Source organism: Aeromonas sp. FDAARGOS 1418 (assembly GCF_019048585.1).
In the GTDB taxonomy this organism is placed as follows: domain Bacteria; phylum Pseudomonadota; class Gammaproteobacteria; order Enterobacterales; family Aeromonadaceae; genus Aeromonas; species Aeromonas caviae.
The window spans coordinates 3735023-4191936 of record NZ_CP077387.1; the positions used below are offsets into that span (position 1 = coordinate 3735023).

Annotated in this window: 428 protein-coding genes, 11 tRNA genes, 1 other RNA gene, 3 pseudogenes and 1 riboswitch (2 of these 444 running past the window's edge); of the genes and pseudogenes, 208 read left to right on the forward strand and 235 right to left on the reverse strand. The window is 62.3% G+C overall.

The window, feature by feature from the left end; genetic code table 11:
* Positions 1-3085: the 5' portion of an alpha-2-macroglobulin gene (locus I6L48_RS17390; protein WP_225159484.1), read on the reverse strand. The gene continues 1760 nt to the left of window position 1, outside the view; the window shows 3085 of its 4845 coding nt (coding positions 1-3085); it begins with the start codon at positions 3083-3085; its stop codon lies beyond the left edge, outside the window.
* A 177-nt stretch (positions 3086-3262) separates the two neighbouring features.
* Positions 3263-4951 (reverse strand): FAD-dependent oxidoreductase, encoded by a 1689-nt coding sequence (locus tag I6L48_RS17395; RefSeq protein WP_042880636.1) that lies wholly within the window; start codon positions 4949-4951, stop codon positions 3263-3265.
* A 134-nt stretch (positions 4952-5085) separates the two neighbouring features.
* On the opposite strand from I6L48_RS17395, the gene I6L48_RS17400 reads away from it, so the two are divergent.
* The 3 genes from I6L48_RS17400 (at position 5086) to I6L48_RS17410 (ending at position 9679) form a co-directional block, all read left to right on the forward strand.
* The gene (locus I6L48_RS17400; protein WP_042880634.1) at positions 5086-8025 is read left to right on the forward strand and encodes a GGDEF and EAL domain-containing protein; all 2940 of its coding nucleotides are present in this window, start codon (positions 5086-5088) and stop codon (positions 8023-8025) included.
* A 75-nt stretch (positions 8026-8100) separates the two neighbouring features.
* Positions 8101-8943 (forward strand): pyruvate formate lyase 1-activating protein, encoded by an 843-nt coding sequence (gene pflA / locus I6L48_RS17405; protein ID WP_010674272.1) that lies wholly within the window; start codon positions 8101-8103, stop codon positions 8941-8943.
* Between the two features lie 94 nt (positions 8944-9037).
* The gene (locus I6L48_RS17410) at positions 9038-9679 is read left to right on the forward strand and encodes an energy-coupling factor ABC transporter permease (protein ID WP_041215455.1); all 642 of its coding nucleotides are present in this window, start codon (positions 9038-9040) and stop codon (positions 9677-9679) included.
* A gap of 57 nt (positions 9680-9736) precedes the next feature.
* Here I6L48_RS17410 and I6L48_RS17415 read toward each other — a convergent pair whose 3' ends face one another.
* The 4 genes from I6L48_RS17415 to I6L48_RS17430 all read right to left on the reverse strand — a co-directional run bounded on the left by I6L48_RS17415 (position 9737) and on the right by I6L48_RS17430 (position 12888).
* The gene (locus I6L48_RS17415) at positions 9737-10429 is read right to left on the reverse strand and encodes an ABC transporter permease (RefSeq protein ID WP_042880633.1); all 693 of its coding nucleotides are present in this window, start codon (positions 10427-10429) and stop codon (positions 9737-9739) included.
* Positions 10430-10432: 3 nt separating this feature from the next.
* Positions 10433-11173, reverse strand: a complete 741-nt coding sequence (locus I6L48_RS17420) for an ABC transporter permease (RefSeq protein WP_010674269.1) — start codon at positions 11171-11173, stop codon at positions 10433-10435.
* 105 nt (positions 11174-11278) lie between these two features.
* Complete coding sequence (locus I6L48_RS17425) at positions 11279-12052, reverse strand: ABC transporter substrate-binding protein (protein WP_041212797.1); 774 nt, start codon at positions 12050-12052, stop codon at positions 11279-11281.
* A gap of 65 nt (positions 12053-12117) precedes the next feature.
* On the reverse strand, positions 12118-12888 hold the full coding sequence (locus I6L48_RS17430; RefSeq protein ID WP_010674267.1) for an ABC transporter ATP-binding protein: 771 nt from the start codon (positions 12886-12888) through the stop codon (positions 12118-12120).
* Positions 12889-13420: 532 nt separating this feature from the next.
* On the opposite strand from I6L48_RS17430, the gene I6L48_RS17435 reads away from it, so the two are divergent.
* Positions 13421-14323: a lysine exporter LysO family protein gene (locus tag I6L48_RS17435; RefSeq protein ID WP_041215456.1), complete on the forward strand. Its 903-nt coding sequence runs from the start codon at positions 13421-13423 to the stop codon at positions 14321-14323.
* A gap of 82 nt (positions 14324-14405) precedes the next feature.
* Here I6L48_RS17435 and iadA read toward each other — a convergent pair whose 3' ends face one another.
* Positions 14406-15536 (reverse strand): beta-aspartyl-peptidase, encoded by a 1131-nt coding sequence (gene iadA / locus I6L48_RS17440; RefSeq protein WP_201873158.1) that lies wholly within the window; start codon positions 15534-15536, stop codon positions 14406-14408.
* Between the two features lie 58 nt (positions 15537-15594).
* Entirely contained in the window at positions 15595-16374 is a 780-nt protein-coding gene (locus I6L48_RS17445) for an ABC transporter substrate-binding protein (RefSeq protein WP_102948258.1), read from the reverse strand.
* 65 nt (positions 16375-16439) lie between these two features.
* Between I6L48_RS17445 and I6L48_RS17450 the strand changes: the two genes are divergently transcribed.
* Positions 16440-16763, forward strand: coding sequence for a hypothetical protein (locus tag I6L48_RS17450; protein WP_042015941.1), 324 nt, complete (start codon positions 16440-16442; stop codon positions 16761-16763).
* Positions 16760-17371 (forward strand): ACP phosphodiesterase, encoded by a 612-nt coding sequence (locus I6L48_RS17455; RefSeq protein ID WP_139739489.1) that lies wholly within the window; start codon positions 16760-16762, stop codon positions 17369-17371. The genes I6L48_RS17450 and I6L48_RS17455 overlap by 4 nt, the downstream gene beginning before the upstream one ends.
* Before the next feature lie 38 nt (positions 17372-17409).
* Here I6L48_RS17455 and I6L48_RS17460 read toward each other — a convergent pair whose 3' ends face one another.
* The 3 genes from I6L48_RS17460 to arsC (I6L48_RS17470) all read right to left on the reverse strand — a co-directional run bounded on the left by I6L48_RS17460 (position 17410) and on the right by arsC (I6L48_RS17470) (position 19450).
* Positions 17410-18480 (reverse strand): linear amide C-N hydrolase, encoded by a 1071-nt coding sequence (locus tag I6L48_RS17460; protein WP_216987541.1) that lies wholly within the window; start codon positions 18478-18480, stop codon positions 17410-17412.
* A gap of 248 nt (positions 18481-18728) precedes the next feature.
* Positions 18729-19103, reverse strand: a complete 375-nt coding sequence (locus I6L48_RS17465) for a DUF2069 domain-containing protein (protein WP_043155315.1) — start codon at positions 19101-19103, stop codon at positions 18729-18731.
* The gene (arsC, locus tag I6L48_RS17470) at positions 19100-19450 is read right to left on the reverse strand and encodes an arsenate reductase (glutaredoxin) (protein ID WP_216987542.1); all 351 of its coding nucleotides are present in this window, start codon (positions 19448-19450) and stop codon (positions 19100-19102) included. Before arsC (I6L48_RS17470) ends, I6L48_RS17465 begins: the two co-directional genes overlap by 4 nt.
* Before the next feature lie 60 nt (positions 19451-19510).
* Between arsC (I6L48_RS17470) and I6L48_RS17475 the strand changes: the two genes are divergently transcribed.
* Positions 19511-19990: a TlpA disulfide reductase family protein gene (locus I6L48_RS17475; protein ID WP_216987543.1), complete on the forward strand. Its 480-nt coding sequence runs from the start codon at positions 19511-19513 to the stop codon at positions 19988-19990.
* Positions 19991-20123: 133 nt separating this feature from the next.
* Here I6L48_RS17475 and I6L48_RS17480 read toward each other — a convergent pair whose 3' ends face one another.
* Entirely contained in the window at positions 20124-21578 is a 1455-nt protein-coding gene (locus I6L48_RS17480) for a M48 family metalloprotease (RefSeq protein WP_223918331.1), read from the reverse strand.
* Between the two features lie 127 nt (positions 21579-21705).
* Here I6L48_RS17480 and I6L48_RS17485 point away from each other — a divergent pair, with 127 nt between their 5' ends.
* The 3 genes from I6L48_RS17485 to I6L48_RS17495 all read left to right on the forward strand — a co-directional run bounded on the left by I6L48_RS17485 (position 21706) and on the right by I6L48_RS17495 (position 24066).
* Positions 21706-21975, forward strand: a complete 270-nt coding sequence (locus tag I6L48_RS17485) for a sulfurtransferase TusA family protein (RefSeq protein WP_042880621.1) — start codon at positions 21706-21708, stop codon at positions 21973-21975.
* A gap of 22 nt (positions 21976-21997) precedes the next feature.
* A complete protein-coding gene (locus tag I6L48_RS17490; RefSeq protein ID WP_216987544.1) occupies positions 21998-23068 on the forward strand; it encodes an AI-2E family transporter in 1071 nt (356 codons plus the stop codon).
* A gap of 188 nt (positions 23069-23256) precedes the next feature.
* Positions 23257-24066 (forward strand): MipA/OmpV family protein, encoded by an 810-nt coding sequence (locus tag I6L48_RS17495; protein ID WP_052224788.1) that lies wholly within the window; start codon positions 23257-23259, stop codon positions 24064-24066.
* 66 nt (positions 24067-24132) lie between these two features.
* Here the strand turns inward: I6L48_RS17495 and I6L48_RS17500 are convergent, their stop codons facing one another.
* Positions 24133-24939, reverse strand: a complete 807-nt coding sequence (locus tag I6L48_RS17500) for an alpha/beta fold hydrolase (protein ID WP_042880618.1) — start codon at positions 24937-24939, stop codon at positions 24133-24135.
* Between the two features lie 156 nt (positions 24940-25095).
* On the opposite strand from I6L48_RS17500, the gene ppk2 reads away from it, so the two are divergent.
* Positions 25096-25926, forward strand: a complete 831-nt coding sequence (gene ppk2 / locus I6L48_RS17505) for a polyphosphate kinase 2 (protein WP_010674253.1) — start codon at positions 25096-25098, stop codon at positions 25924-25926.
* Positions 25927-26054: 128 nt separating this feature from the next.
* On the opposite strand, the gene I6L48_RS17510 is transcribed toward ppk2, so the two are convergent.
* The 5 genes from I6L48_RS17510 to yejK form a co-directional block, all read right to left on the reverse strand.
* A complete protein-coding gene (locus tag I6L48_RS17510; protein WP_010674252.1) occupies positions 26055-27191 on the reverse strand; it encodes an ABC transporter ATP-binding protein in 1137 nt (378 codons plus the stop codon).
* Between the two features lie 70 nt (positions 27192-27261).
* Positions 27262-28152 carry a maltose ABC transporter permease MalG gene (gene malG / locus I6L48_RS17515; RefSeq protein ID WP_010674251.1) on the reverse strand — a complete coding sequence of 297 codons (891 nt, stop codon included), beginning with the start codon at positions 28150-28152 and terminating at the stop codon, positions 27262-27264.
* 12 nt (positions 28153-28164) lie between these two features.
* Positions 28165-29820 carry a maltose ABC transporter permease MalF gene (gene malF, locus I6L48_RS17520; protein WP_216987545.1) on the reverse strand — a complete coding sequence of 552 codons (1656 nt, stop codon included), beginning with the start codon at positions 29818-29820 and terminating at the stop codon, positions 28165-28167.
* 73 nt (positions 29821-29893) lie between these two features.
* Positions 29894-31075, reverse strand: a complete 1182-nt coding sequence (malE, locus tag I6L48_RS17525; protein ID WP_010674249.1) for a maltose/maltodextrin ABC transporter substrate-binding protein MalE — start codon at positions 31073-31075, stop codon at positions 29894-29896.
* Positions 31076-31470: 395 nt separating this feature from the next.
* A complete protein-coding gene (gene yejK, locus I6L48_RS17530; RefSeq protein WP_039038628.1) occupies positions 31471-32520 on the reverse strand; it encodes a nucleoid-associated protein YejK in 1050 nt (349 codons plus the stop codon).
* Positions 32521-32593: 73 nt separating this feature from the next.
* Between yejK and I6L48_RS17535 the strand changes: the two genes are divergently transcribed.
* The 10 genes from I6L48_RS17535 to hdfR all read left to right on the forward strand — a co-directional run bounded on the left by I6L48_RS17535 (position 32594) and on the right by hdfR (position 45784).
* Positions 32594-32821 carry a YejL family protein gene (locus tag I6L48_RS17535; RefSeq protein WP_039038627.1) on the forward strand — a complete coding sequence of 76 codons (228 nt, stop codon included), beginning with the start codon at positions 32594-32596 and terminating at the stop codon, positions 32819-32821.
* Positions 32822-32864: 43 nt separating this feature from the next.
* Positions 32865-34712, forward strand: a complete 1848-nt coding sequence (locus I6L48_RS17540; protein ID WP_042015924.1) for a DUF3413 domain-containing protein — start codon at positions 32865-32867, stop codon at positions 34710-34712.
* Positions 34713-34960: 248 nt separating this feature from the next.
* Positions 34961-37129 (forward strand): TonB-dependent hemoglobin/transferrin/lactoferrin family receptor, encoded by a 2169-nt coding sequence (locus tag I6L48_RS17545; protein WP_081999410.1) that lies wholly within the window; start codon positions 34961-34963, stop codon positions 37127-37129.
* The gene (locus I6L48_RS17550) at positions 37129-39171 is read left to right on the forward strand and encodes a prolyl oligopeptidase family serine peptidase (protein WP_216987546.1); all 2043 of its coding nucleotides are present in this window, start codon (positions 37129-37131) and stop codon (positions 39169-39171) included. The genes I6L48_RS17545 and I6L48_RS17550 overlap by 1 nt, the downstream gene beginning before the upstream one ends.
* Before the next feature lie 29 nt (positions 39172-39200).
* On the forward strand, positions 39201-41612 hold the full coding sequence (locus I6L48_RS17555) for a proprotein convertase P-domain-containing protein (protein WP_216987547.1): 2412 nt from the start codon (positions 39201-39203) through the stop codon (positions 41610-41612).
* Positions 41613-41662: 50 nt separating this feature from the next.
* Positions 41663-43030, forward strand: coding sequence for a DUF1566 domain-containing protein (locus tag I6L48_RS17560; RefSeq protein WP_216987548.1), 1368 nt, complete (start codon positions 41663-41665; stop codon positions 43028-43030).
* A complete protein-coding gene (locus tag I6L48_RS17565; RefSeq protein WP_042880439.1) occupies positions 43027-43584 on the forward strand; it encodes a DUF1566 domain-containing protein in 558 nt (185 codons plus the stop codon). Before I6L48_RS17560 ends, I6L48_RS17565 begins: the two co-directional genes overlap by 4 nt.
* A 194-nt stretch (positions 43585-43778) precedes the next feature.
* Positions 43779-44261, forward strand: coding sequence for a serine protease inhibitor ecotin (eco, locus tag I6L48_RS17570; RefSeq protein ID WP_010674240.1), 483 nt, complete (start codon positions 43779-43781; stop codon positions 44259-44261).
* Positions 44262-44552: 291 nt separating this feature from the next.
* Positions 44553-44909 carry a DUF413 domain-containing protein gene (locus I6L48_RS17575; RefSeq protein WP_010674239.1) on the forward strand — a complete coding sequence of 119 codons (357 nt, stop codon included), beginning with the start codon at positions 44553-44555 and terminating at the stop codon, positions 44907-44909.
* Positions 44909-45784 carry an HTH-type transcriptional regulator HdfR gene (gene hdfR, locus I6L48_RS17580; RefSeq protein WP_039038620.1) on the forward strand — a complete coding sequence of 292 codons (876 nt, stop codon included), beginning with the start codon at positions 44909-44911 and terminating at the stop codon, positions 45782-45784. The genes I6L48_RS17575 and hdfR overlap by 1 nt, the downstream gene beginning before the upstream one ends.
* A 114-nt stretch (positions 45785-45898) precedes the next feature.
* On the opposite strand, the gene tyrA is transcribed toward hdfR, so the two are convergent.
* The 6 genes from tyrA to glpT all read right to left on the reverse strand — a co-directional run bounded on the left by tyrA (position 45899) and on the right by glpT (position 53936).
* On the reverse strand, positions 45899-47038 hold the full coding sequence (gene tyrA / locus I6L48_RS17585) for a bifunctional chorismate mutase/prephenate dehydrogenase (protein WP_113070455.1): 1140 nt from the start codon (positions 47036-47038) through the stop codon (positions 45899-45901).
* Positions 47039-47156: 118 nt separating this feature from the next.
* Positions 47157-48230, reverse strand: coding sequence for a 3-deoxy-7-phosphoheptulonate synthase (locus I6L48_RS17590; protein ID WP_010674236.1), 1074 nt, complete (start codon positions 48228-48230; stop codon positions 47157-47159).
* A gap of 371 nt (positions 48231-48601) precedes the next feature.
* Positions 48602-49681, reverse strand: a complete 1080-nt coding sequence (gene glpQ / locus I6L48_RS17595) for a glycerophosphodiester phosphodiesterase (protein WP_042880437.1) — start codon at positions 49679-49681, stop codon at positions 48602-48604.
* 102 nt (positions 49682-49783) lie between these two features.
* On the reverse strand, positions 49784-51271 hold the full coding sequence (glpD, locus tag I6L48_RS17600) for a glycerol-3-phosphate dehydrogenase (protein WP_113070456.1): 1488 nt from the start codon (positions 51269-51271) through the stop codon (positions 49784-49786).
* Between the two features lie 449 nt (positions 51272-51720).
* Positions 51721-52479: a DeoR/GlpR family transcriptional regulator gene (locus I6L48_RS17605; RefSeq protein ID WP_010674233.1), complete on the reverse strand. Its 759-nt coding sequence runs from the start codon at positions 52477-52479 to the stop codon at positions 51721-51723.
* Between the two features lie 101 nt (positions 52480-52580).
* A complete protein-coding gene (glpT, locus tag I6L48_RS17610) occupies positions 52581-53936 on the reverse strand; it encodes a glycerol-3-phosphate transporter (protein ID WP_041212777.1) in 1356 nt (451 codons plus the stop codon).
* 490 nt (positions 53937-54426) lie between these two features.
* Between glpT and I6L48_RS17615 the strand changes: the two genes are divergently transcribed.
* Together I6L48_RS17615 and glpK are read left to right on the forward strand one after the other, a co-directional pair.
* Positions 54427-55275 (forward strand): MIP/aquaporin family protein, encoded by an 849-nt coding sequence (locus tag I6L48_RS17615; protein WP_042880435.1) that lies wholly within the window; start codon positions 54427-54429, stop codon positions 55273-55275.
* 54 nt (positions 55276-55329) lie between these two features.
* On the forward strand, positions 55330-56832 hold the full coding sequence (gene glpK / locus I6L48_RS17620; protein ID WP_043155270.1) for a glycerol kinase GlpK: 1503 nt from the start codon (positions 55330-55332) through the stop codon (positions 56830-56832).
* Between the two features lie 181 nt (positions 56833-57013).
* Here the strand turns inward: glpK and I6L48_RS17625 are convergent, their stop codons facing one another.
* Complete coding sequence (locus I6L48_RS17625) at positions 57014-57916, reverse strand: LysR family transcriptional regulator (RefSeq protein ID WP_102948237.1); 903 nt, start codon at positions 57914-57916, stop codon at positions 57014-57016.
* A gap of 168 nt (positions 57917-58084) precedes the next feature.
* Here I6L48_RS17625 and I6L48_RS17630 point away from each other — a divergent pair, with 168 nt between their 5' ends.
* The 5 genes from I6L48_RS17630 (at position 58085) to I6L48_RS17650 (ending at position 61797) form a co-directional block, all read left to right on the forward strand.
* Entirely contained in the window at positions 58085-58471 is a 387-nt protein-coding gene (locus I6L48_RS17630; protein WP_114522610.1) for a DUF6404 family protein, read from the forward strand.
* A 26-nt stretch (positions 58472-58497) separates the two neighbouring features.
* Entirely contained in the window at positions 58498-58863 is a 366-nt protein-coding gene (locus I6L48_RS17635) for a VOC family protein (RefSeq protein ID WP_114522609.1), read from the forward strand.
* Positions 58864-59016: 153 nt separating this feature from the next.
* Positions 59017-59307 carry a putative quinol monooxygenase gene (locus I6L48_RS17640; RefSeq protein ID WP_041212774.1) on the forward strand — a complete coding sequence of 97 codons (291 nt, stop codon included), beginning with the start codon at positions 59017-59019 and terminating at the stop codon, positions 59305-59307.
* A gap of 88 nt (positions 59308-59395) precedes the next feature.
* Positions 59396-60199, forward strand: coding sequence for a 2,5-didehydrogluconate reductase DkgB (dkgB, locus tag I6L48_RS17645; protein ID WP_113070458.1), 804 nt, complete (start codon positions 59396-59398; stop codon positions 60197-60199).
* A 428-nt stretch (positions 60200-60627) separates the two neighbouring features.
* Positions 60628-61797 carry an MFS transporter gene (locus I6L48_RS17650; protein ID WP_113070459.1) on the forward strand — a complete coding sequence of 390 codons (1170 nt, stop codon included), beginning with the start codon at positions 60628-60630 and terminating at the stop codon, positions 61795-61797.
* Between the two features lie 61 nt (positions 61798-61858).
* Here I6L48_RS17650 and I6L48_RS17655 read toward each other — a convergent pair whose 3' ends face one another.
* Positions 61859-61951 carry a hypothetical protein gene (locus I6L48_RS17655; protein WP_042880999.1) on the reverse strand — a complete coding sequence of 31 codons (93 nt, stop codon included), beginning with the start codon at positions 61949-61951 and terminating at the stop codon, positions 61859-61861.
* Positions 61952-62060: 109 nt separating this feature from the next.
* On the opposite strand from I6L48_RS17655, the gene I6L48_RS17660 reads away from it, so the two are divergent.
* On the forward strand, positions 62061-62702 hold the full coding sequence (locus tag I6L48_RS17660; protein WP_042881000.1) for a hypothetical protein: 642 nt from the start codon (positions 62061-62063) through the stop codon (positions 62700-62702).
* A 67-nt stretch (positions 62703-62769) separates the two neighbouring features.
* On the opposite strand, the gene I6L48_RS17665 is transcribed toward I6L48_RS17660, so the two are convergent.
* From I6L48_RS17665 to I6L48_RS17675, 3 genes are read right to left on the reverse strand one after another with little or no spacing between them, the layout of a single operon-like run.
* Positions 62770-62883, reverse strand: coding sequence for a CydX/CbdX family cytochrome bd oxidase small subunit (locus I6L48_RS17665; RefSeq protein ID WP_042881002.1), 114 nt, complete (start codon positions 62881-62883; stop codon positions 62770-62772).
* 28 nt (positions 62884-62911) lie between these two features.
* Positions 62912-64039, reverse strand: coding sequence for a cytochrome d ubiquinol oxidase subunit II (gene cydB / locus I6L48_RS17670; RefSeq protein WP_042015906.1), 1128 nt, complete (start codon positions 64037-64039; stop codon positions 62912-62914).
* Positions 64039-65610, reverse strand: coding sequence for a cytochrome ubiquinol oxidase subunit I (locus I6L48_RS17675; protein WP_042881004.1), 1572 nt, complete (start codon positions 65608-65610; stop codon positions 64039-64041). Before I6L48_RS17675 ends, cydB begins: the two co-directional genes overlap by 1 nt.
* Before the next feature lie 120 nt (positions 65611-65730).
* On the opposite strand from I6L48_RS17675, the gene I6L48_RS17680 reads away from it, so the two are divergent.
* Positions 65731-67179: a PLP-dependent aminotransferase family protein gene (locus I6L48_RS17680; protein ID WP_042881005.1), complete on the forward strand. Its 1449-nt coding sequence runs from the start codon at positions 65731-65733 to the stop codon at positions 67177-67179.
* Positions 67180-67205: 26 nt separating this feature from the next.
* On the opposite strand, the gene I6L48_RS17685 is transcribed toward I6L48_RS17680, so the two are convergent.
* Positions 67206-67664: a GNAT family N-acetyltransferase gene (locus tag I6L48_RS17685; protein WP_042881007.1), complete on the reverse strand. Its 459-nt coding sequence runs from the start codon at positions 67662-67664 to the stop codon at positions 67206-67208.
* 161 nt (positions 67665-67825) lie between these two features.
* The gene (locus I6L48_RS17690; RefSeq protein WP_042015902.1) at positions 67826-68476 is read right to left on the reverse strand and encodes a tellurite resistance TerB family protein; all 651 of its coding nucleotides are present in this window, start codon (positions 68474-68476) and stop codon (positions 67826-67828) included.
* A 173-nt stretch (positions 68477-68649) separates the two neighbouring features.
* Between I6L48_RS17690 and I6L48_RS17695 the strand changes: the two genes are divergently transcribed.
* The 3 genes from I6L48_RS17695 (at position 68650) to I6L48_RS17705 (ending at position 69845) form a co-directional block, all read left to right on the forward strand.
* Positions 68650-69117: an acyl-CoA thioesterase gene (locus I6L48_RS17695; RefSeq protein ID WP_010674201.1), complete on the forward strand. Its 468-nt coding sequence runs from the start codon at positions 68650-68652 to the stop codon at positions 69115-69117.
* Positions 69118-69201: 84 nt separating this feature from the next.
* On the forward strand, positions 69202-69357 hold the full coding sequence (gene rsmS / locus I6L48_RS17700; RefSeq protein WP_010674200.1) for a pleiotropic regulatory protein RsmS: 156 nt from the start codon (positions 69202-69204) through the stop codon (positions 69355-69357).
* A gap of 20 nt (positions 69358-69377) precedes the next feature.
* On the forward strand, positions 69378-69845 hold the full coding sequence (locus I6L48_RS17705) for a GyrI-like domain-containing protein (protein WP_102948229.1): 468 nt from the start codon (positions 69378-69380) through the stop codon (positions 69843-69845).
* Positions 69846-69861: 16 nt separating this feature from the next.
* Here the strand turns inward: I6L48_RS17705 and I6L48_RS17710 are convergent, their stop codons facing one another.
* Positions 69862-70704 (reverse strand): LysR family transcriptional regulator, encoded by an 843-nt coding sequence (locus I6L48_RS17710; protein WP_029314296.1) that lies wholly within the window; start codon positions 70702-70704, stop codon positions 69862-69864.
* Positions 70705-70819: 115 nt separating this feature from the next.
* Here I6L48_RS17710 and I6L48_RS17715 point away from each other — a divergent pair, with 115 nt between their 5' ends.
* Both I6L48_RS17715 and I6L48_RS17720 read left to right on the forward strand, forming a co-directional pair.
* Positions 70820-71329: a nucleoside deaminase gene (locus tag I6L48_RS17715; protein ID WP_041215485.1), complete on the forward strand. Its 510-nt coding sequence runs from the start codon at positions 70820-70822 to the stop codon at positions 71327-71329.
* On the forward strand, positions 71322-72554 hold the full coding sequence (locus I6L48_RS17720) for an MFS transporter (protein WP_049636792.1): 1233 nt from the start codon (positions 71322-71324) through the stop codon (positions 72552-72554). The genes I6L48_RS17715 and I6L48_RS17720 overlap by 8 nt, the downstream gene beginning before the upstream one ends.
* An 86-nt stretch (positions 72555-72640) precedes the next feature.
* On the opposite strand, the gene rluF is transcribed toward I6L48_RS17720, so the two are convergent.
* The gene (gene rluF / locus I6L48_RS17725) at positions 72641-73654 is read right to left on the reverse strand and encodes a 23S rRNA pseudouridine(2604) synthase RluF (RefSeq protein WP_010674196.1); all 1014 of its coding nucleotides are present in this window, start codon (positions 73652-73654) and stop codon (positions 72641-72643) included.
* Between the two features lie 571 nt (positions 73655-74225).
* Here rluF and gdhA point away from each other — a divergent pair.
* A complete protein-coding gene (gene gdhA / locus I6L48_RS17730; protein ID WP_216987549.1) occupies positions 74226-75569 on the forward strand; it encodes an NADP-specific glutamate dehydrogenase in 1344 nt (447 codons plus the stop codon).
* A 143-nt stretch (positions 75570-75712) separates the two neighbouring features.
* Entirely contained in the window at positions 75713-75916 is a 204-nt protein-coding gene (locus I6L48_RS17735; RefSeq protein WP_216987550.1) for a DUF3955 domain-containing protein, read from the forward strand.
* A 24-nt stretch (positions 75917-75940) separates the two neighbouring features.
* Here the strand turns inward: I6L48_RS17735 and I6L48_RS17740 are convergent, their stop codons facing one another.
* On the reverse strand, positions 75941-76309 hold the full coding sequence (locus I6L48_RS17740) for a VOC family protein (RefSeq protein WP_216987551.1): 369 nt from the start codon (positions 76307-76309) through the stop codon (positions 75941-75943).
* Between the two features lie 223 nt (positions 76310-76532).
* Here I6L48_RS17740 and I6L48_RS17745 point away from each other — a divergent pair, with 223 nt between their 5' ends.
* A complete protein-coding gene (locus I6L48_RS17745; RefSeq protein ID WP_216987552.1) occupies positions 76533-76928 on the forward strand; it encodes a hypothetical protein in 396 nt (131 codons plus the stop codon).
* Positions 76929-76986: 58 nt separating this feature from the next.
* Here I6L48_RS17745 and I6L48_RS17750 read toward each other — a convergent pair whose 3' ends face one another.
* On the reverse strand, positions 76987-77478 hold the full coding sequence (locus tag I6L48_RS17750) for a very short patch repair endonuclease (RefSeq protein WP_216987553.1): 492 nt from the start codon (positions 77476-77478) through the stop codon (positions 76987-76989).
* Between the two features lie 116 nt (positions 77479-77594).
* Here I6L48_RS17750 and I6L48_RS17755 point away from each other — a divergent pair, with 116 nt between their 5' ends.
* The gene (locus I6L48_RS17755; RefSeq protein WP_272939143.1) at positions 77595-79004 is read left to right on the forward strand and encodes a DNA cytosine methyltransferase; all 1410 of its coding nucleotides are present in this window, start codon (positions 77595-77597) and stop codon (positions 79002-79004) included.
* Positions 79005-79077: 73 nt separating this feature from the next.
* Here the strand turns inward: I6L48_RS17755 and I6L48_RS17760 are convergent, their stop codons facing one another.
* Positions 79078-80499: a type II restriction endonuclease gene (locus I6L48_RS17760; RefSeq protein ID WP_216987554.1), complete on the reverse strand. Its 1422-nt coding sequence runs from the start codon at positions 80497-80499 to the stop codon at positions 79078-79080.
* Between the two features lie 205 nt (positions 80500-80704).
* Entirely contained in the window at positions 80705-81292 is a 588-nt protein-coding gene (locus tag I6L48_RS17765) for a histidine phosphatase family protein (RefSeq protein WP_052814946.1), read from the reverse strand.
* Between the two features lie 448 nt (positions 81293-81740).
* Between I6L48_RS17765 and I6L48_RS17770 the strand changes: the two genes are divergently transcribed.
* On the forward strand, positions 81741-83849 hold the full coding sequence (locus I6L48_RS17770; RefSeq protein WP_254203223.1) for a bifunctional diguanylate cyclase/phosphodiesterase: 2109 nt from the start codon (positions 81741-81743) through the stop codon (positions 83847-83849).
* 163 nt (positions 83850-84012) lie between these two features.
* Entirely contained in the window at positions 84013-84300 is a 288-nt protein-coding gene (locus tag I6L48_RS17775; protein WP_216987555.1) for a hypothetical protein, read from the forward strand.
* Positions 84301-84345: 45 nt separating this feature from the next.
* Here I6L48_RS17775 and I6L48_RS17780 read toward each other — a convergent pair whose 3' ends face one another.
* Both I6L48_RS17780 and speA read right to left on the reverse strand, forming a co-directional pair.
* Entirely contained in the window at positions 84346-84534 is a 189-nt protein-coding gene (locus I6L48_RS17780; RefSeq protein WP_010674183.1) for a hypothetical protein, read from the reverse strand.
* 256 nt (positions 84535-84790) lie between these two features.
* Positions 84791-86692, reverse strand: a complete 1902-nt coding sequence (speA, locus tag I6L48_RS17785; protein WP_041212753.1) for a biosynthetic arginine decarboxylase — start codon at positions 86690-86692, stop codon at positions 84791-84793.
* Positions 86693-87722: 1030 nt separating this feature from the next.
* On the opposite strand from speA, the gene pepT reads away from it, so the two are divergent.
* Together pepT and I6L48_RS17795 are read left to right on the forward strand one after the other, a co-directional pair.
* Positions 87723-88949 carry a peptidase T gene (gene pepT / locus I6L48_RS17790; protein WP_216987556.1) on the forward strand — a complete coding sequence of 409 codons (1227 nt, stop codon included), beginning with the start codon at positions 87723-87725 and terminating at the stop codon, positions 88947-88949.
* Between the two features lie 105 nt (positions 88950-89054).
* Positions 89055-90779: a lysophospholipid acyltransferase family protein gene (locus I6L48_RS17795; RefSeq protein WP_216987557.1), complete on the forward strand. Its 1725-nt coding sequence runs from the start codon at positions 89055-89057 to the stop codon at positions 90777-90779.
* A gap of 63 nt (positions 90780-90842) precedes the next feature.
* Here I6L48_RS17795 and I6L48_RS17800 read toward each other — a convergent pair whose 3' ends face one another.
* From I6L48_RS17800 to I6L48_RS17815, 4 genes are all read right to left on the reverse strand, one after another.
* Positions 90843-91154, reverse strand: a complete 312-nt coding sequence (locus I6L48_RS17800) for a SelT/SelW/SelH family protein (protein WP_010674179.1) — start codon at positions 91152-91154, stop codon at positions 90843-90845.
* Positions 91151-92272, reverse strand: coding sequence for an adenosylhomocysteinase (locus I6L48_RS17805; protein ID WP_042882543.1), 1122 nt, complete (start codon positions 92270-92272; stop codon positions 91151-91153). Before I6L48_RS17805 ends, I6L48_RS17800 begins: the two co-directional genes overlap by 4 nt.
* A 185-nt stretch (positions 92273-92457) precedes the next feature.
* On the reverse strand, positions 92458-93192 hold the full coding sequence (locus I6L48_RS17810) for a hypothetical protein (RefSeq protein WP_042882546.1): 735 nt from the start codon (positions 93190-93192) through the stop codon (positions 92458-92460).
* Complete coding sequence (locus I6L48_RS17815) at positions 93192-93752, reverse strand: YceI family protein (RefSeq protein ID WP_010674176.1); 561 nt, start codon at positions 93750-93752, stop codon at positions 93192-93194. Before I6L48_RS17815 ends, I6L48_RS17810 begins: the two co-directional genes overlap by 1 nt.
* A gap of 109 nt (positions 93753-93861) precedes the next feature.
* Here I6L48_RS17815 and I6L48_RS17820 point away from each other — a divergent pair, with 109 nt between their 5' ends.
* On the forward strand, positions 93862-94764 hold the full coding sequence (locus tag I6L48_RS17820) for a LysR family transcriptional regulator (protein ID WP_039038856.1): 903 nt from the start codon (positions 93862-93864) through the stop codon (positions 94762-94764).
* Positions 94765-94772: 8 nt separating this feature from the next.
* Here the strand turns inward: I6L48_RS17820 and I6L48_RS17825 are convergent, their stop codons facing one another.
* Positions 94773-95174: a hypothetical protein gene (locus tag I6L48_RS17825; RefSeq protein ID WP_042882549.1), complete on the reverse strand. Its 402-nt coding sequence runs from the start codon at positions 95172-95174 to the stop codon at positions 94773-94775.
* Between the two features lie 66 nt (positions 95175-95240).
* Here I6L48_RS17825 and I6L48_RS17830 point away from each other — a divergent pair, with 66 nt between their 5' ends.
* Positions 95241-96974 carry a formate--tetrahydrofolate ligase gene (locus I6L48_RS17830; protein ID WP_042882551.1) on the forward strand — a complete coding sequence of 578 codons (1734 nt, stop codon included), beginning with the start codon at positions 95241-95243 and terminating at the stop codon, positions 96972-96974.
* 236 nt (positions 96975-97210) lie between these two features.
* On the opposite strand, the gene I6L48_RS17835 is transcribed toward I6L48_RS17830, so the two are convergent.
* Positions 97211-98860 carry a methyl-accepting chemotaxis protein gene (locus tag I6L48_RS17835; protein ID WP_216987558.1) on the reverse strand — a complete coding sequence of 550 codons (1650 nt, stop codon included), beginning with the start codon at positions 98858-98860 and terminating at the stop codon, positions 97211-97213.
* Between the two features lie 249 nt (positions 98861-99109).
* The gene (gene folE, locus I6L48_RS17840; protein ID WP_010674171.1) at positions 99110-99766 is read right to left on the reverse strand and encodes a GTP cyclohydrolase I FolE; all 657 of its coding nucleotides are present in this window, start codon (positions 99764-99766) and stop codon (positions 99110-99112) included.
* Positions 99767-100129: 363 nt separating this feature from the next.
* Here folE and moeA point away from each other — a divergent pair, with 363 nt between their 5' ends.
* On the forward strand, positions 100130-101356 hold the full coding sequence (gene moeA / locus I6L48_RS17845; protein WP_302055186.1) for a molybdopterin molybdotransferase MoeA: 1227 nt from the start codon (positions 100130-100132) through the stop codon (positions 101354-101356).
* Positions 101353-102108 carry a molybdopterin-synthase adenylyltransferase MoeB gene (gene moeB / locus I6L48_RS17850; protein WP_042882555.1) on the forward strand — a complete coding sequence of 252 codons (756 nt, stop codon included), beginning with the start codon at positions 101353-101355 and terminating at the stop codon, positions 102106-102108. The genes moeA and moeB overlap by 4 nt, the downstream gene beginning before the upstream one ends.
* Positions 102109-102175: 67 nt before the next feature.
* On the opposite strand, the gene I6L48_RS17855 is transcribed toward moeB, so the two are convergent.
* From I6L48_RS17855 to moaA, 16 genes are all read right to left on the reverse strand, one after another.
* Positions 102176-102952 (reverse strand): alpha/beta fold hydrolase, encoded by a 777-nt coding sequence (locus tag I6L48_RS17855; RefSeq protein ID WP_049636339.1) that lies wholly within the window; start codon positions 102950-102952, stop codon positions 102176-102178.
* A gap of 67 nt (positions 102953-103019) precedes the next feature.
* The gene (modC, locus tag I6L48_RS17860) at positions 103020-104075 is read right to left on the reverse strand and encodes a molybdenum ABC transporter ATP-binding protein (RefSeq protein WP_216987560.1); all 1056 of its coding nucleotides are present in this window, start codon (positions 104073-104075) and stop codon (positions 103020-103022) included.
* Positions 104072-104752: a molybdate ABC transporter permease subunit gene (modB, locus tag I6L48_RS17865; RefSeq protein ID WP_010674165.1), complete on the reverse strand. Its 681-nt coding sequence runs from the start codon at positions 104750-104752 to the stop codon at positions 104072-104074. Before modB ends, modC begins: the two co-directional genes overlap by 4 nt.
* Before the next feature lie 116 nt (positions 104753-104868).
* Entirely contained in the window at positions 104869-105597 is a 729-nt protein-coding gene (gene modA, locus I6L48_RS17870; RefSeq protein ID WP_216987561.1) for a molybdate ABC transporter substrate-binding protein, read from the reverse strand.
* 54 nt (positions 105598-105651) lie between these two features.
* A complete protein-coding gene (gene moaE / locus I6L48_RS17875; protein WP_010674163.1) occupies positions 105652-106116 on the reverse strand; it encodes a molybdopterin synthase catalytic subunit MoaE in 465 nt (154 codons plus the stop codon).
* Between the two features lie 100 nt (positions 106117-106216).
* Positions 106217-106462 (reverse strand): molybdopterin synthase sulfur carrier subunit, encoded by a 246-nt coding sequence (gene moaD / locus I6L48_RS17880; RefSeq protein WP_216987562.1) that lies wholly within the window; start codon positions 106460-106462, stop codon positions 106217-106219.
* The gene (gene moaC / locus I6L48_RS17885) at positions 106459-106953 is read right to left on the reverse strand and encodes a cyclic pyranopterin monophosphate synthase MoaC (RefSeq protein WP_039038847.1); all 495 of its coding nucleotides are present in this window, start codon (positions 106951-106953) and stop codon (positions 106459-106461) included. Before moaC ends, moaD begins: the two co-directional genes overlap by 4 nt.
* Positions 106954-107003: 50 nt before the next feature.
* Complete coding sequence (gene moaB / locus I6L48_RS17890) at positions 107004-107510, reverse strand: molybdenum cofactor biosynthesis protein B (protein ID WP_039038846.1); 507 nt, start codon at positions 107508-107510, stop codon at positions 107004-107006.
* A 193-nt stretch (positions 107511-107703) separates the two neighbouring features.
* On the reverse strand, positions 107704-108294 hold the full coding sequence (locus tag I6L48_RS17895; RefSeq protein ID WP_010674159.1) for a cytochrome c3 family protein: 591 nt from the start codon (positions 108292-108294) through the stop codon (positions 107704-107706).
* An 11-nt stretch (positions 108295-108305) separates the two neighbouring features.
* Complete coding sequence (locus I6L48_RS17900; protein ID WP_041212738.1) at positions 108306-108761, reverse strand: nitrate reductase cytochrome c-type subunit; 456 nt, start codon at positions 108759-108761, stop codon at positions 108306-108308.
* The gene (gene napH, locus I6L48_RS17905) at positions 108761-109636 is read right to left on the reverse strand and encodes a quinol dehydrogenase ferredoxin subunit NapH (RefSeq protein ID WP_216987563.1); all 876 of its coding nucleotides are present in this window, start codon (positions 109634-109636) and stop codon (positions 108761-108763) included. The genes I6L48_RS17900 and napH overlap by 1 nt, the downstream gene beginning before the upstream one ends.
* Positions 109633-110367, reverse strand: a complete 735-nt coding sequence (napG, locus tag I6L48_RS17910; RefSeq protein ID WP_103259832.1) for a ferredoxin-type protein NapG — start codon at positions 110365-110367, stop codon at positions 109633-109635. The genes napH and napG overlap by 4 nt, the downstream gene beginning before the upstream one ends.
* 16 nt (positions 110368-110383) lie before the next feature.
* Positions 110384-112873, reverse strand: coding sequence for a nitrate reductase catalytic subunit NapA (gene napA / locus I6L48_RS17915; RefSeq protein WP_216987564.1), 2490 nt, complete (start codon positions 112871-112873; stop codon positions 110384-110386).
* A 189-nt stretch (positions 112874-113062) separates the two neighbouring features.
* Positions 113063-113365 carry a chaperone NapD gene (locus I6L48_RS17920; protein WP_010674154.1) on the reverse strand — a complete coding sequence of 101 codons (303 nt, stop codon included), beginning with the start codon at positions 113363-113365 and terminating at the stop codon, positions 113063-113065.
* On the reverse strand, positions 113362-113871 hold the full coding sequence (gene napF / locus I6L48_RS17925) for a ferredoxin-type protein NapF (protein WP_010674153.1): 510 nt from the start codon (positions 113869-113871) through the stop codon (positions 113362-113364). The genes I6L48_RS17920 and napF overlap by 4 nt, the downstream gene beginning before the upstream one ends.
* Before the next feature lie 251 nt (positions 113872-114122).
* On the reverse strand, positions 114123-115118 hold the full coding sequence (gene moaA, locus I6L48_RS17930) for a GTP 3',8-cyclase MoaA (protein WP_216987565.1): 996 nt from the start codon (positions 115116-115118) through the stop codon (positions 114123-114125).
* Positions 115106-115245, reverse strand: a riboswitch (molybdenum cofactor riboswitch). It overlaps the preceding gene by 13 nt.
* A gap of 78 nt (positions 115246-115323) precedes the next feature.
* Here moaA and narQ point away from each other — a divergent pair.
* The 4 genes from narQ to I6L48_RS17950 all read left to right on the forward strand — a co-directional run bounded on the left by narQ (position 115324) and on the right by I6L48_RS17950 (position 119123).
* Positions 115324-117036, forward strand: a complete 1713-nt coding sequence (gene narQ / locus I6L48_RS17935; RefSeq protein ID WP_216987566.1) for a nitrate/nitrite two-component system sensor histidine kinase NarQ — start codon at positions 115324-115326, stop codon at positions 117034-117036.
* On the forward strand, positions 117036-117674 hold the full coding sequence (gene narL / locus I6L48_RS17940; RefSeq protein WP_039038841.1) for a two-component system response regulator NarL: 639 nt from the start codon (positions 117036-117038) through the stop codon (positions 117672-117674). Before narQ ends, narL begins: the two co-directional genes overlap by 1 nt.
* 145 nt (positions 117675-117819) lie before the next feature.
* A complete protein-coding gene (locus I6L48_RS17945; RefSeq protein ID WP_041215516.1) occupies positions 117820-118245 on the forward strand; it encodes a globin domain-containing protein in 426 nt (141 codons plus the stop codon).
* A gap of 302 nt (positions 118246-118547) precedes the next feature.
* The gene (locus tag I6L48_RS17950; RefSeq protein WP_041212730.1) at positions 118548-119123 is read left to right on the forward strand and encodes an LON peptidase substrate-binding domain-containing protein; all 576 of its coding nucleotides are present in this window, start codon (positions 118548-118550) and stop codon (positions 119121-119123) included.
* 272 nt (positions 119124-119395) lie between these two features.
* Here the strand turns inward: I6L48_RS17950 and I6L48_RS17955 are convergent, their stop codons facing one another.
* Both I6L48_RS17955 and I6L48_RS17960 read right to left on the reverse strand, forming a co-directional pair.
* Complete coding sequence (locus I6L48_RS17955) at positions 119396-121471, reverse strand: ATP-binding protein (protein ID WP_216987567.1); 2076 nt, start codon at positions 121469-121471, stop codon at positions 119396-119398.
* An 18-nt stretch (positions 121472-121489) separates the two neighbouring features.
* Positions 121490-122671: an FIST signal transduction protein gene (locus I6L48_RS17960; protein ID WP_053288598.1), complete on the reverse strand. Its 1182-nt coding sequence runs from the start codon at positions 122669-122671 to the stop codon at positions 121490-121492.
* 113 nt (positions 122672-122784) lie between these two features.
* Here I6L48_RS17960 and yvcK point away from each other — a divergent pair, with 113 nt between their 5' ends.
* On the forward strand, positions 122785-123708 hold the full coding sequence (gene yvcK / locus I6L48_RS17965; protein WP_029314269.1) for a uridine diphosphate-N-acetylglucosamine-binding protein YvcK: 924 nt from the start codon (positions 122785-122787) through the stop codon (positions 123706-123708).
* Between the two features lie 12 nt (positions 123709-123720).
* Here yvcK and I6L48_RS17970 read toward each other — a convergent pair whose 3' ends face one another.
* From I6L48_RS17970 to lpcA, 3 genes are all read right to left on the reverse strand, one after another.
* Complete coding sequence (locus tag I6L48_RS17970; protein ID WP_039038838.1) at positions 123721-124056, reverse strand: Hpt domain-containing protein; 336 nt, start codon at positions 124054-124056, stop codon at positions 123721-123723.
* 300 nt (positions 124057-124356) lie between these two features.
* Complete coding sequence (locus I6L48_RS17975) at positions 124357-125154, reverse strand: class II glutamine amidotransferase (protein WP_042882589.1); 798 nt, start codon at positions 125152-125154, stop codon at positions 124357-124359.
* Positions 125155-125266: 112 nt separating this feature from the next.
* Positions 125267-125845 (reverse strand): D-sedoheptulose 7-phosphate isomerase, encoded by a 579-nt coding sequence (gene lpcA / locus I6L48_RS17980; protein WP_010674142.1) that lies wholly within the window; start codon positions 125843-125845, stop codon positions 125267-125269.
* A 252-nt stretch (positions 125846-126097) separates the two neighbouring features.
* Between lpcA and fadE the strand changes: the two genes are divergently transcribed.
* Together fadE and I6L48_RS17990 are read left to right on the forward strand one after the other, a co-directional pair.
* Positions 126098-128554, forward strand: coding sequence for an acyl-CoA dehydrogenase FadE (gene fadE / locus I6L48_RS17985; RefSeq protein WP_042882591.1), 2457 nt, complete (start codon positions 126098-126100; stop codon positions 128552-128554).
* A 174-nt stretch (positions 128555-128728) separates the two neighbouring features.
* Positions 128729-130246 (forward strand): HD domain-containing phosphohydrolase, encoded by a 1518-nt coding sequence (locus I6L48_RS17990; protein ID WP_039038835.1) that lies wholly within the window; start codon positions 128729-128731, stop codon positions 130244-130246.
* 75 nt (positions 130247-130321) lie between these two features.
* Here I6L48_RS17990 and I6L48_RS17995 read toward each other — a convergent pair whose 3' ends face one another.
* Entirely contained in the window at positions 130322-131572 is a 1251-nt protein-coding gene (locus tag I6L48_RS17995; protein ID WP_216987568.1) for a TIGR03503 family protein, read from the reverse strand.
* Complete coding sequence (gene dnaQ, locus I6L48_RS18000) at positions 131569-132303, reverse strand: DNA polymerase III subunit epsilon (protein ID WP_041212726.1); 735 nt, start codon at positions 132301-132303, stop codon at positions 131569-131571. Before dnaQ ends, I6L48_RS17995 begins: the two co-directional genes overlap by 4 nt.
* A 75-nt stretch (positions 132304-132378) precedes the next feature.
* Between dnaQ and rnhA the strand changes: the two genes are divergently transcribed.
* On the forward strand, positions 132379-132843 hold the full coding sequence (gene rnhA / locus I6L48_RS18005; RefSeq protein WP_010674138.1) for a ribonuclease HI: 465 nt from the start codon (positions 132379-132381) through the stop codon (positions 132841-132843).
* Positions 132844-132849: 6 nt separating this feature from the next.
* Here the strand turns inward: rnhA and I6L48_RS18010 are convergent, their stop codons facing one another.
* Positions 132850-133572, reverse strand: coding sequence for a class I SAM-dependent methyltransferase (locus I6L48_RS18010; RefSeq protein ID WP_010674137.1), 723 nt, complete (start codon positions 133570-133572; stop codon positions 132850-132852).
* Between the two features lie 79 nt (positions 133573-133651).
* Between I6L48_RS18010 and gloB the strand changes: the two genes are divergently transcribed.
* Entirely contained in the window at positions 133652-134416 is a 765-nt protein-coding gene (gene gloB, locus I6L48_RS18015; protein WP_042882598.1) for a hydroxyacylglutathione hydrolase, read from the forward strand.
* Positions 134417-134503: 87 nt separating this feature from the next.
* Here the strand turns inward: gloB and I6L48_RS20835 are convergent, their stop codons facing one another.
* Positions 134504-134776 (reverse strand): hypothetical protein, encoded by a 273-nt coding sequence (locus I6L48_RS20835; RefSeq protein WP_010674135.1) that lies wholly within the window; start codon positions 134774-134776, stop codon positions 134504-134506.
* On the opposite strand from I6L48_RS20835, the gene I6L48_RS18020 reads away from it, so the two are divergent.
* The gene (locus I6L48_RS18020) at positions 134705-136027 is read left to right on the forward strand and encodes a LysM peptidoglycan-binding domain-containing protein (RefSeq protein WP_223302529.1); all 1323 of its coding nucleotides are present in this window, start codon (positions 134705-134707) and stop codon (positions 136025-136027) included. The two genes, I6L48_RS20835 and I6L48_RS18020, sit on opposite strands and share 72 nt — an antisense overlap.
* Before the next feature lie 95 nt (positions 136028-136122).
* Here the strand turns inward: I6L48_RS18020 and I6L48_RS18025 are convergent, their stop codons facing one another.
* Positions 136123-136968, reverse strand: a complete 846-nt coding sequence (locus I6L48_RS18025; protein WP_042882599.1) for an endonuclease/exonuclease/phosphatase family protein — start codon at positions 136966-136968, stop codon at positions 136123-136125.
* Positions 136969-137079: 111 nt separating this feature from the next.
* Between I6L48_RS18025 and I6L48_RS18030 the strand changes: the two genes are divergently transcribed.
* Positions 137080-137304 carry a hypothetical protein gene (locus tag I6L48_RS18030; protein ID WP_010674132.1) on the forward strand — a complete coding sequence of 75 codons (225 nt, stop codon included), beginning with the start codon at positions 137080-137082 and terminating at the stop codon, positions 137302-137304.
* Positions 137305-137310: 6 nt separating this feature from the next.
* Here the strand turns inward: I6L48_RS18030 and yciA are convergent, their stop codons facing one another.
* From yciA to I6L48_RS18055, 5 genes are all read right to left on the reverse strand, one after another.
* Entirely contained in the window at positions 137311-137709 is a 399-nt protein-coding gene (gene yciA, locus I6L48_RS18035) for an acyl-CoA thioester hydrolase YciA (protein WP_029314261.1), read from the reverse strand.
* A gap of 139 nt (positions 137710-137848) precedes the next feature.
* A complete protein-coding gene (locus I6L48_RS18040) occupies positions 137849-138661 on the reverse strand; it encodes an NAD-dependent epimerase/dehydratase family protein (RefSeq protein ID WP_103243425.1) in 813 nt (270 codons plus the stop codon).
* A 246-nt stretch (positions 138662-138907) separates the two neighbouring features.
* Complete coding sequence (locus I6L48_RS18045; RefSeq protein WP_039038828.1) at positions 138908-139906, reverse strand: LacI family DNA-binding transcriptional regulator; 999 nt, start codon at positions 139904-139906, stop codon at positions 138908-138910.
* A 177-nt stretch (positions 139907-140083) separates the two neighbouring features.
* The gene (locus tag I6L48_RS18050) at positions 140084-142000 is read right to left on the reverse strand and encodes a transglycosylase SLT domain-containing protein (protein ID WP_042882612.1); all 1917 of its coding nucleotides are present in this window, start codon (positions 141998-142000) and stop codon (positions 140084-140086) included.
* An 83-nt stretch (positions 142001-142083) separates the two neighbouring features.
* Positions 142084-144603, reverse strand: coding sequence for a bifunctional diguanylate cyclase/phosphodiesterase (locus I6L48_RS18055; RefSeq protein WP_042882603.1), 2520 nt, complete (start codon positions 144601-144603; stop codon positions 142084-142086).
* Between the two features lie 392 nt (positions 144604-144995).
* On the opposite strand from I6L48_RS18055, the gene raiA reads away from it, so the two are divergent.
* Positions 144996-145328, forward strand: coding sequence for a ribosome-associated translation inhibitor RaiA (raiA, locus tag I6L48_RS18060; protein ID WP_010674126.1), 333 nt, complete (start codon positions 144996-144998; stop codon positions 145326-145328).
* Between the two features lie 63 nt (positions 145329-145391).
* Here the strand turns inward: raiA and I6L48_RS18065 are convergent, their stop codons facing one another.
* A complete protein-coding gene (locus I6L48_RS18065; RefSeq protein WP_041215524.1) occupies positions 145392-145904 on the reverse strand; it encodes a VC2046/SO_2500 family protein in 513 nt (170 codons plus the stop codon).
* Between the two features lie 126 nt (positions 145905-146030).
* On the opposite strand from I6L48_RS18065, the gene I6L48_RS18070 reads away from it, so the two are divergent.
* From I6L48_RS18070 to I6L48_RS18080, 3 genes are all read left to right on the forward strand, one after another.
* Positions 146031-146115, forward strand: a tRNA-Tyr gene (locus I6L48_RS18070).
* A 31-nt stretch (positions 146116-146146) separates the two neighbouring features.
* Positions 146147-146231, forward strand: a tRNA-Tyr gene (locus I6L48_RS18075).
* Positions 146232-146373: 142 nt separating this feature from the next.
* Complete coding sequence (locus I6L48_RS18080) at positions 146374-147336, forward strand: IS1595 family transposase (RefSeq protein WP_041215707.1); 963 nt, start codon at positions 146374-146376, stop codon at positions 147334-147336.
* A 139-nt stretch (positions 147337-147475) separates the two neighbouring features.
* On the opposite strand, the gene I6L48_RS18085 is transcribed toward I6L48_RS18080, so the two are convergent.
* Positions 147476-151249, reverse strand: a complete 3774-nt coding sequence (locus I6L48_RS18085; RefSeq protein ID WP_216987569.1) for a translocation/assembly module TamB domain-containing protein — start codon at positions 151247-151249, stop codon at positions 147476-147478.
* Between the two features lie 76 nt (positions 151250-151325).
* Positions 151326-153101: an autotransporter assembly complex family protein gene (locus tag I6L48_RS18090; protein ID WP_042017328.1), complete on the reverse strand. Its 1776-nt coding sequence runs from the start codon at positions 153099-153101 to the stop codon at positions 151326-151328.
* A 536-nt stretch (positions 153102-153637) separates the two neighbouring features.
* Between I6L48_RS18090 and I6L48_RS18095 the strand changes: the two genes are divergently transcribed.
* The 10 genes from I6L48_RS18095 to mltB all read left to right on the forward strand — a co-directional run bounded on the left by I6L48_RS18095 (position 153638) and on the right by mltB (position 163229).
* Complete coding sequence (locus I6L48_RS18095) at positions 153638-154033, forward strand: hypothetical protein (protein WP_042878109.1); 396 nt, start codon at positions 153638-153640, stop codon at positions 154031-154033.
* Between the two features lie 59 nt (positions 154034-154092).
* The gene (locus I6L48_RS18100) at positions 154093-154371 is read left to right on the forward strand and encodes a peptidylprolyl isomerase (RefSeq protein WP_039039827.1); all 279 of its coding nucleotides are present in this window, start codon (positions 154093-154095) and stop codon (positions 154369-154371) included.
* A gap of 127 nt (positions 154372-154498) precedes the next feature.
* Complete coding sequence (locus tag I6L48_RS18105; RefSeq protein WP_042878111.1) at positions 154499-155209, forward strand: DUF1499 domain-containing protein; 711 nt, start codon at positions 154499-154501, stop codon at positions 155207-155209.
* A complete protein-coding gene (locus I6L48_RS18110; protein ID WP_039039829.1) occupies positions 155199-155774 on the forward strand; it encodes a carboxymuconolactone decarboxylase family protein in 576 nt (191 codons plus the stop codon). The genes I6L48_RS18105 and I6L48_RS18110 overlap by 11 nt, the downstream gene beginning before the upstream one ends.
* Positions 155771-157927, forward strand: coding sequence for an FAD-dependent oxidoreductase (locus I6L48_RS18115; RefSeq protein WP_216987570.1), 2157 nt, complete (start codon positions 155771-155773; stop codon positions 157925-157927). The genes I6L48_RS18110 and I6L48_RS18115 overlap by 4 nt, the downstream gene beginning before the upstream one ends.
* A 58-nt stretch (positions 157928-157985) precedes the next feature.
* Positions 157986-159116, forward strand: a complete 1131-nt coding sequence (locus I6L48_RS18120; RefSeq protein WP_225160049.1) for an ABC transporter substrate-binding protein — start codon at positions 157986-157988, stop codon at positions 159114-159116.
* 6 nt (positions 159117-159122) lie between these two features.
* The gene (locus I6L48_RS18125) at positions 159123-160775 is read left to right on the forward strand and encodes an ABC transporter permease (RefSeq protein WP_139739579.1); all 1653 of its coding nucleotides are present in this window, start codon (positions 159123-159125) and stop codon (positions 160773-160775) included.
* Between the two features lie 4 nt (positions 160776-160779).
* Positions 160780-161442 (forward strand): ATP-binding cassette domain-containing protein, encoded by a 663-nt coding sequence (locus I6L48_RS18130; protein WP_042878118.1) that lies wholly within the window; start codon positions 160780-160782, stop codon positions 161440-161442.
* Positions 161435-162037 (forward strand): CDP-alcohol phosphatidyltransferase family protein, encoded by a 603-nt coding sequence (locus I6L48_RS18135; protein WP_042878120.1) that lies wholly within the window; start codon positions 161435-161437, stop codon positions 162035-162037. The genes I6L48_RS18130 and I6L48_RS18135 overlap by 8 nt, the downstream gene beginning before the upstream one ends.
* A gap of 94 nt (positions 162038-162131) precedes the next feature.
* On the forward strand, positions 162132-163229 hold the full coding sequence (gene mltB, locus I6L48_RS18140) for a lytic murein transglycosylase B (protein WP_042878123.1): 1098 nt from the start codon (positions 162132-162134) through the stop codon (positions 163227-163229).
* Between the two features lie 44 nt (positions 163230-163273).
* Here mltB and I6L48_RS18145 read toward each other — a convergent pair whose 3' ends face one another.
* Positions 163274-163756, reverse strand: a complete 483-nt coding sequence (locus tag I6L48_RS18145; protein ID WP_041212713.1) for a MarR family winged helix-turn-helix transcriptional regulator — start codon at positions 163754-163756, stop codon at positions 163274-163276.
* Between the two features lie 94 nt (positions 163757-163850).
* Here I6L48_RS18145 and I6L48_RS18150 point away from each other — a divergent pair, with 94 nt between their 5' ends.
* Entirely contained in the window at positions 163851-164732 is an 882-nt protein-coding gene (locus tag I6L48_RS18150) for a DMT family transporter (protein ID WP_216987571.1), read from the forward strand.
* Positions 164733-164805: 73 nt separating this feature from the next.
* On the opposite strand, the gene pgm is transcribed toward I6L48_RS18150, so the two are convergent.
* Together pgm and seqA are read right to left on the reverse strand one after the other, a co-directional pair.
* Positions 164806-166455, reverse strand: coding sequence for a phosphoglucomutase (alpha-D-glucose-1,6-bisphosphate-dependent) (gene pgm, locus I6L48_RS18155; protein WP_010674109.1), 1650 nt, complete (start codon positions 166453-166455; stop codon positions 164806-164808).
* Positions 166456-166508: 53 nt separating this feature from the next.
* A complete protein-coding gene (gene seqA, locus I6L48_RS18160) occupies positions 166509-167018 on the reverse strand; it encodes a replication initiation negative regulator SeqA (protein WP_039039836.1) in 510 nt (169 codons plus the stop codon).
* Positions 167019-167308: 290 nt separating this feature from the next.
* On the opposite strand from seqA, the gene I6L48_RS18165 reads away from it, so the two are divergent.
* The 4 genes from I6L48_RS18165 to fldA are packed head-to-tail and all read left to right on the forward strand — an operon-like array spanning position 167309 to position 169232.
* A complete protein-coding gene (locus I6L48_RS18165) occupies positions 167309-168073 on the forward strand; it encodes an alpha/beta fold hydrolase (protein WP_042878126.1) in 765 nt (254 codons plus the stop codon).
* 55 nt (positions 168074-168128) lie between these two features.
* Entirely contained in the window at positions 168129-168350 is a 222-nt protein-coding gene (locus I6L48_RS18170) for a DUF2788 domain-containing protein (RefSeq protein ID WP_010674106.1), read from the forward strand.
* A 20-nt stretch (positions 168351-168370) separates the two neighbouring features.
* Entirely contained in the window at positions 168371-168667 is a 297-nt protein-coding gene (ybfE, locus tag I6L48_RS18175) for a LexA regulated protein (RefSeq protein ID WP_005325670.1), read from the forward strand.
* A 40-nt stretch (positions 168668-168707) separates the two neighbouring features.
* Positions 168708-169232 (forward strand): flavodoxin FldA, encoded by a 525-nt coding sequence (fldA, locus tag I6L48_RS18180; RefSeq protein ID WP_010674104.1) that lies wholly within the window; start codon positions 168708-168710, stop codon positions 169230-169232.
* A 68-nt stretch (positions 169233-169300) separates the two neighbouring features.
* Here the strand turns inward: fldA and I6L48_RS18185 are convergent, their stop codons facing one another.
* Positions 169301-169774, reverse strand: coding sequence for a DUF4442 domain-containing protein (locus I6L48_RS18185; protein WP_010674103.1), 474 nt, complete (start codon positions 169772-169774; stop codon positions 169301-169303).
* A gap of 231 nt (positions 169775-170005) precedes the next feature.
* On the opposite strand from I6L48_RS18185, the gene fur reads away from it, so the two are divergent.
* Positions 170006-170434, forward strand: coding sequence for a ferric iron uptake transcriptional regulator (gene fur, locus I6L48_RS18190; RefSeq protein WP_010674102.1), 429 nt, complete (start codon positions 170006-170008; stop codon positions 170432-170434).
* A gap of 99 nt (positions 170435-170533) precedes the next feature.
* Here the strand turns inward: fur and glnS are convergent, their stop codons facing one another.
* The gene (glnS, locus tag I6L48_RS18195) at positions 170534-172195 is read right to left on the reverse strand and encodes a glutamine--tRNA ligase (RefSeq protein WP_010674101.1); all 1662 of its coding nucleotides are present in this window, start codon (positions 172193-172195) and stop codon (positions 170534-170536) included.
* Between glnS and I6L48_RS18200 the strand changes: the two genes are divergently transcribed.
* A complete protein-coding gene (locus I6L48_RS18200) occupies positions 172112-172534 on the forward strand; it encodes a hypothetical protein (RefSeq protein ID WP_182976762.1) in 423 nt (140 codons plus the stop codon). The two genes, glnS and I6L48_RS18200, sit on opposite strands and share 84 nt — an antisense overlap.
* A gap of 3 nt (positions 172535-172537) precedes the next feature.
* Here the strand turns inward: I6L48_RS18200 and I6L48_RS18205 are convergent, their stop codons facing one another.
* Both I6L48_RS18205 and nagE read right to left on the reverse strand, forming a co-directional pair.
* Entirely contained in the window at positions 172538-175201 is a 2664-nt protein-coding gene (locus I6L48_RS18205; RefSeq protein WP_113070479.1) for a beta-N-acetylhexosaminidase, read from the reverse strand.
* Between the two features lie 122 nt (positions 175202-175323).
* Positions 175324-176778, reverse strand: a complete 1455-nt coding sequence (gene nagE / locus I6L48_RS18210) for an N-acetylglucosamine-specific PTS transporter subunit IIBC (protein WP_039039841.1) — start codon at positions 176776-176778, stop codon at positions 175324-175326.
* A 272-nt stretch (positions 176779-177050) separates the two neighbouring features.
* Between nagE and nagB the strand changes: the two genes are divergently transcribed.
* From nagB to I6L48_RS18225, 3 genes are read left to right on the forward strand one after another with little or no spacing between them, the layout of a single operon-like run.
* Positions 177051-177851 (forward strand): glucosamine-6-phosphate deaminase, encoded by an 801-nt coding sequence (gene nagB / locus I6L48_RS18215; protein WP_010674098.1) that lies wholly within the window; start codon positions 177051-177053, stop codon positions 177849-177851.
* 9 nt (positions 177852-177860) lie between these two features.
* Complete coding sequence (gene nagA, locus I6L48_RS18220; protein ID WP_042878134.1) at positions 177861-179006, forward strand: N-acetylglucosamine-6-phosphate deacetylase; 1146 nt, start codon at positions 177861-177863, stop codon at positions 179004-179006.
* 4 nt (positions 179007-179010) lie between these two features.
* Positions 179011-180225 (forward strand): ROK family protein, encoded by a 1215-nt coding sequence (locus tag I6L48_RS18225; RefSeq protein ID WP_010674096.1) that lies wholly within the window; start codon positions 179011-179013, stop codon positions 180223-180225.
* 564 nt (positions 180226-180789) lie between these two features.
* On the opposite strand, the gene I6L48_RS18230 is transcribed toward I6L48_RS18225, so the two are convergent.
* The 3 genes from I6L48_RS18230 to aspS all read right to left on the reverse strand — a co-directional run bounded on the left by I6L48_RS18230 (position 180790) and on the right by aspS (position 185391).
* Complete coding sequence (locus I6L48_RS18230) at positions 180790-182415, reverse strand: phosphoethanolamine transferase (RefSeq protein WP_113070480.1); 1626 nt, start codon at positions 182413-182415, stop codon at positions 180790-180792.
* A 368-nt stretch (positions 182416-182783) separates the two neighbouring features.
* Positions 182784-183524: a YebC/PmpR family DNA-binding transcriptional regulator gene (locus tag I6L48_RS18235; protein WP_010674094.1), complete on the reverse strand. Its 741-nt coding sequence runs from the start codon at positions 183522-183524 to the stop codon at positions 182784-182786.
* Positions 183525-183624: 100 nt separating this feature from the next.
* Entirely contained in the window at positions 183625-185391 is a 1767-nt protein-coding gene (gene aspS / locus I6L48_RS18240; protein WP_045525291.1) for an aspartate--tRNA ligase, read from the reverse strand.
* Between the two features lie 428 nt (positions 185392-185819).
* Between aspS and I6L48_RS18245 the strand changes: the two genes are divergently transcribed.
* The 8 genes from I6L48_RS18245 (at position 185820) to I6L48_RS18280 (ending at position 193840) form a co-directional block, all read left to right on the forward strand.
* Positions 185820-186668 carry a DUF72 domain-containing protein gene (locus tag I6L48_RS18245; protein ID WP_041212707.1) on the forward strand — a complete coding sequence of 283 codons (849 nt, stop codon included), beginning with the start codon at positions 185820-185822 and terminating at the stop codon, positions 186666-186668.
* A gap of 333 nt (positions 186669-187001) precedes the next feature.
* Positions 187002-187739, forward strand: a complete 738-nt coding sequence (gene cmoA, locus I6L48_RS18250) for a carboxy-S-adenosyl-L-methionine synthase CmoA (protein WP_042882621.1) — start codon at positions 187002-187004, stop codon at positions 187737-187739.
* A gap of 3 nt (positions 187740-187742) precedes the next feature.
* Entirely contained in the window at positions 187743-188720 is a 978-nt protein-coding gene (gene cmoB, locus I6L48_RS18255) for a tRNA 5-methoxyuridine(34)/uridine 5-oxyacetic acid(34) synthase CmoB (RefSeq protein ID WP_113070481.1), read from the forward strand.
* A gap of 82 nt (positions 188721-188802) precedes the next feature.
* Positions 188803-189561, forward strand: coding sequence for an ATP-dependent zinc protease (locus I6L48_RS18260; RefSeq protein WP_180321035.1), 759 nt, complete (start codon positions 188803-188805; stop codon positions 189559-189561).
* Between the two features lie 3 nt (positions 189562-189564).
* A complete protein-coding gene (locus I6L48_RS18265; protein WP_010674088.1) occupies positions 189565-191103 on the forward strand; it encodes an inactive transglutaminase family protein in 1539 nt (512 codons plus the stop codon).
* A 3-nt stretch (positions 191104-191106) separates the two neighbouring features.
* On the forward strand, positions 191107-192072 hold the full coding sequence (locus I6L48_RS18270; protein WP_039039849.1) for an alpha-L-glutamate ligase-like protein: 966 nt from the start codon (positions 191107-191109) through the stop codon (positions 192070-192072).
* A gap of 297 nt (positions 192073-192369) precedes the next feature.
* A complete protein-coding gene (locus I6L48_RS18275; RefSeq protein ID WP_010674086.1) occupies positions 192370-193284 on the forward strand; it encodes a hydrogen peroxide-inducible genes activator in 915 nt (304 codons plus the stop codon).
* 106 nt (positions 193285-193390) lie between these two features.
* Positions 193391-193840, forward strand: coding sequence for a C40 family peptidase (locus I6L48_RS18280; RefSeq protein ID WP_029314241.1), 450 nt, complete (start codon positions 193391-193393; stop codon positions 193838-193840).
* Positions 193841-193894: 54 nt separating this feature from the next.
* On the opposite strand, the gene I6L48_RS18285 is transcribed toward I6L48_RS18280, so the two are convergent.
* Positions 193895-194188: a hypothetical protein gene (locus tag I6L48_RS18285; RefSeq protein ID WP_010674084.1), complete on the reverse strand. Its 294-nt coding sequence runs from the start codon at positions 194186-194188 to the stop codon at positions 193895-193897.
* Between the two features lie 212 nt (positions 194189-194400).
* Here I6L48_RS18285 and I6L48_RS18290 point away from each other — a divergent pair, with 212 nt between their 5' ends.
* The 4 genes from I6L48_RS18290 to I6L48_RS18305 are packed head-to-tail and all read left to right on the forward strand — an operon-like array spanning position 194401 to position 198148.
* On the forward strand, positions 194401-195831 hold the full coding sequence (locus I6L48_RS18290; RefSeq protein WP_216987572.1) for a coniferyl aldehyde dehydrogenase: 1431 nt from the start codon (positions 194401-194403) through the stop codon (positions 195829-195831).
* An 8-nt stretch (positions 195832-195839) separates the two neighbouring features.
* Positions 195840-196430: a TetR/AcrR family transcriptional regulator gene (locus I6L48_RS18295; protein WP_182954442.1), complete on the forward strand. Its 591-nt coding sequence runs from the start codon at positions 195840-195842 to the stop codon at positions 196428-196430.
* Complete coding sequence (locus tag I6L48_RS18300; RefSeq protein ID WP_113977966.1) at positions 196420-196947, forward strand: hypothetical protein; 528 nt, start codon at positions 196420-196422, stop codon at positions 196945-196947. The genes I6L48_RS18295 and I6L48_RS18300 overlap by 11 nt, the downstream gene beginning before the upstream one ends.
* Before the next feature lie 16 nt (positions 196948-196963).
* Positions 196964-198148: an iron-containing alcohol dehydrogenase gene (locus tag I6L48_RS18305; protein ID WP_216987573.1), complete on the forward strand. Its 1185-nt coding sequence runs from the start codon at positions 196964-196966 to the stop codon at positions 198146-198148.
* Positions 198149-198163: 15 nt separating this feature from the next.
* On the opposite strand, the gene cysM is transcribed toward I6L48_RS18305, so the two are convergent.
* The gene (cysM, locus tag I6L48_RS18310) at positions 198164-199054 is read right to left on the reverse strand and encodes a cysteine synthase CysM (protein ID WP_042017359.1); all 891 of its coding nucleotides are present in this window, start codon (positions 199052-199054) and stop codon (positions 198164-198166) included.
* 154 nt (positions 199055-199208) lie between these two features.
* Between cysM and I6L48_RS18315 the strand changes: the two genes are divergently transcribed.
* The 6 genes from I6L48_RS18315 (at position 199209) to I6L48_RS18340 (ending at position 204497) form a co-directional block, all read left to right on the forward strand.
* The gene (locus I6L48_RS18315) at positions 199209-199466 is read left to right on the forward strand and encodes a GNAT family N-acetyltransferase (RefSeq protein WP_041212700.1); all 258 of its coding nucleotides are present in this window, start codon (positions 199209-199211) and stop codon (positions 199464-199466) included.
* On the forward strand, positions 199456-200040 hold the full coding sequence (locus tag I6L48_RS18320) for a nucleotidyltransferase family protein (RefSeq protein WP_113977960.1): 585 nt from the start codon (positions 199456-199458) through the stop codon (positions 200038-200040). The genes I6L48_RS18315 and I6L48_RS18320 overlap by 11 nt, the downstream gene beginning before the upstream one ends.
* 70 nt (positions 200041-200110) lie before the next feature.
* Positions 200111-201934 carry a SulP family inorganic anion transporter gene (locus I6L48_RS18325; protein WP_216987574.1) on the forward strand — a complete coding sequence of 608 codons (1824 nt, stop codon included), beginning with the start codon at positions 200111-200113 and terminating at the stop codon, positions 201932-201934.
* A gap of 122 nt (positions 201935-202056) precedes the next feature.
* Positions 202057-203403 carry an MATE family efflux transporter gene (locus I6L48_RS18330; RefSeq protein WP_045525276.1) on the forward strand — a complete coding sequence of 449 codons (1347 nt, stop codon included), beginning with the start codon at positions 202057-202059 and terminating at the stop codon, positions 203401-203403.
* Between the two features lie 11 nt (positions 203404-203414).
* Entirely contained in the window at positions 203415-204005 is a 591-nt protein-coding gene (locus I6L48_RS18335; RefSeq protein ID WP_039039859.1) for a hypothetical protein, read from the forward strand.
* 276 nt (positions 204006-204281) lie between these two features.
* Positions 204282-204497 (forward strand): YdcH family protein, encoded by a 216-nt coding sequence (locus tag I6L48_RS18340; RefSeq protein ID WP_005313020.1) that lies wholly within the window; start codon positions 204282-204284, stop codon positions 204495-204497.
* A gap of 229 nt (positions 204498-204726) precedes the next feature.
* Here the strand turns inward: I6L48_RS18340 and I6L48_RS18345 are convergent, their stop codons facing one another.
* From I6L48_RS18345 to I6L48_RS18365, 5 genes are all read right to left on the reverse strand, one after another.
* Positions 204727-204960: a hypothetical protein gene (locus I6L48_RS18345; RefSeq protein ID WP_139739600.1), complete on the reverse strand. Its 234-nt coding sequence runs from the start codon at positions 204958-204960 to the stop codon at positions 204727-204729.
* 170 nt (positions 204961-205130) lie between these two features.
* Positions 205131-205841, reverse strand: a complete 711-nt coding sequence (locus tag I6L48_RS18350) for a PIN domain-containing protein (protein WP_139739601.1) — start codon at positions 205839-205841, stop codon at positions 205131-205133.
* A 2-nt stretch (positions 205842-205843) separates the two neighbouring features.
* The gene (locus I6L48_RS18355) at positions 205844-206479 is read right to left on the reverse strand and encodes a hypothetical protein (protein ID WP_052224813.1); all 636 of its coding nucleotides are present in this window, start codon (positions 206477-206479) and stop codon (positions 205844-205846) included.
* Between the two features lie 254 nt (positions 206480-206733).
* Positions 206734-210309, reverse strand: coding sequence for a pyruvate:ferredoxin (flavodoxin) oxidoreductase (nifJ, locus tag I6L48_RS18360; protein ID WP_113070483.1), 3576 nt, complete (start codon positions 210307-210309; stop codon positions 206734-206736).
* Positions 210306-211967 carry an NAD(P)-binding protein gene (locus I6L48_RS18365; protein ID WP_113070484.1) on the reverse strand — a complete coding sequence of 554 codons (1662 nt, stop codon included), beginning with the start codon at positions 211965-211967 and terminating at the stop codon, positions 210306-210308. Before I6L48_RS18365 ends, nifJ begins: the two co-directional genes overlap by 4 nt.
* Before the next feature lie 350 nt (positions 211968-212317).
* Here I6L48_RS18365 and I6L48_RS18370 point away from each other — a divergent pair, with 350 nt between their 5' ends.
* The gene (locus tag I6L48_RS18370; RefSeq protein WP_042882510.1) at positions 212318-214120 is read left to right on the forward strand and encodes an MOSC N-terminal beta barrel domain-containing protein; all 1803 of its coding nucleotides are present in this window, start codon (positions 212318-212320) and stop codon (positions 214118-214120) included.
* An 80-nt stretch (positions 214121-214200) separates the two neighbouring features.
* Here I6L48_RS18370 and htpX read toward each other — a convergent pair whose 3' ends face one another.
* The 5 genes from htpX to bioB form a co-directional block, all read right to left on the reverse strand.
* A complete protein-coding gene (gene htpX / locus I6L48_RS18375; RefSeq protein ID WP_010674070.1) occupies positions 214201-215073 on the reverse strand; it encodes a protease HtpX in 873 nt (290 codons plus the stop codon).
* A 113-nt stretch (positions 215074-215186) separates the two neighbouring features.
* Positions 215187-215867 carry a dethiobiotin synthase gene (bioD, locus tag I6L48_RS18380; RefSeq protein ID WP_041215555.1) on the reverse strand — a complete coding sequence of 227 codons (681 nt, stop codon included), beginning with the start codon at positions 215865-215867 and terminating at the stop codon, positions 215187-215189.
* A 108-nt stretch (positions 215868-215975) separates the two neighbouring features.
* Positions 215976-216779: a malonyl-ACP O-methyltransferase BioC gene (bioC, locus tag I6L48_RS18385; RefSeq protein ID WP_113070485.1), complete on the reverse strand. Its 804-nt coding sequence runs from the start codon at positions 216777-216779 to the stop codon at positions 215976-215978.
* Complete coding sequence (gene bioF / locus I6L48_RS18390; RefSeq protein ID WP_042882501.1) at positions 216769-217965, reverse strand: 8-amino-7-oxononanoate synthase; 1197 nt, start codon at positions 217963-217965, stop codon at positions 216769-216771. Before bioF ends, bioC begins: the two co-directional genes overlap by 11 nt.
* A complete protein-coding gene (gene bioB / locus I6L48_RS18395) occupies positions 217962-219050 on the reverse strand; it encodes a biotin synthase BioB (RefSeq protein ID WP_216987575.1) in 1089 nt (362 codons plus the stop codon). Before bioB ends, bioF begins: the two co-directional genes overlap by 4 nt.
* Positions 219051-219243: 193 nt before the next feature.
* Between bioB and bioA the strand changes: the two genes are divergently transcribed.
* Both bioA and I6L48_RS18405 read left to right on the forward strand, forming a co-directional pair.
* Positions 219244-220518: an adenosylmethionine--8-amino-7-oxononanoate transaminase gene (gene bioA / locus I6L48_RS18400; RefSeq protein ID WP_216987576.1), complete on the forward strand. Its 1275-nt coding sequence runs from the start codon at positions 219244-219246 to the stop codon at positions 220516-220518.
* A gap of 135 nt (positions 220519-220653) precedes the next feature.
* Positions 220654-221475: a HAMP domain-containing protein gene (locus I6L48_RS18405; RefSeq protein ID WP_216987577.1), complete on the forward strand. Its 822-nt coding sequence runs from the start codon at positions 220654-220656 to the stop codon at positions 221473-221475.
* On the opposite strand, the gene I6L48_RS18410 is transcribed toward I6L48_RS18405, so the two are convergent.
* Positions 221463-221807: a hypothetical protein gene (locus tag I6L48_RS18410; RefSeq protein ID WP_042016383.1), complete on the reverse strand. Its 345-nt coding sequence runs from the start codon at positions 221805-221807 to the stop codon at positions 221463-221465. The genes I6L48_RS18405 and I6L48_RS18410 overlap by 13 nt on opposite strands.
* A 198-nt stretch (positions 221808-222005) precedes the next feature.
* Between I6L48_RS18410 and asnS the strand changes: the two genes are divergently transcribed.
* The 3 genes from asnS (at position 222006) to I6L48_RS18425 (ending at position 225884) form a co-directional block, all read left to right on the forward strand.
* Positions 222006-223406, forward strand: a complete 1401-nt coding sequence (asnS, locus tag I6L48_RS18415) for an asparagine--tRNA ligase (protein WP_039039869.1) — start codon at positions 222006-222008, stop codon at positions 223404-223406.
* A 352-nt stretch (positions 223407-223758) separates the two neighbouring features.
* Entirely contained in the window at positions 223759-225102 is a 1344-nt protein-coding gene (locus I6L48_RS18420) for an anaerobic C4-dicarboxylate transporter (protein WP_216987578.1), read from the forward strand.
* 125 nt (positions 225103-225227) lie between these two features.
* The gene (locus tag I6L48_RS18425) at positions 225228-225884 is read left to right on the forward strand and encodes an adenine nucleotide alpha hydrolase (protein ID WP_201996812.1); all 657 of its coding nucleotides are present in this window, start codon (positions 225228-225230) and stop codon (positions 225882-225884) included.
* A gap of 70 nt (positions 225885-225954) precedes the next feature.
* Here I6L48_RS18425 and I6L48_RS18430 read toward each other — a convergent pair whose 3' ends face one another.
* Complete coding sequence (locus I6L48_RS18430; RefSeq protein WP_201996813.1) at positions 225955-227094, reverse strand: M20 family metallopeptidase; 1140 nt, start codon at positions 227092-227094, stop codon at positions 225955-225957.
* Between the two features lie 137 nt (positions 227095-227231).
* Positions 227232-228608 (reverse strand): C4-dicarboxylate transporter DcuC, encoded by a 1377-nt coding sequence (dcuC, locus tag I6L48_RS18435; RefSeq protein WP_216987579.1) that lies wholly within the window; start codon positions 228606-228608, stop codon positions 227232-227234.
* A 285-nt stretch (positions 228609-228893) separates the two neighbouring features.
* Here dcuC and I6L48_RS18440 point away from each other — a divergent pair, with 285 nt between their 5' ends.
* From I6L48_RS18440 to I6L48_RS18470, 7 genes are all read left to right on the forward strand, one after another.
* Entirely contained in the window at positions 228894-229208 is a 315-nt protein-coding gene (locus tag I6L48_RS18440; protein ID WP_010674057.1) for a hypothetical protein, read from the forward strand.
* 363 nt (positions 229209-229571) lie between these two features.
* Positions 229572-229922 carry an ArsC family reductase gene (locus I6L48_RS18445; RefSeq protein WP_069652812.1) on the forward strand — a complete coding sequence of 117 codons (351 nt, stop codon included), beginning with the start codon at positions 229572-229574 and terminating at the stop codon, positions 229920-229922.
* 22 nt (positions 229923-229944) lie between these two features.
* Positions 229945-231072, forward strand: a complete 1128-nt coding sequence (gene dapE, locus I6L48_RS18450; protein ID WP_216987580.1) for a succinyl-diaminopimelate desuccinylase — start codon at positions 229945-229947, stop codon at positions 231070-231072.
* 29 nt (positions 231073-231101) lie between these two features.
* Entirely contained in the window at positions 231102-231788 is a 687-nt protein-coding gene (locus I6L48_RS18455) for a M15 family metallopeptidase (protein WP_029314223.1), read from the forward strand.
* Positions 231788-231934 carry a hypothetical protein gene (locus tag I6L48_RS18460; protein ID WP_010674048.1) on the forward strand — a complete coding sequence of 49 codons (147 nt, stop codon included), beginning with the start codon at positions 231788-231790 and terminating at the stop codon, positions 231932-231934. The genes I6L48_RS18455 and I6L48_RS18460 overlap by 1 nt, the downstream gene beginning before the upstream one ends.
* Positions 231935-232202: 268 nt before the next feature.
* Positions 232203-233930, forward strand: coding sequence for a potassium/proton antiporter (locus tag I6L48_RS18465; RefSeq protein ID WP_010674047.1), 1728 nt, complete (start codon positions 232203-232205; stop codon positions 233928-233930).
* Between the two features lie 45 nt (positions 233931-233975).
* Complete coding sequence (locus I6L48_RS18470) at positions 233976-235079, forward strand: beta-N-acetylglucosaminidase domain-containing protein (RefSeq protein ID WP_216987581.1); 1104 nt, start codon at positions 233976-233978, stop codon at positions 235077-235079.
* Positions 235080-235221: 142 nt separating this feature from the next.
* On the opposite strand, the gene I6L48_RS18475 is transcribed toward I6L48_RS18470, so the two are convergent.
* A complete protein-coding gene (locus I6L48_RS18475) occupies positions 235222-235854 on the reverse strand; it encodes a LysE family translocator (protein ID WP_216987582.1) in 633 nt (210 codons plus the stop codon).
* 164 nt (positions 235855-236018) lie between these two features.
* On the opposite strand from I6L48_RS18475, the gene I6L48_RS18480 reads away from it, so the two are divergent.
* The 4 genes from I6L48_RS18480 to I6L48_RS18495 all read left to right on the forward strand — a co-directional run bounded on the left by I6L48_RS18480 (position 236019) and on the right by I6L48_RS18495 (position 239155).
* Positions 236019-237641, forward strand: coding sequence for a methyl-accepting chemotaxis protein (locus I6L48_RS18480; protein WP_042879095.1), 1623 nt, complete (start codon positions 236019-236021; stop codon positions 237639-237641).
* 178 nt (positions 237642-237819) lie between these two features.
* Positions 237820-238350 carry a DUF1523 family protein gene (locus I6L48_RS18485; RefSeq protein WP_039039880.1) on the forward strand — a complete coding sequence of 177 codons (531 nt, stop codon included), beginning with the start codon at positions 237820-237822 and terminating at the stop codon, positions 238348-238350.
* Complete coding sequence (locus tag I6L48_RS18490) at positions 238347-238643, forward strand: helix-turn-helix domain-containing protein (RefSeq protein ID WP_042879097.1); 297 nt, start codon at positions 238347-238349, stop codon at positions 238641-238643. The genes I6L48_RS18485 and I6L48_RS18490 overlap by 4 nt, the downstream gene beginning before the upstream one ends.
* 65 nt (positions 238644-238708) lie before the next feature.
* Positions 238709-239155: a hypothetical protein gene (locus I6L48_RS18495; protein ID WP_128342924.1), complete on the forward strand. Its 447-nt coding sequence runs from the start codon at positions 238709-238711 to the stop codon at positions 239153-239155.
* A gap of 113 nt (positions 239156-239268) precedes the next feature.
* Here I6L48_RS18495 and I6L48_RS18500 read toward each other — a convergent pair whose 3' ends face one another.
* Complete coding sequence (locus I6L48_RS18500) at positions 239269-239739, reverse strand: hypothetical protein (RefSeq protein ID WP_042879101.1); 471 nt, start codon at positions 239737-239739, stop codon at positions 239269-239271.
* A 29-nt stretch (positions 239740-239768) separates the two neighbouring features.
* Positions 239769-240704 carry a pyrimidine-specific ribonucleoside hydrolase RihA gene (rihA, locus tag I6L48_RS18505; RefSeq protein ID WP_042879103.1) on the reverse strand — a complete coding sequence of 312 codons (936 nt, stop codon included), beginning with the start codon at positions 240702-240704 and terminating at the stop codon, positions 239769-239771.
* Positions 240705-240865: 161 nt separating this feature from the next.
* On the opposite strand from rihA, the gene I6L48_RS18510 reads away from it, so the two are divergent.
* The gene (locus tag I6L48_RS18510) at positions 240866-241630 is read left to right on the forward strand and encodes an RluA family pseudouridine synthase (RefSeq protein ID WP_039039883.1); all 765 of its coding nucleotides are present in this window, start codon (positions 240866-240868) and stop codon (positions 241628-241630) included.
* Between the two features lie 107 nt (positions 241631-241737).
* On the opposite strand, the gene udp is transcribed toward I6L48_RS18510, so the two are convergent.
* Positions 241738-242493 carry a uridine phosphorylase gene (gene udp / locus I6L48_RS18515; RefSeq protein ID WP_010674037.1) on the reverse strand — a complete coding sequence of 252 codons (756 nt, stop codon included), beginning with the start codon at positions 242491-242493 and terminating at the stop codon, positions 241738-241740.
* A 392-nt stretch (positions 242494-242885) separates the two neighbouring features.
* Here udp and yiaY point away from each other — a divergent pair, with 392 nt between their 5' ends.
* The 3 genes from yiaY to I6L48_RS18530 all read left to right on the forward strand — a co-directional run bounded on the left by yiaY (position 242886) and on the right by I6L48_RS18530 (position 245245).
* Positions 242886-244037 carry an L-threonine dehydrogenase gene (gene yiaY / locus I6L48_RS18520; RefSeq protein ID WP_113070487.1) on the forward strand — a complete coding sequence of 384 codons (1152 nt, stop codon included), beginning with the start codon at positions 242886-242888 and terminating at the stop codon, positions 244035-244037.
* A gap of 133 nt (positions 244038-244170) precedes the next feature.
* A complete protein-coding gene (locus I6L48_RS18525) occupies positions 244171-244509 on the forward strand; it encodes an outer membrane protein assembly factor BamE (protein ID WP_029314185.1) in 339 nt (112 codons plus the stop codon).
* 100 nt (positions 244510-244609) lie between these two features.
* Positions 244610-245245, forward strand: coding sequence for an NAD-dependent epimerase/dehydratase family protein (locus I6L48_RS18530; RefSeq protein ID WP_042878055.1), 636 nt, complete (start codon positions 244610-244612; stop codon positions 245243-245245).
* A gap of 67 nt (positions 245246-245312) precedes the next feature.
* On the opposite strand, the gene I6L48_RS18535 is transcribed toward I6L48_RS18530, so the two are convergent.
* Both I6L48_RS18535 and I6L48_RS18540 read right to left on the reverse strand, forming a co-directional pair.
* The gene (locus tag I6L48_RS18535; protein WP_039039886.1) at positions 245313-245669 is read right to left on the reverse strand and encodes an RnfH family protein; all 357 of its coding nucleotides are present in this window, start codon (positions 245667-245669) and stop codon (positions 245313-245315) included.
* Positions 245662-246096, reverse strand: a complete 435-nt coding sequence (locus I6L48_RS18540) for an SRPBCC family protein (protein WP_010673974.1) — start codon at positions 246094-246096, stop codon at positions 245662-245664. Before I6L48_RS18540 ends, I6L48_RS18535 begins: the two co-directional genes overlap by 8 nt.
* A 248-nt stretch (positions 246097-246344) precedes the next feature.
* On the opposite strand from I6L48_RS18540, the gene smpB reads away from it, so the two are divergent.
* Together smpB and ssrA are read left to right on the forward strand one after the other, a co-directional pair.
* Positions 246345-246833: an SsrA-binding protein SmpB gene (gene smpB / locus I6L48_RS18545; RefSeq protein ID WP_010673973.1), complete on the forward strand. Its 489-nt coding sequence runs from the start codon at positions 246345-246347 to the stop codon at positions 246831-246833.
* A 122-nt stretch (positions 246834-246955) separates the two neighbouring features.
* Positions 246956-247315, forward strand: a transfer-messenger RNA (tmRNA) gene (gene ssrA, locus I6L48_RS18550).
* A 282-nt stretch (positions 247316-247597) separates the two neighbouring features.
* Here the strand turns inward: ssrA and I6L48_RS18555 are convergent.
* Together I6L48_RS18555 and I6L48_RS20990 are read right to left on the reverse strand one after the other, a co-directional pair.
* On the reverse strand, positions 247598-247768 hold the full coding sequence (locus I6L48_RS18555; RefSeq protein ID WP_010673970.1) for a hypothetical protein: 171 nt from the start codon (positions 247766-247768) through the stop codon (positions 247598-247600).
* 9 nt (positions 247769-247777) lie between these two features.
* Positions 247778-247885: pseudogene (locus tag I6L48_RS20990) on the reverse strand (GntR family transcriptional regulator); the annotation flags it as partial.
* Between the two features lie 50 nt (positions 247886-247935).
* Here I6L48_RS20990 and eda point away from each other — a divergent pair.
* Entirely contained in the window at positions 247936-248553 is a 618-nt protein-coding gene (gene eda, locus I6L48_RS18560; RefSeq protein ID WP_042880880.1) for a bifunctional 4-hydroxy-2-oxoglutarate aldolase/2-dehydro-3-deoxy-phosphogluconate aldolase, read from the forward strand.
* Positions 248554-248685: 132 nt separating this feature from the next.
* Here eda and I6L48_RS18565 read toward each other — a convergent pair whose 3' ends face one another.
* A complete protein-coding gene (locus I6L48_RS18565; protein WP_042880882.1) occupies positions 248686-249126 on the reverse strand; it encodes a GNAT family N-acetyltransferase in 441 nt (146 codons plus the stop codon).
* 182 nt (positions 249127-249308) lie between these two features.
* On the opposite strand from I6L48_RS18565, the gene I6L48_RS18570 reads away from it, so the two are divergent.
* The gene (locus tag I6L48_RS18570) at positions 249309-249809 is read left to right on the forward strand and encodes an SRPBCC domain-containing protein (protein WP_010673967.1); all 501 of its coding nucleotides are present in this window, start codon (positions 249309-249311) and stop codon (positions 249807-249809) included.
* Between the two features lie 72 nt (positions 249810-249881).
* On the opposite strand, the gene I6L48_RS18575 is transcribed toward I6L48_RS18570, so the two are convergent.
* Positions 249882-250388, reverse strand: a complete 507-nt coding sequence (locus I6L48_RS18575; protein ID WP_010673966.1) for a GNAT family N-acetyltransferase — start codon at positions 250386-250388, stop codon at positions 249882-249884.
* A gap of 152 nt (positions 250389-250540) precedes the next feature.
* A complete protein-coding gene (locus tag I6L48_RS18580) occupies positions 250541-251731 on the reverse strand; it encodes a GNAT family N-acetyltransferase (protein ID WP_042880883.1) in 1191 nt (396 codons plus the stop codon).
* Positions 251732-251992: 261 nt separating this feature from the next.
* Between I6L48_RS18580 and I6L48_RS18585 the strand changes: the two genes are divergently transcribed.
* Genes I6L48_RS18585 through I6L48_RS18595 form a run of 3 tightly spaced genes read left to right on the forward strand, consistent with a single transcriptional unit; the run spans position 251993 to position 254438 of the window.
* Positions 251993-252811 carry a DUF3100 domain-containing protein gene (locus tag I6L48_RS18585; protein WP_010673963.1) on the forward strand — a complete coding sequence of 273 codons (819 nt, stop codon included), beginning with the start codon at positions 251993-251995 and terminating at the stop codon, positions 252809-252811.
* A complete protein-coding gene (locus I6L48_RS18590) occupies positions 252808-253257 on the forward strand; it encodes a hypothetical protein (RefSeq protein WP_010673962.1) in 450 nt (149 codons plus the stop codon). The genes I6L48_RS18585 and I6L48_RS18590 overlap by 4 nt, the downstream gene beginning before the upstream one ends.
* Positions 253257-254438, forward strand: a complete 1182-nt coding sequence (locus I6L48_RS18595) for a M20 family metallopeptidase (protein ID WP_042880886.1) — start codon at positions 253257-253259, stop codon at positions 254436-254438. Before I6L48_RS18590 ends, I6L48_RS18595 begins: the two co-directional genes overlap by 1 nt.
* Before the next feature lie 328 nt (positions 254439-254766).
* Here I6L48_RS18595 and I6L48_RS18600 read toward each other — a convergent pair whose 3' ends face one another.
* The 4 genes from I6L48_RS18600 to I6L48_RS18615 all read right to left on the reverse strand — a co-directional run bounded on the left by I6L48_RS18600 (position 254767) and on the right by I6L48_RS18615 (position 258809).
* The gene (locus I6L48_RS18600; protein WP_010673960.1) at positions 254767-255726 is read right to left on the reverse strand and encodes a LysR substrate-binding domain-containing protein; all 960 of its coding nucleotides are present in this window, start codon (positions 255724-255726) and stop codon (positions 254767-254769) included.
* Positions 255726-256364: a pyridoxamine 5'-phosphate oxidase gene (pdxH, locus tag I6L48_RS18605; RefSeq protein WP_042880888.1), complete on the reverse strand. Its 639-nt coding sequence runs from the start codon at positions 256362-256364 to the stop codon at positions 255726-255728. The genes I6L48_RS18600 and pdxH overlap by 1 nt, the downstream gene beginning before the upstream one ends.
* A 157-nt stretch (positions 256365-256521) precedes the next feature.
* Complete coding sequence (locus I6L48_RS18610) at positions 256522-256845, reverse strand: hypothetical protein (RefSeq protein ID WP_039039894.1); 324 nt, start codon at positions 256843-256845, stop codon at positions 256522-256524.
* Positions 256842-258809, reverse strand: a complete 1968-nt coding sequence (locus tag I6L48_RS18615; protein WP_042880891.1) for a reprolysin-like metallopeptidase — start codon at positions 258807-258809, stop codon at positions 256842-256844. Before I6L48_RS18615 ends, I6L48_RS18610 begins: the two co-directional genes overlap by 4 nt.
* A 211-nt stretch (positions 258810-259020) precedes the next feature.
* Between I6L48_RS18615 and I6L48_RS18620 the strand changes: the two genes are divergently transcribed.
* On the forward strand, positions 259021-260232 hold the full coding sequence (locus tag I6L48_RS18620; protein WP_010673956.1) for an RsmB/NOP family class I SAM-dependent RNA methyltransferase: 1212 nt from the start codon (positions 259021-259023) through the stop codon (positions 260230-260232).
* Positions 260233-260304: 72 nt separating this feature from the next.
* On the opposite strand, the gene I6L48_RS18625 is transcribed toward I6L48_RS18620, so the two are convergent.
* Positions 260305-260649, reverse strand: coding sequence for a Grx4 family monothiol glutaredoxin (locus I6L48_RS18625; RefSeq protein WP_010673955.1), 345 nt, complete (start codon positions 260647-260649; stop codon positions 260305-260307).
* 287 nt (positions 260650-260936) lie between these two features.
* Here I6L48_RS18625 and sodB point away from each other — a divergent pair, with 287 nt between their 5' ends.
* Positions 260937-261521, forward strand: a complete 585-nt coding sequence (sodB, locus tag I6L48_RS18630) for a superoxide dismutase [Fe] (protein WP_010673954.1) — start codon at positions 260937-260939, stop codon at positions 261519-261521.
* A gap of 109 nt (positions 261522-261630) precedes the next feature.
* Here sodB and I6L48_RS18635 read toward each other — a convergent pair whose 3' ends face one another.
* The 44 genes from I6L48_RS18635 to I6L48_RS18850 all read right to left on the reverse strand — a co-directional run bounded on the left by I6L48_RS18635 (position 261631) and on the right by I6L48_RS18850 (position 302716).
* Positions 261631-262443, reverse strand: a complete 813-nt coding sequence (locus tag I6L48_RS18635; protein ID WP_029314176.1) for a VacJ family lipoprotein — start codon at positions 262441-262443, stop codon at positions 261631-261633.
* 78 nt (positions 262444-262521) lie between these two features.
* Positions 262522-263784 (reverse strand): c-type cytochrome biogenesis protein CcmI, encoded by a 1263-nt coding sequence (ccmI, locus tag I6L48_RS18640; RefSeq protein WP_216987583.1) that lies wholly within the window; start codon positions 263782-263784, stop codon positions 262522-262524.
* A complete protein-coding gene (locus tag I6L48_RS18645; protein WP_010673951.1) occupies positions 263781-264263 on the reverse strand; it encodes a cytochrome c-type biogenesis protein in 483 nt (160 codons plus the stop codon). Before I6L48_RS18645 ends, ccmI begins: the two co-directional genes overlap by 4 nt.
* A 10-nt stretch (positions 264264-264273) precedes the next feature.
* Positions 264274-264804, reverse strand: coding sequence for a DsbE family thiol:disulfide interchange protein (locus I6L48_RS18650; RefSeq protein WP_041215578.1), 531 nt, complete (start codon positions 264802-264804; stop codon positions 264274-264276).
* Positions 264801-266756 (reverse strand): heme lyase CcmF/NrfE family subunit, encoded by a 1956-nt coding sequence (locus I6L48_RS18655; RefSeq protein ID WP_041212639.1) that lies wholly within the window; start codon positions 266754-266756, stop codon positions 264801-264803. The genes I6L48_RS18650 and I6L48_RS18655 overlap by 4 nt, the downstream gene beginning before the upstream one ends.
* A 79-nt stretch (positions 266757-266835) precedes the next feature.
* Entirely contained in the window at positions 266836-267327 is a 492-nt protein-coding gene (gene ccmE, locus I6L48_RS18660) for a cytochrome c maturation protein CcmE (RefSeq protein ID WP_010673948.1), read from the reverse strand.
* The gene (gene ccmD / locus I6L48_RS18665; protein WP_039039901.1) at positions 267324-267530 is read right to left on the reverse strand and encodes a heme exporter protein CcmD; all 207 of its coding nucleotides are present in this window, start codon (positions 267528-267530) and stop codon (positions 267324-267326) included. Before ccmD ends, ccmE begins: the two co-directional genes overlap by 4 nt.
* 2 nt (positions 267531-267532) lie before the next feature.
* Positions 267533-268273 carry a heme ABC transporter permease gene (locus I6L48_RS18670; protein ID WP_010673946.1) on the reverse strand — a complete coding sequence of 247 codons (741 nt, stop codon included), beginning with the start codon at positions 268271-268273 and terminating at the stop codon, positions 267533-267535.
* A 166-nt stretch (positions 268274-268439) separates the two neighbouring features.
* Entirely contained in the window at positions 268440-269108 is a 669-nt protein-coding gene (ccmB, locus tag I6L48_RS18675) for a heme exporter protein CcmB (protein ID WP_128271629.1), read from the reverse strand.
* 3 nt (positions 269109-269111) lie between these two features.
* Positions 269112-269747, reverse strand: a complete 636-nt coding sequence (gene ccmA / locus I6L48_RS18680) for a cytochrome c biogenesis heme-transporting ATPase CcmA (RefSeq protein WP_216987584.1) — start codon at positions 269745-269747, stop codon at positions 269112-269114.
* 219 nt (positions 269748-269966) lie between these two features.
* Positions 269967-270353 (reverse strand): DUF2802 domain-containing protein, encoded by a 387-nt coding sequence (locus I6L48_RS18685; protein WP_010673943.1) that lies wholly within the window; start codon positions 270351-270353, stop codon positions 269967-269969.
* 71 nt (positions 270354-270424) lie between these two features.
* Positions 270425-270913 (reverse strand): chemotaxis protein CheW, encoded by a 489-nt coding sequence (locus I6L48_RS18690; protein WP_010673942.1) that lies wholly within the window; start codon positions 270911-270913, stop codon positions 270425-270427.
* Between the two features lie 69 nt (positions 270914-270982).
* Positions 270983-271849 (reverse strand): chemotaxis protein CheW, encoded by an 867-nt coding sequence (locus I6L48_RS18695; protein WP_104452535.1) that lies wholly within the window; start codon positions 271847-271849, stop codon positions 270983-270985.
* Entirely contained in the window at positions 271846-272640 is a 795-nt protein-coding gene (locus I6L48_RS18700) for a ParA family protein (protein WP_010673940.1), read from the reverse strand. Before I6L48_RS18700 ends, I6L48_RS18695 begins: the two co-directional genes overlap by 4 nt.
* A 4-nt stretch (positions 272641-272644) precedes the next feature.
* On the reverse strand, positions 272645-273553 hold the full coding sequence (locus I6L48_RS18705) for an OmpA family protein (RefSeq protein ID WP_216987585.1): 909 nt from the start codon (positions 273551-273553) through the stop codon (positions 272645-272647).
* A 2-nt stretch (positions 273554-273555) separates the two neighbouring features.
* A complete protein-coding gene (locus I6L48_RS18710; protein WP_042016381.1) occupies positions 273556-274293 on the reverse strand; it encodes a flagellar motor protein in 738 nt (245 codons plus the stop codon).
* A 2-nt stretch (positions 274294-274295) separates the two neighbouring features.
* Complete coding sequence (locus I6L48_RS18715; protein WP_104452533.1) at positions 274296-275411, reverse strand: chemotaxis response regulator protein-glutamate methylesterase; 1116 nt, start codon at positions 275409-275411, stop codon at positions 274296-274298.
* A gap of 31 nt (positions 275412-275442) precedes the next feature.
* On the reverse strand, positions 275443-277605 hold the full coding sequence (locus I6L48_RS18720; RefSeq protein WP_216987586.1) for a chemotaxis protein CheA: 2163 nt from the start codon (positions 277603-277605) through the stop codon (positions 275443-275445).
* A gap of 11 nt (positions 277606-277616) precedes the next feature.
* Positions 277617-278357: a protein phosphatase CheZ gene (locus I6L48_RS18725; protein WP_216987587.1), complete on the reverse strand. Its 741-nt coding sequence runs from the start codon at positions 278355-278357 to the stop codon at positions 277617-277619.
* 12 nt (positions 278358-278369) lie between these two features.
* On the reverse strand, positions 278370-278753 hold the full coding sequence (cheY, locus tag I6L48_RS18730) for a chemotaxis response regulator CheY (RefSeq protein WP_010673934.1): 384 nt from the start codon (positions 278751-278753) through the stop codon (positions 278370-278372).
* A 110-nt stretch (positions 278754-278863) separates the two neighbouring features.
* Positions 278864-279583 (reverse strand): RNA polymerase sigma factor FliA, encoded by a 720-nt coding sequence (locus I6L48_RS18735; protein ID WP_041212632.1) that lies wholly within the window; start codon positions 279581-279583, stop codon positions 278864-278866.
* Entirely contained in the window at positions 279576-280451 is an 876-nt protein-coding gene (locus I6L48_RS18740) for a MinD/ParA family protein (RefSeq protein WP_010673932.1), read from the reverse strand. The genes I6L48_RS18735 and I6L48_RS18740 overlap by 8 nt, the downstream gene beginning before the upstream one ends.
* A 1-nt stretch (position 280452) precedes the next feature.
* The gene (gene flhF / locus I6L48_RS18745; protein ID WP_216987588.1) at positions 280453-281949 is read right to left on the reverse strand and encodes a flagellar biosynthesis protein FlhF; all 1497 of its coding nucleotides are present in this window, start codon (positions 281947-281949) and stop codon (positions 280453-280455) included.
* A 16-nt stretch (positions 281950-281965) separates the two neighbouring features.
* Positions 281966-284068 (reverse strand): flagellar biosynthesis protein FlhA, encoded by a 2103-nt coding sequence (gene flhA, locus I6L48_RS18750; RefSeq protein ID WP_183148779.1) that lies wholly within the window; start codon positions 284066-284068, stop codon positions 281966-281968.
* Positions 284069-284397: 329 nt separating this feature from the next.
* Complete coding sequence (flhB, locus tag I6L48_RS18755; RefSeq protein ID WP_041212629.1) at positions 284398-285528, reverse strand: flagellar biosynthesis protein FlhB; 1131 nt, start codon at positions 285526-285528, stop codon at positions 284398-284400.
* Positions 285529-285602: 74 nt separating this feature from the next.
* Complete coding sequence (gene fliR / locus I6L48_RS18760) at positions 285603-286400, reverse strand: flagellar biosynthetic protein FliR (protein ID WP_010673928.1); 798 nt, start codon at positions 286398-286400, stop codon at positions 285603-285605.
* A 91-nt stretch (positions 286401-286491) separates the two neighbouring features.
* Positions 286492-286761 (reverse strand): flagellar biosynthesis protein FliQ, encoded by a 270-nt coding sequence (gene fliQ, locus I6L48_RS18765; RefSeq protein WP_010673927.1) that lies wholly within the window; start codon positions 286759-286761, stop codon positions 286492-286494.
* A gap of 123 nt (positions 286762-286884) precedes the next feature.
* Entirely contained in the window at positions 286885-287643 is a 759-nt protein-coding gene (fliP, locus tag I6L48_RS18770; RefSeq protein WP_010673926.1) for a flagellar type III secretion system pore protein FliP, read from the reverse strand.
* Positions 287630-288013, reverse strand: a complete 384-nt coding sequence (gene fliO, locus I6L48_RS18775; RefSeq protein WP_216987589.1) for a flagellar biosynthetic protein FliO — start codon at positions 288011-288013, stop codon at positions 287630-287632. The genes fliP and fliO overlap by 14 nt, the downstream gene beginning before the upstream one ends.
* Positions 288010-288405 carry a flagellar motor switch protein FliN gene (gene fliN / locus I6L48_RS18780; RefSeq protein WP_010673924.1) on the reverse strand — a complete coding sequence of 132 codons (396 nt, stop codon included), beginning with the start codon at positions 288403-288405 and terminating at the stop codon, positions 288010-288012. The genes fliO and fliN overlap by 4 nt, the downstream gene beginning before the upstream one ends.
* 41 nt (positions 288406-288446) lie before the next feature.
* The gene (gene fliM / locus I6L48_RS18785) at positions 288447-289520 is read right to left on the reverse strand and encodes a flagellar motor switch protein FliM (RefSeq protein ID WP_010673923.1); all 1074 of its coding nucleotides are present in this window, start codon (positions 289518-289520) and stop codon (positions 288447-288449) included.
* A gap of 10 nt (positions 289521-289530) precedes the next feature.
* Positions 289531-290037, reverse strand: a complete 507-nt coding sequence (gene fliL / locus I6L48_RS18790) for a flagellar basal body-associated protein FliL (RefSeq protein WP_010673922.1) — start codon at positions 290035-290037, stop codon at positions 289531-289533.
* Between the two features lie 57 nt (positions 290038-290094).
* A complete protein-coding gene (locus tag I6L48_RS18795; RefSeq protein ID WP_216987590.1) occupies positions 290095-292014 on the reverse strand; it encodes a flagellar hook-length control protein FliK in 1920 nt (639 codons plus the stop codon).
* Positions 292015-292101: 87 nt separating this feature from the next.
* Positions 292102-292542, reverse strand: a complete 441-nt coding sequence (fliJ, locus tag I6L48_RS18800; RefSeq protein WP_216987591.1) for a flagellar export protein FliJ — start codon at positions 292540-292542, stop codon at positions 292102-292104.
* 26 nt (positions 292543-292568) lie between these two features.
* Entirely contained in the window at positions 292569-293900 is a 1332-nt protein-coding gene (gene fliI / locus I6L48_RS18805; protein WP_104455531.1) for a flagellar protein export ATPase FliI, read from the reverse strand.
* A gap of 74 nt (positions 293901-293974) precedes the next feature.
* Positions 293975-294778 (reverse strand): flagellar assembly protein FliH, encoded by an 804-nt coding sequence (fliH, locus tag I6L48_RS18810; RefSeq protein ID WP_010673918.1) that lies wholly within the window; start codon positions 294776-294778, stop codon positions 293975-293977.
* A 70-nt stretch (positions 294779-294848) separates the two neighbouring features.
* Positions 294849-295910 (reverse strand): flagellar motor switch protein FliG, encoded by a 1062-nt coding sequence (fliG, locus tag I6L48_RS18815; protein ID WP_216987592.1) that lies wholly within the window; start codon positions 295908-295910, stop codon positions 294849-294851.
* Positions 295903-297603, reverse strand: coding sequence for a flagellar basal-body MS-ring/collar protein FliF (gene fliF / locus I6L48_RS18820; RefSeq protein ID WP_041212623.1), 1701 nt, complete (start codon positions 297601-297603; stop codon positions 295903-295905). The genes fliG and fliF overlap by 8 nt, the downstream gene beginning before the upstream one ends.
* Positions 297604-297658: 55 nt before the next feature.
* Positions 297659-297976, reverse strand: a complete 318-nt coding sequence (gene fliE / locus I6L48_RS18825) for a flagellar hook-basal body complex protein FliE (protein ID WP_029314161.1) — start codon at positions 297974-297976, stop codon at positions 297659-297661.
* 379 nt (positions 297977-298355) lie between these two features.
* Entirely contained in the window at positions 298356-299132 is a 777-nt protein-coding gene (locus I6L48_RS18830; RefSeq protein WP_041212621.1) for a lipoprotein, read from the reverse strand.
* A 103-nt stretch (positions 299133-299235) separates the two neighbouring features.
* On the reverse strand, positions 299236-299661 hold the full coding sequence (gene arsC / locus I6L48_RS18835; protein WP_216987593.1) for a glutaredoxin-dependent arsenate reductase: 426 nt from the start codon (positions 299659-299661) through the stop codon (positions 299236-299238).
* 51 nt (positions 299662-299712) lie between these two features.
* Positions 299713-300777: an ACR3 family arsenite efflux transporter gene (gene arsB, locus I6L48_RS18840; RefSeq protein ID WP_216987594.1), complete on the reverse strand. Its 1065-nt coding sequence runs from the start codon at positions 300775-300777 to the stop codon at positions 299713-299715.
* Positions 300778-300861: 84 nt separating this feature from the next.
* Positions 300862-301230, reverse strand: a complete 369-nt coding sequence (locus I6L48_RS18845; protein ID WP_039039917.1) for a helix-turn-helix transcriptional regulator — start codon at positions 301228-301230, stop codon at positions 300862-300864.
* A gap of 394 nt (positions 301231-301624) precedes the next feature.
* A complete protein-coding gene (locus I6L48_RS18850; RefSeq protein WP_216987595.1) occupies positions 301625-302716 on the reverse strand; it encodes an HD domain-containing phosphohydrolase in 1092 nt (363 codons plus the stop codon).
* Positions 302717-302983: 267 nt separating this feature from the next.
* On the opposite strand from I6L48_RS18850, the gene rimO reads away from it, so the two are divergent.
* The 11 genes from rimO to I6L48_RS18905 all read left to right on the forward strand — a co-directional run bounded on the left by rimO (position 302984) and on the right by I6L48_RS18905 (position 317476).
* On the forward strand, positions 302984-304312 hold the full coding sequence (gene rimO, locus I6L48_RS18855; RefSeq protein WP_010673908.1) for a 30S ribosomal protein S12 methylthiotransferase RimO: 1329 nt from the start codon (positions 302984-302986) through the stop codon (positions 304310-304312).
* A gap of 545 nt (positions 304313-304857) precedes the next feature.
* The gene (locus I6L48_RS18860) at positions 304858-306540 is read left to right on the forward strand and encodes an ABC transporter substrate-binding protein (protein WP_010673906.1); all 1683 of its coding nucleotides are present in this window, start codon (positions 304858-304860) and stop codon (positions 306538-306540) included.
* Between the two features lie 117 nt (positions 306541-306657).
* On the forward strand, positions 306658-307641 hold the full coding sequence (locus I6L48_RS18865; RefSeq protein ID WP_010673905.1) for an ABC transporter permease: 984 nt from the start codon (positions 306658-306660) through the stop codon (positions 307639-307641).
* A gap of 1 nt (position 307642) precedes the next feature.
* Entirely contained in the window at positions 307643-308548 is a 906-nt protein-coding gene (locus tag I6L48_RS18870; RefSeq protein ID WP_010673904.1) for an ABC transporter permease, read from the forward strand.
* Positions 308545-309567, forward strand: a complete 1023-nt coding sequence (locus I6L48_RS18875) for an ABC transporter ATP-binding protein (protein WP_042015838.1) — start codon at positions 308545-308547, stop codon at positions 309565-309567. Before I6L48_RS18870 ends, I6L48_RS18875 begins: the two co-directional genes overlap by 4 nt.
* An 11-nt stretch (positions 309568-309578) precedes the next feature.
* A complete protein-coding gene (locus tag I6L48_RS18880) occupies positions 309579-310577 on the forward strand; it encodes an ABC transporter ATP-binding protein (RefSeq protein WP_039040529.1) in 999 nt (332 codons plus the stop codon).
* Positions 310578-310684: 107 nt separating this feature from the next.
* Positions 310685-312412 carry a glycoside hydrolase family 9 protein gene (locus I6L48_RS18885; RefSeq protein WP_216987596.1) on the forward strand — a complete coding sequence of 576 codons (1728 nt, stop codon included), beginning with the start codon at positions 310685-310687 and terminating at the stop codon, positions 312410-312412.
* 104 nt (positions 312413-312516) lie between these two features.
* Positions 312517-313389, forward strand: a complete 873-nt coding sequence (locus I6L48_RS18890; RefSeq protein WP_042880324.1) for a BadF/BadG/BcrA/BcrD ATPase family protein — start codon at positions 312517-312519, stop codon at positions 313387-313389.
* 67 nt (positions 313390-313456) lie between these two features.
* Positions 313457-315313 (forward strand): beta-N-acetylhexosaminidase, encoded by a 1857-nt coding sequence (locus I6L48_RS18895; protein WP_042880322.1) that lies wholly within the window; start codon positions 313457-313459, stop codon positions 315311-315313.
* A gap of 192 nt (positions 315314-315505) precedes the next feature.
* On the forward strand, positions 315506-317059 hold the full coding sequence (locus I6L48_RS18900) for a PAS domain-containing methyl-accepting chemotaxis protein (protein ID WP_042880320.1): 1554 nt from the start codon (positions 315506-315508) through the stop codon (positions 317057-317059).
* Between the two features lie 66 nt (positions 317060-317125).
* Entirely contained in the window at positions 317126-317476 is a 351-nt protein-coding gene (locus I6L48_RS18905) for an MGMT family protein (protein ID WP_039040524.1), read from the forward strand.
* Between the two features lie 83 nt (positions 317477-317559).
* On the opposite strand, the gene I6L48_RS18910 is transcribed toward I6L48_RS18905, so the two are convergent.
* Together I6L48_RS18910 and topA are read right to left on the reverse strand one after the other, a co-directional pair.
* Positions 317560-317730, reverse strand: a complete 171-nt coding sequence (locus tag I6L48_RS18910) for a hypothetical protein (RefSeq protein WP_164882955.1) — start codon at positions 317728-317730, stop codon at positions 317560-317562.
* A 115-nt stretch (positions 317731-317845) separates the two neighbouring features.
* Positions 317846-320467 carry a type I DNA topoisomerase gene (gene topA, locus I6L48_RS18915; RefSeq protein ID WP_010673895.1) on the reverse strand — a complete coding sequence of 874 codons (2622 nt, stop codon included), beginning with the start codon at positions 320465-320467 and terminating at the stop codon, positions 317846-317848.
* Between the two features lie 360 nt (positions 320468-320827).
* On the opposite strand from topA, the gene astB reads away from it, so the two are divergent.
* Positions 320828-322165, forward strand: coding sequence for an N-succinylarginine dihydrolase (gene astB / locus I6L48_RS18920; RefSeq protein ID WP_139739527.1), 1338 nt, complete (start codon positions 320828-320830; stop codon positions 322163-322165).
* A gap of 230 nt (positions 322166-322395) precedes the next feature.
* Here the strand turns inward: astB and sohB are convergent, their stop codons facing one another.
* Positions 322396-323403 (reverse strand): protease SohB, encoded by a 1008-nt coding sequence (sohB, locus tag I6L48_RS18925; protein ID WP_042880316.1) that lies wholly within the window; start codon positions 323401-323403, stop codon positions 322396-322398.
* A gap of 224 nt (positions 323404-323627) precedes the next feature.
* On the opposite strand from sohB, the gene I6L48_RS18930 reads away from it, so the two are divergent.
* Together I6L48_RS18930 and I6L48_RS18935 are read left to right on the forward strand one after the other, a co-directional pair.
* Positions 323628-324383, forward strand: a complete 756-nt coding sequence (locus I6L48_RS18930) for a YciK family oxidoreductase (protein ID WP_042880314.1) — start codon at positions 323628-323630, stop codon at positions 324381-324383.
* Positions 324384-324472: 89 nt separating this feature from the next.
* Complete coding sequence (locus I6L48_RS18935; RefSeq protein ID WP_042015608.1) at positions 324473-325357, forward strand: LysR family transcriptional regulator; 885 nt, start codon at positions 324473-324475, stop codon at positions 325355-325357.
* A 71-nt stretch (positions 325358-325428) separates the two neighbouring features.
* Here I6L48_RS18935 and I6L48_RS18940 read toward each other — a convergent pair whose 3' ends face one another.
* Entirely contained in the window at positions 325429-326601 is a 1173-nt protein-coding gene (locus tag I6L48_RS18940; RefSeq protein WP_216987597.1) for an MFS transporter, read from the reverse strand.
* 164 nt (positions 326602-326765) lie between these two features.
* Between I6L48_RS18940 and I6L48_RS18945 the strand changes: the two genes are divergently transcribed.
* Positions 326766-327905, forward strand: coding sequence for a MalY/PatB family protein (locus tag I6L48_RS18945; protein ID WP_041212604.1), 1140 nt, complete (start codon positions 326766-326768; stop codon positions 327903-327905).
* A gap of 148 nt (positions 327906-328053) precedes the next feature.
* Positions 328054-329409, forward strand: a complete 1356-nt coding sequence (locus I6L48_RS18950) for a TAXI family TRAP transporter solute-binding subunit (RefSeq protein WP_216987598.1) — start codon at positions 328054-328056, stop codon at positions 329407-329409.
* Between the two features lie 63 nt (positions 329410-329472).
* On the opposite strand, the gene I6L48_RS18955 is transcribed toward I6L48_RS18950, so the two are convergent.
* Positions 329473-330375 carry a LysR family transcriptional regulator gene (locus I6L48_RS18955; protein ID WP_041212603.1) on the reverse strand — a complete coding sequence of 301 codons (903 nt, stop codon included), beginning with the start codon at positions 330373-330375 and terminating at the stop codon, positions 329473-329475.
* 190 nt (positions 330376-330565) lie between these two features.
* Between I6L48_RS18955 and I6L48_RS18960 the strand changes: the two genes are divergently transcribed.
* From I6L48_RS18960 to ygjK, 4 genes are all read left to right on the forward strand, one after another.
* Positions 330566-331822 (forward strand): adenylosuccinate synthetase, encoded by a 1257-nt coding sequence (locus I6L48_RS18960; protein WP_010673886.1) that lies wholly within the window; start codon positions 330566-330568, stop codon positions 331820-331822.
* A gap of 177 nt (positions 331823-331999) precedes the next feature.
* Complete coding sequence (locus I6L48_RS18965) at positions 332000-332533, forward strand: YbhB/YbcL family Raf kinase inhibitor-like protein (RefSeq protein WP_041212601.1); 534 nt, start codon at positions 332000-332002, stop codon at positions 332531-332533.
* An 11-nt stretch (positions 332534-332544) separates the two neighbouring features.
* Positions 332545-333357: an AraC family transcriptional regulator gene (locus I6L48_RS18970; protein ID WP_216987599.1), complete on the forward strand. Its 813-nt coding sequence runs from the start codon at positions 332545-332547 to the stop codon at positions 333355-333357.
* 184 nt (positions 333358-333541) lie between these two features.
* On the forward strand, positions 333542-336022 hold the full coding sequence (gene ygjK, locus I6L48_RS18975; protein WP_216987600.1) for an alpha-glucosidase: 2481 nt from the start codon (positions 333542-333544) through the stop codon (positions 336020-336022).
* Between the two features lie 78 nt (positions 336023-336100).
* Here ygjK and tyrS read toward each other — a convergent pair whose 3' ends face one another.
* Positions 336101-337300, reverse strand: coding sequence for a tyrosine--tRNA ligase (gene tyrS, locus I6L48_RS18980; protein ID WP_039040151.1), 1200 nt, complete (start codon positions 337298-337300; stop codon positions 336101-336103).
* Positions 337301-337414: 114 nt separating this feature from the next.
* On the opposite strand from tyrS, the gene I6L48_RS18985 reads away from it, so the two are divergent.
* Together I6L48_RS18985 and I6L48_RS18990 are read left to right on the forward strand one after the other, a co-directional pair.
* Complete coding sequence (locus I6L48_RS18985) at positions 337415-338725, forward strand: peptidoglycan DD-metalloendopeptidase family protein (protein WP_216987601.1); 1311 nt, start codon at positions 337415-337417, stop codon at positions 338723-338725.
* 243 nt (positions 338726-338968) lie between these two features.
* Positions 338969-340093, forward strand: coding sequence for an anhydro-N-acetylmuramic acid kinase (locus I6L48_RS18990; protein WP_216987602.1), 1125 nt, complete (start codon positions 338969-338971; stop codon positions 340091-340093).
* 112 nt (positions 340094-340205) lie between these two features.
* Here I6L48_RS18990 and I6L48_RS18995 read toward each other — a convergent pair whose 3' ends face one another.
* Complete coding sequence (locus I6L48_RS18995) at positions 340206-340607, reverse strand: hypothetical protein (protein WP_223302527.1); 402 nt, start codon at positions 340605-340607, stop codon at positions 340206-340208.
* Positions 340608-340984: 377 nt separating this feature from the next.
* Complete coding sequence (locus tag I6L48_RS19000; RefSeq protein ID WP_103259738.1) at positions 340985-341857, reverse strand: hypothetical protein; 873 nt, start codon at positions 341855-341857, stop codon at positions 340985-340987.
* A 1069-nt stretch (positions 341858-342926) separates the two neighbouring features.
* Between I6L48_RS19000 and I6L48_RS19005 the strand changes: the two genes are divergently transcribed.
* Positions 342927-344192 carry a RidA family protein gene (locus I6L48_RS19005; protein WP_216987603.1) on the forward strand — a complete coding sequence of 422 codons (1266 nt, stop codon included), beginning with the start codon at positions 342927-342929 and terminating at the stop codon, positions 344190-344192.
* 186 nt (positions 344193-344378) lie between these two features.
* Here the strand turns inward: I6L48_RS19005 and I6L48_RS19010 are convergent, their stop codons facing one another.
* Positions 344379-345332 (reverse strand): hypothetical protein, encoded by a 954-nt coding sequence (locus I6L48_RS19010; protein ID WP_216987604.1) that lies wholly within the window; start codon positions 345330-345332, stop codon positions 344379-344381.
* Between the two features lie 193 nt (positions 345333-345525).
* Complete coding sequence (gene tkt, locus I6L48_RS19015; protein WP_039040146.1) at positions 345526-347517, reverse strand: transketolase; 1992 nt, start codon at positions 347515-347517, stop codon at positions 345526-345528.
* 340 nt (positions 347518-347857) lie between these two features.
* Here tkt and metK point away from each other — a divergent pair, with 340 nt between their 5' ends.
* The 7 genes from metK to ruvX all read left to right on the forward strand — a co-directional run bounded on the left by metK (position 347858) and on the right by ruvX (position 353527).
* On the forward strand, positions 347858-349009 hold the full coding sequence (gene metK, locus I6L48_RS19020) for a methionine adenosyltransferase (RefSeq protein ID WP_010673869.1): 1152 nt from the start codon (positions 347858-347860) through the stop codon (positions 349007-349009).
* A 67-nt stretch (positions 349010-349076) separates the two neighbouring features.
* Positions 349077-349616, forward strand: a complete 540-nt coding sequence (locus I6L48_RS19025) for a SprT family zinc-dependent metalloprotease (RefSeq protein WP_160839022.1) — start codon at positions 349077-349079, stop codon at positions 349614-349616.
* Positions 349617-349689: 73 nt separating this feature from the next.
* Complete coding sequence (locus tag I6L48_RS19030; protein WP_039040144.1) at positions 349690-350382, forward strand: endonuclease; 693 nt, start codon at positions 349690-349692, stop codon at positions 350380-350382.
* Positions 350383-350511: 129 nt separating this feature from the next.
* Positions 350512-351243, forward strand: a complete 732-nt coding sequence (gene rsmE / locus I6L48_RS19035) for a 16S rRNA (uracil(1498)-N(3))-methyltransferase (RefSeq protein ID WP_010673866.1) — start codon at positions 350512-350514, stop codon at positions 351241-351243.
* Positions 351244-351362: 119 nt separating this feature from the next.
* Positions 351363-352313 (forward strand): glutathione synthase, encoded by a 951-nt coding sequence (gene gshB / locus I6L48_RS19040; protein WP_216987605.1) that lies wholly within the window; start codon positions 351363-351365, stop codon positions 352311-352313.
* 154 nt (positions 352314-352467) lie between these two features.
* Positions 352468-353022, forward strand: a complete 555-nt coding sequence (locus I6L48_RS19045; RefSeq protein ID WP_010673864.1) for a YqgE/AlgH family protein — start codon at positions 352468-352470, stop codon at positions 353020-353022.
* An 82-nt stretch (positions 353023-353104) separates the two neighbouring features.
* Positions 353105-353527 (forward strand): Holliday junction resolvase RuvX, encoded by a 423-nt coding sequence (gene ruvX / locus I6L48_RS19050; RefSeq protein ID WP_010673863.1) that lies wholly within the window; start codon positions 353105-353107, stop codon positions 353525-353527.
* On the opposite strand, the gene yidZ is transcribed toward ruvX, so the two are convergent.
* The 4 genes from yidZ to I6L48_RS19070 form a co-directional block, all read right to left on the reverse strand.
* Positions 353524-354564, reverse strand: coding sequence for an HTH-type transcriptional regulator YidZ (yidZ, locus tag I6L48_RS19055; protein ID WP_069651514.1), 1041 nt, complete (start codon positions 354562-354564; stop codon positions 353524-353526). The two genes, ruvX and yidZ, sit on opposite strands and share 4 nt — an antisense overlap.
* A 10-nt stretch (positions 354565-354574) precedes the next feature.
* Positions 354575-355741, reverse strand: a complete 1167-nt coding sequence (locus tag I6L48_RS19060; protein ID WP_216987606.1) for an MdtL family multidrug efflux MFS transporter — start codon at positions 355739-355741, stop codon at positions 354575-354577.
* A gap of 291 nt (positions 355742-356032) precedes the next feature.
* A complete protein-coding gene (blaMOX, locus tag I6L48_RS19065; protein WP_042880807.1) occupies positions 356033-357184 on the reverse strand; it encodes a CMY-1/MOX family class C beta-lactamase in 1152 nt (383 codons plus the stop codon).
* Between the two features lie 179 nt (positions 357185-357363).
* Positions 357364-358794, reverse strand: coding sequence for a sodium:alanine symporter family protein (locus tag I6L48_RS19070; protein ID WP_042880806.1), 1431 nt, complete (start codon positions 358792-358794; stop codon positions 357364-357366).
* A gap of 724 nt (positions 358795-359518) precedes the next feature.
* Between I6L48_RS19070 and tal the strand changes: the two genes are divergently transcribed.
* The gene (tal, locus tag I6L48_RS19075; RefSeq protein ID WP_042880821.1) at positions 359519-360469 is read left to right on the forward strand and encodes a transaldolase; all 951 of its coding nucleotides are present in this window, start codon (positions 359519-359521) and stop codon (positions 360467-360469) included.
* A 180-nt stretch (positions 360470-360649) separates the two neighbouring features.
* Positions 360650-360829, forward strand: a complete 180-nt coding sequence (locus I6L48_RS19080) for a DUF3545 family protein (protein WP_010673858.1) — start codon at positions 360650-360652, stop codon at positions 360827-360829.
* Between the two features lie 96 nt (positions 360830-360925).
* On the opposite strand, the gene I6L48_RS19085 is transcribed toward I6L48_RS19080, so the two are convergent.
* Positions 360926-361471 carry a hemerythrin domain-containing protein gene (locus I6L48_RS19085; RefSeq protein ID WP_042880804.1) on the reverse strand — a complete coding sequence of 182 codons (546 nt, stop codon included), beginning with the start codon at positions 361469-361471 and terminating at the stop codon, positions 360926-360928.
* Between the two features lie 160 nt (positions 361472-361631).
* Positions 361632-362312 (reverse strand): uracil-DNA glycosylase, encoded by a 681-nt coding sequence (ung, locus tag I6L48_RS19090; protein WP_042880802.1) that lies wholly within the window; start codon positions 362310-362312, stop codon positions 361632-361634.
* 607 nt (positions 362313-362919) lie between these two features.
* Here ung and grcA point away from each other — a divergent pair.
* Complete coding sequence (gene grcA / locus I6L48_RS19095; RefSeq protein WP_010673855.1) at positions 362920-363300, forward strand: autonomous glycyl radical cofactor GrcA; 381 nt, start codon at positions 362920-362922, stop codon at positions 363298-363300.
* 78 nt (positions 363301-363378) lie between these two features.
* Here the strand turns inward: grcA and I6L48_RS19100 are convergent, their stop codons facing one another.
* From I6L48_RS19100 to hemA, 7 genes are all read right to left on the reverse strand, one after another.
* Complete coding sequence (locus tag I6L48_RS19100) at positions 363379-364662, reverse strand: dicarboxylate/amino acid:cation symporter (RefSeq protein ID WP_041212586.1); 1284 nt, start codon at positions 364660-364662, stop codon at positions 363379-363381.
* Positions 364663-364951: 289 nt separating this feature from the next.
* Entirely contained in the window at positions 364952-365806 is an 855-nt protein-coding gene (kdsA, locus tag I6L48_RS19105; RefSeq protein WP_039039605.1) for a 3-deoxy-8-phosphooctulonate synthase, read from the reverse strand.
* An 11-nt stretch (positions 365807-365817) separates the two neighbouring features.
* Positions 365818-366618, reverse strand: a complete 801-nt coding sequence (locus I6L48_RS19110) for a SirB1 family protein (protein ID WP_041212584.1) — start codon at positions 366616-366618, stop codon at positions 365818-365820.
* A gap of 11 nt (positions 366619-366629) precedes the next feature.
* Positions 366630-367013 (reverse strand): SirB2 family protein, encoded by a 384-nt coding sequence (locus I6L48_RS19115; RefSeq protein ID WP_042880800.1) that lies wholly within the window; start codon positions 367011-367013, stop codon positions 366630-366632.
* A 42-nt stretch (positions 367014-367055) separates the two neighbouring features.
* Entirely contained in the window at positions 367056-367889 is an 834-nt protein-coding gene (prmC, locus tag I6L48_RS19120; RefSeq protein ID WP_216987607.1) for a peptide chain release factor N(5)-glutamine methyltransferase, read from the reverse strand.
* Positions 367889-368977: a peptide chain release factor 1 gene (prfA, locus tag I6L48_RS19125; RefSeq protein ID WP_048207166.1), complete on the reverse strand. Its 1089-nt coding sequence runs from the start codon at positions 368975-368977 to the stop codon at positions 367889-367891. The genes prmC and prfA overlap by 1 nt, the downstream gene beginning before the upstream one ends.
* A 50-nt stretch (positions 368978-369027) precedes the next feature.
* Entirely contained in the window at positions 369028-370287 is a 1260-nt protein-coding gene (hemA, locus tag I6L48_RS19130) for a glutamyl-tRNA reductase (protein ID WP_216987608.1), read from the reverse strand.
* A 125-nt stretch (positions 370288-370412) separates the two neighbouring features.
* On the opposite strand from hemA, the gene lolB reads away from it, so the two are divergent.
* From lolB to I6L48_RS19200, 14 genes are all read left to right on the forward strand, one after another.
* The gene (lolB, locus tag I6L48_RS19135; RefSeq protein WP_216987609.1) at positions 370413-370991 is read left to right on the forward strand and encodes a lipoprotein insertase outer membrane protein LolB; all 579 of its coding nucleotides are present in this window, start codon (positions 370413-370415) and stop codon (positions 370989-370991) included.
* Positions 370991-371869 carry a 4-(cytidine 5'-diphospho)-2-C-methyl-D-erythritol kinase gene (ispE, locus tag I6L48_RS19140; protein ID WP_216988089.1) on the forward strand — a complete coding sequence of 293 codons (879 nt, stop codon included), beginning with the start codon at positions 370991-370993 and terminating at the stop codon, positions 371867-371869. The genes lolB and ispE overlap by 1 nt, the downstream gene beginning before the upstream one ends.
* Positions 371849-371923: transfer RNA gene (locus tag I6L48_RS19145), tRNA-Gln, on the forward strand. The genes ispE and I6L48_RS19145 overlap by 21 nt, the downstream gene beginning before the upstream one ends.
* A gap of 239 nt (positions 371924-372162) precedes the next feature.
* The gene (locus I6L48_RS19150) at positions 372163-373110 is read left to right on the forward strand and encodes a ribose-phosphate pyrophosphokinase (RefSeq protein ID WP_010673845.1); all 948 of its coding nucleotides are present in this window, start codon (positions 372163-372165) and stop codon (positions 373108-373110) included.
* Positions 373111-373359: 249 nt separating this feature from the next.
* Positions 373360-373956 carry an aminoacyl-tRNA hydrolase gene (gene pth / locus I6L48_RS19155; RefSeq protein WP_041215615.1) on the forward strand — a complete coding sequence of 199 codons (597 nt, stop codon included), beginning with the start codon at positions 373360-373362 and terminating at the stop codon, positions 373954-373956.
* A 132-nt stretch (positions 373957-374088) separates the two neighbouring features.
* Positions 374089-375180, forward strand: coding sequence for a redox-regulated ATPase YchF (gene ychF / locus I6L48_RS19160; RefSeq protein ID WP_010673843.1), 1092 nt, complete (start codon positions 374089-374091; stop codon positions 375178-375180).
* Positions 375181-375415: 235 nt separating this feature from the next.
* A tRNA-Met gene (locus I6L48_RS19165) sits at positions 375416-375492 on the forward strand.
* Positions 375493-375500: 8 nt separating this feature from the next.
* Positions 375501-375575, forward strand: a tRNA-Gln gene (locus I6L48_RS19170).
* Positions 375576-375617: 42 nt separating this feature from the next.
* Positions 375618-375692, forward strand: a tRNA-Gln gene (locus I6L48_RS19175).
* 41 nt (positions 375693-375733) lie between these two features.
* A tRNA-Gln gene (locus tag I6L48_RS19180) sits at positions 375734-375808 on the forward strand.
* Positions 375809-375847: 39 nt separating this feature from the next.
* Positions 375848-375924: transfer RNA gene (locus tag I6L48_RS19185), tRNA-Met, on the forward strand.
* A gap of 46 nt (positions 375925-375970) precedes the next feature.
* Positions 375971-376045: transfer RNA gene (locus I6L48_RS19190), tRNA-Gln, on the forward strand.
* 36 nt (positions 376046-376081) lie between these two features.
* Positions 376082-376158, forward strand: a tRNA-Met gene (locus I6L48_RS19195).
* 8 nt (positions 376159-376166) lie between these two features.
* Positions 376167-376250, forward strand: a tRNA-Leu gene (locus I6L48_RS19200).
* A gap of 243 nt (positions 376251-376493) precedes the next feature.
* On the opposite strand, the gene I6L48_RS19205 is transcribed toward I6L48_RS19200, so the two are convergent.
* The gene (locus tag I6L48_RS19205) at positions 376494-378326 is read right to left on the reverse strand and encodes an SLC13 family permease (RefSeq protein WP_042878180.1); all 1833 of its coding nucleotides are present in this window, start codon (positions 378324-378326) and stop codon (positions 376494-376496) included.
* Positions 378327-378596: 270 nt separating this feature from the next.
* On the opposite strand from I6L48_RS19205, the gene yqfB reads away from it, so the two are divergent.
* From yqfB to I6L48_RS19220, 3 genes are all read left to right on the forward strand, one after another.
* Positions 378597-378929 carry a N(4)-acetylcytidine aminohydrolase gene (gene yqfB, locus I6L48_RS19210; RefSeq protein ID WP_042014549.1) on the forward strand — a complete coding sequence of 111 codons (333 nt, stop codon included), beginning with the start codon at positions 378597-378599 and terminating at the stop codon, positions 378927-378929.
* 87 nt (positions 378930-379016) lie between these two features.
* Complete coding sequence (locus I6L48_RS19215) at positions 379017-379937, forward strand: alpha/beta hydrolase (RefSeq protein ID WP_216987610.1); 921 nt, start codon at positions 379017-379019, stop codon at positions 379935-379937.
* A gap of 61 nt (positions 379938-379998) precedes the next feature.
* Complete coding sequence (locus I6L48_RS19220) at positions 379999-380385, forward strand: DUF1622 domain-containing protein (RefSeq protein WP_010673839.1); 387 nt, start codon at positions 379999-380001, stop codon at positions 380383-380385.
* A gap of 104 nt (positions 380386-380489) precedes the next feature.
* On the opposite strand, the pseudogene I6L48_RS19225 reads toward I6L48_RS19220, so the two are convergent.
* Positions 380490-381853, reverse strand: a pseudogene (locus tag I6L48_RS19225) (MDR family MFS transporter).
* A 164-nt stretch (positions 381854-382017) separates the two neighbouring features.
* Here I6L48_RS19225 and I6L48_RS19230 point away from each other — a divergent pair.
* The gene (locus tag I6L48_RS19230) at positions 382018-382644 is read left to right on the forward strand and encodes an HAD family phosphatase (RefSeq protein ID WP_042878177.1); all 627 of its coding nucleotides are present in this window, start codon (positions 382018-382020) and stop codon (positions 382642-382644) included.
* 482 nt (positions 382645-383126) lie between these two features.
* Here I6L48_RS19230 and I6L48_RS19235 read toward each other — a convergent pair whose 3' ends face one another.
* The 25 genes from I6L48_RS19235 to tapM form a co-directional block, all read right to left on the reverse strand.
* On the reverse strand, positions 383127-383477 hold the full coding sequence (locus I6L48_RS19235) for a hypothetical protein (RefSeq protein WP_042878175.1): 351 nt from the start codon (positions 383475-383477) through the stop codon (positions 383127-383129).
* 295 nt (positions 383478-383772) lie between these two features.
* Positions 383773-384420: a hypothetical protein gene (locus I6L48_RS19240; protein ID WP_139739522.1), complete on the reverse strand. Its 648-nt coding sequence runs from the start codon at positions 384418-384420 to the stop codon at positions 383773-383775.
* A 323-nt stretch (positions 384421-384743) separates the two neighbouring features.
* Entirely contained in the window at positions 384744-385409 is a 666-nt protein-coding gene (locus tag I6L48_RS19245) for a hypothetical protein (protein WP_139739521.1), read from the reverse strand.
* A 624-nt stretch (positions 385410-386033) separates the two neighbouring features.
* Positions 386034-386693 carry a hypothetical protein gene (locus tag I6L48_RS19250; protein WP_139739520.1) on the reverse strand — a complete coding sequence of 220 codons (660 nt, stop codon included), beginning with the start codon at positions 386691-386693 and terminating at the stop codon, positions 386034-386036.
* Between the two features lie 546 nt (positions 386694-387239).
* Entirely contained in the window at positions 387240-387671 is a 432-nt protein-coding gene (locus I6L48_RS19255) for a leucine-rich repeat domain-containing protein (protein WP_139739519.1), read from the reverse strand.
* 113 nt (positions 387672-387784) lie between these two features.
* Positions 387785-388105: a hypothetical protein gene (locus I6L48_RS19260; protein WP_139739518.1), complete on the reverse strand. Its 321-nt coding sequence runs from the start codon at positions 388103-388105 to the stop codon at positions 387785-387787.
* Positions 388106-388339: 234 nt separating this feature from the next.
* Positions 388340-388762 (reverse strand): hypothetical protein, encoded by a 423-nt coding sequence (locus I6L48_RS19265; protein ID WP_216987611.1) that lies wholly within the window; start codon positions 388760-388762, stop codon positions 388340-388342.
* Between the two features lie 226 nt (positions 388763-388988).
* Positions 388989-389786, reverse strand: a complete 798-nt coding sequence (locus tag I6L48_RS19270) for a DUF1338 domain-containing protein (RefSeq protein ID WP_202007323.1) — start codon at positions 389784-389786, stop codon at positions 388989-388991.
* Positions 389787-389855: 69 nt separating this feature from the next.
* Positions 389856-391325, reverse strand: a complete 1470-nt coding sequence (gene astD / locus I6L48_RS19275) for a succinylglutamate-semialdehyde dehydrogenase (protein WP_216987612.1) — start codon at positions 391323-391325, stop codon at positions 389856-389858.
* Positions 391326-391392: 67 nt separating this feature from the next.
* The gene (astA, locus tag I6L48_RS19280) at positions 391393-392412 is read right to left on the reverse strand and encodes an arginine N-succinyltransferase (protein WP_039039587.1); all 1020 of its coding nucleotides are present in this window, start codon (positions 392410-392412) and stop codon (positions 391393-391395) included.
* A gap of 75 nt (positions 392413-392487) precedes the next feature.
* Positions 392488-393705: an aspartate aminotransferase family protein gene (locus tag I6L48_RS19285; RefSeq protein ID WP_041212571.1), complete on the reverse strand. Its 1218-nt coding sequence runs from the start codon at positions 393703-393705 to the stop codon at positions 392488-392490.
* Between the two features lie 278 nt (positions 393706-393983).
* Positions 393984-394565, reverse strand: coding sequence for an aminodeoxychorismate synthase component II (locus I6L48_RS19290; protein ID WP_041212570.1), 582 nt, complete (start codon positions 394563-394565; stop codon positions 393984-393986).
* Positions 394566-394886: 321 nt separating this feature from the next.
* Positions 394887-395102 carry a hypothetical protein gene (locus I6L48_RS19295; protein ID WP_010673831.1) on the reverse strand — a complete coding sequence of 72 codons (216 nt, stop codon included), beginning with the start codon at positions 395100-395102 and terminating at the stop codon, positions 394887-394889.
* A 119-nt stretch (positions 395103-395221) separates the two neighbouring features.
* Complete coding sequence (trpS, locus tag I6L48_RS19300; RefSeq protein WP_010673830.1) at positions 395222-396226, reverse strand: tryptophan--tRNA ligase; 1005 nt, start codon at positions 396224-396226, stop codon at positions 395222-395224.
* 39 nt (positions 396227-396265) lie between these two features.
* Positions 396266-396931, reverse strand: a complete 666-nt coding sequence (locus tag I6L48_RS19305) for a phosphoglycolate phosphatase (RefSeq protein ID WP_052814888.1) — start codon at positions 396929-396931, stop codon at positions 396266-396268.
* Complete coding sequence (gene rpe, locus I6L48_RS19310; protein WP_216987613.1) at positions 396918-397592, reverse strand: ribulose-phosphate 3-epimerase; 675 nt, start codon at positions 397590-397592, stop codon at positions 396918-396920. Before rpe ends, I6L48_RS19305 begins: the two co-directional genes overlap by 14 nt.
* 190 nt (positions 397593-397782) lie before the next feature.
* Positions 397783-398655: a Dam family site-specific DNA-(adenine-N6)-methyltransferase gene (locus tag I6L48_RS19315; protein ID WP_029314124.1), complete on the reverse strand. Its 873-nt coding sequence runs from the start codon at positions 398653-398655 to the stop codon at positions 397783-397785.
* A gap of 70 nt (positions 398656-398725) precedes the next feature.
* Positions 398726-400282 carry an SPOR domain-containing protein gene (locus I6L48_RS19320; protein ID WP_041215625.1) on the reverse strand — a complete coding sequence of 519 codons (1557 nt, stop codon included), beginning with the start codon at positions 400280-400282 and terminating at the stop codon, positions 398726-398728.
* The gene (gene aroB, locus I6L48_RS19325; RefSeq protein ID WP_039039582.1) at positions 400272-401354 is read right to left on the reverse strand and encodes a 3-dehydroquinate synthase; all 1083 of its coding nucleotides are present in this window, start codon (positions 401352-401354) and stop codon (positions 400272-400274) included. Before aroB ends, I6L48_RS19320 begins: the two co-directional genes overlap by 11 nt.
* A gap of 17 nt (positions 401355-401371) precedes the next feature.
* Positions 401372-401890 (reverse strand): shikimate kinase AroK, encoded by a 519-nt coding sequence (aroK, locus tag I6L48_RS19330; RefSeq protein WP_010673824.1) that lies wholly within the window; start codon positions 401888-401890, stop codon positions 401372-401374.
* A 191-nt stretch (positions 401891-402081) separates the two neighbouring features.
* Positions 402082-404307 carry a type IV pilus secretin PilQ gene (locus tag I6L48_RS19335; protein WP_216987614.1) on the reverse strand — a complete coding sequence of 742 codons (2226 nt, stop codon included), beginning with the start codon at positions 404305-404307 and terminating at the stop codon, positions 402082-402084.
* A gap of 16 nt (positions 404308-404323) precedes the next feature.
* A complete protein-coding gene (locus I6L48_RS19340; protein ID WP_029314119.1) occupies positions 404324-404851 on the reverse strand; it encodes a pilus assembly protein PilP in 528 nt (175 codons plus the stop codon).
* Positions 404852-404853: 2 nt separating this feature from the next.
* Positions 404854-405450 (reverse strand): PilO family type IV pilus biogenesis protein TapO, encoded by a 597-nt coding sequence (tapO, locus tag I6L48_RS19345; RefSeq protein ID WP_041212566.1) that lies wholly within the window; start codon positions 405448-405450, stop codon positions 404854-404856.
* Positions 405447-406016, reverse strand: a complete 570-nt coding sequence (tapN, locus tag I6L48_RS19350) for a PilN family type IV pilus biogenesis protein TapN (protein WP_039039579.1) — start codon at positions 406014-406016, stop codon at positions 405447-405449. The genes tapO and tapN overlap by 4 nt, the downstream gene beginning before the upstream one ends.
* Complete coding sequence (gene tapM, locus I6L48_RS19355; RefSeq protein WP_164882057.1) at positions 406004-407065, reverse strand: PilM family type IVa pilus assembly protein TapM; 1062 nt, start codon at positions 407063-407065, stop codon at positions 406004-406006. The genes tapN and tapM overlap by 13 nt, the downstream gene beginning before the upstream one ends.
* Before the next feature lie 298 nt (positions 407066-407363).
* On the opposite strand from tapM, the gene I6L48_RS19360 reads away from it, so the two are divergent.
* Positions 407364-409853 (forward strand): penicillin-binding protein 1A, encoded by a 2490-nt coding sequence (locus I6L48_RS19360; protein ID WP_216987615.1) that lies wholly within the window; start codon positions 407364-407366, stop codon positions 409851-409853.
* 70 nt (positions 409854-409923) lie between these two features.
* Here the strand turns inward: I6L48_RS19360 and oxyR are convergent, their stop codons facing one another.
* From oxyR to I6L48_RS19375, 3 genes and pseudogenes are all read right to left on the reverse strand, one after another.
* Entirely contained in the window at positions 409924-410820 is an 897-nt protein-coding gene (gene oxyR, locus I6L48_RS19365; protein ID WP_010673817.1) for a DNA-binding transcriptional regulator OxyR, read from the reverse strand.
* Positions 410821-410949: 129 nt separating this feature from the next.
* Positions 410950-411587, reverse strand: a pseudogene (locus tag I6L48_RS19370) (DsbA family protein).
* Positions 411588-411662: 75 nt separating this feature from the next.
* Positions 411663-412520 carry a Vmh family MBL fold metallo-hydrolase gene (locus I6L48_RS19375; protein WP_216987616.1) on the reverse strand — a complete coding sequence of 286 codons (858 nt, stop codon included), beginning with the start codon at positions 412518-412520 and terminating at the stop codon, positions 411663-411665.
* 120 nt (positions 412521-412640) lie between these two features.
* Here I6L48_RS19375 and I6L48_RS19380 point away from each other — a divergent pair, with 120 nt between their 5' ends.
* The gene (locus tag I6L48_RS19380; RefSeq protein WP_041215629.1) at positions 412641-413555 is read left to right on the forward strand and encodes a LysR family transcriptional regulator; all 915 of its coding nucleotides are present in this window, start codon (positions 412641-412643) and stop codon (positions 413553-413555) included.
* 61 nt (positions 413556-413616) lie between these two features.
* Here the strand turns inward: I6L48_RS19380 and I6L48_RS19385 are convergent, their stop codons facing one another.
* Entirely contained in the window at positions 413617-414399 is a 783-nt protein-coding gene (locus tag I6L48_RS19385) for a BPSS1780 family membrane protein (RefSeq protein WP_045525644.1), read from the reverse strand.
* Between the two features lie 40 nt (positions 414400-414439).
* Entirely contained in the window at positions 414440-414760 is a 321-nt protein-coding gene (locus tag I6L48_RS19390; RefSeq protein ID WP_223953848.1) for a hypothetical protein, read from the reverse strand.
* Positions 414761-414897: 137 nt separating this feature from the next.
* Here I6L48_RS19390 and I6L48_RS19395 point away from each other — a divergent pair, with 137 nt between their 5' ends.
* A complete protein-coding gene (locus tag I6L48_RS19395) occupies positions 414898-415725 on the forward strand; it encodes a M23 family metallopeptidase (protein ID WP_010673811.1) in 828 nt (275 codons plus the stop codon).
* A gap of 87 nt (positions 415726-415812) precedes the next feature.
* Here I6L48_RS19395 and I6L48_RS19400 read toward each other — a convergent pair whose 3' ends face one another.
* Positions 415813-417147 carry an MATE family efflux transporter gene (locus tag I6L48_RS19400; protein ID WP_042880248.1) on the reverse strand — a complete coding sequence of 445 codons (1335 nt, stop codon included), beginning with the start codon at positions 417145-417147 and terminating at the stop codon, positions 415813-415815.
* 153 nt (positions 417148-417300) lie between these two features.
* Between I6L48_RS19400 and mscM the strand changes: the two genes are divergently transcribed.
* From mscM to frdD, 7 genes are all read left to right on the forward strand, one after another.
* Positions 417301-420576, forward strand: coding sequence for a miniconductance mechanosensitive channel MscM (gene mscM, locus I6L48_RS19405; RefSeq protein ID WP_042014534.1), 3276 nt, complete (start codon positions 417301-417303; stop codon positions 420574-420576).
* A 29-nt stretch (positions 420577-420605) separates the two neighbouring features.
* A complete protein-coding gene (locus I6L48_RS19410; RefSeq protein ID WP_042880250.1) occupies positions 420606-421283 on the forward strand; it encodes a glycerophosphodiester phosphodiesterase in 678 nt (225 codons plus the stop codon).
* A 156-nt stretch (positions 421284-421439) separates the two neighbouring features.
* Complete coding sequence (locus I6L48_RS19415; RefSeq protein WP_010673807.1) at positions 421440-423317, forward strand: methyl-accepting chemotaxis protein; 1878 nt, start codon at positions 421440-421442, stop codon at positions 423315-423317.
* 514 nt (positions 423318-423831) lie between these two features.
* A complete protein-coding gene (gene frdA, locus I6L48_RS19420; RefSeq protein ID WP_010673806.1) occupies positions 423832-425616 on the forward strand; it encodes a fumarate reductase (quinol) flavoprotein subunit in 1785 nt (594 codons plus the stop codon).
* A complete protein-coding gene (locus tag I6L48_RS19425; protein WP_042065016.1) occupies positions 425609-426343 on the forward strand; it encodes a succinate dehydrogenase/fumarate reductase iron-sulfur subunit in 735 nt (244 codons plus the stop codon). Before frdA ends, I6L48_RS19425 begins: the two co-directional genes overlap by 8 nt.
* A gap of 16 nt (positions 426344-426359) precedes the next feature.
* Positions 426360-426758 (forward strand): hypothetical protein, encoded by a 399-nt coding sequence (locus I6L48_RS19430; RefSeq protein ID WP_010673804.1) that lies wholly within the window; start codon positions 426360-426362, stop codon positions 426756-426758.
* 112 nt (positions 426759-426870) lie between these two features.
* Entirely contained in the window at positions 426871-427227 is a 357-nt protein-coding gene (gene frdD / locus I6L48_RS19435; RefSeq protein WP_010673803.1) for a fumarate reductase subunit FrdD, read from the forward strand.
* Positions 427228-427296: 69 nt separating this feature from the next.
* Here the strand turns inward: frdD and I6L48_RS19440 are convergent, their stop codons facing one another.
* From I6L48_RS19440 to I6L48_RS19450, 3 genes are all read right to left on the reverse strand, one after another.
* Positions 427297-428259 (reverse strand): hypothetical protein, encoded by a 963-nt coding sequence (locus tag I6L48_RS19440; RefSeq protein WP_201955593.1) that lies wholly within the window; start codon positions 428257-428259, stop codon positions 427297-427299.
* A gap of 94 nt (positions 428260-428353) precedes the next feature.
* Entirely contained in the window at positions 428354-429580 is a 1227-nt protein-coding gene (locus I6L48_RS19445) for a winged helix-turn-helix domain-containing protein (protein ID WP_216987617.1), read from the reverse strand.
* 74 nt (positions 429581-429654) lie between these two features.
* On the reverse strand, positions 429655-430296 hold the full coding sequence (locus tag I6L48_RS19450) for a class I SAM-dependent methyltransferase (RefSeq protein WP_042014528.1): 642 nt from the start codon (positions 430294-430296) through the stop codon (positions 429655-429657).
* Between the two features lie 187 nt (positions 430297-430483).
* Between I6L48_RS19450 and I6L48_RS19455 the strand changes: the two genes are divergently transcribed.
* The 7 genes from I6L48_RS19455 (at position 430484) to I6L48_RS19485 (ending at position 436984) form a co-directional block, all read left to right on the forward strand.
* Positions 430484-431149: a thermostable hemolysin gene (locus I6L48_RS19455; protein WP_216987618.1), complete on the forward strand. Its 666-nt coding sequence runs from the start codon at positions 430484-430486 to the stop codon at positions 431147-431149.
* Positions 431146-432627, forward strand: coding sequence for an AMP-binding protein (locus I6L48_RS19460; RefSeq protein WP_216987619.1), 1482 nt, complete (start codon positions 431146-431148; stop codon positions 432625-432627). The genes I6L48_RS19455 and I6L48_RS19460 overlap by 4 nt, the downstream gene beginning before the upstream one ends.
* Positions 432624-433280 (forward strand): TenA family transcriptional regulator, encoded by a 657-nt coding sequence (locus I6L48_RS19465; protein ID WP_042865119.1) that lies wholly within the window; start codon positions 432624-432626, stop codon positions 433278-433280. The genes I6L48_RS19460 and I6L48_RS19465 overlap by 4 nt, the downstream gene beginning before the upstream one ends.
* Entirely contained in the window at positions 433277-434125 is an 849-nt protein-coding gene (locus I6L48_RS19470; protein WP_039039562.1) for an SDR family oxidoreductase, read from the forward strand. The genes I6L48_RS19465 and I6L48_RS19470 overlap by 4 nt, the downstream gene beginning before the upstream one ends.
* Before the next feature lies 1 nt (position 434126).
* On the forward strand, positions 434127-434774 hold the full coding sequence (locus tag I6L48_RS19475; protein WP_113068846.1) for a tetratricopeptide repeat protein: 648 nt from the start codon (positions 434127-434129) through the stop codon (positions 434772-434774).
* 81 nt (positions 434775-434855) lie between these two features.
* On the forward strand, positions 434856-435548 hold the full coding sequence (locus tag I6L48_RS19480) for a response regulator (protein ID WP_041215642.1): 693 nt from the start codon (positions 434856-434858) through the stop codon (positions 435546-435548).
* On the forward strand, positions 435545-436984 hold the full coding sequence (locus tag I6L48_RS19485) for an ATP-binding protein (protein ID WP_045525604.1): 1440 nt from the start codon (positions 435545-435547) through the stop codon (positions 436982-436984). Before I6L48_RS19480 ends, I6L48_RS19485 begins: the two co-directional genes overlap by 4 nt.
* A 67-nt stretch (positions 436985-437051) precedes the next feature.
* On the opposite strand, the gene I6L48_RS19490 is transcribed toward I6L48_RS19485, so the two are convergent.
* The gene (locus I6L48_RS19490) at positions 437052-437531 is read right to left on the reverse strand and encodes an ATP-dependent zinc protease (protein WP_041201491.1); all 480 of its coding nucleotides are present in this window, start codon (positions 437529-437531) and stop codon (positions 437052-437054) included.
* A 391-nt stretch (positions 437532-437922) separates the two neighbouring features.
* On the opposite strand from I6L48_RS19490, the gene I6L48_RS19495 reads away from it, so the two are divergent.
* From I6L48_RS19495 to efp, 3 genes are all read left to right on the forward strand, one after another.
* Positions 437923-438966, forward strand: coding sequence for a GMP reductase (locus I6L48_RS19495; protein ID WP_039041089.1), 1044 nt, complete (start codon positions 437923-437925; stop codon positions 438964-438966).
* A 95-nt stretch (positions 438967-439061) separates the two neighbouring features.
* A complete protein-coding gene (gene earP, locus I6L48_RS19500; RefSeq protein WP_216987620.1) occupies positions 439062-440258 on the forward strand; it encodes an elongation factor P maturation arginine rhamnosyltransferase EarP in 1197 nt (398 codons plus the stop codon).
* Between the two features lie 45 nt (positions 440259-440303).
* Entirely contained in the window at positions 440304-440870 is a 567-nt protein-coding gene (gene efp, locus I6L48_RS19505; RefSeq protein ID WP_010673788.1) for an elongation factor P, read from the forward strand.
* 94 nt (positions 440871-440964) lie between these two features.
* On the opposite strand, the gene I6L48_RS19510 is transcribed toward efp, so the two are convergent.
* The 4 genes from I6L48_RS19510 to I6L48_RS19525 are packed head-to-tail and all read right to left on the reverse strand — an operon-like array spanning position 440965 to position 444286.
* Positions 440965-441636 (reverse strand): methionine ABC transporter permease, encoded by a 672-nt coding sequence (locus I6L48_RS19510; protein WP_010673787.1) that lies wholly within the window; start codon positions 441634-441636, stop codon positions 440965-440967.
* A complete protein-coding gene (locus I6L48_RS19515; RefSeq protein WP_216987621.1) occupies positions 441621-442415 on the reverse strand; it encodes a methionine ABC transporter ATP-binding protein in 795 nt (264 codons plus the stop codon). Before I6L48_RS19515 ends, I6L48_RS19510 begins: the two co-directional genes overlap by 16 nt.
* Entirely contained in the window at positions 442412-443224 is an 813-nt protein-coding gene (locus tag I6L48_RS19520; RefSeq protein WP_042014517.1) for a MetQ/NlpA family ABC transporter substrate-binding protein, read from the reverse strand. Before I6L48_RS19520 ends, I6L48_RS19515 begins: the two co-directional genes overlap by 4 nt.
* A gap of 21 nt (positions 443225-443245) precedes the next feature.
* On the reverse strand, positions 443246-444286 hold the full coding sequence (locus I6L48_RS19525) for an isopenicillin N synthase family oxygenase (protein WP_113068849.1): 1041 nt from the start codon (positions 444284-444286) through the stop codon (positions 443246-443248).
* 309 nt (positions 444287-444595) lie between these two features.
* Between I6L48_RS19525 and I6L48_RS19530 the strand changes: the two genes are divergently transcribed.
* Positions 444596-445366: a DUF3530 family protein gene (locus I6L48_RS19530; RefSeq protein WP_039041094.1), complete on the forward strand. Its 771-nt coding sequence runs from the start codon at positions 444596-444598 to the stop codon at positions 445364-445366.
* Positions 445367-445482: 116 nt separating this feature from the next.
* A complete protein-coding gene (locus tag I6L48_RS19535) occupies positions 445483-446439 on the forward strand; it encodes a D-2-hydroxyacid dehydrogenase (protein ID WP_039041095.1) in 957 nt (318 codons plus the stop codon).
* Between the two features lie 87 nt (positions 446440-446526).
* On the opposite strand, the gene I6L48_RS19540 is transcribed toward I6L48_RS19535, so the two are convergent.
* Both I6L48_RS19540 and I6L48_RS19545 read right to left on the reverse strand, forming a co-directional pair.
* Positions 446527-447000, reverse strand: coding sequence for a YMGG-like glycine zipper-containing protein (locus I6L48_RS19540; protein ID WP_039041096.1), 474 nt, complete (start codon positions 446998-447000; stop codon positions 446527-446529).
* A 241-nt stretch (positions 447001-447241) separates the two neighbouring features.
* Entirely contained in the window at positions 447242-448786 is a 1545-nt protein-coding gene (locus tag I6L48_RS19545) for a sensor domain-containing diguanylate cyclase (protein ID WP_216987622.1), read from the reverse strand.
* A gap of 290 nt (positions 448787-449076) precedes the next feature.
* On the opposite strand from I6L48_RS19545, the gene I6L48_RS19550 reads away from it, so the two are divergent.
* Together I6L48_RS19550 and I6L48_RS19555 are read left to right on the forward strand one after the other, a co-directional pair.
* Entirely contained in the window at positions 449077-449679 is a 603-nt protein-coding gene (locus tag I6L48_RS19550) for a nitroreductase family protein (protein WP_010673779.1), read from the forward strand.
* Positions 449680-449784: 105 nt separating this feature from the next.
* Complete coding sequence (locus tag I6L48_RS19555) at positions 449785-451245, forward strand: sensor domain-containing diguanylate cyclase (RefSeq protein ID WP_254203224.1); 1461 nt, start codon at positions 449785-449787, stop codon at positions 451243-451245.
* Positions 451246-451266: 21 nt separating this feature from the next.
* Here I6L48_RS19555 and I6L48_RS19560 read toward each other — a convergent pair whose 3' ends face one another.
* Positions 451267-451938, reverse strand: a complete 672-nt coding sequence (locus I6L48_RS19560; protein ID WP_113068851.1) for an HAD-IA family hydrolase — start codon at positions 451936-451938, stop codon at positions 451267-451269.
* The gene (locus I6L48_RS19565; RefSeq protein WP_113068852.1) at positions 451935-452159 is read right to left on the reverse strand and encodes a hypothetical protein; all 225 of its coding nucleotides are present in this window, start codon (positions 452157-452159) and stop codon (positions 451935-451937) included. The genes I6L48_RS19560 and I6L48_RS19565 overlap by 4 nt, the downstream gene beginning before the upstream one ends.
* Positions 452160-452273: 114 nt before the next feature.
* Here I6L48_RS19565 and I6L48_RS19570 point away from each other — a divergent pair, with 114 nt between their 5' ends.
* Entirely contained in the window at positions 452274-453155 is an 882-nt protein-coding gene (locus I6L48_RS19570) for a LysR family transcriptional regulator (protein WP_042879667.1), read from the forward strand.
* A 36-nt stretch (positions 453156-453191) separates the two neighbouring features.
* Here I6L48_RS19570 and I6L48_RS19575 read toward each other — a convergent pair whose 3' ends face one another.
* Positions 453192-453767, reverse strand: a complete 576-nt coding sequence (locus I6L48_RS19575; protein WP_045525613.1) for a cysteine hydrolase family protein — start codon at positions 453765-453767, stop codon at positions 453192-453194.
* A gap of 141 nt (positions 453768-453908) precedes the next feature.
* Positions 453909-455072, reverse strand: coding sequence for an FAD-dependent monooxygenase (locus tag I6L48_RS19580; protein WP_113068854.1), 1164 nt, complete (start codon positions 455070-455072; stop codon positions 453909-453911).
* Between the two features lie 224 nt (positions 455073-455296).
* On the opposite strand from I6L48_RS19580, the gene miaB reads away from it, so the two are divergent.
* Both miaB and I6L48_RS19590 read left to right on the forward strand, forming a co-directional pair.
* Positions 455297-456730, forward strand: coding sequence for a tRNA (N6-isopentenyl adenosine(37)-C2)-methylthiotransferase MiaB (miaB, locus tag I6L48_RS19585; RefSeq protein WP_010673772.1), 1434 nt, complete (start codon positions 455297-455299; stop codon positions 456728-456730).
* 50 nt (positions 456731-456780) lie between these two features.
* Positions 456781-456914: the start of a PhoH family protein gene (locus I6L48_RS19590; protein WP_113068855.1), read on the forward strand. The gene runs 925 nt beyond the window's last position; the window shows 134 of its 1059 coding nt (coding positions 1-134); the start codon lies at positions 456781-456783; its stop codon lies beyond the right edge, outside the window.

A 456914-nucleotide genomic window follows, 5' to 3' on the forward strand; every position in this document is an offset into this window, starting at 1 on the left:
GGGTCCAGGCAAGGGAGAGGGTCTGATCCTCGCCGCTCATATTGCGCAGCTGCACCAGGGCCCGGGTCTCATCCCCTCTCGCGCCAAAGCGCGGCCAGCCGATCTCTGCCACCAGCGGCGCCACCACCTTGACGGTGCGCTCGGCCTCCCCGACTTGCTGTTCGTTCCAGGCCAGCGCCATCAGCGCCAGCTCGCCGTTGAAGTTGGGCAGATCGAGCGGGATCACCGCCTTGCCCTGCTCGTCAAAACTCACCTCGCCGCTCCACAGTGCGGCTATCTCGACCCGGCTCTCCAGCGCACCGCCCTTTTTCAGCGGCGCCCGGTCCCCCCCGTAGTTGAGGCGGGCCAGCTTGCCATCCTGTGGCGGGATCACTTGGCCGTAGTTGTCGAACAAATCTTGGGCGAAGCGCTTGCGACCAAAGAAGATCTCGAACGGGTCGAGGGGTTGATAATCGCTGATATTGAGCACGCCCCGATCCACCGCCGCCAGCACCACGCGGCTCTGACCGTTGGGGGTAGAGGTGGCGGTCACTTCCAGCCGGGTGAGCGGCACCGCTTTGTCCGGCGCACTCAGGGTGAGCGGCAGACGGCGCGCTTCCCGGTCCAGGGTGAGCGGCACCAGCCCGACCGAGCGCAGGCTCTGCCCCTGCTGCTTGCCAGCCGGTTTGGAGGCGCGGTCTGGCGCGGCGATCTGGGCCGAGATATGCAGGTCATGACGCTGCCACTCGGGACTGACCGGGATCTCGAACTCGCCGCGGGCATCCTTGGCATCGCCACCGGCCCCCTTGAGCTCGATACGCTGCCACCAGCGCAGGCCGTCGCCATCTTCCACCAGCAGCAACCCCTTGCCGGGGCGCGGGGCAACCAAAGTCACTTTGGCCTTGTCGCCCGCCTGATAGGCGCGTTTGTCGAGGGTGATGGCAATCTTGTCGGGCCGCGCCTGCTCCCCACCGCCGCCCCAGGCGTAACTACCTATCTCCACCCGCAGGCTCGATTGATGGCCCTGACTGTTCTCCACCTCCAACCGATACCAGCCCGCCGCCAGTTGCAGCGTGAGCGGGGTCGGCCCCTTGCCATCCAGCTGCAGGGTCTGCTCCTGCTCCAGATAGGGCTGGCTGTTGAATTCGTACTTCCACCCCTCCCCATCGGCGTAGTGCCAGTAGTAGTCGCGGTACTCGTTGATAAGGCGCACCTTCACCGCCCCCGCCACCGGCTGGCCTTGCTCATCGAGGTTGAGGATCTGGAAGGGGAGCGGCTTGCCCCCCTCTACCCGCTCCGCTACGAAATCGGCCTTGAGGGCCGGCCACTGGCTGCCCGCGGGCCAGCCATACTGGGTGCGGCTGCGATTGACAGCGCGGCCACCGGGCTCGGCGATCGACACCCGATAAGCCACCTCCAGCGGCCCGAGACCGCGCACCCCATCGAGCTCATCAGCCAGCGAAAATGTCCCCTGCCCCTGCGCATCCAGGGTGAGATTCAGCGGCTCAAGATCCTTGGCCTGCTCGGCAAGCAGCACGTCACCTAGCGTGAACTCCTGCCACTGGGTAAAGGGCATGGTGGCGCGGCTTAACTTCACCTCCGCCTTGGCCTTGGTGGCACTCGCAGGTGCGCCGTAGAGATAGTCCCCTTGCAGTGGCAGCGTCAGGGCGGCGTCCAGACTCGTCACTTCCCCATCCGGCCCCTTGCCAAGCTGCAGTTTCAGCCGCTCCGGCAGAAACTCCTCCACCAGAAAAGGCCACTCGAAGCGGCTGCCGGCGGCGGTCTTGAGGTTGATGGTCCAGCGCCCGAGCGGCGCATCATCCGGCAGATGCAGGCCGTAGTGGGCCGCGCCCAAATTGTCCGGCAACAGCCGTTTCTGTTCGAGCAGCTGACCGTCCGGCTGCTTCACCTCCAGCTCTACCGCCATGCCCGGCAGCAGCTGGCCATCTTGTCCTTTAAGCAGGATTTCGCTGTCGAGCCGCTCGCCGGGGCGATAGAGATCGCGCCCGCTAAAGAGATACAACTGCTGGGCCTGCCAGGGCTGGGTGCCGAGATCGAAGGTGGAGAGATCGAGGGCCGCGCCATCGAGGCGCAGCACCGCCAGATGCTTGCCCTGCTCGGCCAGCAGCAGGCGAGCCCCCTGCACCTGATCGAAGCGGCGATGACCTTGGGGGTCGGTGGTTTGCACCTGCAGCCGGTTGCCCTTCTGGTCGAGCAGGGAGAGCTGCACATCCTTGAGGGGTTCGGCGCTGGCCAGGGAGCTCACGAACACCTCCAGCTCATCGCGGTAACGGCGGGCACTGAGCCCCATGTCGCTCACCGCAAAGTAGGTGGTCTCCTTGCGCCAGTCGTAGTTGCCAAGGGGGGACATTACCGCAAAGTAGACGCCAGCCTCCGCCAGCTGCGGCTCCTTCACATTGATGAGGCGGGTCTCGCGCCGGTTGGCATCGAGCTCCAGCGCATAGCGGCCGCTGAATACCCGCTTGGCCCGCTTGGTGATCTGTTCAAGCTCCCAGTTGCCCATGCCGGCACCGGGGCGATACTCGGCCAGGAAACGGGGTAGGTATTCCGCATCGACCCGGAAGAAGTCGATATTGATCTCGTCCACATTGACCGCGCTGATGGGCAGGCGCAGCTCGTCGCGCAGCGGCAACACCATGCCGCTCGCGGTAAACGACGCCCCCGCCTCCAGCGGCCGGGTCTTGAGGGTCCAGCGCTGGGGGGATGGGCCCAGCCCCGACTTGAGGCTCACCTCGTAGCGCTTGTCGGGCTGAACGTTCGGGAAATAGAGGGTGCGGCCATCGTCGGCGAGAATCCACTCCCCCTGCACCTGCTTGCCCCCTTCACTGACCCCGAGCCAACTCTGCCAGTTTGCCTTGGGCACCAATGGACCGGAGAAGACCAGCGCCAGCGCCGGGGCATCCCGATACTGGCGGGTATTGGCCTGCACCACGGAGGCGGGCGCCCCCGCCTCCTGCCGGGCCATCGGGTCAGTCGTCGGCACCTGGCTGGCAGGTTTGTCGGGGCCGCAACCGGCCAGCAGCAGCGCCGCCAGCCAGGCCACACGGGGAAGACGAGTCACGGGGCAGGAGAGAGAGAGGTGCATGGTGTTCATCCCGGGTTGGATCGCCGCAGCGCAGGAGCCAATAGAATAAAGCGTCACTCCCGGGAACACCAACTGCCATGTCGGGCGGCATTGGCCCCTGATGAAGAAACGGGCCACTCACTGGAGTGGCCCGTTTGCATACAGAGTGATCAATCGGGCCATGTCAGCCTGGAGGATCTACTCGGCGATCACCGTCTGCCAGGTCTTGAAACCGCCGGAGAGGTTCTTGACCCGAAAACCGTGCTGGCTCAGCAGACGGCAGGCCACGTGTCCCCGCAGTCCCACCTGGCAACTGATGAGCAGCTCTTTATCCTTGGGCAGCTCATCAAGACGGCCACGCAGCTCGTCCAGAGGAATGTGCATCGCCCCCGGAATGCGCCCCAGCTTGTCGAGTTCGGGGCCGTTTCGCACATCCACCACCTGCTGATGGGGGTGGCGAGCCAGCACCTCGGCTGCGTGGCAGAGCAGGGTGTCCCCCTTCAGATGGTTGCTCGCCACGAACCCGGCCATGTTGATCACATCCTTGGCCGAGCCAAAGGGCGGCGCATAGGTGAGCTCCAGATCCTGCAGATCAAATACGGTGAGGCCGGCGCGCTGGGCCACCGCCAGCACGTCGATGCGCTTGTCGATGCCATCCTTGCCGATGGCCTGGGCGCCGTAAATCTTGCCATCGGGGGCAAACAGCAGCTTGAGGCTGACCGGGTGGGCGCCGGGATAATAGCCGGCGTGGCTGCCCGGGTGGACATAGACCTTCTCGAACGGCAGCCCCAGCTGCACCAGCCGCTTCTCGTTCAGCCCAGTGCTCGCCACCGCCAGATCGAACAGCTTGCAGATGGCGGTTCCTTGCGTCTTCTTGTAGGTTTCGCTTCGCCCCAGCATGTTGTCGGCGGCGATGCGCCCCTGGCGGTTGGCGGGGCCCGCCAGCGGGATCAGCACGGACTCGCCGGTGACGAAGTCGGTCTCCTCCACCGCGTCCCCCACCGCGAAGATGCAGGGATCCGAGGTGCGCATGCCCGCATCCACCTTGATGCCGCCCCGCGCTCCCAGCACCAGCCCCGCCTTGGCGGCGAGCAGAGTCTCGGGCTTGACGCCGATGGCGAGGATCAGCAGGCCGGTGTCGAGATGAGAGCCGTCGCTCAGGGTCAGGCGCAGTCCACCCCGCTGGGCGGTCGCCACGGCGGCAGTCTTCTCGGCAGGCACCTCCAGGCTCTCGATGGCAGCGAGGCCGGTGCGCAGGCGAAGATCGACCCCCTCCTCCCGGATGCGGGCGTGGAGCAGGTTGGCCATCTCCTTGTCCACCGGCGCCATCACCTGATCGGAGAGCTCAAGCAGGGTGACCGCCAGCTTGCGCTGGTGCAGCGCCTCCATCATCTCCAGCCCGATGAAACCGCCCCCCACCACGGTGACGTGGCGGGGCTTGTCGTGCGCCAGCGCCGCCAGGATGCGATCCATGTCGGGAATACTCCGCAGGGTGTGTACCCCCGGGCTGTCGATGCCGGGGAAGGGAGGCCGGATGGGGGCGGCGCCCGGGCTCAGCAGCAGCACGTCGTAGGCTTCGCGCCGCTCTTCGCCGGTCAGCAGGTTGCGCACCAGCAGGCTCTTGCCGGCCCTGTCTATCTCGATGACGTCGTGAAACACCCGCACATCCACGTTGAAACGGCGCTTGAAGCTTTGCGGTGTCTGCAGCAGCAGGGCATCCCGATCCGGGATATCCCCCCCGATGTGATAAGGCAGACCGCAGTTGGCGAAGCTCACGAACTCGCCCCGCTCGAACATCACGATCTCCGCCTCTTCGCTCAAACGGCGGGCACGGGCGGCGGCGGACGCCCCCCCGGCCACACCACCCACAATCAGGATCCGTTTCATCTGCAAGACTCCACTCAACAGGAAATGACCAATAAATTAGGCTTATCTAATTTAGAATTCAATGAAATTTTGTTTGCCACGGATTTGCAGTATTCTTGCCCTCCGACAATTGCTCAACAGGATAGTGTCAGTTCATGTCGTCTACCGCGCTCAGCCATCTTCCGACCGCCAGCCAGGCGCCCCTGTTTTTCCGCCTGGATACCCGTAGTCAAAGGCTGGTCGCCCTGACCGATGTGATGCAGACGCCGCTCCACTGGCTCGATGAGCCCCGCAGTGCCTGGCCGGCCCAATTGCCGGACGCCCTGCGCCAGCCCATCGAGCAGCGGCTGGCCAGCGGCAAGGGGGGCAAGCTGGTGCTGCGCTTTGACGCCCTCCTCTGGCACATTTCCCTCTCCCACGAGCAGGACGCCTTCTGGCTCATCTGCCTGCAGACCCAGTCCCAGGAGAGCGCCGCCAGCCTGTCCCTGCAACTGCCGCGCCTGAGCCAGATGGCCAGCCAGCAGCAGTATGACGCCATGCTGGAGAGCCTCAAGGAGTGCCTGGGGGCCGATCGCCTGATCCTCTGGCACTACCAGGCCCATGGCGCCCTTGGCGGCGAACAGCTGACCCCGGTGTTCACCCTGGGGGTGGACGCGCTCGGTGCCATTCGCGGAGACAGCCGCTACATCCGAGCCCTGCGTGCCCGGGGCGCCCTGAGCTTCTCGGAGGCGGCCCACCAGCCCATGTTGAGCCAGCACTACTACCTGGCCGATGCCAATGTCTGCTCCCGCCTGGACGGCGCCTTGCTGGAGCAGGAGAAGCTCATCGGCGTGCTCAGCCTGGAGTATGCCGAGAGCACCCTCATCAGCGATGACACCCTGCAACTGGTACGTCATTGCGCCCGCTTGCTCGGCCACTGGCAGCCGGACCCCGTGGCGACCGACGCCCCGGACCTCGCGCCCCCACCCGGGCTTGCCAACCTGACCGGCAACGATTACTGCCGCGCCCTGCTGCGCTGGGCCATGGGCCTGAGCGGTGCCCACATGGGCTGGATCGGCGAGTTTCAGCCTCGCGGCCAGGATCTCTGGCTCATTCCCCGCTGCGTGGTGGAGGGGGATGCTTTCGCCGTCGTCAAACCCATGCCCATGGACATCGGCCCGGGCCGGGAGATCTTCCAGCACGGGCAGAGCCTCTACGTGGAAGATCTGGCCCTGCGCTATCCCCAGTCGAGCCAGCTGCTGGCTCTCGACGCCAAGGCCTATGTCGGCATCCCCTTCCCGGGGCCAAACGGTCTCCCCCTGGGGCAGCTCACCCTGCTGCTCGCCACCCCTCTGGCCGATCCCGCGTCCCTGTTGGACGTCCTCTACGAACAGCGCGAGCGGGCCGCCAGCGAGTTGCAGCGCCTGGCCAATGACGATGCCCTGCGCCTGGCCGAAGTGGCCTTCAACACCCACGACGGCCTGCTGGTGATGGATCACGGGGGCATCATCCTCAAGGTCAATGCCTCCTTCAGCCGCATCACCGGCTTTGCCAGCGAGGAGATGCTGGGCCTGCACATCGATGCCCTGAGGCCCACCTACTATGGCGACACCCTCAAGGAGGAGGTGATCGCGGCGGTCAACCGGCAGGGATACTGGCTCGGGGAGGAACAATGCCTGCACAGGGAGGGACACCTCTTCCCGGTGCGGCTCATGGTGAGCGGGGTCAAGGACGAGGAGGAGGAGATCAGCCACTTCGTCTGCAGCTTCCACGACATCACCCAGGAGAAGGAGACCGCCCGCCACATCGAGCGCCTCGCCTACTACGACGACCTGTGCGATCTCTACAACAGGCGCAGCCTGACCGACATCATGCAGCGCACCCTGCAGACCCCGAGTGGCCAGTGGGGAGCCCTGCTGCTGCTGGATCTGGACAACTTCAAATCCATCAACGACTCCCTCGGTCACGCCTGCGGCGATCTGCTGCTCCAGGCCGTGGTGGTGCGACTCAAGTCCCTGCCCCAGGAGAACCTGGTGCTCGCCCGCACCTCGGGTGACGAGTTTGCCCTGCTCTTCACGGCACTGGGCCAGGGCTATATCACCGCCAAGATCCTGGCGGAGCACTTTGCCCGGGAGCTGATGGGGATCTTCCGTGCCCCCTTCGACATCGGCGATCACAAGCTGCACTGCAGCGCCTCCGTGGGGATCAGCCTGTTCAGCGATGACGACAAGGATCACCTTGTCCTGATGCAGCAGGCCGATACCGCCGTCCACATGGCCAAGCGCGCGGGCCAGGGCAACCATATCTTCTTCAGTGAAGCCATGGCGGAAAAAGAGAAGAGCAAGCTTTCTCTCAACAACCAGCTGCGCGATGCCCTGCGCAACAACGAGCTGGTGCTGCACTACCAGCCCCAATACCGGGTCGACAACGGCACGCTCTCGGGCATAGAGGCGCTGCTGCGCTGGCAGAAGGCCGACGGCACCATGGTGCCCCCCGGGGAGTTCATCCCCATCGCCGAGGAGACCACCCTGATCCAGGAGATAGGCTACTGGGTGATGAAGACCGCCTGTGCCCAGTACAGCTTCTGGCTCAACAACGGTCTCGCCATCCCCCATCTGTCGGTCAACGTCAGCGCCCGCCAGTTCCACACCGCCGGTTTCGTGCAGCAGGTGGAGTACATTCTGCGGGACACCGGGGTGCCCCCGTCGCGCCTGCTGCTGGAGATCACCGAGTCCGTGGTGCTGGAAAACCGGCTGGAGAGCATCGCTAGGATCCGCCAGCTCAAGGCCCTCGGCCTGCTCATCTCCATCGACGACTTCGGCACGGGCTACTCGTCCCTGGCCTATCTGCGGGATCTGCCCGCCGATGAGGTCAAACTGGATAGGAGCTTCATCCAGACCCTGGTCCACAGCGAACAGGACAAGGCCATCGTCAAGGCCATCCTGGATCTCGCCCGGGTGTTTCGTTTCACCGTCACCGCCGAAGGGGTGGAGGAAGAGGAGCAGCTCGCCGTGCTCAAGGCCCTGGGATGCCAGCATTATCAAGGCTTCCTCACCAGCCGGCCGCTCCCCGTCAAGGCACTGGAGAGCCTGCTGGGTGCCACCCCTGCGGGCTAAACTGGTAGGATTTATAGGGCTTTCTGTCATAAAATAACGACCGCTCGAACCTTGTCCGCACCATTGGAGTCGTCTATGTCAGTCATTAACCGGATCCCCGCCGTTGAATCCAAGGGACCTGCCACCCCCGGCACGCAGCGGATCCCGACCGTTGAAGCCAGCGACACCGGCACTACCGACATCATTGGCCGGATCCACTCCGTCGAGACCTGCGGGACCGTCGACGGCCCCGGCATCCGCTTCATCGTGTTCATGCAGGGCTGCCTGATGCGCTGCAAGTATTGTCACAACCGGGACACCTGGGACACCCAGGGCGGCCGCGAGGTCACCGTGCCCGAGCTGATGAAGGATCTCACCAGCTATCGCCACTTCATGAATGCCTCCGGCGGTGGCGTGACCGCCTCCGGCGGCGAGGCCATGCTGCAGCAGGAGTTCATCGCCGAACTGTTCACCGCCTGCAAGGCCCAGGGGATCCACACCTGCCTCGACACCAACGGTTTCGTGCGTCACTACGACGAGCTGCTCGACCGGGTGCTGGACAACACCGATCTGGTGCTGCTCGACATCAAGCAGATCAACGACGAGAAGCACATTCCCCTCACCCACGTCAGCAACAAGTACACCCTGGAGTTCGCCCGCTACCTGGCCTCCCGCGGCCAGACCATGTGGATCCGCTACGTGGTGGTGCCCACCTGGTCCGACGATGACGAGAGCGCAGAAGGACTCGGCCAGTTCATCGCCGAGCTGGGGGAGTGCGTCGAGAAGGTGGAGCTGCTGCCCTACCACGAACTTGGCAAGCACAAGTGGGACGTGCTGGGAGATACCTATGATCTGGTCGGCATCAAGCCCCCCAGCAAGGAGACCATGGACAGGGTCCAGGGCATCCTTGGCAAGTATCACCCCAACGTGAAGTATTGAGACAGGAGGCCGCCCGGCAGAGGGCGGCCTCTTTTCATTGCGCCGGCGTTCGCCACGGCGCCATCACCGACAGCCGCATCCGGGGGAACTGCTCATGAGTGAAGGACAAGTCGCCGCCCTCCTGCTCTGGCTGGTGCTGCTCGCCTTCAGTCTGAACGCCTCCCTGCTGCGCACCCTTGGCGCCCACCCGCTCTATCAGCATCTTTGCCTCGGCGGCGCCATCGTGCTGGTACCGCTGTGGACCTTGCGGGCCGGGTTGCATGAGGGGCTCGAGATCCACTTTCTCGGCCTCACCAGCCTGACCCTGCTTCTGGGCTGGCGCCTCGCCCTGCTCGCCCCCTGCCTCACCCTGCTGCTCCTCGCTTACTTCGGGGTCATCCCCCTGGCCGACATCGGCTGGCAGGCCCTCATCGGCGTCGCCCTGCCGGTGGCCACCAGCTGGCTGCTGTTTCTGGGGAGTTGGGCCTGGCTGCCTCGCCACCTCTTCGTCTATCTGTTCGTGGCGGCATTTCTCGGGGGGGCGCTGAGCATCTCGGCCAAGGTGATCGCCAGCGCCCTGCTGATGGGGGTGAGCGGCACCTACTCCTGGCACACCATCAGCGCCGACTACCTCTCCATCTGGCCGCTGCTGCTCTTCCCCGAGGCGCTCCTCAACGGCATGACCATGACCCTGCTCGCCGTCTATCGCCCCCACTGGGTCAACACCTTCTTCGACAGGGAGTACCTGGGGCGCTGAGCCTGCCCGTGGTCCATAAAAAAAGCCCGCAGTTGCGGGCTTTTTCTCTGCTGGCAGTCAGACGCTGCGCGGGCGCAGGTGGGCATGCCAGCGGGCTTCCCACTTCTTGAACAACCAGACGATGACGAAGGTGAGCAGCATGTAGAGCAGACCTGCGGTCAGGAACGCCTCGAACGGGCTGTAGTAGCGGGAGTTGATGATCCGCGCCGCCCCCGTCAGATCGACGATGGTGATGATGCCCGCCACCGCCGACCCCTGCAGCATGAAGATCACCTCGTTGCTGTAGGCCGGCAGCGCACGGCGAAACGAGTTGGGCAGGATGATGCGGGTGAGGGTCTGCCAGCGGGTCATGCCGAAGGCGCTTGCCGCTTCTATCTGCCCCTTGGGCATGTTCATCACGGCGCCACGCACTATCTCGGCGGTGTAGGCGCCGGTGTTGAGAGTGAACGCCAGCAGGGCACAGAACCAGGCTTCCGAGAAGAGGGACCAGGCCGCACTGTTCTTGAGCCACTCCCACTGGGCGGCACCGTAGTAGATGATGAAGAGCTGCACCAGAAGCGGGGTGCCACGGAAGAAGTAGATATAGGCCCAGATTGGCCCCTTTATCAACCAGTTGTGGCTGTTGCGCAGTATGCCCATGGGCACCGCCAGCATGAGCCCCAGCATGAGCGAGGCGGCCACCAGCCAGATGGTGGTATAGAGCCCCTCCCAGTAGGTGGGCCACTCCTTGAGAATGATCGAGAAATCCATGGCTTACCTCGTCTTGATGGCGTAGTGACGCTCGGCCCACTTGAGCGCCGAGGTAGAGACTGCGGTGAAGACCAGGAAGATCAGCGCCACCGCCATGTAGAAGGTGAAAGGCTGCTGAGTCGAGCCCGCCGCGAGCGACGCCTTTCGCACCATGTCATCGAGCCCGATGATGGAGACCAGGGCCGTGGTTTTCAGCAGTACCAGCCAGTTGTTGCCAAACCCGGGCAGGGCATGGCGCATCATCTGGGGAAAGAGGATCCGCACAAAGACCTGGCTTGCCCGCATGCCGAAGGCACGGGCCGCCTCGAGCTCCCCCTTGTCCACCGCCAGGATGGCGCCGCGGAAGGTCTCGGTCATGTAGGCACCGAAGATGAAGCCGATGGTGGCGACCCCGGCCGCAAACGGGCTGATGTCGATGTAATCGGGCAGCAGGGAGACCCACTCCTGGTTCGGGTTGCTCGCCAGCAGGTGGTTGTTGTAAGCCTCGTTGACCCAGGTGCAGATCCCGTTGATGAGCACCTGGCCACCGAAGAAGAGCAGCATCATCAGCACCAGATCCGGGATGCCGCGAATGACGGTGGTGTAGGCCGCCGCGATGCCGCGCGCCCACTTGTAGGGAGAGAGCTTGGCCAGGGCCCCCAGCATGCCGAGCACCAGGGCCAGCAGCAGGGAGGCGAGCGCCACCTCCAGGGTGATCCAGGCCCCCTCCAGCAGAGAGGTTTCGTATCCTTTCAAATCAAACATATGCAATGCAGCTCCATCGCAATCGGGCCCGTCACTCCCAGCGGAAGGCAACGGGCCCGATGACTACTGACGGGATCAACCTGTCGTTGTTCGCCTGACGTCGGCTTACTCGCCGTACACGTCGAAGTCGAAGTACTTGTCGTTGATTTCCTTGTACTTGCCATTGGCACGCAGGGCCAGGATGGCGGCATTGAATTTCTCTTTCAGATCCTTGTCAGCCTTGCGCACCGCGATGCCGGCACCCTCGCCAAACCACTTGGGATCGGTCAGTTTCGGGCCGATGAACTCGAAGGCATCGCCCCCTTCCTTCTTCAGCAGGCCGTCGCTGATGGCGGCGGAGTCGGCCATCACGTAATCGACACGGCCGGATTTCAGATCGAGGTAGGCTTCATCCGCAGTGCCGTAGCGCTTGATGGTGGCATTGGGGAAGTTGTCGGTGATGTAGGTATCCATGGAGGTGGCACGCTGCACGGCGATGGTCTTGCCGTCCATGAAGGCCTTGTCGAGCTGGATCTCGGTCCCTTTCTTGGCGGCGAAGCGCGCCGGGATGTGCTGGTACTTCTGGGTGAAGTCCACCTTCTTCTTGCGCTCTTCGGTGATGTCCATGGTGGCGATGATGGCGTCATACTTGCGCGACAGCAGCGCCGGAATGATGCCGTCCCAGTCCTGCTTGATCAGGGTGCACTTCACCTTCATCTCGTCGCACAGGGCGTTGGCGATGTCGATGTCGAAGCCTTTCACCTCGCCACTCGGCTCGGTCCAGGAGAAGGGGGGATAGGCCCCTTCCACCCCGATCCGCACCTCTTTCCACTCCTTGGCCATCAGGCTACCGGAACACAGGGCCGTCATCACGGCAGTCGCCAGCATCAGCTTGTTCATGTATCTCTCCTTGATAAACACGTCGATCGTTGAAAGTACGGATGGTTGAAATTGAATCCCGTCCATCAATAAATGGACGAGATGAATTGCTTGAATCGCTCCGACTTGGGATGGGCGAAGATCTCCTTGGGATTGCCCTCCTCCTCCACGCGCCCCTGGTGCAGGAACATCACCTTATTCGACACATCGCGGGCGAAGGACATCTCGTGGGTCACCACCATCATGGTACGCCCCTCTTCCGCCAGCTCGCGCATCAGGCCAAGGACCTCCCCCACCAGTTCAGGGTCGAGGGCCGAGGTAGGCTCGTCAAACAGCATCACCTCGGGCTCCACCGCCAGCGCCCGGGCGATGGCGGCCCGCTGCTGCTGACCGCCGGAGAGGTGACCGGGATAATAGTCGCGACGCTCCCACAGCCCCACCCGGTTGAGCAGGTGCTCCGCCTTGGCGATGGCCTCGGCACGGGGCACCTTGAGTACCTGGATGGGCACTTCGATGATGTTCTGCATGATGGTCATGTGGGACCAGAGATTGAAGCTTTGAAACACCATGGCCAACCGGCTGCGGATACGCTCCACCTGGCGCATGTCTTCCGGCAGGCGTTCGCCGGAACGGCTGGTTTTCATCCGGATCAGCTCCCCATGGAGGGAGACGCTGCCCGATGAGGGGGTTTCAAGCAGATTGATACAGCGTAGAAAGGTCGACTTCCCCGAACCCGAGGAGCCGATGAGGGAGATCACATCCCCCTTGTGGGCCGTCATATCGATGCCCTTGAGCACTTCGTGGGTGCCAAAATACTTGTGCAGATCACGAACTTCCAGTGCGGCAACGTCGCTCATCCATTACAACCTTGTCTGTCCCTAGACGCCGCTTCGGCGTGACTCCACCATCGTCCATTTAACAAAACGTTAACCGATGGCAACCTTCAGCGAAAATATCATTGAGGTAGTGAAAAAACAATACAGAACCGAGGTATTTGGTGTTTTATCTGTATTTTTATTGGCCTATTGAGTATTTTTCAGCACTTTGTCTGCATAAAATCCATTTTTTGCCGCACCTTTCCTACCGCTCTTTTATACCCGCAGCGCACTGGTAGCAAGCATATTTCACCATATCCGCCAGATGTCACCCAAAAGGACTTTATTCACCCAGGCAGATTCCCCTTCTCTCGTCATTTCATGGGGATGAAATTGATTTCTCAGGTGATGTGGCCCTCTTTCCTCGTTTGTGTGCAGAGCTGGCTGTCATCAAAAAACACAACAATATGATAAAAAAGTCCCGTATGGGCCATGCTGATGCACAGATCCGTGACACAGGTGCAACAAGTCGTGATAAGGTGCCGTTTTTCCACGTTTTGTGATCGAGGCCCCGATGTTGCTCAATGTGTTGCTGATCCTGCTGCCGCTCGTGATCGGCTATCTGGTTCCCCTCTCTTCCGCCCGTCTGATCAAGCTGGTCAACCAGTCCCTGGGCAAGATGGTCTACCTCATCCTGTTCCTGATGGGGCTGGGGCTGGCCTATGTGGAGAACCTGGGCAGCAACCTGGCAGTGATCTTCAAGGTGGCAGGGGTGATGCTCGCAGCCATTACCCTCTGCAACCTGCTGGCCCTGTGGTGGCTGGACAAGCGCAGCCCCCCCACCCACGAGGCCAGTGACGGCAAGATGCCGAGCAAGCTGCACCTGTTATGGGAATCCCTCCAACTCTGTTTCGTGGTGCTGGGGGGCGTCTTGCTGGGGTTGGTGGTGGACCTGCGCGCCCTGCCCATCGACAAGTTGAGCGAGTGGGCCCTGATGCTGCTGCTCTTGCTCATCGGCATCCAGATGCGCAACTCCGGCATGCGCCTGCGCCAGATCCTGCTCAATCCCTGGGGCATGAAGATCGCGCTCACCGTCATCCTCAGCAGCTGGCTCGGCAGCCTGCTGGCCGCCCAGCTGCTCGGCATGCCCTTTGCCCATGGCCTCGCGATGAGCTCCAGTTTTGGCTGGTATTCGCTCTCCGGCATCCTGGTAGCGGACAAGCTGGGCCCGGTGCTGGGCTCCGCCGCCTTCATCAACGATCTGGGGCGCGAGCTTATCGCCATCCTCATCATCCCGGTGCTGATGCGCCGCCACCCCAGCGCCGCCATCGGCTACGGCGGCGCCACGGCGCTGGACTTCACCCTGCCTGTCATCCAGAAATCCGGCGGCATCCAGGTGGTGCCGGTGGCCATCGTCTCCGGCTTTATCCTGAGCCTGCTCGGCCCCATTCTGATCCTGGGGTTCCTGGCCATCTGACCCCCCATGGCACGACAAAGCCCGGCACTGCTGCCGGGCTTTTTTTGATGAACTGAGCGGGCTGGATGACAGGCGCCGGTATTCAGGTGCGCCACCGCCCCCCACTCATCACCCGCTCGATGGTGAACGTATCAGGATCGATCAGCAGCAGATCCGCATCCTGCCCTACCCCCAGGGTACCCTTGCTCGCAAGCCCCAGCGCCCTGGCCGGATTGGCCGTCACTACCGCCAACGCCGTCTCCAGCGCCACCCCCTTGCCGCAGGCCGCCACCACCTCCTGCCACAGGCTCCCTATCTGGCCGCAGCGCAGCTCGATGAGCCGCCCCTCGCCGTCAAAGCGCGGCAGACTGGCGTTGGCGTCCGAGCTGAAGCTGATGCGATCCACGGGCACGCCCGCCGCCAGCAACGCCACCAGGGCGTCGGCCGCGAGCCGCTCCCCGTCATCCAGCAGATCCGGGAAGCTCGACGTGGTGAGGTCGACCCAGCCGCCTGCCCGACCCCACTCGATGGCCTCGGCAAAGAGCCAGGGGTTGCGGTTGCAGTGGGTGGGGTAGAGCTGGCGTTGCGGGATGTCGGTGCCGTCCCGCAACGCCCGCAGGGGCGCCAGCGCCCCCCGGCCATCCCCCAGGTGAAAGAAGCTGACGCCACTTTTGCCCGACAACAGCCCGGCCACCCGCGCCTCGCTCGCCAGCCGCGCCAGCTCGTCGTGGGTGGGGGCGCTGGACCTGTGATCGCTGATGGCCACCTCCCCCACCCCCAGCACCTCGGGGATCAGCATGATGTCCGACTCCACCGTGCCGGTGAGGGTCTTGACCGGCAGGTGGTAGGAGCCGGTGTACATGAAGGCGCTCACCCCGGCGGCGCGAAACTCGCGCACCTTCCCCAGCACCTGGGCCGGGCTGCGGGTCAGGCTGTCGGTGCCGAGGGCCGCCACGAGCGTGGTAACCCCCGCCGCCAGAGCTTCCCTTGCCGAGAGCTCCGGCGTGCGAAAGCCGAAGCCTCCCTCGCCTCCCCCTCCCGTGATATGGGCGAGCGGGTCCACCAGTCCGGGCACCAGATAGCGGCCGCCAGCGTCCACCCGCGTCAGTGGCCAGTCGACCGGAACCGTCAGTCCCTTGCCCATCCAGGCGATGCGGCCATCCGCCACCAGCAAATCCTGCTGGCCGAGCGGGGCCGGACTATGGATCTGCGCACCCTCGATCAGGGTCAACATGGGATCTCTCCTTGCTGCATGAAAAAGGAGGGAGCAGGCTCCCTCCGACTGTTACCCATCAACCGCCATAGATATCGTACTTGAAGTACTTCCGGTTGATCTCCTGATACTTGCCGTTGGCGCGCAGGGCCTTGATGGCGTCGTTCAGCTTGGCCCTGAGATCCTGATCCCCCTTGCGCACCGCGATCCCCATGCCGTCGCCAAACCATTGACGGTCGGTCAGGGCTGGCCCCACATAGTCGAACTTGTCGCCCCCTTCCTTGCCAAGCAACCCCTGTTCGATGGCCGAGGCGTCGGCCAGCAGGGCCAGCACCCGTCCCGCCTTCAGGTCGAGGTAGGCTTCATCGGCACTGCCGTAACGCACTATGGTGACGCTGGAGCCGAAGTTGTCGGTCAGGTACTTGTCGTGGGTGGTGGCCCGCTGCACGCCGATGCGCTTGCCCGCCATCCCTTCCGGCGTCAGCGTCAGTTCGGTGCCCCTGGCCGCCACGAAGCGGTTGGGAATGTGGGCATATTTCTCGGTGAAGTCGACCTTCTTGCGCCGCTCGTCGGTGATCGACATGGCAGCGATGATGGCGTCGTACTTGCGCGACAGCAGGGCCGGGATCATGCCGTCCCAATCCTGGGCCACCAGTTCGCACCTGACGGCCATCTGCTGGCACAGGGCGTTGGCAAGATCGATGTCAAATCCCTTGATCTCTCCGGACGCATCGGTCCATGAGAAGGGTGGATAGGCCCCCTCCACGCCAAAGCGTACCGTCTTCCACTCCTTGGCGGTGACGGGGGTGGCGAGCAGACAGGCAGCAACAAGGGCTGACAGGGTCAGTGTGGTCTTCATCGTGAGTACTCCATTACATAAAAAGCGCACAGGCGCGGTCAAGGCATCGCAGGCAGAGGCAAGCGATGGCCAACAAACGGCAAATTGCAGATGAGCGGGATTACGCCGCCATGGGCGTCAATGAACTGCTCCGGGGCCTCGACCTATTCGTCGAACCACTCGGAGAGATAGAAAGGCTTGAAATAGAAGGCCAGAAAAAAGCCTCTGGCTTTGCGCATCATGGTGATTTGTCGCGTCCTGTGACAAAGATGGCAAGCACCTTACCACGCCTCAAATTTGCCCGGCAAGGGGACTTGGGGATGAAACATCCTGCCCATGGTCAATCCGGCCACGATTCGTTAGGCTCGGATCACCCGTTCACGCCCAGGCACGCGAGCCCCATCCCATGAATTTTCTCGCCCACCTCCATCTGGCGGCCCATACCGGCAGCTCCCTCACCGGCAACCTGCTGGGGGACTTCATCAAGGGTCCGCTACCGACGGGTCTGGCTGACCACTTCGACGAGGGGATCTGGCTGCACCGCAAGATAGACGCCTTCACCGATGCCCACCCGGCCCATCGGGCCGCCGTGGCGAGCTTCGAAGCCCCCTGGCGCCGCTTCGGCGGCATTGTGGTGGATATGCTCTACGATCACTGGCTCAGCCAGCACTGGCAGAGGTTCAGCGCAGCCCCCCTGCCCCGCTTTCTGGCGCAGAGCTATGGTCAGCTTCTCCTGGATCATCACAGCCTGCCACAGGGCCTGCCGATGGCCCTGCGGCGCATGGCCGAGCAGGACTGGCTGGCCTCCTACCAGTACCGGGAAGGGGTGGGGGCGGCCCTCAACGGCATCGGTCGTCGGCTACGCCGCCCCGTGCCGCTCGGGGAGGCGCTCGACGCCCTGGATCAGGCTCGCTGGACCGAGGCCGAGCACGCCTTCCTGCACTTCTACCCGGAGCTGATGCGATTTTGCGAGGCGCAGATCGCCACCCACCGCACTGCCACCTCATCCCCGCCATAAAAAACGCCCCGAGCGGGGCGTTGTCATCGGGGGAACGCTCAGGCCTTGGGGCTGGCCGGCAGGAAGCGAAACGCCTTGGCCGGGACGAATTTCTCCGCCGTCTCCCCCGCATAGAGCTGCTGCTCGGTCAGGGGCAACTTGCGCACCGGGGCCCCCGCGGCGAGATCCAGCTTGTCCATGCTCACCCAGAAGGTGTTGGGCAGATGGGTCAGCTCGAAGAAATAGCGGCGATGCTGCTGATCCGCCACGCTGCGCCACAGGGTGGTGGAGATGTTGGGCTGATCCGGGGTGCTGATCCCCATGGGTACCGAGACGTTGCGCATCACGCTCATCACCCCGGCCACCGCCTCGTTGGCCTGGTCGGTCTTTGGCAGGGTCTTGATGTAGAAGGAGGCGCGGGCAAAACGGTCCGCCGAGCGGTTGGTGCCGGGCAGCATGGTAAGGCCGCCAATCTCCTCCCAGTAGTCGTTGAGGGCCAGTTGCTTGTCAAAGGTCGGCGAATTGGTCATCACCTGATAGCTGCGGTCGTGGTAGATCTGCAGCTTGCCCCCCACGTACTGGAAGATGGCGGAATCGCCGCTCGCATCGGAGAGGGAGAGGTGCAGCTGGCCCGGCTTGCCATCCGGGGTCAGGGTGGTCACCACATAGAATTCATCTCTGGAGAGGGCCTCGACCGCCTCGGCCACGGTGGCGAAGTTGTCCAGGGCATACTGGGCCCAGAGCGAGATGGAGAGGGTCTTGCGCGGATCCTTGTCGTTCGGGGTCACATACTCGGACTCGGTCAGATAGAGCAGGTTGGCCACCAGCCCCTTCTCGTTCATGCCGTCGGCGGTGCCTGCATCGAAGCCTGCCGCCACCACGGAGCCGTAGCGTGACGTCCACGTCATGGAGTGCGCACCGGCCTCCCCTTCCCGCGCGATGCCACGGGGCAGCGCCCAGAGATTGGTCGGCATGGCGCTGCGCCAGTCCATGGTACGACCGGTCACCACCAGCGCTCCCTCCCCCTGATAGACGGCGCGGGTACAGGCATCGGCGAGGGAGCTGACGGAGAGGGAGACGGTCAGGGCCAGCAGGGTCTTGTGCAACAGGGGGGAACGCAGGATTGTCATATGGATCACTCGAGTCTGTTGAAAACACAAGCATACCCCTTTTTGCATAACAGGGGCTGACTGAGGCTGGCAAGCCAGGTGGCAGATCTGTCAGCAGAGGCGCTTCCCTGCCAATCAGCGATCAATATTCATAAACTAATCAAAGAGATAAGCAAGCCACTTCGGGGCGATACCGCCAGATGCCATTCGCTGGCTTGCGTCGGTTTCAGACACATACCCTGCCCGCCAGCAGGCGGACAGGGAGGGGCTCAGCCTTCCTTCTTGCGGATACTCAGCCCCAGCTCGCGGCCGCGCAGGCGGGCATAATAGATGGTGCCCACAAACGCCAGGGTGGTGAGCACCAGCTCCACCACCGCCAACCACCGCTCCCCCTCATCCGTGGTGATCAGGGTCAGGGCGTGCAGGAAGTAGGGCATCAGCACGAAATTGCCCCAGGCGTGGGTGTAGGGATTGCCCTGCACTATGCCCTTGAGGGGGAAGAGCAGCGGCACCGTCCAGATCACCGGCAACAGCCAGGGGGCGAGATCCGGGTGGGGCGAGAGCCAGAGGTGCCAGAGCAGCACCCAGGCCAGCAGGCCGAAAAAACCGGCCAGGGTCAGCAGACGGGCGAAGCGGGTGCTCACTTGAGGATCTCCAGCACCTGCTCGGGCGGACGGCCGATGCGGGCCTGCCCGTTCTTGATGACGATGGGGCGCTCGATGAGCTTGGGGTGCCGGTGCATGGCACGAATGAGGTCATCGCCGCTCACCTCGCCGAGCCCCAGCTCCTTGTAGAGATCTTCCTTGGTGCGCATCAGCTGCCGGGGATCCGTGAAGCCAAGCTGGCTCAGGAGGGTGCGGATCTGTGCCTCGCTCGGGGCCTGCTCCAGATAGAGTACCACCTCGGGGGCGACCCCATGCTGTTCCAGCAAGGCCAGGGTTTCACGGCTCTTGGAGCAGCGCGGATTGTGGTAGATTTGGGTCTCGCTCATGATAACTCCCTGATTAATCGCAAGATGGGACAAGAAATGGCGCTATTGTAGGGGAAACGGATGGTCAGGGTAAGCGGAAAGGCTATGGAAATGAAACGGATCTGTTGGTTGATTGTGGCAACCCTGCTGGGGGCCTGCAGCCCGGCACCCGGCTTCACCGACGGCGCGGGAAAGAAGGTCAGCCTCGCGGATCTCGGTGGCAAACCGCTGCTGGTCAACTACTTCGCTCCCTGGTGCGCCCCCTGCCTGCGAGAGATGCCCCTGCTGGCAACATTGCACCAGGAAGGCCGGATCCGGGTGATCGCCATCAACTATGACCCCGCCTCCCCCGCCGAACTGACCGAGCTGGCACGGCGCCACGCCATCAGGGTTCCCCTGATGATCCCGGATGACGACGCCCGCCTCCCGTTCCCAAGGCCCGGGGCGCTGCCCACCAGCTATCTGCTCGATGCCAGGGGAACGCTGCTGGAGACCCTGGTGGGAGAGCTGGACGAACAGAAGCTCGCCGAGATAAAACGCCGCCTGGCGAGCGCCCCATAGCAGAGCCATCCATCACTCTCATTTCTTCATCATCAAGATGCGTTGAAACCGATGAAAGGCCCTATTTTAGCCTGCAAAACAAGGCGGGGTGCCCCCAAAGGAGCACCCCGCCTGCCATCAACCCGCTCCGGACTCAGCCCTTGAGGCTGTCCAGATCCTTCTTGGCCCGCTCCAGCTGGGTGATGCGCGCCTCGATGCGGGCCAGGGTCAGCTTGTCACTGGTGGTGCCCCGCGCCACGATCAGTTCGTCGATGGCCGCCTGGTAGTCCCCGCGCAGGGAAAGGGTCTCCGCCCGTGCCATGTGCAGGTCCGTCATTCTGCCCGCCTTGCGGTAGGCGTCCGACAGCAGGCTCCAGGCCAGGCTGTTCTCGTCGTGCTCCCGGGCATAAGGGTCCAGGATGGCGATGGACTTCTTGTAGTTGCCCCCCTCCAGATAGGCGTTGCCGAGGTTCACCACCACCACCTCGTTGTCCGGCATCCGGGTGCGGAAGCGCTCCAGTCTGGCGATGGCCTGGGCGCTGCGCCCCTTGGCGAGATCGATGTCGGTCAGGGCATCCACCACGAAGAGATCCTCCGGGTGACGAGTCGCCAGCTCCTGCATCAGGGTGTCGGCCTCGTCGGTGCGCTTGAGCTGCAACAGGGCCAGCGCCTTGCCATAGATGGCGGCATCCTTGAGGGGGTAATCCCCCTTCTGCAGGCGGCTGTCGAAGTAGGTGAGCAGCGCCTGGGGCGTCTCGGTGCCATAGCGCACCTGGATGCGCACCTTGGCCAGCCAGAAGTCCAGGCTCGGCGGCAGGGCGCGCGCGCCATAGCTCCCGGCCCGGGCACGGGCTTCGCTGATCCGGGTCTCCGGCAGGGGGTGAGTCAGCAGCATCTCCGGCGGCTTGCTGGCATAGCGGTACTCCGCCGCCAGCTTCTGGAAGAAGTTGGCCATGCCCATGGGATCGAACCCGGCGTCATACAGCGTCTTCATGCCGATGCGATCCGCCTCGTATTCGTTGTCCCGGGTGTAGTTGATGGCCGACTGCATCGACAAACCAAGCGTGGTCTGCAAGGCCGCGATGCCGGCGGTGGGGTTGATCACCGCGAGTGCAATGGAGCCCACCAGGCCGGCCAGGGTCATGGCGGAGCTGCTCGCCTGTGCCTCCATGTAACGGGCGATGTGACGCTGGGTCACGTGGGTGATTTCGTGGGCCAGTACCGAGGCCAGCTCGCTCTCGCTCTCGGCGTAGAGGAAGAGGCCGGTGTGCACCTTGACCCGGCCACCGAGGAAGGCCGCCGCGTTGATGCTGGGATCGTTGATGAGGAAGAAGGTGAACGGGAAGCGCACCCCGTCGGCATTGGTCAGCAGCCGCTGGCCCAGATCGTCGATGTATTCGTTCAGCACGGGGTCATCGATGATGGGCAGGCCCGCCCGGGCAAAACGCATGAAGGCGTTGCCGTAGCGCACCTCCTGCTCGATGGGCAGTGCGGCGACCCCGGCGGTACCGATGTCGGGCAACTGGTTGCTCCCCTGGGCGTGGAAGGTCGCCCCCATCAGGGTGACCAACAGGGGAAGCGATGCTATCAGGGGGGAAAAACGTGCCACGTTATCTCTATCTCCAATCAGACCCCAGCGGGCATCGGCAGAATACCCTTGCCATTCAAGGCCCACAAGCGTTGTTTCATCCTCTCATCACGGCCATAATGACCGCCACGCACGCGATGGAGTTCTCATGGAACAGCTCGACCTGACCCCCTGGCGTTGTCCCGAGCCCCTCATCCGGCTCAAGCTCTGGTTGCGCCAGGCCCGGCCCGGTCAATCCGTGTGCATCCAGCTCGGGGATGCAGGCTCCCGGCAGGATATTCCCGCCTATCTGCGCCGTCAGGGTCACCATGTCCAGACCCGGGAAGAGTCAGCTGCCCGCCTCTCCCTGCTGCTCGTCGTTGCCCGTCCCCCCCGGGACGCCCTGCTCGCCCCCGAGCCCATGCCACCCACCCCGTGAGCCGCCATTCAAGGAAGCCTCGATGTTAGATGTATTGAAGCGCTGGTATCAGACCCGTTTTTCCGACCCCGATGCCGTCACCCTCTTCCTGCTGCTGGTCTTCTGCTTTGCCGTGCTCTGGCTGTTTGGGGATCTGCTGGCACCGCTGCTGGTGGCCCTGGTGATGGCCTATCTGCTGGAGTGGCCGGTGAGTCGCCTGCAACGGGGCGGCCTCTCTCGCACCCTGGCCACCAGCCTGGTCCTGCTGCTGTTCATCACGGTGACGACCCTGATGCTGCTGGGCCTCATCCCGACGCTGGTGAGCCAGGGGGTCAACCTGGCCAAGGAGGCGCCCGCCATGCTGGCCCATGCCCAGGACTATGTCCGCACCCTGCCGGAAAAATACCCCGAGATCATCGACGTCAGCCTGGTGGAGACCATCATCGACAACATTCGCCAGCGCATCCTGACCGGCGGTGAACAACTGGTGAGTGCCTCTTTGAGCTCCCTCATCAACGTGGTGGCCATCCTCATCTACGCCATCCTGGTGCCCCTGATGGTCTTCTTCATGCTCAAGGACAAACAGGTGCTGATGGGGGGCCTGCGCCGCTTCCTCCCCCGCAACCGCACCCTGGTGAACCGGGTCTGGGTGGAGATGAACGACCAGATCATCAACTACATCCGCGGCAAGGTGATCGAGATCGTCATCGTCGGCATCGCCACCTATGTGCCCTTCGTCCTGATGGGATTGCGCTACTCCGCCCTGCTGGCGGTCGCGGTGGGCTTCTCCGTGCTCATCCCCTATATTGGCGCCGCCGCCGTGACCGTGCCGGTGGCCATGGTGGCCCTGTTCCAGTGGGGGCTGACCCCCGACTTCGCCTGGCTGATGGTGGCCTATTTCGTGATCCAGGCCCTCGACGGCAACCTGCTGGTCCCCCTGCTCTTCTCCGAGGCGGTCAACCTGCACCCGGTGGCCATCATCATCGCCGTGCTGGTGTTTGGCGGTCTGTGGGGCTTTTGGGGCGTCTTCTTCGCCATTCCCCTCGCCACCCTGGTCAAGGCGGTGCTCAACGCCTGGCCCAAGCGGGAAGATCTCCCCCGCCCCGCCCCCTGACCCTGGCAAGGGGCGAGGGGCGAGGGGCGAGGCAAGGTCTCGCCCCTTCCAGATACCGGCCACCAGCAGCACCTCCGTGACGCTGGCTCATGCTTGCCTTGTCGGGTTTAATTGAAAACCGACATCCGTTTGACTTGCTACGCCGGTCTGATTCGTTCCCACTGCCCACCCACCGACAAGGATCTGTCATGCCCCCACTCCCTGCCCTGCGCCATGCCTCTCTGGGTGCCTTTCTGGCACTGCTGTTCTGTTCTCCCGTCCGGGCAGACCTCGATATCGGGGCCCTCAGCGCCTTCTCCAGCGACAGCCCTGACAGCCCCATTCCCAAGGGGCTGGTGCTGGGCGGGGCCGTCATCGGCGGTCAGGCCCGTTACCAGCAGCAGGACGACACCCTGATGCCCATCCCGGGGGCCCTCTATTTTGGTGACAACCTGATGTATCTGGGGGATCGGGCCCGCTATTACCTGAGCCGCAATGGCAACCTCTCGACCTATGCCTTCGGCCGGATGCGCTTTGGCAACCTGGACCCGGACGACGATCCCTTCCTCCATGGCATGGAGAAGCGCAAGGGGCAGTTCGAGGCCGGTGTTGGGGCCGATCTCATCACTCCCTACGCCCTCTGGAGCGTGCGGGCCACCACGGATGTGACCGGCACCAGCGACGGTCAGGAGCTGATGCTGTGGGCCAACTTCCCCATCATCCGCGGCCCCCTGCTGCTGATGCCGGGAGCCGGCGTCATGCTGCGCAGCCACAACCTCGCCAACTACTACTTCGGCGGTGTCTCTCAAGACGAAGCGAGGGCGGACAGGCCGGCGTGGAACACGGGCACCACCCTCTCCCCCATGGTCTCCCTCATCGGCAGCTATCGCTTCAGCGCCAACTGGATTGGCGGCTTTGGCATCAACTACGAACGCTACGACGACGACATCGCGGACAGCCCCATCGTCCAGCATCAGGGAGAACTCTATGCAGGCTTCGGGGTGGGCTACATCTGGTAGCCCCATCCGGACTGGGCAACAAAAAAGGAGCCCATGGCTCCTTTTTTACGGCTATCCGGCGCAGCGTCACCCTGCCACTTCGGCGAGAAATGCCGCCAGCGCCCGGTTGATGAACGCGGGATTCTCCAGGGTAGAGATGTGACCGGCCCCCGGGATCTCCCTGAACGGGCACCCCAGCACCTCGGCCATCAGATACCCCTCCAGCACAGGGCGAGCCTTGTCCTCACACCCCGTCATCACCAGTGCGGGCAGCCTCATCTCTTCGATCCAGTCGATGCGATCCTCCCGGGTCACGAAGCTGCGGCCCACCGCCACCAGGCTCGCCACCTTGTCGGCGGGCCATTGGGCCAGCCGTGTCTTGAAACCGGCCATCAGGGCCGCGTCCGGTTGATGGGCGAAGAAGAGCGGTGCCACCTGATCGGCGATGGGCGCAGGCACGGCGCCGACCTGTTCGATCATCGCCAGCATGCCGAGATAGCGCTCGCAGGTGATCTGGGGTTCAAGGCCGACGAAGCTGTCCATCAGCACCACTCCCTTGAGGCGAGCAGGCGCCATGCGCGCCAGCTCCACGCCCCACATGCCACCGATGGAGAGCCCCACCAGCACGCACTCGTCGATGCCGAGGGCATCGAGCAGCGCCAGGTGATCCCGGGCCAGGGTCGCCAGGGTGCAGGGCCCCTCGGGCAGCACATCGGAATCCCCGTGACCCCAAAGCTCGGGCACGATGCAGCGATACTGCCCCTTGAGGGCCTCGATTTGCGGTGCCCACATGGCACTGTCCCACAGGTAGCTGTGGCCAAAGAGCAGTGCCGGACCCTGCCCCTCGTCCAGATAGGCCATGCGGCGGCCCGCTATCTCCATAAACTGCTTCATGTTTTCTCCTGTTGCCAGCGGCGATGAAACTGGCTTTCCTGTTTTTCTGTTGCCAGCGGCTGATGAGGCGGCAGTGTAACACGCCACCCTTGGCAGGGGTGCCCGCCTGGTGCAAGCTGGAGAGACTCACAACGAGGAGTCACCAAGGAGAGGATAATGGCCAAGGAAAAGAGCAAGAAACGCCCCCGTCTGGACAAGAAGACCTACGAACATCACCTCGCCCACCTGCAGGAGGAGCTGGTCAAGTTGCAGGAGTGGGTCAAGCAGGAGGGGCTCAAAGTGGTGGTGCTGTTCGAGGGGCGCGACGCCGCGGGCAAGGGGGGCGTCATCAAGGCGATCACCGAACCCCTCAACCCCCGGGTCTGCCGGGTCACCGCCCTGCCCGCCCCCTCGGATCGGGAGCGTACCCAGTGGTACTTCCAGCGCTACGTGGCGCACCTGCCCTCGGCGGGCGAGATGGTGCTGTTTGATCGCTCCTGGTACAACCGGGCCGGGGTCGAACGGGTGATGGGCTTTTGCAGCGACGACGAGTATCGCGAATTCCTGCGTGCCTGCCCCGAATTCGAGCGGATGTTGATCCGCTCCGGCATCACCCTCATCAAATACTGGTTCTCGGTCAGCGACGAAGAGCAGGAGAAACGCTTCAAGGAGCGCATCAACACCCCCATCAAACGCTGGAAGTTCAGCCCCATGGATCTGCAGTCCCGCTCCCGCTGGGTCGAGTATTCCCGCGCCAAGGATGACATGTTCACCTACACGGATACCGAGGATTGCCCCTGGTTCGTGGTGGACGCCGACGACAAGCGCCGCGCCCGCCTCAACTGCATCTCCCACCTCCTTGGCAAGGTGCCCTACGAAGCGATCCACTACGAGCCCATCACCCTGCCTCCCATCAAAACCGAAGGGTATGAGCGCCCGCCGCTCACCAGCCAGCACTTCGTGCCGGACGTCACCGCCGCCCTCGAGTCAGACAAGCACGGACAGTGACGGGACCCCGGCCAGCCGCCCCCGCTGGCCGAAACCCGGGCTTCGGATGACGGGCAATAAAAAGCCGGTCTTGCGACCGGCAAAAGGCATTGAACGTATAGAAAGGAAAACCTGGCACTCTCGCCCTCTCAGGCGCGGATATATTTGGCCGTGCGCGGGAACGCCTGTTCTTTGGCATCGAACAGGTAGCAGGCTTCGGCCGGGATGCCGACGCTGTACTCCTGGCCGGTGGCCACGTCGATGTCGGAGCTCGCCTTGACGGTGAAGTCATGACCATCCACGTCCATGTAGACGAAGGACTCGGCCCCCAGGTGTTCGGCTACCTGCACCACGCCGCTCACGCGGCTGTCGGCATGGGCATGACCCAGCGGCACCAGGTGCTCGGGGCGAATGCCCAGCTCCACCTTGTCGCCCACCGCGCCGCGACGGGCATCCACCCGGGCACGCACGGTATCGCCGGAGGTGAGCTTGACCACGCACTCCTGCTCGCCGATCTCCACCAGCTCGCCCGCCAGGAAGTTCATCTTGGGGGAGCCGATGAAGCCCGCCACGAACTTGTTGTCCGGGTTGTGGTAGAGCTCGAGGGGGGTGCCGAACTGCTCCAGGTTGGTGGCCGCCTCGCCCTTGAGCGGGCTCAGCACCACGATGCGGTTGGCCAGCGTCATGGCCTCCACCTGGTCGTGGGTCACGTAGATGATGGTGGAGTTGAGTTCCTTGTGCAGCTTGGCGATCTCGATACGCATCTTGACCCGCAAGGCGGCGTCGAGGTTCGACAGCGGTTCGTCAAACAGGAACACCTGCGGCTGCTGCACGATGGAGCGGCCGATGGCCACCCGCTGACGCTGACCGCCAGAAAGGGCCTTGGGCTTTCTGTCCAGCAAAGGCTCGAGACCCAGGATCTCGGCGGCGCGCATCACCCGCTTGTGGATGTTCTCCTTGTCCATCTTCTTGAGCTTGAGGCCAAAAGCCATGTTCTCGTAGATGTTCATGTGCGGGTAGAGGGCGTAGGACTGGAACACCATGCCCACGTTGCGCTCCACCGGCGGCACGTCGTTCATGTAGCGCCCGCCGATGGTCAGCTCGCCGCTGGTGATGTCTTCCAGACCCGCGATCATCCGAAGCAGGGTGGACTTGCCGCAGCCGGACGGGCCGACGAAGACGATGAACTCCCCTTCCTTGATGTCGAGGTTGATGCTGCGCAGGGTGTCCTTGTGGACAGCCGGGTCGTAATTTTTGCGAACGTTGTTGAGTACTACTTCAGCCATGTCGAGCTCCGCTCTTGAATCTTTGCAAATCGTGATGACGGGGGGAGCCAGCTCCCCCGGCCATGAACCGTTAACCTTTCACGCCGCCTGCGGTCAGACCGCCCACCAGCCAGCGCTGGGCGAGCAGGAAGACGACCGTGATGGGGAAGCCTGACAGCACGGCGGCTGCGGCGAAGTCACCCCACAGGTAGTTCTGCGGATAGAGGTACTGCTGGGCCCCGACCGCCAGGGTCAGATTGTTCACATCCTGCAACAGGATGGAGGCCATGGGCACCTCGGTGATGGAGCCGATGAAGGCCAGGATGAACACCACCGCCAGAATGGGCACCGACAGGGGCAGCAGGATCAGGCGGAACGCCTGCCACGGAGTAGCGCCATCGATGGCCGCCGCCTCCTCCAGGGAAGAGTCGATGGTCTCGAAGTAGCCCTTGATGGTCCAGACGTGCAGGGCAATGCCCCCCATGTAGGCCAGGATCAGGCCGCCGTGGGTGTTGAGACCCAGCCAGGGGATGTAGTCACCGATCTTGTTGAAGAGCGCGTAGATGGCCACCAGTGCCAGCACCGCCGGGAACATCTGGAAGATCAGCATGCCCTGCAGGATGGTGGACTTGCCACGGAACCGTAGACGGGCGAAGGCGTAGGCACAGGTGGTGGAGAGCACCACTATCATCAGGGCGGTGATGCCCGCCACCTTGATGGAGTTCCACAGCCAGGTCAGCACCGGGAACGGCGGCGGCGTGATGCTGCCATCGGCGTTGGTGATGGACATTCCGAGCGCCAGCTTCCAGTGATCCAGGGTCGGATTGGTGGGGATGATCTCCCCCACCGAGAAGTTGCCGTTACGGAACGAGATGGCGATGACCATGATCAGCGGGAAGATGATCAGTGCCAGGAAGCCCCACATCACCAGGTGGGTTGCCCACACCCGGTATTTGACTGATTTGGGTTGTACGATTGCCATGTTGAAGCCTCCTTACAGTTGCTTGTCGGCTTTGGACAATTTCAGGTTGAGCAAGGCCAGCGCACCCACGATGAGGAAGATGGCGGTGGCGATGGCACTGGCCAGACCGTAGTCCTGACCACCCGAGCCCTGGAACGCGATCCGGTAGGTGTAGCTCACCAGCAAGTCGGTGGTCCCGGCCGGCGTGGTGGCCCCGATGATGTCCGGCGCCCCGTTCGTCAACAACTGGATAAGTACGAAGTTGTTGAAGTTGAAGGCAAAGGATGCAATCAACAGCGGTGTCAGCGGCTTCATCAAGAGCGGTACGGTGATCTTGAAGAAGTTCTGTACCGGCCCCGCCCCGTCCATGGCAGACGCCTCATAGAGATCTTCCGGAATCGCCTTGAGCAGGCCCATGCAGAGGATCATCATGTAGGGGTAACCGAGCCAGGTGTTGACGATGAGGATCATCACCTTGGCCAGGAAGGGATTGGTGTACCAGTCCGGCTTGATGCCGAAGGCCGCTTCCAGGAACAGGTTGATTTCACCGAAGTTCTGGTTGAACAAGCCCTTGAACACCAGGATGGAGATGAACGCCGGTATCGCATAGGGCAGGATCAGCATGACCCGGTAGAAACCACGCCCCCTGAGCTGCTCCCACTGCACCAGACACGCCAGCACCATGCCGATCGCCAGGGTGAACGCCACCGAACAGGCGGAGAAGATCACGGTCCAGACGAAGATCTGCATGAAGGGACTCTGGATACCCGGGTCCGTCATGATGCGCATGAAGTTTTTCCAACCCACGCTCACCACGAAACCGGGGGCAACGCCCTTGCCGACGAAGTGACCTTCCGCATCGATGTACTGGTAGAAGCCGGTGTCACCGTTGGGCAGCATCAGCTCGCCGCTCTGGTTGTCACGCAGCAGGTTGCTGTCCTTGATCATGACGCCGGACTTGAGCACGGCGCCGTCGACCAGCTGGGTATAGAGTTGCTTCTGGGCGGCGAACTTGCGCAGGCTGCTCAGGGTCAGATGGATATTGCCTTCGGGCAGTACCACATCCAGGGCACTCAGGTGGGTGCGGTGATCGACGATGGCACGAATGGGTGCCGCCTTGCCGACCGTGGCCCCGTCCAGAGGCTGCAACTGAACAACCTGGGGCTCGTCACGGACCCGTCCTTCACGGACGGCCAGGGTACGCGCCTTGTTGTTCAGCAAGGTAAGGGGTTGACTGATAAAGGATTGGTCGTCCTGTTTCAGCAGCAGCTGAAACTGATTGTTCTCACCACCCAGGAGGGTGAAATCGAATTCACCGCCGGTCACCTTGTAGGTTTTTTTCAGATGGTAATCCCGTGCCTGCTCAAGGGAGAGCAAGTTGGATCCCGAATAGTTGGTGAAGGCGATGCCGATCGTGTAGGCAAGAGGGAAGATGATAAAAACAACCATGCCTGCCACACCGGGGAAAATATAACGGTGGGCATAGGTCTTCTTGTTCATGAAGACATAGAGACCGACGGATACGACCACCAGATCGAGCAGGGCAAATACCCACTCGCCGCTGGCATACATCATCACGGCCGCATAACCATTAAGCACTGCGATCAGTGCCGCCATGGTCCATTTCAGCCAGACGTACTTGTCTTTCTTCGGACCGGCATAGGATTCGATAGAAGGTACTACTTCCATGCCAATTAACCTTTATTGCGCCAAGAGAGATTGAGAGAGTGGGAGGCCCGAAGGCCTCCCGGGTAGTGCATGCTTACTGGACGATACGCTTGGCAGCGGTATCCAGGGCTTCGTCAACACCCTGACGGCCAGAGGTGACGTTCTTGAGGGCGGTTTCGAAGGAGGACCAGAAACGGCTCATCTCGGGCACGGACGGCATCGGTTCGCCGTTCTGGGCGTTCAGCATGGTGGCCTTGATGTTGGGGTCGGCTTCCAGGGTCTTCTGGAAGGACTTCAGGGCCACGGCACCCAGCGGCTTGTCGGCGTTCATCGGCGCCAGACCGGCATCGGTCAGCAGGTAGTTCTCGAGGAACTCGATGGCCAGATCCTTGTTCGGGCTGGCGGCGTTGATGGTGGCACCCAGTACGCCAACGAAGGCCTTGGCGGGCTTGCCTTTCAGGGTCGGCAGCTGGGCTACGCCATACTTGATGCCGCTCTTGTCCAGGTTGCTCCAGGCCCAGGGACCGTTGATCATCATGGCCACTTCGCCCTTGTTGAACTTGGCGTCCATCACACCGTAGTCGATGCCCTTCTCCAGGTGACCGGATTTGATCATCTCGGAGATGTAGCCGACGCCGGCCTTGGCACCTGCGTTGTTCACGCCGGTGTCTTTGACGTCATAGCCGGTGGCGGTCTTCTTGAAGGCATAACCACCGTTGGCAGCCACCAGGGGGTAGCTGAAGTAGGGGGTGTCATAGGCCCACATGATGGCGCGCTTGCCATTTTTCTTCAGGTCTTCGTCGATCTTGGCGATCTCTTCGAAGGTCTTCGGCGGGTTGGGCAACAGATCCTTGTTGTAAATCAGGCTGACGGCTTCTACCGCGACCGGGTAGCCATAGGTCTTGCCATCGACGGTCATGGCATCCCAGGCGAATTGCTCGAACTTGGCCTTGGTGGCGGCATTCGGGGTCACGGGAACCAGCAGACCGGACTTGACCCACTCACCGTAACGGTCGTGAGCCCAGAAGAAGATGTCCGGGCCGTTGCCGGTGGCGGCGGCTTGCTGGAATTTGACTTCAACCTGATCCGGGTGGGCGACGGTGACCTTGATGCCGGTTTCGGCTTCAAACTTCTTGCCGACTTCGGCCAGGCCGTTGTAGCCCTTGTCACCGTTGATCCAGATGGTCAGCTGACCTTCATCAATGGCAGCAGTGGCAGAGCAGGCCACGCCCAGGGTAGCCAGACCGATCAGGGATGACAGCAATTTCTTTTTCATGAGCCTTTCCTTGTATTAGTTCCGCGCTGTAAGAGCATTGTGTGCAGATGAATATTATCCCAAGCAGTCAATGCCTCACATGACACGCCTCGCATTTTTGAAATGCAATTACGTATTTTCTTCCAGAAAGTTATGAAAACATTTTCTTATTTCAGCGACTTAGGAAGGGATATCCCCATATTTTTGCCAAGATATGGAAATTAAATTACAGAAAGGAAATTAATTTACGCCATTGAAAGGGATTTCACCCCACTGAAAACCCTTTCACTCCCGATATTTTGTTCAATGTGTTAACAAAAGTACTGAGGTGGTTTCCATCTACATCACCCCCTTAAATAAAAAGGCACCGGAGCGGACTCCGGTGCCTTTTTGCAAGAAATGACGGCTGGATCACATTACGACTGGCGCAGCAATTGATCCTTGAGATTGGGCGGGACTCCCCTGATGGTCAGGGTGTCGGTCTGGGGATCGTAAAAGACCCGGCTGTTGAGCAACTTCTGCTCGAAGCTCAGGGTCAGGCCGCCACCGGAGCCCACAAACTTGGTCAAGCCCCGCAGGGTGGAACGGTCCGCCGGGAAGCGCTCCTCCAGCTCGTACTCCTGACCGATGAAGCTGTAAAAATCGAGGTCCCCATCACCGGGCAATTCCGCCGACAGCTCCTTGATCTCGATCTCCTCGCCGGCGCTGGCCTGCTCGGTGCAATATTTGAAGACCTGCTTCTTGTAGTCATTGCGCTCGGCCGGTTCGAGCTGGCGGCTGTCGCAATAATCGTCCACCGCCTGCAGCAACCCCTTGTTCTGGATCTTGGCATCCATGCCCTCCCGGGCCCCCAGCAGATCCATGAAGAAATCCCCCAGCTTGCGACCGACCCGGCCCTTGCTGAAGGTGATATAACGACGCGAATCCCCCTGGGTTTTCCACTCGGTGAGATCGATGCGGGCCACCAGATTGAGTTTGCCGATATCCAGGTACTGGATGTGGCGCAGCTCCAGCGCCTCGCTCACGGTGACGCTCTCCTTGCCTTCCAGCAGGGCGATCATCAGGTAATCCACCCCCACATAGTTGTACTTGGCAATCAGCAACACCCCCTGCTCGTCCAGGGCATGCTCCACCAGCTGCTTGACCAGCATCTGGGTCAGGTTGACGGAAAAGGGGACGAACTCGGTCTGCTCCGCCAGCAGCTGCTCCAGGGCGATGCGAAAGGCGGGGGAAGGCTGCTTGGGGGCGTCTTCCCCCTCCGCCAGCTCGGCGACGGCGGCCTCGGGATCGGCGAAGAAGCCAAAGCCCTTTCCCCCCTTGCCGTTGTAGATGCGATGCAGCTCCGCCATCAGCCCTTGTACCGCCTCGTCGGCAGGCAGGGTCTGGCTGCGGGTATCGGCGTGGGGCTGGCCATCGTTGCCCGCCCGCAGGGAGTGAAGAATGATCTTGTCGATATCGAGACTCATGTCACAAAGCCATAGTGTTAGCCGAAAGGGTGAAGTATTATAAGGCGCTTTGAACCGAGGTGAACCCAAGATTATGCCCATCGTATCAAAGTACAATAACGAGCAGTTTGACGCCCTGATGAACGACCTGATCACCGCCCTGGAGAAACACAAGGCACCGGTGGATCTCAGTCTGATGGTCCTTGGCAACCTGACCACCAACATCATCAACGGCATGGCCCCGGCCCAGCGCCAGGCGATCACCGAGAAGTTCATCCAGGCACTCACCGCCTCGGTGGGCCATCGCCACGATGCGCACTGAGTTTCTTCGCATTCTTTGATGTTTTTCAAGCAGATGGATCATTATGGTCGAAACCGGCAACCCCTATCGCGATAATGTCTCTCGCCTGATCACCTGGGGGCATTGGTTCTCCTTCTTCAACATCATCCTGGCCATGCTGATCTCGACCCGTTACCTGGGCGCCATCAGCTGGCCGTCGACCACGCTCGGCGTGACCTATCTCGTCATCAGCTGGATAGGTCATTTCTCGTTCCTGAGCTTCGTCACCTATCTGCTGACCATCTTCCCCTTGAGCTTCATCCTGCCCAGGGAGAAGCCGCTGCGCTTCATTTCATCCATCATCGCCACCCTGGCACTGGTGCTGCTGCTTATCGACACCCAGGTGTTCCAGCTGTTCAAGTTCCACTTGAATGGCCAGGTGTGGCAACTGCTGCTGGATCAGGCGCAGACCGAAGAGGGCTCTATCTGGAGCATCATCTTCGTGGCGGTGCCCGCCATCTTCCTGCTGCAACTGCTGCTGTCGGCCTATGTGTGGCGCAAGATCAACAAGCGCAAACGCCGCCAGTACGGCAATCAGGTGGGACTGGCCCTGCTGGTCTGCTTCATCCTGACCCATCTGGTCAACAGCTGGGCGGATGCGACCCTGTATCAACCCATCACCATGCAGCGGGCCAACTTCCCCCTCTCCTACCCCATGACCGCCAGGAGCTTCCTGGCCAAGCATGGCTGGCTCGACCTCGAGCAGTATGAGAAGAAGGCCGAAGATCAGGGAAGCGCTGAGCACCGTCTGCTCTATCCCTTGCGCCCCCTCAGCGTGAGCGCACCCAGCGATCACAAGAACCTGCTGGTGGTGGTGGTCGACTCCCTGCGAGCCGACATGCTCAACAACATCAACATGCCCAATCTGCAACGCTACGCGGACAACCACTTCAATTTCCGCCAGCACATGAGTGGTGGCAATGATGAAGCCATGGGGATGTTCAGCCTCTTCTACGGGCTGCCCGGCCACTATTACGGGGACATCCGGGCCGACAAGCGCCCCCCCGTGCTGTTCGACGAGATGCTGCGTCAGGACTACCAGTTCGGCCTGTTCGGTGCACTGGAAGATGCCAAGCAGTATCGCCAAAGTCTGCTTGCGGGTCTGCGCAAGCAGGTCTTCGTCTCCCGCCAGACCGATGACCGCAGGCTCATCGACGACTGGCAGCAGTGGCTTGGCACGCGCACCGCGGACAGACCATGGTTCTCTCTGGTCTATCTCTCTAGCCCGGGGGATTATCAGGTGCCCGCCAGCATCAAGGGCCCCTTCCAGCCCGAGTTGACCCGCTTCAACCCGGCCACTGCCTATCGGCCCGAGAACCTGCAGAAGCTGGAGAACCGCTACAAGAACGCGGTCTTCTATACCGATCAACTGCTGGAGCAGATGCTGACCCAACTGCAATTGCAGGGGCTTGATGATCAGACCATCGTCGTGATCACCTCCAACCACGGTCAGGAGTTCAACGAGACCCAGAGCAACAGCTGGGGCTATGGCAGCAATTACTCGACCTATCAGGTGCAGGTCCCCCTGGTGCTGGCCTGGCCAGGTGCCGAACCTGCGCCCCAGGCGCAGGCGAGCAGCCACCTGGATCTGGTACCGACCCTGATGAAGAACATGCTGGGTGTACGCAACCCCTATCGTGACTACAGCACGGGGCGCAACCTGTTCGAAGCCAGTACACGCACCTGGCTGCTGGCGGGGGATCAGAATGACTTCGCCATCTATCAGGGCAACACCATCACCCAGTTCAACAAGCAGGGGGACTTCGAGCTGCTGGACCGCGACACCTATCGCCCCATCAAGCACGGCACCCCGGACATGGGCACCCTGATCCAGGTGATGAACGAGCTCAATCGCTTCTATCGCGCCCCCTGATCAGCGCCAGCCCACCTCCTTGAGCCCGCCCCTATGGCGGGCTTTTTCTTGCCCGCACCACACCCGTCCTCCTGTTTCCCATGGCGTCATTCGCAAACGTATGCCACCACCTTACTGATTTATCTCTCAAAAAAGTTCAATTCGATCAATATCATAAGAAAAATGATAATGATTGTCATTTATTGATCTGCTTGACTCCCTCTGCAATAATCCGCGCCCTCAGGCTTAAATAATAATTATTCTCAAATATGAAAATTCGACTTCTTCACTACTGGCCCATGCTGCTGTCCGGTACGGCGCTGGCTGCCAGCGATCCCGCCGGGGTCGACACAACGGACATGCCCCCCGAACTCAAGGGGCGGGAAACCATCGTGGTCAAGGGACAGCGCATCGAGCAGAAGCTCTCCGACGTGTCGGGTTCCATCACCGTCATCACGGAGGAGGATCTGGATCGCCAGGTTGCCACCGAGCTCACCGATGTGTTCAAGAACGAACCCGGCGTCTCGGTGACCGGCTCCGCCGGCCGCCCCCAGAACATCCTCATCCGCGGTATGGGCGGCAACCGGGTGCTCATCATCAAGGACGGGGTGCGGGTCAGCGACGGCTTTGGCGCCGACGACCTCAACGACAAGGTGGGGCGCTTCAGCTTCGATCTCGACGACGTCAAACAGATAGAGGTGGCCAAGGGAGCCGGTTCCTCCCTCCATGGCTCCGATGCCATCGGCGGCACCATCGTCATCAGCACCAAGCAGCCGGAAGATTACCTTCAGGGCCAGGATGCCTATCTCGGCAGCAAGGTGCTGCACGATGGCAGCAGTGACAAGCAGAAGCTGAGCGCCACCGGCGCCGCCCGGATACGGGATACCGAACACCTGCTGCGCCTCTCCGGCTGGCAGGGGCATGAGACCGCCAACTACGACGAGAGCCGCATCCCGGCGGATCTGGATGGCATCAGCGCCTCCACCAGCTCTCGCATCCAGTTGAACGAACATCATCTGCTGCGCCTCGAACTCGACTACTTCGAGGACAACGCCGAGCGGGATCAGGGGCCGCGCGAAGTGCCCCAGCCCGATGGCAAGTGGCAGGTGCGCCAGTACCACGAGCAGGGCAGCCAACACACCCAGGGGGGCAAGCTGGCCTGGGAGGCGAGCAACCTCGACACAATACTGGCCGACAGTCTCACCTGGAGTGCCTACGGCAATCACTCGAAAAACACCGCCAACAAGCGCAGCCTGCTGCAAAACGATCTGCTGAGCGGTTATCCGCGCTATCGCAGCGAACGGGAACTCGCCACCTTCACCGAAGACAGGATCGGTACCGAGCTGGATGTGCGCCGGGATCTCGCCACCGGCCATCTCGCCCATCAGCTCAGTTACGGCATCGAGCTCGAGCGCACCACCCACGAGCGGCCGGTGGAGAAGCTGAGTCTGGAGGCTGGCATTCCCCAACCCGGCCAGTCCGCCCCCTTCAGCCGCGCCCGTACCGACAGGGCCGGAGTCTGGCTCGGCGACGTGGCCAGCCTGGGCCAGTGGCAGTTCACCCCCACCCTGCGCATGGATCACCAGTGGCTCACGCCGCTGGACGGCAGCCACGACAGCAACCACAGCTGGCACCTCTCCCCGAGCCTGGCCACCAGCTACCGCTTCAACGACCAGTGGCGCAGCTGGCTCAGCTATGCCAACGGGTTCCGGGCACCTTCCTACGACAAGGTGTACGGCAACATCCCCCACTACTTCGCTCTGCCACCCTTCGAGATCATCGCCAACACCGGGCTCAAGGAGGAGACCAGCCACAGCATCGAGTGGGGGCTGAGTGGCGAGGGGGACAACTGGAGCATCAAGCCAGCGCTCTTCTACAACCGCTACTACAACTTCATCGACTGGCGCGAGGTGGGGCTGCGCCTGAGCGATGGCGTCATCCTGCGCCAATATCGCAACGTCGCCAAGGCCGAAACCTGGGGGGCCGAACTCGCCGCCAGCTACTGGCTGACCCAGGAGTGGGAGCTCGCCACCAAACTCGGCTGGGTCGATGGCGAGGACAACAAAGGTGAAGCGCTGCGCACCCTGACGCCCCTCGAGGGCAACACCCGTCTGAGCTATCAGGCCAATGAGTGGAGCCTGGGTATTGAGGCGGACTATGCCGCTGCCATGAGCCGGGTGCCCACCTGCGGCAACAGCCTGACCGGCCGCCAGGGGGACTGCCTCGAAAGTGCCGGCTGGCTCAGTTTCGCCCTGACGGCCGACTGGCTGGTCACCGACGCCCTCAAGGTCAACCTCAAGCTCGACAACCTGTTCGACACCCGCTACACCCGCTATCAGGATGTGGCCGGGCTGGAAGCCGGGACCGATGCTTCCCTCTTCACCCAGAGCGGCCGCACCCTGAGTGCCAGCCTGCGCTACACCTTCGTGGGGATCTGATGCACAGCTTACTGATCCTGGCCAGCCTGCTGGCCACGCCGGTCCCCGCCTCTCCCCTGCCTGAGGCAACCCTGGAGGCCGCGCCCCTCATCCCCGAGCGCCCGCAACTGATGAAGGGGGAGATAGCCCGCCTCGATCCCTATGGTGGCTGGCGTGACGACAGCCGCCAGGATCCCGCCCTCCTGACACTGCTGCGCGAGCAGAACCGCTGGACCGAGCGGCAGCTCGCCGACCAGGTGCCACTGGTGCAGCGCCTGCAGACAGAGTGGCAGGGCCGGGAGCGGGGCGAACCCGTGCCTGACGACTGGCTTAGCCAGGCTGGCAGCCAGTGGCGCATGGAGGCGGACGGTAGCCTGTGGCAACGCAGCGACGCCAATGCCGCCCCCCGAAAGCGGCTGGCTCCCCGCCAACCTGCGAAGGGGTATTACGAGCTCGCTGCCTGGGCCCTTCACCCGGACGGGCAACTGCTTGCCCTGGCCGAAGACCGTAGGGGAGATCGGGACTACCGCATCACCCTGCTGGATCTGGCGAGTGGCGAGACACTGGCCTCTTTGCCTCACCGCGCCGGCGATCTGCTCTGGAGTCTGGATGGCAAGACCCTCTACACCCTCGCCAACGAGCGCCAGACCCTGCGCCCCTGGCAACTGCTGGCCTGGCAGGATGGCAAGGAGACCCTGGTGTATGAGGAGCGCGATCCCGCCTGGCTGCTCGGCCTCTATCGCACCACGGATCGCCGCCACCTGGTGCTGCAAAGCAACAACCACGACAGCTCGGAGCAATACCTGCTGGACGCGGGTCGGGCCGACCTGCTCAAGGGGCGCGAGCGCGGCCTCGAATACTACCTGGATACCCAGGGGGACAGGGTGCTGCTCAAGAGCAACCGGGACGGCGCCCTCGGCCTCTATCAGGTGGCCGACTTGAGCCAGGTTGCGAAGGGAAAGTGGCAACGGCTCTGGTCCGGCGAGGGCCGGGAACTCGAGAAGTGGCGCCTCTTTGCCCGGCACACCGTGCTGCAATACCGCAAGGAAGGGGATGACTGGCTCGATGTGCTGGATGCCAAAGGTGCGTTGATCCACAGCCTGCCGCTCACCGATGGCGCAGGCACGGCCTGGATCCAGGGCAGCCAGGAACCGGCCAGCGACAAGGTGCTCATTCGCCGCCAGGGTATGGCCGAGCCACCTCACCAGCGCTGGCTGGATCTCGCCTCCGGCGCCTGGGAGGGGACACCCGAGAGCAGGGACACTTCTCCCTATCAGAGCGAGCGACGCTGGATCGCGGGCAAGGATGGGGTCAAGGTGCCTGTCTCCCTGGTCTGGCGCAAGGGCATTACCCACCCCAGGGCACTGCTGCTCTACGGCTATGGGGCCTACGGCACCCCCATGCGTCCCTACTACCAGCCCCGGGTGCTGAGCCTGCTGGATCGCGGCTTTGTCTACGCCATCGCCCATGTGCGCGGGGGCGGTCTGCTCGGCGAATCCTGGTACCGGGAGGGTCGTGGCCGGGACAAACAGCACAGCGTGGATGATTTTCTCGCCGTGGCCGATGCCCTGGCACAGGATCCCGCCATCGATCCCGCCCGGCTGTTTGCCATGGGCGGCAGCGCCGGCGGCCTGCTGGTGGCAGCGGCACTCAACCAGGCGCCCACCCGTTTCGCCGGGGCCGTGCTGCAAGTTCCCTTCGTCGACCTGCTGGGCACCATGCAGGATCCCGAGCTGCCCCTCACCCGGCAGGAGTACGCCGAGTGGGGTAATCCGGCCATCCCGGGTGACTATGCCGCGATGCGCCGCCTGAGCCCCTACGACAACCTGCACAAGGTCCCTTATCCCCCCGTCTATGTGACGGGCGGCCTGCACGACAGTCAGGTGCCCTACTGGGAACCCCTCAAGTGGATAGCCCGCCTGCGATCCCATAGCACGGGAACAGGCCCCTATCTGCTGCGCACCGAACTCGACGGCGGCCACCTGGGCACCCCCCGAACGGCGGCGCTGCGTGCGGCGCAGGAGTTTGCCTTCCTGCTCACCCTGGCGGGCGTCAACCACTGACCCCTTGTCCTCTTTTTCTGGAGTGAACCATGAAACCCTCTTCCCTGGCCCTCTGGCTGGCGGCAACCCTGATCTCATCGCCGCTGCTGGCGGCCGATCTGCAGTTTGTCGATGAACCACCCCTGACCACGACGCCGAAGCGCTGGCTCGAGCAGCGCCTCGGTGTGCTCCTCGCCCCCGATTACGACAGGGCCAGCCTGCTCGGCCACCATTACAGCTTTCGCCAGCTGGTGAACGGCCTGCCGGTGGCCGCCACCCAGGCCGCCGTCAGTGTCGACGGGGACGGCCGCCCCTGGCGCCTCTATCACAACCTGCGCCCCTTGCGGAGCACAGCGCCCGGCTGCGATGCCAGCGGCACCCTGGATCCCCTGCTCGCCACCCTGCGCACCGACGGCAACCAGATAGAGACGCTAGGACCGGTCGAAGCCTGGTACTGGCGAGACGGCGATACCCTGGTGCCTGCCCTGCGCCAGCGGGTGCGCGAGCACAAGGCAGGCAATGCCAAGGCCAGCCAGGTGCAGCTGTTTGCCCGTTGCGACGGGGAGCAGGAGCTTGGCCGTCTCGGGGATCAGGCAACTACCCGCCCTCTGCATGTCGCCGACGCAGGCGATATGCTGGTTCAGGCCCGGGTGTTCGACCCCGATCCCCGCACCCGCCTGCAGGACGCCAGCCTGGTCTGGCACGACGCGCTGGTGCTGGCAGAGGCCGCCTACCAGGATCCGGTTCCCCTGCCGGTGAGCGTGCAAGCCGGGCAGTATCGCCTGAGCGGCCCCCATGCCAGGGTGGTGGATGTCATGGCCCCCGAATCGGCCCCCTACAGCAGCAGTGACGTGCAGGGTTTTCGCCTGACCCGGGACGATCGCGGCTTTGCGGACATCAACGCCTACTACCATCTGGATCTCGCCCAGCGCCACCTCAAGGCGCTCGGTTTCACCGATCTCATCCCCGGGGCGCTCGACATCGACACGGACGCGGGCTATCAGGACAACTCCCTCTACGATCCGTTCGAACGCAGGCTGGAGCTGGGTCGCAGCGGCGTGCCCGATGCCGAGGATCCCATGGTCATCTGGCACGAGTTCGGCCACGGGGTGCAGCACCACATCCTGCCGGATCTCGGGGAAGAGGGTGACTGGGGAGCCATCGGCGAGGGCTTTGGCGACTACCTGGCCGCCAGTCATCGCCAGCGCAGCGAAGCCGGTCGCCAGTTCGAACCCGCCATGGTGTTCAACTGGGATGCCCGCTTCACCGACCGCACCCCGCGCCAGCTCGACGATCTGCGCGCCCGCTACCATCCGGACTACCGCTACCCCGCCCACCGCACCATCAACGGCAGCAACGGGGATCAGCTCTGGGGCACCCCGCTGTTCCAGGCCCTGCTGACGGCGGTGGCAGAGCACGGCGAGACCGCCAGGGACGAGTTTGATCGCGTCATCATCGAATCCCACTTCGGCCTGGGGCCGGCCATTCGCATGCCGCAACTGGCCCGGATCACCGTGGATACCGCCGCCCGTCTCTACCCGACGCGAGCCTATGCCCGTCTGCTGGAGCAGGCATTTCGCCAGCACGGGCTGCTGCAAGCTCCCGTCAATATCGCCCTCGCCGAGGGGAGCGCCATCCCGCTGGGGCAGCGCCAGTCGGTGCAGCTGACCCTCAGCAACCCGGGCAAGGGGGAGGTGACCCTCAACGAGCTGGCCCTCACCCTGCCAACCGGGTTGCAGGCCGATCCTGACAGCTGGCAACCAGCAACCCTGGCCGCCGGTGCCAGCATGACCACCACCCTGCGCCTGCTGGCCCAGAGCCCGCTCGCCTGCGGCGACGAGGCGAGCCTCTCGGTGAATCTCGCCATGAGCGGTACCAGCCACACCGAGCGCCAGTGGCAGCAATCCCTGACCCTGCCCATCGGCACCCCCGTCATCAGCCGGGCCAGTGGTCGGTCACAGCGACTGAACGATGCCCAGAGCGAGGAGGTGCGCGGCCTGAGCGAAACCAGCCTGCTGCTGGAGAAGAGCGATGCCCGTGTGAGCGACAGGCTGCAACTGAGCCTGGATCTGCAGCACGAGGCGTTGGATGAGCTGGAGATCTGGCTCAGCTCCCCCGCCGGCACCCGGGTCCAGATCTGGGACAAGGGTTACAGCCCCCTGCCGAGCCTGAAAGGGGTCTTCCCCACCGAGTTGCAGTCCCTGCAACCCTTCAGCGCCTTCGAAGGAGAACCCCTGGCCGGTCGCTGGACCCTGGAGGTGGTGGACAGCAAACCGGGCAATCAGGGTTTCCTGAACGGGTGGAGCATCAGTCAGCGTACCGGCGCCCAGTGCGGCAACACCGTGCCCGTGCCGGATGACGGCATCATCCGCTTCGATACCTCGGACAGCAGTGGCGGGGGGGCCTTCCCCCTGCTCTGGCTGCTGCCGCTGGCCCTGTGGCGCCGTCTGCGTCGCCTCTGACTCTCCCTATATAAAGAAGAGAGGGGCCAAGGCCCCTCCAAGGACACACCATGACCATGAGAATGACCCCGATCGTCTGCCTGCTGGCCCCCCTGCTCAGCGCCTGTGGCGGCGGTTCGGACGAGGCTCCCCTGACCGCGCCGGACTATCGCCTGACGGTCAGCCTGCCCGCTGCGGGCACCCTGTGCATCAACCTGAACCAGAACGACGGCTGCGAAGCCAATGAGCCCGCCGTCAGCGGCGAGGCCGGTGCCCACTCCCTGACCCGGCGCCCCCCTGATCTGCTCACCACTCCCCTGCTGTTCATTCCGGCGGATCCCGCCGCCCTGCCCCTGGCCCACCCGGCGGCTCGCCAGGACAACCAGCACCTCACCCCCAGCCCCCTCAGCACCCTGCTGCAGACGCGTATCTCGGACGGGCTGCCACCGGCTCAGGCCCTGACGGACGTGCTGCTCGCCCTGGCCCCCCTTCACCCCGGCCCAGATCTGGCGGCACTGGCGCAGCTGGGCGACTTCAACCGCGCCCTCGCCGAGCTGGCCCTCGCCGCCTTAGATGACAAGGCCACCCTGCCCACCTTTGCCGCCAGCGAGCGCCGCCTGCAGATCTGGCAGGGGCTGGTCACCCTGCTGCCCGAGCTCGCCCGGCACTTTGCCGCAAGCCCCGAGCTCCTGAGCCAGCAGGCCAGACTCGCCGCCGTGCTGCAGCAGCAGCAACCCCGGGCGTTGGTGACCGCAGGTGGCGTCACTACCTACACGGACGGGGTGGATTATCTGCTGACCCAGGAGCCTGCCGATCACCCGGGCCAGGAGGCGAGCCTGGGCCTGGCGCCCCTGCGCTATCGCAAGCTGGACGGCAAGGGGCAACCCCTGGCGGACAATGCCGACGAGTGGGAGTGCGTGGAGGATCTCAATACCGGCCTCGTCTGGGAGAAGAAGCTGGCGGATCCGGACAGTCCGAGGGATCTGCACCGCACCTTCGCCTGGGAGTTCGACAACTATCACCCGACCCAGGAGGAGCGGGATTACGCCTGTCCCGAGGGGGAGGCCATCTGCACCACGGAGCAGTACCGTCAGTGGCTCAATGCACAGCAACTGTGCGGCATCACCCACTGGCGCCTGCCCCACGCCCGTGAGCTGATGAGTTTGCAGCACTACGGCTCCCTCGCCCGCCAGGATGGCCAGCTCGTCACCCTGGATGTGCGCTACTTCCCCGATGTCGGCACCGGACTCAATGGCTTCGATGGCTATTACTGGAGCCAGACCCTGACCCCGTCCCGTCGGCTGGAGAGCGCGCCTCTGAGCGCCATCGCCCACATCTTCCTCGGCGAGGACGCCGGTGCCGACTATCCCACCTCAGTTCAAAACAGCAATGACGCCAACGGTCTGCAACTGCGCCTGGTGGCCGAGGTAACCCGATGAACAAGTATCTTCTGACCCTGCTGCTCACCCTGTGCAGCCCCCTGGCACTGGCCATCGCCATCTGCGACGACGCCCTGCCCCGTACCAGCCCCACCGCCCGTTTCCAGGATCACGGCAACGGCACCGTCACCGACAGGGGCACCGGTCTGACCTGGATGCGCTGCCAGCTCGGCCAGACCTGGCGCAACCAGAGCTGCGAGGGGGAACCCACCCGCCTCTACTGGCAACAGGCACTGCAGACGGCGGAACGGATCCGCACCGAACCGAGCCATGCCCTGTATGGCTTTGGTGGTCATCACGACTGGCGCCTGCCCACCATCAAGGAGCTCGCCAGCATTCTGGAGTCCGCCTGTTACAAACCGGCATTGAACGAAACCATCTTCCCCCGCGCCATGGCCGGGGATGGCAAGGAGGTGAACGACGGCTATGTCTATCTCTGGTCCTCCACCCCGGTGCCGGCCCTTCAGGGCGTCGCTTACCTGGACATCACCAGCGGCTCCGTCGCCCAGCGCGCCCCCCGCTCTTGGGCGAAACAGGTTCTGCTGGTGAAGTGACAGCCTGGCCATGGGGGTCACCCGGCCCCCTGTTTGACACGAGGCAAGAAGCGCCAGGGTGACCCTGGCCGTCAAAAAAGCATCAAATTGCGTCATGTGATGCCTGTTCAGGGCGGTTTTGCACGCCGCAGCGCTGGCGTGAAACCGGCAGAGCGGTTAGTCTAGCGGCGTTGAACCAATCCCAAGAGGTACAGATGAAAACCGTGTTGCGTTTTAGCCTGCTGGGCGCCTTGTTATTGGGTGGCCATGCCTTCGCCGCCGAACCGAAAAAATTTGATATCAGCATGTTCCCCGCCGCCGAAGTGAACCAGGAACGTGTCGTGATCCGTCTGCCGGAAGTCGAGAACGAAGCCGACATGATGGTCGAGCTGCAAGTCGGCAAGAAGATGCTGGTCGACTGCAACCTGCCCCGCTTTGCGGGCAATCTGGAACAGCACAGCGTCAAGGGCTGGGGTTACAACTACCTGACCCTGGGCCAGGTCACCGGCCCCGTCAGCACCCTGATGGCCTGCCCGGACGGCCAGAAGAAGGAGAGTTTCGTCCAGATCTACGGTCAGGGCTTCTTCGTGAACTACAACTCCAAGCTGCCCTTCGTCATCTATGTGCCCCAGGAGTACGAGGTGCGCTATCGTCTGTGGCGTGCCGACAACCTGGCACAGCCCGCCATGATTGAGTGAGTGCCGCGCACTCGGGTTCAGCTCAGTCATGATGACAAAAAGGCGCCATACGGCGCCTTATTTTTAGCTTCCGAGCCCGTTTTTGAGCGGTTTTTCCTGTACAAAATCTGACATAACTCCACTATTTTTCAGGCTTTTTTGTGCAGCGCACCGCAAAATGCCCCCGCGGGATGCGACAAACCCTGTTCGATAAAAGATATTTATTAACATAGTAAGAAAATTGATTTTGCACTCTGCGACGGCCTGATGATACTTGCCCGCAAAGGTCAAACTAACCAGAACAAGAGCACTATGAGCTTCGAATCAGACAAGCGTTTCAACGACTTCAAACATTTTCCCCGTGGCCTGCGTCGCAGTGGCGAATTCACCGTGGCCGAAGCGGACAGTCTGGAGAAATATGGCACCGTGATGCTGGCGCTCTATCAGGGCAACCTGGCCCCGCGCGATGACGTAGAAAGTGCCTTTATCGAACAGGTCAAATCCGGCGCAGCCGGCAACAACCCCCACGCCAAGGTGTGGTTCAAATACCTGAAGGTGATTGGTCCCAAGCGCGTGCACCGTCTGTGCACCGTCGCTGGCGGCGCCAATGAAGATGCGGGTGGCAGCTTTGAAGGCGGCGGTGGCGGCAGCGACGAGTCCCTCGATTAATGGATACCGAGCTGCTTCGGACCTTCATCGAGGTCAGCAAGACCCGGCACTTTGGCCGGGCGGCTGAAAATCTCTACCTGACCCAGTCGGCGGTGAGCTTCCGGATCCGCCAGCTCGAGCAGCAACTCGGGGTCAGCCTGTTTGCCCGTCATCGCAACAACATCCGCCTGACTGCCTCCGGTGAGCGTCTGCTGCCCTACGCAGACGCCATTCTGCATACTTTGGGGCGCGCCAAGCAGGACGTGGCCCTCTCCCCCGGTTTCAGCCAGCAGCTTGCCATCGGCGCCCCCGCCGTCTTCTGGGAGCTCGACTTCAACGACTGGCTCAACCATGTCTATGCCCTGGCCCCCGGCCTCGCGGTGCGCCTCGAAACGGCCTCCCGCGAGCACCTCTGTCGCCAGTTGCTGGAGCGCTCCCTCGATCTGGCCCTGCTCTCCGAGCCGACCAAGATCGACGAGATTGCCCTGCACCCCATCGGCGAGCTGGTGTTCGAACTGGTGAGCCGGGAGCCGGCCGCAAACGCCGACAGCCTGATGCAGATGCCCCACATTCATCTCGACTGGGGCACCAGCTTCGAACCGCCATCGAGCCGATTGCAGAGCCTGCAGAAGACCCCAGTTCTGCATTCAAGCTCCGCCAGCATGGCCCTGCAATTCGTGCTGGCCAACGGCGGCGCCGCCTACCTGCCAAGGCGCATGGTGAGCCCCTTCCTGGAGCAGGGGCAGCTTCATCTGGTGGAAGGGGGCCAATCCCTGAGCCGCCCGCTCTACCTCGCCTATCTGGAGAAATCCGACCGCCGGGAGCTGATCGATCAGCTGCTCACCCTGCCGCTGGGCTGGCATGACGCCGACTTGCGTCAACCGCCTGCCGAATGAAACAGGGCGATTTCACGCCCAGACCTGTGTTTTCATCTACCCTGGTTATCGGTGCAGCACAAACAACATGAAAAAGGGGCCATCAGGCCCCTTTTATATGGATGTCTTTGTGCATCAGCCGTGATGACGACGATCGTTGGCCTGCGCCAGCAGGGTACGGCTCTCGCGCAGGAACTCCTCCGCCCGCTCGCCGAAGAAGCCGGAGACCTGGCTGAAGGCCTCGATGAAGCCCTCCCTGTCTCCCCGCTCCAGCAGGCCCAGCGCCTCGCCGAAGTTCTGGTAGTAGCGGCGGATCATCGCGAGGTTCTGGGGCGACGACAGTATGATGTCGGCGTAGAGATGGGGATCCTGGGCAAACAGCCGTCCCACCATGGCCAGCTCCAGCCGGTAGATAGGAGAGCTTAAGGCAAGCAGGCGGTCGATGTTGGCCTGCTCGCGGGAGAGATGCCAGCCGTAGGCGAAGGTGGCGAAGTGGCGCAGCGCCTGAATGAAGGTCATCGCCTCGTCGTGGGCCCTGGCCTCCACCTGCTGCAAACGCGCCCCCCAGATGGTCATCTGCTCCAGCAGCCACTGGCTGGCGGCGGGCTCGCGCCCCTGACAGCAGACGATCACCTGCTTGGCGAGGCTCGCCACGTCCGGCCCGAACATGGGGTGCAGCCCCAGCACCGGCCCCTGGTGTACCGCCAGCATATGGGCAAGCGGTTCACTCTTGACGCTGGTCACGTCCACCAGCAGGCAGTCCGCCGGCAGGTTGCCGAGCCGGTCGATCACCTGGCAGGTGACGTCGATGGGCACCGCCACCATCACCAGCCCGGCGCCGTACAGGATCTCGTCGGCGCGCGGCCAATCGGCCTGACCCAGGGTTTCGACCCGGTAGCCCGAGAGGCTGAACAGGTTGCCGAACAGACGCCCAAGCTGCCCCTGGCCACCGATGATCACCACCTTGCCGAGCTCAGGCTTCATGCACTTGAAGTGGTGCTCCTTGTCGCTGGCGGACTCCAGAATATAGGACTCGCGCATCACCCGGCGCAGCACATCCTCGATAAGGTCCCCCGGCACCCCCAGTGCCTCGGCCTCGGCGCGGCGGCGGGCCAGCATGCTCGCCTCCCGATCCGGTGCATAGATAGGCAGGCCGTACCGGCTCTTCACTTCCCCCACTTCCCCCACCAGGGCGAGACGGGCGGCCAGCAGATCAATCAGCTGCTTGTCCACCGCATCTATCTTGTCCCTGAGGGCATTCAACTCTTCCGCCATGTCCAGTCCCTGCTGGCGCCGCCCGCAGCGACGCCCTGTCATTCAAGAGGCAACAAGGTATCACTGCGTGGGCAGTGATACCTCGATGGTTCAATCAGTTACAACAAGATACCACGGCTTATGCCGATGTTCTGGCCAAAAGTGGTGCCGCCAGCTGGCTGTGGCAGCGGGCCAGCAGCGCATCCGTGGTCTCCCAGTCGATGCAGGCATCGGTGATGGAGACGCCGTAGCGCATCTCGCACTTGGGCTGCTCGCTGGACTGGTTGCCTTCGAACAGGTTGGATTCGAGCATCACCCCGATGATGGAGCGGTTGCCCTCCTGGATCTGGTGAATGACGTTGTCGGCCACCTTGGGCTGCAGCCGGTGATCCTTGCTGGAGTTGCCATGGCTGCAATCCACCACCAGACCGGGCAGCAGACCCGCCTTCTCCAGCGCCTCTTCCGCCAGCGACACATTGACGGAATCGTAATTCGGGTGCTTGCCGCCGCGCAGGATCACATGGCCATCCGGGTTGCCCTGGGTCTGCAGCAGCGCGACCTGACCCTGCTGGTTGATCCCCATGAAGGCGTGGGGGCTGGAAGCGGCCTGCAGCGCATTGATGGCGGTGCCGAGGTTGCCGTCGGTGCCGTTCTTGAAGCCAACCGGCATGGAGAGGCCGGAGGCCATCTCCCTGTGGGTCTGGGATTCGGTGGTGCGGGCACCGATGGCAGACCAGGAGAAGAGCTCCGCCAGGTATTGCGGGCTGATGGGGTCGAGCGCCTCGGTCGCCAGCGGCAACTCCAGCTCGGCCAGCCAGCAGAGCAGCTCGCGGGCGCGGTGCAAACCCAGCTCCACGTCAAAGGTGCCGTCCAGGTTCGGATCGTTGATAAAGCCCTTCCAACCGACCGTGGTGCGCGGCTTCTCAAAGTAGACCCGCATGACAATGTAGAGAGAGTCCTGATAGGCGTCATGCAGCGCTTTGAGTCTGGTTGCGTACTCTTTGGCAGCGTCCATGTCGTGGATGGAGCAGGGACCACAGATCACCAGCAAGCGGTGATCGCGACGGTGGATGATGTCGGCGATGGTATTGCGGGCCCCTTGCACGAATGCCAGCGCGCGATCGGAGATGGGCAGTTTCTCCTTGAGCTGGGCAGGCGTGATCATCACTTGTTCGGACTGGATATGGATGTTGTTCAGGGGATCTCTTTGCATCTTCTCATTCTCTCTACTGTTTCAAGCCAAGGGCACTGACCGTTCGTTTTTGTTTACACAAGTCAGCGCTTTGTTACGCAACCGCCCCCACCTTACCAAGGAAAAACAAACAATCAAGTGAAACTAGCGTATTTGCACGCTGAAAGATGGATAAATGACCAAGAATGCAGAGTGAAACAACTCAAAAGTAGCGACTCGCGAGGCCAAACCAGCTCCAAATCGTAAAGATTTAATTACACGCATCCATTTCAATATCATCTCTCTGCCCCCTCTCATGGCCCCTTATCCGGCCCCTCATCCCGGCGATAATGCCGGGCACAAAAAAGCGGGGCACCTGGCCCCGCTTGCATTCCCGTGTTGCTCTTCTTTTATTATTTACCGTGAGCCTTGATAGCCTCGACCGCCTTGTCGGGGAAGTCGCTGAATACCCCATCCACATCGGCCTGGTAGAGGAAGATGTTGAGCAGGTCGGTGAAGTCTTTCGCATAGGCCGGGATCTGCCCCTCATCCTGACGGAAGGTATAAGGATGCACCTTGAGACCGGCCGCGTGGGCCTCTTTCACCATGCCGGTGAAGACCGGCTTGCCGGGAGTGCCCGGCTCGGTCACCACCATGGGTTTCCAGGGACCTATCCCCTCGGCATAGGTGGCGATGGTCTTCATGGCCCCCGGCTTGAACATCCAGTCGTAGTCATAGGGGGTTGCCTTGCCCTTGGCATCGTAGACCATGGTCTCGTTCCAGTCGGTCTCGGCCATCAGCTGCACCAACTTCAAGTCCATACCCATGGCGGGCATCAGTTCGCTGTTGATGCGCTTGAGCTCGTTGGCATCGAAACACTGCAGATAGACCTTGTCGCTCTTGCTGGTGTAGCCGTACTCCTTCAGTACCTTGAGCACCGCCCTGGAGATGTCCTTGCCCTCGTGGCGGAACAGCCAGGGAGCCTTGATCTCCGGGTAGATGCCGATGTGCTTGCCGGTGCTCTTGTTGAGCCCCTGGATCATCTCGATCTCTTCCTGGAAGGTGTGGATCCTGAAGCTCGACTTCCACAGCGGGAAGCGCGCCGGATAGACCGGCACCTGCTTGCCGTCCACCAGCTGGAACGGCTCGGTCATGCGCAGGGAGCGCACCTCCTCCAGGGTGAAATCCACCACATAGTAGCGACCGTCCGGGCGGGCCCGGCCGGGGAAGCGCTCGGCCACGTCCGTGATGCCATCAAGGAAGTGATCGTGCATCACCACCAGCTGGTCATCCTTGGTCATCACCAGGTCCTGCTCCAGATAGTCGGCGCCCATGCCATAGGCCAGGGCCTTGGATTCCAGGGTGTGTTCCGGCAGGTAACCGGAGGCACCACGGTGGGCGATCACGATTTTGCCTTCGTCGGCCGCCAGTGCAGGCAGCGCCAGGGCAGCCCCGAGGCCAAGGGCTATCAGGGTACGGTGAGGTTGCTTCATCAAGAGATCTCGTTGTTATGGTGTGTAGGATGCAGGTAATTGTTATAGCAGGGGTTTATTGCAGTTTGACGGCGGACGGCAAAGGCCGCCCGCCGTGGGTCATCAGCTGGCCTTGGGCAGGGCGTGGTGGTGTTCGTGCAGCCAGGCACCGAGCTGCTGCTGTTCGGATTCCGACAGGCGCAGCCCCAGCTTGCTGCGGCGCCACAGGATGTCCTCCAGGGAGTGAGCCCATTCGCGCGCGATGAGATAGCGCACTTCGGATTCATACAGCCCGGCGCCAAAGTGCTGGCCGCGCTCCTCCTTCAGCCAGAGGCGGGCATGAGCGCCATAGGATTCGGCGATGCGCAGGGCGCTGCGATCGTCGAGCCAGTCGAATTCCAGCGCAAAGGCTCGCGCCAGTTCACGCACCGAGCAGTCGAACTCGCCACCGGGCAGCCGGCTGTTGGCGGTCCAGTCCTCTCCCATCTGGCTGAACCAGGGCTTGAGCTTGTTGCAGGCGGCCTGGGCCAGCTTGCGGTAGGTGGTGAGCTTGCCGCCAAACACCGACAAGAGCGGCGCGCCGTCGGATTCACCACTGAGCTCGAGCGTGTAGTCCCGGGTCACCGCCTGGGGTGAATCAGATTCGTCGTCACACAGGGGGCGCACCCCGGCATAGGTCCACACCACGTCTGCCGGGCTTATCTGCCTGGTGAAGTGGGCATTGACCACCTTGCACAGGTAGTTGATCTCGGCATCGCTGATCTTGGCCTCCCGCGGACTGCCCTTGTGCTCCACGTCCGTGGTGCCGATGAGGGAATAGTCCTGCTGGTAGGGGATGACGAAGACGATGCGGTTGTCCTCGTTTTGCAGGATGTAGGCCTCTTCGCGCTCATGGATGCGCGGCACTATCATGTGGCTCCCCTTGATGAGGCGAATGCCGCGGGGGGATTTCTCGCTCAGGCTCTCGTCATAGAAGGTCTTGACCCAGGGGCCCGCCGCATTGACCAGACCACGGCAGCTGACGGTGAACTGCTCGCCCCCTTCCCGCTCCAGCGTCAGGGTCCAGTGCTTGGATCCGCGCACCGCCTTGACGCAGCGGGTACGGGTCTGCACATCGGCGCCCTTGTCCCGCGCCAGCATGGCATTGAGCACCACCAGCCGGGCGTCGTCGACCCAGGCGTCCGAGTATTCAAAGCCCTTGTTGATGCCGCTCTTGAGACCGTCCTGCGGCAGGAAGCGCAGACCGCAACTCCCCTTGAGCTTGTCCCGCTTGGCCAGGTTGTCATAAAGGAAGAGACCGGCTCGGATCATCCAGGCCGGACGCAGGTGCGGGCGATGAGGCAGACGAAAACGCATGGGACGGGCGATGTGGGGAGCCATACCGAGCAGGACCTCCCGCTCCGCCAGCGCCTCTTTCACCAGCCGGAATTCGTAATGTTCGAGGTAGCGCAGGCCGCCGTGGATCAGCTTGCTGGAGTTGGACGAGGTGGCAGAGGCGAGATCGCTCGCCTCGAACAGCGCCACCTTCAGCCCCCGCCCCGCCGCATCTGCCGCGATGCCGACCCCGTTGATGCCGCCGCCGACGACGACCAGATCATAATGTTCGCTCATGTTCACCTACTTTCTTATTTTGTGTTTGCCATGACAGCAATGTTTGATTTCGCTCATATTAGAACATGAAAAACCAATAAACGAACATTTCGTGAGAGAAATGTGATCGCGATTGTTTTCACAATGCTAAAAATGCTGCCAGTCGGTGACGGCCTGGCAAGGCTAAGGTCTGCCGGAAACAGCCACTTCGGGCTGGGAGGAGAACAAAGAGTCACGGATGGGGAGGCCATGAGGCAAAGTGATGAGCGCCATGGCGTGAATCCCTCACAGGCGCCTAGCGTCGGTGCAAACCTGGCGCCCGAGTGCGGGGGCAACATCAGGGGGTCAAATGAAGGAGTGTCAGCGCCAGGAACTGGCCTCTTAGGCGCCGCAAGGGAGACGCCGCAGGCCGGGAGGGGCAGGAAAAAAAGCGGCCGCCCCGAGGCGGCCTGATGCCTGTGCGGGGAAGCTCAGCAGATATGGCAGGCGATCTGATGCTGGGACATCAGTCGCATCAGCTTCTCCGGCGGCTCCTGATCCGTGAACAGGGCGTGGATCTGGTTGAGGTTGCCGAGGTTGACCATGGCGTTGCGGCCAAACTTGGTGTGGTCGGCGGCCAGGAACACCTGGCGGGAGTGGGCGATGATGGCCTGGGCGATCTTCACCTCGTGATAGTCGAAATCGAGCAGGGAGCCGTCGCTGTCGATGCCCGAGATGCCGATGACGCCGTAGTCCATGCGAAACTGGCCGATGAAGTCGCGGGTCGCCTCCCCGACAATGCCGCCATCCCGGTTGCGAATTTCACCGCCGGCGATGATGACGGTGAAGTCATCCTTGGCGGTCAGGATGCTGGCGACGTTCAGGTTGTTGGTGACCACGCGCAGCTCCCGGTGGTCGAGCAGGGCACGGGCGATGGCCTCGGTGGTGGTGCCGATGTCGATAAAGAGCGACGAGCCGTCGGGGATGTTGGCGGCCACTTCCCGGGCGATGCGCTCCTTCTCCTTGAGCTGCATCACCTTGCGGGCGCTGTAGGCGGTGTTGACGGTGCTCGAATGCAATGAGGCCCCGCCGTGATGGCGCCGGATCTTGTTCTGTTCGGCGAGATCGTTGAGATCCCGGCGAATAGTCTGGGGGCTGACGTCAAAATGGGTCACCAGATCGTCGGTCGAGACGAAACCCTGCCGGGTCAGGACGTCCAGGATCTCCAGATGTCGTTGGGTTTGCTTCACGCTTGCACTCCGCAGATGAGACGAAAAAAGGCCCCGGCAGGTGCGGGGCCTTTGGCAGTGTACCTGATCCCTTTTCCAATCGATAAGGGCAGGATCACGTTTTATGCCTTATGGGCAGCCGCCTTGGCGGCAATCGACTCGTTCTCGTGCTTGAGGGTCATGGCCAGCAGGATGATGGAGAGCACGCAGGAGACGGTGAGCACCATGAAGCCGCCGTCCCAGCCGAAGTGGTCAACGGTATAGCCCAGCATGGCGTTGGCCGCGACCGCGCCACCCAGATAACCGAACAGGCCGGTGAAGCCCGCCGCGGTACCGGCCGCCTTCTTGGGCGCCAGCTCCAGGGCGTAGAGGCCGATCAGCATGACGGGGCCATAGATGAGGAAGCCGATGGCGACCAGGGCCATCATGTCGATGGTCGGGTTGCCCGCCGGGTTGAACCAGTAGACCAGCACGGAAAGGGTCACCAGCACCATGAACAGGATGCCTGCCGGGGCGCGGCGGCCCTTGAACATCTTGTCGGAGATCCAGCCGCACAGCAGGGTGCCCGGGATCCCCGCCCACTCATAGAGGAAGTAGGCCCAGGAGGAGTGATCCACGCTGAAGTCCTTGGCCTCTTTCAGATAGGTGGGCGCCCAGTCCAGCACGCCGTAACGGATGAGGTAGACGAAGGCGTTGGCGATGGCGATGTACCAGAGCAGCTTGTTGTGCAGCACGTACTTCATGAAGATCTCCTTGGCGGAGAACTCCTGCTCGTGGCTTTCGTTGTAATCCTTCGGGTAGTCGTTCTTGTACTCCTCGATGGGGGGCAGCCCGACCGATTGCGGGGTATCGCGCATCACGAAGAAGGCGATCACCGCGATGGCCGCCGCCGCCGCCGCAGGCACATAGAAGGCGCTGCGCCAGTCGTTGAACCAGCCCATGCCGAGGATGAACAGGGGGCCTATCATGCCGCCGCCCACGTTGTGGGCCACGTTCCAGACCGAGACGATCTCACCCCGCTCCTTCTGCGACCACCAGTGCACCATGGTACGGCCGCAGGGGGGCCAGCCCATGCCCTGTGCCCAGCCGTTCAGGAACAGGAGCACGAACATGATGCCAATACTGGAGGTAGCCCAGTGCATGGTCCCCATCATGAACATGATGCCTGCCGAGAGCAGCAGACCGGCGGAGAGGAAGTAGCGCGCGTTGGATCTGTCCGACACGTTCCCCATCAGGAATTTGGAGAGACCGTAGGCGATGGAGACCCCGGAGAGGGCCAGACCAAGATCCCCGCGGGAGAAGCCCTGCTCGATGAGGTAGGGCATCGCCAGACTGAAGTTTTTCCGTACCAGGTAGTAACCCGCATACCCGAAGAAGATCCCGAAGAACACCTGCCAACGCATGCGTTTATAGAAGGGATCCACCTTGTCGGCCGGCAGCCGGTCGATATGGGGTGCAGGCCTGAAGAGACTAAGCATGTTCTGCTTCCTTTTATTGTTGTTCTGGGCGGTTGAGGACGCCCCGCTCATGCCGGCGATCAGACGCGTCTTGATTCGCAAGCGAGCCTATTGTGCTCATTTGTGAACATTTAATCTGTGATGAGCGCTAAATTATTGCAGTTTTATTACAAAAATTGTGACGCTGTGAGTGAACGCGCATCCAGGGTCAGCCCACGCATGGCGTGGCTTTTGGCTACTCACTAAGGAGTAATATGGCCGACAACTGTTGCTTTTCGTCACATTTTCTTAGCAATGAATGGGATCTTGCCCACATTTCCGGTGGCGGGGGTATGGTGAATTGACGCAGAAGGTTTATTTTCTCTCTCGTCCAAGAACGAGCGCAAACGAGCATAACGTTTGCGCAAGCTCAAAAAACAAGAAGAAACGTTTTCGGGCGCAATGAATGGGAATGAAAGATAACAAAACGGAACATCAAACCTACTGTGGGTGGATATAAGGAATAACAACTATGAGCATACAAAGACCCAATACCCTGCTTGGCGAGTGCCTCGCCGAGTTTATCGGCACCGGCCTGCTGATCTTCTTCGGCGTCGGCTGCGTGGCCGCCCTGGTGCTGGCTGGCGCCAACTTCGGGCAATGGGAAATCTCCATTACCTGGGGCCTGGGTGTCGCCATCGCCATCTATGTCACCGGTGGCATCTCCGGTGCCCACCTCAACCCTGCCGTGACCCTGGCACTGATGACCTTCTGCGGCTTTGACAAGCGCAAGGTGGTGCCCTTCATCATCGCCCAGATAGCCGGGGCATTCGCCTCCGCCGCCCTGGTCTACGCCCTCTACAGCAACCTGTTCACCCAGTGGGAGCTGACCCACAACGTGGTGCGCGGCAGCGTCGAGAGCCTCGGCACCGCAGGCATCTTCTCCACCTACCCCAATGCCCTGCTCTCCAACATGCAGGCTTTCGCGGTCGAGATGGTGATCACCGCCGTCCTGATGCTGGGCATCATGGCACTGGGTGACAACAACAACGGCGCCCCCAAAGGCTTCGCCGCCGCCCTGCTCATCGGCATCCTGATCGCGGTGATCGGCGCCTCCCTCGGCCCCTTGACCGGCTTTGCCATGAACCCGGCCCGTGATTTCGGCCCCAAACTGTTCGCCTTCGTGGCTGGCTGGGGTGACGTGGCCCTGACCGGTGGTCGTGACAACCCCTACTTCTGGGTCCCCATCCTTGGCCCCATCGTCGGCGCCCAGATCGGTACCGCCCTGTATGTGAAAGTGCTGGCTCCCTGCGTCCCGGGCAACCGCGTCGCCACCGAAGAAGCCTCCAAGCTGTCTAACAAAGAAGAGGCCGCCGCCTGAGAGCGGCCCTCCCCAACGTGTAACAACGTGGAAAATAAAAACGTGGAGAACATCATGTCTGCTGAAAAGAAATTTGTCGTTGCGCTGGACCAGGGCACCACCTCCTCCCGTGCCATTGTCTTCGATCAGGACGCCAACATCGTCGCGACCTCCCAGCGCGAATTCACCCAGCACTACCCGAAAGCGGGCTGGGTCGAGCACGACCCCATGGAGATCTGGGCGACCCAGTCCTCCGTCTTCACCGAAGTGCTGGCCAAGAGCGGCCTGCACAGCGAGCAGATCGCCGCCATCGGCATCACCAACCAGCGTGAAACCACCGTCGTCTGGGAAAAGGCCACCGGCAAGCCCATCTACAACGCCATCGTCTGGCAGTGTCGCCGTACCGCCGCCATCTGTGAAGAACTGAAAGCGCGCGGCCTGGAAGAGTACGTTCGTGAAAACACCGGTCTGGTGCTGGACGCCTACTTCTCCGGCACCAAGGTGAAGTGGATCCTGGACAACGTGGAAGGGGCCCGGGAGAAGGCGATGAACGGCGAGCTCTTGTTCGGCACCATCGACACCTGGCTGGTGTGGAAGATGACCAACGGCGAGGTGCACGTCACCGACCCGACCAACGCCTCGCGCACCATGCTCTACAACATCCGCGACCTGAAGTGGGATGAGCGCATGCTGGACGAGCTGGGCATCCCCGCCTCCATGCTGCCGCAAGTCAAACCCTCCTCCGAGGTCTATGGCTACACCACCCGTGGCGGCGGCGCCCGCATCCCCATCGCCGGTATCGCCGGTGACCAGCAGTCCGCCCTGTTCGGCCAGCTCTGCTTCGAAAAAGGGATGGCCAAGAACACCTACGGTACCGGCTGCTTCATGCTGATGAACACCGGCACCGAGCCGGTTCGCTCCAGCAACGGCCTGCTGACCACGGTCGCCATCGGCCCGAAAGGGGAAGTGAATTATGCCCTCGAGGGTGCGGTATTTATGGGTGGCGCCACCATCCAGTGGCTGCGCGATGAGCTCAAGATCATCCACGATGCCCGCGATACCGACTACTTCGCGAGCAAGGTAGGCGACACCAACGGTGTCTACCTGGTGCCGGCCTTCGTGGGCCTGGGCGCCCCCTACTGGGATCCGTATGCTCGCGGCACCATGGTCGGCCTGACCCGTGGCGCCAACCGCAACCACATCATCCGTGCGGCGCTCGAATCCATCGCCTACCAGAGCCGCGACGTGCTGGATGCCATGCAGCAGGACTCCGGCATCAAGCTGGCAGCCCTGAAGGTGGATGGCGGCGCCGTGGCCAACGACTTCCTGATGCAGTTCCAGGCCGACATGATGCACACCCCTGTGGTGCGTCCGACCCGCATCGAGACCACCGCCATGGGCGCCGCCTTCCTGGCCGGCCTCGCCGTGGGCTTCTGGAAGAGCTCCGACGAGCTGGAAGACAAGTTCAGCGTGGACCGCGAGTTCATTCCGCAGATGGACCGCGACGATCGCGCCAAGCGCTACAGCGGCTGGAAGAAGGCGGTGGAACGCTCACGCCGCTGGGCCGAAGAGGAGTGATGGGGTAACCAACGCGTCCTTGAGATGAAAAAAGCAAAGAGGCCGACAGCGATGTCGGCCTCTTTTTATTGGCGAGCACGACTGTTCTGACCGCCCCCGACCCCAGCCCTCCCCTTGCCAAGGGGTGGGAGAAAATGACCCCTCCCCCTCGTGGAGGGGGTTGGAACTGTCGACAAGCCCTCTACAACGCCTCAGCACCGAGCTGCTCTTTCAGGAAATCGAGCCAGACCCGCAGCCGGATGTCCCGCTGGGCATCGGAGTAGAAGACCGCATGGATGGGGCGCGAGGCGCCGCTGTTGCTGCGGGCCAGCACTTCCACCAGCGCCCCGCTCGCCCTGTCATCCCCCGTCATGAAGTCCGACAGGCAGACGATCCCCTGTCCCGCCAGCGCCAGCTGACGCAAGGTTTCCCCGCTGCTGGCCCGCAGGGTCGGGGTGATGGCGAATCGGTCCCCCTGCTCCTCGCTCAATAGGGGCCAATGATTGAGGTGATCGGGGTGCAAAAAACCGAGCAGCTCGTGGCCAGCCAGCAAGTCAGCTGGCTGGCGCGGGGTACCGCGTGCCTTCAGATAGTCGGGGGAGGCCAGCAGCCGCAGCCGCGAGCGGCCAAGGGGCAGGGCCCGCAGGGAGGAGTCCGTCAGCTCGCCGATGCGAATGGCCATGTCCACCCGCCGCTCCATCAGGTTGATGAAGCCCTCGGAGCTGTGCAGTTGCAGCTCGATGGCGGGGTAGCGGCGGCGAAACTCGCCGATGATGGGCACCAATCTATGCAGGATGAAGGGGGTGGCGGCGTCCACCCGCAATATGCCCTCCGGCTGCTCCCGGCGCATCAGCAGCAACCCTTCCGCCTCGCTCATCTCGGCCAGGATCTTCACCGCCCGCTGATAGAACCAGCTCCCCTCCTCGGTCAGGCTGACCCGGCGGGTGGTGCGGTTGAGGAGCACGGTGGCGAGCTTCTCTTCAAGACGCTTGATGCCGCGGCTCACCACGGAATTATCCATGCCGAGATTCTCCGCCGCCTGGCGAAAGCTGCCCGCCTCCACCACCGCCACAAACAGGGTCAATTCATCGGAATGGGTCTTCATTGTTGTCATCCTGGCAAGAGTAATGGGTCTTTATAGGTGCAATGGCCGGGAGTTGGCAAGACAGGCGTCGCTTCGTATCGTGACGCACCACCTGTTTTATCTGCGCCCTTGCCAGTACAATGCCGCCAACCGGCACCGTATGGCGCCACACTATGACAGGGACGACCCATGACATTCGACAACAGGCTGGCCGCCGCCCATCGAGAGCTGGCCGAGAAGGGCGTGCAAACGCTCAACTACAACCCGCCGATCATCTGGCTGCTGCGAAAGGCGGGGTTCACCATCAGGCCGCCCCACTACGAACGCTTTATGATCAACGTTCTTGCCCTGGGACTCCCCATCGGCGCTATCTGGGGGGTGTTGATGTGGTGCCTCGGCTGGCAGGATGAGGTGAGCCCGGGGTTTGCCCTGCGCCAGAGCCTGCTCTTTGGCATCGGGCTCGGTCTGCTGATGGGGACCTGGTTCTGGTTTCGGCGCAAGCAGCTCAAGCTGACCCCCTGGGACGCCTTGCCCCACTCCACGAGCCGCACGCAAAAGCGCTGGCAACCGAAATAACCACCGATGTCGACAAGGAGCGCCTTATGACCAGGGCCCATGAAAAACTGAACTATGTGGAGTTTGCGGCCAGGGATATTGCCGCCACCAAAGCCTTCTTTCAGGCCGCTTTCGGCTGGCTGTTCGCCGACTACGACCCCGATTATTGCGCCTTCGAGGGAGAAGGGCTGGATGGCGGCTTCTACCGCACCGAACTGTGCAGCCAGAGTGCTCAGGGCGGGGCGCTCCTGGTGTTCTACAGCGCCGATATCGAGGCGACCCAGAGCAAGGTGAGCCAGCATGGCGGCACCATAGTGCGCCCCCTGTTCGATTTTCCCGGTGGCCGCCGCTTTCACTTTGTCGAGCCCAGCGGCAATGAATTTGCGGTCTGGTCCGAACCGGCCAGCGCTTGATAATATTCCGCCCTCCCCTGGCCCACCTGCACCACGACCAGCCATGGGGAGGCCACATTGCTGCACTCACCTCAATAGTGTTTTGCGACTGCTGCCCTGTATCCCTCAGTCTGGGGCGGGCATACTGACTCCCGTCTTAACGAGGAGGTTCAGATGCCATCCCCCCTGATTGTGATTGCCCAGCTTGACGCCAAACCCGAATTCGCCGCCCAGTTTCGCGCCGCCCTCGAGCCGCTGATCGCCGCTACCCTGCAAGAGCCAGGGTGCCTTCGCTACCAGTTGCACCAGAGCCTGGAGAGCCCCCACAGCTGGATGCTGTACGAGGAGTGGGAGAGTGAAGCCGCCCTGCTCGCCCACCAGCAGCAGCCCCACTACATCGCCTTTGCCAGCCTCGCCTCCCCCTGGTTTGCCAACCGGGTCGTGAGCCGCTACCGGCGCGCCTGACTGCCTCCGCCCTCCCCGCCGGATCTGCACCGCAGGCCCGGCAAACAGACAAAGCATTGAGCGTAGAAACAATAACTTGAGGAATTTGATGATGAAGATGCCCAACCTGGGTCTTGGAACCTTCCGCCTGAAAGATCAGCCCCTTCGCGACTCCCTGCTCCAGGGGCTGGAACTTGGCTACCGCCATATCGATACCGCCCAGATCTATGACAACGAGGCCGAAGTCGGCCAGTTGATGAGCGAGAGTGGCGTGCCCCGCCAGGAGATCTACCTGACCACCAAGGTGTGGACCAGCGAGTTCGGCCCGGGCAAGCTGATCCCGAGCCTGGAGGTGAGCCTGGAAAAACTGGGCACCGACTATCTGGATCTGGCGCTCATTCACTGGCCCTCCCCCAAGGATGAGGTGCCGATGGCGGTCTATCTGGAGCAGCTGGCCGAGGCCAAAGCCCGGGGCCTGACCCGCGAGATCGGGGTCTCCAACTTCACCGTGGCCCAGCTTAAAGAAGCTATCGAGGTTCTGGGGCCGGGCGTCATCGCCCATCAGCAGGTAGAGATCCACCCGCTGCTGCAAAACCGCAAGGTGGTGGAATTCTGCCAGGCCCACGGTATCGCCATCACCGCCTACATGCCGCTCGCCTATGGCAAGGTGCTCGCCGAGCCGCTGCTGATGGAGATCGGCCAGCGCCACGGCGTCTCGGCGGCGCAGGTGTCGCTGGCCTGGCTGCTGGCCCAGGGCATGACGGTGATCCCGAGTTCCACCAAGCGGGAGAATCTGGCCGCCAACCTGGCCGCGCTGAAGGTACGGCTCAGCAGCGACGAGATGGCGCAGATTGCCACCCTGGATCGGGGTGAGCGCTGCGCCAACCCGGACTTTGCGCCGGATTGGGATTGATCCCCCTCATCCCCAGCCCTTCTCCCGCCAGGGGAGAAGGGAGCAAATAAGGCTCAATGACATTCTTCAGCACCAGCGGGAGGCACAATGCCTCCCGCTTTTTTTGTCCCCAATACCGCGCGTCACCGCCGCCCGAGTCCTCCTCCAACACCTTCCCTCAATCCTTTACCTCTTACCTCATTTCTCTTTCCTCTTTTCTCTCTGTCCCGGCTCGCTCTGCACGGGTTGCCGCCGTGCGCGTTGTCTCTGCACCCACCTCGCGCGCTACGGCCGCTCTTGCCGCAGTTGCCTCGGCCACTCCCACTTCCACGGCCCCATTGCTGCTGATTTGGCAAAAGTAATTTGACGTTGCCGTCATTTTTACCAACAAACACCCTCGGCATACTGGCGCCATTCTCCCGTCGGGAGTCCCAATCCAAGGAGTTGTTATGCCACTGGCGTTATTTGCCCTCACCTTAAGTGCCTTTGCTATAGGCACCACCGAATTCGTGATCGTGGGGCTCATCCCCACCATCGCTGAGCAGCTCAATGTCTCGCTCCCCTCGGCGGGCCTTCTGGTCAGCCTCTATGCCCTTGGGGTGGCCATCGGCGCCCCCGTGCTCACGGCCCTCACCGGCAAGCTGCCGCGCAAGTGGCTGCTGGTGGGACTGATGGCCCTCTTCACTGTCGGCAACCTGCTGGCCTGGCAGGCCCCCGGGTACGAGAGCCTGATTGTGGCCCGCATCCTCACCGGGCTGGCCCACGGGGTCTTCTTCTCGGTAGGCAGCACCATCGCCACGGGTCTCGTGGCCAAAGAGAAGGCGGCCAGCGCCATCGCCATCATGTTCAGCGGCCTCACGGTCGCCCTGGTGACCGGCGTCCCACTTGGCACCTGGATTGGTCAGGTCTTTGGCTGGCGCGAAACCTTCCTGGTGGTGAGCCTGCTCGGCCTCGTCGCCATGGTGGGCAGCATGCTGCTGGTACCGGGGAACCTGCCGAAGGGGGCCGCCTCCAGCGTTCGCGAGCAGCTCTCGGTGCTCACCAGGAAGCCCTTGCTGCTGGTCTACGCCAAGACGGCGCTCGGTTACGGCGGTGCCTTCACGGCGTTTACCTTCCTCGCCCCCATCCTGCAACAGGTGAGCGGCTTTAGCGCCGGCGCGGTCAGCCTCATTCTGCTGGTGTACGGGGTATCGGTCGCCGTCGGCAATATCTGGGGCGGCAAGCTCGCCGACCGGATGGGCCCGCTGCCTGCGCTGAAGCTGCTGTTCGCCGGGCTCGCCCTGGTGCTGCTGGTGCTCACCTTCACCGCACCGCACCCGGTGCTGGCGGTACTGACCGTGCTGGTGTGGGGCGCCTTCGCCTTTGGCAACGTGCCGGGTCTTCAGGTACTGGTGGTGAAACAGGCCGAGCGCCACACCCCCAATGCCGTGGATGTGGCCTCCGGCCTCAACATCGCCGCCTTCAACGTCGGCATTGCGCTGGGCTCCGTGGTCGGCGGTTTCGTGGTGGAGCACCTCGGCCTGATGCACACACCCTGGATTGGCGCCCTCATCGTGCTGCTGGCCTACGGCCTCACCCATGTCAGCGAAGCGGGCGAGCGCCGCGCCGCCCTTGCCTGACCCCGGGCAAGCAAAAGGCCGACACCCTGTGTCGGCCTTTTTCATGGGCAAGATGCGAGGCTCAGGGCTCCTTGATATCCTCATCGGCGGCCCAGCGCGCCTCCAGCCAGAGCAGATTGACCAGCCCGCAGAGCAGGGCAAACCCCAGCCCCATAAATGCAACCAACTGGTTTATATTAATTTTTTCATACTTGGTGCGAATGGAACACCAGAAGAGGTAACCTAACGGAGGACTGCATTTATAACACTGGAGAGGTCTTGGGATGGATTGGGCAGAAGGATTGGTAACTGCTGGCCCCACTTTGATTGCGGGCTTAGGTGGCGCGCTTATTGGTGGGTGGTTGACCAGAAAAGCAACCATTGAGGGGATTAGGCAAGCCCACAAGCTTCAACAAGAAGCAGCAGATAAGGCAGAGGAAAATCTAATCCACGGCTTCATCTGGTCAGTTTATGAAGAGCTTTCGGTACTCAGGGATGCGTACATGACATCAGTGGGAATAGATGTAGAAACCAGTCAACACGACGAACCATTAGTATTCGTGTATCCAACACATGATGGATTCTTTGCGGTCTACAACAACAGCTCACATATGGTTGGCAGAGTGAAAGATGGCGAGTTAAGACGAAAAATCATCTCAACTTACACACACATGAAAGACTTGCTGGACAGCTTTGAACAGAACAACACGCAATGCTTGGAACTTGTGAATCACCAAAAATATTACATTGGGAATGAAGAGAAATATGACCCCAAAATTAAGGAACGACTTCTAGAGATGATGGGGTCATATGCAAACGGAATAAGAGAACAACACCGTAGTACAAAAGCGATTCTGGACGATCTCTTAACATACATCGAAGAGAACACTTCCAAACCTTCACTTCAGCAATCAGAAGATAAGTAACATAAACACTAGATGCAGAAAGGCCGACACTGGGTGTCGGCCTTTTTCATTGGCAAGATGGCACGGCTCAAGACTCCTTGAGATCCTCGTCCGCGGCCCAGCGCGCCTCCAGCCAGAGCAGGTTGACCAGCCCGCAGAGCAAGGCGAACCCCAGCCCCAGCAACCAGGTGAAATACCACATATCGCGTTGATCCTTGTGTTGAAGCGGATTAGTAGAGGCTGTGGCCGTGCTGGCGCACCTGTTCGGCGCTGACCCTGCCGCGCACCACCCGGTAGACCCAGAGGGTGTAGCCGATGTTGACCGGCATCAGTACCCCGACGATCCCCAGCATGATAAGCAGGGTGCGCTCGCTGGAGGTGCTGTCCCACAGGGTCAGGCTGCTGGCCGGATCCAGGGACGAGGGCAGCACGAAGGGGAAGAGCGCGATGGCCACGGTCAGCATCATGGCGGCGCAGGCACCGCCGCTGGCAACGAGTGCCAGCCCGGACTTGCCGAGGCGGCTTGCCAGCGCGCACACCAGGGGCAGCAGCAGCCCGAGCACAGGCACGGCCCAGAGCACCGGATGGGCGACAAAGTTGCCAAGCCAGCCTGCCGGCACCGCCACCACCTCTTTCATCAGCGGAGTGAGGGCGCCGTTGAGATCGCCGATGGCCGTGATGCGATACCCCGCCATCTCCCCAAGCCAGACGCCGCCAAGGGCAAAGAGGGCGCTCGCCAGGGGGCCGAGCCAGAGGGCGAGGCGGGCGCTGCGCGCCGCTATGGCCCCCTGGGTCTTGCACTGCAGGAAGCTGGCACCGTGCAGCAAGAGCAGCGCCAGCGCCGTTCCCATGGCGGTCAACAGCAGCGGCCAGTGGAACGCAAAGGCGCCATAGTGGATGCGAAGGGCCGCATCGAAGCGAAACGGCAGCCCTTGCAGCACCAGGCCAAGGGTGGCACCAAACACCAGGGTCGGCAGCAGACCGCCCACCACCAGGGCGCGGTCCCACCAGCGGCGCCAGACCGGGTCCGGCAGCTTGCTGCGATAGTCAAAGCCCACCGGTCGCAAAAAGAGACCGAACAGCAGGAACATGAAGGGCACGTAAAGCGCCGAGAAGGCGGCGGCATAGACCAGGGGCCAGGCGGCAAACAGGGTGCCGGCACCGGCGATGAGCCACACCTGGTTGCCCTCCCACACCGGCCCCACGCTGTTGAGCAGCACCCGCCGCTCGTCATCCGTCTTGCCGACCACGGGCAGCAGCATGCCAACCCCGAGATCGAAGCCATCCATCACCACGAAGCCGACCAGCAGGAAGAGCACCAGCCCCCACCAGATCACTTTCAGGGTTTCGTAATCCATCAGGCAGGACTCCCGTTTTGCAACACTTCACCTTGATAACGACCCGTCTGCAGGCTGGCAGGCCCTTTGCGGATCACATGACGCAACAAGAACAGCTCCACCACCAGCAGACTGCTGTAAATGAAGAAGATGGCGATGAGGCTGAACCAGAGCTGCCCCGGTTGCAGCAGGGAGACGGAGGCCGACACCGGCAGCACGTCGCTGATGGTCCAGGGCTGGCGACCGAACTCCGCCACGAACCAGCCTGCCTCGATGGCAATCCAGGGCAGCGGAATAGACCAGAGCAGGGCCCTGAGCAGCCGCGGAGATTGCACCAGCCTGCCCCGGCACAGTTGCAGGAAGGCGGCGGCAAAGAGCACCAGCAGCGCCACGCCGATGCCCACCATCAGGCGAAAGCTCCAGAACAGCGGCGCCACCTGGGGGATGGAGTCCTCCACCGCCTTGGCGATGGCCCCCTCGTCCGCCTTGCCAATCTCCTTGGCATAGGGGGTGAGCAAGAGGCCGTAGCCCAGATCGCCGCGGTGGCGCTCGAAGGTGGCGCGGGCCGCCTGGTTGCTGCCATCTGCCCGCATCGCTTCGAGCGCCTCGTGGGCCAGCATGCCGCTGCGAATGCGCGCCTCGTGCTGCGCTTTCAGATCTTTGAGCCCCGTCACCTGCTCATCCAGGGAGCGGGTGGCGATGATGCCCATCAGATAGGGTATCTTGATGGCCGCATGGGTGGTCTCGGCACGCTGATCCGGCAGGCCGAACAGGGTGAAAGAAGCCGGGGCGGGCTCCGTCTCCCACTCCGCCTCGATGGCGGCGAGCTTGACTTTCTGCACCTCCCCCGAGCGATAGCCCGACTCGTCCCCGAGCACGATGACAGAGAGGATGGCCGCGAGGCCAAAGCCCGAGGCGATGGCAAAGGATCGCAGGGCGAAGCGCACCTCCATGCCGCGCAGCAGATACCAGCTGCTCACCCCCATCACGAACAGGGAGGCCGCCACATAGCCTGCCGCCACCGTGTGGACAAACTTGACCTGGGCCACCGGGTTGAAGATGACCGCGGCCACATCCACCAGCTCCATGCGCATGGTCATGGGGTTGAACTCGGCGCCGACCGGGTTTTGCATCCAGCCGTTGGCGATGAGGATCCAGAGGGCGGAGAGGTTGGAGCCGAGCGCCACCAGCATGGTCACCAGCAGGTGCTGACCGCGGGAGAGCTTGTCCCAGCCGAAGAAGAAAAGGCCCACCAATGTAGACTCGAGGAAGAAGGCCATCAGCCCCTCCACCGCCAGCGGCGTGCCGAAGATATCGCCGACATAGTGGGAGTAATAGGCCCAGTTGGTCCCGAACTGGAACTCCAGGGTGATCCCGGTGGTCACCCCCATCACGAAGTTGATGCCAAACAGCTTGCCCCAGAAGCGGGTGATGTCCTTGTAGATCACCTTGCCGGTCATCACGTAGGCCGACTCGGCGATCACCAGGATCCAGGACAGCCCCAGGGTGAGGGGCACAAACAGAAAGTGGAACATCGCCGTCGCCCCGAACTGTATTCGGGAGAGGCTGACCACATCATCCAGGCTTATCATGCATGACTCTCTATGTTGCATTTAACGGACAGGTTTTCGCCCGCCAAGTACACCATGGTCCATGACACCTATAACAGATGCAGTTATAGTGAAAAACACCTATAACAGTTTGGGCCCACCATGTCCCGCTACGGCCAGTTGGCAGACCAGCTGCAACAGCAGATCACGAGCGGCCTCTGGCAGCCGGGGGAGCGCATCCCCTCCATCCGCCAGAGCTGCAAGACCCATGGCCTCAGCCCCATGACGGTGCTCCAGGCCTATCAGTTGCTCGAAAGCCGGGGCCTCATCCTGGCGCGGCCCCAGTCCGGCTACTACGTCAAGGCCGCGAGCACGGCCCGGCGGGAGAGCCAGCCCCAGCAGGCCCGCTACAGCGGCTCGGTGGACATCAACGATCTGGTGTTCGAGGTGCTGCAGGCGAGCAAGTCACGGGAGCTGGTGCCCCTTGGCATGGCGGTGGCGGACCCCACCCTCTTCCCCCACCCCCAACTCGGTCGGGCCCTCGGCAGTTGCATGCGCCGCCTCGATCCCTTCAGCACGGTGGCAGATCTGCCCCCCGGCAACGAGGCACTGCGCCGCGCCATCGCCCGGCGCTACGCCGGCGAGGGGATGGCGGTGGATCCCCAGCAGATCATCATCACCACGGGGGCCATGGAGGCGCTCTCCCTCAGCCTTCAGGTGCTGACCGAGCCCGGCGACTGGGTGGTGGTGGAGTCCCCCACCTTCTACGGCGCCCTCCAGGCCATCGAGCGGCTCAAGCTCAAGGTGGTGGAGATCCCGGTGATCCCCGGGGTGGGCATCGATCTCGCCCTGCTGGAGGAGGCCCTCGCACAGCGCCCCGTCAAGGCGTGCTGGCTGATGGGCAATGTCCAGCACCCCCTCGGCCATACCATGCCGGATGAGCACAAGCAGGCGCTGATGGGGCTGCTCAACCGCCATCAGGTCCCCCTGGTGGAGGATGACGTCTATGCGGAGCTCTATGTCGGGCGCGAGCGGCCAAGGTCCATCACCCATTGGGATGCGCGGGGAGAGAGCCTGCTGTGCGGCTCCTGGACCAAGTGTTTGGCGCCGGGCTTTCGGGTCGGCTGGGTGGTGGCGAAGCGCCACGCCGAGCGCATCCAGCGGCTGCAACTGATGTCGACGCTCTCGACCAATGTGCCCAGTCAGCTGGCGCTGGCCGACATGCTGCGCCAGGGCGGGGTGGACGCCCACTTTCGCCGCCTGCGCCACACCCTGGCCCAGCGCCAGCAGCAGATGCGGGCGGCCCTGATGCGCCTCTTCCCCGAGGCGCGCATCTCCTCCCCGGACGGAGGCTACTTTCTCTGGCTCGAATTTGACGCCCGCCTCGATGGCCGGGCGCTCTATGCCAGCGCCATCGCGCAGGGCGTCTCCATCGCCCCCGGGGCCCTCTTCTCCAGCCAGGGCCAGCACAACCACTGCCTGCGCCTCAACAGCTCCCACCCCTGGAGCCCGCAACTGGACGCGGCGCTCAACCGGCTTGCGGACCTTATAGCCCGGCAACGGGAAACCTGGCAGAGCCCCCCTGACGCCTCACACGACAAGGGCCCGTAACGGGCCCTTTTGCAAGCGAATGCGCCTTATCTGGCCATGGTCTGTGACTGGGCCTTGAAACCCAGTCGCTCGTAGAGGGCCCTGGCCCGCTCGTTGAAAGCCATCACCTCCAGGCGCAACTGGCTTGCGCCCCGCGCCTTGCCCCACTGGTCCCCGTGGGCGATCAGCGCCCGACCGATGCCCCGGGAGCGGAGCCCCTCATCCACCACCACGGTCGTGATGCGGCAGACGGGCAGCTTGCTGAGAAAGGGGACGCTCTCGTTGAGGTCGATGCGGGCGGTGAGAAAGCCCGCCACCTCTCCCGCCACCACCGCCACGCAGAAAAGACGCGCCTCGTCGGCAATGGCGCCGAGCAAGAAGGCCCTGTCCTCCGGGGACGGGGGGCAGAACACCTCGGGCACCTGCTCGAAGTGGAGCTGACCTATCTGCTGGTTCAGGGCCAAAATAGCGTCGATATCCTGTTCAGTTGCCTTGCGAATGTCCACCTGATGCTCCTTGCAGTGAGGGTCGCCAGCGAGGAAAGAGGCTCGGCGGTCACCCTTTGGAACCCGCATCTTATCGGCTCGTCACGGCAATCAACAGCCCCCCCGGCAACGACAAGGCCCCATGACGGGGCCTTGTGGACAATCCTGATGGCAATGCGGGATCAACCCGGCGCCCCCAGCTGGGCCACCTGGCGCTCTATGCTCCCCTTGAGGTTGTCATCCAGCTTCAAGGCCCGCGCCAGCTCGTCCAGATAGCCGCGCTCCATGAAGTGATCCACCTCAATGGTGAGCAGGGAGGCGAGGTAGACCTCGGTCGCCAGCTCCATGTCGGTCACTTCTCGCGCCAGGACATGGGGGTCGAGGGGGCGGGAGAGCTCGGCGTCAATCCAGCGGGCCGCATCCCGCTCCCCCTGTTCGGTCAGGTACTCCTGGATCTTCTGGCGCTCGGCGGCATCGATGTGGCCGTCGGCCCGGGCCGCCGCCACCATGGCGCGCACCAGCAGGTTGGCGCGGGCATCCAGGGCCTTGCCCTCCAGGGTGTCCAGGGGCTGGGTCGGCTGGGCCGGGGTGGACTGCTGGGTCTGCCAGTCCTGATAGAGCTTGTAGGCCAGCCCCCCGAGGGCTGCCGCCCCCCCCACCGCCGCCACCTTGGTGCCATATTTGCGCATCTTCTTGTTGCCAAGCAGCAGCGCCATGGCCCCGGCGGCCAATCCCCCCTGCGCCATGCCCTTCATCTGGGCCTTGCGCGTGTCACCACCGTCGTTGAGCCAGCCCTTGCCAGCTCCCATCAATTGCTCCAGCATCTGTTTCATGGGGCCTCCTCCCTCGCGTGATGAGTCATGCTGGGCCGCCTGCGCTGAACTCAAGGTGAATGACGGCGCAGACAAGAAGAGGCGCTGGTTGGATCAGTGTCGGCCCCGCCCGCTGCTATTGTCCCCGGGGGACAGCCAAGGAGTCCCCCCTTGCCTCGACATAAGGAAGTACCATGAGCGCCCGTGAACTGACCCTGCAATTTCTCGCCGAACCCGCCGACGTCAACTTTGGCGGCAAAGTCCATGGCGGCATGGTGATGAAGTGGATTGACCAGGCCGGCTACGCCTGCGCCGCCGGCTGGTGTGGCGGCTATGCCGTCACCGTCTATGTGGGGGGCATCCGCTTCTTGCGCCCCATCCAGATAGGCCAACTGGTGGAGGTGCACGCCAAGGTGATCCACACCGGCACCACCAGCATGCACCTGGCGGTGGATGTCTACAGCCGCCACCCCACCGACCCGGAGCGGCGCAAGACCACCCACTGCATCATCATCTTCGTGGCCATGGACGAGCATGGCAAACCCACTCCGGTGCCCCAGTGGCAGCCGGTGAGCGAGAGCGATCTGCAGTTGCAGCAGTACGCCAAAAAGCTGATGGCCCTGCGCGAGGAGCTGGACAAGGAGATGCGCCAGCACATGTGACCTGTCCCGCCCCGGGCAGCCGGGGCGTGTCTTCGCGCCGCCGGGCGCTATAATGGCGACCACCCTTGCCCTTGAGAACCCAAGATGTCCCTGGAAAATGCCCCCCCCGAGGTCCAGCTCGCGGTGGATCTGATTGAACTGCTGGAAACCAACCACATCGCCCCCGCGCTGGCCCTGGCGGCACTCGCCATCGTTCGCCGGGATTATGAGCGCAAGCTCGAGGAAGGTCGGGAGGCCTGAGCGCCCCCGCAGGAGGCACCATGTCAGCCCCCATTCGCATCGAACAAGGCCGCGCCATGCTCCTCGGGGGGTTGCGCCGTCACCACCCCTTCGAGCAGGGGGACTTCGCCGGCCAGTGGCGCGACCTCAGCGCCCTGCTTCCCCTGCCGGGGCAGCTCGGGGAGCACGCCTATGGCGCCATCTGCGCCGCCACCGACACCCACTGCGAATACCTCTGCGGGGTGGAGGTCGCCGCCCTGGAGGTGCTGCCTCCCGGGCTTGGCCGCATGCGCATCGCCCCCCAGACCTACGCCATTTTCTTGCATCAGGGGCATGTCGCGACCCTGCCACATACCTGGAGGCAGGCCCTGGCGTGGCTCGCGCAATCGGACTATCAATCTGCCCAGCAGCCGGATTTCGAGCGCTACGGCGCCCGCTTTGACGCCGCCACCGGCAGCGGCGAAGTGGAAATCTGGCTCGCCGTGGTACCAAAACAGGCCCTGGCCTGACCCCTGACCGCCCGGGCTACCTCGGCCCCATCACCTCGTCACAGAGCGCGATCAGCGCCTCCCCCAGGCGGGCGAGGGGCTCGCTCGTGCCCGGCCCCTGGTGCAGGGCCAGCTCCACCGAGCGCACCGCAGGCCAGTGAGCCAGCACCACCTGATCCGGTTGCAGCAGGCGCGCTGGCAGCAGGCTGACCCCGATCCCCGCGCTCACCGCCCCTTGCAGGCTGGCGAGACTGCCGCTCACGTAGGCGATGCGCCAGGGGATCCCCTCGGCATCCAGGGCGTCGGTCATCTGGCGCCGGTAGAGCCCCTCGCTTGGAAACACCACCAGAGGCAGGGGGTCGCGCCCGGCGGCGGGCCACTCCCGGCTGTCAACCCAAGCCAGGGGCTCGCGCCAGCGGGCGATGGGCTCCCCCTGGCCGCGCCCCTGCTTGATGAGGGCCAGATCCAGCTCTCCCCCTTCGAACGCCTGCCACAGGGCATGGCTGAGATCGCTTTGCACCTCCAGCCGCACCTGCGGGTGCGCGCGGGCGAAGGCGGCCAGCACCGGGGTCATGGCCCCCGCGGCAAAATCCTCCGGCACCCCGAGGCGCAGGGGATGGCTCGCCTCGCTCACCCGCTCCCCCGCCCGGGCCAGCAACCCCAGGATGCGGCGCGCCAGCCCGAGCAGGGTCTCCCCCTGGGCCGTGGTCACCACCTGGCGGCCGGATCGGTCGAGCAGGGTGCAGCCCAGCTGCTGCTCCAGGCGGCGCATCTGCTGGCTCAGGGTGGACTGGGTGAGGTGGATACGCTCGGCGGCGCGGGTAAAGCTGCCGGTTTCGACGATGGCGACGAAGCTCTGCAGCAATTGGGGGTCCAGCAGGGGGCGCTCCATGGGCAATCTCCATTTATAAAACCACTGGAAGTCATTTTATCATTTAATTTCCAAATGATGCGGCGACCCTCTAGGCTGCTGTCCTCCCCCTTTTTGCCAGGATATGACCATGCCACCCCCTTCCCAGTCCGGTGCCCGCCTCCTCAACTCCCTCACCGCCGCCTCGGCCCCCAGCCATCAGGAGTGGCTGGAGCAGGCCCTGCACCTGGCCCTGACCCATCGCCAGCAAGGGGGGCGCCCCTTCGCCGCCCTGCTGGTGAGGGAGAACCGGCTGGTGGCGAGCGCCGTCAACCGCATGCTGGAGGCGGGGGACCCCACCCGTCACGCGGAGCTGGAAGCGCTGCGGGAAGGGAGTCGCCAGGGGCCGCTGGCAGGGGCCATCGTCTATGCCAGCGGGCACCCCTGCCCCATGTGCCTGTCGGCCCTGGTGATGAACGGCATCCAGGCGGTCTACTACGCCTTTGACAACGACGATGCCGCCCCCTTCGGCTATGACAGCCGCGCGGCCTACGCGGCGCTGCGACTGCCGCTGAGTCCGCCGCCCCTGCCCCTCATCAAGCTGGCGAGCCCCATCGCGGCCGAAACCCTCTACGGTCCCCTGCCCCATGCATAAGCGCCGCCTCCCCCCGGGCAGCGGCGCCTTGCTGGTGCTGGTGATCCTCATCGCCCTCAACTTGCGCCCCTTCCTCACCGCCATCGGCCCCCTGGCCCCTCGCATCGACGCGAGGCTGGCCCTCGGGGTAGATACCCTGGCCTGGGTCACCCTGCTGCCCCTCTGGCTTATCGGGGTCGGCGTGCTGCTCACCCCGGCGCTCCTGGGTCGCACGGGCCCGCGCCCCCTGCTCGGGACGGCCCTGCTGCTGCTCGCCCTTGGCAGCGCCCTGCGCGTCGATCTCGCGAGCGGCGCCCTGCTCATCGCCAGCGCCGCCCTGTGCGGGCTGGGCTCGGCCCTGGTGCAGGGGGTGCTGCCCGGCCTCATCAAGGAGGGGTTCGCCCAAAAGGTGCCCCTGGTGATGGGGATCTTCTCCGCCTGCATGATGGGGGGCGGGGCGCTCGGGGCCGTGCTCACCCCGCGCCTTGCCGAGTATCTGGACTGGTCTCGGGCGCTGGCGCTCTGGGGCCTGCCGGTGCTGCTGGCCCTCGGCTGGCTGGCCTGGCGGGTGCCCCTGCCCGCCCCGGCCAGCACGCCCGCCCCCACCGGGGAGCAGCGGCTGCTCCCCCTGCCCCGCACCTGGCTGCTCATCGCCTGTTTTGGCATCATCAACAGCGGCTACGGCATCGTCGTGGCCTGGCTGGCCCCGGCCTACATGGCGGCGGGCTGGAGCGCCCAGCAAGGGGGCGAGCTGGTGGCCTGGCTCGCCCTGGCCCAGACCGCGAGCGGCCTTGGCCTGCCTCTGCTGGCAGCCGGTCGGCTGGACCGCCGCCCCTGGATGGCGCTGGCCATCGCCATGCAGCTGGCGGGCTTTGGCGGCCTCTGGCTCGCTCCCCAGACCGCCCCCCTGCTCTGGTGTTTGCTGTGCGGCGCCGGGCTTGGTGGGAGTTTCTCCCTCATCATGGTGATTGCGCTGGATCACCTGCCCGACCCGCGCCGGGCGGGCGCCCTCTGCGCCCTGATGCAGGGGGTCGGCTTCATGGTGGCGGCTACCGGCCCCTGGGTGGCGGCCCGCCTGCACCATGCAAGCGGTGACTTCGCCGCCGCCTGGCAGTGGCAGCTCGGCGCCCTGGTCCTGATGAGCCTGCTGGTGGTGCGTCTCAACCCGCGCCACTACCCAAGGGCCATGGGCCTGCCCCCGGAGCAGGCCATGGCTGTGCAGACGGCAGGCCACAAGCCTGCCTGATCCGGCGAGCACCGGCCTTGGGGGCCAGAAAGCACAACACCGGCCTTGGCCGGTGTTGTTCATCAGGGTGCGGGAAGGCTTCGCGCTCAGCGCCCCTTCTTCTGGCGCCCGCCCTGCCCTGGCCGCGGTTTGCCCGGGGCGGGTTTGCCCCCCTTGCCGGGCGCGCTTTTACCTGCTGCCCCTTTGCTGGCAGCCCCTTTGCCCGCCCCGCCCTTGCCTGCGGGGCTCTTCTTCTCGAAGGCCTCGGGACCCGGCACATTGGGGCGCCCGCCAATCTCGTGATCGTCGCTGCGCCGCGGCTTCTTGCCCTGGGCCGGGGTGCCGGCCGCAGCCGCCTTGGGCTTGGCAACCTGAGCCCCCTTGGCCGGTTTGGCCTCGGAGGAGGAGTCCTCAATCAGCTTGAACAGCTCGATCAGCTCGTCGTCGGTGAGGTCGCGCCACTCCCCCACCGGCAGCCCCTTGAGGCTGACGTTCATGATGCGGATGCGCTCGAGCTTGGTCACCTCGAAGCCGAAGTGCTCGCACATGCGGCGGATCTGGCGGTTGAGCCCCTGCACCAGGGTGATGCGAAACACGAAGGGGGCCTCTCGCTTCACCTTGCACTTCTTGGTGACGGTGCCGAGGATGGGCACCCCGGCCGCCATGCCCCGGACGAACTCGTCGGTCACCGGCTTGTCCACGGTCACCAGGTACTCTTTCTCGTGATCGTTGCCCGCCCGCAGGATCTTGTTCACCAGATCCCCGTGGTTGGTGAGGAAGATGAGCCCCTGGGAGTCCTTGTCGAGGCGACCGATGGGGAAGATGCGGGTGCTGTGGTTGACGAAGTCGACGATGTTGTCCTTCTCCCCCGCCTCCGTGGTGCTGACGATGCCCACCGGCTTGTTGAGGGCGATGAAGACCAGGCTGTCGGCTTCGCGCGGCTCGATCACCTGACCGTTGACCTTGACCAGATCCCCGGCAAACACCTGATCCCCCACTCCGGCCCGCTTGCCGTTGATGAAGACGTTGCCCTGCTCGATGAAACGATCGGCCTCACGACGGGAGCAGATGCCGCTCTCGCTGATGTATTTGTTCAGGCGCATGGATTCATCGGCCAGCATGGGTCACCTCCCGGGTCGGATGGGCCTTGAGAATGGCAGGCTGGATCAGCCGCGCTGTGGTCGGGTTCGTCTGCATACAACTCCATGAAATAAGGGCCTGCGCCCTGCATGTTCGGCAAAAAACGCCGCTACAGTAGCACATTGCACGCGCCCGCGCCCGGCCCCGTCGCACCCTGGCTGCTGGCTCACAGGGGGTGCTGCCCCTGATGCAGCAGCAGGCCCCCCATTATCCAGCGTGCGGTGACGCCGCGGCCCTGATTGGGCTGCACCGCGCACTCCCCGCCTCTTTTCACTTCATGGTGCTCACTTCATGGGCCGGGCACCCGCCGCCGAAGATAGGGTGCGGCCTTCGGCAGATAGCCAGATGATCTAACGCTTGATATTTATCCAGCAAAAATGCATAAAAAGATTTTGGTCATCGCGAATTATCTGCTCTGACCCGCCGACGACGGGAAATGACACCCCCATCGGGGCGCAACAACGGGCCCCTTGAGCCCCGCGAACCCTGAAGACGGGCATGATCCCCTCTCTGGCAGGACGCCACTTTCATCATTCACGACAGGAGTTAAAGATGAGTCATTCCCTCTCCCAGGAGGCCTTCCTGGCCCAGGTCGCCAGCCGCAACCCTCACCAGCCCGAGTTCATCCAGGCCGTGAGCGAGGTGATCGCCTCCATCTGGCCCTATGTGGAGCGCCACCCCCGCTACCTGCAACACGGCCTGCTGGAGCGACTGGTGGAGCCCGAGCGCCTGGTGCAGTTTCGGGTGAGCTGGGTGGATGACCAGGGCCGGGTGCAGGTGAACCGCGGCTACCGGGTGCAGCACAGCTCCGCCATCGGCCCCTTCAAGGGCGGCATGCGCTTCCACCCCTCGGTGGATCTCTCGGTGCTGAAATTCCTCGCCTTCGAGCAGACCTTCAAGAACGCCCTCACCACCCTGCCCATGGGCGGCGGCAAGGGGGGCAGCGATTTCGATCCCAAGGGCAAGAGCGAAGGAGAAGTGATGCGCTTCTGCCAGGCCCTGATGCTGGAGCTCTATCGCCACCTGGGGGCCAACACCGACGTGCCGGCGGGCGACATCGGGGTGGGCGGGCGCGAGGTGAGCTACATGGCGGGCATGATGAAGAAGCTCACCAACAGCGCCGAGTGCGTCTTCACCGGCAAGGGACTCTCCTTTGGCGGCAGCCTCATTCGTCCGGAAGCCACCGGCTACGGCCTGCTCTACTTTGTCGACGCCATGCTGGCCCATCGCGGCCAGTCCCTCGATGGCCTGCGGGTCTCGGTGTCGGGCTCGGGCAACGTGGCCCAATACGCCATCGAGAAGGCGATGGCCCTCGGCGCCCGCGTCATCACCGCCTCCGACTCCGGCGGCACCGTCTATGATCCGGACGGCTTCACCCCCGAGAAGCTGGCCCGTCTGATGGCGCTTAAAAACGAGCAGCGCAAGCGGGTCGCCGATTACGCCCATGAGCTCGGGCTCGAGTTCTTCAGCGGCCGCACCCCCTGGCACCTGACGACCGACGTCGCCCTCCCCTGCGCCACCCAGAACGAGCTGAATGCCGAAGATGCGGCGCAGCTTATTGCCAACGGCGTGCAGCTGGTGGCCGAGGGGGCCAACATGCCCTCCAGCGCCGCCGCCATCCGTCTCTTCCACGACGCCCGGGTGCTGTTCGCCCCGGGCAAGGCGGCCAACGCCGGCGGGGTTGCCACCTCGGGCCTCGAGATGAGCCAGAATGCCCAGCGCCTCTCCTGGACCCGGGAAGAGGTGGACGCCCGCCTCAAGGGGATCATGACCAGCATCCACGCCACCTGTGTCCGTTACGGTCAGGATGCTGACCATGTGAACTACGAAAGCGGCGCCAATATTGCCGGCTTCGTCAAGGTGGCCGACGCCATGCTGGCGCAAGGGGTCTGCTGAGCGCCTTGGCCCGGGGCTTACCCCTCAACACAACGGCAGCCCTCGGGCTGCCGTTGTGTTTGGTGCCTGGCGCGACTTCACACTCTCTTCACCCAGGCATGAAAGTCTCCCATCCGTTCCATCTCGCTGACGAGGATAACAAGATGACGATGAAAATAGGTGCCCTGCTGATCCTGGCCGGGCTCGGCTGCTTTGTGGCATTCAACCTGCTGGGCTCCACCCTCGATGCCCAGGGCTTCCTGCACGAGCCCTTTGCCCTGCTGCCCCTGGGCTATCTGCAGCTCTTCACCGGCATGGTGCTCACCGTGATCCCTCTGCTGCGCAAGGGGCGCACCAGGGAGCAATGACACAAACCGCAAGGTGCCAGGAACTCAGCAATAGCGGCTGATCTCGATGAGGTTCCGATCCGGGTCCAGGCAATAGACCGATTCGATGGGACCACAGGCACCGCTTTTCATCACTGGCCCCTCCACGATTTCGACCCCCTGGCTCGCCAGCTGGGCCATCACCTGATCCAGGGGCCAGCGGGTGATGAGGCAGAGATCCCCCGACCCCACCTGCGCCCGGTTGCGCACCTCGTCCCCCAGCAACTGCAAATTGATCTTCTGGTTGCCAAAGCGCAGCGCCCGGCGCCCCGCCCCGAAGGTGATGGGCTCCATCTTGAAGGCGCCGCTATAAAACGCCACCGCCCGCTCAATGTCGCTGACCGTCAATACCAGATGGTCGATATGACTTATCATGCTTGCTCCCTGTCATGGTGATTGCCGCACCATCATACCCAGTTCCCTTGGCAGAGACTGTGCCTTGGCCCGCAAAGCCCCCCCACCAAGCGGTTCCTTCAAGAACCGTGAACTTTGAATGCCCCTACTAGATTGACAAAAAGCCTCACATGGTGCCTTATCTTGATGCGAGCATCATACCGATACCCTTGAAATCAGTTCTAAGAAAAATAGAGGAACCGACATGTCTATCAAACCGATCAATTTCAGTGCCTCTTGTGTAAAAACATTATCAGCAGTTGAAGTTGATACATCACGATCCAATCAACATGAATTTAATGGGGTAGCTCAACTCAAACGATTATTCGGTGCCAATAAGGTAGAAATGTTGGCATCATTTTCCACTAGAGGCTCTGATGAAACAATTTGCTCAAAATTAACATGGTATGATGCAAGAGAATTACACCCAACCCGTTCAGAATATCGCCTTTATTTTCAAACCAATCCTGTCATGAGTCAAGCCAAGGCTGGTGACAATATAATAATTGGCTTTGACCCTAAAGGGAATATTCACTGCGAGCTAATTTCTCAAGGCAGCGTTGGATACCAAAAAACACCAAAATGGCTCATCTTAAAATAGATATCTTATACAATCATCAAGCACTTGGTCGGTCATGGCCCCCACCCTCTGACCGGCACTAATTTTTAGTTGACACCATATTAACAAGACTCAATTCTTCCCCACCTGAAATGTCTCCGTGACAGTCACTTTCATACAACCACCAGGATATAACATTTATCAGTCTCTCATGATCATGGCGTTTTTTTCCTTTTAAAGCACACTCCCAAATTGTCAGGCTTTTAATTCCTAGAGCTGTCCACTCATGAAGATGAGCCTGATCTCGCCTCTGATTTTCCTCAATCTTGTCCCTCCAGAAAGCCTCACGGCTACGTGGCCATTTAAACAGATGACACATATGCCCATGCCAGAAACAGCCATTTACCTCTATCACTGCTTTCCAACGTGGTAACCAGATATCGGGAGTGCCGGGTAAGCACCGATCATGAAGACGATAACGAAAACCAGCTTGGTGCAGAAGCTGACGGACTTGCATCTCCGGTTTGGTGTTGACGCTTTTGATGCCAGACATGAAACGGCTTCTAGTCTCTACATCCACAATATCAGCCATATAGAACCTCGTTTGAAGCTGATGATGGACACTGTGTTTTTTTACAGCTCCAGCATTCTCTCTGGGTAAAATGAGTGATAAGATTTCGACAACAGCAACACGCTCCAGATTTGGATATGAAACACTCAACAATGCCCGTTTACAACACCCCTGAAGAAGACCAAGCATTCTATGCCCAACGCCAGGCCGAAGATCGACGGCTGATGGAGAAGGTCCTCGACATCTACGATCAAAAACAAATTGCTGAAAAATTGCGCACGCAGGGCGATAACGAATGGACTCGTGAGTCACTGAATCGGTGGCTACATGGCAAGATCGAGCAAAAGCCACTGACCCATGCTGAAACCGAGATGCTAAAGGGGCTGATACCCTCTCCCCCCAAGCATCACGGTCACTACAATTTCAAATTTATTGACCTGTTTGCCGGTATCGGTGGCATTCGTAAAGGTTTTGAGGACATTGGTGGTCAATGCGTCTTTACCAGTGAATGGAACGAACAGGCTGTCAGAACTTACAAAGCCAACTGGTACTGTGACGAAACTGCACACAAATTCAATTCCGACATCCGTGAAATCACCATGCCGGACAATGACGATCGTGATTTTGTCTATGCCCACATAGATAAAGAAATTCCAGATCATGACGTACTGCTTGCCGGATTCCCGTGTCAGCCATTCTCATTGGCAGGTGTATCCAAAAAGAACTCTCTTGGACGCGCTCATGGATTTGAGTGCGAAGCTCAGGGAACCTTGTTCTTTGATGTGGCTCGTATCATTGATGCCAAAAGGCCAACAGCTTTTGTGCTTGAGAATGTAAAAAACCTGAAAAGTCATGACAAAGGCAACACATTCCGGGTAATCAAGGAAGCATTGACCGAGTTGGGATATTGGGTTGCAGACCTGGATGTCAATGGCTCAAAAGACCCTAAAATTATTGATGGGAAACATTTCACCCCCCAACACCGAGAGCGTATTGTTCTTGTCGGTTTTAGAAAGGACCTCGGTCTACATGAAGGCTTTACTCTGAATAATGTGGCAGCATTCTATCCTGAACAGAAAATTACTTTTTCAGATTTGCTTGAGCCTGAAGAACAAGTAGACCCCAAATACATTTTGACACCCAAGCTGTGGTCATATCTGTATGAATATGCCAAGAAGCACCAGGCTAAAGGCAATGGTTTTGGCTATGGTTTAGTCAATCCTGATAACCCCTCAACAGTGGCCAGAACCTTGTCCGCACGTTATCACAAGGATGGTTCTGAGATCCTGATTGATCGAGGGTGGGACATGGCGTTAGCAGAGACCGATTTCAATAATGAACAAAACCAACAGAATCGCCCCCGCCGTCTTACCCCCAGAGAGTGCGCAAGACTGATGGGGTTTGAGCAACCAGGAAAATACGATTTCAAGATACCGGTCTCTGATACACAGGCTTATCGCCAATTTGGCAACTCAGTTGTTGTGCCGGTGTTTGCAGCTGTCGCAAAGCTAATGTGGCCATTTTTGATGAAAGCAGAAAAAAAATAATAATGTAAATCGCGCCGGGATCAATACTGCCGGAAAATATTGTACATCCTGATGTCGGCGCGATTGATATAAATCATTTCAAGTAGCCTCTGTTTTTCCATAGCTCCCCTCTTTTTTCGCAGATCTCATCGTCGAAAAAAGTTCTGAAAGAAAGGACATTCGGCTCACTCTTATAGTCAGTCATATTGGAGTTTTTCAGGCTCTCTGGAACAACGAGACTGATACCTTGTGATTTCATATCTATAATCGCATTCTGTGCGATATTTTCATCAACGGTGGCGAGAAAGAGATCGCAGTTTCGAATTTCACCGCCAACCTGTTTCCATCGTTCCCGCAGAGTCGTCTTTGCACTAAGCACAAGGGTTTCGGTATGAGTTCGTGTGGTATCTTCGTAAAGAACCTGACTCGGAAGGATAAAATCGGGACGCTTTTTAGCCTCCAGTACAACTTGTTTATCGAATGGTATTCCCCCGTCTTTCATCATCATCTCGATGTGGTGTTCGAATGAGTATCCAGCACGGGACTTTCTCTGCTGGGCTGCGGATAAGAGCATCGCATCTATTTTCGGGAAGTTTAGAACGATAGCCCGGAGAGCCTTTTCGATGTCCACTTTAGCGGGGTCGTCCCCGAGAATAATCCGAATCAGCTCTATGGACCTGATTTTGATCTGAAGATCCTTGAAAATCTCATATTCTACATGCCGACTGATCGTCCGCAGGGCATCCCCTGGTTTATCCACCTTGTATGGATTTAGGTTATGAAGACCATTCTGGGTCAGATATTGCCTTCTAGCTGTCTGAGCAAGTTCAACTGTCGTCGGCATGTGCGAGTAGCGCGAAATGAGGGCTGGAAAAGATCCATCGAAGAATGTTCTGACCACTTCATCGATGAACGAAACAGCTTTTTCCTCCCTCTCCTTGCGGATGAAGGAGAGTACGAAAATTCCTGAGACAAAATCTGGAGCAAGCGAAAGTAGATTGTGAACGAATTCATATTCATCACTATCGGAGTCAACGACCATCGCGCGATAACGCCCGTCTCGTTTACCGATGATAAGCAGGGATGCAGGGGATGCGTCGCGGAACGGAGGCTTCGGGAGTCGAGTTAAATGGGTCTCTTCTTTTTTGCTCCTGTAGTTAACCAATCGGGCTATTTTGTTCTCTCCGACTGTTGGCCATTCGATTTCAATGAAAGCCTCATGGATCTCGGCAGCACCATCATCATCTCTGTTTTTTTTACTCAACCGAGGGAAAAAATCACTGTCCCTTTCTTCTACGTTGACATAGACCCCTCCCTGATGCTTATTCGGATGTCTGGCCCAGTCTCGGTCGTTCAGAGATAGTTTTTTGGCGAAGAGAGACTCGCTTTCATCCAGCAAAGTCTCAAGAAGCCCAGAGGGCTCTTCGGATTCGGAGAATAGATCGAACATGTATCCCGAGGTGTGATGTTTTTTAGTCATAACAGAATGATACAGAACGCTAAATTGTCCGTCCATAAGTGGGCTCAGAAAGAGCTTCAGCTTCTATCTGGGCTTATATTAATACTTCTTACAGTAATACCATCGCGTACCATTCTTGAACATTAGGTGGCGTCTCACTACTCCGATGCCGCCTTTTATGTGGAAAGAAGCGGCCAAATTGGCAGTTGGCTGAGCGACCTATCACAACAAGGCCCACCCACGGCGGGCCGCCTTCGTGTGGTCAGCAGGCAATCCGTTCTATGCGGCCACCGCTCAGTTTGAAGAAGGCATCCTGCGGCAGCTCCTGCAGCCAGGTGGTGGTGTAGTCCAGATCCACATAGGCGCCGCGCAGCATGGCGCCAAAGAGACCGTGAGAAACCACGATGGCCTGCTCGGCAATGTGCTCGTCCTCAAGCCATTGCCGGGCCCGGCGCTGAATGCTCTCAAAACTCTCGCCATGGGGGGCCCGCAGATACCAGTCCGGCTCCTCCAGATCCAGCTCGGGGTAGGCCGCCAGCAGCTCGGGCACCCGGCGACTCTCCCACTCCCCCATCCCTAGCTCCACCAGCCGCTCGTCCCAGATGATGCGCTCCTGGTCCAAGCCAAGCTGCTGACACACCCGCTCCGCCGTCTGCCGTGCCCGGCCGAGGGGGCTGGCGTAGATCGTCCAGTCGGTGGGCTCGGTCAGGAGCTTGGCCAGACGGGCCCCCATGGCGAGGGCCTGGGCTTCTCCCCTGGGGGTCAGCTCGGAGTTGCACCGCCCCTGCAACCGCAATTCGGCGTTGTAACGGGTCTGGCCATGGCGCAGCAAATAGAGGGTTCGAGACATGGTTTCTCCAGCAGAGTCAACGAGATAAGAAAACAAGGGGAAGATGATAACAGATGTACCGGGTCAACCAAGACCCGGAGGATGCAGGCTTGTGCTGACTCCTTGAGCGCATGGTCTGCGGCGATCGTGAAAGGGCGACAGGGGCTGCGCGCCTTTATCGCACAGGCGCCTTGTGCGCATTCCACACGCCTTCGCCACGGGCCCACCAGCGCCGTGGCAAACGCCCCATGCTCCCCTATCTTGTTGTTCAGACGGGATAAAATGGGGATGTGCCGGTTTATCGGTCACAGGATGGCGGCCAATGCCAGAAAAGACAGAGTTTTTGCTCTGATCCGGGGGCCATTTTGGTACGTATCTCTGGCTCACGACAGGGACGCCTGGTGTACAATCTGCCACCCGATTTCCCCTGACCCGGCCCAGGCTCAGGCCCTGATGTACCCCAGAGTAAATGAACGTGACCCCAACCCACCCCATGCTCGACAGTTATTACAGCCAGGATCTGGTGTTCTTCTCCATCCTGGTGGCGGTGCTCGCCTCCTACACGGCGCTGACCATGACCAGCCGGGTGAGCCAGAGCCGGGGACGGGCCGCCGTGCTCTGGCTAGCGGGGGGAGCCTTCGCCATGGGGCTCGGCATCTGGTCCATGCATTTTATCGGCATGCTCGCCTTCAACCTGCCCATCGCGCTGGGATACGATCTGACCCTCACCGGTCTCTCCCTGGTGGCGGCCATCGGCTCCTCGGCTTTTGCACTCTGGCTGGTGAGTCGTCCCCAGCTCCCCTGGCACCAGATCCTGTTCGGGGCCGTGCTGATGGGGGCCGGCATCGCCACCATGCACTACATCGGCATGGCGGCCATGAAGATAGCGCCCGGCATCCACTACCTGCCTGGGCTCTTCATCCTCTCCATCCTCATCGCGGTATTCGCCTCGGGTGCCGCGCTCTGGATAGCGTTTCGCCTGCGCAACAGCTCGCCCCGCGCCTTCTTCAGCAAGGCCCTCGCCTCCCTGGTGATGGGGGCGGCCATCATCGGCATGCACTACACCGGCATGGCGGCGGCCCAGTTCCCCGCAGAGAGCCTGTGCGGGGCCCTCTACACCGGTCTCAATACCCAGTGGCTGGCAACCGTGGTCATCATAGTGACCCTGGCGGTGTTCGCCATCGCCTTCGTGCTCTCCATGCTGGATGCCCACGCCGCCAGGCTCTCCACCTCCCTGCATCAGGCCCACGACGAGCTGCTCAAGCTGGCGCTCCATGACAGCCTGACCCGGCTGCCGAACCGGCTGCTGTTTGCCGATCGCCTGGAGCAGCGCATCCAGGAGTGCCAGCACAGCCAGCGCAGCTTCTCCCTGCTGTTTCTCGATCTCGACGGCTTCAAGATCATCAACGATGCCCACGGCCACCACACCGGGGATCTGCTGCTGGCCGAGGTGGCCCAGCGCATCACCGGCCTGCTCGGTGCCAGCGACACCGCCTCGCGCTTTGGCGGGGACGAGTTCGTGCTGGCACTGGCGCCGGGGGATGTGAGCCAGACCACGACCTTCGCCGAGCGGCTGCTGGCCACCCTGGCCCAGCCCTATGAGTGGGAGCACCACAGCCTGCACATCACCGCCAGCATCGGCATTGCCGTCTATCCCCAGGATGGCACCAGCCTGCACGAGCTGACCCTCAACGCCGATGCCGCCATGTATTACGCCAAGGAGCAGGGGCGCAACGACTACTACTACTTCGACAGCGCCATGAACGCCAACGCCCACCAGCAGTTCCTGCTGCACAAGGAGTTGCAACATGCCCTGGAGCGGGGGGAGCTGACCCTGCACTACCAGCCCAAATACTGTGCCCGCAGCGGCCAGGTGGTCGGAGCCGAGGCCCTGCTGCGCTGGCAGCACCCGGAGCATGGTGCCGTCTCGCCGGCCAGCTTCCTGCCGCTGGCGGAGAAGAGCAGGCTCATCATCCCCATCGGCAACTGGGTCATCGACGAGGCGTGCCGCCAGATGAGCGCCTGGCGGGCGGCGGGTCATCACGACTGGAGCGTGGCGGTCAATCTCTCCACCATCCAGCTCGCCAGCCCCGGGCTGCTGGAGGAGGTGCAGGGCGCCCTCGCCCGCCATCGGCTCGAGGCCCGTCACCTGACCCTGGAGATCACCGAATCCACCGCCATGCAGAAGGCCGAGGAGAGCCTCGCCATCCTCAACCGTCTGGCCGAGCTCGGCCTTGGCATCTCCATCGACGACTTCGGCACCGGCTACTCCAGCCTGCTCTACCTCAAGCGCTTCCCCGCCAACGAGCTCAAGATTGACCGGGGCTTTGTCACCACCCTGGAGCGGGGAGGCGACGATGCCCCCATCATCGCCGCCATCATCGCCTTGGGTCAGGCCCTGGAGATGCGCATCGTGGCAGAGGGGGTGGAAACCCCGGAGCAGCGCGACCTGCTGACCGAGCTGGGCTGCGACACCTTGCAGGGCTACCTGCTCGGGCGCCCCATGACCGGGGAGCAACTGCTTGTCCACTGCGCTCCCGAGACTCCCCAACGGGTGCTGGAAGATGTGCTTGTCTGACAAGCAGGTGAGGCGCTGCGCCCATGTCGCCAGGGTCATCACCAGCCCGATTGCGTCCCTTCACGACTCAAGGTAGTCTGCTGCAAGACTCGAATGCCCCTTTATCTTGCCGGGCGCATCGAGCGCCCCCATGGCAGATCACCCGTTCAGAGGAGCCACATCCATGGCCAGATACCAGTTCTTCAGCGTCCCCGCCTCCCGCCGTCAGCAATATACCTATGTCGACATGGCCTCCCCCACCTTCCTCACGGAGAAGGAGGCGCTGCTGACACAAGGGTTCGAGGTGGAAGAGGATTTCATCGACGCGGCCACTCCCCGCGAGGCGGTTGAGAAGTACAGTTCCGGTTTTCTCTACGTAGCGGACGAGATAGGCAAGTCAGACGAGGCCTATGCGGCGGCAACGGCGTTGCTGGAGATGGGCAATAAGATCCTGGGCCGCAAGGCGGGCTGAGCAAGGCGGGCCGCCGGGACGATACCCCCGATGGCCCGCAGGCAGTCAGCGTTGGGGGTGCTGGCGGAGCATCTCCACCAGCTCCTCTTCACTGCCGGGTTCATGGGCAAGCTGCAGGCTGGGGGCGGCGCCCCCCATCAGCATATAAACGTGAGTGCTGCAGTGATCGTAGTGATACCACTTACCGTCGATACAGACGTCGGTATAGCATCTCGGGTCCCTCTTGAGTTCCATACGCACATCCTTATGTGTCATTCACCAACATCACTCTTGACCGTAAAATAAGGGACCTAAGTCCCCCTTGACCTGGATCAAGGGTGGTGACGGGCAGAAGCGGGCAGTGGCCGGATCTGGCCGGGGCGGGATGCCGCCAGCCTGGATGACAGAGCCCGCCAACCGGCCCCAGCCAGGCAACAGCACAACAAAAACGGCGCCCGAAGGCGCCGTTTTTCATGTCCGTCATTTGACCGACGAGGAACAAGCCGCTGGCTTATTCGTCTTCCAGGTAGGCGTAGCCTTGCAGACCCAGCTCCAGCTCGTCGAGCAGGGCCTTGCGGGTCTCGTCGTCCAGCGCCGGGTGGGAGACGATGCGCTGGTAGTTCTCGCGGATCACGGACGGGTCGATGTTGACGTAACGCAGCAGTTGGTCGACGGTGTCGCCACGCACCACGTTGCGGATGTCCATCTTGCCTTCTTCATCCAGCCACACTTCCGCGCAGTGGGTGTCACCAAACAGGTTGTGCAGATCCCCCAGGATCTCCTGATAGGCACCCACCAGGAAGAAGCCGACGTGGCACTCTTCGTCTTCACCGTAGACCGGCATCGGCAGGGTGCTTTCCACCCCCAGACCGTCGACGTAGTGCTCCACCTGACCGTCGGAGTCACAGGTGATGTCCATCAGGATGCCGCGGCGGGTGAGCGGACGCTCGAGGCCGGCCAGCGGCATCACCGGGAACACCTGACCGATACCCCAGGCATCCGGCAGGGACTGGAACAGGGAGAAGTTGGCAAAGCACTTGTCAGCCAGTTTCTCGGAGAGCTCGTCGGCCAGGGCGCGGTGGTTGCGGTTGACCGGGTTCAGCAGTTCCTTGAGCGCCAGACAGGTGTTCTGGTGCAGCATCTCGGCCCAGGCACGTTGCTCCAGGTTCAAGAGGCCCATGGTGTACTGGGCGTTGACGTCACCGAGATCCGCCACGGAGTCGTGGAAGATCTCCAGCAGGGAGGGATCTTCCCCGCGCAGGTCCAGCCAGCCTTTCCACATGTTCTGCAAAATGGTGGGCGCGTCTTCGTCCGGGGCGCTGATGTCGTTCACCTCCACCCCTTCGGCACCAATGATGTTGGTGACCAGCACGGCGTGGTGCGCAGTCAGGGCACGGCCGGACTCGCTGATGATGGTCGGGTGCGGCAGGTCGAACTCGCGGCACACATCGCCGATGCCCCAGACCACGTTGTTGGCGTACTCGGAGAGGCTGTAGTTCGCGGAGCAGTGGCTCTGGGAACGGGTGCCCTCGTAGTCCACACCCAGGCCGCCGCCCACGTCCACCACCTCGACCTTGGCGCCAAGACGGCACAGCTCGGCGTAGAAGCGGCCGCACTCGCGGATGCCGCCCTGGATGTCGCGGATATTGGCGATCTGGGAGCCCAGGTGGAAGTGCAGCAGTTGCAGGCAATCCAGCTTGCCGAGGCTGCGCAGACGCTCCACCAGCGCCAGGATCTGGGAGGCGGAGAGACCGAACTTGGACATGGAACCGCCGCTCGATTCCCACATGCCGGAGCCGGTGGACGCCAGACGGGCGCGCACCCCGATGTTGGGCTTGATGTTGAGACGAGCTGACTCGTCCAGCACCATTTCCAGCTCGGAGGGCTTCTCCACCACGATGTAGACCTTGTGGCCCATCAGGTTGCCCAGGAGGGCGTGGCGGATGTATTCGCGGTCCTTGTAACCGTTGCAGACGATCACGGACCCTTGCTCATGATGATGGGACAGCACGGCCAGCAACTCGGGCTTGGAGCCCGCTTCCAGCCCAAGCCTCGGCTTGTCGCTGTAGGACTGACTGATGGTCTCGATGACGCGGCGCTGCTGGTTTACCTTGATCGGGTAAACGCACAGGTAATCCCCTTCATAGCCTGACTTTTCGATGGCCTGACCGAAGGCGTTGAACAGCGCATCGACCCGGCTCTTGAGGATGTCGGGGAAACGCAGCAACACCGGCGTGGTCAGCCCGGACTGGCGCAGTTGCTCGATGGCCTCGGACAGCACGATCTGAGCCTCGGGGCGAGACTTGTCGGGAGAGACGGTCACATGACCGGCGTCATTGATATTGAAAAAACCCGCACCCCAGTAGGGAACGTTGTAGACCTTCAAGGAGTCCTTGCTGGACCAGTTAGTCATGGGCTATGCCTCGCAAATGAGCGGCCGTGGGCCGCCTTCGTTACCCTCAATCACATCCAGACCATTGATTGCAAAATGCGGCAAGCCAGAGCGGCCTGCTGACGTTGGACCCGCAACGGAGCATGCTCCGCCACATCCTGTTCATTGCACATCGCGGCAAGCCAAGGCTGCCTGGTGGATCTTGGGAAGTAACGAGTCTTGATGTGGGGCTGGTGGCTTTACATCAAGCTCAACGGTATGCGGTAACACCTTGCCGGCGTACCGCGGTACTTTGATGACAATCGGCATCAGCCACGCCGTTTGTTCATCATTCGGCAGCCATCCCGACGGACAGGAGAGGGTTTCAAGGAAGAGAAGGGAAGACGTCAGCACGCATCGTGTTGATGGACGACAACCACTACGACCCGCTCAACGCCAGTGACCGCCCATGACAAGGGAGATGATGAGCCCGAAGCCCACTCGGTCAGCTGAAAGATGAGAGTCCGTTGTTCTCCCTGATACCGGAGCCTAACCGGTATTAAAGAAACCATTCCCCAGCAGTGTCTGTCGTTTCTGCGTGCCTCGCCCTATAGGCGTCATGATCCTGCGGGTCTGGCGGACACGGCCTGCGCAGGGTTGCCCTTGGATCGGCGCGGAGTGTACACACTTACCGCAGCCAGTGACAATAAAAAATCGTGTTAAAAAACGGGTTTTCATCGGGGGGCAAAATCTCGCTGCCAGCAAGGCGGGCTCTGGGATGGCGGGGGATGGGAGTGCGTGGGCGAGGCGATGAAAATAACCAACACGTCACGCTTTTTGGATCACCCCTTGCCAGCGCTGGGCCGAGGGGAAATTCAGCTTTTTCGCAATTGCTTAACCAGTTTTCATTTTGGAATTTTTATGCAAACTGCCGAGCAATGATCCCCGCCCCTCCCCTTCGATGGCCCTCCCCTCCCCTCCCCCACAAAGTCATCAAAAACTGCGCTGACGCAATAAGCGGCGCCGCCGTCTTGGCCACAATGACTCCTCTTTCGTGACCCGAGGCTTGCCCATGAACACCCTGCTTTCGCGCTTTCTCCACTACCTCACCTTTCATACCCGTTCCGATGCGACCAATCCTGACTGCCCCAGCAGCGAGGGACAGCGCCTCTTCGCCCGGGCCCTGTGCGACGAAATGACGCAGATGGGGCTGAGCCAGGTCACCCTGGACGAGCATGGCTACCTCACCGCCTGCCTGCCGGGCAACCAGCCGGATGCCCCCGCCATCGGGCTCATCGCCCACATGGACACCGCCGATTACGAGGCCGAATGCGTCGTTCCCCAGATAGTCGAGAACTATCAGGGGGGCGATATCTGCCTTGGCAAGGGAGACGAAGTGCTGGCCATCCGCCAGTACCGCTTCCTGAAAAACTACCTGGGGCAGGATCTCATCACCACCGACGGCACTACTCTGCTGGGGGCCGACGACAAGGCGGGCATCGCTGAGATCCTCACTGCCGTGGAATACCTGCAAGCTCACCCCGAGCTCCCCCGTGGCGATGTCTGGGTCGGCTTTACCCCGGACGAGGAGATAGGGCGCGGTGCCGACCGCTTCCCGCTGGACCGCTTCCCGGCCAAGTGGGCCTACACGGTGGATGGCGGCGAGCTCGGCGAGCTCGAATGCGAGAACTTCAACGCCGCCAGCGCCACGGTGCGCATCACAGGCAACAACGTCCACCCCGGCACCGCCAAGGGCAGCATGATCAACAGCCAGACCCTGGCCGCCCGCTTCCATGCCGCCATGCCCGCCGAACAGACCCCGGAGTGCACCCAGGGGTATGAGGGCTTCTTCCACCTGGCCCGGATGGAGGGCACGGTGGAGGAGACCACCCTGCACTACCTCATCCGCGACTTCGACGATGACTGCTTCGCCGCCCGCAAGGCCCAGCTAAAGGAGCGGGTCGCCTCCCTGCAGCTGGACACCCCCAAGGCGCGCATCACCCTGGAGATAGCGGACAACTACCGCAACATGCGCAGCCAGATAGCACCCCATCCCCACATCGTCGAGCTGGCCAAAGCCGCCATGGAGGCCGCCGACGTGGTGCCCAAGATCAAACCCATTCGCGGCGGCACCGACGGCGCCCGGCTCTCCTTCATGGGGCTGCCCTGCCCGAACCTGTTCACCGGCGGCCACAACTTCCACGGCAAGCACGAGTTCATCCCCCTGCAATCCATGGAAAAAGCGGTCGCCACCCTGGTGGCGCTGGTGCGCCTCACCTCTGCCTGGCGGGCTGAGTAAGGGGGCAAGGACGGGGTTCGCCCCGTCATCAAACCGTCACCCAACCGACACACGAAAGGCACGCAGGGACGTCAAGCTGGGGCAAAGTTCAGCGGAGCCTTGCCCATGTTCGACGTCGATACCCTGTTGGGGCAGCACCTGCCCCGCCTCGCCAGCCAGCCCCTCCTCCGTCCCCTGATGAGGCAGGGGCTGCGCTGGTTGCTGCACGAGGAGGCCTTCACTCGCTTTGCCGCGCGCCATCCCCACCTGCGCGGTCTGGACTTCGTCGAGCAGGCCCTCACCGAGCTCCACTTCGACTACCGGGTGAGCGAGGCCGAGCTCGAGCACATTCCTGCCAGCGGCAGGGTCATTCTTGTCGCCAACCACCCCATCGGCTCCCTGGACGGGCTGGCCCTGCTGCGCCTCATCGGGCGCATCCGCCCCGACGTCAAGATAGTGGCCAACCAGGTGCTGGCCCAGCTCGCGCCGCTGCGCCCTTTGCTGCTGCCGGTAGACAACCTGGGGGGCAAGACCGACAGACAGGCCATCCTCGCCATGAACGAACACCTTGCCGCCGACGGGGCCCTGGTTATCTTCCCCGCAGGCGAGGTCTCCCGCCTCGGCCCCAAGGGGGTGAAGGATGGCCCCTGGCAGGCTGGCTTCATCAAGCTGGCCCAACGCACCCGAACGCCCCTGGTGCCCATTCACCTGGGAGGGCGCAACAGCCTCTGGTTCTATCTCGCCTCCTGGCTCAACAAGCCCGCCTCCGCCCTGCTGCTGGTACGCCAGCTGTTTCGCCAGCAGGGGCAGACGCTGCCTGTGACCATAGGGGCGCGCATTCCCCTCGCCAGTTTTCAGGAGCTGCCGGCCAAGACGGCGGCCCGGCTGGTGCGCGGCCACCTCTACCGAATCGCTCGGGGCAAGGCGGGACGGTTGCAGACCGAGGCCCCCATCGCCCTGCCGGAGGATCGCCGCCTGCTGAAACAGGCCATCGACGGGTGCGAGCTGCTCGGCCAGACCCCGGACGGCCAGCGCATCCTGCTCTATCGTCGCCACGAGCAGAGCCACTCGGTGATCCTGCGCGAGCTGGGGCGCCTGCGGGAGATTGCCTTTCGGGCGGTGGGGGAAGGCTCGGGCAAGCGGCGGGATCTCGATGCCTTCGACGATGACTATCACCATCTCATCCTCTGGGATCCCGCCCGCCTCGACATCATCGGCGCTTACCGTTTCGCCCCGGTGGCCGAACGGCTGGCCAGCAAGGGGCTGGATGGCCTCTACAGCCACACCCTGTTCGGCTTCGAAGAGAAGCTGCTGCCCCGGCTGGAACAGGCCATCGAGCTTGGCCGCAGCTTCATCCAGCCCGCCTACTGGGGCAAGCGGGGGCTCGATTACCTCTGGTTCGGCATCGGGGCCTATCTGGCCCGCTATCCCCAATACCGTTACCTGTTCGGGCCCGTCACCCTCTCCGGCAGCCTGCCGCCAGCGGCCAAGGATCTGCTGGTGAGCTTCTATCGCCAGCACTTCGCCCCCGCCCTTGCCCTCGCCCCTTCCCGCCGCCCCTATCCCGCCACGCCGACGCTGTTCGAGGGGCGCGATTACGGGGACGACCTCAAGGTGCTCAAGGCCGGGCTCGACAACCTGGGCTGCGCCATTCCCACCCTCTACAAGCAGTACGCCGAGCTGTGCGAGCCGGGGGGCGTGCAGTTCATGGACTTTGGCATCGACCCGGACTTCAACCACTGCATCGACGGCCTGGTGTGGGTGGACGTGAGCCGCATCAAGCCCCACAAGCGGGCCCGCTATATCGGCCTCCCCGCCGGGGAAGCGCTGGCCACCTCTGGCGACCGTTGACCGGGCGCAGCAACGAAAGAGGGAGGCCTGCGCCTCCCTCTTTCACATCATGGGTGATGCCGCCTACTCGGCTGCGGGTTTGCGATCCGCATGGCCGAGATCCCGCTCCGGGGCGATGACATCCCGTACCCGCTGCTTGATCTCCTTGGCCTCGGGGAAGCCCTCGTCGGCTACCCTGTCCCACACCAGTACCCCGTCCACCAGGATGCGAAACTCCCCCTTGCTGGCGGGCACCAGGGCCACCTCGCCTAGTTCGCCGTCGAAGGTGGAGAGCAGCTCCTGGGCGAGCCAGGCGGCCCGCAGCATCCAGCGGCAGAGGGTGCAGTAACGGATTTCGATGCGCGGTTTCGCGAGGGGCAAATGGGTGTCTGTCATGGGGTGACTCCGTGAAAATCGGTCAACCAGTGGCGAGCGATGCGCTGCATGGTGGCCTGGGGCAGTTCGTGAAGGCCCGGGGTGGATGCCTGATGGGCCAGTTGGTGCACCCCTTCGATGATCTCCGCCAGCACCAGGTAGACATATTCGCCGATGACGGCGCCGTGGACGAAGTTGACCGCCTCCCCCCGGTTGAGCAAAAAGATGGTGCTGCCGTCCGGCCGGGTCAGGGCCAGCACATGGGGACACACCTCCTCGCTCGGCCAGGGCAGCTGGGCGAGGCTGAAGGCGAATTCGTCGTCGGCGGAGGTGACCGAGGCCAGCATGGCGCCGGGGCGCAGGGCCTGCAGATCGGTGATGTCGAGGGAGCCGTTGCCGGTGGAGCAGATCACCAGCTCGGCGCGGCCCAGGGCCTCGGCCTTGTTCACCAGCTTGAAGCCGTGGGAGAGCGCCTCCACCTGGCGCAGGGCATCCGTCTCCACCAGCTCCAGATGCAGGTTGCGACAGCGCAGTTCCCGGGCGATGCTGCGCCCCACCTTGCCATAGCCGAACAGGGCGGCCTGGCAGACGTTGAAGGTACGCCTCAGGGTACGCGCGAGGGACTCCGCGGAGTAGACCACACTCAGGCCGATCTGGATATCTTCCGCCTGCTTGAGGGGGCTGCGGGCCACCGAGATGACGGGGGCCGCCAGGGACTCCTGTTCGTAGCGCTGATGGCCGTTCTCGGTCATCTCCACCACCCCGATGAAGCGGGCGCCAAAGTGCTCGGCCAGTACCGCCTGGCTCTTGGCGAAGTAGCCGCCGATGTCGAGGATGATGAGCCGCTCGTGAGACATCACCAGAGGGGCAATCTGGGCGATCACCTCACCGGGATCCGAGGTCCAGTGGCGATTGAGGGGCAGCACGGGGTAGTGCTGCTGGGCCCAGGCCAGCGTCGGCCCGTGCACGGACTTGGGTTTGGGCAGGATGGCACCGACCCGGCCCACCCGATCGAGCACCTGGATGAAGTCGGGTCTGTCGGGAAGCAGGTGGGTCACCAGCAGGATGCAGAGATCCCCAAGACATCCCTGTTCGGTGAAATGGCGAAAAAACAGATGCTCAGATCCCTGACTGCGCAACTGTGGCCTCCTTAGCGTGCCGCGGGAAAGCAGGCAAACAGAACCCGGCATAGCCGGGTTCTGTGTGTATCCAGATAATTGAAAATCCTTTTTATCCGAAAGCACCATGGGTCTCAATCTTTATCTGTCCAGACTTTGACAAGCCCATCAATTTCTAAGGTAATAGCCTGTTTTTCATGCAGAAATCAGTAAAGTGACGCCTCTGGCCATACCCACCACAGACTCACTCCGGCACCAACGGCCGCCACCAGGATCAAGAGCCCCCAGCGAGAGAGTCCCGGGCGCCCGTGCAGGGCACGTTCCAGCAGCGGCAACAGCCAGACCGGCAGCAGCACCAGCAGGGGCACTTCCACGTACTGCCAGGCGAGCATCTGCACGAAGGCGAGTGAAAGCCCCAGGGCAGCCGGGGTCACCTTGACCCCTGCAAAGGCGCCGAGCAGGGCACGGAATCCGGCAAACGCGGCCAGGGCCCCCGTCAGCTGGGCGATGAGCAGGCTGCCATCGATGCCGATGACCAGCGCCAGCCAGATGAAGGCCAGGGCGAAGCCGAGCCCCTCCTCGCTGTCACCACGCCAGCTCGTCCAGCCAGACCAGAGGATGGCGGGCAGCAGGGCCAGCCAGATCCCGGGCTCGCTCGCCAGCACGGAGGCCAGCCCCTGCCACCACACCAGGGCGCCCAGCACCCCGAACAGCGCGAGGGCGATCCCCTTGCTGGTACCCTGGGTCAGGGCGGGCACCAGCAGGGTCAGCGGCAGCCACTGCCACGCCTTGACCGGCAGGCCATAGGCACCGCCCAGCAGGCAACCCACCAGCCAGATCCCCAGGGCGCCCCACAGATAGCCCAGCCGCGGCCAGCGCCACGACAGCAAAGCGGCCCCTAAAGGAGCCGCCAGGGTTTGAAGCAGGAGTGCTGCGCCCATTACTTGCGCACGCCTTCAACGAACAGGTTGATGGTCATCTCGTCAGGGATGTTCGGCACCATGTAGTTCACGCCGAACTCGCTGCGCTTGATGGTGGTGGTGGCGTTGAAGCCGCTGCGGTAGCCGCCCCAGGGATCCTTGCCTTCGCCGATGTGGACCAGGTCGAAGGCCACGTCCTTGGACACGCCGTGCAGGGTCAGGGTGCCCTTGAGTACGCCTTTGTCCTTGGTACCTTCATAGCCGGTGCTGACGAAGGTCATCTTGGGGTACTGCTTCACGTCCAGGAAGTCGGGGCTGCGCAGGTGCTTGTCGCGGGCCTCGTGGTTGGAATCCACGCTGGCGGCATCGATCTCGAAGCTCGCCTTGGCCGCCGCCGGGTTGGCGTCGTCCATGCTGAAGGTGCCACTGAAGGTGTTGAACCGGCCGACCAGTTCGGAGAAGCCGAGGTGGCCCACCTTGAACTGGACTGTGGTGTGCGCTGCATCGACATCGTAATCGGCAGCCATCAGGGGAGCCGCCATAAACAGGCAGGAGGCCAGCAGGGCCTTGGTCATTTTCATTCCGATCGTTCCTTCATTGGGGGTTCACAACGGTGTCCAAAATGCTAACCTCCTATCGAGAATAGATAATCATCGATTTATTAAAATAATTATCAACCGAGAGTGGAATATGGATCAGATAGCCGCCATGCGCACCTTCATCAAGGTGGTGGAGTGCCAGAGCTTCACCAAGGCCGCCCATCAGCTCGGGATCTCGGTCGCCATGACCTCCAAGCTGATGCAGCAGCTCGAGGAGTCCCTCTCCACCAGGCTGCTGTCGCGCACCACCCGCCAGGTCAATCCCACCGAGGCGGGCCAGTTCTACTACCAGCGCTCCCTGGCCCTGCTGGCGGAGCTGGAAGAGACCCACAGCCAGCTCACCCACAACAACCAGCAGCCCCAGGGCACCCTCAAGCTCTCGGTGCCCATGGATTTCGGCTACCTGCACCTCTCCCCCGCCCTGCCGCTGTTTCGCGAGCGCTACCCGGACTTGAAGCTCGAGATTGAGTACAGCGACCGGCGGGTGGCCCTGGTGGAGGAGGGGTTCGATCTGGCCCTGCGCATCGGCAACCTGCCGGACTCCTCCCTGGTGGCCAAGCCGCTCGCCATGATGAAGATGGTGGTGTGCGCCAGCCCCGACTACCTGGCCCGCCGGGGCAGGCCGAAGACCCCGGAGGATCTCAAGCAGCACGACTGCCTCATCTACACCCTGACCCAGCCGGACTGGGTCTTCAAACGGGATGGGGAGGAGCACAGCATTCGCCCCCAGGGACCCCTTCGCGCCAACAACGGGGTGGCCCTGACCCGGGCCGCCTGCGACCACCAGGGCATCATCTTGCAGCCCACCTTCATCGTGGGGGATGCGCTGCGCTCGGGGGCGCTGGTCCCCTTGTTGCTGGAGTGGGAGAAGGGGCAGGTGGGGCTCTATGCCCTCTATCCGCACCGCCGTTTCGTGTCGGCCAAGGTGCGCTGCTTCATCGAATTCGTGCAGGAGCGCTATCTGGCGCCCCACTACTGGGACAGGGAGACCTGAGCCCGGGCTCAGGGGGTGGGCACCAGCTCAGCCACCAGCAGGTGATCCTGCTGGCTCATCTGCCAGCGTGGCAGACGCTGGCGCAAGGCGGCGAGCTCGGCCTCCCCCAGCGCATAGGGCAGGGTGACGTGCAGGCAGTGGCAATCCAGCATGGCCGCCAACTGCATCATCAGGGCGAGGTTTGCCTCGTCGCTCTTGTGCTTGTTGATGCGCTTGCCGAGCTCGTGGCGAAAGTGGGTCTCGGGATCCTGGGTCATCGCCTGCCAGCCGTAACCAAAGAGCGGGATGAAGGCGCTGACGATGCCAAGGGCGGTGAGGGGCCGTTTGGGCGGGTGATAGAGGGCGTTGAGATCCAACAGGATGGGGCTTTGATGGGGCTCACGACTGCCGGATAAAATAGTATTGCTCATTGGATTACCCTGTTGATTCCTCTAGACTTCGCCGCATATTTGACCTGACATGCCAACGAGGTGCTGATGCTAAGCGATATCGAGATCTCCCGCCAGTCCCCCCGCCTGCCCATCGCCGAGGTGGCAGCACAGCTCGGCATAGCGGCCGCCCATCTCCACCCCCACGGCCATTACAAGGGCAAACTCGACCTCGCGCTGCTCCATCACGCCCCCACCCGCGAGCCCGGCAAGCTGGTGCTGGTGAGCGCCATCACGCCCACCCCCCTTGGGGAGGGCAAGACGGTCACCACGATCGGCCTCTCCATGGGGCTCAACCACATCGGCCAGGCCAGCATCGCCACCATTCGCCAGCCGAGCCTCGGCCCCGTCTTCGGCGTCAAGGGGGGAGCCGCCGGAGGCGGCATGGCCCAGGTGGTGCCGATGGAGGAGATGAACCTGCACCTCACCGGGGATTTTCACGCTCTCACCGCCGCCCACAACCTGGCCTCTGCCGCCCTCGATGCCCGCCTGTTCCATGAACGCAAACTCGGTGACCAGTTCAGCGCCAGAACCGGTCTGGCGCGGCTCGATATCGACCCGGCCAACATCCTCTGGCCCCGCACCCTGGACATGAACGACCGGGCGCTTCGCCACCTCACCCTCGGCCAGGGCGGCGCTGCCGATGGTGTCGAGCGCCCCGATCGCTTCATCATCACCGCCGCCTCCGAGCTGATGGCCATTCTGGCCCTGGCCAGGGATCTCAAGGACTTGCGCGCGCGTATCGGCCGCATCCAGCTCGCCCTCGACCAGCGCGGCCAGCCCATCACCGCCGAGCAGCTGGAAGTGGCGGGGGCCATGACGGTGCTGCTCAAAGACGCCCTCAAGCCCACCCTGATGCAGACCACGGAGCAGACCCCTGTGCTGGTCCACGCCGGCCCCTTTGCCAACATCGCCCACGGCAACTCCTCCGTCATCGCCGATCGCATGGCGCTGGGTCTTGCCGACTATGTGGTGACCGAGGCAGGTTTTGGCTCCGACATGGGGCTGGAGAAGTTCTTCAACATCAAGTATCGCCAGTCCGGCCTCGCCCCCGCCTGCGTGGTGCTGGTGGCCACGGTGCGCGGCCTCAAGGCCAACAGCGGCCTGCTCGACATCCGGCCGGGCCAGCCGCTGCCGGCCAGCCTGCAAGGGGAAGATCTGCCCACCCTGACAGCGGGGTGCGCCAACCTCGCCTGGCATATTCACAACGCCCGCCGTTACGGGGTGCCCGTGGTGGTCGCCATCAACCGCTTCCCCACCGACAGCGATGCCGAGCTGGCCCTGCTGGAGGCGGCGGCGCGCCAGGCCGGTGCCTGTGGGGTCGCCCTCTCCCGGGCCTTCACTGATGGTGGCGCGGGTGCGGCGGATCTGGCTCACGCCGTGGTGGCGGCCTGCAAGCAGCCCAGTGAGGTCAGGCTGCTCTACCCCGATGAGATGAGCCTTGCCGCCAAGCTCGCCACCCTGGTGGAGTGCGGCTATGGTGGCCGGGGCGTCACCCTCTCGGACAAGGCGCGCCAGCAACTGGCCAGACTCTCGGCAGAGGGCCAGGATCACCTGCCCGTCTGCATGGCCAAGACGCCGCTCTCCATCAGCCATGACCCGGCCAGGAAGGGCGTGCCGACGGACTTCGAGGTGCCCATCGAGGAGGTGAAGCTCTGCGCGGGGGCAGGCTTCGTCTATGCCCTGGCAGGCCCCATCATGACCATGCCGGGCCTGGGCAGCCTGCCGGCCTATCGCCATATCGACATCGACGATGACGGGGAGATTGTCGGCCTGAGCTGACGTGCTGGCTGGCAGCCTGCCGTCCCTGAACACCATATCGACATCAACGATGACGGCGACATTGTCGGCCTGAGCTGACGTGCAGGCTGGCAGTCTGCCGTCCCTGAACACCATATCGACATCGACGATGACGGCGACATTGTCGGCCTGAGCTGACGGCGCCCAGGTCCAGCCAGAAACAACAAGGCCCCGCCAATCGGCGGGGCCTTCTGCGCTGTGCCGGGTGGCAGCAAGACTCAGAGGGTGAAACGCTGGGTCATATGGTGCAGGGTATTGGCCAGCTTGCTCAGCTCGACACAGGCCTGGGCGGTCTGCTGCGCCCCCTGGGCATTCTCGTCGGCGGCGGTGTGGATCTTGACGATGCTGCGATTGAGCTCCTCGGTGACCGCGTTCTGCTGCTCGGTGGCGGTGGCGATCAAGGTGTTCATGTCGGTGATCTGGGTGACGGCACCGTTGATGCTGTCGATGCTGCTCCCCGCCTCCCGCGCCAGCTCCACGCTCTCCTGCATCTGCTGACGGCTCAGTTGCATGGCGCTGCCCGCCTCGGCGGTACGCTCCTGCAACACCTCGATCATCTTGCTGATCTCGGCGGTGGACGCCTGGGTACGCTGGGCCAGACTGCGCACCTCGTCTGCCACCACCGCAAAGCCACGGCCCTGCTCGCCGGCCCGGGCCGCTTCGATGGCCGCGTTGAGGGCCAGCAGGTTGGTCTGCTCGGCGATGCCGCGAATCACGTCCAGCACCATGCTGATGCTGGCGCTGTCGGTCTCAAGTTGCTGCACCACGCTCCCGGCCTGCTCTATCTGGCGGGAAACCTGCTCTATGCTGCCGATGGCGCTGCGCACCACCTGGTTGCCCTGGGTGGAGGTGCGGGAAGCCTGCTTGGCCGCCCCCATGGCGTCCGTGGTGTTGCGAGCCACCTCATTGACCGTGGACTGCATCTCGTTCATGGCGGTGGCGACCTGAGAGACCTCTCCCTGCTGGCTTGCCATGCCTTTGGCGGACTGCTCGGAGATGGCGCTCACCTCCTCTACCGCGCTGCTGAGCTGGCTCACCGAGCCGGAGATTTCGCTCACCAGCTCTGCCAGTGCCCCCTGCATCCGGTCGATGGCCGACCCCAGCTGACCCAGCTCGTCGCGGTTGAAGCGGTTGCCGCGGACCCACTCCTGCAGCTCGCCCCGACCGAGATCCCCGCTCGCGATGCGCTGGGCCTGACGGGCCAGCATGATGAGCGGGTCGCGGATCTGACGGGTCAGCACCACGGAGAGGGCGACAACCAGGGCCAGGCCGATCACCAGGGCCAGGGTCACACTCAGCTTGGCGCTGTCAAAGGCGGCGATCACCTCGGCGCGGGAACCCACGGAGTAGCCGTGGTTGATGCGGATGAGATCCCCCACCGACTTGCTCAGGGTGGTGTAGAGGGTGACCCCCTCCCCCATGAAGAGGTGCCGGGCTTCGGCCATCTGTCCCGAGTCCTGCATCTGCCGGATGCGCTGGTGCAGGGCGACATATCGCTCCCAGTCCGCCTTGACGATGTCAAAGGCGCGGCGCTCCTCCCGATCCTCCGCCCAGATGGTGCCATCGTGGGCCACTATCTGGCGCGCAGCCTCTTGCAGGCTCTTCTCGCTCTCGTTGCGATAGCGGGCCTTCTGCTGGGCATCGTCCGCCACCAGGAAGACATCCAGTTCGTAGCGGCGCAGGGCATTGATGGTCTCGCCGAGGGTGCTGGTGCGCACGACGGCGGGCAGGATACTGTCGGTAAAGCCGATGGCGGCGCGGTTCATCTTGCTGAATTCAAACAGCGAGAAGCCGCCGATAAAGGCCATCATCAGGCCGAGTACGGCAAAGCCGGCGGTAAGTTTTTTGCCTATCGTCATGGTGTTCATGGCATGTCCTGCATGGGGAAAACAAGTGGCATTGCTGGGCGCAGGCCTGGCCTGCGCCTTCACTACCCTCCTTGGCAGCACATCTCGTCCCTGTCGGCGCGCACAAGGGCGGCCCGGGGGTGTCGGCGTCAACCAGACCGTCCGACAACACGGAGAGCCATAGCGACCGGCACGGTCACAACTTTAGGTATTTTTCAAAAAAAGTGAGGGAAAGGGGACGGGGCCTGTCGGCGACAGGCCCCGGGAGCACTACCCTTTCAGACCACCGAGGAATTCGGCGCGGGTGTCGGGCTGGGTCTTGAAGACGCCGCCCAGGGAGGTGGTGGTGGTGTAGGAGGTGGAGTCCATCACGCCACGGGCCTTCACGCAGAAGTGGGTCGCCTTGATGCTGATGGCCACGTCCCTGGTGCCAAGCAGGGTCTGCAACGCCAGCAGGATCTGCTGGGTCAGCCGCTCCTGTACCTGGGGACGGCGGGCGAAGAACTGCACGATGCGGTTGATCTTCGACAGGCCAATCACCTTGCCGCGGGGAATGTAGGCCACGTGGGCAAAGCCGTCTATGGTGACGAAGTGGTGCTCGCAGGTGCTGGTGAGGCTGATGTCCCGCACCATGATCATCTCGTCCACCTTCATCTTGTTCTCGATCACCGTCACCTTGGGGAAGGTGGCATAGTCGAGGCCGGAGAAGATCTCGTTCACGTACATCTTGGCAATGCGGTGCGGGGTCTCGGCCAGACTGTCGTCGGCCAGATCCAGTCCCAGCGTCTCCATGATGGCGCGCATATGACCTTCGATTTTTTCCTTTTTCTGCTGGCCGCTCAATTCATTGGCCACCAGAGGTGTCTCAAGGCCCTCGGCCTCGAGCGCCGCCCTGACCAACAGGGCTTCCTGGCTTAAGCTCGTCATCGTGTTTCTCTCCCACGCTCAGGGACTGTGCTGGCCTGCGGCATGGTGCCGCGGCGCAATCTTACAGGGCGATTATTGTCATAATTCTGTCTAACTCAAGCCCGGTGCCCGACTTTATGCCAAACCACCCCGTTTTGTCCGCATCGGCCTGCCCATTCGGGGGCAAGGCCATGCCGCCTCTTCCCCAGCCACCATCTCGCACAAGCCTCGCTCTGGTTACCCATCAGGAGGTAATTCAACGGGATAGCGCCCCATAATCCGATCACTCCGGGGCATCTGCCCCCCATTACCGCACCTTCGGCCTGCCCATCGGAGCGGATTTTTGGGATAATCCGCCCCCTACACACCAGAGAGGTCATGATGATGGGATTCGATACCGGTGCACTCCTCCCCTTGGACAAGGCCCTGCAAGGGATGCTGGAACAACTCACCTGCTGCTGCGAGACGGAGCGGTTGCCCCTGCCCCAGGCGCTGGATCGGATCCTGGCCGAGGAGATAAGCTCCCCTCTCTTCGTCCCCCCCTTCGACAACGCCGCCATGGACGGCTATGCCGTGCGCTTGGCGGATCTCGCCGCCGGGGTGCCGCTCCCCGTGGCGGGCAAGGCCTTTGCGGGCCAGCCCTATGAGGGGGAGTGGCCCGCCGGCCACTGCATCCGCATCATGACCGGGGCCCCTGTGCCCCCGGGTGCGGACGCTGTGGTGATGCAGGAAGAAACGCAAGCCGGCGACAACGGGATCACTTTTCTGACCACGCCCACGCCTGGCCAGAACATCCGTCGCCGCGGCGAGGATCTGGCGCAGGGCGCCCGGGTGCTCGAAAGCGGCCTTCGCCTGAGCCCCAGAGAGCTGCCGCTGCTCGCCTCCCTTGGCATCGCGAACGTCACGGTGCACCGTCCCCTCAGGGTCGCCATCTTCAGCACAGGGGACGAGCTCAAGCCTCTGGGCACCCCGCTCCAGCACGGGGACATCTACGACTCCAACCGCTACGGGGTCAAGGCGATGCTCAGCCGCATGGGCTGTGAGTGCCTGGACCTTGGCATCATCCCCGATGATCCGGCTGCCCTGCGCGCCGCCTTCTTGCAGGCCGACCGCGAGGCCGATGCCCTGATCACCACCGGGGGCGTCTCGGTGGGGGAAGCGGACTTCACCAAGCAACTGCTCGAAGAGCTCGGGGAAATTGGCTTCTGGAAGCTCGCCATCAAGCCGGGCAAACCCTTCGCCTTTGGCCGGTTGCCAAACGCCTGGTTCTTCGGTCTGCCGGGCAACCCGGTCTCCGCCATGGTCACCTTCGATCAGCTGGTGCAACCGGCCCTGGCCAGACTCGCCGGTCAGCAGTTTGCACGCCCGCACCCCCTCCAGGCCCTGGCGACAGCGCCGCTCAAGAAGAGCCCGGGGCGCCTGGACTTCCAGCGCGGCATATTGAGTGTGGGCCCCAATGGCCTCGAGGTACGCAGCACCGGCTCCCAGGACTCCGGGGTGTTCAGCTCCCTGTCCCGGGCCAACTGCTACATCGTGCTCGAGCAGGAGCGCGGCAAGGTGGCCGCCGGTGAGACGGTCACCGTCGAGCCCTTCTCGGGGCTGCTGCTGTGAGCGAGATCCTGAGCGACGCAGAACTCCTTCGCTACAACCGCCAGATCGTGCTCAAATCCTTCGACTTCGAGGGACAGGAGGCGCTCAAGCAGTCACGCGTGCTGGTCATCGGCGCCGGGGGCCTCGGCTGCGCCGCCAGCCAGTATCTGGCGGTGGCCGGGGTCGGCCACCTCACCCTGGTGGATTTCGATCGGGTGGAGCTCTCCAATTTGCAGCGCCAGGTGCTGCACAGCGACGAGCGCATCGGCCAGCTCAAGGTGGAGTCCGCGGCGACGTCCCTGCGCGCCCTCACCCCCTGGCTCGAGGTGGAGACCCACGCCGCCCTCGCCGACGAGGCGCTGCTCGATGCCCTGCTGCCAGGCCATCAGCTGGTGCTCGACTGCACCGACAACGTCGCCATCCGCAACCTCCTCAACCAGCGTGCCCGCCAGCACAAGGTGCCCCTGGTCAGCGGCGCCGCCATCCGGCTCGAAGGGCAGCTCTGCAGCTTCACCTGGCAGGAGGATGAACCCTGCTACGCCTGTCTCAGCGCCCTCTTTGGCGATCAGGCCCTCACCTGTGTCGAGGCGGGGGTACTGGCCCCCGTGGTGGGGCTGGTGGGCAGCCTGCAGGCGCTCGAGGCCATCAAGCTGCTGGCGGGCATGGGCAAAAGCTACAGCGGCCGCCTGCTGATGATCGACGGTCTGGGTGGCAGCTTTCGCGAGCTGAAGCTTCCCAAACGCCCCGACTGCCCGGTCTGCTCAAGGCCCTGAGCTGCGCCCACAAAAAAGCCGAACCCCGGGGTTCGGCTTTTTTATCTACCTCTGCTGTCTGCTCCCCTCAATGGGTTGAGAGGATCCGCTGCAACAGATGATTGAACCCGGCGGGATCTTCCGCCGGCCAGGCGTGGTGACCATCCGGGGTGTGGATGGTGGCATTGGGCAGGGAGGCGAACTGCTCCACCCGCCGCGCCAGGGGCAGATAGTCGTGACTGGTGGAGATGATGGCCACCGGCTGCCAGAGGGTGCCGAGACGAGCCCGCACCGACCAGCCGGGCAGCGCCTCCAGCAGCGCCTTGTAGGTCTTCTTTTTGTTGCGCACGAAGCGCCCCCGGAAGGTGTGGCGCACCTGGGCGAGATCGGGGCCGGGAAAGAGCTCGCGACCGAGCCACCACGCCAGCGGCCGCATGCCGAACCAGCGCAGCCACTTGAGGCGCATGGCATAGCGCTCCTGCTCCTTTGGCGTCTCCAGCAGAAATTCGCTGAAGCCGTTGACCAGCACCAGCCCCTGCACCTTGTGGGGCAGTTGCAGCGCCAGCTCCAGCGCCACCATGGCACCGAGCGACAACCCCACTACCCAGGCAGGCTCGGGCTGTTCGTCGAGCCAGCGGGCCACGTCCGCCGCCAGGGTGGGCACGTCAAAGGGCCCCTCCTGCATGCTCTGGCCGTGGCCGCGCAAGTCGATGGCCACCACCCGGTAGCGCTCGGAAAAACGCTCGATCTGCGCCTGCCAGTCGAGGCTGGAAGAGCCCAGCCCGTGCAGCAAGAGCAGCAAGGGCCCCTCCCCCGCACTGCGCAGGGCCAAGCCATGGGATTTCATTACCTGATTGCGACGCACCCGTCCCCCCTTTCTCGACGCCATGCCGGCCACTCATGGCCAGCAAATCCGTACTCCGGTCCCCTGTCTACCCCTCTCCCACCAGGCTCACCGCCTTGATGTAGGCGTAGAGGCGCATGGCCGGCGTCAGGGCGAGCCGCTGCGCGGAGCGGCTGGTGATCCGGGCCAGCAGTATCTGCTGCCCGAGAGCCAACTGCAACAGGGTCTGCCCCGGTCGCACCTCCCGCACCTCCAGCAGCCGGGTCTCGAGGCAGTTGGAGAGGCTGGAGTGCATGATGGGCTCGGTGGCGATCACCAGATCCCGCGCCGCCACCTTGATCTGCAAGGGGCCTGCTTCATCGGGGGCATGCTCCATGGTCACCATCAGGGTCTGCTCCCCGAGTCGCAGGGTCGCCATCTGCTCGTGCTCGTCGTAGTGGGCCAGGGTCGCCGATAGCATGACCCCGACGTCGTCGCGACTGGCCAGCGACAGGTCGGTGCGGGCGAAGATCTCCTCGGGGGTGCCCTGGGCCTCCACCCGTCCCTCTGCCAGCAGCACCAGTCCATCGCAGAGCAGGCTCACCTCCTCCATGGCGTGGCTGACGAAGATCATGGGGATGCCGCTCTCCTGCTGCAAGCCCTTGAGCACATGGGCCTGATGGATGCGGCTGCGCCTGTCCAGCGCCGAGAAGGGTTCATCCAGCAGCAGCAAGTCGGGCTCGGCCAGCAAGGCCCTGGCCAGTGCCACCCGCTGACGCTGCCCGCCGGAGAGGCCGTGGGCCGGTTGCCCCAGCAGCTCGGCAAAGCCGAGGCGCGCAGCAAGGGCCTGTGGCTGCCAGCGCCCCCTCCCCTTGCGAGCCGCCAGTTGCAGGTTGCCGAGCACGCTCAGGTGGGGGAAGAGACGAGCATCCTGAAACACCAGCCCGATGCGCCGCGCCTCGGGGGGCAGGGCTGCAAGCTCGCGCCCCTGCCAGCGCAGGGCATCGCCCGGGGCCCTGTCGAGCCCGGCGATGATGCGCAGCAGGGTGCTCTTGCCACAACCCGAAGGACCGAACAGGCCGAGGATGCGGCTGGGGGGCAACGCCAGATCGCACGCCAGGGTGAAGGGGCCGAAATCACGTCTGGCCTTGAGGTAGAGGCTCATCCGAACAGCCTCCGTTGCCGACGTTGCAGCACGCCGTAGACCAGCACCAGCATCACCAGGGAGAAGCCCATCAGGCCGCCTGCCAGAATATGGGCATTCTGGTAATCCATCGCCTCCACGTGATCAAACAGGGCGATGGAGAGCACCTGGGTCTCCCCGGGAATGTTGCCGCCAATCATCAGCACCACCCCGAACTCCCCCAGGGTGTGGGCAAAGCCCAGCGCCGCCGCCATCACAAAGCTGGGCAGCGTCATGGGCAGGATGATGCGAAAGAAACGCTCAAACGGGCCCATCCCCAGGGTGGCGGCAGCCTCCAGCTCCTTGTTGCCCATGTTGACGAAGGCGGAGGTGAGGGGCTGTACCACGAAGGGGAGCGAATAGATGACGGAGGCGATGAGCAGGCCGAGGAAACTGAAGGCGAGCGGGGCTCCGAAGGTCTCCCGCCACCAGCCACCGAGGCCGTACTCCGGGGAGAAGGCCAGCAGCAGATAGAAACCGAGCACGGTGGGCGGCAGCACCAGCGGCAGGGCCACCATGGCTTCCACCAGAGGGCGCAGCCGGTGCTGGCTGCGAGACAGCCACCAGGCGAGCGGCGGCGACAGCAGCAGCAGGATGGCAGTGGTGCTGGCCGCCAGTTTCAGGGTCAGCCAGACCGCCAGCAGATCCCCTTCACTCATAGGGTCCCCTCTCGGGTGTCGATAAAAAACAGGGCGCCGTCATGACGGGCGCCGCCTTGGGACACGTCAGGCACCGGATCTGGCCAGCACGGAGCTGGCCTGCAGACGCCGGGCGCTTACTGCGGCAGGGCGTAACCCGCCGCCTTGATCTGCGCCTGTCCCGGCCCCTTGAGCCAGGCGACCAGGGCATCCACCGCCGCCCCTTTCTTCAGCACCAGGGCCTGCTGCTCGATGGGGGGATAGAAGCTGGCCGGCACCGCCCAGGCTTCGCCGGTCTTGCCCGCCTCCACCAGATTGGCCCAGGCGACGAAGCCCAGCTTCGCATTGCCGGTATCGACGAACTGCCAGGTCTGGCTGATGTTGGCGCCGGTCAGCACCCGATACTGCTTGGGATCGATCTTGAGATGAGCCAGGGTCGCCATGGCGGCGGCGCCATAGGGCGCTGTCTTGGGGTTGGCGATGGCCAGCTCCCCCTGCCAGTGGCGCAAGGTGGCCTCGTCGGGAGCAGGCCCCCCCTTCTGCCAGAGGCCGAGCTGACCGATGGCATAGGTGAAGCGTTCGCTCCCCTTGCCTTCCGACTCCAGCTTTTGAGGGGTCGCCACGTCGGCCGAGAGGAAGAGATCGAAGGGCGCACCGTGGGTGATCTGGGTATAGAGCACGCCGGTGGCCGCCGAACTGATGACGACGCTGTGGCCGGTCTTGGCGGTGAACTCCTTGCCGATGCGCTCTATGGTGCCCTTGAAGTTGGCCGCCACCGCCACCTTGACCTCGTCAGCCAGCACAGTCCCGCTGTAAATGCCGCTTGCACCGGCGCCCAGCACCAACACGGATACCCATCTCTTCATTCCTTTGCTCCTTATGTTCCGGCACAGCCGGATCGATTGACGCGAGCCCGAGGCTCACTCCCCTTGTTGCCAGCGGGCCAGGGCGGCGTCATCGCTCGCCCTGGCCTCGACCCAGCGTTGCACCCCGTCGGCGGTCAGCTCTTTTTTCCAGAACGGCGCCCGGGTCTTCAAGAAATCCATGATGAAGTGGCAGGCCTCGAAAGCCGCCTCGCGGTGGGCGCTGCTCACCACCACCAGCACGATCTGATCCCCGAGCAGCAGCTCGCCGATGCGGTGAATGAGGGTGCACTCCTGCAGCGGCCAGCGCCCGCGGGCCTCGGCCACTATGTTCGTCAGCGCCTTCTCGGTCATGCCGGGGTAGTGTTCGAGGGCCAGCCCTTTCACATGCTCCCCCTGATTGAAGTCGCGCACCTTGCCGACAAAGCTGACTATCGCGCCTGTGTCCTGCCGGGCAGCGAGGCGGGCATATTCGTCGGCCAGCGAGAAGTCATCCCGCTGCACCAGAATGCGATCGGTCATGGTCAGCCTCCGGTCGTCACTGGAAGGAGAGGGAAGAAGGCGGCCTCACCACAGTCCCACAGCTCAGTGGTGCGATCCACGGTCATTATCTCGTTCATCCTTAACCTCCGGTCACCGGCGGGAAGAAGGCGACCTCATCCCCGTCATGGAGGGGGGAATCCAGCGGCACCAGGGTCTGGTTGACCGCCACCAGGAGCTTGCCGGATTCGAGCGCCAGCGCCCACTTGTCACCCCGCTCGCTCAAGGCGGCGCGAAGGGCATCGGCACTGGCGTAGTCGCAAGGCAGGCTGAGCTCGTCGCAGCCGACCAGCTCACGCACCTGCGCAAAAAACAGAACCTTGATCATGCCTGCTCTCCTTTGGTCGCACCCAGTTGGAAATGACCGGACTTGCCGCCCTTTTTCTCCACCAGCCGCACCTGCTCGATCACCATGTCCTTTTGCACCGCCTTGCACATGTCGTAGATGGTCAGGGCCGCCACCGAGGCGGCGGTGAGCGCCTCCATCTCCACCCCGGTCTTGCCCGAGAGCTTGCACAGGGTGCGGATATGGACCCGATTGTGCGCCGCCTGGGGGGCTATCTCTACCTCCACCCGGGTCAGGGCCAGGGGATGGCACAGGGGAATGAGGTCGGCGGTCTTCTTGGCCGCCATGATGCCGGCGATGCGGGCGGTGGCGAACACGTCCCCCTTGTGGTGCTGACCGCTCAGGATCAACGCCAGGGTCTCGGGGGCCATGGTCACGAAAGCCTCGGCGCGGGCCTCGCGTTCGGTCACCTGCTTGTCGGTGACATCCACCATGTGGGCCTCGCCGCTCTGGTTGAGATGGGTCAGGTTCATCTATGCCCCTATCGAAAAATAAGATGGATGATCCGGGTTTACTCCCGGGATCACAGATGGGTCACGAAGTTGCACGGCCGGGTACGGGCATCGAGCTGATCCCGGATAAGCTGTTCCCAGCCCAGACGGCAGGCGCCGGTGGAGCCGGGCAGGCAGCAGATCAGGGTGCGATTGGCGAGCCCTGCCAGGGCACGGCTCTGCATGGCGGAGCCTTTTATCTCGGCAAACGAGAGCTGGCGGAACATCTCGCCAAAACCCTGCACCGTGCGCTCGAACAGCACGCCGACCGCCTCGGGCACCCGGTTCTGCTCGTTGAAGCCGGTGCCGCCGTTGATGAGCACCACCTGGACTCCCTCGTCGGCAATCCAGTCGCTCACCTGGGCGCGGATGCGAAACAGGTTGTCGGGACAGAGCGCCCGGTCGGCCAGCACGTGGCCGGTCTGGGTCAGGGCCTCGACCAGATAGTCCCCCGAGCTGTCATCGGCAGCGGTGCGACTGTCGGAAACCGTCAGGACGGCGATCTTGAGAGGGATGAATTCGCTGTGTTTGGGTGCCATTGGGGCCATTCCTGTCAATCATTGACCACGAGAGGATGAGGTGAACGCGCCGCACCGTGGTGCCAGCCATGAAAGGAGCCGGTGGGCGCCGCGTTGCCGGGAAGGGATTCTATCAAAAGATGTCTGGCTGGGGGGCGTCATTGCCCATTAATCTCGAAGGCCGCCGGATCCCGAGGATCCGGCGGCCTTCCCATCAGAAGCCTGGCACCCCTTTCATGTCAGGCAGTTGGTGCGCAATCCCCTTGTGGCAGTCGATGCAGGTGTTGGCCCCGCTTGCCAGGTTGGTGGAGTGCATCTGGGCGGCCCGACGCCCTTGCAGGGAGAAGTCCATGTACTCGAAGTTGTGGCAGTTGCGGCACTCGCGCGAATCCGTCTCCTTCATCCGCTGCCACTCCCGCTCGGCCATCTCCCGCCGGTGGGATTCAAACTTCTCGCGGGTATCCACCTTGCCGGTGATCATGCCCCACAGCTCCTTGGAGGCCTGTACCTTGCGGATGATCTTGTAGGTCCACTCGTGGGGTACGTGGCAATCCGGGCAGCTGGCCCGCACGCCGGAGCGGTTGGCGTAGTGGATGGTGTCGCGGTACTCCACGAACACGTTGTCCTTCATCTCGTGGCAACCGGTGCAGAAGGCCTCGGTGTTGGACGCTTCCATGGCGGTGTTGAACCCGCCCCAGAAGATGACGCCACCGAAGAAGCCCATCAGCAGGATGACCCAGAGGGCCGCCTTCGACGGTGACTTGAAGGTGGTCCACAGACGCTTCACAAAGCCGGGTAATTTCATCTATGGGTTCCTCAGTTCAGCGCTTCAACCGGTTTGAAGGTATTGTTCACCAGCGGCTTGGCATCCGCTTGCGGCACGTGGCATTGCAGACAGAAGTAGCGGCGCGGAGAGACTTCGCCCAGGGTCATGCCGTCGCGGGTCTCGAAGTGGGTGGGGCTTATCTTGGGGGCCTTCATGGCACTGGCGTTCTTGAAGCTGTGACAGGCCAGGCACTTGTTGACCTTGTTGTCCACTTCATAGTTGCGGGTGTCGTGGGGGATCAGCGGGGGCTGGTGCATGTACTGGCGATCGTAGAGGTCGCCATCCTTGCGAAAGTTCTTCAGAGGGGCCGCGTCGGCATCCGTTACCAGATCCGTGCTTCCCCGCTCCGACTTGATGCCCCCCGTGCTGTTGGTGATCTCGGGGACGGCCGCCATCAAGGAACCCGCCATCAGGCAGGCCAGCATTGCTCCAATCAGCTTCTTCATTATGTGTTCTCCGACGTTTTCTCTGCCTTGACGGCAAAACCTACAGTGATTTCAAAAACTTGCTCCGCGCAGACATCGATGCAACGGCCGCAGTTGGTACACTCCTGAGCCGCAATCAAGGGCCCGTGACCACGCCTGGCACCGTGAACGGGGCCGCGCAGGATGGGACGCTCCGGGCAGACCGCATAACAATCCATGCAGTTGCTGCACCGCTCGCGCCCCGAGGCTGCAATCTTGATGAACCCGACCCGGTTGACCAGGGCATAGAAGGCCCCCACCGGACAGAGGTGGCCGCACCAGCCCCGCTCCACCACAAAAAGGTCGAACAGGAACAGCACCGCCAGCAGGCCCCAGCCCGCCCCCATGCCAAACAGCAGGCCCCGCAGGGTGAGCGACACCGGATTGACCAGCTCCCACACCAGCACGCCGGCGATGGCCGGTGCCACCAGCACCATGGCCAGCAGCCAGTAGCGGGTAGCGCGGTTGAACTGACCATTGCCCTTGAGCCCGAGCCGCCCCCTGAGCCAGGCGGCGGCATCGGTGACCAGGTTGACCGGACAGACCCAGGAGCAGAACACCCGCCCCCCGACCAGCCAGTAACCCGCGAGCACCAGCCCGGCCCCGAGCCACAGGGTGGGGATGGGCCACTGGCCCGCCGCCACCGACTGCAACAGGGTCAGGGGATCCGTGAGGGGCACCGTCTCCAGCAGCAGGGAGCTGGAGAGGTTGCCCTTGAGGATCCAGATGCCCGCGAGCGGCCCCAGCAGGAACAGCCCCAGCACCCCGAACTGGCAAAGCCGGCGCAGCAGCAGGAAGCGGTGGGCACGCCACCACCCCAGCCTGGCCGTGGCCTCGGCCCCTGGATACCGACTCATAGACCCTCCGGTTTGCGGGTCGGCAGGGTCAGTCGCTCACCGATGAGGGACTTGCCCGCCTTCTCCTTCTCTTCCCACCCGAGCCGGTAGTGGTGACCCAGCTCCCCCTTGGCAAGCCCGCGAGGCACCACCTTGATGGCCGCCTCCTCCAGCACGCAGGCGTGCTCGCACTTGCCGCAGCCGGTGCAGAGATCGCTGTGCACCGTGGGCAGGAACATGGCGTGCTTGCCGGTGCGCGGGTTGTGCTGCAGCTCCAGGGTAATGGCCTTGTCGATGAGGGGGCAGACCCGGTAGCAAACGTCGCAGCGCAGCCCCAGGTAGTTGAGGCAGGTCTCGTGATCGATGAGCACCGCCACCCCCATCCGCGCCTGATCGATGTCGGTCATGGCCCGATCCAGCGCCCCGCTCGGGCAGGCCGCCACGCAGGGGATGTCGTCACACATCTCGCACGGAACGGCGCGCGCCTTGAAGTAGGGGGTGCCGGTGGTCACAGGTTCAAACAGCCGGGCGAGCTTGAGGGTGTCGTAGGGGCAGGCCAGGGCGCAGAGCCCGCAGCGCACGCAGGCGCCGAGGAACTCGGCCTCGTCGAGGGCGGCCGGCGGGCGCAGCGCCTGGGCAGGCAAAGCCTGCACCTGCTGGCGCGCCACTCCGCCGAGCCCCACACCAAGCAGGCCCACACCGCAGGCCCCCTTGGCCATGTCGGCCAGAAACTGGCGCCGACTACGACTCATCTCGCGCTCCCCCGCCTCAGGCCTTCATGACCTTGACGGCGCACTTCTTGTAATCCGTCTCCTTGGAGAGCGGATCCGTGGCGTCCAGGGTCAGCTTGTTGACCAGCTGGCTCGCATCGAAGAAGGGCATGAACACCAGTCCCTTGGGCGGACGGTTGCGGCCCCGGGTCTCGACCCGGGTCTTCACCTCGCCCCGGCGGGAGGAGACGATCACCTCTTCCCCACGGCGCACGCCACGGGCCTTGGCATCTTCCGGGTGCATGAAGAGCACCGCATCCGGGAAGGCGCGATAGAGCTCGGGGACCCGGCGGGTCATGGTACCGGTGTGCCAATGCTCCAGCACGCGACCGGTGGAGAGCCACATGTCGTACTCTTTGTCCGGTGCCTCGGCGGCGGGCTCATAGGGCAGCGCGAAGATCACCGCCTTGCCGTCGGGTTTGCCGTAGAAGCGCACCCCCTCCCCCGCTTTCACGTAAGGGTCGAACCCTTCGCGATAGCGCCACAGGGTCTCCTTGCCGTCCACCACAGGCCAGCGCAGGCCACGGGCTTCGTGATACTGATCGAACGGCGCCAGGTCGTGGCCATGGCCGCGACCGAAGGAGGCGTACTCCTCAAAGAGCCCCTTCTGGACGTAGAAACCAAAGTGCTCGGCCTCGTCGTTCAGGGCACCCTTGCTCTGCTCTTTCGGGAACTGGTTCACCTGGCCGTTGGCATAGAGCACGTCGAACAGGGTCTTGCCCTTCACTTCCGGCATCTTGGCGATGAGTTCGGCCGGCCACACCTCTTCCACCTTGAAGCGCTTGGAGAACTCCATCAGCTGCCACAGGTCGGATTTGGCCCCTTCCGGTGCCTTCACCTGCTGGTGCCAGAACTGGGTGCGACGCTCGGCGTTGCCATAGGCCCCCTCTTTCTCCACCCACATGGCGGTGGGCAGGATGAGGTCGGCCGCCTGGGCTGTCACGGTCGGATAAGGGTCGGAGACCACGATGAAGTTGGCCGGGTTGCGATAACCGGGCAGCGCCTCTTCATTCATGTTCGGGCCGGCCTGCATGTTGTTGTTGCACATCACCCAGTAGGCGTTGAGCTTGCCGTCTTTCAGCATGCGGTTTTGCAGCACGGCGTGGTAGCCCACCTGCTCCGGGATGGTGCCTTCCGGCAGCTTCCAGATCTTCTCGGCGATGGCGCGGTGTTTGGGATCCGTGACCACCATGTCCGCTGGCAGACGGTGGGCGAAGGTACCCACTTCACGGGCGGTACCACAGGCGGAGGGCTGGCCGGTCAGGGAGAAGGGGCCGGAGCCCGGCTGGGAGATCTTGCCGGTCAGCAGGTGGATGTTGTAGCAGAGGTTGTTGGCCCAGACGCCACGGGTGTGCTGGTTGAACCCCATGGTCCAGTAGGAGACCACCTTCTTGTCCGGATCCGCATAGATCTGGGCCAGCTTCTCAAGCTTGTCCTTGGGCACACCGGAGAGCTTGGAGACGGACTCCAGATCGTAATCTGCCACGAACTTGGCGAAATCGTCGAAGCTCATGGGGGTGGAGTCGCCGCTGTCCGGGTTCTTGGCCTTCTGTTGCAGCGGGTTGGTGGGACGCAGGCCGTAGCCGATATCGGTCACCCCTTTGCGGAACTGGGTGTGTTTGTTGACGAACTCCCAGTTCACCTTGTCGTTCTGGATGATGTAGTTGGCGATGTAGTTGAGGATCGCCAGATCGGTCTGGGGGGTGAACACCATGCCGTTGTCCGCCAGCTCGAAGCTGCGGTGCTCGAAGGTGGAGAGCACGTGCACCTGCACATCCTGGTGGGACAGACGGCGATCGGAGATGCGCGACCAGAGGATGGGGTGCATCTCGGCCATGTTGGAGCCCCACAGCACGAAGGCGTCGGCCTGCTCGATGTCGTCGTAGCAGCCCATGGGTTCATCCATGCCGAAGGTACGCATGAAGCCCACTACCGCGGAGGCCATGCAGTGACGGGCATTGGGATCCAGGTTGTTGGAGCGCAGGCCTGCCTTCATCAGCTTGGCGGCGGCATAGCCTTCCCAGACGGTCCACTGGCCGGAGCCGAACATACCGACGGCGGTCGGGCCCTTCTCTTTCAGGGTCGCCTTGAACTTCTCGGCCATGATGTCGAAGGCCTGATCCCAGCTGATGGGGGCGAAGTTGCCGTTCTTGTCGAACTTGCCGTTCGTCATGCGCAGCATGGGCTGGGTCAGGCGATCCTCCCCGTACATGATCTTGGAGAGGAAGTAGCCCTTGATGCAGTTCAGGCCACGGTTGACCGGTGCATCGGGATCCCCCTGGGTCGCCACGACGCGGCCAGCCTGGGAGCCCACCAGCACGGAGCAGCCGGTCCCGCAGAAGCGGCACGGCGCCTTGTCCCAGGTGATGGCGGTCTTGTCGGTACTGGTGATCAGGTTCGCCGCCAGAGTGGGGGCACTGACACCGGCCACGGCAGCGGCTGCCGCCACCGCATTGGCCTTCATAAAGTCGCGTCGACTCAGCTTCATGACATATCCTCGCATTGCTTAATCACATCAATGACAGCCATTGTGACGAGCCGCGCTGGCTCAGCTCCATGGCGCTTTATTCCTTTGCTCTGGGCTTTTCGTTCATCGAACGCAGACAACAGACCCGGCATCCCGTGTATTACCCGTGGCGGTCAGCGAACGACTCTTGCGCTTCTGCCACATGACGCCTTATTCCCCATCTTCGGCGTCCATTTCATCGAACTGGTGGTAGATCAGGGCCGCAGAGAGCACCCCGGGCAACCCCTGAATGGTGTCGATGGCCGCCATGATGGGGCGCTGGCTCGGCCCCTCCAGGGTCACCACCAGCTTGCCCTCCTCGCTGACGGCGTGGATCTCGGCCCCGTCCAGGGTCGCAATCCGCTCTGCCAGGGCGTGGCGCAGATCGGGCTGGGTCAGCACCACCAGGCTGGATACATGGAACTCTTCTCGCGTCATATCACCGTTTTCCAACTTGTTCGTCTCTTGGGTCATCGCGAAGCCTCGCCACGAGACAGACCGATGCTGATGCTGCCCACCGGGCAATCCGCCACGCAGGCCCCGCAGCCGTTGCACGACTCGGCATGGATGCTGGGGGTGGGTACGCGCCCCAGTCGGGGGGAAAAGCGGATGGCCTGCTGCTCGCAGCTGTCCTGACAGCGCTGGCAGAACACCTGGGCCGTGGCCAGACAGCCCGCCTCGATATGGGCCACATACTCCCAGGGTGTCTGGGTTGTCGGCCTGAATACCGGCGCCTGGCAGGCGCTGACGCACTCGGTGCAGAAGGTGCACTCGCCGCGGTGAAAATCCACCGTGGGGAAGCCCCCGTCCCCCTTGATCAGGATCTGCTCCGGGCAGGCCGCCAGACAGTCGCCGCAGCGGGTGCAGCCAGCCACGAACTCGTCCCAGGAGACGGACCAGGGCAACTGGATCCCGGCCTTGGGGGCGCTCAGGCGTCCCCGAAACAGGCCTCTGCGTGACAAGTTGACCCCATCGGTCATATCGACTCCTCTTTTCGGGGACGGATGCCCCCGCGCGGATCCCGTGACTGGCATTTTCAATACCAATTATAAGCGTGGGTGTATATTGCGGCCCTGACAAGTCAGGGGATATACCACCAGGGAGATAAACAGGGGGGATTCTTGCGCTGGATCAAACCCTTGGCGCAATTAGACACAGCAGGGGCAAGGTAAATTACCCCTATGTGAGGATTGATAATTAATCGAAGGTTATTTGAGGTGCACGGCGGCTCTCAGCCGCCGATGGAGGCCAGGTGGGGGGTCATGCCTGCATTGCCTTCATGGAGGCGATGGGTGGCGGCCTTGCCGGTCAGCGCCTGGCGAATACGCCATTGCAGCGCCTCCTGCTGGCTGTCATCGGTGAGCAGATCCCGCAGTTCCACCCCGTTGTCGCCAAAGAGACACAGGTGCAGCTTGCCCTTGGAGGAGACCCGCAGCCGGTTGCAACCGGCGCAAAAATCCTTGCTGTAGGGCATGATGAGCCCCACCCCGCCCCTCGAGTCCGGGTGCGTGAACACCTGGGCAGGGCCATCATCCAGGCCGCGCAGCTGCTGCACCCAGCCGCTCTCTTGCAGGCGCTGCTTGATGAGTTCACCGCTGGTATGGTGATCGCGAAACAGGGCGTCCATCTCGCCGGTCTGCATCAGTTCGATGAAACGAAGCTCGATGGGTTTGTCGCGGATCCAGGCGAGGAATGTCTCGAGCTGATGATCATTGAGCCCCTTGAGCAGCACGGCGTTGATCTTGACCGACCGAAAACCGGCACTCAGGGCGGCGTCTATCCCCGCCATCACCTCCGCCAGCTTGTTCTCGCCGGTGATCTGGTGGAACTGACGGGGATCCAGGCTGTCGACGCTGACGTTCAGGGCCGTCAGCCCCGCATCGAACCACTCGCGGGCACGCTCCTTGAGGCGATACCCGTTGGTGGTCATGGCCACCTTCTCGATGCCGGGGGTATTGGCCACGGTCTCGATGATGGCCGTGAAGTCGCGGCGCAGGGAGGGCTCGCCTCCGGTCAGACGCACCTTGCGCGTCCCCATGGCGGCAAACCCGGAGACGACGCGACGGATCTCCTCCAGGGAGAGGAAGGACTGGCGCCCCTCACCATCTCCTTTCGGCGGCTGATAGCCGTCCGGCAGACAGTAGGTACAGCGGAAATTGCAGACGTCGGTGACCGACAGACGCAAATAGTAAAAGCGACGGGAAAAACCATCTTCAAGTGGCAACATAAACACCTTTCCAAATACGGGAGGCCAGGGCATTTCTTTCCTGACCCTTTCAGCTCGAACATCGGCTGACGGCGATCTCCCCCTATCTCAATGACTTAGGCAAAATCGCTCGGAGTTCATCTAGTTTTTCGATGCTAGCACAACTTGGAGTACACTCCCATGCTACTTTGTGGGGTCTTTGTGGGTGAAAAGGGAGCCGGTCGGCATGGGAAAATGGTTCAGAGTGCAGTCGGTCAGCAGCGCCATCGGTCGCTCCATGGTGCTGATCCTGTTCATGGCCAGCCTGATCGCCGTGGTGGCCATGGTCACCCTCTTCTATTCGGTTCCCGATGCCAAGGCCATCAACCTGTCGGGATCCCTGCGCATGCAGGCCTACCGCATGGCCTATGAAATCGAGAAGGATCAGGTCGTCCTCGGTCGGCTCGCCCAGTTTGAACAGACCCTTCATGCCCCCGAGCTGCAGGAGACCCAGCGCTGGATCACGCCCGCCTCACTGCGCCGCACCTATGGTGAAGTCCTGCTGCAATGGCAAGTGATGCGCGATCACATCGAGAATGCCACCCCCAGCCGTTATACCGACAATACGGAACAGTTCGTCGCCGCCATCGATGACTTCGTCAACCAGATGCAGTACCACGTGGAGTTCAAGGTGCGCATGCTGGCGCTGGCCGAGGGGCTAGGGCTGCTCGCCATCATCACCATCGCCTGGTGCACGGTGCGCTTCACCCGCCAGCAGGTGGTGGCGCCCCTCAACCAGCTGGTCTATTGCGCACGCCAGATCCAGCGTCAGGAATTCGATCTCACCCTGCCCCCTCACTGTGAAAACGAGCTGGGAGAGCTGTCGGGGGCGTTCGCGACCATGGCCGACGAGCTTGGCAAACTCTACCGGGAGCTGGAGAGCAAGGTGGAGGAGAAAACGGCCAAGCTGCAACAGGCCAACGACACCCTCTCCTTCCTCTATTCCACCGCCCAGAAACTGCACGCGGCGCCACTCAGCCGCCGCACCCTGCAAAAGCTGCTGGAGCGGGCCGCCGCCCACCAGCACATCGAGTACATCCGCCTCACCCGCTTCGAGCACAATGCGATGCCGGTCTACATCACTGGGCGCAAGGGGTGGCCGGGGGATCTGGACGCCGTGGTAAGCTTTTACCTGCAGATGGATGACGAGGAGTACGGCCGACTCGACATGATAAGCGGCCACCCCATCGACGAGCGGCTGATGAAGAACTTCTCCATGTTGCTGGCCCAGGTGCTGCACAAGGATCAGACCCTGCTGCAGCACCAGCGCCTGCTGCTGATGGAAGAGCGCGCCGTCATCGCCCGTGAACTGCACGACTCCCTCGCCCAGGCCCTCTCTTACCTGAAGATCCAGGCCACTCTGCTCAAGCGCTCCTTCGCCAAGGGGGACAGGGCCAAGACCGAGGCAGCCATGGAGCAGATCGACGAGGGACTCAGCAATGCCTATACCCAGTTGCGTGAACTGCTCGGCACCTTCCGCCTCAGCATCGGCGATGCCAACCTGGGTGAAGCCATCGCGGTCATGCTCGAGCAGCTCAAACCCCAGACGCACGCCGACATCAGGCTCCAGTACGGACTGACGGACACCGACCTTGAAGCGGGGCAGCACATCCACATCCTGCAGCTGATCCGTGAGGCAGTGCTCAATGCCATCAAGCATGCCAGCGCGCGGCACATTGACGTTAGCTGTGAGACCCTGGCTGATGGTAACATCCAGGTTCAGATTGCAGACGATGGTGTTGGAATAAGGGGCGCAAGCTCGGCGGTGAATCACTACGGTCTCAGCATCATGAATGAACGCGCCAGCAAATTGCGCGGCCAGTTGACCATCAGTGAACCGCCCTCCGGGGGCACCCGCATACACCTGACCTTTCCCACCAGCCTAACAAGAGACGCCTGATGGACGAGATGAAATACAGTGTTCTGGTCGTGGATGACCACCCCCTGATGCGCAAGGGAATTGTGCAACTGCTGGAGTTGGAAGATAACATCGACGTGGTTGGCGAGGCTTCCAACGGCACCGACGCCGTGGCCATGGCCAAGGAGTCCGAACCGGACCTCATCCTGCTCGACCTCAACATGAAGGGGTTGTCAGGTCTCGATACCCTCAAGGCGCTGCGGGCCGAAGAGGTGACTTCCCGCGTGGTGATCCTGACCGTCTCTGACGCCCGCCAGGATGTGGTTGCCCTGCTCAAGGCAGGCGCGGACGGATATCTGCTCAAGGACACCGAGCCTGACATGCTGCTGGCCCAGCTGGCTGACGTGATGACCGGCAAGCAGATCCTGAGCGAGCCGCTACGTCCCTATCTCGAGAACATCTACGAACTGGACCACCTGCAGCAGAAGCTGGAGAGCCTGACCCGACGCGAGATGCAGATCATGCGTGAAATCGCCAAGGGGTTGTCCAACAAGCAGGTCGCCTCCGTGCTCCATATCTCCGAGGGAACCGTCAAGGTCCACGTCAAGAGCCTGCTGAAAAAGCTCGAGGCCCAAAGCCGCGTCGAAGCAGCCGTCATGTACCTGGAACAGCGCAACTGAGGTCCCGGCCTCCGCCAGCAAGGGGCCACCATCCGTGCCTCCTTGCTGGCCCCCTCTTCTTTTCCCCAAATGGCGCGGAACCCGGTGCTCTATTGAGTAGATGGATTATTATTTTCATGACATCGCACGGGAAGGAAACATCGACATGACCTTTGAGCAGATAGAGCTGGTCCAGAAAGCTTGGGGCAGGGTGAGCGCCCTGAACAACAGCTATGTCCAAGAGGTGTATGAAGAGCTGTTCAGATTGTCCCCCGAACTCAGGGCCCTCTTTCCCCCACATCAGGAGCTGCCCGTTGCCAAGGTGTCGGACACCCTGAACACCGTCATCACCAGCCTCTCCCAGCTGGATGCACTGGGTTTCATCATTCGCGATCTCGGCAGGCGTCACCAGCGATTCAACGTTCAACCCCACCAGTTTGCGCTGCTCAAACAGGCGCTGACCCAGGTACTGGCACGGCGTCTCGGCAGTGGTTTTACCCCAGCACTGGCACAGGCCTGGTCGCAGATGTATGACGAGATAGCCGCCCTGATGCTGGACGGCATGACACAGCACACCGAATTGACCACCTGATCCCCTGGCCTTTGCCCCCAATCGCTGAATGGGTCTGTAACAGGCATTTTGCATGAATCAAATTTGCAATATGCGAAAATAGACTCATTCTGCACACGGGGTATGTTCGGCGCCCTAACACCTCACCTGAATCCCTTTCGCACTACCTTGCTTGCATTCGCGACATCAAATCACAATAGATTGATTTTAAATGGATATTAAAAATAACCACGGGAAATAGCTCACCCCTTCGCCACGCCACCTCTCTCTGGCACGGTCACTGCATTGTCACATTCAGCAATGACTGATTAGGAGGATGGAACATGAAACTTCAACAACTGGCACTGTTCCCCTTGCCGTCCCATATTCTGCCCGGCGGCAAGCTCCCCCTTCGCCTGTTCGAGCCGCGCCACCTGCAGATGCTCAAGGAGTCCTTCCTCGAGGATCGGGGTTTTGGCATCGTGATGGAAGAGACTACCAGCACGGGTACCTGCGGACGGATTCTCCCGGTCGGAACCCGCGTCAAGGTGACTGATTTTTATACCCTCAACGACGGTTTGCTCGGGGTCACCGTGCTCGGCCTTGAACGCTTCTGCATCCACGAGATGGAAACGGATGACGCAGGCCTCAGGCACGCCCAGGTCGAGCCACTGCCCAACTGGCCGAGTGCGGATTCTGATGTCAGCGACAACCAGCTGGTCAGCCGATTGAGAGAGGTCTTTGCACAATACCCGGAACTGGATGAGCTCTACCCGGACAAGCAGTTCGACGATGCAGCCTGGCTCTGCCAACGCTGGCTCGAGATCCTGCCCATGCCGATCTATGAAAAACAGATGTTGATTGCCAAACAGAACAGTGAAGCGGCGCGCCAGTTCTTGCGCCGACTGATCGCACAGTGAGTCAAAGAGTGAGTCAACGGTTGGTTTGCAAAACGCGAATTCTCGGCACTGCATTCTTATAATGAAAAAATGAGAATTGCATTTTGCAATCACGGTAGCGATAAATAACACACAATTCAGCTACAGGCCGCAAATAACAGGTTTTGAAAAGTTGGCACGACTTTTTCATATAAAACCGTACAACCCGATTTATCCCGTGCTCTCTTCAGTATTTGCTGAAGAATTGGTCAACCACCAGGTTGACCATTTTTTTTACCCAAAATCGGCCGACATCACCTGCAATGGCGGAGCAGGCAGCTTCGCAGCCTGGCAAGACTGATGGGTTTGGCCAGAAAATCGTTCATGCCTTGGGCAAGGCAGCGGGCCCTGTCCTCCATCATGGCATTGGCCGTCAACGCGACGATGGGCACCTCGCACCCCATGTCCCGCAGGCGCCGGGTCGCCTCCAGCCCATCCATCTGCGGCATCCGCATATCCATCAGGACAAGGTCCGGCTGCTGCTTCGCCACCTGTGCCAGGGCCTCCAGCCCATTGCCTGCCAGCCTCACCCTGCACACCAGCTTCTGCAGCATCAGGGATACCACCAGCTGATTGACCGGACTGTCTTCCACCACCAGCACATCCAGCTCCAGTCTGGCGCACTCTTCACTATTGGGGGCGGCGGCCGGAGCACAGGGAGAGGCCATCCCGGGCAGCTCGAACCAGAAGCAGCTTCCCAGTCCAGGCGTGCTCTGCACGCAAATGTCTCCCCCCATCAGCTGCACCAGCCGCCTGCAGATGGCCAGCCCGAGCCCCGAGCCGGAGAAGCGGCGGGTTGCCGAACTGTCGACCTGATAGAAGGGTTCAAACAGCAACGCCTGATCCTCGGTGGAGATGCCGATCCCCGTGTCGCTGACCATGACCCCCAGCTTTTCCTCCTCCCAGGTCAACGCCAGACGCACGCTGCCGACGGAGGTGAACTTCACGGCATTGCCAAGCAGGTTGCCTATCACCTGGGAGAGGCGGACGGCATCCCCTTGAAGGCGTTCGGGGAGCGTTTCATCCAGATGCCAGTGCAGTGTGATGCCCTTGGCACTGGCCTGTGCCTGCAAGGGCTCCACCAGGGCACGGCACAGCTCGGCTGGCTGAAAGGGTTCACAGTGCAGGGTCAGGGTATGTGACTCTATTTTCGAGAAATCGAGCACATCGTCGATGATGGTCTGCAACAGATGCGCAGAGTGGGTGGCATGACCGATGAGGGTCTGTTGCGGAGTGTCGAGCCGGCCGTGCTGCAGCAGATCCAGCATCCCCAGCACGGCGTTCATGGGAGAGCGGATCTCGTGGGTCATCATGGCGAGGAACTGGGATTTGGCACGGTTGGCCGTCTCGGCATCGTCCCGCGCCCGCGCCAGCTCCTGCTCGCGGCGGATCTGGCTGCCTATCTCCCGCGCCGTGCCCCGATAGCCGAGGAAGCGGCCACCGGCATCATGGCAAGGCTCCGCATTGATCTCCATCCAGCAAGGCCCGCCCGCCAGCATCACCTGGGCCCGCATTCCCCGCACCGGCAGATTGTGGGCGATCAGGTGCCGGTAGTGGCTCCAGGCCGGGTCCTGCTTGTCGTGGGCAAAATCATAGAGGCTTCTCCCCGTCTGGCGGGCCAGCACTTCCCCCTGATAGCCAGGGGCAGAGACATAGCTGAGCCTGTGCTGGGGATCGGTCTCCCAGAACCAATCGGAGGCCATGGCGGCAAAACTGCGAAAACGCTGTTCGCTGGCCTGCAGGGCCAGGGTCTTGAGGTCAACCTGTTCTTGCAGGCGAGCCCGATAGGCGATGTTGACCAGGGCCTGGGAGATGAGCGGGCGACAACGCTGCATCGCCGCCTTGCTCTTGAGATCGAAGGTGCCCGCCACGCTGTGCCGGCAGATGAGCACACCGGAAAACCCCGGTCCCTGCAAGCCTGTCATCATGACGCTGGCCCAGCCCGGCGCCCCTGCCAGCGGCGCCAGCTCAGGCAGTTGGGCGGGATCATAGATGACCAGGGTCTCCCCCTCGATGGCCCTGGAGAAGAGCGGTGTCAGCGACCAGGTCCGGCCCACCTCGTCCGGCTGGGTGCTCAGATGGGTGCTGCCCCCCACGGCCTCCCAGGCAACCACGTCCGCCTGTTCGAATCCGATAAAGGGCTTGAGAGCAAGAATGAGACTCTCCAGTACCTGCTCCAGACTCTGGGCCTGTGCCAGGGTCGCCACCCCGCACAGCAGGGCTTGGGACTCCTCCCGATATCTGGCCTCCCGCTCCCGGCAACGCATCAGCTCCACCAGCGTGGTTTGTAGTTTGTCACCCAGGGTTTCGAGTTCGCTATTGCCTATCATCTTGAATCCAGCACAGTGTCAGCTCTCGAGGAAGATTACGCTCGACACCATGAGGTTGCCGTGTGCCAGCTCACCATGGGGTAATCGTCCCTGTTCACCGAAGGTAAAGGGCGTGATGAAGGGGATCTCACCCAGCCTCTGACTGAATTGACTGACGATGTCCCCCAGCCTGTCCCCCAGTGCCAGCCGACAACCGGCACAAAACACCACCAGGGCGCCAAAGGGGCGCATATTGCTCGCCATACCATATTCAGGCTCGATATTCACCGCATTCAGGCTGCGCTGCAACAACCCTTCCTGGCTGCTGTACATGAGCAGCAGCCGCTCTCCCAGTCGGGTCTCGGTAAAGAGGCGCAGCCCCTCCCGCGCCGTCACCGCCTCGGGATGGGAGAGCTTGTAGTAGGGCAGATCATCGAGCATGCCGACCTGACGGGCCAGTGGCGAGAGCGTCGTCTCCCTGAGGATGGGGCCCACCGGCCAGGGCGTCGCACGCTCGGTCCAGCGACCATAGACCCGGGCCGCCGGCTCGTGATCGATGGTCAGCACCTCCCGCCCGTCTATCCCGGTAATGATGCCGCGACACTCGGTGGGTACATAGCCTGAGTGAAACTGGAACGCCAGTTGGCAGTCGGGGTAAAGCACCGCCAACACGCACCCTTGTGATCCCTCCCCTTCGTCCCAGCACAGCTGCCACTGCCCGGCCACGCCGTCGTCTGCCGCCGACCCGCCGACGACGGGAACGGTCGCGCCAAACTCGGCGTCGATCCCAGCGAGCACAGCCTCCTCCAGCCCCGGGCTGGTGTGCAGCAACACGAGCTGCGGCAGCTCTCCCGGTCGGCCACCATCGGCGATGGCGCGGCGCAGCAATGCCCGCACATCCGGTTGATCCCCCATCTGGCCAGCCACGCCATAGGCCCCCTTGCCATCATAAAGGGCGGCGACCGACAGGCTCCAGCCATGCCGACCATGATGGCCATCCTGGGTCAGGATACCGCCGCAGGAGCTGCAACCGATCAGCCGGGTATCGGGAAAACGTGCCTTGAGCGCACGGCGCAGTTCCGCCGCCTCGTGTGCTTGGGTAAAATAGACCAGCAACAGCGATGGAACATGGGATGACTGGGCATGCAACCGCTCTGTAACTTGTTGGGCGGCCAGTGGGGTCGTCTCGGCAAGCGAGTGAGCCGTCAGGAAGTTCAACATCGTCTCCTAGGGGTACGGGATGCTGGCATCAAGCAAAAATCATACCCTTATCAAACAATTACCTGGCCATGGAGACTAGAATGGTGCTCACTGGCCTCCCACGGGATCACTGCATGTGGCAGAAAAATATCAATGACTTCGACCGGGTTGTCGCCATCGGCGGCGGGCACGGTATGGGCCGGGTGCTCTCTTCCCTGTCGTTCTTGGGATCCCGGCTGACGGGCATCGTCACCACCACGGATGATGGCGGCTCCACCGGACGCCTGCGCAAAAGCCAGGAGTGCATCGCCTGGGGGGATCTGCGCAACTGCCTCAACCAGTTGGTGACCACCCCCAGCATCGGTAGCCAGCTGTTCGAGCACCGCTTTACCGGCCGCGGCGAGCTCGCGGGCCACAACCTCGGCAACCTGATGCTGCTGGCCCTCGACAACCTCTGCGTGCGCCCCCTGGATGCCATCCGGCTCATCAGCGACATGCTGGAAATTGAACCCAATCTGCTGCCCATGTCCGAGCATCCCACCGATCTGTGCGCCCACACCGTCTGTGGCGATCAGATCCTGGGGGAGGTCTCCATCGATCAGCTCACCACGCCGCCACGGGCCCTGAGCCTGAAACCGGTCGTGCCCGCCACGCGCGAAGCAGTCGAGGCGCTGAGCCAGGCCGACATGATCATCCTGGGGCCGGGCAGCTTCCTCACCTCCATCATGCCTCCTCTGCTGCTGCGCGAAATTGCGGAGGCGATCCGCAGCAGCCGCGCCATCGTCGTGTTCATCAGCAATCTGGTGGACGAAGAGGGTCCGGCAGGCCAGTTGTCACTGTCCAGTCAACATCGTTGGCTGGAAGAGCGGATAGGCAGCGGCCGGATCGATGCCATTCTGGCTCCCGAGGGCCCCCAGGTACCCGAGCTGCAGCACTGCCTCGTTCGGGCCGAGCTGGGTGAAGCGGCCCTCCCCCACCGCCACGACCGCCTCAAGCTGCGGCTGGCACTCGACACAGTGATCCTGAGCAGGCTTGGCGAGCGCGACATGGCGGGCTGATGCCCTTCTGGATCAGTGAAACTGGGCCAGATGGGTGAAGACCTGGGGCAGGGAGTGCTCCAGCTCCGCCAGCAGTCTGCCGGCCTCTTGCTCATCTTCCCGGCGACAGGCGGACTCCAGATCCATCACCTGCTGATAGCTGGGTTTGGCGCCATAGCTGCCACAGGACGATTTCATGCTGTGGGCAACACGCGCAAGGGCTGACCAGTCCCGCTGCTCAAAAAGCGGTCTTAATTGGGCCAACTGCTCGCCTACCTCTTCGACAAACACCGAGATGACGACCGGCATCATCTCGTGACCGATGTCATCTGCCAGTTGTCGCAGCACTTTCTGATCCAGCCACTCCATCTTCTCTTCCCTATGATGGTATTCAAACAGACCACAATATAGCGGACCCACAGCCCCGCTGTCACCCGCCCTTCGGGCATGCCCGTATCGCTCCGGATGCTCTTGGGACACCAGAATGTGAGCAGCTTCAAGTTATCGGTATGTCAGCCAGAATGGAGAGAGATAAAGGTTGTCACAAAATTAACATTAAAGTAACAATGCAACCCATGAGAATGATGCGGCTCAGCAACACCTCTCTCATCCCTTTTTGCCTGTATGGCTGCTGCGAAGAACCAGGGTAGACATCTACCCTGGTATTTTTTATTTCTGGTTCAACAAGTTGGCTGAATTGCCATATTCCAGCTCGCCCAGCCTGAACAGGCAGAACTCCCCGGGCACCATCTTCACCCAATTCTCGTTGCCGGTGAGCGGCCGGGTGGCGATCAGGGTCACCACATCGTTCGGCGTGGTTTCACTCTGAAAGTCGATGGCCACATCCTCATCCAGCAGACGGGCTTCGCCAAAGGGAGCCCTGCGCGTCAACCAGTAAAGATTGTTGCTGCAATAGGTCATCACGAACTCTCCGTCCGACAGCAGCATGTTGAACACCCCGAGCCCGCGCAGCTCGTCGCACAGGGTCGCGAGGTAGCGGAACATGGCGGGGAAATTTGCCGGCCGTTTGGGGTACTTGTGCTCCAGCCTGTCGAGCAGCCAGCAGAAGGCGTGCTCGCTGTCGGTGTCGCCCACCGGACGGTGCCGCCCCGTGGGCAGCCTCTTGTAACCGGTCAACTGGCCATTGTGGGCAAAGGTCCAGTAACGGCCCCACAGTTCTCGGGTAAAGGGGTGGGTGTTTTCCAGGGAGACACACCCCCGGTTCGCCTGCCGGATATGGCTGACCACGGCACGGCTCTTGATGGGCAGTGCCTGGACCAGCTTGGCGATGGGAGACTGGGCGCTGGGTTCGGGATCCTTGAAGGTGCGAAAACCCCGCCCCTCATAGAAGGTGATCCCCCAGCCATCCTTGTGGGGACCGGTCTTGCCGCCCCGCAGCATCAGCCCGGTAAAGCTGAAGCAGATGTCGGTCGGCACATTGGCACTCATGCCGAGCAGTTCGCACATATACCATCCACTCCCTGAATGTCTTGACTCTGGTTTCGTCAATCAACCGTCACGGCTGGTCGAGAGGGCCGGTATGGTCACCCATCACCCCCTCTCAATCCCGGATCGTTGATTACTTGGCCATCTCTTTTTCAACCAGCTGGATCAGGATGTGGATCACCTTGATGTGCACTTCCTGGATGCGGTCGGCATAACCGAAGTGCGGCACACGGATCTCCACATCGGCCAGACCAGCCATCTTGCCGCCGTCCTTGCCGGTCAGGGCAATCACCTTCATCCCTTTGGCACGGGCCGCCTCGATGGCTTTGAGGATGTTGCCGGAGTTGCCGCTGGTGGAGATGCCGAGCAGCACGTCACCACGGCGGCCGACGGCCTCCACATAGCGAGAGAAGACATAGTCATAGCCAAAGTCGTTGGAGACGCAGGAGAGGTGGCTGGGATCGGAGATGGCGATGCCGGCATAGCCTGGGCGGTTCTCGCGATAACGACCGGTCAGCTCCTCGGCAAAGTGCATGGCATCGCAGTGGGAGCCGCCGTTGCCGCAGGAGAGTACCTTGCCTTCCTGCTTGAAGGAGTCGGCGAGCAACCTGGCCGCCGCCTCGATGTTTTTCAGATTTTGCTCATCTGCCAGGAACGCCTGAAGCACGCTGGCAGCCTCGGTCAACTCGTTGCGGATCAGTTCTTGGTACATGGTTCTTGAAATCTCGTCGTCCAACATAGGGTGGCGGCATTGTCGCACAAGCCAGTCCAATCGTCGCCCCCCGCCCGCCAAGATGGGGCGGGCAGCGCGTTATGCCGATCACAGAGCCAAGGTAACAGGCTTGTAAACAGCTTGATAAGTTTGTGCGTATGAATTACAACAGGGGCCATATCCAACAGGTCAGACCTCTGGATCAGTTAACGCCAATTTCCCAACCTCGGCAATTCATGCAAGGAGCAAACAATGACGACGACCCTCACTCTGCTCGGGGTGATCCTGGTGATCGGCGCCATGGCCTATCGCCGTGCGTCCCTGTTCACCGCCACGCTTGCCACGGCCGCCGCCCTGGTCGCCGGCACCTTCTATGGCCATGTGCCCCTGTTGGTGTGGGCGCTGTTCGCGGTGATAGCCCTGCCCCTCAATCTGGTGGAGTTTCGCCGCAACCAGCTGACCAAGCCGCTGTTCAAGATCTACAAGTCCATCATGCCGGAGATGTCCCGAACCGAGAAGGAAGCCATCGAAGCGGGGACGACCTGGTGGGAAGCGGATCTGTTTGCCGGCAACCCGGACTGGAAGAAGCTGCACGCCATTCCGGTCAGCACGCTGTCTGCCGAAGAGCAGGCCTTCATGGACGGTCCGGTTGAAGAAGTGTGCCGCATGGTCAACGACTGGGAAGTGACCCACGAGCGTGCCGATCTCTCTCCCGAGGTGTGGCAATACCTGAAGGACAACAAGTTCTTCGCCATGATCATCAAAAAGAAATATGGCGGGCTGGAGTTCTCCGCCTACGCCCAGTCCTGCGTGCTGCAAAAGCTGTGCGGCGCCAGCGCCGTGCTCGCCTCCACCGTCGGCGTGCCCAACTCCTTAGGGCCGGGTGAGCTGCTGCAACACTACGGTACTGACGAGCAGAAGGATTACTATCTACCCCGTCTGGCTGTCGGCAAGGAGATCCCCTGTTTCGCCCTGACCAGCCCGGAAGCGGGTTCTGATGCGGGCTCGATTCCCGACTTCGGCATCATCTGCAAAGGCGAGTGGGAAGGGGAAGAGGTGCTCGGCATGCGCCTGACCTGGAACAAGCGCTACATTACCCTGGCTCCCATCGCCACCGTACTCGGCCTCGCCTTCAAGCTGCGTGACCCTGACCACCTGCTGGGTGAGGAAGAAGAGCTCGGCATCACCTGCGCCCTCATTCCGACCCACATCAAGGGGGTCGACATCGGCCGTCGCCACTTCCCGCTCAACGTGCCGTTCCAGAACGGCCCGACCCGCGGCAAGGACGTGTTTGTACCGCTCGACTTCATCATCGGCGGTCCGGCCATGGCCGGTCAGGGCTGGCGCATGCTGGTGGAGTGTCTCTCCGTCGGCCGCGGCATCACCCTGCCCTCCAACAGCACGGGCGGCGTCAAGATGCTGGCCCTGGCCACCGGAGCCTACAGCCGCATCCGTCGCCAGTTCAAGCTGCCGATTGGCAAGATGGAAGGGATTGAAGAGCCGCTGGCACGCCTGGGTGGCAACGCCTACATCATGGGCGCCGCCGCCAAACTGACGGTCACCGGCATCGATCTCGGTGAAAAACCCTCGGTCATCTCCGCCATCGTCAAGTACCACCTCACCGACCGCGCCCAGAAGTGCATCATTGATGCCATGGACATCCATGGCGGCAAGGCCATCTGCATGGGGCCGAACAACTATCTGGCCCGTGGCTATCAGGGGGCCCCCATCGCGGTGACCGTCGAGGGAGCCAATATCCTGACCCGCAGCATGATCATTTACGGTCAGGGAGCCATCCGTTGCCACCCCTACGTGTTGCCGGAGATGCTGGCAGCCAGCCACCCCGACAAAGAGCAGGCGCTGAAAGATTTCGACAAGGCGATGTTCAGCCACGTGGGCTTTGCCATCAGCAACCTGGTGCGCAGCTTCTGGCTGGGGCTGACCGGTGCCCGCTTCGCCGCAGCGCCCTACAAGGATCAGACCAAGGGCTACTATCAGCAGCTCTCTCGCCTCTCCGCCAACCTTGCCTTCCTGTCAGACATGGCGATGGGCACCCTGGGTGGCGAGCTCAAGCGCAAAGAGCGGGTCTCTGCCCGCCTCGGCGACGTGCTGAGCCAGCTCTATCTGGCCTCCAGCGCCCTCAAGCGCTATCAGGATGAAGGACGCCAGCAGGCCGACCTGCCGCTGCTGCACTGGGCACTGCAAGACGCCCTGTTCAAGGCTCAGGAAGCGATCGACGAGTTGCTGCGCAACTTCCCGAATCGCTGGATTGGTCTAGCCCTGCGCGCCATCGTGCTACCCCTTGGTCGCGACCTGAAGCGTCCCTCCGACAAGCTCGACAGCCAGGTGGCCCGCCTGCTCCAGGTGCCAAGTGCCACGCGCAGCCGTCTGGCCGAGGGTCAATATCTGACGCGCGAGGAGGGCAACCCCTTCGGGCTGCTGGAACAGGCGCTGGACGATGTGCTGACCGCAGAGCCGCTGTTTGACAAGGTGTGCAAAGCCGAAGGGAGCAAACGCCCCTTCACCCAGCTCGACAAGGTGGCAGAGGCGGGCCTGAGCCTCGGTGTCATCAACCAGGCCGAAGCGGATCTGCTGCGGCGCGCCGAGGAGAGTCGTCTTCGCACCATCAACGTCGATGACTTCGATCCCGTCGACCTGGTGGCCAACAAGGCACTGTTTGAAGCCTCCGCCTATCACAGGGCAGCTTGATGCCTCTGATGCCAGAACGCCTCCCTTGTGGAGGCGTTTTTCATGAAAGGGCGGGTGGATGGCATTCGATACGAAGAAAGAGAAACCGACTGGATCATATTTTGGATATCAATCCGTTTCCTATATTGAATGAAGCAGTTAAGGTAAGCACAGGATCACACACAGGATTGCATAATGGATGATCAAATCCTGATTATTGATGATGAAGATCTTCCCCAATCAGCACCGCGTCCCGCCGGCTGGAAGGTGATGATAGTGGACGATGAACCCGAAGTGCATCGCATCACCAAAATCACCCTGAACAAGTTTGAATTCGACGGCAAGCCGATCGATTTTCTGCACGCCTACTCTGCGGCTGAAGCCAAAGCCTTGCTCGCCCTCACCCCGGATGTCGCCCTGCTGCTGCTCGACGTCGTCATGGAGGTCGATCATGCCGGTCTCGAGGTGGTCAAGTTCGTGCGCGACGAGCTGCAAAACAAGATGGTGCGCATCGTGCTGCGAACCGGTCAGCCCGGCCAGGCCCCGGAAGATGACGTGGTGACCAACTACGACATCAACGACTACAAGGACAAGACCGAGCTCACCTCCCAGAAACTGCGCACCCTGCTGCGCGCCAGCCTGCGCTCTTACCGGGACATCCGAACCCTTGAGAGCAATCGACAGGGGCTGGAAAAGGTCATCGAGGCGTCCAAGGGGATCTTCGAGCAGCGTGCCCTGCGCCAGTTCGTCGAAGGAGCCCAGACCCAGCTCAGTGCCCTGCTCAATCTGGAAGAGTCCCAGATTTACGATGTGAAGCACCTGGCGTATGAGGTGCGGGATCAGGTGCTCGAGCCTCTGCTCAGCGATGGTCCCATGCTGCGCCTCGTCGATGCGCCGGAGATCCTGCGCTGTGCCATGGCCAAGGGAGCCAATGTCTACGATGGCAACCAGATGGTGCTCTATTGCCAGAATGCCCGCCATCACCTGCTGTTCCACATCGAGACCACTCGCCCGCTCAGCCAGATGGATACCGGGCTGCTCAGCCTGTTCACCGAAAACATCATAGTGGCGCTGGAGAATATCCGGCTCAACGAGGTGATCGGTGACAACCAGCGAGAGATCATCTATCGCATCGGCGAACTGGTGGAGAGCCGCTCGAAAGAGTCCGGCTTGCACGTCAAGCGGGTGGCCCTCTACACCGAGCTGTTCTGCAAGCTGCTCGGCATGAATGAGGACAGGTGCGAGCTCATCAAGCGGGCCTCTCCCCTGCACGACATCGGCAAGGTGGGGATCCCGGACGCCATCTTGCACAAACCGGGCAAACTCACTCCCGAGGAGTGGGAGATCATGAAAACCCACGCCCAGCTTGGGCAGGACATGCTCTCCGGCAGTGACCTGGCCCTGTTCCAGATAGGCGCCACCATCGCGGGTAACCATCACGAGAAGTGGAATGGCAGCGGCTATCCCCGCGGGTTGAAGGGAGAGGACATTCCGCTGGAAGGACGCATCGTCGCCCTGGCGGATGTGTTCGATGCCCTGGGCTCGGATCGTTGCTACAAGCAGGCCTGGCCGCTGGATCAGGTGCTGGCGCTGATCAAGGAGGAGAAAGGAGAGCACTTCGACCCCCTCCTGGTGGACCTGATGCTGGCCAATCTGGAGAAATTCCTCGATATTCGCGAGCAGTACAAAGACATCTATATCGGCGCTCACTGATATCGGATTCACCCCATCCACTTGCCACCATGAAGAAGCCGCCCATTGGGCGGCTTCTTTGCAATGTGCGCGGAATTATTGCTCCGGCAGATTGAGATCCAGTTTGGGGGTTGCTGGCGTCTCTTCAAGTTGCGCCTTCTGCGCCGCCATCGCCTTGTGCAGGGTGCGGCGCTTTTGCAGCAGAATGAAACCACCGGCCCCCAGCAAGAGCAGCAACACGCCACCTCCCCCCAGCGCCCAGGGCAGCCAGACCGGACTCTCCCGCTCCTCGAACCGGTCGGGGGTGGCGGCGGATGCGGGCATGGCCGCAGAGGGTGCGGGAGGGGGGGGAGGCGGTGCTATGGTGAACGACTTGGCCGGCAATTGCAGTTGCACCTCGCGACCGAGCCGGGTTGTTCCAAAGAGGGTGGCCTCCACCTTGTACTGCCCTGCCGCCTTGAGGGCGGAGAGATCCACGCCAAAACGCGGCGCTGTCGCCACCTCGTTGAACGTCATGCTACTGCCCCCGCCGTCGACGGCCTTGCCCTGGATGACCACGGAGGCGGGATCCAGTTCATCCACATCGATGACCAGAGAGAGCTTGGCTCCCCCCTCCCCGGAGGGGGGATTCAGGGAATAGCTGACCGGCCAGGGGTAGAGCAGCACCTGCTGTGACTGGGCTCGTGAGAAGACCTCATTGCCGGTGCTGAAGAGGGCTCGATATTTTCCCGCAGGGACGTCCAGTACCGCCTCGGCGGTCAAGATACCGTCCCCCGGCACTTCGTCCACCCCCTTGCCATCATCCATGTAGCGTCCCAGGGTCTCCTCGAACACGGGATCCCCGCTCTGGCTGGCATCGTTGAACTGCTGCAGCTTGACGGTCATGCCCAGATCGGTGAGGTAGTAACCCGCCCCAGGCGCCGCGCCATCGATCAGCAGACGGGATTGCAGTTTGACCCGCTCACCCTGATAGAGGCGGGCCGGCAGCGGCTCGCTCTCGACCTGGATGTCGGTGAGCAGGCGCACCCGATTGTCGGGGTCCACCTCTCCGATCGCCTGCCAGGGGCCGGGCATGGGGTCGCGGATAGTGATGAGATCCTGATCCTTGAGGGGCAACCAGCCCACGTCGGGCGGCTTGACCTTGCCCACATAGAGCTTGCTGCCATCGGGTCGCACCAGGATCACCGAGGGCGTCCCCGGCTTGCGCTTGATGATGAAGGTGATCTCCTTCACGCCGTAATCGATGCGAAAGCGGTTGTCGAGCAGAGGAATGTCGGAAGGCGCAAACACCTCGTTGGCCGCGGCCGGGAGGGAGGCCAGCAGCAGCAGCCCCCAAAGCGATCTCATTGCCGCCACAGGCAGGCACCTCCTTTTTTCTGTACCAGATCCAGCCTCGCTTCATGGACAGCCGCCACCTCGTCGCTCGCGCGAACCACCCTGAGCGGCGGGCGATTGCTCTCCAGACGACGAATGCCTGTATCCTGGCTGGTCTCGCTCTCGCTGGTTTCGCTCGCGAGATTGAGTTTGGTCTGGCCACCCGTCATCAGGAGGTAGACGTCCGCCAGGATCTCCGCATCGAGCAAGGCGCCGTGCAGGGTACGGTGAGAGTTGTCGATGCCGTAGCGATCGCACAACACGTCCAGGTTGTTACGCTTGCCCGGGAAGAGATCCCGCGCCATTGCCAGGGTATCCGTGATGCCGCAGATATCCGCCGTCTTGAAGTTCAGACCGAGCTTGCTGAACTCATAGTCCATGAAGCTCACGTCAAAGGGGGCGTTGTGGGCGATGAGCTCTGCGCCGCGAATGAACTCGATGAAATCGTCCGCTATCTGGCTAAAAGAGGGCTTGTCCGCCAGGAAGGCATCCGTGATGCCGTGCACGGCGATGGCCTCGGGGTCCACCAGCCGATCCGGCTTGATGTAGACGTGGAAATGGTTGCCGGTGAGTTTGCGGTTGATCACCTCCACACAGCCGATCTCGATGATGCGGTGCCCAAGATAGACAGGGCCGCCCGCGGTGTTCATGCCGGTGGTTTCGGTATCCAGAATGATCTGGCGATTCAGTTGGGGTGTGCTCATGATCAAATCCATGTCAAACTTCGGTTTTACTCGCTAGTTTACCCCAAGCCTCTCGCTAAAACAGATTGATTGCTCATGTTGAAACAGATTGATTTATTCACGGATGGCTCCTGCTTAGGCAACCCGGGCCCCGGCGGCTATGGTGCCGTCATGGTCTATGGCAAGCATCGCAAGGAGATCTCCGCCGGTTTTCGATTGACCACCAATAACCGGATGGAGCTGATGGCTGCCATCATGGGGCTGCGGACCCTGAACGAACCCTGCCAGGTGCGGCTTACCACCGACAGCCAGTATGTGCGCCAGGGGATCACCCAATGGATCATCGGCTGGAAGAAGAAGGGCTGGATGACCGCCAACCGTCAGCCGGTCAAGAACGTCGATCTCTGGCAGGCCCTGGATGCGGAAGTGGCCCGTCACCAGATCGAATGGCTCTGGGTGAAAGGACACTCGGGCCACCCGGAAAACGAACGCTGTGACGAGCTGGCCCGTGAGGCCGCCAGCGGCAAGCAGCTTGCCGAAGACAGCGGCTACCAGCCCTGATGCCCGCTAGCCGCCCTGGCGCGCCATGCCTGGCGCGGCCATCGACTCCGGCAGCCGCCAGCGGCGACGCACCGGTGTCACGGGGAAACGCCGCTTGCGGGCGGCAATCACGTAAACAGACGCCAGGGAGCGGCAATAGTCCCGCCCCAGACTCTCCCGCCACCAGCCGATCTTGCTCTGCCTGCCCATGAAGGAGAAACCGAACCGCTCGTCGAACATCACCTCGCAGCCGAGCAGTTGCAGCCAGTCGGTCACCCGTGCGGGCGTGAACATGCGGGCAGACCAAGGCAGATGCCGCCGCATGAAGGGCAGATAGTGACCCAGCCCCACCAGGCTGAGCGGGTTGTAACCGCTGACAATGAGCCAGCCATCGTCGGTCAGCACCCGTTCTGCCTCCCGCAGCACCTGATGAGGATCCGGCGAGAAATCGAGGCAGTGAGCCAGCAGGCAGGCATCCACGCTCCCCGATCGCACCGGCAAGGCGAGCGGATCCCCCTGGATGTCCAGCAAGCGTCCGCCGGGGGCGACACCGATTTGATGGCGAATGGTGGAACAGCCGCAGGAGAGTTCGGCGCTCAGGGCACCTATCTTGAGCAAGTGATAGCCAAAGAGGTGGGGGCACCAGTTGTCGAGGCGCTCCTGAAGCTCGGCGGCCACCCAGTCCCCCATGGGCAGTGCGGACCAACTGGTCGGAAGCGCGATCTGTTGTTCGGTACGTGCCAGCTGCATAATGGGACCAACTCGGGGGCGAATGCCATCCAGTTATATAAGATCCCTTCCTTAAAGAGAACACAAGAGACCTCGCCCCATGTATACCGTCATCACAGTTCCCGCCTTCAGCGACAACTACATCTGGTTGATCCGTTATGAAAATCACTGCCTGGTCGTCGATCCGGGCGAGGCCGCTCCCGTGCTGGAACGGCTGGCTGCGCTGGATCTGGTGCTGGATGCCATCCTCCTGACCCATCACCACCGCGATCACGTCGGGGGCGTATCCGAGCTGCTGCAACACTTCCCCCACGCTCGCCTCTATGGTCCCAAGCATGACCCCATGCCGGACCATCACGGCCAGTGGCTCGACGACGGGGATCAGATCAACTGGCATGGCCTGAGTCTGGATGTCCTCCATGTGCCCGGTCATACCCTGGGGCACATCGCCTATTACGGCCAGGGCATGCTGTTTTGTGGCGATACCCTCTTCAGCGCCGGTTGCGGCCGTCTGTTCGAAGGTACCCCGGCACAGATGCACACTTCCCTGCAACGGCTCGCGGCACTGCCCGATGAGACCCTCCTTTATTGTGCCCATGAGTACACCCTCTCCAACCTGCGTTTCGCCCATGCGGTCGAGCCCGACAACCTGGCGATCCAGCGGCAGATCGGCGTGATCAGCAAACTGCGTCAGCAGGGCCTCCCGAGTCTCCCCTCCCGGCTGGGAGATGAGCGGAATTTCAATGTTTTTCTGCGCTGCGAGCAGGACTCGGTAAAATTTTCTGCTGAGAAATACGCCCTTAAATGCTTGGAAAATCCAGAGGATACCTTCGCTGTTCTGCGGGCCTGGAAGGACGTTTTTTGAACAAACCTTGATCAGGGGGGCATTGCCCCTTATGATGCGAGCTGTTTTTCCACAGATGACCTGAGCGAGATGAAGCTACGAACGGCCTTATTGGCAGCGCTGTTTCTCAGCGGCTGTCAAAACCTGAGCCATCAGGATGACCGGGCGGTAACGGCAATCGAGCCGATCAAATCCCCCCAAGTCAGCAAGAAAACGTACAAAAAACACTCTTCGCGGATGCTGTTCGGCGACGAACAGATAGAAGAGCTGGATGACACTGATAACCTGTGGGTGCGTATCAGCGATGATATGCAGCTGGACTCGCACGATAATGCCCGGGTTCGCCAACAGCGTGATTGGTTGTTGCGCAATGATAAGCATATGGCGACCATTGCCAGCCGGGCTGAGCCCTACCTGTATCTGATGGTAGAGGAAATCGAACGGCGTGAGCTGCCAATGGAGCTTATTACCATCCCCATGATCGAGAGCATGTTCGATCCCAATGCCCGCTCCCGCAGCAATGCGGTCGGTCTTTGGCAGTTCGTTCCTGCAACCGGCAAGAATTTCGGCCTGCGCCACGACAACTGGTACGACGGTCGACGCGATGTCCTGGCATCCACCAATGCCGCACTGGATTACCTGGAGTACCTGAACCGGTTCTTCGACGGTGACTGGCTGCAGACCCTGGCCGCTTACAATGCCGGTGAAGGTCGGGTGCGCAACGCCATCACCCGCAACGAGCGGGCTGGTCGTCCGACCGACTACTGGTCGCTGGACCTGCCCCGCGAAACCCGGATGTATGTGCCCAAGATCCTGGCCATGGCCGACATGATCCGCAATGCGGACAAATACAATGTCACCCTGCCGGTGCTGGCCAACAAGCCGCAATTGAGAACCATCAATACCGGTGGCCAGATTGATTTGAACGTGGCCGCCCAGCTGGCTGGCGTTTCCGCCTCCCAGCTCAAGGCGCTCAATCCTGCGCTCAAGCGTGGCATGACCTCGCCGCAGGGCCCTTACAACCTGCTGGTCCCCGTCGAGTACGCCGACACCCTGGAGCTGGCCCTGGCCGATCTGCCCCAGCGTGAACGTACCCGTGGCGTGCGCTCCTATCAGGTCACCAGTGGTGATACCCTGTCACGGATCGCCCAGAATCACGGGGTGACGGTGCAACAGCTCAAGCTGGCCAATAACATGCGTGGCAACAACCTGCGCCGTGGCCAGAGCCTGATCATCCCCAATGGCGGGCGCGCAACCCAGGTTGCCCAGAGCAAGCCGCAGCAGCTCGCCAGCCGCAGTGGTGGCAAGGTGAACTATCAGGTGCGCTCCGGTGACAACCTGTGGAGCATCAGCCAGGCACACGGGGTCACCCACGCCGACCTGGCCAAGTGGAACGGCCTGAACGCCAAGTCGGCCCTCAAGCCTGGCATGAAGCTGGTGGTCTGGCCCAAGCAGGGCAAGAGCAGCAACAAGTCCATGGTCTATCAGGTGCGCCGCGGTGATTCCCTCTCCTCCATCGCAGCCCGCTTCCAGGTCGCCGTCAACGATGTGATGCGCTGGAACCAGCTCGGCAAGAGTGACTATCTCAAGCCAGGTCAGGAGTTGACTCTGTTCGTGAAGAACAACAGCTGATCGCTCGTCGCAATCCAAAAAATACCCCGCTTGATGCGGGGTATTTTTTTGTCTGCATGAACCAGCGGCGACGCCGCTCTCCCCTGAGGGATGACTCAGGGTGTGATGGCCTGGGCCGCAAAGCGCGCCAGAATGGGGTTGTGATCAGAGGCATCGGTAGCCGGTGAACTCACCTCAACAAGATCCAGATTGCGATAGTAGAGGTGATCCAGAGGCCGGCCAAAGGCGGTGCGACGCAGATCAGGTACAGGTATGGCCTCCTGCAGGCCAAGCTCGCCCACCAGCTTGTTCAACCAGAACGCGCGCTTGTCGCTCCAGGTGTTGAAATCGCCACCCAGGATGACCGGCCCCTGGTGGCGATGGATCAACGCAGTCAGATCGTTGAGCTGCTCGCGGAAGGTCGCCATGCCCAGTTCGAAATTGACCGCATGGAGATTCACCACCAGCACGCCGTCAGGATCCCCCTGCAAGGGATAGAGACTGACCAGACCTGACTTGGGGATGCGCAGCAGGGGTTCGGGGGAACGGACGCCACAAACAAACGCCTGCGGCGTTTTCGCCACCGTCATCACGCCAAAGGAGACACCTCCCTGGGTGAAGGCCTGCAACTGCTGCCACTGGAAATCCCCTCTCTGCAGCCAGTCCAGCATCTCGGGCCGGGTCGCCGACTCTTGCAGCAACACCAGATCCTGGGACTTGGCATACTCATCCAGCCCTTCCCGCCAGTTCTTGCGTTGTCCCTTGTAGAGGTTCCAGACGGTGATGCCAAACTCCCTCGGCAAGGCCGTGGAGGCGAGCGCCACCAGAGGTGGTCTGTCACAGCTTGCGCCAGGTATGATACCTGCCGCAGTCACCAGATGATCTTGATCCGGTACCTCGAAGCAACCGACCAGCCCCAACGTCAGCAGGGACGTTCCCAGAATCCGATAACTATTTTTCATTGGCTAACAATCACCTGCCTCTGCAAGACGACATGGCCCTCACACAGGCCACGGTCGCCGACTAGTCTCATTATTCGTGTCCGGCCCGACTCATCCAGAAGGAATTCAACGATGGCGAGACAGCACCAGTACCGCGTGACATTTTACGATCAACAGGGAACCTGTCATCAAGTGGAGCTTTCCACCGTCTATCAAATCAGGCGGGATCCCCAATGTGATCTCTGTCTGTTCGACACCCGGCAGTGCGTGGGGTCGGAAGAGATGCTGGAGCGCATGATACGGCAAAAAACCGGGCTTGAGCAGGAAATATCCATCATCAATGCCCGGCTCATCTGAGCAGACTCAGACCGGGACGGGGCGGGATTTGCCCTGATCGTCGATGGCCACATAGGTGAAGACGCCCTCGGTCACGCAGTACCGCTGGGCTTCGTTCTCCCGCAATACCGGCTTGACCCAGACCTCCAGCTTGAGTCGCATGGAGCTGCGACCAATCTTGAGGCAGCGACCGTAACAGCACACCACGTCACCCACCTTGACCGGGCTGTGGAAGGTCATCCCCTCCACCGAGACGGTACAGATGCGCCCTTTTGCCAGCTCCTTGGCCATGATGCCCCCACCTATATCCATCTGGGACATGATCCACCCGCCGAAGATATCGCCATTGGGGTTGGTATCGGCTGGCATTGCCAGGGTTCTCAGCAACAGCTCCCCATCGGGGTGGCGCTTGGTCTCTTCCATCATTACCGCTCTCTTTATCATGGATGGCGGCATGATAGGGGGCGATCCCCCCCTTGGCAAACCTCAATTGTCCCGGAGCGCGCGCCGTATCTGGTTTGCACGCCAGATGACCGACTCCGGGGCCCGGATGGCGACGACCCGTTCAACCCTTCAAGGCCGCCCCGTCCGCAAACCAGTGGGCCGGATCCGGCCAGCGATAGACGAAACCAAGCTGCTGGCAGATGCGCTGACCTTCGATGGGAGCAAACTCCCCCGTCGGCTCAACGAACTGCGGCGGCACCAGCCCGAGCAGGCGGCTCGCGAAGGGGTAGAGCTGCTCCCGGCGCGGGTGAACGGGGGCACTCAGATTGTAGGCATCCCCATCCTGCCCCCGGGCCAGCATCAGCTCACAGGCGGCCACCACGTCGTCCAGATGCACCAGGTTCACAGCCTGGCCTCCCCCGGCCAGCGTCTTGCCCGCCAGAAAACGGCCGGGGTGACGGTCAGGACCATAGAGTCCGGCCGGGCGCAAGATCATGGCGCAGTCAACATGCCCTTCCAGCACGGCAAGCTCGGCCGCCCGCATCCGCAAGCCTCTGTCATGGGCTGGAGCGGGCGTATCCTCCTCCCCCTGTCCGGCCCCCCAGACCGAAGTCGCGCTGATAAAAAGAACCCTCTGAACACCCGCCTCCCTCGCCTGTCGGCACAGGCTGGCCACGGACGCCGGGTAATCACCGGTCTTGCTGGGGGGCACACAGATCACCAGGTCATGACAGCGAAAAGGCAGTGACCCCATGTCAGGGGTGAGCAACAGCGGCCAGGCAGCAATACTCTCCCCCCGCAGCCGTTCAGCCTTTTCGGCCGTACTGACCGTCACCGCGACAGATTGCCCCTGCTCTTGCAATGCCCTGGCCAGGGGCAAACCCAGCCAGCCGGCGCCCACGATACCCGTCTGATACTCAAATTCGTTCGTCATACCCGGATCCTGACAAAAAAAAACGGCCATCCAATGATGACCGTCGAAAGTAACGAAGGAAATAGCCGGATTAACCGGTTACCTCCCACAGCGGGAAAATCGGGAGCGCACGCTCCTAATTCGTGGGCCTATCCTAGTGGCAGCGCGGTCAAAAAGCTTTGAAGCGGATCACAGTTGAAAAGGATTTCTGAAAGCGCTTTCACTGTTTTGCAAAAAAGTCGACCCGCACGGGGCCAACTTCATGACTCAGGCCACAGATTCCCGCCGTACCAGTTCGGCTTCGAATTTGAGCGCCAATCCCTCTACCGGCTTGTGATCCAGCAGCCTCAGGGCCAGCTCAGCGGCACGCTCTCCCATCTCCTCGATGGGGTAACGTACCGTGGTGAGCTTGGGATAGATGTATCGGGCATAGGGGATGTCATCAAAACCGACCACAGAGACCTGCTGGGGGATCTTGTAACCCCGCTCCAGCAGACAGGAGATGGCCCCCGCCACCATGGCATCGTTGAAACCAAGCACAGCGCTGAACTCGACGCCGCGCGCCAGCAGCTCGCTCATGGCCACATAGCCACCTTTTTCATCGGCATAGGCACGGCCGATGAGGGCAGGATCCAGCTCGATACCTGCCCGTTGCAGGGCGAAGCGATAGCCGGCCATCCGCTGCTGACCATCCACAAACTCCTCGTCATCGGAGGTGACGAAGGCAATCTTGCGATGTCCCGCGTCCAGCAGATGCTGGCAAGCCGTGGTGATGCCGGCCTGGTTGTCCAGCCAGACGCAGCGATCCTCGCAGCCTGGCACCTGACGGTTGATGAAGACGATGGGGGTCGTGCCCGACGCCAGCTCGCTGAGCTCTTCGTCAGGCAGCGCCTTGCTGTGCAGGATCAGGGCATCGCACTGGCGCTGCAGCAGCGCCTGGATGGCGTGCCGCTCACGGGTCGCGTCGTGGTTTCCGGACACCACGATGGTGAACTTGTTCGCCTTGTCGACCATGCTTTCGATGCCGCGCATCATCTGGGCGAAGAAGGGGCCGCCACACAGATCCCCCACCAGCACACCGATACAGTTGGAGCGTTTGCTCACCAGGGCCTGGGCGAAGCTGTTTGGACGAAAGCTGAGTTCCTTCATGGCCGCGAGGACAGCCTCGCGCTTCTCGGGCGCCACCTGCGCCGTGTTGTTGATCACTCGAGACACTGTCGAAATGGAGACATTCGCCAGCTGAGACACATCTTTGATCGTTGCCACTCTCGATTCCTTTGTTGGAAAAGCCTGTCAGTGATGATCGGGCATTGTATCGAACCTGACAGACCAAGACGCGGCGCCCGATCACCTGGCAGGTTTCCTTTTGTAACAAAGCTTAAGGGATGATAACCATTCTGGGGCAAGAATGGGAGGCAGCCGCGACAACGACTGCCCCCGAACTCAATAGGCGTGATTCAGCTCGCGTTCCGACATGAAACGCAAGGGCTGCTGCAGCTTGTGTTGATAGATGAGATCGAAAGAGAGCACGTTCTGGACATAGTTGCGCGTCTCCCGATAGGGGATGCTCTCCACCCAGACATCCATCGGCTTGTTGTCGCTCTGCTCGCGCCAGCGCTTGACCCGGCCAGGACCCGCATTGTAGGCCGCCGCCGCCAGGATCCGGTTGCCGTCATACACATCCAGCAGGCGCTTGAGGTAGGCGCTGCCAAGACGAATGTTCATGGCCGGGTCGAACAGTTGCTGCTCGTTGCGATAGGGGACCCCAAGCTTGCCGGCCGTCTCTTTCGCGGTGGCAGGCATCAGCTGCATCAACCCCCTCGCCCCGACCGGTGACTGGGCCAGGGGATAGAGTGCGCTCTCCTGACGGGAGATGGCGTAGAGCAGACTGGTGTTCATGGTGCGCTCTTGTGCCATCTGGGAGAAGGTGCGCTTGAGGGGCAGCGGGAAGCGCAGGTCCAGCGCATCCCAGGCCTCGGCACGGATGCTGGAGAGGATCGCCAGCTCGTGCCAGCCCTGGTTGAGGGCGATGTGGCCAAACTCCAGGCGCTGGGCCACGCTGTTGCGATCCATGTTGTGGATCCACTCAGAGCGGGCCGCCGTGATCTCGTTCATCGCCAGCAGTTCACGCACCCGCAGCAGGAAGGGCCAACGGCGACTGGCACTTTGCCAGTCCGGCACCTTGTGCGCCACGCTCTGGTTCTTCATGCGATAGGGCACACCGGTGCGCTGGGCCGCCATGAAGCCGTAGAAGCCGCGCAGGTTCGCAGTCTCGAGATAGAGGTCCCGCGCCGGTTTCTGCCGCCCCTGTTTCTCCAGCGAGCGCGCCATCCAGTAACGCCAGCGATCCTCTTTTTGCAGCCCCATGGGCATCCGCTTGACCCACCCTTCGAGGCCGCGCCAATCCTGCTCCCAGATGGCAAGACGGGCCCGCAGCTCCACCAGCTCCGGATCCTTGAGCCGCACCAGGGCCGTATCCAGCCAGGCACGCTGGTCAGAAGAGCGGTCCAACAACAGGCGGCGGGCGGCCGCCTTCTCCACCCGATTCACCTCGGCATGGTTCAGGCCGAAGCGACGGGTCATCTCCCCCAGCTGGCGCAGAACCGCGTCGGGCTCCTGATTGGCGTAGCGGGCCAGCCCCAGGGAGAGCAGATGGCGCGACGGGGGCGCCGCCGTGAAGTTGGCCGGATTCATCGCCCGCACGGGTTGGTCATACAGGGCGATCATCTGATCGCCATACCCCTTCATGCCGCTGCCGAGCTGGGCACCGAGGTGGCGAATGAGGTTGGGGTTCTGGGCCTCGAAAGCCAGGTTCATGCGCTCCCAGATCTTCTCCTGAGTACGCAGACCCGCCTGCTGCCAGAGCTGGAACAGGGGATCGCAGGCATCGGGCCTGGATTGACCGCTCAACCAGAGCTTGCCTGCCTCCTGCAGGGCTTCACTCTGGTGCCCCGTGTAGTAGCGGGCCTGATAGTGCTGACAGAGCAGATCGGTGGAGCTTGGCTTGGCCGGATAGAAGCGCAGGAACTGGGACCACTGCTGGCTCTGGGCAAGATAGGTGAGATAGCTGCGCTCGAGCCGGTTGGACTGGGGGGTGTCCCCGTGCTGGCGGATGAAGCGGGTCACATCGTTGTAGTCTGCCGCCCCGGGACGGAACGCAAGCTGGTAGTAATCCAGATAGGGCAACAGCGGATAGTGGATCAGGCGTGCCCGAAGCTGGCTGAATTTGACCTGATCATTGGCACGCACGGCCTCATGGGCCTGGCGATAGAGAGACTGCTCCATGGTCTGCGCGAAGGCAGGAGCCAACAGCCCCGGCATCCAGAGCGCAGACAAGATGATTCCCTGCACGACTTTCACGAATGGCATTCTCCCCTTGAAGACATAACCACCGCCAAAGTGCGGTGGTGACATACCTTCATTCTACCCGCTAAGCACAGGGGCTACGCCACACTATTTTTATCGGTGCAGACGGGGCGATCACCGCGTACCTGGCGGCTGACATAGCGTTCAAGGTAGGGAACAGGAAGCGGCTTGGAGGCGAGGTATCCCTGGAAGAAATGGCAGCCCTGTGCCTGCAGAAACTCCAGTTGCTGGCGGGACTCCACCCCCTCCGCCGTCACGTTGAACCCCATGTGGCGGGCCATGGCGATCACGGCCTCGACGATGGCCATGTTGTCACCATCCTTGGGAATGTCCTGGATGAAAGAGCGGTCGATCTTGAGCTCGTCAGCCGGCAGCCGCTTGAGGTAGCTCAGGGAAGAGTACCCCGCCCCGAAGTCGTCGATGGCAAAGCTGATGCCCAGGGTCTTGAGTTCCGCCATCTTGCTGATGGTGTCTTCCGCATGACCCAGCACCACCGACTCGGTGATCTCCAGGTTGAGGCTGGCGGGATCCATGCCGGTGGCCGCCAGCACGTCGTGAATGCGATCGACAAAGTCGGGAGCATGGAACTGTTTGGCGCTCACGTTGACCGACAGCTGGGGGACGTGGATCCCGCTCTCCTCCCAGGAGACGTACTGGGTACAGGCTTCGTGCAATACCCAGTTGCCGATGTCGACAATGAGATCCGTTTCCTCGGCAATGGGGATGAACTCAGCAGGCGACACCAGGGCACGCCCGGGGGGTTGCCAGCGGATCAGCGCCTCGACACCGATGATCTCCCCCCCCGCCACCATGTGCTGGGGCTGGTAGTGGAGAGTCAGCTCCCCATTGTCGAGGGCACTGCGCAGCTCGTTGTGAATGTGCAGACGCCGGTCGGCCTGCAACTGCATGGAGGCATCAAAGAAGCGCCGGGTCTTGCGGCCCGCCGATTTCGCCTGATACATGGCGGTGTCAGCCTGCTTGAGCAGATCCCCCGCCTCCTGCTCCCGACCGGGGAAGAGGGTGATGCCGACACTGGCGCCGATGTGCAGCACCTGGCCTCTGAAATCATAGGGGGCGGCGATCTCCCCGATGAGCCGCTCCGCGATGAGGTCGGCCTGCATCTCCGCCTGGGGCGGGCTGATGGAGAGCGCTGGCAGCAACAACACGAACTCATCACCGCCGAGACGGGCCAGACAATCCCCCTGGCGCACCAGCCGCTTGAGACGGCTGGCCACCTCCTTGAGCAGCCAGTCGCCGGTGGCGTGCCCCAGGGAATCATTGATGGTCTTGAAGTGGTCGAGATCGATGAACAGCAGGGCCCCGATGAGGTGACTGCGATTTGCATCGGTGAACGCCTGGGTCAGGGTTTCGTGCAGCTGACGGCGATTGGGCAGGCCGGTCAGCTCGTCATAGAAGGCAAGATCCTGGATGCGGCGCTCCGCCGCCTTGCGCTCGGAAATATCTTCGAAGAAGATGACATAGTGGCTGATCCCCCCCTTTTCATCCTGCACCGGCGTGACGATCTCCCACTGGGGATAGGCGTGACCGTCGGCGTGCAGGCGCAGGGTTTCCCCCTGCCAGCGATCCAGGGCGTTGAGCTCGTAACCCAGCCCTCCCAGCCCCGACCAGAGATCGTTGCCAAGATGCAGACCAATCACCCCCTGGTTGTCAAAGCCGGTGATCTGGCTGAAGGCGTAATTGACCCGCAGGATCTTGAACTCGGGATCCGTGATGATGATCCCTTCGTGAGTTTCAAAGGCCACCGCAGACAGCCGCATCAAGGCATCGCTCTGCAGGCGCTCCAGCTCGGCCACCATGCGCACCGAGAAGATGGTCAGGACGGAGTCCAGATCCGTGGTCCGGGTCTGGCTCGGGAACAGCAGGGCAAGATGACCCAGGATCTGACCGTTGCGATCGAGCAGCGGTTGGGCGTAATAGTGCTGGCCCGGGGGCAGGTCGGGATACCCGGTCAGGGGTTCACTCACGGGGACCGCGCTGGAGGCCCCCTGGCGATAGAGCTGTTGGCAGGGCATGTCACAGAGGGCATACTCCTTGACGTCGATGCCGTGGCTCGCCAGCACCCTGAGCCTGTCGAGACCGACCCGCTCCGTCAGCCAGACGGCTGTGGCTCCCAGGATATGGGCCAGCTCGTTGACCAGGGTCTGGCAAAAATCGAGCCCCGTCTTGGCGGAGAGCGCCTGCGCCAGCTTGGCCAGCAAGGGGGCCTGCAACATGGGAAGCGGCGGTGTCACGCCTGCGGGGGAGTCGGCGCGATCCATCTCGCGATGCATCATTTCGAGGGGGGCAAGCCAGCCACAACAGAGCCCCTGTGCAGGCACATACTGACCGTACCAGAGCGCGTGGTGTACCTTGCCGTCCTCATCGCGCAGGTGACCGATGAACTGGCCAGGCTGGCCGGAATCGTGGAGTCTTGCAAGAAAATCGGCGAAACCCGCTTCATCTTCCCGCTCAAGTTGGGTGGCCCAGGGGTGGGTTCCCTCCCCTGCCCAGGGTTCACAAGAGACATGATCAGACAGGCTCCATTGCCCATGCTGCCGATCATAAAACCACATCATCTGGGTGGCTTGCTGCTTCATCTACGACTCCAACCACTACAACCACGTTATCCACCCCGACTCCTGCAGAAAAGCATATCCGTTTGCGCGCATATCTCCACCGGCGCATGGCAATGATTTTGCGATGCGATGAGGCGATGTGGGTGGAGAAAATTCGAGACTATGCGGCAAAAACCAAACATCGGGTCGACACAAGGCGCTGCCGAGGGGGGACAGAAACGATCCTATTTGCTGATACTGCCTGCCTGTTTCACTGAGCTCAAGCGGTTTTTGGCATGAAACGGGAAAAGCTCACAATTTATGGACAGCGGGATTCCCAAGGGGATTTTTCGTGACGCAGATCACATTTTGATTTGGCGACATGGGTAATCTGGAGGTGAAGACACAAGCAAGACGACCCGAAGGGGGCCATTATGAAAATCGAAATGACCAGTAAAATCATCGACATCACCCCAGCCATCCGCGAGCGCATTGAATCCCGTTTTGAAAAGCTCGAGCGTCTTCAGGTGCCTCTTATCACACCCCATGTGATCATCTCCAAAGAGCGTTTGATGTATATCGTCGAAGCCACTATCGGCATTCCCAACGGCAAACTGTTTGCGCAGGCAGAGCACGAGGATCTCTATGCCGCCATCACGGACCTGGGCCAGAAGCTGGAACGCCAGCTCAACCGTCACACGGAAAAACCCATCGCCCGTCGTGCCGCCGGCAAGGAAGTGCCCCAACCGGACGAAGCAGACGCCTGACAAGGTTCACCACTCATAAAGCAAAAGGCGGGTCATCCCGCCTTTTTGCATTCTACCGTGCCGTCACCCCAGCCAGCGCAGCCTGGCATCCACCCCTTGCGCAAGCTCATCGAGCAGCGGCAGCATCATCAGTGGAGCCTCCTCCCTGGGGTCAGCGCCCATAGGTCGGGCCTGCCATCGCTCACGACCCAGTGCCGAGAGGTTGTCGTACACCGCGGGATCCAGCGCGGGCGTTCGGCTCACCAGTGGCGGGGAGCGCAGCGCCAGCCAGAGTCTCACATCCGTCATGCACCCGCCCTGTTGCAGACGCTCGTTGAGGCTGGTGGCATCGCTCTCTTCCACCCCGCCTTGCAGGGACGCCCGGGGCATCAGACCGAAACGGGAGCGCCAATCCAGCTCACCCGACGCAGGCTTGGGCGGGGCATCAAACCAGGGCTGCTCTTCCACCGCATCAGTCAGCAGCGCCAGATGCAGCCTGAAGTCGGCACGGTCCCCCGCACGGAGATCCTGGTTGAGCCGTTGGCCCAACTGGGCCTCATCCACGAGCAAGCGGTCACGAATCGCACTGGGCAGCATGAGATAAATCTTGGAAATGAAGGTTTCATTGCTTATCGGCCATCAACCCGATCCTTTAAGCATTAAAAATCCCGGCAGAGGGGTTCACAAGCGCGACAGATCTGTTAGTATGCGCCTCGCACTTGGGGAGGGGTTCCCGAGCGGCCAAAGGGATCAGACTGTAAATCTGACGGCTCTGCCTTCGAAGGTTCGAATCCTTCTCCCTCCACCATTCAAGTGCGCACAATCAGGTCATGCCCCGTGGAGGGGTTCCCGAGCGGCCAAAGGGATCAGACTGTAAATCTGACGGCTCTGCCTTCGAAGGTTCGAATCCTTCTCCCTCCACCATCTTTCAGAGAACCCGGCCTTGTGCCGGGTTTTCGCTTTTCTGCCTTCCACAAATCCCATTCTTCTACAAAAAAAGGCGCTGTCCCAATTATGTGTTGGAAGGCTAATCTGGAAGTAGGTCATCACCGCGAGGACCTTCATCATGGATACGCCAGCCTTCCAACACCTGTTGTCCCTCTTTCCATTACTTACTCTGCGTCAGCGCCGTGTCGCTCAGCATGAGCTCGCCGCTCCACACCCGATTACGTCCCTCCATGCCCAGTTACCCACATGCTGCGGCTGTCCCCACTGCCAGGCGGATGCCACCCAGCTGGCCCCCTGGGGCTGGAGCCGTGGGCTGCGTCGTTACCGTTGTAAGCAGTGTCGGCGAACCAGCTCTCTCCTCACCAAGACGCCTTTGGCCAGATTACGTAAGGCTGAGCATTGGGAGGACTACGCCCAGGCTCTCATCGACGGGCTCACTGTCCGCCAGGCCGCCGTCCGCTGCGGTGTTTGCAAGAACACCGCCTTCTTGTGGCGTCACCGCTTCCTGAAGGCGATGGCAAACCACCAGGCAACACGGGAAGAAGGCATTGTGGAAGTGGATGAAACCTTCTTCCTCGAATCGTTCAAGGGGCAGCGAGGGTTGCCTCGTCCGGCAAGACATCGTGGCGGGAAAGGGCGTACCCGGGGGACCGGGCGGGATTACATCCCGGTGATGGTGGTGCAGGACAGGGCGGGCCATCAAGCCGACTTTCAGCTGGAAAGACTGGATGCGCAGACGGTGAAAGCGGTGTTGCAGCCACTCATCGCGCCCGATGCAGTGCTCTGCAGTGATGGTGCAGGGGTGTATGCCAGTTTCAGCCAAGCGCGGGGCATAACACATCAGGTGGTGTACAACCGTCGAGGTGAGCGAGTCATTGGGGCATACCACATCCAGCATGTGAACGGATATCACCGGCGGTTGAAGGAGTGGATGGAACGATTCCATGGAGTCGCAACCCACTACCTGAGGAATTATCTGGGCTGGCGCAGGATGCTGGAACGTTACGGCAGGGAGGTAAATACCAAGATGTGTTTGCATGAGGCGCTAGGGCACCCGATGCAACACGTAATTGGGACATAGCCAAAAAAAACGGGAGGCCAGGCCTCCCGTCAATATATGCACGCTCTCACCCCGAACCTGCTGGCGACAGCTGTCATCGGCAGGTCGGGCAGAGGGGGATAAACGTCTCCCCAGGCATCTGTCTTGTCATCCGCGCCCCTTACAGGGTGAAGCGATAGAAGATATCCACCGCCTGGGCCACCCCGCTCATGGCCTGCAGATAGAGCCTTGGCATCAGCTCGTAGCGCAGCTTGAATTCGGCGATGGGGCTGAACACCCCGACCCCGTACTGGAACTGCAAGCCGGGCAGCAGGTAGGCCGACAGGGTCACCTGGGTGTCATCGCCACTGCCTGCAGTATCGAGGGCCACGTCGCTCATGCCGAGGGACTCCCCGATGCTGGAGACCACGCCGCTCGCCTGACTCACGGCCCCCGCCACCAGCAAGCCGTTGAAGCCGCCATCCTCGCCGCTGGTCTGCAATCCCTTGCCCCGCAACAGATAGGAGAGCTGTTCGGACTGCGCCATCTGCGGCTCGGAATAGACGGTGATCTTCGGCTTGGCAGCCGGCCCCGTCACCCGCACCCCGACGGTCACGTTGTCCTCGATGGTGTCCGGATCCCGATAGGTCTCGATGTTGAGATAGGGCTGATCGATGGGGCCGGAGAAGAGGATCCGCCCCTCCTTGATGATGAGGTTCTGGCCATAGGCCTTGAAGCGCCCGTCCCTGAGCTCCAGTTGCCCGTTGCCCGAGAGCGGCTTGGAGGGATCCTGGCGAATGTTGAGGGCCCCTCCCACCTTGGTCTTGAGTCCCATGGCTTCGAGGCGGACGTCGTCCCCGAGCCGGATGGCGAGCCTGATCTCCATGGGCAGCGGTGCCGCCTTGGGGACTGGCGGCAGATCGTCGTAGATGACGGTGACGTCATCGGAGACCGCTACCGCGCTGTCTGGCAGGCTCTTGACCAGGATGCGCGACCAGGGGATGTCCACCTGACCGGTCACCCTGGTCTCCTCCCCGAGAGAGATGGCGATGTCAGGGGTCACCCTGACCCGGCCCATGCCCGGGTACTGGGCCTCCAGCTCCTTGCCCTGAATGGTGAGGCTGCCGGTCACCGGCTGCTGGGCCCAGCTCAGCCAGCCCCCCAGCACCAGGGGGCCCTTGCCCACCATCATGGAGCCGTCGAGTTCGGCCCGGTTGCCTTCTATCTTGAGGCGGGTCACCAGCTTGGAGAGGGTCACCATGTCGGAGTGGGTCTGAACCTCCCCCTCCTTCAGGTTCAGCTCGCCATACAGCAGGGGGGCAGCCAGGGTACCGTCGAAGCGGGCATCCGCCGAGATGACCCCTTGCAGGGAGCGCACTTCGGGAATGAGAGGCGCAAAGGTCGCCAGCTTCAGATCGTCAAACCTGAGTTGACCGCCGAGGTTGCCGCGGCCAGCGGGATCCCGGATCAGCAGATCGGTGTCGATGTTGCCGATCTGCTCGGAAGCGAAATCGACCCGGATGGCGGCCTGCTGGCGCTCGAAATCGATCCCGAGCTCGAGGCGCTGGTAGTCGGTCTTGAGTTCGTCGGTGACGAAGGTCCCAGGCGTGGTACGCACGGTGGCGTGCAGGGTCGGCTGGTTGCCGCGCCAGCTGGCGCGCCCGTCGGCCGACAGCACCGCCTGCCAGCGGAAATTGTCCGGCAACCAGGGGCGCAGCCGCTTGAGATCAAATTCGTTCAGGGCAAATTCCAGATTGCCCTGGGACTGGGCTATCCGGCTCCCCTTGACGCAGAGACTGGCCTTCTGGGACGCGAGGCAGAGATCCCCCATGGTCAGCTGCTGTTTCGGCAGATCCAGGTCCAGAGACCAGGGGGCGGTCAGCGCCCAGCGCTTGAGGGGGGTCTTGAGCTTCAGCTCGGCAAGGGCGCCACGCCAGTGGTCACCGCGCAAGCTGCCATTCAGGCTGAGGTCTGCCGCCAGGGGATCCCCCTTCATGGTCAAGGTGAGCCCGTGACGCTCGAGATCGCCGCTCAGGTTCAGGGCGATTTGCGAGAGCTTGGTCTCCCCCTGCGCCAGGCTCACCACCGTCACCGCCACCTCACCGGCGGGCTTCTCCCCGACCAGGGCGTTGGCCTTGATGACGGTCTCCTTGAGGACGGTGCCCGCGTAGGCGAGTCGGCCCGACACCAGATCGGCATTCACGCGCGGCGCCTGCTGATTGCCGGTGACGCGCACCTGGCCCTTGATGTCCCCTCCCAGACCCGGGTATATCCCCCCAAGCTTGGGCGCATCCAGATCCGCATCCAGCTTCCAGGCCTGGGTCGTGAGCGAGCCTTTGGCCTGCAGCCGGTTGGGGCCGCTTTGCAGCGCCAGGGCCGGGATGGTCCACTCCATCTTGTCGTTGCCGCTGAGCCTGCCCTGCAAGGCCAGGGGATACTGGTTGAGCTTGCCATCCACCTTGAGCTCGGGCAGGGCCAGCTGCCAGTGGCCCGCCTCATCCAGATCGAAGCGGCTGGTGATCTTGCCCGCCAGTGCCCCCTTGATCTCGGGCACCAGCTCCGCCGGGTTGATCCCCTTGAATTCGGTCGTCCCCTGCCACTGGACCCCCTTGCTCCAGGCCAGCTTGCCGTCGAGCTTGAGCTCCCCCTTGAGGGCCCCCAGCAGCAGCTCGATACGGCTCAGCTGGTTGAGATCCCCCTTGCCCGAGAGCGCCACCTTGAAGGGGGGCACATCGGTCCCCTTGCCGGCGGTGTTGAGCGCAAACTGGTAACCGGAGAGCTTGCCCTTGGCGCTCAGGGTGCCCTTGTCCAGCCGATAGCTGGGCTCATCCTTGGCAGGCTTGTGCAGGGGCCAGGAGAGGCTCTTCCAGTCCAGCGCCAGATCGAAGGGCAGATCCGGGTCGAGGGCCGCAAGGGATCCTTTGAGATTGGCGCCCACCGGCCCCTTGGCCTTGAGTGCCACCCCAAGCTTGCCCACAGAACCGTCCAGGACGAGATTGACCTGCTCCCCCTTGAGCTCCCCGTCCAGCAGCCCTTGACGCGCCTTGGCATCCAGAGTCAGGGCGAGGGGGTAATCCTCGTGCAGGCGCACCTGACCACTCAAGGCCAGATCCGCCATGGCATGGCGCAGGGAGAGCTCCCGGATGTCGATGCGCTCCTCCTCGGCGGTGGCCGACAGCAACAGGTTGTCTAGCCCCTCCACCAGCTCACCTTGCTGATAACGGAACGCCGTGGCTTTCAGCCCCTCCAGCTGGATGGGGAAAGGCAGTCGCACCGCCGGCAGCACCATGGGCTCGGGCTTGCTTGCGGCCTGCGTCTTGTCACCGGGGGCAGCCTTGCCCTCGCCGACCGCCAGGGTGGCGCTTTTCTCATCCGCCGGTTTGGCGCCCTTGTCACTGGCAGCCTCCACCGGGGAGGGTGCCAGCACCACGTTCAGGCCATCGAGCACGGGGCCGCGCACGATGAGCCCGGCGCGATCCAGGGCGGCGCCAATGTCCAGATCCTTGAGGGTGATCGTCACGCCGGGCACCGCCACATCGAGATCGGCAACCTTGAGGCTGTCGACCTGGATTTTGAGCGGCAACGGATGCCAGACGAAGGGCTCCGACGGCTCTTCCGGCACCGGCTCGGACTCCGCCACCCGGACCACGGGGCGAGTCACCGCCAGAGACTTGATCCAGAGCTTGCCCTGCAGGAGCTTGCCCAGATCCCAGTCCAGCACGGCCCGCTCCACGGTGACATCCACCAGCTCGTCCTGCCAGCCAACCCCTTCGAAGGTCCAGCCATACCCGAGTTGCCCCGCCACCAGCTCCCCCTTGAGGGAGGGCAGCGCGGCTCTGGCCTGTTGCCACAGCCACTTGTTGCCCTGATGGGTGAAGCCCAGCAGGCTGACGCCGATGAGCAGCAAGAAGAAGAGGCCCATGAGCCACAAGAAAATGCGTTTTACCCAGATCACGATGCAGACCCCTGCAAGGAAAGCAGCCGCAGCGGCCAGAAAAGAGAAAGAAGAGGATATGCGCCTGGTTGCCGGGTCATAGTTCCGGCCCCAGTGCGAAGTGCAGCCGCAGCGGCTTGTCCTCCTCGGAAATGCCCACCGCCAGATCGAGCCTGACCTGACCGATGGGGGTGACCCAGCGCACCCCGACCCCGGTGCCTATCTTCCAGGCCTCGCTGTAGTCGACGGTGGCGGTCCCGGCGTCCACGAACAGGGCGCCGAGCCACTTCTCGCTGAAGCGGTAGTTGTACTCCAGGCTGCCGACGCTGGCGTAGCGCCCGCCGGTCAGCTTGCCATCGTCCCCCCGTGGCGAAATGGTCTCGTAACCGTAGCCCCGGACCGTCTGATCGCCGCCGGTGAAGAAGCGCAGGGAAGGGGGGACCAGGGAGAAATCATCCCCGACGATGGCCCCCTGTTCGGCCCGCATCAGGAAACGGTGATCTTCGCCCAGGGTGCGCAGCCACTTGCTGCGCCCCCACACCCGCATGAAGCTGATGTCGGACCCCCAGTAGGGGCTCGAGAACTCCATCGTCAGTTGCTGGCGATCCCCCCAATCCGGCACCAGACCGCCGCGCACCCGCAGCCGTGACCAGGAGACGCCGGGGATCAGCAGCAGGCTGTTCCCCTCGTCCTGACCCTGGACGTAGCGCTCGTTCTCCAGGCGCACAAAGACGTCTCTGTCCCAGCTCTCCGGTCGGCGTGTCCAGCGGTGCACCCCGAAGGTGGCCAGATCGGAGCGGGTGTCGTTGTTGTCGGTGTATTGATAGCCCGCCTGCAGGGAGTAGTAATCCCGCAGCGGGTTGCCCACAGGGATCTGGTAGTCGAAGCTGAGCTCCGCTTCCGGCGCCGAGATCTTGGCGGTGCTGGAGAGGCGGTGACCATAGCGGTTCACCCAGGGTTTCTCCCAGGTGGCACTCAGGCGCGGCCCCACGTCCGTGGCATAACCGATACCGGTCTCAATCTCGTGATCGACCCGGTTGGAGAGGGTCACCTGCACCGGCACCCGGTTGCCCTCGGCCTGGCTGATCAGGGGTTTGATGTCCACCTGCTTGAACAGCTTGGTGGAGGAGACATCCTGGGACATCTCCGCCAGACGGATCGCCAGATAGGGATCACCGCTCTTGATGTTGATGAGCGGGCGGATCAGGTGCAGTGCCTCCGGCGTCGCGTCATAGCGGATCTCACCGAAATGGTAGCGCGGGCCAGAGCGAAACAGGATGTAGATCTCCGCCTTGCCCTGTTCCGGGAAAACCTTGACCTGGCTCTTGCTTATCTTGGCGTCAAAATAGCCGCGGGCCAGCCCCAGACTGCCGAGATCCGCCTTGATGGATTCATATTTGCCGTGGTTGAGGGGATCTCCCTCCTTCAGGGGCAGCTTGTCCAGCAGCTCGCTGTACACCTCGTCGCTCCCCGCATCCCCTTCCAGCAGGATGTCGAGGCGCGAGATGATCACGGGTTCCCCCCGCTCAATCTCGATCACCACCTTGGCGGGCGTCTTCTTGTCGCGGTTCAGGGTGATCTTGGGCTGGTAGTAGCCATAGACCTGCAGCGCCTTCTGTACGCTCTCGGTGATCTTGGCGCGGGCGGGGCGGTACTGGCGTTCCTGGTAGACGGGCAGGGCGTTGAGGTAGGCCTCGACGTTGTCTTTCTGCTCTCCCCTGACCCCCTTGATCTGGTAGGTCAACTTGGCCGCCATGGCGGGCATCGCCATCAGCCAGAGAGCGAGGGCGAGCAGCAAGAGACCGGGCCCGGGGCGACGGGATCGCCCGGATGAAGTGCTCCCGGTGAGAAAAGTAGGATAGCATCCTGTCAAACGTCATTTTCCCCGAATAACATGATTTAAAGATTGTGTTATTTAGTACGATACCGAGACTCATCCCGGGCGAGTGCCGCTCATCCTAGCATAATCGCGACGGCGAAATCCCACGCTCGGGGCCCCTTTGCGTGCCGCTCTGCCGCCCCCGGTGCGGGGATCGCTTCGGCCCAGCAAGGAGCCAGCCGGGTGTGAGGAGCCAAACTGCGCACAATCCGGGCAAGGGGCGAACAAAACGCCACCACCGACCCCGCCACGCCGGATCTCCCCTGGCGGCCTTGGGCTGGCAGCAGGGTCCGGCTCGTCGCGACAACCCTTGTCGGACACCCCGCATCCGACGGGTTTCGTCAACCCGTCCCCCTCGACTTGCTCCGTGCCCTCTTCCCCACCCTGCCTGCTATTGAACAGGAAAATAAGTTTAAATCAATCACTTGAATAGATGGCACTAAAGCTTCGTTCAATTCAATCGATTTATCCCGCTGCCCCTGCGCTCCGGCCTGTCCCACACTGATCCCAATCATCGCAGGAGAGACCCCATGCACCTACGTAGCGAACAACTGGCTGACTACATCGCCGACCGACTCGAGTTCATCACCTTCCTGGCCTGCTGCAGCGCCCTGCTGGCATTGCTGACCGGCATGAACGGCCAGCAGGCCCTCGCCTTCACCGCGCTCAATCTGCCCTTTGGCCTGGCCCTGCTGCTGGGCATGGCCCTGCTCGCCCCCCTGTCTGCCCACTGGCGCCTGCCCGGCATAGTCCTGCTGCTGGTGAGCGCAGCCCTGGCCACCCTGCAGATGGGGGGCAACTGGCTCAACCCCCTGGCCATCTGGAGCCTCTATGCCCTGCTGGGGCTGGAGATCCTCTGGCAATCCCGGGCCAGGGTCCCCCTGGCCACCGGCCCCCGGAGCCGGGTCTCGCGCCCGAGGGGCTGACGTGGAGGCGCAATTGCAGTAATCTTGCGCCCCCTTTCCCCTCGCCGAGGAGCATTCCGATGAAAAAAGCCTGTGCCCAGCACATCCTGGTCAAGACCGAGAAACAGTGTCTGGAGATCAAGGAGAAGCTCGCCAAGGGCGCCGATTTCAGCCAGATGGCCAAGCGTTTCTCCACCTGCCCTTCCGGCAAGCGTGGCGGCGATCTGGGAGAGTTCTCCAAGGGGGACATGGTCAAGTCCTTCGACGATGCCGTCTTCAAGGGGGAGTTGCTGACCGTGCTGGGGCCGGTGCGCACCAAGTTCGGCTTCCACCTCATCAAGGTGCTCTATCGCAACTGATCCAGGGCGACGAGGCCATCGGCTCTCTGAGCCGCACGCCTGGGATTGGAGATCATTTACTAACGTTATCAGGCAATTAAGTTTATCCTTCTGGGCATAGTTCCATCCTGACCCGTGGATCCCTCTTATGCACAGCTCTTTGTGGTGGCCGCTGCTGACCTGGCTATTGCCCCTTTGCGGGGCCCTTGGCAGCCGCGCCCATCTCTGGCCCTGGTGGCTCGGCTTCATCCTCTGTCTCGCCAGCGCCCTCCTCAGCCTCGTGCTGCTGCTGCGCCTGCCCTGGCGCTATCGCCGCACCACCAACCTCTGGCCGGATATCTGGGGCATCACTCCCCTGCTGTTGCCCCTGCTGTTTCTCGTCCAGGCGCTGCGCTCCCCCCTCACCAACGACGTCAGCACGGATCCCTACCATCCGCCACGGCTCCAGTGGGCCGAGCTGCTCAGAAGCCCGGAGGATCTCCCGATCTCCCCCCCGCCCCTGCAAGTATTTCCAAGCAACCCCGGTCCTCTCTATACCCGGGCATCCCCGGTCGAAGTGCTCGCGGAAGCCGAGGAACTGATGACGGAGCTGGGCTGGCAGGTTCATCCGGGCAGCGAGGGTATCGATGCCGTCGTCACCACCGGCTGGTTCGGGTTTCAGGATGACGTGGCCCTGCGGGTCTTTGCCGGGCCCAAAGAGACCCGTATCGACATGCGCTCCGCCTCGCGCCAGGGGCGCAGCGATCTGGGGGTCAACCGGGCACGGATCATCGATTTCCTGAATCGGTTGAACGAGCGTCTGGGCGGGGCCTACAAGCCCAAGATGGAGAAGCTCAAAGAGGAACAAGATGCGCATTGAGGTCAAACCGGACCGGGCCTACGCCTGGTTCATCCGCCCCTTCTTCTGGCTGCAGAAACGCAACTACGGTCAGGTGCTGATCCCGGGCAAGTGCTGGGGGCGCTCCCCCAGGCTGTTCGCCGCGGTCGCCACCCTCTACGGCGTCATCAACCGCAAGCGCTCCCCCATCGACCCCGTGCTGCGCTCCCTGGTGACGGTGCGGGTCTCCCAGCTCAACTGGTGTCGTTTCTGTGTCGACATCAACGCCATGACCCTCGTCAAGCGGGCAGGCTCCAGCGACAAGGTGGAGGCGCTGGCCCGGTGGCGCGACAGCCCCTTGTTCGACGAGCGGGAACGGGCCGTGCTGGACTATGCCGAGGCCATGACCGGGCTAGATGGCGTGAGCGACGAGCAGGCCGCTCGCCTCAAGCCCTGGTTCGATGACGACGCCCTGGTGGAGCTCACCGGCCTCATCGCCTTCCAGAACATGTCCGCCAAGTTCAATGCCGCTCTCGACATCGCTCCCCAGGGGTTCTGCCAGTTGCCGGTGCAACCCGAGCGCCCCCTCGACAAGGGGCAGGGATGAACCAGGCACGCCTGCTGCTGTTGCTGGCGATGGGGGCCCTGGTCGGCACCTTCTTTGCCCTCGACCTTGACCACTATCTGAGCCTCACCCAGTTGCAGGCACACCAGGCGCGCCTGACCCTTTGGGTCGACCGCCATGTTGTCGCAGCCAGCCTGCTGTTTCTGGTGATCTATGTGCTCACCACCGCCCTCTCCCTGCCGGGGGCGGCCCTGCTCACCCTGGCGGGCAGCGCCGTCTTCGGCATCCTGTGGGGGCTCTTGCTGGTCTCCTTTGCCAGCTCCCTCGGCGCCACCTTGGCCTTTCTCAGTGCCCGCTTCCTGCTGCGGGACTGGGTCGAGACGCGCTTTGGCGACAAGCTGGCGAGCGTTCAGGCCGGCATGCAAAAGGAGGGGGCCTTCTATTTGCTGAGCCTGCGCCTCATCCCCCTCTTCCCCTTCTTTCTGGTCAACCTGGTGATGGGGCTCACCCCCATCAGAGTCAGCACCTACTACTGGGTCAGCCAGCTCGGCATGCTGCCGGGCACCCTCGTCTACGTGCTGGCGGGGAGCGAGCTGGCTACCCTCACCAGCACAGGCAACCTCTTCTCCCCCGACCTGCTGGCCGCCCTGACCCTGCTCGGCCTGATGCCCTGGCTGATGCGTGCCTTGCAGCGCCGTCTCGCCCTCTACCGGTTGCACGCCCCCTACCGCAAGCCGGCGCGCTTTGACTACAACCTGCTGGTGATAGGCGCCGGTGCCGGAGGCCTGGTCACCAGCTACATCGCCGCCGCGGTGAAAGCCAGAGTGGCCCTCATCGAGCAGCACAGGATGGGGGGGGATTGCCTCCATACCGGCTGCGTCCCCTCCAAGGCGCTGATCCGAAGCGCCCGCTTCGCTATTGAACAGCGCAAGGCCGGGGAGCTTGGTTTTACCCCGAGCCAGAGCCGCGCCGACTTTGCCGCCGTGATGGCGCGGGTCGCCCGGGTCATCGAGGAGGTCGAACCCCACGACTCGGTGGCGCGCTATGAAGGACTTGGGGTGGAGTGCATCCAGGGGCGGGCGCGAGTCACCTCCCCCTGGGAGGTGGAGGTCAACGGCAAGCGCCTGACCAGCCGTCATATCGTGATCGCCACCGGCGCCCGACCCCGGGTACCCGCACTGCCAGGGCTGGACAGGGTTCCCTACCTCACCTCCGACACTATCTGGCAGCGACTGCGCGAGCCCCCCCGCCATCTGCTGGTGCTGGGAGGAGGCCCCATCGGCTGCGAGCTGGCCCAGAGCCTGGCCTTGCTCGATATCCCCGTCACCCTGGTGGAGCAAGGCCCTCAGCTGCTGCCCCGGGAAGATAGGGACGTCGCCGGGGCCCTGGCCGCACAGCTGGAGCACGACGGTGTCACCCTGCACCTCGGCTGGCAGGCTACCTCGGCCGGGTATATGGACGGTAAAGGCGCCAACCTGCCCATCCGGCTGTACCTGCGCCGGGGGGACGAGACGCTGGTGGTTGAGGGGGACCAGCTGCTGCTGGCCCTTGGCCGGGAGGCCAACGTCAGCGGTTTCGGGCTGGAGGCGCTGGGGGTTGAACTGGCCCCCGGCGGCACCTTGGCCATCGACGGCTTCCTCGCCACCAACTACCCCAGCATCCTGGCGGTGGGGGACGTTGCCGGCCCCTACCAGTTCACCCATTTTGCCGCTCATCAGGCCTGGTATGCCGCCATCAACGCCTTCTTTGGCCAGTTCAGGCGCTTTCGGGCAGACTACAGGGTCATGCCGGCGGCCACCTATACCAGTCCGGAGATAGCCCGGGTCGGCCTCAACCAGAAAGAGGCTCGGGCCCGAGGCATCCCCTTCGAGTCGACCCGCTTCGAGATGGCCGAGCTGGACAGAGCCATCACCGACGGCGAGTCAGGGGGCTTTGTCGAGGTGCTGACGGTGCCGGGCCGTGACAGGATACTCGGGGCCACCATAGTGGGTGCTCACGCCGGCGAGCGGATCGCCGAGTTTGCTCTCGCCATGCGCCACCGCCTGGGACTTGGCAAGATCCTCGCCACCGTTCACCCCTACCCCACCCTGATGGAGGGGAACAAGTACGTGGCTGGCGCCTGGCGCCGTGCCCGCCAGCCCGGGCGCCTGCTGGCGCTGCTGGCCCGTTATCACCGCTGGCGCCGCGGCGCCTGACTCTGACGAGGCAACCATCATGTTCACGACCCGACTTCGCGCCCTGCTCCGTCCCCTGATGGCCGCTGTCCCCCTGCTGCTGGCCTCCCCGCTCCACGCCAATGACGCATCGTGGCAGCAGACCTTGCTGGCCGCCAGGGGGCAGACCGTCTACTTCAACGCCTGGGGGGGCAGCCCCGAGATCAACGCCTACCTGGTGTGGGCCAGGCAGGAGATCGCTCGCCAGTACCAGGTCGAGCTGGTGCAGGTGAAGGTGGATGACATCGCCCAGAGCGTGAGCCAGTTGCTGGCCGGCAAACAGGCTGGCAAGACGTCGAACGGCCCCATCGACCTGCTCTGGGTCAACGGCGAGAACTTCAAGGCGCTCAAGGAGCAGGGGCTGCTGGGGGCCCCCTTTACCGACGAGCTGCCCAACATGGCCCTGGTGGACACCGCCCTGCCGGTGAGTGAAGACTTCACCGTGCCGGTAGAGGGGCTCGAGGCCCCCTGGGGCATAGGCCAGCTCAATCTGATGGTGGATGGCGACCAGGTAGACATTCCTCCCACCTCGGCGGCCGCCCTGCTGGCCTGGACCAAGGCTCACCCCGGCCGCTTCACCTACCCCAAGCCTCCCCAGTTTCACGGCTCGAGCTTTCTCAAGCAGATCCTGCTGGAGCTGACACCGGATCCGGCGCCCCTCTATCGGGAGGCGACCGATGCCGACTTCCTTCGCATCACCGCCCCTCTCTGGGCCTGGCTCGACCAGCTTCACCCCGCGCTCTGGCGAAAGGGCAGGCTCTTCCCCACCGGCGCCGCCGAGACCAGGCAGTTGCTCGATGACGGCGAGCTGGCCATGGCCATCAGCTTCAACCCGGGGGAAGCCCAGAGTTCGGTGCAAAACGGCACCCTGCCCCCCACCGTCCAGGCCATCGCCATGGAAAAAGGGGCGCTCACCAACAGCCATTTCCTCGCCATCCCCTTCAATGCCTCCGCCCGGGCCGGGGCCAAGGTGGTGGTCAACTTCCTGCTGAGCCCCGCCGCCCAGGCGCGCAAGAGCGACCCCGCCTTCTGGGGGGATCCCAGCGTGCTGCGCCAGGAGGCACTGCCAGGCCAGACCCGTCCGGCATTGCGCTTCAAGGGGGTGGCAGAGCCCCACCCCAGCTGGCAAACCCGGCTGGAAGCGGCCTGGGCCGAGCGCTACGGCCACTGATCCATCATGCAGGCGCGCGCCCCTCTTCTCCTCCTGCTGCCCTTTTTGATGCTGGGAGCCTTGCTACTGGGGATCCCGCTCGCCGGGGGCCTGCTGTTGCTGGTCATCGAGGGGCTCACCCCCGCCAATCTATCCCTCTTGCTCCCCCAGCCCGGACTCTGGCACTCCGCAGGGTTGAGCCTCTGGGTGGCGGGCGCCTCCACCCTGGGGACCCTCGGCGCCACCGCCCTGCTGCTCGCCCAGGGGGACGGGCGTCCCTGGATGCGCTGGCTGCGCCGCCTGCTCTCCCCCCTGCTGGCGCTTCCCCACGTCGCCTTTGCCATCGGCATCGCCTTTCTGATCGCTCCCTCCGGCTGGCTGCTGCGCCTCGTCGCTCCCCTGCTTGACCTCATCCATCAGCCCCCGGACTGGCAAACCCTCAAGGATCCCTGGGGGCTTGGCCTCATTGTGGTGCTCATCCTCAAGGAGACCCCCTTCCTGCTGCTGATGGCGCTGGCGGCACTGGATCCCGCCAAGGTGGCGCGCCAGCAGTGGCTGGGGGCCAGCCTCGGCTTCAGTGCCCCCCGGATCTGGTGGCGCCTGCTGCTGCCCGCCCTCTGGCCCGCCCTGCGACTGCCCCTCTACGCGGTGGCCGCCTATGGTCTGGCGGTGGTGGATCTCGCCCTGCTGCTGGGGCCGGATGCCCCGCCGCCCCTTGCGGTGCGACTCTGGCTCTGGTATCAGGATGCCGACCCCGCCTGGCGCGGCACCAGTGCCAGCGGCGCCCTCTTGCTGCTCGCCCTCAACCTGCTGCTGCTTGGCGCCCTCAGGCTGCTGGAGCGGGCCCACCTCACCCTCGGCAAGGCACGCTGGCTGGATGGGCGACGCGCCCCCGCCTCGCCCTGGCCCGCACTCATTGCCCGCATCGGCGTGTGGGGGCTGCTCCTGACCAATCTGCTGGTGCTCGCCGCCCTGCTGCTCTGGTCCCTGACCCGGCGCTGGTCTTTTCCCGCCCTCTGGCCGAGCGAATGGAGCAGTCACCACTGGCTGGCTCTGCTGCCGAGCCTGGGCCCGCTGCTGTGGCAGAGTCTGTGGCTGGCCCTGCTCTGCGCCGCGCTCTCCCTGCTGCTGACGGTGCTCTGCCTCGAGGCGTTGCCTGCGCGCCGCGCCACACGCACCCTCTGGCTTGTCTGCCTCCCTCTGCTGCTGCCCCAGGCCAGCCTGCTGTTTGGATTGCGCCTTCAGACCGACGGGCTGGGCTTCACTGGCATAGGCCCTGGCTGGGTACTCTGGAGCCAGTTGATCTTCGTCTTTCCATACGTCTATCTCTGCCTGCACGGCCCCTATCGCCAGTTCGACGAGCGCCTCACCCGGGTGGCCCTCACGCTCGGGGCCAGCCCCTGGGGGGCCTGGTGGCGAGTCAAGGGTCCCCTGCTCGCCCGTCCCCTGCTGTTCGCCTTCGGTGTCGGGGCGGCGGTGAGCCTGGCTCAATACCTGCCGACCCTGCTGTTCGGGGGCGGGCGGGTCGTCACCATCACCACGGAGGCGGTGGCCATCGGCAGCGGCCTCAACCGACGGCTGGCGGGGCTCTACGGCCTGCTGCAACTGCTGTTGCCCCTTTTCATCTATGCCCTGGCGCTCTGGCTGCCGCGGCGCATCAACCCCGCCCTGAGGCCCTGACCCGATGCTGCATACCTCCGCACTCACCCTCTTCCTCGACGGCGCCCCCCTGCTGACGCTCCCCCCCCTCAGGGTGGCCCCGGGCGAGGTGCTCACCTTGATGGGACCGAGCGGCTGTGGCAAGAGCTCCCTGCTGGCGGCCCTGGCGGGAGTGCTGCCACCCGGGGGCCCCATCCGGCTGACCGGGGACATCCTGCTCGGCACACATCGCCTCACCCCGCTGCCCCCCCAGGAGAGGGGGGTCGGCATCCTGTTTCAGGATGACCTGCTGTTTGCCCACCTGACGGTGTCCGAAAATCTGATGTTCGGCATGCCGGCGCATCTCAAGGGGATGGCGGCAAGGCAGACCCGGGCCCGCGAGGCGCTGACCGAGGTCGGGCTGGAGGCTCAGGCGGACAAGCTGCCCGGGGCGCTCTCCGGCGGCCAGAAAGCCCGCGTCAGCCTGCTGCGTGCCCTGCTGGCCGAGCCCAGGGCATTGTTGCTGGACGAGCCCTTCTCCCGCCTCGACAAGCCGCTGCGGGCGGCATTCAGAACCCTGGTGTTCGAGCGCCTGCGCACGCAGGCCATCCCCGCCCTGCTGGTGACCCACGACGAAGAGGATGCGCCGGGTACCATCTTGCAGCTGATCCCCCCAGCCATCCCAGAAGAGGAGCACCACCTTGTTTGATCGCCACCTGATCCCGGTTATCCGCCGCCCCCTCGCCGCGCTCGCCCGCCCCCTGTGCCGGGCCGGGGTGAGCGCCAACCAGGTGAGTCTCGCCGGCTTTCTCATCGGCATGCTGGCGCTGCCGCTGCTGGCATTTGGCTGCTATCAGTGGGCGTTGGCGGCGATTCTGCTCAACCGGCTGCTGGACGGGCTGGATGGCGCCGTGGCGCGGGAAACGGGCATCACCGACTGCGGCGGGTTTCTCGACATCACGCTGGATTTCATCTTCTACGCCGCCGTGGTGCTGGGCTTTGCCCTCGCCGACCCGGCCAACGCCCTGGCCGCCGCCACCCTGCTGTTCGCCTTCATGGGCACGGGATCGAGCTTTCTGGCCTTTGCCATCATGGCGGGCAAGCGGGGCATCGAGAGCCCCGTCTACCACCACAAATCCCTCTACTATCTGGGCGGGCTCACCGAGGGGAGCGAAACCATCGTCCTCTTCGTGCTCATGTGCCTCTGGCCCGCCGCCTTCGTGCCACTGGCCTTCGGTTTCGCCCTGCTCTGTGCCATCACGACCCTGACCCGGATCTGGAGCGGCTACCACACCCTGCGCTGACGGGATCCCGGGGGGCACGCCGGCACGGAGCACTTGCGCCTGCACGCCAATGTTTTACCATGACGGCACTCTTTTTCAGGCTCACGAGAACCCTATGCGTCGCCTTGTCTGTGTCCTCTCCCTGTTTCCCCTGATCTACGGCTGCAGCAGCACGCCGGCGCCCAAGCCCGTGGTCAAACCCCAGCCCAACAGCGCCTTCATCAACCAGACGCCGCCGAGCAAACCCTTCTACGGACAGGTGAGCCAGCCCGGGGTCAGCAAGGGGGACTTCGCCAATCGTTCCAACGTGGACAACTTCGTGCAGCGGATGGTGCAAAAGCACGGCTTCGACAGCGCCGAGCTGCACCGGGTACTGGCCCAGGCCGAGCGTTATGACTGGATCATCAAGCTGATGGACGCCCAGGCCCCTACCACCAGACCGCCCACCGGTCCGACCGGCGCCTGGAACCGCTACCGCGCCAAGTTCATCACCCCGGACAACGTACAGAACGGCGTCAACTTCTGGCGTGAATACGAGAGTGAACTCAACCGGGCGCAGCAGATCTACGGGGTGCCACCCGAGATCATCGTCGGCATCATCGGGGTGGAGACCCGCTGGGGTCGGGTGATGGGCAAGACGCGCATTCTCGACGCCCTGGCGACCCTGGCATTTGACTACCCGCGCCGCGCCGACTTCTTCACCGGCGAGCTGGAAGCCTTCCTGGTGATGACCCGGGATGAAGGGATGGATCCCACCGAACCCAAGGGCTCCTATGCCGGGGCCATGGGCTACGGCCAGTTCATGCCGTCGAGTTTTCGCAACTACGCGGTGGACTTCAACGGCAACGGCCACACCAACCTGTGGGATCCGGTGGATGCCATCGGCAGCGTGGCCAACTACTTCAAGGCCCACGGCTGGGAGAAAGGGCAGCCGGTGGCAGTACGCGGCCAGGGACAGCTGCCGGGCTATGAGCACGGCTTCCAGACCCGCTACCCGGTGGCCACCCTGCGCGGTGCCGGGCTGACTCCCACCGGCAATCTGGGCAACCACAAGGAGGCGAGCCTGCTGCGTCTGGATGTCGGCACCGGTTACCAGTACTGGTACGGCCTGCCCAACTTCTACGCCATCACCCGCTACAACCACAGCACCCACTACGCCATGGCGGTATGGCAGCTTGGCCTTGCCGTCAGGGATGCCAGAGGCGGCTACTGAGTCAGCCTCAATGCCAACGAAAACGGGCCCGCAGGCCCGTTTTTTTATTCGTTCTCCAGCAACCAGCGCTTGAGCAGGGCGGCCAGCAGCTCCTGTTCGGCCAAGGTCAATGGGGCCAGCAGGCGGCGCTCGTTCGCCACGTGCTGTTCCACCGCATGGTCAACCAGCTCCCGCCCCGGCGCCGTCAGGCAGACCAGCAGGCTGCGCCTGTCATCGGGGGAGGCTTCACGTCTTATCAGGCCACGCTGCTCCAGCTTGTCGAGCCGGGCCGTCATGGCCCCTGAACTCAGCATGGCGGACTGGTAGAGCGCAGTCGGGGTCAGCGGCTCGCCGGCCCGACGCAGGGTCGCCAGGATATCGAAATCGGACCCCAGCAGACCGCACTCCTTGAGGGTCTCGCTCACTTCGCGCCCGGCGATCGCCGCCATGCGCGCCACCCGCCCCAGCACCCCCATGGGGGTGCAGTCGAGGTCCGGGCGCTGCCGGGCCCACTGGGCCAGCAGCTGATCTACATGATCACTCTCCATTCGGGCTCCATTATCTCTACATGAAGATACTTGATAATAAACCAACTCGCGGCTAATGTATCTTTACTTAAAGATACTTTTTTGCGAGATAACCATGCCGCGGCTGATCGCCCTGCTCGCCCCCCTGCTCTGGGGCAGCACCTATGCCGTCGTCAGTCTCTACCTGACCGACTACTCCCCCTACTGGGTGGCCGTGTGGCGCGCCCTCCCCGCCGGGGTGCTGCTGCTGTTGCTCCATCCCCGCAGGCCGCCTCTCGTCTGGAGCAGGCAGTTCCTGCTGGCGTTTTGCAACATCACCGCCTTCTTCGCCCTGCTGTTCGTGGCGGCGTTTCGCCTGCCCGGCGCCGTGGCGGGTACGTTGGGAGCGACGCTGCCCCTCATCCTGATGGGGCTGGCCTGGCTGCAAGACGGTGTCAGACCGACGATCAAGTGGCTGTTGCTGGGGGTGATGGGGCTCGTCGGGGTGCTCTTGCTGCTCAATCCCTCTGCCAATCTGGATCCCGTCGGCGTGGCGTGCGCCCTGCTCGCCACCCTGCTCATCGGCCAGTCGAGCCGCTGGATGCAACGCTGGCCGGTGGACGATCTGCTGGCTCTGACCGCCTGGCAGCTGCTGCTGGGCGGCCTGATGCTGATCCCGCTGGCCTGGTGGCTGGCCGGCCCCATGCCCCTGCCCCGGGCTGACGCCACTCCCGGGCTTATCTGGCTGGTGATCCTCAACACGGCCCTGGCCTACTGGGCCTGGCTCTGGGGACTCAAACGCCATGGCCCGGAGGTGATGGGGATGCTGGCCCTCACCAATCCCATGGTGGCGGTCTCCTGCGGTGTGCTGATGGTGGGAGAAACCCTGGATGGCCGTCAGTGGCTCGGCATCGGCATCATCCTGCTCTCTCTCTTCCTGATGAAGCTGCCGGCCCGCTCCTTCCTCAAGCGCTGGCAGAACCGCAAGGCCGCCACCGGCAGCGTCGACAACGGCTGATCCGCAGTCAACCCGACACAAAAAAAGAGGAGCCACCAGGGCTCCTCTTTCACATGGGTTGTTGCCGTAAGGGTCAAACGCCTGCCTTGGCCAGGGCGGCGGAGACGATCTGCTGGGCTTCCTGCTGGATGAGGTCCAGGTGCGCCTCCCCCTTGAAGCTCTCCATGTAGATCTTGTAGATGGACTCGGTACCGGAGGGGCGCGCCGCGAACCAGCCGTTCTCGGTCACCACTTTCAGGCCGCCGATGGCGGCATCGTTGCCCGGCGCCTTGGTCAGCTTGGCGAGGATGGGCTCGCCAGCCAGGGTGGAGGCTTCCACCAGGGCCGGATCCAACTTGGAGAGCACCGCCTTCTGGGCGCTGTTGGCCGGAGCATCGATGCGGCGGTAGCTGGAGCGGCCGAATCTGGCTTCGAGCGCATCGTAGTGGGCCTGGGGATCCTTGCCGGTCACCGCCAGGATCTCGGCCGCCAGCAGCGCCAGAATGAAGCCATCCTTGTCGGTGGTCCAGACGGTACCGTCCTTGCGCAGGAAGGAGGCACCCGCGCTCTCCTCGCCGCCAAAGCCGAACTCGCCGCTGTAGAGACCGTCCACGAACCACTTGAAGCCGACCGGCACCTCTTTGAGGGTGCGCCCGATCTCGCCGGCCACCCGGTCGATCATGGAAGAGGAGACCAGCGTCTTGCCGACGGCCGCCCCCTTGGGCCAGCCGGTTCTGTGGGTGAACAGATATTGGATGGCCACCGCCAGATAGTGGTTCGGATTCATCAGGCCCGCCTTGGTGACGATGCCGTGACGGTCGTAGTCAGGGTCATTGCCAAGGGCGATGTCGAACTTGTCTTTCAGAGCAATCAGGCTCGCCATGGCGAACGGGCTGGAACAGTCCATCCGGATCTTGCCGTCTTTGTCCAGGGTCATGAAGGAGAAGGTCGGGTCGACCTTGTAGTTCACCACCTCGATGTCCAGACCGTATCGCCTGGCGATGACGTCCCAGTAGGCGACGCCGGAGCCACCCAGCGGATCCACGCCGATCTTGATGCCAGCCTGCTTGATGGCGGCCAGATCCAGCACGTTTTCGAGATCATCCACATAAGGGGTGACATAGTCGTGTTCCACCACGAACGGGCTCTTGAGGGCCTCGGCAAACGGCATCCGCTTCACGCCGGCCAGGCCCGCTTCCAGGATCGCGTTGGCGCGGTCTTCCACCCACTTGGTGATCTCGCCTTCGGCAGGACCGCCGTGGGGCGGGTTGTATTTGAAGCCACCGTCTTCCGGCGGGTTGTGGGACGGGGTGATCACCACGCCGTCCGCCTGGGCCACGGGTTTGCCTGCGTTGTGACGCAGGATGGCATGGGAGATGACCGGGGTCGGCGTGAAGCCGAGGCCAGCCTGAATGCGGGTCTCGACACCGTTGGCCGCCAGCACTTCCACCGCGCTGGCAAAGGCGGATTCGGACAGCGCATGGGTATCCATGCCGACGAACAGCGGCCCCGTGATACCGGCCTGCTGGCGGTACTCCACCAGCGCCTGGGTCACCGCCAGAATGTGGGATTCGGTGAAGGCGCTGTGCAGGGCGCTGCCGCGGTGACCGGAGGTGCCGAAGGCGACCCGCTGCTCAGGGCGGCTCATGTCCGGCTTGTTGAGGTAGTAGGCGCTGACCAGACGGGGAATGTTGGTCAGATCGCAAAGACGAGCCGGCTGACCGGCGTGGGAATGCTGTGCCATGGCGTTTTCCTTGAGCTGAGCCTTGCCCGGCAAGGCCTGAAGTCATTGATGGGTTAAACGGCGCCGCACACCCGAGCCGTCAGATCCTCGTCATAACCCATGCTGTTCATGAGCTGGGCCACCATGTTCTGCTTGCGGCTGGTATTGGTATTGGTGATCACCCAGAACGGGGTCTCCGGTACCGGCTTGGGCTTGGTGGTGCTGCCACTGGCACGCAGCGCTTCCGGGTCACGGGAGAAGTAGACGCGCTTGCGCCCTTTTATCTCGGTCGCCTGGGTGAAGCCTTCCGGGTTGTCCCGATAGAGGGTGCTCAATACCAGCATGAAGCGGTTGATGGACTTCTCTTCTTTCTGCAGCTCGCCGGAATCCAGCAGTGCCTCCAGCCCCAGGGCATCAGCCACGGGTTGCGGTTGCGTCGCAGGCGTGGCCGCCACGGTTGCCGTGCCAGCCTGGGCGGGTTGCTCCAGCAGGCGACGCAGGATATCGGACGCACTCTCGCCGATGTGCCGGGTCTGGCTCGCGATAAAGAAGTAGAGATCGTCATCAAGCTCGATGGTTTTCATAGGGATGCGCTGGACTCGTCGAAATTCGGATGCGGCGATTATACATAGGCAGACCCGGCAGCCCAAGCAAGGGGCGGACAGATGTGCATGAATCTCCTTGAGAATACGGCATAATGACGGGCCAAGTGTGTGATCCCCCGCACTGATAGCCGATCCCGGGGAGATATTTTTGAAAAAAAACCACAAAAAAATCCCCCACCAGGAATGAAATCCTTTTCTTTCAGTGTGTTAAAAATTATGGCGATAGAGCCCACGACCGATAAGGTGTCATTTTGCAACAATACCCACGATTGAACTTCAAGGAGCAGGGCGAAGGCCCGACTGTCGTGCTGATCCATGGCCTCTTTGGCAGCCTGGACAACCTCGGCCTGCTGGCACGCCCCCTCAGCGAACAATACCGGGTCATCAGCGTCGATCTGCGCAATCACGGCGCCTCCTTTCACTCGGACGAGATGAGCTACCCGGCCCAGGCGGCGGACATCCTGGCCCTGCTGGACCATCTTGGACTTGAACAGGTGGCCCTGGTGGGTCACTCCATGGGGGGCAAGGTCGCCATGCAGGTCGCCAAGCAGGCCCCTCACAGAGTCAGCAAGCTGGTAGTGGCGGACATCGCCCCGGTGGCCTATCCCCACGCCCGCCACAAGAACGTGTTTGCCGGGCTCAATGCCACGCTGGCCACGCCCCCCCAGAGCCGCAGCGAGGCGGAAGCCATGCTGGCCGAGCACATCGAGATCGCCGGGGTGCGCCAGTTCCTGCTCAAATCCTTCGCCAAAGGGGAGTCTGGATGGGGGTGGCGTTTCAACGTACCGGCCCTTGAGCGCAACTACGCCAACATCATGGGCTGGCCCGACGATGAACGCCGCTTCGAAGGCGCGACACTCTTCATCAAGGGGGGCGACTCCGACTATATGCTGCCCGAATACACCGGGGCCGCGATGGCCCAGTTCCCGGCCGCCAAGGCACGCGTCATCGCTGGCACGGGTCACTGGCTGCACGCGGAAAAGCCGGTTTTGTTCAACAAACTGGTTGTGGATTTCCTGTCGACAGGCGGTTAACAGTTTCAAATCCTTTGTGATATAGTGCGCCCGTCTTAAGGAGTGCGCGCAATCCATGCTGAGTGAACACATCGATCTCATCGAGAGTCTGGGCCTGAAACTGTTCTTCGTGGCCATCTTCCTGCTGATTGGTCTGGCCATTCAGGACGTGCTCAAACGGGGCAATGTGCCCCGCTTCGGCCGCTTCATCGTCTGGCTGGTGCTGTTTCTGGGTTGCGCGGGTTTTGTCGCCAAGGGGCTGATCGAAATGGGCTGGGAAGGCTCAGGGATCGGCTAACTACTTTTCATCTGTGATGTATGGCCAAACAGCAAACTGATCGAACAACACTGGATCTGTTCGCAACTGAGAAGCGCCCCGGCAGGCCAAAGACCAATCCACTCCCCCGCGAGACCCAGCTCAAGATCAACAAGCGCAACCAGCTCAAGCGCGATCGTGAGAACGGGCTGAAACGGGTCGAGTTAAAGGTGGAAGCCGAGTTGCTGGAGCGCCTGAACCAACTTGCGCTGCAACAGAACGTCAGCCGAGCCGAGCTGATCCAATCTATCCTGAAGCAACAGATCGAGTCTGCTCATGCAGCAGGCATCGCAATCTGAACCGTCAAGCATCAACACCAGATACGGGTAACGAAACACTATGGCTAGTGTAGGTCTGTTTTTCGGCAGCGATACCGGTAATACCGAAGCTGTCGCCAAGATGATCCAGAAAGAACTGGGCAAACAACTGATTGAAGTCCGTGACATTGCCAAGAGCAGCAAGGCCGACATCGACAGCTTCGATCTGCTGATGTTCGGCATCCCGACTTGGTACTACGGCGAAGCCCAGGCCGATTGGGACGACTTCTTCCCCGAACTCGAAGAGATCGACTTCAACAACAAGCTGGTGGCCATCTTCGGATGCGGCGATCAGGAAGACTATGCCGAGTACTTCCTCGACGCCATGGGCACCCTGCGTGACATCGTCGAAGCCAAGGGCGCCATCATCATCGGCCACTGGCCGACCGCGAGCTACGAGTTCGAAGCCTCCAAGGCGCTGGTGGATGACAAGCACTTCGTGGGCCTGGGCATCGACGAAGATCGCCAGCCCGAGCTGACCGCCGAGCGCGTCAAGGGTTGGTGCAAACAGCTGCACGAAGAGATGTGCCTGGGCGAGCTGGAGTGATCTGATCTCCCTCCCTCTTCATGCAACAAGGGCCCCGACGGGGCCCTTGTTGCATCTGCAGCAGGCTTTCAGCCACCCCTGTGCTGGGGCTTGGATCTGACATAGAGGGTGCGCTTCACCTGGGCCACCAGCTCGCCCTGGCCATCCTGCACCTGCACCTCGAACTCGGGAAAGTGCTTCTCCCCCCCCTCGGTCGCCGCCACGATCGAGGCCAGCTTGGCGTCGCTCAGGGTGAACTCCGCCACCAGTTTGCCCTTGCCCGGCTTGATGAAATTGATGCTGCCCGCCTTGTCCCACACGTAGTAGCGGTTCTTGAAATATCCCATCAGCATCAACGGGTAGATGGGATCCGTCATGGCGAACATGCTGCCACCGAACTGGGTCCGGTTGGCATTCTTGTTCCACCAGCGGGACTTGAGAGTGACCCGGCAGAAGCGGAAATCGGGGCTCAGGGTTTCTATCTTGATGCCTGCGCCCCAGAAGGGGGGCCAGGCGTTGAGGGCGCAGCGCACCCAGGCGGCATTGCCGAAAAGCCAATCCATGGATCTCATCCGACCAGACTATAAAGAAGTCACATAGTATCAACATTCTCTGGTCGAGCAAGCGGGCCTGAATATTCCCATGACGGGCTTGATGATCTAAAGCCCTTGAATTGCTGGGTTTATTTTTAACTTGGCTACGACCTATAATGACAGGCCAAGCGAGTTCGTGGTTGCCATTACAGCGGCAGTCAATCAGAATAACCACACCTTCGAGAATGCGAATAAATAGAAATGGCAGACAACAACCAAGCGTTAAAAAAGGCCGGGCTCAAGATCACCTTGCCCCGTGTCAAGATCCTGGAAATCCTGCAACAGCCTGACTGCCAGCACACCAGTGCGGAAGATCTGTACAAACGGCTGATAGATCAGGGCGAGGAGATTGGTCTCGCTACCGTTTATCGCGTTCTCAACCAGTTTGATGATGCCGGTATCGTCACCCGTCACCATTTCGAAGGGGGCAAGTCGGTGTTCGAGCTCGCCACCCAGGAGCACCACGACCACCTGGTCTGCCTCGACTGCGGCAAGGTGATCGAGTTCTCCGACGAGGTGATCGAACAGCGCCAGCGCGACATCGCCAAGGCGCACAACATCCGCCTGACCAACCACAGCCTTTACCTGTATGGCCACTGCGCCAACGGTGACTGCAAGCACGACGATTGATTCGGCCGGGTCAGCGCAATAAAAAAGCCAGCATGATGCTGGCTTTTTTGTGTCCGCAATCCGAACCAGAAGCGGCAGGGTCTCCCCTGCCCTCTTCTATCAGGCCTCGGCCTTGCCCCAGACGTCACGCAGGGCCACGGTGCGGTTGAACACCAGGCGCTCGGCGCTGGAGAGCTTGTTGTCGGCGCAGAAGTAACCTTCACGCTCGAACTGGTAGGCAAACTCCGGCTTGGCATCCTTCAGGGAAGCCTCCACCCGGGCCCCTTCGATGATCACCAGGGATTCCGGATTCAGGGCCGCTTCGAAGTCATCCTCGGCGCCCGGGTTCGGCACCTTGAACAGACGGTCATAGAGACGCACTTCGGCCGGCAGGGAGTGAGTGGCGCTGACCCAGTGGATCACCCCTTTCACCTTGCGACCGTCCGCCGGATCCTTGCCCAAGGTCTCGGGGTCGTAAGAGCAGTAGATGCAGGTGACCTTGCCGTCCGCATCCTTCTCGACCCGCTCGGCCTTGATGACGTAGGCGTTGCGCAGGCGCACTTCCTTGCCCAGCACCAGTCGCTTGAACTGCTTGTTGGCTTCCTCTTTGAAGTCCGCCTCGTCGATGAAGATTTCGCGGGAGAAATGCAGCTCACGGGTCCCCATCTCCGGCTTGTTCGGGTGCGCAGGGGCTGTCAGCACCTCGTCGGCCGCCAGGTTCTCGATCACCACCTTCACCGGGTGCAGCACGGCCATGGCGCGCGGGGCGTTCTCGTTGAGATCGTCGCGGATGCAGGCTTCCAGCATGCTCATCTCGACGATGTTATCCTGCTTGGTCACACCGATGCGCTTGCAGAACTCGCGGATGGAGGCCGGGGTGTAACCACGGCGGCGCAGACCGGAGACGGTCAGCATGCGCGGATCATCCCAGCCGTTCACGTGCCCCTCGGTTACCAGCAGGTTCAGCTTGCGCTTGGACATGACGGTGTATTCGAGGTTCAGACGGGAGAACTCGTACTGACGGGGGTGACAGTCGATGCTGATGTTGTCCAGCACCCAGTCATACAGGCGACGGTTGTCCTGGAACTCCAGGGTACACAGGGAGTGGGTGATCCCCTCCAGGGCGTCCGAGATGCAGTGGGTGAAGTCATACATCGGGTAGATGCACCACTCGTCACCGGTCTGGTGGTGATGGGCAAACTTGATGCGATAGATGACGGGATCGCGCATCACCATGAAGGGGGATGCCATGTCGATCTTGGCGCGCAGGCAGGCGGAGCCTTCGGCCATCTCACCGTTTTTCATCTTGGCGAACAGGGCCAGGTTCTCTTCCACGCTGCGATCGCGGAACGGGCTGTTCTTGCCAGGGGCAGTCAGGGTGCCGCGGTATTCGCGCATCTGCTCCGGGGAGAGCTCGTCCACATAGGCCAGCCCCTTCTCGATGAGCTCGATGGCGTAGCCATGCAGCTTGTGGAAATAGTCGGAGGAGTAGCAGATCTCGCCGCTCCACTGGAAGCCCAGCCACTGGACGTCCTGCTTGATGGACTCCACGAACTCGATGTCTTCCTTCGCCGGGTTGGTGTCATCGAAACGCAGGTTGCACTGACCCTGATAGTCGCGGGCGATGCCGAAGTTCAGGCAGATGGATTTGGCGTGGCCGATATGGAGATAACCGTTCGGCTCCGGCGGGAAACGGGTATGCACGCTGCTGTGCTTACCGCTGGCCAGATCTTCATCAATGATCTGACGAATAAAGTTAGTTGGGCTGTTCGCCTGACTCATGGCTCACCTCAAAAATGCGTCACTGGCGGACGTTGTGCCGGCTGGCACCCTCATACCCCCGCCGTCAAGCCGGGTATGATCCCTCATTACGCGCCCTGCCTCAACCTGAATTTGGCCAATTCGGGTCATTGGCGCACCAAAAACGGCGAAACGGGAGAAATTGCAGAGATCCTGGTCAAAAAAAGCCCCGCACGGGGCGGGGTCTCAAGTGATGAAAAACAGACAAAACACACACAACAAAGGTTCACACGCAGAGTCAACCTTTCCCAAACCCGATGGCCATCGACCTTGGGAAAGGCGGGTCTTGCGACCCACCTTGCGTTATGGATTGAAGGCTAGCTATCAGTTCAGCTCGGTGACGCGGCTGGTGCGCTTGCCATCGAAGCTGGTGGTACGCAGGTAGACCTTGCCATCCACGGTCGGCTTGGCGGCAGCGTCGTAGGCGCTCCAGCTCTTGCCGTCCAGGCTGTACTGGATGGGCAGACCCGGCAGATCCACGTTCGCTTCCAGCACACCGTTCACCACCTTGGCACCCGGTACGGAGAGGCGATATTCCACCCCGGCCTGGTCCAGTTTCGGCAGTACGCGCTGACCCAGCACGTTGGCAAACTGGTTCCACTCCTTGTTCAGGGTGGCCTTGTTGACATGCTTGGTGGTGCCGGAGAACTCGCGACCCTTCACGTAATCGAGCTCGAAGCCGCCCTTGTGCCAGGCGCGCTCGGCCACGGAGAAGATGCGCGGATAGACCATGTATTCGTACTGGGCATCGGTGCGCACGGTTTCACTCCACTGCTGACCGGAGATCCCCTTGAACTTGACCGGATCCTGGTCACCCTTGGCCACGAAGGCGTTGCCGTCGCGGTCAACCGAGGTCTCGGCGTTCTGCGGCAGGTTTTCCGGGGCGAAGGCAAACACCTTGCGGGTGTCGTTGAAGCGGGTTGCCCAGTAGTAGCCACGCTCAGCCGGGTGCACCTCGTTCGGGAAGTCGAAGTAGAGGTAATCCGGGTTGGAGAGCACCACGTCATAACCCTTGTGCGCCCACTTCATCGCCTCGTTGAAGCCACCCCAGTAGAGGGTTTCCCAGAAGTTAACCCGGGTCTTGTCGGTGGCGAATACGCTGGCATCCGTGGCGTACTTCAGGCCATCTTCCCACGCCTGCAGGGTGGAGAAGCCGTGGCCCTTGACCATCTCGCTCACTTCCTTGGCAAAGTAGACCGGCAGCTCGGCCACGTCCTTGATCTTGCCATCGTCGATCATCTTCTGGCACATGGGGGACTTGCCGAACGGCTTGTCCTGCTTGCTGGAGTCGACGTTGCCCTTCCAGGCCACCAGATCTTCTTTCTTGGTGACGGCCGGATCCTGGTAACCACCGCCCTGCATGATGTTCTTCGCCTCGTCACCACCGTAGTGCCAGGCGGTCAGCGGCTGGCCGGCGGCCTGGTGCATCTGGGCCACTTCATCCATCACCTTGGCAACGAAGGTGGCGGCACCCGGCTGGCAGGGGTTGATGAAGGACATCTTGTCGTAGAACTGTACCGAGGTGACGTTGGAGGTATCGGCCGGGTCAGTCAGACGGAACTGGTTGGCCTCGGCTTCTTTGCCCTCGCTCATCAGACGCTTGTAGCGCGCCTCCATGGAGACCACGGCGGCACGGGCGTGGGCCGGCATGTTGATCTCGGGGATCACTGTCACACCGCGGGCCTTGGCATAGCGTACCAGGTCGATGTAGTCCGCCTTGCTGTAGAAACCGGAGCCCTGGTTGTCGCTGGTGGGGCCGGAGCCAAGCTGCGGCATCAGGCACTTGGTTTCGGACTCGTCATGGCAACGCTGGCTGCCGACGTCGGTCAGCTCCGGCAGGCCCGGGATCTCCAGACGCCAGCCTTCATCGTTGGTCAGCCCCAGGTGCAGCACGTTGAGCTTCATGGCGGACATCTGGTCAACCAGCTTCTTCATGGTCTCCGGGCTTCTGAAGTGACGGGCCACGTCGGTCTGCATGCCACGGTATTCAAAGCGCGGCGCATCCTCGACGCTCATCTGGCTCACCAGCTTGTCGTCAACGCCCAGCAGAGAGATCAGGGACTGGGCGCCCCAGAAGGCGCCGTCAACGTCGTGCCCCTGAATGACGGTGCCCTTCTTGCCGATGGTCATGTCGTAGCCTTCGGCCTGCTTGAGCTTGCTGCCGAGCTTGATGGTGACCGGGTAGCCGGTGTCGGAGAGGGTAACACCCAGCTTGGTCAGTTGCGCCTTCAGGGCCTCGGCGCGATCGCTCGGCAGGTCAAGGGCATTGAGCTTGATGGTGGAGAAGTCGACTTGCGGGCCGGCCTTGACCACCTGCTTCATCGGGCTTGGCAGGATGCGGTCGTCAATCTTGCCGGCAGGCAGCAGGGTACTGGTCTGGTTCGCGGCGAAACGGGTCTCGCTGTTCATCAGGATGTTGTTGTCATCCTTGGTGCGCTTCCAGCCATCGGCCGGCATCGGCTTCTCGTAGGTGCTGGCATCGTCGATGTTGCTCATGCTGGCCAGCACTTTCGGCTCGGCCCCTTCACTGGCGACATACCAGTTCGGCATGATGTCAGATTCGAACAATACCCAGTATTCCACCACCAGGGGCACCTCGACCGTGGCGTCCTTGGCAAAGCCCTGGAACTTCTCGGTCGGCGTCAAACGATAGAGGTCGCCGGTCAGGTGGGTGATGGTGAACTGGTCGTTGTCCACCCGCTGGATGCGGCGGATGGAGGAGACATAGATGCTCCAGTCCTTGGAGGTGACGTCGGCACCGGTATTGGTCAGGTGCAGCTTGGCAACGCCGCAGCTCGCCCACTCGGAGCCCAGCGCCTGGCAGTCAAGACCGGCGCCGGCACCGTCGTTGGTGACGACTTCGTACTTGACAACTAGGTTGCTGGCGAGGGCGTCGACCACGGCTTGCCTGGCAGCATCGGCTGCAAGTGCGGGACCGGCGAAAACGGTAGACATGGCAATGGCTAACAGAGAATGTTTCAAGTTCATAACTGCTGCTCTCATTTGAAGTAAAGGTTGGATTTTCTTGGCTTTTTTTATATGGGGCCCCGAGGCGGGGCCCTTAGTTATGTCAACAATGGACTTAGACTTGAGGTGAGCGAGTCGCTCGATTAACGCAGGGCTTTCATCTCACCGGCGATGATCTCGGCCAATGGGCCCAGAATCACCTGCAGGTTCTGCTCACCGAGCTTGACCACACCGGCCGCGCCCAGGGCTTTGAGCTTGCGCTCGTCAACGATGCTGCGGTCTTTCAGGGTCAGACGCAAACGGGTGATGCAGGCATCGATGGTCACCAGGTTCTCCTGACCACCCAGCACTTCCAGATACTGCTTGGCCAGCTCGGTGCGGTCGGTGGTTTGAGCCTGTACCGGCACGGCTTCGTCATCTTCACGACCCGGGGTTTTCAGGTTGAACTTGGCGATCACGGCGCGGAAGACCACGTAGTAGAGGCCGAAGAAGACCAGACCCTGTACCAGCAGCATGTACCACTGGGTCGCCAGCGGGTTGCGGCTGGAGAGCACCATATCCACCAGACCGGCGCTGAAGCCGAAACCGGCGATCCAGTGCATGGAGGCTGCGATGAACACGGAGATACCGGTCAGCAGGGCGTGGATGACGTACAGTACCGGCGCCACGAACATGAAGGAGAACTCGAGCGGCTCGGTCACCCCGGTGAAGAAGGCGGCAAAGGCGGCAGCGATCATGATGGACGCAACCTTCTCTTTGTTCTCTTTCTTCGCGCTGTGGTAGATGGCCAGTGCGGCACCCGGCAGACCGAACATCATGATGGGGAAGAAGCCGGCCTGGTACATGCCGGTCACGCCCACGACAGCCTTGCCAGCGTCGATGGAGGACTGGCCACCCAGGAAGTTCGGGATGTCGTTGATGCCGGCCACGTCGAACCAGAACACGGAGTTCAGGGCGTGGTGCAGACCGACCGGGATCAGCAGACGGTTGAAGAAGGCGTAGATGCCGGCACCGGTGGAGCCCATGCTGACGATGGATTCACCGAAGCTCACCAGGCCACCGTAGATGACCGGCCAGACGGCCATCAGGATGAAGGAGACCACGATCATCACCACGGAGGTCACGATCGGCACCAGACGACGACCGGAGAAGAAGGCCAGCGCCTTGTGCAGCTCCACGCTGCTGAAGCGGTTGTAGAGCTCGGCGGCGATGACACCACACAGGATGCCGACGAACTGGTTGCTGATCTTGGCAAAGGCTGCCGGCACCTGGTCGGCCGGGATGCCCTTGATCTGGGCCACGGCGCCCGGGCTCAGCAGGGTGGTGACCACCAGGAAGCCGACCAGACCGGCCAGCGCGGCGGAACCGTCTTTATCCTTGGACATACCGTAAGCGACGCCGACGGCGAACAGAATGGGCATACTGTCGATGATGGCGGCGCCCGCCTTGATCAGAAACGCAGCCAGAGGGCTTCCGCCACCCCAACCGTTCGGGTCAATCCAGTAGCCAATCCCCATCAGGATCGCGGCGGCAGGCAATACCGCTACCGGCACCATCAGGGCACGGCCGATCTTTTGCAAATAACCGAGAATGTTCACGGTTCCTCTCCTTAGTTGGTGTTTTTCTAGAAATTAAGTGCTTATCACGTTCGACGCATAAGCCATCAAGGCTTGATTGGCAGTCTATGTGTTTTATTTCGCTGCGCAAATTAATAAACCAGCTTTCGTGATCATTATCACTCAACAGAGATAAAGGTAGCCGATAGATGTGGCTTAGTTCGCAATCTTTATTTACGCTATAAAACAACTTGAATCCGTGTCTGGTCCCTTGCCGTCACTCCCTGTGCGGCAACCGTACTGAGGTATATAAAATGCGCCTGATCCCGTTGAAGTCTGCCAGCCAGGTGGGTCTCTGGTCTGCCCGTTACATCGTTGACCGCATCAATGCGTTCAAACCCACTGCCGAGCGCCCCTTCGTGCTGGGTCTGCCCACTGGCGGCACCCCGCTCAACACCTACAAGCGCCTGATTGAGCTGCATAAAGCCGGCGAGGTGAGCTTCCAGAACGTGGTCACCTTCAACATGGACGAGTACGTGGGGCTGCCCAAGGAACATCCGGAGAGCTATCACAGCTTCATGCACAACAACTTCTTCAATCACGTGGACATTCGCCCGGAAAACATCAACATCCTCAATGGCAACGCCGAGGATCTGGTGGCCGAGTGCCAGCGCTACGAAGACAAGATCAAGTCCTACGGCAAAATCCACCTGTTCATGGGCGGCGTCGGCAATGACGGCCACATCGCCTTCAACGAACCGGCCTCTTCCCTGGCTTCCCGTACCCGGGTCAAGACCCTGACCGAAGACACCCGCATCGCCAACTCCCGCTTCTTTGGCGGCGACATGGAGCAGGTGCCCAAGCTGGCCCTGACCGTGGGCGTCGGCACCCTGATGGACGCCGAAGAGATCCTGATCCTGGTGGTCGGTCACGCCAAGGCCCAGGCCCTGCAGGCCACCGTGGAGGGCAGCGTCAACCACATGTGGACCATCTCCACCCTGCAACTGCATCCGAAAGGGATTGTGGTGTGCGACGAACCTTCCACCATGGAGTTGAAGGTCAAGACGGTGCGCTACTTCCAGCAACTGGAAGCCGACAATATCAAGCACCTCTGAGGAGCTCCCATGTACGCTCTGACTAATTGCACTCTCTACACCGGCAGCTGCGTGCTCACCGGTTATGGCGTGGTCATCGATGGCGACAAGATTGTCGCCATCTCCCGCCAGGCAGAACTGCCTGCCGGCATCGAGCAGATTGACCTCCACGGCGCCAACCTCAGCGCCGGCTTCATCGACGTCCAGCTCAACGGCTGCGGTGGCGTCATGTTCAACGGTCACATCACCACGGACACCCTGGCCACCATGCAGGCGGCCAACCTGAAATCCGGGACCACCAGCTTCCTGCCGACCCTGATCACCAGCCCGGATGCGGACATGAAGCAGGCCGTCGCCGTCACCCGCGACTACATGGCCGCCCACCCCAACGAGGTGCTTGGCGTCCATCTGGAAGGGCCCTACACCAACCTCAAGCGCAAGGGGATCCACCCGGCCGAACAGATCCGCCAGCCCGCCGACGAGATGATCGACTTCTTCTGCGACAACGCAGACGCCATCGCCAAGATCACCCTGGCGCCGGAGCGCAACAAGCCCGAGCACATCCGCCGTCTGGTGGAGGCCGGCATCCTGGTCTCCGCCGGCCACACCGCCGCCAACTACGATCAGGCCATGGCGGGCTTTGACAACGGCATGCGCTTTGCCACCCACCTCTACAACGCCATGACCCCGACCCTGAATGGTCGCGAGCCCGGCGTGGTCGGTGCCATCTACGATCGCAAGGATGTCTATGCGGGCATCATCGTCGACGGCCACCACGTACACTGGGCCAACGTGCGCCTGGCGCACAGGATGCTGGGGGAGCGGCTGGTGCTGGTCACCGATGCAACGGCGGCGGCAGGTGCACCGGAAGGCTTTGAGAAATTTGATTTTTGCGGCGCAACCGTCTATTTCCGCGATGGTCAGTGCGTCGATGAGAATGGTACACTCGGCGGCTCCGCCCTCACCATGATCGAAGGGGTGGAAAATCTGGTCAAACAGGTCGGATTGCCGCTCGACGAAGCACTGAGAATGGCCACCCTTTACCCCGCTCGCGCCATTGGATGGGACTCGCGTCTCGGTAGTATCCAGGTCGGAAAAATTGCCAACCTCACCGTCTTTGATCAGGCCTTCGCGGTCTGCGGGACCGTGGTTAACGGACACTACACAACACAGTGACACTATGACTGGCGGACAAATAGCAAACGTAGATCTTATCAAGCAGGTAAACAGTGCGGTCGTCTATCGCCTCATTGACCTGCAGGGGCCCATCTCGCGGGTCAAAATTGCCGAGTTGAGTCAGCTGGCCCCGGCCAGCGTGACCAAGATAACCCGGCAACTGATCGAGCACGGCCTCATCAGGGAAACCTCGCCGCAAGCCTCCACCGGCGGGCGCCGCGCCATCTCCCTGACCACCATCAAGCATCGCTTCCAGTTTGTGTCCGCCAAGCTGGGTCGCGGCTACCTGCAGCTCTCCCTGTATGACCTCGACGGCAAGGAGCTCGATCAGCACATCACCCAGGTGACCGAGATCGAGCAGCAACCCGTGGTGGACATGCTGCTGCGGGAGATTGGCGCCTTCATCGACGCCAATCAGGATCGCAGCCGCAACCTCATCAGCATCGCGCTGACCATGCCGGGTCTGGTCAACCCGGAATCCGGCATGGTCATCTACACCCCCACCTACCAGATCCGCAACCTGGGGCTCGCCAAGCTCCTGGAGCACCACTTCAACCTCCCCTGCTACGTGGGCAACGACACCCGTTCGCTGGCGCTGGCCGAGCACTTCTTCGGCGAGTCCCGCGACTGCATGGACTCCATCCTGGTGAGTGTCCACCAGGGGACGGGCTCGGGCATCATCACCAAGGGCAAGGTGTTTCTTGGCCAGAACCGCAACGTCGGCGAAATAGGCCACATCCAGGTCGAACCCCTTGGCAAGCGCTGCCACTGCGGCAACTTCGGCTGCCTGGAGACCATCGCCTCCAACGAGGCCATCGTCGACAAGGTGAAGGAGCTCATCAGCCGCGGCCACCTGAGCTCGCTGCAGGAGAAGCACATCACCATCCAGGAGGTGTGCAAGGCGGCGGTGGCCGGTGACGAGCTGGCCCGCAGCGTGATCGAGAACGTGGGGGAGCACCTGGGGCGCGCCATCGCCATCACGGTCAACCTGTTCAACCCCCAGAAGGTGCTCATCGCCGGTGAAATCACCGCCGCCGAAGAGATCCTGATCCCGGCCATCCGCCGCTGTGTCGAGCACCAGTCTCTGCCAAGTTTCCATCGCGGCCTGCCCATCGTGAAGGCGCGCTTCCAGAACCAGCCCACCATCGGCGGCTTCGCCCTGGTCAAGCGCTCCCTGCTGGAAGGGGATCTGCTGCAGATCATCATGGAGCAGAAGTAGGCCCACCCCTTCGGACACGAAAACGGCAGCCAGTGGCTGCCGTTTTTTTATGGTCTGTTTTCGCCGGTTTACCCCGCCCGGCACGGCTTGAACAGATCCAGCTTGCCGTCATAGACCTGGGTCTGCACGTCCATGATGCCAAGCATGGTGCGGGGCAACAGGTCGTCGTGCCGCTCAACCGCTCGGGCCCATTCACCCCGCCCGGCACGGCTTGAACAGATCCAGCTTGCCGTCATAGACCTGGGTCTGCACGTCCATGATGCCCAGCATGGTGCGGGGCAACAGGTTGTCGTGCCGCTCAACCGCTCGGGCCCATTTACCCCGCCCGGCACGGCTTGAACAGATCCAGCTTGCCGTCATAGACCTGGGTCTGCACGTCCATGATGCCGAGCATGGTGCGGGGCAACAGGTCGTCGTGCCGCTCAACCGCTCGGGCCCATTTATCCCGCCCGGCACGGTTTGAACAGATCCATCTTGCCGTCATAGACCTGGGTCTGCACGTCCATGATGCCGAGCATGGTGCGGGGCAACAGGTTGTCGTGCCGCTCAACCGTTCTGGCCCATTTACCCCGCCCGGCACGGTTTGAACAGATCCAGCTTGCCGTCATAGACCTGGGTCTGCACGTCCATGATGCCGAGCATGGAGTGGAACAGGTTGTCGTGGGAGAAGCGCTTGCTGGCTGCCTCCTGTTGCAGGCAATCCAGATTGAGCTGACGGTCTGCCTGCAACTGGGGAGAGAACCAGGTCAGGAGCGGCACCCGGGTCTGATCGTCCGGTGCGAACTTGTAGGGGGTGCCGTGCAGATAGAGCCCCATGGCGCCGAGGGATTCACCGTGATCCGACAGATAGACCAGCCCCACGTTGTACTGGCTCTCCAGGCTCTTGAGCTTGTCGATGAGCTGGGCAAGCACCTTGTCGGTGTAGCGGATGGTGTTGTCATAGGTGTTCACCAGCTCTTCGTTGCTGCAGTTCTCGATGTCGCTGCGCGGGCAGTCCGGCAGGAAGACGCGATCGGCGGCCGGGTAGCGGCGATAGTAGGTCGGACCGTGGCTGCCCATCAGGTGGAAGGCCACCAGCTTGCTGCCCTGCTTGCCCTGCATGTCGGCGATCTGCTGATCCAGCCCCTGCAACAGCACCTCGTCATGACAGGCATTGCCGGAGCAGTATGCGGGGAATGCCTTGGGCTCAATCTCGATGGTGGGAACGTTTTTGCACACCCCCTTGCAGCCGCCGTCGTTTTCCTTCCAGAGCACCGAGATCCCGGCATGTTGCAGCACGTCCAGCAAGCCATCCTGGGACTGGGCCTTGGCCTCGTCATAGCCGCGCCGGGTCATGTTCGAGAACATGCATGGCACGGAGAGCGCTGTGGCGGTGCCGCAGGAGCGCACGTTCCTGAATGAGACCACATTGGCCTCCTTCTCGGTGAAGCCGTTGGTTTCCTTCTTGTAGCCGTTGAGGGAGTAGTTCTGGCTGCGGGCCGTCTCCCCCACCACCAGGAACATCAGGGTCGGCTTCTCATGCTGGCCGATCACCCTGGCATCGGTGCCGATCTGCTGGTAGGGAATGGGAGTGGCGAAGACCACATCCCGGGCGTACTTGTAGAGCCCGTGCACATAGTTGGCGGGCACTATCTCCTTGCCGAGGGACTTGTTGTTGCGCCCGACCGAGGCGTAATCCTGGTAATAGAGGGCGGCAGCCCCCACCAGAAACAGCAAGGAGAGGGCGATGGAGCCGAGGCGCAGACCCAGTCCCTTGTACCAGGGACGGGGATACTCAATCTTCACCCACAGCAGTACCAGCACCGGCAACAGGCCGGTCAGCAGGAACCAGAGCACCACGGAACCGTTGAGGTAGGAGCCCGCCTCCCCGCTGTTGGTCTCGATGATGTTCTGCATCATGCCCATGTCGAAGATCACCCCGTACTTGAGCATGGCGTAGCTGACCAGGGAGCCGGTCAGGATGAGCAATGCGAAAAAGGGCTTGAGCAGATAACGGAAGGTAAAGGGCAGGAACACCGCGTTGAGGGCCGCCACCAGCACCAGGGGTATGGAGAGGACAAACCCCGCCTTGACGTGTTCAAGGGCGGTGAGGATGCGATAAAAGTGCAGGAAAATGGGCCAGTTGAAGACCAGTGCAAACAGCAGCACCAGCAACAGATTGACCTTCATCACTCCCAGAGTGAGACGCATAGAGAGACTCCGACAAACCAGTGGAACTAACAACCTGCCAGCAGGCTTCGTGGTGACCATCCCGACACTCGGCCCTGAAAAACAGGAAAAGAGCCAGGGAGGTCCAGATACGGGGTCATCCTAGGACGGCAAACTTAAGCGAACATTAAGAGAGGAAATCGAACCACAAGGGGAGGTGCGCGGTCTGGCACATAAAAAAACGGCAGCCCGGGCTGCCGTTTTTGCGAAGGTGAACAAGGTGTCGCACCTGTATGTTCGCGAACCTGAACAGGGTCGCGAGCGGCCGGCGATCTCGTCGGAGCCGGGGGAGAGGACCGTTGTGGTCGCCCTCCCCTTGCCCTGGGTCTCACAGCGTTCCCGAGAGGCAATTACAGGGTCGCGGCAATCTCGTCGGAGATGGAGCCGTTGTGGTACACCTCCTGCACGTCGTCCAGATCTTCCAGCATGTCGATGAGGCGCATCAGCTTGGGCGCGGTCTCGGCATCCAGTTCCGCCTCGGTGGAGGGGATCATGGTCACTTCGGCGCTCTCGGGCTTGAAGCCGGCGGCTTCCAGACCGTCCAGCACGGTGCCGAAGTCGTTCGGAGTGGTGTAGACCTCGATGGTGCCATCTTCTTCGGTCACTACGTCGTCGGCACCGGCTTCCAGCGCGGCGTCCATCAGGGCGTCTTCATCGGCGCCCACGAAGGTCAGCACCCCCTTCTTGGTGAACAGATAGGCCACGGAGCCGTCGGTCCCCAGGTTGCCGCCGCACTTGCTGAAGGCGTGACGCACTTCGGCCACGGTACGGTTGCGGTTGTCGGTCAGGCACTCCACCATGACGGCGGAACCGGCCGGGCCGTACCCTTCGTACACGATGGTCTCGAGCTGCTCGCCGTCACCGCCGCCGGCCCCACGGGCGATGGCGCGGTTGATGGTGTCGCGGGTCATGTTGCTGGTCAGGGCTGCCGCCACCGCCGCACGCAGGCGGGGGTTGTTGGCAGGATCGGCATCACCCAGACGCGCGGAGGTGGTGATTTCGCGGATCAGCTTGGTGAAGATCTTGCCGCGCTTGGCGTCTTGCGCCGCCTTGCGGTGTTTGATGTTGGCCCATTTACTGTGACCTGCCATAGGGACTCTCCGTTATAGTTGGAAATTTCAGTAACACTGGTTGCGCCCAGGGGGAAACGGGAAAGGCCGCATCGCTGCGGCCTTTGTTGCCGATAACGGCTTATTCGTCACCCTTGACGGTGGTCGCAATCGCCAGCTCGCCCAGTTGGGCCGGGTTGGCAAAGCTCGGGGCGTCTGTCATCAGACAGGCGGCCGCCGTGGTTTTCGGGAAGGCGATGACATCCCGGATGTTGTCGGTGCCAGTCAGCAGCATGCTGAGGCGGTCCAGACCGAAGGCCAGGCCGGCGTGGGGCGGGGTGCCGTATTTCAGGGCATCCAGCAGGAAGCCGAACTTCAGACGCTGCTCGTCCGGGGTGATCCCCAGGATGTCGAACACGGTGGACTGCATCTCGCTGTTGTGGATACGCACAGAGCCGCCACCCACTTCGTAGCCGTTGATCACCATGTCGTAGGCGTTCGCGTAAGCGCCCACCGGATTCGCTTTCAGCTCGGCCGGGCCCAGGTTGCTCGGGGCGGTGAAGGGGTGGTGCATGGCCGCCAGGCCGCCTTCGCCATCTTCTTCGAACATGGGGAAGTCGATGACCCAGAGCGGCTTCCAGACGTTCTCCACCAGGCCCAGATCGCGGCCCACCTTCAAGCGCAGGGCGCCCATGGCATCGCACACCACCTTCTTGGAGTCGGCGCCGAAGAAGATGATGTCGCCATCCATCGCGCCGGTGCGGGCCAGGATCTCGCGCACGATGGCGTCAGAGAGGAACTTGGCCACCGGGGACTGCACCCCTTCGAGGCCGCTCCCGGCTTCGTTGACCTTCATCCAGGCCAGGCCCTTGGCACCGTAGATGCCGACGAACTTGGTGTACTCGTCGATCTGCTTGCGAGACAGCTCCGCGCCGCCCGGTACCTTCAGGGCCGCCACACGGCCTTTCGGATCCTTGGCAGGACCGGCGAACACGGCGAACTCCACCTCGGTCAAGAGATCTGCCACGTCCACCAGCTCCATCGGCAGGCGCAGGTCCGGCTTGTCGGAGCCGAAGCGGCGCATGGCTTCGTCGAAGGTCATGATGGGGAAGTCACCCAGGTCCACGTTCAGGATGTGCAGCCAGAGCTTGCGGATCATCTCTTCCATGATTTCACGCACCTGGGGCGCGGTCATGAAGGAGGTCTCCACGTCGATCTGGGTGAATTCCGGCTGGCGGTCGGCACGCAGGTCTTCGTCGCGGAAGCACTTGACGATCTGGTAGTAGCGGTCGAAGCCGGACATCATCAGCAACTGCTTGAACAGCTGGGGGGACTGCGGCAGGGCGTAGAACTTGCCCTTGTGCACGCGGCTCGGCACCAGGTAATCACGGGCCCCTTCCGGGGTCGCCTTGGTCAGCATCGGGGTCTCGATGTCGAGGAAGCCGTGCTCGTCCATGAAGCGGCGCACGAAGGCACTGGCCTTGGCACGGGTCTTCAGGTACTTGGCCATCTCGGGACGACGCAGGTCCAGGTAGCGGTACTTGAGGCTCACCTCTTCGCTGTTGACCTGGTTGAAGTCAAGGGGCAGCGGCTCGGCACGGTTGATGATGGTGAGCTCGTGGGCGAACACCTCGATGGCACCGGTGGCCATGTCGCTGTTGCGCTGGGAGTCGGGGCGGGTACGCACCACGCCGGTCACCTGGATGCAGAACTCGCCGCGCAGCTCGGAGGCCAGGGCAAAGGCGTCCGGCTTGTCCGGATCGAAGAACACCTGCACGATGCCCTCGCGGTCGCGCATGTCGATAAAGATGAGGCCGCCGAGATCACGACGACGATGGACCCAACCGCACAATGTAATGGTCTGCCCGGCATGGGCCTCATTGACCTGTCCGCAATAGATAGAGCGCATGGACTTCTTCCTTCGAAATGGTAGAGAGACGGTTCATCCTGGGTCGCCGGGCACGACTGGCAAGCACCGTCTGTCTCACAGCTGGCCAGATCCTGCTTCTTGCCCGGTTTGAAATCTGTCTCGGGTCATCCGGCTCCCCGAGCCGGATTCTTGCCGCCGTCCCAGGCATGCCCCCGCTCCCGACCGGGATGACGAGTGGGCGCCGGGGTATCGGCTGGCGTCGTTGTCTGGCCACTGCCGGGCCGCGATCATCGTCACCCGGGGGCTCGGTCGCGCGCATTACGACAATGTGGCAAACAAAAGGGTTGGCATTATAGAGGAAAACCTCCATTTGGGTAAAATGGCCCGCAGCCCCCTTTACCCTGTTTTTTGTTGTTCTGGCGCAAAAAGGAGGGCAAAAGTGCGCCAACCTGCCGACAGGAACCATCATGAGCCTCTATTTGGGCCTGCCCCAGTGGTCACACCCGGCCTGGCCCGGCCAGTTGCTGGGGATGAATGCCAGGCCCGCCGAGCACCTCGCCGACTATGCCCGGGTGTTCAACTCCGTGGAGGGCAACACCACCTTCTACGCCTCGCCGACCCCGGAGACGGTGCAGCGCTGGGCCGATGCGGTCCCCGACCACTTTCGCTTCAGCTTCAAGTTTCCCAAGGAGATCAGCCACCAGAGCGATCTGGTGAGCGCGGACAAACAGGTGACGGCCTTCATCCGCCTGCTGGCCCCCCTGCATGACAAGCTGGGGCTGCTCAAGCTGCAACTGCCCGCCCGCTTCGGGCCAGAGGGGCTGGCCCGTCTGGATGCCTTCTTCGCGCGGCTGCCCCAGGATTTCACCTATGCCCTCGAGGTGCGCCACCCCGATTTCTTCGCCAAGGGGGAGGCGGAACGGGCCCTCAACCGGATGCTGATGGCGCGGGGCATCAATCGCATCATGCTCGACAGCCGCCCGCTCTTCTCGGTGCCCGCCACCACGGCCGCCATGATCGATGCCCAGGGCAAGAAACCCAGGTTGCCGGTCCATCTGCTGGCCACGGGGGGTGCCCCGGTGGTGCGCCTGATTGGTTTGCCTCAAATCGAGGACAATCACCCATTTTTGCCACCATGGTTGCCACATTGGAAACAATGGCTCCAGGAGGGCAAGGATCTCTACCTCTTTGTTCACACCGCCGACAATGCCCTGGCCCCCGAACTCGCACGGCAGATCAGCCGCCTGCTCGGCCAGGAGATGGCCCCCTGGCCGGGAGAAAACGATCGCGCCCGCCAGGGGGTGCTGCCCTTTTGAGCGGCCCCCTCCCCGCCCCTTCTCCGTCCCCAAAAAAAGCCGCTTTTTTTGTGGTCCCACCGGGGTTGGCGTCAAGACAAACGCCCACCTTTCCTCTACACTAGCGCCCCAAGTAAGGTCCCGGGCCTGGGTGCATGGCAATGCGTTGCCCACCCCAGCCCGGCACCCTGAGGGCCCGGACCATGGCCCGTTGCGAACAGGGGCAGCCCGAAGGATCCCGGAGCAAGCCACCCCGTTCGTCAACCGGTGACGACGCCATTTCGATGCCCGTCCACCCAAGATTCAATTGAATAAAACAGCCGCCCACCACACCGGCTGTCAGGTTGCGTCAGCATGCACGATCAGATTTTTGCCGCCCCCATTGCCCGTCTGGGAGACTTCTGCTTTGACGAGCAGGTCGTCGACGTCTTCCCCGACATGATCCAGCGCTCGGTGCCCGGTTACAGCAACATCATCTCCGCCATCGGCATGATGGCCGCCCGCTACGCCCAGCCCCAGAGCCGCCTCTACGATCTCGGCTGCTCCCTCGGCGCCGCGACCCAGGCCATGCGCCGCCACGTCACCCAGCCCGGTTGCCAGATCACGGCGGTGGATCTCTCCCACCCCATGATCGAGCGGGCCCGCGCTCACCTCTCGGGCTTCAAGTCCGAGGTGCCGGTGGATCTGGTGGAGGCGGACATCTGCGACATCCCCATCGAGAACGCCTCCGTGGTGGTGCTCAACTTCACCCTGCAGTTCGTCGCCCCCGAGAAGCGGGCCGCCCTCATCGCGCGCATATTTGACGGCCTGCGCCCCGGCGGCATCCTCATCCTGAGCGAGAAGTTCCGCTTCGATGACGAGCAGGTCAACGAGCTGCTCATCGACTTGCACCTCGACTTCAAGCGGGCCAACGGCTACAGCGAGCTGGAAATCAGCCAGAAGCGCACCGCCCTTGAGAACGTGATGCGCACCGACACCCTGGCGGTCCATCAGGCGCGCCTGCGGGACGCCGGCTTCACCCACCTGGACCTCTGGTTCCAGTGCTTCAACTTCGGCTCCATGATTGCCATCAAAGCCAGCGACACCAACTAAGCCATGATCGATTTCGCCCATTTTTATCAACTGATCGCCAAGAACAGGTTGAGCCACTGGCTGCACACCCTGCCCGCCCAGCTGCACGCCTGGCAGCACGACAACCTGCACGGGGATCTGCCGCGCTGGAACCGCGCCCTCGCCAAGCTGCCCGTCGTGGCCCCCGGCCGGATCGAGCTCAAAGAGCGGGTCGCCATCGGCGGCTCCGATAGCCTGGGAGAGGGTGAGCGCAAGAAGACCGAGAGCCTGTTGCGCCAGCTCATGCCCTGGCGCAAGGGCCCCTTCCATGTGCACGGCATCCACATCGACACCGAGTGGCGCTCCGACTGGAAGTGGGATCGGGTGCTGCCCCACATCAGCCCGCTCCAGGGCCGCTACGTGCTGGACGTGGGCTGCGGCAGCGGCTACCACCTCTGGCGCATGGTGGGGGAAGGGGCGAAACTGGCGGTCGGCATCGACCCGAGCCCGCTGTTCCTCTGCCAGTTCGAAGCCATTCGCCACTTCATGGACAACGACCAGCGCGCCCACCTGCTGCCCCTCGGTATCCAGGATCTGCCGGATCTGCGGGCCTTTGACACCGTCTTCTCCATGGGGGTGCTCTATCATCGCAAGTCCCCCATCGAGCACATCGAGCAGTTGCGCAACCAGCTCAAAGACGATGGGGAGCTGGTGCTCGAGACCCTGGTGGTGGACGGCGACGAAAACCAGGTGCTGATGCCCTCCGATCGCTACGGCAAGATGCGCAACGTCTGGTTCCTCCCCTCGAGCGCGGCCCTCACACGCTGGGTCGAGCGCTGCGGGTTCACCGATGTGCGCATCGTCGACGAGAATATGACCAGCACCGACGAACAGCGTCGTACCGACTGGATGATTAACGAGTCCCTGAGTGACTATCTGGATCCACACAATCCTGCACTCACGGTCGAAGGATACCCGGCACCCAAACGTGCCGTACTGATCGCCAGAAAGGCCAAAGACTAGCCGATGGCGGCTGTGGAAGTTACACTGACCCAATTCCAGGAAGCACAGTTAAATGAATGACATGAAAAGCAAATTAAAAGGAATGACCCTGCTCTCCCTGCTCAGTCTCGGCGGGTGTGTCAGTATGGAAAAAGCCCCCCCGGCCCCGACCCTGACGCTGGCCGAGCTGCGCAACGAGATCTCGTTGAGCGAGCAACGTCTGCAAACATCCATGGAACAGCAACAGAAGCAGTATGTGCAGCAACAGCACCTGCTGGTTCAGCTCAACACCGATGTCACCAACATGAAAGAGTCCGTGAAGAAAGTCGACAGCAAGCTGGCTACCCTGCCTCCCGAGCCGCCCAAGGCCATGCCCATTCCCGCCGAGAAGTGCCCGGCGCCGAGCCAGGGCCACACCGTCGATGGCAAGCTGCTGGTGGGTGAAGCGGAGTGGATCTGGGTTGACGCCGCCAACGACGCCTTCCAGGCCCGGGTCGACACCGGCGCAACTACCTCCTCCATCAGCGCCCAGGAGATCACCATCTTCGAGCGCAACGGCAAGAACTGGGTGCGCTTCTTCCTGAGCCACCAGGAGATGGACGACAAGATCCAGATTGAAGCGCCCCTGGTGCGTCACGTGCGGGTCCGTCAGGCTTCCGCCGACGATCTCGACCGTCGCCCCGTGGTCCGCCTCGCCGTGCGCATCGGCGACATGACCGAGAAGGCCGAATTTACCCTGAAGGACCGCAGCGACATGACCTTCCCCGTGCTGCTGGGCCGTGAATTCCTCAAAGACATCGCCGTGGTCGACGTGGCCCGCGAATATATCCAACCCAAACCCAAGCTCAAGGATGTGAAATAATCCATGGTTTCCCGTAAGCCGTTCTATCTGCTGGTCGCCCTGCTCTACATCGTCGGCCTGGGGATGACCTTCTATCATCACATCGCACTGGACGTCCCGCTCACGCCGGGTGAAAAGCGCCAGATCTGGTCCATCGAAGCCAAACTCGAGTTCGAGGCCACCGGCGAGCCGGTGATCGCCTCCCTGGCCATTCCGGGCACCCAGCCCGGCTTCACCCTGATGAACGAGAACGCCGCGAGCCCGGGCTATGGCCTGTCGTTCGTGGAAAAAGACGGGGATGCCCGCGCCGAGTGGTCCATCCGCACCGCCTCCGGCCGTCAGGAGCTCTACTACCGGGTCGACATGATGGCCGATGCCCATGCCAAGCCCGCCGCCAACCCGCAGCCGCCCGCCATCGAGAAGCAGATCGAGAGCGAGCCCTACGCCACGGCCATGAAGCAGATCCTGGAGCGCGCCCAGGAGCGCTCCGCCGACGGCTACACCCTGACCCGCGAGATCATCAAGGAGATCGAGAAGCAGGAACAGAACGCCGAGCTGCTCAAGTCCCACAAGAGCCGCGCCAATCTGATTGCCGAGCTGCTCAACAACGCGGACGTCCCGGCCCGGGTGGTTCACGCCCTCAGCCTGGAAGATGGCCGTCGCCGTCAGGAGCTGGTGGATTACCTGCAGGTCTTCAACAGCCCGACCGACTACAAGCTGTTCAACCCGCAAAGCGGTGAACAGGGTCAACCGGCCAACCTGCTGCTGTGGGAGTACAACTCCGGCGCCCTGCTGGACGTCACCGGCGGTCACAACTCCCGCGTCACCTTCTCGATGATCGAGCAGGAGCAACCGGTCAACGTGGCCCTGGCCCAGAAGTTCGAAAAATCCGAGATGATGAACTTCTCCATCCACAGCCTGCCCCTGGAAGAGCAAGCCCTGTTCAAGGGTCTGCTGCTCATCCCCATCGGCGTGCTGATGGTGGTGTTCCTGCGGGTCATCGTGGGGATCAAGACCTCCGGCACCTTCATGCCGGTGCTGATCGCGGTCGCCTTCATCCAGACCTCGCTGGTCACCGGCCTCATCGGCTTCCTGCTGATCGTCGGCACCGGCCTGGTGATCCGCTCCTACCTCTCGAGGCTGAACCTGCTGCTGGTCGCCCGGATATCGGCGATCATCATCATGGTGATCTCGATGATCGGCATCTTCTCGGCGTTCGCCTTCAAGCTGGGGCTGACCGACGGCATGAAGATCACCTTCTTCCCGATGATCATCCTCTCCTGGACCATCGAGCGCATGTCCATCCTGTGGGAAGAAGAGGGTCCCAAAGAGGTGTTCCGCCAGGGCGGCGGTTCCCTGCTGGTGGCGGTCATCGCCTACCTGGCCATGGACAACGAGCTCATTCGTCACCTCACCTTCAACTTCCTCGGCCTGCAGCTGGTGCTGATGGCGACCGTGCTGTTGATGGGTAACTACACCGGCTACAAGCTGAGCGAACTCAAGCGCTTCAAGCCGCTGGTGGACGAGATGAAGTCTGGTGCCACCCCGGGTAAGGACAAGTAACAGATGTGGTTCTGGCAGAAATACACCAGTCCGTGGAGCCTGTCCCAGGCAGGCATCCTCGGCATGAACAAGCGCAACCACTCCTACATCAGCCGCTACAACCCGCGCCGCCTCTATCCGCTGGTGGATGACAAGCTCAAGACCAAGCGCATCGCGCTGGATGCGGGGGTGACGGTGCCTGAACTCATCGGCACAATCCGCGAGCAGCACGACGTGACTCGCATCACCGAGCTGGTGAAGGACTGGCCGGGCTTCTGCATCAAGCCGGCCCGCGGCTCCGGCGGCAAGGGGATCCTGGTGATCCTGCGCCAGGAGGACGGCCTCTTCTACAAGCCCAACGGCAGCGCCGCCAACGGCCAGGATCTGGAGCGCCATGTCTCCAACATCCTGGCGGGGCTCTATTCCCTCGGCGGCAAGCCCGACGTGGCGCTGGTGGAAGGGCTCATCAACTTCGACGACGTGTTCGACGGCTACTCCTTCGAAGGGGTCCCCGATGCCCGGGTGATCATCTTCAAGGGGTTCCCGGTGATGGCCATGATGCGCCTCTCCACCTCGGCTTCCGATGGCAAGGCGAACCTGCACCAGGGCGCCGTGGGGGTGGGCCTGTGCCTGCGCACCGGCCGCGCCCTGCGGGCGGTGCAGTTTGGCAACCCGCTGCGCCACCACCCGGACACCGGCCTGGATCTCTACGATCTGAAGGTGCCTCACTGGGACACCCTGCTCAACCTGGCGGCCTCCTGCTACGAGATGTCCGGTCTTGGCTACATCGGGACTGACATGGTGCTGGACAAGTTCCGCGGCCCCATGCTGCTGGAGCTCAACGCCCGTCCGGGCCTTGCCATCCAGATCGCCAACGGTCGCGGCCTGGTGCCCAACCTCAAGACCATCGAGAAGCTGGGTCAGGTCAAGATGAACGTGGAGCAGCGGGTCAACTTCGCCAAGGATCACTTCGGTATCTTCGACGAATAGTCCGCCCCCCTTCTGCAAAAACGCGCCCACCGGCGCGTTTTTTTATGGCCGCTCCTGCGCGCAGGGCGCCCCGCCCGAAGGCCGATCCCCGTCACATCCCATGGCGGCGCCCCTTCAATGGCGCGGCACAAGGGGATAAGCTCCTGACCAATGAGGGGTGACCAGCTCATCGGCGCAGGCCACCCCATGTGCGTGAGGCAGTGCGCCTGCCAGGGGGCACCGATTTGTCGACGACAACGGGGCTTCTCGATGGTAGATTAATCAAATCAAATAGATAGCATCGATCGGGTTTCTCCTATGCAACGTTGGCCCAGCCTGAAGCAGCTCCAGTATCTGGTCGCTCTGGACGAGCACAAGAATTTCAACCGCGCCGCCAAGGCCTGCCATGTCAGCCAGTCGACCCTGAGTACCGGGATCCAGACCCTGGAGGACATGATGAACCTGCAACTGGTGGAGCGGGATCACAAGAGCTTCATCATGACGCCGGTCGGCATGGAAATCGTGGCGCGGGCGCGCAACCTGCTCTCCGACGCCCGGGATCTGATGGAGCTGGGGCAGCAGCAGGGGGGCGTCATGCACGGCACGGTGCGCCTGGGCTGCATCCCCACCATCGCCCCCTTCCTGCTGAGCAAGCTGCTGCAGGTGTGCGGCAAGGCCTATCCGGATCTGGAGCTGCTGCTGCGGGAAGACACCACCACCAATCTGCTCAAGCAGCTGGAGCAGGGGCAGCTCGATCTGCTGATCCTGGCGCTGCCGGTGGAGATCGGCGGCTTCCACAGCAAGACCGTCGGCCAGGATCCCTTCCACATGGTGATGCCCTCCCACATGGCTGCGGGCCTGCACATGCCGTTCGACTACAAGGAGCTGCCCAACCAGAGCATCTTCCTGCTGGAGCGGGAGCACTGCCTGACGGAGCACGCGGTGAGCGCCTGCCGGCTGCGGGACAAGAGCAAGATCAACCCGTTCGCCGCCACCAGTCTGCACACCCTGGTGCAGATGGTGGGGGCCGGTCTTGGCACCACCTTCCTGCCCCAGATGGCCATAGATGCGGGCATCCTCGACAACACGGACCTGGTGGCCATCCCCCTGCCCGGGGAGAAACCCTATCGGGAGATAGGCCTGGTGTGGCGTCCCAGCACCACCCGGGTGCAGACCTTCTACAAGATTGCCGAGCTGCTGACGCCGCTCATTACCCCCAAACCGGCGGGGTGATCCAGTGGCTGCCCCCACAGGCGGCCACTCGTCAATGCCGTTGTCATTCAGGTTCCAGGCAGGATCATCGTCTATGATGAACCCCGTGCCCTATCAAGGAGTTGAGATGTTTCGCACCTTGCTGCTGCCCCTGCTGGCCCTGCTTCTCGCCGCCTGCTCCAGTACGCCGGAGCCTCCCCCTCCCGTGCGCCAGAGCGGCGCATTCGACAACTTCTATCAGCAGTGGCGCGGCGTGCCCTATCGCATGGGCGGTACCAGCCGCGCCGGTCTCGACTGCTCCGCCTTCACCCAGCTCGCCTACAGCCAGGTGCTGGGCTTCACCCTGCCCCGCACCACGGAATCCCAGGCGAGTCTCGGCCGCCCGGTGGACAGATACCGTCTCCAGCACGGGGACCTGGTCTTCTTCAAGACCGGCTGGCAGCAGTACCACGTCGGGGTCTACACCGGGGCAGGTGAGTTCATCCACGCCTCCACCAGCAAGGGCGTGATCCGATCGCGCCTCGACAACGTCTACTGGAACAGCCGCTACTGGCAGGCCCGCAGGCTGGTCCAGTAGGTGTGACCCCAAACATGAAAAGGCCCCGAGGGGCCTTTTCATGTTGTTGCCGGGTCAGTGCTTGCGGTGCCAGCGGGGCGAGGTGGCGCGCTCCCCCCAGGGGGTCATGCAGGGCAGCAGGGCCCCCTCGATGACGCCCTCATGGCTCGCCAGCGCCAGGGCAATCTTCTCGTGGAGCAGGCGCAGCAGGTTCTTCTCCTGGCCCGCCAGGGAGTGGCCCGCGGCGAAATACTCCTGCTGATGTTGCAGCGCCAGCTTCTGGGCAAACTCATAGGTGTTGAAACTGTCCGGCATGCGCGCGATCACGTCATCCAGCCGGGCCAGCAGGCTATGCAATTCCCTGGTCATGTGCGGTTCTCCCTCCGAGTTGGTGCCCCACAATTACCCCTTATTAGATATAAGACCAATCCGAATGCCTCAAAAATGGGAGCCCGGACACAGTTCCGGGCAACGCTGCCCACTGGCAGCCACCCTCTGCCCTCACCCGGTTTACAAGTCGGCAACGAATCGCTAGATTTGGACCGACTAATCAGTCGGTCACTTTTCGTGCGGAGCATGCCATGGACACCACCGTCACCCCCGCCTCACCGGACAAGTTCTCCCTCCCCGAGCAGCTGCATCGGCTCAGGCAGGCCAGCCAGGCCACCCCCATGCCGGATCTGGCGTCCCGCCGTGCCAGACTTGATGCCCTCAAGCAGGGGCTGCTGCGCCACAAGCAGGCACTGTGTCAGGCCCTGGCCCGGGACTACGGCCAGCGCAGCGATTACGACAGCCTGATCGCCGATGTGCTCCCCTGCGTCATGCAGATCAACTACACCCAGAAACGGCTCAAGGGGTGGATGAAACCGGAGCGCCGTCATTCCGGCCTGCTGCTGGCCCCCGCCAGGGTCGAGGTGCACTATCAGCCCCTCGGCGTGGTCGGCATCATGGTGCCCTGGAATTTCCCGGTGATGCTGAGCCTCGGGCCCCTCATCGGCGCCCTCGCCGCCGGCAACCGCGCCATGATCAAGCTCTCCGAGTTCACCCCTCACACCAACGCCGTGCTGCGCACCCTGCTCGATGAGGCCCTCGGCGGTGACGAGGTGGTGGTCATCGAGGGGGATGCGGGGATCGCGGCCGCCTTCAGCTCCCTCCCCTTCGACCATCTCATCTTCACCGGCTCCACGGCGGTGGGTCGGCTGGTGATGGCCGCGGCCGCCCCCCAGCTCACCCCCCTCACCCTGGAGCTCGGCGGCAAGAGCCCCTGTCTCATCGCCCCCGACATGCCCCTGGCCCTGGCGGTGGAGCGGATGATCTTCGGCAAGAGCCTCAACGCCGGCCAGATCTGCGTGGCCCCCGACTACGTGCTGCTACCGAGGGGGCAGGAGCAGGCCTTCATCGAGGCCTATCAGGCCCATTTTCGCCGCCTCTACCCCAAAGGGCTCGAGAGCCCGGATTATGGCGCCATCATCAACGCTCCCCAGTACGAGCGGCTCACCGCCTGGCTGGAGGAGGCGAGGCAGGCTGGCGCCCAGATCCACCCCTGCGTCACGCCCGCCCAGGATGACGCCACCCGTAAACTGGTGCCCCACCTGCTGACCGAGGTGCCCGGCCACTGCCAGGTGATGCAGCAGGAGATCTTCGGCCCCCTGCTGCCCCTGGTGCCCTATGACGACATCGAGGAAGCCCTGGCCTATGTGGCGGCCCGGCCCCGCCCCCTGGCGCTCTATCTGATGAGCCTGGACGAGACGCTGCAGCGCCGCCTCATTCGGGAGACCCACGCCGGGGGCATGGCCATCAACGAGAGTCTGTTCCAGGTGGCGGCGGACGATGCCCCCTTCGGCGGCATAGGTCCCTCCGGCATGGGCCACTATCACGGCCGCGAGGGGTTTCTCACCTTCTCCAAGGCCAAGACCGTGCTGCGCCGCGGGCGCTTCAGCACAGGCACCCTCATTCACCCCCCCTATCGGCGCTGGTACCAGCGGCTGATGATGGCCCTATTCCTGCGCTAGGAGGCGAGATGCGAGAGACCATGACCGACAAACGCCGCCAGATCCTGGATGCCGCCCTGGCCCTGTGCGCGGAGGATGGCCTGCAGGGCGCCGCCACCGCCCGCATCGCCAAGGCGGCCGGGGTGGCCAATGGCACCCTGTTTCATCACTTTCCCAGCAAGGAGGTGCTGATCCAGAGCCTCTACCAGGACATCAAGCTGCGCCTTGGCGCCGCCATCACCGAGGCCGATGCCGCCCTGCCGCTCCAGGAGCAGGCCCGCCACTACTGGCACCAGGCCATGGGCTGGATGCAGGCCCACCCCCGTGAGCTCAGGTTCGTGCTGGGCTTTTTCCACTCCCCCCTGCTGGCCCGCCCCCTGCGCAGCCAGATCCTGGCGGAGACCCTGCATTTTCTGCCGAGCCTGCTCGCCCGGGGCCAGGCCAGAGGCGAGCTGATGTCGGCCCCGCCGGCCCTGATGCTGGAGGTGTGCCAGGGCCAGTTTCTGGCCTGCGCCTCCCTCTTTGTCGATCAGCCTGAACTGGGAGAAGACCCCCACTGGCAGGAGAGCGCCTTCACCCTCTTCTGGTCCGCCATCAGCGGAGGTTACCATGCGCCCTGACGCCCTGCTTGCCACCGGCAGGCGCCTCTGGATTGGCAGCCTGCTCTGGATCATCGGCCGCACCCTGTGCCGCGCCGCCCGGGTCGACGAGGCGGTGCGCCGCGAGCTTGCCCCCCTGCCGGACGGTCTCACCATCAGGCTGGAGGTAAACGGCATGACCCGGGGGCTGAGTCTCTACAAGTTCGCGGGGCGCTGGCACTGCGGTGAGGAGGCTGGCAGGGCGCATTCGACCTGTGCCCATAACGGCCCCCACCCCCTGCGGGTGCGCTTCAAGCACCCCGCCGTCGCCTTTCGCGCCCTCAGTTTTCGCCTCGGCATCAACCAGGCCTTTTGCGAAAACCGGCTGCTGGTGGAGGGGGATCTCGACGCGGCCATGCACCTGGTGCGAGCGCTTGAGCAGTTGCAGAGCCTGATCCTGCCCGCCTTCATCGCGCGGCCCCTGCTTCGCCACTACCCGGACCCGCATCGCAAGCTCGCGCGGGCCTGCCACATCTATCTGGGTCTTCTGACCGGTTGAACACGAGGAGAACGGGATGAGCCGTTATTACGATTTTTTCTGCCCGGTCAAGCTGATGGCGGGGGAGCAGGCGCTGGAGCAGTTGCCGGATGCCTTGAGGGGATTGGGGGCTGGCCGCCCGCTGCTGCTCACCGACAAGGGGGTCAGCGGCAGCGGGCTCGCCACCCTGCTGGCCCATGTGATGGCCGAAGGGGCCTTGCCGGTCGCCGCCATCTGGGACGAGATCCCGGCGGACTCCTCCACCGCCGTGGTGGAGCGGATCGCCCGCCACTACCGGGAGCTGGGCTGTGACAGCCTGCTCGCCCTTGGCGGCGGCTCCGTCATCGACACCGCCAAGGCGGTGAACATACTGGCGACCCTGGGGGGCGAGCGGCTGCTCGACTATGCCGGAGCGGATTGCCTGACCCGTCCCCTCAACCCCCTGGCGGTGGTCCCCACCACGGCGGGGACCGGCTCCGAAGTGACCCTGGTGGCAGTGATCAAGGATGAAGGGAGCGGGCGCAAGGTGCCCTTCACCTCCCCCTTCCTGCTGCCCCGGCTGGCGGTGCTGGATCCCCGCTTCACCCTGGGGCTGCCGCTGCCCATCACCGCCGCCACCGCCATGGATGCCATGACCCACGCCATCGAGGCCTTCATCGGCAACGGCAAGAACCCGGTCAGTGACGCCCTGGCCCTGATGGCGGTGGAGAAGATTGCCACCGCCCTGCCCAGGGTGCTGGCCCACCCGACGGACAAGGGCCTGCGGCTGCAACTGGCGGAGGGCTCCACCCTGGCGGGCATGGCGTTTTCCAACTCCATGGTGGGGCTGGTACACGCCCTTGGCCACAGTCTGGGGGCGCGCTGCCACCTGCCCCATGGCCTCTGTATGAACCTCTTCCTGCCCACCGTGCTCGACTACAACCGGCCCGGCATCGACCCCGAGCTGGCCCGCCTGCTGCTACCCCTGGTGGGGCCGGAGCGCTTTGCCGCGACCCCGGCCGAGGGGCGACCCCAGGCCACCATCGAGGCGTTGCAGGCACTGCGCGATACTCTGTGGCAGACGGTCAAGCTGCCTCGCACCCTGCGGGAGGCGGGCCTCACCGACAAGGCGCTGCTGCCCGGGATCCGGGATCTCGCCATCAACGATGGCGCCCTGCTCTACAACCGCAAGGATGCGGACAGGGACCAGCTGCTGGTCCTGCTGGAGCGGGCCTGGGAGTAGCGGGCCCCTTGCCCGTCAGGCATCGGGGGTGAAGACCCCGGTGGAGAGGTAGCGATCCCCCCGATCGCAGATGATCGCCACCACCACCCCCTGCCCGATCTCTGCCGCCACCCGCAAGGCCCCGGCCACGGCGCCACCCGAGCTGACACCGCAGCAGATCCCCTCCTCCCGCGCCAGGCGGCGCATCATGACGAGGGACTCGTCGAGCGTCACATCCAGCACCCCATCGACCCGCGCAGGCTCGAAGATGGCGGGCCGGTAGGCCTCGGGCCAGCGGCGAATGCCGGGGATCTGGCTCCCCTCGGCCGGTTGCAGGCCGATCACCGCCACCGCCGGGTTCTGCTCCTTGAGGTAGCGGGAGACCCCCATGATGGTGCCCGTGGTGCCCATGGCCGAGACGAAGTGAGTGACCGCCCCGCCGCTCTGGCGCCAGATCTCGGGGCCGGTGGAGCGGTAGTGGGCATCCGGGTTGGCGGGGTTGTTGAACTGATCGAGCACCAGCCCCTCCCCCCGCGCCTGCATGGCCAGGGCGAGGTCTCGCGCCGCTTCCATTCCCTCTTCCACCAGCACCAGCTCGGCGCCGTAGGCCTGCATGGCGTCGCGCCGCTCCTGGCTCATGTTGCTCGGCATGATGAGTCGCATCCGGTAACCCCGGGACGCCGCCACCATGGCCAGCGCGATGCCGGTATTGCCGGAGGTGGCCTCGATGAGCCGGGCACCTGGCGCTAAGTGACCACTCGCCTCTGCCTGCCTGATGAGGTTCAGCGCCGCCCTGTCCTTGACGGAGCCGGCGGGGTTGTTGCCCTCCAGCTTCACCAGCAGGGTGACGCCGGGGTGCGGATTGATGCGGCGCAGCGCCAGCAGCGGGGTGTTGCCTATCAGATCGTCCAGGGTGGCGAAGGCCATGACGGATCCATCCTCTCTCAATGTTCTATACCTTGCCTTGCGACCATTCGCAGGCCGGCCAGTGTAAGCGAGCCCGCCATGGGCGCAAAGAATGGCGTTGGCAAACCCTGTCCGCCATGTTCTGATCTTCCCATTCACCCAGAGAGGACTCCCGATGAGCGACATCCTACACCAGGCCGATCAGCAGCAGTTTGTCTGCACCGTGGACGGCAAGCTCTCCCGCCTTGCCTATCGCCGGCTGGACGCCACCACGGTGGACGCCTACAGCACCCAGGTTCCCCCCGAGCTGCGCGGACAGGGAATCGCCGACAAGCTGGCCCGCCGCTTCTACGACTGGACCCTCTCTGAGGGGCTCACCATAGTGCCGAGCTGCAGCTACATCGACGTCTGGTTGCGCCGCAATGCCGGTTGAAGCCGGGGCGCTGCGGGAGGCGCACCTGCGGGCCTGCACCGAGGCCCTGCTGCGGGCCGATCACCCGCGCATGGATTGCCTCCGGGCTGCGCGGGAGCTGGCTCTGCCCGACTGGGCCCTGGGGGCGGGGTTTGTGCGCAACCTCATCTGGGATCACCTCCATCACAAGGCCGAGCCCACCCCGCTCAACGACATCGATCTTATCTATCTGGACAGCGCTGATCCGACTGGATTGAAGGAGGCCGATCACGAAGCCTGGCTCGCCGCCAGGATGCCGGGCCAGCAGTGGGAGGTGCGCAACCAGGCCCGCATGCATCTGCGCCAGCAGGTGCCTCCTTTTGCCAGCTCGCTGTCGGCCCTCAGCCACTGGGTGGAGATACCCACCTGCATCGGGGTCCGCCTGCTGGCAGATGATGCGTTCGAGTGGCTGGCCCCCTACGGCTTTGCCCCCAACTGGTCCCTGGTGGTGAGCCCCAATCCGCGCTGTCGCCAGGAGAGCCGTATCTTTAGCGAACGGGTCAGGGCCAAGGAGTGGCAACGCATCTGGCCTGACCTTGTGGTGAACTGGCCATGAGCGGATTGCAAAGGGCCGACAACCTTGGGCACACTAAGAAAAAGATGTTTGTAACTCAATGGGTTAAATAATGCGCGACTTCTTCTCTCTCGAGCGCTGGCTGCCGGGGCTCGCCGCCTTGCTGCAATACCAGCGGGCCTGGCTGATGCCGGATCTTCGCGCTGGCCTCTCGGTCGCGGCCGTGGCCCTGCCCGTGGCCATCGCCTATTCGGAGCTCGCCGGGGTAGGCGCCATCGTCGGCCTCTACTCCTGCATCCTGCCCATGGTGGTGTACGCCCTCTTTGGCACCTCCCGTCAGCTCATCGTCGGTCCGGATGCCGCCACCTGCGCGGTGATCGCCGCCGTGGTAACGCCGCTCGCCGCCGGGGATCCCACCCGTCACTGGCAACTGGTGATGACCATGACCGCCATGACCGGCTTCTGGTGCCTCATCGCCAGCCGCTTCAAACTGGGGGTGCTGGCAGACTTTCTCTCCCGCCCCATCCTGATGGGGCTGCTCAACGGGGTGGCCATCACCATCATGGTGGGCCAGCTCTCCAAGATCTTCGGCTTCACCTTCAGCGAGCGCTACCTGATAGAGCGGATCCTGAACGGCACCAGCTACATTACCCAGACCCATCTGCCCACCCTGGCCATGAGCATGACGGCCCTGCTCACCCTGCTGCTGGCCAAGCGCTACAAGCCGGCCTGGCCCTCCTCCATGGTGGCCATGGTGGTGACGGCGGCCCTGGTGTGGGCGCTCGATCTCGGCCAGTTCGACATCGCCACCCTGGGGACCATCGGCTCGGGGCTGCCCGCCTTCCAGATGCCGGACTTTCCCCCCGGGCTTATCCGTGAGCTGGTGCTGCCCGCCCTCAACCTCGCCATGGTGAGCTTCGTCTCCATGATGCTCACCGCCCGCAGCTTTGCCGCCAAGAACGGCTACGAGATTGATGCGGACAAGGAGTTTAGGGCGCTGGGCATGGCGAACCTGGCGGCGGCGGCCTCCCAGGGGTTTGCCATCAGCGGGGCGGATTCGCGCACCGCGGTCAACGACGCCAACGGCGGCAAGAGCCAGCTGGTCTCCATCATCGCCGCCGCCGTCATCGCCCTGGTCACCTTCTACCTGACGGCGCCGCTGCAATACATTCCCACCGCCGCCCTCGGCGTGGTGCTGGTGATGGCCTCCCTGTCGCTCACGGATTTTCGCGGCCTCTGGGCCCTGCGCGACTCGGATCGCGCCGCCTTCTGGCTCGCCCTGGTGACCTTTGTCAGCGTGCTGACCATGGGGGTCATTCCGGGCATCACCCTCGCAGTCCTGCTGGGGCTGTTCCAGTTCCTGCGCAACGTGATGCGCCCCACCGACCAGCTGCTCGGTATGGACGACGAGGGCGTGGTGCGCACCCTGGGGGACAACGAGCAGGCCAAGGCGATTCCCGGCATCCTGGTCTACCGCTTCAACTCCCCGCTCACCTACTTCAACGCCCCCTACTTCAAGCGGCGGGTGCTGGCACTGCTGGTGCAGGATCCCCACAATCCCAGGTGCCTGGTGGTGGATGCGGTGGCCTGCTTCACCCATCAGGACATCAGCGTCATGAGCATGGTGGGAGAGCTGCACAAGGAGCTCAAGCGGCGCGGCATCCACATGGTGATGGCCGGTCGGCACGGCCAGATGAGCCAGTGGTTCAAACAGGCGGGGATCCGGGTCGGCGAGGATGGCATCATCCTCTGCCCCGACATGTACCAGGCCCTGCGCATGACCCGCTGCTACCGGGAGCCGGTGTTCCGGGACGACGAGGGGGTGGAGAGCACCACGGATGCCCTGCTCACCCGCTGGCCGCACGATGACGACCTGCCCGACTCGGCGCGCCTCACCCGCCCCAGCGAGCAGGAGGCCGGCGCCACGCCGGTCTGAGACACATCCCCCGGTCGCAGGTCCCCTCCTCCTGCGACCAGGATTGCACCCCGCCCCCGCTTGGTGTTAAATGCCCCTCCAGTTGGCCCTGACGAGGGCCATCGCCAGCACCTGGATATCCCATGCAGACTCAATCCCACGCGGGCCCGGGCTCCCTCTTCGCCCTGACCTGGCCACTGTTCATCGATCTGGCCCTTCACTTTCTGACCGGGGCCCTCAACACCTTCATGGTGGGCCATGTCTCCTATCAGGGGGTGGCGGCCCTCGCGGTGGGCAACCAGGTCTTCGATCTCGCCATCACCCTGTTCAGCTTCGTCAGCATCGGCACCAGCGTGGTGATCACCCAGTATCTGGGGGCGGGAGACAAGGAAAAAGCCCGCGTCGTCATCCACACCGCCATCGGCTTCAACCTGCTGGTGGGACTGGTGGCCGCGGTCGGCGTCATGGCGGGGGCCAGCACCATGCTGGCGCTGATGAACCTGCCTGCCCACCTGATGAGCGACGGCAGCCTCTACCTGCAGATCATCGGGCTTTGCCTGCTGCCGGAGGCGGCGGCCCTCTGTCTGGCCGCCACCCTGCGTGCCCACGGCCACACCCGCCAGGCCATGTACGTGACCCTCATCGTCAACCTCATCACCTTCGTCGGCAACCTGCTGCTGCTCTATGGCTGGTTCGGCCTGCCCCAGCTCGGGGTCGCCGGGGTCGCCATCAGCACGGTGGCGGGGCGCATCGTCGGGGTGGTGCTGCTGGTGTGGCTGGTGGCACGCAAGACCGGCATCCGGCTGCGTCTGCCCGAGATCGTCCGCCCAAGCCGCGCCATGCTGGACAAGGTGCTGCACATCGGTCTGCCGGCGGCGGGGGAGAACCTCTCCTGGATGCTGCAGTTCATGGTGGTGACCGCCTTCGTCGGCCTGCTCGGCGACAAGGCGCTGGCGACCCAGTCCTACTTCTTCCAGATCTGCCTGTTCATCCTGCTGTTCGGCCTCTCCATCGGCCTTGGCAACGAGATCATCATCGGCCACCTGGCGGGGGCCCGACGCTTCGATCAGGCCTATCGCCAACTGATGAAGAGCCTGAAACTCGGCCTCATCGTCACCGCCGCCATCGCCATCGCCGCCGCCCTGAACGGCCGCGCCATCATCAGCCTGTTCACCGACGACGCCGACATCATCACCCAGGTGGCGCAGCTCTTCCTCATCAGCCTCATCCTCGAACCCGGTCGCACCTTCAATCTGGTGGTGATCAACGCCCTGCGCGCCACCGGGGATGCCCGTTTCCCGCTCTACATGGCGCTCGTCTCCATGTGGGGCATTGCCGTTCCCCTGGCCTATTTCCTTGGTATCATGCAGGGCTATGGCCTGGTAGGCATCTGGCTGGCCCTCGCCTGCGACGAGTGGGTGCGCGGTCTGGCCATGTTCTGGCGCTGGCGCAGTCGTCGCTGGCAAAACAAAATTCTTGTCGAAACATAAGCGGAATCACCATGAAGAAAATCGGACTCTTGTTGACGGCCATCCTGCTCAGCCCGCTCGCCATGGCGCAAACCGCCCCGGCGACCCCCAAGGCGCAGGCTCCCCAGACCTGGTATGTGGCCCCCATCGTCATCGACGAGACCAGCGAAGCCCAGAAGGCCCTGACCAAGGAGTTCACGGCCCAGATGATCAAGACCATCAAGATCAACGAGTACCAGACCGGCAAGGCGGTGGGCAAGACCAAATCGCCCAAGTGGCTGATCCGCACCAAGCTGATGCCCGCAAGCCAAGAGCCCCTGGTCGGCAAGAAGCACCCGCAGGGCCTCACCTACGGCAAGGGCATCCCCACCCAGGAGATCGTCGGCGAGCTCATCATGAACGGCACCCTGGTGGCCCACATCGGTCAGGGCTGGCGCGAACCCATCGTCCCGGGCACACCGGTGGCGGAGAAAATCTCCATTGCCAACTACCAGTACGCCATCGGCAACGAGGCCAAGGCGCCGGATCTGGAAGAGCTGGCGGCGCAGATCGGTTTCGAGGCGGGCAAGGTGATTGCCAGAGACGGCAAGCCCCTGCCCGAGAAGAAAAAGAAAAAAGAGTAAACGGCTCACCCGTTTCCAGTCAGGGGCCTCGCGCCCCTTTCTGTTGCCCGCCCCGCTGCAGACCCCCTCTCCCGAATGTGAAGCGGATCCCGCTTCTTTCCTCTGCTGCCCCAGGGTCAGCAGGCAATCATCTTGTAATTCAAACAGTTAAAAATCGCCCTTCCCATGCCGCAAATCCGTGGCCCCGAATTGGATCGGGATCACGTTTCTCCCCGGCAGTAAGGGGTACTTTGGTCTTGCAGGCACAATCAAACGACAACAAGGAGGCTTCATTACATGTTTCCGGAGTACAGAGATCTCATCTCGAAACTGAAGAGCAGTGATGTCCATTTCCAGAAGAAGTTTGACTTGCACAACGACCTGGATGCGGAGATCAGAAAGCTGGAGAAACACCACGCCAGCGACTACAGCTCCGAGGTGAAGGATCTGAAAAAACAGAAACTTAAACTGAAAGAGGAGATATACGACATCCTCAAACAACATCCACACTAGACGCCTTGACGAATACCTGGATAAGCAACTTATCCTGCCAGCCCGGCCCGACGCCGGGCTTTTTATCATCTCGTCACAGGAAAGCTGTCCGAGACGCTGGCAGGCCCTGATGGCGAAATTCGCTGGATGTCTGGCCTGTTTGCCAACGAAAAACGATTTGTGCCCCCTCAATTATTTCGCGAGGGTAGAAGCTGTGGCTAAGGGAAACATAGCGACAGCTAAATGCCCTTTATTGATAATTCTGTTGGCTTTCTGTTGCCGCTATATAATTTTTTAACGCTATCCAGACTGCATTACCCTCATCATAAGGTTTTCTGCTAGTAATAAATTGTTGATCTCTTAGGATATATATAAGCAGCCTAAGTTCAACAGCTCCTTTTAACAAACTGAGCTTCTGATTTTTTTCAGCCTCATCATAGCGGATACCATTTTCTTGTTCTTTTTTCTCAAAAAGAGAAACCATTTCACCTAAAAAAGAGTTTTTTGTCCAAGTCTAACTTTTGAAAATTAATTTTCAATCCTTTAACATCCATTGTATTCACTAAATTCTCCATTGATATCTAATGCCTGCTACAACTGACTCATTTGTAGTGATGCGCAGCGAGCTAAAAATAATTTTTATTGTACACTATTTTATGCCCCCCCATTTACAGCTACCTCTGCCCACGCTAAGTTAGACACATATATTGCACCTAAAACTGTCAACTCCGGTTGTACTCCTCCAGAATTTTTCTGCCCGTACTCCTGTGTATTTGAACTCAAAAAAACAAAATCACTTTCTACGCCACGAGTGCGTAAATCTCGGCATAATCCGAGAAACAATTCATAAATCTCACAATCTTTAGGTTCTGCTTTACCTCGTTTTGCGGGTGGAAAATATTGCTTCACTCTATTCATCGCTCCCAATAAGTGCGCATCTTCTGGTATAACAATAGCGCATGATTGGAGGAGCGTTTCCGCAACCGACTTCAACTTATTCGCCAAATCCAATGCGCTTTCTACTTGACCATGTTGATATCGCATACTGGTTACGGCATCAGCTGCTGAAAGAAAGTGCCTTCGTCTTGATTCCAGTTTTAGTATTTCACGCTCCGTCTCTTCTAAAACCCCAGCGACATTTTCGTGCCACTCCATTTCTACCGTAGCGCTTGTTAATAGCCATAAAGACCGTGAGTTTGAATTCGCCCTAGCTATCAATGATTGAGCGAATTTTGCAGAATCAGAGTTGATATTTTCTCTAACAGCAGAACGGATAATATCGAGAAAAATACACGTATCTATGTAAAGCATTGGCAAAGGCTCACCCGATATAGCGCTACATGCGTCAGCGTAACTGATAAGCATAGTTAGCGTTCCTTAATATACGAGAGAAGATCTTCTGCGAACTCATACTGAATACCTAACTCAATAGCTTTTTCTTCCGACCATCCAAGTTCAACTAGAGATCTAATTACCATGTCTGCATAAATGTCCACTTTTGCCTCATGTACTAAGACCAAAAACTCAAACCAGCGTTTTCTATCTAATGGATGAGAGCTTCCAGTCGACTTGTTTGCTAAGTTTGAAAAGCGTATGAGAGATTTTTCCACGGCATCTCCAGCAACGCTACCAATACTTATTTGGTCACTAGTAAGGTCAGCGGTAATGCCGGTACCATTAATTGCAGGAAGTACAACATCTTCATAGAAATTCTCTAGAACGAAATTGTATTGTTCGTAAGTGAGTTCACTCTCCTCAGTTGGAATTATATTAGAAACCCATAATAACCCACCCTCCTTGGGAAATATAAACAATGCTGCTGGTGATACACAGGAGCCTCTTAAGGCTTCAAAACAAATTGGCTTTTCATCGATATCTCCGAGCGTATTCTCTTTATCCTTCCTTCGAACCCATGGCGCTTTAGATGCTTTTTCAAGCAGCTTTGAGAAATTATCAATATCAATCCCATTAAGGTGGATGTACAGCTCGCGAAAAGTTTTCATATATTTCCTATTTTTAGGATGAAAAGTTTGTATAGAAAATCAATGTAACATATTTCTCCGTATATCCTGCCCAGCCACCTACAATAAATCAACAGGTTTTTATGCTTTTCTATTATTTAAATGTCGTCTTCTCAAAATATAGGCCAAGTTTACTGTGGTAAATATAGAAATTTCTAGCTGTCGCCCCTCAATGCTCTCTAAATATAAAAAAGCGGGCCAATGGCCCGCTTGGTTATATTTCACTCACCCCATTATCACACCGGCGGATGGAAATGGCTGGCCTCGCGGGTGGCCATCTCCTCGTAGGTGGCCCACTTCTGCCACGCCACTTGTTGCGCCACCTGCATCAGCCGCTCGGCCTCCTGTGGATGGCTCTGGGCCAGCACCCGATAACGGGTCTCCTGCTGCCGATATTCGTCAAGGGGGATGGAGGGGCGCAGGCTGTCGAGGCTGAAGGGGTTCTGCCCGGCACTTCGCAGTACCGGGTTGTAGCGCATCAGCGGCCAGTGGCCCGAATCGACCGCACGCTTCTGTTGGGCCAATCCCTGCGCCATGTCGATGCCGTGGGCGATACAATGGCTGTAGGCGATGATAAGGGACGGGCCCGGATAGGCCTCCGCCTCCCGCAAGGCCTGCAGCGCCTGCTGCGGGTTGGCACCAAAGGCGATGCGGGCAACATAGACGTTGCCGTAGGAGATGGCCTGCAACGCCACATCCTTCTTGGCCAGCGTCTTGCCCCCCGCCGCGAACTTGGCGACGGCACCGAGCGGGGTCGATTTCGACATCTGCCCACCGGTGTTGGAGTAGACCTCGGTATCCATCACCAGCACGTTCACATCGCGGCCGGAGGCGAGCACATGGTCGAGCCCCGCCGAGCCGATGTCATAGGCCCAGCCATCGCCGCCCACTATCCAGACCGAGCGGCGCACCAGCTGATCAATCAAGGAGAGCAGTTCGCGAGCTTTGCCGGATTTCACCTCTTCCAGCCGCTCTCGCACTTGCGCCACTCGGCCCCGCTGGGCGCGGATCTCCGATTCCAGCCGCTGGGGGGCGCTGATCAGCGACTCGACTAGCTCTGGGCCCAGCTCCCCCTTCATCGCCTGCAAAGCCGCCACCGCCTGACCGTGATGCTGATCGGCGGTGAGGCGAAAACCAAAGCCAAACTCGGCGTTGTCCTCAAACAATGAGTTCGACCAGGCCGGCCCCTTCCCTTCACCGTTCTTGGCCCATGGCGTGGTCGGCAGGTTGCCGCCGTAGATGGAGGAGCAACCGGTGGCGTTGGCCACCAGCATGCGATCGCCAAACAGCTGGGTCAGCAGCTTGAGGTAGGGAGTCTCGCCACAGCCGGCGCAGGCACCGGAGAACTCGAACAGGGGCTCGAGGAACTGGGTGCCGCGCACCGTGGAGAAATCCACCCGCTCGCGGGCCGGCCACGGCAGGCTCTCGAACCAGCGCAGCGCCTGTTTCTGGCCAGCCAGATGGGGCGCCTTGTCCATCATGGCGATGGCACGCTCGCCTTCATGGCTCTCATCTTCTCCAGCCCGCACCGGACAGGCCTGCACACACTGGCCGCAGCCGGTGCAATCTTCCGGATAGAGCTGCAAGGTGTAGCGGCTGTCGGGGAAGCCCCTGGCGGTAACGGGCACCGACTGCGCTGCCTCGGGGGCGCTCGCCAGCCAGTCCTGATGGTAGAACTTGGCCCGCAGCGCCGCGTGGGGGCAGACAAAGACGCAGTTGCCGCACTGGATACAGATATCCGAATGCCAGATGGGGATCTCGCGGGCGATATCCCGCTTCTCGAAGCGGCTGGTGGCGGTGGGGTAAGTGCCATCCACCGGCAGCATGGAGACCGGGATGCGATCGCCGCGCCCCGCCAGCATCTCGCCGGTGACCCGCTGGACAAATTCGCTGCCACCCGGTGCCAGTGGCAGCGGATAGTCGCTGATCTGCTCCTCACCGGCCGGGATGGCCACCTGATGGATGTGGGCCAGGGTGTCGTCCACCGCCGCGAAGTTGCGCTCGACCACTTCGGGCCCCTTGCGGGCATAGCTCTTCTCGATGCTCTCCTTGATCAGCTCAATCGCCTCATCCCGCGGCAAGATGCCAGCCAGCGCGAAGAAACAGGTCTGCATGATGGTGTTGATGCGATTGCCCATGCCGTTGCGCTCGGCCACCCGATCCCCGTCGATGCAATAGAGGCGGATATCGAGGGCGCGGATGCGGGCGCGCAGCCGCTCGGGCAGCTCGGCCCAGACCCGGTCAGGCTCATAGGGAGCATTGAGCAGCAGGGTCGCCCCTTCGGCGGCGTGCTCCAGCAGATCGACCGATTCGGCAAAGCCCCACTGGTGGCAGCCGATAAAGCTCGCCTGCTCGATAAGCCAGGGGGCGTCGATGGGCTCGGGGCCAAAGCGCAGGTGGGAGACGGTGCGCGAGCCCGACTTCTTGGAGTCGTAGACGAAGTAGCCCTGAGCGTGGAACCCCTCCAGCTCGCCGATGATCTTGATGCTGTTCTTGTTGGCGCCCACAGTGCCGTCGGCGCCAAGACCGAAGAAGAGCGCCCGCACCCGACTAGGGGGCTCCAGATCGCCTATGGGGTGCCAGGCCAGACTGAGGCCCGACACATCATCCACTATCCCCACGGTAAAGCGGGGGCGCGGCGCATCGGAGGCCAGCTCCTCGAACACCGCCGCGCACATGGCGGGGGTGAACTCTTTGGAAGAGAGGCCATAGCGACCGCCACTGAGCCACGGCAGCCGCTTGATAAGGCCGCGCTGCAAGCCGTCGATGAGGGTGCTCTGCACATCCAGCAGCAGCGGCTCGCCACCGGCCCCCGGCTCCTTGGTGCGATCCAGCACCGCCATGCGCCGCACGCTCGCGGGCAGCGCATCGAGCAGCGCCTGTACCGGGAAGGGGCGATAGAGGCGAATGACCAGCACCCCGGTCTTGCGATCCTGTTGGTTGAGCCAATCCACAGTCGTGCGGGCGGTGGCCGCCCCCGAGCCCATCAGCACGATGACGTCGGTGGCATCGGGCGCGCCGTGGTACTCCACCAGCTGGTAGTGGCGGCCGGTCAGCTCGCCGAGGCTCTCCATGCACTGCTGCACCCGGGCCGGTACCGCCTCGTAGAAGGGGTTGACGCTCTCGCGGGACTGGAAATAGGTATCCGGGTTCTGGGCGGTGCCACGCATCACCGGATGATCCGGGTTGAGCGCCCGGGCACGGTGGGCGCGCACCCAGTCGTTGTCGATAAGGGCGCGAATTTCATCCCGATGCAGGGCGACTATCTTGTTCACCTCGTGGGAGGTGCGAAAGCCGTCGAAGAAGTGGATAAAGGGCACCCGGCACTGCAGGGTGACGCTGTGGGCGACCAGGGCCAGGTCCTGCGCCTCCTGCACCGAGCCGGAGGCGAGCATGGCAAAGCCGGTGCTGCGCGCCGCCATCACGTCCTGATGGTCGCCAAAGATCGACAGCCCCTGCGCCGCCAAGGATCGGGCCGCCACATGGAATACCGCCGAGGTCAATTCACCGGCGATCTTGTACATATTGGGCAGCATCAGCATCAGCCCCTGACTGGCGGTGAAGGTGGTGGCGAGCGCCCCCGCCTGCAGGGCGCCGTGTACCGTACCGGCCGCCCCCCCTTCGCTCTGCATCTCCACCACCGTGGGGATGTTGCCCCACAGGTTGGTCTGCCCCTGTGCCGCCCAGGCGTCGGCCAGTTCGGCCATGGTCGAGCTCGGGGTGATGGGGTAGATGGCACACACTTCGCTCAGCTGATACGCCACCCGGGCCGCGGCTTCGTTGCCGTCAACCATGATCAGTTCATGTTTCATTGGGACTCCTCCGGTTGGCGCAGCGCTATGGCGTGGCAGGGACACTGGTCGTGGCAGGCACCGCAGCCGGTGCAGCGCTCGGCATCCACCTGATAGCCTTTTCCCGGCCCGAGCTTGGCGATGGCCTGCTCGGGGCAGCTGCCATAACAGCCGTCGCACTCGAAGCAGTTGCCGCAGGAGTAGCAGCGCGCCGCCTCGTAGCGGGCGGCCACCTCATCCAGCCCGCCGATGATCTCGCCAAAGTCGTCCCGCGCCGAGGGCGGTTTGACCGGCTGACTGCTGGCGGGAGCATGGGTCTGGAACCAGAGTTGCAGCTGCTCGGGCCCTACCAGCGGCTTCCCTGCCTGCAAATGGGAGAGCGGTTTGTGGTAGAGGCGACCGCGCAGCCAGGCATCCATATGGCGCGCCGCCTTCTTGCCGTGGCCGGTGGCAATGGTGACGGTGCGCTCGGAGGGCACCATGTCGCCACCAGCAAACAGGCCCGGCACATCCGTCATCAGGTTCTCGCCAACCTGCACCACCCCCTCCTTGTTGACCCGCACGCCGGGGATGCTCTCCAGCACACTCAAGTCCACCTCTTGGCCCAGCGCCAGAATAAGGGAGTCCGCTTCGAGGGTTTCAAATTTGCCGGTGGGCACCGGCTTGCCCTCGGCATCCAGCGCCATCACCTCCACTTCGATATTGGTGCTGTCGAGCTGGCGGATGGTGCGCAGCCAGTTGATCTTGATCCCCTCCTCCTCGGCCTCATCGGCTTCGAAGGCGTGGGCCGGCATATGATCCCGGTCGCGGCGGTAGATGATCATCGCCTCTTCCACACCGAGGCGGCGGGCGGTGCGGGCCGCATCCATGGCGGTGTTGCCACCGCCGTAGATGGCCACCCGCCGTCCCAGTTTGGGCGGTGGCAAGCCCTGCTCCTCGGCCAGGCTCGCTTGCTCGAGGAAGCTCACCGCATCGAGGATCTTGCCCGCCTCCCGGGCCGGAATATCGACCCGCTTTGCCAGATGGGCACCGATGGCCATGAAGACGGCGTCAAAGCCCCCCTCGTCACGCGCCTTGAGCACATCCTCCACCTTGTGGTTGAGGGTAAGGGTGACACCGGCAGCGACGATGCGGGCCACCTCCCGATCCAGCACATCGCGAGGCAGGCGGTAGGCGGGAATGCCGAAGCGCAGCATGCCGCCCGCCAGCGGCCCTGCCTCGCGGATCTCCACCTGATGGCCGAGCCGGTTGAGGTGCCAGGCGCAGGAGAGGCCGGAGGGACCGGCGCCAATGACCAGCACCTTCTTGCCGCTGGCGGGGGCAGGCGGCGCAGGCTGCCAGCCCCGGGCCAGCGCCTCGTCGCCGAGGAAGCGTTCGATGGCGTGGATGGAGACGGCATCATCCACCTGGGCACGGTTGCAGGCCGTTTCGCAGGGGTGATAACAGACCCGCCCGTGGACTGCAGGCAGGGGATTTTCTTCGATGAGGCGTTGCCAGGCCGCCTCAAAGCGGCCCGCTTCGGCCAGGGCAAGCCAGGCCTGGATGTTCTCGCCAGCCGGGCAGGCGTGGTTGCAAGGTGGCAGGGCCGGCCGCCAGACGGGCAGCCGGGTACGGACCGGGCCTGTTCCCGTTTTCTGGGAGAGATCCGGCTGTGGGGTCATATCCAGTTGTTTGCTCATACATTGCTTTCTTCTTTTTGTGTGACAGGCCCCATCCGAATGCGCTTGATACCGTGTTGCCTGGGCAGACGGTGGCCGGAGAGGGAAGAAGCGAAAGCGTCAGAAACTGGAAGCTGGCCCGATGATGGGCCGTTTTTTGTACGACATGGTGGATCAGGATCAATAAATGTTGCGCTTTATGGGTCGCCCCCTTCACAACCGGATCCCCGTCACACCCCGCAGCCATTCGGGCCTGTCGCCCGGGCCCCCTCGCCGCCCTCGACGTGGGCAGCAGGAGAAGATTGCCGCCCGGGACAGGAATCGTTATCTTCCCCTCTTCACAGGAATCGCCACAGCACAAGGACCAGGACATGCCGACCCTCGCCAGCATACATCTCTACCCCATCAAATCGACGGCAGGCATGCCGCTGGAGCGCGCCCAGGTGACCCAGGAGGGACTTGCCGGGGATCGCCGCTACATGGTGGTCAAACCGGATGGCACCTTTATCACCGCCCGCACCCATCCCCAGTTGCAGCAGGTGGTGGCCACCCCTGTCGAGGGGGGGCTGCAACTGCGCTATCCAGGTCTTCCCCCCCTTGCCCTCATGGAGGCGGCGTTCAGTCGCGCCCCTCAGCACACCGGTGTCTGGGGGGATCGCTTTACCGCCCTGCACACCGGGCCCGACGCCGATGAGTGGCTGAGCCGGGTGGCGAGGGAGCCGGTGCGCCTGCTCTGGCTCGGGGAGGCATCCGATCGTTTTCGGGAGAAGACCGGCACCCGGGTGAGCTTTGCGGACGGCTACCCCTTGCTGCTCATCAGCCAGGCTTCCCTTGAGGATCTCAACCTGAGATCCGATGCCTTGCACCAGATGAGCCAGTTTCGTACCAACCTGGTGGCGAGCGGCACCCGCCCCTTCGAAGAGGATGGCTGGAAGCGGATCCGCATCGGCGAGGTGGAGTTTCGGGTGGACAAGCCGTGCAGCCGCTGCATCATGACCACGGTGGAGGCAGGCACGGAGCGCTTCAATGCCCTGAAAGAGCCGCTGGCCACCCTCACCCGCTACCGCCGTGGCGAAGATGGTGAGGTCTATTTCGGCCAGAATCTGGTGGCCCTGAACGAGGGCTGGATTGACGCGGGCAGCGAGATCGAGGTGCTGGAGCGGGCCCGGGCGCCGGTCTACCCCAACGCGGCCCCGAAAAAGCGGGAGCTGGTGTGCGTCGCCCGGGAACCCCTGGCCCGGGATCTGGAAACCTTCTGGTTCGAGGCCGCCGACGGCGAGCCCCTGCCCGACTACCTGCCTGGCCAGCACCTGCCCATCAGCCTCGATATCAAAAACACACGGGTTCAACGCCGCTACACCCTGAGCTCCACGCCGGAGCGGCCCGAGCGTTACAGCATCAGCGTCAAGAAGCTGGCCGATGGCCGCCTCTCCCCCTGGCTGCACCATGAGCTGCGCGTGGGCGATCACCTGCTGGCCGCCCCCCCGGCCGGCGAGTTTCACTTAGGGTCCGAGCGCAGGCTGCTGCTGCTCTCGGCGGGATCCGGTGTCACCCCCATGCTCTCCATTGCCCGCACTCTGGCACTACGGGGGGAGCTCGGTGACGTCCACTTCATGCACCTGTGTCGCAGCGAGGCGGATATTCCTGCCGCCAGCGAGCTGCACGCCATGGCGCAGCAGGGAATGACCCTCACCCTGATCCTGAGCCAGCCTGACAAACACTGGCAGGGGCTCAGCGGCCGTCTGAATGACGATCATCTGGGCCGGATCCGGGATTTGCAGGAGCGGGAGGTATTCATCTGCGGCCCCCACGGCTTCATGGCCGATGCAGCCAACCGGCTGACCGCCCTCGGCGTACCGGCCGGGCGCATCCGCCAGGAGAGCTTTGGCGGGGCCCTGCTCTCGGTGGCCCGCCCCCATCAGGCGGTGCAACTGCGTATCGGCGAGCGGGAGTTTGCGGGCAACAACCAGGGCACCGTGCTGGATCAGGCCAACAAGCAGGGGGTAGAGCTGCCCTGGAGCTGCCGTGCCGGCATCTGCGGCAGTTGCAAGCAGACCCTGGTCTCGGGCGAGGTGGATCACCCCGATGCCCCCGCCATCAGCGCCGCCGAGCGTGCCGAGGGCAAGATCCTCACCTGCTGCGCCGTGCCCCTGACGGATCTGGTGATCAAATAGGGTGATCGGGGGGCAAAACCCCGTCCCCGGAATGCAAAACGGCTGCCCGAGGGCAGCCGTTTTCTTTAGATGACTGGCTATCAGCCACGCAGGGCGGCGATGCGCTGCTCGATGGGCGGGTGGCTCATGAACAGCTCGCTCATGGAGCGCTTGCCGTTGATGCCGAACGCCATCATGGAACCCTCCATCTGCGGCTCGGCACCGCGGGCGAGACGCTGGAGCGCGGCGATCATCTTGTCGCGGCCGGCCAGCTTGGCGGCACCGGCGTCGGCACGGAACTCGCGCTGACGGCTGAACCACATGACGATGATGGAGGCGAGCACGCCGAACACCATCTCCAGCACGAACACGGTGATCATGTAGGCGAAACCGCCGGTGCTGCTGCTCTCTTCCTCGTTGTTGGAGCTGAAGAAGTTGCTGATGACGCCGGCCACGATGCGGGCGAAGAACATCACGAAGGTGTTCACCACCCCCTGGATCAGGGTTAAGGTCACCATGTCGCCGTTGGCCACGTGGCTCACCTCGTGGGCCAGCACGGCTTCCGCCTCGTCGCGGCTCATGCTGTAGAGCAGACCGGAGGAGACGGCGACGAGGGAGTCGTCACGGCGGGCGCCGGTGGCAAAGGCGTTCATCTCGGGGGAGTCGTAGATCCCCACTTCCGGCATCTTGATGCCAGCCTCACGGGCCTGACGGGCAACAGTGCTCACCAGCCAGTGCTCGGTCTCGTTGCGGGGCTGCTCGATGACCTGGACGCCATAGCTGCGCTTGGCCATCCACTTGGACATCAGCAAGGAGATAAAGGAACCCCCAAAACCGAACACGGCGCAGAACACCAACAGACCGGAAATGCTGGACTTGTTGATCCCCAGAACCGAGAACAGGATATTGAGTACCACCCCCAGCACCAGCATGACGGCCAGGTTGGTCACCAGGAATAGCATAATTCGCTTCATATTGACTCCTTGTGAGATATGGATGCATGGTTCGGGGCGCCCCAGGGGCGACCGATGCCACACTTGCCCCAGATAATAGACAGACTCGATGAATGTTTGCTGAATGTCTGGCCTCAGAGCAAGGGCGACACATCGAGACAGTGGTGCAAATCCACCTCATTCACCGCGTCCACGAAGGGGAGTTCCCCCAGAAATGGGGCCGGCAACATGGCTTTCAAGGTGTCCAGGTTCTCCTCGTAGCGGCTCATGTGCGGATCCACCCGGTTAATGACCCAGCCCGCCAGGGTCAACCCCTGCTGGCGAATGGCGCTGACGGTGAGCAGGGCATGGTTGAGGCAGCCCAGCCTGGCCCCCACCACCAGGATCACCGGCAGCCGCTCCTGGGCGACCCACTCCGAGAGCAGACGCTGATGATCCAGCGGCAGGAACCAGCCCCCCGCCCCTTCGACAATGACGAGATCGGCCCCAGCTCCCTCAATCTCCCGCAAGCCGGCGGACAGCCCCTCGAAGGGGATGCTCGCCCCCCGCTCACGGGCGGCGATATGGGGGGCGATGGGCGGCTCGAAGGCATAGGGATTGACCTGCTCGTAGGGCAGCGCAACCGTGGCCGCCTGCTGCAACAGCAAGGCATCCAGATTGCGAAGCCCCTCCGGGGTGCGGGTGCAGCCCGCCGACACCGGTTTGTACCCGGCGCAGCGAATGCCTCTGGCGGCAAGCGCCAGCAACAGGGTGCGGGCCACCAGGGTTTTGCCCACGTCGGTGTCCGTGCCCGTGATGAAATAGGATGTCCCCATGATGATTCCTCGATGCAGTGCAGGGGCGCAGAGGCGCCCCGATATCCATGGTGAAAGGCAGGCGCGCGTCCTGCCGCTGAAGGGGTGGGTGCGCCGGGTCTTTTTGTGTCAGCGCCGCACCAGGCGCCCGAGGCAGACCTCGTAGCTGGCGGCCAGCAGGCCGTCCGGTTGACGGTGGCGCTCGTAGGCCTCCCCCAGTCGCACCAGGCGCTGGCGATGACCCAGGCCCGCAGACCGCTCGTCGTTGACCTGGCTCGCGCCTATCCCCTTGAGGTCGCGCAGCAGTCCGCTGAGCGCCGGGTAGGCGAGGGACCAGGTCAGCGGGCAGAGTGCCGGGGCCTCGAAGCCCCCGTCACGGGCCGCCTGCTGCAACTGAGGCAACGTCAGGAAGCGATTGACATGGTCACGACCATCCACGGCCCGCCAGGCCTCCCGCAGTTGCCACAGTGACCCCGAAAGCAGGGTCGAGAAGAAGACCTGTCCACCGGGTTTGAGCACCCGGTTGAGCTCGGCAAAGGCCTGGGCCGGCCGCTCGCACCACTGCAGGGCCAGGCTGGAGAAGACCCAGTCCAGGCTCTGGTCGGCAAAGGGCAGTGCCTCCGCATCGCCGCACACCAGGCGGGCTCCGCTGCCGCGAAGGGCCGCCTGGGCCAGCATGCCGGGTGCGAGATCCAGCCCGGTCAGCGTCTCGCAGCGCGGCGCCAGGGCAGGCAGGAAGAAACCGGTGCCGCAACCCAGATCCAGCCCGGCCCCTGAGCGCACCTCTTTCACGCCCCCCTCGTCCATGCGCGCCAGCAGCGACTGCCCCACCTCCTGCTGGAAGCGGGCGTGGGCGTCGTAGTGGCGGGCCGCCGCCCCGAAGCGGCGGGCGAGCTGCGCCTTGTCCACTGACTGGAAACGCTCATGCACCATGGGCGCCCCCTCTCTCGTCGGTGGATGGGCGGGGCCCCAGGGCCTCGAGCAGGCGATCCACGTCATCTTCGCCATGGGCGGCGCACAGGGTGATGCGAAGGCGCGCCGTGCCGACCGGCACCGTGGGCGGGCGGATGGCGCCGGCCCAGACACCGCATTCCCGCAGCCGCTCGGCCAGTTGCAGGGCAGCGACGCTCTCCCCCACCAGCAGCGGCTGGATGGGGGTATCGCTTGCCCCAAGCCGCCAGCCGAGCGCCTGCGCCCCCTGCCGGAACCGGGCGACAAGGCGAGCCAGGTGGGCACGGGCCTCGTCGGCTACACGTACCAGCTCGATGCTCTGGCGCACGGCGCACGCCTGGACGGGGGGCATATGGGTGCTGTAGACATAGTGGCGGGCAAAATTGACCAGGTACTCCACCAGCTCGCGACTGCCACCCACAAAGGCGCCGGCCACCCCGAGCGCCTTGCCGAAGGTCCCCATCTGGATGTGCACGCTGGCAGGAGCAACCCCCTGGGCCGCCAGGGTGCCGCGCCCCTCGGCACCCAGCACGCCGAGGCCGTGGGCATCGTCAATCATCAGCCAGTTGCCGCTTCGGGATGCGAGTGTGGCCAGCTCAGCCCAGGGGGCCTGATCCCCGTCCATGCTGAAGACCCCTTCCGAGACGATCAGGCCCCGGTTTGGCTCAAGCAGCCGCTCAAGGGCCGCCATGTCGTTGTGGCAAAAGCGCTTCATCTTGCAGGGGAGCTGGCTCCCCATCTCCTGCAGGGAGGCGTGGTTGAGCCTGTCCTGCCACAGCAGGTGATCCTTGCCGAGCAGGGCCTTGAGCACCGCCTGATTGGCGGAGAAGCCGCAGTTGAACAGCAGCACCGCCTCCACGCCGAGCCAGTCGGCAAGCGTCTCTTCCAGCTGCTGGTGAGCGCGACTGTAACCGGTCACCAGGGGCGAGGCGCCTGCCCCTGCGCCATATTGCGCCACCCCCGCCGTGAAGGCGGCCTTGATGGCGGGGTGACCGGCAAGGCCCAGGTAGTCGTTGCCAGAGACGTTGAGGTAATCACGCCCCCCGACCCGGATCCGCCCACCGCTCGCGGCCTCCACCGGGGTGCGGCGGCGCAGCAGGGCGGCCTGCTCACGCTCGGCCAGGGCCTGCCCCAGTGCAAAGGGGCCGGTGACAACGGGGGTCATCATGTACGGACGGCTTCTGCGCGGGGACGAGTGGCGTCGTAGAAGAGCTCGCTGGGCTCGCTCTGGCGACTCACCTCGGCCAGCAGCTCCTCCTCTTGAACCTGATCCGGCTTCTGGGCCCGCTGGGCGGGGCGGATGCCGAGGCGCTTGAAGAGCTGCATGTCGCTGTTCTCGTCCGGATTGGGGGTGGTCAGCAGCTTGCAGCCATAAAATATCGAATTTGCCCCCGCCATAAAGCACATGGCCTGCATCTGCTCGTTCATCTTCTCCCGCCCGGCGGAGAGGCGCACGTGGGAGGCCGGCATCATGATGCGCGCCACGGCGATGGTGCGGATAAATTCGAACGGGTCCAGGTTCTCCTGGTTCTCCAGGGGCGTGCCCTTCACCTTGACCAGCATGTTGATGGGCACGCTCTCCGGGTGGCGCGGCAGGTTGGCGAGCGCCATCAAGAGGCCCGCCCGATCTTTTGCCTGCTCACCCATGCCGACGATGCCGCCGGAGCAGACCTTCATGCCGGCGCCGCGCACATGCTCCAGGGTGTCGAGCCTGTCCTGATAGGTGCGGGTGGTGATGATGTCGCCGTAGAACTCCGGCGAGGTGTCGAGGTTGTGGTTGTAGTAATCGAGCCCCGCAGCCCCGAGACGCGCCGCCTGATCGGCGGTGAGCATCCCCAGCGTCATGCAGGTCTCCATGCCGAGCCCGCGCACCTCTTCAATCATGCGCAGGATGTAGGGCATGTCCTTCTCTTTCGGGTTGCGCCAGGCCGCCCCCATGCAGAAGCGGGACGAGCCGTTGGCCTTGGCCTCCCGGGCCCGCTCCAGCACTTTTTCCACCTCCATCAGCCGCTCGGTCTCGAGCCCGGTGTGGTAGCGAGCGCTCTGGGGACAATATTTGCAATCTTCCGGGCAGGCCCCGGTCTTGATGGAGAGCAGGGTGCTTACCTGCACCTCGTTCGGGTCGAAATGGGCGCGGTGCACCGTCTGGGCCTGGAACAGCAGATCGTTGAATGGCAGGGCAAAGAGATCCTGAACCTCGGACAGGGTCCAGTCGTGACGAAGGGCGTGGGCACCCGCGGTGAGAGCATTCATACATGGCTTCCGGTTGTTATTGGTGGGATCCTGCGCCGCGCTCAAGAGAGCGTTCGCCGCAAGACCCGCCAGCTGGACAGCGCGATGCCAGGGCGTTCGCGAAGCCAAGTGGCTGAAATTGTTGGCTAGTGTAGAGAGCACGCGTAGACTGTCAACACCGACCAGATCAAACCAATTGACAACAGAACACAAAATGACCAACCAAGAATTCGACCTGCACCACGTCTGGCACCCCTATACCTCCCTCACCCATCCCCTGCCCTGCTATGAAGTGGCCAGCGCCAAAGGGGTGACCCTCACCCTGACGGACGGGCGCGAGCTGGTGGATGGCATGAGCTCCTGGTGGGCCTGCGTTCACGGCTATCAGGTGCCGGAACTGGACGCGGCCGCCACCACCCAGCTCGGCAAGATGTCCCACGTGATGTTTGGCGGCCTGACCCATGCCCCGGCGGTCGAGCTCTGCCGCAAACTGGTGGAAATCACCCCGAAGGGGCTGGACCGGGTCTTTCTGGCGGATTCCGGCTCGGTGGCGGTGGAGGTAGCCCTCAAGATGGCCCAGCAGTACTGGCATGCCAAAGGGACGCCCCGCGCCAAATTCGTTGCCCTTCGGGGCGGCTATCACGGCGACACCTTCGGCGCCATGAGCGTGTGCGATCCCGATGGCGGCATGCACGAGCTCTACCAGGGCTTCCTGCCCGAACACCATTTCGTCGAAGCGCCAAGCTGCCGCTTCCACGCCCAGTGGGACGAGCAGAGCGTGGTGGAGCTGGCCACCCTGGTGGCGGATCATCACGAGGAAATTGCCGCCATCGTGCTCGAACCCATCGTCCAGGGGGCGGGCGGCATGCGCTTCTACCACCCCCGCTACCTGCAGTGGGTGCGCGCCCTGTGCGACGAGTTTGGCGTGCTGCTGATTGCCGACGAGATAGCCACCGGCTTTGGCCGCACCGGCCAGCTCTTTGCCTGCGACTGGGCGGGGATCAGCCCCGACATCATGTGTCTGGGCAAGGCGCTCACCGGTGGCTATCTGACGCTGTCGGCCACGCTCACGACCGAGCATGTGGCTCGTACCGTGTGTGACGGCAAGGCGGGCGTCTTCATGCACGGCCCTACCTTCATGGGCAACCCGCTCGCCTGCGCGGTGGCCAACGCCTCCATCGAGTTGCTGCTCGCCTCCCCGTGGCAGGCGCGAGTGCAAGCCATCGAACACCAACTCAAAACCGAACTGGTGGAGCTGACCCTGCACCCGGCGGTGGCGGATGTGCGGGTGCTCGGCGCCATCGGGGTGGTGGAGATGAAGGAGCGGGTGGACGTGGCGCGCATCCAGCGCAAGTTCGTGGAGCTGGGCGCCTGGATCCGTCCCTTTGGCAAGCTCATCTACCTGATGCCCCCCTTCGTCATCACCCCTGAAGAGCTGCGGGTATTGACCGGCGCCATCCACGAGGCCATCGCCATCGGCGAATATTGAGTCCGGATGAATGGGCCCTGCATGAGAACGCAGGGCCTTTCGGCGCTTTTTCATCAGAATGTGAGCAAGACACCAAAACCCGTCCGGCGAGGAGAGTAGACTGCGCGGGTTTTACCCAACAGATGTACCAGTCCCATGCGCCTCTCCATTGCTGCCAAGATCAACTTCTTCCTGCTCTTCATCTTCTCCATGGTGTTGGTGTTTTCTGCGGCCTATCAGGCGGTGCGCGAGCGTGACCTCATCCTGACCCTCATCAAGGAACAGAGCCGCGAGCAGACCGAGGCCTACTTCGACGGCCTCAACATGCTGATGCTGACCGGCAAGATGGACGCCCGCGACACCCTGCGCGCCAAGTTTCTCGATCACGCCCACGTGGAAGATGCCCGCATCGTGCGCGGGGCGGCGGTCAACAAGCAGTACGGGCCGGGCCGTGACGTCGAGGCCCCGAAGGACAGGTACGATGCCCTGGCGCTGGCGGGCAAGGGGAGCCTGGAGGTAGAGCATGAGGGCATGCACAGCCGGCTGGTGGTGACCCGCCCGCTGCTGGCCAGAAAGGATTTTCGCGGTACCGACTGCACCAGCTGCCACCAGGTGCCGGAAAACACCGTGCTGGGGGCGGTGCGTTTTGACTACTCCCTCGACACCCTGTTTACCCGGGTGGAGCAGAACATCCTCACCTCGGCCCTGAGCCTCACCCTCATCTTCGGGCTGGGACTCCTGCTCACCCTCTGGGTCATCCGCACCTGGATAGTCCGCCCCCTCAACCAGCTGACCCGCTCCATGGAGGAGGCCACCGATCGCAACGACTTCGGCCACAGGCTGGAGGGGGATGAAGGGGACGAGATTGGCCGGGTGGCGCTCGCCTACAACCAGATGCTCGACAGCGTGGAGCGCCAGATAGGCAAACGCCCCGCCTCTCAGGGGAAGGATGACGGCGACGGCCCTCAGCCCCGGTAGTAAAGCAGCAGGCAGGCCACCAGGATCAGCAGCAGGATGAAGAGATTGACGTGGCGGGCATCTTCCTGCCGACGGCTGCGGCCACGGGCCAGCACCAGCACCACCAGGGTCAGCAGGCAGCAACCCCAGAGCCCGCGCTCCAGCCAGGGGGTGAGCAGGGGGTCCCAGCTCTGGCGCACCTTGACGCCCCCATAGACCAGAAAGCCGTAAGCCACCTCTGGCCGGGCGAAGTGATAGAGGGAGAGCAGGGCGACAAAGCCGCCCCAGCAGAGGATCACCAGCCCCTGCAACACCCGTATCCAGCCATCCGGCCCCCGCCTGCGCTCCTTCACCCTCACCCCCGTCCAGCCGCCATGATCCATGCACGATGCATGGGGAAATCCCCGCAAGGGTCCGACATTTTTGCTTGTTTATCAAACCTGCGCGGGTAAGATGAACGGCTTAGTCTGCCATGGTGGGCCAACTGCGCCCGGGCCAGACCCCTAGTGTTGCAAATAGCGCTGCAAGAACAAGCTGGAGACAATATTTCGATGACGCACGCATCCGTAGTTGATGTGCTGGCCGGTAAGTATTCGGTCGGCACCACCCTGACTGTGAAAGGGTGGATCCGGACCCGCCGCGATTCCAAGGCGGGGATCTCATTTTTGGCCGTTTCCGATGGCTCCTGCTTCCATCCGGTGCAGGCCGTCGCCCCCAATACCCTGGCCAATTACGAGAATGAAGTGCAACGTCTGACCACAGCTTGCTCCGTCGAAGTGACCGGCACCGTGGTCGAGTCCCAGGGCAGCGGCCAGGCGTTCGAACTGCAGGCCACCGAGGTCAAGGTGGTGGGCTGGGTCGAAGATCCGGACACCTACCCCATGTCTGCCAAGCGCCACAGCATCGAGTACCTGCGCGAGCAGGGCCACCTGCGTGCCCGCACCAACATCGTCGGTGCCGTGACCCGGGTGCGCAACTGCCTCTCCCAGGCCATTCACCGCTTCTTCCACGAACAGGGCTACCTCTGGATCGCGGCGCCCCTCATCACCGCCTCCGACACTGAAGGGGCCGGCGAGATGTTCCGCGTCTCCACCCTGGACATGGAAAACCTGCCGCGCACCCCCGAAGGCAAGGTGGACTACGACAAGGACTTCTTCGGCAAAGAGACCTTCCTGACCGTGTCCGGCCAGCTGAACGTCGAAACCTACGCCTGCGCCCTGTCCAAGGTCTACACCTTCGGCCCGACCTTCCGCGCCGAAAACTCCAACACCAGCCGCCACCTGGCCGAGTTCTGGATGGTGGAGCCGGAAGTGGCCTTCGCCGATCTGGAAGACAACGCCGCCCTGGCCGAAGCCATGCTGAAGTACGTCTTCAACGCCGTGCTGACCGAGCGCCGCGACGATCTGGAGTTCTTCGCCCAGCACGTGGACAAGGACGCCATCGGCCGTCTGGAGCGCTTCGTCGCCTCCGACTTCGCCCAGATTGACTACACCGACGCCATCGACGTGCTGCAAAACTGCGGCAAGAGCTTCGAGTTCCCGGTCTCCTGGGGCATCGACCTCTCCTCCGAGCACGAGCGCTACCTGGCCGAGGAGCACTTCAAGTCCCCGGTGGTGGTGAAGAACTACCCGAAGGACATCAAGGCCTTCTACATGCGCCTCAACGACGACGGCAAGACCGTTGCCGCCATGGACGTACTGGCCCCGGGGATCGGCGAGATCATCGGCGGCTCCCAGCGTGAAGAGCGTCTCGAGGTGCTGGATGCCCGTCTGGCCGAGATGGGTCTGAACAAGGAAGACTACTGGTGGTACCGCGATCTGCGTCGCTACGGCACCGTGCCCCACTCCGGCTTCGGTCTGGGCTTCGAGCGCCTGGTGGTCTACGTGACCGGCATGGGCAACGTGCGCGACGTGATCCCCTTCCCCCGTACTCCCCGCACCGCCGAGTTCTAAGGCGACCCGCCCACTCGCACCGTGCAAAAGCCGACCCCCGGGTCGGCTTTTTTTTATGCCTGCTTCGCTCTTCCCGCCCCCGTTATTCCCGCCTTTTGCATTCCCAACCCTGTGCGCTCCCCCATCTTTCCCGTCATTTGTCTGGTGTGGGCCAGGACGCGGCCCCCTGTTCAAGGGCTGAGCCGTAGTTTTTATGCACTTAAATCGGAAAAAAGCCGGTTGTTGAAGCAACGCAATTTTTTACCCCTTTAGGGGTGACAAAATATCCATTAACCCTTCAGGGGTAATTGATGACAGCGGATCCCGGGCAGCTGGCCGATGGGGACATGGATAAAACACACGAGGTAATGGAATGATCTTGATGGAATTTTTGGTGGTACTCGGCTGCTTGCTGCTGGGTACCCGCTTCGGGGGCATGGGGCTGGGTCTTATCAGCGGTATCGGTCTGTTCCTGCTGACCTTCGTCTTCGGCCTGGTGCCGGGCGAGCCGCCGGTACAGGTGATGCTGACCATACTGGCGGTCATTGGCTGCGCCGCCACCCTGCAGACCGCCGGCGGTCTCAACCTGATGATGCAGGTGGCCGAGCGTCTGCTGCGCCGTCACCCCCAGTACATCACCCTGCTGGCGCCGCTCACGACCTGGACCCTCACCTTCCTGTGCGGCACCGGCCACGTGGTCTACACCATGTTCCCCATCATCGCCGACATCGCGCTGCAGAAGAACATCCGCCCGGAGCGCCCCATGGCAGTGGCGTCCGTTGCCTCCCAGATGGCCATCTGCGCCTCGCCGGTCTCGGTGGCCGTGGTCTCCATGGTCTCCATCCTGGCGGCGGCTCACGGCGTGGGTCAGGCCTACGGTCTGCTCGACATCCTGATGGTCGCCATCCCCTCCTCTCTCACGGGGGTCATGATGGCGGCCCTGTGGAGCCTGCGCCGCGGTAAGGATCTGGACAAGGACGAGGAGTTCCAGGCCAAGATCAAGGACCCTGCCCAGCGGGACTTCATCTACGGCGGTGGTGAAACCCTGCTCAACACCAAGTTCCCGAAAGAGGCCTACTGGTCCACCTGGATCTTCTTCGCCGCCATCGCTGCCGTGGTGCTGCTGGGGGCCGATGAGGCGCTGCGCCCCGTCTTCACCATCAAGGAGAAGACGGGCCCCCTCTCCATGAACCTGGTGATCCAGATGATGATGCTGATCGCCGGCGCCATCATCCTGATGCGCTGCAAGGTCAAGCCGGGGGAGATCGCCAACGGCGCCGTCTTCAAGGCGGGCATGGTCGCCATCTTCTCCGTGTTCGGGGTCGCCTGGATGAGCGAAACCTTCTTCCAGGCCCACATGCCGCTGCTCAAGGAGACCCTGGCCCACGTGGTACAGGCCCAGCCCTGGACCTACGCCCTGGTGCTCTTCCTCATCTCCAAGCTGGTGAACAGCCAGGCCGCGGCGCTCACCGCCATCGCCCCCATGGGGCTGGCGCTGGGGGTCGAACCCAAACTGCTCATCGCCTTCCTGCCGGCGAGCTACGGCTACTTCGTGCTGCCGACCTACCCGAGCGATCTCGCCTGCATCGGCTTCGACCGCTCCGGCACCACCCGCATCGGCAAGTTCATCATCAACCACAGCTTCATCCTGCCCGGCCTCATCGGGGTAGTGACCTCCTGTACCCTGGGCTTCATCCTGACCAGCATACTGCTGTGACAGGCCCCCAGTGCGAACGGCTCCCACACGGGGGCCGTTTTTTATCCCCGCATCTCCGACCCGCGCTTTGCCATCGCCCCCCACTCTGGGTAGCATGACCCCTCTTTTCTTTGCGGAAATCCCCCATGTCTCGCGTCATCCTGCTCTGGAGCGGCGGCAAAGATGCCATGCAGGCCCTCTGCCACGCCCGGGAAGCGGGCCATCAGATGGTGGCCCTGATCACCTTTGCCCCGCCAGCGCCCCGCTTTCTCGCCCATCCCCTGTCACAGGTTCGCCGTCAGGCGGCGGCCCTCGCACTGCCCCATCGGCTGGTCACCATCGAAGCGCCCTTCGATCTCGGTTATGAGCGGGCCCTGGCGGCATTGAAAGAGGAGTGGCAACTCGATGGGGTCGTCACCGGCGACATCGACAGCGTGGGGGGCGCGCCGAACTGGATCCGCGAGCGCTGTCGCCCCCTGGGGCTCACCGTTCACACCCCGCTCTGGCAACAACCCCGCGAGGCATTGCTGGCGGACATGCTGGCCCGCGGCATCGTCGCCCACCTCTCCTGCGTCGATACCCGGGTGCTGGCCCCCGAGTGGGTGGGGCGCAGGCTCGATGCGGCCACCCTGGCCGAATTGCAGCAACTGGCGACAACCCGGGGCTTCGATGCCTGCGGCGAGCAGGGGGAGTACCACACCATGGTGACCGACGGCCCCGGGTTTGCGGCGCCGCTGACGCTCGGCCACTGGCAGGTGGCGCGCCAGGAGCACCTTGCCTATCTGCTGGAGGACGAGGAATGACCTCTCACGAGGGCGACACATAAAAAACGGGAGGCGCCGGCCTCCCGTTTTGCTTGTCCTTAACGTTGACCTATTTGGCCAGCTTGCCCAGCACCCGCTTAAGCAGGCGGATGCGCGGCTCGATGCTGTCTAGCAGCAGGAATTCCGCCTCCGAGTGGAAGCCGCCCCCCATGGGGCCGAAGCCATCGAGGGACGGCACCCCGGCCGCCGCGGTGAAGTTGGCATCGGAGCCGCCACCGGCCTCCAGCCAGGTGAAGGGGACGCCCTCCTCCCTGCCTGCCGCCTCCACCAGTGCCATCAGGGCCTCGGTGTCGCCGCTCGGGCGCATCGCGGGCTTGAAGCTCTGGCGCGCCACCTCGACCCGGCAACCGGCGAGGAAGGGGTTGTTGGCCATGAAGGTGAGCCGGTCGTGCACCGCCTGCGCCTCTTCGTTGCGCCAGAAGCGCAAATCCACGATCGCCTCGGCAAAGTCGGGCACCACGTTGACGCCGGTGCCCCCCTGCACCACCCCCACGTTCATGGTGGTGCCGGTCTCCATGTTGACCTGTTCGTTGATGGCAAGCACCCAGTGGGCCAGCTCCGTGATGGCTGAGACCCCTTCGGTTAGCGCCGAACCGGCGTGGGAGGCCTTGCCGTGGAAGGTGATGCGGTACTTGGCGTTGCCCTTGCGGGCGCTGATGAGCTCCCCGCTCGGGCGCGCCGCCTCGGCCACCAGCACGCAGCCGCTCTGTCTGGCCTTCTCCACCAGCCACTCCTTGGACCAGGGGGAGCCTATCTCCTCGTCGCAGTTGCAGCAGACCAGCACCTTGAGCCTGGCCAGCACGGCCGGGTCCAGCTCTTTCAAGGCATACCAGGTGGAGAGCAGGCCGCTCTTCATGTCCGAGACGCCGGGGCCAAAGGCCTGATTGCCTTCGACTTTCAGCGGGCGCTTGGCCGCCGTCCCCTCGGGGAAGACGGTGTCCATGTGGCCCACCAGCATGACATCGTAGTGCTCCGCCCCCGGGGCATTGGTTGCCTCCAGGCAAGGGCCGCACTCGGCGGCGAACTGGTGGCGGGTCACCTGCCAGCCGATGGCCTCATATTTCTCGGTCATGATGTCGGCGACCCGGGCCACCCCGGCCGGGGTGCGGGTGCCGCAGTCGAGGTTGATGAGCGGGGCCAGATCCGCCAGATAGGTATCGAGTGAAAACGGGCGCTTGAGGTCGTTCATTGTCTTCTCCATGGAACAATCTGCGTAAAACACAGACTGTTTTTGCAACGATAAGAGTGGGCGGGCACTCGGCGCCGCCTCGTCAACGGCGGTCGGCCAGCGTGGATCAACTGGCCGCCACCTCTACACCAGAGCCTTTACATGAACAGCAGATAGTTGAGGAGCAGCGCCGTCACCAGGGCCCCCGCCATGGGCACGCTGGTGCGCTTGACCACCACGAAGGGAGAGACCTTGGCGATGCCCGCACAGGCGATGAGCACCGCCGCGATGGGGGAGACGGTGCGGCCGATGCTGGAGGCGAGCTGCATCGGCAGCAGCATGGTCACCGCCGGCACGCCAAACTTGGCTGCCACCGCGGGGGCCAGGGAGGAGAAACTGAGGAAGGCCGCGTTGCCCGAGCCCATGATGACCGCCGCCACCATGATGAGCCCCACCATCACCAGGGTCATCAGGCCGCTGCCGATGCCGGCATTGCTGGCAGAGTGCAGCAGGGTGTCGATGGCGCCGATGGCCTTGAGGGATTCGGCGAAGAGCTCGGCACAGACGATCAGCGCCACCACGGGGCCGAACACCTTGCCCATGCCGTCGAGGAAGCTGGACAGCCCCGCGAAGGCGGTGCGCACCGAGCGGGTGCGCAGCAGCTCGCACAGCATGCCGATAAAGACCGACAGCAGCATGGCCACCTCCACACTGACGCTGATGGTGGTCACCAGCAGCTTGGAGAAGGTCATCATCAGCACGAAGGGGATGATGGGCAGCAGGCCGTACCAGGTTGGCGCGGCCACCTCATCTGCCCCTTTTTCGTCAAGCTCCGCGTGTTCGCCGCGATGAAGGGCCGGATCCCAGCCCTCCTGGCGGTCACAGTGCCGCTGCCAGAAGAAGTGCAGCACCATGGTCACCAGCAACATGGGAGCCACTAGCCAGATCTGGTAGTCAACGAAATAGCTGGTGGGATCCATGCCGGATTGACCGGCGGAGAAGATGGCGTTGGTCTGGGTCGGGCCGATTTCGAACGCCTGGGAGGTGGCGATGACGCCGCAGGCGGAAGCCGGGCTGATGCCGAGGTTGCGCATCACAGGGTACATGGTGACCATCAACAGCAGGCCGGGGCCGGTGGCGGAGGTGACGAACAGGGAGACGAAGACCGCCACCAGGTAGCAGATGGCCAGCATCAGGTAGCTGGACTGGATGCCCGCCACCGGCTTGACCGCCACCCGCACCAGGGCCTGGGAGGCGCCGATGTGGGACATGTAGGTGGCAAAGCCCGCCACCGCCATGATGGTGAGGCCAAGGCCCGCCGCCCGGTAGGAGAAGATCCCCTTGAACACCTCAAACAGATCGAACAGGGCGAAGCCGGTGCTCTTGTCGGCGGGCAGTATGGGGTGCAGTCCCAGCCAGTAGGCGACGGTGAAGAGGACCATGCCCGCCAGCGCCAGCACCGCCTGCGGGTTGTAATCCTTGATGATGCCGTAGACCACGGCGATCAGCACGAGCAAGACGAAGACGAGTTCCAAGGTGCACTCCTGACAAGATTATCGAGAAGCGCAATCTAGTGGGGGATCTCCCTTTTCCTCTTGATCACCATCAATAAAGATGGAAAAAGCAAACGGTTGCAGATTTTTACTCCAAAAATAAAACTAAAAACGACATTTAACATCACGAAACTGGATCTAGAATGCTCCCCAGGGTATCCCTGACCGACAACCGCCACTTTGTTTGCGTTGGATCAACATCCCGCCGGGGTGAACTGGCCAAGATGCCCGTCGACACAGAGCGACCATTTCGCACCGGAGAGAGTTATGACAAACCAAGCCACCGCAGGCACCCCGACCTGCGACTGCAAGCTGTGGGACATCCTCGTCGAGTCTGCAAAGGAACGCACCACCATTCGTTACTCCAAACTGGCCAGGCAGGCCGGGCTGGAGCAGTGCCAGGATGAACTGCGCACCCTGCTGCAACGCATCCGCATGTATTGCACCGAAAATCACCTGCCCATTCTCTCCGCCATCGTGATGGATGACGTGGGCAAATACGCCGGCCTCTCCTCCAGCCTGCCGGATGCCCCCTGGGAGCGGGCACGGGTCTTCGATCACGAGTGGACCACCCTGCACTGAGTGCCGCCCCCTGAATCCGGAACGCGCCCATACCAGCAGGCGCGTTCTGGTTTTTGGCCCCCACCGTTTCTTCCCCGGCCCCAGGCCAGGTGTGTGTCCCTGTGGGGCGCCCTGCCCCCTGTCGTCCTATCCGGCCAGGCGTGCAGCATAAGGGCCTCCTGCCCCCGGTCTCCCCCTTTGATGCCGCAGCGCATCCCGTCCCAGACCAGCGTGTGCTGGCGCGCGGCTCCCTCCCTTCTCCATTCGGCCTGACTGGTAAAACCAGCCCATCCGGCCATGAGCGTTGCCATGGGGGGGCCACAATGCCAGAATCGGGCCCTTGCACGATTTCAGGGCCGCAGGCCCGCAGACAAAGGATCCCCCATGGCCACCACCCTCTATGGCATCAAGAACTGCGACACCATCAAGAAGGCCCGCAAGTGGCTGGAGGAGGCGGGTATCGATTACCGCTTTCACGATCACCGCGCCGACGGTCTGAGCCCGGAGCAGCTCGATCTCTGGCTCGCCAAGCTGGGCTGGGAAGCCCTGCTCAACACCCGTGGCACCACCTTCCGCGCCCTGCCGGAAGCAGAAAAACAGGGGCTCGACACCGCCAAGGTCCGTGACCTGCTGCTGGCCCACCCGGCCATGATCAAGCGCCCGCTGCTGGACCAGGACGGTACCCTGACCCTGGGCTTCAAGGCAGACCTCTATCAATCCCTCTTCTCCCGTTAACTTTTTCTGTTAAGGAACACCGATGTCGGACGTCATCACACTGGCCAAGGATCTGATCAGCCGCCCCTCCGTGACCCCCCTGGATGAAGGGTGCCAGACCCTGATGGCGGAGCGCCTCGCGCGCCTGGGGTTCGTCATCGAACCCATGGTCTTCGAGGACACCACCAACCTCTGGGCACGCCGTGGCAGCGAGGGTCCCCTCTTCTGCTTCGCCGGCCACACCGACGTGGTACCCGCCGGTCCCCTGGAGAAGTGGGACACCCCGCCATTCGAGCCGACCATCAAGGACGGCATGCTCCATGGCCGGGGCGCCGCCGACATGAAGGGGTCTCTGGCCGCCATGGTGGTGGCGACCGAGCGCTTCGTGGCCGAGCACCCGAACCACAAGGGCTCCATCGCGTTTCTCATCACCTCGGATGAAGAGGGGCCCTTCATCAACGGCACGGTGCGCGTCATCGACACCCTGGAGGCACGCAACGAGAAGATCCGCTGGTGCATCGTCGGCGAACCCTCCTCCACCGCCCAGGTCGGGGACGTGGTGAAGAACGGCCGTCGCGGCTCCATCACCGGCGATCTGCTGGTGCGCGGGGTGCAGGGCCACGTCGCCTACCCCCATCTGGCGGACAACCCCATCCACAAGGCGGCTCCGGCGCTGGCGGAGCTCGCCGCCATCGAGTGGGACAAGGGCAACGCCTACTTCCCCCCCACCAGCTTCCAGATCGCCAACATCCAGGGCGGCACCGGCGCCTCCAACGTCATCCCGGGGGAGTTGCAGGTCCAGTTCAACTTCCGCTTCAGCACCGAGCTCACCGATGCGGCTATCCGCGAGCGGGTCGAGGCGCTGCTGACCCGTCACGGCCTGGACTTCGAGCTGAAGTGGACCCTCTCCGGCCAGCCCTTCCTGACGGACACCGGCGCCCTGCTGGAAGCCACCGTCGCCGCCGTGGCGGCAGTGAACGGCCAGCAGCCGGCCCTGCTCACCACGGGGGGCACGTCCGATGGGCGCTTCATCGCTCCCACCGGGGCGGAAGTCATCGAGCTCGGCCCGGTCAACGCCACCATCCACAAGGTGAACGAGTGCGTGAAGGCGGACGATCTGGATCTGCTGGCGGACATGTACCAAGGGGTGCTGGCACGACTGCTGGCATGAGCAGCGCTCCGGACAAGAGAGACCAGACCATGAATCAGGATCAACTGCTTGGGCTGGATGAGAGCCACCTCATCCTGGTGGGGCGCGGCCCCCATCGTCTGACCGCCGCCACCGCGGCGGCCTTCAACGACATGCAGGTGGCTGCCGCCCATGCCGGTTTCAACCTGCAGGCGGCCTCCAGCTGGCGCGGCTTCGAGCGCCAGCTCGCCATCTGGAACGGCAAATGGCGCGGGGAGCGCCCTCTGCTGGATGCGCACAACCAGCCCCTCGATGCCCTGCAACTGGGCGAGACCGAGCGACTGCACGCCATCCTGCACTGGAGCGCCCTGCCCGGCACCAGCCGCCATCACTGGGGCACGGATCTCGACATCTACGATCCGGACTGCCTCCCCGCCGGCACCCGGCTCGCGCTGGAACCCTGGGAGTACGAGGCGGGCGGCTGGTTTGCCGATTTGCGCGAATGGCTGGACGATCACATGAACGACTTCGGCTTCTTCCTGCCCTATGCAAAAGGGGAGCAACCGGATCAGGGGGTGGCCTACGAGCCCTGGCACCTGAGCTTCGCGCCCGAATCCGACGGGCTGGCCCTGGATCCGGCGGCGCTGGCGCTTTGTCTGGAACGGGCGGATATTGAAGGCAAGGAGTGCATCCTGGCTCATCTCGACGAGATCCTGGCCCGCTATGTCACCCCGGCACACCACGAAAGGAGATTCTGATGAGCTTGTGGTTATGGATAGGCTTGCCGCTGCTGTTTCTGCTCGGCCTGTTTCTCAACGCCATCAAGGACATGAAGCAGCTCGAGAAACAGCTGCCCAAGTACAAGGACAAGATCCGGGAGGTCAAGGACGACGAGGACGACTGACCCCCTCGCAGGAGCCCGTCGGCGCTCCTGCCCCCTTCCCGTCCACGGCATTTTTCCGCCCTCTGCCGCCCCCCTCTGCCTGCACTGAAAGCCCCATCCATTGTCCCCTTTCCCTTCGCTTTCCCGCGCGGGCACTCCGCCCTCGCCCTGCTTGAAAACTGCGCAACAAACGTAAAAAACTGCAAAACAATGCACAATTAAGCCACACAAAGGGGGTCAATCTGCATATAATGTGCCTGTTTTGCCGCCCGCCATAAGGAGTTCGCCATTGGATGCCACCACCGTCAACAGTTTCTTCTTCATCGGTGCCCTGTTGGTGGGCGCCAGTGTCCTGTTGAGCGCACTCTCCTCCAGAGTCGGCATCCCCATTCTGGTCATCTTCCTCGCCGTCGGCATGCTGGCGGGTGAGGATGGTCCCGGCGGCATCCACTTCGCCGACTACTCGGTCGCCTACCTGGTGGGCAACCTGGCACTGGCCATCATTCTGCTGGACGGCGGCATGCGCACCCGGGTCTCCTCCTTTCGGGTCGCGCTCTGGCCCGCGCTCTCGCTGGCCACGGTCGGGGTGGCCATCACCACCGGCCTCACGGGCCTCGCCGCCGCCTGGCTGTTCGACCTCAACCTGATGCAGGGGATGCTCATCGGTGCCATCGTCGGCTCCACCGATGCGGCGGCGGTCTTCTCCCTGCTCGGCGGGCGCAGCCTCAACGAGCGGGTCAGCGCCACCCTGGAGATTGAATCGGGCAGCAACGATCCCATGGCGGTCTTTCTCACCGTCACCCTGATCGAGGTGCTGGCCACCGCCCAGCAGGGGCTGGATGCCGGCTTCCTGCTGCTGCAACTCGTCAAGCAGTTTGGTCTGGGCGCTGGCATCGGCCTTGCGGGGGGCTGGCTGCTGTGGAAGCTCATCAACAGTGCCAAGCTCGCCCCCGGTCTCTATCCCCTGCTCACCGTGAGCGGCGGCCTGCTCATCTTCGCCCTCACCACGGCGGTGGGGGGCAGCGGCATCCTCGCCATCTACCTCACCGGCCTGCTGCTTGGCAACCTCTCCCTGCGCAGCCGCAGCACCACCCTCTCCGTGCTGGACGGCCTGACCTGGCTCAGCCAGATCGGCATGTTCCTGGTGCTGGGGCTGCTCGCCTCGCCCCACAAGCTGCTGCCCATCGCCCTGCCGGCACTGGCACTGGCCATGTGGATGATCCTGTTTGCCCGTCCGGTGTCGGTCTGGATTGGACTGCTGCCGTTCAAGAACTTCGCGCCCCGCGAGCGCTGGTTCATCTCCTGGGTGGGGCTGCGCGGCGCCGTGCCCATCATCCTGGCGGTCTTCCCCATGATGGCGGGGCTGCCCAATGCCCAGCTCTACTTCAATGTCGCCTTCTTCGTGGTGCTGGTTTCGCTGATCCTGCAGGGCAGCTCGTTGCCGCTGGCATCAAAGCTGGCGCGAGTGGAGGTGCCCGCACCGCCCTCTCCCATCAACCGCTCTGGGCTGGAAATCGATCTCGACAGCCAGTGGGAAACCTTCGTCTATCGCCTGAGCGCCGAGAAGTGGTGCATCGGCTCCCCCTTGCGGGAGCTGCGCATGCCTCAGGGCACCCGCATCTGCGCCCTGTTCCGCGGCCAGGAGCTGCTCCACCCCTCGGGCAGTACCTGCCTGCAATCCGATGACATCCTCTGCGTCATCGGCCACGAGCACGACCTGCCCGCCCTCGGTCAGCTCTTCAGCCAGGCGCCGGAGCAGGATCTGGGCCCGCGCTTCTTCGGTGACTTCCTGCTGGAGGCCAACGCCAGGCTGGTGGATCTCGCCCCGCTCTACGGGCTGGATGTGAGCGAGGTGGCGGATCAGAGCCTCGGCGATTTTATTGCCCATCAGTTGGGCGATAATCTGGTGGTCGGTGACCATGTCGCCTGGCAGGGACTGCTCTGGACGGTGGCGGAAATGGAAGAGGGTGAACCCCGCAAGATAGGGGTACGCTTCCTGGAAGAAGACCCCGTCTAGGCGCCGGCCATCGTAGCCCGCATTTGTGTGAGAAGGGAGTGAACCATGCCTTATCAAACCCTGTTGTCCGGTCTGTATCCTCCCTCGCCCAAGCTGGGCCTCATCGAGGGTTTCTTTGGCAAGGGCTGGAGCTGGGAAGCCCGTGCCCGCTACGCCCAGTGGCTGCCCCGCCACGGCTATGGCTTCTATCTCTACGCCCCCAAGGAAGACGGCTACCTGCGCAAGCACTGGGCCACACCCTGGCCCGCCGACCAGCTTGAAGCCCTGTGCCAGCTCGCCCGCCAGTGCCGGGAGAACGGTCTGGCCTTCGGGGTGGGCCTGAGCCCCATGGGGGCTCATCACGACTATGCCCGCCAGCGGCCCGCCCTGCTGGAGAAAGTGAAGCTCATCGAGGAGGCGCTCAAGCCCGATATCCTGGCGATCCTGTTTGACGACATGAAGGGGGACACCCCGGATCTCGCCCACTGGCAGCTCACCATCGCCCACGATATCGCGGCCCACACCGACGCAGGCCGCCTGCTGTTCTGCCCCAGCTACTACAGCACGGATCCGGTGCTGGAGAAGGTGTTCGGTGCCATGCCCCCCCACTATCTGCAGGATCTGGGTCAGGGGCTCGACAAGCGCATCGATGTCTTCTGGACCGGACCCAAAGTCTGCTCCACCGAGTATCCGGCTGCCCACCTCAAACAGGCCGCCGACTGGCTCCATCGCAAGCCCTTCCTGTGGGACAACTATCCGGTCAATGACGGCAGCAAGGCGAGCAGCTTCCTGCACCTGCGCGCCTTCGAAAACCGTCCGGCAGAGCTGGCGGATCTCGTGAGCGGCCATGCGGTCAATCCCATGAAGCAGGCGGCCCTCTCGGCCCTGCCGCTCGCCACCCTGCCCATGAGCTACAAGCTCGGCAAGCAGTACGATCCTGACAAGGCGCTGCACGCCTCCCTCAACGCCACCTGCGGGCCGCAGATCTCCGCCATGATCCAGGCCGACCTGCCGCTCTTCCAGGACATCGGTCTGGCCCAGCTCACCCCCGAGCAGGTCATCCATCTCAAGAGCCGCTACCTGCCGTTCCAGGATCAGGCCTGCGTGAACGAGATCCTGCGCTGGCTGGCCGGGGAGTACGTGTTCGATCCGGACTGCCTGACCGACTGACCTCATGAGTCCATGAAAAGTGGGTTCATAAAAAAACGGGCCCATGTAAAAGGCCACCTCCCGGGCAGGGAGGTGGCCTTTTTGCATCATCTCTCTTCAGGTGCCCCATGGCGTCACATAGGGCGGCAGATTGAGCGGGTGTTTAACCGAAGGCCAGCCAGATCCCGACAAACAGCATGAGAGAGCCCGCTATCCGGTTCATCAGAGTGACATTGCCGCTCTTGGCAAGGAAATGGCGCAAGGTGCGGCCACCGCTGGCATAGAGCATCAGGCAGGAGAACTCGATGACCAGGATGAGCGCGACCAGGGCCCCTATCTGGGGTGCCATCGGCTTGGCCGCATTGATGAAGGGGGGCAGCAGGGAGACCATGAAGGCCCACCCCTTGGGGTTGGCGATGGCGGTCACGAAACCCTGCACGGCCAGTCCCATTGGGCTGGTCTGCTGACCCGCCGAGAGATCCGCCGGGATGGCCATCTTGCCCTTGGCCTGCCACATCTGGATGCCGAGCCAGACCAGGTAGGCGCCACCTACATATTTGAATGCAGAGAACAGGGCCGGGTAGTTGAGCATGACTGCCGCCACCCCGACTACCGACAACACGGAGACCAGGCCGACGCCGACAAGCTCCCCCCACATCATGTGCAGGGTACGGCGCACCCCCAGACTCATGCCCAGGGTCATCGCCAGGGTCATGCACATACCGGGGGTTACTGAGACAAAAAAGAACGTGGGAATAAAGAGCGCCAAGATGGCGGGATCAATCCAGTCGGACACACTACACCTCCAGGGTAACAAGCAGACGATCTTGCCTATCACACTCTTTTAACACAAGAAAAACCTTTTCATTCAGCAAGAATTCAGCATTAAAAACCCTGTGACAAGGATTGTCGCGCCTGTGTAAGATGCCGCCTCACTCCTCTTTCGGGTTAGGATCTTTCATGTCATTGAATAATCTGTCCATTCGTCTTCAAGTGCTTATCCCTCTCCTGCTCGCCAGCCTGTTGATGCTGCTGATGGCCGTGATCAGCAAACAGGAAATCGACGGTGCCATTCAGGACATGAATGAAACCACCGCCAGCGTCACCCGCCACAAGGACGACATCGCGGCCCTGATCCACGCCACCTACCGGCTGCGCACCAACGCCATCTACGGCCTCTACGATGAGGCCCTCTTCGCCCAGTTGCCGGCCCAGCTCTCCGCCGCCGAACAGGAGATTGGCGCCATCCTGACCAGACTGGTTGTCACCGGTGCCGAGCAGGACAACCGTCAGGTCGCGGCCGCCCTGCAGGCCTACCTCGGCCATACCCGCAGCAGCATGCTGCCCCTGCTGACCGCCAAGTACCAAGGCAGTGGCGATCCCGCCGCCTATGAGCAGGCCCGCCTGCACTTTCGCGATCTGGGGGAGGCGCTCATCAAGCAGATCGATGCCATGTCCGTCCACATCAATCAGCTGACCCAGACTGAGATTGCCGAAGAGCAGGCCCACTACCGCGCGACCCTGCTGCGCACCCTGCTGCTGATGGGGGGCGCCCTGATCGCGGCCCTGCTGGGTGGCTGGTGGATCTCCGGGCGCATCGTGCAGCCCATCGGCCAGTTGCAGGAGGTGATGCACGCCGTCGCCCTCGGCCGCTTCAACGTGCGTGCCAATGCCGAAGGCAACAACGAGCTAGGCCAGCTCGCCAGGGATATCAACCGGACCCTGAGCCAGCTTGCCAACACCATCCAGACCCTGACCGGCATCAGCGGCAATGTGGCCTCCGCCGCCACCGAGCTTGCCGCTGTGATGACCCAGGCAGAGGTCAACGCCCAGCAGCAGCGCGGTGAGACCGAACAGGTGGCCTCCGCCGTCACCGAGCTGGCCAGCACCGCCGACAACGTCAACCACAACGCCGCCCTGGCCGACGAGCTGGCCCGGGATGCCAACAGTAGGGTCGAGCAGGGGCTGGCCCTGTTTGCCGAAAGCATCGAGGCCAACGGCCGCATGGCGGGCAGTCTGGAGAACGCCGCGACTGTGGTGGCCAGGCTCAAGTCCCAGTCCGAGCAGATCGGCAAGGTGATCGAAGTCATTCAGAGCATTTCGGAGCAGACCAACCTGCTGGCCCTCAACGCCGCCATCGAAGCGGCCCGCGCCGGTGAAAGCGGCCGCGGCTTTGCGGTGGTGGCCGACGAAGTGCGCCTGCTGGCCGCCCGTACCCAGGACTCCACCAAGGAGATCCAGGCCATCATCGAGCAGTTGCAGAGCCAGTCCCTCTCCGCCAACAGCGGCGTGCAGCAGACCCTGGAGATCCTCGGCCACAACCGGCAGCTCTCCGCCGAGGTACAGGCCTTGCTGGGGGGCATCACGGACGCGGTCAACCAGATCAACGGTGCCAACGCCCAGGTGGCGACCGCGGCAGAACAACAATCCTGCGTCACCGCCGACATCAGCCGCAACCTCACCAACATCCACGAGATCGTGAACCAGAACGCCGCCGGCATCAGCCAGAGTGCCGCCGCCAGTCACGAACTGTCACAGCTCGCCGAGCAGCAGCGCAGGCAGCTCGCCCAGTTCCAGCTCTGATCCCGAGAGGGTCTCTTCGATACCGCGGGGCCCGGCGCAGGCCCCGCACTTGCCCCTCCCCCTTCACGCCTCCTGTTTAAAACGGGTTTTTGCCATCAAGGTGTCATTGGGGGCTGGGCTGCATTCGCAAATGTGGGTATGGTAGAGGCACGTCACTCCCCCTCATCGAGAGATCATCATGAGCCTGAAGTTCAAGAAACCCGCTTTTATCACGCTCGGCCTCATCGCCCTGCTCTCCGCACTCTGGCTCGATTTCTATCTGCCGGAACACACCATCGCCACCATCACCGGGGTGGAGGTGAAGCGCACCGACAAGGATGGCCCCATCAGCCAGAAGAACCCGGCTGACGGCCCCACCACCGACGTCTATTACATCTACACCGAGCGCCCCGGCGAGAAGATCCGGGTGTTTCGCAATGAAGACACCGAATGGGGCTGGCCCTTCTACTTCAAGTTCAACGCCGCCGACGTCCAGGCCAAGGCCAAGTCCATGGAGTTCGAAAAACGCCTGGCCATCATCACCTCCTACGGCTGGCGCGTGAACATGTTCTCCATGTTCCCCAACGTCACCAAGATCGCGAGCACCGAGCCCGATGCCTCCACCTGGAGCTTCTTCCGCTGGTTCTGGTTCGGTGTCTGGGCCCTGGTGATGGGCAAGGCGGCCATCGCCACCTGGCGCTACTTCGATCGCCTCGAGGACGAGATATGAGCGAGCCGAGCAAGACCCGCACCAGCTTCTATCGTCGGCTCTACGTGGCTCACCTCATCAGTCAGGGCACGGACACCGTGCCCGCCATCATGGAGGCGACCGGCATGCCGCGCCGCACCGCCCAGGACACCCTCAGCGCCCTGGCGGAGCTCGACATCCAGTGCGCCTTCGAGCAGACCGAGGGGGCTCGCCATCTGCAGGGGCACTACCGCATCAGTGACTGGGGGCCCATCAATCCGGCGTGGATCAAGGCCCAGCTGCCTCTTATCAAGGAGACGCTGCGCTACCCCTGATCCTTCATGAGAGCGGCTATGCATCGACAAACAAGGCCCCTTCCGGCCCACATCAGGTGGCACTAATGAAGGCTATACGCATCATTTTGCAACTCGTGATTCTTGCCACCGGGAGTGTCATGCTTGCTGCTCTCTTTGCTGGGCCCGCACCAGACTTCACGGCCATTGTCGTTTTACTTGGCTTTGTGGCACTTCTCCTTGCTCTGACGCTGGTACTAAAAGAGCACACGGAAAACCGCTTAAGCCCTGACCATAGGCTAAGTGTCAAACCAATGGGAATGGTTCTGATCTTGTCTGGTGTGTTTGCCATGATCTACGGCATGAGCATTCTCAGCGGACATCAACCTCTACCTAATGGCAGCGATACATGTCGTGCTATGTGCGGGATCATCTTGTTAGCATCCGAAGCATTTGGCCAAGCAGTTGCCAAACTGTTTGCCTTCGGCCTGTGGTCAGGAGTGGGACTATTTCTTTGCTTTATTGGTTACCACCTAGTCAAGGGAAGGAAATAACCTTACGAGAAGCAACCATGTAGGCTTTGTTGACTGATTGCCTTCATAAAAATAGAGGGGCCAGCCGGCAAGGCTGGCCCCTCTATTTCAGGCCGATAGCGTGACAGGCAGCCCTACTCGGGCATGGCCGAATCCTCAAGCTCCCCGCCAGACTCACCCCGGGTACAGTCGATGATGGAGCGCTTGGGATTGTTGGGGTCGCGCAGCAACAGGGGGGCCATCCCCTCGTCATGCAGCCTCTCGTCGGAAAATTCGCTGCCATAGGCGTTATGGGTCAGCCTGCGGGCATTGGCGATGGGGGTATCCACGAAGAGGGCATGTACCTCGAAGGTGGAGGCCGGCACCAGGAAGCCGACGATGGGCAGGCCGTGCAGCTCCTGATGGACCTTGTACCAGGCAAAGCCCTCGCTCACCTTGTCAGGGGTATACATGGCGAGCTGCGGATTGGCCGGGCGCCCGGTCTCGATGTCGAGATGAAGGGTGTCCAGCTCGCAGGTCGCCAGCCCCTGCCACATCTTCTCGAACGGGGTCGCGCAACCCGTCAGTTGCATGCATGTCAGCAGCGCCAACGTCCCTTTCCACATTCCCAACCCCTTATCCGATGTCCAGGATGTCAACCAAATGAGCGCAGTCGCTGCACCAGCAACTCGATGAAACCGACCCTGTCGAGCCCCAGCAGCACCAGGGCATTGGCCGGTTTGCCGGTCAGGTCGTAGCGATCCACCACCGTCATGCCCAGGGTATGGGTCCCGCCGGTTTCGATATCGACCCGGCACTCCACCCCGTGAAACAGGGAAGGCGCCAGCAGCCAGGCGATGGTACAGGGGTCATGGAGCGGCGCGCCAGCAAATCCCCACTTGGGATCCCGATGATAGATCATGAAAAAGTCGAGCAGCTGTGCCACGCACTGCGCCACCGGGTTGGGAATGGCGCGTACCCGCTCGATATCCTCGTCCATCACCTGGGCCTCGTGGGTCACGTCCAGCCCGCACATGGTGATGGGCAGCCCCGACTTGAAGACCATATCGGCCGCTTCGGGATCCACATAAATATTGAATTCCGCCGCGGGGGTCCAGTTGCCCGCACCGGCGGCGCCCCCCATCAGTACGATGCGGGCGATCTTCTGCTTGAGCTCTGGGTGGGCCGCCAGCAAGAGGGCAATGTTGGTGAGCGGCCCGGTCGGCACCAGGGTGACCGGCTCCGGGCTCTCGCGCAGACATCTTGCCATCAGTTCAAGGGCGCTCACCGCCCGGGGAGCAAAGGCGGGATCCGGCAGCTCTGGGCCGTCCAGCCCCGATTCGCCGTGGACGTTGTCGGCGATGATGAGCTCACGGGCCAGAGGCTTGGCAGCCCCCGCCGCCACCGGAATGTCGTCGCGGCCGAGCAGGGTCAGGATGCGCAGGGCATTGTTGAGGGTCTTGTCCGGGGTCTGGTTGCCCGCGCTGGTGGTGACCGCCATCACCTTCAGCTCGGGGCTCGCCAGCGCCAGAATGAGGGCGATGGCATCATCGTGGCCGGGATCGCAATCGAGAATAACGGGCAACGCCATGGACAGACTCCTTACAACATGACAGGGAGCCATACCTTAGCAAGAGATAGCCAGATGAACTCAGGAAGGAGTCACAAAACGCCTCAACCAACGAGATCAAGTACTTGGCGACAGGCCTTGGGAGCGGACACCCAGATTCGCCGCGCCGCCATCGTTCGGGTATGATCCCTCCCCCTTCATCGTCCGGTTGCCCCATGTCCGCCATCATCGACACCTTTGTTGCTCCGCCCTGCGCCGCCACCATCGAGATCCTGTTTGAGGATGCACATCTGCTGCTCATCAACAAGCCGAGCGGCCTGCTGAGCCTCTCGGGCAAGAACCCGCAGAACCTCGATTCGGTCCATTATCGGCTGGTACAGGATTACCCCGGCTGCACCCTGGTGCACCGCCTCGACTTTGGCACCTCGGGCGTCATGGTGGTGGCCAGAAACAAGAGCATCAACGCCCTGCTCTGCCACCAGTTCAGCCAGCGCACCGTGAGCAAGGCTTACGAGGCACTGCTCTGCGGCCATCTGGCGGCGGATGAGGGCGTCATCGACGCATCCATCGCCAAGGATCCGGCGCTGTTCCCGCTGATGAGCATCTGCGCCGCCAGCGGCAAACCCGCCCGCTCACGCTATCGGGTGATGGAGCGGCTCACCCTGGAGGGGGCAGGCCAGCCGGTGCCATTGACCCGGGTCAGACTGGTACCGGAGACCGGGCGCACCCACCAGCTGCGCATCCACAGCCAGTGGCTGGGCCACCCCATCCTGGGATGCGATCTCTATGGCGGCCTGCTCCCGCCCGGCTGCGAACGGGCCCCCAGACTGATGCTGCACGCCAGTGAACTCGGTTTTGTGCACCCGGTGAGCGGCGAAGCGGTACAGATCCGCTGTGAAGCGCCCTTTGCGCAGGCACTGGCGGCCATGACGGGGCAACAGGGGTAACGAAGAAGGGGGAAAGCAGGGCCAGAAAGGCAAAAAGGGCAAACGGCGGATAAAGATAGGGGCCGCGCTTTCGCAACGGCCCCCACCCCCCACTCGGTGTGGTGCTATCAGATCAGCTTGCGGGCGGCGCCCAGCACGATCTTGATGGCATCAGATTCGGTTTTCGCCATGGTTTCGGCGTTCGGGATTTCCTGCTGGGTACGGTTCACGATGACACCGGCCACCATGCCCGCACGCAGGCCCTGGCTGGTACACATGGTCAGCAGGGTCGCGGACTCCATCTCGTAGTTCAGCACGCCCATGGCTTGCCACTCTTTCATGGAACCCTGGAAACGTTGTACCACGCGGCCGGATACGGTGTCGTAACGCTCCTGACCCGGGTAGAAGGTGTCGGAAGAAGCAGTGACGCCCACGTGCAGCTTCGAGCCCAGCTCCTTGGCGGTGTTCACCAAGGCGGTGGTGCAGTCGAAGTCGGCCACTGCCGGGAACTCCATCGGCGCGAAGTGCAGGCTGGCACCGTCGAGGCGCACGGAGCCGGTGGTGACGATCACGTCGCCCACGTTCAGGTGCGGCTGGATGGCGCCGGTGGTGCCGATGCGCAGGAAGGTACGGATACCCAGCTGGGCCAGCTCTTCCACCGCGATGGAGGTGGACGGGCCACCGATACCGGTGGAGCAGATGATCACGGCCTTGCCGTCCATCTCGCCGCGCCAGGTGGTGAATTCACGATGGCTGGCCAGGTGCACCGGGTTGTCCAACAGTTCTGCGATGCGCTTCACGCGCTCGGGGTCACCGGGGACGATCGCCAGGGTGGCGCCTTGCAGATCCGCTTTTTTCAAACCCAAGTGAAATACATCAGACATAGTGGACTCCTGGTTGCGCCCCGCCGCATGGCCGCCGAGTGCAGTTAAGGTGATTCTTTACGGTACTTTCAAGCCGGTATCCCCTCATCCGGGGAGGCGCCAACTATGGTCGAAAGCGCTTTCCAATTCCTTGATGCGCCTCACACTTCTGCGCTTCAAAGCTGACAAAAATGGCGCGAAACGTTTGCTAAGATGATGAATTTCTTGAAAAACGTTTTTACGCTCCTTTTGCACTCCCATCCCTTGTCAAGCCTTGAGCGACCGTCCATTTAAAGAGCGCGATCGAGTCCACAAAGTTGCAAACGAGATACCATTGACCCCTTCTCATCCCCTCCGACGCTGTTATGTTGGCGCCCGCATACCACTTAATGGCTAATCATACGGAGTCCATCATGGCGACATTCAAGTTCTACATTCCCGCAATCAACCTGATGGGGGCGGGCTGCCTGCAGGAGGCGGCAGCGGATATCCAGGGACATGGCTATCGCAAGGCGCTCATCGTCACCGACAAGATCCTGGGCCAGATTGGCGTGGTGGGCCGGCTTGCCGCCCTCCTGGCCGAGCACGGCATCGATGCCGTGGTGTTCGATGAGACCAGACCCAATCCCACCGTGGCCAACGTCGAGGCGGGTCTTGCGATGATCCGGGCCCATGGCTGTGACTGCGTCATTTCGCTCGGCGGCGGCTCACCCCACGACTGCGCCAAGGGCATCGCCCTGGTGGCCGCCAATGGGGGCAGCATCAAGGATTACGAGGGGGTGGATCGCTCCGCCAAGCCGCAGTTGCCGCTCATCGCCATCAATACCACGGCCGGCACCGCCTCCGAGATGACCCGTTTTTGCATCATTACCGACGAATCCCGTCAGGTGAAAATGGCCATCATCGACAAGCACGTCACGCCGCTGATGTCGGTCAACGACCCGGAACTGATGCTGGCCAAGCCCGCCGGCCTCACCGCCGCCACCGGCATGGATGCCCTGACCCACGCCATCGAGGCCTATGTCTCCACCGCCGCCACCCCGGTCACCGATGCCAGCGCCGTGATGGCCATCGCACTGATTGCCGAACACCTTCGCACCGCCGTGCATCAGGGGGAGGATCTCCATGCCCGCGAGCAGATGGCCTATGCCCAGTTCCTGGCCGGCATGGCCTTCAACAACGCAAGCCTGGGCTATGTGCACGCCATGGCTCACCAGCTCGGCGGCTTCTACGACCTGCCCCACGGGGTGTGCAATGCGGTGCTGCTGCCCCATGTCCAGGCCTACAACGCCCGGGTGTGCGCCGGTCGGCTCAAGGATGTGGCCCGTCATATGGGGGTGGATGTGAGCGCCATGAGCGATGAGCAGGGTGCGGCGGCAGCCATTGATGCCATCCGGCAACTGGCTCGCGACGTCAAGATCCCCACCGGTCTGGAGCAGCTCGGGGTCAGGGCCGACGACCTAGACGTGCTGGCCACCAATGCGCTCAAGGATGCCTGTGGTCTCACCAACCCCAGGCAGGCGACTCACGCGGAGATCGTCGCCATCTTCCGCGCCGCCATGTAAGGGGGCAAGATCCTGCCAGGGCCGCCACGCGGCCCTTTTTATTGGCTGATGGATCAATGGCTTTTTACTTCCGCACGGGGAGTGGGTATGATTTGCCGAGCTAAAAAGACTGTATGGATGATCTGAACCCGATATGCGGATGAAACACCTGATTGCCGCGGCCCTGACCGCCCTCACCCTGTCCGGTTGCAGCCTGGTCTATCGCATCGATATTCCCCAGGGCAACTATGTGGAACAAAAGCAGGTCGACAAGCTGCGCCAAGGCATGACCCGCGAACAGGTCGAGTTCGTGCTGGGTTCTCCCATGTTGCGCGACAGCTTTGACCCCAACACCTGGTACTACCTCTATGAGTTCCAGCCCGGTCGGGGCGACAAGGAGCGCAAGGAGCTGACCCTCAACTTCGTGGGTGACAGACTGGCCACCGTGACCGGTGATTTCCCTCTCCCTGCCGCCTTCACCACACCGCTCTAGATGACATCACAAAACCGGCTTCTGCCGGTTTTGTTCTCTCTGGCCCCGGTGATGTCGCCGGGCCACACTCTGGATGCCTCATTGCCCCGAGGAGATCATCATGAGTCGATTCCTGATTGCCGGCGCCACCGGTCTGATTGGCAAAGCCTTGCTGCATGAGCTGGGGACGGAGCATGACCTCCTCCTGCTCTGCCGCAAACCGGGCGACCCCGCTCCGGGACGCACCTGGCTGCCCACCTCGTTCGACGCGCTGGACAGATTGACGCTGCCCTCCCCTGTGGACATTGCCTTCTGCTGCCTTGGCACCACCCGCAAGGATGCCGGCTCGGCCGAGGCCTTTCGCCGGGTCGATCTCGACTATGTGCTGGCCTTTGCCGCGCTCGCCCGTCGCCACGGCTGCCGCCGCCTGCTGGTGGTCTCCAGTCTGGGCGCCAACCCGGGTTCCCCTGCCCTCTATCCCCGCACCAAGGGCGAGATGGAGCAGGCCCTGCTGGCCCAGGAGTGGCAGCGGCTCGTCATCCTGCGCCCGGCCATGCTGCTCGGCCATCGCGAACCTGCGCGCCGTTCGGAGCAGATCATCCAGGCCATCTATCCGCTGGTAAAGCCCCTGCTGCGCGGGTCGCTGCGCCGCTGGCGTGCCATCGAGGCCAGTCAGGTGGCGCACGCCATGGCGCGCCTTGCCATCCAGGAGAGCGGGATAGAGACGGTGGAAAACGAGCGCCTGCTCACCCTGTGATGCCCCGTGCCGGGCGAGACGATCACAAAGGGGCGCCACGGCGCCCCTTGTCACAGCACATCACCCGTCAGGTGCCGGCATCGTCTCGCTTGCGGTGCACATCGGGTCGCCCTCCGGTGACCACATCGGCGCGCCCCTCTTCCTTGGCTTTCTCCGCCCGCTTCTTGCGCATCTCCTTGGGGTCGGCGATGAGAGGGCGGTAGATCTCGATGCGATCCCCCTCCTGCACCGACTCTGTGCCCTTGACCGGACGGCTGTAGATACCGAACTTGTTGACCGACAGGTCGATCTCCGGGTGCTTTTGCAGGATGCCGGACTGTTCGATGGCCGCCAGCACGCTGGTCTCGGGCGCGACCCGGATGCACAGCACCGTCTGCCGCTCGGGCAGGGCATAGGCCACTTCGATATTGAGGAGCTCAGACACCGTAAACCACCTTGGCACGATTGGAGAAGGCAAGCACCATGGAGCTCACCAGCTCGCGGAAGATCTGGCCAAAGGCCAGCTCAATGAGCTTGGAGGTGAACTCGAAGTCGAGATCGAACTCCACCTTGCAGGCATCCACGTCCAGGGGTGTGAAGGTCCACCATCCCGCCAGCTTGCTGAAAGGCCCCTCCACCAGCTCCATCTTGATGGTGCGATTGGCATCGAGCTGGTTGCGCGTGGTAAAGGTCTTGGCGATACCTGCCTTGGCCACATCGACCGAGGCCATCATGTAGTCTTCACCTGACTCATGAACACGGCTGCCGACACAGCCGGGCAGGAACTCAGGATAGGCATCAACATCATTGACCAGCCGGAACATCTGTTCCGCGCTGAACATCACCAGGGCACTGCGAGTAATACGGGGCATGGGTTTTCCTCATCCAATCGGCCCGATTTTATCACCTTGTCAGCCAAAATCACCGCCGAAACTGTTCGCGGGTCACCAAGCACGGCAATCGCACACTTTCCGGCCAGTGTGGCCTGCTCTCGCCCCGCCCTTCCCTCAAAATCGTCATCGAACTGCTCACAAAGCCGCCACTCGGAGCGCTGTGCGTTTTACAGCCGCCGCCACCCACGTATAATGCGCCTTCCTAAACATTGCCTAAGGCCCCCGTCATGAGCAAAAAGAACAGTAAAAACAAAGCCGGGTCCAGCACCATTGCACTCAACAGAACCGCCCGTCACGAGTACTTCATCGAAGAGCGCGTGGAAGCCGGCCTGTCCCTGCAAGGGTGGGAAGTGAAGTCCCTGCGGGCGGGCAAGGCCAACATCAGCGAAGCCTATGTCATCTTCATGCAGGGAGAAGCCTTCCTGTTCGGCTCCAGCTTCCTGCCGCTGAACGCCGCCTCCAGCCACGTGGTATGCGATCCGACCCGCACCCGCAAATTGCTGCTTAGTCGCCGTGAACTCGACAAGCTCGAGAGCCTGACCGCTCGTCAGGGCTACACCATAGTGCCGCTGGCCCTCTACTGGAAAGCGTGCTGGGTCAAGGTCGAGATCGGCCTGGTGAAGGGCAAGAAAGAACACGACAAGCGGGAAGATACCAAGGCCCGGGAATGGGATCGGGAAAAAGCCCGCATCATGAAAAACAAACACCGCGGTTGATCGTGCGCCGCCGGCCCCCATGCGGCGACCAATAAACCAGCAATCGACCGGCCAAGGCCGGTCGATTGCCATCAACGCCTTGCCATGACAGGATTTTTGCGTACAATCCCTTTTGACAACTTGGGGCTGATTCTGGATTCGACAAGATTCACGAAACCCAAGGTGCATGCCGAGGTGCGGTAGGCCTCGTTAATAAACCGCAAAAAAATAGTCGCAAACGACGAAAACTACGCACTCGCAGCTTAATAACCTGCGCTGAGCCCTTCTCCCCTAGCTTGCCTGTGTCCTAGGGAAATGGAAGGTCATCCTTCACAGGATCGTGTGGAAGTCCTGCTCGGGGCGGAAGCATTAAAACCAATCGAGCTAGTCAATGCGTGGCGTGTCTCTCCGCAGCGTGTTGGCGAATGTAAAGAGTGACTAAGCATGTAGTACCGAGGATGTAGTAATTTTGGACGGGGGTTCAAATCCCCCCAGCTCCACCAAACGTTTGGAAAGGGCCACTTCGCAAGAAGTGGCCCTTTTTGTATCCTTTTTCTCACCTTCAGAGGTTGTATCCGCCCCGCGAGTGCTGTGCATCTCCAGACCTGAGGCCAAAGGCTCTGCGGGGGGTGGCTGCATTTGACATGGGCCAGCTCCAGGTGGCGTCGCCAGCAAAAACCGGCGAGTGGAGCAGCAATTTGCCCGGGAGCTGTGGGCCACGCCATCAGCCCAGCGCCTCCATGGGGTTGAAACAACCTCGAGGGTTCGCCCCCGAGAATCTTCCACTAGCCGTTGGCAGTGGAAGGCTGGGTCAGATGAACGACGGGATTTTCGGAGAAGAGGTAGCGGTCATCCTCCATTTCGTCATCGAAGATGGTGGCCTGGAAGAGCATCTGCTTGGTGTTCTCCAGGTGCTGCCACATGGCCAGCTTGGCCGCCTGCGGATCCTTGCGCATCAGGGCCTTGAGGATCTGGTCGTGATCGTCGCACCAGCTGGAGATGGCCTTGTCGTCGATATGCTCGTGGAGCTTGCGCCAGTAGGGGTTGCGCTCGCAATGCAGCCAGGGAGCCAGGGCTTCGGGGTGGGCGAGATCGTCGTCAAGCGCGGCTCTGAGGTTGCCTGGTGGTCACGGCAACGCAGCGGATCGAAATCGCCGCCCTGCGGTTGTCCGCCAAACAGGTGATCGACACCACGGCGGCGGGCAACTCCTTCAGCGCCGGTTATCTCGCCGCACGCCTGCAAGGGGCCGACGTCACCCCCGCCGCCGCAGAGGCCATCCGCCAGATGCGCGCGGCCTACCCGGATCTGCTGATCGGGGCCGGCACCGTGCTCAACCGCGAGCAGGTGGATGCGGCCGTTGCGGCGGGTGCCGACTTCATCGTCAGCCCCGGCTTCAACCCGACCACGGTGCAGTACTGCCTGGACAAGGACGTCACCATCATCCCCGGGGTCAACAACCCCAGCCTGGTGGAGCAAGCCATGGAGATGGGGCTGCGCCACCTCAAGTTCTTCCCGGCCGAGCAGTCTGGCGGCACCGCCATGCTCAAGGCCCTGGGCGCCGTCTATCCGGTGCGCTTCATGCCCACCGGCGGCGTGACGCCGGCCAATCTGAAGGAGTATCTGGGGCTGAATGCCGTGATCGCCTGCGGCGGCACCTGGATGGTGCCGGCCAAGCTCATCGACGAGGGCAGGTGGGAAGAGCTGGCCGCCCTGGTAAGAGAGGCCGTGGCGGCCCTGTGATCATCGGTTGAGCGAGGGAAGGTCTGCCCTCCCCCGGATGTGTTGAAGAGCCACTTCCCGCGAAGTGGTTTTTTATGCCCTGCCAGGGCTGGAGATCAATGTGCGGTGCGGTTGCCGCAGTCTGCCAGCGGCTTATTCCCCTGCGGCATCGGGCGTCAACACCAGCCTGCGCCAGGGCCCCGTGATGTCGCAATGACCCGTCTCTTCGGTGTTCTCCCAGCCCAGGCGATGATAGAAAGCCATCGCCGTGGTGTTGCGCATGGCCACCTTGAGGGAGGCCGGGGAGGGGTATCCGGCCAAGCCGGCGGCAAGCAAGGCCCGCCCCATGCCCTGCCCGTGCCAGTCCGCCACCACGTAGAGATGATGCACGAAGCTCTCGGCCCCCCAGATGGAGACGAATCCGCACGGGCTGCCCCCTTTCTCCGCCACCCAGATCTCCTCGCCCCGGGTCTGCTCGGCAAAATCCTCGAGCCGGAACAGGGCGGGATCAACCCAATGGAAGGCCTGGCGCCTTCCCTTGAGGAAGAGCTGCGCCAGCATGGGCTCGTCAGCTTCCGTCATCATTCTGATCATGACACCATCCTTGCGTTGCGTGCTTGTCGCTTCCCACTCTCGATGGATCCCGCCGTGCTGTCAAATCGGCAATGTGGACCCTCTTGAATACGTAACCGTGTGACACAGGGCTGCCTATTTTATCGCCTCAGGGGCTATACTGCCGAGGTCCCGTCCATGACTGGTTTGAGGTTCACTGATTTATGGATAACAAGCAAATTGAAGGCAGTATTCTGGTACCCGCCCACATTGACGATGTCTGGCGGGCCTGGACCACGGAGAGCGGGCTGCGCAGTTTTCTGGCGCCGGAGTGCCTCATGGTCCCGGAACCCAACGGACCGTTCGAGATCTATTTCAGACCCGATGCTCCCCTCGGCGAGCGTGGCAGCGAAGGGTGCCGGGTGATGGCGGTCATGCCCCATGATCTGCTCAGCTTCAGCTGGAATTTCCCTCCCCAGTTTCCCCACATTCGTCAGCAGAAGACCCAGGTCAGCCTGCGCTTCGTGCCGGAGGGCCAGGGCACCCGGCTCCACTTCTTGCAGACCGGCTGGGCGCAGGATCCGGACTGGGACCAGGGTTATGCCTACTTCCGGGAGGAGTGGCTGGAACTGAGTCTGCCAAGGCTTCAGTACCGTTTCACCCACGGCCCCATCGACTGGAACAACCCGCCGGGCAAGCAGCAACTGAAATCCCTGGCCCAGTGACGTCCATTCAAGCGATGGACATGGCACGAAAAAGGACCCGCTCAGGGTCCTTTTTCGTGGATAGGCAGGCGGTCACTCCACCGGCTCTTCATCGAACAGGGGGTGATAGAGCACCTCGCCCCTTACCCCGTCGAGCCCGCCGGGTTGCAACTCCATCGCCATGAAACACTCCGTCGGCACCTCGTAGATGCAGTGCAGGCCGAAGTCGCTGGCAGGCCGAAAGCCGAAACGGGCGTAGTAGGCAGGATCCCCGAGCACCACCACCGCCTTCCAGTCCATCTCCAGTGCCGTGTCCAGCCCTTCCCGCACCAGATCCGAGCCAATGCCCTGCCCCTGCCAGTCGGGATGCACGGCCACGGGTGCCAGTCCCAGCCAGGGCCCTTCCTGTCCCTCAATGGTGATCGGGCTCAGCATCAGGTGCCCCATGAACTCGTACTCTTCCTCCTCGACCATGGTGACCACGGCGGCCCCACATTCTCGCAGGCGGTTGACCAGTTCGGCCTCGTCGGGACGACCAAAGGCGGCACTCACCAGCTCATAGACTGGCAGCATGTCGCCGGGACGCTCGGTTCTCAACATACAGCGTTACTCCTCGTACAGCAGGGCGGCCATTATTCCACATAAGTGGTGCGCCTCTTCACTGCCTTTGTCTGAAAATGGGAGGGCGGACTCAGGAAAACACCTGACAGACCCCGCACCAGGCTTCGCGATGAGCGAGCTTGCGCAAGCCATCAGCGTCCGTCGTCAGGCTGTCGCAATCGCCGCAGATAGGCGAGGCCCAGATCCCCGCACTCCTTGAGGAGGGCGCCACCCCCATGGGCCTGCACCCCGGGCGCCTCTGGCGCCAGCATGGCCTGGGGATAGCGCCGCACCGTCAGCCCGCTGAGTGTCTGCTCGCCCTCTGTCGCCTCCCCCGCCATGAAGAGCGCCACCCCCTCACCGTGCAGTATGGCCACGACCACCTCCTCGTCATCCAGCCAGGGGGCCAGCGCCTCTTTGCGTGCATCCGTCAGGCGCGCCGGGCGATCCAGCCGCCAGTGATCGAGCTCGAGGGCGCCATCGGCCGGATCTGGCCGACGCCCGTCATGGTGCATGCCAGTCTTTTCCATCACCCGGCCTGAGGCGAGGTTGCCCGGCATGTGGCGGGCGGTGAGGGCAGGCAGGTGCCACTGTTCGAAGGCAAACGCCCTGACCAGGCTCGCGGCCCGGGTGGCCAGCCCCCTGTTCTGCCAGGGCACGCCGACCCACCATGCCAGCTCCCCGTGCCAGTGCAGGGAGAGGGTGCCGACCAGGGGAGCGGGCTCGTCTTCACGCCCCTGAGGCAGAGTCAGGGCCCAGGTGCATCCCAGCCCGAGAGCAGCCTTGCGCCCGCTCAGGGCAAGCCAGTCCCGCGCCGCCTCCGGCGAATAGGGGTGGGGGATGTTGAGGGTATAGCGGGCGAGCGCCGCATCCGAACAATAACGCAGGATGGCGCTCTCATCGCCGGGCAGCAGGGGGCGCAGCACCAGCGCGTCCTGCCCGCCAGGCTCGCACAGCACCGGGGTCATCAGGCGGCGGGCAAGCAGGCGTTGCAGGGCAACCCCGAGGTCGTCATCGGCACCGAGGCGATGATCCGCCCCCGCGGGCCCCAGGGTGAGCAGGCCGCTCTCTCTGGCCAGGGTCAGCAGGGAGCCGGAGGCAGCGATCAGGATCTGCCGGTCCGGCTGTGTCGCCATCAGCGGGGAGGCGGCCTCCCCCAGCCAGGCGGCAAGCAGGTCGCGGGCAAGGAGAATGCCATCTGGCGGGCTGGCCGACCAGGGTGCCATCTCCCTCGCCTCCCCTTTGCCAAGCAGCAGCCACCAGCGGTTTCCCTGGTGCTGCCAGGCCTGCAACGCCGCTTGCCAGGAGGGGCGCCAGAGCGCACCCTCGATCAACAGATCCATTCCTTCCCCCACATCCGTCCCCCGGATCAGGCACCGGGTGCCCGGGCGGCACCACACTCCTGTCTGAGGCAGCATAAGCAGCTGCCAATGAGTTGTTAAACCATATGTTTACCATGGTTAAACGGCATACCCCATGAAAAAATGCCATATGGCTGACTTGATGGCGGTCACATTCCTTTCCCTCCTCGCTTCCTATCATGCCCCCATCATGGCGTGACCAAAGACGCCCATGAAGGACAACGGATAACAAGAGAACACACTATGCAGCCAACCAGCCCACTCAAAACGGTAGTAGTCAGTACCCTGGCGACCGCCCTGCTGATCTTCGTGGCCCAATCCCTCATCGGGAAGCAGGAGATCAGACTCGGCATCGCCATCATCCCCATCCTGCCCATGCTCTTTGCCGTCATCATCGGCATGATAGTCTCCGCCAAGCCCGTCAAGGATCGCATTCCCGGCTGGAAGAGGCTCTTCACCGAGCGAGAAGAGGGCTTCTGCGGCAAGATGGTGGGTTTCAGCCTGCTGATCCTCGGGACCCAGTATGCGGGGATGATCATCCCCAACCTCAAGATGATCCTGAGCGTCGGCGTACCGCTCTTCCTGCAAGAGATAGGCAACCTCCTGCCCATCCTCATCGCCATTCCGCTGGCGGTGAAGTTCGGCTTTGGCCGCCGCGCCATCGGGGCCTGCTCCTCCATCAGCCGTGAACCCTCGGTCGCGGTGATCCAGGGCAAGTTCGGCACCGGCTCCCAGGAGTACATCGGCGTGCTCGCCATCTACCTGTGCGGCTCCGTCATCGGCACCCTCTGGTTCAGCGTGCTCGGCAGCATCGCCCCCCTCACGGGGCTGCATCCCCTGGCCCTGGCCGCCGGTTCCGGCGTGGGATCCGGCTCCATGCTGAGCGCCGCCTCCGGTGCCCTCATCAACGGCCTGGACGAGGCGATGGCCCAGCAGGTGCTCAGCATCGCCGCCGCCTCAAACCTGCTCTCGTCGGCCCTGGGGGCGCTCTCCCTCACCTATCTGGGTCTGCCGCTCGCTGAAAAAATCTATGCCTTGACCGCCAAAGGAGAGAAAGCATGAAAAGCATCGTGATGGATATGCGCTTCGTCTTCCTGGCGATCCTGCTGGCCATGTTCACCCAGACCCTGACCTCGGGCCTGCCGCTGTGGCAGATGGGGGACAGCTTCATCGCCATGTCCCTGGTGGTGTTCGCCTCCCTGGTGACCAAGCGCTACCTGCCCTCCTCCCTGCCGGCCTTTGCCTATGCCACCATCATCGGCATTCTCATCTGCCTGCCCGAGACCCCGGTGCGCGGCCTCTTCATCGATGCCGTGGCCAAGATCTCCTTCCTCTCCTGCTGCGTGCCGCTCCTGGCCTTCGCCGGCCTCTCGGTGGGCGGTCAGCTGGAGGAGCTCAAGAAGATGTCGTGGAAGGTGATCCTCATCTTCATGATCGTCTCCACCTGCTGCTTCTTTGGCGCCTCCCTGGTTGCCCAGCTCGGTTTCTCCATTCAAGGGATCATCTGATGAACCACTACCATATCGAACCTGACCTGTTGGCCCTGCGCGACTTCAGCTACGAAGTGCGCCACCACCTGCACCGCATCCCGGAATACTCCGGGGCCGAGTTCAAGACCTCTGCCTACTGCCGTGGGTTGATGGAAGAGTTCGGCTACAGGATCACCCTGTATCCCGGCTTCACCGGTTTTCACGGGGATCTGGCGGTCGACCCCACCCTGCCCACCATTGCCTTTCGTGCCGACATGGATGGCCTGGAGATGCACGACATGAGCGAGGTGGCGTTCAAATCCACCCATGAGGGGATGGCCCACAACTGCGGCCACGACTCCCACATGGCGATCGCTCTGACCGCCGCCAGGTTTCTGGCCGCCAACCGCGAGCGCCTGCGCTACAACGTCCGCTTCATCTTCCAGATGGCGGAAGAGGACATGCGCGTCCCCGGTGCCGAAAAGATGGTGGAGCTTGGCTGCATGAAGGGGGTGGACGAGGTCTATGCCCTGCACAACGACGGCGCCATGGAGACGGGCACCATCAAGTTCAACCAGGGGGTCATGTCCTCCTGGGGGTCTGCCTGGACGCTTGATGTGCACGGCATCTCCGCCCACGGCTCCACCCCCCACAAGGGGCTGGATGCCATCCGGGAGGCGGTACGGATCATCGAGGACATGGACTACATCGTCGCCAAGCGCACCAGTCCGTTCAGCCCGGCGGTCTTTGGTTGCGGCATGATCAACGGCGGCACCATTCCCAACGCCATCGCCGATCATGTGCAGGCCCGTGGCACCATCCGCGCCATGGATGCCGAAACCGACCAGATCCTGAAAAACAGCTTCAGGGACATCATCGCCCAGAGCGAGCTGCGCGGCTTCAAGACCACCATGGTCCATGCCGGCTACCCGGCAGTGGAGAACCACCCCCAGGCCTGCGAGCGCCTGCAACAAGCCGCCTCGGAGGTGTTGTCCAGCGACGGGATCAACGCAAAGGGCCAGCCCATGACCGGCAGCGAGGACTTCAGCTACATGATCAACGCCACGCCAAGCCGCATGGGGGCCATGTTCTTCCTCGGCAGCGGCAATCAGGCCAAGGGGATCTGCAACTACCTGCACGCGAACCCCTATTACCTGGACGACGACTGCCTGCTGGTGGGAGCCCAGATCTTCGTCAATCTGGCGACCAGGGTCGACTGACGGGCCAGGGGGATCTGCCACTACCCGCACCACGTCAATCCCCTACTACCCGGACGACGACTGCCTGCTGGTGGGTGCCCAGATTTTCGTCAATCTGGCGACCCGTACCCCCTAAGCAGCAAGGGGGCTGCCGCACCCCGAGGCCCTGCTGGATGATGGCGATCTGCTGCTCGGCACCCGGAGCGCCGTCAATCTGGTGACCACGACAGCCGGGAGAGAGGGATCACCGGGAAAAGGCAGCACAGGACACCACTTATCACAAAAAAGAGAGGCCACTGGCCTCTCTTTTTTGCATCTATGCAGCACATCTGACTTCCCCTGACGGCCTTCAGAGCCAGGGCAGGGTCGCAGACGGAGCGGGCGTTCCCTGGTTGAGCAGCGCCAGCTGCACCGTCTCCCGGCTCACATGGGGGGCATAGAGGTGGATGAAGTCGTACATGTAGTCCCGCAGGTGGGCGTGCCTGCGCAGGCACACATGGGCCACGCTCGAGGCAATCAGATGATCGATGTTGAGGCAGACCAGGCTCTCCCTGTCCCCTTCGTCGAACGCCGAGGTGGCGATCACCCCGACTCCCATCCCCAGGCGCACATAGTGCTTGATGATGTCGCTGTCGGTGGCTGTCAGCACGATGCGGGGGCTGAGACCATGGCGACCGAACGCCTTGTCCATCTTGGAGCGGCCGGTGAAACCGAACACATAGGTGATTAGGGGATACCGGGCCAGATCCGCCATGGCCAGCGGCTGGCAGTCCAGCAGCGGATGGCCGTGGGGCACCACCACGCTGCGCCCCCAGCGATAGCAGGGCACGGTCGCCAGCTCGTCGAACAGGTGCATGGACTCGGTGGCGATGGCCATCTCCACATCCCCGTTTTGCGCCATCTGCGCCAGTTGGGCAGGGGCTCCCTGATGCAGCTGGATGCTCACCTCGGGGTAGCGGCGGGAGAATTCGGTAATGACCGCCGGCAGCTTGTAGCGGGCCATGGTGTGGGTGGTGGCGATGCGCAGCACCCCGCTGGTGGCCAGCTGATCCCCGAGGGAAAGCTGACCAATCTGCTCCACCTGGGCCACCACTCCCCTGGCCAGCTCCATCACCTGCTCCCCCATGGGGGTCAGGCCCGCCAGGTTCTTGCCCTTGCGGGTAAACAGCGCCAGCCCCAGCTCCTCTTCCAGCATCTTCATCTGCTTGCTGAGGGTCGGCTGGGAGGTATAGAGCTTCTCCGCCGTCGCCGAGATGTTGAAGTTGTTCTTCACTATCTCGGTGAAGTTCTTGAGCCGGGCGATGTTCATCAGGGTGCCAGGCGCTCGATGTGCCAGCCGTCCCCCTCGCGGGTGTAATAGAAGCGATCGTGCAGACGATGCTCCCCACCCTGCCAGAACTCGACGGTGTCGATGCGCACCCGGAAACCACCCCAGAAGCTCGGCAGCGGCACCTCGCCATTGGCAAACTTCTGTTTGAGTTCGAGGAACTTGGCCTCGAGCACGCCACGGGCCGAGATGCGGGTCGACTGTTTGGAGACCCAGGCGGCGATCTGGCTGTCCTTGGGTCGGCTGTGGAAATACTTCATCACCTCGAAGGTGCTCATCTTCTCCACCCGGCCGGTCACGTGCACCTGTCTGTCCAGGGTGTGCCAGGGGAAGAGCAGGCTGATGCGGGGGTTGCCCTCCAGCTGATGCGCCTTGCGGCTGCCCATGTTGGTGTAGAACACCATGCCTTCGGCATCGTAGTGCTTGAGCAGCACGGTGCGCTGCCAGGGCTGACCATCAGCATCCACGGTGCCCACCACCATGGCGGTAGGATCGGTCAGTTTGGCCTCGCACGCCTGGGCCAGCCACTTCTCGAACAGGGCGAGGGGGTCGGCCGGCAGATCGGCCCGGTGCAGTCCACCCCTGGTGTATTCGCGACGCAGATCAGCCACATCCATCATCTTGATTTTCCTTCTCTCTTTCTCTGCCGCCCGTGCGGCGATGGGTGCAGGCATTGTGCGACGAGCGCGCCATGGGTACAAGCCTCGGGGCGGCCAAATGGCGGAGCAAAAAGAGAGGGAGGCTCATGCCTCCCTCTTTATGCCGATGGCCGTCAGCCTACTGCTTGCCGTCAACCGGCGGGCAATGGGCCAGCATGCGCCGGTTGTAGTCCGCCGCATAGGCGCTCAGCCTGGCGTGGGCCTCCTTCTGATCCGGCTTGATGACATCCCCGAATCCATCGAGATAGCGCACGCCGCAGCGGGCCTTGGCCGCCGCCTGCTGATCCGCCGCGATCCCGGGCGCTACCTCGCCGCGCCCGGCCCGCACGATCAGCCGGTAATCCTGCCTGGCAAGGCTGGCGCTGACCGCCTGATCCAGGGTGTCTGCATCGGCCTGACAACCGCCGAGCAGGGTGAGCAGCAGCACCCCGGCCAGTCTCATGCCCGCCTCCGCTGCCAGCCCAGCAACGCCAGGGCCAGGGTCCAGAAGCCGAGGGCCCCGCCGCCACCGCTTCCCCCCTCTTCACCGCGCTGGGTGACCGAGAGCTTGAGGGGACTGATGGCGAAGAAGATGTTGTCGCTGCACGCCACCTTCAAGCGGGCAGTGCCATCCTGGCCCGCCGGGATGGTGACGCTCGCCGAGCCCGAGTTGGGTTTGCCGCTGGCAAGGGGAGTCCAGTTTGCCCCCTCGTCCCGGGTCATGAAGAGATCCACCTTGCTGCAGTTGATGGGGGCGGCATTGGTGCCGGCCACTTCCCAACTGATGGTCTGCGTCTTGCCCGCCCCCAGGGGGGTCACCACCGGGCTGGTCAGGGCAAAGGCCTTGCCGGTGTTGACCACCTGGATCTTCATGTCATCGCTGGCGACACCGCCCTTGCCGTCCCGCGCCGTGAGGCGGAAGTTCAGGTCCCGGTTGGTGGCAGGCCAGGCCTCCCCTATCGCCAGGGTGTTGGTGAGCAGGGAGGTGAGACTCGGCAGGGTGCGCTCCGGCACGCTGGTCGGCGCCACGAAACGGAACAGAGGGCGGCTGCCGTCGTCCACCATGGTGGCCGGGCTGCTCGACTCCGTCCCCAGATCGATCTGCTCCCAGGTGTAATTCAGCGGATCGCTGTCAAGATCGGCCCCCGCCCCCTTGAGCACGAAGGGGGTGTTGGCGGGGATGATGTAGTCATTGCCTGCCGCCACCTGGGGCGCATTGTTGACCAGCGCCAACGGGGTGCCGCAATTTGGCTCCGTGGCCATGTGGGCCCGCATCTGCTCGATGGACTTGCTGTGGAAATAGGGCTCGCTGTGGGGCTGCAGATCTTCGTCTCCGCAGATCCCCGCATAGGCCATGATGGAGCTGCCGCTGCCCGGCTCCCAGGCCTGGCTTGCCTCCCGGTTGCCGCCGCCACAACTGCCTGTGGTGCCGTTGAAGGTGTGGTCTGCCCCGAACTGGTGACCGATCTCGTGGGCCACGTAGTCGATGAAGAAGGCATCCCCCACCGGCTCGGAGGAGCCCGTCATCCCCGCCGATTTGTCAGGGGTGCAGAGTACGCCCAGTCCCGCCAGGCCGCCGCCACCGGTGTTGACCACATGGCCGATGTCGAAGGCCCCCAGCCCCTTGGTCAGGGCATCGGCCTGCACCTGCATGTTGGCATCGATATCGCCGTCATCATTGTTGAAGGGATCGTTCGCCACGTCGGTGAAGATGATGGTGTCGTTGCCGCTGGCCAGCTGGAATTCGGCCGCCACGTCACGCTGGTAGACCTCGTTGACCCGGTTGAGCAGGGTGGTGATGGCGCCAAGACCCGCCTCCACGGTGCCGCCGTGATACTGGGTGTACTCCCCCGCCGCCGAGATGGCGATGACATAGCGCTTGCGCTCGTTGCCATCCACCAGCACCTGGCGGGCCAGCTTTTTGGCCTCGCCTCCGATCACCTTGTCCGCCTCTTCTTCCAGCCGGCTGTGGGCATCCTGCTGGTAATAGACGGCATAGCCTTCCCCATTGCGAAGGGGATCGACGAACACCATCTTCCCTTCATGGCTGAACATGGCGTGGAATCCCTGGGGACCGAGATCGAAGCGCCCGGTCTCGCCCGGCGCCGCTTCGTTGTACCCCTTGAAGGCCAGGATATCGGGATATTTGGCGGCCAGATCCGCTGGCAGCAGATCATAAGGTTGCAGACTGAAGGTCACCTCCTTGCCATCCGGCAGAGGCAGGGTCAGGCGGCGCTCGCCCCCCTTCAGGGCAGCCAGGTAATCGGTGGAGACGGTGACGATGCGATACTGGCTGGCCCTCACCTCGTACCCATCGGCGGCGGTGGCCCGCGCCGTGACCGTATGCCACTCGCCGGCCATCAGGTTGCCGGACGTCATCAGACCCGCCACCAGCACCGCCAGCGGAGAATATTTCATCAACTGCATCTTTTTAATTCCTTTTTAAACGGATTCACCTGAACTGCCACGGCATCATTTGCCCGCTGGTCCGATTAGTCCAGCAACATCCTCTGTACATTCCCCGAATGGGGAAGGTTGCACCAATGCAGACTAGCCCCTATCATGGCGCGGATTTGTCCGTTCCAGAACCCCTCTTCGACGGGGCCGGTTCACTCTTTCTTTGGCCAAGGTTAATCTCATGCTCAAGTCCCCACTGTTGCCCCGTTTCGGGGATCTGGTCGTTGCCATCGTTGACGATGTGCTGGGTCAGGGTCTTACCCTCGACCGCGCCTATGCACGTCACTTCTCCGGCATCGAACTCAAACCGCAAGAACAGGCAAGGATTGCCCTGGTCACCGGCGATCTGCTGCGCCGCCTCAGCCTCTACTGCTTCCTCACCGGCATCCAGGTCCGTCAGGCGGAGAAGAATGTCTGGCCGCTGCTGCACAGCTGGCACGCCTTCCACAAGATAGATCAGCCCAACCACCCGACCCTGGATCGCTTCAACGAGGAGGCGTTCCGCCGCCGCCTGACCGAAGCCAAGAAGAACCCGGTGCTGATGGACGGCTGCCCTGCCTGGCTGGAAAAACTCGGCAGCGAGCAACTGGGCGACGCCTGGCCGGCCGAGCGTGCCGCCCTGGCCTGGATGCCCAAGCGTTACCTGCGGGTCAACACCCTCAAGTGCACCCGGGACGAGCTGCAAGCCATGCTGGCCAAAGAGCATGTCACCACAGTGCCCGTCGACGGAGTGGAGACCGCCCTGCAAGTGACCTCGGACGCCGCCCTGTTCCGTACCCAGGCCTTTGCCGATGGCTGCTTCGAGCAGCAGGATGCCGGCTCCCAGCTGGTGGCCGCGGCCCTCGACGTCAAGCCCGGCATGCGGGTCATCGACGCCTGTGCCGGTGCCGGCGGCAAGACCCTGCACCTGGCCGCCATGATGCAGGGCAAGGGCCGTCTGCTGGCCATGGACGTGGAAGAGTGGAAACTGGAGAACCTCAAGCAGCGCGCCCGCCGCGCCGGTGCCCACAACGTGGAGACCCGGGTCATCACCAGCAGCAAGACCGTCAAGCGCCTGAAAGAAAGCGCCGATCGCGTGCTGCTGGACGTCCCCTGCTCCGGCCTTGGCGTGCTCAAGCGCAACCCGGATGCCAAGTGGCGCGACACCGCCGAGCGCCTGCCGGTGCTGGTCGCCCTGCAAGAGGAGATCCTGCAGCGCTACAGCCAGATGGTGAAGGTGGGCGGCCTGCTGGTCTACGCCACCTGCTCCATCCTGCCCGAGGAGAACCGCCAGCAGGTGGACAAGTTCCTCGCCGCCAACGAGCACTTCCGCCTGATCGGCGATCACAACGTCAGCCCGGCAGAGACCGGCTTCGACGGCTTCTACATGGCGCGCCTCGAACGCATCGCCTGATGTCTGTCGTGGGCACAAAGAAAAGGGGAGCCAGTGGCTCCCCTTTTTGCATTGCATGGTATGGATGCGGCCTTACTCGGCAGCAGCATCATCCTGCTTGTGCTTGGCGGCAGTTTCCTTGATCAGGGTCTGCAACTCGCCGGCCTGGAACATCTCGATCATGATGTCGCAACCACCGACCAGCTCACCCTCGACCCACAGTTGCGGGAAGGTGGGCCAGTTGGCGAATTTCGGCAGCTCGGCGCGGATGTCCGGGTTCTGCAGGATGTCGACATAGGCGAAAGGCTCGCCGCAGGACATCAGGGCCTGGGAGGCCTGGGCAGAGAAACCGCAGCTGGGCAGCTTGGGGGATCCCTTCATGTAGAGGATGATGGGATTCTCAGCCAACTGCTGTTTGATCTTTTCAATAGTTTCCATAAATGCCTCACTGGAGCGATTTCGGCGGCCATTCTACTGCAATCCGGGCAGACCACAAACTGGCAAACCGTTGCGAATGAAAGAAGTCATGCATCAATACGCCGCAGCTTGATCCGGATCATGGCAAGAATCAAGGGTTGTTCGCCCATCTTTGATACTGCTACAATCGACGGGCTTTGGGCCGTCTGGCCCCCTCATTTCAAGAACAATTCTTTTCAAGATAGAAAAGAGTACGCAATGTCTTGCAACCGTCGCCTTCGCACGGACCAGCCAATGGAGAGTAGAAAATGGCTTTCGAACTTCCCGCTCTGCCCTATGCAATCAATGCTCTGGAACCGCACATCTCCCAGGAAACCCTGGAATACCACCATGGCAAGCACCACAACACCTACGTGGTCAACCTGAACAACCTAGTGCCGGGTACCGAGTTTGAAGGCAAGTCTCTGGAAGAGATCATCAAGACCTCCACTGGTGGCGTCTTCAACAACGCTGCCCAGATCTGGAACCACACCTTCTACTGGCACTGCCTCTCCCCGAACGGCGGTGGCGAGCCCACTGGCGCTCTGGCCGATGCCATCACCAAGGCCTTCGGCTCCTTCGCCGAGTTCAAGGATGCGTTCACCAAGTCTGCCATCGGCAACTTCGGCTCCAGCTGGACCTGGCTGGTGAAAAAGGCTGACGGCTCCCTGGCCATCGTCAACACCTCCAACGCCGGTTGCCCGCTGACCGAAGCCGGTACCACCCCGCTGCTGACCGTCGACCTGTGGGAACACGCCTACTACATCGATTTCCGCAACCTGCGTCCGAAGTACATGGAAACCTTCTGGGCCCTGGTCAACTGGGAATTCGTGGCCAAAAACCTGGCTGCCTGATAAGCCTTTCTTGCCAAAACGCCCCGCACTTGCGGGGCGTTTTTTATGGTCGAACACCTGCCATCGACAACAAAGGCGCCCGCAGGCGCCTTGTGGAAGATGACCGTGCTTACTGGTCTATCTCGTCCATGTAATCGTCGAGGTTGCCATCATCCGCCGCCTCTGGCTTCTGCTCCTGAAGCTCGGGTTTGCGGCCCGTCACCTTGCCATCGTTGTACTGCAAGTAGAAGTCCTTGGTCAGGGCGTAAGGATCCAGCGCGTTGTCGATGATGCGCTCCTGATCGATCAGCTTGGAGCGGGTGCCGAGGCCATCCAGTGCCCAGTGCACCACCTTCAGCGGGAAGGTCAGCAGGGCATAGGGGAAGTAGATGGTATCGATGGTATCCCCTACCAGTTGACGGGTGGTGGTGGGACCGTAGACCGGCACCATCAGATAGGCGCCATCCCCGATGTCGGCCTTGCCGAGCACGGTATCCATCTCCAGCGTGTTGCGAGCCAGGCCCGCATGCTTGGCCACGTCGAACAGACCGAGCAGGCCCACAGTGGTGTTGAGGGTGAAGCGGCCCAGGTTGGTACCGGCCCCTTTCAGATCACCCACTAGCAGGTGGTTTACCATGCTGCTCGGCTCGTCGAAGTTGTCCACGAAATTCTCGATGCTGTCCCTCACCCCTTGCGGGACATAGCGGGCATAGCCGTGTACCACGGGGCGGGCCACATAGGGCTCCAGCACGTCATAGTTGACGGCCCACATGGCACGGTTGGGCCCCTGGAAGGGGTCGCGAGGATCGCTGGCCGTGCTGGATGCCCCGGGGCGGCTCGGGGTCTCGCCGAGATCCAGGCTCTCCGGGCCCGGCTTGGGAGGGCCGCCCGCACAGCCCGCGAGCAGCAATGCCACCGCCAATGCTCCTGAACGCAGATACATATGAAAGTCCTAAGATTTTTTTGGGTATTGATATGAATTATACAGGGGGCCCACCCCAAGGGGTGGGCCAAAAGCGTATTAGAGGGCGTGATCGATGCGGATGTCAATCGGCGCTGTGGGGATGGTGCTGGTCGGCACGGTGACCGAAACCCCTTCAAAGGCGCCTTCCTTGTTCATGACGTTGCCACCTCGGGAGAGGCGCGCCTTGAACTGCAGCTCGGCATGGGCCGCCAGCTTGCTCCCCTCCATCATGGCATCCCCGTCCCCCAGGGAGAGGGTGAGCGGGAGATGCGGGTCTGCAATGCGCTTGACCGCGATGGGCATGGGCGGACCGTTGGGGATCACCGCAAAGACGAACAGATGGGCATCTTCCGGCATCTTGATGCCCGGCGCCAGGGTGATGTGCAGGGGGAACTCCCCCTCTTTCACCGCCAGCACCTCGGCTTGTGCCTGGCCTTCGGCAGACGGGGTGGTCACGGCGATGCCACGCTGGCCAAGCTGCTGCCTGGCGTACTCCATGGAGCGCTCCACCATGGTGTAGCGGGCCGAGCCCGGCTCCAGCAGCGGCAACATCCCCTGCCAGCGGTCGAGGGCGGTCTGGAAATCCTCTTTTTGCAGGGCCATGAAGGCGTGGACGGAGCGGGCCTCGATGTTGGCCGGGTCCTCGGCAATGACCGCCTGCAACAGCTGATCCGCACGGGCTTCCTCCCCCGTCATCATCAGGGCCTGGGCATAGGGCACCGCCACCATGGCCTTCTGGGGCGCGAGGGCGTAGGCACGCTCCAGCGCCTCGCGGGCCATCTCGGGATCATTGCCATCCAGGGTCAGGCGCCCCAGCAGCAGCCAGCCACGGTAGTCGTTCGGTTCTTCTTTCAGCCGGGTTCGCAGGGCCAGGGTGAAGTCCAGCAGATCCTGCTCGGTCACCCGGGTGTCGCGCTCCACCAGGATGCGATTGCTGAGCTCCCCCAACCGGCTGCTGGCATCCTGCCAGCGGCTCACCTCCTGCCAGGCGCCGAGCTTGGCGTAGAGGCCGATGCTCACCACCGCCAGCACCAGCACACCGGGGATCCAGATCAGGCTCTTGCCGCTGCGGGCGGTCTGCTCCACGTCGGGAATATCGTCCAGGAGGCTGCGCTGCAGCTCCACCAGGGATTCCGGCTCCTCCGCCAGTATCCCCTGCTCCCGCTCTTCCCCTATCTCCAGCAGGCGCTGGCGATAGAGCTGCTTGTTGAGGGCCGAGCGACTGATGCTCTGCCGGCCCTCGCCACGCCAGAGCGGCACGATCAGCGCCAGGCTCGCCAGCACCAGCAGGGCCGCACCCAGTATCCAGAATGGGGTCATGGTTTATCTTCCTCTTTGAGCAGGGCGGACAGCCTGGCCTGCTCTTCTGCACTCAGGGTGCCTTCAGGCTGTTGCAAGGGAGCGGGGGCATGGCGGCGGCTTCGCACCACCACGGTGACGACGCCAATCACGATGACCAGCAAGGGGCCAAGCCAGAGGATCAGGGTCGAGGCCATCAGGGGGGGATCATAGAGAATGAAGTTGCCGTAGCGGGCCACCATGTAGTCCACCACTTCCTGCTTCTCCTTGCCCTCGCGCACCATCTGGTAGGTCTTGTCCCGCAGATCCTTGGCGAGCCCGGCGTTGGAATCCGCGATGTCCTGGTTCTGGCACTTGGGGCAGCGCAGCTCCTTAGTCAGCTCGCGAAAGGTCTGCTCCTGGGCGTCGCTCTCGAAGGTGTAGACATCGATGGCGGCGCGGGCCTGTCCGGCGCAGACGAGACCAGCCAGCAGCAACAGGGATGCAATCAGTGTTTTCATCGGGGAGGCCTCACTTCATGGCATCGAAGATGGGTTTGAGGGTACTGGCCCAGACGTCTGGGTTGATGTCCCCCACGTGGCGATAGCGGATGATGCCCTGGCTGTCGATGAAGAAGGTCTCGGGCGCGCCATAGACACCGAGATCCAGCCCCAGCATGCCGTCCGGATCGTAGAGGTTGACCTGGTAGGGGTTGCCAAGCTCTGCCAGCCACTTGATGGCCTTGTCACGCTCGTCCTTGTAGTTCATGCCGACGATGTAGATCCCCTGCCCCGCCAGCTCCTTGAGGTAGGTGTGTTCCCCGTAACAGGTCGGGCACCAGGTGGCCCAGACGTTGAGCAGCATGGGGCGCCCCTTGAGGATGCTCCTGTCGTGCTGCTTGCCCAGGTCATAGATGTCCTGCAGGGTGAACACGGGCACCTCCTTGTCCACCATCACGGATTCGAGCTTGGTGGGATCGGAGTAAAGCCCCTTGAACAGAAACACGGCCCCCATCAGGAAGATGATGAAGGGCAGCAGATAGAGCCAGGTCTTCTTGCTCATGCCTTGGCCTCCTCGTCACGACGTCCGAAGCGGTAGCGCTTGTCCAGCATGGCCAGCACGCCGCCGAGGGCCATGAAGACGCCGCCGAACCAGATCCAGCGCACGAAGGGCTTGTAGTAGATCCGCACCGCCCAGGCGCCGTTGTCGAGCTGCTCGCCGAGCGCCGCATAGAGATCCCGGGTAACCCCCGCATCGATGGCCGCCTCGGTCATCGGCATGCGGCTCACGGTGTACATCCGCTTCTCGGGCTTGAGCAGGGCTACCTGCTTGCCATCCCGGTGCACTTCCAGCACACCCTTGAAACCGTCGTAGTTGGGGCCGTTCTTCTCCTTGATGCCGGTGAAGACGAACTCGTAATCAGCGAACTGGACGCGATCGCCGGCCTGCATCCGCAGGTCCTTCTCGATGCTGTAGTTCTGGGTGCAGGCGATGCCGATGATGCTGACCGCGAGCCCCACGTGCCCCAGGATCATGGCCCAGTGGCTGTTGCCAAGCTTGCGCACGCCGGTGGCAAAACCGTGTTTGTGGGTGGCCCGCGCCCAGGTCTCCTGCACACTGGTGACGATGATCCAGACGCCAAGCCCAATACCGAGCGCAGCCCAGGGTTTGAACGCCTCGGCAAAGAGTTTGGGCAATAGCAGAGCCGCGGCCAGGCTCAGCACCAGGGCGAGCATCACCTTGCCCTTGAGCTCACCGAGATCCTGGCGGCGCCAGCGGAACAGGGGGCCCACCCCCAGCAGCAGGGCGAAGGGGATGATGAGCCAGCTGTAGATGTGGTTGAAGAAGGGGGTACCGATGGAGATGCTGCCAAGCCCCAGCTCTTTGTGCACCAGGGGCAACAGGGTGCCGAGCAGCACGGTGAGCAGGCCCGCCACCAGCAGGATGTTGTTGCCAAGGAGCAGGGTCTCCCGGCTCCACAGCTCATGCTTGCCGTGGCTCTTCACCTGGGAGCCCTTGAAGGCGAACAGCAATAGGGAGCTGCCTATCACCGCCAGCAGGAAGCCCAGGATGAACAGACCCCGGGTCGGGTCCGAGGCAAACGCATGGACCGACACCAGCACGCCGGAACGCACCAGGAAGGTGCCGAGCAGGCTCAGGGAGAAGGCCGAGAGAGCCAGCAGCACGGTCCAGGCCTTGAAGGTGGCGCGCTTCTCGCTCACCGCCAGGGAGTGGAGCAGGGCCGTGCCCGCCAGCCAGGGCATGAAGGAGGCGTTTTCCACCGGGTCCCAGAACCACCAGCCGCCCCAGCCGAGTTCGTAATAGGCCCACCAGGAACCGAGCACGATGCCCAGCGTCAGGAAGACCCAGGCCGCCATGGTCCAGGGACGGGACCAGCGCGCCCAGGTGGCGTCCAGACGCCCCGTCATCAGGGAGGCGATGGCGAAGGCGAAGGCCACCGAGAAGCCCACGTAGCCCATGTAGAGCATGGGGGGGTGGAAGATGAGACCGGGATCCTGCAGCAGCGGATTGAGATCCCGCCCGTCCACCGGGAAATACGGCAGGGTGCGGGTGAAAGGATCCGAGGTGAACAGCACGAAGGCGGTGAAGCCCACCGAGATAAGGCCGAGCACCCCGAGTACCCGCGCCACTGCATCGAGCGGCAGGCGGCGACTGAAGAGGGCCACCGCCGCCGTCCAGCCCCCCAGGGTCAGCACCCAGAGCAGCAGCGAGCCTTCATGGGCTCCCCACACCGCCGAGATGCGGTATTGCAGGGGCAGCAGGCTGTTGGAGTTGGTGGCCACGTACTGCACGGTGAAGTCGTTGTCGATAAAGGCCCAGGTGAGGCAGAGAAACGACAGCAGCAGCAGCAGGAACTGGCTGTAGGCGAGCGGGCGGGCCGCCGACATCATGCCAAGACGGCCGAGATGGGCCCCGATCAGCGGGTAACTACCCAGCAGCAGGGCGGTGGCGAAGGCCAGGATTAGTGAGAACTGCCCTAATTCCGGGATCATTGACTATTCCCTCTCGATTGCACGGAGAAACCTGCCGATTTGGCGGCATAAAGAAGTGAATTCTTGGCGCATACCGGCATCATTGCTTGGCTCCCTGCAACTGCGCCTCTGTGTATTCGGGCTTGAAGTGCATGCCGTTGGTGGCGTCGGCCACTTCCGGCGGCATGTAGTTCTCGTCGTGCTTGGCCAGCACCTCGAAGGCGGCGACCGTGGTGGCATCCTTGAGGGTGCCTTGAGCGACAATGCCCTGCCCCTCGCGGAACAGGTCAGGCAGAATGCCGTCAAACTCCACCGTCACCAGATGGCCGCCGTTGTCCACCAGCTTGAAGGCTACCTTGAGGCTCTGGGGATCCCGCACCACAGACCCCGGCACCACCAGGCCACCGATGCGCAGGCGCTGCCCCTCCTCGGGCTTGATCTTCTCCGGCCCCTTCCCTTCCACCAGCTCGCTCGGGGTGTAGAAGAGGTCGATGTTCTGGCTCAGGGCATAAAGCACCAGGCCAGTCACGCTGGCAAGGCCCAGGCTGATGGCCAGGATGATGGTGAGGCGTTTCTTGCGGCGCGGGTTCATAGGGTGTTCTCCATCTGCTGGGCCGCCTTGCGGCGTGCCTCCCGAGCCTGCTTGTTGCGCAGTTCGCCGAGCAGGCTGCGGGTCTTCAACCGGGTGGAAATGACGATGCCGACCAGGCAGAGCAGGGTCAGACCGAAGGAGAGCCAGACGTAGAAGGCATAGCCTCCCATGGCCATGAAATCACTGAACGAGGCAAAGTGCATGCTTACTTCTCCTGCCTGGCGATGTCGGCGACCCAGGGGCGGTGCCACTCCCGCATCAGCAGCTCATTGCGAAAACGCATCAGGGTCAGGGCACCGAGAAAGGCGGCGAACGCCAGGATCATGATGAGCAGCGGCCACAGCATCTCGGGGGAGATGGAGGGTTTGTCAAACTTGGTGATGGTGGCCCCCTGGTGCAGGGTGTTCCACCACTCCACCGAGTAGTGGATGATGGGCAGGTTGATCACCCCGACCAGCGCCAGGATGCCGGCGGCGCGGCCCGCCACCACCTTGTCGCTGAAGGCGTTGTAGAGGGCGATGACACCCAGATAGAGGAACAGCAGGATGAGCTCGGAGGTGAGCCGGGCATCCCACACCCACCAGGTGCCCCACATGGGTTTGCCCCAGGCGGCGCCGGTAAAGAGGGCAATGAAGGTGAAGACGGCCCCCACCGGGGCGATGGCCGCCACCGTCATGTCTGCCATGCGCAGTTGCCACACCAGGCCAATGAAGGCGGCCACCGCCATGGTGGAGTAGGCGCCCATGGAGAGGATGGCGGAGGGCACATGGATATAGATGATCCTGAAAGAGTCGCCCTGCTGGTAATCGGCGGGAGCGAAAGCCAGCCCCCAGACGGTGCCGATGATGAAGGCGAGCAGGCTTGTCACGGCAAACCAGGGCAGCAGGGTGCCGGCCAGCCCATAGGCGCGCTCGGGTTTGGCATAAGGGTGCAACCATTTCCACATAGCTCACGAAACCTTTCAGTTATTAATTTTTAAGTGGCGAGGGCTACCATACCCATGGGGGAAAAACATCATATCCCCCGAAAGCAATAAGCAGCCATCCCCTTGATCTATCTCAACTATCTCGCCCCTAACAAGGCTTCAAACGAAAATCTTTTCACCAAATCAATCAGTTGACACTCACCCGAAGCGCCGCCGAGATAGCCAGGGGCGTCAGGGTCAATGCCCCCACCAGCATGGCCCCCAGGATGGCGAGCTGACCGGCATAGGGCAGTCCCATGCTCGCCGCGTCGATGGCGGACGTGGCGAAGATAAGCACCGGAATATAGAGCGGCAGCAACAACAGGCTGAGCAGCACGCCCCCCTTGCGCAGCCCTGCGGTCAGCGCTACTCCGACCGCCCCGAGCAGGCTCAGCACCGGCGTACCGAGCGCCAGGGTGGCCACCACGGCCACATAGGTCTTCAGCTCCAGGGAGAGCAGGATGGCGAGCAAGGGGGAGACCAGCAACAGCGGCAGACCGGTCAGCAACCAGTGAGCGATCACTTTGGCCAGGGCCAGCAACCCCAGGGGATGGGGCATCAGCATCATCTGCTCCAGGGCGCCGTCACTGAAGTCGTCACGAAACAGCCGCTCCAGGGAGAGCATGGCCGCCAGCAGGGCCGCCACCCAGATGATGCCGGGAGCGATGCGGGCCAGCAACTGGGGCTCGGGCCCGATCCCCAATGGAAACAGGGTGATGACGATGAGGAAGAACCAGAGCGGGTTGAAGATGTCGGCGCGCTGGCGCAGGGCCATCAGCAACTCGCGGTGAATAAGGTGTATGACGGCGCGCAGCATGGGCTACTCCTGCAACAGCGAGATCAGGGAGAGGGTCTTGAGCCGTCCCTGCATCAGGGTCAGATCCTGGTGGGTCGTAAGGACCACCATGCCCCCCCTGTCCGCGTGGGCGAGGAACAACTGCTCCAGCACCCTGACCCCCTGCTTGTCGATGGCGGTGAAGGGCTCGTCCAGGATCCAGAGCGCCGGTCGCTCGCTCAGCCACAACCTGGCCAGCGCCACCCGTCGCTGCTGCCCGGCGGAGAGCTGCCCCGCGGGATAGTCTTCGAAACCGGCGAGGCCGACCTGGGCCAGCACCCGCCAGAGATCCACGCCGTCCCCGGCAGGGCCATGAAGCTTCTGGTAGAAGGAGAGATTCTCAAGGGGGGTCAGGGTCGCCTTGACGCCGGGCTGATGGCCCAGGTAAAGCAGGCTGGCGTGGTATTCATCCCGGCAATGGCGGATATTCTCCCCATTCCAGCACACCTCGCCAGCAAAGGGCTGGGAGAGGCCGGTGAGCAGGCGCAACAGGCTGGTCTTGCCCACCCCGTTGGGACCCTCAATCTGCATCAAATCCCCGGCACGCACCGCGAAGGAGAGATGTTCAAACAGGGTGCGATCTTCACGCACGCAGCTCAGATTGTTCGCTTGAAGCAGCATGGGGATGTAATCGTTGAAAATGAGGCGGCCTGCATCTTAACACAGGATCCGGAGGCGTCTTTTCAAAGATGCCAATAATCAACAGGATTTGTGGGGAAGATCGCGCCCCCACCAAAGAGATTGATGCCAAAGGATTATCCACCGTCCCGGCATCGAGAAAGAGGTGGCCACGGGCCGAACAGAAAGCGGGGAGGCACCGGCCTCCCCGCGACACATCCGTCAGCTGCGTCCCTTTCGCAGGGAAATAAGCAGCTCCGCTTCCGCCTGGGGCAACTCACACTCGCTCATCACCTCGTCCAGATCGGCACCAAGCTCCACCATCTTGGCGGCGCGGCTGTAGAGGCGGCGCTCCGGATCCTGCAACGTCAGCTCCTGCTGGCTGTCGTGGATCTTCTGCATGGCCCCTTCTGCGGCTTGCAGACGCTGACCCATGCCGATGGCGCCCGTGTGCAGCTCCATCATCTGCTTGCGCAGACTCTCGAGCTGCCCCTGCAGCGCTTCCACCCTGGCCTCGGACTCTCGCTGGCGACGACGGTGCCCCAGGATCCCGTAAAGGGCCAGCACCAGTGCGAGCAAGGACAACCCCAAGGCTGCAAATTCAATCATCAAACCATCACCTTACCGTCACAGGGAGGCGGACAGGTGCCATCGCCCCCGTCCGCACGTTCCCGTCCCTGTTACAGGGAACCAATGTCTTCCCACTCTTCGTCGGAGAGCAGCTTGTTGAGATCCACCAGGATCAGCAGTTGGCCGTCACGGTTGCTGACGCCCTGGATGAACTTGGCACTCTCCTCGGTGCCCACCGCCGGGGCGGCATCGATCTCGGAGGAGCGCAGATAGACCACCTCGGCCACGCTGTCCACCATGATGCCGATCACCTGCTTCTCCGCCTCGATGATGACGATGCGGGAGTTCTCGCTCACGTCCCCGGCCGGCAAGCCGAAACGGGAGCGGGTATCGATGACGGTCACCACGTTGCCACGCAGGTTGATGATGCCCAGCACGTAGTCAGGTGCCCCCGGGACCGGAGCGATCTCGGTGTAGCGCAACACTTCCTGAACCTGCATCACGTTGATGCCATAGGTCTCGTTTTCCAACTGGAAGGTCACCCACTGCAGCACTTCGTCTTCGGCCAGATTCTGTGCAATATTGCGCTTCTCTGTCATCTTCTTGATCCTTGTATGAACCCGTCAACGGGTAAAATTAGCAATAAAACCATGGCGATGCCGATGTTGTCAGCGGCCTTCGATGTTCACGCCCCGGCCAAGCAGCAACAAGAGCTCCCTGACGTGCAGCAGGGCACACATCTTCTCCTTGACCATGCCGGCCAGCCAGGGGCGCTTGCCCTCCTGATGGCGCCACTTCACCTGGTCCCGGTGCAGCAGTTCTGTGCCCTTCAACTGGTGACAGGCCAATCCCCAGGGTGATTCTCCCAGCATAATCAGATATTTGTAATCGTCCATCTCCAGATGCTGGCCCGGCATGACCCACTGGGCCGTGTCCACCACGTTCATCTTCTGCTCGCGGGAGGTCATGATCCCCTTGTACCAGCCCGGCTGGCCGAAGAGAGAGGTCACCTCCCCCAGTTGATGGATGCCCCCCAACTCGGTCAGAGGCACCGCAAACGTCACCCCGGCCACGTCGAAGAAGAGCGCCTGAAACTCGTTGCCGGTATCCAGGTTCTCCCAGGTCGACGGTGCGGGCGCCGCTTCGAGGGCGGGTGCGGGTTCTGCCACTGCGAGGGCGACGGGCTCGACCTCCTCCACCTCGGCTTCCACCACCGGCTCTGCCAGGGCGACCAGAGGCTCACTGTCAACTACCTCCGCCTCGAGCTGGAATGGCTCGACATGCACCTCTTCGTGGCTCAGGGCATCCATCTCGAACTGGACCTGTCCCACCTGGGCAAGCAGCTCGCTCAGCTGGGCCAGTCGGGTATCGGCTTCAAGATAGGGGGTGGCAGCCACCTCCGGCACGGCGACGGTCTGACGTTGCAACGCTGGGGCCGGTGCTTCGTCTTCGGGATCTTCCCGCAGCAGGGCATCGTCCAGCAGCAGGGAGTGGAAATAGTCGTCCATGGCCCGAACCTGGGTGGTCTCTCTCACGGCATCACCTCCTGGGTCCGTTGACGCTCCAGCGCGTCGAGATGGTTGAGCAGGGTCTCATAGGCATAGGTGCCCCGGCTGCCCGGTGCATAGATGGAGGGAGGAATGTGCACCAGACTGGCATCTCTGAATTTGGTGTCGATGGGAATGACCGCATTCCACACCGCCTCCCCATACTGCTCCTTGATGGACTGCAATGTCATCAGGGAGGCGCGGGTACGCTTGTCAAACATGGTCGGAATGATGGTGTAGCGGAACTTCTCCCGCTTGGAGCGCTGCATGATCTCGAAGGTTTTCATCATCCGCTCCAGCCCCTTGAGGGCCAGGAATTCGGTCTGCACCGGCACCAGGATGCGATCGCAGGCCGCCAGCGCGTTCACCATCATGACCCCCAGCACCGGCGGACAGTCGATGAGCACGTAGTCGAACTGATCCTGCACCCGCAGCAGAGCGCGCTTGAGCACCAGCCCCATCCCTTCCCGGTTGCCCATCACCCGATCCAGCGTGGCCAGGGTAATCGAGGCGGGCAGCAGGCTGATGTTCTCGAATCGGGTCTTGAGGGTCATCCGGTTGACCAGCTCGGCGCTGGGTTTGGCCGCCTGGAACAACTCGTACAGGGTGCCTTCCAACCTGTCCGAGTCGAAATCGAGATAGGAGGTCAGGGAGGCGTGGGGGTCGGTGTCGATCAGCAGTACCCGCTGGCCACGCTGGGCCAGAATGCCCGCCAGGGAGACGACCGTGGTGGTTTTACCGACTCCACCTTTCTGATTGGCAACCGTCCAAACAATCACTGTATCAATCCTGCCTTGTTGTTATGCGTATGCCCCCACCGGGCAGCGCGATCACCCTGATCTTTTCACTGTCGACACTCTGCGGTGCGTCCTGCACCGGTGCCACCGTCAGCGGTTTGACGGGGGCTGGCGGCACCCAGGCGAACCTGGATATGGCGACCACCACCTTGCGATTCTGTAATCGTCCCTGCTCGGTGCCATTGTCGACGAAGGGGGAAAACTCTCCGTACGCCTCGTAGGCGAGCCGACCGGGAGCCACCCCCTTGCCCACCAGGGCATTGAGCACTGCCTCGGCGCGGGCTGCTGACAATGTCCAGTTGGAGCGGAAAATTTCGTTGTTTATCGGTTGGTTATCCGTGTAGCCCCGCACCCTGACATAGTTATCGACCGGTTTGAGAATACCTGAAAGCGTATCGAGCACAGGGGCGGCATTGTTACCCAGAAAAGCGCTGCCACTGTTGAACAGGAGACCTGAACTCAGCTCCACCGTCAGCCAGTTTTCATCCTGCGCAAGCTTCACCACCCCCGCATCGACCAGGGCGCCCATGGACTCCTGGATCTGCATGTCGATCTGCGCAAGAGCCGTGCCATCTTGCGAGACGGGCGTGCCCGTGATGGGTGCCCGCGAGGGGGACGCAGAGGCCTGGCTCTCCAGCAGGCTGGGTGCGGCCGAGATCGGGTTGTCCAGCAAGGAATTGCCCCGCCCTTCCAGCAGGCCATCGCTGCGCGGCGCCTGGTTGAAGGCCTGGGTCATGCCCTCGATGACGGCGCGGTACTCCTCCTTGTTGACGATGGCAACGGAGTAGAGCACCACGAAAAGGGCGAAGATGAGCGTCATGTAATCGGCATAGGAGACCAGCCAGCGATCGAGATGCTCTCGCCCTTGCAGGTGCAAACGATAGCGCTTGCGCATGGCTACTCCCCTTTCAGATAAGCCCGTAACCGCCTTTCAACCTGCGGGCCGTTCTCCCCGTGGGCGATGGCCAGAAGCCCCTCCAGGGTCATCTCCTGATAGAGGCCGTAATGGTAGTGGAAGGCGCGCAGCCGATTCGCAATCGGCAGATAGAGCAAGTTGGCAAAGCCCACCCCGTAGATGGTGGCGACGAAGGCCACGGCAATGCCCGCCCCCAGGGTGCCTGGCTCCTCCAGATGAAACATGGCCTGGATGAGGCCAATCACGGCCCCGATGATGCCGATGGTGGGGCTGTACCCGCCCATGGACTCGAACACCCTGGCCGAGTGCTCGTTGCGCTCCTGCTCGATGTCGATGTCCGCCTCCAGCAGGCTGCGGATATCCTCGATGGAGACGCCATCCACAATCATGGAAAGCCCCTGGCGGGTGAAGGGATCGGGCTCGGCCTCGGCCTGGTTTTCCAGCGCCAGCAAGCCTTGCTGGCGGGCGAACTGGGCCCACGCCTTCAGGCGCTCGGCCTGCTCCGCAAGATCCAGCTGCGGCGGAAACAGCATCCAGGTTGCCTGCCTCAGGGCACTGAGCAGGTACCTGCGGGGAGTCTGCAAGATCACCGCCCCCCAGGTTCCCCCGACGACGATGACAAAGGCCGGGCCATCCAGCAGGGTCAGCAGGCTCCCGCCATGCCACCACTGGGCGATGGCGACGGCCCCCAGCGCCAGCACCAGGCCGAGCATGCCCATGGTCAGCGGCCCAACTCGACCAGAATGCGCTGGGCCACCCGATCCAGCGGCAGGGATTCGCTTGCTATGCCCGCCTTGGCAACGGCCTGGGGCATGCCATAGACCACGCAGGAGGCTTCATCCTGCGCCCAGATGGTCGCCCCCTGCTCCTTGAGCAGACGGGCACCGTCGCGGCCATCCGCGCCCATGCCGGTCAGGACGATGGCCAGCACCTTGTCGCCATAGGTCTTGGCGGCGGAGGCGAAGGTGATGTCCACGCAGGGTTTGTAGTTGACCTTGTCATTGCCATCGATGATGCGAAGACGGGCACCGGGCCCGCGCCCTTCCAGCAACATCTGCTTGCCACCGGGGGCAAGATAGGCCTGACCCGGCTTGAGCACGTCGCCATCCTGCGCCTCCTTGACCCCTATCTGGCACAGCCCGTTGAGGCGGGCGGCAAAGGCAGCGGTGAAGGTGGCCGGCATGTGCTGGATCAGCAGGATGGGATGAGGGAAATCTCCCGGCAGCTTGGTCAGCACGTTCTGCAGTGCCACCGGCCCGCCGGTGGAGGTACCGATGGCAACCAGCTGGTAACTCTTGCCACTGCGCTTGAACGCGGCGGGAGCCGCCGCTGCTCGCGCAGGCTCGTGCTGGCGTTCGGCCAAGGGGCGATTCATGGTCCCCGTGACGGCGGGCCGGACGGCAGGCTCGGGGGCGCGGGGCCGGGTCGCCATCAGGAAGCGCTTGCGGGCGATCTCCTTGACCCGCTGCTGCAGCAAGTTGACTGCTTCGTCCTTGTCCCGGGCGATGTCTTCAAACTTCTTGGGCAGAAAATCGAGGGCGCCCGCATCCAGCGCATCCAGTGTTGCCTTGGCTCCCTCGTGGGTCAGGGAAGAGAACATCAGGATGGGGGTCGGACACTTGGCCATGATCTCGCGCACGGCGCTGATGCCGTCGAGCACCGGCATTTCAATGTCCATGGTAATGACGTCGGGCCGCAACTGCTGCGCCTTGTCTACCGCCTCCCGCCCGTTCTGGGCCGTGTCGATCACCGTCATCAGGGGATCCTGATTGATGATTTCGCTGACCCGACGGCGGAAGAAACTCGAATCGTCGACCACTAATACCTTGACTGCCATTGTTATTCTTTTAACTCCTTGAGCCTGGCGCTCAGTGGCGACGGGCATAGGCCTTGAGCAGGCTGGGCACATCCAGAATGAGGGCGATGCCGCCGTCGCTGGTAATGGTGGCGCCGGCCATGCCGGGGGTACCTTGCAGCAGGTTGTCCAGGGGCTTTATCACCACCTCTTCCTGACCGATGAGGTTGTCTACCACGAAGCCCACCTGCTGGGTCCCTATCTGGACGATGACCACGTGGCCCTGGTCCTGGCGGGCCGTCTTGCCGGCACCGCGTACCAGCCACTTGTGCAGGTAGAACAGCGGAATCGCCTTGTCACGGACGATGATGGTGAGCTGGCCATCCACCACGTTGGCCTTTTTCAGATCCAGGTGGAAAATTTCATTCACGCAACCGAGGGGCAGGGCGAAGGTCTGCTGACCCACCTCCACCATCAGGGTCGGCAGAATGGCCAGGGTCAGGGGAACCTTGATCTCGAGACGGGTGCCCTTGCCCCAGGTGGAATCGATGTGTACCGAGCCATTGAGGCTGACGATGCTGGTCTTCACCACGTCCATGCCCACTCCACGGCCGGAGATGTCGGAGATCTCCGACTTGGTGGAGAAGCCGGGGGCGAAGATCAGGTTGTAGGCATCGTTGTCGCTCATGCGCGCCGCGCTGTCAGCATCGAGCACGCCACGGCTGATGGCGATGGACTTGAGCTTCTCCGGGTCCATCCCTGCGCCGTCATCCTCGATGCAGAGCAGAATGTGGTCCCCTTGCTGGGAGGCGCTCAGGGTGATGGTGCCCTGGCGGGGCTTACCCGCCTTCTCGCGCACGTCCGGCATCTCGACGCCATGGTCGCAGGAGTTGCGCACCAGGTGAACCAGGGGGTCGGCCAGGGCCTCCACCAGGTTCTTGTCCAGATCCGTGTCCTCACCCACCATCACCAGCTCGATCTCCTTCTTGAGGGTACGAGCCAGATCGCGCACCACGCGCGGGAAGCGGCCGAATACTTTCTTGATAGGCTGCATTCGGGTCTTCATGACCGCGCCCTGCAGATCGGCGGTCACGACGTCGAGGTTCGCGACAGCCTTGGACATCTCTTCGTCATTGCTGGCGATGCCGAGGCTCACCAGGCGGTTTCTCACCAGCACCAGTTCGCCCACCATGTTCATGATGACGTCCAGGGTCTTGGTATCCACCCGCACCGTGGTATCGCTCTGTACCGCGCTGCTCTCGGCGGGAGCCGCCTGCTTGGCGGGGGCGGCCCTGGCTGGCGCTGGGGGCTCTGCCGGCGCGGGTTTGGCGGCCACCGGCGCCTTGGGCGGCGTCACCGGGGCTGCGGGGGCAGCGGGTGCCGGGTCCTTGGGTTCGGGAGCGGGCGCAGGAGCAGGAGCAGACGCCAGACTGTGCTGCGGCGCCTGGCCACGGCCGTGCAGTTCATCCAGCAGGCGCTCGAACTCATCGTCGTCGATGAGCTCGTCCACCTCTTTCTGGACCGACTGCAGGGGGGCCAGATCGGGGGCACCACCGTGCTGGCCCTGACCATGGAGCTGGTCGAGCAGGGCTTCGAATTCGTCGTCTGTGATGTCACCTGAACCGCTCAGCACGGGGGCGGCAGAGACCGTCGGCGCTTTGCCGACACCGTGCAGCTCATCGAGCAGGCGTTCAAATTCGTCGGCGGAGATCTCGTCGATGGAGCCACCGCCATTGACGGCGACAGGCGCCACCTCGGCAATGACCTCGGGTTCTGGTGCGGGTTCGGGCTCAGGCTCGGGTTCTGGCTGGGCCGCCACGCTGGCGGTACGCAGCTGCTCCTGCCCTTCCGGCTTGCACAGCTCGTGCAGATCGTGCAGCAGATCGGGAGAAGCGGGGCTTATCTCTTCGCGGTTCTGGACCTGGGCAAACATGACGTTGATGGCATCCAGCGCCTGCAAGATGACATCCATCAGCTCGGCACTGAGGGTCCGCTTGCCGTTGCGCAGCATGTCGAACAGGTTCTCGGCACCGTGACAGACATCCACCAGTTCGGTGAGGGAGAGGAAGCCCGCTCCCCCCTTGACGGTGTGGAAGCCGCGGAAGATGGCGTTCAACAGGTTCTTGTCATCGGGCCGCTTTTCCAAGTCGACCAGTTGTTCAGACAACTGTTCCAATATTTCTGATGCTTCGACCAAAAAGTCTTGCAGTATGTCTTCATCAACTTCGAAGGCCATGCGTCACTCCATTAGAATCCCAGGCTAGACAGCAGATCGTCCACATCATCTTGACCATTGACCACATCTGAGCGGGTCTGCGGGTTCATGATGGGGCCTTCCGCCTCGATGCCGCTCGCTGGCAGGCTACGTGCCGAATTGTCGCTAACGCCCTCACCGAACATGGTCAGCATCTCTATCAACTTCGTTTCAACTTCCTGCACCAGTTTGATCACCTTGCGGATCATCTGACCGGTCAGGTCCTGGAAATCCTGAGCCATCAGAATTTCCGTCAGCAGTTGTCGTAACTTATCGGCATCCGTCTCAGAAGCCTTAATAAAATCATTCAGTTGATGGCACAGCGCCTTGAATTGACCCAGCTCGAGATCCCGGCTCATCAGGGCATTCCAGTTGGGCATGACCAGCTGAATGTTGTCGTTGAGTCGATCGGCGATGGGAAGGCTTGCCTCGACCGCATCCATGGTGCGATTGGCCGCCTTGTCCGTCATGTCGATGACATAGCTCAGACGCTCCCGGGCATCCGGGATCTCATGGGTGGCCAGGTCGGGGATCCTGGGATCCAGGCGAAAATCCTGCAATGAATTGTGCAATTGGCGGGTCAGCTGCCCCACCTTGTCAAACAGGGCCGCCGCGTTGGGGGCGCACACATCGGCGAGGATGGTATCGGCCTGTTCAAACTCTTCCCGCTCCAGGTGGGCAACCAGCATCCTTGCCTGGTCAAGCGAGATCATGGCTCTCGTTTTGGCCTTCATCCCTGCCGCTCCTTAGCCGATACGTTCAAAGATTTTGTCGAGCTTCTCTTTGAGGGTGGCAGCGGTGAACGGCTTGACGATATAGCCATTGACCCCGGCCTGGGCGGCTTCGATGATCTGCTCGCGTTTGGCTTCGGCAGTCACCATCAGAACCGGCAGGTGCTTGAGCTTGTCGTCGAGGCGAATCGCCTTGAGCAGGTCGATGCCCTGCATGCCGGGCATGTTCCAGTCGGTGACCACGAACTGGAAGTCGCCATTTTTCAGCATCGGCAACGCCGTGTTGCCATCGTCTGCTTCATGGGTATTGTTGTATCCCAGGTCACGCAGCAAGTTCTTGATAATCCGGCGCATCGTTGAAAAGTCATCGACGATGAGGATTTTCATGTTCTTGTCCAAAGTTCCTCCTAAATAGCCGCCAAGACGGCTCACTTACATGATGCAGATCGCAGGTTTTATGGTGCGGATTATGCCTTAGAGTTGTGCTCCAGTGTAGCCAGTACAACCACTTATAAATTCCAATCTCGCAAACGGGCGCGCAGCCTGTGCATGGCCTGACTATGAATCTGGCTCACCCGAGACTCACTCACACTCAATACTTCACCGATCTCGCGCAGATTCAGCTCTTCATCGTAATAAAGGGAGAGCACCAGCGCCTCCCGCTCCGGCAGGCGGGCGATGTGCTCCGCCAGGGCCCCCTGGAAGCGTTCAGCCGCCAGATCGTCGAATCCTCCCTGACCGTTGCCGTCATCGGGATGACCGATGACATCTTCGCTGACCCCCAGATCCTCGATGCCGATGATCTTGCCGCAGGAGACATCCTGCAGCATGGCATGGTACTCCCCGAGGGACACCCCCATATTGGCGGCCACCTCGGTGTCTCTGGCATCCCGGCCATGGGCCTGCTCCACGTTCTCGATCGCTTCTGCGATGGCACGGCTGTTGCGGTGCACCGAGCGGGGCACCCAGTCTCCGCGGCGGATCTCGTCGAGCATGGCACCACGGATGCGGATGCCGGCATAGGTTTCAAAGCTGGCGCCCTTGCTGCCGTCAAAGTTGCGGGAAGCTTCGAGCAGCCCAATCATACCTGCCTGGATCAGGTCATCCAGCAAGACACTGCTTGGCAGGCGAGCCAATAAATGCTGGGCAATCCGCTTGACCAGCGGAGCGTGTCGCTCGACCAGCACGTAGGAATCCTGATGACGCAAGTATGCTTGGGCTTTATTCACGGGAGTCTTCCTGTGTTATGACCGGCTTTTGCAACAAGTTTTCCAGGAAAAATTCGAGGTGGCCCCCCGGCTGATTCGGGATGGGCCAGCTCGCCGCCTTGTTCGCCAGGGCACGAAATGCCAGGGCGGCAGGGGATTTTGGAAACGCCTCAACTATCAGTTTCTGCTTGCGCACCGCGGCCCGCAGGTTGGTGTCGTAAGGCACGCAGGCCACCAGCTCCAGGGAGGTATCCAGGAAGCGGTCGGTGACCCGGGTCAGCTTGGCGAACAGCTCCTGCCCCTCGCGCAGGGAGCGGACCATGTTGGCCACCACCTTGAAGCGGAACACACCGTGATCCTTGGAGAGGATCTTGATGAGCGCGTAGGCATCCGTGATGGAGGTGGGTTCATCGCACACCACCACCATGATGTCCTGGGCTGCACGGGTGAAACTCAGCACCATGTCGGAGATCCCCGCCGCCGTGTCCACCAGCAACACGTCCACCTGGGTCTTCATCTCGCTGAAGGCGCGGATGAGCTCGGCATGTTGTACCGGGGAGAGCTCGACCATGGACTGAGTGCCCGAGGTGGCTGGCACTATCATCATGCCGTAGGGCCCCTCGACGATGATGTCATCCAGGGTGCATTCCCCCGCCAGCACGTGGGAGAGGTTGCGATGCACCCTCAGCCCCAGCATGACGTCGACGTTGGCCAGACCAAGGTCGGCGTCCAGCACCAACACCCGCTTGCCCTGGGCGGCCATGGCTCCCGCCACGTTCAGGGTCACGTTGGTCTTGCCGACGCCCCCCTTGCCTCCGGACACGGCGATCACTTTCACTCGATTGTTTTGACGCATTTTGCGCAGACCACTCGCCTGATCCATATACATGTTACTCATAAAACTCCGAATCTTCGGATTCGCCAAAACCCGATCCCCAGAAATAGGGATCTTCTGCTTCCCGTTCCAGCGACCCCATGGCGGCACCGACCAGCAGCGCCGCGTTGGCAACTTGAATATCTTCCGGCACCCGTTGCCCGTCGGTGATGTAACTGATGGGCAGGGCGTTTTGAATGCACACGTTGATCACTTCACCCAGATTCAGGCTCTCGTCGAGCTTGGTCAGAATGCAGCCGGAGAGCGGAATGCGCCGGAAGTGATCCACCGCCTCCTGCATCACCCGTCGCTGGGAGGTGGCCGACATGACCAGATAACTGCGGATGCGCACCTTGGCATTCTTCACCAGGGTGTCTAGCTGTTCGGTCAGGCGGATATCCCGCTGACCCACCCCGGCGGTGTCGATGAGCACCAGCCGGCGATGGCGGAACTGATAGAGGGCACTGGCCAGCTCTTCGGCGTCCCGCACCTGACGCACCGGGCAACCCATGATGCGACCATAGGTCTGCAGCTGTTCGTGGGCCCCGATCCGGTAGTTGTCCGTGGTAATGAGCGCCACCTGCTCGGCGCCATACTTCATGGCAAAGCGGGCCGCCAGCTTGGCGATGGTGGTGGTCTTGCCCACCCCGGTCGGTCCGAGCAGGGCCACCGCCCCCCCCTGACGCAGAATCTCGTCCTCGCTGATCTTGAGCTGGGCCGTCAGCACCTCGGCCAACTGGGCCATGGCCTGATGGATCGGCATGTCTTCGGGGATGAGGCCCGCCAGCTGATCGGCGAAGGCATCGTCGAACCCCATCTTCTTGAGTTCCTTGATGAGCAGGGCGCGCATGGGTTCGCGGCGCTCCACCTCCTGCCACATCAGGCCGGAGATCTGGTGCTCCAGCAGCTTGCGGATGCTGGCCATCTCCTTGCGCATCCCCTCCATCTCCTGATCCCGCTGGGCGGACTGGGTCTGGCGCGGGGCGGCGGCAGGACGGGCCTTGGGCTTGGCGGACTCGGGAGCGGCGCCCCACTGGCCCTGTTCGGCCAGGGTTCTGGGAGCACTGGCCGCGCCCGCCAGTCCGGCGGACTGGGTGCCGGCAGCGCCATTCGCGGGCCAGGAGGCCGAAGCTGGCTGACCGTTACCTCCGTTGCCAGACCATGATCCCGGGGCGCCATTGCCACCCGCCGGGTTGGCCGGATTGAGCTTCTGCTGGCGTGCCAGCAGGGCCGCCAGGGTATCGGCGTAGTATTCGTTCTGTTCCTTGGGTGGCGCCGACCTCGTCATCTGCTTGCCCGCAGACGAGATATTGACGCTCTCTTCATTCAACTGACGGCGAACCGGCGCGTCTTTAGGCCCCGGTACCTGGGATTGATAATCGACGGCCGCGACTATCTCCACCCCACCGGTGACCTTTTTGTTGGACATGATGACGGCATCGGGTCCGAGAGTCTCCTTGACCTCGGCCAGCGCCGTGCGCATGTCTTTGGCAAAAAACCGCTTAATCTTCACCCGTCATCTCCGCTAACTAGCCCTGTCCCACCGCACTGACGATGCGGATCTGCTTGTCGTCAGGCACTTCCTGATAGGACAGCACGCGTAATCCAGGAATGGCATTCTTGACAAATTTCGCCAGGGTATTGCGCAATATCCCCGATGTCAGAAGCACGGCCGGCTGGCCTTCCAGTTCTTGTCGTTGAGTGGCTTCCACCAGGGAGCGTTGCATCCGCTCCGCCAGTCCCGGTTCGATACCGGCGCCATCTCCCCCACCTGCTTGCAGGGATTGATGCAATATACGTTCCAGTTCTGGTGACAAGGTGATCACCGGCAGCTCGGGCTCGGGGCCGGCAATCTCCTGCACAATCAATCTGCGCAGGGCGATCCGGCAGGCTGCGGTCAGCACTTCCGGGTCCGGGCTGCGGGGCGCATATTCCACGAGGGTCTGCAGGATAGTGCGCATATCGCGAATTGGCACGCCTTCATTGAGCAAATTCTGCAATACCTTCACTAGGTTGCCCATGCTGATCACCTCGGGAACCAGTCCTTCCACCAGCTTGCTCTGATGCTTCCCTATCATGTCGAGCAGTTGTTGCACCTCGTCATGACCCAGCAGCAGCGCCGCATGGTTGGAGAGGATCTGGCTCAGGTGGGTAGCCACCACGGTGGCCGCATCGACCACGGTGTAGCCAAGGGTCTGGGCCTGGGAGACCTGCTCCTTGGCGACCCAGACCGCCTCCAGCCCGAACGCCGGGTCCTGGGTGGCGATACCGTGGATCTGGCCGAACACCTGCCCCGGGTTGATGGCCATCTCCTTGTCGTGATAGACGGTGGCTTCCCCCGTGCTCACGCCCATCAGGGTGATGCGGTACTGGTTGGGGGCAAGATCCAGATTGTCGCGAATGTGGACGGCAGGCACCAGAAAGCCCAGCTCCTGGGAGAGCTTCTTGCGCACCCCCTTGATCCGGTTGAGCAGCTCGCCCCCCTGGTTCTTGTCCACCAGCGGGATCAGCTGATAACCCACCTCCAGGCCGATGATGTCCACCGGCATGACGTCGTCCCAGCTGAGATCCTTCTGCTCCACCGGGGCATCCCCCTGGGCCGGCATGAGTTCGCCGCTCGCCGCCCTCGCCTTGTTCTGCTTCTCGCGGCGCAGCAGCCACCAGGCGCCCGCCGCCGCCACCGCCCCCAGGCTCAGGAAAGCCAGGTGCGGCATGCCGGGCACGCTGCCCATCATCAGCAGGATGCCGGCGGAGATCACCAGCGCCTTGGGATTTTCGAACAGTTGGCCGAGTACCGCTGTCCCCATGTCCTGGTCGGTATTCTGACGGGTGACGATGATGGCTGCGGCAATGGAGAGCAGGAGCGAGGGGATCTGGGCGACCAGACCGTCACCGATGGCGAGCAGGGTATAGACCTGGGCCGCTTCGCCGAAGGTGAGCTGGTGCTGCATCATGCCGATGATGAAGCCGCCGATGATGTTGATGAAGAGGATCATGATGCCGGCGATGGCATCCCCCTTCACGAATTTGGAGGCACCGTCCATGGAGCCGTAGAAGTCCGCTTCCTGAGTCACGTCCTGACGGCGCTTCTTGGCCTCTTCCTGGTTGATGAGACCGGCGTTCAGGTCCGCATCGATGGCCATCTGCTTGCCGGGCATGGCGTCAAGAGTGAAGCGGGCACTCACCTCGGAGATCCGGCCCGCCCCCTTGGTGACCACCACGAAGTTGATGATCACCAGGATCATGAAGACGATGATGCCCACGGCATAGTTGCCGCCGATCACCACGTTGCCGAACGCCTCGATCACATGGCCTGCCGCCGCGCTGCCGTTGTGGCCTTCCAGCAACACCACCCGGGTGGAGGCGACGTTGAGGGCGAGCCGCAGCAGGGTGGCGATCAGCAAGACGGTGGGGAAGGCGGCAAATTCCAGGGGGCGGCGGGTATAGACCGCCACCAGCAGCACCACGATGGAGAGGGCGATGTTGAAAGAGAAGAGGATATCCAGCATCAGGGGCGGAATGGGGAGTACCACCATCCCCAGAGAGGCCAATACCAGCAGCGGCGTCCCTACCCCTCTGCTGAGCAGCCACTTGTACTCTTTGAAACGGCCCAGTCCCGCTTTGAATCCCATCGTGCTTCTCAATGATAAACTGCCAATGACGGATTAAAGCAAATATCAAGCCAAGGATTCAATTCATTGATCTATATGGTTTTTATTTTAACGCTGTCAGAAGTCCGTCGTTGGCGTCATGGGGAATGGTGACAGGGGGAAGCGGCCTTCACCAAGCAGGCCAAAGGCCAGTCCAGGCCATGGGGCGAGGCGCCGCGCCTCGACAGGGAGATTGCGGCCTTGTTTGCGACACAAGGGAGAGATCGGATGGTGGGGCCATCCCACCGCTTTATTTGCGAAACGCGGGGGGCACAAGGGAGAGCACCCGGGATCAGGCTGCCACCACTGCGTTATTTGCGAAACTCGGGTGGAATGGGCAGATCCTTGGCGATGGGGGTCGGGCGCCGACCGCGGCCACGGCGGAACTTCTTGAGCTGATAGACATAGGCCAAGACCTGGGCGACGGCGGCGAAGAGCCCCTCCGGGATCTCTTGGCCAATCTCGGTGGCGTGGTAAAGGGCCCGGGTGAGCGGCGGGGAGGACATGACGGGGATGTCGTATTCGCGCCCGATCTCCCGGATCTTCATCGCCACCTCGTCGACCCCCTTGGCCAGTACCTTGGGCGCCGCCCCTGGCTTGCCCGCATCGTATTTGAGCGCCACCGAGTAGTGGGTCGGGTTGGTGATGATCACATCGGCCTTGGGGACATCCCCCATCATGCGGCGCATGGCCATCTGCATCTGCAACTGGCGTATCCGCCCCTTGACCTCGGGCTTGCCTTCGCTGTCCTTGAACTCGTCCTTGATCTCCTGCTTGGTCATCTTGAGTTGGCGATTGTGGTTCCAGCTCTGGAACGGCACATCGATGGCGACAATGGGGATCAGGGCGCAGCAGAGGATGATCAGCATCCAGAGCAGCAGGTCCAGGGCATCGACGATGCCGCCGGGAAAGCCCTCAAGAGAGAGATTCAGCAGATGGTTGAACTGGCTCGACAGCATCCACCAGGCAAACAGACTGATAAACACCACTTTTGCGATGGATTTGACAAGTTCCACCAGAGATTGCACCCCGAACATCCTTTTGATGCCGCTCAGGGGGCTCAGCTTGCTCCACTTGGGCAGCATGGCCTCGGAGGAGAAGTTCATCCCGCCGAGCAGGGTGTTGCCGACGAAGGCGGCGATGATCACCAGCATGAACAGCAGCCCCAGAGGCTGGATAAGCTCCCCCAGCAGGGCAGGCACCATGGCCCCCATGGCATTGGGGTCGAACGCCTGATCCCGGTCCAGGGTAAAGCCCATGGTGAGCACCTTGATCATGGCCCCTGCCAGACTCTCCTTGATCATCAGGAGGCCGAACACGGTCGCCAGCAGGACGCTGGCGGTACCCAGCTCCTTGGAACGTGCAATCTGCCCTTTTTCCCGGGCTTGTTGCAGTCGTTTGCCCGTGGGTTGTTCTGTGCGTTCCTGATCGGTATCAGCCATGCTGGCCTCCTGCCGGCATCAGCCGACTGGCGGCCCGCCAGAGTGGCGGCAAAAGGACCGCAACCGGGAGGGTCTCAGTCATGCTGGCCCCCGAAGCACTGAACGTTGATGAGCTCGCAGCTGGTCTCCTGCACCCGCTCCCAGAGCGCGTCGAAGTGTCCCATGAAGCCACCGATGGTGAGCCAGAGGATGAACAGGCCCGACATCATGCTGACCGCAAAGCCGATGCTGAAGATGTTGAGCTGGGGGGCCGCACGGGTCATCACCCCGAACGCGAAGTTGATCAGCAGCAGGGCGATGATGGCCGAGAGCGCCATCACCAGAGAAGCCTGATACATGACCCCGAGAAAGCTCACCAGGCTGCGGATGGCAGGCAGGGTGAGCCCGCTGTCAGATACCGGCAGGGTTTCGAAACTCAGCACCACCATGCGCAGCATCAGCAGGTGGCCGTCCACCGCGAGAAACACCAGGGTCGCCAGCATCAGGTAGAACTGGCCCACCACGGGAGCCGACTGGCCGTTCATGGGATCCACCAGGGTGGCAAAGCCCAGGCTGGTCTGCATGGCGATGACCTGACCCGCCATCACGAAGGTCTCCAGCAGGAACTGGGTCATGAGGCCGAGCGCGATGCCGATGAGCAGTTGCTGCCCCAGCACCAGGAAGCTGCCGAGGGAGAAGAGCTCGATCTTCGGCATGGGGGGCAGCAGGGGGGCGATGATGAGGGTGATCGCCAGCGCCAGGCCGATGCGGATATGGGCAGGGGCGAGCCGGCTGCCGAAGACCGCCATCACCATCAGGAGACTGCTCACCCGGGCCAGGGGCCAGAGGATGGAGGAGAGCCACTCCATGATGAGCGCCGTGGTGTAGGTCATGACAGCAACACTCCCGGCAGGGGCAAGCCAACGGGAGGACGCAGGCCCCGGTCTGCCTCGGCCAGAGCAAAAGAGTGGCCCTTGGCTGGCATCAGCCCACCACCTCGGGGATCTGGCTCACCATCAGCTGGAAGAAGTCCATCAGACTCTGCAATCCCCAGTGAGCCCCCGCCCCCAGGGCCAGCAGGGTGACCACCAGACGGGGCAGGAAGCTCAAGGTCTGTTCGTTGATGGAGGTGGCGGCCTGGAAGATGGCGACCACCAACCCCACCATCAGGCTCGGCAGGATCACGGCGCACACCATGATGGTCACCAGCCAAAGCGCCTCGCGAAAGACGTCGACGAAGGTTTCAGGACTCATTGCTCGCTCCTTGTGATGGGTTTGCCCAGGGCCGCATCCTCCCGGCCTCCTCTTTCGAGAGAAAGAGAGGCCTCGCGCCCTCCCCGAGTAAAGGGGAGAACCAGGGGGAGGGTCTGCCCTCCCCTAACCACCCGAGCCCAGCCCGAAGCTGGTGGCCAGGGAGCCCAGAATGAGGTTCCAGCCATCCACCATGACGAACAGCATCAGCTTGAACGGCAGGGAGACCAGCATGGGGGAGAGCATCATCATCCCCATGGCCATCAGGATACTGGCGACCACCAGATCGATGACCAGGAAGGGCAGAAACAGCATGAAGCCTATCTGGAAGGCGGTCTTGAGCTCGCTGGTGACAAAGGCCGGGATCAGCACCCGCAGCGGCACGTCCGCAGGCTCGGCCACCTGCACGTTCGCTATCTCCATGAAAGTATTGAGATCCTTGACCCGGGTCTGGGCCAGCATGAACTGGTGAATGGGCAGCTCCGCCTTCTCCAGGGCCTCCTTGGCCCCGATGGTCTCGGCCAGATAGGGCTGCAACGCCTCGTTGTTGATGCGATCCAGCACCGGCGACATGATGAAAAACGACATGAAGAGGGCGATGCCGATCAGCACCTGGTTGGAGGGGCTCTGCTGCAGACCGATGGCCTGGCGCAGGATGCCGAGCACCACGATGATCCGGGTGAAGGAGGTCATCATGATCACCATGGCCGGCAGGAAGGAGAGCGCGGTCATCAGCGCCAGCACCTGCAGGGTCAGGCTGTACTCCTGACTGCCATCCGCCATGGTCTTGACGGTGAGTGCCGACATGCCGTCCTGGGCCATCGCCAGGGGCGAGAGCACCAGAGAGAGCAGTGCCAGCCACCGGGTCCAGTTAACGTTTTTCATGCTTGCCCATCAGTTTGCCCAGTTGCTCGGAGAACGCCTGGGGCTGGCTCTCGTCCAGCGGCTCCTCCAGGCGATAGAGGAAGTTGACCTGCTGCGGCGTCACCCCGACCAGCAGCTGCTGGCCGCCCACCTTGACCACCATCAGCTTCTCCTTGTAGCCAAGGGGCAGGGTGGCGATGACCTTCATCTGGCCCCCTCCCATCACCTGGGAAAGCTTGCTCTTCTTGAGCAGAAAGCCGAGCACCAGGATGAGGCCGATCACCATCAGGCTGGAGAGCAGCCAGGAGGTGAGGCTGGGGGGATTGGCCCCTACCCCCGGGGTGGCCAGGGCTGGCAGGGAAAACAGCCACAACGGGAGCACACGGATCATTTGAGCTTCTTGATCCTTTCAATCTGGCTGATGACGTCGGTAAGGCGGATACCGAACTTGTCGTTCACCACCACCACCTCGCCGTGGGCGATCAGGGTACCGTTGACCAGCACGTCCAGGGGCTCACCCGCCACCCGATCCAGTTCCACGACGGAGCCCTGGTTCAGTTGCAGCAGGTTGCGAATACTGATCTGGCTGCGGCCCACTTCCATGGCGATGGTCACCGGGATGTCCAGAATGGTGTCCAGCTTGCGCCGCTCTTCAGCGCTGATGGGGGCTTCGTCCTTCAACTCCTCCAGGGGGGCAGGCTTGGCTTCGGCCGTGACCTGCTCCTCCAGTGCGGCCGCCCAGGCGTCAGCCATCAAATCCTGCTCGTCATCGGTTCCGCTCATCTTCAATTCCTCAGTGTTGCAACACCTCCCCGGGGGGAGGATCAATCAGGGTGTTTGTCAGAGATGCTTCGCTCGAGCTCTTCCAGCTCGGCTTCGCCATCAATGCGCACGCCCCCGCGAGTCACCAGATGCATCTCTGTCTTGACCCCGTCAGGGCGCTTGATTTTGTCGGTGATCTTGAGCGCCACGTTCTCCTTGGTGCGCCCCATCTTGGCGTGGAAGGTGGGCAAGTCCTCCACGAACACCAGCAGGTTCTCCGGCATCTCCACCGGGATGATGTCCCCGGGTCTGAGCTCCATCAGCTCACGCAAGGAGAGCTCGGTCTCCAGCAGCTTGGCCTTGAGCTCCACCTTGACGTCCATGATCTCGTCGCGCAGGGCCTTGCTCCAGCGCACGTCGGTATCCCCCTTGTCGCTCTGCACCCCCGCATCCAGCAGTTCGCGGATGGGTTCCAGCATGGAGTAGGGCATGGCCACGTGGAAGTCGCCGCCGCCGCCGTCCAGCTCGATGTGGAAGGAGCTCACCACGATCACTTCGGTGGGGCTGACGATGTTCGCCATGGCCGGGTTCACTTCGGAGTCGAGGTATTCAAAGCCCACGTCCATCACCGGCGCCCAGGCATCCTTGTAGTCCTCGAACACCAGCTTGAGCAGCATCTGGATGATGCGCCGCTCGGTGGGGGTGAATTCCCGCCCCTCGATCTTGGCGTGGTAGCGGCCATCACCGCCAAAGAAGTTCTCCACCAGGATGAAGACGAGCCGCGCCTCCATGGTGATGAGCGCCGTCCCCTTGAGGGGGCGGAAACGCACCATGTTCAGGCTGGTGGGCACGAACAGGGTGTGGACATATTCGCCGAACTTGAGCATCTGCACGCCGTTGATGGAGACCTCGGCAGTGCGCCGCATCATGTTGAACAGGCTGATGCGCATGTGGCGGGCAAACCGTTCGTTCACCAGCTCCAGGGTCGGCATGCGGCCGCGGACGATGCGGTCCTGGGAGGAGAAGTCGAACTGGGCGATACCGGGATCCCCGGCAGCTCCCAGCTCCTCCTCCTCGACATCGTCGACGCCGTGCAGCAGGGCATCAATCTCGTCCTGACTTAACAGATCGCTCACGCTTCACCTTTCATTGCATGACAAAGCCGGTAAACAGCACTTGTTCGATTACGGGAGAAGAGACCAGGTCGTTCAGCACCCGGCGGCACTCTTCCAGCGAATCCTGACGCAGCTTCTCCTTGCCCTCGAAGGTCATCAGCTGTTCAGCGGTCGCCGAGCTGAAGACCCGCAGCAAGGTGCCTTCGATCAGGGGAATATTCTGTTTGGCCAGGGTTTCGTCGGCGGTGCCGCGCACCATCAGCTGGATCTTGATCTGCACCAGCCGATCCCGCTGGCCTCCCGCCACGTTGAACACGAAGGGACGGGGCATGCCCACATAGAGCGAGGGCTGGGGCGTGTTCGCCTCCGGCTTGGCCTCGCTCTTTTCGGCAGCGGGCTCATCCCCACCGGCGAGCATGAACCAGGCGCCGGCGCCGCCCCCGCCAAGGAGCACGACGGCCAGGGCGACTATCATGATCAGCTTCTTTTTCTTGCCTGCCGCCGGATCCTTCAGCGTCAGTTCGTTATCGTCTGCCATCCCTTGTCCACCCTAGTCTCAAACTTGTTCGGTATCATAAACTTACTTAAGAATGCATCAAGCATAGAAATCGATTCCGGCATCGTTTGCCGATTCCACCAGCAGCGTGAGGTTGCGAGCGCTCCCCTCGGCCTCTCTGCCATCGCTGCCGCCACCATTTCCCCCCTGTCGCCCCTGGTCACCGAAACCGGACTGACCCTGGGAGGATGACTGCCCTTGCTGCTGGAAGGCTTGCTGCTGCGCCTGTTGTTGCACCAAGGTCTGGCCGAGCTGGATCCCCTGCCCTGCCAGCATGTCGCGCAGGCGCGGCATGGCCTGCTCCAGCATCTCACGGGTCTGGCCATGCTGCACCACGAAGTGCACGCTGGCCTGGCTGGAGGCATCCATCTGGATTTGGATCTTCATCTTGCCAAGCCCCAGGGGGTCTAGCTGGATCTCCGCCTGTTGCAGCTTGTCCGCCAGCATCAGGTTCACCTTGTGGTGCAGCTGCTCGGGGGCCTCAGGGGTCGCCAGCTTGAGGTGGGGCAGGCTCTGAGGCTCCCGTCTGACGGTCGACTCGGCCAGCGGTCTGTTCTCGCCGACCTGGCTCTGGGCCTGATGCAAAGGCTGGCTCCCCTCGGCGGGCTCACTGCCCTTGACCTCCATCCCCGACTGTTTGCCCAGCTCATCGAGCCGGGACTTGTCCACCGCGGGCTTCACCGACACGGCAGCGCCGGCGGCCACCACGGGGGCGCTCTCCATCTGGTCCAGGCCTGCCGAGAGGGCCGTCAGGGGGGCCTGTGCCCCCTGGGATTCGTGACGAGCCAGGATCTGCGGCGCCACCTGCACGGGGGCCGGGTCCTCCGTCGTCACGGGCTGTCTGCTCCCTGCATTCGCTACAGGCTCGGCCCCTGCACGGGCTCCCTGCCCGCTCGCGGCCTCAGCCTGTCTGGCCTCACCGGCGACAGGGGCGTCCTTCTCTGCCCCTGCCGCCGTCGCGGGCGGGACGGACTCCGGTGTGGCCGCAGGGGCCGGCCCCTGCGCCACCGTCCGGATCACGCCATCGCCATAGGCGCTGGTGGCACGGGAAGCGGTTGTCCCCTGTCCGGCCGACGCCAGGGGATCGCTCACCCGTGCCTCTTGCGATGAGTCAGCCCGGGTGACAGTGGGAGCCTGGGCGTTTTCTCCTGCCACTACTTTGGTGAGCAGGGCGGCACGCTCCTGACCCGAGAGAGGGGGCTCCCCCCCCTTGGCATCCGGCTCCGCTCCCTTGCCTGCCATGGGCTGGCGGGTCGCTCCGCCCTGGTCGGCCACGGCAGTGTCATCGGCCAAGGGGGGCTCTTCCGCCCCCTGCGGCAGAGCCCCCTGACCGCTCGGCACGGCGCTGGCGCCTTGGGCCGCACCGGGAGCTGCCTTCGTTTTGTTCCCTTCATGCTGACGCTCTGGCGTCATCTGCGGCAGGAAGGCGCTCCCCTCTGCCGCCTCCACGCCCTCTGCCATCCCCACATCCTCTGCCATTCCCACCCCCTCTGCCATCCCAGGCGCAGCGGCGCCAGGCGGCAAGGGGTTGCCGTCCACAGGCACCGCCGCCTCACCGGCCATGGCGGGCGATGTAGGGGGCACCACCAGGCTCACATCCTGGCGCAGGGAGGCTTGCAACTGTTGCAGGAAGTCGTCGGGAGGCAGCTCCCCCTCGTCGTCCGCTCCCTTCAAGGAAGACGCAGACTCGGTGGCGGGCTCGTCAGACGCCAAAGATTTGGCAGCCGGGGCAAGCCCCTCCCGGGCGCCCTCGGCGGGCCCCTGGAGTGGTGGATTGCCCTGACTGGCTGGCGCCTTGCCCATCAGCTGGGCCATGGCCATGGCTTGCGAGAAGGCGGCCTTGCCCTCGCCTGACGGCTGCACGCCCCCTTCGCCCCCGACGGTGGGAGCCAGCAGGGTGGCGCTGCCATCGGCAGAAGGCGCCTGGGGGAGGGTGCTAATCAAGGGGGTCTGTATCATGCTGGGATCCCTGACGACGATTCGGTGACGGCCGCACGTGCGGTCATGGCTTGGCCCATCGGCCTCGCATGACCGGAAGAAAGCAAATTACAGGCCAGATTGGTGGTACCGACGCTGGATGGCGTAATCGTCCAGCATCTTCTGCTCCTGGCGCTGGGCCTTCTGGCGCACCTTGTCCGCCTTCTTCTCCAGCAGCAGCTCCACCGCCTTGCGCCGCTGTTGGGCCTCGAGCCACTGGGTGCGGCACTGGGCCAGCGCCTCGCGCACCTGAAGCACCCCCTGGTACTGCTGGGTGGCCGCATTCTCGAGCTTGTTGATGAAGGCGTGATACTGGCTGTTCTGTTGGGGGCTGATCCCCTGCAGACCGCGCTCCGTCCACTGCTGGTGGTAGATCTGGCGGTACTGATTCAGCGCCTCTTGCTGCTCCATAAACAGCTTCAAGTCCTGCTGCGCCTTGGCCAGCGCCATGGCGGCCTGGTTCTCGGCCTCCACCAATCGGGTCGCCAGCAACTCCAATCCTTTACTCATCTCGGCACTCCAGCGGCATTATCGGCTCAACGCATCAATGGCATGGCGACCATGTGCAGGGATTGCAGGCCTTCGTCGTAGGGAATGACCTCGCGCATCTTCTGTTGCAAGAACTGATCCAGATAGGGTTTCTGGATGATGGCCCGGTCGATGCGCGGATCCGATCCCTGGCTGTAGGCGCCGATGGTGATGAGATCCCGGTTCTGCTGGTAGAGGGAGTAGAACTGCTTGAAGGTGCGCGCCAGCTCCATGTGCTCCGGTGAGGTCACCATGGGCATGACCCGGCTGATGGATTTTTCGATGTCGATGGCCGGATAGTGGCCCGCATCCGCCAGCTCCCGCGCCAGCACGATGTGGCCATCGAGGATGGCCCGGGCCGCGTCGGCGATGGGATCCTGCAGATCGTCCCCCTCCGTCAGCACGGTGAAAAAGGCGGTGATGGAGCCCTGGCCGTCGCTGCCGTTGCCGGCCCGCTCCACCAGCGCCGGCAATTTGGCAAACACCGAGGGGGGATAGCCCTTGGTGGCCGGCGGCTCCCCCACCGCCAGTGCAATTTCCCGCTGGGCCTGGGCGTAGCGGGTGAGGGAGTCCATCAGCAGCAGCACGTTGAGCCCCTGCTCGCGGAAATACTCGGCGATGGCGAGCGCCGTCTCGCACCCCTTGAGGCGCATCAGCGGCGAGGCATCGGCAGGGGCGGCCACCACCACGGCGCGCTCGCGCCCCTCGGCGCCGAGGATCTCCTCGATGAACTCCTTCACCTCCCGGCCCCGCTCGCCGATGAGGCCCACCACGACGACATCCGCCACCGAGCCCCGGGTCATCATGCCAAGCAGCACGGATTTGCCGACACCGGAGCCGGCGAACAGCCCCATACGCTGACCCCGGCCCACGGTGAGCACGGCATTGATGGCCCGTACCCCCACGTCCATGGGTTGATGGATGGGGCGACGGGCCAGGGGATTGATGCGGTGCTGGGCGAACTGCACCGTCTGGGACGAGAGGATGGGGCCGAGCCCGTCCAGGGGCTGGCCGATGCCATCGATGACCCGGCCAAGCAGACTCATGCCCACCGGAATGCCGTGATCTTCGGTGACGGGCACCACCCGGGCGCCGGGAATGACCCCCTTGAGCTGCTCGCTCGGCATCAAGAACAGGCGATCCCCGGCAAACCCCACCACCTCGGCCTCCAGGGCCCCATCCTGGGTATCGATGCGGCACAGGGAGCCGATGGCGGCGCGGCAGCCGATGGCTTCCAGGGTCAACCCCACCACCCGGGTGAGCTTGCCTGCCACCGGTGGTATGGGGGCCTGCTCGCGAACCCGGTAGCCTTTCAGCCGATCAAGAAGGGGTGCCGTCATGTCGCCTCCGACGATGAGTGCCTGATGATGCCGTCAGCAGGGCGCTGCACGACGGGTTCGAACCGGGCCATGGCTCAGCTCGCGTTGTCACGCAGGAAGTTGCGCAGCAGCTGATCGATGCGCCCACAGAGGGTGAGATCGATGCTGGAAAGCTCGGTGGCCAGTTGCAGATCGCCGGGGGAGAAGGTGGGCTCGCTTTGCAGCCGCCAGTGGCGCCTGGCGCACTCCTCGGCGCCAAAGGCGGCCTCTACCCGGGTCACATCCTCCGGATGCAGCATCAGGGTGACCCCCTGCTCGGCGGCAGGGAGCAGGGCCAACCCCTGCTTGAGGGCCTCCAGCAGCAGCGTGGGGGAGGTTTGCGCCTCATGGCGGATGAGGGCGCGGGCGAGCTGTTGCACCAAGGCGATGAGCTGCTGCTCCACCGCCTCGTCCATCTCGCCAAGGGGAGTGGCCAGGCGTGAGACCAGGGCTTGCCAGCGGGCTATCTCCAGCTCCACCTGCTCCCGCCCCATGGCGAGTCCCTCTTCCCTGCCCTGCTCCAGCCCGGCCTGGTGGCCCTGCTGCAAGCCTTCGAGCTTGCCCTCTTCCAGCCCCTTGGCAAAACCGGCCTCGCGCCCATCGCGCATCCCCTCTTCCCAGGCGGCCTGACGAATCGCCTCCACCTCTTCGGCGGTGATGCTGGGGGCGGGCTCTTCGGGTTGTTCTTCCGGCAGGGCCGCATCGGCCTGCTCCTGACGATACCAGTCAGGAGCCAGCCCCAGGGCATTGGTCTCGACCTCGGCTTCGGTCTCCATCTCTGGCCAGCCCCAGGTCTCAATCTGCGCCGTGTCGGACTCGGGCCTCAGATAGCCGCGCAGTTTGCTGTTCTTGTCATTCATGTGCCGAAGAGACTCCTATCGAGGGCCGGGTACAGGGGCCGACATCATCGCACATTCCATGGCCCATGGCTTAGAGGAACTCTTCGCCACCACCCGCCCCCAGCATGATCTCGCCCGCATCCGCCAGGCGGCGCGCCGTGGAGAGGATCTCCTTCTGGGCGGCTTCCACCTCGGAGACCCGGATCGGCCCCATGGCCTCGAGGTCGTCCGCCAGCATCTCGGCGGCCCGCTTGGACATGTTCTTGAATACTTTTTCCCGCATCTGGTCGTCCGACCCCTTGAGGGCCCGTTGCAGCAGATCCCCGGGCACTTCCCGCAGCAGGGTCTGGATACCCCGATCGTCCACGTCGATGAGGTTTTCGAACACGAACATCAGATCCTGGATCTGCTGGCTCATCTCCTCGTCCGACTCGCGGATGGAGTCCATCAGCTGCCCTTCGATGTTGGTGTCCAGGTAGTTCATGATGTTGGCCGCCGCCTTCAGGCCGCCCATCTTGGCCGCCTGGGCACCGGCTGCACCGGCGAACTGTTTCTCCATGATGTCGTTGAGCTCCTGCAGCGCCGCCGGTTGCACCTCTTCGAGGTTGGCAATGCGCATCACCAGATCCAGGCGCACCTGCTCCGGGAACTGGCTCAGGATCTCGGCGGACTGTTCCGGCTCCAGATAGGAGAGGACGATGGTCTGGATCTGCGGGTGCTCGTTCTGGATGATGCTGGCCACCTGGCGGGCATCCATCCACTTGAGGGAGTCGAGGCCGCGGGCACCTGACCCCAGGATGATCTGATCCACCAGGTTGCTGGCCTTGTCCTCCCCGAGCGCCGCCACCAGGGCCTTGCGCACGAAGTCTTCACTGCCGATGCCGATGTTGGTGTACTTCTGGATGTCGTCGATAAATTGACGATGCACCGCCGCCACCCGATCGTGGCTGAAATCCGACATGGAGGCCATGGACATGCCGAGCCGCTGCACCTGCTTGGGCTCGAGGTGGCGGAAGATCTGGGCCGCGTCCTCCTCGTTGAGGCTCAGCATCAGCACCGCAGCCATCTCCATGCCCCCCATCTGATCCAGGATCTGGCGCTGGCTTTCGGTGATGTCGTTGCCGGTGACCTGGCTTTTATTCTCTTCAGGCATCTTTGGTTACCCATTCTTTGATGACCTGGGCGGCCAGGTCAGGTTCGTTCGCTACCAGGGCGCGCACGGCCTTGAGCAGATCCTCGTCACGGTGCAGGTCAGGCAGCTTGAGCTGACCATCCCGCAGACCGAATACCGGTTCGGCCTCGGCCTGGGCGGCCAGCAGGCTCAGTTCGTCATCGCCACCCAGCACGGTGTGGTTGTCGAAGTCCAGCTCCCCTTCCGGCTTGGCGTCCGGGTAGAGCAGGCGCTTGAGCATGGGCCGCACCACGGTGACGATGAGCACTATGATGACCAGCACGGAGGCGGCGATGCGCACCGCGCGCCAGAACCAGGGCTGCTCGTAGAGAGGAATGTCGGCAACGGTCTCGAGTTCCGGGCGGTTGAACGGAATGGCGACCACCTCCAGGGTATCCCCCCGGGTCACGTCAAAACCCAGACCGCCGCTCAGCAGACGGCGCAGGGTATCGAGTTCGGCCTGGCTGCGGGCTTCCCGGGTCACGGCACCGTCGGCGCCGGGGATGGCCTTGTAATCCACCGCCACCGACACCGTCATGCGGCGAATGCCGCCCTGCTGGCGCCGGATGTGGCTGACGGTGGTGTCCAGTTCGAAGTTGCGGGTCGCTTCCTTGCGGGAACGGCCGGAAGAGGCGGTTCCTTCCCCGCCGGCTGCCTGCTCGGGAATGTTGGACGCAGCGGGCGGCTGGTTGGAGAGGGCGCCGGGTACCCCGCCGTTGCTGCCGCTGGCGCTGTTCTCTTCCATGGTCATTTCGGAGCGCACCGCCGGCAGGTCCGGGTTGTAGGTCTTGCGGGTCTGCTCCTGCTGGGAGAAGTCGAGGGAGAGATCCACCTCCGCCGTATAGTTGTCGGCCCCCAGCACCGGGATCAGGATGGCGTCAATTTTTTGTTTGTATTCGAGCTCCTGCTTCTGCTGCATCGCAAACTCCTTGCGGGTCTGGGCAGAGAGGGGATCCTGGGAGCCGGAGTTGAGCAGGCGACCGTTCTGGTCGGTCACGGTGACGCGGGTCGGCTCCAGACCGTGAACGGCGGAGGCGACCATGTCGACGATGGAGTCCACCTCACCCTGGCCCAGGGCGTTGCCCTTGAGGCTCAGGACCACGGTGGCGCTGGGCTTGCGTTCGTTGCGGGCAAACACGTTGTCTTTCGGGATGGCCAGCAGCACCTGGGCCTTGGCGACGTTCTGGAACTGCTCGATGGCGCTCGCTAGCTGACGCTCGCGGCTCAGTTTCAGGCGCTCGCTCTCCATGCGCTGGCTGACGCCGAAGCTGGAGTCCTTGAGCAGGATGGCTTCGCCGTCGTTGCTGGCGTCGCTGTTGTTGGCCAGACCGGCGCGGGTCAGGCGCAACCGGATGTCCGCATAGTTTTCGGCACTGACCAGCACGCTCTTGCCATCCACCTGATAGGGGATCTTCTGCTGATCCAGGTAATCCAGGGTGGAGACCAGCTCCTGGGTGGTGAAGGTGCCGAGGGGACGCATCTCCGGCTCCTTGCCCCACAAGAGGATGAAGACGGCGATGGCCAGACAGATGGTCAGCCCCAGGATCAGGGTGATCTGGCGCAACACATCGGTGTTGGACAGGAAGCCCAGCGCCGAGCTCTTCTGCTCGTGCTCGTCGAGGGCGGCCGCCCCCTCGTTGTTGATCAGCAGATCGCCGTTTTGATCAGTTGCCACGGTTTATGTCCTTGTTGCTGACATCTTCATGATGCTCGGTCGTCATGGGCCCGAGTTACACCGGCATGTTCATGATGGTCTTGTAGGCATCGACCATCTTGTTGCGCACCTGCACCGTCGCCTCGAAGGCGATGGAGGATTTCTGACCGGCGATCATCACCTGGGAGAGATCCACCGACTTGTCGCCGAGATCGAAGCGGGTACGCAGATCGTTGGCGGTGCCCTGCAACTCGTTGACGTTGTCCAGGGCCTGTTGCAGCATCTGGCCGAAATCCGAGCTGACCGGACGACCGGGCTGGGTCAACGGCGTGGCACCGGCTTCCACCTTGAGGGCCTGCATCTCTTGCATCAGGCTGCTTGCGCTAATTTCCATCTTCCCTTCCCAGACAAATCATTGACACTGACTGGCTTGAAGCAATAAAGGTGCCAACCAGAGCGAGATCTCGAGATCAGGGATAAAAGTGGGGCGCGATCAGGCCGGCGGGCACCGGCCATCCGGGGATCAGGTCGCAGATCCGGGGGGATCGCCCAGCAGCAGCCGCAGGTAGATGCTCTGCTTGTCCCACTCCCGGCGGTGGGCAACCATCCGATCCTGTTCGGCCTCATGGGTCATCTTGCTCTCCTGGTCGCCGGACTCTGTGCGGCGCCCATGAAAAAGAGGGCCCAAGGCCCTCTTTTTACTGCAAGTCCCGACAAGTAAACAGAGTGCACCTCGATCTCCTCCAAGAAAAAACGAGTCAGATCGGCAGGGATCACTTGTTCAGGTCATCATCCAGCCAGTACTTGGAGCCCGAGATGTTGGCGTCAAGCAACAGTCCCTTCTCGCCAATCTGATAGATGGCCATGCCCCCATTGTATTTGGCGGTGAGCTCGGCGCTCTCCTTGCCCGCCACGGCGCCCACCTCGGAGGTGGCTTCCCACCCCTTGCTGACGAAGGCATCGAACCTCGCCTTGTCTTCGAACAGGATCACCTGCTGGTAGAACTTGCCGCCGATCCCGGCCGCAAGACCGGCACCGAACATCTTCATGTAGGTGTGCTTGCCACTGGTGCGATTGACGGCGACCCCGGCCCCCTGATTGGTGTGGATCATCAGGGAGAACTTGCGCGAGTCGAACACCGCATAGCCATAAGCCTTGTCAAACAGCAACTTGGCCGAGGGCTGCTCGTTGAACAGCCGCACCAGGGCGGTATCGGCCATGGTATCGAGGGCGGTTCTCGCCTCCTCCGGGGTCTTGGGCTCGAGCATGGTGTCGAGCTTCTTGTCGGCGGCGGTCAGCCACTCCTTGCCGGTGGCCGCACTCTCTGCCGTCCAGGCCCCCGCCTTGTTGTAGGCCTCGGCCCCCCAGCTGGACACCGACTCCCAGGTCTCTTTGGAAAAATCGGTGATCCCCTTCCACGCCTCCTTGCTGGTATCGCTCACCGCGGTACCGAGTTCGGAGGCGGCCTCCTTCAGCTTTGCCCAGTCGGCCAGACCGGGGGTTGAGGCCAGCGCCAGTGCCGTGGCTATCACCAGGAATCGAATCTTCATTGTTTCCACCCTCTGTGATGAGTCGAAGGTCACAGTAGCAGATCTGGCGCCTGCCCGTTAAGGGCATCCCCCCGGCGCGGGTCAGACGCTGACGCGCAGGGGCTCAACGAAGCCGTTTACCCTGGCCGTCCACCACCTGCTCGCCATCCTCCTTGGCAAAGGCCCCTTGCTGCGGGTCGGGCAGGATATCGAGCACCACCTCCGACGGGCGGCACAACCGGGTGCCGAGGGGGGTGACCACGATGGGCCGGTTGATGAGGATGGGGTCGGCCAGCATGGCATCGATCAGTTCGTCATCGCTGAAGCGATCTTCTGCCAGCCCCAGCGCCTCGTAGGGGGGCACGTTCTTTCGCAGCAGATCGCGCACCGGCATGCCCATGGCGGCGATCAGGGCCACCAGCTCGTCGCGGGAGGGGGGCGTCTCCAGATAGTGGATGATGGTGGGCTCCACGCCGCTGCTGCGAATCAGCGCGAGGGTGTTGCGGGAGGTGCCGCACTCTGGATTGTGATAGATAGTGATTGCACTCATTTGCCTGTCTCTCATGACTCAAGTGAATAGAAATGGGTTAGTGGCCATCCGTTAGCGCCTTAGTCCCGCCTCGTACCAGGGTTTGCTGGCGTTGACCACGCGCACCACCAGCAGCATGACCGGCACCTCGATGAGCACCCCGACCACGGTGGCGAGCGCCGCGCCCGAATGAAAGCCGAACAGGCTGATGGCGGCGGCCACCGCCAGCTCGAAGAAGTTGGAGGCCCCGATCAGGGCGGAAGGGCAGGCCACCGAGTGCTTCTCCCCCACCTTGCGGTTGAGCCAGTAGGCGAGCCCGGAGTTGAACAGCACCTGGATCAGGATGGGCACCGCCAGGAGGGCGATGACCAGCGGCTGCTCGATGATGGCGTTGCCCTGGAAGGCGAACAGCAGCACCAAGGTGAGCAGCAGGGCCGCCACCGACCAGGGCTGGATGCGGGTCATGACGCCGTCAAAATGGGCCTGCCCCTTTCTCAGCAAGGCCTTGCGCAGCAGCTGGGCGAGGATGACAGGGATGACGATGTAGAGCCCCACCGAGGTGAGCAGGGTATCCCAGGGCACGACTATGCTGGAGACCCCGAGCAGCAGCGCCACCAGCGGAGCAAAGGCAAACACCATGATGAGGTCGTTCACCGCCACCTGCGACAGGGTGAAGTAGGGATCGCCGTTGGTGAGGCGACTCCAGACAAACACCATGGCGGTGCAGGGGGCCGCCGCCAGCAGGATGAGACCCGCCACGTAGCTGTCCAGCTGATCCGCCGGCAGCCAGTCGGCAAACAGCACGCGGATGAAGAGCCAGCCGAGGAAGGCCATGGAGAAGGGCTTGACCAGCCAGTTGATGAAGAGGGTGACCCCAATACCCTTCATGTGGCCCTTCACCTGATGCAGGGCACCAAAATCTATCTTGAGCAGCATGGGGATGATCATCACCCAGATAAGCAGCCCCACCGGCAGGTTGACCCTGGCCACCTCCATGGCGCCGATGGCCTTGAAGAGCTCCGGCAGGCCCTGCCCGAGGCCAATGCCCACCAGGATGCAGAGGGCGACCCAGGCGGTCAGATAACGTTCAAAAAAGCCGATGGCAGGGGCTGCCTTGGCCTCACAGATTGCAGACATGATGACTCCCGGTGCGATCCACGCTCGCACCCCAGGTTGAATAGATGAATGGCACGGCACATGGGCATCGACAGCCCTGGCCCGTTACGACTCGCCGCAGCAGGGCGACGACCCCTCGGCGCGGGAGGCGCTACCGGGCCCGGCGGGCAGCAGGCCGCACGCCTCGGGATGACCGGCGCAGCACTCCTCGGTGAGGTAGGCGATCACCCCCAGCATCAGGGGGATGTTGGCGCGATAGCGCAGAAAGCGCCCCTCCTGCTCCACCGACAGCAACCCGGCGTTGAGCATCCCCTTGAGGTGAAACGAGAGGGTATTGGGGGCGATGTCGAGCTCGCCGGCCAGCTCCCCCGCGACCCGCCCCTCCAGCCCGGCCTTGACCAGCAGCCGCCACACCTCGAGCCGGATGCCGGAAGCCAGCGATTCAAAGACCTTGGTGGCCGTCTCTTTGTTCATGGGTCTCCCCCCTTGGATGCTTCATTTCAACTATACAAGAATTATTGAAATGATCAAAGCGTCACCACCGAGCCGACATCGCGACGGGACGGGCCGCCAGAGGCGCCGCCCCGGCCATATCGTGCCCGCCAGCGGCCTCATGCCAGTCATACGGCTAATATCTGGCCTCTCTTTATAAGGCACTCTTATGACCGTACCCTGGACAATCCTCCCGTTGGCCGCCCCGCCCACCGCGGCGCCCTGCCCCGCCGCAAAGCCGCAATGCCGCAGAGCCCCCCCCCCCGGCGCCGGATGCACCTCAAGGCGATGAAACAAGAGAGGGCCCCAGGGCCCCGCCATCAGATGACGGGGCCTGGGGAATCCGGGAGAAGCCGGGGAGGAGAGAGAGGCGCAATCAGGTGATCACGGGATCCCGATATTGCCGATGGATGGCACAAAACGCCTCCCGGCTTTGCAGCGCCGCCGCGACGCAGACAGGGTCGAACTGGCTGCCGGCATGGGTCTTGAGGTACTCGAAGGCCGTTTCGAGGGGCCAGGCCTGCTTGTAGGGGCGCTCGCTGGTGAGGGCGTCAAACACATCCGCCACCGCGACGATGCGGGCCTCCAGGGGGATCGCCTCCCCCGCCAGTCCTTCCGGGTAGCCCTGACCGTCGAAACGCTCGTGGTGGTAGGCGATGATGTTCTTGAGCATGTCGGTGTGATGGATGCCGTCCAGGCCGAACTCGCGGATCATCAGGGCGATCATCTCCCGCCCCTTGAAGGGGTGGGTCTTCATCACCCCGTACTCCTCGGCCGTGAGCTTGCCCGGCTTGAGCAGGATGGCGTCGGGCACCGCAATCTTGCCGATATCATGCAGCTCGGAGAAGAGGTGAATGAACTCCACCTCCTCGTCACTCAAGGGGTAATGGGCCGCCACCTCCCGGGCGATGAGCCGCGAATAGGCCGACATGCGGTGCAGGTGATTGGCGGTCTCCTCGTCCCGGTAGCGGCTGAACTCCCGCACCGTGGTCAGGGCCCCGTTCAGGGTCTGGATGGAGAAGAACTCCACCGCGATGATGGCCGCCAGGATCTGGGCATAGGCCGCCAGCTCACCGCAAATGGCGCCATCGAAGTAACCGGGCTTTTTGGCATCGCAAAACAGAAAGCCGAACAAGCGACTGTTGAGCAGCAGCGGCTCGGTATAGCTCGACGCGTACCCGGCCGCCAGCACTTTGCGGCTGTGCTCGGAGGGGGAGCCCAGCAGGGAATCCAGGGTATCGAGCACCCTGGGCTGCTGGTGCTCGGCCAGGTAGCGCAGGGAAGGCACCTCGCTCAGCCTGACCTCGTACTGCAACAGCGGCGAGCCCCCGTCCGTGCTGTGGGCAAAGGTCTTGAGCTGGTCCGTCTGCGGGTCGTAGATGGCGATCGCCACCCGGCTCAACTTGTCAAACCGCTGCCTGAGGGTGGCGTGCACGTTCTGCACTTTCTCACCAAATGAACTCTCCATCCCGCACATCCTTCTGATAGGCCTGTTGGGAGTATAGTGACACCCGTTTTGCCCCTCCTGCCAAATGGTGACGGCGCACAGGGATCGTGATCCCGCCCGCACTGGCGACGGCCCCCTCCCTGCCCGTGGTCATGTCACGCCCGCCCCACCCCGCGTCCCCGGACAAAGAGATTGTTCGCTTCCGACGTGTCGGCTGTATAGTTTTTGGTTAGCCATTCCGGTAAAATCCGCGCCCTTGAATAAGAGCCACCTAAGAGTGATTGAGCGATGTCCAACACAAAACAGGCCCCCAAAGTAGGATTCGTCTCCTTGGGTTGCCCCAAAAACCTGGTCGATTCCGAACGCATCCTGACCCAGCTGCGTACCGAAGGGTACGACGTGGTGCCCAGCTATGACGATGCGGAGCTGGTGGTGGTCAACACCTGCGGCTTCATCGACAGCGCGGTACAGGAGTCCCTGGAAGCCATCGGTGAAGCCCTGGCCGAGAACGGCAAGGTGATCGTCACCGGCTGCCTGGGTGCCAAAGAGAACCAGATCCGCGAGATCCACCCCAAGGTGCTCGAGATCACCGGTCCCCACGCCTATGAAGAGGTGCTGGGCCACGTCCACAAATACGTGGAAAAACCCACCCACAACCCCTTCACCAGCCTGGTGCCGGCCCAGGGCGTCAAGCTGACCCCGCGCCACTACGCCTATCTCAAGATTTCCGAAGGCTGCAACCACCGCTGCACCTTCTGCATCATTCCCTCCATGCGCGGGGATCTGGTGAGCCGCCCCATCGGCGAAGTGCTGGCCGAAGCCAAGCGCCTGAAAGAGGCTGGCGTGAAGGAGATCCTGGTGATCTCCCAGGACACCTCCGCCTACGGCGTGGACGTCAAGCACCGCACCGGTTTCTACGACGGCATGCCGGTCAAGACCAGCATGGTGGCCCTGTGCGAAGAGCTGGCCAAGCTCGGTATGTGGGTGCGCCTGCACTACGTCTACCCGTACCCGCACGTGGATGACGTCATCCCCCTGATGCGCGACGGCAAAATCCTCCCCTACCTCGACATCCCGCTGCAGCACGCCAGCCCGCGCATCCTCAAATTGATGAAGCGCCCCGGCTCCGTCGAGCGCACCCTGGAGCGGATCCAGAAGTGGCGCGAGATCTGCCCCGAGATCACCCTGCGCTCCACCTTCATCGTCGGCTTCCCCGGCGAGACCGAAGAAGAGTTCCAGATGCTGCTGGACTTCATCGACAAGGCGGAACTGGACAGGGTTGGCTGCTTCAAATACAGCCCGGTCGAGGGTGCCAAGGCCAACGAGCTGCCGGATCCGGTGCCGGCCGAGGTGCAGGAAGAACGCTTCCAGCGCTTCATGGAGCTGCAACAGCAGGTCTCCATCCGCAAGCTGGCCCGTAAAGTGGGCAAAGAGATGCTGGTGCTGATCGACGAGGTGGACGAAGAGGGCGCCACCGGCCGCTCCGCCGCCGATGCCCCCGAGATCGACGGCCTGGTCTACCTGAACGGCGAGACCGGCCTCAAGCCCGGCGACATGGTCAAGGTCCGCATCGACGAAGCGGACGAGTACGACCTCTGGGCCAGCCTGGTGGAATAATCACGCCACTCCCCCTCAAAGCCAGTCGGTCTCACCGACTGGCTTTTTTAATGTCCGCCGCCCGTCAGGCTCTTGCATGCCCCCCTGTCATCCCCTGTCCCGCCCCTCATCACCGATCTCCCTCCCCTCCCTCTTTTCGCACGCGCCCGTGAACCAGCGCACACTTCTCTCCTGCCACATGAGCCGCTTGTTTCCTGCGCAAAAATAAGCCGTGTCAACGGGGAAAAAACGAGCACGATCCAGCTCACATTATCGTTGTCACAGGGAGTGGCAAGGTGACTTTTTACTTTGTGAGAATTAATGCAACTGTATAATTTAAAAGGATTAAAAATACATTTTGACGATAATGACGTGCGCCGTGCAATTTTTACGATATCGACGAAATGAAGAGTTGTTGTTTTCCTGTTAATTCTGCTTTTCTAAGGGCGTTGGACGACACAACTACAAGGGTGCAAAACCTGACCAACAGCGAGGGCCGGTATCCAAGCATGCGATGTCGGTGCTCCATTCCAAAACCATGGAAGACCAATAAGAAAGGAAAAAATATGCTTGCCAAAGTATCCAAAATCGCAACCTCAGTCATGCTGGGAACTCTGCTTGCCGGTGCCACCGGCACAGCCATGGCCGCCGACAACAAGACGGTGCTGACCCTGGTTGCCCAGCAGGAAACCGCATGGGTCAAGAACTTCAACCCCTTCCTGCAAGCGGGTCTGCTCCACACCACCCGTCACTTCATCTATGAGCCGCTGGTGATCTTCAACGATATGCAGGGTGGCAAACCCGTCTATCGTCTGGCTACCCACTACGCCTTCAGCGATGATCTGAAATCCGTCACCTTCGACCTGCGCGAAGGGGTCAAGTGGTCCGATGGTGAAGCCTTCACCGCCGACGACATCCTCTTCTCCTTCAACCTGGTCAAGGCCAACAAGGCGCTGGACGAGCGCTCCATCTGGACCCAGATCAAGGGTGTCGAGAAGCTGGGTGACCACAAGGTCAAATTCGACCTGGCCGAGATCAACACCAACGTGGTGAACGACCTGGTGCTGGTGCCCATCGTGCCGGAGCATCAGTGGAAGTCGGTGAAAGACCCGGTGGCCTTCACCAACGACAAGCCGGTCGGGACCGGTCCCTTCACCGAAGTGGACAACTTCTCCGCCCAGCTCTACACCCAGTGCCGCAACCCGCACTACTGGGACAACGCCAGCCTCTCCATCGACTGCCTGCGCATGCCGCAGATGGCCACCAACGACCAGGTACTGGCCGCCGTGATGAAGGGTGACGTGGACTGGTTCGGCTCCTTCGTGCCGGACATCGAGCGCCTCTACGTCGGCAACGATCCCAAGAACAACAAGTACTGGTTCCCCGCCTCCGGCACAGTGGCGTTCAACGTCAACTTCCAGAGCAAGAACCCGGGCAACCACGAAGCCTTCAACGACATCAACTTCCGCCGCGCCTTCTCCATGGCCATGGACCGCCAGTCCATGGTGGACATCGCGGGCTACGGCTACCCCACCGTCAACGAGTACCCGTCAGGGCTTGGCAAGGCATTCGCCTCCTGGGACAACCCGGACGTCGAGAAGAAGTACGGCAAGTACAACAAGTTCGACCTGGAAGGGGCCAAGGCCCTGCTGAAACAGGCGGGCTACAAGGACTGTGACGGCGACAAGTTCCTCGACACCCCGAGCTGCAAGAAGATCGAGTTCAAGGTGCTGGTACCGAACGGCTGGACCGACTGGGTCAACACCGTCCAGATCGGGGTCGAAGGCCTGCAGGCCCTGGGCCTGAACGCCAAGACCGCCACCCCGGAAGCCACCGTCTGGACCGAGTCCTTGATCACCGGTGACTTCGACGTCGCCCTGCAGGGTTACTTTGCCGGTGCCAACCCGCACAAGTACTTCGAGACCGCCTTCCACTCCCGCAACATGGGTGAGCGCGGCAACCGCTTCGCGGCGCCCCGCTACAAGGATCCCGAGCTCGACAAGCTGATCGACGACTTCACCCAGACCGCCGATGCGGCCAAGCAGAAGGAGATCATGTTCGCCATCCAGGAGCGTGTCGGGGCCAACCAGACCATCATCCCGGTGTTCAACAACCCGACCTGGTACGAATACAGCACCAAGCGCTTCAACGGCTGGTTCAGTGCCGACAACCCGGTCGCCAAGCCGCAGGTTCACCCGGACACTCCGGAGCGTCTGCTGCACGTGCTGTCACTCAAGCCAAACAGCTAATCACCCCGGCCCCCTGCGGGGGGCCCTCTTCCCCGCCATGTCTTCCATCCCCCGCACCTGCCGGGGTTGGGGGAGCTTTGCCCGGCGCGGGGCAGGCTTGCAGTAAAAGGTATCACCATGGGATTTATACTTAGACGCTTCTCCTTCTATCTGGTCGCCTTCCTGGTGGCCGCCACCATCAACTTCCTGCTACCCAGAGCCATGCCGGGGGACCCCGTCTCCGTCATGTTTGCCCGGGCCGGCGCCATGATGGAACCCGCCGCGCTGGAAGCCCTCAAAGCCACCTTCGGTTTCGTGGACGGCCCCATCGGCACCCAGTTTCTCACCTATGTGAAGAGCGTCTTCACCTGGGATCTCGGCACCTCGGTGCGCTACTACCCCCAACCGGTTGCCGACGTCCTCGGCCGCGCCATCGGCTGGACCCTGTTCCTGGTGGGCACCTCCACCATTCTGAGCTTCTCCATCGGCTCCATCGTCGGCATCTTCGCCGCCTGGTACCGGGGCGGACGCATGGACAGCATCCTCTCCCCGCTCACTCTGGTGATGCAGGCCATCCCCCCCGTGGTGGTCTCCCTGCTCGCCCTCTTCCTGTTCGGAGTGAGCCTCGGCTGGCTGCCCATCGGCTACGCCTACAGCCCCGAGATCCCCGCCGATTTTGGCTGGGAACACATCAAGAGCATCCTGCTGCACGCCATCATGCCGGTGGGCACCCTGGCCGCGGTGCAGGTAGGGGGTTTTCTCATCACCATGCGCAACAACATGATCAACCTCCTGGGAGAGGACTACATCACCATGGCCAAGGCCAAGGGGCTCTCCAGCAACCGGGTGATCTTCAACTACGGCGCCCGCAACGCCGTGCTGCCCAGCGTCACTGCCCTCTCCATGGCGCTCGGTTTCGTCATCGGCGGATCCCTCATCACCGAGGTGATCTTCAACTACCCCGGCCTGGGATTGACCCTCTATCAGGGCATCCTGGCCCGTGACTACCCCCTTATCCAGGGGCAACTGCTCATCATGACCATCACCATGCTCAGCTTCAATTTCCTGGCGGACGTGCTCTACGTCTTCCTGGATCCCCGTCTGCGTACAGGAGGCAAATAAGATGCGTATGCCGACCATTCTCAAGATCCTGCTGGGCAACAAGAAGGCCGCCTTCGGCCTCGCCATCGTGGTCACCTTCGTGCTGATGGCCCTGTTCGCCCCGCTGCTCGCCAGCAACGAACCCACCAAGCGGGTCGCCCGCCCCCACCAGCCCCCCAGCGTGGAGCTGGTGATGGGTTCCAACCGCATGGGCCACGATCTCTGGGCCCAGTTCACCAACGGCGCCCGCATCTCCCTGATGGTGGGCTTCGGGGCAGGCCTGCTGGTGTGCGCCCTGGCCATCACGGTGGGCATCACCGCCGGCTACTTCGGCGGCGTGGTGGACGAGTGCCTCACCTTCCTGATGAACGTGGTGCTGGTGATCCCGAACCTCCCCCTGTTGCTGGTGCTGGCAAGCTTCATCGGAGAGGCCTCCCCCATGGTGATCGCCCTCATCATAGGGTTGACCTCCTGGGCCTATGGCGCCCGGGTCATCCGCGCCCAGACCCTGGCCCTGCGGGAGAAGGAGTTCGTCATCGCCGCCGAGGTGCTGGGTGAACCGGCCTGGCGCATCATCCTGGTGGAGATACTGCCGAACCTCATCTCCATCATCGGGGTGAGCTTCATCGGGTCCATCATCTACGCCATCGTCACCGAGGCGACCCTGGAGTTCCTGGGGCTCGGCGATCCGACCGTGGTGAGCTGGGGCATCATGCTCTACAACGCCCAGACCTCGAGCGCCATCCTGGTGGGCGCCTGGTGGGAGATCCTGGCCCCCTGCTTCGCCATCGCCACCCTGGGGGCGGGTCTGGCCATGCTCAACTTCGCCATCGACGAAATCGCCAACCCGCAGCTTCGTTCCCACAAGGGCCTGCGTCGCTGGAAGCAGCTTGCCACTCCCATCACAGCTCAGGAGAAGACAGCATGAAGCCGCAACAACCCCTGCTGTCGGTGCGCCAGCTCTGCGTCGACTACATCACCGAGAGCGGCGACGTGCGCGCCGTCAATTCGGTCAGTTTTGACATCATGCCGGGTGAGGTGTTCGGCCTCGCCGGCGAGTCCGGCTGCGGCAAGTCCACGGTCGCCTTCTCGGTGGCCAGGCTGCACAAGCCGCCCGCCTACATCAGCGGCGGCGAGATCCTGTTCAAGGGAGAGAACATCCTCGGCTTCGACGACGAGCGACTGCGCAGCTACCGCTGGCGCCAGGCGAGCGTGGTGTTCCAGTCCGCCATGAATGCGCTCAACCCCGTGCTGCGCATGGAGGAGCAGTTCTGCGACGTGCTCTTGGCCCACAACCCCGGCATGACCCGCTATGAGGCGATCAAGCGCGCCCAGGAGCTGCTGGAGATCGTCGACATCCACCCGAGCCGGCTCAAGGACTACCCGCACCAGTTCTCCGGCGGCATGCGCCAGCGGCTGGTGATCGCCATCGCCATGGCCCTCAACCCCGAGCTGCTCATCATGGACGAGCCCACCACGGCGCTCGACGTGGTGGTGCAGCGGGAGATCCTGCAGAAGGTCTATGCCCTGAAAGAGAAGTTCAACTTCTCCATCCTCTTCATTACCCATGACCTCTCCTTGATGGTCGAGTTCTGCGATCGCATCGGCATCATGTACGCGGGAGAGCTGGTGGAGGTGGCGCCGGCCAAGGCGATCCTGACCGCGCCCCTGCACCCCTACACCCGGGGCCTTGGCAACTCCTTCCCCCCCCTGCACGGGCCCAAGACCGTGCTGGAGGGGATCCCTGGCAGCCCACTCAATCTGCTGGAGGTGCCGGTGGGCTGCCGCTTCCAGGCACGCTGCGCCAAGGTGCACGAGCGCTGCCGCCAGGAATATACCCGGCTGGCCGAGATCCGGCCCGGCCAACAGGCTGCCTGTCACCTTCATGAGGCAGCAGAGGAACAACCGGATCTTCCGATCCATCTGGACAAGGCCGCTGGCTGTTAAGGATGTCTGTCATGCAAATCGCCCAAACCGACGCGCCCATCATCGAGGTCCAGCACCTCTACAAGGACTTCGCCGTCAACTCCAACGCCATCAAGAGCGGCAAGATGCGGGCGCTGTCCGACATCACCTTCAACCTGCACCGGGGCCGCGCCCTGGCAGTGGTGGGGGAATCCGGCTCCGGCAAGAGCACCATCGCCAAGATCATTGCCAAGATGTACAAGCTCTCCAACGGCCGCATCCTCTACCGTGGCCGCGACCTCGAGGAGTTCAACAAGGGCACCGCCCTGCTGGACTATCGCCAGAGCGTGCAGATGGTGTGGCAGGATCCGTTCGGTTCACTGAATCCGACCCACACCATCTACCACCACATCGCCCGCCCCCTGCTGCTGCACAGCAAGGTGAGTGACAAGCGGGATCTACCCGACATGGTCTATGGCCTCCTTGAAAAGGTGGGGCTGACTCCCGCCAAGGCGACCGCGGCCAAGTACCCGCACCAGCTCTCCGGCGGCCAGCGCCAGCGGGTCAACATCGCCCGCAACCTGGCGGTGGAGGCGGAAGTGGTGCTGGCGGACGAGCCCACCTCCATGCTCGACGTCTCCATTCGCATCGGCATCCTCAACCTGATGGAGCAGATGAAGAACGAGCTCGGCGTCTCCATGCTCTACATCACCCACGACATCGCCACCGCCCGCTACGTGGCGGAAGATCTGGCGGTGATGTACGTGGGTCACATGGTGGAGTGGGGAGAGGTGGACGAGATCCTGCACCACCCCCAGCACCCCTACACCCAGTTGCTCATCTCGGCGGTGCCGGATCCCGAGAAGAGCATCCACGCCGAGCTGGAGGGAGGCCGCAAGGGGGAGATCCCGCTCTGGACCCCGGAATCCCGTGGCTGCCCCTTTGCCGGGCGCTGCCATCAGGCCATGCCCCGCTGCAAGGAGAGCCTGCCCCCGGTGACCCGGCTCGCCGACAACCACTTCGTGCGCTGCTACCTCCACGAACAGGGGTAAGCAGGCCCGCGGCCGGGCACCGTCGCCCGGCCATGCCTCGCGTCGGGGCCGCAAGGCCCCGCAATGAGCCTCGCCCGCCAGGGGCGAGCCTTCGGAGTAAGACCTTGATGGAACTTTTGATCAACCAGGTGGGTTACGAATGTGACGGGGAGAAGAGCGCCCTGCTGCAGTGCGGCGCCGACCTCGATATCCGCGGCCACGTCAGGTTGCTGCGCCAGCAGGACGACCACCTCCTGCTGGAAACGCCGCTGGTGGCGGCGGGAAGTGTCCCCGGCTGGCAGGGGCGCCACTACTGGCGGGCCGATTTCTCCGCCTTCACCGAGCCCGGCCACTACCGACTGGAGGCCGTCGTGACTACGGGAGCGCAGGAGCGCCTGGTGCGCTCCACCCCCTTTGCCATCGGCCGGGGGCTGCTGGCACGCCGCTGCCTCTCCGATGTCATCCACTACTTCAAGGGACAACGCGCCAGCGGCACCTTCGACCGGGCGGACCGCAGGGCACGCCTGTTTGGCACCGATCAGCGCCGGGACGTACATGGCGGCTGGTTCGACGCCAGCGGCGACATGAGCAAGTACCTGAGTCACCTCTCCTACGCCAACTACCTCAATCCCCAGCAGACCCCCATGGTGGTCTGGTCCCTGCTCAAGTGCCGGGAACTCCTGGCGACACGTCGCGACATCGATGGGATGAACCTGTGCAAACGGCTCAATGACGAGGGGCTGCACGGGGCGGATTTTCTCTGCCGGATGCAGGACGAGAGCGGCTTTTTCTACATGACCCTGTTCGACAAGTGGAGCAAGGATCCCGAGCAGCGGGAGCTGTGCGCCTATGCGACCCAGCAGGGGATCAAGTCCGCCCGCTGGCAGGCGGGCTTTCGCCAGGGGGGTGGCATGGCCATCGCCGCCCTGGCCCGCGCCGCCCGGGAACCGAGTGGCGGCGACCTTGACACAAGCCAGTACGCCGACGCGGCCAGACGCGGCTACCTGCACCTGCGCGAGCACAACCTCGCCTACCTGGACGACGGGGTCGAGAACATCATCGACGACTACTGCGCCCTGCTGGCGGCGGTCGAGCTCACCAGAACGCTGGGCGCCGAGTGGCTCGCCGAGGCACGGGATCGGGCCGGCCGGCTGTGCGCCCGCCAGCGCGCCCACCCCGATCTCGGCCACCATTGGGCCGCCAACGACGATGGCTCTCGCCCCTACTACCACGCCGCCGAGGCGGGCCTGCCGGTGCTGGCGCTGCTGGAGTATCTCGCCATCGAGCCGGATCCGGCGCGCCAGTGGGCGGCCAGGACCGTCGCCGAGCAGGCCCTGGCGGCCGAGCTGGCCCTCGCGGCCCGGGCAGGCAATCCCTTCGCTCTCGCCCGCCAGTATGTGAAAGGGGTCGATGAGGCGCCCCGGGTGAGCTTTTTCATGCCCCACCACAACGAATCCGGTTACTGGTGGCAAGGGGAGAACGCTCGCCTCGCGTCGCTCGCCACCATGGCGTTTGCTGCCGCACAGCACCTGCCCGGGCAGAGCGCACTGCTGCGCACCTTCGGCCAGCAGCAGCTCGACTGGATCCTGGGGAGAAACCCCTTCAACACCTGCATGCTGGCGGGTCAGGGCATCAACAACCCGGAATACACCGCCGGCTACCCCAATGCACAGGGGGGGATCTGCAACGGCATCACCGCCGGCTTCGATGACGAAAATGACGTGGCCTTTATTCCAGAGGCGTACAAGGATCGGCTGGATCAGAACTGGCGCTGGGGGGAGCAATGGATCCCGCACGCCGCCTGGTTCGCCCTGGCCATCACCTGGCAGAGCGCACAAGGAGGCCACCATGATTGAGAGCGGTTCACACATCACTGGCACCGGGGAGAGCCCTGGATCCTCCATACCGCCAGCCAGGTTTACCCTGGCCGTCACCTGGCAAAGCGCGCAGGGAGGCCCCCATGATTGAGTTCTGGGTCGGGGTGGATGGCGGCGGCACCCACACCCGGGCCCGCATTCGCAACAACGCAGGCAAGCTGCTCGGCGAGGGGCGCGCCGCCGGCTCCAATTTGGAGCTGGGCATCGCCCTCGCCCACGGCCATGTGCTGGCTGCCATCGATCAGGCCCGCATCGAAGCGGGTCTGCCCAGAGAGAGCGAACAGCGGATGGGAGTCGGGCTCGCACTCGCCTCCGCCGAGCTCGCCGACTGCTACCACGCCATGCTGACCATGCCCTTCCCGTTTGCGCGGGTGAAGCTCACCTCCGATGCCTTTGGTGCCTGCCTCGGCGCCTTCGACGGCCAGGAGGGGGCCATCCTGATCGCGGGCACCGGCTCGGCGGGACTCATCTACCGGGAGGGGCGCCTTCGCACCTGCTCGGGTCGCGGCTTCCCCGTCTCGGATCTCGGCAGCGGCGCCTGGCTGGGGCTGCGCGCCATCCAGCAGTCCCTGCTCTGCCACGACGGCATCCTGCCCCCCAGCACCCTGGCGGTGCGCCTGATGGATCACTTCAGGCGGGATCAGGCCGAGGTAGTGCGCTGGGCTGCGCGCGCCATACCGGCCGACTATGGCCGCTTCGCCCCCTGGGTATTCGATGCCGCGAGCGACGGGGACGAGCTCGCCACCGCCCTGCTGGATGAGACCTGTGCCCAGCTCGGCATGCTGCTGGAGGGCATGACCCAGCTCGGGGCAGACCGGATCGCCCTGCTGGGCGGCATCGGCACGCGCCTCGCCCCCCGTCTGGGCCACTTCCATCTGGTCGCCCCCAAGCGCGACGCGCTGGAGGGGGCCATCCTGTTTGCCAGGACGGAGGCGCTGCCATGTCTGCATCCCTGAGCCTGGTCGGGCCGACAACACCTGCGGGACAGGCTCCCGTTTCCTTCACCCCATCAGAGGAATTCCCATGTCCGCACCCCTGATCCACACCCGGGTCGATCACCGTGACGGTGACGATGTCTGGTTTCGCTTCACCCTGAGCCAACTGCCAGCAGCCCCCTGGAAACTCCACTTCTGCCTCGCCCGCCAGATCGATCCCCACTCGATCGAAGGGGGCACCCTGGAGCGCCAGAGCGGCAGTTACAAGGTCATGGTGCCCCACGAGGGGGTGAGCGAGCTGCGCTTCTGTTGTCGCAACACCCCGCTCAAGCATGACTCCGATATGCCCAAGGGTTTCTTCCTGAGCCTGGAGAGCAAGGGACAGCTGCAACCCCTGGTGCTGGAGGGGGAAGACCTTGGCCTGACCAACCCGCCCTCCCCGGGCCCCGACCTGCCACAGGTGGAGGCCGTCAACGGCCTCGTGCCCCAACCCGCCCACCTGATTTATACAGAAGGCAACTTCCGGCTGGCCGAGCGGGCCCACGTCGACGGCCCCGTTCCCCTCGCCTCCCTGCTAGCCCATTTCAACGAGCTGACAGGCCTGGCCCTGACCCAGGATCACGATGCGGAGATCCACCTCGTCGAGGCGACACTTCCCCCCGAGGGGTATGAGCTCACCATCACCCCTGAGGAGATCGTCATCCGGGCCGCCGGCGAGGCGGGCTGGCGACACGGGCTGGTGAGCCTGGCCCAGTGGGCGCTGCAACACGGAGAGAGCCTGCCCTGCCTGACGGTGCGGGATGCACCGCGCTTCGGTTTTCGCGGCATCTTCCTCGACTGTGCCCGCCACTTCCACTCCATCGCCACCCTCAAGCGCCTGCTCAAGCAGATGAGCCTCTACAAGTTCAACCGCTTCCACTGGCACCTCACCGATGACGAGGGGTGGCGCCTGGAGATCAAGGCCTTCCCCCAGCTGACCGCCGTGGGAGCCTGGCGCGGCCATGGCCTGGCGGTGGGGCCCCAGCTGAGCGGCGGCCCCGACCCTTATGGCGGTTACTACACCCAGAGCGAGGTGCGCGAGCTGGTCACCTACGCCGCCGGGCTTGGCATCACCATCATTCCGGAAATAGACATCCCGGGGCACTGTCACGCCGCCATCAAGGCGCTACCCGAGCTGCTGGTGGAAGAGGCAGACCACTCCCGCTACCTCTCGGTGCAATATTTCGACGACAACGTGCTTAACCCGGCACTGCCCGGCACCTACCGGTTCCTGGACGCCGTGATGGACGAGGTGTGCGATCTCTTCCCCGGGAGTCAGGTTCACATGGGGGGGGACGAAGTGCCCACCGGCGTCTGGACCGACAGTCCCGCCTGCCAGCAACTGATGGCCGAGCAAGGGTATCAGGATTGCCGCGAGCTGCAGGGCCACCTGCTGCGCCACTGCCAGCAGTACCTGGCCAGCAAGGGCAAGCAGATGCTGGGGTGGGAGGAGATACTTCACGGTGACAAGGTGAGCCGGGAGGCCACCGTCTTCGCTTGGACCAGCTTCCAGGCCGGCCTGGATGCCGCCGCATCCGGTTACCCCGTGGTGATGGCGCCTGCCCAGCACCTCTATCTGGATCTCGCCTGGAGTCAGGACATCCATGAGCCGGGACTCTACTGGGCGGGTACCCTCAACCTGGCGCAGGTGCATGCATGCGATCCTGCCCCGGCCGATTTCCATGCCAACGATAACATCCTGGGGGTGCTGAGCCCCTTGTGGTCGGAACTGATCACCTCTCGCGATCGTCTCGACTACATGTTGTTCCCGCGCATGCTGGCCACGGCAGAGGTGGCCTGGAGCACTCCCGCCCGCAAGGTGTGGGAGCACTTCGTCGCCCGTCTGCCCGGCCAGCTGCACATCCTCGACCAGTTGCAAGTGCGTTACCGGGTGCCACAGAGGTAGTGTTATCTTTTTCTTTTCGGCGACCTTTTGGTCGCCGTTTTTTTACCCACCGACAACAAAAACCCAACCTAGCCCCTACTTTTCATCTGCCTTTGTTGGCAAAATAAGGCCCCCGATGAAACCAGACAGGGGATGCATCTCCCTGCGGTTCCGCCACAATAACAATCAGCAAACAGATCGGAGCTTACCCTTATGGCCCGCAAACACGCCCAGGTCGTGGACAGTGAAGTGGAATTTCCCGCCGACGTGCAACTCGTCTCCACCACGGATCTGCGCGGCGTCATTACCTACGCCAACCCCGCCTTCTGCCGCATCGCCGGTTACCAGGTCGATGAACTGGTCGGCCACAACCACAACCTGGTTCGCCACCCCGACATGCCCAAGGCCGCCTTCGCCGACCTCTGGGATCGCCTCAAGGAGGGCAACCCCTGGCGGGGAGTGGTGAAAAACCGCTGCAAGGATGGCCGCTATTACTGGGTCGACGCCTACGTCACCCCCATCTACGAGCACGGCAAGATAAGCGGCTACCAGTCGGTGCGCTGCAAGCCCGACCCCCAGCTCAAGCAGGCTGCCGCCCAGGCCTATCGGACCCTGCTTTCGGCCGAGCAACGGGGCACCCCGGCCCGCCCCTCGCTGCGCCGTTTCAGGCCGCTGATGCTCGGCCTGCCGCTGCTGGCGCTGCTGGTCTGGGCCGCCCTCACCCAGGGCCCCCTCACCGCGCTGCTGATGCTGCTTCCCCCCCTCGCCATTGCGGGCGCCTACTGGCGCGAGCTCATCGCCCTGCCCCGCTATCTCAGGCAGCTCGGTCAGCAATATGACAGCCTGACCCGGCTGGTCTATTCGGGGGATGCACCGGGTGCCATCGCCGATTTTCACCTGAAGATGCTGCAGGCCCGGATCCGCACCGTGCTGGGGCGGGTCGACGATGCCACCCATCCGCTTCAGGCCCTGGCAACCGATCTGCAGGACTCCTCACACCGCGCCTTCCTCGACATCAACGAGCAGGATGCCCAGACCCAGCAGATGGCGGCCGCCATGACCCAGATGGCAAGCACCGCCCACGAAATCGCCCGCAACATCCAGGACACCAACGGCCAGGTGACCGAGGCACGCAGCAGTTGCCAGAGCACGGTGGAACAGCTGGACCAGACCCAGCAGCAGATGACCAGGCTGGCCAGCCAGGCGGAGCAGGCCTTCCACTCCGCGGTGGAGCTCGCCAGCGAGTCGGAGCGCATTGGCAGCGTGATGGGTGAAATCCAGGGCATCGCCGAGCAGACCAACCTGCTGGCCCTCAACGCCGCCATCGAGGCCGCCCGTGCCGGCGAGCAGGGGCGCGGCTTTGCAGTGGTGGCGGACGAGGTGCGCACCCTGTCGACCCGTACCCACAAGGCGACCGAGCAGATCCAGGGCAGCATCAGCCAGATCCAGCACACCCTGGAGCGCTGGCAGGGCATGATGCAGGACAACCTGGCCCAGACCCGGGAATGCGTCGAGATGACCCGCCAGGGATCAGGCAACCTGCACCTGGTGCTGGGTGAAATCGATCAGGTGACCGAATTCTCCACCCAGATCGCCGCCGCCGCGGAGCAGCAGCAGGTGGTGGTGGAGGAGATCAGCCGCAACATCCACCAGATCTCCGAATACTCCCGCGCCAACAGCCAGAAGATCCAGGCGGTGGACGACTCCAGCCAGGAGCTGCTCAGGCGGGCCCGCGAGCTCAGGGGACTGAGCCAGACCTTCGGCTGACAGATTGCAAGCCCCATGACAGAAGCGCCACAATGGCGCTTCTGCTGTTTTTGACGAGCCATCATCATGAGAACGAACGCGCCCCCCCTGGACAAGACGGCCCGCATCGAGGCGATCCTGGCCCTGATCCCCCCCGGCCGCGTGGTGAGCTACGGCCAGGTGGCGGATCTCGCGGGCCTGCCCGGACGAGCACGACTGGTGGGCAAGGTGTTGCGGGAAACCGACAAGGTGCTGCCCTGGCATCGGGTGCTGGGGGCGGCAGGCACCATTTCGCTGCCAAAAGGATCCGCAGGCTTTGACAAGCAAGCGGGGCTGCTGCAGGAGGAGGGGGTGCCCGTGATTGGCGGGCGGGTCAGGATGCGGGAGTGGCAGTGGCAGCCCGACCTGGCCGAGCTGCTCTTTCTGGTTCCCTTCTGACGAGGCTGGCACGTCCCGAAGGGATGGGCGTTCTTGCAACAAAGGGAGGGCCTCTGTGGTCGCCCTCCGTCACGTTCTCTTCCCTAGTCGCCGGCAATGGGTCCCAGAATGTCATCGCTGCGCACCTGTACCGGGATGGTCTCATCCTCCCGTTGCAAGAGCACCAGCAGACTCTGTCTGTCCACCTCCAGCACATAGGCTGTCCCTTCACGGGTCAGGCAGGTCATGCCCGGCCGTATTTCATGTATCTCCATGACAACTCCCTGTCTTGCGCTGCCATCCATGCAGCCATTCCAGTATATCGCCATCCACCAACAAAGAAGCCCCTCGCAAGGGGCCTCTTTCATCATGCTGTGAGCGGCGTCGCCATCAGGCTTTCTTCGCCTTGGGCAGGCTCTCCTGCCATTTTCCGTTGTCGTAATGGGCTGTCCAGCCGGTCGCCTTGCCGTTGACCTCGGTCATCACGTACTGCTCCTTGGTCTTGCGGCTGAAGCGCACCACGGAGGCGTTTCCGTCAGGATCTGACGCCGGGGCGTCCGCCAGGTACTGGTGCTTGGGGGAGAGGCGATCGCGGAAGCGCTTGAGCTCCTCCACCAGGGGCGCACGGGTCTCGCGGGATTTGGGGAAGTTGCTGGCGGCCAGGAAGAGGCCGGCGGCGCCATCCCGCAGCACGAAGTGGGCGTCGGACTGGGTGCATTTCAGCTCGGGCAGGGGTACCGGATCCTCTTTCGGCGGTGCAATATCGCCATTTTTCAGGATCTTGCGGGTGTTCTTGCAGCTCTCGTTGGTGCAACCCATGTATTTGCCGAAACGGCCGTTCTTGAGCTGCATCTCGGAGCCGCAGCGATCGCACTCGATGCTCGGCCCTTCGTAGCCCTTGAGCTTGAACTGCCCCTGCTCCACCTCGTAGCCATCGCAATCCGGGTTGCGACCGCAGACGTGCAGCTTGCGGCTGTCGTCGATGATGTAGGCGTCCATGGCGGTGCCGCAGATCCCGCAACGATGCTTGGCACGCAGGGCATCGGTTTCCGCCTCGTCCCCGTCGGTGGCGGAGACGAACTCGTCCGCACTGACCAGGTTGATGGTCTTCTTGCAGCGCTCCTTGGGCGGCAGGGCATAGCCGGAGCAGCCGAGGAAGACGCCGGTGGTGGCGGTACGGATACCCATCTTGCGGCCACAATCCGGGCAGTCGATATCGGTCAGCACCATCTGGTTGGCACGCATGCCTCCCTCTTCATGGGGCTTGTCGGCCTGCTCCAGCTCCTGGGTGAACTCGGCGTAGAAGGCGTCGAGCACCTTCTTCCACTCCAGGCTCCCCTCGGCGATGCCGTCGAGCTTGTCTTCCATCTTGGCGGTGAACTCGTAGTTCATCAGCTCGACGAAGTTCTCCACCAGGCGGTCGGTGACGATCTCCCCCATCTTCTCGGCGAAGAAGCGGCGGCTCTCGACCCGCACATACCCACGGTCGACGATGGTGGAGATGATGGAGGCGTAAGTGGACGGACGGCCGATGCCGCGCTTTTCCAGCTCGCGTACTAGGGCCGCTTCGGTGAAGCGGGCGGGCGGCTTGGTGAAGTGCTGGCGCGGATCCAGCTTGACCAGTTTCAGCACCTCGCCGACGGTCACCGCCGGCAGCTGGCTGTCTTCACCCTTGCGGCCCATGGGCGGCAGGGCCTTGGTCCAGCCGGCGAAGCGCAGGGTGCGACCGCGCGCCTTGAGCTCGAACTCTCCTGCCTTGACGGTCAGGGTGGAGGAGTCGTACTGGGCCGGGGTCATCTGGCAGGCGACAAATTGGCGCCAGATGAGGTCATAGAGCCGCATGGCATCGGGCTCCATCCCTTCCAGCATCTCGGCAGTCACCTGGACGCTGGAGGGGCGGATCGCCTCGTGGGCCTCCTGGGCATTGGCCTTGGCGCCGTAGAGGTTCGGCTCGCTCGGCAGGTAGGCGGCACCATACTGCTCGCCGATGTATTCCCGCACCGCGTCCACCGCCTCTTTGCTGAGGTTGGTGGAGTCGGTACGCATATAGGTGATGTAACCCGCTTCATAGAGACGCTGGGCCATCATCATGGTCTTCTTGACCCCGAAGCTCAGACGAGTAGAAGCCGCCTGCTGCAGGGTGGAGGTGATGAAGGGGGCGGACGGCTTGGAGCCGGTCGGCTTGTCTTCCCGGTTGACCACCTTGTAGTCGACCCCTTCCAGGGCCGCCACGGCGGCGAAGGTCTCGGCCTGGGTCACCGGCTTGAAGTCGGCACCGTTGCGGCTGACCACCTCCATGCGCAGCTCACTCTTCTCGGCGGTGAGCAGGTCGGCGTTGAGATCCCAGAACTCCACCGGCACGAACGCCTTGATCTCGCGCTCCTTGTCGACGATAAGGCGCACCGCGACAGATTGCACCCGACCGGCGGAGAGGCCGCGGGCCAGCTTCTTCCACAAGAGCGGGGAGACCATGTAGCCCACAACCCGGTCGAGGAAACGACGGGCCTGCTGGGCGTTGACACGATGAATGTTCAGCTCGGACGGCTGGGCGAACGCCTCCTGGATGGCGCTCTTGGTGATCTCGTTGAACACCACGCGCTTGTAGCGGCTGTCGTCGCCACCGATGATCTCGCGCAGATGCCAGGCGATCGCTTCCCCCTCTCTATCCAAGTCGGTTGCGAGATAGATGGTGTCGGCCTTGGCGGCCAGACTTTGCAACTCGCTGACCACTTTTTCCTTGCCGGGCAAAATCTGGTAGTTGGCCTGCCAGCCTGCGGTCGGGTTGATGCCCATCCTTGAGAACAGGGCGTTGCGATCCTTGGCCGCCTTCTCGGATTCGCTGAGCTTGATGCCGCGAATGACAGGTTTTTTGGGCTCGGTGCTGGCGCTGCCGCTGGTCGGCAGATCGCGCACGTGGCCTACGCTGGATTTCACCACGTAGTCCTTGCCCAAATATTTGTTGATGGTCTTGGCCTTGGCCGGAGACTCCACGATGACCAGTGATTTGCCCATGCTGTAACTATTATCCTCATTGCACCCGACGGGGTTGGCGTGCGGTTTTGTGGGGCTGTATAAGAGATTTGACGGGAAAAAGCAATCTTGCGGGTCAATTTGCCCGACAGCCCGAACCGCCCTGCTTCTTTATTTATTAATGCGAAGCCGGGGCGCGGGAAGCAACCGCTTTTTTGTTTTTATGCTATATCCCCCCCTTTTTTAGATTGGAAATGACATATCCAGCCACCCTTGTGACATAAAAACCCATTCTGGTTATCAGCTTGTTACAAAGGATGAAATCTCTTTATAATGGCCGCACACCGCAGCTTTGTGCGCGGAAGGAACCGCTCCCCATATAAAAATCGAAAGGATGTGATCATGAAGCACTTCGAGGTCAACTTCGACGGCCTGGTCGGCCCCACCCACAACTATGCCGGCCTCTCCTATGGCAACGTCGCCTCCCAGAGCAACGCCAAAGAGGCCTCCAACCCCAAGGAAGCGGCCAAGCAGGGGCTGCGCAAGATGAAGGCGCTGACCGACCTCGGCATGGTGCAGGGCGTGCTGGCGCCACAGGAGAGACCGGATCTCGCGACCCTGCGCCGCCTGGGCTTCACCGGCAACGACGCCAGCGTCCTGGCCCAGGCTGCCAGACAGGCCCCCGCCGTGCTGGCCGCCTGCTACTCGGCCTCCAGCATGTGGACTGCCAACGCCGCCACCGTCTCCCCGAGCGCCGACACCCAGGATGGCCGCATTCACTTCACCCCCGCCAACCTGACCAACAAGTTCCACCGCTCCCTGGAGCCCGAGGTGACCGGGCGCATCCTGCGGGCCGTGTTCAACAACGATCGCCACTTCTATCACCACCAGCATCTGCCGGAGAACGACCACTTCGGTGACGAAGGCGCCGCCAACCACACCCGGCTGTGCCGCGCCTATGGCGAAGCGGGGGTCGAGCTGTTCGTCTATGGCCGCAGCGCCTTCGACGTCTCCCAGCCGGCACCCAAACGCTACCCGGCCCGCCAGACCCTGGAAGCGAGCCAGGCCATCGCCCGCCTGCACGGTCTGGGGGATGAGAGCGCCGTCTTTATCCAGCAGAACCCGGACGTGATCGATCAGGGGGTGTTCCACAACGACGTCATCGCGGTGGGCAACCAGAACGTGCTCTTCTTCCACCAGCAGGCGTTCCTCAACACCGCCTCGGCGCTGGCCGAGGTGCGCACCAAGTTCGGCGACGGCGAGCTGCACTTCATCGAGGTGCCGACTGCCGAGGTGTCGGTGCAGGATGCGGTGAAGTCCTATCTGTTCAACACCCAGATCCTCACCCTGCCATCCGGCGAGATGGCGATCATCGCCCCCACCGAATGTCGCGACAACCCGGCGGTGTCGGCCTATCTGGCCAAGCTGGTGACCCTGGGGACCCCGATCAAGGGGGTGCACTACATGGACGTGAAACAGAGCATGAGAAACGGCGGTGGCCCCGCCTGCCTGCGGCTGCGGGTGGCCATGAACGACACCGAGCTGGCCGCCGTCAACCCGGCCTGTCTCATCACCGACAGCCAGTTTGCCCGCCTCGATGGCTGGGTCGATCGCCACTACCGCGACAGCCTGGCGCTGGACGATCTGCGCGACCCGTCCCTGGTGCTGGAGACCCGCACCGCCCTGGACGAGCTGACCCAGATCCTGAAACTGGGTTCCGTCTACCCCTTCCAACGCTGAGGTGCGCCATCGGCCTGCAGAGCCGACGCAATAAAAAAAGAGAGCCGGGCAATGCCCGGCTCTCTTTTTAGTCCTTTGCACTGAGCTATAAAACCTGTTCACGAGCTGTAGCGAGAGATCGTCAGCAAGGTGAAGAGCAGCGCAGGAAGCGGAGTGTGTAGATACACATGAGGATTCCGAGCAGCACATGAGCCTTGATCACGACCTCGCAGTAAGCTCGAAACAGGTTCTCAGCGCCAGGGGCTCTGCTGCCACAGGCGGCCGAGGGCCCCCTCCAGCCCCAGTGCCGCCTGCTTGCCAAGCTTCTGGGTCAGGCTCCTGGGTTTGCTGTAGCGGATGCCGACCACCTTGTGATGGCTGGCCTGGGCCAGCAGGTAGTCATCGCTGGTGCAAAGCGCATCCACCAGACCGAGCTGCTTGGCCTGGCTCGCCAGCCAATGCTCGCCGGTGGTCACCTTGTCGATGTCGAGACCGGGTCTGTGCTCGGCCACGAAGGCCTTGAACTGCTCGTGGATGGCCCCCAGCTCCTCGCGAAACTTCTCCCGCCCCAGATCGTCATTCTCGCCGAACATGGTGATGGTGCGCTTGTACTGGCCTGCGGTGTGCATCTCGAATTCGATGTCGTGCTTCTTGAGCAGCTTGTTGAAGTTCGGCATCTGGGCAATGACACCGATGGATCCGACGATGGCGAACGGCGCCGCCAGGATCTTGTCCGCGACGCAGGCCATCATGTAGCCACCGCTCGCCGCCACCTTGTCGATGGCCACGGTCAGCGTGATGTCCTTGTCCCGCAGCCGCTGCAACTGGGAGGCGGCCAGGCCGTAGCCATGCACCACGCCGCCGCCGGATTCGAGGCGCAGCAGCACTTCGTCCCCGGGCCGGGCCACGCCTATCACGGCACTCACCTCTTCCCGCAGGGAGGCCACTTCCTTGGCATCCATGCTGCCGTTGAAGTCGATGACGAACAGCCGGCTGCGCTCATCCTCCCCCTTGGCTTTGGCCTTGTGCTCGGCCTTGCGGGTCTTCTCCATCTGCTTGCGCTCGGCCTTGCCCGCCAGGGCTGCCTGCAGTTGATGGCGCCCCTGCTCCAGCTCGCCGGAGAGATCGGTCACCACCAGCTCCCCCTTGCGGGATTTGGGCTGGCGGCTGCTCGCCACCATCAGGATGACGGCGCCGATGGCCAGCAGGAAGGTGAGGGTCTTGGCCAGAAACAGGCCGTATTCGGTCAAAAATGCCACTTGATGCTCCGCTCAATGTCCGGTTTTTTCACATAGTAAGGAGTTTGCCCCCCTCGCGCAAAAACTCTGCCACCTCCCGTGCCAAGGGCGGAGGGATCGATGCTATCGCCCTGTTTTATTCACATTTTTGCCGTCTCATACTGGTCAACTGCCGGGCCGGATCAGTACACTTGCCCACTCGATTCGTTGCGCCAAGCCGCCAGGCATTGTTAACAGGAGTCCACATGCTCGACTATCAGGCCCCCCGTGATCTGCTCAAGGACAAGGTCATTCTGGTGACGGGCGCCGGTGACGGCATCGGCCGCGAAGCGGCCCTCACCTATGCGGCCCACGGTGCCACCGTGATCCTGCTCGGGCGCACCAGTGCCAAGCTGGAGGCGGTCTACGACCAGATTGAAGCGGCCGGTCACCCCCTGCCCGCCATCGTGCCCGTGGACTTGAAAGGGGCTACTGCCGCCCACTACCGCGGCATGGCGGAGACCTTCGCCCAGCAGTTCGGCCGCCTCGATGGCGTGCTGTTCAACGCCGGGCTGCTCGGCACCCTGTCGCCGTTCGAACACATTCAGGAGCAGGAGTGGGACGAGGTGATGCAGGTCAACGTCAAATCCGAATTCCTGCTGACCCAGGCGCTGCTGCCCCTCATTCGCCAGACCGCCAAGGAGCACGGCGAGGCGTCCATCGTCTACACCTCCTCCAGCGTGGGCCGCAAGGGGCGCGCCTACTGGGGCACCTATGCCATTTCCAAGTTCGCCATCGAGGGGATGATGGAGGTGCTGGCGGACGAGCTGGAGAACACCAGGGTGCGGGTCAACACCCTGAACCCGGGCGGCACCCGCACCAGGATGCGGGCCAGCGCCTTCCCGGCGGAAGATCCGCAGACCCTCAAGACCCCGGCCGATCTGATGCCCCTCTATCTCTACCTGATGGGGCGTGACAGTCAGGGCCAGAGCGGCAAGACCTTCGTGGCCCAGCCCAAATAAATCAACAAATCAACCGGATGGGATTACAGTGAAGAGGGGGTGCCAAGGCGCGCCCTGTTGAATCCCATCGGCCCCAGACAGGTTGCACTATGTTTCGTCCCAAGAGCACGTTTGAGCAATGGCGGATCTTTCAGGCGGTGGTGGACTGCGGCGGTTATGCCCAGGCTGCCGAGGCGCTGAACAAGAGCCAATCCTCCCTCAATCATGCGGTTGCCAAGCTGCAACAGAGTCTGGGGGTGGCCCTGCTGGAGGTGCGGGGGCGCAAGGCGGTGCTGACGCCGGCGGGGGAGATCTTCCTCAAGCGGGCGCGCCAGCTCAGCCAGCAGGTGGAAGAGCTGGAAAACCTGGCCAACAACCTGGAGCGGCAGTGGGAGCCGCAGATCAACCTCTATGTGTCCGTGGTGCAGCCGCGGGAGCGCCTCTACCGGGCGCTGGCCCACTTCTATCCCCGCAGCCGCGGTTGCCGCATCAACCTGCACGAGCGGATCCACTGCCACTTCAATGCGCTGCAGGCAGGAGATCTGATGCTCTCCGAGCACCTGCCCCAGGATCGCACCGGCCTGCCGCTGGACGAAGTCTGTCTGCTTCCTCTGTGCGCAGCGGGCCACCCCCTTGCGGAGCAGGGAGAGCCCATCACTGCCGAGGTGCTGGCCAGCCACAACCAGATAAGCCTGCATCCCCCCATCCACCGCTCGGTGGACTGGAACGATGCGGACGACACCGGCTGGAAGGCGACCCACTATCATGAGGTGCTCAACATGGTGCGCCTTGGCATGGGTTACGCCTGGGTGCCCCGCCACCTGGTGCAGGAGGAGCTCGCCGAGGGCTCGCTGGTGCAGCTCGATCTCACCGGCGGCAACGAACGCTATCTCTACACCTACCTGCTCACCCCCTCGGTGGAGGCGCTGGGGCCGGCGGCCGAGCTGTTGCTGCGCTGCCTGCGCATCGAATACCAGGGAGACAACCCCAGGTAAGGCCGCTTCTTCCCCGCACGACCGGGGCACTGGTGCCGGCACAGCCGGGCATCGGCTCCCCTTTGCATCCCCTATACGTTGGGGACCCGCCAGCAGGCGGCCAGCGCCATCAGCGCCAGGGCCGCCGCCACCATGAAGACCCCGTGGAAGCTCCAGAGCTCCGCCACCATCCCCGCGATGGCCCCCGCCATGATGGAGCCGGTGCGGATGCTGTTGGAAAAGAGCGTGGTCGCCACCCCGGCGCGCCCCGGCATCAAGTCCTGGAAATAGGACATGCCGATGCCGGCCACGATGCCGATGAAGATGGCATTGAGCAGTTGCAGCGCAATGAGGGCATGCTGGCTCGACAGGGTCACGAGACCGCCATAGAAACCGACCCCGGCCAGCACCGCCAGCAGCATCATGGGCCGCTTGCCGAAGCGCCGGGTGTAGTAGCCCGCCAGCAGCATGAAGGGGATCTCCAGGGCCGCCGCCGTGCCCATCAGCAAACCGGCCAGTTTTTCCTCCAGCCCCAGCTCGCGGGTGATGTAGAGGGGCATGTTGATGAGGTACATGCTGTTGCAGGTCCACATCAGGGTGGAGGCGATGAAGAGCGCCCGCACCGACGGATCCCGCCAGCTGCTCACCCGCTCCACCTCGCTGTCCATCACCGGCAGCGGCAGGGAGGGAAGCCAGCGCCACACCACGAAGGCGCAGATGACATAGGCCAGCGCCGAGGCCAGATACATCACCTCGAAGCCGTAGCCGATGGCGAGCGCGAAGGCGATGGGCGGCCCTATCACCCAGGCCAGGGAGAACTGGGCCCGCAGCACCGAGCTGAACATGTCGGCCTGTTTGTTGCGGCTGTCGGCGTATTCCCGCGCCAGGGCGAACAGCTGCGGGCTGGCGGTGGCGGTCAGGCTCGCCAGCAGCACCCCCAGGCTCACCAGCAACCAGTACTGCCGGTTCCAGGCAAACAGCAGGGAGAGCACGATGCCGGCAAAGCAGCAGCGCAGGATCAGCTGCTTGCGATCCCCCTTGTTGTCGGAGCGGTGGCCGAGCCACTGGCTGATGAGGATGCCGATCACCGCGTTCACCGTGTAGAAGAGCCCCACCAGGAAGGGGCGCACCTGCACCTCCTCGGCCAGAAACAGGCTCAAGGTCGGCACCTGCAGCGCCACCGCCACCCCGGTCATGAAGGTCACGGCGAGAAACGAGAGAGAGACGGGATCCGGCCTCTTGCGGGCAACAGACAGCAAACTCATAGAGATACCATTGATATGGAAGAAAAAAAGGAGCCAGATGCGGGCGGGCTTGGCGTATGGCGGCGGCTATTTTATGTCATTATCAACAGCCACCTCAAGGGTTGCGGGGGGGCGTCCAAGTCCGTACATTGGAAGCCCATCCAGCGCCAGTACAAGGATTTAACATGTTTGATTTTGACCGGGAAATAGATCGCAGCGGTACCATGAGCCTGAAATGGGACAAATACAAGGGTCAGGATGTCCTGCCCATGTGGGTCGCAGACACCGACTTCGTCTCTCCCCCCGCCGTACTGGAGGCCCTTACCAAACGGGTCGCCCACGGCATCTTCGGCTATTCGCGCCCCTCTCCCCGGCTCATCGAACTGATCGTATCGCGTCTGGCCAGCCGCTATGGCTGGACCATCCAGCCCGAATGGCTCGTCTTCCTGCCCGGGGTGGTGCCGGGCCTCAATCTCGCCTGCAAGGCCTGGAGCCAACACGGGCGCGGCATCATCACCCCCAAGCCGGTCTACTACCCCTTCCTGCAGGCGCCGGGCTTCAATGACCGCCCCCTGCTCACCGTCCCCGTGGTGGAGGAAGAAGGCCGCTGGGTGCTGGATCTCGAAGAGCTTGAGCGTCAGGCCCCCTCGGCGGATCTGCTGCTGCTGTGCAACCCCCACAACCCGGGCGGCACCGTCTTCACCCGGGAAGAGCTGCTGGCCATCGACGCCATCGCCGAGCGCCACAACCTGGTGATCTGCTCCGACGAAATCCACTGCGATCTGCTGCTGGACAAGGATGCCCGCCACATCCCCTATGGTGCCCTGAGCCCGGAGGCGGCCGAGCGCTCCGCCGTCATGATGGCGCCGAGCAAGACCTTCAACATCGCGGGCCTGTGCTGCTCCTTCGCCGTGATCCCCAATGCCCGCCTGCGGCTCAAGCTGCAACAGGCAATGCGCGGCATCAGCGCCGACGTCAATCTGCTGGGGTTCGTGGCGGCCGAGGCGGCCTATGAGGGGGGCGAGCAGTGGCTGAATGAACAGCTCGACTACCTGACCGGCAACCTGGCCCTGATCGAGCAGGCCGTGGCCCGCTGGCCCGGCGTCAAGCTGGCCCGCAACCAGGCCACCTACCTCGCCTGGATCGACATGAGCGCCCTGGGGCTGGACGATCCCGTCGCCTTCTTCGAACAGGCGGGCGTGGGTCTCTCCCCCGGTGCCCAGTTCGGCAACGGCCAGTTCGTGCGGCTCAACTTTGGCTGCACCCGGGCCCGTCTCACCGAGGCCCTGGCCCGCATGGAGAAAGCCATTCTCCAGACCCGCTAGCGAACCGTCCCGGGCGGCGGCCCCAGGCCGCCCGGTGCGCGCAAAAGCGGTAAAATCCGTTCAGCTTCCCGTCTGATACGGATAAGATGAGGCTCATCACCGGATGAGCCCGCCTCCTCCTCATGTTCAGCCACGGTTTCGGTCCACTATGCGCCCATTCGCCTTCTCTGCCCTGCTGCGTCTGTCACGTACCGCCCTGCCCTGGCTTGCGGCCGTGCTGGCGCCCTCCCTCTTCGCCTCCCCCGCCTATGTCACCATCGGTACGGGAGCCCTCAACGGCGTCTACTACCCCACAGGGGGGGCCATCTGCCGCCTGCTCAACGAGGAGAGTGCCCGCCACGGCCTGCACTGCACGGTGCAGAGTACCTCGGGCTCCATCGCCAATCTGGCGGCCCTCGCCAAGGGAGAGGTACAGCTCGCCCTGGTGCAGTCGGATGTGCTCTACCATGCGGTGCACGGCACCGGCCCCTTCGCGGGCCAGGCCCCGGACGATCAGCTGCGCAGCCTGTTGCGGCTCCACAAGGAGTCCCTGACCCTGATTGCCAGCGCCACCAGCAACATCACCACCCTGGCCGACATCAAGGGCAAGCGGGTCGATGTCGGCGCCCCCAACTCCGGGGACAGGGTCACCAGCCGGGCCCTGCTCGATGCCATGGGGTGGCGGGTCGCCGATTTCAGCCGCCCGCCCGTGATCTCCCCGGGCAACCGGCTGGAGGGGCTCTGTGACGGCACCCTGGATGCCGCCTTCGTGGTCGCCGGTCACCCCAATCAGGCCATCGGCGATCTCACCGGCCGCTGTCAGGCCCGCCTCATTCCCATCGAGGGGGAACAGGTGGACAAGCTGCTCAAGCAGCACCCCTACTACGATCGCAGCCGCATCGGCGCCAACCTCTATCCGGGGCAGACAAGCGGCGTCAACACCTTCGCCGTCACCGCCGAACTGGTGGCGCTGGCCAGTCTGCCCGAGAGCGAGGTGCGCACCCTGCGGGACGTGCTGAACGAGCGGCTCAAGCAGTTCACCCGGCTGCATCCGGCACTGACCACCCTCACCTGGGAAGGCATGCAGGCGGGTAGCATCGCCCTGCTCCATCCCGGCATGCTGGATGCCGTGCCCACCCTCCCGGCGGACACCCTCACGGCATCCGGGGCAGGGGCCACCTCGGGCGCCCTGCCGACCTTGTCCCCGGCGAGCAGCGCGGCCACACCGACCGATGGGGCAGGCCCCCAGGAAGGCACCGCGCCACTGGAGGGGTCCGACACCTTGCCGGAGCAACCGGCCGCCGCGACCCTCTCAACCAGTTCGGGGGCGGCCTCCACCAACCAGGCCCCGGCCCTGATTGAGCCGCCCACACCGGGCAGCGCAACCCTGGCGCCAGGCCATCCCCTGACCCCGCCTGAGGCGCCCGCCTCGGCGGCAACGCCGCTGGAGGCGCCATCACCGCAGGCCATGCCGGCCAGCCCACCCAGCCATGCGGTGGAGACCACAGCCCCCGCCGGGCAATGAACACCAACCAAGAGGCCACCCCAGGGGTGGCCTCTTGGTTATCGGGAACGGGCGCCTGGCCTGTCACGGCGCCAGCAGCAGCGCCGGATTCTGGATCTCCTCCTCCACCCAGTGCAGCAGCTGCTTGATGGCCCGGGACAGCACCTGGTTCTGGCGCACCACGTACCCCAGGCTGGTACCGGGAAAATCGGTGAGCCGGGTCACCGGGGCGGTCAGCTTGAGCCTGGGGTGCAGGGAGAAATCCGGCACGATGGCGACGCCAAAACCCGCCTCGGCCCAGTCGAGCTGGGCATCCACGCTCCCCACCTCCATGATGCGGCAGCTCGGCAGGCCGAGCAGGGGCAGGGAGGGATCGATCAATGCCCGGGTCCGGGTGTCGTGCCCCAGCAGGATCAGGGTCGGCTCGTCCAGAGGATCGCTCTCCCCCGAGCTGGCCCGCGCCTGCCAGCGGGCCAGGCCGTGCCCCAGGGCACACCAGGTCACCTGCTGCAACTCGGTGTAGAAGAGCGGCTCGCTGCGCTTTTGTGCCATCACGAAGCCCAGATCAGCCTTGCCCGCCCGCACCAGATCCGCCGCCTGATCCGAGGTGGTGTTGAACAGGGTGAGGTCGATACCGGGGAAGGCCTGCTTGAAGCGCTGGAACGGCTGGATGAGCAGCAGGCGCGAGATGATGTCGCTGGCGGCGATGGCGAGCGTCCCCTGGCTCAACTGGCTCAGGGCATTGAGATCGGACTGGCAGAGCTGCAACTCGTTGATGGCGCGCTCGGCGCTTTGCAGCAGCCGCTCCCCCGCCTGGGTCAGGCGAAACGGGCTGCGCTCCACCAGCTTGACCCGGGTCGCCTGCTCCAGGTTCTTGAGGTGCAGGCTCACATTGGGTTGCGTCATGTGCAGTTCGGTGGCCGTCTGGCCGAAGTGCTGCAACCGGGCCAGGGTGACGAAGGTGTGCAGCCAGTGAATGTCCAGCATGGGGTTCCTCTTCTCCCGGGTCGATGGCAGGGCCAGCGCCGCCAGGGCACGGGCACCACGAAAGGGAGCGCGGTGTCGATAATGGCACCGGAATTATATGGCTTCCTTATCGGAATTATAAAGATAATTAATTTTTCTAATCCTCACGGGGCTCCTAGGATGGACGCCTAATGTCTTAGGAGAAAGAGTCATGTCGTCTATCGTAGTCGTAGGTGCTAACTGGGGTGATGAAGGCAAAGGCCGCATCGTCGATTATCTGGCAGGCCAGGCTGGCGCCAGTATTCGTTTCCAGGGCGGCAACAACGCCGGCCACACCGTGGTCAACGATCTGGGCACCTTCAAGCTGCACCAGGTGCCGAGCGGCGTCTTCAACCCGGATTGCCTGGTCGTGCTGGGCCCCGGCATGGTGATCAGCCCCGAGAAGCTCACCGTCGAGCTGGAAGAGGTCAAGGCCTCCGGCGTCATTCCCAAGCTCGCCATCTCTGACCGTGCCACCCTCTGCCTGCCGCTGCACGCGCTGGAAGACACCCTGGAAGAGCAACGCCTGGGTGACGGCGCCTACGGCTCCACCCGTCAGGGCATCGCCCCGGCTTACGGTGATCGGGTCATGAAAAAGGCGATCCTGGTGGGCTGGCTGAAACAGCCGGACGTGCTGGTCGAGCGCATCCAGTTCATGCTGGACTGGAAACTGCCGCAGATGAAGGCTCTCTATCCGGACTTCGAATTCACCCAGACCGCCCAGGAGATGGCCGACTGGCTGCTGGAAGTGTCCGCTCCCTGGCTGGACGCCGTCTGCAACGTCAGCATGCCCCTCAAGGCACTGCAAGCCGAAGGCAAGACCCTGCTGTTCGAAGCCCAGTTGGGTGCCGGCCGTGATCTCATCTACGGCGAATACCCCTGGGTCACCTCCTCCCACGTTTCCGGCGCCTACGCCGGCATCGGTGGCGGTCTGCCGGGCCTGCGCCCGGAGCGCGTCATCGCCGTGGCCAAGGCCTTCAGCTCCTCCGTCGGTACCGGCACCCTGCTGACCGCCATGGAGAACCAGGACGAGTTCCGCAAGATCACCAACGAGTTCGGCGCCACCACCGGCCGTCCCCGTGACGTGGGTTACTTCGATGCCGTCGCCACCAAGAACGGCGTCGAGCTGCAGGCGGCCACCGAAGTGGCCCTGACCAAGCTGGACTGCCTGACCGGTCTGCCGGATCTGAAGATCTGCGTGGCCTACGAAGGTGCCCACACCGAGAACCCGATCTGGCCGCAAACCGCCGCCCTCACCCCCGTCTACGAGAAGATGGAGAGCTGGAGCGAAGACATCAGCGGCTGCCGCACCTTCGCCGAGCTGCCCAAAGCTGCCCAGGACTATGTGCTGCGCATCGAAGCCCTGCTGGGCGTGCCGGTGCCCATGGTCTCCGTCGGCCCGGGCCGTGACGAGATGATCCTGCGCTAAGGCCCCTCGCCTCTCCCAAAAACCGGCATCCCAGGATGCCGGTTTTTTTATGCCCCTCAAAAGCCCCGAACAGCTCACAAAAGCCACTTCTATGGCATAATTTGAGCCATACGGGCACTCTGTTTTGAGCCAGCCCCCTTAGAGTGAATGCCATATTCACACAAAGGAGTGCCCATCATGAGATCCCCCATTATCCCGCTGCTGCCCCTGTTCTGCCTCGCGGCTCTGCCCGCCGGTGCCATGACCCTCAAGAGTACCGACATCCGCGAGGGTGAACCCATGGACAAGGTCTTCAGCTTCAACGGCTTTGGTTGCAGCGGCGAGAACCGCTCCCCCCAGTTGAGCTGGCAGAGCCTGCCCGCCGGCACCCAGAGCGTCGCCATCACCGCCTATGACCCGGACGCCCCCACCGGCAGCGGCTGGTGGCACTGGCTGGTGGTGAACCTGCCGGCCAGCCAGAGCGAGCTGCCGAGCAATGCCTCCGGCAAGCTCAAGCAGGGGCTGGAGCTTGGCACCGACTACGGTACCCAGGGTTATGGCGGCCCCTGCCCGCCCGCCGGTCACGGCATGCACCGCTACCAGTTCACCGTCTGGGCCCTGCCCAAGGCGCTGGAGGTGAAGGCCAACACCCCGCCCGCCATGGTAGGCTACATGCTCAACAGCCTGGCCCTTGGCAAAGCCACCCTGACCGCCACCTTCACCACCCCCTAGGAGCCCGCCCGATGAGCACGCCCCTGCTGCAACTGAATCACTACTTCGGGATCCGCCAGCAGCCCCTGCGCCGGGTGCTCATCTACGCGCCGACCCTCATCTGGGTGCAACAGGGCCGCAAGCAGCTGTGGTGGCGGGAGCAGCGCCTCTCCTTTGACAAGGAGAGCTGGCTGCTGATCCCGGCGGGTCACCGGCTCACCTTCGTCAACCAGCCGGAGCAGGGCACGTTTCGCTCCCAGGCGCTCACCCTGCTGGCCCCGCCACCGGACGAGTGGCTGGCAGAGAGCACCCTCGATCTCCTCAAGCCACCGGCCATCAGAGTGACGCCGGCCCTCGCCTTCTGCTTCGATCTCGTCACCACCATGGCGCAGCGGCAGCTCTGCGAGACGGCCCAGACCCAGCTGCTACAAGGGTTTTATGGCGAGCTCAGGGAAGCGGGGGGCCTTGGCCTGCTCTTTCCTGCCACCACCATGACCCTGGGGGAACGGCTGGCCCGTTACCTCAGCGTGGAGCCTGGTCTCGATCACCGGCTGGAGACGGTAGCGACCCACTTCGCCATGAGCCGCGCCTCTCTGGTCCGCAAGCTGGCCGCCGAGGGGCGCAGCTTTCGCCAGGTGCTGACCCAGGTACGCCTGGGGCACGCCCTCACCTTGCTGCAACAGGGGCTCACGCCGCTTCAGACCGCCCTCGCCTGTGGCTACGACTCCCCCGGCCGCTTTGCCGCGCGCTTCAAGGAGGAGTTCGGCCTGACCCCCCACCAATACCTGCGTACCTGCCCCTCCTCTCTCTCACTGACTGCCACCACAAAAGTAAATAATTACTAAAACACAAGGCTATGTAACCTCGTGTAACCGGGTGATCCGGCTCACACTCGCCCCTCCTGCACTGTGACACAGCGCCAATAATCCCGTCAGAATCACCCTATAATGGCTCTCGCAAACGCTTTCACTAAAATAATCACTAAAAAACACCTTCCTTAACCTACAAAAACTGTCATTGGAGCGAGAGATGTTTCGTAAAAATTTACTTTCCATCACCCTGAGCGTCGCCCTGTTCGGCCTCACTGCCTGCAACGGCAATGACTCCAGCAGCCCGGCCGCCCCCAGCGCCACCCTGGCGAACCAGTATCAAAACGTGATCGACCGCAGCGGCACCCCGCTCCAGTTCCGTGACTTTGACAGCTACGCCAACCTCAAATACAACCCGCTGCTCGATCTCGGCGCCTGGCACGGCTTCCTGCTGCCCGCCAGCGACAGCGAGTGGGGCGGCTTTACCGGCCCCATGGTCATCGCCGAGGAGTACAGCCTGTTCTTCGCAAGCGAATTGGACAAGCTGACCCTGAGCGACGAGAGCGGCCGCGCCTTCCCGCTCACCAGCGCCAGCAAACAGGCGCTGTACGCCATCCCGGGAGCGCTGGTGCAGCGCTTCGATTTCGACCCCTTCACCCTGGAGCTGGAGCTGCGCTACGGCGATGCCCGCACTGCGCTGGTTCGTACCCGCCTCATCAACCACACTGATGCCCCCCTCACCCTCAAGCTCAACTGGCAGGGGGAGCTGCTCAACCAGTGGGATGCCAACAAGACGGTCGCCGAGCAGTACCCCGCCTGGACCCGCACCATCAGCCAGACCGAGCGCGGCGTGGCATTCCAGTTCGGCAAACTGCGCAGCACCTGGAACATCATGCAAAGCGGCAGCGCCAGCTACCGCATCGATCGCACCTTGCCGAGTCGCACCACCCTCGACGAGCAGGGGCTCGGCTACGTGAGCGAGGCCAGCCTCACCCTGGCCGCCAAGGGCCAGCAGGATATCTACACCCTGCAGAGCTATGTCCACAGTAGTGCTGACGCGAGTCGCTTCGAGCGAAGCCGCCAGGCGCTGCTGGCCGACCCCGCCAGCCATTTCGACGACGCCATCCGCCGCTGGGAGGATTACCTGGCGCGCGGCCTCTCCAATCAGGGGATCCCGGAGTCGGAGCGGCGCATCGCGGTCAAGGCGATGGAGACCCTCAACGGCAACTGGCGCTCGCCGGCCGGTGCCATCCTGCACGACGGGGTCACCCCCTCCAACACCGCCCGCTGGTTCGACGGGGTCTGGGCCTGGGACAGCTGGAAGCACGCCTACGCCATGGCCCACTTCAACCCCGAGGTGGCCAAGAACAACGTGCGCGCCATGTATGACTACCAGATCCAGGCCGATGACCCGGTTCGGCCGCAGGATGCCGGCATGGTGATCGACGCCGTCTTCTACAACAAGCTCGCCGATCGCGGTGGCGACGGCGGCAACTGGAACGAGCGCGACACCAAGCCGCCCCTCTCCGCCTGGGCCATCTGGGAGATCTACAGCGCCACCCAGGACAAGGCCTTCATCGCCGAGATGTACCCGAAGATCCAGGCCTATCACGACTGGTGGTATCGGGCGCGGGACAACAACCGCAACGGCATCATCGAATATGGCGCCACCCGCCACGTCGAGCACAACGACGAGTTTGGCAACATCACCTTCAAGGTGCAGTACCCGACGGGGGCTCCGGCCGGGCTGGATCTGTCGAGCTGCACCAATGAGGGAGATGGCTGGTATGGCTGCGCCGGCATGGCGCTCTATCAGCAGGTATTGAGCGTTGGCGGCTACGCCGACATGGATATCGGCGCCCAGCACGGCGCAGGCTGGGAGTCCGGCATGGACAACGCCGCCCGCTTCGGCTTTATCGAGCCGGATCAGCTCAAGCGCTATGCCGACAAGACCTATGGCGGCGACATGGCCAGGGCGCGCCAGGACTGGAACGTCTTCTTCTTTGAAAACCATCAGGACGACGGCAACCTCATCGGCTTCTCCATCGATCAGGAGTCGGTGGAGCTCAACGCCTTCCTCGCCAAGGAGAAGCGCATCCTGGCCGACATGGCCGAGCTGCTCGGCAAGCCGGACGAGGCGAGCCGCTACCGCGAAGGGGCGACCCAGCTAGCCGATTACATCAACAGCTGCCTGTTCGATGAGGCCTCCGGCTTCTATTACGACCGCCAGATAGCCCAGGGGGATCTGCCCGACGCCAACGGCTGCGTCGGCAAGCTGTTGACCGCCCGCGGCCGTGGCCCGGAAGGGTGGAGTCCGCTCTGGGCCGAGGTGGCGGACAAGGAGAAGGCGGCGCGGGTGCGCGAGGTGATGCTCAATGCCCAGGAGTTCAACACCAAGGTGCCGCTCGGCACGGCGGCACTGACCAACCCGGCCTACGACCCCGACATCTACTGGCGCGGCCGGGTCTGGCTGGATCAGTTCTACTTCGGGGTGAAGGGGCTGGAGAACTACGGCTATCGCGGCGATGCCCAGACGCTGGTCAACAAGCTGTTTAGCAATGCCGAGGGGCTGGCGGGCAGCGGCCCCATCCGCGAGAACTACAACCCGGAGACCGGCGCCATGCAGGGGGCCAGCAACTTCAGCTGGAGCTCGGCCCACCTCTACATGCTCTATCGCAACTTCCTGAAAACAGAGGGCTGATCCCTCTTTGCAGCAATGAGCCAACAAAAAGGCCTCCGCAAGGGAGGCCTTTCTTATGGCGGCGCCGCAGGTGGCGACTTACTTCACGGTCACCCGGGCAAACTTGCGCTTGCCGACCTGGTAGACGGCGGTACCGGCACCGATGAGGGCCTTGCCATCGTCCAGCTTCTCGCCATCCACCTTGACCGCGCCCTGCTTGATCATGCGCAGCGCTTCGGAGGTGGTGGCCACCAGATCGGCGTCTTTGAGCAGGTTGGCAATCGCCAGCCCTTCCCCTTCCAGTGCCAGTTCGACTTCCGGCATGTCGTCCGGAATGGCGTTCTTGGAGAAGCGCTGGGTGAAATCTTCGTGGGCCGCTTCGGCCGCCGCTTCATCGTGATAACGGGCGATGATCTCTTTGGCCAGCCAGATCTTCACGTCGCGCGGGTTGAGGGTGCCGGCGGCGATACCTGCCTTGAACTCTTCAATCTCGGCGAGCGGACGGAAGGAGAGCAGCTCGTAGTAGTTCCACATCAGATCGTCGGTGATGGACATGATCTTGCCGAACATCTCCCCCGGGGCATCGTGCACGCCGATGTAGTTGGCAGCGGACTTGGACATCTTCTTGACACCGTCCAGGCCTACCAGCAGCGGCATCATCAGCACGCACTGGGTCGCCATGCCGGCATCTTTTTGCAGCTCGCGACCCATCAGCAGGTTGAACTTCTGATCGGTACCACCGAGCTCGACGTCCGCCTTGAGCGCGACCGAGTCATAGCCTTGCAGCAGCGGATAGAGGAATTCGTGAATGGCGATGGACTGGCCGTTGCTGTAGCGCTTCTTGAAGTCGTCGCGCTCCATCATGCGGGCCACGGTCTGCTTGGCCGCCAGCTTGATCATGCCGGTCGCGCCCAGCTCACTCAGCCAGGTCGAGTTGTACTCGATGCGGGTCTTGGCCGGGTCGAGGATCTTGAACGCCTGCTCGGCATAGGTGAGGGCGTTGTGCTTGATGGCCTCTTCGGAGAGCGGCGGACGGGTGGCGTTCTTGCCGGAGGGGTCACCCACCATGGCGGTGAAGTCACCGATCAGCAGGATCACTTCATGGCCCAGATCCTGGAAGGTCTTCAGCTTGTTGAGGATCACGGTATGACCCAGGTGGATGTCCGGCGCGGTCGGGTCCATCCCCAGCTTGATGCGCAGGGGGCGCCCTTCCTTCAACTTGGCGATCAGTTCTTCTTCAACCAGAATTTCTTCCGCTCCGCGCTTGATCTCGGCTAGCGCCACCTCGAGCTGGGACATTTTTTGACTCTCCAATCACGATTCCACAGGGCCAGACATATTACTGGAATGGCGGGCCAATTGGAAAGGCGGTAAACTCCGACCTTCTTCCGGGTTCAACTTTGTCTGCTTCTCATGGTCCTTTGGCACGCCTTCAACTCTCTCCCTCACTGGCACCGCAAGATGGTGCTTATCCTGAGCATCATGGTGATGATGCTGGCGGCCTGGCCGAGCGAACAGGCAGTCGCCACCCGGGTCGATGACAACGACAACGAACTGGCCGTCGAACAGCAGGTCGACGAGGAGGCCCAGCTGGCACGGGCCGAGCCCGTCACCCCGCCCAAACCGCGCTATGTCACCAGACAGGTGAAGGTGCGCAGCGGCGACAACATGGGGGTCATCTTCCAGCGCCTGGGCCTCAGCACCACGGATCTGCACCTCATCGACCAGCTCGAGGGCACGGATACCCTGCGCCTGCTCAAGCCCGGTCAGGAGCTCACCTTCAAGCTCACCAAGGGCGGCGAGCTGCACAGCCTCTATTACCCCCACAGCCTGGAGCAGGCGCTCAAGGTGAACCGCCGGGATGACGGCTTCGTGGCCAGGCCGGTGAAGATCGAGCTCGACACCCGCGAACAAGTGGCCCAGGGGGAAATCCGCTCCAGCTTCTGGGGCGCCGCCGTCGAAGCGGGCATGACGGAAGACCAGATCATGGATCTCGCCGCCATCTTCGGCTGGGACATCGACTTTGCCCAGGACCTGCAACCGGGGGACAGCTTCCGGGTGGTCTACCAGGACAAATACCAGGATGACGAGCGGGTTGCCTCCGGCGACATCCTGGCCGCCGAGTTCATCAACCAGGGGGCCATCTACCGCGCCGTGCTGAATGAGGATGGCAACTACTACACCCCGGACGGCAAGGCGATGCGCAAGAGCTTCCTGCGCGCGCCGGTCAACTTCAAATACATCAGCTCCAACTTCAATCCGCGCCGCCTTCACCCGGTCACCGGCAAGGTGCGTCCCCATAACGGCATCGACTACGTGGCGCCGGTGGGGACCCCCATCATGGCGGCGGGCGGCGGCAGCGTGGTGGCCGCCGGCTACAACCAGTTCAACGGCAACTACGTCTTCATCAAGCACGCGGGCAACTACGTGACCAAGTACCTGCACCTCTCCAAGCGCACCGTCAACAAGGGGCAGCGAGTGAAGCAGGGCCAGACCATCGGCCTGCTCGGTGGCACCGGCCGGGTCACAGGCCCGCACCTGCACTATGAATTCGTGGTGGGCGGCGTGCACAAGAACCCGCGCACCCTCAACCTGCCCCAGGCGGAGTCTCTCAGCGGGCGGGCGCTGGCCAGCTTCAAGGCCCAGGCCATGCCCCAACTGGCCAAGCTGGACAGCCCCGATCTGCAACTGGCCAGAAACAAGGGCAACGGCGACGACAGCTGAGCGCTGTCGACCAAGGTGGAACACGGTATCAGATCGTTCCTCTGCACCACTGAAGAGGTGATGTCATGAGCGGGCCATATATCCGATTGATGTCGGGGACCAAGGCGGAACACGGTATCGAACCGTTCCTCTGCATCATTGAAAGGGGGTTGTCATGACTGAACGCTATATAGGCTGGATGCCCGGTACCAGAGCGGGGCATGGTATCGAACCGTTCCCCTGCATCATTGAATGGGGGTTGTCATGACTGAGCGCTATATAGGCTTGATGTCCGGTACCAGCATGGATGGTATCGACGCCGTGCTGGTGCAGATCGAGGGGGATGCACTGCGGGTCGAGGCGGCCCTCTGCCATCCCTGGCCTGTCGATACGGCTCGCACCCTGCATGAGCTTTGCACCCCGGGGGAGAACGAAATCGACCGCATGGGGGTAGCCGACAACCTGGTGGCCCGCGAATTTGCCGCCGCCACCCAGGCCCTGCTCGCGAAGGCGGCGCTGACTCCCAAGGAGATTCGCGCCATCGGCAGTCACGGCCAGACCATACGCCACCGCCCTGCCCTCGGCTTTACCCTGCAAATTGGCAACGCGGCCCTGCTGGCGGCCCTGACCGGCATCGACGTGGTGGCCGATTTTCGCACCATGGACATGGCCCTCGGCGGTCAAGGGGCGCCCCTGGTGCCCGCCTTCCATCAGGCGCTCTTTGCCCGCCCCGGTGCCCTGCGGGTCGTGCTTAACCTCGGCGGCATTGCCAATATCTCGGTGCTGCCCGGCCAGACCGACGGGGGGGCGGGTTCAGGGGTATATGGCTTCGATACCGGCCCCGCCAACACCCTGCTCGACGGCTGGTATCGCCGCCACCATCCACACGGTGACAGCTATGACGACGGTGGCCAGTGGGCCGCCAGCGGCAAGCTTGTCCCTGCGCTGCTGGAGCAGTTGCTGGCTCACCCCTACTTCGCCGCCCCCGCCCCCAAGAGCACGGGGCGTGAGATGTTCACCCTCGACTGGCTCGACGGCGAGCTGGACGGCTGCGCATACGCCCCCGCTGATGTGCAGCGTACCCTGCAATCCCTCACCTGCCACAGCATCGCCCGCCAGTTGCCCACCCACCGTGATGCGTCAACCCGGCCCGAGCTGTTTGTCTGCGGCGGCGGCGCCCACAACGCCCCGCTGCTGGCGGAGCTGGCAGCCCTGCTGCCCGACTGGCATCTGACCAGCACCGCCCAGCTCGGCCTTGTACCGGACTGGGTGGAAGGGGCCGCCTTTGCCTGGCTGGCACAACGCTTTATCCAGCGAAAGCCGGGCAACCTGCCTGCGGTGACCGGCGCGAGCCGCCCGGCGGTGCTGGGCGCCCTCTATCCCGCCTGAGCCGCTCCCCGAGCGCCCTCCCCCCTAATGGAACAAGCCCGAACAGGTGCACCTGATCGGGCTTGTTGTTATGCCTGGCGCCAGATGGCGCAGACCCGTCACTCTGTGCTCCCTACCCGAGCCGCTCTTTCAACCTGGCCGCCTGCGCCTTGAAGGTCTCATAATCGGCGACATGCCGACTCCTGGCGGCGGTGATCCACTGCACGCCCGTCTCGTCGGCGTGGGAAAATTCGATGCAAAACTCATATTTCGTGCTGGAGAGCAGCCCCATCAGGGCGCCAGACAGAAAACCCACCAGGGGCAGGAAGAGCACGATGAGCCAGTTGCCCGCCTGCTCGTAGGAAGGGGTGAAGTAAAAGAGCACACTGGAGGTGACCACTCCCAGCAACAAGCTCTTCTTGAGCCTATCCATCCAGCCGAGTGCTTTTACCTGCACGCCGACGATGCGGCCCAGATCGTAGCGATCCTTGTTCACCCTCAGTGTGTTGTCCGACTGCTCAATGGCAATGGCCATCCTGATACTCCGTTCTGTTGGCTATGACGATAAGGGGTTACCGTGGCGGCCCCGGGTTGTGCATCCCGAGGGCATGACGGGACCAGCGGCCAGCCACGGGGCGATGGGCGACACCTCCCCCAACAGGAACACACGCTGCGCATGGTATGCGTATGGCGCCAAACATCAAAAGACGTTCACATCAAAAGGCGAGGTGGATCACCTTCTACCCGCCCCTTGTCCCCCGTGCAGCCGTTGGCTTTTCTGGCCATCCCCTCTTGGGCAAGGTAGCCGGGGGATCAGGGGTCAGTGAGATAACAGCCCCGTGATGACCCTCAGGAGGGGCGGGCCGATGGGATGGCACCATGGGCCCGCACCTCGAGAGCACTCCCATGGCCCTAGAAGGCCCACTTCAGGAAGCGGTTTACCTGGCGCTTGACCGGTGCACAGAGCGGCGGTTTGGGAGGCTCCAGGTTGATCTGTCTGCGGCCCACCCTGGCTTCGCCCCGCAGCAGGATCTGGAGATAGTGGGGATGCTGGCGCTGGATGAATCGAGAGATCTCATGGGCCCAGGGTTTGGGGACTCCCCACAGGGTCGAGGCCAGGGCGCCGACGATACAGAAAAAGGCGGGCTCGTGCATGCCCATCCTGACGCCATTCTCCAGCGCCTCCTTGAAGGAGCCCGAATGGGCGATGCAGGTCATCACATTGACCATGAAGGCGGCATAGTCATCTTCCCCGCCGTGGCCCACCCTGGCCACCAGCCCGGCCTGCGGCCTGTAGCCGAACTGGTGGCCGATGTGCTCAAGCACCGCATTGCGCTGGCGAATGACCTTGGCATAGAACATCAGCATGGCGGTGCAGTCGAGCGCCTGGCTCAAGGCCGCCTGATGAGGATGGCTCTGGGTGGGACGGGGGGTGGTCAGCAGCGCGATCTCCTCCGAGATGGCGAGCAGACCGATGGGCACCGCCGTGCTGATAAAGGCGAGGTCAATGGCGATCGCCAGGTCCTGGCCCTCCTCCATCCGGCCAATGACCACCTGCTCGGCAAAGAGGCGACGCTGGCGCTCGATAAAGGCGCCATAGATCAGGGCCCTGAACTTCTTCTGGGGATAGGGGGTATCGAGCAGGGTCTCCATGGTCAGGATGGCGGCACCAGTGCGACCGCGCAGTTGATAGTCGGGGGCGAGGGGGAAGTGCTTGCCTAGGCGGGGGGGTGGCCGAAACCCGCTGGTGCGGCTGTACATGTCACCCAGAATGAATCCAAGCATAAAACCTCCGAAGTCAGATGACGGGGATCGCGATGCGATCGCATGTGCCACTCCCGGGCAGATGAGTGCCGATCCGTACTGCTCGTCGGCAGGGTCCCTGATTTCGTTATTAATCATACAGTTAATAATCCACCCAAACCCCGACCCAGGTCGCAATAACGGCAGTTGATGACAAAGAACGCAAATAAGGATGGTGCGGTGAAGATGAGCCGGCTACATCACAAGGAGTGCGGGATACGCCAGGGCGGCAAAGCAGGGCGGACTCCGGGGCCCCCTCACAGGGAGGGTCATGACAGGAGTGATATGCATCGGGAGGCGGCAAGTCGGGGCAGGCAAGGGGAAGGCCCCCTCCCCTTGCTTATGAGCCTTGTTGGCGGGCTGCGTTCGCGCCGCTGAAAAGATATGGCATAGGCGATGTGGCGACCCGCCCATGTCAGCCTCCGCCGCAGGGGCTAAAAAGCGCCCTCTCTTTCTCCCGTATTTATGTCATGACCTGTTGCCATGCAAAGAGGGTGAATGTTATTTCAGTGTGCTCGCCGCAGCATATTTTGGCGGCGCTGAACAGGGCGTCGAGAGAGCGATAAATAGATAGCTATGCAAAACCGGGAGAATAAGCTGCAATGTCGCCAAAAGTATTAACGGAGGATTCACAGGCTGTAACCCTGATGCGCGACAATATGGCGCTATCTGGTTCCACTTTCATGGTAAAGCGGGATCATCATCACCTTTATTTGCCATGCCCGTCATGAATTGAATCGCAAAATGAATATATTTCACTCTGTTGAGCCACCTCATAGAAACAGGATCCCGGTTTGCATCCCAGGATAACCGCCCCCTAGAATTCTCCCGTCTGAATCACCAGGCCAACTTCTCTCCCTTGTCTGTTGCACACGCTGTCTGCATCGAAACAGGGCTCGACACTGTGATGATCGTTCTCCTTTTCTCCGTCGCCCTGCGGCGGGAACGGGCAACTGTTGCCGCAATATCACGAGTCATCAGCGTGCCGCATTCGGCCAGGGAAGAACAATGCGGCCCGGACCCTACATCAAAAACGAAAAGGAGTATCGCCATGAGTGGTACCATCATCAAATCCGCCAGAAATACCGCCAATGCGCCTCAGGATCTGGGGCCCTATACCCAGAGCGTGGCCTTCTCCCACTACAACAATATTGCCGCCCAGCTGCCGATCGACCCGAAAACGGGCGCGCTGGTCGCAGGGGATATCCAGGCGCAGGCCAGACAGTGTCTCACCAATATCCAGGCCATCGTCCAGAGCGTTGGCCACGGCATGGAGGACATGGTGAAGGTGACCCTGTTCCTCGCGGACATCGCCGACCTCGATGCCGTCAACGCCGTCTATCGGGAATTCTTCCCCCACTCGCTGCCGACCCGCACAGTGCTCGCCGTCGCCAGTCTGCCGCTCGGCGCCAGGGTGCAGATGGACGCCCTGCTCTCCAACGGGGAAGGCACCTTCCCCCAGGCCCCCTGCCCGCTGCTCAAGATCTCCCGCAACAGCGACCACGCCCCGCAGGATCCGCTCTCCAGCCAGAGCGTCGCCTTCTCCCATTACAACAATATCGGTGCCCAGCTGCCCCTCGACCCCGCCTCTGGCGCCCTGGTTGACGGTGGTATTCGCGAGCAGGCGGCCCAGTGCCTGCGCAATATCAAAACCGTGCTGGAGAGCATCGACGTGCCCTTCGACGATATCGTCAAGGTGACCGTCTATCTGACCAATCTGGCGGATCTCGACGCCGTCAACGAGATCTACACCACCTTCTTCCCGGACTCCGCCATCGCCCGTGCCGTCGCCTATCTGCCGGCCCGCTCTGTAGTCAGTGCCGCCGCCCTGCCCATGGGGGCACGGGTGCAGATGGATGCGGTCATCTCCCACGGTGACGGCACCCCGCCCCAGCTGGTGGAAGACAGACACAATCTGGTGATCCGTGCCCGCAATACCGACAAGGCACCGAGAAGCCCGCTGCATACCCAGAGCGTCGCCTTCTCCCACTACAACCATATCGCCGGCCAGTTGCCGCTCGACATGACCACCGGCAAAGTGCTGACCGGTTGCGTCAAGGAGCAGACCGCCCAGTGCCTCGGCCATATCAAGACCATCGTCGAGAGCATCGGCCACGTGATGGACGATATCGTCAAGGTCAATATCCAGGTGAAGAACATCGCGGATCTGGCGGACGTGGATGCCATCTACGCCAAATATTTCCCGGGCTATCTGCCTGCCCGCACCGTGATTGGCGTGAGCGAGCTGCCGGCCGGCACCCTGGTGCAGATGGATGCCGTACTCTCCAATGCGGAAAGCACCCCGCCGCAGGGGTAAGTTTTTCGCTCAATAAAAAGAGACCGGCTATATGCCGGTCTCTTTTTTGGTAACAGGGAGGGATATTATTTTTATGACATCGATATAAAGAACGCGAACGTCCGATTACGCTTCGCTAATCGAACCTACGTGTTAAGTGATAGTTAGATTTGTACAAATCTGCATGCTAACCATCAGCTTTAATAGTTACTTATATATATATTCTTGAGTCAACTGCTGTAACGATTCATCTTCTGCCATAGATTGTAACCATAACTCTATAAATACTGTTCTACCAGCTTCACCTAATGAGTCGTCAATAATTACATCTATTTTTCTTTTTTCAGTTGCTCCTGGAATAACAATCACATCAGATATACGCCTATCATAAGATGGTATTTTTTTCTCTGATGAAACCGTTGTCATTGATAGATTGTATTTAATTACCCCATCTGTTTTATTAGAGACCAATATTGGTAACGACAATATGTCACCATTAATTGATGGAGTACCTATTTCAGTGCTTATCTTTTTAGATTCAAAATCTGAAAAAATTTTCGGTGATGCCAAAATGTTATGAGGGGGTACCTTCCACCCTTGGACTATAGTGTTCACTTTTTTCTCTATCAAGGGGGTGCTTATACTGCCAATGAATTTATTTATGGAAATATAACCCACATATAACGATACTGGAATAGCAACAAAAAGAGCTATTAGTGCCACTCGTTGTTGGCCTGTAGGTGAAACTTCTTCTAGCTTGGATACCGTATTGCCTTTAGTTTCTTTAGATAAAGTTTGAAGTATATCGTCAGTTTTGAAGACTCCGCCTTCAACAATAATCAATGTGGTTATCTCATCAGAGGGACCAATTCTAGATATTTTAATCCTATTTTTATCGATTAAAACATCTTGACTATTAGCACCTAAAAGCTCATATGAATAAGATGGATTAAGCGTGACATCAATATTCTCCTCTGTCTTAAATCCCCGATTAAAAACACTAATTTCGACAAGCTGTCCTTTATCTGTTATGTGTGAGTATGAAAATGTCCTTGGCATTAATGTAACTAAACGAGGTTTTCTTATCCAACCAAGCAATGCCGCGACGCTTAAACCACCTATAATCGTAAGCAATATGGATAATGGATTTATTTCTGGCATAACATACTCACTTATGAAATTTCAATAATTAATATTTCCTCATATAAAACAATAATATCAATTAATTATTTTTTGTTCATTGTTTATCTTGTGTAGTAACCAATAAAAACGCCCCCCATCTAGCGATGGAGGGCGTTTTGTTGTTCCGGCTATTGGGCCTAGGTGGCCCAACGTTCAGGAATTACAGGGGCTGTTACAGGGACTCAGCGGTCGCCACCACGTTTTCCACGGTAAAGCCGAATTCCTTGAACAGCAGCTCGGCCGGTGCGGACTCACCGAAGGTGCGCATGCCGATGATCTTGCCGCCAAAGCCCACGTACTTGTACCAGTAGTCGGCGATGCCCGCTTCGATGGCCACGCGCTTGGTGACGGCGGCTGGCAGGACGGACTCCTTGTACTCGGCGGACTGGGCATCGAACACGTCGGTAGACGGGATGGAGACCACGCGCACGGCACGGCCCTTGGCAGTCAGCTGCTCATAGGCAGCCACGGCCAGCTCCACTTCGGAACCGGTGGCGATCAGGATCAGCTCCGGGGTACCGGCGCAATCCTTCAGCACGTAACCACCCTTGGCGGCATCGGCCAGTTGCTGGGCGGTGCGGTCCATCTGGGCCAGGTTCTGACGGGAGAAGATCAGGGAGGTCGGGCCGTCGGTACGCTCGATGGCGTGTTTCCAGGCGATGGCGGACTCTACCTGGTCACACGGGCGCCAGGTGCTCATGTTCGGGGTCAGACGCAGGGAGGCGATCTGCTCCACCGGCTGGTGAGTCGGACCATCTTCACCCAGACCGATGGAGTCGTGGGTGTAGACGAAGATGGCGCGCTGCTTCATCAGGGCGGCCATGCGCAGGGCGTTGCGGGCGTACTCCATGAACATCAGGAAGGTGGCGCCGTAGGGGATGAAACCACCGTGCAGGGCGATGCCGTTCATGATGGCGGACATGCCGAACTCGCGCACGCCGTAGTGGATGTAGTTGCCTGCGGCGCTCTCGGGAGTCAGGGACTTGGAGCCGGACCACATGGTCAGGTTGGACGGCGCGAGATCCGCGGAGCCGCCCATGAATTCCGGCAGCAGCTTGCCGAAGGCTTCCAGGGAGTTCTGGGACGCTTTACGGGTCGCGATCTTGGCCGGGTTGGCCTGCAGGGTTTCGATGATCTTGGCGGATTCAGCAGCCCAGTTGGCCGGCAGCTCGCCAGTGGTGCGGCGCTTGAATTCGGCAGCCAGGGCCGGGTGAGCGGCTTCATAGGCGGCGAACTTGGCAGCCCAGTCGGATTCGAGCTTGGCGCCCTTTTCCTGACCGTTCCACTCGGCGGCGATGTCGGACGGGATGACGAACGGCGCGTGGTCCCACTTCAGGAAGGCACGGGCGGCGGCGATCTCGTCGTTGCCCAGCGGTGCGCCGTGGCAGTCGTGGGAGCCGGACTTGTTCGGGGAACCGTAGCCGATGATGGTGCGGCAGCAGATCAGGGTCGGCTTGCCGGTCTCGGCCTTGGCGGCTTCGATGGCGGCGTTGATGGCCTCCGGGTTGTGACCGTCAACGGCCGGGATGACGTGCCAGCCGTAGGCTTCGAAGCGCTTGGGAGTGTCGTCGGTGAACCAGCCTTCCACGTGACCGTCGATGGAGATGCCGTTGTCATCCCAGAACGCGATCAGCTTGCCCAGACCCAGGGTACCGGCCAGGGAGCAGGCTTCGTGGGAGATACCTTCCATCAGGCAGCCGTCGCCCATGAAGGCGTAGGTGTAGTGGTCGACGATGTCGTGACCCGGCTGGTTGAACTGCTCGGCCATGGCCTTCTCGGCGATCGCCATGCCCACGGCGTTGGTGATGCCCTGACCCAGCGGACCGGTGGTGGTTTCAACGCCCGGTGCATAACCGTACTCCGGGTGACCCGGGGTGCGAGAGTGCAGTTGGCGGAAGTTTTTCAGATCGTCGATGGAGAGGTCATAACCGGAGAGGTGCAGCAGGGAGTACAGCAGCATGGAGCCGTGGCCGTTGGAGAGGATGAAACGGTCGCGGTCGGCCCACTTGGGGTTGTTCGGGTTGTGTTTGAGGTGGCTGCGCCACAGCACTTCAGCGATATCCGCCATTCCCATGGGGGCGCCCGGGTGACCGGAGTTGGCTTTTTGAACGGCATCCATACTCAATGCACGAATGGCATTGGCAAGCTCTTTACGAGAAGGCATCTGTATCTCCTGCGATTGCTTCATTTGATGGCCAAGATTAAGGCGCGTTATTGTCCCAGCAGGGGGCGCGGCGTGCAAATATTATCTGGGCGAATAAAGTGGCTTTGGGAGCACAATCGCTTTTCTGGGCGGGGAAAACGATTCAATCCGCCCCCTGCCTTACCTCCATGGAGGTGGATCCCTTCCCCGTCCCGCCCCGGGCGGCTCCACCCCCAAATAGTGCTGGCAATCACCGGATGACCTATTTAAAATAGACGTCCAGATGTAGATACCTCTACAGTCATCCTGTCATTATCCGGTTATGGCCAAGGCGATAACCCTTACGAATCGAGAACCAAACATGGCAAAGCTGTTTACTTCCGAGTCGGTCTCCGAAGGCCATCCCGATAAAATCGCCGACCAGATCTCCGATGCGGTGCTGGACGCCATCCTGCAGCAGGACACCAAGGCGCGCGTCGCCTGCGAAACCCTGGTCAAGACCGGCATGGTGATGGTAGCCGGCGAAGTGACCACCTCTGCCTGGGTCGACATCGAACAGATCGTGCGCGACACCGTGCGCGAGATTGGTTACACCCACTCCGACATGGGCTTCGACGCCGACTCCTGCGCCGTGCTGAACGCCATTGGCAAACAGTCTCCGGACATCAACCAGGGCGTCGACCGTACCGACCCGCTGGAGCAAGGTGCCGGTGACCAGGGCCTGATGTTCGGCTACGCCACCAACGAAACCGACGTGCTGATGCCCGCGCCCATCACCTACTCCCACCTGCTGGTGAAGCGTCAGGCAGAAGTGCGCAAGAACGGCACCCTGCCGTGGCTGCGTCCGGACGCCAAGAGCCAGCTGACCTTCGCCTACGACGACGCAGGCAAGATCCTGGGTGTCGATGCCGTGGTGCTCTCCACCCAGCATTGCGACTCCATCAGCCACAGCGATCTGGTGGAAGCGGTGCGCGAAGAGATCATCAAGCCGGTGCTGCCCGCCGAGTGGATCAACAAGGACACCAAGTACTTCATCAACCCGACCGGTCGTTTCGTCATCGGCGGCCCCATGGGTGACTGCGGTCTGACCGGTCGCAAGATCATCGTCGACACCTACGGCGGCATGGCCCGTCACGGTGGTGGCGCCTTCTCCGGCAAGGATCCGTCCAAGGTGGACCGCTCTGCCGCCTACGCCGCCCGCTACGTGGCCAAGAACATCGTGGCCGCAGGTCTCGCGGATCGCTGTGAAGTGCAGGTCTCCTACGCCATCGGCGTGGCCGAGCCCACCTCCATCAGCGTCGAAACCTTCGGTACCGGCAAGGTGGCCGAAGCCCTGCTGGTCAAGCTGGTGCGCGAGTTCTTCGAGCTGCGCCCCTATGGCCTCATCGAGATGCTGGATCTGAAGCGCCCGATCTACCAGGCAACCGCCGCTTACGGCCACTTCGGCCGCGACGAGTTCCCCTGGGAGAAGACCGACAAGGCCGAGCTGCTGCGCGCTGCCGCTGGCCTGTAAGGCTCGAGGTTGTGATAAAAGGGGAGCCTGGCTCCCCTTTTGCTTTTGTGTCCGTCCCGAGGATCCCATGCCTGCCACTGCCACCCGGCCTGACCCCGCCCTCATCGAGACGCTGCTCGCACGCGTCGAGGCCTGCTTTGTGCAGGCCGAAACGCGCCTTGGCCGCACCTTTCCCCGCCCGCAAGTCCATTGCAACATGCGGGGCCGGGCGGCAGGGTCTGCGCGGCTGCAAACCTGGGAGCTGCGCTTCAACCCGGCGCTCTATCAGGCCAATCAGCAGGCGTTTCTCAGGGAAGTGGTGCCCCACGAGGTGGCGCACCTGCTGGTCTATGCGCTCTGGGGAGAGGGGCGCGGCAAGAGCCGAGTACTGCCCCATGGCCGCCAGTGGCAGTCGGTGATGCGGGAGCTGTTCGGTCTCGAACCCAGCACCACCCACAGCTTCGATCTGGGGGTGCTGGCCCAGCGCACCTTCGTGTATGCCTGCGCCTGCCAGCAGCATCCCCTCTCGGTGCGCCGCCACAACAAGGTGATGCGCGGCGAGGCCCGCTATCACTGCCGCCGCTGTCGCCAGCCCCTGGTGTGGCAGCGCGACACGACGGCGGATTGAGTCACCCCGTGTCGCGCTCCTGTGATAGGGTGCGCGCTTACTTCATTCAACTGTCTCATTGCCAAGGATATTCATGTTTCGCCCTCTGCTCTCCCTCTGCCTGGCCCTGCTGGTCAGCGCCCCGGCCCATGCCGACAACATCCAGACCTTTCGCGCCGCCAAGCAGGATCTGAACAAGCTCTACCAGAGCCACCCCGTCACCTTCTACTGCGGTTGCAACATCAAGTTCAGCGGCAAGAAGATGGCCCCCGACTGGGAGAGCTGCGGCTACCTGCCGCGCAAGCAGGCCGAGCGGGCCTCCCGCATCGAATGGGAGCACGTGGTGCCCGCCTGGGAGTTCGGCCACCAGCTCCAGTGCTGGCAGGACGGGGGTCGCAAGAATTGCGGCAAGAGCGACGAGTTCAACAGGATGGAGGGAGACATGCACAACCTCTTCCCCGCCATCGGCGAGGTGAACGGTGATCGGGCGAACTTCCGCTTCAGCGACTGGAACGGCAAACCGAACCAGTACGGCAAGTGCCAGATGCTGGTGGACTTCAAGGAGCGCCAGGTGCAGCCGCCCAAGGGGCCGGTGCGTGGCCAGATCGCCCGCGCCTACCTCTACATGAGCCAGCAGTACGGACTGCGTCTGGCGGCCCAGCAGCGCAAGCTTTACGAAGCCTGGGACAGGCAGTATCCGGCTGATCGCTGGGAGTGCGAGCGCAACCGCCGTATCGGCAAGCTGCAGGGCAATACCAATCCCTTCATTGAAAAGCAGTGCCAATAACCCCATTTGACCAGGGAGGGGGAGCGTCCCCCTCCTCCTGAATCCCTTCACTCTCTGTCTCGCGAGCCTTGCTCGCCGCCGTGCAGTAGGGTATTGAAGGGTTTCCAAGCAAGAGACTGACTATCAGCCATGCGCATTCCACGTATCTATGAACCGGCCAGCCTGCAGGTTGGCCAGACCCTCGCCCTGTCGGAAGACGGTGCCAATCACATCGGCCGCGTGCTGCGCATGCAGCCGGGCCAGCAGCTCGAGCTGTTCAACGGCGACGGCAACCAGTACCCCGCCACCATCGCCAACGTCGGCAAGAAGTCGGTGGAAGTGACCATCGACAGTTGCGAGACCCGCTCGGTGGAGTCCCCCCTTGCCATCCACCTGGGTCAGGTGATCAGCCGCGGCGACAAGATGGACTTCACCATCCAGAAATCCGTGGAGCTCGGCGTCACCTGCATCACGCCCCTCTTCTCCGAGCGCTGCGGCGTCAAGCTGCCCGCCGATCGGCTGGAGAAAAAACGCGAGCAGTGGCAAAAAGTGGTGATCAGCGCCTGCGAGCAGTGCGGCCGCAATACCGTGCCCGAGGTGCGCATGCCGATGGAGCTGGACGCCTGGCTGGCGGAAGAGACCCAGGAGCTCAAGCTCAACCTGCACCCGCGCGCCCCTTACAGCATCAACACCCTGCCCATCCCCGAGCACGGCGTGCGCCTGCTGATCGGCCCGGAAGGGGGCTTGTCCAGCGACGAGATCGCCCGTACCGTGCAGGAAGATTTCAAGGAGATGCTGCTGGGGCCGCGGGTGCTGCGTACCGAAACCGCCGCCCTGACGGCGATTACTGCGCTTCAGTGCCGCTTTGGCGATCTCGCTTGATACTATCTGGCGGTGTCGATAAGCCGTGTGGCGCATCACATCATGGCAGCCTCAAACGGCCGATTACGCTGCGCTAATCGACCCTACAACCCTATCGAGCCATTAGGAAGGAAACTCGGATGACCATTAAACTCGGCATCGTGATGGACCCCATCTCGGCCATCAACATCAAGAAGGACTCCAGCTTCGCCATGCTCGAAGAGGCGCAAAAGCGCGGCTACGAGCTGTTCTATCTGGAGATGAAGGATCTCTACATGGAGGCCGGTCGCGCCTTCGGTACCATGCGTCCGCTCACCGTCAAATATGACTATGCCGACTGGTACACGCTGGGCGAGGTGGTGGATCAGCCGCTCTCCAGCCTGGACGTGATCCTGATGCGCAAGGATCCCCCCTTCGACACCGAGTTCATCTACGCCACCTACATGCTGGAACGGGCCGAGGATGAGGGTTGCCTTATCGTCAACAAGCCCCAGAGCCTGCGCGACGCTAACGAAAAGCTCTACACCGCCTGGTTTGCCGAGCACACCCCGACCACGCTCGTCACTCGCAGAGCAGACAAGCTGCGGGCTTTCCACGCCAAGCACAAGGACGTCATCCTCAAACCGCTCGACGGCATGGGAGGCGCCTCCATCTTCCGCATGAAGGAAGATGACGCCAACGTCGGCGTCATCATCGAGACATTAACCTCTCACGGCAGCCAGTACTGCATGGCGCAGACCTATCTGCCCGCCATCAAGGATGGCGACAAGCGGGTGCTGGTGGTGGACGGTGAACCGGTACCTTACTGCCTGGCCCGCATTCCGGCCCAGGGTGAGACCCGTGGCAACCTGGCGGCCGGCGGCCGTGGTGAGGCGCGCCCCCTGAGTGACGCGGACTGGGCCATCGCCCGCGCGGTAGGCCCGACCCTGAAAGAGAAGGGGCTCATCTTCGTCGGCCTCGACATCATCGGCGATCGCCTGACCGAGATTAACGTCACCAGCCCGACCTGCATCCGCGAGATTGAGGCGGCCTTCGACGCCTCCATCACCGGCATGCTGATGGACGCCATCGAGCGCCGACTGGGCCGCTGACCCCTTCGTTGCCACGGCGAGGAAACACACACAAGGGGCCGTGAAGGCCCCTTTGACTGCCGCCCTCCTGCCGGCAAAAAGCGGTTTTGCCCGCCGCCATCAACTGCCATAATCACCCCAAATACCTTTGCACGCTAAGAGATACATACGCTCCATGCAAACACTGCAAAATCACTTTCTGCTCGCCATGCCGAGCCTCACGGACGCCTATTTCCAGCGCTCCCTGGTCTATCTGTGCGAACACAGCAGCGAAGGCGCCATGGGACTGGTGGTCAACATTCCGGTCGACATGTCCCTGGACGCCATGCTGACCAAGCTCAACCTCAATCCCCCCGCCACCGCCGAGATGAAACAGCCGGTGTTGCAGGGGGGCCCGGTGCACGGGGATCGCGGCTTCGTGCTGCACAGCTTCCGCCCGGGCTTCAACTCCACCCTGCAGGTGAGCGACGAGATGATGGTCACCACCTCCAAGGACATCCTGGAGACCCTGGGCACCGACGAGGCGCCGGACCACTGGCTGGTGGCGCTCGGTTACGCCGGCTGGAGTGCAGGCCAGCTCGAGCAGGAGCTGGTGGATGGCGCCTGGCTGGTGATCCCCCCCAATCCCAAGCTGGTCTTCGATACCCCCATCCACCTGCGCTGGCAGCAAGCCGCCGCGAGCATTGGGGTCAACCCCCTGCACCTCTCCAGCCAGGTGGGCCATAGCTGACACCCCGGCCCTCCCCCACGAGCAGGGGGAGGCAGGGAGGGGGCTTCCCCCTTCATTTATCCATCCATTTCGAGGAGACCCCATGTCATCACGCAGCATCATGGGCTTTGACTACGGCACCAAGAGCATCGGTGTCGCCATCGGCCAGGAGCTCACGGGCAGCGCCCGCCCCCTTCGCTCCCTCAAGGCCAACGACGGCATCCCCAACTGGGACGAGATAGAGAAACTGATCAAGGAGTGGCAACCGGATCTGCTGATCGTCGGTCTGCCGCTCAACATGGATGGCACGGACCAGGAAATCACGGTGCGAGCTCGCAAGTTCGGCAATCGCCTGCACGGCCGCTTCGGCAAGCCGGTGGAGTTCAAGGACGAGCGGCTCACCACCACGGATGCCCGCGCCCGCCTGTTTGAACGTGGCGGCTACAAGGCGCTGGACAAGGGGAGCGTGGACGGCGTCTCCGCCCAGCTCATCGTCGAAGCCTGGATGGAAGAGCAGTACGACTAAACCGGGGAGCCTCCTCCCCCTTGCTTCTCTTTCACCGCCCCGCTCCCCATGGGCCCGCCCCAGGCAAAACGCGTCATCCCCGCCGCGGCCAGGCCATAGAGCCGCCGGATCTCCCCCCGCAACCACATCACCTTGGCATCCTGATTGTGGCGCTTGTGCCACAGCAGGATGAAGGCGATCTCCAGCTGGGCATAGAGAGACTCTTCCAGCGGCAACGGCATGGGGATGAGGTCGGGGTGATGTCTGGCGGCATAGTCCGCGCAATATGAAGGCACCACGGCGATCAGCTCGTGGCTCTTTTGGGCGGCGATGTGCAGCGCCTGCTCGAAGCTCGCCACCATGATGGGCACCTGCCGCCTGTGGCCTTCGTCCTCCAGCAGATCATCCAGTGCCCAGCTGTCGCTGGCCTCCCACACCACGCTCACCTGGGGGCAGGCCAGAAAGCGGGTCAGCGACCACGTCTGCCCGAGCAAGGGGTGATCCTTGCGCAGGAACACCACGGGACGATCGCAGAACAGCACCTCATGATCGATGTAATAGGGCAGCCGGTTGACCCTGGCATGGGAGCGGCCGTGGGTCTCCCGGGCGCAGAAGCCAAGATCCGCCTCCCCGTTGACGATGTCGTTGAGGGAGTGGTGATCCCAGCCCAACATTCTGACCACGGAGTGGGGGTACTTCTGGTAGATGGTCGTGGGCAGCTCGCTCAGGAAGCTGATGCCAAAGGGGGACTCCATCACCAGACTGAAGCGGGCCCCCTCGGGGATCGCCTCGCTGTTGAGGGTGCTGATGCTCTCGGTGAGCTGGAACCAGGTCTTGAGCTCCTCCGCCAGGGTCAGGGAGAGATTGGTCGGCTGCAAACCCTGGCGCACGCGCACGAAGAGGGGATCCCCGAACCAGTCCCGCAGCTTGCCAAGCGCCTTGCTCACCGCCGACGGGGTGACACACAGCTTCTTGGCCGCCCCCGCCACGCTGCGCTCCTGCATCAGGTGCCTGAAGACCACCAGCAGGTTCAAATCGAGTTCACCCAGATTGCGCATCGCGTCTCTCCTATCCCCGAGCCCGGACTCGCCGTACCGCACGCCATGGTAGCAGCACCTTGACCACCAGGTAACCGAGCAGCGCCAGCAGGAGTGCCAGGATCAGCATCCAGAGCGCAGGCATCCCCAGATGGCCCATCCCCCAGATGAAGAGCCCGGACAACCCTATCTGCATGATGCAGAGCAGGGCACTGGCCGATGCCACCTGATCCCTGCACACATCCAGCGCCTCCCCCATCGCCACCCCGAACCCGCAGGAAAACCCGATGCAGACCAGGGCAAACCCCGCCAGGAGCCAGGACAGGCCGCCTTCGGGCCCGCTGCTACACAACAGGGCGAGCAAGGCCAGCAGGTAGGCGAGGTGGGAGAGCGCCAGCACCCTTGCCTTGCCGAGCCAGCGCAGCAGCAAGGGGGTCAGGAAGGAAGCGGACATGCTCACCCCGGCCATCGCCATCATCAGCCGGGTGTACTGCTCGGGAGACAGGCCGAACGTTGTCATCAGGACGAGGGGCGAGACGCTCACATAGACCAGGATGGCGGTCACGCTGGCGCTGGTCAGCAAGGCGCGCTGCATGAAGGGGGCCATGCCCAGCAGGGCCAGCGGCGATGCCCCCGCAGGCAGGCGGGCGGGGCGGGTCTCCTTGAGCAGTCGCAGGTTGACCAGGGCACTGATGGCGGCCACCAGCGCCATGCCCACGAAGATGCCGCGCCACTCGAAGTGCGACAGGATGAGATAACCGAGTACGGGAGCCAGCACCGGAATGACGCAGATCACGCCATTGATGAGGGAGAGGGCCATCGCGAGGCGCGCCTGGCTCAGCACATCCCGCAGCACGGTGAAGGTCATGATGTAGAGCGCTCCAGCGCCCACCCCTTGCCAGAAACGCCCCAGATAAAACTGGGCGATGCCGGTCGCCTCCGCCGCCACCAGGGAAGCGACCACGAAGATGAGAGCGCCCCCCAGCACCACGGGGCGCCTGCCATGGCGATCCGCCAGCATGCCCCCCGGCAGCACGGTAGCCGCCATGCCCAGCAGATAGATGGAAAAAGCGGTGTGGATCTGCGCCTCGCTCCCCTGCAGGGTTTGCGCAATGCGGGGGACGGCCACCAGATAGAGATCGATCCCGAGGGGATAGAGGATGATCATCAGAAAAGTACACAGCAGAAACATACCCATGAAGGCTCCATATCAGCAGGTTTCACCATCACAGGTGCGCTGTCAGCGAGATTGACAACTCAATCCTGCAAAAGCAGAGGAAGATGCCGGGCACTATAGAGCGGGCGGCCTGCCGGGGCCTAGTGACGAGATGGCACTCGGTGGATGCCAATCCGGACATCTCCCGCAGGAGAGGCCCGGATTGGCATGCTCATCGCCCCCCCCCTGCCAGGTCGCGCTTGAGGGGTCGGGTCCGAGGTAACGGGCACGCCGCGATGCGACGTGCCCTCAAGGCTCAGCGAAGGCGCACCATTACCTGACCAGTTGCGTCAGGATGGCGTGGGCCGCCTTGATGCGCGCCTCGTTGGGGTAGTTGCGATTGGCCAGCATGACGATGCCGATCCCTTTGGCCGGCACGAAAGCCACATAGGCCCCGAAGCCGTTGGTCGAGCCGGTCTTGTTGAAGAGCACAGGGTGCCCTGTTGCAGCGGGCGCGGGCGCCGCCGGGTTGGCATTGTAAATCATCGCCGGGGAGTTGCCCGCCAGCAGCGTCTGCTCGCTGACGGGATAGGCGTAACGCTCCCAGCCCAGTCCCTGGGTCATCTCCCCCACCGCATACTGGCCCTGGTGAGTCAGGTCGATGGCCTGCTGCATGGCCGCATTATCCACCCCGCTGATGTTCGCCTTCACAAAGCGCAGCAGATCCGCCGAGCTGGTCTTGATGCCGTAGGCCTCGTCCGCCAGCATGCCGGGAGTGACGCGGATGGGCTTGTCCTCCTTCGAGTAGCCGTAGGCGTAGTGCCCCATGGCCTGCTCGGGCACATTGAGGTAGGTATGGTACAGGCCAAGCCCCGGCAGGATCGTCTGCTCCATCAGGCGATCGAACGGCTGCTTCATGCTGCTCGCCGCCAGATAGCCAAAGAGCCCGATGCTGGGGTTGGCGTACTGGCGATGGGAACCCGGCGAGTAGGCTGGGGTCCACTGGCGGTAGTAGGCTTGCATCTTCTCGAGCGAATCCACCTCCTCGGGGAATTGCAGCGGCAAGCCGCCCGCGCTGTAGGTAGCCAGCTCCCCCATGGTGATGTTGTCAAAGGCGGATCCCTTGAGCCAGGGGGCGAACAGACTCGCCTTGTCATCGAGCTCGAAGCCCCCCTGCACCACGGCGTAGGCCCCCAGCGTCGCGGTCAGGGTCTTGCTCACGGAGCCTATCTCGAACAGGGTCTGCTCGCTCACACCGACCGCGCGCTCCCGATCGGCCACACCGTAGTTGAAATAGTGGGCCTTGCCATCCTTGAGCACGGCCACCGCCATGCCCGGGATCCTGTGCTCCTTGAGTAGCGGCCGGATGCTGGCATCCACCACGGGGCGCAGGGGATCGGTCGCCGCCTTGTCACCGGCATGAGCCAGACCGGCCCACATCAGGGTGGCCAGAGCGCCCCACAAGATGGATTGTCGTTGTTGCATTGCATGTCTCCTGACTGTCGTTAGCAAGGTATCGCCATGGCGGCGAGTGATGAACCCAGCATAGTCCCGCGAGGTGTGCTGCCGATGAGGCTCTGTGAAGTCAGTGTGAAGCCGCCCCCTCTTTTTACCCATGAAAAAGGGGAGCCATGGCTCCCCTTCAATCACCTTGCAACGCAGGCTTATTTCTTGCCCGGGTTGTCCCAGATCCCCTCTTCCAGCTGGCTGCGCAGCTCGGGGTATTTGTTGGCATCGAAGGTCGGCACGCGGCCCACCTTGAGCTGGTCGTTGTAGTCCTTGGCCAGCTTGATGGCGACGCCGGAGAGCAGCAGGATGGCCACCAGGTTGACGATGGCCATCAGCCCCATGGAGACATCCGCCAGAGCCCACACGGTCGGCAGTTCGCCCACGGAGCCGAACATCACCATGCCCAGCACGAACATCCGGAACAGCATCAGGCCACCCTTGTGGTTGTGCTCGAGGAACACCAGGTTGGTCTCCGCATAGGAGTAGTTCGCCACGATGGAGGTGAAGGCGAAGAAGAAGATGGCCGCTGCGATGAAGATGTTGCCACCGCCGCCCACCTGGGAGGAGAGCGCGCGCTGGGTCAGCTCGACACCGGTCACGCCGGAGCCCGGCTCGAACTGGCCGGACATCAGGATGATGGCGGCAGTACAGGTACAGATGACGATGGTATCGAGGAAGACCCCCAGCATCTGCACATAACCCTGGGAGGCCGGGTGCGGCGGATAGGGGGTGGCGGTGGCGGCAGCGTTGGGGGCAGAGCCCATGCCCGCCTCGTTGGAGAAGAGGCCGCGCTTGATGCCGTTGATCATCGCCTGGGAGATGGCATAGCCCATGGCGCCGGAACCTGCCTGCTCGATGCCGAACGCAGACTTGATGATGAGGGCGAAGATACTCGGCAGCTCGCTGATGTTCATGAACACCACGAACAGCGCCATCAGGATGTAGGCCAGTGCCATGAAGGGCACCACCAGCTCGGCAAAGCGGGCGATGCCACGAATGCCGCCGAAGATGATGAGACCGGAGAGCACCACCAGGGCAAGACCGCTCACCCAGTCAGGGATGCCGAAGGCGACGTTCATGGCCAGGCTGATGGAGTTGGCCTGCACCGCGTTGAACACCAGACCGAAGGCCAGCAGCAGGCAGAGTGAGAAGACCACTCCCATCCAGCGCATGCCGAGGCCGCGCTCCATGTAGTAGGCGGGACCGCCCCGGTAGTTGCCATCCTCATCCTTGACCTTGTAGAGCTGGGCCAGGGTGCTCTCCACGAAGGCGGTGGCCATGCCGATGAAGGCGATCAGCCACATCCAGAAGACGGCGCCAGGGCCACCCAGATAGATGGCGACGGCCACACCGGCCAGATTGCCCGTCCCGACGCGTGCCGCCAGGCTGGTACACAGAGCCTGGAAGGAGGAGATGCCGGCGCTGTCGGATTTGCGACTGTTGCGCAGGACCGAGAACATGTGGCCGAAGTGGCGGATCTGGATAAAGCCCAGGCGGAAGGTAAAGAAGATACCGACCCCGATCAGCAGGTAAATGAGCACGGCTCCCCACATCAGGTCGTTAATCATTGCAATCAAGGTGTCCATAATTCTCTCGTTGTTATCACATCCATGGCCAGTCTGCGCTGACCGCTCTCTGTCAATTTCCGAACCAGCATTGCGCCGAAGGGGCGGAATCTAGCATAGCGAGGGAATTCAGAATAGTGACAGGGCTCACTGGGGAGACAAAAAACGAGCAATTTGATGCAAAAAAGCTTCATTTAGCACGCAATAAATCAACAAAAATTGATGTGCAACCCAGCCCCTCACAAATTAGAGCCAATAGAGAACCATTTTACAACTCATCCCATGGGGGTAAAAACCGCTGTGTGAAACGACATCAGGGAGACAAGCGTTTGCCTCTCATGCCTCATCGGCAAGGGGTTGTAACGCAAAACGTTTTACACGTAATTAAATTTCAAGTAGCTGACAGAACTATTTATGTGACCTCCCGCACAAATTCATGAATCCACCAAAATAATTGCGCTTTTCCATGTCGGAGCCAGCCGCCACACCATGAATAAAACTCGTTTTTTATCAAACACTTTCACCAGACAGCCGGTACCGCTTTCACCACCTGGCTGATTCGCATACAAGCCCCCCTATTGCAGGATGCGCCACATCCGTATTAATTAGGCAGGCAATGACGATGGGGCCTGCCCATCGCCCCTTTCTGAGCCTGAGCCGCCGGGATCTTGTAATTTAATTTCAGAACTGCCGTCTCATGCCCACCACCCTGGGATTGCTCCCTCATAAAGAGATGATATTTGCCATGGCCGATAAATTGACCCAGCTGAAAGCCCTGACCACAGTGGTTGCCGATACCGGCGACATCGAAGCCATCAAGCGCTACCAGCCCATCGATGCCACCACCAACCCCTCTCTGGTACTCAAGGCCTCCGAGATCCCCGAGTACGCAGCCTTGATCCAGGACGCCATTGCCTGGGCCAGATCCCAGAGCCAGGACAAGGCACAGCAAATCATCGACGCAGGCGACAAGCTGGCGGTCAACATCGGCCTAGAAGTGCTGAAAATCGTCCCGGGCCGCATCTCCACCGAAGTGGACGCCCGCCTCTCCTTCGACACAGACGCCAGCATCGCCAAGGCCCGCAAGCTGATCCGCCTCTACAACGAAGCCGGCATCAGCAATGATCGCATCCTGATCAAGCTGGCCTCTACCTGGGAAGGGATCCGTGCCGCCGAGGTGCTGGAGAAAGAGGGTATCCAGTGCAACCTGACCCTGCTGTTCTCCTTCGCCCAGGCTCGTGCCTGTGCCGAAGCCGGCGCCTTCCTCATCTCCCCCTTCGTGGGCCGCATCCTCGACTGGTACAAGGCCAAGAACGGCCGTGACTACACCGCCAGTGAAGATCCGGGCGTAGTCTCCGTCACCGCCATCTACAACTACTACAAGCAGCACGACTACCCGACCGTGGTCATGGGCGCGAGCTTCCGCAACACCGGCGAAATCCTGGAACTGGCCGGCTGCGACCGCCTGACCATTGGCCCCGCTTTGCTGGAAGAGCTGAGCAAGACCGAAGGCACCGTGGTGCGCAAGCTGGACTACACCGGCGAGCGCACAGCCAAACCGGCCCCGATGACCGAAGCCGAGTTCCGCTGGGAGCTGAACCAGGACGCCATGGCCGTCGAGAAACTGGGGGAAGGCATCCGCCTGTTCGCCATCGACCAGGGCAAGCTGGAAACCATGCTGGCAAGCCACCTGTAAGGCCGCTCGCCACACTGCGCTCACAGAGCGAAGTGACGCCGCAAAAACCGGGCTCCCGAAAGGGCAGCCCGGTTTTTTTGTGCCTGTTTCCGGTTGTCACAACTTCGTCATAAAAACGTTTTATTTTCAAAGGCGTCGTGTTATACGGATGGTGAAAACCATAAAACCAAGGAGGGAGCCATGGACATGTTCAACTTCGATTTTGACGAGGTCGTTGAGCTGGGTTCACGTAGCCGCGGGACAACGGGAAAAAAACGCAAATGGCGTGAGATTGAGGCGCTTAAAGACAAGCACCGCCTGCAAAAGGAGCTGCAGGCCATCGACATCGCCTATGAAGGATCGGACGACCTGGAGCTCTGATACGCCCACGCCGCCCATGTTTCACTCCAGCGAGTGGAGCCATAAAAACAGCGCCCCGGATTGACCGGGGCGCTGTTTTTATGGGTGAACCTCCTGTCAGGCTGCAGGCAGCGAGAGCTGTTTGGCCAGCGCCTGGAAGTGCTGGCTCACCTCCGCCCCGAACAGGGGATCATTGATGGCCCGGTTCTGCCAGAGCTGTTCGAGATGACGCCAGTCATCCTCGGTCAGGGAGTCGCGCAGATGGGGGAAGATGACCCCTTCCTCATAGTTCATGTGCGCCTCCTGCTGCTCGATGAACTGCTCCAACCTGGCGGTGAACTGATCCAGCGGGATGACCGCATCCATCAGGATCATCTCCACCATCTCCTTGAGCTCGGTCCCTGCATCCAGCAGACGGGCGTGCTCCTCGTGCAGCCGGTTGGCCACCTCCCCCTCCACCACCCTGTATTTCAGGTAGTAGTCATAAATCATGTCTTCCTTCGGGTGGTGGTACTTGTCGGATACCTCGCGCAGATAATCCACCACATCCCGCAGCAGGAAGTAGCTCACCGGCTGCTCATTGCGAATGGCCGCCAGCTTTTGCTTGAGCAGCGTCAGCAACCGGGTGATGTTGAGGTGGTCCTTATGCAGACTGGATAACATGGGCACTCCTTGCACTGAAATGAGAAAACGTCTGTCTCGAGTATACGGTCATTTATTGCCTGAACTTTGCACTCAATCAAGTCGGATGCAGACAGCGGCTGCACCAGCCTCTCACCACAGGGGGCACAGGGGACACCATTTCCCCTGTGCATTTACGGCGTCAGGCCGCCGGATCGGCGCAGACCGAGAGCCAGTCGATGGGACTGCGTCCCTGCAGGACCAACAGGCGATTGGCCTCGGAGAAGTGGCCGCAACCGATGAAACCGCGATGGGCAGAGAGCGGGCTGGGATGGGGGGCGCTCAGCACATGGTGGCGCGACCGGTCGATGAAGCGCCCTTTCTTCTGGGCATGAGCGCCCCACAGCAGGAAGACGACTCCCTGGCAATGGGCATTGATCCGCTCGATGACTCGATCGGTAAAGGTCTCCCACCCCAGGTGGGCATGGGAGTGGGCCTGGCCCGCCTGGACCGTCAGCACCGTATTGAGCAGCAGCACTCCCTGTCTGGCCCAGGATTCCAGGAAGCCGTGATGGGGTGTGACAAAACCCGGCAGATCCCGCTGCATCTCCTTGTAGATGTTGACGAGGGACGGCGGCGTGCGCACTCCGGGCAAGACGGAGAAACAGAGGCCGTGCGCCTGGTCCGGGCCGTGATAGGGATCCTGCCCCAGGATCACCACCTTGACGTCATCCAGCTCGGTCAGTTTGAAGGCATTGAAGACCTCGGTCGCCGGGGGATAGATCACCTTGCCCGCCTCCCGCTCGGCCCTGACGGTGGCCAGGGTGTCCATGAAATACGCCTGCTCTTTCTCCGAACCAATCACATCTTTCCAGGTCAGCACACCCGTCTCCTCTCGTTGCGAATCCACTCCTTCCATCCTGGCTGGCATGCCAGCCTCTCCCCACTCCCCGCCTTCTGTCCAGCTTGGCACCGCTATCTCCTCGGTCAATAGAGCAAGGGGCTCAGGATAGAGTCCTCGCCCCCAAGACGCAACCGCATGGAGGTCAGGCTCAGCCTTGCCAGCCTGGGAAGCGGCGGCGGCGTTCACGGGCAATGACCGAGGCTGCGTCGACACAGGAATAACAGGGCGTCCTTCGGACAGGCCTCTGGGCAGGCCGGTTTTCGCTGACGCCAGAAATAAACCCCAAAGGTGTAGTTAAATTACTGGATATGAATAATAAAAAATGCATAATTCATATATCTTACAAAAACAGAAAAATGATCTGTTTTTGATTCAACTCAATGATTTAATCCCTTTCAATGCGCGCAAAATGGTGTTTTATTGATTTGGATCAATTTTCGTAATATTACCGTCGTGGTATATATGGCCCCAACGAAGTAAAGGTGTAAGGCAAGGCCCCGTTAAATCATTCCTTCCAAGAGGTGGTTTAAAAACATCAGGGTAATGTGCTTACCGTTGAATCCGCTTTCCTATGAGGAGTCATACCATGATCAAGGGCATCCAAATCACCCAGTCCGCCAACGCCGCTCTGCTGAACTCTTTCTGGCTGCTGGACGAAGAGAAACAACAGGCTCGCTGCATCTGCGCCAAGGGCGACAGCTTTGCCGCCGATCAGGAAGTCAGCCTCTCCGACCTGGGTCAATTCGAATACCGTGAACTGCCGGTTCAGCAAGAGCCTGTGGTCGAAGGGGGTCAGCACCTGAACGTCAACGTACTGCGCCGCGAAACCCTGGAAGACGCCATCGCCAACCCGGAAAAATACCCGCAGCTCACCATCCGCGTCTCCGGTTACGCCGTGCGTTTCAACGCCCTGACCCCGGAGCAGCAGCGTGACGTGGTCACCCGCACCTTCACCCAGAGCCTGTAAGGCGCCCTGCGTAAAGAGATAAAAAACGGCCCCCTCGGGCCGTTTTTTCATGGGTGATGATCGCCGCCGGAACCTGGGTCAGCTTCGCAGGTCCACCGGCCTTGCCACCACGGGTTTCGCCAGGGCGTCCTGCATGGTGGCCTCGTCGAGCTGATCGCAGTAACGGGCCACCACCAGGGTCGCCACCCCGTTGCCGATGAGGTTGGTCAGGGCGCGCGCCTCCGACATGAAGCGATCAATCCCGAGGATCAGCGCCAGCCCGGCCAGCGGCAGATGCCCTACCGCCGAGATGGTGGCTGCCAGCACGATGAAGCCACTCCCCGTGACTCCGGCCGCCCCCTTGGAGGAGATAAGCAGCACTACCAGCAGGGTGAGCTGATGGAACAGGTCCAGCGGGGTGTTGGTCGCCTGGGCGATGAAGACGGCTGCCATGGTCAGATAGATGGAGGTGCCGTCCAGGTTGAATGAGTAACCGGTCGGGATCACCAGACCCACCACCGATTTCTTGCAGCCCAGCGCCTCCATTTTCACCAGCATGCGCGGCAATACGGATTCCGACGAGGATGTTCCCAGCACGATCAACAGCTCTTCCCGGATATAGGCAATAAAGCGCACAATGCTGAAGCCATTGGCTTTGGCGATACTGCCGAGCACCAGAAAAATAAACAGCAGGCAGGTCAGATAGAAGCTAGCAATTAATTGCCCCAGCTGAACCAAAGAACCAATACCGTATTTCCCTATGGTGAATGCCATGGCACCAAATGCCCCGATCGGCGCCAGTTTCATGATCATGTTGATGATGCCGAAAATAACCTGGGAGAAACCATCGATGATATTGAAGATGGGTTTTCCCTTCTCCCCGATATGATGCAGGGAAAATCCGAACAGGACGGCAAACAGCAACACCTGGAGTATATTGCCGCCGGCAAAGGCACCGATGACGCTGGCCGGTATCACATCCAGCAGGAAGGGAATTATCCCCTGGGACTGGGCCTGATCCGCATAGACGGAGATGGCGCTGGCGTCGAGTGAGGAGGGATCCACGTTCATACCGGCCCCGGGCTGCAGCACGTTGACCACGCACAGACCGATGATCAGGGCCAGGGTGCTCACCACTTCAAAATAGATCAGCGCAATGGCACCGGTTTTGCCCACCGCCTTCATGCTTTCCATGCCGGCAATGCCGGTGACCACGGTACAGAAAATGACGGGGGCGATGATCATCTTGATTAATTTAACGAAGCCATCACCAAGGGGTTTCATATCTGCGCCCAGACTCGGATAGACATGTCCCAGACATATTCCGATGGTGATTGCCAATATCACCTGAAAATAGAGGCTACTGACAATTTTCTTGTGCATGTTCAACGTCCTGTTAATAAGTGTGACTCCACTGACAGCAAATAACGCATGCAGCAGTCTGCGGCGAGAAATAGGGTTATCTCACCCGCTTCATACCTTTTTGCCATCCTGACGGTCGCTACTTTTGCATGTCATAAGAAGCAAATAAGAGACATCAATCACACAATATATTTAACATCATTAACACCACGGAAACATGGTCGCAATGGACGCCGAAGAGCACCAAATGAAAATGACGGAAATAAAAATGCCCCGCATGGCGGGGCATTTTTGATAGTAAAAATCGCGATCAGGCGGAGGTATCGAGGGGCTCGAAGCCCTTGACGAGATCGTCGATGGCCTTCATCTGCTTGAGGAAGCCTTCCAGCTTCTCCAGCGGCAGGGCGCTCGGGCCGTCGCAGCGGGCAATTTTCGGATCCGGGTGGGATTCGATAAAGAGACCGGCCAGGCCCACCGCCATGCCGGCACGGGCCAGCTCGGTCACCTGCTCGCGGCGACCACCGGAGGCCGCTCCCAGGGGATCACGGCACTGCAGGGAGTGGGTGACGTCAAAGATGACCGGATAGCCGCCGGTGCTCTTCTTCATGACGCCCAGGCCCAGCATGTCCACCACCAGGTTGTCATAGCCGAAGTTGGCACCGCGCTCGCAGAGGATCAGGCGATCGTTGCCACACTCCTCGAACTTGTCGGTGATGTTCTTCATCTGGCTTGGGCTCAGGAATTGCGGCTTCTTGATGTTGATGACGTTGCCGGTGCGGGCCATGGCCTCCACCAGATCGGTCTGGCGCGCCAGGAAGGCGGGCAGCTGGATGACGTCGACCACCTCGGCGACCGGTTTGGCCTGATGGGGCTCATGCAGATCGGAGATCACCGGCATGCCGAAGGTCGCTTTCAGCTCCTGGAAGATCTTCATCCCCTCTTCCAGACCCGGGCCGCGATAGGAGTGGATGGAGGAGCGGTTGGCCTTGTCCCAGCTCGCCTTGAACACGAACGGGATGCCGAGCTTGCTGGTCACTTCCACGTACTTCTCGCACACCGCCATCGCCATGTCGCGGGATTCCAGCACGTTCATGCCGCCGAACAGCACGAAAGGTTTGTCGTTGGCGACGTCGATCTGGTTGACCTTGATATTCTTCTGTTCCATCTCAGGGATCCTTAATGGAGGGGTTTGGGACTGAGGTCCAGGGTGGCCAGCTGGGTTTTCAGCACATCGGCCACGGGATCATCAGGGCATTGTTCAATAAAGTATTCGAAATCGTCGGCGGCAAAGCGCGGGCAATCGAGTTGCTCATAGATGAAGCCCCGATCCCGCGTCTCCAGCGGATCGCCGGGCTTCATGCGCAGCAGCAGCTCGCTGCAGCGCAACGCCTCCGTCATGCGCTCCTCGCGCAGCAGGGCGCCCTTGCTGACATTGAGCAAGCGCTCGATGATCTCCCACTGCCCCGATGGCTGCAGATGATCATCGCTCAGACTCGCCAGGTTGCCGAGGGCACCGCGCAGCAGCAGTTCGATGCGGTGCCGGCTCAGTTCATCACCGTTGAAGGGGTCCACATAGACCTCCCCGTCCAGACCGGCAAAACTCAGGAGGAAATGGCCGGGGAAGCAGATCCCCTCCACATCCAGACCTATCTTGCGACCCAGCTGGATGAGGAGGATGCCGAGACTGACCGGGATCCCCTTGCGCCTTGCCAGCACCTGGTCCAGATCGCAGTTGGCGGACGAGAAGTAATCCTGCCAGTCGCCACGAAAGCCCAGGGTCTGGTAGAAACCCTGCAACAGCTGACGGCGCACCTCGTCGCAGTCTCCCTCGGCAATCGTCTCGTCCAGCCAGGCATCGAGGCGGGCAAGCTCGGCCTCTCCCGTGCCGCCATGGCCCCGGATCTCGTCGCTCACCGACAGCGCCAGCTCGGCCAGATCGTGAGCCTCGAAGTCGGTCCACTCATCCACACGTATCATCGTCATCCTTCCTAGCCGAACAGGCTGGCCTGCTTTTGCACCGCAAGCTTGGCGATAAAGAAGATCCACCCCAGTGCGCCCAGGAAGGCAAACCAGCGGATGCCGTTGCTGCGGGCCAGGCGCAGCGCCATCATGGCCAGAAACGCCACCACCAGGATGGACGTCAGCTTCTCGGCCAGCCAGGGGATGGCGTTGTTGAGGGGGTTAAGACCCAGCACCATGCAGAGCAGCGCACCGGAGAGCACCACCAGGCCGTTGAGCCAGCCGCTGATCTTGAGGGTGCGGGCGCCCCCTGCCAGCGCGGAGCCGGTCTGCAACCAGTAAAAGCGCAGGATAAACATCAGCACGGCCCCGGCAATCAGGGTGAGGTGCAGATGCTTGAGAACAACATACATAAGATTTCCTTGAACAAGGGCAGACCGGGCCCGCCCGTCATATCACTGAGCCAGGCGCCCCAGGGTCACCCGCTCGTTATCGCCGTAATCGCGCACGGTTTCCACCTGGACGTAGCCTTGTTGCAGCAGGAGTTGACGCACCGCCTCCCCCTGATCCCAGCCGTGTTCCAGCAACAGCCAGCCACCAGGCACCAGATAGGCGGGCGCCTGGGTGACGATGAGGCGGATATCCGCCAGCCCCTGCTCCTCCGCCACCAGGGCGGAGCGCGGCTCGAAGCGCACGTCCCCCTCGTGAAGATGGGGGTCCGTCCCGTCGATGTAAGGCGGGTTGGAGACGATCATCGCAAAACGCGGTGCATCCGAGAGCGGCGCAAACCAGCTGCCGTCGCGCACCTCGATGGGCAACCCCAGGGCTGCGCTGTTGGTGCGGGCCAACGCGGCCGCGGCCGGCATCCTGTCCACCGCCCATACATCGGCATCCGGTCGCTCAGACTTGAGCGCAAGGGCGATGGCACCGGTGCCCGTGCCCAGATCCAGCAGGGCGCAGGGGCTGCCCGGCAGGCGGGCCAGCGCCTGTTCCACCAGCACCTCGGTATCGGGGCGCGGGATCAAGGTGGCCGGGCTCACTTTCAGCGGCAGCGACCAGAACTCCCGCTCACCGATGAGGTGGGCAATGGGCTCACCATTGAGGCGACGGGCAAGCCAGCCCGCCAGGGTCGCCTGCTGGGCGGCATCGAGCTCGTGCTCCGGCCAGGTCATCAGATAACTGCGCCGACAATCCAGCAGATGACAGAGCAGGGCATCGGCGTCGGCACGGGGGGATTCCCCGGAGGCCAGGGTCGCCATGATATGGGCGCGGGCCTGCTGGATCTGCATCAGTTGCTCTCGGCCAGGGAGGCGAGCTGATCCGCCTGATACTCCTGCACCAGGGGGGTGATCACGCAGTCCAGATCCCCTTCCAGGATGTCGCCCAGACGATAGAGGGTGAGGTTGATCCGGTGCTCGGAGAGACGCCCCTGGGGATAGTTGTAGGTGCGGATGCGCTCGGAGCGATCCCCGGAGCCCACCAGGTTGCGGCGGGTACTCTGCTCGGCGGCGCGGTGGCGTTCGTCCTCGGCCGCCTGCAGGCGGGCGGAGAGCACCGACATCGCCTTGGCGCGGTTCTTGTGCTGGGAGCGCTCGTCCTGGCACTCCACCACCAGCCCGGTGGGCAGGTGGGTGATGCGGATGGCGGAGTCGGTCTTGTTGACGTGCTGGCCGCCGGCACCGGAAGCGCGGAAGGTGTCGATCTTCAGCTCGGAGGGGTTGATCTCCACCTGCTCGGCTTCCGGCACTTCCGGCAGCACGGCCACGGTACAGGCGGAGGTGTGCACCCGGCCCTGGGATTCGGTCTCGGGGACTCGCTGCACCCGGTGGCCGCCGGACTCGAACTTGAGGCGGCCGTAGACGTGCTCGCCGTCCACCTTGGCGATCACCTCCTTGTAGCCGCCGTGTTCGCCGTCATTGCAGCTGACGATGGAGACACGCCACCCCTGACGCTCGGCGTAGCGGGAGTACATGCGGAACAGATCCCCCGCGAAAATGGCCGCCTCGTCGCCACCGGCACCGGCACGGATCTCCAGATAGCAGTTGTTGTCATCCTTGGGGTCGCGCGGCAACAGCATCACCTGAAGCGCCTGCTCCTGCTCCTCGAAGGTCGCCTTGGCGAGCGGCAGTTCCTCCTGCGCCATCTCCCGCAACTCGGCATCCTCTTCCTCCAGCATCAGCCGGGTGGTCTCGAGGTTCTCTTCGGCCTGGCGGAAACGCTGGAAGGCGTGAACGATATCTTCCAGCTGGGCGTATTCCCGGGTCAGGGCGCGGTATCTGTCCTGATCCGAGGCGACCCCGGGCTCCCCGAGCAGGGCCTGTACTTCTTCATGGCGCTCGATGAGGCCTTCCAGCTTTCTGATCAATGAGGGGTTCATGACTCTTGGATTCTCGATGGAGGACGGGACGGCAAAGGGCCGTCCCAACACTATGATTCTTGTGACAATCCCAGCACCTGACGCAGTTGGGCCAGTTTGTGACTGTCCCCCTGGGCGGCGGCCTGGCGCAGGGCCTGGGTCGGTGCGTGGATCAGCTTGTTGGTGAGGCGATGGGCCATGGCCTTGAGCGCCTGCTCGGCATTTTCACCCTGTTGCAGGGCCAGCAAGGCCCGCTGCAACTCTTCGTCGGCGACCTGCTGTGACTGATGGCGATAATCGCGAATGAGATCCACCGAGTGCTGGCTGCGATACCAGCCCATGAACTCGTCGCGCTCTTCCTGCACGATGAGTTCCGCCTCGGCGGCCGCCCGCTTGCGGGTCTCCAGGTTCTGCTCGATGATGCCCTGCAGATCGTCCACCGTGTAGAGATAGGCATCGGAGAGCTCGTCCACCTCGGCTTCGATGTCGCGGGGCACGGCGATATCCACCAGGAACATGGGCTTGAAGCGACGCGCCTTGAGCGCCCGCTCCACCATGCCCTTGCCGATGATGGGCAGGGGGCTTGCCGTGGAGCTGATGACGATGTCCGCCTCGTGCAGGTAGTCCGGGATCTCCTCCAGAGTCATTACCTGGGCACCGAACTCCTCTGCCAGCAACTGGGCCCGTTGCAGGGTCCGGTTCGCCACCATCATCCGGGTCACGCTCTGCTCGCGCAGGTGGCGGGCCACCAGTTCGATGGTTTCGCCGGCGCCCACCAGCAGCACCTTGGTCTGGGAGAGATCGGAGAAGATACGGCGGGCCAGGCTCACGGCGGCGAAGGCCACCGACACCGCGCTGGCGCCGATCTCGGTGTCAGTGCGCACCCGTTTGGCCACCGAGAAGGATTTCTGGAACAGGCGCTCCAGGGATCCTTTCACCGCATCCGCCTGCTGGGCGTGGGCGTAGGATTGCTTGATCTGCCCCAGGATCTGCGGCTCCCCGAGCACCAGGGAGTCGAGGCCGCAGGCCACCCGCATCAGGTGTCGCACCGCTTCCTCGTCCTGGTGCCGGTAGATGGCGGAGAGCACCTCGCTCGCCTCCAGCCCGTGGAACCGCTGCAACCAGTTCAGCACCTGCTCCCCTTGCCCCTGCTCCAGACTGCAATAGAGCTCGGTGCGGTTGCAGGTGGAGACAATCACCGCCTCGCTGACGCCAGGCTGCTCCACCAGCTCACGCAGGGCGCGATCGATGCGGCCCGGGCCAAAGGCGACCCGCTCCCGCAAGGCGACACTGGCGGTGTTGTGGTTGATTCCGAGGGCAAGCAGACTCATGGGTGGGTGATGATCGTTTCATGCACAGGGTGTAGAGGCCGACAATTGTACGAGAAAGGGTAAGTCTTTAAAAGCAATACGGCCGCCCCTTATACTGTCGCAAACCTCATCTGCGGAGCTCCACCTTGTTGTTGCGTATCTTCTCCCTCGCCTGCCTGCTGGTGCTGGCGGGCTGTACCACCACCCAACCCCAGCGGGATCAGGTCAACTGGCAGCAGGAGCGCGCCCGCCTCGAACGCCTCACACACTGGCAGTTGTCGGGCAAGATGGCCATCATCACCACCCGCCAGAAGGGCAGCGCCCGCCTCAACTGGCAGCAAAACGGCGACGACTATCGCCTCAACCTCACCAGCCTCATCGGCACCCATATTCTGGAACTCTCCCGCACCGGCGGCGAGGTGACTCTGCTCGACAACGATGGAAAACAGCACCAGAGCCAGGATGCCGAGCTCCTGGTCTATCAGCTCACCGGCTGGCACATTCCGGTGGCCGGACTGCCTGAGTGGATCAAGGGATTGCCGGGGCAGGCCGAATTCGAGCTCAACCCCGATGCCAGCCTCGCCAGCGTGCGCGACGGCCAGTGGCAGATCGTCTACGGGGACTATCGGGATCAGGACGGCTATCGCCTGCCCCACCTGCTCACCATGACCGGGCAGGAGAGCCGTCTCAAGCTGCAGATCAACGAGTGGACCCTGGCACCATGATGCACGACCAGGCGCCGATCCGCTGGCCCGCCCCGGCCAAGCTCAACCTCTTCCTGCACGTCAACGGCCGCCGCCCCGATGGCTACCACGAACTGCAGACCCTCTTCATCTTCCTCAACCACGGCGACTGGCTCGAATTCGAGCCGATCCCCGGCAGCGACCAGCTCACCTTGAGCCCGGCCATTCCCGGCGTGCCCGATGAACAAAACCTCATCATCCGGGCTGCGCGACTGTTGCAGAGCCGGTTGGCCAGTCCGCAGGGAGCCCATATCCGGCTGGAGAAGGTACTGCCCATGGGCGGTGGCATCGGGGGCGGCTCGTCGGACGCGGCCACCACCCTCGTGGCCCTGAACCACCTCTGGCAAGCCGGCTTGAGTGAAGACGAGCTGGCCGAGCTCGGCGTGCAGCTGGGCGCCGACGTGCCGGTGTTCGTGCGGGGCAAGGCCGCCTTCGCAGAGGGCGTGGGGGAGCGGTTGCAACCGGTCGAGGTGCCGGATGCCTGGTACCTGGTACTCAAGCCCGATTGCCATGTGGCCACCGCCGCCGTGTTCCAGGATCCCGACCTGCCCCGCAACACCCCCAAGATGACCCTGGACAATCTGCTGGCAGGAGAGTGGAAAAACGATTGCGAACTGCTGGTGAAAAAGCGCCACCCCGAGGTTGCCAATGCGCTCGGCTGGTTGCTAGAATACGCGCCGTCAAGAATGACGGGCACTGGCGCCTGCGTCTTTGCTCGATTTGAAGACGAAATGGCTGCTCGGAAGGCGTTGGCAATAGTGCCGGAAGGCTGGGATGGGTTTGTCGCCAAGGGCGAGAACATATCACCACTCTTCGTCACTTTGCAACAAGTGAGTGATTGGGGTATCGCCAAGCGGTAAGGCAGCGGGTTTTGATCTCGCCATTCCTAGGTTCGAATCCTAGTACCCCAGCCAACTCTCTCCTTGTTGAGGCCGCATCGGGAGGTGTTGACCTCGTCGATGTGTCTTGGGCCAATCTGACGCGATGGCGCTCAAGGTGGATTCCCGTCCACCCACCCTGCGGGTGATGAGACGCCATCCTCGACATCGCCCAGAGACCTTGTCCGTCATCTTGCTAAATCGTTTGCCCCCAAACGATACGGGTCTAAAATCAGACTCCCCACATACTGGATGCAACCCCGAGGTTTCAAACCGTGCCTGACATGAAGCTGTTTGCTGGTAACGCAACGCCGGAACTAGCCCAGAAGATCGCAGATCGCCTGTTTATCAAACTCGGCAATGCTGCCGTAGGTCGCTTTAGCGACGGCGAGATCAGCGTACAGATCAACGAGAATGTACGCGGTGGCGATATCTTCATCATTCAATCCACCTGTGCCCCGACCAACGACAATTTGATGGAATTGATCGTCATGGTGGATGCACTGCGTCGTGCTTCAGCTGGCCGTATCACTGCCGTTATCCCCTACTTTGGTTATGCCCGTCAGGACCGCCGCGTCCGCTCCGCCCGTGTGCCCATCACCGCCAAGGTCGTCGCCGACTTCCTCTCCAGCGTGGGTGTGGACCGTGTGCTGACCGTTGACCTGCATGCCGAGCAGATCCAGGGTTTCTTCGACGTCCCCGTCGACAACGTGTTCGGCAGCCCGGTGCTGCTGGAAGACATGAAGGCCAAGAACCTCGAATCCCCCGTGGTCGTGTCACCGGACATCGGCGGCGTGGTCCGTGCCCGTGCCATCGCCAAGCTGCTGGACGACACCGACATCGCCATCATCGACAAGCGTCGTCCCCGTCCGAACGTCTCCCAGGTCATGCACCTGATCGGCGACGTAGCCGGTCGTGACTGCGTCATCGTCGACGACATGATCGACACCGGCGGCACCCTGTGCAAAGCGGCCGAAGCGCTGAAAGAGCGTGGTGCCAAGCGCGTGTTCGCCTATGCGACCCACCCTGTCTTCTCCGGCACCGCCGTTGAAAACATCAAGAATTCGGTCATCGACGAGCTGATCATCACCGACTCCATCCCGCTCACCCCGGAGATGAAGGCAGTCGGCAAGGTCAAGCAGCTGACCCTCTCCTCCGTGCTGGCCGAAGCGATTCGCCGCATCAGCAACGAAGAGTCCATCTCTGCCATGTTCGAGCATTGATAGACCCTGTCGTGACAAAAACCGCCGAATGGCGGTTTTTGTTTTTTTGGGTGCCTGGCGCCAGCCGCCAGCCTCCACTCGGCAAGAGACGAAAACCTCGGACGAGCCACCCCACCCGAGCCCTTCTGTCCAGCTTTTCCCCGACCTTGCCGCACTTTGGTTGAGTGATCGCCACTCGGCGGCTAGAATATTGCGTCCCATTGCCCCGGGTCATCCGCCCATGGCAAGTAGCGAGTGAAGACATCAAGCGTGACAAGTCAAATCAAACTGATTGTCGGGCTGGGTAATCCCGGCCCCGAATATGCCAAGACCCGCCACAATGCGGGCGCCTGGTATGTGGAGCAACTGGCACGCTGGCACAATGTCAGCCTGCGCGAAGAGCCCAAGTTCTTCGGCCACACCGCCCGCTTCCTGGTGGACGGGCAGGATGTGCGGCTGCTCATCCCGAACACCTACATGAATCTCTCCGGCAAGGCCGTGGCGGCGCTCGCGCGCTTCTACCAGATCGCCCCGGAGGAGATCCTGGTGGCCCACGACGAGCTGGACCTGCCTCCCGGCATCGCCAAGTTCAAGCAAGGGGGCGGTCACGGCGGCCATAACGGCCTCAAGGACATCATCGCCAGGATGGGCAACAACAATAACTTCTTCCGGCTGCGCCTTGGCATCGGCCATCCGGGCGCCAAGGAGCTGGTCGCCGGCTTCGTGCTGACCAAGGCGCCCAGCAGTGAGCAGAGTCTGATTGAGGCCGCGCTGGACGAATCCCTGCGCGCCACCGACATCCTGTTCAAGCAGGACATGACCAAGGCCATGAATCGCCTGCACAGTTTCAAGGCCGAGAAAGTCTAGGCCTTCAGCCTGCATCGCCAGGCAGTTCAAGATGACCGGCCCCCTGGCGAGATCCCTCGCCTCGGGGTCAAGCAACACGACACGGGCCGCCCGCGCGGCCCCTTGAAGCATCCATCAACAAGGTAACAATCCATGGGTTTTAAATGCGGTATCGTGGGCCTGCCCAATGTAGGCAAATCCACCCTGTTCAATGCGCTGACCAAGGCCGGCATCGAAGCCGCCAACTTCCCGTTCTGCACCATTGAGCCGAACACGGGTGTGGTCCCCATGCCGGATCCCCGCCTCGACCAGCTGGCGGCCATCATCAATCCGCAGCGTGTCGTGCCGACCACCATGGAGTTCGTGGACATCGCTGGCCTGGTGGCCGGTGCCTCCAAGGGCGAAGGCCTTGGCAACCAGTTCCTCGCCAACATCCGTGAAACCGAAGCCATCGGTCACGTGGTGCGCTGCTTCGAGGACGAGAACATCGTCCACGTGGCGGGCAAGGTCTCCCCGGCCGACGACATTGAGGTGATCAACACCGAGCTGGCCCTCTCCGACCTGGATGCCTGCGAGCGCGCCATCAATCGCCAGTCCAAGCGTGCCAAAGGCGGCGACAAGGATGCCAAGCTGGAAGTGGAAGTGCTGGAGAAGATCAAGGTTGCCCTGGAAAACGGCCAGATGATCCGCGGCATGAAGCTGGACAAGGATGAGCTGGACGCCGTCAGCCACCTCAACTTCCTGACCCTCAAACCCACCATGTACATCGCCAACGTGGCGGAAGATGGCTTCGAGAACAATCCCTATCTGGATCAGGTCCGTGAGATAGCCGCCGCCGAGAACGCCGTTGTCGTGGTCGTCTGCTGCGCCATCGAGGCGGACATCGCCGAGCTGGACGACGAAGACCGCGCCGAGTTCATGGCGGATCTGGGCATCGAGGAGCCGGGCCTGAACCGGGTGATCCGCTCCGGATACGAACTGCTCAAGTTGCAGACCTACTTCACCGCCGGTGTGAAAGAAGTGCGCGCCTGGACCATTCCCGTAGGTGCCACCGCCCCGCAGGCCGCTGGCAAGATCCACACCGACTTCGAAAAAGGCTTTATTCGCGCCCAGACCATCGCCTTCGACGACTTTATCACCTACAAGGGTGAGCAAGGCGCCAAGGAAGCAGGCAAGATGCGCGCGGAAGGGAAAGACTACATCGTCAAGGATGGCGATATCATGAACTTCCTGTTCAACGTCTAACCCCATGAGAGGCCAGCATTTGCTGGCCTCTTTTTTATCTGGCCAGAGGCGCGATCTGGGTGCGAATGTCGTAAAAAAAACCAGATTGTTGGGCTTTTGCACGACAGCGGCCAATAACTCGCCAAACGCACCCAAATTCGTTTTTTCAAACAAAAAAAGGGTTGACGCCCCAGAGCCAGATACGCATAATTCCGGCCGCACAGTGACGAGGCAACGACTCACTGGAAGCACGGTTGGCTATGTAGCTCAGTTGGTTAGAGCATCGCACTCATAATGCGGGGGTCACAGGTTCGAATCCCGTCATAGCCACCATCTCTAGTTGGGGTATCGCCAAGCGGTAAGGCAGCGGGTTTTGATCTCGCCATCCCTAGGTTCGAATCCTAGTACCCCAGCCATTTTTTGAATGATGTTTGATAGTCTCTGTCAGGCATCGTCGTTGGGGTATCGCCAAGCGGTAAGGCAGCGGGTTTTGATCTCGCCATCCCTAGGTTCGAATCCTAGTACCCCAGCCATTTTTGAATGATGCTTGATAGTCTCTGTCAGGCATCGCTGTTGGGGTATCGCCAAGCGGTAAGGCAGCGGGTTTTGATCTCGCCATCCCTAGGTTCGAATCCTAGTACCCCAGCCATTTTTCTGTTCTCTTCCACGTTTGTGGTTGACAACAAACGGCTATGTAGCTCAGTTGGTTAGAGCATCGCACTCATAATGCGGGGGTCACAGGTTCGAATCCCGTCATAGCCACCATGTTTGAAAAACGTTCCTTCAATCATCCGATTGCAAAGAACACTGTTGGGGCATCGCCAAGCGGTAAGGCAGCGGGTTTTGATCTCGCCATACCTAGGTTCGAATCCTAGTGCCCCAGCCATTTTTGCTTGTATTCGACGCAAGTCGTGCACAAGACGGCTATGTAGCTCAGTTGGTTAGAGCATCGCACTCATAATGCGGGGGTCACAGGTTCGAATCCCGTCATAGCCACCATTATTCTTGCGGAAGTGGCGAAATTGGTAGACGCACCAGATTTAGGTTCTGGCGCCCTAGGCGTGAGAGTTCGAGTCTCTCCTTCCGCACCATCGAAAGCAGTACCAAACAGACCAGCTCATGCTGGTTTTTTTGTATCCGGCGTTTGCCGCTCTTCTTCCCCTCTCCATGCCATCGCGCGCCTGCAACGCCCCGCATGTATCAACGGCTAAGCCTTGTGTTCTCCTCTGCGACGGCGCAATGCCCTGCTCCGGCGTGATGCCGCCCTTTTCATCTCGCAGAGCACTGCGGGCAATAAAAAGGCGGCCCGCAGGCCGCCATATCGTTTGCTGTCGTCAGAACGGGAAGAACCAGGGGATGGCGATGACGCTCACCACCATCACCAGCAAGGTGAAGGGCACGCCAATGCGCACGAAGTCCATGAACTTGTAGTTGCCCGGGCCCAGCACCAGGGTGTTGACCGGCGACGAGACCGGCGTCATGAAGGCTGCCGAGGCGGCGATGGCGATGGTCATGGCAAAGGGATAAGGCGATACCCCCATCTGATGGGCCGTCCCCAGCGCGATGGGCGCCATCAGCACCGCCGTCGCCGTGTTGGAGATGAAGAGCCCGATGACGGCACAGAGCGCGAAGAGGCTGGCCAGCATCACCCTGGGGCCCATCTCCCCCACCGCCGAGATGAGCGCGCCGACGATGAGATCCACCCCGCCGGTCTGCTGCAATGCAAGGGCAAAGGGCAACATGCCCACGATGAGGATCAGGGTCGGCCAGTGGATGGACTTGTAGGCACTCTCCAGATCGATGCAGCGGAACTTGCCCATCAGCAGGCAGGCGATGAGCGCCGCGATGACGTTGGGCACGGGATCCGTCACCATCAGTACTATCATGACCCCGAGGGCAATCAGGGCGTGGATGGCCTGGCTGCGGGCCGGCGCCATCTCGTCCACTTCCGCAGGCAGGCCCAGCAGCAGAAAATCGCGATGATGGGTCTGCAACTGACGAATGAGGCTCCAGTTCCCTACCACCAGCAGGGTATCCCCCATCTGCAGCGCCTCGTCCACCAGCTTGCCGGTCAGCGCCTCTCCATCCCGGCGGATCCCCACCACGCTCAGGCCGTAACGGGAACGGAAGGTCACCTCGCGGATGCTCTTGCCGAGCAGCCGGGAGCCGGGGATGAGGGAGACCTCCGCCATGCCCACCTCCCGCGCCTGGTCGGAGAAATACTCCCCGCGCAATATCATGGGCTCGAGCCGCGCCTCGCTGCAAAACTCCCGCACATCCACCTCGGGATCCGACATGTCGATGAGCAGCACATCCTTGGCCTGGAACTCGGTCACCCCGGTGACACTGACCATCACCCGCCTGAACTTGCGCCAGCGCTCCATCCCGATGACGTTGGCCCCGAAGCGGGCACGCAATTGCAGTTCGTCGAGGGTCTGGCCGATCAGGGGGGAGTCGGGCCGGATCGCCAGTCGGCGTGCGCGCCCCGCCAGCCGGTAGTCACGGATGAGATCCCGCATGGTGCTGCGTCCCATCTGCTTGCCCTTGCCCTCCTCTCCTTCACGCACCAAGGAGGTGCGCATCAGCAGCATGTAGAGGATCCCCATCCCCAGAATGATGACCCCCATGGGGGTGAAGCCGAAGAAGCCGAACCCCTGGATGTCGTGGCGCATCAGTTCACTGTTCACCACCATGTTGGGAGGGGTTGCCACCAGCGTCATCATGCCGCTGATAAGGCCGGCAAAGCCGAGCGGCATCATCAGTCTGCCCGCCGGGATCCCCATCCGGTTCGCCACGCTCAGCACCACGGGGATGAAGATGGCCACCACCCCGGTCGAACTCATCACGGCCCCCAGGGTCGCCACCGCCACCATCAGCAGCACCAGCATGCGGGTTTCACTGCTGCCGGCCACCTTCACCAGGGCATCTCCCACCTGATAGGCGATGCCGGTACGCACCAGCCCCTCCCCCACCACGAACAGGGCGGCAATCAGAATGACGTTGGGATCACTGAATCCTGCCAGCGCCTGCGGCAGGGTCAGGGTGCCGCTCAACACGAACAGGATGATGATCAACAAGGCGACCACGTCCATGCGTACCTTGTTGGTAATAAACAGGAGAATGGCACCCACCAGCATGCTGAGCACCCAGATCAACTCGGAATTCACACTTGCTCCTTTTGTTCAACGTCAACCACGGCCGGCCTCGGACGCCATCAGACCACAGAGCCCGTCCCCCTGATTTGTTACACATCAAGAAAGAGGAGACCGCATCATCTCACATTCAGGTTCAGTTGCGGCCATTTTACCGGTCCGTGAACGCAGTCGGTCGCCCTTCACATGTCGGGGTAAAAAGTGCTGCACGCTCCCCCCGCCCCTCCTAAAATGGGCCCGCCGCGGCCTGAGCCGCCCTCTCACCCCTTGTCCTTCGGAGACGACATGACCCAGCACACCCCGGCCTACCCGGCATTCACCTTCTTCAGCCGCTTTGTCGCCGACATCCAGGCTGGCCGAAAGACCATCACCATCCGCGACGAGAGCGAGGCAAACTGGCGGCCCGGCCAGCGCCTGGCCCTGTTCACCAACCCGGAACACCAGCCTTTTGGCACCATTGAAGTCATCTCGGTCAAGGCGGTCGCCTTCGAGGCGCTGAGCGACGAGCACGCCCGTCAGGAGAACATGACCCTCCCCGAGCTTAAAGATGTGATCCGCGATATCTACCCCGCACTGCCGCCCCTCTATGTGATTGAATTCGTGCTGATTGAAGCCTGATTTTGTGAGCTGCCTCAGCTAACGCCGGTTGCGCTCACGGGCCAAAAGCGCACAATGACTGTTTTTATATACAGTCATTGGTGTCTTATGGAAAAACAACTCGAACCGGCCATCGCAGCCATGGTGGCAGACTTCATCGCCGCAGGTCGTCCCAAGGCGAGCCAGCTGAGCTGGCAGGCGCGCCGTGACGGCTACCTAGCCTCTGCCCTGTTGGGCGGTGAGCGGGAAGAGGTGGGCGCCATTGAAGAGTGGCAGGCCGATCACCACGCCATCCGCTGCTATCGGCCCGCAGACAAACCGGACCCCGCGTATCCGGTGCTGATCTATTTTCACGGCGGCTGTTTTGTCAGCGGGGATTTCGAGACCCACGATCGCCAGATGCGGATGCTGTGCAACCGGGCCAGTGCCCTGATCTTCGCCGTACACACCCGCCTCGCCCCGGAACACACCTATCCTGCGGCTCACGATGATGCGCTGGCCGCCGCGCGGGCCATCATGGCCGAGGTGGAGAAATGGCATGGGGATCCGGCACGTCTCGCCATTGCCGGCGACAGTGCAGGGGGTCATCTCGCCCTGATCACCACCTTGCGGCTCAAGGCTGCCAACGCCCCCTTGCCCAAGGCCCTGCTGCTTCTCTATCCCATGCTGGATGCCCTCTGCGAGAGCCAAAGCTACCGCGATCTCGGTGACGACTACCTCATCACCCGGGACATGCTCGCAAGCGGTTTTCACGCCTACCTGGGCAGCCTGCCCCCCTGCCATCCCGAAGCCAGCCCGCTCCACCATCCCGCCCTGTCAGGATTGCCGCCGACCCATATCGTCACGGCGGAATATGATCCGCTACGCGACGAAGGGGAAGCCCTGTATGGCAAGCTGGTGCAGGCTGGCGTCGATGCCACTTGCCAGCGGCAGCATGGCGTCATTCATGGCTACTTCCAACTGGCGGCCATCAGCCCTGCCGCTCGTCAGCTCATCGACCAGATAGCCATGATGCTCAGAAGACTCTGAGTTGGAACCGGCCCCCAAGCCGTGTTAAAAGTGTCTCTTTTGAATCAGGGAGGTAACCCGAGTGTTCGAGATAGCGAGCCTGAAAGAGGGCATGATGCACGGGGTGGAGCTGTTCCAGCTGCTGCTGGAGATCATCTCCATCGCATGCGTGGTCATCGGCCTTGGCAAGACCCTCTGGCTGGCGGCCAGAGTGCGGGATCACGAGCCCGGCTTTCCCCGTATCCGCCTCTGCTTCGGCAGCTGGCTCATCCTGGCGCTGGAGTTCCAGCTCGCCGCCGACATCCTGGCCACCACGGTGGCCCCCAGCAAGGAGGAGCTGGTGCGCCTCGCCATCATCGCGGTCATCCGCACCTTCCTGAACTACTTCCTCGGCAAGGAGCTCGATGCCCAGGCCGAGCGCCAGCAACCCGAGCCTGTCAGGTCACCTTCCCGCCCCGACGCCCGATGAGCGGCCTGAGTGGCACAAGGCCACGACACGGAAGGAAAGGCACCAGCCTGATCCCATGAAGAGGGCTCCCCGCAGGGAGCCCTCTTTGTATCCGACAGCAACCATCAGGCGTGCTTGCTGGCCAGCTCGTGGCGCTTCAATGCCAGCAAGGTGACCAGCAGGGCGGCGGTGGCGATCAGCGCCATGCCGATATAGGTGGCGCTGAAACCGGGTGCCAGTTCGGCCGGGCTCAGGCTGGCCAGATTGGGGCTGCTGCCTGCTGGCAGAGCGGCATGGAACAACACGGCCCAGATGGCGACACCGACCGCCCCGCCCAGCTCCCGGCCGAAGTTGAACAGGGACATGCCGATGCCGCGATCTTCTCGCGGCAGGGCATTTTGCACCACCACCGACAGCGCCGGCAGCACCAGACCCAGCCCCAATCCGGCAAACCCCAGTCCCAGTCTGGCCCAGAGGTCGAAGTGGATCTGCCACAGGGCCAGCGCTGCCAGGGCAAAACCTGCCACCACGAAACGCTTGTAGTGACCGGTGCGACCGATGAGCTTGCCGCCGACGAAGGCCCCCGCCGTGATGCAGACCATGAAGATCACCATGATCTCGCCACTGTCACTGGCGCTCATCCCCTTTTGCCACTGCATCTGCAACGGCAGGTAGACCAGCACGGCAAACATCAGCAGCTGCGAGGCCAGCGCCAGCAGCACGCTCACCAGATAACCCGGCAGGCGCACCAGGTGGGCTGGCAGTATGGGGTCGTGCGCCCGCCGCTCAGCCAGGACGAGCAGCAACAGGGCAACCCCCAGCGCAGCAGCGAGCCAGACGGCGGGCAAGGCCGCTTCCGGCGAGAGCAGCAACAGGGTGAGGGTGGTGACCGTAATGAGCAGTGCCGCTCCCTTCCAGTCGAAGCGGCTGTGGCGACGCACATTGAGGTGACCCAGATTGCGGTTCACCAGCCAGAGGGCGATGGCACCGAGAGGCAGATTGATCCAGAAGATCCAGCGCCAGCTGAGCTGCTCGGTAAAATAGCCACCGAGCAGCGGGCCTGCGATGCTGGAGACCGCATAGACCGCCGAGATATACCCTTGATACTTGCCCACCTCCCGTGGCGGAATACAGTCGGCGATCACGGTGAAGGCGAGCGCGATCAGCCCCCCGCCCCCAACCCTTGCAGTACGCGGGCGGCCAGCAGGGTCGGCAGATCCTGGGCCAGGGCGCAGGCCACGGATCCCGCCAGAAACAGGCCGATACCGATGTTGAGCATGCGTACCCGGCCGAACATGTCGCTCAACTTGCCATAGATGGGCAGGGCCGCAGTGGCCGCCAACAGATAGGCGGTCACTACCCAGGTGAGGGCGACACCGGCGTTCAGCTCAACCCCTATGATGGGCAAGGGCGTGGTGACGATGCTCTTTTCCAGTGAGCCCAGGGCGATCACCAGGGCCACGCTCGAGAAGACGGTTTTGGGGGACATAGGCAGGCTCGCTCATGTGAGATATCGGCACAGGGGGTGCAAGGCACATTATTGTCTCATAAATCATTAGCCGATGGTCAAAACCACTGCCTACCATGATGAAGGTCGCGACATCTGCAAGCCGGATCTGCTAGGGTGAGCCTTTGCCGAAGAGGACGCCCCCCATGCCCCAGTCATCCCCCTGCGATCATCACCAGAGTGAACAGCCCCGATTCGACGAGTACGACGCCCTGATCTTCGACATGGATGGCACCCTGGTGGACTCCATGCCTCTGCACCTGGATGCCTGGGAAATCACCAGTGCCGAGTTCGGCCTGCCGTTTGATCGGGCACAGCTCAACGAGTACGGCGGCATCCCCACCCGCAAGATAGTGACCATGCTGGCAGAGCAGCACGGGCTGACCATCGACGTGGAAGCCTTTGCCCGGCGCAAGGTGGCCCTCTACCTGGCACGGATCGACGACGTCCGGGTGTTTCCCGCCATGTGGGAGCTGGTCAGGCAGTACCACGGCAAGGTGCCCATGGGCATAGGCACCGGCTCAACCCGGGAACATGCGGCGTACATCCTGCGTCAGACCGGGCTCGATGCCTTCATCTCCGTGCTGGTGAGTGCCGATGATGTGGTCAATCACAAGCCCCACCCGGACACCTTCCTGAAAGTGGCCGAACAGCTCGGCGCCAACCCGGCCAACTGCCTGGTGTTTGAAGACACCCGGATAGGCATTCAGGCGGGCAAGGCCGCCGGCATGACCACCTTGCTGGCCGATCAGGGCGCACTTTACCCGCGCTAGTATGGGTAAACGTTCCTGACCACCAATAGAAACGCCTCCACAAAGGAGGCGCTTCTATATCTCGAATCATTAGCTTGATGTTCTCAAGGCCATGTGATGCGGATGATACCTAGACCTGTGCTCATTGTACCCATACAACTTTTATATAGGTCAATCGACATTTTATTTAAGGCCCTGCTTTCGCGATGATATACCAGTCATCTGAACTTGCATGGCCAGGTACGTCTTGTACCCCATCCTTCTGGCAGTATTAGTAGGTTAGATAAAACAAACCTATCCAGACTAACATTCTCCATGACATAGTCACGACCCAAAATAACTTCACACCACCACACGCACTATAAAATGCGTCTAAATCCCTGGAAAATAATGAGTATTTTAATGTTCATCAAACCAGATAACCTCAAAACGTTCCCTTACATTTTCGTCAACCACTCAGAAAACTGCTTCTCGTTATGAAAGGTTGATGGTTCATCATTCCATCACGAAATTCTATAATACCTAAACAGCTCTGCAAGCTTACCTTTTGAGTACTCACCTCTCTGACAAAACTGGCTTTCAATTACTTCCCTATTCTCGACAAGAGCGTTCGGCACTTCAGTTGTTTGGCTTTTTCTTGCAAGACCAATAATCGTTTGCAATATTTCGCAAGCGGTAGACTCATCATCTTCTCTGATTAAAAATTCGATAGTTTCATTTATAAAACAAAATGCTTCAGATGGACTCATTTTGCCGATGGCATCATCTCTAAACTTTTCAAAAAACCACTCATCCTCTATGAAGTCTGAGTTCCAATGCTGAATAGCCTCATTCAGTGCATCACGATATGACATAATCAATCCCTAATTTTGACACCACCCAAAAAACCTAACATCATCTTTAAGAAAAGTTCTGATTTTTCCGATATTATTACCTATATTTATGAACATTTTAAAAAATATAAATAAATACACTTCTGCATACTCTCTTCACAAAATCTCGACTACCCACACAGTCACGATTTTAGATCTACCCATATCTCTGTATAAAAATTCGCACATCTGGTGCCCACAAAGGCGAAGCCCGTCACCATACCTTTCTTATTTATTATATCAGTACCCTGCTCTCTTCCTTGACTCTCTTATAAATTTACGCAACTAACACCTTCACCATCTCTGGCGTCCCTATTCCGACGAACCCTGACTCTGGATCATCAAAGGCACCAACCATTTTAAGAACCAGACCATTACTTTTAACAATCTCGCACAATAACCTTGTATCTATCAATTCACTAGCATTCCACCCTCGGCATATTAACGCATGAACTTCAAACTCTTCTGGCACAGCAATAAGATAGGAGCATGATTCCTCCTCCATCAAACTCACCACTGATTCAATTGACAACTCAGATAATTGAGCAGCACCAAATAACTTCAACTTTCCATCTGATTCTACAAGTTCTTCCAAAAAGTGAGCTGCGTGGCTTATCTCTACCCCTCGTTCCTTTAATCTCTTAAAAAGTTTATTGTGCCTTATAATCCGTGTATCACTTTGCCAAACTGAGTCACCAACAACACACCACAACTTAAATCCAGGTATTTTTTTAACAATAAGACTAAAAATAAACCTTAAAACTATAATTCGCGCTTCAAGGCGATTTCGAGAAGAAATCTGCCATCGAGCGGCAACTACCTTCAAATTAACCATTTGAGAAATTTCACTGAGATTGTACGTTTCGTTTTCTCTTGAAACGTCCAACGTGCATACAACATTAATATTAGTCATCAATGTCTTCACCAGCCTTGTCATTCAAGTGGGCCATCTATTGTCATGATCGCCATGGGTCCTGTTCATGACCTACAGTATTATCACTGATTTTACCGTTCTGGTATTTATTCCAGAGCCAAAATCTCATGTTGCAACGCACCTTCTTTGCAACCCTCGTCACCTCCTATGTAATGCTGGCAACGTTAGCAGCACTCGCCGTTGATCCGGTAGCCTTGGTGTTGATTTTGACACTCACATCAACTTTAATAGAATATTACTCTATGAGGGATCATATATAAAATCATGATGTATCCGACATTACCAATGTGCACCTATAATATACATAGACCGTATCAAACATTGTTAAATACATCCAGATGATAGTCACCGGTCTCTTCCCAAGCATAAGGGAAAATAGCGTGACTCCCTCGACTCAAAATTACTTTTATGGCATCGACTACATTTAGGTTGAAAGTAGATGTTTTAGTTTCTCTAGATATAAGAGACGACAATTCATCTATCAACAGAGTAAAATCACCATCATGAACGGTCTCTTTAACGATTTCTTTTGAAAACAAAATACCACTTTCACTCTCAGATATAAAATTCAATATGAATTTAGCATTTTCCCGTGTTAGCCTAGCGACACCATAAAAGATTACGTAATTATCACTAAAAACTGTTCTCTCGAGAATAAAGCTCAATGGTTGTCCATCAACAAGTTTATTTATCGACCTACTTAGTCCATTGTATCGCACAATACGAGAGTCCAATCTCCAAGAAGGGCTAACGATAAAACAATATATATCTATTTTTTTAGAAAGATATTTATCCTCTATATAATTCAATATTATAGGTGCAGAGTCTTTCCATGCCGAATAACTCTCACCGTTTACATAGATTTTAGTAACACTTACAGTGTCTTTCAGAGACGACTTGTCAAACCGATTAAACTCATAGTCATCATCACTCACCATACAATGATCACAAAAAAGTTTATTCATAGTGTTAATATTCATGATAGTTACTCATTAACCCCTTACCACCATTATTTAAATGCGCTTCTTTATATCCACTTACATCGGATAAATTATGGTCTTCGGGATGATATTGAACTTTATAGCTGTCACCAAAGTCATACTCTATCGCAGTTCTTCTCGTACCTAACTTATCCGCGGGAAGACCTTTAAATGGGTTAAATGTGTTTGCGATGTCGGTGTTTTTGCACATCTTTTAGTAGCTCGAAAGGTCTGTCTCTTTGGCTTAAGCCGCTTTACATCCTTGGGATGTCGAATTTTTTCCCCCCGCAGCACCTTCTGTCTTGGTGGCAACTTTAGCAGCACTCGCCGTTGATTCGGTAGCCTTTATCGATGAAACCAATATGAAGCATCTTGGCTCCTGAATCCAGCCCTGCGAGAGCGAAGCTCTGCCGATACTACTCAAGAGCAGTGACTCATATATCACGTTGAATGCTATAGAGTCAGGCATCAACCAGATTTTCAACTACACCCAACCAACTCGATTCTCGCTTCCTAGAATAGGAAACGGAGGCATCTTGCCATAATCACAGTGATCTTTCTTTTCGTGAACTACTTTAGCGATAGCTATATCTGCACAATCATCGTAACTCTTTGCAATGTCATTTAATCGGAGGTTACATCTCCAATATCAAACAGACCTAATTCTTTCTTATCCTTTGATTGATACCGAACAGTCGTTTTGTCAACCCATCTAATATCACCAATACGAGCATTAAATAAAAACTCATCCGGTTCTTCAGAGAAAAGGTGTTCATTAAGAAGCTCATTACCATCATTATCTTTTATCACAATGAAACAGTTAAACGCTTCTTCATCATGACTTCCAACCAACTCAGCTGACATGCTTTTATTCCGACTTAACTTACGTTTTATTGTGTATAAATTGACAAAATTTTCTCGAACAACCATCTCGTACGCTTCATGAAAGGGGCTCTTCGGCCATCCTTCCATATCGCACAATGAAATAAGTGAGCTGTATAGTGCATCAAGAAGAAACCTTTTCTTGGCGATTATATTCAACCCCTCAAAATAGTCATAATCGAACGTCTTATAATACTTAATCACTGAGCTACTTAACTCAGTGGTACCAACTCTTTCATCTGGCCCACAAAGTTTTACAACAACCCTATAAACACCATCTGTTTCTATAGGATCAAAGTGGCGCTCAAAATGGGCACAAACACATCTGCTGAACAGCGTGAACTTTCGTGCCAAACCAAGTTCAAGTTTAAATGCCCACAAACTAAATTCTGTCAGTTTCATATCCATACAAACCTATATTGTTTGGCCTTTTTTGATCTGGCAGTTCATACTCTGGTTGGCGAATGCCTTCTTCAAAGTGGATTTTTCCTTCCCTGGATATTACTCCAAATTCAGTTGATGAGCCATCATCTTCAAGTTGATAATTGACTCCATGGGAAGCACTACTTTCATTAAGTCACTGACCGATGATGTCTTTCTTTTCACTATCGGTGTCCGCATTCTGAATCAGATAGAGAAACTGATTTTAAGTACTCATAGTCGCATCTCAGTGTACTTCTTTTCAACTCAGCTGATTTCTCTTCCTTGACTGCAACACTAGTAGCCTCCCCAGCAAGCAGGTACGAAGGGGGCTGGCATCATCACGGTTATTCTTATTTTCCGAACAACGTCATTGACAAGATTTCTGATACCAGTTCGAGTGTTGGCAACATGCTCAGCAGATAATCGGCAAGATAAGATTGTGAGCAATCTTGACATACATAACTTTTCTGCCGGGTTGTAAGCTACCCTCAAAAAAATGCATGAATATCATTCATGATTGATTACTCAAGATAACACTTCCATCACCTGTTCTCGGGTATGGGTGTAGTGACGTTTATTAGCAAACCACATTTTCTTTAGCGTTGGAATATCCAATAAGGAAGTCAGATCTCCATCTTCAATGGTTGTGTCCCCTATAAAGATGATACTTTCTAATGATTGGCTGTGTGCAAGTGGCCTCAAAGATTTAACTGCCCCACAGTCAGTTAATACAATCTCTTTGAGGTTTTTTAGCTCACTCAAAATAGCTATATCATAAACTCTTTTACAGTTTTCAATTTCTATAATCTCTATCTGCTGACACTTATCTATGCCTGAAAGATCTTCTAGCTTAGGACAGTCGGCCAAATCTAGAATGGATAACGAGCTAAGTTCCTCTATTCCTGACAATGATTTTATTTTTTTGGAGGTTAGTTGTAGACGTCTTAATAAAGACATTCTATTAAGTTCTTTCAAGTTTTCTGAAGGATAGTTAACAATATTTAGCAGATTCAATTCATCACAAGCGAAAATCGTCTTCGCTTTAGGCCTCCAAAAAAGCTTAAGTAGTTTTAATTTTTTAGTTTGGAAAAATCAGGAGCCTTCGTAAACTCACACTGTAATCCTAAATATTCAAGATTACTGATAGACTCTAATGGAGTGATATCCTTGACACCCCAAGAATAAATTTCAACGCCAGAAAGAGAAGGCAAGTAATTTATAAATGAAATGTCATTTCCATTCCAGCCTGCGGATTGACTTAAACGAAGCACTGAAATATTTTCTTTATCGATTATTGATTTAAAACTATCCGACCAAGGAGCTGTCAAGACAAGGCAACGTCCCATTCCATTTTCAACCTCATCGATAAAATATTTTTCATTATTTATCAAAGAATTAGTTCCTGTTTATGACAATGGGGTAAATTTTGTTTGATACGTTTTAGAGAAATGGGCAAGCATACCACTCATGGTTCTTAATTCGATGTTCCTCCACCTGCTCTTCATCTATCTTCCAAGTAAAATTCTGTAACATGAACATATTGATTACAGCCTAGCTAACTTTTATACTTATCTTAATAATAATAGGATTTAACAAATACTTATCGAAATATCAACTGACTCTAATCAATCATAATAGCCATTTTCAAAGACAATAATACTTTCAGCAGGTAATGATGTGTTGTCATCCGCATCAGGAGCGTATGCATCTATACCCAACACATGGGATGTTAGCGATGCAGACTCTACTTCTAGGCCTTTGTCTTTATCTGAAAGATACGTGATCAAGCCCTTGAAATGAATTTTTAGCAAGTCCATTTCTTCGAACTCTGGAACCGCTGGTTCAGTAAACTCTATCGCCTCCAAAACGCCAGAGGCGTTGTAATATGCGAACACGCCTAAATTCTCAAAGTAATCACATGGGAATACAGACTCCTCCGCTCTTTTAAAAGAGTCAAACACTCCCCCTAATAATAATCTCACTTGGTCAGGAGTCATACCAAACTTGATTTTCCCTGCCCCCACAAAGGGGGAAATTAAAAATCTCATAAAATATTCTCACTTAAGAATCAGTCACATGCTACAGACATAGTTCAGCATTTCGTTTTGGCATCATCTGTTTAATGGAATATTTCAATGATGTATATCAAATGACTTTATTCATTCCTTTGGGCAAGCGCTTAGCCCGACAGGGCACTACACCACAGCAATAATTTGACCGTATTTAATCCAAAATAAAAACGCCCCAGGCGGGGCGTTGTTTTCATGGCGGCCATTACATGGCGTTGGTGGATTCGAAGATCTTGTCGGCCGACGCTTCGACGAAGCCAGGGTAGAGCACGCCGTCGGCCTGCGGATAGCGCAGGGCAAACTCGTAAAAGCAGCTCGGGATGGTGCGCACGCCGTCGCTGAAGGGCACCTCGGCCTTGTCTGCCATGGTGGAGGATTGCTCCAGCATCACCTCGGGATCGCCCTTCACCTCGCCGCCAACGGCGTTGAGCACGAAGCCTGCCGCCTTGAGCGCCGCATTCACCTGCTGGATGGTGTCGAAGTCCTTCAGGCGGTTGATGTTGACTGTGAAGTGGTTGGCACGATAACCCCAGGCGGCCATCCAGGCGGCATACTCGCTCTCTGCCAGCAGGGTCTGGTAATCGGTGTGAGAGACCTGCCAGGGCGCGCCGGCGTAGAGGAAGGCCGGGGTGTCGGTGAGGTGATCGGGTACCTGATCCACCAGCTTGTGGATGATGGCCTGGGCACCTTCGGAGAGCTCTTCCACCTTCAGCTCGCTGATGAACACCTTGGGCGCATCAGGATCTTTATGCTCGAAGTGTTTGGCATAGAGCTTCTTGGCCTTGAATACATACTCGCCCTTCTCTTCATACCCCAGGGCGCGGAAGTGGGCCGCCAGTTTCTCGAGACCGAGCTTGGGCAGGTTGTAGGTCCGAAACGCCACGTGATCGTTGATGATGGGGGCACCGCCGCCCAGCAGTTGATGAACCTTGTGAGCACTGGGGGTGACCTGAATGTAGTTGTCCCACAGATGGCCAAACAGGGTGTCGATATCCTTTTGCATCTCTCTTTCCTTTGATTGCGGGTACAGACAGGGGCACCTGTTCAGTGCCCCTCTTTTATTTTCTTGTTATCAGAAGGTCAGACCGGGAGACAGCTGATCCGGCATAGCAGCCTTGCTGTCTTCGACGGAGGCGACCGGGTAAGCACAGTAGTCGGCGGCATAGTAGGCGCTCGCTCTGTGGTTGCCGGAGGCACCGATGCCGCCGAAGGGGGCGGCACTGGAGGCGCCGGTAATGGGCTTGTTCCAGTTGACGATACCGGCACGGATGCGCTTGAAGAAGTGGTTCCAGTCCGCTTCGTTGTCACCGAGCAGGCCGGCCGAGAGACCGAAACTGGTGGCGTTCGCCTTCTCGATGGCCGCATCGAAGTCGTCGTAGCGAATGAGCTGCAGCAGCGGGCCGAAGTACTCTTCATCCGGCAGCGCACTGACCGCGGTCACGTCTATGATGCCCGGGGAGACAAAGCCGGTGCCCGCTTCCAGGTGGTTGAGGGCAAGCAGGCTTTCACCACCGAGGCGCTGCAGGTTGGCTTGCGCCTCGACCATGCCGAGTGCGGCCTTCTCGCTGATCATGGCGCCCATGAACGGCTGCTCGGCGGCGTCATAGAGGCCGACCTTGATCTGGCCGACCACCTCCACCAGGCGCTTGACCAGGGCATCGCCCCGCTCGCCGCGCTCGACAAACAGACGGCGCGAGCAGGTGCAGCGCTGGCCGGAGGTAATGAAGGCAGATTGCACGATGGCATGAACGGCGCCGTCGACGTCGCTCACATCTTTCACGATCAGCGGGTTGTTGCCACCCATCTCCAGTGCCAGGATCTTGCCCGGCTGGCCGGCAAACTGCTGATGCAGGAAGTGGCCGGTACGGGAGGAGCCGGTGAAGAAGAGGCCGTCGATGTCCGGGTTGCCGGCCAGCGCCTTGCCGGTGTCGACCTCCCCCTGCACCAGGTTGAGCACCCCCTTGGGCAGCCCCGCCTCCTGCCACACCTTGACCATGGCTTCAGCCACCATGGGGGTCAGCTCGGAAGGCTTGAACACGACCGCATTGCCGGCGATGAGCGCCGGCACAATGTGGCCGTTGGGCAGGTGGCCCGGGAAGTTGTAGGGGCCGAACACGGCCACGACGCCATGGGGCTTGTGGCGCACGAACGCCTTGGCGCCCGGCATGGGGTTTTCCACCGTGCCGGTGCGCTCGTCATGGGCACGGATGGAGATGGCAATCTTGCCCTGCATGGCCGCCACTTCGGTGCGGGTCTCCCACAGGGGCTTGCCGGTTTCACGGGCTATGGTCAGGGCCAGCGCCTCCTTGTGCTCGCCGAGCAGGTCGGCATAGCGGCGCACGATGGCAAGGCGCTCTTCAAGGGCCAGATCGGACCAATGGTAGAAGGCCGTGCGGGCCGCCTTGACGGCCGCATCCACCTGGGACTGGCTTGCCGCCTCACCACGCCAGATCACCTCGTTTTTGGCCGGGTCGATGGATTCGAACGGCTTGCCTTCACCGGCCAGCCACTGGCCATCGATAAACTGGACTAAAGACATCATCAATTCACTCCCTGTGGGTACGCAGGCCGCCTCGGCAGCCTGTCTCAATGCTGTGCTGCGGGGCGGGTCAATCCAGATCGACGACGCGCACCATGTCGCCATTTTCCACCTTGAGGGCGGCCGCCATCTTGGGCGGAATGATGGCTTCGTGCTTGTCCAGATCGACCCGGATGTTGCCGTAGCAGGCGCGGTATTGCTCGAATCTGGTGTTGCAGATGAGGTAGGTATGGCCGCCGATGGGCTCACCCACCAGCACCGCCAGCTTCTGGCTGCGGCGCACGCTGCGAATGTTCTTCACCTCGCATTCGACGGTGGGGCCGGCGTCGAAGATGTCGACATAACCGCGATTCACGAACCCCTCATCCTGCAGCATCTTGAGGGCAGGCCGGGTCTTTTCGTGGGTCTTGCCGATAACGGCGCGCGCCTCGTTGCTCAGCAGATTGACGTAGATGGGGTACTTGGGCATCAGCTCGGCGATGAAGCGCTTCTTGCCGATGCCGGTCAGATAGTCGACGGTGGGAAAATCCATCGAGAAGAAATGTTTTTGCAGCCACTCGTAGAAGGGGCTGTGGCCGTTGCCATCGGAGACACCACGCATCTCGGCAAAGACGGTACTGTCAAACAGCTCGGGGTGTTCGGCCATGAACAGGAAACGGTGCTTGGAGAGCAGACGGCCGTTGAGCCCCTCGCGGGCGCATTCACGCAGAAACAGGGTGCAGAGCTCGGAATTGCCGGTGTAGTCGTTGGAGAGGGTGAGGGTTTCCACGACATTGTAGATGCCGAGCTTGGGGGAGGAGTGCACCACCTTGCCGATGTGATAGTTGTAGAACGCCTGGGACAGGCCGACCGCCGCGTCGATGGCGCAGGTACCGACCATCTCCCCGGTCTCCAGATCCTCGGCCACGAAGAAATAGAGGCACTCGCCCTTGCCGGCGGGCTTGTCCAGGAAGGTCTGGGTCGAGGCATCGATCTTGCGTTGCAGCAGCTCGTCGTTGACCGGCAAGGATGTCATGCCGGTGCCGGATTCGATGGCACAGGTCTTGAGGCCGGCGAAGTCGCGCTGCTCGATAGGACGGATAACCAACATAAATGACAACTCCCTTTCATTGACGACAGGTGGGGTCCCGGCTCCTGCCGGGAGGGCTCCCCACCTCAATTTGGATCAGGCGTTGACCACCTGAGCGACCGCTTTCTCGAACCGTGCCAGCCCTTCCTTGATGTCCGCTTCCGGGATCACCAGGGAGGGGGCAAAACGCACAACGTTGGTACCGGCAACCAGCGCCATCAGGCCCTGATCGATGGAGGCCAGCAGGAAGTCGCGGGAGCGGCCCTTGAAGTCATCGTTGAGCACGGCGCCCAGCAGCAGGCCCTTGCCGCGCACTTCGCTGAAGCAGTGGTACTTGGCGTTGATGGCTTCCAGCCCTTCGCGGAACAGCTGCTCGCGCTGCTTGATACCGCTCAGCACTTCCGGGGTGTTGACCACGTCGATCACCGCCTCGGCCACGGCACACGCCAGCGGGTTGCCGCCGTAGGTGGAGCCGTGAGTGCCCACTTTCAGGTGGGAGGCGATCTCGGTGGTGGTCAGCATGGCCCCGATGGGGAAGCCGCCGCCCAGCGCCTTGGCGCTGGTGAGGATGTCCGGGGTGATGCCCAGACCCATGTAGGCAAACAGCTCGCCGGTACGACCGACACCGGATTGCACCTCGTCATAAACCAGCAGGGCGTTGTGCTTGTCGCACAGCTCGCGCACCCCCTTGGCAAACTCGTCGGTGGGGCTGATGATGCCACCCTCGCCCTGCAGCGGCTCCATCACCACGGCGCAGGTGTTGTCGGAGATGACGGCAGCCAGCTCCTCCAGGTTGTTGTAGGCGACGTGGGTGATGTCGGCAGGCTTGGGACCGAAGCCATCGGAGTAGGCAGCCTGGCCGCCGACGCTGACGGTAAAGAAGGTACGGCCGTGGAAGCCCTGGTGGAAGGCGATGATCTGGGTCTTGTGGGCCCCGAACTTCTCGATGGCGTAGCGGCGGGCCAGCTTGAGGGCCGCTTCGTTCGCTTCGGCGCCGGAGTTGCAGAAATAGACCTTCTCGGCGAAGGTGGCGGCGACCAGTTTCTTGGCCAGGCGCAGGGCCGGCTCGTTGGTCATCACGTTGGAGAGGTGCCACAGCTTCTCACCCTGGGATTTCAGGGCCTCGACCAGTTTGGGATGACAATGGCCCAGGCCATTGACCGCGATCCCGCCCGCGAAATCCACATACTCGCGGCCTTCCTGATCCCAGACACGTGACCCCTCGCCGCGCACCGGGATGATTTTAGCCGGCGCATAGTTGGGAACCATCACTTCATCAAACACTTCACGTGTCACTGCCAACAACTCTGACATATTGCTCTCCTGCTATCTCGCGGCAGAATAATCCACCGCCCAAAAGTTAAATCCGTGTAAACGTGGCGGAATTATCACAGAAAAAAAGTAAAAAGTCTGTAACTTAACCGCCTATAAGGAACAATGTTCGATTGCCTTTGAGATTTTAGGCAACCGCATTGCATAACGGCTCAGGGGGTGTTGGCAAGAGATAATTTGGACAGGGAGGAGGGTGAATAAAGTCTCAGGGAAATTTTTTTTTGCCTCATGACGGTTTTGAGACAGACATCGCAATTTTTTCAGGAAACGGCCAAAAAGTTGGCCAGCAACTGGTGCCCCTGTTCGCTCAGAATACTCTCCGGATGGAACTGCACTCCCTCCAGCGCCAGCGTTTTATGCCGCAGCCCCATGATCTCGTCCGGGCTGCCGTCGGCATGTTCGCTCCAGGCGGTGACCTCGAAACAGTCGGGGAGCGACGCCGCCTCCACCACCAGAGAATGATAGCGGGTCACCCGCAGCGGGTTGTTGAGCCCCTTGAACACCCCCTCCCCTTTGTGACGGATGAGAGATGTCTTGCCGTGCATCACCTGACGGGCACGCACCACCCGGGCACCAAAGGCCTGTGCCAGCGACTGATGGCCAAGACAGACGCCGAGGATGGGGATCTCGCCGGCAAAACGGGAGATGGCGGCCAAAGAGATGCCCGCCTCGTTTGGCGTGCAGGGGCCGGGAGAGATCACCAGATGGCGGGGGGCAAGCCGGGCTATCTCCTCCAGGCTCAGCTCATCGTTGCGCCTGACCACCACCTCTTGCCCCAGAGCGCCGAAGTATTGCACCAGGTTCCAGGTAAAAGAGTCGTAGTTGTCGATGAGTAGCAGCATGCAAACACCCTGGGAATAAGACAGAGACGGTGATCGGACAGCCCGTTGCGAGCGCGGGCAGACAAACGCCGCGCATTCTGGCATGTCTCATTGCGTTAATAAACCGGCGATCACCTCACCTGCTGTGCAGTCTGTCCGCTCTTCAATGGCGATCCAGGCCTGTCGACCCCACCCGGCGGTGGGCCTGTCCCCGATCGGGCAGCATCAGCCGCTCCATGTCAGGATGGCAAGGTAAAAGAGACGGGAGGCGACCGGGAAAAGGGCACAGGTCGTGACAGGCAGATGGGAAGGAGTCACCTTGGCAAGGGCTGACAACGGACCTCAGCGGTCCAGATAACGGCCCTGTTCCAGTTCCCGTTCCCGCTGGCACTCGGCCAGATAGATGGCAGCCGCGATGGCCGGGGTCTTGTGGTGCTTGTCGATGGCGTTGGAGACCATCAACTGCAAGGTATTGAGGCTCTTGGCCTTGCGAAACTTGCGCAGCCAGTGACCCTTGTCACCCAACTCTTCACTCAGGGTTTGTGATTCGACAGACATGCTTTCTCTTGGGGCAAAGCCCGTGTTTGACATTGGGGAGGTTGCGACAAACCGGAAGGTGTAAAACAAAGAAAGCCAGGCATCCACCCAGCTCTCTTCTACTACACCTTCCCAGTATGTCAGGCTCGAGGAACGAAGCCGACGACATCATATACGCTGATCAGGGTTTTTTCAGCCCTTTCACGCGCCTTTTGTGCGCCAGCCGCCAAAATGGCCTGCAGATGGGCCTCATCCTGACGCAGCTCGCGGAAGCGCGCTTGGATGGGTTCCAGCAAGGCGACCACGGCATCGGCCGTTTCACTCTTGAGGTGGCCGTACATCTTGCCTTCGAAGTGCTGCTCCAGCTCCGGGATGGAGCGGCCGGTCACACCGGACATCAGGGTCAGCAGATTGGAGACCCCCGGCTTGTTTTCGGGATCAAAACGCACCACGGCCGGCTCGTCGGAGTCGGTCATCGCCCGCTTGATCTTCTTGACGATCTGCTTGGGATCTTCCAGCAGGCCGATGAAGTTGGCCTCGTTGTCGTCGGACTTGGACATCTTCTTGGTCGGGTCCTGCAGGCTCATCACCCTGGCCCCTTCGGTCGGAATGAAGGGTTCCGGCAGGGTGAAGACTTCGCCATAGAGGTTGTTGAAGCGGGTGCAGATGTCGCGGGTCAGCTCCAGATGCTGCTTCTGGTCATTACCCACCGGCACCTGATTGGCCTGATAAAGCAGAATGTCGGCCGCCATCAGCACCGGATAACCGAACAGGCCGACGTTGACGTTGTTCTCGAATCGGGCGGACTTGTCCTTGAACTGGGTCATGCGCGACAGCTCGCCCATCTGGGTGTAGCAGTTCAGGATCCAGCCGAGCTCGGCGTGCTGGGGCACGTGGGACTGGATGAAGACGGTGCTCTTGGCCGGGTCGATGCCCACCGCCAGATAGAGGGCGGCTGCGTCGAGGCACGCCTTGCGCAAGGCGGCCGGATCCTGGCGGGTGGTGATGGCGTGCAGATCGACGATGCAATAGAGGCAGTCGAAGTCATCCTGCATGCTGACCCACTGACGCAGGGCCCCCATGTAGTTGCCGATGGTCAGCTGGCCCGAGGGTTGGGCACCGCTCAATACGATTGGTTTAGTCATCAGAGTAGTAATCCTTGTTATCCGCCAGCCCGGTCTGGATCAGACCAGCAGGGCGTCGAGTTCGGCAAACTGCTCGCAAACCCAGTCGGGGCGGGAGTCTGCGATAGGGCGGCCATAGTTGTAGCCATAGGTGAGCCCCACCACCTTCATGCCGGCGGCCTGGGCGGCCAGCACGTCATTTTCGGAATCCCCCACCATCAGGGTGCGGGACGGGCTGACACCCAGCTCGTGGCAGGCGTGCAACAGCGGCTCCGGGCTCGGTTTCTTGACGGGTACGCAGTTGCCCCCGAGCCAGAGTGCGAAACAGTCGCTGATGCCGAGGGCCTCCAGAATGGGCTGCACGAAGTGACTCGGTTTGTTGGTCACCACTGCCTGCTGGTAACCCAGCCCCTGCAGACGGCGCAGGCTCCGGGCCACTCCGTCATACATGGCCAGGCCTTCCAGCAGACAGGCCTGATAGTGACGGTCGAACAGGGGGCGGGCCTTGGCAAACTGCTCCGGGGCGTCGCGGTAATCGAGAGCCCGCTGGATCAGCTTGTCGGCGCCGTTGCCGACCCAGGTACGCACCACGGACTCGTCGGCCTCGGCCAACCCCAGATCCGCCAGGGTACGGTTGACCGCCAGCGCCAGTTGCGGGGCGCTGTCAATCAGGGTGCCATCCAGATCGAACAGCACCAGGTCAAAGGGGCGATCAGCGACGGACATGGGCAAGCTCCGCGCGCATCTGGTCGATCACCGCCTTGTAATCCGGCTTGCCGAAGATGGCAGAGCCCGCCACGAACATGTCGGCACCCGCCTCGGCAATCTCGCGAATGTTGTCGACCTTGACCCCGCCATCGATTTCCAGGCGAATGTCGCGGCCGCTCTCGTCGATCAGGCGGCGCACCTGGCGCAGCTTGTCGAGGGTGCCGGGGATGAAGCTTTGACCGCCAAAGCCCGGGTTGACCGACATCAGCAGGATCACGTCCAGCTTGTCCATCACGTACTCCAGGCAGGTGAGCGGGGTCGCGGGGTTCAGCACCAGACCAGCCTGGCAACCCTGCTCCTTGATGAGGCTCAGGGTGCGATCCACGTGATCGGAGGCTTCCGGGTGGAAGGTGATCAGACTGGCACCGGCCTTGGCAAAATCAGGCACGATGCGATCCACCGGCTTGACCATCAGGTGCACGTCGATGAGCGCTTCGATGCCGTAATCGCGCAGCGCCTGACAGACCATGGGGCCTATGGTCAGGTTGGGGACATAATGGTTGTCCATCACATCGAAATGGACCACGTCGGCCCCGGCGGCCAGCACCTTGGCCACATCCTCACCCAGACGGGCAAAGTCGGCGGAGAGGATAGAGGGGGCAATCAGAAAGTCTTTCATCAGCGTCATCCATTGGCAGCGTGGCAGAAAAAACGGCGCAATTTTATCGCAAAAGGGCGATGAAAACGACCCGCATCTACAGAACACGCCGCTCCGGCACCATGGCTGGCAAACGATGCCAGGCGCGGCTCACGGAATGCCAGCGGCAGCATCAGAAATGACAACGGCCCCCTCAGGGACCGTTGTTCACTCAGCCGACGGCAACCAGCTCCGCCTCACCGGGATAATAGCCCTGTTCGGGCTCGATGCCGGGGGGATAGAGCGCCAGCAGCTCGGCCACCTTGTTGCGACCACCGCCGTTGCGGCTGATGGTGCGCTTGACCAGGATCTCGTCGAGCCGGGCGCCACGATAGAGCTCGCGGGTCAACTCGATGTCATGGTTGCTGATGAGCACGGGCACCCCTTTATGGGCGGCGGTGTGGCGAGCCAGCCTGGCCAGCAGCGCCTGATCGTCCAGGGTGAAACCGCCTGCCGAATAGGTGGTGAAACTCGCCGTGGTGGAGAGGGGGGCATAGGGCGGATCGCAGTAGATCACCCAGTCTTCTTCTGCACGGGCCATGGCGTCGGCATAGCTTTCACAGATGAACGTCGCCTTCTGCGCCTTCTCGGCAAAGGCCCACAGCTCTTTCTCCGGGAAGTAGGGTTTCTTGTAGGAACCGAAGGGAACGTTGAACCCCCCCTTCTTGTTGTAACGGCACAAGCCGTTGAAACCATGGCGATTCAAAAACAGGAACAACTGAGCCCGTTCAAACCCGGCCGCGGTCTGGTTGAACTGGGTACGGAGCCGATAATAGGCGGTCTTGTGGTTGTGCTCGGCCACGAACAGCTTGCGGGCCTCGCTGATGAAGCTGTCCGGCTGCTGCTTGAGGTGGTTGTAGAGGCCAATGAGATCCGGATTGATGTCGTTGAGCACATAGGCGTCGTAATCCGTGTTGAGAAACACGGATCCCGCCCCGACGAAGGGCTCCAGCAACACACGCCCGGCCGGCAAACGCTCGGCGATCTCTTCGACCAGGGAGTATTTTCCCCCGGCCCATTTTAAAAACGCGCGTGTTTTTTTCATGGAAGTCCGGTGTTGACAAGGCTATGCCCAAAAAAGGGGGGTGATTCTACCCCCTTCTTCGGGTGGCTGGCTATTGCTTCAATTCTTTTTGTATCTGGGCGAATGACTTGGGCCAGGGTTGTCCCTTGAGCAAGGCAGGCGACAGCTTTCGAATGGCCGCCTTGGCCTGGGCACTGCTGGCGTAGTCTCCCTGCACCACTACATACCAGGGACTGCCACGGAAGCGGGTCTTGTAGACCCACACCTTGCCCGCCAAGCCATGCTCGGCCACAAAGCTGTCTACCGCCTTGGTGTTGCTCGCCCCCATCAACTGGATGCTGTAGTGATTCTTCGGCTTCTTGTTGAGAATCGCCACCGGCGTCAACGCCACCTTGGCCGCTGGGGCTGCGACCGGCGCTGTCTGCGCGCCACTGGCCGGTTGAGCCTCTGTCCGGGCCGGGACACTGCTCGGGGCCGGATTCTTGACCTGGGCCGTCGTTCCGGTCGGGACCGCACGGGAACCGCTCCCCACCAGCTCATCCACCACGGCCGTGGGCAAGGCGCCGCTGACGTTCGGCTGGTTCATCAATTTCTCGACCACTTCGTCGGAGATGACGACCCGGCGCCCCTCATAGTTGGTTGACTCCGTGGTGACCGTCTCGCTTTCGACCTTCTTGGGCAAGGGCTTGGCATCGGACTGCCAATCGCGGGCAACCTGATTCCCTGACGGGATGGCAGCGGCGCCACTGTTCGCCTGAGTACCCAAAGCCCCGCTCGCCGCACCGACGTTCACAGGATCGCTTGAGACGGGATCGGGCAACGCCGTCCCCTGGGACGGTGCCTGGGCGGGGTCCTGGCCTGCACTGTCGAACAGGGGCAGATAGCTCAGGGCCAGCAACCCGCCCGCCAACAGGGCAAGCACGATCGCTATCTTCTTGACGGGCAACTCGGCCTGACGTTTCTTGGGCCTTCTGTCGGTCATGGTATCCTCCAGTAACTGCATGATGGCTGACGGATGTCCGCCCGCCCCATTCAGGATCTCTTCCACTTTCGGCTTGGGCAAGAGGGCTGTCGGGATCTTGAGCTCTTTGGCCTTCTCATACAAGAAGATACGTTGCTCAGGAGCGCTCAGTGGCGCGACTTCCAGCTCGAGGGCTGGCATGGCTCGTCCCTTGAGGAGCGCCTTCTGGTTGCGACACCAGGCGTCATCACCCGAGAGCAGGATGGCCAGTTTATGAGGAGATGCCAGGGTATCGTTGTGACGACAGAGCGCCCACAACTCCCCCACCAGCTCGGCAGGTAAGGTATCGGCACGTTCGATGATGAGCAGCAGTCTGGCAGGCTTGTCACCCACCATGCGAAAGAAGCTGTCCGCCAGGGCATCCTGCGCGTTGAACAGGGGACGTGCCACCACCTGCTGCAACAGCAGCTGGCGCACATCCGCCATCTTCATGGACGGGCTGCCGATGAGGCTGGCCACCCGCACCGCATCGGGCAGTTGGGCAAGCAGCGACTCGCACAGGGTGCCACGGCCACTGCCTGGCTTGCCGGAGAGAAAAACAAAGGGGTGGTTGAACTCGATCAGGTGCAGCAGCCGGTCAACCAACTGCCGCTGAGAAGGCAGCTTGAGCAATTTATTAGTGGTCACGACCAGACTCGATCACCGCCATCAATTGCTCGTCTGTCACATCGGCCACGACCTGGGCCTGTCCGATCCCGATCGGCAGCACCAGCCTCAGTTTGCCTTCCAGCACCTTCTTGTCACGGCGCATATGGCGAATGAAGGCGGCAAAATCCATATCGGACGGTGCCTTGACCGGCAAATCGGCGGCCAACAGCAGATCGCGGACTCGTGCCACCTCTTGCGCCGTCATGTCGCCACGGGCCAGGGCCGTCTCGGCCGCCAGCATGGTTCCCGCCGCCACGGCTTCACCGTGCAGCCAGTTGCCATAACCCTTCTCCGCCTCGATGGCATGGCCGAAGGTATGTCCCAGGTTCAGCAAGGCGCGCACGCCGTGCTCGGTCTCGTCCTGACCGACCACATCGGCCTTGATCTCGCAGCAGCGGCGAATGGCATAGGAGAGTGCATCACCGTCGAGGCGCTGCAGGCGAGTCATGTTGGTTTCGAGCCAGGAGAAGAAGGCGGCATCCCAGATGATGCCGTATTTGATCACCTCGGCCATGCCGGCGGCAAATTCCCGGGCAGGCAGGGTCTTGAGGCAGTCGGTATCGATGATCACATGCTTGGGCTGATAGAAGGCACCCACCATGTTCTTGCCGAGGGGATGGTTGACGGCGGTCTTGCCGCCGACGGAAGAGTCAACCTGGGAGAGCAGCGTGGTAGGCACCTGAATAAACGGAATGCCTCGTTGGTAGCTTGCCGCAGCAAAGCCGACAACATCACCTATCACACCGCCCCCCAGAGCGATCAGAGTGGTATCACGACCATGGCTGGTTTCCAGCAGAGCAGACATGATCCGCTCGAAGGTCGCCAGGGTTTTGTAGGCCTCGCCATCGGGCAGGATCAGGTGTTCCACCTGAAAACCGGACAGCAACTGAATGATCTGTTCAAGATACAGGGGCGCGACCACGGTATTGGTCACTATCATGACCCGCTTGCCCTTGATCGTCTGCGCCAGTACCTCGGGGCGTTGCAGCAGACCGGCAGCTATCTCTATCGGGTAGCTGCGTTCACCCAGTTCGACCTTCAACCTTTCCATGGACGTCCTCTAATGAATTACATACCAATCAACTTGACGATTTGATTAGCGACAACTTTGGCACTCTGGTCATCCGTCTGGATGACAAAATCGGCAACCTCTTCGTACAGGGCGTTGCGCTCTTGCGCAAGACGCTCAAGCACTTCACGGGGCGGCTCTTCGGTTTGCAGCAAGGGACGACGCTTGTCTCTCTGGGTGCGCGCCAATTGCTTTTCAATGGTGGTTTCGAGGTAGACCACGATGCCGCGTGCGGAGAGTTTGTTGCGGGTTTCACGGCTCTTGATGGCACCGCCACCCGTTGCCAGCACGATACCCTGCTGTTCGGCGAGCTCACCGATCACCTTCTCTTCGCGGATCCGGAAGCCTTCTTCGCCTTCAACATCGAACACCCAGCCGATATCGGCACCACTGCGGCGCTCAATCTCATGATCTGAGTCGAAAAACTCCATGTGCAGTTGTTCTGCCAGATGTCTACCTATGGTGCTCTTGCCCGCACCCATGGGACCTATCAGGAAAATATTGCGTTTCTCAGCCATGTCTTTTCGTTAGTAATTACAAACTGTATGGCCCCGGTAAACACTCGACCGGGGTACCTATGAACCTTATCTTGCGATGGATCAGGAGGGGGATTATCTCAGTAGAAACCAGGACTGGCAACCGCAGCCCTTACGCCCCAGCCTCATCGGGGCGTAAGGTTATATGTGTTTTACTCTCACAAGTAAAGTTTTCAGAGGGCGTCGGTCACTATCCTCGGGGTCACGAAGATCAGCAGTTCGCGCTTCTTGTTTTCACTGGTGGTTTTCTTGAACAGATAGCCCAACCCGGGGATATCTCCCAGCAGCGGCACCTTGCTGACATCGCTCTTGATGGTCTGTTGATAGATGCCGCCAAGCACCAGAGTTTCACCGTTGTTGACCAACACCTGGGTGGTGATGGACTGGGCGTTGATGGACACCGCATCCCCGGTTCCGGTCGGCACGGTTTCACCCTTGGTATCCTGAGTCACGGTCAAGTCCAGGATCACCCTGTTGTCCGGGGTGATCTGCGGTGTGACCTTGAGGCTCAGCACCGCCTTCTTGAAGGTGACCGAGGTCGCCCCGCTCGAAGAGGACTCCACATAGGGGATCTCGGTCCCCTGCTCGATCAGGGCCGGCTTCTGGTTGGCCGTGGTGACACGCGGACTGGCGATGATCTCGGCCTTGCTCTCCTTTTCCAGCGCCGAGAGTTCAAGATCCAGCAGGGTACCATTGGCAAGACGGGCAACCTGGAACGCCAGGGTGCCGGCCGCGTTGGTCACCGGCAGGTTGACGTTGAGTCTGTCTTCTACGTTGGGGCGAGTGATGGTGGAACTGCCATCATTGTTTCCGGCGCCATCATTACCCTCTATGGTGCCCGAGGTGCCGTTGCCATGGCCATCCGTCTTGGTCACACCCCAGCGCACCCCCAGTGCCTCATCGAAACCATCATCAATGGTCACCATGCGCGCCTCGATCACCACCTGCTTGACCGGGATATCGAGGATATCCAGCATCCGCTTGACGTTGCTGATGACATCCGCCGTGTCCTTGACTACCAGCACGTTGGTACGTTCATCCACGCTGACCGCCCCTCTGGGGGAGAGCAGCTTGGTACTCTCGGAGGAGAGCAGGGCCGCCACTTCCGATGCCTTGGCATAGTTGATCTGCAGATACTCGGTGTAGAGGGGAGCGAGATCCGCCACCTGGTTGCGGCTCTCCATCTGCTGTTTCTCGCGAGCGGCAATCTCGTCAGCCGGTGCCACCAGCAGGATGTTGTTATCCAGCCGTTTGTCCAGCCCTCTGACCTTGAGGATGATGTCCAGCGCCTGCTCCCAGGGCACGCCATCGAGGCGCAGCGTGATGTTGCCGGAGACCGAGTCCGTAGTCACCAGGTTCAGATTGTTGAAATCGGCGATGATCTGCAACACGGTACGAACAGGAATATCCTGGAAGTTCAATGAGATGGGTTTGCCTTGGTACTGCTTCGCCGCCGTGGTGGCCACCCGTTTTTTCACCTCGATGATGAACATCTTGTCGGCCTGATCGTAACGGTAGTCAAACTGGCCGTTCACCGAGAGCTCGAACAGGGTGTCATTGCCCTGGCGGAACACCTCCACCTGGGAGACAGGGGTAGCAAAGTCCTGCACATTGATGAGGTTGAGCTGATCATCAGGCACCCGGGTACCGTGGAACTTGGCCAGCACTTTCTGACCACGGCTGCTGACATCCACCGCCGCCGAACTGTTGTCCAGCGTCACGAGGAACTCCCCCTGACCTTCCTTTCCACGACGAAAATCCACGCCCTTGACCGAGTTGAAGTAGGCGCCACCCATGTTTGCCTGAGACACGGACAACACCGGCTTGCCGGGGGCAACGGGCGAAGGAGCCACAGTAGGTGTGGAAGCCACGGCAGGCTGAGCCTGATACTGGGACTGGTTCTGGGCAACTCGCTGGGTGTCAATCAATGCAGACTGAGTCACCGGCTGGCTTCTGACGAGCGCAGACTGGCTGGCTGCAACAGGCGCCGCCGAGGAAGCGACCGGCTGCCCGGCCTTGTCTCCCAGCGCCACCAGCAATTTATTGCCCTGCTGATGGACCTGATAGGGGGTGAGCTGATCGAGGGCGATCTTGATGTCGAGCCCCTGCCCCTTCCCCTCCACCAGGAGGTTGTTCACCCCTTGCTGCTTGATGGGCAGGGGATTGACCGTCAGGGCACCGATGGCCCCGGGTACGTGCAGCAGTAGCTGATTGGGCTCATAGGTCAACCTGTCCGTAAAACCGCTGACCGGTTCGCTGAAGCTGAGCTCCAACAGGAGTTGATCGGCCAGCAGGGGATTCACCTTGACCTCCTGCAACGCGGGTACTGCCCACACCTGAGTGCATCCGCCCAGCCACAGCAGCGCCACACCGGTCATCCTTCTTATTGTTGTTCTCATCTCTGCTCATCCCTGATCATAGTTTTGCGTCGAGATTGGCCATGGCCAGCTGGGTTTCTCGGGTGACCCAGCATCCTTTGCCATCCGGTACCGTCTCCATCAAGTCAACATGCGTGTTCGTTATCTTGATGACCCTGCCCTGATCCAGCCCCATGTGCTGGTTGAGCCCGACGCGCACGGCTTGCCCGTCCGGGGTTTTGATCAATGCCCACAACTGCCCCTGCTTGCCGATGGAGCCTTTCATGCTCAGGCTGGCAAGCGAGTAGCGTTCCAGCACCTCCTTTTCCCGATTGGCCACTATCTGGGCACAGTCCGGCTTGGCCTTGGCATCCAGCCTGGAACTGGTTTCCGGCTGGGGTGCAATGAACGGACTACGCTGATCGCTGCGTTGATAGACCATGGGAGAGAAGGGCTTTATCTCCGGCAAAGATTCGATCGGTACCGGCTTTCTGGCCTTTGTCTGTTTGACATACTCATCCATGTCCTCCTGTCCCCCACAGGCCGTCAACAGCAGTGCCGACAAGAGAAGTACGCCCGCTCTCATGCTCATGGCTTTTTCTCCACGGTTTTGCCGTTGTACTTGTAGGTCTTGGCCTGCATGGACATACCGATCAGCTCACCGCCCTTCCCCTGGCTGAGCTGGAAAGAATCCAGGATCACGATGCGCGGCAAAGCAGCCATGTCCGCCGTGAACTTGCCAAGCTCGTGATAGGTGCCCACGACCTCGATGCGCATGGGCAGCTCGGTGGAGAACTCGTGTTTCACCTCTGGCTCCCAGTTGATCCTGTTCAATGTCAAACCGTTGTCGGTGGCAATGAAGCTGATGTCATCCAGCAAACCGGCGACTTCGTGGGTGTTGGGCAGCTGCTTGAGCTGGGTGTCGACCAGATGTTCCAGCTGGACCATCTGCTTTCTGTATGCTTCCAGGTTCGCGGCCAGCATGGCCTTGCTCTCGAATTGTCCCTTGAGCTCAGTCTCTTTTGCGGCTTCACGACCCAGGGCCGCCAGGGAATTGGCAATCACGTAGTAATAGAGTGCCCCACCAAGCAGAGCACAGCAGAAGAAGACAAAGATGCCCTTGGCGATCGGCGGCCAGCGGGCAATGTCATTGAGATCCAGGTCGTTGAGTTGTTGCAGGTTCATTTTTGCCCCTTAGCCACGTTGGGTAGCGCCGTGGCAATCTGGAACATCATGGAGAACTGGCTCAGGGCGATGGGGGCCACCTCGGCCGTGAAAATGGTGCTGAGCTGGGATTGTGTCAGCCAGCCGGAACCGTCGATTCGGCGCATCATGCTGGCTACCCTGCCATAGGCTTCGGTCTTTCCCTTCACGTCTATCTTGTTGTTTTGCAGAGCAAGGCTATCAAGATACACCCCATTGGGGACCAGCACCGGCAGCTGATTGAACAGACGCACAGGGATGTTGCGGCGCATCTGCAACTGCTCGATGAGTTGCATGCGGTCAATCAACTCCTTGCGCCGCTCCTTGAGAAGCCTGATCTCCCCAAGCTGGGTGTCCAGGGTTGCCATCTCTTGCTGCAACCGCTGATTGCGCTGCTGCTGGTAACCGATCTGCTGCTGCACCAGCCAGTCTGCAGCAAAGGCGATGGCTGCCGTCCCCGCCAGGAACAGACCGAACAGGATACCGAATTGTTTCTTCTGACGCTGCGCCCGAGCCTGCCGCCAGGGCAGAAGGTTTATATTTGACATGGTGTGAAGCTCCTCAGTGCCAGCCCGAGCGCCGTCATGTACTTGGCTCCATGAGTCAGCCCCCCCTCTCCCTGCGGCTTGCCAAAGAGTGCAAAGGGATCGGGATGCAGCACCTCGCAGTTGAGCTCGCTGCCGATTTGTCCGGCCAGCCCCGGCAGCAGGCTCCCCCCTCCGGTCAGCACCAGCCTGGAGAGCTCCTTGTTCCCCGAAGAGCTGCAAAACAGCTGCACGTTGCGCCGTATCTGCAACACCAGAGTGCTGAGGTGAGGCAACAGGACATCCACCTCATAATCCGCAGGCAAGGAGCCCTGGAGCTTGGCCAGCTCCGCCTCTTCCATACTCATGCTGTAAAAAGAGGCCAATGCCTGGCTGTATTGATCACCACCAAAATTCTGCAACCGGGAATAGATGACCTGGCCCCGTAGCAGGGCGGCGAAAGTCAGGGCGCTGGCACCGATGTCGACGATGCCAACCGGTTTCTCCGAGGTTTGCAGGTCGGGCAGGCAGGCCAGCACGGCGCGTCCGAGCGCATGGGCCCCCACATCCACCACCATGGTCGTCATGCCAGCCTCCGTCAGGGCACTGACCCGGCCACTGACGCTCTCGGTCCGCGCGGCACTGAGCAGGACCTCCTGACGCCCGTTGTCGCCCGCCATCCCGAGGATTTCAAAATCCAGGCTCACTTCATCGAGGGGAAAGGGGATGAGCTGCTCTGCCTCCAGGTGAACCTGGTTCTCCAGCTCGCTCTCGTTGATGTTGGTATCGACCTGAATGATCTTGGTGATGACATTGGAACCGGTCACGGCCGTGGCCACGTTCTGGCAATCCCCTTGCACGAGCCGCTTGAGCGACTTGAGGGACTGACTGACCCGTTCAATGTCCTGAAGTTGATAGTCGACCAGCGTTCCTCTTGGCATGGGGATCTCGGCAACCGAACCGAGGTGCACCTTGCCGGGACGTCCGCTGATGGTGACGGCCTTGATGGTTTGACTGCCAAAATCAATGCCCGCCATGGAGACGAGGGATCCCTTACTTAATAGCCCAAACATATACACATCCATGCGTTATTGGGTTTTCGGACTTATTGTAGGACAGCGCGTCATGATGTGACGGCTTAACTCAATATAATGCTCTATCTATCAATGTCATAAAGTTTGTGTCAAAAGTTGACGCCCCTCTCCTTTCGGCCTTGATTGCGGCCCCCTTGGTAATTGTGCCCTGGAGTGCTACCCTCCCGCCTCTTCTCGGGGTCGCCTGTTTGCGGACAGGAAAACCTCGAATCCGCGAGGGTAAAAAGGCTATACTCTGCGCCCGTTGGCTAATTTTAAGACGATTGGTAGTTCTTCCATGCTGAAATGGCTCGTTCGCCTGTTTATTGTCATGATGCTGGGTGCTGTGCTGGGCGTTGCCAGCCTCATCGGCATCTACTTCTACATCAAGCCCCAGTTGCCGGACGTCAGCGCCTTGCGCGATGTCAAACTGGCTACCCCCATGAAGGTCTACAGCCGGGATGGGGAATTGATCTCCCAGTTTGGCGAAATTCGTCGCATCCCCCTGCGGCTGGACGAAATTCCCCAATCAATGATCGATGCCGTACTCGCCACCGAAGATGCCCGCTTCTATGAGCACCCGGGCATTGACCCCATCGGCATCATCCGTGCCGCCACCGTCTGGGCCGTCTCCGGCCAGGCGCGTCAGGGCGCCAGTACCATTACCCAGCAGGTGGCCCGCAACTTCTTCCTGAGCAACGAGAAGACCCTGGTACGCAAAATCAAGGAAGTGTTCCTCGCCTGGCGCATCGAGCAGAACCTCTCCAAGGACGAGATCCTCACCCTCTATCTCAACAAGATTCCCCTCGGCTACCGGGCATTCGGGGTCGGCGCGGCCGCCCAGGTCTACTTCGGCAAGGAGGTCAAGGATCTGACCCTGGACGAGATCGCCATCATCGCGGGTCTCCCCAAGGCACCCTCCATGCTGAACCCGATCCGTTCTCCGGAGCGCGCCTTCGCCCGCCGCAACGTGGTACTGGGTCGCATGCTGGAAACCGGCAAAATCACCCAGGCCCAGTATGACGAAGCCTCCAAGATGCCGGTCAAGGCCCGTTTTCACGGTGCCGAAACTACGCTGAACGCCCCTTATCTGAGCGAGATGGTGCGCCAGAAGATGGTGGAGCAGTTTGGTGAAGATGCCTACACCATGGGGCTGCATGTCTACACCACCGTCACCGCCAAGCGTCAGCGCGCCGCCCATCAGGCGCTGCTGGACGGTGTCTTCGACTACGACACCCGCCACGGCTACCGTGGCCCGACCGCCTTGCTGTGGAAAGCCGGTGAAACGGCCTGGGACTACGAGCAGATCATGGCCCATCTGGCCAAGCAGCCGACCTATCAGCCCCTGATGGCCGCCGTGGTCACCCAGCTCGGCGACAAGAGCGCCACCCTGGTGCTCAAGAATGGCAAACAGGCCGAACTGGGCTGGAATGGCATCAAGTGGGCGCGTGCCTTCATCACCGACGATCGCCAGGGCTTTGCCCCGAAATCGGCGCGGGATGTACTCAAAGTCGGCGCCCAGATCTGGGTCAGGGAGAAAGGGGAAGAGTTGCTGCTCTCCCAGATCCCCGACGTCAACGCCGCCCTGGTGGCCATGAACCCGCAAGACGGCGCCATCGAGGCCCTGGTCGGCGGCTTCAGCTTCGAGCTCTCCAAGTTCAACCGGGTCGATCAGGCCCGTCGTCAGGTCGGCTCCAACATCAAGCCTTTCCTCTATGCCACCGCGCTGGAGCAGGGCTATACCCTGGCGTCCCTCATCAACGATGCACCGATCAACCAGTGGGATCCTGCCAAGGGCCCCATGTGGCAACCCAAGAACTCGCCCGCCATCTATGAAGGGCCGACCACCTTGCGCCTCGGCCTTGCCAAGTCCAAGAACGTGATGTCGGTCCGCCTGATGCGCGCCATCGGGCTGGATACCTATATCGACGGCCTGACCCGCTTCGGCTTCGCCCGTGATCACATTTCCGCCAACGAATCCCTGGCGCTGGGTGCGGCGGAGTTTACCCCGCTGGAAGTGGTGCGCGGCTACTCGGTGCTGGCCAATGGCGGCTTCCAGGTCACCCCCTACTTCATCACCGAAGTGACCGACAGCTTCGGCACCCCCCTCTTCGAGGCCAACCCGGCCGCCGCCTGCCGCGACTGCGGCGTGCTGGCCGCCGCCGGTCTCGACAGCGCGGATGCCTATGCCAATACCACGGCAGACTGGAAGGCCCAGTGCCCCATCGATCCTGTCGTGCCCAACAACATGGCACCGCAGACCATCAGTGCCCAGAGCGCCTTCCTCATCACCGACACCCTGACCACCGCCATCTGGGGTGGCAATGGCTGGCGTGGTACCGGCTGGCGGGCAGCCCGTGACCTCAAGCGTCACGACATCTCGGGCAAGACGGGGACCACCAACGAATCCCGGGATGCCTGGTTCTCCGGTTATACTCCGAATCTGGTGGCCACCTCCTGGATCGGTTTTGACAACCACCAGCGCGGTCTGGGCCGGGCCGAGTTTGGCGGCGGCGCCGCCCAGCCCATCTGGATTGACTTCATGAAGACGGCTCTGCAACAGGTGCCCGAGCGCAAGATGCCGGTCCCCGAAGGGATCATGCAGGTCCGCATCGATCGTGAAACCGGTCTGCTGACCAATCGCGCCGATGGCAGTACCACGGAGGAGTTCTTCAAGGAGGGCACAGAGCCCACCCGCTACGCGAGCCAGATCTCCGATGGCAACCAGGTGTATGGCGGTGACGATGCGACCACAGACGGTCCCATCTCCACCGACGACATCTTCTAGGTCCCCCTGGAAACAACAAAAACCGGCGCCCAGGCGCCGGTTTTTGTTTCGGGATGACGAGCGGGCTGCGTCAGCCCAGCAGGGCTTTCATCAGACTCGAGATGCGGGCCGCCAGCTCATTGAAGCAGGGGCGGCGCACCGAGTAGTGACGATAGAGCAGGGAGATGGTGCGCCCTGGCACGGGGTTGATCACCGGGCGATAGCTGACGCCCCCCTCCTCCGGGTTGGCGGGCACGGCGAGCCTGGGCACCAGCGTCATGCCGCTGCCAGCAGCGACCATGTTGCGCAGGGTCTCCAGGCTGGTGCCCTTGAAGCGCTGATCCTCACCGATGCCCGCGGCAAAACAGAAACCCATCGCCTGATCCCGCAGGCAGTGACCGTCGGCCAGCATCAGCAATTTCTTTCCCTTGAGATTGTGCAGGGGCACCGCCTTGGCGCTCGCCTCCGGGTGATGCTGGGGCACGGCCAGCCACATGGGCTCCTGATAGAGGGGGATGGCGCCAAACCCCTCCATCCCTTCCAGCTCCGCCAGCACAAGGCAATCCAGCTCCCCCTCCTCCAGCCGCTTGAGCAGCACCTGGGTCTGATCTTCGTAGAGGTAGAACTCCAGCTTGGGGAAGTGTTCACGCAGATCCTGGATGATGTGGGGCAGCAGGTAGGGGCCCACGGTGGGAATGAAACCGATGTGGATCTCGCCGGACATGGGCTCGGCGAAGTGCTGGCCTATGCTCTTGAGCTCTCGCGCCTCTTTGAGCACCTTGCGCGCCTGACGGGCCATGGCATCGCCGGCGGGCGTGAACAGCACCTTGCGGGAAGTGCGCTCGATGAGGATCACCCCCAGTTCATCTTCCAGCTTGCGCAGCTGGCCACTCAGGGTCGGCTGGCTGACAAAGCAGCGCTCCGCTGCCTTGCGAAAGTGTTTCTCCTCTTCCAGCGCTACCAGATATTCGAGATCGCGAAGGTTCATAGGTACTGCATCCTGCCGTTCAATGAGGCCGATAGCATGCACAAGAACGGTGCGGGGGACAAGGGAGGCGCGCAGACGGGTCTGCCCTCTCCCTCTCCTTTGACAAGCCGCAGGCGATGGGCGAGAGACTCACCCCATCAGGGAGGCGATGTGATCCGCGAATGCCGATGGCTCTCCCAGATAGGAGGAGACAGGCAGCGCAACGACGCGCTCCCCTTGTATCAATCCCAGGGTCGGGAACCCCTGCCCGCCGAGCCGGTGCAGCCACGCCTGGCTTGTGGCCAGATGGCCCACAAGATCGACCCGACCAAAGGCCAGGGCGAATGCCTCCGGTGTCAGCCCCTGCTCCCGCGCGAGCGCCGCCAACCGTCTCGGGGAACCGACCCATTCCCCATCCCGGTAGTGGGTCTCCTGAATGCGGTGCAACAAGGCAAGGCCGTCGCCGCCAAGCTCGCTCACCGCCAGAACGGCTCGAATGGGCGGCTCGGAGTCAAGGAGCAGCGACTCGTTGAGCAGGAGCTCGTTGAAGTAGCGCTCACCAAATCGCTGTCCGGTGAGGGCGTGGATGCGCTCGTCATGGGGGCGCACATAGTCCCGCAGGGGCTGGCCCATGGCCTGGCGCCCATCCAGAGGCCCCCCCCATGCAGTTCGATGCGAAGACCCGGGATCTCGGCAGCGGCTTTCAGCAGGGGGGCGGCGCCATAGCACCAGCCACAGAGGGGGTCATAGACATAATGGAGGGTTGTTTGCGCTTCGTTCATCATCATTCTCGCTTCAAGGCTGGATAAAAAACCGGGCACTCGGGCCCGGTAAAAAAACACAGGGAAGTAGGCGTCAGGGAGTTACCACTTCATCTCGCCGGTATTGACCTTGGCACCGATGGCCAGGCCATCGTCGACCGGCAGGGAGGGGTAAGCCTTCTTCAGCGCTTCAATCAGCTGGCCGGAGTGCTTGGCTTTGGCCAGCTCCTGCTCAAAGCGCTGCACGTAGTCACGGGTAAAGGTCACGGCTTCGGTACCCTTGGGCGCAGTCCCCAGGAAGTGACCCGGCACCACACGCTCGGGTTTCAGCGCCAGCAGGTTGTTCAGCGCCTTGACCCAGTTGCTGCGAGCGGCCTTGGACTGGCTGTCCGCCATCCAGACGTGCACGCCGCTGTAGACCGGCACACCCCCAAAGGCCGTCTTGATGGAAGGGGCCCAGAGGTAGGCATTCGGGGTGTTCATCTCTTTGATTTCAATCTTCTCGCCATCCAGCGTCAGGTGGCTGGCCGTCATCACTTGCGGCACGGTCAGGCTCTTGGGTGCATCCTTGCCCAGGATCGGGCCCCAGTAGCTCAGCTTGGCATCCTTGGTCTGCTTGATATGGTCGACCACATGCTGGTCGGCCAACACCTTGACATCCGGGAACGCCGCCATGACGGGTTCCAGACCGAAGTAGAAGTCGGGGTCACCGGCACTGATATAGACAGTGGTCAGCTTCTTGCCGCTCTTCTTGATCATGTCCACCAGCGCCTGGCCATGTTGCACGTCGAACTGGGCATCGATCAGGATTGCTTCCTTATCACCGGCTACCAGTGAGGAGGAGACCGGGAAGATCGCCTTCTCGCCGGGGTTGTAGACGGTCACGGTCAGGGGGGCCGCCAGGGCGGAGCCCGTCATCAGGAGGCTGGTCAGGGTCAGGGTACGCAGTGTGTTGTTCATCAGATAACGCTCATCGGTGTGGATTAATGGAATGAGCGCAGTTTATTGCATCACCATCGATACAAATACCGCATAATAGGCGCATCACTGTTGCATAAATCGAGCATATTGGGGCACAAGATGGATAGGCTGACCGCATTGCGGGTCTTCGTCTGCGTGGTGGAACAGGGCAGCCTGAGCGGCGCCGGGGAGAAACTGGAGATGTCCCGCGCCATGGTGTCGCGCTACCTGGCCGAGCTGGAACGCTGGATGGGGGCCAGATTGCTGCACCGCACCACCCGCCGGCTGAGCCTGACCGGGCCGGGAGAAGAGGCGCTGAACCGGGCCAGAGCCATGCTGGCCCTGGGGGAAGAGATGGAACACCTGGCCATCCGCCATGACGAGGCCCCCAAGGGGCAACTGCGCATCACCAGCAGCTACTCTCTCTCCGAAGCCCTGCTGGTCGGGGCGGCGAACGACTACCTGGCCCGTTACCCCGGCACGGCTATCGACATCCTGCTGCTGGACCGGACGGTCAATCTGGTGGAGGAGCGAATCGATCTCGCCCTGCGCATCACCAACGACCTCGATCCCAACCTGGTGGCCCGCAGGCTCGGCACCTGCCACTCGGTGGTGTGCGCCAGCCCCGCCTACCTGGCCCGCCATGCTCCGCCCCAGCAGGTGCAGGATCTGGCACTGCACAACTGCCTCACCTACACCTATTTCGGCAAGAGCCTGTGGGAGTTTCTGGGGCCCGATGGTCCCGAATCCGTCCCGGTGAGCGGCAACCTCAGCGCCAACATCTCCAACCTGCTGCTGGCCGCCACCCTGGACGGGGCGGGAATCAGCCTGCAACCCGCCTACTCGGTTCACCCCCATCTGGCAAGTGGCGCCCTGGTCCCCCTGCTCACCCCCTGGCAGCCCAAGCGCCTCGGCGTCTATGCCGTTTATGGCACCCGCAAACAGATGTCCCCCCTGCTGCGCAGCTTCCTCGACTTTCTCGTGGAGCGGATGGCGGACGATCCCCTGTGGCAGGAAGCCCCTCCCTCTCTCTGATCCCTGCGAGCCGCACAAAAAAGGGGCCTCGCGGCCCCTCTTTGCTCCATCCTGTGCCAGGTCAGGCTTCGAAACCGAATGCCTTGACCGGGGTCTCTCCCTCCTCGGCCTCCTGATCCTCCAGATAGATGTCGTGATAGGCGGCATAAATGGAGTAGTTGATGGCAGGCAGCACCACCAGCAGGCCCACCAACATCAGGAGTGCGCCAAAGAAGATCAGCACGGCCCCGAGCAGCCCCCACCAGAGGAAGGGCCACATGTTGCGCAGACATCCCTTGAAGCTGAGCCGGGCTGCCTGCCAGACCCCGACCTGATGGAAGAGGATAAGGGCGGGGGCGAAGGTGATGGCCATCAGCACGGGAACGAACAGTGCCAATCCCACCAGGGCGCAGACGAGGAAACCCTGTGCCTGCTCCGGGGTCAGCGCCAGGGAGCCCGGATCCGCGGACAACAGGCCGGTGAGTCCCCACTGGTGCAGCAGGAACACGCAGATCATCAGGATCCCCATGATGAGGCCGAGCACCATCAGGCCCCCCAGCATCAAGGGGGTCAACCGATGGCGGAAACCGGCAAAGAAGTCGCCAAATTGCAGCGCCTCGCCATGGTGACCCCGCCGCGCCACCGCCACCCAGCCAGCCCCCCACACCATGTAGAGCAACTGGGAGATCAAGCCCCCCGCCGGCAGCTGATCCAGCACGATGCCTACCACAAACCAGAGCACTATCATGGCCACGCTGGCACCCATCCCCTTGTTGAAGATGTCGAATCCGGTGCGGATCCAGATCCAGCCCTGTCCTATGCCATGGCGTTTGGGTTCGTGGCGCAGGGCCCTGTCACTGTTCATCATTGACCTCGTCGAAAAATAGGGGCGAAGCGGCGTCTCCTCAGGGCACGCTCACCGTGACCATGATGGTGCCGGTGTAGGGGCCGGTGCGTACTACCTGGCCCGGCAGCCGGGTCGGGTAGAGCCTCACCTTGTAGTCGGTGGCCTGGGTCGCCGCCGAGTAGGGTACCGCGATGGCGGTATCGAATGGAATAGGGGTCAGGGCCCCCTGCTCGACCATGCCCACCCCGACACCGGCCAGGCTGGTGGTGATGAAGCGGTTGTCGCTCGCGAGCACCCCCAAGATGCGGTAGCGCAGCGGCCCCCTGCTCAGGCTGGCAAGGTCGAAGGGAAGGCTGGCACCCGCAACCAGAGCATTCACCTCGCTGCAATGGCGTGTCCGTTGCGTCCTTCTGGGCCGCAGCCGATGAGTTTATCGGCCACGGTTGACGGACAGCACCGCCAGAATGTGGCATCATCTCCCCCCTCTTGCTTTCCCCCTGATCCGATGGAGCCATCATGCGCCGCCTCTTCTTTCTTCTCCTGCTGCTCGGCAGCCCTGCGCTTCACGCCGAACCGGGGTTTATCAGCCGCCTGCTCAACCACCCGGTGCCGGGGGGCGTGGCCGTGGTACCACTGGGAAGCGGGGCCAAGGCGCCCGCAGTGCGCTATCAGGACAAGCCTGTGCTGGTGGTACAGGAAGACGGGAAGACGTGGATCGCCATCGTCGGCATCCCGCTCAAGAGCGCGCCCGGCCCCCATCAGGTGACCACCAGCGATGGCCGCACCTTGAGTTTCAAGGTCGGCACCAAGCACTACCGTGAGCAGCACATCAAGCTCAAGAACAGCCGCCAGGTCAATCCGCTGGCCGAAGACATGACCCGCATCAACCGGGAGCTTGCCGAACAGACCCGCGCCTACCAGACCTTCAGCCCGGCTCAGCCGAGCAACCTGCTGTTTGACAAGCCGGTCCAGGGCCCGCTCTCCAGCCCCTTCGGGCTGCGCCGCTTCTTCAACGGCGAGGAGCGCAACCCCCACTCCGGCCTCGACTTCGCGGTCGGAGCCGGCACTCCCATCAAGGCACCAGCCGCTGGCAAGGTCATCCTCATCGGCAACTACTTCTTCAACGGCAATACGGTGTTCGTCGACCACGGCCAGGGCCTCATCAGCATGTTCTGTCACATGTCGAAGGTGGACGTGAAGCTGGGCCAGAGCCTGCCCCGCGGCGGCATCGTCGGCCGGGTCGGCGCCACCGGCCGCGCCACCGGTCCCCACATGCACTGGAACGTCAGCCTCAACGACGCCCGCGTCGACCCCGCCATCTTTATCGGCGCCTTCAAGCCCTGAGGCCGGCGACCTGCCGCCCACAGGCAGGGGCACTCAAAATGAAAAAGGCAGCCAAGGCTGCCTTTTTCATGGACGCATGACCACATCTCAGGCAGCGCTGTGCTGGCGCCCCTCCCTGTTCATCGCCCGCCACATCACCAGGACCAGCAGAGTGCTGCAAGTGGGCAGCGCCAGCCAGACACCGGCCACTCCCCACAGGGAGGAGAAGCCCCACAGGAAACCGCCGATCAGCACCAGCTTGCCGCCGGTGAGCAGGGAAGCGATGCGGGCCCGGTTGATGGCCTGGAAATAGGTGGCCCCCACCAGCAGCAAGCCTTCCATGGGCAGTCCCCAGAAGTAGAGCCAGATACCGAGGCTGGCCACCGGCAACAGGGCAGCATTGTCCCCCGCAAACAGATAAACCACTGCCTCCGGCCACAGATACAGCGGGATCATCCCGCACAGTGCCACCGCCATGGTCACTCCCAATGCCAGGTTACGCACCCGCAGCACCCGTGCCCAGTTGCCCGCCCCGGCATTGAAGCTGGCGATGGGTTGGATGCCCATGGCGATCCCCTCGAAGATGAGATAGAAGAAGGCCTCGCTGTAGCTGATGACCCCATAGGCGGCCACGTGCAGCGAAGTGCCCACCGAGAGCAGCGCCTTGTTGTGCAGCGCCAGCACCACCGAGAGGTAGAGGTACATCAGAAAACTCGACACCCCGAGTCGCAATGTCTCCCCCATCAGCCGCCAGTCGGGCACCAGGGTATCCCAGCGAATGCGCAACTGGCTGCGGGGGGTGAAGAAGTGCCACAGGCACAGGCCCCCGGTGACCGCCTGGGAGAGCATGGTCGCGATGGCGGCCCCCGCCAGCCCCCAGGGGATCACCGCCATCAGCAGGTAGTCGAGCAGCACGTTGAGCACGCCGCCCCCCACCAGGATCCAGGTGGTGAGGCCGGGTCGTCCGTCGTTGCGCAGCAGGGCGGTAAAGGCCATGGAGAGCACCGCGAACACCCCGAGCCAGGCGTACCACTGCAGATAGGCGAAGCCTGCGTCGAAGATGACCCCCTGCGCCCCCATCCAGACAAGCATGGCCTCGCCGTAACGAATGCCAATGAAGGCGAGCAGCGCGGAGGCGATGAGCACCATCACCAGGGCATTGCCGACGATGTGGCGCGCCCTGGCCTGCTCCCCCTTGCCCAGATAGAAGGAGGCCAGCGACGAGGATCCCATGCCAATAAGAGCCCCCACCGCATAGAGCACGGCGCAGATGGGGTACGCCAGCATCATGCCGGCCAGCCCGTCCTGGCCCAGAATATGGCCGACGAAGATGCCGTCTATGGTGACATAGATGCCGGTGACCAGCATGGCGGCCACCGTGGGGGTGACGTAACGCAAGAAGAGGCGGGAAAGGGGGGCCGTGCCCAGATCGACGGAGGACATAAATTGCTCAATGAAGGGGAACGGCCAGAATAATAGCCAAACAAGACCCGGATCACCCGTTATTTGTGCCGTGGATCATTCATCTTGAGGGCTTTACCCGCCCCTGCCCCTGCTTTAGGCTAGGGCGACTTCTCCTGAACGGAAACGTGCGCCATGTTGCAACGCCTGCTCTGTCTGATGCTCTGTCTCAGCCTGTTCCCCTTCTCCGCTGTCCAGGCTGATGATGCCATCACTCAGGTAGAGGAGCTGCTGCAAAGCATCCCCAAGACGGATACTCCGGAAAACCAGCAACTGCGGGAGAGCTACCAGCAGGCCCTGCAATATGCCCGGGATGCCCAGCGCTACCGGGAACAGGGCAAGGCTTACCAGCAGATCCTCATCGACTACCCCAAGGAGTCCGCCCGTCTCAAGGAGGGGCTGCACAACTATCAGCCCCAGTCCCGCCCGTCCCTCTCCTCCCTCAAGGAGGATGCCCTTCGCCAGGCCATCAGCCTGAGCAGCAACCGCCAGCTCAACCTGCGCAAGGAGCGTCAGGCGGTCACCGACAGCCTCAACCAGCTGGAGAGCACGGGCCAGGAGTATCACCTGCGGGTCGACGAGTTGCGCAAGCAGTTGCTCCAGACCCGCTCCCTGCTCGATCGCCTGAGCTTCAGCAACGAGTCGGACAGGTTGCAGGAGGCCCAGCAACTGGCCACCCGCCTCAAGGAGCAGAGCCTCTCCGACCGGATCCAGATGCTGGAGCTGGAGCAGCTCTCCGCCCAGCAGCGCAACGATCTGGGCAAGCTCAAGCTGCAGGAGCTCAACCTCGCCATCACCGACGAGGATGAGTGGCAGACCAGTCTGCTTGCCCAGCAGAACCAGCTGCGCCGGGACAAGACCGAGCAGGCCCTGGCCGAGAGCGAACGCCTGCGCCGCCAGCTCACCTCTGACCTCCCCCTCTTGCAGGAGCAACAGCAGCAAAACCAGGCCCTCTCCCTGCAACTGGGGGCCCTCGAGGACCAGATTGAACGGGTGCAGGACGAGCAACGGGGGGTGGACACCTCCCTCTCCGGGCTCAACGAGCTGGTCAATTCGGTGCGCGAACAGCTGGAGTGGTTGCAGATAAGCAACGCCTACGGCGAGAACCTGCGCAGCAAGCTGGCCGATCTGCCCGCCTACTTCCCGCTGGAGCGGCTGGAGTCCGCCATCGTCAAGGCGCGCATGGCCAAATACCAGTACGAGACCGAGCAGGATGCCCTGAAGGATCCGGTCCAGCTGCGCAACAGCCTGCTCAGTGGAGACGGCATCACCCTGGACAGGGCCCAGCGCGCCGTGCTGGACAACCTGCTCAAGGCGAGACGGCAACTGCTGACCCGGCTCAACGATGCCTCCGACACCCTCATTCAGGAGCAGACCCGCCTCAAGCTGCTCTACAGCCGCCAGAACAGCAAGATCGACGAGATCCGCGAACTCAGTGCCAGCCATCTGTTCTGGATGCCGGACGTGCGCCCCCTGAGCCCGGCGGTGCTGCTCGGCGTCCCGGCCGCCCTCGGCCTTGCCTTCAATCCGGCCAACTGGCTGCAACTGCCCAGGGCCATCGCCGAGAACAACCCCCTGAGCCTGACCCTGGCTGGCCTCGGGCTGCTGGGGCTGGCCTGGTGCTGGCTGAAACTGGCTCGCCACCTCCTTCAATACAGCCAGTACATTGCCCCGCGCATCGGCAAGGTAACCCAGGACAAGTTCAGCCTCACCAGCCGATTGCTGGTGCGCTCCGTGCTCGCCGCCCTGCCGCTGCCCGCCATGGTGCTCATGGTGCACGGCCTGCTGGACGGCGCCTGGCAATATCCCTTCGCGGTGGCGGTGGCCCGGGGCCTGGGTGAAATCTGGTTCCTGCTGCTGGCCCTGCTGGTGGCGCGCCACCTCACCCTGGAGAAGGGGATCCTCATCCTCCACTTCCGCTGGCAGAAGGAGCGGGTGCAGCGAGTATGGGGACAATTTCGTACCCTGCTGCTGGTGCTGATCCCGAGCTTCTTCGTGCAGGGCATGGCGAGCAGCTATCAGGAGCACGCCTTCTACGACTCCCTGGGACGCCTCGCCTTCATCATCGGGGCCCTCTGGCTGCTGCTCTTCTTTGCCCGCCTCAACCGGGAAAAACTGCCCCTCACCTGGGGTCAGGCAGACATGACCAAGCCCCATCTGCTGCACCACTTCATCTGGAACAGCCTGATGCTGGCCCCGCTGCTGGCGGTGCTGGGCGCCCTGTTCGGCTACTTCTACACCTCCCGCACCCTGCTGCGCCAGCTGGAGCTGAGCCTGCTGGCGGGGCTCGGCTGCCTGCTCGTCTACTATCTGGCCCACCGCTGGATGCTGATCCAGCGCCGCCGACTCGCCTTCGATCGCGCCAAGCAGAAGCGGGCCGAGATCCTGGCGCAGCGGGAGCGGGAAGAGGACGATCTCAGCTCCGAGATCCCCGATGTGGTGGAGGAGCCCGAGCTGGATCTGGATACCATCAGCGCCCAGTCCCTCGGCCTGGTGCGCACTCTGCTGATGCTGGGCTTCACCATGCTGGTGGTGGTGCAATGGTCGGATCTCAACTCGGCATTCAGCTTCCTCAGCAGCATCGAGGTGTGGCAGGTGAGCAGCAAGGTGGCCGGCATCGAGCAGCTCTCCGCCATCACCCTGCAGGATCTGATGCTGACCGTCTTCGCCTTCATCCTGACGGTGGTCACCGCCCGCAACCTGCCAGGGTTGATGGAGCTCACCCTGCTCCAGCACCTGAGCCTCTCCCCAGGCACCGGCTTCGCCCTCACCACGGTGAGCAAGTACCTGGTACTGCTGATTGGCGCCCTCACCGGCTTCTCCATGCTCGGCATCGACTGGTCCAAGACCCAGTGGCTGGTGGCAGCACTCTCCGTGGGGCTGGGCTTCGGCTTGCAGGAGATCTTCGCCAACTTCGTCTCCGGCCTCATCATCCTGTTCGAAAAACCGATCCGCCTGGGTGACACCGTCACCATCCGGGATCTCACCGGCACCGTCACCAAGATCAAGACCCGCGCCACCACCATAGTGGACTGGGACAGGAAGGAGATCATCGTCCCCAACAAGGCCTTCATCACCGAGCAGTTCATCAACTGGTCCCTGTCCGATGCCATCACCCGGGTCCGCTTGCGCATTCGCATCGGCCTGACGCAGAATCCCAAGCAGGTACAGCAACTGCTGGAGCAGAGCGTGCGCGAGTCCACCCTGGTGCTGGATACGCCCGCCCCGGAGGTGTTCCTCATCGAGTTCACCGACTCGGCCCTCATCTACGAGATCCGGCTCTACGTCAACAACATGGATCACCGGATGCCCATTACGCACGAGGTACATTCTCTGATCCTGGAGAAACTCGGCCAGGTCGGCATGCATCTGCCACATCAGCAGATCGACATCCGGATGAGCCGGGGATGAAGCCCCCAAAGACGACAACAGGAGCCATCATGCAGATCATTGCCCATCGCGGTGCCAGCGGCCTGGCCCCGGAGAATACCCTCAAGGCGATGAGCCTGGCGCTGGATCTGGGTGCCAAAGCCATCGAACTGGACGTGCAGTGGGCCGACGGAGAGCTCTGGGTCTTCCACGACCGGCGGCTGGAGCGCTGCACCAGCGGCCAGGGTGTGCTGACCGGGCAATCCCGGGAGTACCTGGCGAGCCTGGATGCGGGGGACGGGGAGCGGATCCCGACCCTGTGGCAGGTGATGGCACTGGTGGCGGGGCGCTGCGAACTGCACATCGAGCTAAAGGGCGCCCACACCGCCGAGCCGGTGGCCGCCCTGACCAGGCGGGCCGAGGCCGAGCTTGGCTTTACCCAGGCGCACTGGATCGTTTCCTCCTTTCATCATCCCGAGCTGTTACGCTTCAAGGGACTGCGACCGGAAATCAGGATCGGCGCCCTCACGGCCAGCCTGCCTCTCGACGGCGCCGCCTTCGCCGAGACGCTGGGGGCCTGGTCACTGAACTGCGATGTGGATTTCGTCGACGAGACCCTGGTGGCGGATGCCCATCGCCGGGGGCTGAAGATCCTGGTCTATACAGTCGACGAAGTGAGTGATGGGAGCGCCCTCGCCAGCATGGGTGTCGATGGCATCTTCACCAACCGACCAGATCGATTCAGCTGAGTATCGGCGCGGCCTGGCAGGCCACAAGGAGGTGAAAAGAATTGAAAAAATGCGGTGCACCGGGATACATAAAGTCCATAGCCAGCCGATACAGAGTTGGCTCATAACAATAACAAACACCATGGATCTCTGACTGACGCTCACAAGGATGTAAACATGAACCTATCCATCAAGAACAAGCTGGTCCTCTCCATCGGGGCCATCATTCTGGTCATCACCGGCCTGCAGGTCTGGTACAACACCTCCCAGTTGCGCAGTGAAACCCAGCGGCTGATCTGGAGCTTCATCGACGACAGCTCGGTCGCCAACGTCAAGGGGATCTCCCGCTGGCTCGACGCCCGCATCAATCTCGTCACCGCCACCAAGGAAGCCTTCGCCAAGGAAGACGAGCCCCTCAGCCACCTGGCCCAGTCCATGAATGCGGGCAACTTCGATCTCGTCTACGTGGGCACCAAGGATGGCCGGATGATCCAGAGCAAGCCGACCGATCTGCCGGCCGGCTATGATCCGCGCCAGCGCCCCTGGTACAAGGACGCCATGGCCGCCGGCAAGCTCGCCATCACGGCCCCCTATGCCGACATCACCACCGGCCAGCTCATCATCACCATCGCCGAGCCCTTCAGTCGCGGCAACACCGACGGAGTCATCGCCGGTGACGTCTCCATCGACGGCCTGGTGAAAGACGTGCTCGCCATGAACTCGGAAGGCACCTATGCCATTCTGGTGGACAGCAACGGCACCATCATCGCCCACCCGGACAAGGATCTGACCCTCAAACCCGCCACCGCCATCTCCCCGGAACTGACGGCAGCCAAGGTCAACGAGCTGGCCCATGACAACACCATCTCCGAGATGGATATCAGCGGCAAGGCGAGCGTATTCGACCTCACCGAGATCCCCAACACCAACTGGTATTTCGGCATCGTGGTGGATGAAGCGGTCGCCTACCAGTCCGTCTCCCGCATGGTCACCTCCGCCCTCATTCAGGGATTGCTGACCATCCTCATCGTGGCGGGCTTCTCCTATGTCGCCATCAACGGCTCCCTGGCGCCGCTGAAAACCCTGGGCGAGGCGATTGCCGATCTCTCCCGCGGCAACGGCGATCTCACCCGTCGCATCAAGATCGAGCGTGAAGACGAGGTCGGTACCGTCGCCAAGCACGTCAACACCTTCATCGAGCGCATCCATGTCATGGTGCAGGACATCTCCAACTCCTCCACCCAGCTCAACCAGCAGGCCAGGTCTTCCCACGACATGGCGGAGAAATCCAACCAGGGGCTGGCCCGCCAGCAAAACGAGATCTCCCAGATTGCGACCGCAGTGCACGAGATGTCCGCCACCGCCGTCGAAGTGGCCAGCAACGCCGAGCAGACCGCGGAAGCGGCCCGCAGCTCCTCCAGCAGTTGCGAGCACGGCAAGCAGGTGATTGCCCGCAACCAGCGCTCCATCACGGATCTCGCCACCCAGGTCAAGCAGGCCTCCGGCATCATTCAGGAACTGGAGAAGAACGCCCAGGAGATCAACACCATCCTCTCCACCATCCAGGGCATCGCCGAGCAGACCAACCTGCTGGCGCTCAACGCCGCCATCGAGGCCGCCCGGGCTGGCGAGCAGGGACGCGGCTTTGCCGTGGTGGCCGACGAGGTGCGGGTGCTTTCCCAGCGCACCCACAGCTCCACCGTCGAGATCCGCAGCATGATCGAGACCCTGCAGCGCAACACCCAGGGCGCCGTCAGTACCATGCACGAGGGTCAGCTGCTGGCCCAGAACAGCGTGGAAGATGCCAACGATGCGACCCAAGCGCTGGAGCAGATCACCACCTCCATCAACCAGATCTCCGACATGGCGACCCAGATCTCCAGCGCCGCCGAGGAACAGCGTGCCGTCACCGACGAGGTGAGCCGCAACATCCAGGCGGTCAAGGATGTCTCGGACGAGCTGGCAGTGGATGCGGACAGCTCCCGCAATCTGTCGGCCCAGCTTAAAAATATTTCAGGTGAATTGAATAATCAGGTCGGCATGTTCCGCATCTGATCGACCATGGGAAGAAAGGGGCCGTTCAGGCCCCTTTTTTTATAAACCCTTTTTTTTCAACGGTTATAATCCCCTTTCGAGACCCTCAACCCTGTGATCGACATCTCCTTTTGCCCATGTGTGGGAGACGGGCCCAGTCTGTCATGGCTATATTCGCATTACTTTTTTGATGCCTAACCTCGATATGTCATCGTGATAATAGTTATCATTAAACTGTTTTGATAAAAAACTTAAAAACTTTATGGGTAATACCCAAAAAGAGAGGCATTTCTCATTTTTTTGAAAGAAAACTACGTATAATCTTGGAGTTAAAATCACCAGAGTAGCGAGTACGGCTGATCCAGATCACTGATGGATGGCGATAATGACGGCATTTTCATCCAAGGAATGGGGTGGTTGTAATAAAAACCACCGTTGCCAAGCACTAAAACAAAGCAGTTTGACTTGCATCAAGCCTGAATTTTTTTCATAGAGCAAAATCGTGCCCAGCAAATCTATCCCTAAGGAGGCAGATGTGGATATTATCAAGACCGATGTTGCCATCATCGGTGCCGGTGGCGGTGGCCTGCGTGCCGCAATCGCCATTGCAGAAGCCCACCCGGAGCTGGAAATCGCCCTGATTTCCAAGGTCTATCCGATGCGCAGCCACACAGTGGCCGCCGAAGGTGGCGCCGCAGGCGTCGTCCGCGATGACGACTCCCTGGAAAACCACTTCAACGACACCGTCTCCGGTGGTGACTGGTTGTGTGAGCAGGACGTAGTCGAGTACTTCGTCAACAACGCCACCAACGAGATGATCCAGCTGGAGCACTGGGGTTGCCCCTGGAGCCGCAAACCGGACGGCAAGGCCAACGTGCGCCGTTTCGGCGGGATGAAGATCCCCCGCACCTGGTTCGCCGCCGACAAGTCCGGCTTCCACATCCTGCACACCCTGTTCCAGACCTCCATCAAGTACCCGACCATTAAGCGCTTCGACGAGCACTTCTGTCTGGATCTCATCGTGGAAGATGGCCGTGTCCAGGGTGTCGTCACCTTTGACATCCAGAACGGCATCACCCGCTTCATCCAGGCCAAGTCCGTGGTGCTGGCCACCGGCGGCGCCGGTCGTGTCTATCGCTACAACACCAACGGTGGCATCGTCACCGGGGACGGCATGGCCCTGGCCTACCGCCACGGCGTACCGCTGCGGGACATGGAGTTCGTCCAGTATCACCCGACCGGTCTGCCGGGCACCGGCATCCTGATGACCGAAGGTTGTCGTGGTGAGGGTGGCATCCTGCTCAACAAGGATGGCTATCGCTACCTGCAAGATTACGGTCTGGGCCCGGAAACCCCCGTCGGCCAGCCGAAGAACAAGCACATGGAGCTGGGTCCGCGCGACCGTCTCTCCCAGGCCTTCTGGCAGGAGCAGCAAAAAGGCCGCGTGATCCAGGGCCCCATGGGCGACGTGGTTCACCTCGACCTGCGCCACCTTGGCGAGAAGTACCTGAAAGAGCGTCTGCCCTTCATCTGCGAACTGGCCAAGGCCTACGTGGGTGTGGATCCGGTGAAAGAGCCGATTCCGGTACGTCCGACCGCCCACTACACCATGGGTGGCATCGAAACCGACGGCAAGTGCGCCACTCGTCTGGCCGGTCTCTATGCCGCTGGCGAATGTGCCTCCGTCGGTCTGCACGGCGCCAACCGTCTGGGTTCCAACTCCCTGTCCGAGATCGTGGTCTTCGGCAAGGTGGCCGGTGAGCAGGCAGCCGAGTTTGCCGCCACCCAGCAACACGGCAACACCCAGGCGCTGGTCGCCAAGGCCGAGGCGCTCATCAAGCAGCACCTCTCCCTGCTGGACATCGACGGCACCGAAAACCCGGCGGATATCCGCAACGAACTGGGCATGTCCATGGAAGCCGGTGTCGGTATCTACCGTACCGAAGAGCTGATGCAGGGCACCATCGACAAGATCAACGAGCTGAAAGCCCGTTACAAGAAGATCAAGATCAACGACAAGTCCTCGGTCTTCAACACCGACCTGCTGTACGCCATCGAGCTGGGCTACATGCTGGACGTGGCGGAAGCCATGGCGCACTCCGCCATCAACCGCAAAGAGTCCCGCGGCTCCCACCAGCGTCTGGACGGTTACGAGGAGCGCGATGACGTCAACTTCCTCAAGCACACTCTCTCCTTCTACAACGGCGAAGGGGCCCCGACCATCGACTATTCCGATGTGAAGATCACTAAATCCCAACCGGCCAAGCGCGTGTACGGTTCCGAGGGTGAGAAACAAGACGAGGCTAAGAAGAATGGCTGAGATGATCGAAATTGAAATCCTGCGCTACCGTCCCGAGCAGGATAACGAGCCCTGGATGCAGACCTTCCAGGTGCCCTACCTCAAAGAGATGTCCCTGCTGGATGCGCTGCAATACATCAAGGATCATCTGGACTCCACCTTGAGCTTCCGCTGGTCCTGCCGGATGGCGATCTGCGGCTCCTGCGGCATGATGGTCAACGGCATTCCGAAACTCGGTTGCAAGACCTTCCTGCGGGATTACCTGCCGGGCAAGATGACTATCGAACCGCTCAACAACTTCCCCATCGAGCGCGATCTGGTGGTCGACATGTCCGACTTCATCGAGAAGCTGGAGAGCATCAAGCCCTACATCATCCCGTCCGAGCCGCGCAGCCTGTGCGACGGCGAGTACACCCAGACACCGGCTGACATGGCGAAGTATCACCAGTTCTCCATGTGCATCAACTGCGGTCTGTGCTACGCGGCCTGCCCGCAATACGGCATCAACAAGAAGTTCACCGGTCCGGCGGCCCTGGCACTGGCCTATCGCTACAACGCCGACAACCGCGACAGCGCGTCCAGGGAGCGGATGAAGATCATCAGCCAGGACGAGGGCGTCTGGGGCTGTACCTTCGTGGGCTACTGCTCCGAAGTGTGCCCGAAAGGCGTGGATCCGGCCGCCGCCATCCAGCTTGGCAAGGTCGAGAGCGCCAAGGACTACATGATCGCCATGTTCAAGCCGGATTGAGACCAGGAGTGAGACCATGAACAACACTGAGAGCAAACGTAAGCCTTACGTGCGCGAGATGAAGAAAGACTGGTGGCTGAAGAATGCCTTCTACACCGGTTACATGATCCGCGAAGGCACCAGCATCTTCGTCTCCATCTACGCCGTCGTGCTGATGTGGGGTCTGCTGCGCCTGGTACAGGGTCAGGAGGCATTCAACGGCTGGCTGGAATCCCTGCAAAGCCCCATTGCCATCCTGTTCCACGTCATCGCCCTGGCAGCCTGCCTGTTCCACGCCAAGACCTGGTTCGCCCTGGCTCCGAAAGCCATGCGCATCTTCCGTGGTGAAGACCTGGTGCCGGAGAAGCCGATCGTCATCGCCCAGTATGTGGCGCTGGCGGCGGTATCCCTGCTTGTCCTGATCATCGTGGCCTGAGGAGAAAACCATAAGACGTTCTGACGAACCCGGTTATTGGTGTCTGTTTGGTACCGGGCTCTCACTCAGAAACGTTGGCCACGATCACTCAATCATGATTTGAGGAAAAAATATGAGACGTTCTGACGAGCCAATTTACTGGGGTCTGTTTGGTGCGGGTGGCATGGTGGTTGCCATGCTGCTGCCGGTCATTGTCCTCATCACCGGTCTGCTGGTGCCCATGGGCATCATGGACGTGGAGACCATGAGCTACGAGCGCGTGCTGGCATTCGCCAGCTCCTGGTGGGGTGCCTGCATCCTGCTGGTGATCATCGCCCTGCCCGTCTGGCACGGCATGCACCGCATCTACCACGGCCTGCATGATCTGGGGATCCACACCACCAAGCTGCACCACTATGTGTTCTATGGCTTCGCCTTCCTGGTGTCCGCCATCACCGTCGGCCTGCTGATGGTGCTGGTGCTCCAGTAAGCACATCCTGACTGCATAACAAACCGGGCCCAGTGCCCGGTTTTTTTATTTGCGGTTTAATTCTGGCCTTCATCCACGTAGTTCCAGTGCGTGAATCTCTATGGTATTGACGGAGGTCTTAACATAGCCGACGCCAGGCTTACCAAGAATGGCCACCAGTAACCGACAAACCAATGCTTCCATTTGCAGTAGGGTGTTTTCCTGTTCTGCTGAGCGCAGGTTACCGTCGTAACTAGCAAATCCCAACGGCCCATCAAAGAATATGGCTTCGTGGAAAGTGTCATTACGGGCGACCGATAGCGATGAGGGCTCTGTTTTGCTGTTCTTAGCCCAATCAGGTACTGGCATACCAAATTTTTCACACATCCATTGAACACGTCCAGCATGAGAAATCTGGAGTTTTTTCGCTTCTTTGACTTCAACTAGCCTGAAACAAGCATCCAGTGCCATGTACAGGTACTGAAATCGCTCAAAAGAGAGATTCTGTGGATACTGCGCCAAAAACAAGGCATGGATGACAGCAGTCACCCGCTTAGGCGCACGAGCATCACCACGCTCCGATTCCAGATAGTCCAGCGCCAATTCGATGACATCGGCGATAGTGCTGCGACTCAGGATAAAATCAACGAGCTTTCCCGGCTGGATGGGGGTTGCATCGAGAAAGCCAGCCTCTGTTGTAGTTAGTCTCATACCGGTGAAAAAGGATAAGCACCACACCACAAAATCGAGTTCCTCTCTGTTTCTGCGCTCTGGAAGCGTCAGAACATGGGTTTTGGGAAGCCCAAAAACACGAACGTTATAAGGCATTGAACGAACATGTCCGCTCATGAATTCTCTATATTGCTGCGCCCCCGGATAGATCCAACCTTTGAGGACATTCGGGTCCCCTGATACGAGCGCCACAATGCGTTCATGTTCGGGAAGTGTTCTGATTGAGAATCTATCGGTCTCAATATCACAAAACTCTGGGTAGTAACCGAACTCTGCTGAAAGCCCGCAAAGTGCGGTATTAAGTCGTTGTCCTGTCACCATCCTAATATCTCTCACGATTTGAGCTTGTCGTTGTACGCTAACCAATTAGCGTACCAACACTTGAACAAGTACTTATTAATCCCCGTAAGTTTGACTACAGAGGCGACGATATCTCCTGCCACAGGGCCAGCAAGGGCGCAGGAATGGCGCCGTAGCGCAGGGTCGGTGTCTGGTGCCACTCCGCCAGCTTCTGGATGGCCTTGCCCAGATCCTGGGCCAGGCTCTGGGTGATCCTGACCCCGTCTTCCAGATAGAGGCTCTTGACCTCGAACACCCCCTCCTTGCGATGGGCCTTGGCGTCCATCCTGCCCACCAGCTTGCCGCGATGCAGCAACGGCAGCACGAAATAACCGTACTGGCGCTTGGGGGCCGGGGTATAGCACTCGATGCGATAGTCAAAGCCAAACAACTCGCTGGCCCGCTTGCGATCCCACACCAGCGGGTCAAAGGGCGAGAGCACGGCGGTGTGGCTCGCCTTGAGGGTGCCCGCCTGGGCCCGGACCAGCTCATCGGCCAGGGAGGCGTGAACGAAGGCTCCGTGCTGCCACCCCTCCACTCGTACCGGCAACAGCTCCCCCTCGTCCGCCAGCTGGTGGAGCAGGGCGTCGTATTTCCCCCGTTTAAGGCGATAGTAATCCGCCACCCAGCCGGTTTTGACCAGCCCCAGCGCCCGGCAACTGGCTCGCACCATGTCCCGCCGGGCGAGATCAGGACTCGGCAGATCCCGCTCGTCATTCCACTCCGGCATGACCCGCTCGGCGAGATCGTAGACCCGCTGGAAATTGCGCCGTTCGCGCACCATCAGCTGGCCTGCGGTAAACAGCACCTCCAGGTGGCGCTTTTCGGGCTTCCAGTCCCACCAGCCGTTGCCCTTGTCCCCCTTGCGCTCGAAGTCTGCCGCCCGCACCGGGCCATCCTGGCGTATGCGCTCGACTATCTGCGCTATCTCGCCGCCGTGGGTCTTGAGCCACTGGGCGGAGAACTTCCAGCCCATGGCGGCGGGATCCAGCATGCGATGGCGCAGCAGCCGGTAATCTTCCCGGGGGACGAAACAGGCCTCATGAGCCCAGTATTCGAAGAGGTCACCATCGGCCAGCAGTTGTTCCAGCCAGCGCGGATCGTAGTGGCCGAGGCGGCTGAACAGCACCAGATAGGGGCTGCGAGCCACCACGGAGATGGTGTCTATCTGCAGCAACGCCATGCGGCGAATGCAGGCGAGCAGGTCGGCGGGGGTTGCTCTGGCGCGTCGCGGGGTCAGCAGCCCCTGGGCCGCCAGCTGCAGGTGGCGAGCGTCTTGCAATGAGAGGTGGGGGATCGACATGGAGATAGGGGCATCCGTTCCTGGGTATCAGGCCACCAGCATGCCCAACTCATGGCCAAATGAAAACGCCCGGCTCAGGGTTTGGTGAACACCGCCACATCCGCATGAGGAAACTCGACCGCTGCCTGCCAGCGGACCGCCAGGGCACGGAACGAGGCCTCGGCGAAGAAGACGATGTGGGTGGGATCGTGGCGATAGCGCCAGGTCTTGAAGCGCTCGTCCCCCAGCACCCGCTGGGTCTGCAACACCAGCACCCCGCCGGGCTTGAGACAGCCCCAGAGCGTGTCCAGCACGGCGCGGGGGGTGGCGATGTGCTCTATCACCTCGGTGCTGGTGATGAAGTCGTATTGCCTTGTCAGGCACTCTGGGTCGTCGGCATAGAACTTGTCGTAGCCCGCCATCTCGAAGCCCGCCTCCCGCCCCATGGCGATGAGGGCAGGCCCGGGGCCGCAGCCAAAATCGAGGCCGCTGGCAGGAGGCGACACCCGGGCCAGCACCTCGCCAAAGGCACGCATCAGAAAGGCCCGGTAGCGGGGATCGTCCACCCGGTTGTCGTGCCCGTCATAGACCGCCTTCTCGGCCCCCTCGTCCAGGTGGTCCGCCTCGTCCATCCAGACCAGCTCGCACGCCAGGCAGCGGTAATAGCCCTTGCCCGCCACCGGCAGGGCATGGTGCCGAGGGGAGAGACACAGGGGACAGTGAACAGGGGATGACATGGCAGCTCCTCGGGTGGCGACAGCGGGGCAGATTGCCTGCCACGCCCGCTGCTGGCAACTGTTTTGTCTGGTGCCCCCATCGACCCCCGTTCACCCCCCGCCAGTTTTTTTCGTCTTTTTTTGCGCCTTAAGGGTTTCTTAAGTTTGCCCTTTTACTCTCATCCCATCGCAAGAGAAGGAGCCAACCATGACCATCGAGATCCAAGCCCCCTACCGGTTGATCCTGGCCGAATCCCCGCAGCAGGTCATGGCGCTGCAAACCTATATCCAGGCCGCCTATACCCTCGAGTTCAACGCCCACATTCCCCATTTTCTGCCCTGCCTGCTCGGGCTATACCGGGCAGATGGCGTGCTGGTCGGTGCCTGCGGCCTCAATCAGGCCTGCCATGGCGAGCACGAGCAACCTCTCTATCTGGAGCAATATCTGGAGCAGCCTGTCGAGGCCGCCATCGAGACCCGTCTCGGGGTACGTCCGGCCCGCCACCGCATCATCGAAGTGGGCAATCTTGCCTGCAGCGAACCGGGTCACGCCCGTCTGATGTTTGCCGCGCTGTGCCGTCTGCTGTGTGACAACGCCCTGGACTACGTGGTGTTCACCGGCACCGCCAAGCTGCGCAACAGCTTTACCCGCCTGCGTCTCAACCCGGTGGAGCTGGCACTCGCAGAGGCCCATCAGGTGGGAGAGGATGCCAGCGCCTGGGGCGAATACTACCGCTGCCAGCCCAAGGTGATGGCAGGCGACATCAACCAGGGGCGCGAGGTGCTCGCACAGAGCAGCCTGCTGCTCAACCTGCTGGGGCCCATGCCCCGCCTTTTTAACCATGCCGACATCGACAGGAGGTGCGCGCAATGACGCTGTTCGACACCATCGCCCACCATGCCAGCCAGACCCCGCACCAGCCTGCGCTGCTAGGCAGCCAGGGTGAGCTGGATTACCAGAGCCTGTGGCAGCAGATCCAGCAACTGGCAGGCGTGCTGCAAGGGGCCGGCATCCGCCGCCTGGCCCTGCAACTCGACAACGGCCTGCCCTGGGCACTGATCGATCTCGCCTGCACCTGGGCCGGCATCGTGGTCATACCGGTTCCCCACTTCTTCAGTCCGGCGCAGCAGACGTGGCTGCTGGAAAGCAGCGGAGCAGACGCCCTGGTCGGCCCGGAGCACCAGGGGTGGCAGTCCGCCTCACCCCTCGTGCTCATGGCAGGCAGGCCCGATGAGCAGGCCGTTCCCCTGTGGCGCCGCATCCCGGCCCGCCTCCCCGAGCTGCCAGCAGGCACCGCCAAGATCACCTATACCTCGGGCACCACGGGGCAACCCAAGGGCGTCTGCCTGTCGCTGGAGCAGATGACGGCGGTCTGCGGATCCCTTGCCCTGCGGGTGGCCCCTGCCCGGGTTGAGAAACACCTGACCCTGCTGCCCCTCACCACCTTGCTGGAGAACCTGACCGGCTTGTATGTACCTCTGCTGACCGGCGCCTGCAGCCGCATCCCCTCCCTGGGGGAACTCGGTTTCTCGGGCTCCAGCAAGCTGGATCCTGCGGCCCTGGCCCAGGCACTGCTGCGCTGGCCCAGCCACAGCCTGGTGCTGGTACCCGAGTTGCTGCGCCTGCTGCTGGCCCTGTGCCTCAATACCCCTGCCCTGGCGACACAGCTCGGCACCCTGCGCTTCGTCGCCGTGGGCGGAGGCAAGGTCGCCCCCGAACTCATCGCTCACGCCCGTGCGGCGGGGCTGCAGGTCTTCGAGGGATACGGTCTCTCCGAATGCGGCTCCGTGGTCGCCCTGAACGGCCCCCACGGGGATCGTCCCGGCAGCGTCGGCCTGCCTCTGCCCCACTGCCAGGTGACGATCGCCGCAGACGGCGAAGTCATGGTCAGCGGCAGCGCCATGCTGGGCTACCTGGGGGAAGAGGGCGAGACGGGCAGCCAGATCGCCACAGGGGATCTGGGTCGGCTCGACGAGGAGGGCTATCTCCATATCACGGGGCGCAAGAAGAACGTGCAGATCACCGCCTTTGGCCGCAACTTCTCCCCGGAGTGGGTGGAAGCCCAGGCCCAGCTCTGCCCGGCCATCGCCCGCATCGTCATCTTCGGTGACGGTCAGCCCGCCAACGTGGCCCTTATCCAGCCGCTGCCGGGCAGCCAGTCCCAATTGCCAGAGCAGATTGCCCGGCTCAACCAGCAGTTGCCCGATTACGCCCGCATCCATCACTGGTTGCCGGTCGCCCTGGATCAGCTCCCTGGCCTCCTGACGGCCAACGGGCGCCCCCGTCGCAACGAGATTTATCACCATTTTTCCCGGCAGATCAGCCAATGCCTCACAGGAGAGACCTCATGAGCTTCTACCAGACCCTGCAACAAGCCACCGCCTGCGAACGCGAACGCCTGTTCAACGCCCCCATCATCGAGGCCTGCCGCCGCGGCGACATCAGCCGTGACACCTACCTCGCCTTCCTGGCACAGGCCTACTACCACGTGCGCCACACGGTGCCGCTCCTGATGGCCACCGGCGGCAAACTGGGGCAGGAGTACGAATGGGTGCGAGGCGCCATCAGGGAGTACATCGACGAGGAGTACGGCCATCAGGAGTGGATCCTGAACGACATCCGTGCCTGCGGCGGTGATGCCGAGGAGGTGCGCCACGGCCAGCCGGGCCTGCCCATCGAGCTGATGGTGGCCTTCCTCTACGATCAGATCCAGCGCGGCAACCCCATGGGCTTCTTCGGCATGGTGCAGGTGCTGGAAGGCACCAGCGTCGCCATCGCCCTGACCGTCGCCGACCAGCTCAAGAGCGGTCTGGGTCTGCCACCTCAAGCCATGAGCTACCTGAGCTCCCACGGGGCCCTGGACCAGGAGCACCTCAAATTCTTCGAATCCCTGATGAACCGGGTGGAAGATGCCGCCGATCAGGCCGCCATCATTCACGCCGCCAAGGTGGTCTACCGCCTCTATGGCGACATGCTCTATCAGCTCACGGGATCCTGCCAATGAAGCTTGAAGGCAAACGCATACTGCTGACTGGCGCCAGTGGCGGCATTGGTGAAGCCCTGGCCCATGAACTGGCGGCCCAGGGTGCCCATCTGCTGCTGCACGGTCGTCGGGCCAGCGCCCTGGAGCGCCTGCGCCGGGAGCTGCCTCATCCGGATCGCCACCAGACGGTGACGGCCGATCTCGGCTCTCCCCATGAGCGGGCGCAGCTGCTGCAACATCCGGCCCTGGACGAGGGGCTGGACGTGCTCATCAACAGTGCGGGATGCAACCAGTTCGCCTGGCTGGAAGATCAGAGCAGCGAGCAGGTGACACGCCAGTTGCTGCTCAACGTCGAGGCGCCCATCCAGCTCACCCGGGCCCTGCTGCCCCGGCTGCGCAAGCCCGCCATCATCATGAACATCGGCTCCAGCCTCGGGGCCATCGGTTTTGCCGGCTACAGCGTCTATTGCGCCAGCAAGTTCGCCATGCGCGGCTTCAGCGAGTCCCTGGGGCGGGAGCTGGAGGGAACCGGCATCAAGGTGCTGCACTTTGCCCCTCGCGCCACCCGCACCCACCTCAATTCCGAGGCGGCCTATGCCATGAATGCCGAGCTTGGCACCCGGACCGACAGCCCACAGGACGTGGCCGAGGAGGCCGTCATCGCCCTGTGCAACGAGACACGCCGCCGCTGGCTCGGCTGGCCGGAAAAGCTCTTTGTGCGGCTCAACGGCCTGCTGCCCGCCTTGGTGGACATGGCCCTGGCCAAGCAGCGCCCGATCATCGAGCGCCACGCCCGCCGCACCGCCTCCCCAGCCCCCGATCACAGGAGCGATCCCGCCTGTGCGACAAACGAGAAGGAACATTGAGATGAAGCACACCACTTTCCGTCCCCGATTTGGTCACGGCCCCCTGTTGCTCGCCCTGGGAGGCCTGCTGGCAAGCGGTCTGGCCCAGGCCGCCGATGCCCTGCCCACCATTCAGCAGGAGTGGGCCCACTGCCAGTACCAGCAGACCGGAAAAGCCAAGGAGAGCTGCCTGGAGAGCCTGAGTGCCAAGGCCGATGAGGCGAGCGCCAAGGAGGCATTTCGCACCGATCTGCTGATCTGGTCCGCCATCGTCAAGAGCACCTGGGCGGGGGCCAAGGGTGGCCTCGGCGCCCTTGGCCTGGTGAAGGAGGCCAAGGCCAAGCTCGAGATCGCCATCAAGCAGGATCCCAAGGCGCTGGAAGGCTCTGCCTACACCAGCCTGGGCTCCCTCTACTACCAGGTGCCGGGCTGGCCGGTGGGCTTTGGAGACGACGAGAAGGCGGAGAAGCTGCTCAAGCAGGCGCTGGCCATCAATCCCACCGGCATCGACCCCAACTTCTTCTACGGCGACTTCCTGCTGGATCAGGGTGACAAGGCACAGGCGAAGGTCTATCTGGACAAGGCCCTGGCCGCCCCGGCGCGCCCTGGCCGCGAGGTGGCGGACGAGGGCCGCAGAATGGAAATTCGCGAGCGTCTCGCCAAGCTGTAAACACAAGCAGCACAGTGCGCTATTTCAACTCTGCCCACCAGCTAGCATACTGGTGGGCAGTGTCGTTTGAGGGAGAGAACAATGCGGATCCTGTTGGTGGAAGATGATGTGATGCTGGGAGACGGCATGGTGGATGCCCTGCGCAGCAGCGGCTACACGGTGGACTGGCTCCAGCAGGGGATGCCGGCCCTCTCGGCGCTCAAGAGCGAGGAGTTTGCCGCCCTTGTCCTGGATCTCAACCTGCCGGACATCGACGGCATCAGCCTGCTGCGCAAGTTGCGCCGGGAGGGGCAGACCCTGCCCGTGCTCATCCTGACCGCCCGTGATGCCCTGGACGACCGGGTACTGGGGCTGGATGCAGGCTCCGACGACTACATGGTCAAACCCTTCGCCCTGCAGGAGCTCAACGCCCGGCTGCGCGCCCTGGTGCGGCGCAGCAAGGGGCAGGCCCAGGCGGTGCTGGAGTACGGGGAGCTGCAGCTCTTCCCCGCGTCACAACAGGTCACCTATCGGGGCGAGCCGGTCAAGCTCACCCCCCACGAGTACAAGCTGTTGCAGGAGCTCATCACCCAGAGCGGCCGGGTATTGAGCCGGGATCAACTGCAACAGAGCCTCTACGGCTGGGACGAGGGGGCAGAGAGCAACGCGGTGGAGGTGCACATTCACCACCTGCGCAAGAAATTCTTCCCCGAGCTCATCCGCAACATTCGCGGCGTCGGTTACATCGTGCCCCAGCTCGACGTCCAGGGCGCAAGAGGAGCCTCCGCCCCATGAGCCGTGTCCGTTCCATCCGCCGTTTCCTGCTCTCCGGCATCCTGGCCCTGGTCAGCCTCAGCCTCGCCATCAGCGGCCTTATCGGCTACCTGCAGGCCAACCACGAAATGGAAGAGCTGTTTGATGCCCGTCTCGCCCAGTCCGCCCGCATCACCAACCAGTTGCTCAGCCGCTATCTCAAGCAGAGCGGCGAGCTGCCGCGCAACGGCACCGTGTACCAGGAGTGGGTGCAGGCCGTCCCCGAGACGCCCCACATCGAGAAGGGCGGCTTCTTCCAGTTCGGTCAGGACAACGAGTTCACCCCCTATGGCCATGAATTCGAGCACAACCTCTACTTCCAGTTGCTGAGCGAGCAGGGCGCCGTGCTGCTGCGCTCGCCCAATGCCCCGGCCCAACCGTTGACCACCCTGGAGCGGGGCTTCAACAGCGAGACCAAGGATCACCACGAGTGGCGCACCTTTACCCTCTACAACGAAGGTGAACAGACCTGGCTCATCGTGGCGGAGCGGGATGACGAACGCAGCGAGCTGGCCAGCAAGATGGCCACCCTCACCATGCTGCCCCTCTTCATCACCCTGCCCTTCCTGCTCGGTCTGCTGTGGTGGCTGATCACCCGGGGACTGTCACCGCTGCACCAGCTGGCGCAAGCCATCGGCGAGCGTCATCCCGCCAACCTGAGCCCCCTCAATCTCGCCATCAAGGCCGAGGAACTGACGCCGCTGGTGGGGGAGATCAACCGGCTGATGCACGCCCTCGCTGACACCCTGGATCGGGAGAAACAGTTCACCAACGAGGCCGCCCACGAGCTGCGCACCCCCCTCGCGGTGCTGCGCATCCACAGCGAGAACGCCATGACGGCCGAGGATGATCAGAGCCGGGAGCAGGCCCTGCGCAAGATGCTCCTGGCCCTCGATCGCAGCGACCGGCTGATCCGCCAGTTGCTGACCCAGGCCCGCATCGACAACCAGCAGAGCCCGGCCCTCACCGCCCTTCCCTTGTTCCCCTTGTTGCAGGGCACCCTGGCGACCCTGGCCCCCATCGCCCTGAAAAAGGATCAACAGCTGTCCCTGGAGGGCGCCGAACAGGTGCAGGTAATGGGACAGGCGATGTTGCTGGAGCTGATGTTCGGCAACCTCATCGACAATGCGCTGCGCTACACCCAGGTGGGCGGCGAGGTCGCCGTGGTGGTGAGCCAGGTGGGCAACCGGATCCGGGTGGATGTGCGGGACAACGGCCCCGGCATCCCCACCGCCGCCCTCTCCCGGCTGTGCGAGCGCTTCTTCCGGGTCAATCCCCAGCAGGGGGATGGCGTGGGCCTTGGCATGGCCATCGTCTCGCGCATCGCCCAGCTTCACGGAGCGGATCTCGACATTCACAACCGGCCTGAAGGGGGGCTCGAAGTGAGCGTGCTGCTGCCCGCCTCGCGCCAGGCATGAGGGGTCAGCCTTTGCGCACGCCATGAAAAACGGGGGCCAGGCCCCCGTTTTTCATGGCTGCACCACCCTAGTCGCAGGTGGGCTGTACCGTGAAGGTCCGGCTCGAATCCACCGGTCCCAGCTCCGCCAGCAGACGGCGCCCCAGCAGCACCGGGTAGATCATCTTGCTGCGATCCCGCAGGGTGAACCACTCCTTGTAGACCTGGTCCCCGACGCAGACGGACATGGTCACCGTCGGGCGCTGCTCCATGCCGCCCGCCCCGCGCACCGTCACGCTGCGCTCCACCGGCCGCTCCACGCTCCGGCGCACCACCTTGTCGGTATTGGCATCGGTCAGCACCAGGTTGAAGCGCACCCAGGGCTTGCCATCCTTCTTGAAATGCTTCAGGTCGCGGGCATCCAGCGACGAAGTGAGGGCACCGGTATCGAGCTTCATCTTGACCGCCACCCCGTAGGGCATCAGCACCCCCTTCTCGATCCAGCCATAGCTGGTCTGGGCCGCCATCGCGCTGCCGCACAGCGCCCACATCATGGCCGCCGCCACCATTCTCTTGCCCATCTTGCTCTCTCGCCTTGTCAGTCTTGCGCCCAGATGTATCACAGCCAACTGCCGGGTCAACCGGATTCTGGCGCGCAGGGGAGCGGGCTCTGGACGCGGTACCAACAGACGACAATCCATGCCGGGTACGGCGCGTGAGTGGGGAATGCAGCAGGAAAACGAGGGGAGAACAAGGTGCTGGATGACGCTGGCGGCCATCCTCAGGTTGTGACGCCAAAGGCTACCACAGCGGTGCGTGAATTATCAGTCTTGTTCTGACGGGATTTTTGCCTACACTGCTGTAAACCGGAGGGCCTGAAAACCACCGGTTTTTTTGCGCCTGCCGAAAAGTTGCCACTGCAAAGTGAGCTCTCACACAAGGCTCAATAAGGAATTCGCAATGCGTATCGAAGAAGACTTGAAGCTCGGTTTCAAGGATGTCCTGTTTCGCCCCAAGCGCTCTACTCTCAAGAGCCGTTCCCAAGTCAGTCTGACCCGCCAGTTCACCTTCAAGCACACCCAGACCCAATGGCAGGGCGTGCCCGTCATCGCCGCCAACATGGATACCGTCGGCAGCTTCGCCATGGCGCGTACCCTGGCCAGCTTCGAGATGATGACGGCGGTGCACAAGCACTACAGCCTTGCGCAGTGGCAAACCTTCGTCAATGAGACCGACCCGGCCCTGCTGGGCCATGTGATGGTCTCTACCGGCACCTCGGAGGAGGACTTCACCAAGACACGCCAGATCCTCGCGATGTCCAGCGCCCTGCGCTTCATCTGCGTGGACGTGGCCAACGGCTACTCCCAGCACTTCGTCGAGTTTTTGCGCAAGATCCGCGAGGCCTGCCCGAACCACGTCATCCTGGCGGGCAACGTGGTGACCGGCGAGATGGTGGAGGAGCTGATCCTCTCCGGCGCCGACATCGTCAAGGTGGGCATAGGCCCGGGCTCGGTCTGCACCACCCGTGTCAAGACCGGGGTCGGCTACCCGCAGCTCTCCGCCATCATCGAGTGTGCCGATGCGGCACACGGCCTGGGTGGCCAGATCGTCGGTGACGGCGGCTGCACCTGCCCGGGGGATGTGGCCAAGGCATTTGGCGGCGGCGCCGACTTCGTGATGCTGGGGGGCATGCTGGCCGCTCACGAAGAGTGCGGCGGTGAAATCGTCGAGGTCGATGGCGAGCCCTTCATGAAGTTCTACGGCATGAGCTCGGCCAGCGCCATGGACAAGCACGCCGGCGGCGTCGCCGAGTATCGCGCCTCCGAAGGCAAAACCGTGCTGCTGCCCTACCGCGGCCCGGTGGAGAACACGGTGCGCGACATCCTGGGCGGGGTGCGATCCACCTGCACTTATGTGGGGGCCAGCCAGTTGAAAGAGCTCACCAAACGCACCACCTTCATCCGGGTGCGCGAGCAGGAGAACAACGTCTACGGCAAGGAGTAACCTGCCACAGACCCCGTCACGCGCTGACGGTTAGAAGCCGACCAGCCGGTGTGCTACCCTGCGCACCGGTTTTTTTGCATCTGGGATCCCGCGCCATGACAAGCCCTCTCCCCCCGTTCGACTGGGACATCTTCTGCTGCGTCGTCGACAACTTCGGTGACATCGGCGTCACCTGGCGACTCGCCCGCCAGCTCAAACAGGAAGGTGCGCTCCCGGCGCAGAAGAGTGAGGTGCAGGTGCGGCTCTGGGTGGACGATCTGGCTAGCTTCGCCCGCATCTGCCCGGCGCTCGACCCCGCACAGGACGGTCAGTGGGTCGATGGCATCTATGTCCAGCACTGGCACGAGCGCCTCCCCGCCGACATGACCCCGGCCAGGGTGGTCATCGAGGCATTTGCCTGCGAGCTGCCCGCCCCCTTTATCGAACGCATGGCCGAGCAGACCACGCCCCCCTGCTGGATCAACCTCGAATACCTCTCGGCCGAGAGCTGGGTCGAGGATTGCCATGGCCTCGCCTCGCCCCAGCAGGTCGGCAGCCGGCGCCTCGACAAGTACTTCTTCTTCCCGGGTTTCACCGCCAGAACCGGCGGCCTCTTGTGCGAGCACGGCCTCATCGTCGAGCGCGAGCGCTGGCAACAGGATGAAGCGGGACTGGCTGCCTACTGGGCCAGCCTCGGCCTGCCACCCCAACGAGAAGACGAGCTGCGGGTCAGCCTCTTTACCTACGAGAGCGAGGCGCTCAGGAGCCTGGTCGAGTGCTGGCGCCAGAGCGTCACCCCCGTCACCCTGCTGCTGCCGCTGGGGCGCTCCCTCGACGACGTGCTCATCGGCGCAGGGCTGGCAGCGGCCATTCCCGGTGCCCGGGCCGGAGATCTGCTCCAGGCGGGCAACCTCACCATCAAGCTGCTGCCGATGACCGATCAGAGGGGCTACGATCGCCTGCTGTGGAGCTGCGATCTCAACCTGGTGCGCGGGGAGGACTCCTTCGTGCGGGCCCAGTGGGCGGGGCGCCCCTTCCTCTGGCACATCTACCAGCAGGAAGAGGATGCCCACATGGTCAAGCTGGACGGTTTTCTCGACCACTTCCTCTCCCCCTTGCCAGCGTCGGCCGGTCAGTGGCTGCGCCGCTTCAACCATGCCCTCAACCGGGGGGAACACACCGGTGAACTCTGGGCACAATGGCCGCAATACGCGGCCATATGGCAGCAACATGGGCGCACCTGGCCACAGAGGCTGCTGGCGGACGGGGATCTCGTCACGAGGTTGGTGAAATTTTTAGAAAGCCGTATATAATCTGGCAGTTTTTATCCGTCCGTTTCACGAACAGGAATTTTTTACATGAAAACCGCACAGGAAATCCGCGCTGGTAACGTAGTCATGATCGGCACCGAGCCGATGGTGGTCCAGAAGGCTGAATTCAACAAATCCGGCCGTAACTCCGCCGTGGTCAAGATGAAGCTGAAGGGTCTGCTGAACGGCAGCGCCACCGAGACCGTCTTCAAGGCCGACGACAAGCTGGAAGTCGTTCAGCTGGAGCGTAAAGAGTGCACCTACTCCTACTACTCCGATCCGCTGTATGTCTTCATGGACACCGAGTACAACCAGTACGACGTCGAGAAAGACAACCTGGGTGATGCCCTGAACTACCTGGTAGACGGCATGGAAGACCTCTGCGAAGTGACTTTCTACAACGAGAAAGCCATCTCCGTAGAACTGCCGACCACCATCGTGCGTGAAGTCGAGTACACCGAGCCGGCCGCCCGTGGCGACACCTCCGGTAAAGTGACCAAGCCTGCCCGCCTGAAGGGCACCTCCTACGAGCTGGCCGTTGCCGCCTTCGTGGAGATCGGTGACAAGATCGAAATCGACACCCGTACCGGTGAATTCAAGCGTCGCGTCAACTAAGTTGACCCCTTGATGTGATTGCCAAAAAAGCGAGCCCAGGCTCGCTTTTTTATTGGCTGGCACCTCACGGCCGGCCTGATGAGAAGCCGTGCCCCTAGCGGCGATGGGCCAGTGCCCGCACCAGCCTGTCCCCCACCCCCTGTACCAGTTGCACCAGCAGCAACAACATGACCACTGTCCCTGCCATCACCTTGTCGTCAAAGCGCTGGTAGCCGTAGCGGATCGCCAGATCCCCGAGCCCGCCGCCACCGACCACCCCCGCCATGGAGGAGAAGCCAATGAGCATCACCACCGTCAGGGTGAGTCCGGCCAGCAGCGCCGGCAAGGCCTCGGGCAGCAGCGCCTTGACGACCACGTGCCAGCCGCTGCCCCCCATGGCGAGCACGGCTTCGACGCGCCCCTTGTCCACCTCATCGAGGGCGCTCTCCACCACCCGGGCAAAGAAGGGGAAGGCCCCCAGGGTGATGGGGACGATGGCGGCGGTGCTGCCCAGTGAGGTGCCGACCACCAGCCGGGTCAGGGGGATCAGGGCGATCAGGAGCACCACGAAGGGGAGCGACCGCCCGATGTTGATACCGATCCCCAGCACCATGTTGAGACGGGGCAAGGGCAGCACGCCCCCGGGACGGGTCACCACCAGCAGCACCCCGGTCGGCAGCCCCAGCAACAGGGTGAACACGGCCGCCACTCCCACCATGTAGAGCGTTTCGAGCGACCCCTGATACATCAGTTCGAGCAAGGCATCGACACTCAGGCGACTCTGCATAAACGCACCTCCTCTGCGACTCCGTGACGCGCCATGAAACGCCGCAGGCTCTCGGGATCCGGCAACAGGGCCTGCCGCACGCGGGAGTCGGGGTTGGCCAGCAGGGTGCCCAGAGCGCCGCTTTCCACCAGCTGACCCCGTTCAAGCAATGCCGCGTGATCGCAGATGGTCCTGACCACCTCCAGCTCGTGGGTGATGAGCACTATGGTGATCCCGAGGCGGCGGTTGATGTCGGCAAGCAGCGCCAGCACCGACTCCGTGGTCTCCGGATCCAGGGCACTGGTCGCCTCGTCACAGAGCAAGTGGCGCGGATTGGCGGCCAGGGCGCGGGCGATGCCCACTCGTTGCTTCTGCCCCCCCGACAACTGGGAGGGGAAGGCGCGACGGTGCTCGCCAAGCCCCACCAGTTCCAGCAGCTCGCTGACCCGAGCCGCCCGCTCCCGGCGCGCCACTCCGGCGATTTCCAGCGGGACTGCCACGTTCTCCTCCACACTGCGGGCGTGCAGCAGATTGAAGTGCTGGAAAATCATGCCGGTCCCCTGACGGTGGCGGCGCAAGGCCGCCCCCTCCAGTGCCGTGATGTCGCGGCCATCGAACAGGATGCGGCCCCGGCTTGGCCGCTCCAGCAGATTGAGGCAACGAATGAGCGTGCTCTTGCCCGCCCCGCTGCGCCCGAGAATGCCGTAGATGGCCCCATCCGGAATCTCGAGCGACACCCCCTCCAGAGCGGGTTGCCCGTGCCCCGGGTACTGCTTGCCGAGCCCCTCCAGCACTATCATGACTGCCGCCCGGCCACCGGGATCACCGACCCCTTGTAGCTCTTGCGAATGAAGTCGGCGATCGCCCTGGACTCCAGGTCCCGCGCCAACTGGCGGATCCGCGGATCATCCTTGAGCGCCGGGGTGGTCACCAGGATGTTGGCGTAGGGATTGTTCTGGGCGCTCTCCAGCCCCAGGGCATCGCGAGCAGGCTCCAGCCCCGCCTCCAGGGCATAGTTGCCATTGATCACCGCCAGATCCACGTCGTCGAGGGAGCGCGGCAGCTGCGGCGCCTCGATCTCCAGGATCCTGAGCGCCTTGGGGTTGGTGGCGATGTCGTGCACCGTCGCCAGATCCCGCGCCGGATCTTCATGGCCGGCCTTGAGGGTGATGAGCCCCTCGTGCTGCAACAGATAGAGGGCCCGGCTCAGGTTGGTGACATTGTTGGGCAGGGCGATCACCGCCTTTTCCGGTACCTCCCTCAGGTGCTTGAACTTCTTCGAATAGATGCCAAGAGGCTCCACGTGTACGGTCGCGGCCACCACCAGCTCGGTGCCGAGCGCCTTCTCCTGATCCCGCAGGTAAGGGACGTGCTGGAAATAGTTGGCATCCACATCACCCGCCACCAGCAGGGCATTGGCATTGATGCCGCCACTGAGCTCGATCACCTGCAGATCCAGCGAAGGGTCCTGGCGTTTCACCTCGCCGAGGATATCCGCATGGGGCAGTGGATCCGCGGCAACCCGCAGCGCCTGGGCTGCCTGGGCGGAGAGAGAGAGTCCGAGGGCCAATACCAGGCCGCTCAGGGAAAACAGTCCGTGCTTGTTCATCTTGTGCTCCTTGCCATGCAATCAATGGGTGGTTTCGCCGACCGCCAGCGCCCGGGGCGTCGGCAACAGATCGGCATGGTGGCGCAATGCCACGTCAGGGTGGGAACGCAGCCGCCCCTTGAGGTAGTTCCAGCCCACCTCCCGCAGCAGCGGATTGTGCGGGTCGGTGGCAGGCCCCCTGGCTTCACGGGCCAGTGCCTCGGGCAGCGGATAGACGGGCACCACGGCGTCGAGCTGGGCCCCCAGGAAGAAGGCGATGGAAAGACGCTCCTGCCCCGGTGCCGACGGCACCACCCGGTGCACGGTCGCCCGCAGGTAGCCGTTGCTGGCGAGCTCCAGCAGCTCACCGATGTTGACCACGAAGGTGCCTGGGAGCGGGAGCGCATCGATCCAGTGATCCGGCGCCACCTCCACCTGCAGGCCGGGCTGGTCATCCTGCAGCAGGAAGCTCAGGAAGCCCGAATCCTTGTGGGGACCGACCCCCTGGGTGGCACCCCGCTCACCGGGATAGCGGATCAGCTTGATATGTTCGTTGGGACGCTCTCCATGCAGGGCATCGAAGGTATCTGGCGACAGTGCGAGCGCCTCGGCAAAAGCCCCGAGCAGGGTACGGGACATGCGGGTCATCTGCCCACGCCAGCGCGTCAGCACGGGTTGCAGTGTCGGCAGCGCCTCCGGCCACTGATTCGGCCCCTGCAACCGCCACCAGGGCGGGTCGCCCGCCGCGCGCGGCAAGGCAGGGCGATCGGCACCGATATCAAACTGCTCTCGCCAGTCGGGTTGACCCCGGGTCAGCTCCGCCCCCGGTCGGTTGTAGCCACGAAAATGGGGAGAGTGGATCATGGCGACCTGCTGCTTGGCCGCCAGAGGCAGCGCAAAGAAGGCCCGCGACAGCTGCTGCACTTCCTGTTGCAGCTCGGGATCGATGCCGTGGCCGGTCAGGTAGAAAAATCCCGTCTCTCTCGCGGCATCGCGCAACGATGCCAGAAAATCGGCCCGGGCGTCGGGCGAGGCATCCAGCTGCCTCAGGTCGAGGATGGGCAAGTGAACCAAGGTGCTCATGGCGATAACGCTCCCTGTCGATGGAAAGTGAAGGTGAACCTCTCGTTCTGACGAGACAGGGGGGAGAATTCTCCGCCTGCGGCCAGTGGCGACATGCCCCGGCCCCCTGTCTGTCTGCCCTTACTGAACCATGTATGGGTCACGGGATGGAACAATCAAAACCGGGAATGCTTTGCCATTTGGAACAATCCCGGGCCCGTGTCCGGCCCGCCGGTCAGACCCTCTTCGCCACCGCCGATGCCGATGTGCCCCCTTGCCCTAAAGAAACCCCCGGCGAGGCCGCTATGAGGGAGTGCTGGAGGATCCCCCATGACATTTCGCCCCTATCTGCTGCTGACCCTGCTTGCTTTTGCCGCCCACGGCGCCGGGCAGGCACCGTCAGGCGCCGCCCCGGATCCAGCCCCCCTGGTTCCCCCCGACTACTGGCAGAGCAGCGACTGGCAGGGGATACCCGACAGCACCAGGGTGGACAAACAACAGGTACTGTTTGCCAAGCACGACAGCGACAACTACGTGGGTCTGGTCATCCTGCTGCCCGACTGGCAGCGCAGCGGCCAGCTGTGGCAACTGACCCGGGAGCTGGGGCGCCTCGGTTTCGATACCCTGCTGCTGCTCCCCTCGCCGCAGCAGACCGAGCTCGACCCCGCCGCCGAGAAGAAACAGCAGGTCATCGACGATTTTCGCAAGCAGTTTGCCTCCCGCATCAGCAAGCTGGGGGATGCCAAGCTGCAGGAGGGGGGCTTCAAGCTGCTGCTGGCCCAGGGTACCAGCGCCGCCTGGGCCGCCAACCTCATCGCCAGCGAGCAGTTGCCCGCCCCCGATGCCCTGGTGCTGCTCGACGGCTTCTTCCCCAACCAGCTGAGCAACCAGACCCTCGCCAAGCAGATAGCCCAGGGCAGCATCCCTACCCTGGATCTCTATCAGGAGGAGGGAGGACGCTGGCCCCTGCTGGCGGCCGAAGCCCGCAGAAGCGAGAGCCGCCGCAGCCACAAGCTCAACTACCGCCCCTATGCCCTGATGGATCTGGAGGAGACGCCGGGGCGCATCCAGGGCTGGCTGACGCACCTGGGCTGGATCTGACCCAATCACTGAGTATCAAAAGGATTGGGCCAAACCAAAGCTGCCCCCCAGGCCAGCGGACTGGTCATCCCGCCCCCATCTTTGGCATGATGGCCTCATCAATGGCAGGAGGCTTCATGCAGCAAATCGTGTTTCTCGACAGCGACACCCTGGACACCGGCATCAATCTGCGCCGCCCCGATTTTCCCCATCACTGGCAAAGCTACCCGACCACGGCGCCGGATCAGGTGGTGGAGCGGCTCAAGTGCGCCAGCATCGCCATCATCAACAAGGTGCGCATCGGGGCCGATGAACTGGCCCAGCTGCCCGAGCTGCGCCTGATCGCCCTGGCCGCCACCGGCAGCGACAACCTGGATCTGGAGGCGTGCCGCGCCGCCAATGTCGCCGTGTGCAATATCCGCAACTACTCGGGCCCTTCCGTCCCCGAGCACGCCATGGCCCTGATGCTCGCCCTGTCGCGCAACCTGTTCGCCTGGCGCCAGTCCCTGCTGGAGGGGCGCTGGCAACAAAGCGGCCAGTTCTGCTTCTTCGACCACCCCATCACGGATCTGCATGGCAAGCGCCTCGGGATCATCGGCAAGGGAACCCTGGGACAGGCGCTGGGACAGCGGGCCAGCGCCATCGGGATGGAGGTCTACTATGCCCAGAGCCAGGTCGGCTCCCCGGGGGATGACGACAGGCTGCCCCTGGATGCCCTGCTGCAAAGTTCGGATGTGATCAGCCTGCACTGCCCGCTCACCCCCTACACCCGCCATCTCATCGGGGAGCGGGAGCTGGCCCTGATGAAACCGGGTGCCCTGCTCATCAACGTGGGCCGTGGCGGCCTGGTGGACGAGCAGGCGCTGCTCGAAGCCCTCGGCAACGGCCGTCTGGGCGGCGCCGGCTTCGATGTGGCGAGCGTCGAGCCGCCGCCTCCGGATCACCCCCTGATGCAGGCCCTGCGTTACCCCAATTTCATCCTGACTCCCCACGTGGCCTGGGCCAGCGAAGAGTCGATGCAGCGCCTCGCGGATCAGCTCATCGACAACATCAACGCCTTCTCCCTTGGCAGGCGCCAGCACCGGCTGGTGTAAAAGGCCGCTCGCCGCCCCTCACGGGCCGGCAGCGGGATCAAAAAAAGGGGCCAAAGGCCCCTTTTTGTCGGTCAGCTTGCCGCGGCATCAGTCGTCATGCCATCTGTGCTTGCGGTGCTTTTTGTGTTTCTTGTGGTGCTTGTGATAGCGCCTGTCATCGTAATAGCGATCGCCGCGGCTCTCGTGACCATCCCCGGTCCTGGCTCCGATGGCGGAGCCACCGGCACCACCGATACCGGCGCCGATCAGCTGGCCCGTGCTGCCACCGACGCTCTTGCCGATGGCTGCCCCGCCCAGGGCACCGACGGCGCCGCCGAGCGCAGCTTCGTTCTTGTTGCCCCTATTGGCCGTGGCCGCACCACCGGCCGCGCCCCCCAGGGCTGCCCCCACCAGGGCGCCGGTGTCGCCACCCAGCTCCTTGCCGATCATGGTGCCCGCCACCCCGCCGGCTCCGCCGCCGAGAATGGTATTGAGGGTCTCGGATGCCTGCACCTGTCCTGTGCCCAACAGCAACGCCCCCAGCAGCGCCAGTGCGCTCATGCCAAACGGTTTCATTTTCATGGGGTACTCCTGTCAAACCTGATGATTGATTATTTTTCCCTGCACTATACAAAGCCCCCTGACCTGCGCCACTGCCGCAAGGGGCACCTCACCGCCAGCCCTCCCTGTCTCCGGTTCGCGACACAATGCAAGAAAGCAGGCTAACCACCTGAAACCACATCAAAAAAAAAGGTCACACGAGAAATCATCCCCGTCATGACCCTTTTCTAGGCCCAAAGGCCCTTTTTTGCAGCGATCACCGTCAGACAGATACTGTCACAACCTCCCCGTCAACGGGCGACGACGCCGCCAGATGCCAGCAATCCCGCCCCTGGTGCTTGCTCTCGTACAGGCAGGCATCCGCCCGCTCGAGCAGCGTCAGGGCATCATCCGGATAGCGCGCGCCGCCGGCACTCAGGGTGATGGCGTCGGCGAACTCCCGCCATTTCAGGGCCTTCACCCGACCGAGCAGGTGGGTCAGGCGGCATTCCACCTCCGCCTGCTCCCAGGGCAGCAAGGCCGCAAATTCATCGCCCCCGATGCGGTAGACCTGCTCATCCCCCAGGGTTCTCGCCATGATGGTGGCTACCCGAAACAGCACCGCATCCCCCACACCGTGTCCCCAGCTGTCGTTGACGCGCTTGAAGTTGTCCACATCGAACAGCACCAGCCAGTAGGGCCTCCCCGCCTGCTCCAGCCCCGCCCGCTGCTGATCGAAGGCTCGCCGGTTCAGGATGCCGGTGAGAGGGTCGTGGAGCAGGGCATCCTGCCCTTGCAGCAGGCTGTTTCGCACCTGTTCTATCTCCCCCAGGCTGCCGTGCACGAACCAGGTTCGCTGACGCCGCTGGATCTCCTTTCTCGCCTCATCCTGGATGAGGCCGCTTAGCGAGCCCTGCACCAGCGCCTGCTCCTGGCGAAAGATCCGCACCAGAAACCACAGGCTGCACAGCCAGATGCAGAGCAATGCCAGGGCGGGCAGCACCACCATCAACAGGGTGTCTTGCAGGTTTTCATGAAAATGGGAGGGGGGGAGATAGACGTTGAGATCCCACTCCATCCCCTCCAGAGCGTGTTGCAGGTGGCGACCTGCCCAGAACCCGTCCAGGCCGACCGCCTGCGTCTCCCGCTCGAGGCGGGGCGGCAACAGCGACAAATTGTGCCCCACCACCAGCTTGCCGCCCTTGCGCTCGGTGATGTAGAGGGCCACCGGATCCTCACCCACCGCCCGGTGCAACGCCCCCTGCAAGGCGCTGAACGACATGTCCACCATCAGCAGCCCAAGCAGTTGCCCCTCATCATCCTTGACCCGCTTGATGAGGGTCAGTACCTCTCCGGCCGAATCGAACTCCGGGTAGGGACCGAACCAGACGAGATCATCGCCCTCGCCGGACAGGGTCTGGTACCAGGGCCGCGCCTGTGCCCGGTAGCCCTCCGGTTGCTGCCAGTCGGGATAGCCGTCGAGCCGATGGGTGCGCGCATTGTAGAAATAGAGGAAGTGGGCGTCGTACTTGAACTGATGGGCAATGGGCCAGATGGGATTGATGGCCGATGCCCCGGCAGCGATGGCCTGCTTGTCCAGGGACGCCTCCAGCACGCCAAGCTGGCGGCGGTTGTCCTGCGCCATGTCCTGGAACAGGGTGGCGTCGAGGGCGGCCAGCATGTGACCGTAACCCGCCACCGTCTTGTCGATGCTGCTCAGGTAGCTGGCTGCCGCCAGCAACAGGGTGGCGATCAGCACCAGCCCTCCCAGGAGAAGCGACAGCGGAGTCAGTATGTAATAGCGTTCCTTGATCAGCGCCGCCGTCATGCCACCCTCTATAAAATGTCATATTTTATGAATTTTATAGATTAAAAATCTGCAAAAGATATTGATTGAAGTCATTAACATCCACTGCTAATGATAAAAAAGATATCAAGGTGTCTCGCGGCCATATTCACATCCGTCATGTGAATATCCATAAAAAGTAGAAACAGTCATTACTCGTCGTTGACGGTTTATTGCCCGCAAGGTGTTATAGTCGATGACTCGAGAAATCGGAGCCAGATGACCTTTGTCGGCAACGCTGGCGGTGATGATTCATCAACCAAGGAGATGTTATGAGCAGTCCGTTTATCGAACAGATCAAAGCACGTCGTACCATCTATGCCCTGGGCAACCGGGTGACCCACTCCGAGGCCCAGCTGACCGCCCTCATCAAGGATGCCGTCAAGCACAGCCCCTCTTCGTTCAACTCCCAGAGTTCCCGCGCCGTCATCCTGTTCGGCGAGCAGCACCACAAGCTGTGGGACATCGTCAAGGCGGAGCTCAAGAAGATAGTGCCGCCGGAGGCCTATCCCCAGAGTGAAGCCAAGATCAACGGCAGCTTCCGCGCCGGGGCTGGCACCGTGCTCTTCTTCGAAGACACCGCCGTCATCGAGGATCTTCAGCAGAAATTCGCTCTCTATGCCGACAACTTCCCCATCTGGTCCGAACATGCCACCGGGATCGCCCAGTTCGCGGTCTGGACCACCCTGGCCCAGGAGGGCATCGGCGCCTCCCTGCAACACTACAACCCGCTCATCGACGATGCGGTCCGCAAGGAGTGGGACCTGCCCGCCAGCTGGCTGCTCCGTGCCCAAATGCCTTTTGGCAGCATAGAGCAACCTGCCGGCGACAAGACCTTCATCGACGACGACGTGCGTTTCCGGGTCTTCAAGTAAGCCTTCACGCCCCCTCCACCAGGGGGCGTTTTCATCTCGCACTCGTTCACCCTTGTCACGTGCCAGCCATACTCTGAGCAAACCCTCTCTTGTCAGGAGGTCCCCATGGGGGACATCGCACGCCAACGTACCTCATGCACATTGACGCCCTTGTCCGCTCTGTTGTGTGTCGCCGCCCTGGTACTGCTGTTCTCGCTGATCGGCATCTTCACCCGCCCCCCCAACCTGCTGGCGGCCTTCTGGCCTGCCAATGCGGTCCTGCTCGGCTGCATGGTGCGCTATCCACGCCTGGCCACCCCGGCGGGCTGGGCCGGCGGCATACTGGGCTTTTTTCTCGCCGCCCTCTTCACCGGCGAGCCCCTGTTCAAAACCATCCTGCTGACCTGCGGCAACCTGGCCGGCATCGGCGTCGGGTATCTGCTGATGCATCGGCTCGCGCCTGCCGACAAGCTCCTCAGGCGCCCCACCTCCCTCGTGCTCCTGCTGCGAAACACCCTGGCCGCCTCCCTCGCTGCCGGCGTGGTCGGCGCCATCATCAATCCCATCCTGTCTCTGGGCCCCCCGCTCTACGGGCTGGGCTTCTGGTTTGCCAGCGAGCTGGTGAACTACATGACCATACTGCCGGTGCTCCTGACACTGCCTCCCCATGACAGCGTGCCCCCCTGGCGTACCCTCCTCTATCGCACCGAGTTCTCCTGGGCCGGATTGATGCCGTTGCTGAGCCTGGTGGCCTCCCTGCTGCTCACCCTGCTCATCGAGGGGCCGGGATCCATCGCCTTCCCGGTACCGGCACTGCTCTGGTGCGCCGTCACCTACTCCGTCTTCGCCACCAGCCTGCTGACCCTGAGTTACAGCACTCTGATCCTGATCGCCCTCTCAAACGGCCACCTCGTCATCAATCACGATGTCCAGACCCAGTACTGGATGTTCTCCGTCCGGATAGGGGTCATGCTGATCGCTCTCACCCCCCTGACCGCCGCCAGCATCATGGCGGCCCGCAACAGCCTGCTGCGGGAGATGAAACACCTGGCCCACCACGATCACCTGACCGGTGCGCTGAACCGGGCCGGCTTCTGGTCGGCCGCCAACGAACTGCTCCAGCACCTCACGGTGCAGCGCTACCCTGTGGCGATCTGCATGCTGGACATCGATCATTTCAAACGCATCAATGATCGGCACGGTCACGAAGAGGGGGACAACCAGTTGAGCGGCTTCGCGGCCCGGGTGCGCGACCAGCTTCGACCGGGGGACCTCTTCTGTCGCCTGGGGGGAGAGGAATTCGTGGCCATCTTGCCCGGCCTCAGCGAGGAGCAGGCCATGGCGGTGGCCGAGCGGCTGCGAAAAATCGTCGCGCAGCCAGGGGAAGAAAAGGGAGCCGAGCCCGCCGTCTGCATCACGGTCAGCATCGGTATCGCCTCCCAGAGAGAGGGCCCCTTCAATCTGGACGAGCTGCTCTCTCGCGCCGATCAGGCGCTCTATCTGGCCAAGCACAATGGCCGCAACCGGGTGGAACGCTACTCGCCTGAGCAGGCTTCCCCCAGCGTCGGGCAATCTTGCGGCACCTGAATGGCGTGGCTCTTGTCGTCATCATCCGGCCTCTGCCGGCAGCGGGGCGGGCAGATGAAGATGGAGCCCGTCCGATGCCACCTCGATCTCGATCCCGCGCCAGTCCCGCAGCCAGCCCTTGAGCCTGTCGTCATACCGCCTTGTTCCCCCCATCTTCACCACCTGGCAACCCGCCTGCAGGGCGCTGGCGATGCCCGCTGGCGCATCCTCGAACACCAGGCAATCGGCCGGAGCCAGTCCCAACCGGCTGGCAGCCAGCAAATAAGGCTCGGGATCCGGCTTGCCCCGTACCACATCCCCGGCGCACACCAGGAGACGGGGCAGCGGCAATCCGGCGTGCAGCAGCCGGTGCTCTGCCACCCTCCGGCTTGCGGAGGTCACCAGCGCCCAGTGCGTCGGCGGCAGCTGTTCGAGCAGTCGCCGGACACCGTCCAGGGGCATCGGCGCCGCAGCGTATTCCATCTCCAGATCGTCGAGCAGGGCCACCTCCACCGCCATGTCCAGCTGGGGAGCCAGGGCCCCTATCACCTCCCGTGAGCGCACGCCGTGACACATGGCGAGCACGGGAGCGGGATCCAGCCCATGGTGCTGACACCAGCGCCGCCACACGACTTCCACGTCGCCGGTGGAGTGGACCAGGGTCCCGTCCATGTCCAGCAGCAGGGCCGCGGCCCTCACGCGCACCGCGCTCACAGGGCTCTCTCCGCCAGCGCATCGGCGAAGACCTGCCGCTGGGCAGCGGCCTCGTAACAGGCGAGCGCCTGCTCCGCATTGCTGGCCCACACCGGCAAGGGGGCGACGACGAACCCCTGCTGCAACAGGCTGGTCAGCAGCTCCCCGGTCTCCGGTGCGGCCAGCGGCTGAGCCATCACCAGGCTCCCCTTGATCAAGAACAGATAGCGTTCGCTCGACATGACATGACTCCTTGTGGCTGAACAGCGGGCAAGCAGGCCCGTTTCGAGACCATTAGAACAAGGAAATTAGATAATTTATAATCAATAAATCGCCACATTTGATAACCAAATGGAATGAGATTCGACCTGAGACAATTGCAGGCCTTCGTCATGCTGGCCGAGAGTGCCAACTACCGGGAGGCGGCCAGCCGGCTTTTTGTGACACAACCGGCCCTGACCAAGCAGATCCAGGGGCTGGAGCAGGCCCTCGGCAGCACCCTGTTCAACCGGGGCCGCCACGGGGCCGAGCTGACCGCCATCGGCCTCCAGTTGCTGCCCCAGGCCAGGGCTCTGGTGGATCACGGCAAGGGATTCGAGCGGCATGCCCTGGCGTTGGCAAGCGGTGCCGCCGGGCGCCTCAACATCGGGTTCGGGCTCTCCAGCTTCGCACTGGCCCCCTCCCTGGTGGCCCGTTTCAAACAGCAGGCCCCCGACGTGCTGGTCCACCTGCGGGACACCACCTCCGCCATCCAGCAGGAGCACTTGCTGGCGGGTCGGCTGCAACTGGGCTTCATGCGACGGCCTGATGCGCCGCAGCTGAGGGAACACAGGCTGCTGACGGACAGACTGGTCCTGGCCGTCCCCACCCGGGTGGCAGGGCCGGACTTCGACCTGGAGCGAGCGCTGATCCGCGATCCCTTACTGCAGATGGTGGGCCATCGCTGCCCGGGTCTCAGCCAGCAGATCGCCCGCTTTCTCGGCGCCAACCGGCTGACCGGTCTCATCCAGGAGGCGGAAGACATCCAGACCCTGGTGGCCCTAGTGGCCGCCGGTATCGGCAACGCCATCCTGCCGCGCAGCGTGGGGTTCATCGCGGGCAAGGAGGTGACCCTCTACCCCCTCTCCGGCCCCTGGTCGGAATGGGAAATCAGCCTGGTGTGGAACCCGGAATTTGCCGATCCCATTCGGGATCGCTTCCTCGCCATGGTGAGAGAGACGCACCCCGAGCCCGCATGAGGTGCATGAGATGCCTGCTGGAGGAGATGGCCGGGCTCAGTCCCGTGCCGCCAGCTCCGCGACCTTGATGATCTCGGCAATACGACCGAGCATGCGCAGGGAAGCCTGGTGTTCTGCGGCATCCGCCGCCGCGCAGGCATCCTCCAGGATGGTGATGGCGTAGTCCCGATCGTGGCCATCTCGCACCGCCCCCTGAATGGCCCAGCTGGTGCTCACGCCGCACACATAGAGATGCTCGATGCGATTGGCCCGTAGCGCAGGCTCCAGCGCCGTGCCGTAGAAGGGGCTGACTCTGGGTTTGGTCAGCACCAGATCCCCGGGTTGCACATCGAGTTCCGGGTGAAAGTCGGTGCCGCTGTCGGCCAGGGAGAGGGCCCCGAACTGCCGGGCACGGCCAAACATGGGGGAGCCCTTGGGTTGCAGCAGATAGCCCTCGTCAAACCCCACCTTGATGAGCACCACCAGCCAGCCGTGAGCGCGGGCATGAGCCAGCGCTTGGTTGGCGTGCGCAATGGCGTCCTGCTCGATCACCTGGGCCGCCGAGGCGGCGATGCGCCCGTCCGGGTGGGCGATGTCGTTGATGAAATCGATCACCAGCAATGCCTTGTTCATGGTGTACTCCCCCCCTTGCCTGAGGCCGTTTTGCCCCTGCGCCGCCAGGATCACTCCTCGCGGCCATATAAAAAACCGGCTGGCACCATCACACGGATTGATATGCCATCCGATTGGCACCTGGCAGTGCCACGCACTGCCTCATACCAGCCCAAGCGCATAGCGTAGCGCCATCTCCTTGAGGGGGCCCGCCTTGTCCGCCAGATTCAGCGCCAGGTTGCGGGCAAGCCTGAGGGGGCCTATCTCGTTGCTGAAGACCCCGTAGAAGAGATCCATCCCCGATTGCATCAGCAGGTTGTCAGGGCGGCGTCGTCTCTCGTAACGCCCGGCCAGCGCCAGCTCGTGCCACTGTGCCCCCGCCTTGCCGAGCAACTCGGCCCAGCAGGCCACGTCCTTGAAACCGAGGTTCACCCCCTGCCCCGCCAGCGGATTGATGGTGTGGGCCGCATCCCCGAGCAGCACCACTCGCCCGGCGTGATAGTCGTTGGCGTGGCGGCGCACCAGGGGGAAGCTCCCCTTGGCCGTCACGGTGAAACCGCCAAGGCGGCTCGGGAAGTGGCGGCGCACCTCGACGGCCAGGGCCTCGTTGCTCATGGCGGCCAGCGCCCGGATGCGGGCCGGGCTGTCATACCAGACCAGGGAGCCATGGCGGCCCGGCAGCGGCAGGAAGGCGCGCGGGCCACTCGGGGTGAACTGCTGCCAGGTGATGTCTTCCTGGGCAAAATCGGTGTCGATGTTGATCAGCATGCAGTGCTGGCGGTACTCGAAACGCGACACCCCGATGCCGGCCAATCGCCGGGTGTGGGATTCGGCACCGTCGCAGGCCAGCACCCAGCGCGCCTGCAGCTCGGTGCCGTCATCCAGGGTCAGCACGGCGTCATCCGCACTCTGGCGCAGGCTCGTCACCGCCGCCGGGGTATGGGTCTGGATGGTCGGGAAATCCTCCATCCTTTTCAGGAGCGCGAGCTGGATCAATCGGTTCTCGATGATGTAGCCGAGCTGGGGCAGCCCGAGATCCACCGCGTCGAAGCGGGTAGCGAAGCCGTCCAGCTCCCAGGTCTCCAGCCGGCGATAGGGGCACAGCCGCATCTGCTGCAGATATTGCCAGGCACCGGCCCGGGTCAGCAGCGCCACCGAGGCCTGACTGATGGCGGAAACCCGCAGATCCAGCGGCTGCTCGGGGGCATAGGGCTCGGGCAACCGGGTCTCGATGACCCGAATCGAGAGCCCCTCTGCCGCCAGCAGGCAGGCGGTGGCGGCGCCCACCATGCCGGCGCCGACGATGGCGATATCACACTGTTCCATAACTTGATTCCTGCAAGGAGTCCCCGCGATAAGGGGCAAGGGCCGAACCGAATGGGGCATGATAACGCAAGGAGGCGGCAGAAACAGTGAGAGGGATGCGCAATTACCGACGACAAGCCGGCCCTGATGGCGGCGGGCGGCCCCAGACTGGTCAGCACCGGGATTGCGGAGTAAAATGGTCGGTCCTTTGACCCTGCCGATTTCAAAACCAGTCACGAGAAGCAATGAGCAAGAAACTTCATATCAAGACCTGGGGCTGCCAGATGAACGAGTACGACTCGTCCAAGATGGCGGACCTGCTGGATGCCAGCAATGGCTACACGCTTACCGAGGAGCCGGAAGAGGCAGATGTGCTGCTGCTCAACACCTGTTCCATCCGCGAGAAGGCCCAGGAGAAGGTGTTCCACCAGCTCGGTCGCTGGAAGAAGCTCAAGGCGAAAAAACCGGGGCTGGTGATCGGGGTGGGCGGCTGCGTCGCCTCCCAGGAAGGGGAGAACCTGCGCAGCCGGGCGCCCTATGTGGACATCGTCTTCGGACCCCAGACCCTGCACCGCCTGCCGACCATGATCAAGCAGGTGCAGGAGGGGCGCGGTGCCCAGGTGGACATCGCCTTCCCCGAGATCGAGAAGTTCGACAACCTGCCCGAACCCCGTGCCGAGGGGGCGACCGCCTTCGTTTCCATCATGGAAGGCTGCTCCAAGTACTGCTCCTTCTGCGTGGTGCCCTACACCCGTGGCGAGGAGGTGAGCCGACCGCTGGATGACGTGCTCTATGAAATCGCCCAGCTCGCCCAGCAAGGGGTGCGCGAAGTGAACCTGCTCGGCCAGAACGTCAACGCCTACCGGGGGCCGACCTTCGACGGGGAGGTCTGCACCTTCGCCGAACTGCTGCGCCTGGTGGCTGCCATCGACGGCATCGACCGCATTCGCTACACCACCAGCCACCCGGTCGAGTTCACCGACGACATCATCGAGGTCTATCGTGATACCCCCGAGGTGGTCAGCTTCCTGCACTTGCCCATCCAGAGCGGCTCGGATCGCATCCTGACCATGATGAAGCGCCCGCACACCGTGCTGGAGTACAAGTCCAAGATCCGCCGCCTGCGCGCCGTGCGTCCCGACATCACCATGAGCTCCGACTTCATCGTCGGCTTCCCGAACGAGACGGACGAAGACTTCGAGGCCACCATGAAACTCATCGAGGAGATCAACTTCGACATGAGCTTCAGCTTCATCTACAGCCCGCGCCCCGGCACCCCGGCCGCAGACCTGCCCGATGACGTCGACATGGAAGTGAAGAAGGCCCGCCTGACTCGACTGCAAAACCGCATCAATCACCAGTCCATGCTCATCGGCCGCGCCATGCTGGGCTCGGTGCAGCGCATCCTGGTGGAGGGACCCTCCAAGATGGATCCCATGCAGCTCAGTGGCCGCACCGAGAACAACCGGGTGGTCAACTTCGAGGGGCCGCACCGCCTCATCGGCGGCTTCGCCGACGTGGAGATCACCGACGTACGCCCCTACTCCCTGCGCGGCCGCTTCATCCGCGGCGAGGACGAAATGAACCTGCGCATCGCCACGGCTCCGAGCGAGATCCTCGCCCGTCGTCCTGACAACGTGCCCGATGATCTGGGCGTTGCGGCCTTCAGACCCCATTGATGACTCTCTCCCCCGCCCCCTGGCGGGGGAACAACCGATAAGAGGACACCTTGAGCCGAAACATCTCCACCCTGAATCTGCATCTGGAACCCGCCGACAACCAGCGCCTCGCCAGCCTGTGCGGACCCTTTGACGACAACCTCAAGCAGCTGGAGCGCCGTCTCGGCATCGAGATAAGCTACCG

Coding starts and splice junctions, on each gene's coding strand:
- I6L48_RS17395 (WP_042880636.1), bottom strand. CDS start 4,951: ATGAAACGGATCCTGATTGTGGGTGGTGTGGCCGGGGGGGCGTCCGCC.
- I6L48_RS17400 (WP_042880634.1), top strand. CDS start 5,086: ATGTCGTCTACCGCGCTCAGCCATCTTCCGACCGCCAGCCAGGCGCCC.
- pflA (WP_010674272.1), top strand. CDS start 8,101: ATGTCAGTCATTAACCGGATCCCCGCCGTTGAATCCAAGGGACCTGCC.
- I6L48_RS17410 (WP_041215455.1), top strand. CDS start 9,038: ATGAGTGAAGGACAAGTCGCCGCCCTCCTGCTCTGGCTGGTGCTGCTC.
- I6L48_RS17415 (WP_042880633.1), bottom strand. CDS start 10,429: ATGGATTTCTCGATCATTCTCAAGGAGTGGCCCACCTACTGGGAGGGG.
- I6L48_RS17420 (WP_010674269.1), bottom strand. CDS start 11,173: ATGTTTGATTTGAAAGGATACGAAACCTCTCTGCTGGAGGGGGCCTGG.
- I6L48_RS17425 (WP_041212797.1), bottom strand. CDS start 12,052: ATGAACAAGCTGATGCTGGCGACTGCCGTGATGACGGCCCTGTGTTCC.
- I6L48_RS17430 (WP_010674267.1), bottom strand. CDS start 12,888: ATGAGCGACGTTGCCGCACTGGAAGTTCGTGATCTGCACAAGTATTTT.
- I6L48_RS17435 (WP_041215456.1), top strand. CDS start 13,421: ATGTTGCTCAATGTGTTGCTGATCCTGCTGCCGCTCGTGATCGGCTAT.
- iadA (WP_201873158.1), bottom strand. CDS start 15,536: ATGTTGACCCTGATCGAGGGTGCGCAGATCCATAGTCCGGCCCCGCTC.
- I6L48_RS17445 (WP_102948258.1), bottom strand. CDS start 16,374: ATGAAGACCACACTGACCCTGTCAGCCCTTGTTGCTGCCTGTCTGCTC.
- I6L48_RS17450 (WP_042015941.1), top strand. CDS start 16,440: ATGGCCAACAAACGGCAAATTGCAGATGAGCGGGATTACGCCGCCATG.
- I6L48_RS17455 (WP_139739489.1), top strand. CDS start 16,760: ATGAATTTTCTCGCCCACCTCCATCTGGCGGCCCATACCGGCAGCTCC.
- I6L48_RS17460 (WP_216987541.1), bottom strand. CDS start 18,480: ATGACAATCCTGCGTTCCCCCCTGTTGCACAAGACCCTGCTGGCCCTG.
- arsC (WP_216987542.1), bottom strand. CDS start 19,450: ATGAGCGAGACCCAAATCTACCACAATCCGCGCTGCTCCAAGAGCCGT.
- I6L48_RS17475 (WP_216987543.1), top strand. CDS start 19,511: ATGGTCAGGGTAAGCGGAAAGGCTATGGAAATGAAACGGATCTGTTGG.
- I6L48_RS17485 (WP_042880621.1), top strand. CDS start 21,706: ATGGAACAGCTCGACCTGACCCCCTGGCGTTGTCCCGAGCCCCTCATC.
- I6L48_RS17490 (WP_216987544.1), top strand. CDS start 21,998: ATGTTAGATGTATTGAAGCGCTGGTATCAGACCCGTTTTTCCGACCCC.
- I6L48_RS17495 (WP_052224788.1), top strand. CDS start 23,257: ATGCCCCCACTCCCTGCCCTGCGCCATGCCTCTCTGGGTGCCTTTCTG.
- I6L48_RS17500 (WP_042880618.1), bottom strand. CDS start 24,939: ATGAAGCAGTTTATGGAGATAGCGGGCCGCCGCATGGCCTATCTGGAC.
- ppk2 (WP_010674253.1), top strand. CDS start 25,096: ATGGCCAAGGAAAAGAGCAAGAAACGCCCCCGTCTGGACAAGAAGACC.
- I6L48_RS17510 (WP_010674252.1), bottom strand. CDS start 27,191: ATGGCTGAAGTAGTACTCAACAACGTTCGCAAAAATTACGACCCGGCT.
- malG (WP_010674251.1), bottom strand. CDS start 28,152: ATGGCAATCGTACAACCCAAATCAGTCAAATACCGGGTGTGGGCAACC.
- malF (WP_216987545.1), bottom strand. CDS start 29,820: ATGGAAGTAGTACCTTCTATCGAATCCTATGCCGGTCCGAAGAAAGAC.
- malE (WP_010674249.1), bottom strand. CDS start 31,075: ATGAAAAAGAAATTGCTGTCATCCCTGATCGGTCTGGCTACCCTGGGC.
- yejK (WP_039038628.1), bottom strand. CDS start 32,520: ATGAGTCTCGATATCGACAAGATCATTCTTCACTCCCTGCGGGCGGGC.
- I6L48_RS17535 (WP_039038627.1), top strand. CDS start 32,594: ATGCCCATCGTATCAAAGTACAATAACGAGCAGTTTGACGCCCTGATG.
- I6L48_RS17540 (WP_042015924.1), top strand. CDS start 32,865: ATGGTCGAAACCGGCAACCCCTATCGCGATAATGTCTCTCGCCTGATC.
- I6L48_RS17545 (WP_081999410.1), top strand. CDS start 34,961: ATGAAAATTCGACTTCTTCACTACTGGCCCATGCTGCTGTCCGGTACG.
- I6L48_RS17550 (WP_216987546.1), top strand. CDS start 37,129: ATGCACAGCTTACTGATCCTGGCCAGCCTGCTGGCCACGCCGGTCCCC.
- I6L48_RS17555 (WP_216987547.1), top strand. CDS start 39,201: ATGAAACCCTCTTCCCTGGCCCTCTGGCTGGCGGCAACCCTGATCTCA.
- I6L48_RS17560 (WP_216987548.1), top strand. CDS start 41,663: ATGACCATGAGAATGACCCCGATCGTCTGCCTGCTGGCCCCCCTGCTC.
- I6L48_RS17565 (WP_042880439.1), top strand. CDS start 43,027: ATGAACAAGTATCTTCTGACCCTGCTGCTCACCCTGTGCAGCCCCCTG.
- eco (WP_010674240.1), top strand. CDS start 43,779: ATGAAAACCGTGTTGCGTTTTAGCCTGCTGGGCGCCTTGTTATTGGGT.
- I6L48_RS17575 (WP_010674239.1), top strand. CDS start 44,553: ATGAGCTTCGAATCAGACAAGCGTTTCAACGACTTCAAACATTTTCCC.
- hdfR (WP_039038620.1), top strand. CDS start 44,909: ATGGATACCGAGCTGCTTCGGACCTTCATCGAGGTCAGCAAGACCCGG.
- tyrA (WP_113070455.1), bottom strand. CDS start 47,038: ATGGCGGAAGAGTTGAATGCCCTCAGGGACAAGATAGATGCGGTGGAC.
- I6L48_RS17590 (WP_010674236.1), bottom strand. CDS start 48,230: ATGCAAAGAGATCCCCTGAACAACATCCATATCCAGTCCGAACAAGTG.
- glpQ (WP_042880437.1), bottom strand. CDS start 49,681: ATGAAGCAACCTCACCGTACCCTGATAGCCCTTGGCCTCGGGGCTGCC.
- glpD (WP_113070456.1), bottom strand. CDS start 51,271: ATGAGCGAACATTATGATCTGGTCGTCGTCGGCGGCGGCATCAACGGG.
- glpT (WP_041212777.1), bottom strand. CDS start 53,936: ATGCTTAGTCTCTTCAGGCCTGCACCCCATATCGACCGGCTGCCGGCC.
- I6L48_RS17615 (WP_042880435.1), top strand. CDS start 54,427: ATGAGCATACAAAGACCCAATACCCTGCTTGGCGAGTGCCTCGCCGAG.
- glpK (WP_043155270.1), top strand. CDS start 55,330: ATGTCTGCTGAAAAGAAATTTGTCGTTGCGCTGGACCAGGGCACCACC.
- I6L48_RS17625 (WP_102948237.1), bottom strand. CDS start 57,916: ATGAAGACCCATTCCGATGAATTGACCCTGTTTGTGGCGGTGGTGGAG.
- I6L48_RS17630 (WP_114522610.1), top strand. CDS start 58,085: ATGACATTCGACAACAGGCTGGCCGCCGCCCATCGAGAGCTGGCCGAG.
- I6L48_RS17635 (WP_114522609.1), top strand. CDS start 58,498: ATGACCAGGGCCCATGAAAAACTGAACTATGTGGAGTTTGCGGCCAGG.
- I6L48_RS17640 (WP_041212774.1), top strand. CDS start 59,017: ATGCCATCCCCCCTGATTGTGATTGCCCAGCTTGACGCCAAACCCGAA.
- dkgB (WP_113070458.1), top strand. CDS start 59,396: ATGATGAAGATGCCCAACCTGGGTCTTGGAACCTTCCGCCTGAAAGAT.
- I6L48_RS17650 (WP_113070459.1), top strand. CDS start 60,628: ATGCCACTGGCGTTATTTGCCCTCACCTTAAGTGCCTTTGCTATAGGC.
- I6L48_RS17655 (WP_042880999.1), bottom strand. CDS start 61,951: ATGGGGCTGGGGTTTGCCCTGCTCTGCGGGCTGGTCAATCTGCTCTGG.
- I6L48_RS17660 (WP_042881000.1), top strand. CDS start 62,061: ATGGATTGGGCAGAAGGATTGGTAACTGCTGGCCCCACTTTGATTGCG.
- I6L48_RS17665 (WP_042881002.1), bottom strand. CDS start 62,883: ATGTGGTATTTCACCTGGTTGCTGGGGCTGGGGTTCGCCTTGCTCTGC.
- cydB (WP_042015906.1), bottom strand. CDS start 64,039: ATGGATTACGAAACCCTGAAAGTGATCTGGTGGGGGCTGGTGCTCTTC.
- I6L48_RS17675 (WP_042881004.1), bottom strand. CDS start 65,610: ATGATAAGCCTGGATGATGTGGTCAGCCTCTCCCGAATACAGTTCGGG.
- I6L48_RS17680 (WP_042881005.1), top strand. CDS start 65,731: ATGTCCCGCTACGGCCAGTTGGCAGACCAGCTGCAACAGCAGATCACG.
- I6L48_RS17690 (WP_042015902.1), bottom strand. CDS start 68,476: ATGAAACAGATGCTGGAGCAATTGATGGGAGCTGGCAAGGGCTGGCTC.
- I6L48_RS17695 (WP_010674201.1), top strand. CDS start 68,650: ATGAGCGCCCGTGAACTGACCCTGCAATTTCTCGCCGAACCCGCCGAC.
- rsmS (WP_010674200.1), top strand. CDS start 69,202: ATGTCCCTGGAAAATGCCCCCCCCGAGGTCCAGCTCGCGGTGGATCTG.
- I6L48_RS17705 (WP_102948229.1), top strand. CDS start 69,378: ATGTCAGCCCCCATTCGCATCGAACAAGGCCGCGCCATGCTCCTCGGG.
- I6L48_RS17715 (WP_041215485.1), top strand. CDS start 70,820: ATGACCATGCCACCCCCTTCCCAGTCCGGTGCCCGCCTCCTCAACTCC.
- I6L48_RS17720 (WP_049636792.1), top strand. CDS start 71,322: ATGCATAAGCGCCGCCTCCCCCCGGGCAGCGGCGCCTTGCTGGTGCTG.
- rluF (WP_010674196.1), bottom strand. CDS start 73,654: ATGCTGGCCGATGAATCCATGCGCCTGAACAAATACATCAGCGAGAGC.
- gdhA (WP_216987549.1), top strand. CDS start 74,226: ATGAGTCATTCCCTCTCCCAGGAGGCCTTCCTGGCCCAGGTCGCCAGC.
- I6L48_RS17735 (WP_216987550.1), top strand. CDS start 75,713: ATGACGATGAAAATAGGTGCCCTGCTGATCCTGGCCGGGCTCGGCTGC.
- I6L48_RS17740 (WP_216987551.1), bottom strand. CDS start 76,309: ATGATAAGTCATATCGACCATCTGGTATTGACGGTCAGCGACATTGAG.
- I6L48_RS17745 (WP_216987552.1), top strand. CDS start 76,533: ATGTCTATCAAACCGATCAATTTCAGTGCCTCTTGTGTAAAAACATTA.
- I6L48_RS17750 (WP_216987553.1), bottom strand. CDS start 77,478: ATGGCTGATATTGTGGATGTAGAGACTAGAAGCCGTTTCATGTCTGGC.
- I6L48_RS17755 (WP_272939143.1), top strand. CDS start 77,595: ATGAAACACTCAACAATGCCCGTTTACAACACCCCTGAAGAAGACCAA.
- I6L48_RS17760 (WP_216987554.1), bottom strand. CDS start 80,499: ATGGACGGACAATTTAGCGTTCTGTATCATTCTGTTATGACTAAAAAA.
- I6L48_RS17765 (WP_052814946.1), bottom strand. CDS start 81,292: ATGTCTCGAACCCTCTATTTGCTGCGCCATGGCCAGACCCGTTACAAC.
- I6L48_RS17770 (WP_254203223.1), top strand. CDS start 81,741: ATGAACGTGACCCCAACCCACCCCATGCTCGACAGTTATTACAGCCAG.
- I6L48_RS17775 (WP_216987555.1), top strand. CDS start 84,013: ATGGCCAGATACCAGTTCTTCAGCGTCCCCGCCTCCCGCCGTCAGCAA.
- I6L48_RS17780 (WP_010674183.1), bottom strand. CDS start 84,534: ATGGAACTCAAGAGGGACCCGAGATGCTATACCGACGTCTGTATCGAC.
- speA (WP_041212753.1), bottom strand. CDS start 86,692: ATGACTAACTGGTCCAGCAAGGACTCCTTGAAGGTCTACAACGTTCCC.
- pepT (WP_216987556.1), top strand. CDS start 87,723: ATGAACACCCTGCTTTCGCGCTTTCTCCACTACCTCACCTTTCATACC.
- I6L48_RS17795 (WP_216987557.1), top strand. CDS start 89,055: ATGTTCGACGTCGATACCCTGTTGGGGCAGCACCTGCCCCGCCTCGCC.
- I6L48_RS17800 (WP_010674179.1), bottom strand. CDS start 91,154: ATGACAGACACCCATTTGCCCCTCGCGAAACCGCGCATCGAAATCCGT.
- I6L48_RS17810 (WP_042882546.1), bottom strand. CDS start 93,192: ATGGGCGCAGCACTCCTGCTTCAAACCCTGGCGGCTCCTTTAGGGGCC.
- I6L48_RS17815 (WP_010674176.1), bottom strand. CDS start 93,752: ATGAAAATGACCAAGGCCCTGCTGGCCTCCTGCCTGTTTATGGCGGCT.
- I6L48_RS17820 (WP_039038856.1), top strand. CDS start 93,862: ATGGATCAGATAGCCGCCATGCGCACCTTCATCAAGGTGGTGGAGTGC.
- I6L48_RS17825 (WP_042882549.1), bottom strand. CDS start 95,174: ATGAGCAATACTATTTTATCCGGCAGTCGTGAGCCCCATCAAAGCCCC.
- I6L48_RS17830 (WP_042882551.1), top strand. CDS start 95,241: ATGCTAAGCGATATCGAGATCTCCCGCCAGTCCCCCCGCCTGCCCATC.
- I6L48_RS17835 (WP_216987558.1), bottom strand. CDS start 98,860: ATGAACACCATGACGATAGGCAAAAAACTTACCGCCGGCTTTGCCGTA.
- folE (WP_010674171.1), bottom strand. CDS start 99,766: ATGACGAGCTTAAGCCAGGAAGCCCTGTTGGTCAGGGCGGCGCTCGAG.
- moeA (WP_302055186.1), top strand. CDS start 100,130: ATGGGATTCGATACCGGTGCACTCCTCCCCTTGGACAAGGCCCTGCAA.
- modC (WP_216987560.1), bottom strand. CDS start 104,075: ATGAGCCTCTACCTCAAGGCCAGACGTGATTTCGGCCCCTTCACCCTG.
- modB (WP_010674165.1), bottom strand. CDS start 104,752: ATGAGTGAAGGGGATCTGCTGGCGGTCTGGCTGACCCTGAAACTGGCG.
- modA (WP_216987561.1), bottom strand. CDS start 105,597: ATGAAGAGATGGGTATCCGTGTTGGTGCTGGGCGCCGGTGCAAGCGGC.
- moaE (WP_010674163.1), bottom strand. CDS start 106,116: ATGACCGATCGCATTCTGGTGCAGCGGGATGACTTCTCGCTGGCCGAC.
- moaD (WP_216987562.1), bottom strand. CDS start 106,462: ATGATCAAGGTTCTGTTTTTTGCGCAGGTGCGTGAGCTGGTCGGCTGC.
- moaC (WP_039038847.1), bottom strand. CDS start 106,953: ATGAACCTGACCCATCTCAACCAGAGCGGCGAGGCCCACATGGTGGAT.
- moaB (WP_039038846.1), bottom strand. CDS start 107,510: ATGGCACCCAAACACAGCGAATTCATCCCTCTCAAGATCGCCGTCCTG.
- I6L48_RS17895 (WP_010674159.1), bottom strand. CDS start 108,294: ATGAAATTACCCGGCTTTGTGAAGCGTCTGTGGACCACCTTCAAGTCA.
- I6L48_RS17900 (WP_041212738.1), bottom strand. CDS start 108,761: ATGAAGAAGCTGATTGGAGCAATGCTGGCCTGCCTGATGGCGGGTTCC.
- napH (WP_216987563.1), bottom strand. CDS start 109,636: ATGAGTCGGTATCCAGGGGCCGAGGCCACGGCCAGGCTGGGGTGGTGG.
- napG (WP_103259832.1), bottom strand. CDS start 110,367: ATGAGTCGTAGTCGGCGCCAGTTTCTGGCCGACATGGCCAAGGGGGCC.
- napA (WP_216987564.1), bottom strand. CDS start 112,873: ATGAAGCTGAGTCGACGCGACTTTATGAAGGCCAATGCGGTGGCGGCA.
- I6L48_RS17920 (WP_010674154.1), bottom strand. CDS start 113,365: ATGACCCAAGAGACGAACAAGTTGGAAAACGGTGATATGACGCGAGAA.
- napF (WP_010674153.1), bottom strand. CDS start 113,871: ATGACCGATGGGGTCAACTTGTCACGCAGAGGCCTGTTTCGGGGACGC.
- moaA (WP_216987565.1), bottom strand. CDS start 115,118: ATGTTGCCACTTGAAGATGGTTTTTCCCGTCGCTTTTACTATTTGCGT.
- narQ (WP_216987566.1), top strand. CDS start 115,324: ATGGGAAAATGGTTCAGAGTGCAGTCGGTCAGCAGCGCCATCGGTCGC.
- narL (WP_039038841.1), top strand. CDS start 117,036: ATGGACGAGATGAAATACAGTGTTCTGGTCGTGGATGACCACCCCCTG.
- I6L48_RS17945 (WP_041215516.1), top strand. CDS start 117,820: ATGACCTTTGAGCAGATAGAGCTGGTCCAGAAAGCTTGGGGCAGGGTG.
- I6L48_RS17950 (WP_041212730.1), top strand. CDS start 118,548: ATGAAACTTCAACAACTGGCACTGTTCCCCTTGCCGTCCCATATTCTG.
- I6L48_RS17955 (WP_216987567.1), bottom strand. CDS start 121,471: ATGATAGGCAATAGCGAACTCGAAACCCTGGGTGACAAACTACAAACC.
- I6L48_RS17960 (WP_053288598.1), bottom strand. CDS start 122,671: ATGTTGAACTTCCTGACGGCTCACTCGCTTGCCGAGACGACCCCACTG.
- yvcK (WP_029314269.1), top strand. CDS start 122,785: ATGTGGCAGAAAAATATCAATGACTTCGACCGGGTTGTCGCCATCGGC.
- I6L48_RS17970 (WP_039038838.1), bottom strand. CDS start 124,056: ATGGAGTGGCTGGATCAGAAAGTGCTGCGACAACTGGCAGATGACATC.
- I6L48_RS17975 (WP_042882589.1), bottom strand. CDS start 125,154: ATGTGCGAACTGCTCGGCATGAGTGCCAATGTGCCGACCGACATCTGC.
- lpcA (WP_010674142.1), bottom strand. CDS start 125,845: ATGTACCAAGAACTGATCCGCAACGAGTTGACCGAGGCTGCCAGCGTG.
- fadE (WP_042882591.1), top strand. CDS start 126,098: ATGACGACGACCCTCACTCTGCTCGGGGTGATCCTGGTGATCGGCGCC.
- I6L48_RS17990 (WP_039038835.1), top strand. CDS start 128,729: ATGGATGATCAAATCCTGATTATTGATGATGAAGATCTTCCCCAATCA.
- I6L48_RS17995 (WP_216987568.1), bottom strand. CDS start 131,572: ATGAGATCGCTTTGGGGGCTGCTGCTGCTGGCCTCCCTCCCGGCCGCG.
- dnaQ (WP_041212726.1), bottom strand. CDS start 132,303: ATGAGCACACCCCAACTGAATCGCCAGATCATTCTGGATACCGAAACC.
- rnhA (WP_010674138.1), top strand. CDS start 132,379: ATGTTGAAACAGATTGATTTATTCACGGATGGCTCCTGCTTAGGCAAC.
- I6L48_RS18010 (WP_010674137.1), bottom strand. CDS start 133,572: ATGCAGCTGGCACGTACCGAACAACAGATCGCGCTTCCGACCAGTTGG.
- gloB (WP_042882598.1), top strand. CDS start 133,652: ATGTATACCGTCATCACAGTTCCCGCCTTCAGCGACAACTACATCTGG.
- I6L48_RS18020 (WP_223302529.1), top strand. CDS start 134,705: ATGCAGCTGGACTCGCACGATAATGCCCGGGTTCGCCAACAGCGTGAT.
- I6L48_RS20835 (WP_010674135.1), bottom strand. CDS start 134,776: ATGCTTATCATTGCGCAACAACCAATCACGCTGTTGGCGAACCCGGGC.
- I6L48_RS18025 (WP_042882599.1), bottom strand. CDS start 136,968: ATGAAAAATAGTTATCGGATTCTGGGAACGTCCCTGCTGACGTTGGGG.
- I6L48_RS18030 (WP_010674132.1), top strand. CDS start 137,080: ATGGCGAGACAGCACCAGTACCGCGTGACATTTTACGATCAACAGGGA.
- yciA (WP_029314261.1), bottom strand. CDS start 137,709: ATGATGGAAGAGACCAAGCGCCACCCCGATGGGGAGCTGTTGCTGAGA.
- I6L48_RS18040 (WP_103243425.1), bottom strand. CDS start 138,661: ATGACGAACGAATTTGAGTATCAGACGGGTATCGTGGGCGCCGGCTGG.
- I6L48_RS18055 (WP_042882603.1), bottom strand. CDS start 144,603: ATGAAGCAGCAAGCCACCCAGATGATGTGGTTTTATGATCGGCAGCAT.
- raiA (WP_010674126.1), top strand. CDS start 144,996: ATGAAAATCGAAATGACCAGTAAAATCATCGACATCACCCCAGCCATC.
- I6L48_RS18065 (WP_041215524.1), bottom strand. CDS start 145,904: ATGCTGCCCAGTGCGATTCGTGACCGCTTGCTCGTGGATGAGGCCCAG.
- I6L48_RS18080 (WP_041215707.1), top strand. CDS start 146,374: ATGGATACGCCAGCCTTCCAACACCTGTTGTCCCTCTTTCCATTACTT.
- I6L48_RS18095 (WP_042878109.1), top strand. CDS start 153,638: ATGCACCTACGTAGCGAACAACTGGCTGACTACATCGCCGACCGACTC.
- I6L48_RS18100 (WP_039039827.1), top strand. CDS start 154,093: ATGAAAAAAGCCTGTGCCCAGCACATCCTGGTCAAGACCGAGAAACAG.
- I6L48_RS18105 (WP_042878111.1), top strand. CDS start 154,499: ATGCACAGCTCTTTGTGGTGGCCGCTGCTGACCTGGCTATTGCCCCTT.
- I6L48_RS18110 (WP_039039829.1), top strand. CDS start 155,199: ATGCGCATTGAGGTCAAACCGGACCGGGCCTACGCCTGGTTCATCCGC.
- I6L48_RS18115 (WP_216987570.1), top strand. CDS start 155,771: ATGAACCAGGCACGCCTGCTGCTGTTGCTGGCGATGGGGGCCCTGGTC.
- I6L48_RS18120 (WP_225160049.1), top strand. CDS start 157,986: ATGGCCGCTGTCCCCCTGCTGCTGGCCTCCCCGCTCCACGCCAATGAC.
- I6L48_RS18125 (WP_139739579.1), top strand. CDS start 159,123: ATGCAGGCGCGCGCCCCTCTTCTCCTCCTGCTGCCCTTTTTGATGCTG.
- I6L48_RS18130 (WP_042878118.1), top strand. CDS start 160,780: ATGCTGCATACCTCCGCACTCACCCTCTTCCTCGACGGCGCCCCCCTG.
- mltB (WP_042878123.1), top strand. CDS start 162,132: ATGCGTCGCCTTGTCTGTGTCCTCTCCCTGTTTCCCCTGATCTACGGC.
- I6L48_RS18145 (WP_041212713.1), bottom strand. CDS start 163,756: ATGGAGAGTGATCATGTAGATCAGCTGCTGGCCCAGTGGGCCCGGCAG.
- I6L48_RS18150 (WP_216987571.1), top strand. CDS start 163,851: ATGCCGCGGCTGATCGCCCTGCTCGCCCCCCTGCTCTGGGGCAGCACC.
- pgm (WP_010674109.1), bottom strand. CDS start 166,455: ATGGCACAGCATTCCCACGCCGGTCAGCCGGCTCGTCTTTGCGATCTG.
- seqA (WP_039039836.1), bottom strand. CDS start 167,018: ATGAAAACCATCGAGCTTGATGACGATCTCTACTTCTTTATCGCGAGC.
- I6L48_RS18170 (WP_010674106.1), top strand. CDS start 168,129: ATGCTGAGTGAACACATCGATCTCATCGAGAGTCTGGGCCTGAAACTG.
- ybfE (WP_005325670.1), top strand. CDS start 168,371: ATGGCCAAACAGCAAACTGATCGAACAACACTGGATCTGTTCGCAACT.
- fldA (WP_010674104.1), top strand. CDS start 168,708: ATGGCTAGTGTAGGTCTGTTTTTCGGCAGCGATACCGGTAATACCGAA.
- I6L48_RS18185 (WP_010674103.1), bottom strand. CDS start 169,774: ATGGATTGGCTTTTCGGCAATGCCGCCTGGGTGCGCTGCGCCCTCAAC.
- fur (WP_010674102.1), top strand. CDS start 170,006: ATGGCAGACAACAACCAAGCGTTAAAAAAGGCCGGGCTCAAGATCACC.
- I6L48_RS18200 (WP_182976762.1), top strand. CDS start 172,112: ATGCACGCTGCTGTGCTTACCGCTGGCCAGATCTTCATCAATGATCTG.
- glnS (WP_010674101.1), bottom strand. CDS start 172,195: ATGAGTCAGGCGAACAGCCCAACTAACTTTATTCGTCAGATCATTGAT.
- I6L48_RS18205 (WP_113070479.1), bottom strand. CDS start 175,201: ATGAACTTGAAACATTCTCTGTTAGCCATTGCCATGTCTACCGTTTTC.
- nagB (WP_010674098.1), top strand. CDS start 177,051: ATGCGCCTGATCCCGTTGAAGTCTGCCAGCCAGGTGGGTCTCTGGTCT.
- nagA (WP_042878134.1), top strand. CDS start 177,861: ATGTACGCTCTGACTAATTGCACTCTCTACACCGGCAGCTGCGTGCTC.
- I6L48_RS18225 (WP_010674096.1), top strand. CDS start 179,011: ATGACTGGCGGACAAATAGCAAACGTAGATCTTATCAAGCAGGTAAAC.
- I6L48_RS18230 (WP_113070480.1), bottom strand. CDS start 182,415: ATGCGTCTCACTCTGGGAGTGATGAAGGTCAATCTGTTGCTGGTGCTG.
- I6L48_RS18235 (WP_010674094.1), bottom strand. CDS start 183,524: ATGGCAGGTCACAGTAAATGGGCCAACATCAAACACCGCAAGGCGGCG.
- aspS (WP_045525291.1), bottom strand. CDS start 185,391: ATGCGCTCTATCTATTGCGGACAGGTCAATGAGGCCCATGCCGGGCAG.
- I6L48_RS18245 (WP_041212707.1), top strand. CDS start 185,820: ATGAGCCTCTATTTGGGCCTGCCCCAGTGGTCACACCCGGCCTGGCCC.
- cmoA (WP_042882621.1), top strand. CDS start 187,002: ATGCACGATCAGATTTTTGCCGCCCCCATTGCCCGTCTGGGAGACTTC.
- cmoB (WP_113070481.1), top strand. CDS start 187,743: ATGATCGATTTCGCCCATTTTTATCAACTGATCGCCAAGAACAGGTTG.
- I6L48_RS18260 (WP_180321035.1), top strand. CDS start 188,803: ATGACCCTGCTCTCCCTGCTCAGTCTCGGCGGGTGTGTCAGTATGGAA.
- I6L48_RS18265 (WP_010674088.1), top strand. CDS start 189,565: ATGGTTTCCCGTAAGCCGTTCTATCTGCTGGTCGCCCTGCTCTACATC.
- I6L48_RS18270 (WP_039039849.1), top strand. CDS start 191,107: ATGTGGTTCTGGCAGAAATACACCAGTCCGTGGAGCCTGTCCCAGGCA.
- I6L48_RS18275 (WP_010674086.1), top strand. CDS start 192,370: ATGCAACGTTGGCCCAGCCTGAAGCAGCTCCAGTATCTGGTCGCTCTG.
- I6L48_RS18280 (WP_029314241.1), top strand. CDS start 193,391: ATGTTTCGCACCTTGCTGCTGCCCCTGCTGGCCCTGCTTCTCGCCGCC.
- I6L48_RS18285 (WP_010674084.1), bottom strand. CDS start 194,188: ATGACCAGGGAATTGCATAGCCTGCTGGCCCGGCTGGATGACGTGATC.
- I6L48_RS18290 (WP_216987572.1), top strand. CDS start 194,401: ATGGACACCACCGTCACCCCCGCCTCACCGGACAAGTTCTCCCTCCCC.
- I6L48_RS18295 (WP_182954442.1), top strand. CDS start 195,840: ATGCGAGAGACCATGACCGACAAACGCCGCCAGATCCTGGATGCCGCC.
- I6L48_RS18300 (WP_113977966.1), top strand. CDS start 196,420: ATGCGCCCTGACGCCCTGCTTGCCACCGGCAGGCGCCTCTGGATTGGC.
- I6L48_RS18305 (WP_216987573.1), top strand. CDS start 196,964: ATGAGCCGTTATTACGATTTTTTCTGCCCGGTCAAGCTGATGGCGGGG.
- cysM (WP_042017359.1), bottom strand. CDS start 199,054: ATGGCCTTCGCCACCCTGGACGATCTGATAGGCAACACCCCGCTGCTG.
- I6L48_RS18315 (WP_041212700.1), top strand. CDS start 199,209: ATGAGCGACATCCTACACCAGGCCGATCAGCAGCAGTTTGTCTGCACC.
- I6L48_RS18320 (WP_113977960.1), top strand. CDS start 199,456: ATGCCGGTTGAAGCCGGGGCGCTGCGGGAGGCGCACCTGCGGGCCTGC.
- I6L48_RS18325 (WP_216987574.1), top strand. CDS start 200,111: ATGCGCGACTTCTTCTCTCTCGAGCGCTGGCTGCCGGGGCTCGCCGCC.
- I6L48_RS18330 (WP_045525276.1), top strand. CDS start 202,057: ATGCAGACTCAATCCCACGCGGGCCCGGGCTCCCTCTTCGCCCTGACC.
- I6L48_RS18335 (WP_039039859.1), top strand. CDS start 203,415: ATGAAGAAAATCGGACTCTTGTTGACGGCCATCCTGCTCAGCCCGCTC.
- I6L48_RS18340 (WP_005313020.1), top strand. CDS start 204,282: ATGTTTCCGGAGTACAGAGATCTCATCTCGAAACTGAAGAGCAGTGAT.
- I6L48_RS18345 (WP_139739600.1), bottom strand. CDS start 204,960: ATGGTTTCTCTTTTTGAGAAAAAAGAACAAGAAAATGGTATCCGCTAT.
- I6L48_RS18350 (WP_139739601.1), bottom strand. CDS start 205,841: ATGCTTATCAGTTACGCTGACGCATGTAGCGCTATATCGGGTGAGCCT.
- I6L48_RS18355 (WP_052224813.1), bottom strand. CDS start 206,479: ATGAAAACTTTTCGCGAGCTGTACATCCACCTTAATGGGATTGATATT.
- nifJ (WP_113070483.1), bottom strand. CDS start 210,309: ATGAAACATGAACTGATCATGGTTGACGGCAACGAAGCCGCGGCCCGG.
- I6L48_RS18365 (WP_113070484.1), bottom strand. CDS start 211,967: ATGAGCAAACAACTGGATATGACCCCACAGCCGGATCTCTCCCAGAAA.
- I6L48_RS18370 (WP_042882510.1), top strand. CDS start 212,318: ATGCCGACCCTCGCCAGCATACATCTCTACCCCATCAAATCGACGGCA.
- htpX (WP_010674070.1), bottom strand. CDS start 215,073: ATGAAGCGAATTATGCTATTCCTGGTGACCAACCTGGCCGTCATGCTG.
- bioD (WP_041215555.1), bottom strand. CDS start 215,867: ATGGGGACATCCTATTTCATCACGGGCACGGACACCGACGTGGGCAAA.
- bioC (WP_113070485.1), bottom strand. CDS start 216,779: ATGGTGCATGAGCGTTTCCAGTCAGTGGACAAGGCGCAGCTCGCCCGC.
- bioF (WP_042882501.1), bottom strand. CDS start 217,965: ATGATGACCCCCGTTGTCACCGGCCCCTTTGCACTGGGGCAGGCCCTG.
- bioB (WP_216987575.1), bottom strand. CDS start 219,050: ATGAATGCTCTCACCGCGGGTGCCCACGCCCTTCGTCACGACTGGACC.
- bioA (WP_216987576.1), top strand. CDS start 219,244: ATGACCAACCAAGAATTCGACCTGCACCACGTCTGGCACCCCTATACC.
- I6L48_RS18405 (WP_216987577.1), top strand. CDS start 220,654: ATGCGCCTCTCCATTGCTGCCAAGATCAACTTCTTCCTGCTCTTCATC.
- asnS (WP_039039869.1), top strand. CDS start 222,006: ATGACGCACGCATCCGTAGTTGATGTGCTGGCCGGTAAGTATTCGGTC.
- I6L48_RS18420 (WP_216987578.1), top strand. CDS start 223,759: ATGATCTTGATGGAATTTTTGGTGGTACTCGGCTGCTTGCTGCTGGGT.
- I6L48_RS18425 (WP_201996812.1), top strand. CDS start 225,228: ATGTCTCGCGTCATCCTGCTCTGGAGCGGCGGCAAAGATGCCATGCAG.
- I6L48_RS18430 (WP_201996813.1), bottom strand. CDS start 227,094: ATGAACGACCTCAAGCGCCCGTTTTCACTCGATACCTATCTGGCGGAT.
- I6L48_RS18440 (WP_010674057.1), top strand. CDS start 228,894: ATGACAAACCAAGCCACCGCAGGCACCCCGACCTGCGACTGCAAGCTG.
- I6L48_RS18445 (WP_069652812.1), top strand. CDS start 229,572: ATGGCCACCACCCTCTATGGCATCAAGAACTGCGACACCATCAAGAAG.
- dapE (WP_216987580.1), top strand. CDS start 229,945: ATGTCGGACGTCATCACACTGGCCAAGGATCTGATCAGCCGCCCCTCC.
- I6L48_RS18455 (WP_029314223.1), top strand. CDS start 231,102: ATGAATCAGGATCAACTGCTTGGGCTGGATGAGAGCCACCTCATCCTG.
- I6L48_RS18460 (WP_010674048.1), top strand. CDS start 231,788: ATGAGCTTGTGGTTATGGATAGGCTTGCCGCTGCTGTTTCTGCTCGGC.
- I6L48_RS18470 (WP_216987581.1), top strand. CDS start 233,976: ATGCCTTATCAAACCCTGTTGTCCGGTCTGTATCCTCCCTCGCCCAAG.
- I6L48_RS18480 (WP_042879095.1), top strand. CDS start 236,019: ATGTCATTGAATAATCTGTCCATTCGTCTTCAAGTGCTTATCCCTCTC.
- I6L48_RS18485 (WP_039039880.1), top strand. CDS start 237,820: ATGAGCCTGAAGTTCAAGAAACCCGCTTTTATCACGCTCGGCCTCATC.
- I6L48_RS18490 (WP_042879097.1), top strand. CDS start 238,347: ATGAGCGAGCCGAGCAAGACCCGCACCAGCTTCTATCGTCGGCTCTAC.
- I6L48_RS18495 (WP_128342924.1), top strand. CDS start 238,709: ATGAAGGCTATACGCATCATTTTGCAACTCGTGATTCTTGCCACCGGG.
- I6L48_RS18500 (WP_042879101.1), bottom strand. CDS start 239,739: ATGTGGAAAGGGACGTTGGCGCTGCTGACATGCATGCAACTGACGGGT.
- rihA (WP_042879103.1), bottom strand. CDS start 240,704: ATGGCGTTGCCCGTTATTCTCGATTGCGATCCCGGCCACGATGATGCC.
- I6L48_RS18510 (WP_039039883.1), top strand. CDS start 240,866: ATGATCCCTCCCCCTTCATCGTCCGGTTGCCCCATGTCCGCCATCATC.
- udp (WP_010674037.1), bottom strand. CDS start 242,493: ATGTCTGATGTATTTCACTTGGGTTTGAAAAAAGCGGATCTGCAAGGC.
- yiaY (WP_113070487.1), top strand. CDS start 242,886: ATGGCGACATTCAAGTTCTACATTCCCGCAATCAACCTGATGGGGGCG.
- I6L48_RS18525 (WP_029314185.1), top strand. CDS start 244,171: ATGCGGATGAAACACCTGATTGCCGCGGCCCTGACCGCCCTCACCCTG.
- I6L48_RS18530 (WP_042878055.1), top strand. CDS start 244,610: ATGAGTCGATTCCTGATTGCCGGCGCCACCGGTCTGATTGGCAAAGCC.
- I6L48_RS18540 (WP_010673974.1), bottom strand. CDS start 246,096: ATGCCCCGTATTACTCGCAGTGCCCTGGTGATGTTCAGCGCGGAACAG.
- smpB (WP_010673973.1), top strand. CDS start 246,345: ATGAGCAAAAAGAACAGTAAAAACAAAGCCGGGTCCAGCACCATTGCA.
- I6L48_RS18555 (WP_010673970.1), bottom strand. CDS start 247,768: ATGCGCAAGGATCCGCAGGCGGCCAAGCTGGCCATGTGGCAGCACCTG.
- I6L48_RS18565 (WP_042880882.1), bottom strand. CDS start 249,126: ATGATCAGAATGATGACGGAAGCTGACGAGCCCATGCTGGCGCAGCTC.
- I6L48_RS18570 (WP_010673967.1), top strand. CDS start 249,309: ATGGATAACAAGCAAATTGAAGGCAGTATTCTGGTACCCGCCCACATT.
- I6L48_RS18575 (WP_010673966.1), bottom strand. CDS start 250,388: ATGTTGAGAACCGAGCGTCCCGGCGACATGCTGCCAGTCTATGAGCTG.
- I6L48_RS18580 (WP_042880883.1), bottom strand. CDS start 251,731: ATGGATCTGTTGATCGAGGGTGCGCTCTGGCGCCCCTCCTGGCAAGCG.
- I6L48_RS18585 (WP_010673963.1), top strand. CDS start 251,993: ATGCAGCCAACCAGCCCACTCAAAACGGTAGTAGTCAGTACCCTGGCG.
- I6L48_RS18590 (WP_010673962.1), top strand. CDS start 252,808: ATGAAAAGCATCGTGATGGATATGCGCTTCGTCTTCCTGGCGATCCTG.
- I6L48_RS18595 (WP_042880886.1), top strand. CDS start 253,257: ATGAACCACTACCATATCGAACCTGACCTGTTGGCCCTGCGCGACTTC.
- I6L48_RS18600 (WP_010673960.1), bottom strand. CDS start 255,726: ATGAACATCGCCCGGCTCAAGAACTTCACCGAGATAGTGAAGAACAAC.
- pdxH (WP_042880888.1), bottom strand. CDS start 256,364: ATGATGGATGTGGCTGATCTGCGTCGCGAATACACCAGGGGTGGACTG.
- I6L48_RS18610 (WP_039039894.1), bottom strand. CDS start 256,845: ATGAGACTGGCCGGGGTGCTGCTGCTCACCCTGCTCGGCGGTTGTCAG.
- I6L48_RS18615 (WP_042880891.1), bottom strand. CDS start 258,809: ATGCAGTTGATGAAATATTCTCCGCTGGCGGTGCTGGTGGCGGGTCTG.
- I6L48_RS18620 (WP_010673956.1), top strand. CDS start 259,021: ATGCTCAAGTCCCCACTGTTGCCCCGTTTCGGGGATCTGGTCGTTGCC.
- I6L48_RS18625 (WP_010673955.1), bottom strand. CDS start 260,649: ATGGAAACTATTGAAAAGATCAAACAGCAGTTGGCTGAGAATCCCATC.
- sodB (WP_010673954.1), top strand. CDS start 260,937: ATGGCTTTCGAACTTCCCGCTCTGCCCTATGCAATCAATGCTCTGGAA.
- I6L48_RS18635 (WP_029314176.1), bottom strand. CDS start 262,443: ATGTATCTGCGTTCAGGAGCATTGGCGGTGGCATTGCTGCTCGCGGGC.
- ccmI (WP_216987583.1), bottom strand. CDS start 263,784: ATGACCCCATTCTGGATACTGGGTGCGGCCCTGCTGGTGCTGGCGAGC.
- I6L48_RS18645 (WP_010673951.1), bottom strand. CDS start 264,263: ATGAAAACACTGATTGCATCCCTGTTGCTGCTGGCTGGTCTCGTCTGC.
- I6L48_RS18650 (WP_041215578.1), bottom strand. CDS start 264,804: ATGAGCAAGAAGACCTGGCTCTATCTGCTGCCCTTCATCATCTTCCTG.
- I6L48_RS18655 (WP_041212639.1), bottom strand. CDS start 266,756: ATGATCCCGGAATTAGGGCAGTTCTCACTAATCCTGGCCTTCGCCACC.
- ccmE (WP_010673948.1), bottom strand. CDS start 267,327: ATGAACCCGCGCCGCAAGAAACGCCTCACCATCATCCTGGCCATCAGC.
- ccmD (WP_039039901.1), bottom strand. CDS start 267,530: ATGCACTTTGCCTCGTTCAGTGATTTCATGGCCATGGGAGGCTATGCC.
- I6L48_RS18670 (WP_010673946.1), bottom strand. CDS start 268,273: ATGTGGAAATGGTTGCACCCTTATGCCAAACCCGAGCGCGCCTATGGG.
- ccmB (WP_128271629.1), bottom strand. CDS start 269,108: ATGCTGCGCGCCGTCATACACCTTATTCACCGCGAGTTGCTGATGGCC.
- ccmA (WP_216987584.1), bottom strand. CDS start 269,747: ATGCTGCTTCAAGCGAACAATCTGAGCTGCGTGCGTGAAGATCGCACC.
- I6L48_RS18685 (WP_010673943.1), bottom strand. CDS start 270,353: ATGATTGAATTTGCAGCCTTGGGGTTGTCCTTGCTCGCACTGGTGCTG.
- I6L48_RS18690 (WP_010673942.1), bottom strand. CDS start 270,913: ATGACAGAGAAGCGCAATATTGCACAGAATCTGGCCGAAGACGAAGTG.
- I6L48_RS18705 (WP_216987585.1), bottom strand. CDS start 273,553: ATGCGCAAGCGCTATCGTTTGCACCTGCAAGGGCGAGAGCATCTCGAT.
- I6L48_RS18710 (WP_042016381.1), bottom strand. CDS start 274,293: ATGGGCATGCTCGGCCTGGTGCTGGCGCTGGGGGCCGTCGCCATCGCC.
- I6L48_RS18715 (WP_104452533.1), bottom strand. CDS start 275,411: ATGGCAGTCAAGGTATTAGTGGTCGACGATTCGAGTTTCTTCCGCCGT.
- I6L48_RS18720 (WP_216987586.1), bottom strand. CDS start 277,605: ATGGCCTTCGAAGTTGATGAAGACATACTGCAAGACTTTTTGGTCGAA.
- I6L48_RS18725 (WP_216987587.1), bottom strand. CDS start 278,357: ATGAAGGCCAAAACGAGAGCCATGATCTCGCTTGACCAGGCAAGGATG.
- I6L48_RS18740 (WP_010673932.1), bottom strand. CDS start 280,451: ATGTATATGGATCAGGCGAGTGGTCTGCGCAAAATGCGTCAAAACAAT.
- flhA (WP_183148779.1), bottom strand. CDS start 284,068: ATGGGATTCAAAGCGGGACTGGGCCGTTTCAAAGAGTACAAGTGGCTG.
- flhB (WP_041212629.1), bottom strand. CDS start 285,528: ATGGCTGATACCGATCAGGAACGCACAGAACAACCCACGGGCAAACGA.
- fliR (WP_010673928.1), bottom strand. CDS start 286,400: ATGACCTACACCACGGCGCTCATCATGGAGTGGCTCTCCTCCATCCTC.
- fliQ (WP_010673927.1), bottom strand. CDS start 286,761: ATGAGTCCTGAAACCTTCGTCGACGTCTTTCGCGAGGCGCTTTGGCTG.
- fliP (WP_010673926.1), bottom strand. CDS start 287,643: ATGAAAAACGTTAACTGGACCCGGTGGCTGGCACTGCTCTCTCTGGTG.
- fliO (WP_216987589.1), bottom strand. CDS start 288,013: ATGATCCGTGTGCTCCCGTTGTGGCTGTTTTCCCTGCCAGCCCTGGCC.
- fliN (WP_010673924.1), bottom strand. CDS start 288,405: ATGAGCGGAACCGATGACGAGCAGGATTTGATGGCTGACGCCTGGGCG.
- fliL (WP_010673922.1), bottom strand. CDS start 290,037: ATGGCAGACGATAACGAACTGACGCTGAAGGATCCGGCGGCAGGCAAG.
- I6L48_RS18795 (WP_216987590.1), bottom strand. CDS start 292,014: ATGATACAGACCCCCTTGATTAGCACCCTCCCCCAGGCGCCTTCTGCC.
- fliJ (WP_216987591.1), bottom strand. CDS start 292,542: ATGAGTAAAGGATTGGAGTTGCTGGCGACCCGATTGGTGGAGGCCGAG.
- fliI (WP_104455531.1), bottom strand. CDS start 293,900: ATGACGGCACCCCTTCTTGATCGGCTGAAAGGCTACCGGGTTCGCGAG.
- fliH (WP_010673918.1), bottom strand. CDS start 294,778: ATGAATGACAAGAACAGCAAACTGCGCGGCTATCTGAGGCCCGAGTCC.
- fliG (WP_216987592.1), bottom strand. CDS start 295,910: ATGCCTGAAGAGAATAAAAGCCAGGTCACCGGCAACGACATCACCGAA.
- fliE (WP_029314161.1), bottom strand. CDS start 297,976: ATGGAAATTAGCGCAAGCAGCCTGATGCAAGAGATGCAGGCCCTCAAG.
- I6L48_RS18830 (WP_041212621.1), bottom strand. CDS start 299,132: ATGAAGATTCGATTCCTGGTGATAGCCACGGCACTGGCGCTGGCCTCA.
- arsC (WP_216987593.1), bottom strand. CDS start 299,661: ATGAGTGCAATCACTATCTATCACAATCCAGAGTGCGGCACCTCCCGC.
- arsB (WP_216987594.1), bottom strand. CDS start 300,777: ATGTCTGCAATCTGTGAGGCCAAGGCAGCCCCTGCCATCGGCTTTTTT.
- I6L48_RS18845 (WP_039039917.1), bottom strand. CDS start 301,230: ATGAACAAAGAGACGGCCACCAAGGTCTTTGAATCGCTGGCTTCCGGC.
- I6L48_RS18850 (WP_216987595.1), bottom strand. CDS start 302,716: ATGGAGAGTTCATTTGGTGAGAAAGTGCAGAACGTGCACGCCACCCTC.
- rimO (WP_010673908.1), top strand. CDS start 302,984: ATGTCCAACACAAAACAGGCCCCCAAAGTAGGATTCGTCTCCTTGGGT.
- I6L48_RS18860 (WP_010673906.1), top strand. CDS start 304,858: ATGCTTGCCAAAGTATCCAAAATCGCAACCTCAGTCATGCTGGGAACT.
- I6L48_RS18865 (WP_010673905.1), top strand. CDS start 306,658: ATGGGATTTATACTTAGACGCTTCTCCTTCTATCTGGTCGCCTTCCTG.
- I6L48_RS18870 (WP_010673904.1), top strand. CDS start 307,643: ATGCGTATGCCGACCATTCTCAAGATCCTGCTGGGCAACAAGAAGGCC.
- I6L48_RS18875 (WP_042015838.1), top strand. CDS start 308,545: ATGAAGCCGCAACAACCCCTGCTGTCGGTGCGCCAGCTCTGCGTCGAC.
- I6L48_RS18880 (WP_039040529.1), top strand. CDS start 309,579: ATGCAAATCGCCCAAACCGACGCGCCCATCATCGAGGTCCAGCACCTC.
- I6L48_RS18885 (WP_216987596.1), top strand. CDS start 310,685: ATGGAACTTTTGATCAACCAGGTGGGTTACGAATGTGACGGGGAGAAG.
- I6L48_RS18890 (WP_042880324.1), top strand. CDS start 312,517: ATGATTGAGTTCTGGGTCGGGGTGGATGGCGGCGGCACCCACACCCGG.
- I6L48_RS18895 (WP_042880322.1), top strand. CDS start 313,457: ATGTCCGCACCCCTGATCCACACCCGGGTCGATCACCGTGACGGTGAC.
- I6L48_RS18900 (WP_042880320.1), top strand. CDS start 315,506: ATGGCCCGCAAACACGCCCAGGTCGTGGACAGTGAAGTGGAATTTCCC.
- I6L48_RS18905 (WP_039040524.1), top strand. CDS start 317,126: ATGAGAACGAACGCGCCCCCCCTGGACAAGACGGCCCGCATCGAGGCG.
- I6L48_RS18910 (WP_164882955.1), bottom strand. CDS start 317,730: ATGGAGATACATGAAATACGGCCGGGCATGACCTGCCTGACCCGTGAA.
- topA (WP_010673895.1), bottom strand. CDS start 320,467: ATGGGCAAATCACTGGTCATCGTGGAGTCTCCGGCCAAGGCCAAGACC.
- astB (WP_139739527.1), top strand. CDS start 320,828: ATGAAGCACTTCGAGGTCAACTTCGACGGCCTGGTCGGCCCCACCCAC.
- I6L48_RS18930 (WP_042880314.1), top strand. CDS start 323,628: ATGCTCGACTATCAGGCCCCCCGTGATCTGCTCAAGGACAAGGTCATT.
- I6L48_RS18935 (WP_042015608.1), top strand. CDS start 324,473: ATGTTTCGTCCCAAGAGCACGTTTGAGCAATGGCGGATCTTTCAGGCG.
- I6L48_RS18940 (WP_216987597.1), bottom strand. CDS start 326,601: ATGAGTTTGCTGTCTGTTGCCCGCAAGAGGCCGGATCCCGTCTCTCTC.
- I6L48_RS18945 (WP_041212604.1), top strand. CDS start 326,766: ATGTTTGATTTTGACCGGGAAATAGATCGCAGCGGTACCATGAGCCTG.
- I6L48_RS18950 (WP_216987598.1), top strand. CDS start 328,054: ATGCGCCCATTCGCCTTCTCTGCCCTGCTGCGTCTGTCACGTACCGCC.
- I6L48_RS18955 (WP_041212603.1), bottom strand. CDS start 330,375: ATGCTGGACATTCACTGGCTGCACACCTTCGTCACCCTGGCCCGGTTG.
- I6L48_RS18960 (WP_010673886.1), top strand. CDS start 330,566: ATGTCGTCTATCGTAGTCGTAGGTGCTAACTGGGGTGATGAAGGCAAA.
- I6L48_RS18965 (WP_041212601.1), top strand. CDS start 332,000: ATGAGATCCCCCATTATCCCGCTGCTGCCCCTGTTCTGCCTCGCGGCT.
- I6L48_RS18970 (WP_216987599.1), top strand. CDS start 332,545: ATGAGCACGCCCCTGCTGCAACTGAATCACTACTTCGGGATCCGCCAG.
- ygjK (WP_216987600.1), top strand. CDS start 333,542: ATGTTTCGTAAAAATTTACTTTCCATCACCCTGAGCGTCGCCCTGTTC.
- tyrS (WP_039040151.1), bottom strand. CDS start 337,300: ATGTCCCAGCTCGAGGTGGCGCTAGCCGAGATCAAGCGCGGAGCGGAA.
- I6L48_RS18985 (WP_216987601.1), top strand. CDS start 337,415: ATGGTCCTTTGGCACGCCTTCAACTCTCTCCCTCACTGGCACCGCAAG.
- I6L48_RS18990 (WP_216987602.1), top strand. CDS start 338,969: ATGACTGAGCGCTATATAGGCTTGATGTCCGGTACCAGCATGGATGGT.
- I6L48_RS18995 (WP_223302527.1), bottom strand. CDS start 340,607: ATGGCCATTGCCATTGAGCAGTCGGACAACACACTGAGGGTGAACAAG.
- I6L48_RS19000 (WP_103259738.1), bottom strand. CDS start 341,857: ATGCTTGGATTCATTCTGGGTGACATGTACAGCCGCACCAGCGGGTTT.
- I6L48_RS19005 (WP_216987603.1), top strand. CDS start 342,927: ATGAGTGGTACCATCATCAAATCCGCCAGAAATACCGCCAATGCGCCT.
- I6L48_RS19010 (WP_216987604.1), bottom strand. CDS start 345,332: ATGCCAGAAATAAATCCATTATCCATATTGCTTACGATTATAGGTGGT.
- tkt (WP_039040146.1), bottom strand. CDS start 347,517: ATGCCTTCTCGTAAAGAGCTTGCCAATGCCATTCGTGCATTGAGTATG.
- metK (WP_010673869.1), top strand. CDS start 347,858: ATGGCAAAGCTGTTTACTTCCGAGTCGGTCTCCGAAGGCCATCCCGAT.
- I6L48_RS19025 (WP_160839022.1), top strand. CDS start 349,077: ATGCCTGCCACTGCCACCCGGCCTGACCCCGCCCTCATCGAGACGCTG.
- I6L48_RS19030 (WP_039040144.1), top strand. CDS start 349,690: ATGTTTCGCCCTCTGCTCTCCCTCTGCCTGGCCCTGCTGGTCAGCGCC.
- rsmE (WP_010673866.1), top strand. CDS start 350,512: ATGCGCATTCCACGTATCTATGAACCGGCCAGCCTGCAGGTTGGCCAG.
- gshB (WP_216987605.1), top strand. CDS start 351,363: ATGACCATTAAACTCGGCATCGTGATGGACCCCATCTCGGCCATCAAC.
- I6L48_RS19045 (WP_010673864.1), top strand. CDS start 352,468: ATGCAAACACTGCAAAATCACTTTCTGCTCGCCATGCCGAGCCTCACG.
- ruvX (WP_010673863.1), top strand. CDS start 353,105: ATGTCATCACGCAGCATCATGGGCTTTGACTACGGCACCAAGAGCATC.
- yidZ (WP_069651514.1), bottom strand. CDS start 354,564: ATGCGCAATCTGGGTGAACTCGATTTGAACCTGCTGGTGGTCTTCAGG.
- I6L48_RS19060 (WP_216987606.1), bottom strand. CDS start 355,741: ATGGGTATGTTTCTGCTGTGTACTTTTCTGATGATCATCCTCTATCCC.
- blaMOX (WP_042880807.1), bottom strand. CDS start 357,184: ATGCAACAACGACAATCCATCTTGTGGGGCGCTCTGGCCACCCTGATG.
- I6L48_RS19070 (WP_042880806.1), bottom strand. CDS start 358,794: ATGGACACCTTGATTGCAATGATTAACGACCTGATGTGGGGAGCCGTG.
- tal (WP_042880821.1), top strand. CDS start 359,519: ATGGCCGATAAATTGACCCAGCTGAAAGCCCTGACCACAGTGGTTGCC.
- I6L48_RS19080 (WP_010673858.1), top strand. CDS start 360,650: ATGGACATGTTCAACTTCGATTTTGACGAGGTCGTTGAGCTGGGTTCA.
- I6L48_RS19085 (WP_042880804.1), bottom strand. CDS start 361,471: ATGTTATCCAGTCTGCATAAGGACCACCTCAACATCACCCGGTTGCTG.
- grcA (WP_010673855.1), top strand. CDS start 362,920: ATGATCAAGGGCATCCAAATCACCCAGTCCGCCAACGCCGCTCTGCTG.
- I6L48_RS19100 (WP_041212586.1), bottom strand. CDS start 364,662: ATGCACAAGAAAATTGTCAGTAGCCTCTATTTTCAGGTGATATTGGCA.
- kdsA (WP_039039605.1), bottom strand. CDS start 365,806: ATGGAACAGAAGAATATCAAGGTCAACCAGATCGACGTCGCCAACGAC.
- I6L48_RS19110 (WP_041212584.1), bottom strand. CDS start 366,618: ATGATACGTGTGGATGAGTGGACCGACTTCGAGGCTCACGATCTGGCC.
- I6L48_RS19115 (WP_042880800.1), bottom strand. CDS start 367,013: ATGTATGTTGTTCTCAAGCATCTGCACCTCACCCTGATTGCCGGGGCC.
- prmC (WP_216987607.1), bottom strand. CDS start 367,889: ATGCAGATCCAGCAGGCCCGCGCCCATATCATGGCGACCCTGGCCTCC.
- prfA (WP_048207166.1), bottom strand. CDS start 368,977: ATGAACCCCTCATTGATCAGAAAGCTGGAAGGCCTCATCGAGCGCCAT.
- hemA (WP_216987608.1), bottom strand. CDS start 370,287: ATGAGTCTGCTTGCCCTCGGAATCAACCACAACACCGCCAGTGTCGCC.
- ispE (WP_216988089.1), top strand. CDS start 370,991: ATGCACGACCAGGCGCCGATCCGCTGGCCCGCCCCGGCCAAGCTCAAC.
- ychF (WP_010673843.1), top strand. CDS start 374,089: ATGGGTTTTAAATGCGGTATCGTGGGCCTGCCCAATGTAGGCAAATCC.
- yqfB (WP_042014549.1), top strand. CDS start 378,597: ATGACCCAGCACACCCCGGCCTACCCGGCATTCACCTTCTTCAGCCGC.
- I6L48_RS19215 (WP_216987610.1), top strand. CDS start 379,017: ATGGAAAAACAACTCGAACCGGCCATCGCAGCCATGGTGGCAGACTTC.
- I6L48_RS19230 (WP_042878177.1), top strand. CDS start 382,018: ATGCCCCAGTCATCCCCCTGCGATCATCACCAGAGTGAACAGCCCCGA.
- I6L48_RS19235 (WP_042878175.1), bottom strand. CDS start 383,477: ATGTCATATCGTGATGCACTGAATGAGGCTATTCAGCATTGGAACTCA.
- I6L48_RS19245 (WP_139739521.1), bottom strand. CDS start 385,409: ATGAATATTAACACTATGAATAAACTTTTTTGTGATCATTGTATGGTG.
- I6L48_RS19250 (WP_139739520.1), bottom strand. CDS start 386,693: ATGAAACTGACAGAATTTAGTTTGTGGGCATTTAAACTTGAACTTGGT.
- I6L48_RS19255 (WP_139739519.1), bottom strand. CDS start 387,671: ATGTCTTTATTAAGACGTCTACAACTAACCTCCAAAAAAATAAAATCA.
- I6L48_RS19265 (WP_216987611.1), bottom strand. CDS start 388,762: ATGAGATTTTTAATTTCCCCCTTTGTGGGGGCAGGGAAAATCAAGTTT.
- I6L48_RS19270 (WP_202007323.1), bottom strand. CDS start 389,786: ATGCAAAAGGATATCGACACCCTGTTTGGCCATCTGTGGGACAACTAC.
- astD (WP_216987612.1), bottom strand. CDS start 391,325: ATGATGTCTTTAGTCCAGTTTATCGATGGCCAGTGGCTGGCCGGTGAA.
- astA (WP_039039587.1), bottom strand. CDS start 392,412: ATGTTGGTTATCCGTCCTATCGAGCAGCGCGACTTCGCCGGCCTCAAG.
- I6L48_RS19285 (WP_041212571.1), bottom strand. CDS start 393,705: ATGTCAGAGTTGTTGGCAGTGACACGTGAAGTGTTTGATGAAGTGATG.
- I6L48_RS19290 (WP_041212570.1), bottom strand. CDS start 394,565: ATGCTGCTACTCATCGACAACTACGACTCTTTTACCTGGAACCTGGTG.
- I6L48_RS19295 (WP_010673831.1), bottom strand. CDS start 395,102: ATGTCTGTCGAATCACAAACCCTGAGTGAAGAGTTGGGTGACAAGGGT.
- trpS (WP_010673830.1), bottom strand. CDS start 396,226: ATGACTAAACCAATCGTATTGAGCGGTGCCCAACCCTCGGGCCAGCTG.
- I6L48_RS19305 (WP_052814888.1), bottom strand. CDS start 396,931: ATGTCCGTCGCTGATCGCCCCTTTGACCTGGTGCTGTTCGATCTGGAT.
- rpe (WP_216987613.1), bottom strand. CDS start 397,592: ATGAAAGACTTTCTGATTGCCCCCTCTATCCTCTCCGCCGACTTTGCC.
- I6L48_RS19315 (WP_029314124.1), bottom strand. CDS start 398,655: ATGAAAAAAACACGCGCGTTTTTAAAATGGGCCGGGGGAAAATACTCC.
- aroB (WP_039039582.1), bottom strand. CDS start 401,354: ATGGAAAGGTTGAAGGTCGAACTGGGTGAACGCAGCTACCCGATAGAG.
- aroK (WP_010673824.1), bottom strand. CDS start 401,890: ATGGCTGAGAAACGCAATATTTTCCTGATAGGTCCCATGGGTGCGGGC.
- I6L48_RS19335 (WP_216987614.1), bottom strand. CDS start 404,307: ATGAGAACAACAATAAGAAGGATGACCGGTGTGGCGCTGCTGTGGCTG.
- I6L48_RS19340 (WP_029314119.1), bottom strand. CDS start 404,851: ATGAGAGCGGGCGTACTTCTCTTGTCGGCACTGCTGTTGACGGCCTGT.
- tapO (WP_041212566.1), bottom strand. CDS start 405,450: ATGAACCTGCAACAACTCAACGACCTGGATCTCAATGACATTGCCCGC.
- tapN (WP_039039579.1), bottom strand. CDS start 406,016: ATGTCAAATATAAACCTTCTGCCCTGGCGGCAGGCTCGGGCGCAGCGT.
- tapM (WP_164882057.1), bottom strand. CDS start 407,065: ATGTTTGGGCTATTAAGTAAGGGATCCCTCGTCTCCATGGCGGGCATT.
- I6L48_RS19360 (WP_216987615.1), top strand. CDS start 407,364: ATGCTGAAATGGCTCGTTCGCCTGTTTATTGTCATGATGCTGGGTGCT.
- oxyR (WP_010673817.1), bottom strand. CDS start 410,820: ATGAACCTTCGCGATCTCGAATATCTGGTAGCGCTGGAAGAGGAGAAA.
- I6L48_RS19375 (WP_216987616.1), bottom strand. CDS start 412,520: ATGAACAACACACTGCGTACCCTGACCCTGACCAGCCTCCTGATGACG.
- I6L48_RS19380 (WP_041215629.1), top strand. CDS start 412,641: ATGGATAGGCTGACCGCATTGCGGGTCTTCGTCTGCGTGGTGGAACAG.
- I6L48_RS19385 (WP_045525644.1), bottom strand. CDS start 414,399: ATGAACAGTGACAGGGCCCTGCGCCACGAACCCAAACGCCATGGCATA.
- I6L48_RS19395 (WP_010673811.1), top strand. CDS start 414,898: ATGCGCCGCCTCTTCTTTCTTCTCCTGCTGCTCGGCAGCCCTGCGCTT.
- I6L48_RS19400 (WP_042880248.1), bottom strand. CDS start 417,147: ATGTCCTCCGTCGATCTGGGCACGGCCCCCCTTTCCCGCCTCTTCTTG.
- mscM (WP_042014534.1), top strand. CDS start 417,301: ATGTTGCAACGCCTGCTCTGTCTGATGCTCTGTCTCAGCCTGTTCCCC.
- I6L48_RS19410 (WP_042880250.1), top strand. CDS start 420,606: ATGCAGATCATTGCCCATCGCGGTGCCAGCGGCCTGGCCCCGGAGAAT.
- I6L48_RS19415 (WP_010673807.1), top strand. CDS start 421,440: ATGAACCTATCCATCAAGAACAAGCTGGTCCTCTCCATCGGGGCCATC.
- I6L48_RS19425 (WP_042065016.1), top strand. CDS start 425,609: ATGGCTGAGATGATCGAAATTGAAATCCTGCGCTACCGTCCCGAGCAG.
- I6L48_RS19430 (WP_010673804.1), top strand. CDS start 426,360: ATGAACAACACTGAGAGCAAACGTAAGCCTTACGTGCGCGAGATGAAG.
- frdD (WP_010673803.1), top strand. CDS start 426,871: ATGAGACGTTCTGACGAGCCAATTTACTGGGGTCTGTTTGGTGCGGGT.
- I6L48_RS19440 (WP_201955593.1), bottom strand. CDS start 428,259: ATGGTGACAGGACAACGACTTAATACCGCACTTTGCGGGCTTTCAGCA.
- I6L48_RS19445 (WP_216987617.1), bottom strand. CDS start 429,580: ATGTCGATCCCCCACCTCTCATTGCAAGACGCTCGCCACCTGCAGCTG.
- I6L48_RS19450 (WP_042014528.1), bottom strand. CDS start 430,296: ATGTCATCCCCTGTTCACTGTCCCCTGTGTCTCTCCCCTCGGCACCAT.
- I6L48_RS19455 (WP_216987618.1), top strand. CDS start 430,484: ATGACCATCGAGATCCAAGCCCCCTACCGGTTGATCCTGGCCGAATCC.
- I6L48_RS19460 (WP_216987619.1), top strand. CDS start 431,146: ATGACGCTGTTCGACACCATCGCCCACCATGCCAGCCAGACCCCGCAC.
- I6L48_RS19465 (WP_042865119.1), top strand. CDS start 432,624: ATGAGCTTCTACCAGACCCTGCAACAAGCCACCGCCTGCGAACGCGAA.
- I6L48_RS19470 (WP_039039562.1), top strand. CDS start 433,277: ATGAAGCTTGAAGGCAAACGCATACTGCTGACTGGCGCCAGTGGCGGC.
- I6L48_RS19475 (WP_113068846.1), top strand. CDS start 434,127: ATGAAGCACACCACTTTCCGTCCCCGATTTGGTCACGGCCCCCTGTTG.
- I6L48_RS19480 (WP_041215642.1), top strand. CDS start 434,856: ATGCGGATCCTGTTGGTGGAAGATGATGTGATGCTGGGAGACGGCATG.
- I6L48_RS19485 (WP_045525604.1), top strand. CDS start 435,545: ATGAGCCGTGTCCGTTCCATCCGCCGTTTCCTGCTCTCCGGCATCCTG.
- I6L48_RS19490 (WP_041201491.1), bottom strand. CDS start 437,531: ATGGTGGCGGCGGCCATGATGTGGGCGCTGTGCGGCAGCGCGATGGCG.
- I6L48_RS19495 (WP_039041089.1), top strand. CDS start 437,923: ATGCGTATCGAAGAAGACTTGAAGCTCGGTTTCAAGGATGTCCTGTTT.
- earP (WP_216987620.1), top strand. CDS start 439,062: ATGACAAGCCCTCTCCCCCCGTTCGACTGGGACATCTTCTGCTGCGTC.
- efp (WP_010673788.1), top strand. CDS start 440,304: ATGAAAACCGCACAGGAAATCCGCGCTGGTAACGTAGTCATGATCGGC.
- I6L48_RS19510 (WP_010673787.1), bottom strand. CDS start 441,636: ATGCAGAGTCGCCTGAGTGTCGATGCCTTGCTCGAACTGATGTATCAG.
- I6L48_RS19515 (WP_216987621.1), bottom strand. CDS start 442,415: ATGATAGTGCTGGAGGGGCTCGGCAAGCAGTACCCGGGGCACGGGCAA.
- I6L48_RS19520 (WP_042014517.1), bottom strand. CDS start 443,224: ATGAACAAGCACGGACTGTTTTCCCTGAGCGGCCTGGTATTGGCCCTC.
- I6L48_RS19525 (WP_113068849.1), bottom strand. CDS start 444,286: ATGAGCACCTTGGTTCACTTGCCCATCCTCGACCTGAGGCAGCTGGAT.
- I6L48_RS19530 (WP_039041094.1), top strand. CDS start 444,596: ATGACATTTCGCCCCTATCTGCTGCTGACCCTGCTTGCTTTTGCCGCC.
- I6L48_RS19535 (WP_039041095.1), top strand. CDS start 445,483: ATGCAGCAAATCGTGTTTCTCGACAGCGACACCCTGGACACCGGCATC.
- I6L48_RS19540 (WP_039041096.1), bottom strand. CDS start 447,000: ATGAAAATGAAACCGTTTGGCATGAGCGCACTGGCGCTGCTGGGGGCG.
- I6L48_RS19545 (WP_216987622.1), bottom strand. CDS start 448,786: ATGACGGCGGCGCTGATCAAGGAACGCTATTACATACTGACTCCGCTG.
- I6L48_RS19550 (WP_010673779.1), top strand. CDS start 449,077: ATGAGCAGTCCGTTTATCGAACAGATCAAAGCACGTCGTACCATCTAT.
- I6L48_RS19555 (WP_254203224.1), top strand. CDS start 449,785: ATGGGGGACATCGCACGCCAACGTACCTCATGCACATTGACGCCCTTG.
- I6L48_RS19565 (WP_113068852.1), bottom strand. CDS start 452,159: ATGTCGAGCGAACGCTATCTGTTCTTGATCAAGGGGAGCCTGGTGATG.
- I6L48_RS19570 (WP_042879667.1), top strand. CDS start 452,274: ATGAGATTCGACCTGAGACAATTGCAGGCCTTCGTCATGCTGGCCGAG.
- I6L48_RS19575 (WP_045525613.1), bottom strand. CDS start 453,767: ATGAACAAGGCATTGCTGGTGATCGATTTCATCAACGACATCGCCCAC.
- I6L48_RS19580 (WP_113068854.1), bottom strand. CDS start 455,072: ATGGAACAGTGTGATATCGCCATCGTCGGCGCCGGCATGGTGGGCGCC.
- miaB (WP_010673772.1), top strand. CDS start 455,297: ATGAGCAAGAAACTTCATATCAAGACCTGGGGCTGCCAGATGAACGAG.